This is a genomic window from Candidatus Uabimicrobium amorphum, assembly GCF_009002475.1.
GTDB lineage: Bacteria > Planctomycetota > Uabimicrobiia > Uabimicrobiales > Uabimicrobiaceae > Uabimicrobium > Uabimicrobium amorphum.
In genome coordinates this window covers 5,395,514-5,856,886 of record NZ_AP019860.1, presented here as the reverse complement: position 1 = coordinate 5,856,886, position 461,373 = coordinate 5,395,514, and the positions used below count along the sequence as shown (strand labels likewise).

Genomic DNA, 461,373 nt, shown 5'->3' with positions numbered 1-461,373 from the left:
GGTTACACCGTCAAACTACGTTCGCTATTAAATCACATCGGCAGTTGGCAAAAGATAGGCGTTTATACATCTTTAAATATCATTGCTGTCGGACAGCGTATAAATGAGCTCTATTTACAAACTCTCGCCAAACAAAACAATGGAACTTACGTGCGCAAACAAACATCCGTGTGGGGAGAAAGACGATCCCGAACCCAGTTCGGAAAACGTTCTAGGTCCAGGAAGTAAAATTTGTATTCTAAAAAACAAACGAAACGTACCAAACTCTGCTGATAACTAGTTTGAGAACGTTTCGACCAATAAATATTCATACAAAACATATCTACCTCTTTCCTATTCCTAGAATATGGATAATCTTTTTGCGTAAACGGTGTGCGATTTTACGAGCATGATCTTCTTTAATACCCAGTTTTCGCGCACTTTCGGCTAAGCTTTCATCGCTATTTCTCGTTCTACGCACTAAAAGATTGTACTCATTTGCATTCAGTTTTTTACTCAGCGTAGCAAGGAATTCCCATTCATGGGACGTTAAATCCTCGCATTTTGCATTTTCCATAACTCGTCCCCTAACATTAATAACAATAGAACAGGGATATCAGGATTCGAACCTGAAACCTCCAAGGCCAAAGCTTGGCGCTCTACCAATTGAGCTATATCCCTTCTATGATGGGAAGTGGTGGAATCGAACCACCGCAACGGGATTTTCAATCCCATACTCTGCCACTGAGTTAACCTCCCGAAAATTTATTGCCGTTTATGTTTTCTCAAAAAAAAAGGCCCCAAAAAGGGGCCAATGCATTACATTCATTTTCAAACACAACATACGTTGACCGCCTTCACCCAAAAAAGGTAAACTCAAAGAAAAACTGCTGTTGTTGTTGAAAATTGGTAATGATCATTTTTGTAACTCCATAAGTAAAATAATATTCGTCTTTCGTGTAACAGGGACATCAGGTCTCGAACCTGAAACCTCCAAGGCCAAATCTTGGGGCTCTACCAATTGAGCTATGTCCCTTACGTGGTGGGAAGTGGTGGAATCGAACCACCGCACTGGGGTTTTCAGCCCCATACTCTGCCACTGAGTTAACCTCCCGAAAATTTACGGCACCCGTTTATATGTTGATTCAAAAAAAAAGGCCCCAAAAAGGGGCCAATGCATTACATTCATTTTCAAACACAACATACGTTGACCGCCTTCACCCAAAAAAGGTAAACTGAAAAAAAAACTGCTGTTGTTGTTGAAAATGAGTAATTATCATTTATAGTGGCTCCCAGAACTTACAAGTCATTTTTAATTTGTTACCAAAGAATACGTAGCAGCAAAGCATATTGCAAGTAAAAAAATGAGCGAAAAAATAGGCGTGACGATGGAAGTGTCACGGTTACAAATTGTGTCATTATTTTACCACTATTTCTACGCATATTTTTGTCACGGTGTTGGTTATTTGTGACAAAAAATAGTGAAATTTTTTTTCATTTTACGGATAAAAACCATAGAGAGTATCTAATCCCCACAGTTCTTCATTGTGCAAATCGCGATATACTTTTGTAGTAATATCAATCATTTGCTGTCGGTCAAAATCTGGTAGTTGTAGTATTTGTCTGATAAAACGCGCGTAAACTCCAACGTGCGCGGCAAAGTGCGGCCAACCGCTACAGTGCCCGGGATTTGTTTCGAGTAGCATAACACCACCGTTTTTCAAAATCACAAAATCGGCAACGATCAAACGCAGTGAAAATGTCTTACCTATTTGAGCGCTGAATCCATATAGGTCGCGATGTTGTTCAGGCGTAAGGGCACCTAATTCCCATAACTTCTCATTAGGCAGTAATTTTCGTGCACGGTCAAGGGGAACATCACAAAACCACATCGCTGGCTTGTTGTTGACAATAAAAACGCGAAATTCGCGATTGAAAAAGTTGCGTTTGGCTTTATCGTGTATGCACTGAACGTCGACAAGTTCACGAAGTGCTAAACCGCCAATGTCTTGGTGTTGTTGCCCCAAATTGTAAACAAGGCGTGCCGCCCCCAAACACAGCTCTTTTTTCGTATATGCCACATTACGTCCCGGATGTATTTTCTCTGTTCCGTAGTAGGTACGCATAAACGTCTGTGGAAACGGCATGTCCAGGCATTCGCGAAACAATTCCCTTAGCTGCTCCTCGGAAAACTTTTCCTCGGCGGCGGTAAGAGAAAAAAATTCGGTACGCGGTTGTGGAATACCTATTCTCTTGAGACGCGAATAACTATGATGCAAATTAAATACCGCTTTAATATGTTGTGGAGAGTCATAAATAGGAATGTCTTCCATGCCCAAAGACTGTAGATGCTTCTTGATGGCATTGTATAAACTCTGCGTTTCTTCCGCAAACGACATACATCCAAACCACCACACCGCCTGCGAACCTTTCATCAAATGTAAAGAACCCACCGGTGATTGTAGTATTTCGTCACTGGTGAATTCCACAATAGAAAACTCGCAAAATACCGCTAAACGCTTTAGTACACCCATGCGCGATGTTAACTTTATCGCGGTGTAACTTAAATTTTCCGAGTTAGGTCTTAAGTGCACCAAAGTAATTTTGCGCATGACAACATCCTCTTTTCCTTTTTCCAATAAAAAAATAAAACTTACATCACCTTTTTTGACCACCTTGCCAATACCTATGTAAAGACAACTTTATTATAGGAGATCAACATGGACTACCAAAAATTATTTTCGCCTGCACAAATTTGGCACAGAGGCAACTTAATCGATTTATTGCAAAAAACAGACAACATATTCTCACGAAAAAGAGACGGCAAACAACCGTTGATTATTCTTGAAGAAGGAATCACAGACGACGAAGAAATACGCCTTGCATATATCAAAGACGAAATAAAACAAAGAACAGACTACTACAACCTAATGTGTCTTGCAAAAGATGTTTATCACGATATGGAACTCGAAGACTTTGTGATTGTCGTGTACCACAAAGACCCGATTAGCGAAGAAATGGCGGCTATAGACCACGAGATTGTAGACGAAGACCTTACGATTGAAGTGGTGTATGAAGTTCTCGACGAACAAAAATTACTTAAGCTAGAAGAATGGGAAGAATGGGAAAAACATAAAGTACGCTTGGACAAGATGGGAGATTTTTGTTGCTCTCATCCCCTCTTCGACAAAACAGTCGACGGCAAACAAGCACTTATCATTGTCATCGATAATGGTAACACCAATAACGAACAAGTTCGCTTAGTTCATTTACGCGAAAAGCTCGAAGAAGAGAATGAATATTTGAGCGGAGGTGAATTTTACGGAACATGCGAGGATTTTGTCATACTTGTCTATCACAAGGTTCCTATTACGAATGAAATGGCAAAGATAAATACGATAGAACTACAAGAAACAGCACCAGGTGTTCTCATTCCCGTCTTTTATAAATCGCTGGATGACGATCAAGTGGCGGCGTTAGAAACTGTACCTGAAGTTATAATTAGTAATACGCGTCCATCTCCTTTTGATTCATTCATTACGACATTCATATGTCTATTGTTATTACTTATGTTTTGGCCTGTAATCCTGGTGATTTTGGCTATAATCGTTATTGCATTTATCATCTCAAAATGTAAAAAAATACTGACTCTAACAAAAAGCGTGATACATCCGCATAAATGACATATAATGATATTGCGTGAGTAGCAATTCAATTTTGTCAAATGTGCGTGAGTAATCGCTGCGCATTCCCATGAGTCAGGGACAGCAATTATGGACGAAGATAGAATTAAAAAAATATGGAAAGATGTCATTCCGGAAGAGGAATTGGAAAACTCCAATCCAGGATCTACGTACAAAAGTGTAAAATTAGAGAAAGGCACAATCGCTTCCCTTGAGTTACCATTCATTACTTTAACAAGTGACGCCGCGCAACAAGAAAATAGCGATGAGGAAAAAGACACTAGATCTACCGCGAGTGGCGGCAAAAACCATTTTGCCACCGCGTTAACTCTAAAATACGAAGACGATACACGAAGAATCGGCGGTTACGCCACGACAACATTGAACTATGAGTTGCTAGATGAAATCGCACGTGGTGGTATGGGAGTTGTTTTTAAAGGTAAACAACTTAGTCTGCGGCGCGAAGTGGCGATCAAGAAGATAAAGAGCGCCAAAGAAGACGTTGCCAATAAAGATAAGTTCATCTCCGAGTCTCTGGTCACCGCTTATCTCGACCATCCCAACATCGTTCCGGTATATGATCTCGGACAAAATGAAAAAGAAGAAGTGTTTTTGGCCATGAAACTCGTTGGTGGAACCGAGTGGAAGAGTTTGCTCAACCCCAAAACAGCGCAAGATAAAGAGCTGGCGCAAAAATACAACATCGAGAAGCATCTGGGTATTTTGATCAATGTCTGTAACGCCATTGCCTATGCCCACAGCAAAAAAATTGTGCACAATGACTTAAAACCCTCCAACGTGATGGTGGGAGAGTTCGGTGAAGTGCTGGTGATGGACTGGGGAATCGCCGTGGACATACGCGACAGCGATGAACGTGGTGACGAAACGATGACCATGCATCGTTCGCTAGTAAAATCGCCCATGGGAACCCCACATTACATGCCCTGGGAATTGGCGGAAGGTGCCGGAACTAATATTGGTCCGTGGACAGATGTTTACCTCCTAGGAGGAATTCTATATCATATTCTCATGAGAACACCACCACACCGAGGCGGAACATTGGAAGCCCTTGTTTCCGCGATTACCGGAAAATTACCCGCATTCCCCAAAGCCATTCCCAAAGAATTACAACAAATATGCAGCAAAGCCCTTTCTAAAGAAATTTCGCAGCGCTACCAAAGTGTCAGTGATTTTCAAAAAGCCCTACAGGGATACTTACAACACAGCGAAAGCCTTGTTATCTCGGCAAAAGCGCGTAATATCCTCAAGGAATGCTTACAAGTAGAGCAAAAATTATTGCTAGAAAAAGAACGCAACAAGCTCTATGCAAAATTTGCCCAAGCGGTTTCGGGATTTGAACAAGCACTCGAATTATGGCAGGAAAACGAAGAAGCGATGCGCGGCCAACATGCGGCAAGACTTGCCTACGCCAATGTCGCTCTCATTAATGAAGATTTCGGATTGGCAGATGCGCAAATCGCACCAGTTACCGAGACCGGCGAAATAAAACAGCTAAAGGTAAAGATCGCGGAGGCGCGCATAAAAAAAATCCAGATGGAGCAAGCGACCAAAAAGCTACGCATAACGGTATATGCAGCACTCATCTTTATTATTGCCGGTTTGACCGTTGGATTTTTACTGGTAAACCGCGCACAACAAGAATTGGCGAAAGAGAAAAAAACCGTCGAGCAACAAAAAGACGCTATCCAGCAACAGAAAGACGCCATCACCAAACAATTGGCGGAAATTGGCCTCAAAAAAGCCGAAGAGGCGTATCAAAAGTCATTGCTAGAAGACGAAGAAATCAACATAAACAGTTACATGAAACAAGAAAGAGCCTATCGCGAATGCGGTGCCTACGCGGGAAAAGCTCTCGATTACCTTCGCGAACTCAAAGACTTTGACGATTTGCAAAACAAAGGGCGCGCATTTGTCAAACTCGCTTTACAACAGAGAAAAGAAGTTTGGCACTCTCCAAGCTACGGTCATTCTGGTTCTCCAGGCTCCCTGACATTTACACACGATGATCAGGCGATTGTCTCGATTTACGATGACAACAAATTACAACTGTGGAATGTGAAAACCGGCAAAGAAGTTGCGCAATTTAAAAAATATATGCGCAACGCTTTGACAATAGCCTTTAGCGCAGACGGTACGATACTCGCTTGCGGCATGGGAGAATTTGATGAAGAACAGGAAGAATATCGCGATTGTCAGGTAAAACTGTGGAATGTAAAAACCGGTCGTGAAGTTTTGCGTTTTACGAAACATAAAATGCCGGTAAAACACGTTGTATTTAGTGAAGATGGCAACACAATATTTTCTAGCTCTGGTAACAACACCGCTAGACTATGGAACATAAATACAGGAAAACAACTGTCTCACATACAACACGCCGACACAATAAATTCTGCGGCGTTTCACCATAACAATAAAATCTTAGCCACGGCTTCGAGTGATAAAACAGTCAAGTTGTGGAATATACAAACGGGTAAAGAAATTTTGCAACTTAAAGGACATAGCGATATGGTAACTTCCATAGCGTTTGCGAAAGGTAGCAAAATCCTAGCTTCCGCTTCCGAAGACCAGACAATAAGATTGTGGGATACTACCTCCGGACAAGAGTTATCAAAAATCGTAGCGCATAGCGATGCCATAAACTCTATTAAGTTTAACCATGATGGCGAAATTCTAGCTTCTGCTTCTCGAGATCACACCATCAAATTATGGGATCTTCAAACACGAAAGTCGTTCCTATCTCTCACAGGACATACCGCGACAGTGAACGCCATCGCGTTTAGCCACAACGACCAAATCCTAGCCTCAGCTTCTGAAGACCACACCATAAGATTATGGAATACCGTCTCGGGAAAAGAATTATCGCAAATAGCAGGACACACTGCGGCAATACACTCCACAGCGTTCAGTCATGACGGAGAGATTCTAGCTTCTGCTTCCCGAGATCACACAGTAAAATTATGGGACACCAAAACCGGCAAGAAACTTTTCCATCTAAAAGGACACGATGCTGCGGTAAATGCGGTAGCGTTTAGCCGTCATAACATTCTCGCCTCCGCTTCGGAAGACCGCACCATAAAATTTTGGAATACAACCACTGGGCAACAGCTATCGCAAATAACCGCACACAACGCAACAATACACGCGATTGCGTTTGGCCACGATGGCAAGACTTTGGCTTCTGGTTCAGAAGATCACACCATAAAACTTTGGGAGGTAGAAACAGGCGAAGAACTTTTGCATCTCCAAGGCCACAGTGATACCGTCAACGCTGTCGCTTTTAGTAATGATGGTAAATTCTTTGCCTCTGCTTCCAGTGACAAAACAGTGCGATTATGGGACTCTATTACCGGAAAACAGCTATCTGTGTTTACGGCACATACAGGTAAAGTCTACTCTGTGGCATTCAGTCCAAATAGTAAAATGCTTGCATCTAGCTCTGGTGACGAATATGGAAATGATTGCGCGATAAAGTTATGGGAGTGCGAAACCCGTAAAGAAATCGCCCATTTTGTCGGTCATGACTACACCGTTTATTCCGTGGCCTTTCACCCAGGTGGTCAAATTCTTGCCTCTGGTTCGTACGACAATACCGTTAGATTGTGGAATATACAAACGGGCAAACAAATTTCCAAAATTACCGGGCACAGTGATGTTGTTTACACAGTGGCATTTAGCCCTAATGGTAGTCGACTTGCTTCTGGCTCAGGAGACCAATCTTTAAAGGTCTGGGATGTAAACATCACAAATAGTTTTTTGCGAATAACACCGTCTCCACACAAAGTAAATACCGTCGCCTTTCATTCCGATAGCAAAATAATTGCTAGTGGATCGTGGGATGGCAAAATTGCCTTATGGGATACAACGACAGGGAAAAATGTGGCAAATTTTGTCGGCCACACCGGCAAAGTTCACTCACTAGCATTTAGTCACAGCGGTAAAATACTCGCTTCTGGTGCGGGAATATACGACGACGACAACGAAGAATACCAAGACTGTAGTGTGAGACTATGGGATGTTGATAAAGGCAAAGAACTCATTCGTTGCAATGGGCACAACGAACCAATAAAATCCGTTATTTTTAGTCGTGATGGACAAATAGTGGCATCGGGATCATGGGACAATACCGTAAGACTGTGGGACACGACAACAGGCAAAGAGTTGCTCATGCTCAATGGTTATTCGCGCAATATTCGCTCGATAGCGTTTAGTCCACAAAACAAAATGATTGCCTCTTCTTGGGATGGTGCTATACGAATATGGAATATTACCACCGGCAAAGAAATCATGACGCTACATGGACACACCGATGATATTTCCTGTTTGGTGTTCCATCCAAATGGTAAACTTCTCGCCTCGGGGGCTAACGACAATACCATAAGATTATGGGAAATTGCCACGGGAAAGTTGGTCTCTATACTTACCGGTCATACAAGTTACGTCCTGTCTATCGCATTCAGTCCAGATGGCAACACTCTTGCCTCGGGATCTTGGGATAAGACAATTCGGCTATGGAACGTGACAACCGGCAAAGAATTCTCTAAATTGGTAGGACATTCACAAAGCGTCAATTCAGTAGCCTTTAGCCCCAACGGCAAGATCCTCGGCTCAGGTTCATGGGATCAATCCGTTAGACTGTGGAATATAGAAAAGAACAAAACATTACCGTGGTTTGATTCCATGGGGAACGATAAGAGGGATTCGTTCTATAGTACTCTGCAAAAAACACCGCAGGAATTAACGAAGCGATTGTTTGGGTTACAAGTGAACCAAAATATGGAACTGGAGCCCTATGTTTATCAACAACGCCTTTGGCAACCGCTTAAAGTCGATTTTTTAGATAAATAATAATAGAGTCGTTAGAAATATTAAACTTGTATTTGTAACGTAAATATATCAGTAATCATTATATACCGTTACTGTATAGCGATCACAATAGAATGGAGTCACAAACAAAAATGAATAAAATATATGTTGTTGTTATGGCATTATTTGTCGTTTGTTCTTACGGTTTTTGCGATGCAATTTACACCGGCAGTGGATATTACCTCCGCGCAGAGTACGGTGGTGGGGGAAAAGTAGATGCAAAAGCAAAAAAGAGAGGTGAATGGGAAGAATGGCAGCTAATCCCACAAGAAGACGGTTCATATGCGATTAAAAGTAGTGGCGGGTTCTACCTCAGTGCAAAAAACAGTGGTGGTGGTAAGGTCGACGCGCGCCATAGAAAAATAGGTTTATCGCAAAAGTGGCGCAGACAATCGGTTGGCGGTGGTTACTTTACGTTTAAAACAAGTAAAGGTTATTATCTTCAGGCAAAAAATAACGGTGGCGGTAAAGTCGACGCTCGCAGTAAAAAAATGAGTGAGGGGGCCAAATGGAAAATACTCAAATAAATTTTGCAAAGACATTGCCAGAGACGGTTCTTTGTTAGGCATGACCGTGATATCACGGTCATCCACGCTACCTTGCGGCATTTTTTATTTCAACTAAAACCTCATTCTCCCTCAAAAACCATATGGTAAACGGTGAATTGTAACGCGCAAAAATAGGATTGCCATTTGCTTCTAACTTAGCTTGTTGGACATTTGTCAGGAGCATCTCTTTGTTTTTATTGTATTTTACCTGACTCCAACTCCCTTTATACTTACGCACCGCCATAATTTTCGCCGGAATTTGACGAATTTTTACTTTTGGATTCGTTGGTTGCGGTATGGTCTCCATTGTGTATTTTTGCGGCATAATAAATTCAATCATGTATTTATCTTTTGCGATATTTATTTGATTGACAGGGGCCGTCATTGCGATTGTCTCCCCTTCAGATGCTTGTTGATTTACAGGAGCCGTCATTGCTATTTTCTGCTGCTTACTATTCGCTCCCGATATAAAACCGGCAAGACGTCGGAAGGCTTTGTTACCTGCTTTGTCAAAACTTGCGTTCACTTGTGTTTCAGCAACGATATGGGCGGGATAGTGGCGTAATTCAAAGTGGTCATACGTTTGTATTACTTTGTAATTCGGTCTTTCATAACTTGTACACCCAAACATCCACATTGCCACTCCAAAAAACAACAACACTAAAACGCTTTTTTTTCTCTTACTCATAGTATTTTCTCTCAATCGATTTGTAGTCAGAAGCAAAAAAGAAGACTATAATTAACACGTCAATGAAATATTGACACATATATACTACAATGCAAATTATATTTTGTCGAATGAGAAAAAATAAAAAGAAAAGGTGCTTGCACCTTTTCTTGTATTTAAAAACTTATACCACGATACTGAAGTTATCTTGTGAGTCGCTTTCCCCTTGCTGCTGATGAAAACTGTACTTCTCTGTTGCCTGCTCCTCTAACTTTTTTTGAGCCAACTCTTGGCGCGCTTTTGCCTCTTCGGAAGAAGCCTTTTGGGCAACTTGGTGGTCAGCGGAGGAAGGTTGTGCAGGAGCAAGGGCCGCTTTTCTGACCACTTGCATTTTCGCGATCGTCTCTTGTGGTTGATTCGGAACAGGTTGTGAATCGATTTTCACGTTCCCCCCCACGGCATATTTTCGTCCGTCGGGACCAACTTGATAATCGTAGTGGATCGCACTCTTTATATACTTCCCACCCGCAGCAACGTGTGCTTGTTCATGGGTGCGAACTTCTTGGTCTCGTAACTTTAGTTTTTCTAGCTTTCTCTTCTCAGACATATTCATTTCAGAAATAGGCTTCATTTCCAGTTTCTTCTCAGAGGCTAACTTACCAGTTTCTTCTTTCAGGTCTGATAAAGAAGTTTGCTTTGGTGGAGAACGTGGTATTTCAATGCCATGGTTAAAATTACCACCTATATTCATGTTCAATATCTCCCAAAGAAATATCAATATGTCCATTGTAGTTATTATCGACCATTTCTTGGGATATTTGATACATTTTTACGTGATGAAATAAAATTTTTCGCAAAATGTTTTATTTTTTCACTTTTACCGAAGTGAACAATGGCAAATGATCGGAAGCGTCGCTTTTTATAATGTAAAAATCGTGAAAACTCAAATCTTTACTACCTAAAATCCAATCTATGCGTTTCTCTGACCCTTTGCCTTTTTGAAAAGTAAAAGGATAGTCGTATTTGGTGATATCTTGGGCGCTAACCCATCTATCTTTTGAAAACAACTTCATTTCTTCCCCGTTGGGCTGAGAGTTTAAATCCCCGGCAATAATCGTGTGCGGTGTAAGGTTCCAATTGTTCAAAAGCTCGTTAATTTGTTGAATGCGCACCAAGGTATTTTTCTTTTTGTGCTGTAAATGGGTATTCACCACGTAAACAAGTTCTTTTCCCAGTTGCAAACGCACATAGACATAACTGCGCCCCATAGATCCTGTTCCTTGCGGCAGCATTTTATGACCTTTTTCTGTTATTTTCAAGTTTGTCAAAATCGCATTACCAAACTTCACACTTGCCGCCGGAGCATATACCAATTTCATTCGCAAGCGATTTTGAAACCAGTGGGCCAAATCAATCATTCCCGAAATCGGCCAACCACGCCCCACTTCCTGCAAAAGAACGGCGTGTACCTGATTCTGTTCCATAATCTGCGCAATTGTTTCGGGATCAAGTACTCCTCGGGCATTTACTGCTTCGTGAATGTTATAACACACCATCTTAAACTGTGCTTTTTCCGAAACGTTTTCTGTGATTTGAGGTTGCAGACTACCAAAAATAGCCACAGAAATAATCGCCACGATCATCGCACCTATCGCTGCCAAAGGAGGCTTTTCGTTGGTATATTTTTGTGAATTGTCCATGGAAATTACAACAACAGCGACAAACGGTGCAATAAAAAGCCAAATATTTGAAAAAGGTAATGGTGACTCGTAATGCAATTGATATAGTAAAATAGTCAAAGCATATAGTGTGCATACGACCAATGTGGAAACATAAGAGGCGTAGTTGTTTTCTTGGTGTGCTGCAACGGGCTGCAAATACATACGCAATAAAAAATTCAACGCTAGTTGCGCGGCAAATAACGCCGGGAAAATAAATTGTCCTGTAAATAGACAATGTATACTGTATACGATAATCGCTACTACAGGCACACGCAGTGATATTTTTACCGGAAAAAATAAACTACCTATCGCCACAATATCCGCAGCGATAATAACGACACTTGCTACAAATATAGAACACTGTGCCGACGCAGCGACAAATGCGATATTATGCAATAAAACGGTCTGTATCGCCAAATAACAAGAAATCCACCACGGAATCACAAGTAGCTCATCTTGCTGTGGTTGTTTTTTACGCTTCCATACACAATATACAGTGATCAATGCAATAATAACGGTAAGCGCAAATGAAAAATAGTCACGCTGCCAAATATAGTCCCAAGTATGGTGAAATGTTTGCAGCGTTGTGTCTATCGCCATGGCAAAAAGTAAACCACATACAAAATCATTTGCACGCGTGCTTTTGCGTATGTCAATCACCGCAAGGGGAAGTACCACTAGAAACAAGCTGATACCGACAAACATAATCCAAAAATTCATCGCAAACAATTGAATTATAACGCGTAGCAACGCGAGATATGAGCCGACAATCACTATTCCATAGGAATGAAATCGCTTTAGCAGTAAACCTAAAATCGGTATACACGACACAACGAGTACAAACACAGGTATGTTATAAAAGCCAATTTTTTCTGCGAAAGAATATAACAGAGGAAACCACGCACGGGTAATTTGAATGGCCGTTAAACAAATAAAAGAGATCGATAGTATATGCAACAATGTTCCTCACCTCGAACTTTCTAAATTTAGACGGTATTGCGAATAGAGTTTAAAACAGACATACTAAACTACTGGAACTTTTTCAGCAAGGACTCGTTCTATTTTTCATATACCGTATAAAATATATTCAGACCTTAGTATCGTGTATCATTGCGAAACCAAATGATTTTCAATCCTATTTTTTTTAATTCTTGGAGGACATTTTGGTCATTATTTTTCAAATAAATAGCGAAATGATCCGCGTCGTATTTGCGATAAAATTCAACATTTTCCCATTTCCATACGGGGATAAAGTCAACCATAGCTTCTGGTAAATCTCGTAACTCTGTGTATGAACGCAAATGTTCATCTATTTCTTTCACTTTTTTTCGAGAAATTTCCTCTTCAGGTTCAATCACCAAACGACATTGTATTGCTTCTCCATTGTCCCAAAAATCTACAAAAACCGGAATAGAGAGTTTCTCCTCTATTTGCTCCACCACTTTTTCATTGTCTTGTAACCACATACGTTGCGATTCGGTCAAGGTATAATAAATGCTTTGTGCGGGCGGCAAGACCAATGGTTCATTTTTACGATTTTTCAACATGTACAAAAACTCAGAACGCCAATTTCGTAAAATTTCCAGAAAACCGCAAGTAATGACGTACGGCTTTGGTAGAAATTCATCCGCAACGACACCGATCACAGGTACAGGTATTGTACTCTTACCATGCCAAGAATCCACCTCAAGGTCAATTTTCGAAGGTAATAGCACATTTTCCCAAGTGTCTTTTTCATGTAAATTTGCATCGTAGGGTAAATAACGCCGACTTTTTAGGAAACTAAAAGAAACAATGATTCCGATCTCATCCACAGGAGAATTCAGCTGTTTTTTGGTTAGAAACCGTACACGATGTCCTCTGATGTCTGGCCAAGAAATACCTTCTTCTGCAGAGATGCCGACGCCTCTTGCCCCATCAAATATCGAAGTACCATAACGCCGATGAACTCGTTTAACACTCGATAGTGCGCGAATTTCACTTTCCCAATCCACATTCTTTTCCTCGTAAAGAAAGTCTCTTGCATAAATATGGGTTACAATTATATGCGGCTTACCATTATGTTGTTGCGGTGTACAATTTTCATTGTCCGCCACGATAACGCTCGAAAATATAAAAGTACATATACAGAAAAAGAATAGTCGCATTTTTATCTCCTCATCGTTAAATTCGTTATTTCATTACACAACACTGCTTCTATATATGTATTGGCCTTACCGAAAAAAAAGGTGACATAGGAAATCAAAATTTTATTTCGCAGACCACAGTAAAAAGTTGTTATCATAAATAAATTGCGATAAATGCCTTGGAGAAAAAGAGGTAAAGCGTAAAACAATAAAAAATATCCAATCCTCCACAAATAAGGAGAAATACAATGCTTTTTACATCTACAAAAAAAAGTATCATCTTTGCCATCTGTTTATGTACGCTGATTTCTTTAACAGCAGAGAAAATGGAAGACTATCAATTCCAAGGTGGCATCTCGTATAGCAATGAGGGTTCTTTTGTATGGGCAAACGTTTCCCATGATGGCGATGATATCAAAGAGGCAAGTGTCACGGTAAATGATATACAACTTGTATATCAAGAACAACACGGCATGTACACCGCGAAACTCCACGATGTTCAAGGAGGCAGTCTCGTTAAAGTGATCGCCAAAAGTGCAAAGGGAGAAGTATTCTTCCATCGTACGGCGCAAATTCCACAATTGGCCACCATTACGCAACTGTCCATGCGCAAAGACCATAGTTATTCGATGGGATGGACCCGCACCAACGCAACACTTCTTGAAGCCACGTATGAAACTTTAAGTAAAAATCATCCACAAAATCGTGGAGAATTTACCACCGTAGTGCCCTCAGACAAAAGTACAATCATCATTCCTGCGAATAACATTGTCAACGGGCATGCAAAATTTTCTATTTGCGCATTTGGTGGAGATATTCAACTAGCACGCGGAGAAAAAAGTTCATCGTGGTTCATCACTAAGGCCATTGACAGTCGCTCACATCACATCAGTCATGCGCAACATCACGATGTTAAAAATGAATACCCTGGCGCTCCACTACAAGAAGTTTCGGAGTGGGATGACAAAAAAGACGGAGTAAAAATTCACTTTCGCGCCTATGATCCACTACAAATTGTTCAAGAAGGAAAGCTTCATCTACACATAAAACTCAAAAATAACCGCGTTGCCGTTGCTGTTGTCGTCATTGACGGTGAAAAGGTGTGGTTTGAAAAAAGAATTCATAAATCAAAAGACAAAGTATACACCGTTGTTCTCGATGTTTCAGTGGGTGCGCAAGTGGTTTTAGGAACTCAGGCTTGCAAAATATATGCTTTCAATTACTATGTCGCAAAATAACATTTCGCATTGCTGCTGGCACTTTTTATGATTTTTGCTATCGTGAAAATAGAATCACTATAGTACCAAGCATTTGTCTGGCCCTAGATTTAGGGCCAGATTCTACTGTATTTGTTTTAATCGGCGTCAATGACCGCGATCACATCTCCCGCTTTAACCATGTCGCCTATTTTGCACTTTTGCTGGCGAATTTTCCCCGTAGAAGTCGCAGGAATTTCAATCATGGTTTTGAAAGTTTCGACATAAAGAACATTTTGTGATTTTTGTACAACTTCACCTTCTTTTGCCAACCACTTAATGACTTGCCCTTCGCTAATACCATTGCCTAAGTCGGGAAATTTAAGCTCCATCATTACCATTCTCCTTCACAATGCTCTTGATAAAAAATTCACCTGCTTTGTAACTACTGCGCACAAATGGCCCCGCAGCAATGTAGCGAAACCCTTTCTCTAATCCTATTTTTTTGTAGTGCTCAAATTGATCTGGATGTACGTACTCCACCACCTCTAGGTGTTTCAAACTCGGGCGTAGATACTGTCCAAGAGTCAAAAAATCTACATCTATACGACGCAAATCGTCCATGGTTTGCGCAATTTCCTCTTCGGTTTCTCCCAAGCCAACCATAAGTGAACTCTTTGTATACAAACCTTGTTTTTTGGCGTATTCGAGAACCATGAGCGATTGTTCATACGTCGCGCGATTGTCGCGTACGCGCCCCTGCAAACGTTCAATCGTTTCGACGTTATGTGCAAAAACATTTGGTCTTGCCTGAACAACCGTTTCGACACATTTTACATCTCCTCGAAAATCGGGAACGAGCACTTCGATAAGCACTTCTGGGCTTTGCTGATGAACGGTGGTGATGACTTTTGCAAAATGTTCACTGCCTTGGTCGGGCAAATCGTCACGATCAACGCTGGTAATGACAATATAATCCAAACCCCATTTTTTGACACTTTCTGCTATCTTCATGGGCTCCATCGGATCAATGTTGGCGCCATAGCGACCACTTTTTACGTTGCAAAAACGGCATCCTCTTGTGCACGTATCGCCCAGAACCATAAACGTTGCGGTTCCAGAACTCCAACATTCATTAATATTGGGGCAATGAGCCTCTTCGCATACAGTGACCAAACTGTTTTCTGAAAGCGTTTTACGTACATCATCAAACTTTGGATCGTGCTCTATTTTTATTTTTAGCCATTCCGGCTTGTTATAAAGTTTGTTCATCCACATCTCCTAGTTGCTATTCATTTTACTTTGTGATTTTGTTTTACTTCTACTAGTGGTGGTTATTTTTTTTGTTTGTATACACGGTGTTGTAGTGCAAATCTTTTGCTAACTTATGAATAATATTTTCTTTTATTTGTGACAAATCAAATGTTTTCTGTGTAATCTCTTTCCAAGAAATACAGGTTTCCGAAGGGCATCCACACATGAAAATCAACTTTTCGACAATAGAACTGTCGTTATTGACATTCAAAGCAAAACCGTGGAGAGTGACATACTGGTCGTTTCTATTGACAAATCGCATGCCGACGGCACCAATCTTTTTATAGGCACCACTTTCTACCTCGTACCATACTCCGATATAGTCCTTGTTGGGATGTAAGACAGCGGGTATTTTGTGCTCTTCGGTGAGATCCATCATCATCTGCTGGATTGTTTCAAGGTATGCTCTTCTTTCATTTGCTTCCAACAAAAAAATCGGATAACCCACAATCTGACCAGGACTATGCAGAAAAGCCGCCCCTCCACGAAGTATTTCGTGTACCTCTATCCCATTTTCCGCCAGATACTCTTTGGTGACTTTGATACTTTGTTCATTGGCTTTAACACCTAAGGTAATTACGGTGGGATGCTCTACTAAAATCAGTGTATCTTCTACTTCGCCACGCGCTCTTTTTTCCATAATCTCTTTTTGCAAACGCAAGACTTGTGTATAATTCCCTAATCCTAAATCCATCACATTTAACTTTTTCACGCCACCATCCTTTTAGCAAATTTTTTGTTACGCATCCTATTATTTATAATACGCTCACGCAAGTAGAGATTACAAAAAATTTATTATTTATTTTGCGATGGTAAAGTTGGCATTACAATTTAGACTTATGATGGTAAAATACGTGCCCCCAAATCTATTCGTACTACGGTAAAGCAGAAACAGATGAAAATAAAATCAAAATCGTTACAGGAAATCCAAAACCACACCGAATACTATGGTTGCGCTTTTTTCTTTGAGGAAAGTCAATCGCTCGCGATCGAAGGCTGTGCATTCGAAAACTGTAGCTTTCGCACCGATGTGTGTTTCAAAAAAATAGAAAATTGCCGCTTTACCAATTGCAATTTTTCTAGCGAATTTTGTTTAGATCTAAGTCATAACAGAATAACGGAGCTACCCAAAGAATTTGAACAACTCACTTCTCTCACTGGTTTGCTGTTGAATTCAACAAATATAAGAGAAATTCCTAAAGAAATTGGGCGGCTCACTTCTCTTTCCGAACTTGATTTAGGCCATTGTAACATAACAGAACTACCCAAAGAAATCGGTCAACTCACAGCTCTCGATTTTTTAGATTTGAGCGCAACACAGATCACAGAACTCCCCAAAGAAATCGGGCAACTCACAGCTCTCACGGAGCTGAATTTAGAAAGATGTAAAATCTCCGAATTCCCCAGGGAATTTTGGCAACTTACTTCTCTTTCTCAACTGAATCTGTCCAGCTATAGAGGGACAGAGCTCCCCAAAGAAATCGGACAGTTAACTTCGCTCACCCATTTAAATCTCAGTCACACAAAAGTGAAATGGTTACCCCAACAGATAAAACAACTGAAGCATCTACAGTTTTTAGATTTGAGCGGAACACCAATAACAGAATTACCAAAAGAAATCGGACAATTAACTTCTCTCCGACGTCTGTACCTCTCTTATACACAGATAATAGAACTGCCAAAGGAGATTGGACAATTAGCCTCTCTCATACACTTACATTTATGTGACACAAAAATCAAAAGATTGCCAGAACAAATAGTACAACTCAAATCTCTAAAACTTTTGGATTTGGGGCGTACGCAAATAAAAGAGTTGCCACAAGAAATCGAAAATTTGGATTCTTTAAGAATCATTAGACCAACTTTTTAGTCCGGAGTATCCACGATAACATGTTTGCTAAATGCAAAATATCTCTTATAATCTTCACAAAAAAGGAGGATGTTTTGAAAATATACTACCTAATTGCGGTATGCTTTTTTGTTGCCTGTTCGTCACAAATTCGCTGCCAATTTCCCAAAGAAAACTGTGACGCCCTTGTGAAAAACGAACGAGAGCACCGTGAAAAACTTGCTGTTGAAATGGGCGATTTACTAAAAAAAAACACCTACAAAAAAGAAGATATATGTAAAATTGTCGCCGAAATAGACGACATGCTAAACATTATCGATGCCAACACCAATATCAATTCTCAGTGGCTCAAAAGTAAACTCGCTTCTTTACGAGACCTTTTTCCAGACATCGCCACCAAAAAAACGTTCACAACGCACATGAAAACACCTCTTGACAAATGTTTGATTGTCGATAACTGTGCCCTACAAAAAGACATTTACGAAATAGTAAAATGCCATCTGTGTATTTTACGAAAAACGCTATCCTCTACGTGTGATTTGCAGACAGAGAAATGTCCGTGTTCGTAAAAAGAGCTCAAATACTTTACTTTTGCAATAATTTCTTTGCTTCCTCGATACGAATCTTGAGTATATCTATTGGTCCTCCGAGAGCCATCGATTTTTCCCAATCGGAAATCGCTTTGGCAAATTTTTGTTGGTGGTAATACACAACACCTCGGTTTCCGTAGTACTCACCATCACGGGGATTGAGTTTAATCGCCTTATTTAAATCGCTAAGGGCCTGTGTATATGCTCCTTGATTTACATATATCGCTCCTCTAGTTCCATAGCTAACATAATCATTGGGATTGAGCGCGATGGCCTGGTTAAAATCTTGAATAGCCTCGCGATATCGCTGTAGAGTATTGAATACAATACCTCTATTCGAATAAATAAGATAATCATTCGGATTTAAACGAATAGCGGTATTGTAGTCCTCAACTACTTTTTCGTAGCGTTTTTGTCTTTCATATATCAAACCTCGATTGACATAGGTTGTATATTCCGCTGGATTGAGTTCGATGGATTTATCAAAATCTTCCAATGCTTTGTCATATCTCCGTAACCTTTTGTATACAATGGCGCGCCCCGCATAAAAAAAGTAGTTGTCCGTGTTTAGATGCCTAATCTTATTGTAGTCATCTAAAGCTTCCTCATATCTTCCCAGTTGCTCGTATACAAGTTTTCGACTGTCGTAAACTTGATGGTTATTTGGGCTGAGCTGTAGAGCTTTATTTAAATCGCGAAGTGCCCATTCAAATTGCCGTTGTTGATAGTAGATGTTGGCTCTATTGAGATAGATTTTACCATTATCAGGGCTAAGTCGTAATGCGTTGTTGTAACTGGCGAGAGCTTTTTGATAATTATTTTGAATATTGTATATATTGCCAAGATTTGTGTGGGCGAACGCATCGTTGGGGTCAAGTTGTAGTGCTTTCAGGTAGTCAATAAGAGCTTTATTGTACTTCTTGAGATGTTTGTACAGTAAACCTCTTGAAACGTAAACGCGGCTATAGTTAGGTTTTATTTTCACCGCTTGATTAAAATCATCCAAAGCTTCCTCGTACTTACCTAAGTCAACGTACATATCTCCCCTACTTGTATACGCAATGTGACTACGAGGATTCAACCTAATCGCGCTACTGTAATCGGCCACCGCTTGCTTTTCGTTACGGACATCGTTGTATACGTTACCTCTATTGAAATACGAGTCACTGTCATTGGGATTGAGTTCAATGGCTTTGTTAAAGTCGTTCAAAGCCTCTTTCAGTTTTCCCAACTCTCTATACGCAATACCTCTATTGCAATAAGCGAGAAAATCCTGAGGATTCATGGTCACCGCTTTTGTGTAATGTTTGCAAGCTTCGCGGTACTTTTTCTGCTCATGATACGAGACACCTCGAATCATATGTTGTTGATACAATTCCCAATTGATCGTTTGTTTCGTTCGATCTGCTTCATGTGGTATTGCCCGTACTTTTTTGTTTGTAGAGCGTCTTTCCGAAATGTTTTTTTCTACGCGGTTTGTGTGGCTCTTTTCCTGGGAGAAAATCCATACAATACCTATAGCAAAAAACATCGACAACACGACAAAAGCGATTGATTTGCTGTTGCCTTTTTTCTTCTGTACTCTTTTGTAACGCGAGGGCCGCGCAACAACATGGGGTTGCCGTATATTTTCGTCAGTAACTGGAAATTTACTCTCGCGATTTGAGAACATTTCGATTATGGTTTTCACCGAATCTATTCTCTGTTGTGGGTTTTTCTGTAGTGCTTGAAAGATAGTATACGCCACAAAAGATTTTTCTTTGTCGCCAGGAAATAGTGGTGGCGGATTAAAATGTAAAACTTTTTGTATGGTGGAGACCATTGTTTCACTATGGAAAGGAGAGGATCGCGACCAAGAAAAAAATTGATAAAACAACACCCCTAAGGCGAAGACATCGGTATTTTTGCCCACATCCCATTTGTCCTCAATTTGTTCGGGAGACATATACTGTGGCGTTCCAATCAAATCATTATGTGTAATCGACACCAAGTCGCTGTTAATCGACTTTGCAATTCCCAAATCGAGAATTTTCGGAAGTAAGTTTTCTTCTGTTAGAATGATATTGGTGGGCTTTATGTCGCGATGGACAATGTCGTATTCATTGAGGTTGGCGATACCGCGGCATATCTGTATTGCTATTTGTAACTGTTTTTCAAAATCAATTGAGTGAGGATAACGAATAATGAATTCTTTCAGCGTGATTCCTCTCACATACTCCATAACAATGAAGTATCTACCATGCAGTTTGAAAAAATCTATGCCACGTACCACGTGTGGATGTTGAATTTTTGACATGAAATAATATTCACGGTTGATACGTCTGATGGTATTCTCGGTTCTTTGCCCTTTAGGAACACACTCTTTTATTGCCACAAGTTGTTGGTTATTGATGTCTGTACAAAGGTAAACTTTCCCCATTCCTCCTTGTCCAAGTACTTTCTCAAACCTATACCTGTTGTTTAGTATTTGCATAACATTCCCCCAATGGTCGCAGTGTAATATTTCGTCAAAATCTCATTCTGGAGGTAAACGACAAGAGGCGGAACGCCTCTTGCCTTATTTCACAAAGTATTTATTTTCCTTTAACACACAATTGAGTAAACGCCGACACCAATAAAAAGAATATGACAACGGCAAATAAAGAAGGTGCCCACCAAGCGATGTTTTGCGCCCAGTCATAGCCAAAAAACCAAACTTTGACCTTTTCACCAGCAGGTGTCAAATAACTTTGGGTGAAAGCCATACCTGCGATCAACACCCCAATAAGCCCTTCGCCACCTACAAGCCCTGAGCCTAAAAGTATTCCGCGATTTGCGCGTTTTTCTTTCTCTTGTGGTGTTGTTTTCTTTTCGAGAACTTTGCGCAACATTCCACCTAAAAACACCGTGGTCATCGTACTTACCGGAAGATACACCCCTACAGCAAACGCAAGACTTGGTAGTTTTAGCAATTCCACAATCACAGCAATCACGACGCCAATACCAACCAACGTCCATGGCAGCGAACTTTCTAACACCCCTTCGATGACCAATTTCATTAGAGTCGCTTGCGGAGCAGCAAGTTCTTCACTTCCAAACTGGTATGCTTCGTTTAACAGAATCACCGAAAGGCAAACGAATGCAGCAGAGGTCATCACTCCCACCAATTCGCCTAGTTGTTGTTTGCGCGGTGTGGCCCCCATTAAAAAACCGGTTTTCAAATCCTGAGAAGTGTCCCCTGAGATTGAGGCGGCGATCGCAACAACACACCCTACGGTTAAGGCCGTGGCTTTTCCCACATTGTCCGTCCAGCCAAACATCAAGAAAATAGAAGAAGTAATGAGTAGTGTTGCAATGGTCATACCACTCGTGGGATTGGAGGTAACACCAACCATACCCACAATTCTCGAAGACACTGTTACAAAGAAAAAGGCAAATATCACCACTAGGACACTGGCAAGTATGCGCACAACAGGAGAGAGTTCACTACCAAATACTGTCGGAACAAATGCCATTACCGCTGCGATCACGAGCAGTCCACCGCCAACGGTTTTTAGAGACAACTCCTGGTCGGTACGCAACTGTTGTTCTCCATCTTGCTCCAACCTCTTCTTGAGTTGCTCCGCTCCTATGCGAAAACTTTGAATCATTGTCGGGATACTCTTTGCTAGAGTAATAAAACCTGCCGCAGCGACAGCTCCTGCCCCTATGTAGCGTACATAACTGTGCCAAATTTGTTTTGCGGTCATTTGCGAAATGAGTAAGGTCCCTTCGGGATACAAAGGCGTCATTCGCCCGTCGCCCCAATATGCAATGGCGGGAATAATCACTAACCACGACAACAAACCACCGGCAACCATAATCGAAGAAATTCTTGGACCAAGAATATAGCCAACCCCAAAAAGAGCCGCGGACATATCGAAACCAAGTTGCGCTTTTTTGATAAAAGGAATCTTTAAAGTTGCTTTGCTGGGAACAAGTTTTAACCAACCAAAGACAACCTTAAATAGCATACCAAGACCCAATCCCCAAAATACATAATTGGCTTGATTGTCCTTACTTTCGCTCGCCACTAAAACTTTGGCACATGCCGTTCCTTCAGGGTAAGGAAGGAGGCCATGTTCTTTTTCGATAAGAAAACGACGTAGTGGCACCATAAACAAAACGCCTATCAAGCCACCACACATCGCCAACAATGTCATTTGCAATAGCGTTGGTGGAAGCCCCCACAAAAATAGAGCTGGTAGAGTAAAGATGACCCCACTCGCCACGGAACTAGAGGCAGAACCTATGGTTTGTGAGAGGTTGGCTTCGAGAATAGAATTTTGCACTCCCGCTTTGTGAAAAACGCGAAAAATAGCAACTGTCATCACCGCAACAGGTATGGACGTTGAAATGGTTAATCCGGCGCGCAATCCCAAATAGGCATTTGCCGCACCAAATAAAACACCAAAGACAATACCGCAAATCACCGCTTTAAATGTAAATTCAGGGAGATTTTCTGTCGGAGAGACGTAGGGGTTGTGTTTTTTTTCTTCCATGGTTTCCTCTATAAATAGGACTATCATTGGTTTAGGTATCAATAGTTTATTGTAGGCATACTCATGAATACTATTGACGAATTAAGAAAAGAACTTCCAGAAGTGAATAAAAAAGAAAACGATGCACAAGTGCTAAATGGTACTTGTGCATCGTTTCTTCTAAATGTCCATGTCAGACAAATATTTCTCGATCATTTTTTCTAGAGAATCAATGATGTATGGACGTAGGTTTTTTGCAGAAATGATATCGTGAAGAGATCCCACAGTTTGTGCGCGTTCCACTGAGTGTATACTGTCAAACTCTTGGGCTAAGTCGTTTTGCTTTTCCGTATATACTCTTTGGAAAATTTGTTTAAACTCTCCTTGAGAAATCTTTCCCGCAGCAAGATCTTTTTGCGCCGTAATTACCGAAGAGTCACTGTAGGTTTCCTTTTGCACCTTCTTCGGAAATACCACTGCTGCTGCTGGAGCACCACCGATTACCGACGCATATGTCCCTTCAATCGCCGCGACACGTAAGTGTGGGTTTAAGGAACGTGAAAAGACCACGTAAGCTCCTCCGTGATAACGTGCCGTCACGACGAAAATGATGGGTCCTTTAAAGTTGACCACCGCACGACCAATTTCCGCTCCGTATTCTAGTTGGAAATTGCGTAGCGATTCCGGAGAACCGTCAAAACCCGATAGATTCGCCAAGATAACTAAAGGCATACAATCGCTGTAGGAATTGATGGCGCGCGCAATTTTCTTTGAAGACTGCGGAAAAAGTGTTCCACCATTCCATGTTTCGGGTCCGTCGTTGGCCAAAGGTCCAATCCGCGTTAGTGGGCGACTTTCAATACCGAGTAGGCCCACAGAGTGTCCACCAATGCGCGTTTCCCAAACAATACCGATTTCAGCATCTTTCATTAAATTCCAACGTTCGAGATAACCGAAATCACGGTCAACCACCGCTTGCATAATTTGACGCATATCGAAAGGCTTTTTGCGTTCGCGATTTTTTTCTATGCTGAAAATGTCGCCAACTTTTTCAAAACCTTGGCCTAATGAATCGCTATAAGACGCTTCACTCACATTGCGATTTACAGAATCCTTGGTTTCGCGTTTCATTGGGAAGGTACAACCAGGAGCGCGATATGTCACATCGTAATGTCGGAAAAGTACTTGGTACGCTTCGGTTAGATTGTCGACCCAAATTTGTGCCTGACCATTCGGGGCCATAATGCGCTCAGCTCCACCGATGCCTAAGTTATTTTCTGCAGAAACACTTCCCGAAAAATCTAGGGCTTTTTTACCAGTGAGTAACATAGAAGCGTCGCTGGTCATAATCAGTAAACCAGGTGTGTGCATCAGCATGGTCGCTTCCGCATTCCAGTAAGACTGTGCACCAACGTTGGTCCCTGCCACAATCATGTTAACTTCCCCACCTTGTTGCGTAAACTCGATGATGCGTCGCAAAGTACTGGCTGTCCAATCGAGATTTTCCGTACCACTGCGCATATCGATTCGCGCCCCAGAAGAGATCGGAATCCACTCTACAGGCAACTTGTGTTGTTGCGCATAGTCAATCGCGGCATTGATACGACGGCATTCTTCTTCCGCAAGAGATCCCATGTCTCCGCTTGGATCACCTAAAATCAAAACGCGCTTAAGTCCATAGGGGTGATTTTTCGAGAAATTGATAATGATACCGAAAATGATATTACTCGTATTTTTACCATATGGGCGATCCGCAACTGAAACCAATTTGTGTTGTTTGGTATTTTCATCGAATTGCAAATCCAGCTCTTTAAAAACACCACGCGGAAGATTTTCGCTATTAGAATGCCCAGGACGCGTAAGCATTTTGATAAGTTCGTAAGGATATACAATGCCACGGCGACGACAACGAACATTTTTTGCCACATAGTGATCCATTGGCTCCAGTGGTGCCTTAGAAATTTGTCGTCCGCGTATCGAAAAGTGCAAACCAGAAATATTTTCAAATAGAAATTCCATTTCTTTTTCAGGTTTTTCGAGATCAGTGTGCGCATAAATCACAGTTTTTTCTAAACCGAGACCATAGAAACGCGGTGCCAATTTTTTGGCATATTTTTCGATGAGTTTCAATTTAATGTCCAGTGGGGAACGGATATGCATAATAATGCGATTCCAATACAAGCGCGTTCCATAGGCCGCTTGATAGGTACGAATCATATAGATCGCTTCGGTAATGCTATGCTCTAAAGTCGGAATAGAAGTAATGTACTGCTCTTCGTCGTATTGTGGGTTTGTATCTGTCACATTACACAACACAAACAAGCGCTGATCTTTCTTGTTGTCTTTGGCCGTCGCGCGTAACAAGTACACTGTTTTCGTTTTGTTTAGAAGCTCAAGATGAAAATTGCGTAAGCGTTCTACGCGTAATTCATTGTAAATAAGAGGACTAAAATAACGACGCTGCTCGTTTTCTTGCCATGTATCATCGTTGCCTTGCTCGATGGTACGGTATGTGAATTCGAGATCTTTGTAGAAAAATCCCAAATAGAAATTTTTGATTTTTTGCGAACAGGTGTTTAACTTCGCAATAAATTCCTCTTCTTTTTTCTCATCCTTATTGCCTGGAGAAGAGACAAAAAGCATGATTTCTGGTGAATCTAGCTTACTTTCCTCGATATATTCATAAAAATCTTTGATGCGATTTTTATACTTAATTGTCGAGATCACCCCTAAAACAAAATGCATTGTTTTACGTTTTTCGGTGTATTTTAGATGGTAAAAATAGCTGTTGTTTTGTTGTACTACTTTACCACTGTGGAATTTGCGGTAGCGATTAAAACGTCGCGCTAAGAGTTCTAAAGCCAACTGCTTTTTATCCACATCCTTGTCAAAAGTAAGATTGATCAACTCGAAGTTGATGTAGTTACCCGAATTGATGATCTTCTCTATATATTCGTCACTATCAGCAACATCTTTATCGAGAAGCGTGTCAAAAGCCTCAAGTAGTTCTTGACGATTTTCATTGCGAATTTCGGTGAGATTTGGGCCGTCTACTAGGTGATAGCGCGCGTGAAAAGCACCATCGACCAAACTGGGGTAACGTAACTGTGATTCGCGAATCAGTTTATCGAGCAAACTTCCCAATAAATCGCGGTCGTAACGTTCTTTCTGAAAAAAAGCAATGTCTTTCACAGCAAAAAGAGCTGTTTGTAACACCGATGCCTTTGATTTGGAATTGGCGTACGACTTATAAATACGAAAAATAGCGCGATTAATCGTTTCGTAATGATTTAAACTGCGATATGTGTACCAACGAATGGCTTTTTCTAAGCGCTCGATAAACGCCTCAGGCAAACCCTTTTCCCGGTCTTCGGTGCGTTTAAAGAAATGTGCAAGAAGTTCTTGGCAGTTGAGTGCTTGTGCAGAACTTTCTGTACCAAAGCGCTTCGAAGTGAAAAGGCTTTCAATAGAAATAAAGATTTCCGTTGCTTTGATCAAAGTCTTGTATAATTTTTTCTGATACGCAGGATTTTTGTCAACAAATTGCTGCATATCGCTCCAAATAGTCGCTTGTTGTGCAGCATCATAACCGAGAAAAATGGCTAAAAATTCTTGTTCTAGCACTTCCCAAGTTCTCTCACTTTTGTTCTTGAAGTTTTTGCCTTTGCTAATTGACTTAAAGTCAACGCGCTTGGCTTTAGGCGCCTTTTCTCCGCTTTCTTGCTCTTTGGAATCAACAGAAACCAGAGGCTGTCCAGCAGCGACTTGTTCGCCTTTTTGTACATGAAGCGACTTGATCACGCCGCTTTCTGCGGCAAAAATGGCGGTTTCCATCTTCATCGCTTCTAGGGTTAAAATCACGTCGCCCTTTTGTACAGTGTCGCCTTCTTTTTTCAAAACATTGATGACCATCGCCGGCGCCGCCGATTTAATCACCCCTTGAGAATCCATTTCAATCGGGTGCGGTACTCCGTCTACTTCGCAAATAATAGTGTCACCACGCTCTATATTCTGAATGACAAAACGTTTGCCTTCATAAATGAGGACTCGCTGGTCGTCTCGTGGCAGATATGTCACCACAACGAGCGTTTTGTCGATAAGAACATGAAATACATTTCCGCCTACAGACTTTACAAAAAACACATAGCTGTTTCCCGCAAGTTGTAGTTCAATTTCTCTACCTGTTGGCGAAGGCACATTGCGCAAGTAACCACTTTTGGAAAATTGCTGTTGAAAATTTTGCAACTCTTCGCGGTATTCTTTTAAGTAACTTTCTATTGCACAGGAGACAAGCGCGATATGCCATGATTTGCCCTGCGGACGCTTTTTATTCAGAAAGCGTTCGATAAATTTGGTATCAGCAACACCGTTTACTACTTCTTTGGAGTTTAAAAGCTCTAATAAGAACGCGCGATTTGTGATACCACCTTCAATTTTAATGTGCATTTCTTCTAAGGCACGCTTCAATTTGGCAATGGCCATCTCACGATTAGGGGCATAACTAATGATTTTGGCGATCATCGAATCAAAATCAGTGGGAATTTCGCTGTGTTGCTCCACACCAGAATCTACACGAATTCCAGATCCCGCAGGCATTTTCAACACCGAAATCAGCCCTGGTGCAGGAATAAAATCGTTTTCGGGGTCTTCGGCGTTAAGACGTACTTCCATTGCGTGACCACGCGCAGAACAGTCAAATTTGACCTCTTTGCCAAAAGCAACATCAATTTGCCCTTGAACTAAATCGACTTGGTAGATTTGTTCGCTAATGGGGTGTTCAACTTGCAAACGAGTATTGACTTCCATAAAATAATACTCTTCACGCGGAACGTCGTAAATAAACTCTACAGTACCTGCGCTGCGATACTTCGCCGCTTTCAACAGTTTCGCCGCATCCTTTTGGATAGACGTCATCAATTTTTCGGAGAAATTTGGTGGAGGAGTCTCTTCAATAACTTTTTGGTTGCGCCGTTGCACAGAACAATCCCGCACCCCAAAAGTATTGACGTTACCATGACTATCGACCAAAGTTTGCACTTCAAGGTGGCGACTTACTTCAACCATACGCTCCATAAAAATGTGATCGTTATTGGTAATACGCAACGTTTCTTCACGAGCCGAAGCAAATTGCTTTTCCAATTCCTTAGGTGTTCTGACCATACGAATCCCGCGTCCCCCACCGGCGTTTGCCGCTTTTAGTATGACGGGATATCCTATTTTTTCAGCAAATTTCGCGGCTTCTTCGACCGTTTTAAGAGCCTTTTTACTCCACGGTAAAATGGGAACTTTGGCCTTGTCAGCTATTTTTTTCGCTTCAATTTTGTCTCCCAGAGCCGCCATAGCTTTTGCCGAAGGGCCAAGAAATACGATGCCTTTTTCCTCCAAGAGAGAGACAAAATGGTCGTCTTCAGACACAAAACCCCATCCTGGCCATACGGCGTCGCATTTAGTTTTCTTGAGAGCATTGATGAGTAAATCGTAGTTAAGGTATGGACTAACGGTACTTGGTTTTTTTTCGAAATCACTGAAGTTGTAGGCTTCATTAGCGCGTTTCACGAATAGTGAGTTTTCTTCATTTGGTATGTAAAAAGCAATAGTGCTGAGTTTGGTATTATGTAAAAAATTATAGTCATTCACTGCGCGAATAAAGCGTATGGCTGCTTCACCACGATTGACAATCGCAATACGCGCATTTTTTTTTAATATTCCTTTGTGTTTATTCATAACTTTCCTGTGTATAATATATGTTTGTACTGGGCTCAAGAAGACCTCCCTACCAAACACCCTATTTAGTGCACAAACGCTGCACTTATAGTCTCAAGCCACAGTAACGTAGAAAATTACATTTTGTGGCAAATTGTAACAATAATGCTACTTTTGACAAGGTATATTTTTATGAAATTATTGCTATTTAGTGACCTGCACTGCAACAATATGGCTGCAAGATTTTTATTGCACTGTGCACAAAGCGTAGATATTGTAATAGGGGCAGGCGATTTTTGTAGTGCACATCGCGGTTTGCACCCCATTTTGACGATTTTAAAAAATATTTCGCAACCAATGATTTTTATTCCCGGCAACAACGAAACCGATAACGCGCTGCGTCAAGAATGTAGTGGTTTAGAGAACGTTCATGTTCTCCATGGCAATGGTTGCTCCCTACATGGAATTGAGTTCTTTGGCGTTGGTGGAGGTATCCCGATTACTCCTTTTGGTAAGTGGAGCTTTGACTTTTCCGAAATTCAGGCCGAAGAATTATTTGCTTCATGTCCAGACAATGCCATAATTGTCAGTCATTCTCCTCCAAAAGGTATCGTTGACGTATCGTCTTCCGGTAAAAGTTTAGGCAGTACCACGGTGCGCAAAGTCGTCGAAGAAAAGTCACCGCGTCTTGTTGTATGTGGGCACATTCATGGTAGTGAAGGACAAATCGAAAAACTCAACGATAGTTATATAATCAACGCTGGTCCGGCTGGTATTATTTGGGATTTAGATAAAAATGTTATCGTTACATAAAGAATTTGCAACTTGTTTAGAGTGTGTAATGTATAGAAAGGTCAACTAATGGAAATTAGCGTAATTATTCCCACATTTAATCGCAGTTTATTTCTTCCCAAATGTATACAGTCTGTTCTATTGCAAAACTATCCTGTAAAAGAAATTATTATTATAGATGACTTTTCAGATGACAACACGACTTTAGTCGTTGAAAATTTAATAAAAGAAAACCAAACTCAAACGAAAATAATTTACCTAAAACAAACAAAAAACCAAGGTGTTTCCAGTGCCCGTAATCTGGGTTTGAACGCTGCACAATATAACATTGTTCTATTCCTAGACTCTGACGATTACTGGGAACAAGACTACACAAGTAACGTTGTCAACATATTTGAAAAATACCAAGATGTCAGTATCATCTTTACTAGATTAAACGTTATCGATTCATCAAACAGACTAAGTGCAGAACAATTAATGGTCAAAGAGAAGAAAATAAGGTTTTGGAGGCAATGTTGTGAGAGCAAAGATGAACTATTTTTCGCCCCAACGCAACAGGTGAAGAGGCATGTTCTCATGCAGCAACTCACGTTTTTCTTAAGTGCATTAGCTATAAACAAAAGTAGAATGGATTGCCCTGTTTTTTTTGATAGCAATCTCTATTTTGCGGAGGATCATGAATATCTTGTGAGACTTCTAGATAACGCCAAAACCGTCGCCTATACCGACAAACCACTGTCCAACTACGTCATTCATGGTAGCAATACAGTTTTAGCAAACGCAGACTACCAAAAGCATATGCGTAACTTACACGGAGGAATAAGTTCTTGCCTAAAAATGTTAGCATGTTGTGACAATGCAGATGAGTATCAATTCTTACTAGAATATATCATAAACAAATTTCGTTTAATTGGCTGGCTAAAACAAGACCAAAACGATAGACACGGAGCTTACGAAGCCTTTAGAAATAGTTATTTATTCTCAAGAAAATGGAAAGATCTACTGCGGGTATGGAAAGCTAAATTGTACCTAGTTTTTTTTCACAAGCATTGATTATTATTCTCTAAAACTTGTACTATAGTCATTTGCGTCTTCTTCCACAAAGTTGTTTTTACGGTAAAGATTGTATAGAACGATAACGCAACATAATAGCATCACCGACAGAGTATACAGAAAAGCGCGTGATTTGTTGGCGATAATAGTCGCGTACTCGTAATCTACATAATTGTTATAGGGAAGAACCCATGAGCTATACAGGTGGTCCAAAAGCCATATGGGTGCGGTAGGGGCCAAACTTAAAAAAAACAATACTGTCACGCCAAAGAATACATGGTTTCTTTTGTAAAGAAAGCTACCAAAAGCCATTGCCACAAACTGACACAAAAGAAAACAGGCCAAAGTCCACAAAAAGTAGTGTCCCCAAGCGTTAGCCCACACAACGATATAAGAAGAGATATTTTGATATTGCGGTATGTTACCATGGTAACGTGGGAACAAAATACTCATGATAAAAGCGTAAAAAAGCGTATGCCATGTTGTATACAACGTTTTTTCCCACAGTACCTTACTCATTGCCACCAAAGTTGTTCGCAAATTCATCGTGTCTATTTTGTCCATTTTTTTACAAAACAGATATATATTTTTGGTGATGATCATCAACATCGCCATCCACAAACTAAAAAGACAAAGTGTGGAATGAAATTGAAAAAGACTATGTGATATCAGCACGAGAAGCACAAAAGGATACAACATTATTTTTACGAGAGAAGACAAATGTGCTTCATCTTTGAAAGATAAAATGAGAGTATTTGATCTTGGAAAAAACAACACCAAAAAGGTACAAAAACTAAATAACAGTAAAAAAGCAATCGCATATATACTAAAAGGCTGTCCTGCGATCAGGTGTTGTTGTCTTTCATAAATAATGATCGTCATGAGAACTAGAGTACATATGGAAACAATAGACATAATAATTATGTTTTTTAAAAAGCGACGTTTACCTTGCGCGACCATTTGTGTTCCTTGCTTTACACTTTATAGTACATATTTACTTTTGTGGTTGTAATCGTCACTCAGTATTCGATTACGGCTACGGTGACGATTACGGTCATGGTCACGGTCACGGCGACGGTTACCCTAGTCACATACGCGAATATGTTTTTGTGAACTTATGGACGCGGCGACATAAAAGACCACGGCTTGTACGGCGAAAATGACAAAGCCGATATTCATCGCGGTGTACATTCTGTTACTGTAGCCTGGTATGCGGCCATCTGTCACGGCAATAAAAATGGCAAAAGGGCTAAATAATGCCAAAACTCGATAATTACTCCGTGAACCACCCAAAATCTCTCGTGCAAATTCAGAAACTAGTATGGGCATTATGCACCATGCGGCTATCAAACCAACGGCAACAAGAGCTATTTTGGTGTTTTTGCGAAATGTCAACCCCAACCACATCATAAACCACTGTATGTTGGTGAAAATCAAAAAAGTGAAGACCACAGCGTATGTCCAACGCGCTCCAGAAGGAAGACGACTACTGGAATAATAACTGCGTGGAAATGCTGCTAGGTTAAAAGTATATATGCACAGTAGTAGTATGCAGATATATAATGTAAAACGTGTCACCGCCATTGCTTTTTGCCAAAATATGCTTCTTGTCGTCATCGTTGTGGTCAACAGCACATCCCAGGTTTCTTGTTTGATTTCGCGCTGAAATAACGTCACAGATCTCATGGTTAGAAAAAGTGCACAGATGGCCAGAGCAAAAAAATAGATAATCATCGCGAACTCATGGCGATTACCTCTTGAACTTGGTAGACTTCCAAAAAAACCAACACCAATGACCGCTCCTAAAATGAAAAATATCTTCGCGGCGAATGGCCATGAACTGTGACTACCTTCGCGCCACAAAATAGGTAAACGAATGTGGGGGACTTTTCTTTTGACGATATGGAAATCATCGCGTACCTTTTGCGCCATTGGCTTTTTATTCATACGTTGTGGATATGTGATGAGAAAATGCCTTGCTCCCAGTAAAAACAACGCCGCACTGATCCAAATAGGTATTGTGTAGGCAAACATTTCCCAGGGGCCACTTGCATAACTATCGAGGTAATAATAGAAAGCCGGAGGAAACATCACTATTTCTAAATAGTAACTAACATTATCAAAAATCTCAAAGAACGGAAAAAATATATAAAGTGCAAATCCCCATATGTAGGTCGCCATAATTGCTTTAATCGACGTTTTACAATAACAAGAAAAAAATAAGCCTACTGCAGCAACCTGAACAACAGTTAAAAATTGTGCGTACAGCGAGATCAGTATCTTCTTATTGGTGAGCCCCCCTAAAAGATATGCCAGATACATTGCCGGAAATGAAATCAGCAAAAAAGAGAAAATCGAGATCACCAAGCTAATGAATTTTTCAAATAAAATCAGTGTGGGACCCAGCTGCGTGGTAAGTAGCAATGAGAGAGTACGTTTTTCTTTTTCGTTGGTAATTACACAGGCACTGCTCATCGGTAAAATGACAAAAATGGCGATTATATTTATAATGTATATATACTCTAGTAGCCACCGTCCACTTCCCAGAACCCGATAAAGATTGTCGCTGCTGGTATAATTTGACCAGTTAACTAAAAAGATCGTATATAAACACAGGCCAAACAACACGCGCAAAATAAAGAGACGTTTTGTCGAAGCGTACTCAATCAATTCTTTTTGTAATAGAGGTAGTTTGGAAATCAATTTCGTACTCCTAAGCTGTTTTACCTTCGGTTAGTTTCATAAATACCGTTTCCAGATCAATAGCTCCTGGCTGGAACATACGTACGCAGGCTTTTAAGCTTATTAAATTCTCCAGTAGTTCTTCGGGCTTGAGTTCTTGTTCTTTGATGTGAATCTCTACGCGATTTTGTTCTTTTTGTACCGAGGCAACACCTGGTATAGCCGCAATCTTTACTTGTAAATCGTCATCATAGTTGAGAATTTGCGTGTGGATTATTTTTTCGACACCGAGCTGCGTGTATATTTCTTCGAGAGAACCTTCCGCGACTATTTTACCGGCCTCGATAATACCAATACGCGTACACAACTCAGAGAGTTCGCTGAGAATATGACTTGAGATCATGATGGTTTTGCCCATATTGCGCAACTCTTTTAATAGCTCGCGCATTTCAATACGGGCGCGGGGATCGAGACCACTTGCCGGCTCATCGAGAATCAAAAATTTGGGATCGTGCAACAAAACCCGCGCAATTCCCAAACGTTGTTTCATACCTCGCGATAGAGAATCTACTTGCGAGTATTTCTTCTTGGTTAGGTCCGTAAGAGCGAGTAAATCATCCACTAATTTTTTGCGTTGTGACCAACCAATGCGGTACGCCGCAGCAAAAAAGTGTAGATATTCTTGAACACTTAAGTCATCGTAAACGCCAAATGCGTCGGGCATATATCCTATGATACTGCGAATTTTTTTCGGTTCTCGTAGCACATCAATGCCATCGAGAAAAACTTTGCCAATTTGTGGTTTAAGAAGTGTGGCGAGAACTTTCATCGTCGTTGACTTGCCCGCACCATTCGGCCCAATAAAACCAAACACCTCTCCAGGCGGAATTTGCAAATTCATGGTATGAACAGCGATAAATTCATCATAGCGTACGGTCATATTCTTAATATTGACAAAACTCACATTATGCTCCTTTATAGTATAAATAGCGAAAGACGATGATTTTGTTTTGTTGCTCGCGAATTAAAACAACAACGTACTGGCTAGAATCTGTAGGGTCGTGAAGGGTTAGGTCGCTCAAGGCATCACTGCCTCCACTGGGGGATTTCTGCGCAAACAATATTCGCTCATCGCTAGGAAACGCATACGAAAAATGTAGTATACCTTGTACCAGTCCATTCGGGCTACCTTTCGCTGCATACACATAGCCTTTATGTATGATATAGATATAGTCAAAATTTTCGACACCAGGATAATTTCGCGAAGTAGCAACGGATCTAGGGCCGGAAAGGCTGCGATCATAAGCGTTGCGCATAATCGTGGCCTGAAAATCTTTTATATTCTCGGTAAGACGCGGAACAAAATTTTCCACCAATTCAAATTCAGACGTTTGCCGAAAAACTTTGCGCATGTATGGAGTCCATTTTTGTAAATTTTGCGTCACCGAAAACTGTGTGGGAAATGCACCATCATAGGAGCAATTTTCGTTGGTGTTGTAATTGTTATAGTAGTTAACATTCGCGTCAAGGTTTACCTGTATACTGTTTTCAATTGTATTGGTAATTTTCTGAGGTTTGGAACTCATGAAAAAGTGAAGGTCATTGCTACGCGCTACTTGTTTTTGAGAACCAATGTCAACGATGTGTAAAACTTTGCTCGTTTTTACTTCGCCTAAATATACATCGGCCACCCATTGGCAAAGTGCCCAAAAGCACAGCGTCGCAATAGGAAATGTAATCCAAGTGAGAACGCGCTTATTGAGTTTTTTTAGTACGATATATTCTATTGGGCCTACCAAAACCAAGAAAGAAAACAACAAAAGAGACAATAACCATGTGGGAGGAATTTGTACACTTTTTGGTAGTAGATAGTTACCAATCGACCCTGCTCCAGCGCGGGAACGCCGATAACGATAACGGTAACGATCGCGCCAATCTGTGGTAGTGTAGTAATAGTCAAAATCTTCAAGATAACGCTTTTTACTATAGACAATCTCCGTAGCAATGCTTTCTTTAATTTTCCACAACCACAGTATCATTTTTTTCCACTCGCTACTCACAAAACTAAAACTATCCGAGGGTTGTTGTGAAAAATCACACAGCACCACGCGTCCTAAACCATGACGGCTGGAATGAATATTCTTTGTGTAGTTGTGAATACTTTCCATGGCGCTCATTCGTGAGATAAAGTCAAGGTGATATTGTTTAAATAAACTGTCTTTTCCAATCACAATACATGCGCTTCCGCCCATACATATCCATTTCTCTACGATATGTATCTGTTCTTCACTCATGAAGTTTAAATGCCCACTATGAAGAAGCAGTAAGTCAGTATCGCAGTATGCCGTTATAAGGCTTTGCGGTATTTCATTTGGCGAGATACGTTTATAGGAAATGTAGGGTTTTTGGCCTTGACGGTTTTGTGGTAACAAGGCATAAACATTACAAGCTTGCTCTATGGCAGTGCTTTGTGAAAAGCTCGTGGTGATCAACAAATCAATTTTTCGTCCCAAATCGACATTTCCCAACGCGATTATATCGTCTTGCGTTTCGAAAAAGGCTTCGTAGTAAAAGTTTGTCAACGGTGGCAGCCATAACTGATAGTTGTTTTGTCCGGCAGTAAGAATGAGTTCTTTACTACGGTAAAACAAAATGTCCTCTCCGTAATATAACGCAAATTTTCCTTTTACGTTTCGCGAGGAAGATAAACTAAATTTCAGCTGGACAGGGGCGTTTTCGCGAATCATTTTCTTGTCGTTCATGACGAGTTGTACTTGAGCTTGTGCTTGCAACACAAACAAACACAATAATGTGAGTAATGTCCATTTCATATAAAAAATCCTACAAATAATGAGACAGGATTAACAGGTTAAGTACTTAACCAATGGGTTAATTTGGTGTAACGAGTTCGCGATTCGACATTGCGTACTGCAATTCCCAAAGCGCGCCAACTCCCCACGATAATCACCATTTTTTTTCCACGAGTAATGGCCGTATATAGTAAGTTACGTTGCAACATAATATAGTGTTGGGTAAATATAGGAATAACGACCACAGGATATTCACTACCTTGTGATTTATGGATACTAATCGCATACGCAAGAACGAGTTGCTCTAGTTCCGAAAATTCGTAGGTGACTTCGCGATGGTCAAAGGCAATTGAGAAAGTATGGTCCACGCGATTGACACTGCGTATAATACCAATGTCCCCATTGTACACGTCTTTTTCATAGTTATTGCTAATTTGCATCACCTTGTCACCTTCGCGAAACTTTCCCGTGGATATTTTTTTTTGTGATGTATTTAGCGACTGCGAAAGTAAGGCATTTAAATTGTCAGCTCCCACTTCTCCACGATACATGGGAACCAATGTTTGAATATCATGCATCGGATTGAAACCGTATTTTTTTGGCAGACGTTCTGTCACTAAATTGGTGATCATCTCCGCACCTTGTTGTGCATCTTCCGTCGGTAAGAAAAAGATGTCTGATTTTTCACTGTTGGCGATTTGTGGTAGAGAACCTGAGTTTATTTGATGCGCGGTTCGCACAATCGATGAATCCGTAGATTGTCTATAGATATGCGTCAGACGCGTCAGGGGCATACCATCATAAGCAATTAGATCTCCCAAAAAATTGCCGGGTCCGACAGAAGGAAGCTGATCGCAATCTCCGACAAATGTAATTGCTGCTCCGGGAGGAACGGCACTTAACAAGTGGTAGGAGAGAGATATATCCATCATCGATGTTTCATCTATAATGAGCCAGTCGATTTCCAAAGGTTGGTCTTTATTGTATTCAAATGCATTTTCATGAGGATTGTAGTGCAATAAACGATGAATAGTACTCGCAGGGGAACCAGATGCCTCGGAAAGACGTTTTGCAGCTCTACCAGTAGGGGCGGCAAGAGCAATACGATGATCGTTTCGTTGCAAAACCGAGACCAATGCTTTAATAATAGTCGTTTTTCCCACACCTGGTCCACCAGTGATAAGAGAAACCTTATTGGAGAGAGATAACTCAAGCGCACGTTTTTGTTCAGGGTGCAACTCGACATTCATTGTTTTCTTGATATGATGAATGACTTTCGCAAACTGTGGAATTTCAATGGAAAAAGACGTACGCATAATGGAACGCAAGTATCGTGCAACCTGTGTCTCACAAAAATAAATTCTTTTGAGATACACGGGGTTTTCAGGATCTTCTATCGCCACCAACTTTTCCTCATGAATGTTCTTTTGTAGAACTTCTCCAATAAGACAAGGGTCCACTTTCAGTAAATTATAAGTACGATCGATGAGTATTTCCTGAGGAAGATAGCAGTGTCCTTGGGAACTTGCTTCCCCCATAATGTGCATAATGGCTGCTTGAATTCGTTCTGGATCGTCTTCGGGAATTCCTACTTCGCGCGCAATTTTATCTGCGGTGAGAAATCCAATACCGTCAATATCAACCGCCAAACGGTAAGGATTGTTTTTTATCATAACCACTAAATTGCCACCGTATTTTTTATAAATTTTTGCCGCGCGACTTCCTTTAATACCGTGAGAAGTCAAGAACAACATCATTTCGTGGCGGTTACGTTGCGATTTCCACGAATTTTCAATCTCCGCAGCTTTTTTTTTGCCAATGCCTTGCACTTCTTGCATACGTTCGGGTTTGTTATCGAGTATATCAAAGGTGCTATCACCGAAATGTTTGACGATTCTCTTTGCCAAAGACGGACCAATACCAGTGACAATTCCAGAAGCCAAATACTTTTCAATAGACTCCTTTTGCGTGGGAAGAATAACTTCAAAACGCTCTATTTCAAGTTGCACACCATACTTTGCATGTTTCTTCCACACCCCACTTAGGCGTAGTTTTTCTCCCACATTTGCTGAAAATATATTTCCAACAATGGTAATCGATGGTTCACTTTCTTTGTAGGTAAAACGCGCTACGGTGAAATGAGTTTCTTCTGAGGTGTAAATAACACTTTCCAAGACCCCCTCGAGATTTTCAATTTTAGTATTGGCAACTGTAAGCATACTACAACCTTTGTGTAAGAGATAAGATTGTGCGGGAAATGTAATCAACTACGGACAGATATAAATATACCACAGAATCCGCTAGAATTCGCTAAATAGAGGCTAGAATTTCATTTGCAATAGGTAGTAAAGGTCTCTCAGAAATTCTCTGAATAAAATCTAACCTGTACATAGTGAAAAATCAAGCACAACAAAAATTTTCGTTGACCTAAAACTATTTTCATCTACAATTGAGCAAGTATAAAAAGAGCTTTTTAAGGTATATATATGAGTGAAATTTTGTGTTTTTTGGGTGTTTCAGGTAGTGGCAAAACTCAAGCGATAAAAAAAATGGTACAAACATTACCGGGAAAAAAAGGCGGCATTATCACGATAGGAGACTATAAAGATGGTAAACGCCAAAATTTTTGGGTCCGGGATGTCGTGACTGGTCAGGAAGTTTTATTAGCGCAAAGAGATTTAGCTGCAGACATTACTCAAGGAGCTTTTGGTTTTACACAACAAGGTTTATCATTTGGTAACAATTGTATACAACAAGCTCTGAAAGAACAAGTAGAGGTGTTATTTATCGATGAAATAGGGCCCTTGGAATTACGCGGAGAGGGCTGGTACCTCAGTTTGCAAATGATAGAGACAGCGAAAATCAACAAAATCGTATTTACTTCAAGACCAACAACTGTCACTCAAATTTGCGATACATTTTTTTCTAACAGGGATGTCCAAAAAATAGAAGTAAGTGGGATGTAGTTATGGATTTGCAAAAAATTATTTTTGGTTTAACTCTTCTTGGACGCGACGCAGAGCAAAGAGAAGTTGTCGAGCGCATTAAATCATTGTCTCAAGGACAAGGAGGCGTCCTTCTAGTAGAAGGTTCATCACAATACGGACAAAAAAACATTGTACGCAATATGGTCACAAACAGTGGCTTACCGTATTTCTTAGGCTATGGCTCACGCATCCCCGTTCCCTATGATGTATTTCGCTTTTCTTTTTCTAAAATATTTGAAGATTTTGCCGCACATCGCGAACAAAACTTACAAGGAATTAATAAGTTAGAAAAGGCCATTTACAAAGGCATTATAGGTAAAACAACACGTAGATTTGCACGTAGTAATTTATCCTTAGAGCCCAAAAGCCAAACCGATTTACATATTACATTTTCACGTCATCTCCTCAATGAAGACTTACCCGCCATTTTTTACTGCGAAGACTTACAGTGGGCAGAAACAAGCTCTCTAGAGTTGTTACTATTCCTCATTAAGAGTGCGATGAGCACCTCTGCCCCCATACTCTTTATCTTACAATACGACCTAGAAGACAAAGGAATGGTAACTCCTTTTGCGTTGCGCCAAAGAAACGTCTCTATTATGCAACAACTCAAAGCGATGAAGTCTGGAATAAAAAGACGTACTGGTCTACGACCAAAGGAATTCGTCGGGCAACTACAAGATTTAGAATATACACAAAAACTTGTGCTGCAACCAGTGAGTGAAAAAGAAATTGAGCGCGTATTTAAAAAGATACTGGGATATAAATTACTTTCCTCCACTTATGTCAATGCACTATGCTATCTCGCCCAAGGTAGCGGTTTTTTCGTAGGTGAATTATTGTTGTATTTGTCGCGTAATGTTTTAGAGTTTCGCTCACAAAAATGGCAGCTGAAATACGACGAACACCAAATTAAGCTATTTGATGACATAGATTACTTTACATTGGCCAACCTCGAAGACTTGGGGGAAGAAGTTTTTCAAGAATTGCAACGTGCGGCGTTATTACACTACCCCATTTCCAAAAAAGATTGGGCAGAAAGTAGTTCTCTTTCCAGTGAGAATTTTAAAAATGCCGCAGCAAATGCGGTAAAATACGGAATATTAAAACAGATCGCCGACGGGTATTACGTTTTCAACAATGATTACACAAAGTACACCTTAATCGCCAGCTGTTCTTCTGAAGAAGAACGACATTTACACACGAATATTGCCGCATCACTCACCGAATCGCACCCGGCGTATGTTCATCTATTTCATTGGAAGAATAGCGAAAAACCAGAAATGTCTCTAGACCACATGGTGCGCGCAGGAATTGAAAATGAAAAAATGATGGCCTACGAAAATGCTTATTTTCTATACGAAGAAGGCGCTAAGCTGTTTCCTGAAGCGCGTGAAATGTTTCTCGAAATATCAAAAGATATGTTAGAGTGCAGCAAGGATAAAGAAAAGAAAAAAGACAAAGACTTCTTAGAGCCACTACTCGCACTGGTAAAACTGTATCGCATTGCCGGGCTTATCGAAGCCACACCTCTTCTCAGCGACGAAGACATCGCTTTATGGAAAAAAATTATTTACGATTACAGTCCCGACAAAACATTTCCCGACTTTGCGTGGTTATTACTTTTCCTACTAAAATCCTACACCGCCAGTGTGAAAACATATTTCAAACCCGAAGTGGAAAAGTTAGCTCTTTTACTCATACGTGAACTATGTCCGGGCAAAGACCACCAGACCAAGACCATTTTCTTACAAGCTCTTGTTTCTTTTTCGCAAAACGACGAACAACGCAATCGTTTAGCTGTGAACATCGAGAAATGGGGCAGTTTACAAGCAAAACAAGGCAACTTACTCGACGCTGCGGTTAAGTATCTCGATAGTTACTATGTGTACTTATCTTGTAAAGATTATTTTAACTGTGCGCGTGCACTGCACCTAACCATTAAACTTTGCCAAGAAAATATTCACAACAACCACTTAATGCCTTTACTCCAAGTAGAAGCTTTAAGACTTCTTGCATGTAATTACCAAAGCTGGTCGCACGAAGAGCAAAAAAAAGAACAAGAAATTCAGGATGAATTTGCTCCTAAAAAACACCTAAATTATGCCTTGCAATCGGTCGCGGCATTTCTCGACAGCGCGCGATTTGGCCTGGAAAGATACAAATGCCCATGGTTGACAATTTACGGTCTACAACGCGCCTATAACTTTAGTGAAGAGATGTATGTAGAGAACGATCTTGTTAAAGAGTTATTGGATCAAGCAAAGAACGAGTGGGAGATCATCGCCGACGAAAGTTATGATAAATCTGCGGTTATTATCGCCAATAGTAGTGATGTGGGGGCTGCATGCGTCATTGGCGAAGCGGTGCTTCGCGAAGGGGTAAGTGTCGACATCGATGTTGAGTGCTGCAACGATCTTGAAAAGGCCGTAGAAAAAATGTCACAAAATGACATTTCCTTTCTACTGCTTCAGCCACACTCAAAATTTAGTTTTATGAGCACTGCGGAGGTAATGCACATTATAGCATCTTACCAAGAAGAGAAGCCGAGTGGATGGTTTATTCGCGAACACGGAGACCATATTCAGTTTATTGTATGGGAAACCACCTCTTCAAAGCTTCTCGCAACATGCTTGAAATTTCTCGATGAAAAAATTGTACGTAGTTACGTATAGTTTGTAAATTTCACTACCAAAACTTATTGAGCGCGATATGAAAAACTGTAGTTTGTGTAAACAAAAGATTATGGGTAAATTTTGGCAGTGCAAAAATAGTTATTTTTGTGCCAAGTGTTACCAAGCAGCCAAAAAATGTAGCCATTGCGGTTTGCCCACAAGGCGTGGAATCAGACGAGGTGAGAAAGTGTATTGCACTTCTTGCACCGCAAAGGCAAAGTGCTGCCAATTTTGTCGCAAACGCATTTTTGAAAAGTATTGGAAAGTGGACAACACCATAATATGCTCGACATGCTATAAAAAATCGCCTAAGTGTTCGCGGTGTCATAAAAGCACAAAGGACTACCTCAAGGTGCAGAAACTAATCTTGTGCGTGCAATGTTCAAACTCGGTAGAACTATGTGCAAAATGTCATATACCACTTATCGCCAAGTTTTTCAAATTTCCCAACGACAATCGTAAATTTTGTAGCGCTTGTGTAAAAAGTAAAAACTACTGCGATATGTGCAACACTCCGATCACCTCCAAATACTACCAAATCGGCGACAAACGCAATATTTGTAAAACATGTATGAAAACTGCGGTGCAAAGCCCTACTGCGGCGAAGAAAATTTTACAACGTGTCGTCGGCTTTGTTGCCAAAAAATTCGCAATGAAAATCAATTTGGCAACAGAGTTGGAGTTAGTAGACGCTTTAACGTTGGCAAAGATACGCAAAAAAAACGCTGTCAAATACGGTGCGACGGACCGACGTGCTCTGGGACTATTTGTACAACGCGGACGCGATTATCGCGTTTATATTGAGTCTCTTCTACCGTATTCTCTATGTATGGGCGTTCTCGCTCACGAATATACACACGCGTGGCAAGCCGACAATTTCCTCAAAAAGCCCAGTCTTCTAATTTTAGAAGGCCTAGCGGAATGGATCTCTTACAAAACTTTGATACATTACGGTTATAAATCGCAAGCTCTGCTCATTGAAAAACAACGTGATATCTACGGACAAGGTTTTCGTAAAATACGCGCTTTTGAAAAAAAACACGGCGAAAAGAACCTCTTAGACAAAATCACACAAATGGTGAACAAATCACAAATGTTGTAGGTAAAATTTCGTGACAGTGAACGATATTTTTCGATTACGGTTACGGCTACGATCACGGCTACGATCACGGCTACGATTACGGCTACGGTTACGACTAGGGTCATGGTCACGGTCATGGTCACGGTCACGTGACGATTACGGCGACACTATACCCCGTGTCATCCCTGACTTGATCAGGGATCCAGGCGCTTTCAAATTGACTTTACATTGCGGGTTTCCCGCTTCCGCTGGAATGACACCATAACGGTTATCTTAGCTTAGCACGTATATGACTTGATCAGGGACGACAAATAAGATCTACTTAATCTTAGCCCTTTTCTTCAAGTTTTCCTTCCATCCATCGGACAACCCGGTTATTTCTAGTAGCGGCTTAACTATTTCCATATTATCCATATGACAAAACATGGCGCGATTGAGTTTATCGATGGTGGCCTCTTCACTACCGCGATCTAGCATCGTAATAGATGAGTCCACGCAAATATTTCCTTCTTGCAAAACGCGCAAATAAAAACCGGTTTTGTACTGTTCGTGAATCCACTTTAGCATCAGAGGGTATCCGGCAGATCGGCCGATTGTATTACAGCGAATCGTAGGTTCGGAAATCTGAACAATGGCATCCCCCATCTGCAAAGTGTCACCTACACGAGCTTCGCATTCATCATAACCACAAATAGTAATGTTCTCTCCGAATGTAGGAATGGGCAACGATGATTGAGCGCGTTCCTCAAAAAAAGCGTAGTTGTCAAAACAAAACATATGGACCGCTTTGTGAACTCCACCATGTACCGGTTCATAACAACCATCGCCCTCAAAACCCATCTTCGTCAGCATAATTTTTTGCGATGTGGGTACTTTGCGAATTGCGGAGACAAACTCGTTATTCTCTGTTTTAATGGTTTGTGGCATACCTACATTGAGTGATTTTATTTGCATTGTTGTTTCCTAATCGTATTATGTATAGCAACTTGATGTGAAATATTTTCTCATACTATAAGACCTGTGACTGATTGACAAGGAGAAAAAATGGAAAATTCGTTTGTAAAAACGTGGTTTTTAGCCATGCGCCCCAAAACCCTATGGGCAGCTGTTTCACCAGTAATTGTCGGAACGGCGATGGCCTACGGCGATGGTTTTTTCCATCTAGTTATTTTTGCGGTTACTATGTCGTGTGCCATCGCCATTCAAATCGGAACGAACTTTGCCAACGACTATTACGACTTCGTCAAAGGTGCTGATACCGAAGAACGCATGGGGCCAACCAGAGCCACCCAAGCAGGCTGGGTAACTCCGCAAATCATGAAACGCGCTTTTATTTTTACCTTTGCCATCGCTTTCTTTTGCGGTCTATATCTTGCGTGGCATGGTGGGGTGTACATTTTGCTCATTGGTATTGTGTCAATTATTTGTGGCATTATATATACTGGTGGACCTTACCCTTTAGGATATAACGGCCTTGGAGATATATTTGTACTGATCTTTTTTGGGCCTGTTGCGGTAGGTGGAACATATTATCTACAAACATCCAACATAGAGTTTGTACACATACTCTGCGGTTTGGCATTGGGAGCTTTGGCCACGGCGATTATCATCGTCAACAACCTACGCGATATGGCCACCGACGTCAAGGTTGGTAAGAGAACTTTAGCGGTACGCTTTGGTAAAACCTTTACCTACATTGAATACGCCCTGTGCTTTCTCGGTGCCTTTGCACTACCTCTATATTTATACTTCACCCAAATCAAAGAACCCAATATCTTGTATACATTACTTCCGGCTCCTATCGCCTGTATACTTTTTGTGAAAATATTGCGCCTGGAAGGCAAACAACTCAATCCACTATTAGGGCAAACGGCTTTGGTGTTGTTACTTTATAGCCTATGTTTTTCTGTTGCGTGGATTTGGTCATGAGAGTAAACGATATAGTTATACATCCATTTGACCTTCCCTTGACAAAACCACTACAGTTGAAACGCGATATGGTCGAAAATCGTCGGGGACTTGTGGTGGAACTTCGCGGGGATGATTGTCGTGGTTACGGAGAAATTGCTCCGTTACCGTACTTTCACAACGAAACACTGCAACAAATCCACAACGAAATCGACATAATCAAAAACAGTATATACTCTCTTCAGTGGGATGCAAAAGCGGTTGTCAACACCCCAGGGTTTTTTGGCGAAAAACTCAGCGTGTATAACTTTGCGCCTAGCGTAATGTGGGGAATCGAAACAGCACTGTGGAATCTAACCAGCGATTACCTAAAAACACCTCCAAGATGCTTATGGAAAAAAGACTGTCGCGATATCATTGAAATAAACGGTCTTCTAAGTGGTAAACCACAGGATATAAAACAGCAAGTAGATATACTCAAAAAACAAGGTGTGCAAACGGTAAAACTAAAAGTAGGGAGAAACACCCTAGAAGAAGATTTGCAAAATATCGCTTACGTTCGTCAACAGGGAAAATGGAAAATGCGCCTCGATGCGAACCGCAGTTGGTCAGTAGCCCAAGCCCAAGATTTTCTACAACGCATAGAAGAGCACACCATAGAATATATAGAAGAACCCGTCGCAACACAACAACAACCACAACTGAAGTCGGACATTCGTGTTGCTTGGGACGAAAGCGTTTACGAACAACAACTTCCCCCCACAAAACCACCCTATCCTCAAGCAGTAGTTCTAAAACCAGCTCTCATCGGAGGTATTGCCAGGACTTTTCAATGGATTTCATGGGCGCAAAAACTTCGCATACCATGTGTGATGAGCAGTTGCTTTGAAACAAGCATTGGTCTGTTTATGTTGGCAAATATTGCCGCCACAACTTCACCTATTGCCAACGGACTTGACACCTACAAATGGCTACAATCAGATGTTGCGAATCCACGCTTTGCCGTAAAGGACAATCACGTTGACCTGTCGCAATTTTGTAATATCGTTTACCAATTTGAGGATAACTCCCGTGGATAAGAAACGCCATCACTGGACGGGAAGACGCACCGCTCCATGCGGATGTGTCTATCTAATGCATATTTCTAGATCCATTGGAGAGATGGAGCAAGAGTTGCTCGTTATGTGTGAGAAATGTCGTGAAAAAGATAATGATCGCGTTTGTTAAATAGTAAGGTGCCGTGCGGAATTCATAGCAAAAGTGAAATATTAAATCCGCACGATACGGAAAAACTATGTTGCGTTTTCCGATAAAAATAAAATTACTTTTTTCGCTTAATACCAAGTACCATTAACAAGCCGAGAAGCATCGCCATGTATGTCGAAGGCTCTGGCACCACGTTCGTTCCAACAGCAATTGTGGTAAGAAATAGGTTGTTACCGTCCGCAGCGCTTTCGTCAAACCTTACTCTTGTAATGCGTTCGTCAGACACAAAGCCAATAAAATCGTTGCCTGCAAACCCTTCGGTAAAAAAAGTTCCCAAGGCACCGTTTTCACCAAAAACGGTAACGGTATCATCTGGATTCACGCCATTACTATTTAAAAAAGTAATTCCAATAATGCTCCCGGAAGACCCACTGTCAAAATTCGAAAAATCTATCGAAAAACTGTCCGCTTGCTGACCAGATTGCCCAAAACTAAGTGCATCGCCACCAAAAGGTCCAAACGGATCGAGTATTTGCGTGTTGGGTTGGTCACTCTCAATGGTAACGTCGGCCACAAGTCCAGTATTTGCTTTGGAAAATGTAAAGGTATCGCCCAGTACATCTCCGATATTGGGTGGAGTATTCACTTCATTTGCCAAAGCTAGATCTACCCCGGCATTAAAACTGGCAATCGTATTGAAATTTGCAATCTGGTCATTAAAATTCGTCCCAGTAGCCCCAATAAAAGCTATTGTCTCGGCATAGGTTGCCGCTGGAATACAAAATGCTATCATAAGTAACAATGATTTTACAACTCTCATATTTATCTCCTAAAAGTTATGCATTGCTAACACCTTTGGCTGTTAACAACAAATAAATTTTATCGCCATATACAAAATCCACAATCATCACAAGTGATTATGAATCTTAAGTATAAGAGTTGATTTTTTTTTGTATATAGCAACAATCACAATTATCTACTAGCAAAAATTGCTACTTAAAATCATAATTGTTGCCATTATGCGATTTGTTTTATGTTTCTTTGTTGGAGTGGGAAGAAGTCATGGAGTGCTATAAAACCAGTAAAACAACTAGTACTCTGTAAATCTAGTTCAAGACTTCCAGAGTACTAGTCGCATATTATGAGTTTTCACAGTAAATTGTAAAAAGAGAATTACGATAAACTATTTTGCGCGGCATAGCATGTTAGTTCATTGGAGTTGTTTAGATTTAACTTACTTTTAATATTTGTTTTGTGAGAATGAATCGTACTAAGACTTATATTGAGTTGTTTGGCGATTGCGCGACTTGTCAAGCCTTTACCGATAAGATGGAAAACTTCTAACTCTCGGTTATTTAAAAGAGATAGAGGATTTTCGTCTTTAAAATTCTTACGTCGTAGTTTGTTGATCAGGTAGGTGTTGACACGATCATTTATGTATATTTTGCCACTCAAAACTTTACGCATCGCCGAAATGAGTTCTTTGGGATCGCTATTCTTATTGATATAGCCATTGGCTCCTGCAAGAATCGCTCGCTCGGCATAAAGTGCTTCTTCATGCATCGAAAATATTAAAATAGGAAGATAGGGATGTCTTTGACTAAGATTTTCCGTCAACCGAAGTCCGCATTCTCCTCCTAGAGAAATATCTATGAGCATCACATGAGGACTGACCAAATCAATTTGCTGTAGAGCGTCCTGAACACTTTGAGCTGCTCCACAAACAACAAAATCCTTCTCATTTTCAATTAAAAATTTCACCCCCTTAATTAAAATGGGATGATCATCGACAATAAATACTCTTGTATTTCCCGTTGTCATGTTGTAAACCTCAAGTTGCATATTTACATCAAATAGTACAAAGAAAGATTTGTGTTTAGAGGCGTCAGTTCTAAACACTTGGTTTCAAATCTAATTTAACACTTTATAACTTATTAACATATACATATATTATATATAAAATATATTTCAAATCAAGAACAAGTTTTGAGGAAATTACAAGATCTATCTGTACGACAGCGTGATGTTATCTTTAAAGGTTTATGACACTTCGGTTTGGAACGAAGCCGGGATTGGAAGCTCAAGTTATAAAAAATACTAAATATGCTGTAAAAAAGTAGTGACAACGTATTTATCACTACTTTTTTCAGCATTTATGGCTATTCAAAAATTCTATTTTTCTTCCAAGTGCTTTTGCAGAAGATCCGCAAGATGTACGATTTTTAGTTCTAGTCTTTTCACCTCACGAGTGATGGAATTTTTCTGCATCTCCATCCAGTACCATACCTTGAGCATCATCACTACGAATTGGCCAAAAACAAAACCCAATCCCCAGCCAATCAACTCACGCGTGGTTTCCACGTGGAAAAATTTTACTGCGCAGTAGACGGATAGTGCAAAAAAAACGAATATGTACACGTAAACCAAAATAGATAACCAGCGATTTTTACCGCGAAAGGTATCCATCACCATTTGCGATAGAGATTGTTGTTGGTCAAAGAGCGTTAGAATTTCTTTTTCTTCCACTTGTAGAGCTTGTTTAATTTTGTTATCTAAATTATCCATTTTGTGATCCTTCCAATTTGAGTTTGAGTTTTTCTCGTGCATGGTATAAACGCGACTTTACAGTACCTGTGGAAATGCTCAAAATCTCCGCGACTTCAGCAACACTCATTTCTTCTAAATAGTACAGAGATAAAACGGTTTTGTGCTGTTTAGACAAAGAGTTTAAAGCGATGTAAAATGCATCGTTGTTTTGCACTTCTTCACTTTGCGGTACTTTGGGAATTTCGCTGTAGCATTTTTGTTGCCTTTGACAACGTCGCACCCAGTCCGCGCATTTATGAGTGACGATCTTGTATATCCATGAACGAAATCGCGACGGATCTTGTAAATTGCGAAAACTTTTCATTGCTGCCATCCATGCCTCTTGAACCATATCTTTCGCAACCTCACCATCGCCAGTTAAATACCATGCGTGCTTTAATAAACGTGGCTGCCAATGGTCAATCAGTTTTTCGAGTGCGTCGCTATCCCCTTTTTGGCTGCTAAGAACCAAGTATTCTAAATACACTTTGTGTTTCATTTGTATATCCTTAAACGTTCTTTTGCAACTAAGTCGTTTTGCAATGGCTATTGGTTCAAAAAATGATAAAATTTTTGATATGGGACCGGTGACTAGCCGGCGTAGGACATCTCACACCAACACATCCAAACGCAAGAAAGAAAAACAATGTCAGAACTATCGAACTACCATACCGTTTATATCTCTCCGCATCTCGACGATGTGGCATTCTCATGTGCTGGTTCTTTGTTATTGGAGGAACAAAAACCGCTATCTATTACCATTTTTAGTGATGCGGAACCGGAGAATAAAAAACAGGCTTTTGTCAAACGACAACAAGAGGAAAGCGTTGCTGCTGTGCGCGGAAACTACGATTTTTTGTTTGCGGGATTCAATGATCTGCGCAATACAAAAAACGCGCGCTACTTTGGCTTAATTTGGGGGGAAATGGAGCCGCATTTAATTACCTCTGTTTACGAATATTTACAAAAAATAGTGGAGCAAACGCAAGCCAAAAAGCTCATTGCTCCTTTGGGCGTAGGGAGACACGTCGACCATCGAATTTGCTACGAAGCGGTTTGTAAATTACATTCCAACTACCCCGAGTTGGAAATTTGGTTTTATGAAGATCGTCCGTATTCTTTTCCCGTGTACTCTACCGAGGTACGTCTTGTGGAGCTTGGATACTCGGTAGACGTAGATTATGGAATGTATTTAGAAAGCCTATCAAAAGTACGTTACATGTCTCACAGGAATAACGAAAAAAAACTGGCGCGTTGTCGTCAACATGTGGAAGAGATTTCGGCTTTATCTAATCATAAAGAAGTCCGTGAAGTGCAATATATAACGAACCATAACTTGCCGCAAATTTGGAATATTGTTTCGGCGTACGCGTCGCAAGTTAAATTTTTCATTGGCAATGAACAACAATTTGCCGCAGAATGTCAAAATGTTGCTTTACGGTATAATAAGGAGAAATATGCCGAACGTCGTTGGAGACTATTCTAAATATTATTCTTTATTGATCAACTTTTTCACATTATCAATGCTTTTCTGTAACGCTTTCTTATCTCCACCGTATGCCATGGACTTTTGCCAACAGCGAACGGCAGCAGCATATTTTTTCTGTTGATAATACATAGCCGCTTTATTGGCGTATAAAAATGGATTTTGCGGCGAGAGTTGCATTGCTTTGTCGAAGTCTTTTATTGCTAGAGAATACTTTTCTTGTGTAACAAAAAAATAGGCTCTATTTCCATACGCTTCCACATTTTTTGGTCCAAACTTTACGGCTTTATTGAAATACTCTTCGGCTAAACCAAGCTTCTTTTGGTGAGTATACAAAACAGCTAAGCCCCAATACGCCCGAACATTATGAGGTCGCAATTCGAGTACCACGCGAAAATCCTTTTCCGCGAGTTCATAACGTTGCAGGTCTGAATACATACTGGCGCGGTTACTGTAGGCATAAAAATTGCCATTGTCTAGAGCAATTGCGGTGTCGAGACATTGCTGTGCGCGTTTGTAATTTCTCTCGGAAAGGTATATAAATCCATAACGCGAATAAAGAAAGGAATCCCTAAAACCCAAGGAAATAGCTGCATCGAAGTCTTTTTTTGCTAAATCATTGCGTTGGTTCCGATGATAAACCTGCCCGCGTCGATAGTACGTTCGCGCGTCTTTGGGAGATAATTTGAGAACGGTACTAAAATCAGCAATCGCAAGACGATATTTTTTGGCCTTATCGTACAATAGACCACGATTAAAATAATTTCTTGCGTTTCGCGGATTGAGTTCAATTCCTTTGCTAAAATGATACCGTGCTAATTTATATTTATTCCAATCCATATACATAAGTCCCATATTCCCATGCGCTTCAGATGGCTGATAGCCTTTATGTAGAACGAATTGAAAATCTTTCTCGGCCAAAGAATATTTTTTGTGTCGGCGATAAGCCTCCGCGCGAAACACGTAGTATTCTATATTTTGCGGCTTTATTTTTATCGCCGTCGTGAAATCTTTCACTGCCAAATCGTACTTGCGCATCTTTATGAAAAATTCACCGCGACAAATATAAAATTCGGCATTGTTTTTCTGTAGTGAAATCGCCCGCGCAAAATCCTCAAGTGCTAATTTGTATTCTTTGCGTTCGCCCCGCGAAATACCTCGATCCAGATACTCTTCTGCCGGATTACGTGAAAAATCAATGGCTTTTTTATAGTAAATTTCCGCTTTTTGGTACAACTCTAAAAAATGATATACATTGGCGATATTGTTATATGCAAGAGCAAGCTTACCATCGATGGCCAAAGCTTTTTCATACTCCTCAATTGCACGAAGATACTGCTTTTGTTTGGCAAAAACATTACCTATGTGTACATACGCCGTCGCATCCTTTGGATTTAAAGACAGAGCTTTTAGGTAATCCTGCATCGCTAAGCTGAAGCGTTCTGTCTCCAAATACAAATGACCACGATTTACATAAACGAGTAAATAATTAGGTTCTAGCTTAAGAGCGTAATCGTAGTCTTTTTTGGCCAAGTCATATTGCCGAAACTTTGCATAGATAAAACCCCTATTTCCATACCCTTCGGCATTTTGAGGATCTAGTTCGATAGCGCGTATGAAGTCGCGTTGCGCCATTTTGTACTTTCGCATGTGAGTGTAGGCAAATCCACGGTGAATGTATGCTTTTTCAAAATGGGGATCTATACGCAAAATATTATTTGCGTGAACGACGACTTTGTCATATTCCTTGCTTCCCATAAAACGAATGATTTGTGACATCGAGTATGTAATGCCGTCATCTGCGTCTTTTTTTTGGTGCGCTGCCATTTGCCAAATGAAGGGTAAGGACAACATACACAACACCAAAACAACGAATAGTGGCTTCACAATTCGCGATTGTAAAACATAGCTCAACAATGCGCTTTTTTCCATTTTTATGTTGCGCGACATCGCACGCGCCGACCTTAAACGCAGAGTACTATTTTTCTGCAACGCGTGCTGTAAAATACGTGATAATTTTCGAATGCGTGGATCACGAATAGGGCAAACTTCATGAAGTGGTGGTAAATGTTCTTCGAGAATACGTGTAATCGTGGATATTTGCATGCCCGCGTAAAATGGTGAGTTTTCTTGCCACGTTAAAAATTGATAAAAAATAATTGCCATGCTAAACACATCGCTATTTTTGGTAATTTTACCATGAATTTGCTCAGGGCTCATATAAGATGCTGTCCCTACTACTTCACCGCTTTGTGTCAAAGTCGTCAACTCTTTGTTTATTGACTTCGCAATACCTAAGTCAAGTATTTTTGGACAATAATAGTTTCCGGCAAGAATAATATTTTGTGGTTTTAAATCGCGATGAATAATTTCATGGCCATTCAAAACCACAACCGCATCGCAAATTTGCTGAATAATTCGCAATTGTTGGTCTAAATCGATACTATGGGCATGATGTTTGATAAAATGTGCAAGGGTAATTCCCTCAATGTACTCCATAACAATAAAATAACGGCCGTGCGCGACAAATAGATCAAGCGCTTTAACGATATTTGTATGATGGATTTTTTTCATAAAATAATATTCGCGTTTGATACGACGAATTTTCTTACGTGTATCGTTTTCTCCGATAAGGCACTCTTTTATGGCAACGTAATTTCTTTGGTGCTCATCGAAAGCGAGATAAACCTTTCCCATCCCACCTTGGCCGAGAACTTTTTGTAATAAGTAACGATTGTTGAGCTGCATCAAACTTCCCTTGTGTTGTTTACCTTATCCCTGTAATTCAATTCCATTGCCCACATCTCACTTCTTATTGATCAATTCTTTTACCGTTTCAATATTGTTTTGCAACGATTCTTTATCTCCTCCGCATTCTAGAGACTTTTCCAAACACCTCAGGGCCGCAGTGTATTTTTTTTGTTCATAGTACATCGTCGCCATATTTGCGTACAAAAGAGCATTACCCGGAGCGAATTGTATTGCTCTTTTAAAATCTTTTTCCGCAAGTATGTATTTTTTCTGCGTGAGAAAGAAATAGGCTCTATTGGCGTATGCTTCCGCATCTTTGGGCCCAAATTCGACAGCTTTGTTAAAATATTTTCTCGCCAAATCAAATTTTTTCTGGTCCGCGTACATAATGGCCAAATTGTTATATGCCTTTGTATTGCGCGGCTTTAACTTTAGTAGAGCAAAAAAATCCTTCTCAGCAAGTTTGTAACGCCGCAATCGCGAATAAAGAGCTGCGCGGTTTCCCAAAGCGAAGAAGTTGTTTTTGTTTAGTTCGATTGCTTTGTCAAAACATTGTTTTGCACGTTGATCATTTCCCTCAACTAGATATATATATCCGCGATTGGAGTAAAGATTGGAACTTTCAAAACCCAAGGAAAGTGCTTTATCAAAGTCTTCTCTCGCTAGAGAATGTCGCATTTGTTTCGCATATACCCTGCCACGTCTAAAGTATGCCATGCCATCTTGTGAATCTAATTTTAAAAGTGCACTAAAGTCAGCAATCGCAAGATCATATTGCTTTAAATCATCGTACATCAGTCCGCGATTAAAATAACTTTGTTTATTTTTCGGGTCGAACGCGATGGATTTACGATAATATTCTTCTGCTAACCTATACTTCTTCCAATCCATATATAGCAGTCCCATATTTCCATAAGACTTAGATAGGTTATAACGTTCCACTATCAAAAATTTGAAATCTTGTTCCGCCAGAGAATATTTTCGATCCATGCGATAAACATCAGCGCGAAGCCCGTAATAATCGAGTTCTTTGGGATTTAATTTTATTGCGGTGCTATAGTCATTGGCTGCCAGGCCGTACTTACCGATAAGTTTGTAAAAGTCTCCGCGGCGCATATACAATTTAGGATCGTGTTTTTTCAAAGAAATGGCGCGTGAAAAATCTTTCACGGCTAAATCGTATTTTTTGCGCCTTTTATACGAAATGGCTCTGTATACATATTCCGCGGCCAAATCGTCGGAGAAGTCAATCGCTTTTTGATAGTGTAAATCCGCTTTACTGTATAGTTCCAATAAATGATAAACGCCTGCTTTATTGCGATATGCGACAGAGAACCTGGGATTAATCGCTAAAGCTTTGTCATATTCTTCGAGTGCGCGAAGATATTGTTTTTGCTGAGCAAAAACATTTGCGATGAGTAAGTAAATCCTCTCATTTTTGCGATTTAGAGACAGGGCTTTTACATAGTCTTTCATTGCCAATTCAAAGTGCCCGGCTCTGAAGTTTAGTTGACCACGACTCATGTAAGCCTGTAGATATTTGGAATCGAGTTTGAGAGCGTAGTCAAAATCTTTTTTGGCCAAATCATATTGATTGCGTTCTGCATAAATGGCCGCTCTATTTGAGTACGCACTAGGGTTTTGTGGATCGAGTTCCATAGCGCGAACAAAATCTTGCTTTGCGATGTCGTATTGCCCCATCTGTGCATAGGCAAACCCGCGATGGATATACGCCTTTACGAACTTGGGATCCACGCGTAAAATTTTGTTGGCATGGACAATGACCTCTTGATGTTGTTTCGTTCCGAGAAAACGCACAATTTGCGACATTGCCACGGTGATTTCATCGCTTGTATCTTTTATGTCGTTAGTAGTTTGAAGTGTAAATGGCAGAGACAACAACATACACAGAGCCACAATGAGCAACGACTTGATAACTTTCGGTCGTAAAACATAGCTCCACAGCGAACTTTTTCCCACACGTACACTGCGCAACATCCTACGTGCCGACTTTAGACGCAGAGCACTATTTTTTTGTAGAGCGTGTTCTAAAATGCGCGACATGTGTTTCATACGAGGGTCTCCACTAGAGGAAATTTCTACAAGTGGTGGAAGTTGCTGTTCGATAATACGCGTAATCGTAGCGACTTGGCTGCCCGCATAAAACGGTGAGTGTTCTTGCCACGCCAAAAATTGATAAAAAATAATCGCCAGACTAAATACATCGCTATTTTGGGACACTTTACCGTGAACTTGTTCCGGACTCATATACGCCGCCGTTCCCACAACCTCATCACTCTTAGTGAGCGTAGTGAGTTCTTTATTTATCGACTTCGCAATACCTAAATCGAGTATTTTTGGAGAATAATTCTCTCCGGTAAGTATAATATTGTCCGGCTTTAAATCGCGATGAATAATCTCATTATCATTTAGTGCGACAATCGCCTCACAAATTTGCTGTATAATTTTTAGCTGTTGGTCCAATTCAAGGCTATATGGATATTGCTTGATAAAATGAGAAAGGGAAATTCCTTCAATGTACTCCATGACAATAAAATGGCGATTATGCTCAACAAATAAATCAAATGCTTTGACAATGTTGGGGTGATGGATTTTTTTCATAAAATAATATTCGCGTTTAATACGACGAACTTCTCTGCGTGTAGCATTTTCACGCATAAAACACTCTTTCACGGCAACATAATTCTGTTGGTACTGATCCAGTGCAAGATAAACCTTCCCCATGCCACCTTGGCCGATAACTTTTTGTAATAAGTAACGATTGTTGAGCAACATAAAGTCATTCCGTTTCTTTTTATAAATTGCAATATAATGCTACAGCTATGTTATAATGAATATTAGACATGACAAGTAAACAAAAATCAAGGACCAAAGGACAAAACATGTTGTATGTAGCGCTCTTACGCGGCATCAATGTCGGAGGAAAAAATAAAATCGACATGAAGATGCTAAAAAAAACATTTGAAAAAGCGGGGATGGAATCGGTACAAACCTACATCAATACCGGGAATATCGTCTTTTCACAAACCAAGCGTCCACAATCACAACTGGCCACCGTTTTGCAAAAAGCAATTTATGAAGATTTTGCCCTAAAAATTCCGGTACTGGTTCGCAACATAGAAGAATTTACGAATGTTTCTAAGGCAATTCCTGAGTTTTGGGTGAATGACAAAACAATGAAGTGTGATGTGATGTTTTTATGGGAAGATATTGACAATATTTCTATTATAGACAAAATCGAAATAACAGCGAATATTGACACGGTCATCTATGTTCCAGGAGCGATTTTATGGCACAGTGATCGCAAAAATGCTTCGCAAAGTGCACGAGCAAAACTAGCGAAATCTCATTTATATCAAAAAATAACGATAAGAAATGTCAACACTACACGCAAAATACACACAATGCTACAGCAGTAAAAAAAATACATTTCATTAAAAATTTGTAAAAAATAGAAAAAAAAGTAGAATAAGCGCCGACCTTAAAATATAAAGTCAAATATCTAAAAGTAAATTCATTTTAAGTGCAAAAGATTTTAATGATGATAAAAACAAAATATATCATTTTCATTTTGGTCATGGTATTCAGATTGCATGCGCAAAGCGATGTTGTTTTACATGAAAAACAAAATTGCTATTTAATAGGCCAACAAATACAGTTTTTGCATGATAAAGATCAAAAGCTAGATTTTGCGACGGTATCATCACCACAATACTCTTCCAAGTTCACACAGAGCACTGCAAAAATACCTAATTTGGGGATGGGTGACACAACATATTGGCTTAGGTTCACAATTGATAACCAAAGCGAACAGCACAAAAAGTGGATTCTAGAAATAAAATTTTTTAGATTTAAAAAGATCATCTTATACCATGAAAAAAACGGTCAAATACATAAACAATACAGTGGTTATTTCCATCTTTCTCAAAGAGAAATAGTACACTTTTACCACGCACTCCATCTAACGGGATCACAAAAAACAACATACTACTTACAAGTAGAAAACACAGGTCCGTTTTTTTTCCCGGTTGTATTGTGGGAAAAAGATGAATTTACCAAAAATCAAACCAACGAATACATGTTATCATTTTTTTATCTCGGCATCATACTCGCACTGGTTTGGTATAATCTGTTTCTATTTGTCATTTTAAAAGATGTTTGTTACTTATACTATGTCACTTACATTGTCAGTATTTCCCTACTAACTATGTGTACACGAGGCTTCATATTCTCTTTCTTTACAGATGTGCCTGGAAATATTGTGTACTCCAGCTCTTTGATCTCCGGTTGTTTGACCATCATATCGCTAAGTTCTTTTAGCATAAACTTTCTCAATATCCCCAAAGAAAACATTACTCATACAATAATCAGCACCCTACGTATATTGGGTTTTCTTTCTATACCTTTGAGTTTTGTGCACCATCATTTCGTTATTTTTGTCATTTTAATCCTCGGTATTCTCAATATCATTACCATTCTCGTCGCAAGTTTTCACTCTTTAACCAGTGGTTATAAACCCGCCAGGTATTTTTTGTACGCTTGGAGTGCTCTGTTAGTTCTTGTTATCCAAATAATTTGCCAACGTTTAGGCATTATTAGTAACTATCTCACAAATTTTGGCTTCCTGTCGGGAATTATTTTTCAATTTGCCATTGTGTGGGACGCGGTATTTTTATCCGTTAGTCTCGCCGATAGAGTCAACACCATCGCCAAAGAAAAAGAAAATGCCCAGCAAGAAACTTTACAGTTAAAAAACACCCTCAATCAACAGCTCGAAAAGCAAGTAAAAATAAGAACTCACGAACTCTACGATGCGAATACCACGCTAAAAAAAGAGATAGAACAACATAAAAAAACCGAGCAGGCCTTAAAAAAAGCGACCCAAATCAAATCTGATTTCCTTGCGACAATGAGTCACGAAATCAGAACACCAATGAATGCTATTTTGGGCATTGCACAGCTCATGAATAACACATCTCTTGACGACAAACAACAAAACTATGTCAATTTGTTAAACTACAGTAGTCAACACCTTCTCTCTCTTATTAATGATGTATTAGATTTATCAAAACTGGAATCGGGAAAATTCGAACTGTCTTTAAAAACGTTTTCCACTGAAAAATTTTTACAAGAAACCGTCCGTATTTTCGATATAAAAATGGCGGAAAAGAATCTTAATTTTATTTGTAATGTGTCACCAGAATTTCCCAAGTACTTAATTGGAGACAGCGTTCGTATCAAACAAGTCCTCATCAATTTAATCAGCAATGCCATCAAATTTACCGAATGCGGATCTATTACTTTATCTGTAGAAACTGTTTCAGTCAACAACGATACAGCACACATAAAGTTTAGCGTAGAAGATACGGGCATCGGTATATCTCAAGACAAAATAGAAAATCTATTCAACAGTTTTGTACAGATCAATTTGTCGAGTACAAAGGAGGAACAGGGTACAGGTCTTGGTTTGACAATATCTCAAAAAATAATACATTTCATGCACGGAAAAATTAGAGTAGAAAGTTTTGAAAACAAAGGCTCCACATTCCACTTCACAATTCCTCTAAAAATTGACAAAACAGCACCACATGAAGAACAGAAGGTACCGCAGCAACTACCACGAAAAAAAGCCTTGTCTATTTTGCTCGTAGAAGACTGTAAAACAAATAGGCTGGTTGCCATAGAGTTTTTGAAGCATTTAGGTCACAAAGATATCGATATCGTTGAAAATGGAGAAGAAGCGATACAAAAAACCGTAACGAAAAAATACGACCTCATATTTATTGATTTTCACATGCCAGTAATGGATGGCCTAGAGGCAAGTAAAATTATCCACGAACGCGGAAATCGTCCCATCATCATATTATTAACCGCCGATGTGTTTACCGAAACAGAAAATTTGATACAAATTGACGATAAGCTTCTAAAACCATTGCGCTTACCCGGTTTACAAAAAGTATTAGACAAATGGATACCGACAATAAACAACGCATAGCTAGAAGTAAAACAACAAGATGTCGCTTTATTTCTATGAATTCGTTTCGCAGAACATCACAAATTTAGCGTAGGGAAGATTGCAAATTCTGCTGAAGTACCGAGTATGATTGCGCCCAGTCGTTATTGTCCTGAAAATTAAACAACTGCAATCCACCAAGGTTTCCAGGCAATACTAAATAACTCCAATCTGGTGAAACATTCGCAACTCCTTTTTTTACATAGGCCTTGGTTAACGACGTGCGAAAGCCATTTTTGATATCATACATCACAACGTCGTTTTCCATAAACATAGCTAACAAATCCCCGTCGGGAGAAAAACTCAAGGTTTTGAGTCCTTCGCTAAAATGCAACGGCTTTTTTTGTTGCTTCACGGTCCATCCGTATGTGTCGTCGCGTTGGAAAAGTGTGATGATTCCATTGTATGTGCAACCTACGGCCAGCATGTTTTTGTTGGGATGCCATGCAATCACATCGGTACGATTTTGATGATCGGCATCGAGTACAGAAAATAAAGGATTACCTATTTTGTCGACAATTTGAACGCCTCCTACGGATTGCCCCTGCCTTGATTTTACATATCCTAAGGCAATCCATTCACCATCAAGACTAGTTTGAATTCCCGTGACATCAATTGCCATACTGTATTCACGCACTTTGCGATTTTTTTTAATATCAAAGCATGCCAGAGTATTTTCCCCCTTATCACACAGCAATCTGTCGTTATCCAAAAAATCAATTGCACTGATGGTGCGATCACTCAAATTGAAAACTTTCTTACCATCTGCCGTGCGAAAAACACTTATGGTTCCTTTGCGATATAATATTGCTAGGTACTTCTCGTCGGGGGTAAAGCGCAAGATATTCACTTGGGGAAGCAACAGAGAACCAAGCATTACATTGGTATGTTTTTTTCGATCCCACAAAAAGACAGTACTGATATACGCAACAGCGACATAGCGCGCTTTACGACTAAATACCGCTGGCTTATGTAATGCCGACTTCACTGCCAAGTTTTTAAATTTTTTATTGAAAAACTCGCGACGACGTTCATTAATCGCCAGTGCTTCCTCGTAGCGATGGCGAATTTCCCATGTTTGGTAACTGATTTTACCCCCCGGAGCAGACCCAACAACAGCAATACAGCGATCTTTATTGGTAAAAGCTATTTTTCCAGGGCTTGTATTGTGAAAAGTTCGTCGGAAAATTACTTTGCGATTGTGCATATTCCACAAGATGACCTGCTTATCCTGTCCAACGCTTGTCAACAATTGCCCATCACCATTAAAACACAAATCAAAAATATCACCATTGTGTTCGCGGAGTGAGGTGTGGGTATTATTTTTTAAGTCATATAAAACAACATTCCCTTCACGATCTCCGCATGCAATCGTGTTGCCATCAGGGCTGAAAGTGACCGGAAATTCGTCACCGGGAACGACAAATCCCAAAGCTCTGGCTTGCCAACCAGTGGCCTTTTCCCAAACGGTCAGTTCACCATGCATTAGGCTTACAAGTTTGGTGTTGTCAGGAGAAAAAGCCAGCGGATAAATATTGGTGAGCATCGAACCGATAGGTAGAACTTTTTTCTTACCACTCTTCACGAAGCACAATGTTATGTCTTGCGGTGATTTAATCGCCAATATCTTGCCATCATGAGAAAAGGCTAAACGACGGTGGATATCTTGCGGTTTATATTGATACGAAAATCTTTTTTTCTTTTTTGTCGCAAGGTGAATGATCTCGACAAAGTTTTCACCCAAGGCTCCTACATATTTTCCGTCTGCTGACAACGTTAAGCGAAAAAATTTGCCCTCTAAAGCAAGTTCTTCGGCTTGTTCATTTGTTTGTGGATAATAACAAAAAGCACGCTTACCAACGGAGTGACGCCCGACAAGACAGGCAACCACTTCACCATTTTTTGCGATGGCAATTTCACCATTGTTGCGATAATGTTTTTCCATTTTAAGTAATGGCAGATGCAATAAAATATTGTATTTAAATGTCAAGAGCATATCCTCAATATTTTGCGGATTGCCTCCACTGTTTAAAATCTTGTATGCCTCCATAAAATGCCGTGTGGCATCGGTATAGTTATTGTTGTTGATTTTTTCCAAAGATCTCTGCCACAGTGTGTCGGCCAATGCCCGCGTTTTTTCCTTGAGAAATTTATCTTTTTCGCGATTGGCTTGCGCGAGTTTGTTATTCATTTTGTTCAATTCTTTATTGCTATCTTGTAACTTTGTCACAAGTTTTTTATTTTCATCTAAAGCTTTTTGCTTTTGCCGATTTGCTTCCTCTGTTTCGCGCAAGGCGAAATGTGTTTGCAACCACGAAAAAGAAATCAAAATCATCGCGATATTAACCACAACAACGAGTGCTGCAATTGCCGGACGACGTTGACACCACTTAACCACTTGCTCGACAAGTCCAGGCGGACGTGCGCTAATCGGTAAATTATTACAATAATTTTGTAAATCCCGTGCGAATGTTCCTGCGGTTTGGTAACGTTTTTTAGGATCTTTTTCCAAACATTTTAAGCAAACTATTTCTAAATCGCGATCGATATCGGGATTTAGTTGCCGCGGGGGAATGGGATCAACATTGTAAATTTGATTTAAAAGATTTGCGGTGCTTTGCCCTTGAAATGGTGGACGTTTGGTGAGAGCTTCGTAAAGTGTCGCTCCCAACGAATAGATGTCTGCACGACGTGTGATGTTTTGTCCATCCGCTTGCTCGGGAGACATATACGCCAAAGTCCCCAACATTGTACCTGTCTGCGACAATTGAGAATCCCCCACTTTGGCAAGTCCAAAGTCCATCACTTTTGGTTCTTCTCCCACAATCATAATATTCGCAGGCTTGATATCGCGGTGAATAATTTTTTCTTGATGCACACAATGAAGCGCCTGAGCAATTTTTTGTACCACTTCGGCAATTTTTTTCATCGGTAGACGTTTATTTTGTACAAAACTTTTAAAGGTAATACCTTCGATATACTCCATTGTATAATAAGTTTGTGGCGTATTTCCGTACTCGAATAGTTGCACTATATTCGGGTGATTTAAACTAGCAATGGCTTGGATTTCTTGCATAAATCGCTTAATGCCATCTTGTTGCAAATGCTGTGATTGTACTACTTTGAGTGCAACTGTGCGATTTAGTTGTGTGTCGCGTACTTTGTAGACAACTCCCATTCCACCACGTCCCAATTCACCTTCGATTTCATAGTGGTGAAATGTATTGCCAATTTCTATTGTCGGAGAAGGAGCGATTAGATTTTCTAGCGTTGCAAAATCTGTGGCAAGCGGCTTGTTGGTAGATTCTTTCTCTCCTGTTTTCTGTGTAGATAGATACTGCCAATGCTGGGGATTAGGCTGTTGAGAGAAACGCAGTATCAAATCTTCAAGATCTACAATAAGCTCTTGAGCTTGTTGATAACGTTTATTTGGATCTTTCTCTAAACAGCGCATGCAAACTTTTTCCACAAGTTTAGGTATTCCAGGGTTTATTTCACTCGGAGGAGTAATCGTTCCATAGACAACTTCGTTAAGTATTTCGCTCACCCCCTTTGCTTCGATCGCACATTTGGCAGTAAGCAGTCTATAAAAACACGCTCCCAGAGAGTAAATGTCCGAACGACCATCAAAGCTACTCACTTGCCCTTGCACTTGTTCAGGAGACATGTAACGCGGGGAACCTGGAACGCGGCCCGACATCGTCATTCTTTCAAAATCGGTAACTTTTGCGATACCAAAATCCATAAGTACCGGTTCAAAATTTACGTCGATCATAATATTTTCCGGTTTGATATCGCGATGAATCACATTATTGTGGTGGGCATAATGTAATGCTTGGGCTAGTTTTTTGATCAATTCCACGGTATCTGGTATGGGCGGACATTTTTTCAAATGATTTAGGCTAAAACCATCGATAAAGTCCATCACCAAATAGTAACAACTTCCCTCGATTCCGGCATCGCGGAAACTTACAATATGCCGATGCTTTAAACGCATTAGGATTTCTTTTTCGCGATGAAAGCGTTTTATAGAAGATGAGTCAGATCCTTTGGATGGCAAAATCAGTTTCAAAGCACATATTTGCGAATCTCTAGTGTCCATTACTTTGTACACAACACCCATCCCACCGCGTCCTAACTCCGAAAGGAGTTCATAGTGCGCAATGTACCGCTTTTCATTAGCACCACTATCATTCCACAATGAATTCACTTCTTTTTTGTTTAAAAGTCCTTGTTGCAAAAAACGAGTGGTGATGTTTTGAAAATTTTCCCCGGAAATCATGTTGGGTTTCATGAAGTAAAAGCGTTGGGCGGTATTGCTGTTAATGGAGGCTTGAAATAAGCGTTGAAATATATCGCTGTTGTAAGCAATACGTCCTTCTTGCTGTGCATAAAATAAAAATACATACTCGATATACAACCAACGAAACTTTTCCCACTGTTGCGATGAAAGGACATTATGCGCTTGTAAGTAATTACGTAGGTTTCCTTGATGGAAAATTCGTTGTAATGTCTCATGGCCAATTTTGTTAAGCGCTTGAACATAATGTGTCAGCAATTGATCTTGAGATAACATAACTCTCCCCTAGTTATGAATGCTAGATAGGTGAAATCACCTATCTATCGAATTGGAGTATCAAATTATTTACCGCTTGTGGTGATGGCTTTTTTCCATTTGGTTTTGTCAACGTTATTAACACTCGCCCACTCTAAATTAGAACCGAGTAACGCGGTGTTGTCAATTGTGGCATTGTCGAATACCACCCACTGCAAGTCGCAACCCTCTAAATTTGTATTTTTTAAATCGGCTTTATCGAAATTTGCCTTTTGTAGATTGGCCCCTGCAAAACTCGTTTTTCCCAAGTTGGCATTTTTAAAAGACGCCCCGGTTAGAACCGCTCCTTCAAAATGCGCCCCCCGCAAATCAAATCCATCAAAGTTTGCGTTTGCTAAATCTGCTCCCTGAAAGCTCACCATAACTTTTGGATTTTTTGCACGCCATTCATTCCACTTCTCCGCGCCGTCTTTTACCATAGCGCATTGCTTTTCATCATAGCCAACAAGTGGCATGTCTGACCAACCAACTTTGACCTTTCCCTCTTCGCTGGCGGACACGTTTTCTCCAAATTTCATACCTGCCAAGTTGCAGTAAAACGTATTTACGTTTTCGAAATTGCTGTCCATAGCAACAATTCCCATGCAGTGAGACATGTACAAATTACCGTCTTTCAAATTGGCTTTACTAAAGTTTGCGCCAATAAAAGCCGCGTGCACGGCGTTCAGTTTTTTCATACTAGAGGCAATAAAACTCGCACGATGGAACATTCCGCGAGAACAATTTACCTTATCAAGCGTAGCACCGTCAAAGTTAGCCTCTATCGCCTTAACGTTTGTTAAATTGGCTTCCGACAGATTGGCATTCGTTAAGTTGGCATACCGCAAATCAGCATTGCTCAGATTTACTTTGGAAAGATTTGCTCCGCTAAGATTGGCATTTTTTAAATTGGCATTGCTTAAGTCCACCTCCTGCAAGTCGACTTTTTGCAGATTTACTTTGGCATGTGGATGAGCAACACGCCACATATTCCAATTTTCACTACCTTTTTTCAGTGCATCCAACTGCGCAACATCGTGCGAAGTACTATGAGCGCTCTTTTCGTCAGCAAATAGACAAACTAGAGAAATAAAACACAGGCAAACAACAAAGTTTTTCATAAAATTATTTTCCTAAAATAATGTATTTTTCGTTTTTGTACGTGTTTATGATAGCATATTTGCATTGTTTAAGAGTCAGGAAAATAAGTTTTGTATTTTGCAGTGGAGTGTAAATAAAGAATTGAAATTCTGAGGGCATCGCATATTAATGACTCACTTTAACTACTTTCAGAATTGCGATAGCATTGGTGGCATTTTTAAATACCATTTGCACATCTCGCCCAGCATACGCCGACTGAGTGTAGCTCACCACTCCAATTACATTTCCATATTCATCAAAAATAGGGGCACCACTAGAGCCCGTGGCATAATCGGCAGTAATAGTAACGTAAGGGATGTTCGTGGAACGAGACTCAGGGGTAAATAGTCGCGAAATAATTCCCGAAGTTAAGGAATAGTAGCGACGTTGAGGGTGGCTAATCACATACACTTTTCTCCCAATAGTCGGCTTCGCCAATGGAGCAGGCATGGGAAATTTGTGTCCGATGAGCTGCAAGACGACAAAATCATTGTGTTTATCTGCGGCAAGAACACGTTCAATTCCATAACATTTTTTATCTACAGATATGACAATAAAACGTTCTGCTTTGTTGTCGTCAATAACATGGTAACTCGTCACACACGCTCCCGATTCGCTTATCATAAATCCCGAGGAGGTAGCAACATGCCACTGGCTGCAATTTCCACACAGATATCTTTGCGCCACAATAACAACACTCTTTGTGTATTGTTGATAAATATCACTACCTGTCATTTTATGATGATTTGCCATGGGTGTTTTTAGCGTGCACTTGGTGGTGGAGAGTTGCGAGATAAGTTGTTTTGTCGTTGCTGTTTTTGTTTGTGCTATCTTTTCAAGCAGGAAACGCTCTGTTTCATGGTCTTCTTTACCAATAGATCCACGATAAGGGGTTGTGATTTGTGGGGGGGAATAAAAACAGCTACAGATAAAAAAGAGAAAGATGAAAAAAATACGCATGAGGTTTCCGGGTGAAAAAAGAGAGTCCGTAAAGGATTTGCACCTTTATCTCAGGCGTGGAAGGCCTGCACTTTACTAATTAAGCTAACGGACAAGTTACATGCTCAAACATCCACGAGGAATTGAACCTTATCTTGGGCTTTATGACGGCCCAGCGCCACCTGGCTTGTGGATACATAAATAGTATTGCTGGTAAAATGGTGAATCGAACACCAAACTTAGGCATTTGGAGGGCCTAGCGCACCTAGCACTTTACCAAAATGCAACCTATTTCCGAGCAAAACACAACTAAAAGATCTTTTAGGTTTTTGTTATCTACAAACAAGGGTGTAGACTCACTTATTATATCCCTAAAAATGTCAAAAATACAAATTTTTTCTTTTTTTTGTGTAGGGCGTGTCATCAATTAATCTTCATTCACTATTGAGACCTTCTAAATACTAGCGTCGTTGCTCCTTATTTAAATAACCTAGCTATGAGTTCTTTGAAACTACATAACAAAATGGTTTTGTAATTTTGATCGTAAGTAATAATACTTCAAACACTTTACACGACCAAATTGTACAATTGCAACTGCAAGTTGAAGTAGTTTCATTTAAATAAAACAACAGCGAACTGTTGGACATGGCCATTGTAACGCCTAGCTAGAATTTACAATGACTTTAATATTAAATAAACTTTAATTGATGACACACCCTAAAGCGGGTGATGGGATTTGAACCCACAACACCTGGAATGGAAATCCAGTGCTCTGCCAATTGAGCTACACCCGCGAAAATGGAGCGGACAATGGGATTCGAACCCACGACCCCAAGCATGGCAAGCTTGTGCTCTAGCCGCTGAGCTATGTCCGCGTAGAGTAATTTTATTGAATGCGAAGTTGAATTTTTTTCCATAAACCTTGTTGCTGTTTTTCACTAAACACAACATCTTCGTCTATACAAAAGTTTTCGGTTAAAAAATCATATGCTTCGCATCCTTGTTGTTCCAGATCTTTTTGCAGATCGCTTTCTTGGTACTTTTCATCTATTTGTTTTTGAAAAATAATATCGTTTGCGTAGAGTTTCTGTAATTTTTGTTGTTCTTCCACTGGTAACTGCTCATGGATGAACAATTCAATATTTACATCTGCACCATCGATATTTACACCTGCTCCATCGGCATTTCCTTCGTCCTGAGCATTTCCATTGTCTTTTTCGACACCCATGATATTCATCCTTTCAATTTATTTTTAAGGCGATGTAACCGCGAGTCAATTGTTCCAATCGGCGTTTTGAGTAGCTCAGCGATTTCTTGCCTTGTTAAACCTTTCATTAACAAGCTGAGTACTTGTCTTTCACCTTCGGAGATTTTTTGCAGTATCTTTTGTCGTTGTTCTTCTTGGATTAAACGTTTGCCAATGTCACTTTCGCGGTAAACTTGATCCAAGTGTTCGTCACTGATGCATTGAACTTTTTTCTTGCGCAAGCGATCAATGCAGCGACAGCGAACCAATTTCCAAATAAAACCTTCCGAGTGGATTTTTTGGCGTTGCTGCCATATCTCGGAAAAAACTTCTTGTATTATTTCTTCGGCATCTTCGCGATGGGATAAAGCTCGGTATGCATACATAAAAACCTTACTAGCATACTTTTGATATATTTTGTCAAACTCATCGCGATGACCCCTTTGTAATTTTTCAAGATCGATATCCGAATCTTGTTCGTCCTCGGTTTTCATAACTGTTCCTCGCTAAAAACGATCCATTTCGTTTGTACATTACGAAAATCGTTCACTGTTGTAAAAAACTTTCATAAAAATATTTTTTTTATTCTTTTTTGCAGATAGATACGTAAGCATGTAAGATATTGATTGGGTTTTATAAAGTATTTTTGACAGGAATCCTGTCAAAAAAATGGGGGAGGTCCACTTGCAAAATTTACACTCAAAATACAAATTAGGCAAAATCATCGGCAGTGGTGGTATGGGACGTGTTTACCTTGGTTATAATATTCAGACAAAGGAAAAAGTTGCGATAAAACAGATCATTTTCCCGGCAAATACAAGGTCACAAACACGAGAAAGAGCTATTCGCGAATATGAATTTCTTTCGGCGATCAATCACCCAAATATCGTCAAAGCGTACGATTTCTATGAAATAGGTGATCATATCTTTTTGGTAATGGAATATGCAGAAGGCGTATCTTTAGAAGAAATTATTCAAAATAAGCCATCTAGCCTCAGCTTGAAAGAGCAGCTTGCCATTGCCATTCAAATTTCACAAGCGGTGTACCTTATTAACACCGCTGGTATTATCCATCGCGACATAAAACCTCTCAATATCATGGTAGACGAACGACGTAAAAATGTAAAACTATTAGATCTAGGTCTTGGCAAGGATCTAGAGCATCGTCCGAATGATTTGACTCAAGGAGGTGCCGTCGGTACACCTGCGTACATGAGCCCAGAACAAATAGAAGGTCTCATTAGCAAAAATAGCGATGTCTTTAGCGTTGGAACAACACTCTATCAATTTTTTGCTTGGGCAAAACTCTCTCCTTTTCAAAAGGCAACGACAATATCCACTTGGAATGCTGTCACCAATCGCAATGTCCCCTCCCTATGGGAGATCTTGCCGCAACAAGCCAAAAATGAAGTTCCTATTTACCAAAAAATTTCATTGATAGTAGAAAAGTGTTTGGAAAAAGACGCACAAAACCGCTTACCTTCCTGTAAAGATCTCGTTGACGAACTCGCCACTATTTTTTACGAGTTAAAAACAGACTCGACAACAATTATTTACGACGATACCGTAATAAATCGCAAGTGGAAACCAAGTATCGAAGTTTCCAGTGAAGAGATTCGTAAATTACAGAAACTTCGTGCTAAGTATGGTAGCGATTTTGATTTGTCGCGCAGTAAACGTTACATTGCTAGTCGACGCAAACAACGACAAAATCAGTACATATATATTGTTATGTTTTGCTTCTTGCTCACAGGGCTTGTGATCGGTGTCACAATCAATCGCTTCGCGGGGCAGGAAACCGAAGAAAAACAACAGGCAACGGTAAAGCTGTCCGTGTTAGAAAAAAAATTACAAGATTGTATTTTAGCCGCGCAACAAAAACAGTTCCAGGAATGTGCACGGCAGCTCAGTGGAATGGAAAATATTCGCGATCACAAAATTTACACTGGTGACCCACTATGTAAACTCGTCAGTTATGTGTATCGCGGTAAATGGAAACGCGCTTTTGAACTTACCCCAGCGGTTCTACGTGCAGAAAAATACGGTGCTGTTGGCGTGTACTATTGCCTTCGCACTTTTGCTTGTCTAGGTCAGTATCACTTGTTACTCGTTTATAGCGATATTTTCGCGCGTAGATACCCACAACTACAACCGCAAATTTTTCATCCCGTGTGCTATTATCCATTGGGTCAGTTTGAAAACGCTTTTTTTGCACTAGGTAACTGGAACCCACATGATGATTTTCAACAACAAGAAAAGAACATCAACGACGCATTTTTACAATACTGGATTTTACACTCCCGCGACAAAGGCAACAACTGGAAACATTTAGAAAATTTTGTCGCAAAAAATTTAGACAAAACAGTCTTTGCACATATGTTACCTTTGCTAAAAGCACATGCCACCAAAAATCATTCCAAAGTGGCGAAATTATCGCGTGGACTTTTTTCACTGTATCCCGAATTGACGGAAACACGCTATTTCTATACACGTAGCAAAATAAAAGAGAATAAAGAACAACTAGCGCAGCTGTACCATACACAAAAAGACTACCCGCACTTTTTTTTGGTAAATATTTTGTTGGGAAAGTGGTCGCAAAAAATGCAATGTAACTTTACATTTAACAAGCCACTTTTTAACGCTTATGCAGACGCAATAAAACTTTCGATAAAAGTATATGCAAAAGATGACGAAAAACTTTCACAATTAGTAAATTTTATGGAGAACGGCAAAGATTTTATGGATCACCAAAGTAAAATAGAAAAAATACGTGGCAATAAAGCGACAAGTACCCTTTATCGTTGGCAAGCCATCCGTCGCGATCCACTACAAATTTCTTTCTTAAATAAGGGTGATTTACAAGAACTTCCCCTCGAACAACAATTGTTGCTTTTGCTGGATTTAAATTGGTACTTTTACCGTCTGCAGCGCCTCGATAAATTTGCCACAAAAAGTTTCAAAAAGAAAATCGCCAAAGCACACCCTCTGTTTCGCGAAAAAATTCCACAACTTGTGAAGAAAAAACCCAATATATTTTCGATGGTAAAAAATTACCACACTTTACCCGGTGACTTCCTATTAAATCTGTACAAAAAGTCGGGCATAGAACTTCAAGGACAAATTTTGCGTTGTCTACTTGCACAAAACCATCCGCAGTTCTCACAAGTTTTGAAAAACTACAAAGGAAAAGACGCGCACAAACTAAATACTTGGTATTCCATAGACCAAATATGCCGAAAATTTAAAGATGGCCTTTCCTCCACCCAAGCACATCAATTGCTCAAAAAGTTACAAAAATGTCAGGAACAAGATCCCCGCTTCTATTACGACTCTCTGTATCAACTAGAGTTGTTGCGCATTCGCAGTCTCTTACAAAAAAGCGTTGATGACAAAGTGCTAAAACTACTATATGATTTGGCACAAAAAACTTCACGTTATTCTTTTTTCCACAGTAAACGCTTCCCCACACAACACGTATATGACGAATTCGTAAAATATCTCCCTGTCAGTGTGAAGGTTTACATCCGCCAAGCAAACTTATACCGTAAATTACAGAAAATGGCGTTGGCATATCGTCATGTTCAATTTGGTTTTTACTTACTCAAGTTGACTTCGGAACAACAAAACTGGTATCGTCAGTTAGAAAACCTTGAGCAATCGTTATTAAAGGTTTTAGAGAAAAAGTAGTTGTTGCGGTTCTATTCACAAAATCAGATTTAGTTAATGACACACACTAATTTTTTTGTAAAATAGAGCTGTGCTGCCAATAATAAAAAGTTTATTGGTGGTTTTTGGTTTGCTTGGGTGTCATATGGAATAGTAATGGAGATATAAAATGATAGAAGTTGTCGTTGTCCTCGACTATAACCCACAAAAAGTTCCTCAAGAAATGTTTACGCAACTTTGCGAAAAGGCGTACAATCCGCTACTCAACATGTGTAACGACTTGATGTTACCTACAGTTCACGCTATATCGGGGCGTGTTCTTGAAAGACTACATACACAGCGTCAAGAAGAAATTATCCAATCGCTTAAAAATATGGTATCCAAAGAGCAGAGTATCATCGCCACAAAAGGATTTAGTAGTGCGGCTTTTACACAACTTTCCAAGACTGAAATACTCCATCAACTAGGATTTGCACACGAAGTAAACAAAGAAACTTTTGGTAAATCGACAAATATTTTCATGCCTCAAGAGGGATGGATTGATGTTTATATGCCTGGTATTTTAAAGAAAGCTGGTTTCAAATGTGCTCTTCTTTCCGGAAATTGCATCGTCGATTTTTACAAAAAAGCACCTGAGAGCACCTCGACCATTCACAAAATGCGTGGTTTAAAAAACTCACATATACATGTTATTTCAAGCTATACAAACGGCCTTGTCAGTTCAGAGGAAAAAATCAACGATTTATTCACCGGTAAAATTACCGCGAAAGACTTCACCAATGAACTATTTCACCTTTTTGATAAAGCAGATAAACCCGTTCTAATGTTACATGTCAGCGCTGAGACACCATTTTTTCAAGAAGGTCCACGTTCAGCAATCCAAAGACTGCGCTTTTTTATCGAAGGACTACAGGGCGCGGGTAATTTTCACTTTTCTCTACCTTTTCCGCTCATCGAACGAGCAGAAAATGAAGCAGAGCTGGGCCCAGCGCTCATTCAAGACAAAAGATTACACCAACTTGCAGCACAAGCACGAGATCTCATTATCGAAAAAGAGAAAAAAGATCCCGAAGCATTGGCAATTCGCAAAGCATGGAAAAGTTTACTTTTTGCCCATGACTATTGCTTTACAGAAGAATATCTCGAACAACTAGACTCCTCTTCAAATCAAATGCAATACCAAAATGTTGCCGATTTATACATCCAAGCATGTGAAAGAGCTCAATTAGCCATGAAAAATGCATTAGACGCATAGGCCGGAAAAATTATGAATACGAATGTTTTACACAAAAAATATTGTTTTGAAAAAATCCTAAATGAAACAGCGTACTACACCGACCACAAAGTTTGGCATAACTCGTGGAGAGAATACGTGGTTGTGCGCGTGATTAAGGATTTACAGGGGTCTCAAGATTTTCTATACGACGAAGCACAAACTTGGATTGAGGTCAGTTCACATCCCAACGTGGTATGTGCATATTTTACCAAAACTTTTGATAGCAAACCGTGTCTGTTCATTGAAAACACCGTGGGGAAAAATTTAACATCGATCCCGTTGCAGTACTCAACGGAAAACTTTCCGCAAATTTTGGAATTTGCCATCCAAATTAGCCAAGGAATGGAATATCTTCACGATGAAAGAGTAGTGCATGGTGCCCTTCTTCCCGACAACATTATCGTTTCACAAAATGGACGTATCAAAATAAACAACATTCGTTGGGAGTTTGCCGAAAATTTAGAAAACGCCGCACGAGGTTTGCGCCCGTTATTTACAGAAGATCCCTTTGACTTTGACGCACAAAAAATATATAAAAAATTTGCAACTCTTCCTCCCGAATTTTTTCTCACCACCAACTTTTCGTGGAAAGAAAATTTTGCGGCCGATGTGTATGCATTTGGTATGCTTGTGTACTACATGTGCACGCGCGAATTCCCCTTTTACTTCGAAGGCAATTTGAAAAAACTATTCGCTTTCTACACACGCAAACACGAGCGTGGGAGTATACCAACTTTAAAGCAAAAATATTCCTATGTATTCAATGAGTTTTCCGAACTAGTTGCGTCGTGCTTGTCACCTTCGCCACAAAGTCGTCCTTCTTTCGCCACAATAAAATCGAATCTACACAAAATATACGAAAGCTATACAGGCATCAACTACATAGCGGAAACATTTCCTGACACAAGTTTACTCTCTATATCCCTCAATAACCGTGCTCTTGGCGAAATAGACAATAAAGATCCGCAAAAAGCCAAAAGTATTTTACGTGACGTCTCACTTCTGCACACCGATCGTATTTCTGCCATTTTAAATCTGAAATTACTGCAACTACGCGAACAAAAAATTTCATTGCGCGAATGCTTGGAAAGTACCAAAGATCTTCAATACATAGATCCGCAAAAAATCATTAGATTTCAGTGTATGGTGTGCCTCGAATTTGGAAGTTTTATTCAGGATATGGTCGAAGAGTTAGACAAAATAACACAGAAAGACGAACAACTACAATTTCTCGAAGGCTTGCTATACTATCGCATGGGAGAATACGAAAAAGCACGACAGATATTTCGTTCCTTAGTGAAAACGGAAAATGCCACTCAAGAGTTATGGTACCTGATGGGAGCAAGTTGTCTTGCACTACAAGATGAAAAAAGTGCCCACCAAGCGTGGAGCGAAGGGCTCAACTATCCTTTACCATATTTCGACCTATTTTTAGCTTACGGAATGGTGGTAACCTCAATGGGAGACTGGCCAAAAGCCAGAGAATATTTTGAAAAAGGTTTTCACAGCGAGGCACTCAAAATACAACACCCCAAAAACAACTGGAGTCATGTACGTACATTTTACACAAGAAGAAACATCATCGACTTGGCGATCACCAAGAAAAAGAGATATATATCGGTAACCACAATTGATGGTATTGAGCATATTTGGAGCTGGCCACAAGGCGAAAAACAGCAACAAGTACAAAGTTCCATGCAAATTCCGCTATCACGAACTGGACGCATACACCGTAGCTTTTTTAGTGAACATATGAGCGATATTGTTTTTGGTGAGAACAAAGAAGTGGGAATTTCGATTCACGGCGACTCGAACATCAAAATATGGAATATGAAATCGCACACATGTACACATGAATTAAAAGAGCACAACAAGGCGGTAACCAGTATTGCCATTACCAGCACAGGTAAGCTTTTTGTTTCGGGAAGTCTCGACAAAACGGTAAAGGTGTGGAACGTAGAAAATGGCGAATGTTTGCTCAGTCTCGACGAACATGAAGATTGCGTCAACTGTGTTGATATTTCCAATGAAGGAGACATTGTTGCTTCGGGAAGTTGGGATAAAACTGTACGCGTTTGGGATATACTCAACGGTGGTTGTATTGCGCAAATGTGCAATTTGCAAGGAGACATCACCTCTCTATCTCTTAGCTCTGATGGTTCCATGGCGGTTTCAGGAGATGCATGCGGTAACATTCACATTTTGGATGTGCCCTCCAATACAAAAATAGCCATGCTACAAGGAAACCGCAAAAGCATCACGCAAATTACGCTTTCTCGTGACAAATCCATTATCATTGCTGGATATGTCGACGGTACAGTACGCGTTTTTGAGGACATCAGCTTGCGACGCTGTCCTTGTTGGGTAGAATCCCCATTTGTCCTCGATCGTTTAACGCAACCCGTATCACTGGAAGAACGGCAGCAAGTTGCTTTTTGGCAAGACAAGGCGGAAAACTTTATCCACAACAACAAAGTCGAAAAGGCCCTTGATTTTTACAAAAAAATCCTCGATACCACCAATGAAAATTTGTATCTAGAAACATTGAAGAATGTTACGGCCATCACAAAAAAATATGGAGCACGCTCACGAGAGATCAATAATCACAAATTAATCTCCATTTTTTACCACGACAGTGGCATCAAAGACTTTCTAATTCTTAATGATGATTATTTCTTCTCCATCTGCGAGAATAGTCGTCTATACCGCTGGCAAGTCTCCGAAAAAAGTTGTGATGTTTTTTGGCAAAAAAGCAAATACGACTTTTCGTGCTTTGTAATGACACCCAACAAACGCAACCTGTGTTTTGGTGATAACAACCACTTCGTACATTTATGGAGTCCCGAGTCTGACAACTGGAAAATATTGGAAGGCCATACCAATAATATCACCTGCGTAAAAACAATCAATGACACACTTATTTCCGCAAGTTCTGATGGAACAATTCAATTTTGGAACCATCAAAGCGGAGATCCTCTTGGTATATGTCAAAGTATCGACTACATCACCGACTTAGCAATAACCGACGACCATTCGGTTATTATCAGTAGTTCTCTACAAGGCAACATCAAATTTTGGGAAACATCCACCCAAAAATGTATATTACAAACCAACAAAACTGCTGGTCCAACTTCACAAATTAGCATTCTCGATCCGGAAAAAGCAGCGATGGTATCTTGTGGTACCGATGGTTGTTTAAAAATATGGAGTATGCGTAGCGGAAATTGTAACGATGTATATAAAATCGCCACCAATGAAGCGCTTACCTCTATGTCCATTTCCCGAGAACAGAACGTTGCACTGCTAGGAAGCAATCGCGGTAATTTATATCTTTGGGACTTTGAACAAGAGAAATGTATAAACCAAATACAGGCTCATACCGGAAAAGTAGTCAAAGTTCATCTCGATCCACAAGGATTTTTCGGTTACTCGGCAGGAAGTGATGGAATTATAAAACTGTGGGCCTTCGAATGGCAATTTTAAGGAACGACGATGACACACGAATTAAAACTATACCACTATTGGCGCTCATCTTCATCATGGCGTGTGCGTTGGGCTTTAGAGATAAAAAAAATCAAATATGAATCCATCGCTGTAAATCTACTGAAAAAAGAACAACAGTCTGCGGAATACATTGCGAAAAACGCCAGTGGATTTGTGCCATGTTTAGAAATAAATGGCCAGCCCTTTGGCGAGTCTCTCGCAATTATTGAGTGGTTAGAAGAACAATACCCCGAGCCCAGCTTATTGCCTAAAGATAGACACGAAAGACTAAAAGTACGACAACTAGCTTTGATCATTGCTGCGGGTACGCAACCATTGCAAAATTTAGCGGCACAAGTTTATTATTCGCCAGACAAAGAAAAACGCAAAGAGTATGCCCAACATTGGATCAACGCTGGTTTCGCTTCCTATGAAGCAACAATGTCGGCAACCAGCAACTACAGTTTTGGTAACACAATCACTCTGGCAGATTTATGCTTGCTTCCACAATGTTATAATGCTCTGCGATTTGGGGTAGAGTTGGAAAAATACCCCAACATTTTCCGCGTATACAACAATTGCATTGAACTAGAGAGTTACCAAAATTCCCATCCAGACAAACAGCCAGGAGCTGTTGTATAAAAAGCCGTAAGGGAACAACGTGGAAACAATCATTAACACCAAACGTTTTACCATTTTGACAACGATCCTCTATACACTCATTGTTATTGTAATATGCGCTCCCTACACTGCAAAACATTTTCACTACGTGGGTAGAGAAAACGGTGTATTGGAATATACGAGCAATATTGGTTACGTGGTGGCCATGATCATGGCCATCATCATTGGAATCAACTTGCGCAAAAAAATAACCATGGCATGGATCGCACTTTTTGCGTTAATGCTAATGCGTGAGTGTAGTTTACATAAACTTTTCACCAAACGTAGTATGTTTGGTGATGGTTTTTATCTCAGCCCTGAAATCCCCATCATCAAAAAAATCATCGGCGGTACTGTTTTTTTGGCCATCATCATTGCCGCCATGTTTTGCCTATATAAATACGCAAGAGATTTTGTCACACAATGTCGAAAAACTCCGTGGAGATTTTCACTTTTATTGGCCATCATGTGCACGGCAATGTCCATTGTTGTTGATAAATGGGTACATCGTTTAGTGAAAAAACTCCATGGTTCCCTACACACCTGTAAAATGTGCATCGCCATAGAAGAAAGTATTGAGTTGCTCATTCCCATTGCCTTTATTGTGGCAATGGTACAATACTTTTACGACCACAAAAACGTTGAGTAACCTATTCTCATACAGTTATTGCAACAGCTCAACTATCTACATTACTTTGAAGTAACTCTTTTAACACGCGACTTTCCTGCAACACCTTGTTTTTTTCTCCACAACACTCTATTTGACCATTTTCAAAAACAATGAGTTTATCTACATAGTTCAAGGTCGAAGTTCTATGCGAAATGGTAATCATCGTTTTCTCAGGGTAGTTCTTTTGCATATACTCTTGGATATGCATCTCTATTTTTTGGTCAAGTGCTGCTGTAAACTCATCAAAAATAAACAAATCACAATCTTTTAGCATCGCACGCGAAATAAAAAGACGTTGTTCCTGTCCCCCCGAAAACTTAGCTTGCTTGTGGTACAAACTCGCCAGTTCATTTTCACTATCTAAAACAAAATCGAGTGATTCAGTTTCCTGGAGTATTTCCATAACGCGGTCTTTTTCATAATCATTTCCCAAACAAAGGTTGTCCATGATCGACAAATGAAACATATACGGCTTCTGCCCAATCACACTAATATTCTTGCGCAAATCAATAGTGTCGTACTCTTGAAGACATACACCGTCCATCAGTATTTTTCCTTGCTGCGGAGAATACAACTTCAGCAATAACTTGCACAATGTACTCTTTCCCGAACCATTGCAGCCAAAAATCCCCACTTTTTCCCCTTTTTTCACACAAAAAGAAACATTGTGCAAAACTAGCGAATTTTTGTCATAGGCAAAACCAACATCGCGAAACTCAATCGTATCTTTAAAACTAAAAGCTAAAGAGTTCATTTGCTGCTCAGTGTTCTCTACGGCGCGGTCCTGTAACTTAAATATTTTTTGGGCAATGGTAGTACAAGTCAACATTTCACTGTATGATTTTGATAACTTTCTTAGCGGATCAACTATGACAACAACCGCGGCATAAAAAACGAAAAAGTCACCCGAGGTCATCTGTCTTTCCAGTACCATCCGTGCCGACAAAACCAAAACAAAAACCCCTATAATCGAAATAAGGACTTCCGTAATAGGACTAGTCGCTGATCTCAACGTCACGAATTGCATGCGCTTTTGAAAATTCAATTGTTCTTCTTCATGTAATTTGCGACAAAAAAACTCTTCCACCGTGTGGTTTTTCACACTATCAATACCGTGAAAAGCATCTTGGATTACCCGGAGAACGTTACTGTCTTGTCGTAGATTCTCTTTCAACTTTTTGCGAAAGCTCCTGCGTAAAAAATATAAAATGCCCAAGAAACAAGGTATCACCGCAAAAAGAATCACCGCAAGCAGCCAATTTACCGCAAAACAAATCACAAGTGAAACAATGATCTTCAGTGGCTCGCGTTGCACTTTACCAAAAAAAAGGGAGAGACCACCTCGCAAAGAACGAATTTGTTTGTGAAGTACGTTGATCGTGCTCGCACTGTCACTTTTCGCGAAAAACTCCATTTTGGCTTGGATGATTTTGCGAAAAGTGTCCTCGCGAACGCGAATTAAGGTCTTATTGCCAATGTAATTGCTCACATAGTCATGACTGAAACGAAAGATATTTTTTAACACAATCATCGCGGTTAAAAAAGACATGCTAATATATAAAATGTTATAGCGATTATTCAAAAAGTCTTCGCCGAAAACAGCGACAACAAATTCCCCCAATTCGCCCCAAGCACTAATTTGTGTCACAATGCTCTTATCACCCTGAAACAAACAATCACCAATAGGCTTGAAAACCGCCAAAGAAGCCACATGTGTCATGGAGATAAGAATGGACAACAACACAGAGATAATAACAAGACCTTTGTGAGGCTTTACATATACCAACAACCGTAGAAAGGTACGTAACATATTGGGTGTTTTTTTCCTGGTATTCGCAGGTAGCTCTTCTTTTGCGTTCATGATCTATTTTGACCTTGCTTTCTTTTTTTGTGTTTCATTTGTCGTCACTGTGAATTATAAATAACTTACTTTTTCAACACATAAACCTTATCTCTTACAATCTCGACGACATTATCTCCCTTCACCAATTTAGCCACTTCGCCATTCAAAACCAAATGAAAAAATTTACCCAGATGGCTCTGCGGAGAATTGCCCAAATAATAGCGATGATTCACTCCCGTCTTCGTCACATCAATATACAAAACATTGTTTGCTAGCACAAACTTTTGTCCACGGCGATTTTCAAGACCTCTTCCCAAACGCCTTGCTCCCGTTTGCAAGCCTGCACTACCTAAAACTACATCATTTTTGTTAAAAACTATGTACACTTCATTCGCAAAATCGATCTTGTCCACCCACGACACATGGTTTTTTCCTTCAGAACACGGAGCATTTATCACCAAAGTGTCAAATAACTTGCCTAATGGACGCTTATAAAATTTCAACAAAGTTTCCTCTAACACAATACTACCCATGCTATGTGTTAACAGAGTAAACTTCATGTTCGTTTTCTTCGCATTGCGGTACTTCTTAATACTTTGTAAAACACCATATAAATATTTCGCCGCGAATCGCGCTTGGTCTTCGGGATAGCCAAACCAACTGCTACACGAACACCAGTGGAACATCATCACCTTAGCGGAATAATCCTTTTCCAAACCATAAATCAATTTTTTGTCAAAAGCTTTTTTGGGATGGTTACCACGCCCATGTACAAACAAAATAAAATTATCAACTTTATTCTCAACGGCCTTGTCAAGAAACGTAGCTATCGTACCGTAAACATTGCCTTCCTGTGAAATAACATATACGTTTTTATTGGCATCTACAATAGCGGGAGATCCTGGTGAACTACAAACCCTTATAAAAATAGCACCTAAAATGACCAAAACTAAAGCCATATGCCCCAATTTATTCCGGATCCACATATCATAACTCCTTAATTTTTGCCCACGTACTACGCGGAATTCCCAGTAGTCCAGGAACAGGTGAGGTGTTTTTGTTGCAATCCACAGATGACTTTGCGCGTTTTCCCAAAGGTGCAATTCTCGTGGTAAGAATGACCCATCCCGCATGGACACCTATATTTTACAGTGCTAGCGCTGTGATTGCGGAATCTGGTGGGCCGTTGTCTCATGGTGCGGTAACCGCGAGAGAAATGCAAATACCCGCCGTTATGGCAGTCAAAAATGTATTGCATGTGCTGGAGAACGGTCAAAAAGTAAAGGTTGATGGTGCTACGGGGAAAGTGTTTTTGAATGTAGAGTAACAAATAGTAATCCAACAGAGTTTTCTCTGTTGGATTTTAAATTCTACACAAGTGCGTCTCAATTAGTTAGAGAGCTTACCTGTGTACTTGCCGTTTTCTTTCAAGGCGTCGATTAGCTTTTGACCTTCTACTTTACCAGTAATGGTGGCTTTTTTTGTTGCAAAATCAACTTCAACTTTTTCCACACCTTCACACTTTTCTAATATCTTCGCAACGCGAGGAGCACAGCCGACGCCTCACGTCATACCTTCGATATCTAGGGTGACAACACCGTCCATCTTTTTCGTAGCGGTATTTTCGGTATTTTCCGCTTTTGCTGTTGTGTCAGCGATTTCTTCAATCACTGGCTCAGCGTTTGCTTGGTTTTTCGCAGGAGCGTCACCTTTGGTGTTATCTGCTTTTTGGTTTTGAGTATTGTTATTATTATTGTTTGCTGCATCTGTATTTGTTGCTGTATTATCACAGCCTAGCACTAGAAAAGCGCATATGGCTAAAACGATTACTTTATTCATGATATAATTCCTTTTCAAATAAATTGTTGTAAGTGAATACTTGTGTAGGGTTATTATGCTACAGAAAAGTGAACGTTTACACAATAAAATTTTGTATTGGGTATCAAGTTGTAAAAGAAAAGTTATAATAAAATATCTTCGTTGATAGACAACATCTAAATTTAGAGAGGAAATTTATGGAGCAGGCACAAGATGTCATTCCTCGATATGTGACGACTTATCGAAATCGGAATTGGTTGTAGAGGTAACGAATAAGAGTAATACGGTTGGTTTTGGCTAGAAAGTTGTGCAAATAAAAATGCGTTGTGTTATCGGTGTCGAATGTGGGTTTAATTTTGGGATTAAAAAAGCCCGTGAATTAGAGAATTATGTGGATAATTTGAGAGTTGTGGAGGAGTGGCCGTGTTTTGATGATCGTGATTTTCGACCTAAAATCTTGCAGATTTTTAAGTATTGGTCTTATGTTTCGCGAAATACTTGGACTATTCGCGCAGAAATTACATAGCTGGCTCTTTGTACAAGAACCAGCTTGTTTTTATTTTTCTACTAATTTTAAATCACCATGTTTTTTCACTTGTTCTAGACTTGCGCTACTTGCTTTGCGAAATGCGTCGCTTATAGTGATGCGCGCGGCAATGGGTCGATGGTCACTGGTCTGCTCGTTGTCGGGAAAATCTCCTGACTCTACGATAATTTCACAGTGATATTTTTCAGGCTTGATGGTCGTAAATATAAAGTCTAGTACTGAGTTGAAAAAGTGATGAGATTGTGTTTTTACCAATTCGTTAGGACGAACCCAGTTAAAAACACCATCTTTAGTTAGGTAGTCAAAGCCACGGTCGTGCTTTTTTTCTCCTCGTTTGACATCCCAATCGAAATTGTAGTCACCTACAGCAATTACCGGGACTTTTTGACGGCTTGCCCAGTTATTTAAGAGCTTCGCTTGCTTATGGCGGTAATACCATTTGGTACGGTATAAGTGATTCACCATAAATAAAAAGGTTTCGTCGGTAATACGATCGTGAAGTTTTGCCACTAGAGGGGAACGAACTCTACCATTAATATTTACTTCATGCAGTTCAAAGGATTCTAACATTTTGAAGCGATTTTTGTTATAGACAATCAATAACCGCTGGTCATCTCCTGTAGACCCTAGAACAGAATCAAATTCGTGTTCTTCGCCTTTTTCCGCTGCTTTTTCGAACAATTGTGCCGCGTTTTTTCCTTCGACCTCTGACAAGCCCCAAATATCATAACCTTGAAAATCAGCAATGCGTTTTGCAACAACATGTTCGTCTGATCCTGTGGACTCTACGTTCCAGGAAATAATCGACAGTTCTTCGGCAAACAAAACGGAAAAAGCAATTATCATCCCAAATAAAAAGCTAATGCGTTTCATTTTTTTGCTCTTTTTAAATTAAGAGTATCCGGTTAGGATTTCCTTTAGAAAACTTACTGAATGTAAAATTTGCATGATGCGCTAAGTTTTGTACGCAACATAACTTATTTTATCATTTTTGTCTAGAGCATTACAAGGACTTTTTTCGTAATTTTCCACAATTTATCTCGACGAACATATAGTTATCATGCCAACAAAGGCCTCATTTTAAGTTTGTTCTTCATCTAATTCCACTTCTATTCCCACCTTGCGCATCAAAAATAAAGCGTTTGATGTTTTCACTGGCCCATCCTTGAGTTGATAGTCGAAATGCATTTCATTGTCGACCACTTTGTCTGTGAAATGAAAGTTGTGAATTTTGGGAAATTCATCCGCAAGGGAAGCAAGAAACAAATCATGGGTTGCAACAACGCCCAATGCTTCTTTGTGAAATAGATGCTTAATGATACCCATTGAGGCAATGGTACGTTCACGAGAATTGGTACCCGAAAGCATTTCATCGACTAGAAACAATAGTGTCTTATCTGTCGATAGCCCGTCGATCACTTGCTTTAGCTTGTGCAACTCGGCATAAAAGTACGAAAACCCTTTTTGCAAGTCATCACGGGCACGCATGCTGGTGCGTAGGTGAAACTCACCAACAGTGAATTCTTCGGCACACACGCAACTACCGGTGTTTGCTAAAACTACGTTAAGTCCCACTGAACGCAACATAGTACTTTTCCCAGACATATTTGAACCAGTGACGATCGCAATTTGTCGATCGTCTCCTAAATGAAAATCGTTTGTTTTTCTTTGAGAACTCGCGATGCAAGGATGTCCTAGTTTTGTGGCGCGCAATATTTTTTGTTCGTCAAATTGTGGAAAAGGATAGTCGGGATTTATGTAGGAAAAAGCAGCCAAAGAGTTTAGCGCTTGCATTTGTGAAAGGCTTCGTAACCAACGATGTATACTTTGCGAGGTTTCCCCACACCACTTTTGTAAGCGAAGTAGAAGACGAATGTCCCATAATAAAATGATATTCATTGCTGAGTACAACATTCCATGACGGTTGTCAAAAGCCATCGCTATTTGCGCGAGTTCTTTTAACTTTTGCGCTGGTTGCTCACCTCCGGCTTGCATCTCCTCGCGCAAACGTTGCAATTCTTTGCAAGAAAACTCCGGTGTGTCAATTATTTTAAAAATATTGTGATACGCCAGAATCCCGCCCCCGACTTGATCAATTTTTTCATATACTTCATTTACTTTTATTTTGATGGATCTAAGTACTAGCCACGAAATAACCAGAGGTAAAATCAACGGTAAGTTGAACGTCCAACCCGAAGCAAAACTAATCATGAATCCTACAAAACTGAATAGGGGTAATACCCACATCAATATAGTACTTCCCTTGAGTTCAAACTGTGGATTTCCCTCTTTAATCCACCAAATAAAAGAGGCCACTTTGTCATCTTTGGCTTGAAGTAACATCTCCTCCTTGGCAATATCATGACGAAATCGCAACAACGGAGCCAATTCTTTAACAGCTTCTTGTCGCAATTTAAGCTCAGAGACATCACTGGGGTTTAATAGCCAATGCGCCAACTGCCGTTGTCCATCTTTGGTGTAGCAGCTATTTATGAGCTGAAAAATGCTACCTTGGCCGAATATATCCAGATCATCGCAGTAGTCGTGCTGCGGATCGGTAAAATCACTGCCATCTAGAGGTAGATCTGTCCAACTGTCTTGCAATTTTTTCTGACCGTGGTCGTTGTATACCAATAATTTGTCAAGAGCAGAAATTTGATTTTTAACCTTCTCGTGCTTTGTGGCAAAAACAACAAAACTAATGAGAAAAAATAACGAAGAAAAAAAAGCGGTAAACAAAATTGGGTAGTGTACGCTTTCGGCACGAGACAAAACAATTGCCCAAACAAGAAGGGCAGAAAAAGCTAAGAAGGTAAATGCACGTATCTTAACCATCTTATTCGCGACTTTGTGCAAACTACTGAGTTGTTCTTCGTACTCTTGTTGTAATTTCTTATATTCCTGTAATACCGCATCAGAAGACATGTTTTATTCCTTTTTTAGATATTCTTCTATGTATTTGGTGCCCTGCGGGCAGAGTTGTAATTTTGAATGCATTTGATTGAAATTGTTCCATTGGTACGCACAGAGTAAAACAAATGGAAACAAATTCAGACGTGTTACGCCTCTCCCTGCGGGAGAGGCATGAGACTTGTTGCTTTCAGCGCAGCTGAAATCTACAAGGCGATGGTGAGGGCACCAACCTGGAAGCGTATATCTAACTGTCGTTTGTTAGACGGGTGGACACAAGATCCGCCCCTACATTTCCACCACGCTTTCGTTAATTACTTTGTAAAGAGACCGTAGAATTTTCGCGGCTTTTTTCGACCACTAAGCGTGCGGGTAAATAATTGTTCAACACTCCGAGGTGACTGATGATACCAATTGTTCTTCCTGTTCCTTGCAAATTGTTGAGTGCCTTGATGACCATATCTAGATGGTCTTCATCTAGTGTTCCAAAACCCTCGTCCAAGAAAAGGCTTTCTAGAGTACAATTGCTTCCCATATTGTAACCTAATTGGTAGATTCTTTCCGCTAGGGCCAATGCCAATGACAGCGAAGCGATAAATGTTTCTCCACCACTGAGTGTCTTTACCATGCGAACTTGGTCCATATGCCAATGATCGATGACATAGAACTCGCGCTTCTCTACAGAAAAGGAATAGCGACCTGAAGATAAAATATCCAATTGGATCGTTGCGTCTTCAGCTAGCGTTTGTAGTGCCTCTTCTAGTACGTATGTTTGGAATTTATTGGCGCGTAAATCTAGAGCCAGTTGCTTGGTAATGACTTCACGAACGCGAAGCTCTTCTTGTCGTTCGCTCAGTTTCGTTGTTTCTTTTAAATTTTTACGCAGTAACTTCAATTCGCTCTCCAGGTGTCCACGAAGATGGTTTTTTTCATTGACCACTTCTTTTAGTTCTTCCAGCTTTTGTAGATTGGTATCTATTTCATCGTGGTTTACCTTACGACCTGCCAGTTGTTCCTCGCAGTAATTGATTTGCGCTTCAATTTCACGAAATTCTAAATAAAATTCCTGTATCTCATTCTCCCAATTATCGAGTATCTCTTCCGGAACTTTCATTTTATTAATATCCGCAATCGAAGACAGTTGCATTTTGTGTAAATACTCTTCGACTTCTTTATAAAGCGCTGCACATTGCTTTTCGCATTCATTTACTTCGTTTTGTAAACGCGTGCCCTCTTCCACGGTTGATTGCAATGTATGTTCTATGCGAATTAAATTTTCTCGCGCTTGCTGGTAGCCATAACGAATTTCGTTTTCTTGTTGTTCTAAAACTTCAATGAGGCGATGAGGATTTTCTCCTGCGGTTACGCGATTTATTTTTTGTTGCATGACAGATATTTGTTCTTTTAGTTCTATCAATTCCTGTTTTTTTTCTGCCAAATCGTTTTCAATTTCCTCAAGTGTAGACTGAAGTTTACCTTCTTCTAATTTTTTACGACTAATTTCGTTGCGAAAGCCATCCAGCTTTTCTAATAGTAATTGTTGCTGTTCGTACGCCTCTTTGTACTTGTCCACACCTTTTTTTAAAGACGCTTCGACATTTTGTCCGCGAATTTTCAATTCGCTACGCAAACTTTCGCGACGTTCTTGCCATGCATCATGGCTTTCTTTGATTTCATTCTCTAATTCCGAAAAAGCCTTTTCCGTATCCTTTAATTGCTGCTCTGCGGTGTTTTTATCCAAAGATACTTGCATATGCTGGATATTTAGTTTTTTTAATTCAACTTCTTTCTCTTCGATTTTCGCAATGCTGTCTGCGATTTTTTTCTTCGGCGGTAATTTTTTATCACTGAGCTGTTTTTGGAGTTTTTGCAGACTTTTTTCCAATGTTTTAATCTTCTGCGCACGTTCGTCTTCGCGTTTTTTTATGGTGTCGTAAATAGCTTGTTGCTCGCGAATGTTACCACTTTTTTCGATCACTTGCTCTGCCAGTGTATCTTTTTGCGCGTCAACTTCTTTCATATAGTTGTACAATTTCTCGATATTCTCCGCAATGGTGTCGCTGTCTTCTATTTGCAGAGACTTCGTCAATTTTTTTTCGTGGGTGCGCAGCTCTTTGACTTTGTTTTTTTTCTCGTTCTTGAGTTCTTCAAGTTGTTTACTTAATTGCTCTTGCTCTTGCATTAGAAAATTTTTCGCCGCCTCACTTTCGGCGATTTTTTTGTCATCTCCAGAAATTTTTTTGCGCAACGCTTCAATTTTTTCTTCGAGTTCTTTGGGTGCGCTGCTATTTTTTTCTGTGGATTTCTCCTGCGGTACTGCCGTAACTGTCTGCATACACACCGGACAGTCTTCCCCACTATGCAAATGCTCACGCAGGATTTGCGACATGTTGTTGCGACGAATTTCCTCGTAAGAGTTTTCATCCTTTTCGAGCTCGGCACATAACTTTTCACGAGACTTGTTTATTTTACTCAGTTCGCTAGTCACTTTTTTGCACTTTTTCTTGTTGTTTTTCAACGACGTTTCGAGAGTCGTGCATTGTTTGTGATTTTCATCCATAACGATACGCAACTCAACGAGTGACTTATGTATCGGAACCAATTCTTCATATAAATTTGTTGTGAGTTCTAATTGTTGTTTTTTTGCCTGTAGCTCTTTCTGCAATTTTCCACGTTCATCTTGCAATTTTGCCAACTGTTTATCGATTGCCTGGCATTGTTTTTTTTCTTCTGCCAAACGCAAAACTTCTGCTTCTTTTTCTCCACACTGTAAATCGTAATTGCGCTCTAGTTCTTCTTGTTTTTCTATTTGCAACAACATTTCTCGTAACTGCTCTTTGCTTCCCAAATTTTTGATTTGTTGTTCAACAGCCTGTAAGTTGTCGGTGCATTTCGTGTATTCACTCATAAAGTGCTGCAAACTTTTTTGACGCTCTTTCAAAAGTTTTACAGTGGCCACATGTTTTTTTTGTTTATCGCGATAGTTTTGTTGTGCCGCTTCAAGAACTTGAATGTACCCTTGATTTTCCCAATATTTATTCCACTTTTTTACACTTTTTTCACATTCGCGTAATTGATTGCTGCACTCCGTTATTTCCTCAGAAATTTTCTCAATTTCACCAGAGGTAGCCTTTATGTTTTTCAGTGTTTCTTTATGACGTTCTTCAACCTTTTCGTATTCGCTATTCTCGCGTTCATACGCTTTTTTTTCTAGAGTTAGCTGATCATTTACGCTAAGTATTTTTTGCACTTCACTCAGTCGTTCTTCGATCTCTTCTATTTTTTCGTACTGCTCTTTTTTGATCTCAACCTGCTCTTTTTGATTTTCCAACTCTTGTTGAAGACTATGCATCCTCTCTTCATTTTGTTGTTGCCCTTGGAGTAGTTTTTTTAACTTGTCATTTTCAACATTCAATTGCTCGAGTTTGGGTAAAAAAGGAAGGATTCTACGCGCCTTTTTCATTTTGTTCTCAAGAGCTTGTATCTGTTCTAAGCGCGGTAAATATTTTTTATGTTTACTTTGTAGATGTGCACGATTTTCCCATAGTTCGAGAAGCTCTTTCTGTTCATTGCACAATTCATTGAGTTTTTGCTGTTTAATGATGAGATTGTCCAGTTCTTCATCCAACTGATCGTATTCATCTACCATTTTTTGTAACTTCTCAGGTGTAGCCCCCGCAAACTCGTTATTTAACCGTACGTCGATGAACTCAATTTCTTTTTTCACCGCATCATAATTCTTCGAGGCTTTTTGCTGCATTCTTCCCAGAATGCCCAAATTGAGAAGATGAGTGAGAATATCTTGACGGCTCTTGGCGTCCATAAGAAATCGTGCAAATTCACCTTGGGGGAGAATAATGCAGCGGATGAATGAGTCGTAGTCTAAACCGACAATGTCACAAACATTTTTATTGACCTGACGTACTCCAGAGGCACACTCTTCCCATTCCCCGTTCCATTTGTCGAGAATGGCTTGTGTACTTTTTTTATGTTGTACTTTGCGTGCGACTTTATATTTCTCTGTACCGGACTTGAATTCCAGGAGAACATGCATTGCTTCAGCGTCATACGAAATTAGGGAACTTACGTCATTGGTAACACGTGGCACTTTACCATAAAGTGCAAAAATAATAGCGTCTATAATGGAACTTTTTCCAGAGCCGGTAGGGCCTGTTATGGCAAACAACTCTAAACTCGAAAAATCAACAACGACAGGTTCCCTATAACAGGTAAATCCCTGTATAGATAATTTTAAGATTTTCACGGAAAGCTCTTCTAGTAAACTTTTCTTCTTCTTGAGGAGGGGATTTTTAAGAATTCTCTATACTTAGTTACTGTACGGCGCGCTATATCTAATCCTGCTTCTTTCAGCTTTTTCGATATATCGACATCGGAAAGAGGTTTACGTTTATCTTCTTCGTCAATGATCTGCTGTATACGTTGCTGTACACTTACGCGAGATTCATTTTCTCCATCATTTTTGTTGATGGATCCGGTGAAGAAAAACTTTAGGGGAAATATTCCACGAGGAGTTTGAATATATTTATGAGAAATTGTACGACTAATCGTCGAAATACAAACATCTAGTTTGTCTGCTAAATCTTTCATTTTCAAAGGACGTAGATGTGAAAGACCATATTCTAGGAAATCGTGCTGGTGTTGGATGATTTCTTCCACTACAGATCGCAAAGTTTGTTGACGTTGGCGTATGGCATCGATAATCCAGTTGGCGGATTCCATTTTTTTCTTTATAAACTCTTTGGCTTGTGAATTTTTTTCACGCAAAAGTTTTCGATAGGTATTGTTGATGCGTAATTGTGGTATGTATTTTTCTTCCAGATGTATGATGTACTCATCGCCTTCTTTAGTTACAATCACATCTGGTATAATAAAATGAGCACTTTCCGAAGAAATATTTCCACCTGGCTTGGGATTCAATTTTTGTAAAGATGCTATCGCTGCCTTTATGTCCTCTAGTGAGCGACCGGTTTCTTTGACAATTTTAGGATACTTATTGTTGTATATGTCTTCTAAGTGATTTTCAATCAATATTTTTTTAAATTGATAATCTTTGTCTTCCTCTTCTAATTGCAAAAGAAGACATTCTTTCATATTACGCGCTCCCACTCCTGTGGGTTCTAATTTTTGAACATACGCCAAAGCGATTTGTGCTTCTTCAACGCTTACTTCGTCCTCCATGGATTGGGTAATTTCTTCCAAGGAGTAACGTAAATATCCATTGCCATCTATGTTATAAATGATGTTTTTACATACATTTAAAATATGCTCTGATAGTTCAAAAAAGTACAACTGTTCGTAAAGATGGTCTTGTAATGAACTTTGTGGAGAGGCAGTATTCTTTAATGCTTCTAACTTTTTATCTTTTTCTTCAAATCTTTTTGGGATTTGGTTTTCGGCAAAGTACTCACGAAAGTCTTCTGATTCAAGATTTTCAAAATTGTTTAAAAAATCCTCGTCGATTTGTTCTACTTTTTCTTCGCGTTCAGGAGCTTCATTTTGATTTTCCACCTCTGAGAAATTTTCTTTTTGCTCTAAAACTGGATTTTCTTGCAGCTGTTCTTGAACAAAACTATGCAAATCTAAAACGGGCAACGCCAACACTTCGATCGATTGAATAATGTGCGGCGCCATAATTTGTTCATTTTTGAGTTTAGTTTGTATTTGAAAACCCAAGTGCATAGCATTCCCCCTTTATTTAAAGTCCTGCCGACCAGACAAAGCATCGCTTAGCATCGCCTGATTGGCGAACTCTATACTTCCCCCAGTTGGAATTCCCCGCGCAATTTTTGAAATCTTAACTGGAAAACTCTCCAGTTGTTCGCGTATATATAGTGCCGTGGCATCTCCTTCAATATTCGGGTTTGTCGCTAAGATAATCTCTTTGACCTCTTCATTTTTAGAGCGTTCAATAAGTTCTTTAATCGTAGTTGTTTCGAGATGCTGATTTTCCAGGGGAGCAAGTCTTCCCATTAGTACATGATAAAGACCTTGGTATGTTGCTGTTTTTTCCAACGAAATAAGGTCTTTTGTCTGTTCCACTACACAAATTGTACTATGATCTCGCCGTGGATTGCTACAAATATCGCACAATTCTTCATCGGCGATATTAAAACACATTTTGCAACGTTTGACGTTGTTTTTTACCTCAGCAATGGCATCTGCTAAATTCATTGCCTCGCCATGGGATACATTTAGAATATAAAAGCCCAGCCGCTCGGCTGTTTTGTTACCTATCCCAGGTAATTTACCAAATTCAGCGATTAAATTTTTCAAAGACCTTGTGTAAGCCATGGAAATACCTTCAGAAAGAATTTCTTAGAATAAGCCAAAATAAATTCTATTTACCCTCAAGCAAACGTTCGCCTAAATAGTTATCTAGGTGCTGATTTGCCAATATTTTTTGGCATGTCTTTTCCACATCATACTCAATGCGATGGAAAAAAAACATATCATCAATCACCTCTAAATAGCTAGCTCTTTTATCTTTGTCGCGTGGTTGACCTACAGAACCTACATTGATAATGGCTTTTTGGTTTTGAAAATGATATTTGTATCCCAAATCTTCGACATAACTAGTCTTTAGGTCTTCTGTAATCACACATGGAATATGCGTGTGTCCAATAAAAAGAATATTGTCAAAAGCAGCAAATACATTGTGGTATTTGTCCGTTCTAACAGTTTGCTTCGATCCAAAAATATAGTCGGATGTTGGATCGATGGGCGAAGCATGAACAAATAAATAATTGTTTTCCGTATATAGTAACGGTAAGTCCGACAAAAACTGCCAATATTCTTCTTTTTCTTCAGTGTTTTCGAGTGTTTTTCGAGTCCACTCTATGGAAGCTTTAGCTCGGTCATTGAATAAATAAGCGCCTTCAACAACGGCCTCTTCATGATTGCCTTTTACACATATATCTGCATTTTCGCGTACAATTTTTAAACATTCTTGGGGATCTGGTCCATAACCGACCACATCCCCAAGACATATGATTCTATTTATACGACGGCTTTTTATATGTTTTAGTACGGCGTCTAATGCTTCTAAATTACTATGTATGTCTGAAATAATAGCATAACGCACGTTGTTAACCTTTAAAAACTCTAACCACCTAGGCTCTTTAAAAATTTAGACTTGATAGTTCGTGAAACGAGTTCCCACAACAATTCTCGGTCAGAGCATCCGGAAAACATTCCCAGTGGAATTTGGAAGCCTCCTTTGTCGAGTCGTCCTCCACCATAGGGTTTGCCCGTTTCTTTGTCTACGCCAAGAACTGACTTTAAAAAACTATCAGGGTCCACAGTAGTACTTTGTGTTCGTAAAGAACCATGGATATACTTATCATCAACTATGCCAAATATAATTGCAGTGTCAATACCTTCGCGTCTTACTAGGTAATCGGCGGCTTGTGCAATACCATCGCGATCTGAGTCACGAACAAATCCTACACCTGAAAAAATGTAGTTGTCGCGAATCTCTTTACTCGCCAGCGCCTTTTGCAAAATATCCATTGTATTTGCCGTTATCGGCGAAGAAGCAATTACACGTAACATATCATTATCGGCGTATGTACACAAATAAGTTGCTGCTCGCCAGTCTATTTCACGTGCGAGTAGAAAGTTATCTGTGTCACTACGAATACCATGATGCAGTGCTGTAGATAGCTCGACATCTTCAGTGTTACCCATAGTCATAGATACAGATCCATACTTCAAGTATTCAGCATAAATAGAACTTGTCGCACCTGCATTTTCGCGAATGTCTGTAAAATATGCTTTTAGTTTCCCCATATTGCGATGATGGTCAACTACCGAAAATAGCGCAGCTCCTTCAGGCATTTTTTCTAATGCAGGAAAATCATTCGCTTGTGTATCTACAAGAGCGTAGCAGGTATAGTCTGAAAGATCCATTTCATCACTATAAGGAATCATAGCTACACCTAAAGTCTTAACCAGGGCGCGATTCTCAGCGTGGCTAACCGGGTCGAAATAAACAATGTTGACCTCTACCCCTAGGTTACTTCCGATAAATCTATGTGCCCAAGCAGATGCAATGCTATCAGGGTCAGGGTGACCTTTGATAAACACTAGCATTTTTTGTCCAGCGAATTTACGGAAAGCCTCTTCTAACTCATAAGCCTTCTTTTTGCGCAAACTGTGAATGTCGCGCTCTTTATGCTTTTTTGTTTCCTCTTCGCTGGTTATAACGGAAAGATCCGATGTATTTGATTCAGGCATATATTTTCATTTCTATAACAAACCTAAAAATACAGTTCTCAACATGACAAGTACAGTTGAGAAACATACAAAACCACCAAAATTTAAGGTGTAATTTTAGAAGTGTTTGATGGTCTGAAATTCGGTGTGAAAATTTTAAAACTACGGGTATTGCAGTCCGCTAAGTATACACCGAACATAATTTATTGTCAAGTAACTTTATGCAAAACGACTCTTGCCGTCAAAACGAAATTTTATATAACGAAAATCGACAAAATAATTTTCCTTCTCATAAGTCGTTCTAAAAGAAAGTCAAATTCCAGTAGCGAATGATACAAATAAAAATAATCGCACATGTCGATAACAAGATACTATAGATATACCAGCCTAAACTCCACAAACGTTTGTAGATTGCAATACCGACTAGAGTGAGTGCCATGAGAACCACGAAAACACATATGATGGGCCACGTGAGTAACACATAAGTCGTTATCAGAAATCCATAGTCCCAACCACTCCCTGAAACCTGAATGATTTCAACAATAAACAACACTAAAAACATCGCAAAGGTCAAGTTGGTCGTGTGAATGGCGAACTTTGCTGTTTTTGGAAAGCTTTTTTTACGCCACCATTCAATGATGAGTAAAGGTATGGATAATAAAAACAGAAAAAAAGCCCCCAACAAGAACAGAAGATGTAACCGTGGACTTTGATACCAAGCTATTTTTTGGTAGGCGACTTGTTCGATGGAAAAGTGTGTAACATTTTTCTGCGCATCTTTACGAAAAACAATCAGGTCGTTTTGATTGCGAAATACATCTGGTTCCTGCTCGTAAAATACTCCATGCTTACTCGACGAAATCCGACCGTCCTCTGCGGTAATCATCGCCGTACTTCCCGGATCAAGAAGCGCGCCTATTTTTTCCAAGGAATACTGAGGGTAACTTATCTTTTGATACAGTCCCGTATATACTTCCAGTTTCGATGTAGATTTTTTGCCGGTGAACTTATTTTGTGGATGTGGGAAAAACTCTTGCAAAAATTTTTCGAAAATTTCACGACGCATTTTGCCCACACGACGATTGAGAACAATAAACATTCCCACTTGGTACTCAGGTATGATGATCATCGCACTCGTAAAACCCAATTGCCCTCCGGTATGAGAAAAAGCACGCCGTGTTCCGTAGTGCAACCTATTGTCAGAGAACAATTCTTCTCCAAATCCATAGCCACGTCCCGCGAGCTGCGGGGCATATGAAAATTGTTTGTCCAACATTTGTTCTATTGTTTTCTGCTGGAGTAATTTGGAATTGCGTTTGTCAATAAACGCGATCATAAACTTTGCAAAGTCATCACTTGTCGTCACAAGCGCATCTGCAGGAGTCACATTGCTGAAGTCAACTGGCAGCGCTTGATATTTTCCTTGGGCATAGTTGTAGCCAATCGCGAACTCCTTCGTTAAGCGCTCGTGGAGAGGCTGGGCAAAACTACTATTATTCATCCCCAGTGGAGAAAACACATTGTCGGCCACATAATCGGCAAATTTTTGTTTACCAATATACTCCACAAGGTAACCAATGAGTGCATAACCATGGTTGGTGTACACAAAAAACTTTCCTGGGGGATAAATCTGTGGTGTCATGTATTTTGCCACAAATTCACGCAAAGGGATCACCTCTTCGACTTTTCGCACCGCATCGCCAATATCTGTCACATCAAAACCACTGGTGTGGGTCAAAAGATGCGCAAGCGTTACCTTGTCGGGATAGTTGGTATGTATGTTCACATCTAGATATTTGGCAATATCTGCGTGTATATCCACCTGGTTTTTTTCGACCAATTGCATCGCCGCTGCCGCGGTGACTAATTTTGACAACGAACCCACACGAAAACCCGTATTAGAAGTCGCAGGAATTTGCTTTACTACATCGGCATAGCCATAGCCTTTGCTTAAAATGACGTCTTTCCCATGCACAATGGCGATCACTCCACCCGGCACATTGTATTTTTTCATGCTGTCAGCAAATAAAGTATCAATAAATGCCTGGACTTTTTGTTTGTCAATATCCTGTGCGCATATAAAAACAATTAGTAACAAGGTGATTACAATCGTTTTGATTTTCATGATGGACTTCTTTCTATAATTGTGGATGTTTGCTAGTTTATGAATGAGAAACGTTTGTCTATCTGTATTTGAGCGAACGGGCGGACACTAGGTCCTCCCCTACACCGCACTTTGTTAAAGTTATTCGTTTGTTATGTGTTATATGCTATTATTTATAGAAATCCCCGTATACGATAAATGTTCTATCATAAAGGTAAATCACATGAGCACAAAATTTTCGGTGGCAAATCTACCCACACCGTTACACAAACTAAATCATTTGAGCGAAAAGCTAGACGCCAATATATGGATAAAGCGCGATGACCTTACCGGGCTCGCCTTTGGCGGTAACAAAACGCGTAAGTTAGAATATTTAATTGCCGATGCCAAGAAACACAATGCACAACATATTATAACAGCTGGTATGTCACAATCCAACCATTGCCGTCAAACCGCTGCCGCTGCGCGTTTGGCTGGGATACAGTGCCACTTGGTACTGGGTCTTCCCCAGAGAGATAACGGAAATTTATTGCTCGACAATTTACTACAGGCCAAACTACATTGGTGTGAAAAAAGTGAGCGTGAGCAACAAATGCAAATGTTGGCACAAAGCCTCCCAAACGCATATGTGATTCCTTACGGTGGTTCGAATGGCATTGGTGCTTACGGATACGTCACTGCCATGCAAGAACTTCAACAGCAAACCGATATGGTATTCGACAACATCGTATTTGCGACGAGTAGTGGTGGGACACAAGCGGGTATGGTTTGTGGAGCAAAGCTTTGTGGTATGTCCAGTAAGGTCCTCGGAATCAGTGTCGATTGCACTCCAGAGCAGCAATTTGAAAAAGCCATGTACGATATTGCGCAAGAAAGTTGTCAACAAATACAAGAAGATATTGCGCTATCTATAGATGACTTCCATGTAAATTATGATTATCTCGGAGCAGGATACGCAGTTCTTTCATCAGCAGAAAAAGAAGCGATCACCCTGCTTGCCGAAAGTGAAGCAATTTTCCTAGACCCTGTATACACCGCAAAGGCCTTTGCGGGATTTATTGATTTGGTCCAACGTAAAAAACTATCGGGAAACCTACTTTTTTGGCATACCGGGGGCACTCCTGCACTATTTGCTTATGAAAAAGAGTTACAAAGTGAATAATGGCTACAAAAAAAATAACAGACTATCACAAAAAGACCAAGATCATAACTCCAACAAATACAATTTGTTAAGAACAAAAAGTGCACATAGTGAGAAAAAAATTGCACATTTTTTCTAAAAAGATGTTGCAAACGCAAAAAGATGTGGTATAAATATCTCCACAATCCTCGATAGCTCAGTTGGTAGAGCGCGCGGCTGTTAACCGCTAGGTCGTAGGTTCGAGTCCTACTCGGGGAGTTTGCGCTCTAATCCTTACAATATAAGGCTTAGAGCTTTTTTTTTGCGAATGGGACTCTAACTTTACAAAAGCATAATTGCTCCCCTTTTTCCTTCCAATTTCACTTTTTTTACAATTATTTTTAAAAAATTTTGTGCTTTCTTCTCCATATCCAATAGATCCTTAACAAAAATTTCTACATCACTACACTCTTGAACAAAATCATTAGATTTAGATATAACAACCCGTATAATACGTAACAATAATTTATGCATCTCGTTATATGAGCTAATCTTACGACTCCAAAATTTCTGCGTAGTTTTCCTCAGTTCTCGTTCATTAAACACTTTTATCATTACATCCTCTAAAAGAACGCTAAGTAAGTTTTCTCTGTCAAGGAATAACAAAATTTCGCAAAAAATTTTGTTTTCTATTTCTTTGGCGGAGATATTGCGTCGATACGGACAACCAATCTTATGCATGCACCCCGAGTGTCGATAATAATAGTACGTTTTTCCTTTACTTCCTGTTCCTGATCCACTTTCCAAGTAAGTTTCGCAATGTTGACAATAGATTAACCCACCGAGTAAATACTTATAGCTATCTTTCTTCTGCTTGTTTACTTTTGCACGAATGATAACTTGTACAGTATTCCATACATTGGAATCAATAATTGCTTCCCATGAAGCAGAAACTAAAATACCTTTCACATTTTTTTTACCAATGTATGCTGGATTTTTCAAAATGCTAAGAACCTTACTCTTACTCCACTTTTTTCCAGGATGGAAAACACCATAACTCGAAATGTACTCACGCGTATGATATCCGTTATCGTTTAACCAACAAGCAATATGGCAATAAGATTTCTTTTCGATATACATATCAAAGATCATCGCAACCAATTCAGCTTCTTCTTTATCTACATACAATTTCCCTTTTCCTTCTATTCCTGAACGATAACCAAAAATTTTTCCTCCTGTAAACATGCCTTTTAGTGATTTGTGGTCAAAACTACGTGTTACTCGTTTAGAGATTTGTTCTATTTCAACTTGAGCAAACAAACTTTGTAAACTCATCATTAATTTCTCTTGTTCATTTTCACTAGACACATTTCCATCTAGGGATTTAAAAATAGTATTGTATTTTTGGCATAGACTTAGAAAGTTTTGAAAGTCAACAACATTACGGCTTATACGTGAAACTTCTGTACTTACTATCGTATGAATCTTTCCTTCCCTAATATCACGCAGTAAATTTTGAAATTCCTTCCGAACAGTATTCTTTCCAGAAACACCATCATCCTCATATACTAGGTACTGACAAAGTCGACCATTATCATTTTTGATGTAGTCGGCAAGCAATTCCCTTTGCGTTTGAATAGAGCAATCTTTTTTGCAGCTTATTCTGGCATAGATAGCATAATATCTTTTATTTTTACCCATTCTTCACTTTCTGTAAATTCAAGAAACAACTCGTATGCCCACTGCTTAACAAAATCGTCTTTACATTCTTCCCATAATGTAGAAACTTCAACAACAAACTCAATATCATCTATACTTACTTTTTCATTCTTCATCGCTGCTCTCCTAAAAAGACAAAAAGAACAAACACACTTTTATGCGAAAAACAAATAATATATCTATATATTACATAATAAATATTCGAATTACAAATAAAAAATCTATTTTTTACATATTTTTTTTACTTCAATAGCACTTTTCCATATAATTAGGCTTAGACAACATAATAGAAAGGTTTGTATGGTAGATAAAAAAGCAATACTGGGAGAAAAAATTCGCAGTCTTAGGGTTCAGCAAGGTATGAATCAAAAGCAACTTGCAGATGTATTTCAACGTCACCAAAGTTTTATCAGTGAAATAGAAAAAGGGAAAAGATCTGTTACATACGAGGACCTAATCACTTTAAGCGAATATTTCAATGTAAACTTAGAATTCTTTGATTATCGTAATAACACAACTTCTCAAAATTTACATAAAAAGACAAACAAAGAAAAATCAGAACTTGCCTTACTCAAAGAACGCGTAGACAATCTAGAAAAGCGCTTCGACGATTTTTCATCACAGTAAATTTGGATTATAAGACATAGCTCGACAAGTTGGCATTGGCATTGCCATTCAATACAACCGTTATGGAATGGTGAAATTTCGGAAAGGATCGCTTGATGAAAAACTTATATATCGCGTTACTAATGTTCCTATTTGTCTATAACTGCCCCGCACAGCAAAATACACAACCCCAAATTTCAGATAGCGGCAAGATAAAAATGAACCGATTATTCGAAGCCGCGATAGAAAAAAATAAAGTTCCGGGTTTGGTGGCTGTTGTTGCGAATAAGAGCGAAATATTGTATTATCAAGGATTTGGTAAACTAGATGTGACAAATAACATTTCGATGCCTAAAGATGCGATATTTAAAACAGGATCGATGACCAAACCAATTACCGCAGTAGGTATCATGATACTTTATGAAGAAGGGCTGTTGAGTCTTGACGATCCGGCTTCTAAGTACATTCCTTTCTTAAAAAACCTAAAGGTAATTCGCAACTTTAAAAAAGAAGATCGCACATACGAGAGTAGCCCTGCCAAAAATGAAATTACCATTCGACATTTGCTAAACAACACTTCGGGATTTGGCTACACTTTCTCGAATCATACATTAAAACTTCTACAAGATAAAACTGGTAAAGATGCACGCGATTTACCTCTAGTTCACGAGCCAGGTAATAAGTGGACTTACGGAGTCAGTAGCCGCATTCTCGGAGATATAATACAAAAGATAACAGGTAGTTCTCTATCTAGTTTTTTTCAAACAAAAATCTTTATGCCTTTGGGAATGACAGATACGTTCTATAGTATTCCCCAGCAAAAATATCATCGTTTTGTTACGATGCATTTAACACAAGATGGTAAACGCATAGAACTGCCAAAGCCTAAAGTTGAAGCTCAGGAAGTTACCATTTTGGGAGATTATGGTTTGCGTTCTACGGCAAAGGATTATATTCGTTTTTTACAAATGTTACTCAACAAGGGAAGTTTGAATGGAAAACAAATCTTAAAAAAATCCTCAGTAGAACTCATGATACAAAATCAAATTGGTTCTCTTGTCGTAGAAGAACATCCTGGTGCAAAACCAATGCTATCCAATGCTTTTCCTCGGGGAGCGGGCGTCGATAAATTTGGTTTAGGATTTCAAATTAAGGTGGCAAGTAAAGATAGTGACCTGCGTTCGCCGGGAAGTTATAGTTGGTCAGGTTTGTTCAATACCCACTTTTGGGTAGATCCTAAAGAAGAAATTGTCGCTGTCATTTTTATGCAAGTGTTACCGTTTTATGACACAAACTGTATGGAAATATACCAAGATTACGAAGAGTTGATATATCAAAATATTCGCTAATATAAACCCAGACATAATCTTAGTTACATAGATAAAAACGAATGGCTCTTTTCGGATTTTTTGCTGCCGATTTATATTTCTTTAGTATCTTTTCGACTATTTCGTCTGCATTTATTGGCTTCGGACTAGTTTTTTTGATTCATAAAATACTGACAAGAAAAATTTGTCATGGTACTTCTCCTCACCGCGCGCAACAGAAAACGGCTATCGTTAATATGGAGAAAATGCTTTTCTGTCAAAATATTTATAATCGGACTGTAATCAGAGAGAACTACTTTATTAGAATAAATACTCCAGCATTTGTCTGCCTGCACTTTTGAAATAAGATTATATTCGATGGCGATATTAAGTACTTTTTTTTGTTCCTCTTTGAATAAAATGTCGTGTAGTTTAGTGTAAATTACTTTGCGTTTTTTTTCATCTTGCCCAACATAGTCTAATATTGTGAAACGGAATTGTTTTCCACTCTCCTTGATAACATTTGGAGAAATCTTCCGTAGGATTTGTTCAAATTGTTCATTGATAAAATGATTCACTGTTTTTTTGAGTATGCTCATTTGGGGTAATGATATAAATTCGTTTTCCAAAATGATGTCTTCTAGCAAGGTCGATATTCCTATTAAAAACAGTCGCTCTTGCTGCTGTAAACACAGCTCTATTTGCTCCATTTCTATAATGCGATTGTGTAAAGCAACTTTTGCGAGCAGTGTTTCTCTATATTCTGGCACATAACACTTTTTGTATTTCGCAGCGACGCCACTACTTGTCTTTATATTGATACAGTTTTCTAATTCTGTACAAACTTCTTTAAAAGAGCGATATCTTTTACTACGTTTTTTTTCCATCATTTTTGCCACTAAAGCACACGTTCGATCTGAAATTAGAGGATTCCACTCTTTAATACTTATAGCTTCTGTATCTTGAACATTTGCCATAATTTCGATAAAATCCTTCCCTTGGAAAGGGGGTTGTCCCGTTAACATGTGATACAAAGTAGAGCCTAAACTAAAAATGTCTGTTTGCTCGTCTAGTTCTTCACCTCTTGTTTGTTCAGGTGACATGTATTGTGGTGTTCCTAAAACGGTTCCTGTAATTGTATGTTTATTGGTATCTTCAAACGATTTTGCTAATCCTAAATCACATAGTTTCGCCGTTCCATCTTTTGTCAGTAAAATATTATCTGGCTTGATATCGCGATGGATAATTTTGAAAGAGGCAGCGTATTTTAACGCTTTAGCTATTTGCAAAGCAATTCTCAAGGCTTTATTTTCATTGTAGTACGACAATGAAAGAAGTTCTTTTCGTACACTACATCCATTCACATACTCCATGACATAATACAAACGTCCTTGATATTCTCCTGCAGTATAGCCACTAACAATATTGATATGTTCAAGTTGAATTGTTTGGTAAATTTCTCTTTGAAATCGAGCAATTGCTCGACTATTTTGCAGTAAATCATGCGCAATAATTTTGATCACAACTTTTTCTTGCGTTTGATAATGGCAGCCGAGAAAAACGTCTCCCATTCTACTAGAATCCATTTTTTCTAAAATCTTATAGTCCCCTAATCTCATTTTATCTCCTCCAATGCTCCCGTTTTTTGTATTCAAACTTATCCACTCTGAACCTATCATACGTTGGAAAAATCTTCATTTTTGTAATACTCCGAACGCCTCTATAAATTTAATTACTAAAAACGTAGAATTCCTGAGAGATAAAAAAAATTTTATGAAATTTTTTTAGGTTTTTACCCAAGTAAACATCAATTTTACTCAGATAAAAAATGTTCGAACATCCATATCTGTATTTTGGTATACTTGTCAAGGTCGCATATAATGACCATTTAAAAGTTGTCGAAATGCTTCTTGGAGCAGGGCTAATCCTGCGATTCAAAATAAAGACGGTTATACAGCTTTGATGTCTGCGAAAAGGGAAGGTTACTCTGGAATAGAGAATCTTTTGCGAAATGGCTAAGACATATTCTAAAAAAATAAAAAAACTTCTACGAGAGTGAAACGAAAAAGCATAAACTAGAGAATGTAATTTTCGATTTCTATAACGAAGAAAGGTATACCAAAATGCAAAATGCCGACGACATTCGCGAATTTTTAATGAAAACGGTCGTAAAAAATAATCGCGCAGGTATCACGAAAATCTTACGTAGAGTGGAACAAAAATTCAACATAACAGACGATGAAGAAGTAAAGATGTTTGTACGCGAGGTGGTAAGAGAAATTCGCCTAAACAATGCAAAAAAACGTGGGCGTTTTATCGGGTTTTGCACCATAGCAGTGGGAGTACTTTTTATCGTATTTATGTCCTTCCCGCTTTTCACTTCCGGTGAATTTGATCTACTTGCATATGCGATCCCTGTAGCACTGGGTATGATTCCAATCAGTCTAGGTACTGTTATCGTCATCCTAGGTAGAGTACCAGGCGTAATAGATGACTTGACAAAAGATTTACATGAAGGGATCATATAAACCCTGTTGATACAACACGAATTTTATTTACCTGCTTTTTTCTCAGGAAAATAATCGAGGACAATTATTCACGACTATTTTATGACAAACATGGTATGGATGTGTAGCAATGATAGAAATTTGATATATCAAAATCGTTGTTAATGAGACCTAAGAACATCCGCTATATTGTGTCTTTGTAACTGGCAATATCAGGCAAATTTTCTTCCCACCATGACTGAGCATCTTGTGCCGACCACGAATATTTTTTCTGTATTTTGTCTAATTCCTGCCACATTTCACGAGCAGAGGGGCGTCGCTTTGTTTGCTTCTGCAAACAGTTCATGATAAGCGCGTCTAATTCATGCGGAATATCGAAAATAGAATATTCGCTGATAGGTACGGGGGCTGCGGTAATATGTTTCTCAATAATCGCCATTACATTGTCAGCAGCAAAGACATATCGGCCTGTTAATAACCAATAAGCCGTACATCCCAAAGAATACATATCCACTTTGTCGTCTATTTTTTCACCGGTCGCCATTTCTGGGGCCATAAAAAAAGGAGAGCCAACAATATGTTCTCCTGTTAAATTTATATTGCTGTGTAATCTCTTCACAATGCCGAAATCAATTATTTTTACAAAATCAAATTGTAAAGCAACTTTGCATAGAAAAATGTTTTGTGGTTTTATATCGCGATGCACAACTCCTTTTGCATGTGCTTCCATTAAGGACAAACAACATTGTGATAGAAGGTATGCGGTTCTTTCCGGAGGAATGGGCACAAAATCTGTAATCAAATCTTCAAAGTTAATGCCATTTAGCATTTCCATAACATAGAATATTGTATTTTCTTGGTAAATTCCATATTCATAAAGGGTAACGGTATGTGGCGATTCCAATTGCGATATAATTTCCGCCTCCAACTGAAAGCGTTTTAAATTAATGTCAAAATCTTCTTTTTTCCCACTCTGATTGATTAACTTTACCACGACAGGACGCGCCAACGCATGATGTTTTGCTCTCCACACTTCTCCCATACCACCTTCACCTATTTTTTCGAGGAGACGATATTGGTCTACACGGCGTCCAGGGGCCAATTGTTCGTCATTAACGATCAAGTCACTGGTTTCTACTGGAGTAAATGCAACACTCCTTTCAATAATATTTTTTAATTCTTCAATGTTTCCTGGCCACGAGTAACGATGTAGTTTACTTTGAGATGTTTCGCATAAACGCTTTATGTTCTTACCCTTTTGTCTGAAAAACATATCTACATAATATTCAAGTAAAGCTGGTATATCGTCACGTCTCTCCATTAAAGTCGGAACATGTAAAACTTGTTTTGATAACAATTCATTTAGATCTGGGTGTAAATTGGTTTGAATTTTTGCTCCGCAGTAACATACAACACGAATTTGCGGAGAAAATTTTGTGAGAATATCCAACAACTCTAACTGTTCTGGAGGAGGTAAATGATAAATGTTTTCTAAAAAAAGAGTTCCATCTATGGCCAATAAAACCTTTTGTGCGAATTCATGAAACTCTTCTCTCTCTTCGTGATAGATGTGGTCAAAAATGCTACAGTTCACATGAATAAATGCTCCCGTAGGCTTAGACAGCTTATGAATAGCTCGTGCAATGGCTTCTTCACCGCAGCCTGGTTCTCCGAGGAGAAGAACATGGTGAGATTCTTGGGCAAATTTGTTGATTGCCTCGCGAACCGTTTTAATCGCGTTACTATTACCTAATAATTCGCCGTCTGTTTTATAGCAAGCGTCTCTAAATAACGTTTTCGTGATATCTAATTCTTTGGTTAATAACTCTTTTTGCCTTTCAATCGTTTGGTGTTGAAAGAAAATGGTTAGGTGTGCATGAACGCGCGACAACAATTCTTCGCTATTAAATGGCTTGGTAACATAATCGACAGCTCCTAACTCGAAGCCTTTGACCACCTCTTCTTTTTCGGTTTTCGCTGTTAAAAAGATAATGGGGATGTCTTTTTTTTCGGGCATTTCTTTAATGGCTTTGCAAGTATCAAAACCATTTAATTCTGGCATCATAACATCCAGAAGTATTAGATGAAAATAGTTCTTCTTTACCAATTCAAGAGCATTTTTACCACTTTGCGCAAAGCTCACTTTGTACTTTTGATTACGTAAAATTGTACCTAGTAATTGAATATTTTTGGCGACGTCGTCTACAATCAGTATATGAGCGTTCCCTGGTACCATGAAAATCTCCTAATTGTTTTGTAACAAAATGAATTTGCGTTTAAAATTTTGGTAATCGTGATATATTTTATATGATACTGCTCGTTATATTTTTATATTGGGTCGTAATTATAAACAAAATTTTGTATTTTTTATATTTTTTTCCACACTATATTAACAAAGTGTTGAAAATAGGTATATCCGTATCAAAGAGTTGTTGTATGAAAAAAAAATTTGACATTCTCATTGTTGATGACAAACCAGAGAATTTGAAGTTATTGAGTAAAATTCTTTCGCAAAAAAATTACCTTGTACGTCCTGTTCTGAACCCCAAACAAGCCTTAGAAATAATACAGCGCTCACGACCAGATCTCATTCTCCTAGATATCAATATGCCGGAAATGGATGGTTACGAGGTATGCCAATATATAAAATCTCAAGAACTGACAAAAGACATACCTGTTATTTTCATTAGCGCACTACATGATCGCGAAGATAAAATAAAAGCGTTTAGCGTTGGTGGCATTGATTATATTCCCAAACCATTTTACGAAGAAGAAATCTTAGCGCGTATAGAGGTTCACTTAAATTTGTATGAGGTGCGTAAAGATTTAGAACTACAAAACCAAGAGTTACAGAAGAAAACAAAAGAGCTAGACGAATCTAAAAAGCAAGCGGAGCAAGCCAATCGCACCAAAAGTCAATTTTTGGTAAATATGAGTCATGAAATTCGTACACCATTGAATGCTATTTTAGGGTTTACAGAAATATTGGATAGCATCATAAACGATAGCCAACAAAAAGAATACCTGATGTCGATAAAAAATAGCGGAAAATCGTTACTGAGTTTAATCAACGATATTCTCGATCTTTCCAAAGTAGAGGCAGGCAAAATAGAATTTGAATATCGTAGTAGCGATGTAGCTTCTATTTTTAAAGAGATGCAAACTATTTTTGGTCATAAAATTCGCGAAAAAAACTTACTTTTTTCCATTTCCATTTCCGAAAATCTTCCGCAAATTCTAGAGGTTGATGAACGTAGATTGCGGCAAGTTCTTATTAATTTAATTGGCAATGCAATTAAATTTACCGCAACAGGCTATATAAAGTTATTGGTGGATTATCATGTGACACAATCTCAAACAGGAGATCTTATTTTTCAGGTACAAGACAGTGGAATAGGAATTGCCGCTGATCAAATAGACAGTATTTTTAATGTTTTCGAACAGCAAAAGGGTCAAAATTATGACAAATATGGTGGAACTGGTCTGGGGCTGGCAATTACAAAACGTTTAGTGGAAAATATGAATGGCAGTATTGCGGTAGAAAGTACACTGGGAGAAGGAGCTTGCTTTTGTGTTACCTTAAAAGATGTCATAGTCGGTAGCGAACTTCCAACAAACACAAGGCAAATACATCAACTTTTGTTTGATAAGGCCACTATTTTAGTTGTGGATGACATAGATGATAATCGCAAATTAATCAAAGCATTTTTGAAGTCATATGATTTTAACATTGTAGAAGCCCGTGATGGTGAACAAGGATTTGCCATGGCGAAGCAACATCATCCAGATATCATTCTAATGGATAAAAGAATGCCAATCTTAGATGGGGAACAGTCTACGAAAATGATAAAAGAAGAGTTGAGTACGCAAAATATTCCGATTATTGCTTTAACTGCCTCGGCGATGAAAAATGAAGAAGAGAAGTTTAAAGCCCTTTGTGATGACTTTTTAACTAAACCTATTTCTAAAAAATCTTTAGTGCAAATGCTGGCAAAGTTTTTGTCACATGATTTACGAGAATTAGATAATGAACAAGAAAAGAAACAAAAAAATAGCTGGGAAGAACAATCTCCGACCTCTGCGATTAGTCAAACACTACGCGACGCTTTAAATATTCAGCAACAACAATGGCAAAAATTACGCGATTCTCTAGACATAGATGAGATCCAAAATTTTGGACAACATATAAAACAACTAGGTGTTGATCATCAAAATACTCTTTTATTGTCGTGGGGAAAAACTTTAGAAGAACAAGCGAAATTGTTTGATATTGAAAAATTGATGACAACTTTGAATGAATTTCCACAACTAATTACGACATTAGGGACCTCCTTAGACTGAGGAAAAGTGACCATGAGCACACAAATTTTCGACTTTATCGTGGTGTAACAACAGCAAATATTGACTTTTTGGCTTCTACTATTGTAAAAATAAAACAAATAAATTCTTCAACTGCCGATCGCCTAACCGAGATCATTGAAAATTTTGAGTATCAAAAAATTGAAAATCTGCTAGAACGCATCATCAATGTGAAAGAATAACGTAGGTAAATATGAAAAAAACAAAAATACTTTTTGAAAGTTCCAACTCTTTAATATATTTAGAAGAAAGAGACAAGACGCCTGTTATTATTAAAGTGATGAAGGAGGAATATCCGTCCTTACAGCAGTTAGTATTGTTTAACAATGAGTATACATACACAAAAGATTTACCTGTCGTCGGAGTGCGAAAGGCCTACAGTAAAACTAAAGTCGACAACAAAAATGCGCTCATTCTAGAATATATAGAAGGTCAAACATTAAAACAATGTCTACAACAACAAAGATATGACATTCAAGACGCTGTTGCGATCGCCATTGAAATTGTGCAAATATTGGGCGAAATTCACCAACACAACATCATTCACAAAGATATAAATCCGGCCAATATTATCATAGATCGCCAAAACAACATAAAAATTATTGATTTTGGAATCTCTTCGAAAATTGATCTCAAGGTAGCACATCTTGACCATCCAAACACACTAGCAGGAACACTAGCGTATATTTCTCCAGAGCAAACAGGTCGCATGAATCGTATCATAGATTATCGCTCGGATCTTTATTCTTTAGGAGTTACACTATACGAGTTGTTCACAGGACAATTACCGTTTTTAGAAGAAGATCCCATGAGTTGGGTACATGCACATATTGCCAAAACTCCTTTAGAACCTCACAAAATCAATCGTGATATTCCTCCTATTCTTTCACAAATCGTGATGAAGCTAATGTTAAAAAGTGCAGATGATCGCTACCAGTCTGCGTTTGGTCTAAAAAAAGACTTACAAAATGTATTCAACGGTAAAAAATCATTTTCTCTGGGAGAAAATGATTTTTCACAAAAGCTACAAATCCCCCAAAAATTGTATGGCCGTGACCAGGAAAAAACGACTCTGCTTAGTGCCTTTGGCCGCGTATGCAAAGGTGGATTAGAGCTGATTCTCATCTCTGGATATTCGGGAGTTGGTAAAACAGCTCTCGTACATGAAATACACAAACCCATTACCGAAAATCGCGGTTTTTTCATTTCTGGCAAATTTGACCAATTTCAGCGAAATGTCCCATGCTATGCGATTATTCAAGCCTTTCAAAGATATGTAGAGCTATTGTTAACAGAAAATGAAGAAAGCTTGGTGGTGTGGAAAAAAAAGATTCAAGGTGCTTTAGGTAATGAAGGTAAGGTTCTTACCGATGTCATACCTAATCTAAAGTTAATAGTCGGCGAACAGCCGCAAGTACCAGAGCTAGGTGGTCAAGAAGCACGTAATCGTTTTAATTATGTTTTTCGCAATTTTGTAAAATCAATCTCGCAAAAAGATCATCCACTAGTACTCTTTATTGATGACCTACAGTGGGCGGACTCTGGTTCTTTAGATTTGATAAAAATACTTCTTACGCATGATGAAAATCAATATTTCTTGTGCATCTGCGCCTATCGCGACAACGAAGTGGATGCTTCCCATCCATTTGTAAAACTTGTGAACGAAGTTCAAGAAGAAAAAACAATCGTCAACGAGGTCCATGTCAAAAATCTTACGATCAAACATATCCAGCAACTCATTAGCGAAACGCTACTTGCCAACCGAGAAAAAATCTACCATTTAGCTGATCTTGTTTATGAAAAAACGCAAGGAAATGCTTTTTTCCTGCGTCAATTTTTAAAGTCTTTATTTACAGAACACCACCTATTTTTCGATTTTTCCATAAACAAGTGGTCATGGGATATACAAAGCATAAAAAGTCGAGACATTACCGATAATGTGGTCGTGCTAATGGCAGAAAAAATTAGCCGACTACCAAACACAACCATTGACATTTTGAAATTGGCAGCATGCATTGGTAATCAGTTTGAGCTATCTGCTCTTGCAACAATCGCGGAATGTTCGCTAGTGGACACAGCTTTGGCTTTACAAATAGCCTTAGAGGCAGGACTGGTCACTCCTTTACACAGTATGTACCAATTAAACGCACTTATTACCGAAGGAATCACCGACGACGAAGAAAAATATAAATTTATCCACGATAGAGTGCAGCAAGCTTCTTATGCTCTGATTGCCGAAGAGGATAAAGCGCCACTGCATGTAAAAATTGGTAACTTGCTATTAAACAACATAGATAAAAAAGATAGAAATGAGCATATTTTTGACATTGTCAATCAGCTAAATAAAGGACGACATATCATAGTGAATCCACAGCAACGGGAACAACTTGCTGAACTCAATCTTTTCGCTGGACGTAAAGCAAAATCTTCCGCAGCATATATACCTGCTTACTCCTACCTTCTTACAGGTACGGAACTCCTCTCTGAAAATCATTGGCAAACGCAATATAAATTAGCCCTTGCTCTGTATACGGAAGCCGCTGAGACCGCCTATATGGGTGGTATGTTTTCCCAGATGGAAACAGCAGTAAAAACTATATTTTCCAAAGTCGAAAACCTACTTGACAAAGTAAAAGCGTATGAAATCTTGATTCTTTCTTTCAAAGCGCGTAATCGTTTACTAGAAGCTATCGACACTGGACTAAAAATATTGGAAGATTTAGGCGTTACTTTTCCAGACCCTACTCCTGAAAATACAGAAAAAGAACTTTTAGCTACCATGAAATTACTGGAAGGAAAAAATGTAGAGGATCTTTTTGCACTTCCGGAGATGGAAAATCCATTCATGAGAGCAGCGCTTACTATTTTAGCAGACATTAACTCAAGTATCTACTGGGCCAAAGCAGAACTATTTCCTTTTGCAGTATTTAAACTAGTGAAAATCTCTGTAAAATACGGTAACACACCAGTTTCAGCTTTCGGATATTCAACCTATGGCGTTATTTTATCTGGAGTCGTGGGAGATATGCCAAAGGCATACGACTTTGGTGTTTTGGGGTTAAAACTAATCGAAAAATTCAATGCCAAGGGATGGTATGCACAACTGTATACACCACATTACGCGCTAATTGTTCCGTGGAATAAACATATACAACACACGATGCAACCATTAGTGGATTCTTTTCATATCGGTATGGAGACGGGGGCTATTGAGTACGCCATTATCAATATAAATCTATACTGTATCCATGGCTACTTGATGGGAATGAAACTAGAACCTTTACAACAACAGATAAATACATACTCAAAAATTATGCTGTCGTACAAACAAGAAACAAATCATAACTTCAACCAAATATATCATCAGGCAGTACTCAATTTGCTTGGTGAGTGCGAAAACCCATGCCTTCTTCGAGGTGGTGCTTACGATGAAGAAAAGATGCTACCTAAACATCTACAGGCCAACGATCATACCGCTTCGTTTTTTGTTTTTTTCAATAAATTGATATTGAACTACTTATTTGGTAATTACCGTGAAGCCGAAAAAAATCGTCAGGAGGCGGAAGCTCGTTTAACTGCGATTCTTGCTAAATTAGAAAACGCCACTTACCGCCTATATGATTCTCTAATTGCCCTAGCTTTATGCTCTGAAAACAGCGCTCAGAAAACGGAATATATTCAACGCGTAGAGATAAATCAAAATATGCTCAAAACCTGGGCAAATAATGCACCAATGAACTTTCAACACAAATATTGTTTGGTCGAAGCGGAAAAAAACCGTGTTTTGGGAGAACACAAACTAGCGATCAACTTTTATAAACAAGCGATCTCTCTAGCCACAGAACATAATTTTTACAACGAAGCCGCTCTTTCTTATGAACTCGCAGGAAAGTTTTTCCTCGACCAAAATTTAAAACAACAAGCCATTGAACATCTTCAAAGAGCATATCAAGGCTATCGTCTGTGGGGAGCAACAGCGAAAATGAAAGATGTTGCAAAGCACTTCCCTTTCGTGGAAAGTACGAGCAATAAATCTAGCTCTGTTACAACGACAGGAATTGCAGAATCTCTGGATATGGTCTCGCTGTTAAAGGCTTCAGCATCATTGTCTTCTATTGTTGTTTTTGATCAATTAGTAGAAACAATGCTAAAAATTGTCATCGAAAATGTGGGGGCAACTTTTGGTTTATTCATTTTAAAACGAGAAGAACAATTGTATGTTGTTGCCGAGGGAACCCCCGAAACTATTGCCATGGTAAAAGATAAATCGTTACAAGATATCAAAGACACATCAAATTTCCCCATACCTTTTATTCTTTTCGTTTCGCGAACGGAAAAAACTGAAGTAATCAACGACGTAACAACCGACGCTCGATTTGCTAGCGATAGTTATTTTCAAAAAAAAGATATTCATTCTGCTCTATGCTACCCCATCCTTCATCAAGGAAAACTTTTAGGTTTGATATATTTGGAGCACAATCTTGTACAAGCCTTCTCAGCAGCAAGAATGGAAGTCATTAGTCTTTTATCCGGACAAATAGCCATTTCTATCGTCAACGCAGAGTTGTACAAAACTCTTGAAGAAAAAGTTGCAGAACGTACACGAGAAATGGAAATAGCGAAAGAAAAGGCAGAAATCGCGAATAAAGCGAAAAGTACATTTTTGGCAAACATGAGTCACGAATTACGTACACCCCTAAATGCCATTATCGGTTTCACACAAATTATGAAGAGAGAAAAAGATCTATCCATGCAACAACATGAAAACGTAACGATTATCCAACGTAGCGGGGAACATCTATTAACTCTCATCAATCAAGTGCTTAGTTTATCCAAAATAGAAGCTGGCTACATCGAACTACATGAAAGCAGTTTTGATTTTCACCACCTACTTCGCGACTTAGAAAATATATTCTGGCTAAAAGCACAAGACAAAAACCTACATTTGGATTTTCATTATAGAGGAGTACCGCAATACATACATGCTGACCGCGTAAAAATCAATCAAATTTTAATCAATCTAATTGGCAACGCTTTAAAATTTACCGAAAAAGGTAAAGTAGATGTGCGCGTTTCTGTAAAGGGGATCGATTCGGGAACATATGATATCCATTTTGAAGTAGAGGATAGCGGGCTAGGAATAAAAGAAGCAGAAATAAACAAACTATTTAGAGCCTTTTTACAAACAGAAACCGGGCAAAAATCGCAAGAAGGTACAGGTTTGGGGCTGGTAATTAGCCGTAAATTTATCCATTTAATGGGAGGAGACATCCAGGTTGCGAGTAAAGTAAACCAGGGAACAACATTTTCTTTTCATATATACGTCAAGGAAAGTTGTGCGAAAAATGTTCAACAACTCTCGGAAAGAAAAGTAGTTGCTCTGCAAGAAAATCAACCTGAGTATCGCATTTTAATTGTAGATGACGACTATATAAGCCGACAACTGCTCGTCAAGTTATTGGCTCCTCTTGGTTTTTGCGTTGAGCAGGCGGAAAATGGGAAAAAAGCAGCCGAGATCTGCCAAAAGCTCTCCCCTCACCTAATTTGGATGGATATTCGCATGCCGATTATGGACGGCTATGAAACCACAAAAATAATAAAAAAAATCGACCAAAATATAAAAATTATTGCGCTGACAGCGAATGCACTTAATGAGGAAAAACAAAAAGTCTTCGCATCTGGATGCGATGATTTTTTACGTAAGCCTTTTACCGAAAATGAAATTTTTAATTTGATGCACAAACATATAAACGTCAAGTATCAATACGAAAAACAAGACAATAAAATAAATGTGAGAGATAATACAACGCGAAAATTGATACGCAAACAAATAAAAACTATTCCCAAAGATATAATAGCTAGGCTTCGTGAGAGCGCTCGCGATGCCGATGTTGCCACTCTCTTAGAAACCATAGAAGAAATTCGTCCCTTTGACACAATTATTGCGGAAACTTTTTGCCACTACGCAGACATATTTGCGTATAAAAAAATCCTAGAATTAACAGAGTAATTTTCTTAGGTACGGTTCCTAGTACTCTCATTAGAAATAATCGTTCTCGTGATTTAGACTACATCTGTTTAAAAGCACTCGCCAAAAAGAAAGTAAATCGTTATGCAAATGTCAATGAATTGGCGCAAGACCTCGACAAATTTATCCAAGGAAAATTGATTGTTGGTAAACAGTGGCGCGGGGCGCAAATCTATACCATCGCGATTGTAGGTAACTTTATGCAAAAATTACCTATAATGATTGCCCAAGGCAAAATTATTCTCTACTACTTATAGGTTTTACAAAGAGTTCAAAAGATGTTGTATAATAGCCTCATTGTACGGAGGCGTAACCATAGAGTAATGATCACTTTCTATCCACATCAACTCGATCTCATGCAAATATTCCTGCCACCCCCAAAAGTTATTTTTTTGGGGTTTAGAATTCTTGGAAAGATAAAGTACTGTGGGGATAGAGTATTTCTTTTTCTCCGGAGAATAACAAATTTGGCGTTGAACCTTGTATACTTGGGTAAAGTTTTCTAGGTATGCATGATAGTCGCCTTTAGGTAGCAATCCAGACACAACAAGGCACTGCTGTAGCTTTTCAATTTTTTTTGCGAAAGATACGTTTTGCAGCTGTTCTTTATGCAGTACAATGCTGCGGTTGTAGACTTTTGCGAATAGCTGTGCCACTTCATCAAATATTTGCTCTTCACTCACTTGTTTTGAGAGATTTATTGTTGGAGTTGTGTCAATGATAATGAGTTTGTGTATTTTTTCTCCTTCCACATGGAGTTGTCGCGCTACTTCAAAGGCAATCTTACCACCAAAAGAATGTCCCACGATGATATAGGGTCCTTGAGGCTGAATTTTTTTTACTTGCGCTATGTAAAACCGCGCGATTTCTTCTAACGTATCAAAATCACTTATCCCTTGAAGTGCATAACAAGGACGCGTTTTTGCCATACTCTGTAAAAAATGATGTAGATATAAGGCACTGCCCCCAATACATGGAAAACAAAACATCGGTGTTTTATTTTCATCACTTTGAAAAGGAATTACTACGGAATTGTACTGGTGATCGCCGTGTATTTTCGCCGCAATTTGTTCAATTGTCGGGTTGCTGAGTAAAAAAGGAATCGATAATTCTGTTTGAAACAGCCTATTGATGGCGTTAGCAAGTTGCGCCGTTAGCAGTGAATGTCCAATACTTTTTTCATATATAGGTTTTACTTCTATAAGCTTAGCTATTTCGGCAATTGTCGGCGATTTAAATATCTGTCCCACGGAAATTTCGGCACCAAGTCGCTCACGAATTTTGTTGGTCATCACCATCGCCAACAATGAGTAACCACCAAGTTCAAAAAAATTATCATAGATTCCAATATACTGGTGCTGGAGAATTTGCTCCCAGATATCGACAAGTGCACGCTGTGTGTCATTTTGCGGAGGTGTATGTGCATCTTCGTTTATCGCAGAAACATTTGGAAGGGGCAAAGCTTTACGATCGATTTTACTATTTGTAGTTAAAGGAAATTTTTGTAACACAACAAAAAATGTCGGTATCATATAATCCGGCAAATATTGTTGCAACCATGTACGCATTTCCTGACTACTGAGTTCTTTTTGTTTGGTAATGATGTAAGCACACAAACTTTGATTTGAACTATTTTCTAAATGGGTAACCACAGCCTGTTGTACGTTTTCATGCCGCGTCAAAACAGTTTCTATTTCTTCTAATTCCACGCGAAAGCCACGAATTTTGACTTGATGATCTATCCGCCCTACGTATTCGATATTACCATCGGGTAGCCACTGGGCAAGATCTCCAGTTTTGTACATTCTTGCACCACTTACATAAGGATTGGGGACAAATTTTTCTGCGGTGAAAGGCGTATTATTGACATAGCCATGAGCTAAACCAATACCTGAAATGTATATTTCGCCGACTACTCCGATGGCAACAGGCGAAAGGTTTTTGTCGAGTATATAGGTTTGAAAGTTATCCTTGCTTTTACCAATAGGAACTGTTTTGGTATCGAGTTCTCGGCTTATTTCGTAAAAATGGCTATCCACGCAGCATTCTGTCGGCCCGTAACCGTTAAAGAGTACTGCCGAGGGTATGCTGTTTTGTACAGATTCAACGAGTTGCCACTTAAGAGCCTCCGATCCAAAGATAATAAAATGTAAACTTTGGTAGTTTTTTGCGTCTAGTGACTCTAATAGTGCTTGAAAATAACTGGGCGTTACCTCTAAAACCGAAATCTGATGGTCGTAGATATACTCACCTAGAAGTTTTTCGTCATGAATGGTGGTGTCATTCGCGATATGTAATGTGTGACCAAAAACTAAGTTACTAAATATTTGTCGCATGGAGACGTCAAAACAAAAAGACGTAATCAGTAATTCTTGGTGATGATTATTTCGATAAAGATGCCTGTAGTACCAAACTGTATTCACTAGTGATTGATGACTGACAGCGACCCCTTTGGGTTGTCCAGTCGTTCCCGAGGTAAAAATAATATACGCCACTTGTTGCGGGTGAATGGATATTTGCAAAGTAGACGTTTCTGCTGATTGTTTATCGCTAATGACAATTGTTTGTACATGTGATGGTAAAAGATTGATATGATCTTCATCGGTAATCACAGTTGTAATATTTGCAGATTCAACCATTTGAAGTATTCTGGTACTTGGGTAATGAGGATCGATAGGAACATAAATTCCTCCCGCTTTGAAAATAGCGAACATCGCTACGATTATATCAGGGGATCTTTGTAGTAAAACGCCGACTGCCTTGTCAATATTTTTAGTCTGTAGACAACGTGCTAGACTACTCGCGCGATTATCTAACATCTGATATGTCAAGCGTTCGTTTCCAAAAATAACCGCCATCGAATTTGGTGTTCTTGCTACCTGTTCCTCAAACAGTTGTAATAACGATTTCTGAGAAGGGTATACGGCATGTGTTTGGTTAAATTTATGAAGAATACTTACTTGCATTTTTTGTGGGACTACCTCGTTTTTAGCGTCGTATTGTGCTCCTAATATTTGATTTTCATCGCCGATAGGTGATGAAATGCACTGTTGAGGATTGTCAACGATGTTGTGAAGTAACTGTACAAAACTTTGCGCCATATTTGCGATGGTAGTTGGAAAAAATAGGTCTGTCGCGTAAGTAAAAAAACTTTTTAAGCTATCTCCTACGACAGAGATGTCTAGAGCTAAGTCGGCATACGACGTTTTTAAATCTGCATATTGTACATTGACTTCTAGAGTATGGATATTGCTTGGTATTGTCGGAAAATTTTCAAAAACAAACATGAGTTGCGTCAAAGGCGAATGCATTGTATGACGCTTAGCTTGGGTGACTTTTATTATATCTTGGAAAGCACACATATTCTCTCGTGCCTCAAGTGAAGTTTGTTGTATCTGCGACGCAAGCTGTATAAAGCTCGATTCTTTGGATAACTTTATACGTAAAGGTTGTGTTTGGATCATCATCGCAATTAAATTTTGAGTGGCGGGCAAATCTCTTTCCGAAAAGGGAACAGCGATCACAATATCACTGATCTTTGCGTAACGAACAATGAGCACGCTATATGCCGTTAAAAGTAATGAAAAAAGTGTGCAATGACTTTTTTCTGCGAGATTTTGTAAACGTTGATAGAGATCTTTGTCAATGTTTATCGGGTACTGAGCACCTGTACCACTGGGGATTTGGGGACGTGGTTTGTCTGTAGGAAACATTGAGTTATCATCATAATCATCCAGTTTTTGTTGCCAATAGGCACATTGTTTTTCATAAGTTTTTCCTCTTTGCCAGTAAGAATAATCGGCATGTTGTATGGGTAAATCAGGTAGTTTTATTCCTTGTTTTTGTTGTAAGGAAGCATAAATTTCGTTGAGTTCGTTGAGAAAAACTCCTTCCGACCAACCATCAAATACAATGTGATGAAATGTAATGTTGAGTAAAAAATCTTGCGGTGAAAAACATAAGAGTTTGGCGTGTACAAGTAAATCTTCTGCGAGATTAAAGAGTTTTTGCCCACTACTAAGCAAAAACTGCTCTGTTTTTTCTTGTTGCTCTGCAACAGATAAATTTTGTAAATCTACTACTTCCAACTCCAATTGTCTTACACTGTGAATTTTTTGAAATGGAACATGATTTTCATCGCAACTGATGTTCGTGCGTAGAGTTTCATGTCGCGCAATGATCACATTTAAACTTTTTTGCAAGGTCGCAATATCTAATGAACCGTATAAACGCAAGTTCAAAGGCCTATTGTAGGCGGGAGAGTTGGTAATATAGTGTAAGTACCACATACTTTCTTGGCTAAAAGACAATGGTATTTGCAAGTTCCGAGAAACGGGTAATGGTGAATCAGGTGTACTTTGTTGCGACTGTCCAGCAACAGCGGCAAGCTGACGGATCGTTGGATAACGAAACAGATGTGAAACGGGCAAGTCAATTTCATGTTGTAAGTTAATTAAGTTAATCACCTGCATTCCAGATAGAGAATCTCCTCCTAAGACAAAAAAGTTGTCATCAATACTAATGTTATTGACATGGAGGATTTGCGTCCAAATATCGCAAAAGCTTTTTTCGACACTACTCGTCGCGGCTTTGTAGTCAACTTTTAGCAAATCCCCTAACTGCTTTCCAAGCTGAACCCTTTGCATTTTTCCAGTCGGGCCAAGAGGAATTTTGTTTGTAAACACGACTTTACTTGGTACTTTAAAAGCCGCGAGTTGTTCAAAAGCAAAGTCACGTATTTGTTGTTCTGTTATTTGGACATCTGGTTTTAGAATAATCGCGGCGGCAACATCTTGCCCCAAAGTATTGTGTGGTATCGCAAAAGTAACTGCTTGGCGAACACCAGGATATTGGAGTAGCACTTCATCTACTTCTCGTGGCGAAATTTTTTCTCCACCGCGATTAATAATTTCCTTAATTCTTCCTTTGATATATAGATATTTATCTTTATCAAAATAGCCGGTATCTCCTGTACGGAACCAACCATTGCAAAATGCGCTTTCATTCGCTTGCGGATTATTTTCATAGCCAAGAGTGACACTTGTTCCTTTGATCACAATCTCCCCTTCTGTCTCTGCTGGTTGTAAATTTCCTACGCTGTCCATAATGGCCACTTGCGGACCTGCTGCTTGTCCAACAGAGCCTGGTTTACGCTTTTGCGGTGGCAGAGGGTTACTTGTCATTTGGTGCGATGCCTCCGTCATACCATATGACTCGATAACTGGCACAGAAAATATCTTTTCTAAATTTGTAATGATGTTTGGGGCAAGGGAAGAAGACGAGGAACGAATTAGACGTAAACGACTTTGGTCAATAATTTCTTGATGGTCTTGTGCAATAGCTAGGATTGCTTGGTGCATTGTTGGAACCGCTGAATACCAAGTGGGGTCACATTTTTCTAACCATGAAAAAAATAAATCACTTTGAAAACCTTGGCTACAAACAATACTGGCTCCTGAATACATGGAAGACAAAAGAACGCCCATTAGACCATGAATATGAAACAAAGGCATGACATTTAGACAACGATCTCTTGGCTGTAAATGGAGAGTTTTGCTAATATTTGCCGCGGAAGTACATATATTGCGGTGAGTAAGAGGTACCATCTTCGGACGTGATGTTGTTCCTGATGTATGTAAAACCAAGGCAACATCTTGTGGATGTGCAAACTCATGATGTGTATTTTCTTGTACCTGGCCTCCCTCCAACCTAAATAAACCCGGTTTCTGCTCGTCTGCAACTAATTGCCAGACAGGAATGTTAAGTCTTTTCGCGACATTTTTTGCCGGAACATTTTCCTTTCCTGCGATAATAAGCGCCTTCGCATCTAAGTCTGTAAGATAGAATTCATATTCGCTTTCTGTGTAGGAGGGGTTTAAAGGAGCACTAGTTGCACAACAACAAACCGCTAAGAAACAGCTCGCCATGCATGGACCATTATCAAGAACAATGGCGACGCGATTGTTGCGTTTAATGCCCCATGATTGCAGCTGTCTTACATTACTTTGGATATTATGTAGCAATTGATGATTACAAATGCTATTTGCTTTTTGATCCAATAAAGCCATAGCGTTGGGTTCTTGCTTTGCTCTGCTGGAGATGATGGCGTACACTGTATCTGTGGATTGCATCGCAATACACTTCTGCGGCTGGGAAATCACGTCTTGTAACAATTCAATAAAATCACCAGCTATTTTTTGAATGGTACTTTGGCGGAAAAGACCACTTTTGTAATAGAAAACCAAATCTCCTTGCGATTTTATCGAGAGAGTTAAATCAAATTTAGATGTAGTTTTTTGTTTCGCGATGTTAGAAACCGTAATTCCCTTGAGGGGTACTTTCGTTGTAGAGTAAAATCTGGTAACCATTACTTGAAATATGGGGTTGCGACTCATGTCACGCGGTGGATTAATTGTCTTAACCAGTTGTGAGAACCCAAACTCTTCGCGTGTAATCGCCTGCGCGAAATTATTGGTCACTTCTTTTAGACATTGTGTAAAAGAGAGATTCATGTCCAATTTTGTGCGTAGAACTAAGGTATTTGCAAAAAAACCAACCGTATTTTCACAATCATGTTGCAAACGATTTGCCACAGGAAAACCAACGACGATGTCTTTTTGCGCACTGTAGCGACTTAAAAACATTTTGAAAGCGGTTAATAACACAATAAAAACCGTTGTGTCATTTTTCAGGGCGATATTCTTCAGTGTTTCCTGTAAAACTTTATCTATCGTAACGGTGTATTCTCCTCCGGCAAAGTCTTGCTGCGATGGACGTGGAAAATCTGTCGGTAGGGCCAGAGGTGTTGGTAAATTTTGCAACTGCTTTTTCCAATAACTTTTGTGTTCCTCCCAATTGTACTGCTCACGTTGCCAAATACAAAAATCACCATAACTTACACCAATAGATGGCAAAGAACAATCTTCGGAGTTTATGTAAGAGTTATACAATGCGACCAACTCTTTCCATATGATGTTTTGCGACCAACCATCGCTGATAATATGGTGTATGACAATAGAGAGTATATGGCAACGTCGTTCTATTCTAAACAATCGTAGGCTTACCAATGGATATTCGGTTAGGTTAAACTTAGTTTTCTGGTGTTGGGATATTTTATGTTGTTTTTCGACATCGCTATACATAGATATGTCTTCCACCACAAGCTTTAGCGAACTTTCATGTACTCTTTGCCATACTTGCCCATTACTTTCTGGTTCAATATATGTTCTCAGGGCTAGGTGTCTCATACTCAATTTGGCAACGGCTTTCTGCAAATATTTTGTATTTAAATCTCCTTGTAGTTGTTTACAAGTGGTTATGTTATAAAACGTGCTTTGTGGATCGAGCAAGTAGAAAAACCACAGTTGCTCTTGTGAAAACGATAGCGGATATTTTTCAATGTTTTTTGTACGGTTATGAGAAGCAGTTTGTGTCTTACTATTTTTGATATACTCTGCTAACTGCTGTATCGTTGGCTTTTCAAAAATAATCTGTAGAGACATCTTTAAAGAAAAAACTTTACGAGTACGGTTAATTAATTTAATCGCAAGAATGGAATGACCACCTAGCTCAAAAAAATTATCTGTAATTCCAATAGGTTTTGTTTTTAAAGTTTCTTGCCAAATAGTAACAAGTTCTGCCTCTATACTGTTACGAGGAGCTAGATACCCACTCTGCGTCTTTTTTTCTATGTAATTTGACGCTGCGCTCCTCTGGGGAGTAGCTTGTAGTACAGATATTCTTTGCTGTGGATTTTGTACTATATCGTTAAGTAACATGGTAAATGAGTGTGCCCAAGAACCAACTGTTTCCGCAGAAAATAAATCACGATTGTAAACGAAGGTGCATTTCAATTCATTTGTCTGTTTTACATTGAGAGTTAAATCAAACCGCGCGTTGACTATTTTACGTTGATAATTTTCTATGCGTAGGTGCTCCCAATCACAATCAATTTCCATTGTGTAGTTATCCAGCATATTCATTGCGATTTGAAAAATAGCATGACGGCTCAAATCGCGAGGTGGATTGATTTCTTTCACTAAATGCTCAAAAGGATAATCCTGGTGAGCGTAAGCTTGTCGACATTGGTTCTTTACTTGGTGTAACACTTCAAGGAATGAATTTTGGTCTTCGATATAATTACGTATTGCCAAAGTATTGACAAAAAAGCCTATGTTATTTTGTAGTTCACCGTGGTGGCGATTACTAATTGGTACGCCAATGGTAAGATCTTTTTGCCCGCTGTAGCGCCGTAGTAGGATATTAAACGCTGTAAGCATAACAAAAAATAACGTACAGTTCTCGCGTTGTGAGAGATCCAGTAAACTTTGACACAGCGTCTTTTCAATGATAAACGTATGTGTTGCTCCGCGAAAACTCTGGCGTGAGGGACGTGGATAATCCGTGGGAAGATCTATGGGATGCGGCAGCGTCGCAAATTGTTCCAACCAATACTCTTTTTGCACTGTCATATCTTGCTGCTGTTGCCACGCACAAAAGTCCCCATACTGTAATTTTAATTTGGGTAGTTGCACTTGTTGTTGTTGCAATAAAGAGTTGTAAATTTTTGTTAACTCGCCCCACAAAACTTGCTGCGACCAATGATCGCTAATGATGTGGTGTATAACGATGCACAAGATATGATGTTGTTCATTTACCTTGGCAACGGTAAAACGCACCAAGGGAAATTCCGTCAGAGTAAAAAGGTGTTGACGTTCTTTTGCAATGAACGACTTTACTTGCTGGGGCTGGCGTGTAAAATCATGTACAAATACATCTATATCACTATCGCATATTTTTTGCCATGCCCCCCCCTCATCATCTTCATAGATATAGGTGCGTAAAGTTTCATGTCTATTCACCAAGACACCAATAGCTTGTCGTAAGTAGGGAAGCTGTAAATCGCCATAGATATTTTTTACTAGCGACATGTTGTAAAGATGACTGTCCACCAATAAGTTTTGTACAAACCACAAACGACTCTGTGCGAAGGATAAGGGGTAAAGCTGTTGATTTAACGCAACAAGGGGTTTTTGTATTTGCTCCTTTTGCACTAAAGCTTGCACAAATTGTCGTAGAGCGGGAAATTCAAAAATAAGGCGTAGAGAAGCCTCTACGTGTAAAATATCCCTAACCATACCAATCATACGCATGGCGAGTAACGAGTGCCCTCCAAGAGCAAAAAAATCGTCATCAATTCCCACAACAGTCGTCGACAGTACTTCTTGCCAAATTGCACTAACTTTTTTCTCGTACGGAGTCCGCGGCACAATTTTTTGTGGCGATGGCCGCAAATCAATAGCTGGTAACTGACGACGATTGACTTTACCGCTAGCGGTGAGTGGAATGGATTTTATGGGGATAAACAACTTGGGAACCATAATCCGCGGAAGCAAACTCTGCACGTAACTAGGTAATTCAGTAATAATTTCTTCGGCGCAAACGACGTAAGCAACCAATAGCGATTTATTTTGTTGCGCAACAACGACGCAATCGCGAACGTGTGGGTGACGTAAAATCACATTCTTGATTTCATCTGGTTCTATGCGCATACCCAGGATTTTTATTTGTTCATCCATGCGCCCTAAAAATTCCAACGAGCCATCGGCATGATATCGCCCACGATCTCCGGTTCGATATAGCAAATCATTTTCATCTTTGGTAAACGGATTGGTAAAAAAGCGTTCGTGAGGATTATTCACATAACCAAGTGTGCGAAAAGGAGTGCGAATCACTATCTCTCCTGGTTCTCCTAATGCACACAGAGACTCATTCTTCATAATGAAAACCTGCGTTTGCGGCAAAGGTTTTCCCAATAGTTGTATGCCGCGTTTGGCAGGCTGAGGCACAATATGATAGCACTTTGCCAATGTAGTTTCTGTTGGTCCATATAAATTAATGATTTGTGCGTTGGGAAAGATTTTGCAACATTTTTCAACCAAGTGATCGTGGAGCGCTTCTCCGGCCATAAAAAGCAGACGCACTTTTGGCAACGGAGACTCCACTTTTTCCAGCCAAAATTCCATTAATGAGGGAACACTGTGCACAATAGTGATTTGTTCGCGTTTTGCCCATGTAAGAACTTCTTCCCACTGCGGAGGAATACACAAGGTTGCTCCGGCACTTAGAGTAACGAATATCTCACGCAACACCACATCGAAAGAAATATTGGTTACATGCGCCACTCTGTCTTGCGCAGAGATAGAAAATGTTTCGCGTTGCCAGCGAATAAAATGCGCAAGCCCCTTGTGGTTGCCCAATACCGCTTTAGGTGTTCCCGTCGAACCAGAAGTAAAGAAGATATAACACGGATAGTTTAACCCCTCATTTGTCGCTTCTAACTCTTGGCTAGTGACTTCGGATTCATAGCCTGTAAGTTCTTCTATTTCCTCATCGCAGCAGTGATAAATACCACAATTTTTATCGATAAAATATACGTCTACGTTGCGTGCAAATTCCAACTTATCGCGACATGTTGTCAATAATATACCAGCATCGCTTGTTGTCAACATAACCTCTTTGCGATTTTGCGGTAAGTTTTCATCAATGAGCACAAAAACTTTCTCGCTTAACATACAACCAACGATCGCAGCGATTAAGGAAAAGTTCTTTTCACCATAAATCGCCACATATTTCGCGGAGTGTGATCTTAAAAAATTGGCTACTTTTTGCGAAGCTAACTGCAATTCACTATAGTCCCAATGTTTTCCTTCACGCGAAAGCGCTACCGAATTTGGAGTCTTTTGTACCCACTCGCATATGGCTTGCGGAAGAAATTTTTGAGGCGGTTCTATTATTTCTCCGCAAATTTGCTGTTGATAAGTTGTGTCTTTCGCAGTAAGAATACTCAAATCAGTAATAACTTGTTGTGAGTTATCGACAATGCTTTTGAGTAACTGTATAAATTGTTCCAGCATTTGTTGCATAGTTTGTGCCGTAAATAATTCACTGTTGTAGCGTAAACTAAACTGCAAATTTTGCGTCGGCTTTAACTTTACATAAAGAGTTAGATCAAACTTGGTCGAGGCAACTTCTTTCGCATATGTACTGGACTCAACGCCTAAAAAACACTCTTTGTTTCCACTCATATCCATCATATTTATCATCACTTGAAAAATAGGATTGCGGTTTAGATCCCGCATGGGATTGAGATCTTTCACTAATTTTTCAAATGGGTAATCCTGGTGTATATATGCTTCCAAGCAAGTTTTTTTTACATTTTTCAGTAACGCGTCGAAAGTAGAGTTTTCTTCGATATTTATACGCAATGCTAGAGTATTTATGAACAACCCTATGTTGTTTTCTAGGGAATGACGATTTGTAATAGCTGAACCAACGGTAATGTCATTTTGTCCACTATAACGATGTAAAAGTATATGGAAAGCGCTGAGTAAAACCATAAACATCGTACAATCACTTTTCTGAGCTAGCCTTTGCAATTTCTGCTTTAGATCTTTATCTACCGTAACAGAACACTGCGCGCCTAGGTATTGATTATTTTGTTGCCGCGGATAATCGGTAACTAAATCTAAAAATGGCGGTTCCTGCAAAAACTTTTGCAGCCAATATTCGCGCTGTTTTACTAAATTTTGTTGTTGTTGCCACACACAATAGTCTCCATATTGTAAAGACAATGGTGTCAGGCGCGCAGATCTTTTTTGTAGTAACGCATTGTACAACTCAACTAGTTCCCGCCACAAAATTTGCACGGAAGTTTGGTCACCAATGATATGATGAAGAACGATACACAAAACATAACTCTTGTTTTGCGTTTTGATCAATTTAAAACGCACTAACGGAAACTCGGTAAGCGTAAAAGGTGCTTGAGTGGTAACATTCACCTCTTGTGAAACTCGTTGAGCGCGGTGTTTGTCATGTGAAACATCAATAATGGTTATGGGAATATGATCTTTTTTTACTTTTTGACATACCTCATAATTCGTTTCCTGACAAAAATAGGTCCGTAATATTGATTGACGTTGCACAAGTTGCGCAAAGGCTTTCTTTAAACATTCGGCGTCTATCTCTCCCTCTAATTTGCGCACAAAAGAAATGTGATAAAAAGGCGACTGTGGCTGTAACAAATACAAAAACCATAAGCGCTGTTGCGTGAATGAGAGAGGATACGATTCGAGATTCAAACGGACCATCTTTTGCGATTTGATTTCATTATCTTCAATGTATTTGGCCAGATCTCCAATTGTGGTTTGTTCAAAAATATTTTGTAGCGCGACATCTATATGCAAGGCACTCTTTATTTTTCTTACCATGCGCATTGCCAATAACGAATGTCCTCCTAGAGCAAAAAAGTCATCGTCTATACTGATTTCGTCGACCTGCAAAAGTTTTTGCCATATATCATACAACTGCTCTTCTATCTTGTTACGCGGTAGAATTAATGGTGTATTTTTTGTTGAATGTATCTCGGGAAGCGCAGCGCGATTTAATTTACCACTGGCGGTGAGCGGAACGGTTTCTATCGCAACGAATATTTTTGGGACCATTACTTCTGGCAACTTTTTTCGCGTATATTCTTTGAATTCTTTTTCACAAAAACGGTCGCATGATGTCACAACATAAGCGACCAAGTACGGCTGTGGTGTTTTTGTATGAACCACAACAGCACAGTTTTGTATTTGTGGATGTTGTATGAGAACATTTTTTACCTCATTTGGCTCGATGCGCACACCAAGTATTTTTACTTGATCGTCGATGCGCCCCAAAAATTGTAAAAGACCTTGCGCGTTATAACGACCTCTATCTCCTGTGCGATAAAGTAAATCTTTGTCATCATCGCGTTGCGGATTTACCACAAATCTATCGCGGTTTTGTTCCTCGTTTAAATAACCTAGAGTACGAAAAGGGGTACGCAATACTATTTCTCCTGGTTCCCCAAAAGCACACAAGTGATTATCTCTCATAATAAGAGCTTGTGTTTGCGGTAAAGGTTTTCCCAATGGTTGTACTCCGGGAGTGACATGCGGCGGAATTTCGTAGTAGCATTTGACAAACGTGGTTTCCGTCGGACCGTAGAGATTAATTATTTTTGTTTTAGGAAAAGACGTACGGCATTGGTCGACCAAGGTATCAAGTAAAGCCTCGCCAGAGATAAACAAACAACGTATCCATTCTGCGCAAGATGAGGAACCTGATATCCAGTGTTGTAAAAGTGAGGGAACACTATGAAATATGGTTATTTTTTGTTGTTGTAGCCACTGGACAATTTTTTCTGACTCTATCATTTCTTTCGTTGGTAAAACGAGAGTAGCGCCACTAGTTAATGCTAAAAATATTTCACGTAAAATCGCATCGAAAGAAAGTGCGATGAGACAACTCACATTGTCTTCACAATTTACAGAAAAAGTCTCTCTTTGCCAGTTAATAAAATGAGCCAAACCTTTATGACTACCAAGGATTGCCTTAGGAATTCCCGTTGACCCGGAAGTAAAAAAGATATAACAAGGTTGGTTGGCATTATGAATTTCGTTGATTGTCGATGTTTGGCTGTGAGAAACCCATTCTCTATGTGTAGATTTAATTGTTGAACATTCACTATCTACAAAGTAAGTATCTATTTCTTTAGCAAAAGATAAACTTTGCTGCGGTGTCGAGACAACAAGTAGCGCATCTAATTCGCTCGTTTTCACCAACAATTCCTTGCGATTTTCCGGTAAGTTTTCGTCGATGAGCACAAATACTTTGCCACTCAACATACACCCAATGATAGATGCGACCAAAGTGGCGTTTTTCGTACCGTATATTCCCACACGCTGACCTTTTACTTCTATTAGGAATTTAGCCATATTCTGCGCAGCGTTTTGTAATTGCTGATAACTCCATTGTATTTTATTGTAAGAAATAGCAATGGACTGTGGTTTTTTTTCGCACCATTCCTCGATCCAGTCTGTCACCAATTTTTGTGGTGGTTCCTCTATTGCGACATTTAGGTCAGGTAAGCTCTCTTTATCATATTTTGTCAACATGTTAAGTTGTGAAATACGCAGGAATGGATTCGCCACCAGACTTTTGAGTAATTCGCAAAACTGTTGCGCCATTTGCGCAATTGTCTGTGGGTGAAAAAGGTCGGTGTCGTAACGAAAATTGAATTGTAGTCCATTGCTTTTTTTCACATATAGAGTCAAATCAAACTTCGTCGCAGTCGCTTTTAGTGGATAATTGGTCGCCTGTACATTTTTGAGATTTCCATCAGGTTCGTCGTCCACCATATTGAGCATTACTTGAAAAATCGGATTGCGACTTGTATCGCGTACCGGGTTGAGGTCTTCGACAAGCTTTTCAAACGGATATTCTTGATGCGCGTATGCTTGTAGACATGCTTCTTTCATGCGTAGCGCAAGTTGTATAAAGTCTGGATCTCCACCAACATCACAACGTAGCGCCAGAGTACTGATAAAAAAGCCAATGTGGTTTTCGAGTTGTGGGTAGTAACGGCTTGCGGTCGGAACACCAACTACGATATCGTCCTCTCCGCTGTAGCGTTGTAGTAAAATATTGAATGCGGCTAAAAGAACAATAAATAAAGTGCATTCGTGACCTTGTGCACATTGTTGTAGTTGTTGCGACAACTGTTCGTCAAGTGATACTTGATAATCGGCCCCATAAAATTTTTGTACTGCTGGACGTGGGTAGTCGGTGGGTAATGGCAAAAATGTTTTTGCGTCTTTGAAAATGCATTGCCAATACTCGCGCAGTGAATTCCATCGGCGACTCTCTTGTAATTCTCTCTGCCAAACACAAAAATCGCCATATTGTATTTCTAAATCTGGTAACACCATATCTCTTTTTTGTACAAGGCAATCGTAAACCTCTTTAACTTCGCGCCACAATATTTGCAGTGATTGATGATCACAAATAATATGGTGTACGACAACACATAAAATATGGTGCTGCGAGTTTACGCGGATAATTTTGAAACGCGCGAGGTGCGGTTCTGTTAGCACAAATGTTCTATCGGTCACAGCGACAGCTTCTTCGTGAATACGTTGCTCTACTTGCAACTCATTTTCTAGATCGACAATGGCGATTTGTGGCAGATTCTCGACTATTTTTTGCTGTACGTCACCATCTACACTTTCCTGTATAAAACTGCGTAGTATTGAATGTCGCAAAATCACTTTCTGCAAAGCCTGTTTTAATTGATCTACACACAGCATGCCATTTAGTGACTTAATCATCGGTATATTGTAAAACGAAGAATGCGGCTGTAGTCTATGCAAAAACCATAGACGTCTTTGTGTAAATGACAACGGGTAGAGTTGTTTGTTTTGCGCAACTATATACATCGCTTTTGCTTGGCGGTGTATAACATTCGCTAATTTAGCAATCGTCGGGTGGGCAAAAATGCTTTGCAACGACAAATCTATTTGCCAGTGCTGTTGTATTTTGACCGCCATTTTCATCACAGATAGAGAATTTCCACCTAGGGAGAAAAAGTTATCGTGAACACCCATTTTTTTTGTACTTAGTACTTCTTGCCAGATTTCGACAAGTTTTTCCTCCGTGCTATTGCACGCAGCGACATAGCTTTTTGCAAATGAAAAATCATCCGGTAATGGTAGGAGTTTGCGATTGATTTTGCCATTTTTGTTTAGCGGTAATTCATCCAGCGCGATAAATTGTGCGGGGATCATATACCATGGTAGTTTATCTTCGAGCCATATTCGCAAAGTTGCCAGTTCGATGTTCTGCGTTCCGCTAGCAACGACATACGCGAGTAAATGCTTGTCGTTTTCTTCGTCATCGACACAGACAACGACACACGCACAAATGTGTTCGTGTTGTAATAATGCCGCTTCTATCTCACCTAATTCAATGCGAAAACCGCGCAATTTCACTTGATGGTCAATACGGCCCATATATTCAATGTCGCCATTTTCTCTGTAACGAGCAAGGTCTCCCGTTTTATACATACGTGCTCCCGGTTCTTTGCTAAACGGGTTTGGCAACATTTTTGCCGCGGTCCACCTTGACTTATTTATATAACCCCGCGCAAGACCATCTCCTGCAGCGTATAACTCACCAACACATCCTTGAGGAACAATGTTGAGAAAGCGATCGAGAATGTATACCTGGGTATTGGCAATCGGTTTACCAATAGCAATGCCCGATAAATCTGCCCCCTCAAGGCAATCGCCAATGGCATAATAGGTAGTAAATGTGGTATTTTCTGTCGGCCCGTAGCCGTTCATCAATTGTGTACAAGGTAATTCTTGCACGGCCTTTTTTATATGCCGTGGAGAAAGAGCTTCACCTCCGACGATAAGTTGCTTAACATTTTGCAATGCTTGGGGAAACGTATCGATGACCGCATTGAATAGAGCCGCTGTTAACCATAAGGTATTGATCGTGTATTTTTGTAGATCTTCGCCAATTTCCAGTAAATCGTCACCAGATACACAGCATGTTCCTCCACAAAGTAATGCACCCCAAATTTCAAATGTCGCTGCGTCAAATGCTGGTGATGCCGCATGTAAAATGCGTGTATCTTCATCAAGCTGTACATAATTGGTATTATCCACCAAACGCACAACATTGCGATGCGTAACCCCTATACCTTTTGGTTTCCCTGTTGACCCTGAAGTATACATCGTATAGATAAGAGAATCGGGCAGTGATTGTTTGTGTGGTTTCTCACCAACATCGCCATTCATGCTCTCTTCGAGTAGATGTTCATAGTGTAATATTCTACTGTTCTTATAATAAGTGGTTTCATCGTCGCAGATAATGATTTTGCACTTGTTGTCTTCGATAATAAAATCTCGCCTTTGCTGCGGATCGCGTGTATTTATCGGTACGTAGTATCCACCGGATTTGACAACAGCGAGAAGCATCGTTAACATGTTGAGTGATTTTGACATGTGTATTGCCACAGCCATTTCGTGCGTAACGCCTTGCTGTTGTAAGTATAACGCTATTTTATCTGACAAAACTTGTAATTGCCTATACGTTAACTGCTTTGCACTATCGATGATGGCTACCTTGTGTGGTGTTTTTTGTGCCTGAACGTCAAATAACTCCCCCACAGTTTTATTTCGCGCATATTCGACTTGACTGTCGTTGAATTCTAGTAGCAGACGTTGCTTCTGCGGAATGGGTAAAACGCAAATACCACGTAGAGATTTTTGTAAATTGTTTTGCGCAAACTGCTGTAAAACATATGCAACTTGCTGTAGTAATCGCTCTATGTAAGGAGAAGAGAAGTGGTGAGCATTGTATTCCGCACAAATATGCAATTCTTTTCCACGTGATGCTATCAACGTCAACGGATAATGCGATTGCTGCCGCAACTCCCAAGAGTAGTTTTGACACCCAGGGTATAGTTCTACAACTTTTTCGGCAAATGTGTAGTTTTCAAAAACAATACTGGTATCGAAAAGCGACTGAGAATGGTTGCACCATTTTTGGATATCATCTAGCGGGGTGTGTTCGTAATCGCGTAGATCTATCCAGTAACGGTGTATTTTTTGCAAAAAATCCTGTAGCGAATTCATATCATCTACTTCGACGCCGATAGGTAAGGTGTTGATCATACATCCCACAATGTCACTACTTTTTTGCACGGCGATATGGCGGCATGCTCGCGTAGCGCCAAATGTAACCTTATTATTTCCCACGTGCCTAGACAACACTAATGCCCAGGCCGCCTGGAATAAAATATTCACGGAAATCGCATGCTGATTAGCTACATTTTGTAGTGCTTGCGTTACTCTAACATCTAAGGATATTTGTTGTTGGTGGTGTTTTTCTTGTTCAACCTGCACTGCAATCATCTTCGTAGGATAAAATTTCTGATCGGTAAAAAATGATTTCGCAGAAGAAAAGTCGTGATTTCTTAGCCAGTCACTATAACGATGATATTCGGGAAAAAAAGTGCGTCGTGGTTGTTTTTGCTGACAAAGACAATCATAGGTGTAAAGAAATTCGCTAACAATTTTACACCTTGACCGTCCATCTAAAAGTACATGCGGAAATGTCCAAATAATTTGTGATTTTTGTGGCGACAACTGTAGGAGCGTAAAACGCATCACAGATGGTTGTTCGTAGCCAAAAATTGTGCGACGGTCTTTTTGTAAAAATAATTGCTGCTGTTGTCGTTGTTCTTTGGTAGATAAGCCATACCAGTTTTTTACGGTGATATTTACGTTGCCCTGTTGGTGGACTCTGTAGTTACCCTCATGAAGATGAAAGCTAGCTCTAAAAACTTCATATCTGGCAACAATACATTCCCAAGCTTGGCGAAATTTTGCAATGTCGATAGCACTATCTACGGTGAAAATTGTTTGCTGAATATAAGTGCCTGGTTGGGATAGTGAATAAAACAGCATGCCTTTCTGCAAAGGAGAAAGGGCGTACGTTTTGTTTGGCGAAACCATTGTATATCCTTGTTATTCTTACATTTTAAACTGGCAGTGAAAACTTCGTTCTATTTTTCGACGGTGGACTCTTTTCGAGGTTCATTTTGTTCATCGTGATCGAAATACTTTTGTATAATTCTTGCTGTAGCTTCTGCAAAACGAGGGCGAGACACATCGCTGTGAACGGTTCCTTCTACTTGATAGCACTTCACGCTTGTGGCAAGTTCTTCAAAACGTTTCGCAGAGTATTTCCCTGCTTCTTTTTCAGAACGAATGTAGACAATCTCACCGCTATGAGGTTGTGGATTGTAGTTGTCTCGTATAATGCGTAAACGATTGCGCATTTCTTTTTTTAATTTTGTTTGTGGATCAGAAATTTTTAGTACGCTACGTTTGATGTTGTTTCTTGCGCGTTCAAATTTTTGCTTAATAAAACCGATATCTAGAGTAAGCACATGCCCCATCAATTCAAAAACTTTATACACATTCTTTATCTTGCGTTGCCATCTTTTGGCCTTATGTTTATTACGCGATTTGTACTTTTGCATCCCTGGAATATGGATTGTATCCATGATGAAGATAAGTCTGACTTCGTCTCCTTGTTCGCGAAGTAATTGGGCTACTTCATAGGTGACAAGTCCTCCCATACACATCCCCCCCAAATAGTATGGTCCGGTGGGTTGTATTTTTTTTATTTTGGCAACATGATACTGAGCCGTTTCATTAATAGAGGTAAGTTTATCTAACTCCTCTGTACGAATTGTATATGTGGTGACAACACCGTCGAGACATTTGCATAAATGACGATAAACAATGGGGTCCACATGAGCAACATGGAGTAAAAAAATAGGCGGTTTGTCTGTTACTTCCGTATTCATGCGAATAATAATATCACTTGTTGCCGTGGACAAATTGTTCATCGCTTCTACAAATTGTTTGATGGTAGGGTGCGTCAGTATCATAGCCAGGGGTAACTTTTCATAATCTTCTTCATCTATTCCTAGTAGTTGGCGAATCTTTACCATCAAAGTAACCGCGGATAGTGAATGCCCTCCCAAGGCAAAAAAATCATCTTCAATGCCTACTTTTTCTATCCCGAGAACTTCTTGCCATATAGAACATAGTGATTCTTCTAATGGTGAACGTGGCGCAATAAGTTCACATTCTTTTTCGTTTTTATGACAACGATCGGAAAAAACACCTTGTTGCAATTGCTTTTGTAGTATATTGCGCTGAACTTTTCCTGTGGATGTTCGCGGTATCTCTTGCGTGGAAATCGGTATAATGTGGAGAGGCGTAAAAACAAAACGTCGTTGTATTTGAAATTTGATGCGTTTTTTTACTTGTGATATGTATTCTTTATCATCTAACGCACACTCAAAAAACACAATTAATTCATCGGTATCGTCGCTTGATCTACGTAAACCACAAACAATAATATCCAAGTCTATTGCATTTTCAATATCGTTACAATTGTAGTTTTTGGCATTGATGATAATTACTTCTTTTTCTCTACCCGTAATGTAAAGAATACCGGCATCAATGAAACCTAAATCCCCTGTTCTCATCCATCCATCGTTGGTAAATAACAAGTCATTCTCTTCTTGGTAGTAACCGGCGATACACCCCTGACTCTTGACTTGAATATGTCCCGGCGTTTTTTCGTATAGTAAGGCATCATCTCCATCAACGATACGAACGGATACTGTACGCGAAGGTTTTCCCGCACGTATGAGTTTAGGAGGGTTTTGCAATTCTTTTTCGCTAAAAACCCGTGTGATGGTAATATTTCCCATTTCGGTCATTCCATAACCGGTAAGGAGGGCTTGTAATTTTAGTCCAAATGGCTGCAAAGCATGGTAAAAATCATACGCGGTACGACTATTTACCGCCTCGCCACTGATACTTAGACTGGTAACACACGATAAATCCCATTTGTATTTCGTGAGGTTTGAAGAAGAATTTAACAAATGGCGCAAGAAAAAATTTGAAGTCACGGTTGTATTTACCCGGTAGCGATGTATGCTATCGAGCCATAACTGTGGTTTTTCAAGAAGTAGATCTGTCGGTATATATAATTTTGTATGTAGATGTGGTACTGCCAAACGCATTCCCGCAATGTGATTTAGCGGATGCCAATACAAATATGATTTTTTTGTACTACGTTTATCAAGGTCCGCGAAAGGAACAATGAGAGTACGTTGGGTGTGCATTGCTAACTTTGATTCTCCTGTGGTACCGGAAGTCATCATCAGCAGTAATACGTCTTGAGGTGCGGCAGGATAAATTTCAGTACAGGGGGGCAGATTTCGCGAAGAAGATAGTGATACCACCTGCGCATTTGTTTCTCCCAATACTTGTGTTAAAATCGACTTGTTGTTGTATGTATAGATAGTTTGTTTACCTAACTTATTCCACAATTCGCGAACGACCGCCGCGTTTTTGTCATCTAGATCACGCACTGTTGGTACAGGTACAAAAGTAAACCCTCCCAACGCACACGCCCAAAAACAAGCGATAAAGGAAGATACATCTAGCGTGTCCATCAATATAATATCACCGCGTTTACGACCCACTTTTTGCAAAAAATGTATTATTCGCTGCGCCCAATCAAACAACTGCGCATACAAGAATCTTTCTTCTCCGCATGCACTAATTACAACATATTCTCCATCACAGAAAATTGTTTGTGCTTTTTGTAAGTACGCAGCAAAAGTCTCATAGTTATGCGCAATACTATTTCCCTCGACGATTGCCTGTGGAATTTCATCCATGATATTTTCTTACCTCTTTTGGCGTCTATAAATTACAAAAATAATGAGAGCAAAAATAAACATATTATTGAGAATATCGCAGGAAAAATCAACGCTTCCACGTTAAAATTATTACTCCTATCATCCTCACCACTACGGAAATATTCATTACGACCTTAATATTCTCCATATCCCCTGTTTCCAAAATCTCATTACAGAATCATTTCTGCTTGACAAAGCAAAACATTTTGTTTTCAATATAAAAACAAAATAAAAACTTCGTAGAAAAGGAGAATATATTGAAAAAGTGTAAAATCAATACCTTTGGCTTAGTTATGTGTATGTTGATATGTGCCTGTACAAATGAAGTGCATCAACAAAAACAACCATTTGCGAAGAAAGAACAAAAGCTTACACAACAGGTGGATAAATTAAAAAAACAACTACAGCAAAACACGACGCAATTTGCGAAGGAAAAACAAAAACTCACCGAACAAGTGAATCAGCTCAACAAACAACTACAAGAAAAAAATACACAATTTGCAAAGGAAAAACAAAAGCTTACCGAACAACTAGTGCAACAGCAAACGCAAAAAACAGAAAGTCGTATAAAAGAGTTAGAAAATAAAATCGAACTTTGGCGGACGAAAAGTAAAAAATTTGTTAAATTGGCTGTTAAATATCGAAAGCAGTATCAAAAATTAAAGTCGCAGTATAAACATCAAAAAAATAATACCCCACGTAACGCAAGTGTTCGTTCAAATTCTTCTCTGACAGCCGAGGACTACTCAATGCTTCGTTCAAACTCTTCTCGGTCAGAAGTAAACTTATCGCCTGTTGTACAACGAAACGTGGGCAATCAGCGGAGGGGTATTGTGAACAGGCAAAGGGAATTTTCCAAACCGCCCTATAACACCGAACGCTATGACTTTATTAATGAAAATAAATTTATTCATGTGGCGGATGATCCGCGGTCAACACTTTCTGTGGACGTAGATACCGCTTCTTACACAAACATACGCCGCTTTATCAATCAAAATCAAATGCCACCCAAAGATGCTGTGCGTATCGAAGAAATGATCAACTACTTCAATTACCATTATCTTCCTCCGCAAAACGATCAACCTTTTGCAACAGCTATCGAAGTAGGAAGATGCCTGTGGAATGAAAAACATCGCCTCGTTCGCATCGCGATCAAAGGAAAAGAAGTAAAAAACCGTCCTCCGAGCAATCTAGTATTTCTCATTGATGTCTCGGGGTCCATGTCTTCGCACAAAAAACTCCCACTACTTGTAAAATCCCTCGAATATTTGACAAACAACCTCAATCAAAACGACAAAGTCGCAATTGTTGTCTATGCTGGTGCCGCAGGACTTGTTTTGCCACCAACAATGGGAAACAACAAATACGAAATTACAAGTGCTTTGAGGTCTTTAAAAGCAGGGGGGTCGACCAATGGTGGTCAAGGCATAGAACTTGCCTACAAAATGGCCGAACAAAATTTTATCGATGGCGGCATTAATCGCGTTGTTTTGGCTACAGATGGGGACTTCAATGTTGGCATTGTTCATGGTACTCTCATACGATATGTCAAAGAAAAAGCCAAATCCAATATATATCTATCCGTTCTGGGATTCGGCCGTGGTAATTACCAAGACTCTTTTTTAGAAAAGTTGACAAACGAAGCAAATGGTAACTATTTCTACATCGATAACTTCAACGAAGCAAAAAAAGTTTTTGGAAAGCAGCTTGCAGGAACTCTAGTTACCATCGCCAAAGATGTAAAAATACAAGTAGAATTTAACCCGCAAAATGTAAGCTCTTACCGACTTATTGGCTATGAAAATCGTATATTATCTCACCAAGACTTCAACAATGATAAGAAAGATGCCGGAGATATAGGAGCAGGACACAGCTTCACAGCATTTTACGAAGTTGTTCCCAAAAATGATGCGCAACCACTTGTTGATCCTCTAAAATATCAAAAGAAAAAAACGACAAGCGTTTACACCAATGAACTCATGACAGTAAAATTAAGATACAAAGAGCCGCAAGGTACAACAAGTAAACTCATTAGCAAACCAGTAGAAAATAAGTTAGAAAAATTATCAAACAGCTTCATCTTTGCCTCGGCAGTGACCTCTTTTGGCATGCTATTACGCGACTCCAAGTACAAAGCAAAAATGACATATGACTTTGTCCTAGAACTAGCAGAGAGTAGTGATATCGACGACCAAGAAAAACGCGAATTCATACAACTTGTGAAAAAAGCAAAACAAATTTCTCGTTAGAAGACTCAAATCCAGCAAGATAAAAGCCGTTTATATTTGTAGATTGCGAACTAAATTTTCATAAAACTGGTGTTCTCCAAACCACAGAGAACACCAGTTTCATTTTAAACAAAAAATAACCAAGCGATGATTGTTGATTTCTATTCAGAAAACCATGTAACAATTGTACGCGCAAAAGGTACTTTGTCGATTACGCGATTGGTGATGGCGCGAAACATTCGACGACCATAATTTTTTTGACTCAACACCTCTTGAACTCTTTGGGAGCCTCTCACTGCTTCGTCAAGCGCTCGTTCATCGCCATCCATCGCCCGACTTATATTCTCCAAAACCGAAGTAGATTCTTCCCAACCTTCACGAGTCACATTCAACATCGAAGCTGTTACTTCACCTGGAATGTCAAGAATAGCGGCAATAGGACTGTTGCTGATACCAGGGATTTGTCCAATGGTATCACGAAGACCATCCATCATCACTTCCGCATCGCGATCTTTGGCTCCTTTTGCCAGAGCGGTAACTCCATGAGTCACGGTAAGAAATTGCGTAACACCGTCGCTATCCCCTAAGAAATCTTGGGACTGTAAATTTTTAAAATCATCGTAGAGAGTTTTGCCGTACTTGGTCATGTTCGCAAGGTAACGCGCGTCGTCTACGTCTAGTTCGCCGTTTGCTGCCATTTGCGTGAAGTGTGCGGCACGCTGGTAGATTTTATTTGCTAGTCTACGCAAACCTTGATCGCGTAGAGCGTTGTCAGTTGCTTTTGCAATGGTGTCAAGCAACGTCGGCAACTCTGGATCTTCTATAAAGTCACGTCTCTCCTTAAGGTAATACAGCAAATCTCGTAGCTGACTTTGTTTTCTAGGTGCAAGAGACGCAAATCGTGGATCATTGACAATTTTTTCAATCGCCTCTTCGATATTCAAAATCTGCTGTGGGTCTTGTGTCATTCGAAAACCAAAAGGAACACGTAAAGTTTTCGTTACATTGCTTATACCAAAAGGAATAAACCGTGGAAATGGCGTTTCGCGAAAGTTTTGTAAAAAAGGTGCGCGTGTACGTCGATGATAAACGCGAAAGTAAACGACCTCTAGCACATAATAGTGGCTGTGACGATCATACAAACGCATTTCGTATATCCCTGGTTGCTGCGGAGCCGTAAACTCTAATTGTTTTTTATTGCGTATGTGGGAGCTGGTTATACGACGTTCGCTTATTTTTCCGCCACCTTGTACACGAGAAGAACTACGAAACATCCCCACCCAAGGGTCTCCATAGTAGCGATTTTTAGGCAGGTTTATATTTACGATCATCTTCTTTCCCGCCATATAACTGCGGGGATTCACGGTAATGGCTCCACGTGTCGCGGGAACAACCGTTTCAAACGCAACACTATCGAGTAAATAATGATACGAGTCTCGGTCGTATACGCGAAAAATGTATTTACCTGGATGTGCAGGTGCGTTAAACGTCACAGTTTGCTGGCGCTTGGTATAGTGGTAATTGATGCGTTGATGCGTATCGGCCTCGGCGCCGCCCTCCACAGCTTTTTTGGTGTTAAACATCCCCACCCATGCTCTGCCGTAGTAACGCCCTCCCGGTAAATTTACCTTCACCGAAATTTTCTCACCAATAATATATTTCTTCTTCGCGACTTGCAATGCGCCACGTACCGGTGGAACCTTGGTCTCAAAAGCCACACTATCGAGTAAATAATGATACGAGTCTCGGTCGTATACGCGAAAAATATATTTACCTGGGTATGCCGGAGCGTCAAACGTAAGCGTTTGTTGACTCTTGGTATAATGATAACTGATACGTTGATGTGTATCGGCCCCTGCACCACCGTCTACCGTCTTTTTGGTATTGAACATCCCCACCCATGCTCTACCATAGTAACGTCCTTCTGGCAAATTTACCTTTACCGAAATTTTTTCACCGATTGTGTACGTCTTCTTCGCGATTTGCAATGCGCCACGCACTGGTGGAACTTCGGTTTCGAACGCCACACTATCTAACAAGTAGCGATACGAATCACGATCATATACGCGAAAAATGTATTTACCAGGATACGCTGGAGCATCAAACGTGACAGTCTGCTGACGTTTGGTATAATGATAAGTGATGCGCTGATGCGTATCGGCCTCGGCGCCACCATCTACCGTTTTTTTGGTATTAAACATCCCCACCCATGCTCTGCCATAGTAACGTCCTTCTGGCAAATTTACCTTTACCGAAATTTTTTCACCGATTGTGTACGTCTTCTTCGCGATTTGTAATGCTCCCCTTACAGGAGGAACCTCGGTTTCGAACGCCACACTATCTAACAAGTAACGATATGAATCACGATCATAGATACGAAAAATGTATTTACCAGGATGCGAAGGCGCATCAAAAGTTAAAGTTTGCTCGCGTTTGGTGTAATGATAAGTGATGCGCTGATGCGTATCGGCCTCGGCGCCACCATCTACCGTTTTTTTGGTATTAAACATCCCCACCCATGCTCTGCCATAGTAACGTCCTTGTGGCAAATTTACCTTTACTGAAATTTTTTCACCTATCGTGTACTTGTTCTTCGCGATTTGCAATGCACCACGTACTGGTGGAACAATTGTTTTGAATGTAACGCTATCCAATAAGTAATAGCGTTCCGTACGGTCATAAATTTTCAACTGATACGTTCCTGGATCTGCCGGAGCGTGAAACTCCAACATTTTTTTGCGTTTTGTATACTGGTAATGAATGCGCTCTTCGGCAATAGAAACGCCGCTAGATAACCGCTGCCCCTTGTGAAACATACCAACCCATGGATTCCCATAATAACGCCCTTGCGGCAAATTTACTTTGACATACAATTTTTCTCCGACAACATAAGTGCGTTTTCCGATAGACAAGGCTTTGACAGATGTTACCACGGTACGAAACATAACTTTACGCAATAACATCTTGTTTGCCACCAACAACAAAAAGTATTTTCCCACGAGATTCGGTGCGGTTATGGTGAGCACCTGTTTGCCTTTTTTGACGCCAACATCACTTATTTTTTGGTTCCTGTGTACATCATAGATCATCACCTTAGCGGAAGGAAATTCAGATATATCAGGAGTAACGACATGCACCGTCATTTTCTCTCCCACTAAAAAAGTCGTTTTTGTCGTTCGAAGAGAAACTTGCGCCGATAATAAACCGTAACAACACCACATAAATATACAAAATTTTATAAAACGCATAACAGACCTCCTGTTTTATGTTAATAGCGTTAAGTTATTTCACCACCGAATGATAATGTTGCAAAATATATGCCGCATAATGCCCGTGATCGTCACCGTGACCCGTGATCGTCACCGTGACCGTGCCCTCAATGCCATTGACTTAAGAAGTAAGTGTTATTCAATGAAAGACTTACGAATCCATGTCATTCCCGCGAAAGCGGGAAACCAGCAATATAAATTTGACTTGAAAGCGTCTGGTTCCCTGATCAAGTCAGGGATGACACGAGGCGTAAGTCTTTCATTATAAGTTGTTTACGCTTAAGTCAATGGACCGTGCCCCTAACCGTAGCCCTAAACCAAAATCACTATAAAGGTTTGTTAATAGAAGCGGTATATCCAGCGACCAAATCAAGCAATTCCTCGTTGATCATCGTCTGGCGTTGCTGGTGGTATTTTGAATTGAGTTGGTGTAAATATTCATCGATATTTTTTTCCGCGCGTTGCATGGCAATCAGTCTACTGGCGTTTTCACTAATAAGAGACTCCACCAAAGCGCGATAGATGGTGGCAAACATATATTGTCGTATTAAAGCAGAAAACAATTCATTCGCTGGAAGAGAAAAAGTGGGCCACGTTCTCGAATTCCATTTTTTTTGCTGTAAGCCATGAAATCGATCATTGGGAAATGGTAAAACTTGTAAATGTTTTGTCGTATAGCGATTTGTTCCGGGAATTGGACTATTGTAGAATAACAACACTTTTGAAATTTCTCTGTTCAAGAACCACTGCTCGATCGTGATTAAAATATCTTGTACCGTAAGGGTAATGCCTGAAATCACACTAGGTAAAGGGATGATATGACTGGGAGGACACTTGCGGTCCGTCAAGTTTGCTGCAGCCCTTGAACCGACTACTAAAAATATTTTTTCCTGTTCCTGTAAATTTGCGATGGTGTAATTCACGATGATGTCGTTAAATTGCCCGCACATTCCTTGGTCAGAGCCAAATACAACCGCGGCAACTTTGTTGGATTTCACACTTGGCGTTTCAAAAAACATCTGTGTGTTTTTTAACAACGCTTGCATTCCGAGGGCCAATGTATGGTTATAGTCGTTAATAGCGAAGATAACTTCTTCGTACTGGTGCATATTCACCGCAGCAAGTGCTTTCATTGTTTTGACAATTGAGTGTAGTTCTTGTACTGTTTTGATCCTTTTTTGCAAACTACTCATATTTTCCATGATCGTCTCCGTCAACGACTGCTTTGGCGATATCTACAATTTGCTGCACTTCTTCTTCTGTAATATTCTCTCCGCAATTTATCTTTTTATAAATCTTTGGTAACTCGCGGTGAAAAGTGGCACAAATATTTTTTTCCACATCGACAATGTCCTCAAGGTCTACCCCATCTAATATACCGTGATTCAACGCAATAAAAATAGCAATTTGCTGTGCGGCAGACAAAGTATCATGCAAATGTTGTTTCAAAACTTCTCTTACGCGTTTTCCATGATGAATGGTTTCTTGGGTCTTTGCATCCAAACGCGTACCAAACTTCACAAAGGATTCGAGTTCTTCAAACTGCGAATATGCCAAACGTAAATCTCCGGCAATTTTACGATAGGTGGGGAATTGCGTTTTTCCTCCCACACGCGATACCGATTTCCCCACATCTACCGCAGGAAGTACACCGCGTTCAAAAAGACTCGGAGAGAGGTAAATTTGCCCATCCGTAATCGAAATGAGATTCGTGGGTATGTATGCAGAAATATTTTGCGCCTCGACTTCGACGATGGGCAACGCCGTCAATGAACCACCGCCAAGCTCTTTACGCAAATGAGTGGAGCGTTCGAGTAATCGCGAATGAATGTAGAAAATATCACCTGGGTACGCTTCACGTCCTGGTGGACGATTTAATAACAAGGAAATTTCACGATACGCCCATGCATGTTTGGTGAGATCATCAAAAACAACGAGGGCATCTAGTCCTTTATTCATAAAGTGTTCTGCCATCGTCATTGCGGCGTAGGGAGCGATAAATTGCAATCCTGGAGGACTTTCTCCTGCGGTGGCAACAACAATACTGTAGGACATAGCGCCATGAGATTTCAATTCGGCAATAATACGCGCTACCGCTGAGTTTTGTTGGCCAATCGTACAATAAATACAAATAACATCTTTATCGCACTGATTGATAATTGTGTCTATGGCCAAGGCGGTTTTGCCACTTTGACGATCTCCAAGAATCAATTCGCGTTGCCCTTTGCCAATGGGAATTAAAGCATCAATAACCTTAACTCCGGTAAACAAAGGCGTTACAACAGGTGAGCGCTGCATAATACCTGGTGCCTCTGCTTCAATGGGGCGACGTTGCAAAGTGACAATTGCCGGACCGTGATCAATGGGTTCTCCCAATGCGTCTACCACGCGACCGATGAGCTTCTCTCCCACAGGTACTTGCAAAATCTCTCCGGTGCGATACACATCAGACCCCGCTTTTAAGAACGTACTTTCCCCTAACAAGATCACCCCCACCTCGTCAGCGTCAATATTAAAGGCAATTCCACGTAGTCCGCCCTCAAACAATAAGATTTCCTCGGCTTTTACACCGCGAAGGCCTGTCACCCAAGCAATACTTTGGCTAATAAATTTAACACTGCCAACTTCGTTCACTGTAAGCCGTGGTTCAAGGTTTTCACGCGTTTCTTGTAGTAGACTAAAAGTAGATTTTAGTAGCGATTGTAGTTCCATTATACTTTCCAACTAGTTACGTCTTCTTGTTGTAGCGCAACGTTCACTTTTCGTTCGAAATCTTGAAGGTAATTTTGTAAGCACCACGAAATCTTATGTTCCGGCAGTTTCAGTTCTATTCCACAGATCAAATCGCTGGACTTGGTGAATTTTAACACAAAGTCTTCTTCGATCTTCTCTTGCAAAATTTGTTGGATTTTACGGCGAAATTCGTCTTTGATTTCAAATGTGCTCATTACCACTATTTTGTTTTGTTGTGGTGTTCCACTTTTTTCTAGTAAACGATAATCTTCTTTAGACAGTTGCTGTAGTTGAAGAAAAAAATTCGCAACGATACTGTCTTCCAGTTGCTCATTGGCAACATCGCGTAATGTTTGCCGCGAAATGGCGATAGTTTCCCTAATAAGAAAATCACGAAGGTCTTGCATAAAGGTATTCTGCTCACTAGAAATTGATTGCTTCCATTTCTCTTGCATCTGGGCAACTTCATTGCGAATTTCTTGAACCTGTTCTTCGCGATAAACATCCAACTCACGATCTACTTGTTTTTGTTTTTCTTGACACTCTTTCGCAAAATCGGTGTTTTTTTGTTGGTAACTATCGATTTCACCCTGCAACTGCTTTTTTTGATCTGCAATGTTTTGCGACTGCTGTTGCATATGCTGCTCGCGCTCATCCATGGCATCGATAATGTGTTGGTACAAGAAGTGTTTGAGTAGCCATAGTAATATAAAAAAATTAATGATCTGCGCGACAACAGTAAACCAATCAATCACGGTTAACCTCCCAATTTGCTGATGGCGTAATCCCAAAATGGATTGGCAAAAATGAGAATCATCGCCACCACAAAACAGTAAATCGCGGTAGATTCCACCATAGCAAGTCCTACAAATAGAGTACGCGTAATGGTACTACTTTGGTCGGGTTGTTGTGCTATGGCCTGCAATGCTTGTGCAAGCGCCTTACCTTCTCCTAAGGCCGGGCCTATAGAACCTATGGCAATTGTCATACCTGCGGTCGCGATGGAAACAATGGCGATTAATGTGATATCCATTATGTATTTTCTCCTTTTATATGAGTCTGATGAGAACGTGTAGCAGATGCAATATAAACCATCGCCAAGATAGCAAATATATACGCTTGAATAAAACCGGTCAGTAACCCCAAAGCTTGCATGACCACTGGCAAAAACAGCGGTGCAATCGACAACAGAATCGCGATGATTTTTTCTCCACTCATCATATTGCCAAACAACCGAACAGCAAGAGCTAAAGTTCGCGACAATTCTCCAATGATATTGAATGGCAACATGAAAAAAGAAGGCTTTACATACTGTTTGAGGTAACTGATAAAACCTTGTTGACGAATACCATATATGGGCACAGCGACAAAAACAATAATCGCTAGGGCCACCGTTGTCGAAAGTGACGCTGTCGGCGCACGGTATCCGGGAATAATCGTTAAAAAATTTGCGCTGGCAATAAACAAAAATAATGTCGCGATAAAAGGAACATACAGTCTAGAATTCTCTACCATCTCTTCTATCTGTTTTTGTACCCCTAAGATAATCACTTCAAAAAAATGCTGCCAACGCCTAGTGTGATCTTTTTTCTTCATTTTGCGCGTAATCAACCATGCCCCCAAGGTCATTACCGCCATCACCACCCAGGTAAACAAAATAGTTTGATTGATAACGAAGTAATGCCAACGAAATATCTCCACTTTGTCAGAACTAAGGCTATGCATGACTACCGACCTTTGTAGTGCCATAGGTAAAAATAAAAGACAATGTATAACGCGCCAACACAAATCCCAATAGGCAAAGTAGCAGCCTTTCAGAACGACCACTCATAACCAAGTAGAATCCGCTAAGAGTGATGCCCATACGCACAAAAGCGCTCAAAAGGAGGACGTGAGCATTTTTATGCTTTGTGACAAAGGCAATTGTCCACCATAATCCACCAAAGTGGAGTATCCCCAATAATATCCCACAACATAACGATATGGCTATCCACATGAATCAATATCCTTACTTTCCTCTTTAATCCAATACCATGCTTGCCAACAACCAACGGCAACACCTGCGACAAGAAGCATCAATGTCCACGAGTGCTTGCCAGGGTAGGTTTTGTCAAGCCAAATCCCCAAACTAATACCAATAATTGTAGGAATGGCCACAGACCAACCCACGAGGCCAAACATACCAATCCAAAATACAGTGCTGTTCTTTCTATCGCGCGCCTGTATTTTGCGTTGCTGTTTTTTTTCGATCGTTTTTGCAAATTGATCGACATGCTTTTTTGAATTATCCATGCTCTTTTAAATTTATAAAGGTTTTGATGAAACCGGCTTCCAATTTCGCTACTGCAGAGCGAACGCTTTTTTCTTTTTCATTCAAGTGCTGAAAATTTTCACGAATAATCGTATTTAACTCTTCTAAACTATTGCTAATAACTGCATTCACCGTAGAAATAAAAACATTGCCACTACATTTGACTAAGATGCCTTCATCTACCGCGACAAACTGTTCCTTACCATCCACATCTGTTACCGCGAGAATACCGGGAACAAGTGCAGAAACAAAATCGATGTGCTGTGGTAATAAACAAAAAGATCCATTTTTTCCTTCTGCAATAATTTTAATGGCTTCACACTGTAAAATGACTTTTGTCGGCAGCAATACTTTAAGAAATAGTTTTGAGTTTTGCATAAGCTTCCTCAACATCCCCAATCATATACAATGCACTTTCAGGCACATCAATAAACTCATCGTTCAATATTCGTTCACAACCGTCGATTGTTTTTTGTAAAGAAATTCTTTTGCCGGGTATTCCCGTAAAGTGCTGCGAAACAGAAAACGGCTGTGTTAAAAAACGTTCTAACCGTCTTGCACGATGCACAACCAAACGATCCTCACGCGATAACTCTTCCATGCCCAACATAGAGATGATGTCTTTAAGGTCTTCGTAATTTGCCAGCGTCTTGCGTACAGTTCTTGCGACTTTGTAGTGCTGTTTACTCACTGTGTGAGGTGATAGCATTTTTGAATGCGAGTGTAGTGGATCAATCGCAGGGTACAAACCTTCGCTGGCGCGTTTACGCGATAAAACAATAGACGCAGACAAGTGTGAAAATGTGTGTACAGCTGCTGGGTCCGTAAAATCGTCCGCAGGAACGTACACCGCCTGAATAGAGGTAATCGAATTCATAAGAGTACTGCAAATTCGCTCTTCGAGTTCTGCAAGCTCTGTTGCGAGTGTCGGTTGATACCCCAAACGTGACGGCAATTGCCCCATGAGTCCTGAAACTTCTGAGCCTGCCTGAATAAAACGAAAAATATTGTCGATGAGCAACAACACATCTTGTTTGAGAACATCGCGAAAATATTCCGCCATTGTCAAAGCAGCATGTCCCACCCGAAACCGTGCTCCCGATGGTTCATTCATTTGCCCAAAAACCATCACCGTCCGCTCTAAAACCCCGGCTTGTTGGATTTCGCGATACAACTCTTCTCCTTCACGGCAGCGTTCTCCAATACCGCAAAACAAACTTACCCCTTTGTAGCGCTGGATCATATTATTGACAACTTCCATCAATAAAACGGTTTTTCCCACACCAGCACCACCAAAAAGACCGGCCTTTCCACCACGCTCCATAGGAGACAACAAATCAATCGCTTTAATCCCCGTTTCGAATATTTCAGAGGAAGTAGGTTGTTGTAAAATGGTAATCGGCTTTCCGTGAATAGAGCGCCATTCCCCTCCCTCTAGTCGCGGGCCGTCATCAAGTGTATCGCCGAAAATGTTAAACACGCGTCCAAGAATTCGTTCTCCCACAGGAACAAGGAGAGGAGAAGAGGTATCTTCCATCAACGTTCCCTGAGCAAGTCCCTGAGTAGAGGTAAGAGCGATTCCGCGAATCGTCTGTGAATTTATATGTGTAATGACCTCCATAAAAACACGTGGTTCTTGGGAGCGAAGTAGCGAGTTCAATGCAGGTATTTTATGCGGGAAGTGAACATCAATGACACTACCGCGTATAGAAGTCACATATCCGTAATTGTTTTTTTTCTTCATGCTCATGGCAATTTCAACAATCCTAGCAAAAGGTAAATTAACATGTGTTTAACATGGCAATTTTCATGCCAAGAGAAATAGTGGGGGAAATGCAACGCAACTTTAAGTAGCGATATTCATTGGTATGCGATGCCCACTCCGGCGCTTTGACATCGATTATTCCCCATAGGATCAAATTTTCGTGACCGTGACCTTCAATGTCATTGACTTAAGAAGTAAGTGTTATTCAATGAAAGACTTACGAATCCATGTCATTCCCGCGAAAGCGGGAAACCAGCAATATAAATTTGACTTGAAAGCGTCTGGTTCCCTGATCAAGTCAGGGATGACACGAGGTGTAAGTCTTTGTTATAGGTTGTTTACGCTTAAGTCAATGACGGTCACGACTACGGTGACGATTACGATTTTTCATACTTCACCATAGTTAACAACGTTAACACAATACCCTCATTTAAAACGTCTTGTATCGTCAGTCAAACCGCATACTGCATACAGAAGGGTCATCCTACAGCCCTACTTGGCAAGAAATTTGCATTAAAGCTTTTTAGTTAAGTGTTTACTGAGGATTTGCGTCTGTCGCTTGTTATTTTCATTATTTAGGTGTAATGATATGGATACTATTTACAAAAAAACAGATAACTTGCCTGTGAAACCCAACTTACAAAATTATAAAGAAGAGCGTACAAATTTTTCTTGGGAACAGGCAAAAAATGAACTCAGTTCAGAAAATATCAACATGGCGTACCAGGCGATTGATCGTCACGTTGCGACTCCACTTCGCGATCACGTTGCCTTGCGTTGGTTAGGGAAAAAAGGAGAGAGCCGCGATTTTACCTTTGCGGAAATGTCGCGTGAAAGTAATCGTTTTGCCAATGTACTAAAAAACTTAGGGATTAAAAAAGGCGAACGTGTTTTTGGTTTATGTGGTCGTATACCCGAACTATATATCGCTATTCTAGGAACGCTCAAAAACCTCAATGTTTTCTGTCCGTTGTTCTCGGCATTTGGCCCAGACCCTATTTTGGCGCGTATGCAAATTGGTGACGGAAAAGTTTTGATCACCACAGCATCACTCTATCGCAAAAAAATAGCCAAAATACGCGATCAGTTGCCCAAATTAGAACATGTTATCATTATTGCTGATCCACAGCAGGAAACTGAAAATACACATAATTTTTCCGCATTGATGGAAAAAGCCAGCGATGACTTTTCCATAGAAAAAACAGATCCGGAAGACATGGCTCTTCTGCATTTTACCAGTGGAACCACCGGAAAGCCCAAAGGAGCGATCCACGTACATCAAGCGGTGATTCATCACCATATTAGTGGTAAGTATGCTCTTGACTTTCAACCGCAAGATATCTATTGGTGCACCGCAGATCCTGGTTGGGTAACAGGGCTTTCTTATGGTGTCATTTCACCGTGGACAAACGGTGTTACGAACCTGATAGATGAAGCGGATTTTAATGTGCGTCATTGGTACCAAGTTTTACAAGATCAGAAAGTAACAATCTGGTATAGCGCTCCGACAGCGATTCGCATGTTAATGAAAGCAGGTCTTTCCGTGGTCAAGGAATATAATTTTCCACATCTACGCCATGTGGTAAGTGTGGGAGAACCTTTGAATCCCGAGGCTGTTGTGTGGGGAGAAAAAGCCTTTGGTTTACCAATACACGATACATGGTGGCAAACGGAAACGGGTGGTATTATGATCGCCAATTATCCCGCGGTAGATATCAAGCCTGGTTCCATGGGATATCCAATGCCGGGGATCGAAGCCGTCATTGTCAAGCACGAGGATTCATCGGTTAGCGAAATTGACACACCGGAAGAAGTGGGGGAACTAGCGATAAAAGTTAGTTGGCCTTCGATGTTTCGCGGGTACTTACACGAAGAGGGACGCTATAAAAAATGTTTTTCCGGACAGTATTACTTTTCGGGAGACTTGGCCAAAAAAGATAGTGACGGTTGTTTTTGGTTTGTCGGCCGTGCAGACGACGTGATCAATTCGTCCGGGCACCTTATTAGCCCTTTTGAAATTGAAAGTATTCTCCTCGAACACGAAGCAGTTGCGGAAGCTGGGGTAATTGCAAAACCTGACCAAGTGGTCATGGAGTATCCAAAAGCATTTGTAGCGTTAAAACCAGGTTTTAACGCAGATGAAACGTTAGAAAAACAATTACGCGGATTTATTCGTAAACGTATGGGAGCAACGGTGGCTCCAAAAGAAATTGAATTTCTTCCGAGTTTGCCCAAAACCAAAAGTGGAAAAATCATGCGCCGTTTATTAAAAGCAAGAGAATTGGGCTTGCCAGAAGGAGATACCTCTACATTGGAGACGAATCTATGAGTAAAGATACATTAGAAAAATTTTCTCAGGAAAAGTGTCTAAAACTTTTTTATGAAATGCTACGCATCAGACGTTTCGAAGAAAAAAGTGCCGAGTTATACAGCGCAGGAAAAATTCGTGGTTTTCTACACTTATACAATGGTGAAGAAGCGATTGCTGTTGGTGTAATGGAGATGCTTCGCGACGAAGATAGTTTTATCGGTACATACCGCGAGCATGGTCATGCTTTGGCACGCGGTGTTTCCATGAAATCTATTATGGCAGAAATGTACGGAAAAGTCGAAGGGTGTAGTCGCGGACGCGGAGGTTCTATGCACCTTTACGATAAAGAAAAGAAATTCTATGGTGGTAATGCCATCGTTGGTGGTCACTTACCTCTTGCCGTGGGTTTAGGCTTGGCAGATAAAATGCAAAACCGCGATGTGGTTACCGCTTGTTTTTTTGGTGATGGAGCTGTTGCGGAAGGTGAATTCCACGAGTCATTAAATCTAGCAGCGTTATGGAAATTACCGGTGCTATTTGTCTGTGAAAATAACTTTTATGCGATGGGGACGCAAATCTCACGCGAAGAATCGCAAGTAGATTTATGTGCCAAGGCTAGCAGCTACAACGTCAAATCGGTTGCTGTGGATGGTATGGACATTTTGAGTGTGATGGAGGAAACACAAAAAGCGATTGATTACATCACCAAAAATGAAAGTCCGTATTTTCTGGAATTCCAAACATATCGTTTCCGTGCCCACTCGATGTTCGATGCGGAGTTGTACCGCGACAAAAAAGAAGTTGAGGAATGGAAAAAGAAGGGACCGATTGTCCGTTTTAAAAAGCTACTAGAGGAACAAAAATGGCTTGATGAAGCAAAAATCAAAGAAATGGAAAAGAAGATCGCTACAGAAATACAAGCCTCTATTGAATTTGCCGAAAATGGGCATTGGGAACCAATATCACATTTGACCAAAGATGTTTATTGTGAGGAGATGTAGGTATGTGTGCAAAAAAGATGACATATCGCGACGCTCTAAAAGAAGCAATTTCAGAAGCGATGCGCAATGACTCACGAGTATTCTTGATGGGAGAAGATGTCGCGCGTTATGGTGGTACGTATGCTGTGACCAAAGGGTTGGCAAAAGAATTTGGTGAAGACCGTATCCGCGATACGCCGTTATCAGAGTCGGCATTTACCGGAGCGGGCATTGGTGCGGCTCTCGGCGGAATGCGTCCTATTGTTGAAATTATGACGGTAAACTTTAGTCTTCTGGCACTAGACCAGATCATCAATAATGCCGCCACCATTCGCCATATGTCTGGAGGACAATTTCGTATTCCACTTGTCATCCGTATGGCAACAGGTTCAGGAAAACAACTCGCCGCACAGCATTCGCACAGCTTAGAAGTAATGTATGCCCATGTTCCTGGGCTAAAAGTGATTTGTCCTGCGACTGTTGAAGACGCACGTGGAATGTTACAAGCCGCATTGGACGATCCCAATCCGGTCATCATGTTCGAACACGTCTCACTGTACAATATGAGCGACGAGATTGAGGATAATACCAAAGTCGACTTAAAAAGTGCCAAAATACGTCGCAGTGGAGAAGACATCACCTTAATTACTTTTGGTGGTAGTTTACATAAAACGCTACAAGCGGCGGAAGAATTGGCCGCGCAAAATATTGACTGTGAGGTTCTTGATTTGCGTTCATTGCGTCCGCTCGATCACGATGCTATTCTCGCATCTATTCGCAAAACGCATCGTGCCGTTGTTATTGAAGAAGGTTGGCGTAGCTTTGGAGTGGCCGCGGAAATTATGGCATTGGTGATGGAAAAAGCCTTTTACGAACTCGACGCACCTATCGCGCGTGCCTGTGGTGTGGAAGTACCTATTCCCTACGCCAAACACCTTGAAGATGCTTCTGTACCGCAAGTCCCCGATATTGTCGCCAAAGTTCAGGAGGTATTAAATAGCGATGTCTGAATATAAGTTTACGATGCCGTCTCTTGGGGCAGACATGGAAGTAGGACAAATCGTAAAATGGCTCGTAAAACCAGGAGATACGGTAAAACGCGGTGATATTGTTGCTGTTGTAGAAACAGCAAAGGGCAATATTGAAATCGAAGTTTGGCATAGTGGAACTGTCGCACAAATTGTCGTAGAAACGTTTGTAGAGGTCCCCGTGGGAACAGTCCTCGCTGTTATCGATAGTGAAGAAAAAATGATCGGCGAAGTGAAATCCACTTCGTCGGTACCCACCTCGCAAAAGCCTCCGCGACTACGTGCCTCTCCTTCAGCGCGTAAGATAGCGCGCGAATTGAGGGTAGACTTACACAAAGTAACAGGCAGTGGCCCTCATGGCATTATTCATCGCAAAGATGTGGAGAAGTTTGTCACCATTGCGCAAAAACCGAGCAAACGAGTCAAGGCTTCTCCTGCCGCACGCAAACTCGCGAAAGAAATGAACGTTGATTTGGCGTCCATTTCACCGAAAGGTAAGGTAATCCAACGCCAAGATGTTTTAGAAGCGCTTGCACAACACAAGAAAAAATCGAAAAAGAGTGATGTAAAAGAACAACAAAAAGCAATGCGTAAAGCCATCGCCGCAGCGATGAGTCGCTCGAAAAAAGAAATACCACACTACTATCTTGGGCATCGCATCAATATGCATGAGGCTTTGAGTTGGTTAGAGAGAGAAAATAGCAACCGCCCATTGCCATCGCGCTTAATTTACGCAGTGTTACTAGTAAAAGCGACGGCTCTTGCGCTACGCAAAATACCAGAGTTAAACGGTTTTTATAAAAACGGTGAGTTTGTACCGAGTGAACAAATTAACGTTGGCATGGCAATATCACTAAGAACAGGTGGCTTAATCGCCCCCGCGTTGTTTGATGTGGACAAAAAGAATCTCGAACAACTCATGACAGAATTTCGCGATTTAGTCAAGAGAGCGCGTAGAAATAAACTAAAAGGTGCTGAAATGACACAGCCCACAGTTACACTCACAAACCTTGGGGAAAAAGGTGTCGAAACTGTATTTGGTGTTATCTATCCGCCACAGGTAGCTCTTGTCGGTTTTGGCAGCGTTACCCAACATGTGTGCGCCGTTAACAATGGCTTGTGCTCACAACCGTTTATTCACGCTTCACTTGCCGCTGACCATCGTGTCAGTGATGGGCATAGGGGAGGATTGTTCTTACGCGAATTAGATCGCTTACTACAAAATCCACAACAACTTTGTTAGGAGAAACGACGATGGACAAATCCGAAATAAAAAAAGCGGTTTTCGAAGCCTTGTGTGATATTGCTCCTGAGGTAGAGCCTGAGGAGGTGGACTCCCAAGAGTCACTACGCGAAGAATTAGACATTGACTCAATGGACTTCCTCAATTTTGCGATCAAACTCCACGAAATTTTTTCCGTGGAGATTCCAGAGAGTAGTTACGATGAAATCGACACCATTGATGGCTGTGTCAATTATATACACAAACATATCCAATAATCTCGATCCCGATCCCGTTCCCGAGCCCGAGCCCAGCCGGGAACGAGATTACTTTTCCATATTAAAAACAACAAACAGCGTTCCGCACAATAAAGTCAATGGTCATACCTCATATTTTACCTCCACAGCGTTTTGCATTATGAATGTTTCACTCATTTGCGAAGTAACTCCAACACCTCGCGAGACAGGTATTTTCGACTTCTCGCTCCCAAAGATTTCGTTGCATCAATGGTGACAAATCGGGATTTATGCACAAGGTAATTTTTACTGAAACTGTGGTAATGCTTGCGCTCCTTTTTTTCCAGCTGAGCAAGGATGCTGTAGAGTGCGGTTGTCGTCATTATTATCGCTTCGGCTCTTTGGTAGATAGGTATACTGTTTGCCAAAGTCAGCGACCTTTTCGCATAGTCTATTCTTTGCTTCTTGGAACGACTTTTATCCAAAACAAAGGCATGTGTCTTATCCACACGCCGATGACGATCGTTTAAACTGAGTAACCTAAAGTGTGGCACCCACTTTTTTTGCCACTCAGGCTCTTTGTAATACGCTCTTGCGATCACTTGTACATGATAGTCCCAGGGGTTTTTTTGAAGATATAACAGTAAAAGTTCCGATGCTTTTTCCTTATCGCGGTTTATGCGATGCGCCTTCATCGTCCAATACAAATATTTTTTGTCTGTACTTTTTGTTCTCAAGTTATCAAGAATCGTTAGGCTCTCAGCAATATTTTTCTTTTTTAAATGAATCAAACCTTTCCACAATAGTACTTCGTCTTGCAGTTGCAGTGAGATATCAGGAGAAATTTTTATCAGCCCATCGATAAATGGCCATATCACCTTATTGAAACGCCTTATGTGATAAGAATATACCTTGTTGAAACAAAAATTCATCTTTTCAAACTCAGCATGGTCGCGTATTTTTACCATATCTAAATGATAGATATCATTGATAAAAACTTTCTCCTGATAAATAGAATGTATTTGCCACAAACTACCGGTAATCGCCCCTTCGTGTACTGCAAGGTCTGGCTTACCATCTATTTGTGCCTCTAAAAATTTTGCCATGTATTTTTCCCTTAAAGATGCATCCTCATACATCTGTGTAGCCAACGTTGCTGCTGCTGTACGCCGAAGGGAAAAATTCGAAGAATTCCACGCCAAGTCTTCGATTGCCGTGAGATGACTCCTCATAATTTTTTTCGTACCATAGAGTGCGATTAAAGCTCCCATTTTTTCCTCATCATTTCCTGTACGAATTTTTTCATACATTTGTTGTTGGAAAAACTGAAACGTACTCCCGTAAATCAACAGAAGATTTTTCAAGTGATTGTCCTGGCTACTGGCGGAAATCATACGCAAAATATTGAGCATTTCGATGGCTTCACCAAAACCAACGCCTTTTTCACGCGAATCGATCATCAAAGATACAATTCCCAATACCCGAAATATTAAAGGCAGATCTTTCCCCGTAATTTCCTTTAACATTTGCATGTTTTTACCAATGCCCAGAAGAGAAACAGTTTGTAATTTGATGTGTGCATCCACCTTGGGTGAATCGATATGGGCTAAAAATTCTTTTCTATGTTTCGAGGCTTGCCCAGTGATGGCACGAATCCACAACGCCATCACATTTGATTTTTGTTTATCCTGGCGATCAAAATCACGCAAAACTTGCGGGGTGATTTGCTCGCAAAATTTTTGCATTTCTCTAATTTTGGATTCCGACCGTGTATGTATGAGTCCTTTGCTATACACACCATAAAGCGCTTCGCAAGCAAAAGCACGTATATCACCTTCGTTATTATTCGCTAGTGCATATTTTTTTAATACCTCCCCGCCCGCAAGATGGGCATATTGCCACATTTTTTTCGCTGCGTACAACTGCAAGGTCACATCATCTCCACGCATTGTCTCTTCAAATATATCATCAAACTCAATGGGTAAAAATTGAATAAACATACCTTTTACAAAGGCATCGTTACAAAGCGTTAAAGCTTTCGTTAATACGCGCGAACTACCTTTAATTTGTTTTTTGTATGGCTCAATCCCCTGACCAATATCGTAAGGCCAATCGTTACTATACATCAATGATTTGCATAGTAAAAACGTATTCAATTGTTGGGCATCAACTTCTTCTTCTTTCACCAATAGTTCTTGCGTTTTTTGCACATGCTCATCTAGAAGATTTCGCGTGCGGGGTTCGGCAAGATCGACAAGGGCCCTAATCGTCAGAAACTGCAACATGCTAAGATGACGTTCATCTCCCTGAAATATTTCCTCTACAATTCTATCACCTGTGACTATTTCCAAAAGTACCGTGGCAAACTCCTGTAAGTTACGCACTTTTGTATGAGTAATATTCTTATTTTGATACATATAGGTGCGTATGAGCAGGTCAATATAGCCACGCAGTAATATTCGTTTTCTGATTTTTCGAATATACTGCGAAGAATTTTTCGAAGGAAATTTTTTATCTAAATCTTTGATCACTTTTTCAAAGTCGTCTACACATTCCAGTGCATTTACCGCAAGAGCGCTAATCGATTTTTCTTGTGTAAGTTTTTCCAGATAAAAATACACATCTTTCTTATTATAGGGCGTTGTTTTATTCGCTCTTAAAGCGCGACGGAATTCTGATTTTCTTTCGGCAAAAATGTCAAAATACACGCGATTGACTTGTTTACTCACCAAAGTAACAAGCATTTTTAAGGTCTCTTGCTTGTTATCCACGCTAAGCGTGTGTACACAGTTCTCAAAAAGCAATAACATCACAAAAAAATTATCTGGTTCAAGGTCAACGGCTTGCAGATAGTCGCGTTCACTTTTATGGAAGTTATTTTGTTGTGCGTAGCATTGTCCGCGTTCTTGGTATAACCGGGCGTTTAGAGGATCAAGAGCTATGGCTTTAGTATAATGTTCAATGGCTTTTGCCAAGTTCCTTTTAGAGTCTAACAACTGGTAATATTTCGCGATCGCAGCATTCCTCTGCGGTGATTCATTTTTGAAAAGATATGTTTTTGCCTTTTCTAGTAACGGTTCCTGTTTTGTAATTTGCCATTGCAGTAAGTAGGCATTGCCAATTTGTATATCAATTTCTTCTAACCAATCTTGAGTACCATACGAATTTACCAAGATAGATTTTTTCGCTTGGAGAAATAAATCAACTGCACTTTGTATTTTACTTACATTTTCATCGGACTCATGTATGTCTGCTTTTTTGTAAAACTGCAATCCATTTTCAATTTCTTCTTTGTAGCTAAACGCTAAATGATACTGAGCATCGGCAATAAGCAATGGTGAACGAACTTGTTTTAAAAACGCTTGCATGTTCCGCTGAGAGTTTTTTTCCTTCAAATATAAAGAACACTTATTGATAAGGAGTTGCAAGTACTCACGGTCAAAGTCCTCGCTCTCATGAAAAGTGTCCAGAACCTTTCGATACTGTTGCCTTGCTTTCTCATAGTTTTTCATCTTGTAATAGGTTTTCCCCATTAAAATCTGACGTTGTTTTTGCTCAACGGCACTCTTGGTGTTTGTATTGCGCAACAAGACCTCTAACGCTCTAGTATAACTTCCCACAGCGTTCAGGTATAGTGCCCTAGTTAAGTAGTCGTGCGTTTTTTCTTCGAGAACTTTTTTGGCCTGTTCTTTCGAAAAATCGCGCAACCATTTTTCGCGATTGGCCTTTTGAAAGAAGAAAAAGCCCGCCAACAAAGCCACAGCAAAAACAATATACATCTGCGTAGAATATCGACGAGTTTTTTGATTAAGACGAAACCAAAAATTCACGTTCTGCGCTTTGACTTTCACTCCCTCTTCATAGTTCTCTAAGTCCACAAGTAAATCAGCAGTTGTTGCGTAACGTTTTCCTTTGTCCTTACGCAAACATTTCACACAGATGGCCTCCACCGCAGGTGGTATGTTAGAGTTTATTTTACGAGGATATCTCATTTCGCCATGTAAAATCTCAAACATAATGCTGACCGCACTATCCCCCTCAATAAAAGGTTTGCTTGTCAGCATTTCAAAAAAAATAGTTCCTAACGAATATAAGTCTGAGGTATACTCAACTTTTTTGCCCGAGGCTTGTTCTGGCGACATATATTTGGGAGAACCAATCACATCGCCTTCACGTGTTAAACTTTTCTGCTTGCTATCAATGCGTTTTACCAGGCCAAAATCCATCAGATAAGGTCTGTGATTCTTGTCAATCATGATATTGGCAGGTTTCAAATCACGGTGAACAATATGCTTGTCATGCAAGGCCCCCACGGCAGAAACGATCGTTTTAAACAGTCGCAGCTTTTCAGTAAGAGATAGAGAGTTGTTCGCAAGATATTCGTTGAGCTGCCATCCTTCGACATACTGCATGATGATAAAAGAATTTTCCTGATGATGCTCTAAACGATAAATACGCACAATATTTTCATGTTCTAACTGTGCATATGTTTGCGCCTCGCGCAAAAATCTTTTATAGCCTCTTTTGTTCTTATGCTCTCCTAAAATAGTTTTTAGAGCAAAAAGACGAGAGGTGGAAACTTCTCTCACTAAATACACCTCTCCCATACCACCTTTACCTAAAGGCTTTATCACTTCAAAACCAGGAAAATGAGGTTGACTCATGCACGCTGCCCTTAAAAATATCTATCTTTGTTGATCATTGCAATATTACTTGTGTTTATGACTTGCTTGTGTTTTATACTTTTTCATGTCGATTTCATTATACCAACTGTGACTTTGTTCTCAAAAGCTCTATTTTTATAAGTAATTATACTGTAAATAGATCCACAAACAAACTCCTTCGTGATTTCCAACGATGGAATCTTTTTTTATGGTATGAATAATTTTATACACGGCGCGCAAAATTTAGTGTTGTTTATTTTTTATTCACCTTTTTGTCCATAATAAGTTTCTTAACTCATCGGACACTTTCCTGATTTTGTCAAACTCCCTAGAAATTGACTGTTATCATAGTAGTGTTCTAAACGCGTTATTTTTAAATCCTCCGTCACTTCGGCAACGCTTACTCCAACAACTTCAATCACTTCGTTGGAAGCCTGGTAATCTTTGCGACATTAACACCTATGGAAAATATTGTTTGTTATTTCTCTCTTTGGTAGAATAACAATAAAAATAATTGAGGTCGCGGAGTTGGACAGATGCAAAATCAACAAGATATTCTTTTTGGGCAAACAGCCGTCGCTTTAGGTTTTCTTAGCACGGCACAGCTCGCAAAATTTTTAGATCTACAAAAGCAATACCATCAGCAACACAACTACATTTCTTTAGCTCAACTCTTACTAGAAAAGAATAGTCTTAGTGACGCCCAGGTACAGGAAATTAAAAATAAGACAATTGTACTCAACCAAAAGCATACAACGATAAACGCCAAAGAACACAGCACTCTCACACAACGTTACCAGATATTATCAGAACTTGGACGTGGGGGAATGGCAAAAGTATACAAAGTATACGACACGACTCTTAAACGCGTCGTAGCACTAAAAATGCTACTCATGCAAGATGATGCCAATCATGTTGCGCGTTTTTTATTGGAAGCGCAGGCAACTGCAAGGTTAAAACATCCGCATATCGTAGGCATATACGATGTGGTGCAAACGGAAAAATACAATTTTTTTACCATGGATTACATTGAGGGAAAATCGCTACAACAAACTCTTAAGTCAAAACCAGTCCCAACTACACGACAAATTGTGCAGATCATGATCAAAATAGGAGAGGCGGTGCACTATGCTCACCAAGCAAATATCATCCACCGCGATTTAAAACCAGCAAATATCATGATTGACCAGCATCACAATCCCATTGTGATGGATTTTGGCTTGGCAAGAGTACTCGACGAAAAAAAACGACTTTCGCGCACTGGTACTGTCATTGGTACCGTGTACTACATGCCTCCGGAACAAGCGCAAGGCCACATTCGCCAAATCGATGTGCGCACGGACGTTTACTCTCTGGGGGTTATTTTGTATGAAGCCCTTACAGGATGCGTTCCTTTTCGCGGTTCTTCCTTCGTCAACGTTCTCGATCAAATTGTAAACACACCACCAACTCCTCTACGCAAAATTAAACCTCGTATACCAGTATCTTTAGAAAGAATTTGTTTAAAAGCGCTTGAAAAAGATAAGTCTCAGCGTTACCAAAGTGCCCTAGAATTCGTTGCCGACTTGAAATTATTTAGTGAGGGAGCTACCGTAAAAACGCACACTATGTGGCAAAAGTTATTGCGTCACAGTAAACGTTACGAACTATTGGTGTTACTGATCGGCATTGTTGTGGCTACTTTTGCCATGCAACCATGGTCTCCACAAACACCACCAATGGATATCAAACTACAAATTATAAATTTGCAGCAACAACCGCAGCGCAAATTCATGGAACAAGAAGTTGTACAAACTCAAGTGGCGTGGAACAGTATTAGTGCAGGCGTGATCAAAATATATGGGGCAGGTATTCAAACCTACAACAAAAAATACCAGGCCTTGCCACAACGAGGATATCGTAGTTTTGTTTGCCCAATACATTTAACGAAAGACCATGGAGAGTTCAAAATTTTTGTTGTTATCCGCGAAAAAGGTATACAGCAACAGCAGCATGCTCTGTTTGTTGTGGAAAAAAAGCCACAACCGAAACGTAAACTCATTCTTTCGAACAATGACCATGAAGAAGCGGAAACAAGCCCTCTACAAAAACTCAAATTTTTGGATATTAGAACCGTTAACGTCTTTTGGGAAAAAGGCTATGTTGATATCGAGTTAATACTGGGAGAACCGATTGACAAACAATTGTTCCGTAAAAAAGGGAAAAGAATCGACTATATTTTTTATATCAACAGTGACTGTGCACCTACCGGCCAGGGGTCATGGGGAAGTGAGTTCAACTTACATATCTTTTTTAGTACAAAAACGTACCAAAAAAAGCAAGGGTTGCAAGATAGCATTGTCAAGGTAGGTAGTCAAGATTACAACAAAGATTACCGAAAAAAAATGACGGTATACCACAGAGAAAACAAGGTTGGTATCTCATTCCCCGCGAAATTATTTGGTGTCACGACATTTACTTTTGGGGTACAAGCTTTTAACAATAATAGCAAACACTGGTTACCGAGAGTGAATGATTACCTTTATGTTGGTAAAGTGACGCTGCCTCGTGATGAGTAAGTTTAAGTGAGACACAACGACTATTTCTGAGCATTAATTTGATGCATTTCAAAGGTACTCTTCCTACTTTTAAAATGCATCAAAAGCGATACTACACGACTAGTAATAATATATCCGTGTCACTTTTTTTCCCGTATGCTCTAAATAATACTCAAAGATACCGTAATCATTATTTAGTACATACTCGGCTACTAAAAAACGCTGTTTTGCGAGTTTTTTCTTCTCTTTTTTCCACCAATAATCGATTTTCACAAGACTATCATTTATTTTACGCAACTTCTGTATTTGTTCCCCCAGCTCTCCCATAACATCTGTTAGCTGTTGCTGACGATTTACCAAGCTGCGAATTCTGCTATGCGCTAAGGATAATTCGTCGCATAGCAACTCTAACTCTCTTTGTTTTTGCTCAGTATGGTTTTGCTCTTGAATATTGATTTCGTCATTGCGTTCGTCAATAATTCGTTGTAACTCACGTGTTCTTTCCCTTTCAATCACTAACTCACGTTCATTGCGCTCATATTCGCTAATTTCTCGGGAAAAACGTCTACTCGATAACGCAATACTCTTTTCCAAAGCTATTTTGGTTTCCACATTGACATTTTTGCAGTCTTCAAATAATTGGCTGTAGACAAATCCATAGCGATGGAGTTTTTTAATTCGTTTGCTTTGCTTTACATTTTGCACATATGGTTCCATATAGCGGTGAAAAACAGAGATGGCCTGGAAAACATCCGTCTCTTTGTACGCTTGTTTTTCGGCTTTTGCCATCGCGCGATACAACTCTTTGTACTCAAAAGTTTCCGCATGGAGAAAAAATAACAAAATAAAGTTTAGCATAATTATCTTTTTAAACATAAAACACCTCTAAATTTAGTTTCATCTTGGTTGTCGTCCTTCACAAAAGCAATAAAGTTCTCTAATATAGCAAGACATTGACCTGTTTCAAGGAAAATAGCCTACAATACAATAGAACTCTCGACGCTGTAAAAGATATTATGTTATAATTTATAATTGTGTAAAAATTTAAATTCCAATCGCGGAGATCATTATGAGTAAATTACTAAAAAAAATGCAATTCAATAGCTCCTCAGAAATCTACGTTATTAACGCACCTCAAGATTTCGACTCTCATTTACAAGAGTTTAGCCAAGTCACTAAAGTAAAAAAACGTGCCTCAGCTGGGCAAAAATTTGCATTTGTGTTGGTGTTTGTCAAAAGCTGCGCGGAAATCGCCAAGTATGCGTCAAAAGCTGTGGAGAAGTTAAGCGATGACGCAGTATTATGGTTTGCTTATCCCAAAAAGTCATCAAAAAAATACACCTCGGATATTTCGCGAGACGATAGTTGGCAACCTCTTGGTGACTTGGGATATGAAGGAGTGCGTATGGTGGCCATCGATAGCGATTGGTCGGCCTTACGTTTTCGCGATCCTAAATACATCAAAGAATTGGCGCGTGATAAAAAGCGCACTATTTCACAAAGTGGCAAAAAACGCGTAGAGCAACGAGAAAACAAAGCAGTACAAAAATACCTTGCGTCTTTGCCCAAAGATCGCCAGGAACCAGTCACCAAACTAAGGCAAGCGGTTATTGATAATCTCCCAGAAGGTTTCGCCGAAATAATGGGGAGTGTTGGCTTGGGATATGTCGTTCCACATTCATTATACCCTGAGGGATATCATTGCGACCCCAAAGAACCCCTTCCTTTTATGAATATAGCTTCGCGTAAAGGTTTTGTTGCGTTTTATCACATGGGAGTGTACGCGGATAAAAAACTTTACGAGTGGTTTGTAAAAGAGTATCCTAAACACTGTAGTCGCAAACTGGACATGGGAAAAAGCTGTATTCGTTTCAAGAAAATGGACGAAATTCCCTACGCACTTATTGGCAAACTCGTGAAAAAAATCAGCGTAAAAAAGTGGATTGCCCAATACGAAAAAGAACTAAAAAAATCGAAATAGCTTTTTGTGCCTATTCGTCCGTTGAGCAGAATGAGAAAAAAGCGTAAATCAACTAGTTGATGATTGCCACACTGAAACAAGCACTAACAAGGAACAAATCATGGCAAAAGACCGACCGAAAACATTCGTTTCCAATGTAGAGACAAATGCCCATCGTCAAAGTACACAACAAATTCCCATATTGGTAAAAGCAGGAGACAGGCTACAAGACTATCACATACACTCTGCTCTAGGCAGCGGTGGTATGGCTCATGTTTTTAAAGCCATCCACATAAAATCGCAAAAAACAGTGGCAATAAAAACATTGCGCACCCAAAGTAAAAAAGCACAAGACCGCTTTATGCGCGAGTATAAATTTCTGTCTTCAATTCATCATGAAAACTTGCTGCGCGCCTATGATTTTTTTCAACAAGACAATCGTTCGTACATGGTATTAGAATTTGTGCAAGGAACATCTTTAAAAGATATTTTCGAAAGCGGAATTAAAATTCCACTGCACGACCAATTGGCCATAGCCAACAAAATTGCTCGCGGTATTCAAATTCTTAACATGTCGGGCATTATCCATCGCGATATAAAACCCGATAATATTATGGTAAATTTACATGATGGTATCGTAAAAATACTTGACTTAGGCATCGGAAAAGATATAAACCGTGGACATACTTCTAATTTAACCATCGGAGGAGAAGTCATTGGTACACCGATGTATCTGAGTCCAGAACAAACCAATGGGCAAGTCACCGCGACGAGTGATATATTCTCCTTAGGGATCGTACTACATCAACTATTTACCGGAAGTCCACAGTCGCCTTTTGAAAAGGAAAATGTTGTACAATGTCTGATCGCCGTTAGTGAAGAAACACCTCCGAAAATAAAAGACTTAATTGATCCCACACACCCCGATATGTGGATATATGAAAAAATTTCGCCTGTGATCGAAAAAGCCCTACAAAAATCTCCACAACATCGGTGGAAAGATGCCGGGCAAATTGCTGATTTTATTGCCGACCTGCATCAAAATTATTCCTTAGGACAAAGTCACTTCACATTAAGCCACATCGAAAAGCAATTATTGACATCGCTACAAAATTTACAAATACAAGACAATGACATTGTCAACAACTACCAGTCGGTGAAAAAAGAGACACGGCGCAACAGGCGTCCCACCGGGCGTACACGTCCCACAGCACGTGTACGTACGACACCAAACCAAAAAAACGTCACTCCGCTCATCGGTTTAGGTATCGGAATCGTTGTCGGATGTATATTCTTTATTAGTTTTTTTTCCACCAAGCCCCCTGAGAGAAAAAAAACGCCTCCTAAAAAAGTGATCGAACTTCCAATGGACGCGACATTGTGGCAAGCGTGCTGGGATAAAAAAAACAGCTATTTTGACTTTACTCACCCCAAGTGGCAAAGAATCGGTCACAAGCGCAAACAAATTCTGGCCCAAAAGTATCAGCTGTGGTACGCCAGAACTAAATGCAATCTTACGCGCGTGGAAAAAGACTTTACGCTCAACACAAAAAAAATAACCATGTTACTCATTCCTCCAGGAAAGTTCTGGATGGGCTCAAAATCTATACCACAAATTCCACAACGCAAAGTCATCTTGACAGCACCTTTTTGGATCAGTGCAAGCGAATTTACTCAACAACAGTGGTGTGATGTTATGGGAAAAGATAATAAACCTTGGCAAGGAAAATCCATGGTGCTCAATCCATACAACAAAAAAACATACAATATCCGCAATCATGACCTGCATCCCGTTTCATTTGTGTCGTGGAATTTAGTTTGTGCAATACTTCTCAAAAAATTGAATGATAAATATCGTTTACCCACAGAAGCAGAGTGGGAATACGCATGTCGTGCGGGTAGTACCGCACTTTTTTTCTGGGGGAACAATGGCGAAGACATTCACCGTTATGCCAATGTATACGACCTTACCGCAGGTAGAAAATATTTTGATAGTGCCACGCAAAATCTTTTTCGCACTAGGCCAGGCGCTGCCCAACAACTGCGCCACTTAAGACCACTACCGGTAAACGATGGTTTTGTGGAGGTGACCAAAGTCAAAAGTTTTCAACCCAATGCATTTGGTGTTTACGATATTCTCGGCAATGTACTCGAATGGTGTGCGGACAGCTACAATGAACCTGCGGTTAACGAAGTAGAAAATCCGCGCGGAAGTCCGTATGGTCCACGCATAGCTCGTGGTGGAAGTTGGAGCGGATTCGATTATGTTATTTTTCGTTGTGAATTTCGCGAACAATACCCGGCCAATACCGCGAAAAGCCGTATAGGGTTTCGTTTGGTGAAAGATTTTTGAATTTAGGATGAACTCGATAGAGAAAGATGATTAACTGGATGAAAGATTTGACAAGACTAACAGGATTAACAGGATGTAAAGGATAATATATGTTAAAGTACACTCTGGCACTTTTCATACTACCTCTGTTTGTTTTTTCTCAAGTGGAGAAAAAGCTGGAAGCGCTTAAAAAAGCGGGAATCCCTACTACTTTGCAAGAGCTTGAGGACAAGTGGTATCCATACATAGAGGGGGAAAATGCGGCAGACCTTTATGCGCAAGCCGTCGCGCTCGTTTCGCAAAAAGATTTGGATAACTTCCATAAACTCGAACAACAATTAAAAAACGAAGTGGCTTTGAATAAAACTCTCTCGCAACAACTGCAAAAATCTTTGCGAGAGCTGCTTGAGCGCAATAGCGAAATTCTCGCGCTATTTCACAAAGCTACAGCCGTGGAAAAATGCCGCTTTCCTGTAAAACTAACCGATGGTTTTACCGCAAAGCTCCCGCATATATACAAGATGCGCTTCTGTATCACCTTACTGACATCGCAAATTATTATACAAACGGAAGATAAGCAAACAGAGGGGGCTCTACATACGCTACGAGATACCCTCGTCTTAACCAAAAGACTTGCGCAAATTCCAATGTTAATTTGTGTGCTGATGGGCGAAACTATGCAAAGAATGTCTTTTCTTGGCTTGGAATACTTGCTTAGCCATCAACAGCTCACACATGCACAACTAGATATGGTAAAAGATCTTCTACAGAAAACATCGCCTGATAAAAACAACAATAAATATGGTTTTGTCGCAGAAATGTGCACAATTACAGGTATATTTAGCCAAATATCGGAAGGAAACTATGATGAAGACCTCTTTGGTAAGCTGAGTATGAAGGACAAAGCTGAACTGCTCTACTATCGCATGAGTGGTAAATGCCAACAAGATTTCAACCTTTATGTCCAAGGCATCGAAAGCCATTTAAAAGTTTATGAGCTAGCCTCTCTTCGCGAGATGCGTGATGCGACAAAGGCAATAAAACCGCTAGAGATGTCGGGATCAAAGTTTAGTGCCATGATGGCCCCTGACTTCCGAAAATTCATCTATGTTCATCTCGAAAACACCGCAAGGTGGAGAGCGGTTTTAACAGCGATGGCCATAGAAAAATATCGATTGGATCACAAAAAGCTTCCGCAAAATTTACAGGCGCTTATGCCAAAATATTTACAAGACATTGCTCATGATTCTTACGGACAAAAATTGCATTTTGACAAGCAAAAACAAGGTTATACTGTTTACGGTATGGGGGAAAATGCTGTGCCGGATGGCGGAGTATCTATTAAAGAGGGAAATAATCTTGATACGGCTTTTTTTGTAAAGAGATAACCGCATTTCACGAGAAAATCTTGCTAACTATGGATTCCTCCCAAAGAATATTTTGGGAGGAATCGCTATCGCACTATTCGCCTAACATCATTTTCATCTGCGCTTCCACAGATTTTAGCCATTCCTCTTGACGTTTCAATGCCTGCGAAATTTTGCGCCGTTCTTGCGTTTTTTTCCAATACAAACGCGCCATATCTTTCTCATTTGCATAGGCATAACTACAAGTGGCTAAAACAACACTAAAATCACCGTAGCTCGAATTTTCCTCGCTTATCTTCGCGTACAACTTTGCACTTTTTTGATAGTTTTTGCTGCGATAAAAAAAATTGGCTAAGTCATAAATATGGTTGCTGCGAATCCCAGTAGTTATCATCCGCGTGTATGTAGAATACAAGCCGCGCTTTAGAAACAAACTTGTAATTTGTGGTGTCGCCAATATAACAACTGTGCAGAAAATGAAAACCAACATCTTTTTGCCTTTCGGCGGATCAGGACGTGGAAAATCAGGCGTGACACCTGCATCTAACATGCGATCATATAAATGTGGATGTGTGGTATTCTTTGTCATTACCGCAGGAAGAAGATTTTCTTTGTGCATGGATTCTAATGCATAAGCGTATGCCTCATTATCCATTTCCTTGCTGACAACATTATCGATTTCTTTTTCTTCGCGAAGAAACATTTTCATCGCCACATTCTTGAGCACAATGATCAAGATCAGAATCAAAAACATCCAGTAAAGACTTATTTGGTATGCGGAAAGCATCTTATAGCTACTCGCGAGTACAAATGGAATCGAACAAACAAAACCGCGCGCGATATTGCTATGACGCTGGAAATGTTGATATTCGTGCTGCATAATACTTTCCACTTGTGCGCGATTTAATAAAGCGTAGAGCTTTTCACTAACGCAAATAGCCCCCGAAAGAGTCAGAGCAAAAGCATTCGCTGTTTTGTGATAAAAAAAATATGTGGCAATGGAACTGCCTTGCGGTATCATTTCTTGTAGTTGCGGTGCAGGTGTGAGGACTTTGCACCACCGTGCGAGAGGTAAACACCATTTTGTCAGTAAGAACCACGTAACCGCAGCAAACAAGACTAGCCACAGCCATAAAAAACTTTTCGGCACAAACCAAGAGATCGCTAAAAAGACTATGGCAACCGTTAAATGTGGATATAACAACAACAAAGAGGAGCACATTGATTTCAGGCTACTCATTCGCGGTGTCGTATGGTAAGAATGGAAAATCCTCGATGAAATTGCCATACATGTAAATAAAGAAATAAAACAAAACCACCATAACGTCAAAGTGGTTGGCACCACCCCATACGATGGATGTCGCGAAAGCGACAGCATAACAATAATTGTCACCGGAAAAGCAATCACCAATCCTCCGGCATTTAAGCGGGCGATAAATAAAATACGCGCCTTTTCCGCCCAATGGCTTTCACGAGAAAGAGATTTGCCAACACTACGCTTCCACAGTATTTTCGTCAAAAAAATCGCACATAATACATAGAATACAGACAACAAAACGATATGTAACGCTTCCAACCACAATAACGACATATATAAACCTCCAAATTGTGTAACATAAATTTTTCCGCAAATTGTTCATTGTGAATGGTTGTCATTTTTTATCTCTAGAGAGTATAATTAACTATTAGTAAATATTCGGCGATCACACAACAAAAACATAATGTAGGAAAACTTTTTTTAAGGCATCACAATGGAAACTAAAAAGAGTTGGGCATACAAATTTGGTACTATAATGATAACATTGATTATACTTTCGGTACTTTTGCTAACTATTGGTTGTGCCGTTATATATTTTCAAGCCAAAAACGGATTCGATCGGCATTTCCGCAATTACGAGATAAACTCGTTTTCATTGCGTTACATGAAAATTTATGCTGTAAATGGTTACGGTATTCCCATTGCATGGAGCATTAAAAATAAATCTCTCAGTCCTATCACACAAAAAGATCTAGAATATCTGTCACAAAAAATTGAGCAGCTCACTTTAGATAATTTGAATTTAAAGACACCACCAGACATAAGTCGTTTTCCTCATCTGAAGTACCTAAGTATTCAAAACAGTAAAATGACGTCTTTCCCCATAGGGATTGGCCAATGTAAAGGTCTCGGGACTTTGGAGTTAAATGGTAACCAGATTACTGCCTTACCGCCTGAAATCGGAAACTGTCGAAATCTTTTCCGCTTGTGTTTACAACGAAATCAGATTAGCACATTACCACCGGAAATCGGTAAGTGTAAAAATCTTCATGTTTTAAATTTGAATAACAATCGGATTACCACTTTGCCTGCGGAGATTGGTAACTATAAAGATCTCATATATTTGAAATTGAATAACAATCGGATTACCGCGTTACCGCCAGAGATTGGCAACTGCCAAAAACTTCATATGTTACAAATAAACAACAATCGCATTGCCACTTTACCACCAGAGATTGGCAACTGCCACAAACTTCATACTTTAGAATTGAATAACAATCAAATAAACGCGTTGCCTTCTGAAATTGAGAACTGCAAAAGACTTTACACTTTGGAATTGAATAACAATCAAATTACCACTCTACCACCAGAGATTGGAAATTGCCAAAATCTCAAAGAACTAACGTTAAATAAAAATCAGGTGACCGCATTACCGCCGGAGATCGGCAACTGTCAAAAACTTCATATTTTAGAATTGAATAACAATCAAATGACCACCTTACCACCGCAGATCGGAAATTGTAGGACACTCACAGAGTTGTATTTAAACGACAACCGCATCACGCAACTTCCGCATAGCATTTTTCAGCGAAATAACCTTGATATACTAGAGCTGGCAAGGAATAAAATAAGAAATTTGCCTGAAATAAGTCACTTTTGTTGTATTAGAGAGTTAAATCTAAAAAACAATAAAATACAAAACTTGCCTTCTTCTTTTTACTTTTATCGAGAGCTGTGGTTTTTAGATTTATCTAAAAATAAAATCACAACTTTTCCTCCTGCCATTTGTTTATTAAAAAATCTTTCTCTATTACATTTAAGTGGTAATAAACTGACTCACTTACCACCGGAGATTTATTTCATGGAAAGTATCCGAGAATTAGATCTGAGCGATAATAACATTAGGTTTTTACCTACGGAAATACAGCAATGCAAAAGTCTTACAACTCTAGATTTAGAAGGAAATAAAATAAGTGATGCACAAAAACAGCAAATACAAGCCCTGTTACCAAACCGCATAATCTATTGGTAAAATACCGAATTCATGCACAAACACTATTCATAAAGCCCAATATTTTTATACTGACAAGACCACAGGGTAATGTGCAACCCATTTGTACCACAAAGATTTTTTGGCAAGTAAATGTTTTCTTTCCCCAATCCATCAGGGATCTTGCATTTCAAACTATGCCCTTGCAATACTGCGGTAATCTTGTTGTCCCCCATACGTACTTCGATCTCTTTTTCAGGCATAACCACTGAAAACCATATGCGCAAATCATTGTTTGTCATTTCTAAACGTACAATGCGCGGTCGTTCTTGGTATTTGTCAGACATAAAACAAAATGGCGGTCCTGGCAAACATTTATCTTTTTCAAACGCGCCCATGTCGGGAGCTTTGCCGTCGAAAACACTTTGCCAATCGCCTATCTGCAACACCTTACCCTTGTCAATCGCAGGACTATCCTCCTCTAGAGAAAATTTTCCTTGTGGCGCATTGCTAAATTTGGGATCGGCGTGAATGCTGTGTTGTTCGCGTTTGCTCTGCAAAATATTTTTTGGGTAGGCTAGGTTTGCGATATTATAATCTAGTTCATAGCTAGGATGGAGAACATCAACGACATCCTCTTTTCCGTTTGCCCCCTCGATTATGTTTACCTCACCCGTATAAAATACCGCATTGTTGTAGTGATAAAAATGATGAGTGATTCCGCCCATAATAAGTGGGCTACGCGAATACCAACTGTTGTGAAATGCCCAGAATTCTCCACGTGGATACGGTCCATTTCCCGCAAATTTGTATATTTTCCCACGCGTATGTCCGCCATCCTTGCCTGGTTCTTCATCCCACCAACCAATGTTGCGAAAAACAAACCATTTTTCACCGGCGACTTCGGTAAAAGACAACAACGCATAACAGTTATAAAAACGATTGTGGTGTATCCACCAATTGGAAGCACTTCCTTCTGGTTCCACAGGGTTATCGCGAACGTACTCAAAGGTATTGTCGTATACTTCCACATTGAAGTTGTCGATGTGGTGCTTTTCGCGGTTTCCCACGATGCGAATTCCATTGTATGCATAGCGAATCGTGTTGCGGCGAAACACTACGCTACCAAGAATTTTTTTGCCACCGAGTAATGCACCATTGAGAAATCCATAATCTCCATGGTGCGACTCCGCCCAAGGAATTGTGTGCCATACTTTACCACTTGGATCTTGAACCCAATGATTATCTTCAACAAGCACATGGTGCGTTTCCTTGTCGCGCACAAATATCGGCCAGCGTGCACCCGTAAAACGGCTATTTCGCACGGTAATATAACGGCTATTTTTGATGAGAATCGCCGTATTCCAGTAGTTGCGAAATGAAATATTGTCAAAAACAACCCACTGTTTTTTATTGACCAAAAACGCGGGGTCTCCTTTATCTCCGGGTTTTGTTTCGCCATCAAACACCACATCCCCATTACCATAAATTACCACCGGGTTATCGGGCTGTCCACCGTACTTGATTACGTAACTTTTTGCATATGTACCAGGTAAAAGCTGCAAAGAGTATGTCTTTTGCTCCAAAGCTTCTTCAAGGGTTACGGTTTTAATTTCTTTATTTTCATGAACGACTTTCCCACCTTGCGGCGAGACCCATATCGTATTTGCCCAGCAAAGTGAAGTACTTAACACAATCAACAGAATTCTCATTTTTACCTTTCTTTTGTTGTTGGAGTCTTTACAATAATGCTTTACCTATCATTTTTCGCATGTAGAAGGATAATGTGATGCATGAAAAATTAATTAAGCAAAGTTTTGCATTAGCGAAACAAGCTGTGCTAGATGGTGATCATCCTTTTGGAGCTCTACTTGTTCATAACGATGAAGTTATTCTCACCGCGCAAAATACCGTAAATAGCGATGGTGATTTTACCAAACACGCGGAAATGAATTTGTTACATAAAGCTGCAAAAAAATACTCTCGCTCACAACTGAGTAATTTTATTTTATACACGAGTACCGAGCCATGTATGATGTGTAGTGGCGCTATTTATTGGAGCGGTATCCACAAAGTCGTTTATGGATGCTCGGCGCAGGCGCTTCAAGATGTCACCAAAGACGCGTTCTTAGTTTCTTGTCGTGATTTGCTTCCCTCCACATTTGAAATTGTAGGGCCGATATGCGAGCATCTCGGCAAAGAAATACACAAAAACTTTTGGAAATGATGTAAAATCTTCGCGATTATTTTCACAACGACTACTTCCCTAAAGCATATATAGTACCGTCGTCACACCCTATGACTAGATATCCTTGCGCAATCGCAGGAGAAGCATAAATACGCGACCCGGTTTCAAATGTCCATAGATGCTTGCCGTCTTTTCTGTTTAAAAAATGTATCTTTCCCGAAAATTCGGCAAAAACGATCTTTTCCCCGACAATCACTGGTGAAGTCTCCATACGACTTCGCGTCTTGTATTGCCATATATCTTTGCCACTTTTTATGTCTACCGCAAAAAGACGTCTTTTTTTACTAGCAAATATAACGCGATCTCCATCGATAATAGCACTCGCATAACACTCACCTTTTCCCGCCTTTTTCTCAATCGACCACACTGTTTTCATTTGAGCATAATCAATACAATAGTAGTCACCGTTGAGGGAACCAATTGCCACCTTGCCATTACCAAACGTAGGGGCCGCAGCAAAATATGATTTTCCGTCAACGTGGCCCTTTTCTTTTCCCGTGGTAATATTGATAAAACGTATTAGTCCATCGCATCCGGCAATGACAGCATTTTCTTCTATGACACATGGTGTGCCATGCACAGGTGCATCGGTTTCTACCTTCCACACCAATTTACCATCCTTGGACAAGCAGTACAAGTGATGATCGTACGAACCAAAAACTAAACGCTGTTTATATGAATTCACCCCGGAAACAATCTTGTCTTCACACTCATCAAATGTCCATAACTTTTTACCGGTTTGCGCTTCAACAGCGTAGAGCACACCGTCTTCGTCTCCCACATACACAACATTGTCGATGACGGACGGTGAAGCGGAAAACACACTTTCTGTACTAAACTCCCAATTTTTTTTGCCATCTGTAAGATTCAAAGATATGATCTTTCCTGAGACAGTGCTGACATACACCTTACCATTGACAATTGCCGCAGTTGATTTGACTCCCTCTTCGACTTCAAAAACCCATTTTTCTTCTAAAGTATCGGCAAGTGTGCTTTGTGAAATTCCACTTGACTGCGCATCGCGATGTTGCATCGGCCAGTTATCTGTTTGTGCAAAGATCGTTATACACAGTGAAAAAAAAATTAAAATACGTGGCATTGGCTTTCTCCTTGAGATGACAAATTCAATTTTAATAATTTTGCGCCCGCTTGTACGGTACATTTCTCATTGTAGTCTTAACCTAAAAAATACGCATTCTACATTACTATTTTGCGCTTATCGCAAAACATACGCAAACATTTGTTGTATTTTATACGTTTTTTTTTTTATAATTCTTATAGGAAGACTACAAATGTACACTATATTAATAGAAAAATGAGATCAAATGTCAAAAAAGCAACCTTCAATACCTTTATGGGAAAGACTTCTTCTATGTATAACGGTAATTGCCATTACCGTTATTGTGTTCCTATTTACGAAATAAAATTATTTCCCAAAGAACTTCCCAGTTGGAAAAGAGAAATCTTATGGATGACAATAATAATACCGACCGCTCTGCACAAGAAACTATTAATGCACAAGAAACCCTTGACGCACAAGAAAATATTGCAGCACAGGAGACTCTTGACGCACAAGAGACTCTTGAAAAAATGCATCAAAGTGTAACAAAGGAAAAAATTCCCAAAAAAATAGGCCGTTACGAAATCATTTCAGAGTTAGGCCGTGGTGGAATGGGAGTGGTTTTTAAGGCAAAAGACACAAAGTTAAACAGAATTGTCGCCCTAAAAGTACTCATAGGTAACATTCTCACCCAAGAACGCAAGACACGTTTTTTTGCCGAAGCACAATCCATGGCGAAACTCAATCACGAAAACATCATCAAACTCTACGACTATGGAGATGACAACGGTGTATGCTTTTTTACCATGGATTACATTGAAGGTCAAACACTTGACAAACTATTGAAACAACAACCTATTTCACTCAAGAAAACCGCGCTGATTATCGAAAAAATTTGCCGGGCAATGAGCTATTGCCATAGCCAAAAAATTATACACCGTGATTTAAAACCATCCAACATCATGATGAAAGATGGTAAACCATTTGTTATGGATTTCGGCATTGCCAAACAAGAAGCTGGTGATGAAGAGGGACTTACCAAATCGGGGGCGATCATAGGTAGTCCCCACTATATGTCGCCAGAACAAGCAGAGGGAGATCGCAAGAACATTGATTCTCGCACCGACGTCTATTCATTGGGAATGATACTTTACCACTGCATCACCGGCAAACCATGTTTTGCCGATGAAAGTGTCATGAAAATTTTAATGAAAATTATGCGCGACCCACCTGTTCCTCCACGTCAAATTAAGCCGCGTATCCCCGAAAGTTTGGAAAAAATATGTTTGAAGGCTTTGGAAAAAACTAAAGAGGATCGTTATGCGTCAATGGAGCTTTTTGCCAATGATATTCGCAAGTTCATCCGCGGCGAGGATGTAAACATTCGCCTTTCTAAGCCAAGTTCTCCTGCCAAAAAATGGTCATTGATCGCTGCGGCAGTCGTTGTAGTAGCCATTTGCGCCCTAGCTTTTGGTGGAAATTCCCGTATACAAGAATTACGTACTGCTTCCACCAACTACTTAGAACAGGGATTTTCACAAAAGGCCGTAGATACAGCGCAACAAATTTTATACGATGAAATTGACGACGAAGACGCATGGCAAATATGGTTTAGTGCCAACTACCAATTACTCTCTAAAAATTCATACACTGGTGTAGAAGATAACTTCAAAAAAATGACCGATAATATCCCCTTGCAGTTCGAGGTGGAAACAATCGCATTAAAATCGGCCTTACAAGCGCAAAAACTTATACAAGAACGCTCACTGCGTAAAGCACAGGAACAGTGGCTTACGTTACAAGCGCAAAACAGAATTTTACTCGACCCATCTCTGAAAAAAACCATCGAGAATCTCCAAGGAGAGATCAAAGCGACCAAGTTAGCGATCGAAAAGGAAAAAACACAACGCGCAGAGCAAGAAAAACTCGCTGAAAAGAAAAAACAAGAGCAGTTGGAATTAGAACGGCAAGCAAAACTCAAGCAACAAGAACTCCAAAAACAGTTGGAAGAACAAGAGCGCAAAGCCGCAAAATTAAAGGAAGAACTCGACAGAAAAGAACAACTTCTCGCCGCAGAAAAAAAACGTGCCCAAGAGCAAAAAGACGCCAAAGAAAGAGAAAGGCTGCTTCGTGAAAAACAACGAAAGATAGCAGAAGAACGGGAAAGACAACTTCGTGAGCGGGAGGATGACTTTTTGAAGCGCCGTGGCGAACGTAGGAACGGACGAAATGGACGAAATGGACGTCCTCCTCATGAACCACCATTAGGGGAAAAATGGCAGGAAGGTCCTCCTCACGAAAAACCAGCAAAAACTCAGATGTTTCGTTGCAACATACGTCGCGATGGACATACATTCGCACCCGATGTCACAACTCCTATTGTCAAAAAAGAAAAGTTATATGGGAAGTTTGCATTTGCAACAGCACCTGTTATTGTCGGTCGCAGTTTGTATATACATAATCAAGTAACCATGTTCAAAATCGGCTTAGACGATCTCGAAATAAAACAGACGTTTTTGAAACCAAAACAAAATTTTACTACGCAGACAATCAAGCTAGCTAAAGCCAGAATAAAAGAAGAGCGTTCTGCCCTATTATGGCACAACGGAGTTCTGTATTTTGCATGTAACGCTCCGGTAAAACGTCGTAAAAAAATACCGAGCTTTTTTTGTGCTGTCAAGACCCGCCCAGATAAAGATATATTAATTGATAGCCTCAAAATGCCTACACAAATTACAACCTCTCCCCTTGTGTACAAAAATAACATTTATTTCGGTTGTAGAGACGGATATATCTATGTCCTTGCACTTCGCAACGGAAAGCTAGAAGTCGTCACCAAATATGGCCGCGGAAAACGTGCGGTAATTTCTTCACCTATCATTTTAAACAATAGGTTAATCGTCAAACACGATAGCCCACATGTTTTTAGCTACTCGCTAAAAAAACGCAATGACGTACTCTTCAAAAAAATAGGAAATGCGAACCTAACCACCCCCGTGGCATACGACAACTTACTTTTTTTCACAAATGCCTCTGGCTATGTGGGATGTCTCGATCAAAAATTAGAAGAGCAGTGGTTATTTAACGAAGAACCCGCAACTCCCATAACTTCTTTAGGAATTTCCGCAGACCACGCTTATATTTTCTACCGTAAAGGTATAATTCAAGTTCTTGACCGCTTTGAAAACCGACCTATCGGCTTTGGCGATATTGGTCCAACGAGATCATCCCCTATTTTTACTAGAAATTATATGTACATCGGAAACGATGCACAAAACCGACAAGGTTCACAATTGCATATATTTGATCTCAACCATTTGTTCGATGAAGGTGAATATGAGAATGAACATGAAGAATTCGAAGAGGAATACATTGATGAAAGCCACGAATACGAAATCAAAATTCACAGTAAATCGCGACCTTTGAAAGGTGATATTGTTGCTGAACCTCTATTACATAACGGTAGAATTTATGTGGTTACCACTGCTGGCTATCTATATGTAATGGCAAATAGATAGAAAATTATTGTTCCCGAATATTTCGGGAACAGTCTAGACTAGTCATCAATTAAAGTTTATTTAATATTAAAGTCATTGTAAATTCTAGGTTATGTGAATAAGGAGCAACGACGCTAGTATTTAGAAGGGTTCAATAGTGAATGAAGGTTAATTGATGATACGCCCTAATGAATATCAGGTCTTTCTTTTGCAAGGATCACCAAACGATCGTCGTCAATAAGATGTGTAAACTCTTCCTTGCAAGGGTTTACCATCATTTTTTTGTTGCGTTGTATCGCTAAAAGTAAAGTATTGTGATATATATCGCGATTTTCTAATAAAAACTCGCTAATCGCGACAAAATCGGCTTTTTCCTCGATTAATTTCTGTGGAGCATCGATAATATAAATTTCATTTGTTTGGTTACAATACTGCAAAATATTGTCCATAAACTCTGTGATACCAGGAGTTACTGTTGATTGAGCTAAAAGCCTTACCCCTAAATCATTACCAGAAATGACTTCATCAACTCCCGCGCGTTTTAAGTATTTAATATTCTTTCCATCGATGAGTTCCGCGGATATGTGTGGGCGTTGTTTTAGTTTTCCTTCCTCTTGCAAACGATCAAAAAGCTCGGTCATTTCCATTACCACCATTACCGTATGACTATCTGCGCGATCTCCCATGGCCTCATCAGCGAGAATAATCGTAGAAAATGCATCGTGAATACTTGCATTGCGCAATTTCCATTCAGCAGCAGGGTCTCCGGGGAGAAAAAAAGTATCCTGGAAGGCGTCACTATCGGGCAGAGTAATTTCGTGGTTGCAAATAATAATAATGGGCTTTGCAATTCCTTGGGCTTTCAAAGAAGGACTATGTATTTCTTCGACTATTTTTTCGCCTTTTGAATTCCAGTTACAAATGACAATATGGTTACTCATACTATAGCCTTTATACATATGACGATCCTTTACTAAATTCTTCAAATAATCAATGGACAACCGACCAAATATAAACATCATACACGAAATAGATACAATGCGAATACTACTGGCAACGACTTTGCCTATTTCGGTATAGGGAAACGTTTCATCTTCATAACCAGCAACGGTGAACACAAAGATCCAGGTAATCAACTTGCGAAACTTCATGTCAATAAATTTCGACGGCTGCATAAATTCACTTTGGATGTACGCTTGAATCTCGACATACTTTATAAAATATACGGCGCTAATGAGATAGATACACACCAATGATATGAGAAAAATATATATCCACAAATCACGAAATAAATCGCGCCATAGTATTCCATAAAATGTTCGTTGCCCAAAAAAAGACTTATAACGATCACCACTGTGCAAGTAAACAAGAAGAAAGCACAGAAACAACAACGGCACAATGAAAAAAGCGGGTTTGACAAATGAAAAACGACCGCGCTTTAACTCAAACACAACGGGATGCATGGGCAAAGGAAAATGCCCAAAACGCTCGTCTTCATCCTTTGTACGCGTCTTGTTAAAATTTTTCACCGCAGGAGATTTTTTGGAAAATGCGGCATACAAATTTTTATCAATGAACAATTCGAGTATGGCGTTGACAATTTGGGGAGGAACAAATTCATTTACCACTAACAAAGAGCGCGTTGTTATTGTAGGAATGGTCAATTTTTGCCCATCGTAGTCATCGACATCAATATGCGCTTTGTGATAAAAAGGAAAAGACGCAGATATTCCGGAAATTTCTTTATTGGTAAGACCAATAGGACGATACTCAAGTTTTTCTTGGCGCAACTTATTGGTAATAAATTTCGGGTCTGCGGTAATCAAAATAACAGCGTCTACTTCTTTTTTGCGCATTGCCTCTAAAGGAGTGCTTGTATCTAATTCCCAGTGATATTGTAATTGATCGCGAATATTAATTGCGGTAATACTTGTCCCACCATGAAGTGGACCAACGCTTACTGTGCGCAGATCGTGGAGATTTTTTTTATCGCTACGCGCCAGTACGATAAAGTATTCGTTAAAAAAAAAGCACACCGACTTGATATATTTTTCTGTAGCGTGTTCTACACGGAGTAACGCATGGCCTCCACGGTAATAGTAATAGGCCACATCTTCCTGGATCAAAGCAATATCCGTCTTGTGCTCCTGCATGCGGATAATATTTTCAACAGATCCTAAACTTTTGGTATTCCCAAAAAAAAATTCTCCCGTGAATTTCTCGTTTAGATAACTACATAGTTCTTTCGATACATTGTTGTAAGTCCCACTGCTATAGGCACCTGAAATAGAAAATCTAGTGGAAAATTGTTTTGGCACTTCGGCAAAGTACGGCAACGAGAAGCTAATCGCCGCCACCACAAACACCACAAACAGTAAGTATTTCACATATTTTTTGCGAAAGAAAGACTTCATACCTCGTACCACTTCTCTACATGAAAGTGCAACTGTTCTTCGGTGTAATTCTTTTGTATTGTCGACACAATGTCACGAACAACTTGTGACGAAGCCATCGGTTCGCTCTCGATTCCCGTCACATCATATGCCGAGCACTCCTGCGGAAAAATGGTATCGATTTCAATCGTTTTTACCCGACGGTGACGTAGTAAGTATTCAAACGTTTTTTGATAAATATTTGGATCGTAAGCTGTATCATATGGGGGCATTTCATCAATGATCTTTAGATGCAACGCTAAATAGAAGAGCTCGCGCCACAAACTACGCAGAACTTCGGGATTGGCGTCGTGAGCCTCGCGTTCATGCCGTGGATTCGCGGTTGTTTTTGCGCGTATATCTTCGATGGTTTCCCGCACTTTCTTCGTCGGAACAGGCAAAATGAAAAGGCACTCTTCATTCTGTAAGATATTCTCACTCTGGTCTTCCAGATGCTGCACTAATTCGATAAACCGATTTCCCACAAGCGGCATTTCGACTAACAACATGTGTGGCGCTGTGTAGCGTTCCCACCATTCGCGAACCGCAACGCGCGACCACAAACCCGTTGCTTTACGAATCATAGGGTGTGTTACCCCTGCAACTTCAGGATAAAGCTTCATGTTCTGTGGTGTCTCAAACGCGTTGCGCGCAACATCCCATTGCAACAAGTGAACTTTGCGTCCTGCTTGCTGAGCAAACAAAACCATTTGTTGTAAAAACAACGTCTTGCCAACCCCAGGTAGTCCCGCAAAGCATACAACGCGTTTACGTAGCGCCACTTCGCAAAAAAAACTGTGTAGACAATGCTCATGGGGAATTATAATTTGCGACATACATTTCCTTACAAGTAGGTCAAATTTAATTTAACAAAATCGAACGCGAGGTAATTTGCGAAAGCGATCCACATTTGGCATATCACCAACGGGAATCTCAATTACCGTTGGAAGATCATGAGAAAATCCTTCGCGCATCCGACCTAAAAGTTCTTCGATATTCTCCACACGAAAAGCATGCGCTCCAAACGACTTGGCCATCGCCACAAAATCGGGGTTATGTAAATCAGATGCGATAATTTTGTTACCGTAGATATTTTTTTGCATTTGTTGTACGTTTCCATACTGATTGTTATTAAACAGTAACACCACCACACCTATGCGATGTTGTACTGCCGTTGCCAATTCTTGCACGGCAAACATAAATCCCCCATCACCACTCACAGACACTACAGGTACTTGTGGTTTGGCAACTTTTACCCCAAGTGCCGTGGGAAAACCATAGCCTAATGTACCTTGATATCCGGTACTAATAAAGGTCCGCGGTTTATAAACTGGCATAACAATACGACTCGTAAATCCAACTTGAGTGAGCTCGTCGACAAAGATTCCCTCTTCTCCTAAAGCCTCACGAATTATTTTGAGGTAAGAAAGTTGTGGCTCAAGATAGGAAATTTGTTGTTGCCAGTTATTTTGCAAGTGACACATTTGTTGTTCGCGAGATTCGTTATCTCCAGGTATATTCTGCAACAACTCCAAAAGTGCCTCTTTTGCATTCGCCGTAATCGCGACATCTGGAGAATGAATAACATCATGAGACGTTTCATCTACGTCGATACGTAATATTTTGAGCTTGTCATCTACACCCCATTTTTGCAAAGGAATACGCATGTTTGTCCCAATCGCCAATACCACATCTGCATTTTTCCACAATTCATGGCTTGCCGGAAGTGTAAAACTCAAATAATGTCGACTATCAAGTATGCCACGTCCTGTGCGATAACCAACAACAGGGGCCTGCAATTTTTCGGCGAGTTCTCGTACTTCTTTCGCACACCCTTGGGCACCACTTCCCACAAAAATAAGTGGATTTTTTGCATTTTTTAGGTATGCAGCACTTTCGCGAATACTCTGCAAATCCATCGCCGGATGCAGAGATGGTGCCGGCGAATAATCGAACATTTGTTGCGTTTTCGCTGCCAAAATATCCATGGGAATTTCCACACCAACAGGGCGCGGTCTATAAGAATCTAACTGGGAAAATGCCTGAGAAACCACCATGGGAATTTGCGAAATTTCCTCTACACGCTGCGCCCATTTCGTCAAAGAACGCATCACTCCCAACTGATCAGGAATTTCGTGTAAAACGCCGGTATTTTTTCCAATCGTCTTTAACGGAATTTGCCCACATAGACACAATACTTTGGCATTCAAAGCATACGCGGTGGCCAATGCCGCTGTACTATTTAAAAAGCCTGGTCCAGGTACGACATTAAACACTCCGACTTTGTCACTCGCAAGTGCATATCCCAATGCCATATACGCCGCCCCTTGTTCGTGACGCGTATGAATAACACGTATGTTAGGTTCATCGTATAGAGCATTGTATAGCCAATCATTCTGAATGCCTGGTAAACCAAATAGAGTATCAATATTGTGTTCACGTAAACTACGCACCACAACTTGTCCGCCAGTTATTTTTTGCACCCGTCACTCCTTTGCAAGTACTTCTCCATGCTTTTCAAAAAGAGATGATTGTGTTCCGGAAGCCCTATACTGATGCGCAGTCCTCCCTGCAATCCACTTTTCGCGGTAGAACCTACCGCAATATTATTTTGCTGTAAATATTTGTGCATTTCTTCGCTGTCTTTTGGTTTTATTAAAATAAAGTTCCCTTCGCTAGGCCAGCATTGTACACCCAACTTTTGTAGTTCGTTATGCACAAATACACGCTGTTCTTTAACCTGAGCAACAGATTTTTGCAAGTGTTCCTCATCATTCAGTGCGGCAATTCCCGCAGCTAAAGCCAACGAATTCAAGTGATATGTACGATAAAACTTCCGTATTTTCAACATCGTAGACGGATGAGACACACCATAGCCAAGCCGCATTCCCGCGAGACCATACGCTTTCGAAAAACTATGGATGATAAACAAATTACGATAATTGTTGGTATAGTGCATAGATTGTTTTAAATCGTTATCGTCGGCAAAGTGTTTGTACACCTCATCCACAACCAAAAGTACATCCTTTGGTATGCCCCTCAATAGTTCTGAAAATTGTGACGAAGACAGTGTAGATCCTGTAGGATTGTTGGGACTACAAACAAAAACAACACGTGTTTGTGGAGTAATTGCTGCGATAATTTGCGTGATGTTATACGAAAAATCTTTGGCGCCTAATGCAACTTCGAGAACCTGTGCCTCTTGAAGCTTTGCCATTTTTTCGTAAATGTGAAAGGTAGGTGGACACACAATTGCCTGCGTTTGTTTACATAAAAATGCGCGTGTGATCATTTCAATGACATCGCAGGCACTGTTTGCCACACAAAAATGCTGCTTAGTTAGATTGTATTTTGCGGACAAAGCATCGCATAATTCGCTGTCGTCGCGCTTGGGGTATCGATGAAGGTTTGTGGCAATTTGTTGTATGATTTCAACAACTTGGGGGGAAGGTCCCCAAGGATTTTCGTTTGCATCTAATTTAATTTTCATTGTATTTGACATATTCGTCATTCAGTAATAAGTATAGAAATTCGTTGGTATTTGATGCCCCTCAATCGGCGATTAGCCGGCGGGAGGGCATCACATGCAAACGGATATCTAAAGTGTACTAGTCGTCCCCGATAATACTATAATTCATTTCGCGATTTAGGACTATGCGAAAGCCATCTATACTACTCGCGGCATGGGGATGACTACTTATTCTCTTCGCCGAACGACAACTTTCGGCAACGCTATCCCAACACCCACCACGTAAAACGCGTTTTGTACCGCTACTGGGTCCTTCGGGGTTAATAATCTCTTTTTGCGGATATGCTCCATACCAACTATTACACCACTCCCAGACACTACCATGAAAATCGTAGCATCCCCAACTATTTTGGTTTTTCAAAGTTTTCACCGAAATGGTTTGTTCGCGATACTCTTGGGGTTCACTATCGCGATATGGGTAATGTCCGTTGAAGTTGACCTTACTACTCTTTATATCAAACCCTAGATTAAAAGGTGCTGTTGTACCACCGCGACAAGCATATTCCCATTGGGCTTCTGTAGGAAGTTTAAATTTGTTGCCAAGCACCTGAAAAAATTTCTTGCAATCGTTCCATGACACTTTTTCGACAGGAGCTTTTTCATTTTTGAATTGCGAAGGATTGTAAATCATAATAGACTTCCACTGTTCCTGTGTCACAGGAGTTTCGCTAATCCAAAAATAGTCGCTTATTAAAACCTTGTGCAGTATCTCATCGTCGCAATGTCTATACTCGCGTTTAGGAGATCCCATCCAAAATTTTCCTGGAGGTATCAATTTAAAAACAAATGGAGTGGCATGCTCATTCTCCTGCATTGTCAAACCAAGGCCATGCTTTTTGGCATACCAATATTGATATTTTTGTGCATACTCCATTTGCTTCAAGAATGGCAAACGCACCCAGACTTCTTCGGTGAAATTAAAGTAGGTCTTTTTCCAGCAAACATCCCACACACTCTGTTCCATAGGCGGGAGGTTTATTTTTTGCGATTCTTTTCTCACGTTTTCAATGACCTGTGGACATCTTTTCACCTGCGTTTGCGACAGACTTGGCAGTGGCATATCAATGACCGACTCTTCGTCAATAGATACCGATCTATCAACAACCGTTTCGGCGTTTTTCACATCGTTTTCCTCTTTAGGAGGAGGGCTTGCCATTTTGCCCGTAGTTGTATCAATAGAATTATTGCGTGTTGTTGGCATGGAAAAGTTTTGTAGATCTTCTAACATTTCTGCTGTAGTTTGGTAACGCGTTTCCACATCCAAACTCATCGCTTTTAAACATATTTTTTCCAATTCGGGGGGAATTTGCGGATTGAGTTCACTTGGTTTTGGATATTCACCTCGTGCAATAAGAAGCAATGTCGAGGTGAGAGAATCACCTTTAAATGGAACATTGCCCGTGAGCATTTCATAAAACACCACGCCTGTTGAATAGATATCAGTGCGTGCATCGACAGTTTTTGAAGAAAGCGCTTGTTCTAGGGACATGTAATATGGTGAACCAAGTGTCACACTATCACTAGTGAAGGAGCCCACATCTTCAATTTTTGCAAGCCCAAAATCCATCAACTTCACACAACCTTGTTCATCAACCATGATATTGGCTGGTTTAATATCGCGATGAATAATAACAGGATCGTAGTTGTGTACATAATCAAGTGCGCGCAGTACGTCGCAAATGATATCGATAGACCTCTTTATAGATAACGCTCTTTGTGCAATTAGCTCCTCCAGCGTTTCTCCGGAGAGGTACTCCATAGCAAAGTAGTAATCACCCTTTTGATTTTTTCCCATGTCGTACACCAGAGCGATATTATCGTGCTTCCATTGCGCGACAATGCTTGCCTCTTGTAAAAAACGTTGTACTTGATTTTCATTTTTGCTTGAGGTATCATTGATGATTTTAATGGCTGCTTTTCGTTTTAGGAATTCATGAGATCCCAAATAGACAATCCCCATACCTCCACGTCCTATTTCCGCTTCTATTTTGTAATTGGGAATTGTGGGAAAGGACTCTTTGGGTTGATTTTTAGCATTATTATCATTTGTCATTTTCGTGGATTCCTATAAACGCTATTACGTTTGTAAATCGGAAGTAGCTTGTTTTTGGTAGTATTGGTCCAACTTTATTTCGAGGGTAGTTATTTTACCACAAGTTCGAGTTCTATAAATTATAAAAAAATATGTTTTTAGATTGTAGTATTATTTTGTCATCACACAAAAAATTCACAATTTTCTCCATGAAAATGCATATTGATACCAGCACTGTCAAATTGATTTTGCACAATTTTAAGGAAACGTAAAACTCCATAAAGTGTTCTATCAATTAACGAAACGCACAGCCACAGTATAAACTTTACACGAAGAAAAGGAAAACATTATGCTGGAAAACAATGCCGAAAAATTAATAAAAATATCTGTACAAGGTGAAGCACAACATCCATATGTTGGATCTCCCTATCGTATAGATAAGGAAGGACGAGCTCATATTGTCACGGCAACAGGTGGAATTATTTACAATGTACAAATGGGCGATTCTGCAATGGGCTGGGAAGCAGACCATTTAGAACCCGGCGTTTCCGTCAAAAATACCGAAAAGTTATACAATGCAGCCCTTAACCTGTATGCCTGCCTAGGCAACGAAGCGAAGCTCATGTCTGGCGAAGCCAAAGGTAAAAAAGGTTTTGTAATTGGCATTCATGGAGGGGTTGATCATGTGATGGTACATTTTCCAGAAGATGTTTTAGAAGACATGGCACTTGGAGATAAAATAAGAATAAAAGGTTTTGGACTAGGATTAAAGCTAGATAACTATCCCGATATACATGTGATGAATATAGATCCCAGTTTGTTGATGAAACTGGGCGTAGCGGAAGACGGTGAAAAACTCAAAGTACCGGTCACACATGTTATTCCTCCCTATTTGATGGGCTCAGGCATTGGTACTTCGACAGCAACCAAGGGTGACTACGATATTATGACCACCGACAGCGAAGAGGTGGAGAAAATCAACCTCAGTACTCTACGTCTTGGTGATGTCGTCATGATCAAAGACTGGAGCAACAACTACGGTCGTGCTTATTTAAAAGGTGCGGTAACGATTGGTGTTGTCATTCACGGTGATTCACTGAAGATGGGACATGGTCCTGGTGTTCAAGTGGTGATGACCGCCGCAACAGACCTAATCGAGGGAATCATCACCCCGGATGCTAATATTGCCAATTATTTGGGAATTAAGTAGTGTTTTGTTTTTAGTGGGATGCCCATGACCGTAGTTGTAACCGATTTTTTCGGTCACGGTCATGGTCACGGTCACGGCTAGGGTCACGATTTTCACCAACTTTAGGGCGCGTTGTTTTTGTGTTTTACCTCTAGAAAGTCAGTGGCAAAGGCCTTTTGCAGGAATTGCCGCGTTAAGACTTTGTCAACATAGCACTTGAGGGCGACAACTGTGATAATTTTTGCAATGTCAATTTGCTGTTGTCGTGCTAAGGTTCCGGAGTCACACCCCAAATAGGAAACGTCCTCATATCCGCAGTGCCACGCTCCTCTGATACCTATTTTCCATGCCTCGTGTTTTGACATGTCGTACATTTGGTGTATATCACTGTTGGAAATCACCTTGTCATTGTTACTGATGACAAAGACAGCTGGACATGTTAATTTTTGCGTTGCTTTTTTTGCAGAAGGAGTTGTTTCAGCAGCAGCATACGTAACAACTAGACGCGGTTTGGCGTCTACCGCAGCGAGTAGTGCTGCTCCCCCTCCCATGGAGTGACCAATGATAGCGCCTTTCCCGTTGTACCTTTCGAAAAAGATAGAATCTTTTTTTTGCTGAGATTTTCGTACGTATTCCATACACAATCCCAAATCACGCGCATATCCTTTATGATTAGGCCATACACCGTTGTGACTATGCGGGGCCACCACAATGTATCCCCATGAGGCAATGTACTTCATTAAAGAATTGTAGCGCCACGGATCGTGAAAAAAACCGTGGGCAAAAACAACAACAGCGTACCTTTGTTTTTTTTGTGGTATGAAAACTGTTGCCATAAAATCACTGTTGTCTTGTCGTGAAATGCGCTTTTGGTATTTTGTGATTTTGAGAGAACCTAACGTCACAAAATCGCCCAAAATCTTTTTATCAAAACGGATGTTTTGTTGCAGGTTCTGTGCACTACACGCTGTTATCACCAAAAACAACAGCGTGTAGATAGTACTTTTAATACTTTTAAGAAAAAACAACCGACAACGCTTTCTGGGCTTTTTCGGCCACTTCGTCGATAATTTCTTTGGTGTGGCATATACCTAAGAAGCCCGCTTCAAACTGGCTTGGTGCAAGATAAACGCCTTGCTTGAGCATTTCATGGAAAAACAAATTAAATTTTTCCAAATCACATTTTTGTACGTCGGCAAAATTGCGCACTTCGTTTGGTGTGAAGAATAGGCACACCATACTTCCCACTCTTGTTTGTGATAGAGGATAGCCATTTTTCGTAATAATGTCGTGCAACTTACTTTGCATGTAGCCGCCTATTTCCTCTAAAGTCTCATACACTTCCGGAGTAAGACGCTTTAGCGTTTCTAACCCTGCCGTCACAGCAACGGGATTTCCACTCAATGTTCCCGCTTGATAAACCGGTCCCGCTGGGGCAACATGATTCATCAAGTCGCGCTTCCCACCATAGGCTCCGATGGGCAAACCGCCACCGATTACTTTACCAAAACACAGTAAATCGGGGTCAACACCGTACAATTCGTTTGCCCCACCACGCGCCACGCGAAAACCAGTCATCACTTCATCAAAAATAAGCAGTGCGTTGTATTTACTACAAAGTGTACGCAAATCTTGTAAAAAGTTATCTTGTGGTGGTATACACCCCATATTTCCTGCAATTGGTTCGACAATGACACAAGCAATGTCCTCGGGATATTTTTCAAAAACTTCCTTCACCGACTCGATATCATTAAAATTGGCGAGAAGGGTGTCTTGGGCGGTCGCTTTTGTTACTCCGGGAGAATTGGGAATACCTAAGGTTGTTGCCCCAGATCCTGCCGCAATCAAAAAAGAGTCTCCGTGACCATGGTAACATCCATTGAACTTAATACACTTGTCGCGCTTTGTAACTCCACGCGCTAGACGAATTGCACTCATTGTTGCTTCTGTACCACTATTTACTAAGCGCACCACATCCACAGCGGGAACGCGTTCAATAATCGCTTCTGCCATTGTAATTTCAAGTTCCGTCGGTGCCCCAAAACTCGTTCCTTTTTCCATAACACGTGCGATTTCACCTAGTACCTCATCATTGGCATGCCCGAGAATCATCGGTCCCCAACTACCGATAAAATCGACGTACTTATTTCCATCTACATCGAAAATGTGTGCCCCCTTGGCATGAGAAATGAAGGGCGGTGTACCACCTACACTTTTAAAAGCGCGTACCGGAGAATTCACTCCTCCGGGAATGACATCACATGCTTTTGTAAATAATGCCTTACTCTTTGTTTGATCCATGATGTTTCCTTACTTATTCGTCAAATATTGTGTAAAAAAATTGTCTTTCTTGCGCAAACTAAACGAAAGAGAACGGCGATGAAATAAATACCATTCACCTAGAACGACAAAAAAAGCAATCAGTAACAAATAGGGCCATATTTCGCGGTTTATGGTTAAAAAGTCACGCGAAGCCACATTTTGTTTCTTGATTTTAAACTCTTTTATCGGTGTGACATTACTTTCATCTAGTGAAAATATATTTGCAGCAATATTGCGCGTCTCCACTAAATTTTTTTCGTTATCAAAGCCGGAGAATTGATAAACTCCCAACTTTTTCGTATCGGAAAAGCGTACGCTGTTTGCTGTAATTTTTTGTTCCTCAATGCTCTTACCATTGCAAGTGATTTTGACATGATCAACGCTTTCGAAAAATTGTACTCGTGCGATGTCACTTGTCATAATATTCGGTTGATTATGTATACCCTTGTACCACGAAATCGCATTGGCAATAAAAACCGGAAAAGTAGGGTCAAAAGGCCACCCCGAGTCGTATATATCACAACCAATGACCAGAGAATACACGCTCTGGCGCTTGATAAGCCCTATGATCATATGACCTTCTACCTCTAAAAGAGGGGTTGTGTCTTCTGGCCATGTAATGTCCATAATAGAACCAAAGTGAAACTTGCGCATATCGAGAAAACGCATGACAGGGTGTAATGAATTTTGATCCACAACTTTAAATCCATATTCATTGTTCAAAACGCCGTTATTTTCGATCTCTTTTTCCCGTGGAATACATTCAAAAAAAATATTGCCCACGCCAGGAAAAATGCGTTTTGGCTGTTCTTTATCAAATACGATAATATCGTACTTGCGCAACAATGAATCCGGTTTTTTACTTTCTTCTTCGTATTCCTCCATCGATAAAATCAACATATTGGCATCGTGTGACTCCAAAACTTTTTTCAAAATAAAGTTTCCCGAGGTTACCAAACATATTTTTTTCTTCAAATGTGGAGGAACGATAAACCACGCCTCGTTGTCTTCTTTGAGATAGTCATTCCCGCGCTCTACAACAACTTTTGCTTTTACGACCCCTGTAGGAATCTCCAAATTTTTTAGTAGCACTCCACGTACATCACCACCTCCGAGTTCTACAAGACGCATATTTTGCTCTTTGGCTTCTCCGTTGATATGAAGTTCTACGATTACTTCAATGTTGCTACGCCCAAAATTTTGCAGTTGTACAAATGCTTGGTACAAATCATTTTTCTGATTTTTTTGCACATCAAAAGCGGTAATCGCGATATTACTACTACTTTGCCCGCATATAACAATCTGCGGCAGCACCGGATCTTTGTTTTGCATGTAGCTGTTTATGTGCTTTTGAAAACCTTCAATACGCCCATCCGTTAGTATGTAGATACTCGGAGAAGAAATCTTGTCCACCATCGCTTTTGCAATATCAAGTGCTTCAATGATATTGGTATGTGTATCCACGGCTTCAATTCTATTAATGCTTGAGGATAGTCTGGTTTTCACATGTGTAAAAGTTTGCACAATCTCCGCATGAGAATCAAAAGTAATGACCATCATGCGATCATCACTATTGAGATCGTTCATCATCTCTAGAGCTTTTTTCTTTGCATGCGCCAGACGAGAACTACCATCTTCGTCTTTGGTTTTCATACTAAGAGATGTGTCGATTAAAAGCACGATATTACGCCCTTGCAAAGCTTGTTGCGAGAGAAAAGGCCTTGCTAGAGCGAGAATGGTTAGAAGTAGTATTAAAATTTGCAAGTACAGCAACAAATTGTTTTTCAATTTTTGAAAAGGGCTATTCACTCGCATGTCGTTGACAACTTTTTGCCAAAGCAATGTCGAGGAAAAAACGTACTCTTGTCGTTTGAGCTTCAGAAAATAGAGTAGTATTACACAAGGGATTAATAGCAACCACCATAGAGCACTGGGGAGAAGAAAGTTATTCAACATATTTTATTCTCACGGTTTGGGAAAAGTAAATTCTTCCGACAACGACGATACATAACGCGTTGGCCTTCTATTGAAGGATTGTTACCTATTTTGCAATGTGCACAAAATTACGACTTTTATTCACTGGATTCTTGTTTGTCCAATTGAGTCGCTAACTCTAGCACCTTATTGTCTACACTACTAATAGCTTCTTGAAGTTTGTCAAGCTTTTCTTGCATGACATCCAAATCTTGCATCTTTTGCAATTTTTCTTCAATAACGTTCATTTTGTTCAATTTTTCGTCAATAGAACTCAACTTGTTGTCGATTTCCGCAGACATAAAGTGCGTTTTGATATCATCAAACACGTGGCCAACAATTTCTTGGGTATTTTCTTTTAAACGAGCTAGAATGCCATCACTGTGTGTCTCCGTATTACCACCCTCTAGCTTTTCTTTTAATAAGTTCTCAATGGTTTGTAATTGATTCTTAAGAGCGTCTCCGGAATCTTTGCGTACTTGTGGGGTAGAATCTGCGGACCCAGGATCATTGTTTTCGATCAATTGTTCTATACGCCAAAAGCCTGTTTCCATAATCTTAGAAAGACTTTTCTTCATTGTATCCAAATCTTTTGGACGTATGTTCTCAAGAAGTGAATCTTCCAGTTTGTCAATCAGCGGTTGGAAAATGTTTTTGATTTTATCTTCGATGTCTTCAGAGGAAGATACCGCCGTAGCGCTTTGTGGTTTCGCCGCGCTTTCTTCAGCAACTTCGGCATGCTGAATTTGCAATTCCGCAAGAGAGTCTTGAATATTGCTCAGCATATTTTCTAGTTGCCCACTTTGGTCTAACATGGCATCTTGGATGGGTTGAAGCAGCATTTGTGACTCTTCTAGAGAAGGTGTGGTGTCTTTTTCTACACGCTCTTCTAGTTTATTGGAAATGAAGTTTTGCTGTTCTTTCAATGAATCCAGTATTTCCTGTTGATCAATTGCTTCCATAATCTCCGACTGTATCAACTCGGGAATACTCTCTAGATGCGCAGACACTTTATTTAAGGAGTCTTTCTGTAGGTTTTCCAATTTCGTAGTGGCTTCTTCAATCGCTTGCGAAACGTCACTACTTTTAAACTCTTCAATAAACGTTTTGTGAATCTCGATGAGCATCCCAATTTGATTGGAAATATTGGTATTATCTTTATTGTATTGAACAGAAGCGTTTTCCATTTTTTGCGATATTTTCTGAACAATCTCACTACACTCGCTTTTAATATTACTCAGTAGTTCGTTGTGAAGTGTTGTTCCGACTTCTTCATTGAGTTCATCCACTCGATCCGCAAAAGACTGCTGCTCTTTCTTTAAGTCTTGTAGTAAACTCATTTGTTTGTCGTCGCGTTGTAGCTGCTGAACATTCCCAGCCAGCATCGCGTCAATGCGCTTAATAATTTTATCATTGGTTTGTGAATTTTTTTGTAGCGCATCCAAAAATTCTTTTAACGGTACATATATTTTTTCTTGTATTTGTTGGTATTGCAGTTCGCGCAATACAATATCAGAAACATGTTCAAATGTTTCTTCTGGCAACTCATCGGCAAATCGCGTGAGAACCTCCTGGGCAAAATTCGTCATTCTATCTGAAAAAGTGTTCATCACATTCCTTTGTATTTAAATTAAGATTTCAAAATTGGCGCATGTTGTAGCGTTATTTTATATCGAATAGTGACGTTTTGCAAAAAATTTTCCCACGACACCGCGATATTGGCAAAACCTTTCACATTCAAAGAGAAAATAAATTGCTTTCAATCCGGTGTATCATACAATACATAACACGACAATTTCATAGCATTTATATTTTAATTTCGGGAGAGTTTGATGAAAAAAACCATTACATTGCTATTTGCATTACTTTTTAGCTTAACATATGCCGATGAAAATTCACAACAAGTGGCTTATGTCGGTACTTTAGTAAAAAATGTTCCGCTCGGTATGAAAAACCCCAGTGAATATTGCCTAGAAGATGGTTACATATACAAAGGTGCTGCATATCGTATTGCGGGTATGAATATTCATAGCGACCAACAACAAGACCTTTCTCCTTTAGCAGGTAAGGTGGTTATTATTTATGGCAAAGTGGTCAAAGATCTAAACAAAATATTGGTGAAAGGGGAAAAAGCTCCTGAAGACTACGGGCGCGAACAAAGCATGATGCAAATTCGCAGCGATTGGGTCACCGAAGAAACCGGATTTTCGATTGGGCGCAGCAGCAAAGAAAAACTCAAAGAGTTCTCGTTTATTCACTACTCTAAGGTAGAAGAGTTTACAGGACTACAAGTAGAAGAAAACGATACAACCGTTAGCGTCACTTTTCGCAATATGTTCGATCGTGATATCAAAGATTTGCAAATTACCGCACACTATGAAGTGGTTTTTGGCAAACCTCAACCACGTTATACGACTAACCAAGTGAATTATTTATACAAAGGCCAAAGCGTCACCTTGACATTTCCCATGACATTCAATACACAACGCTTTAAACATTCCAAAAGAAAAAGATCTGCTAAATATCGAGATATTAACATAAGTGCACATAACGACAATTTACGAATACACATAACCAAATAAGTATAGAAATACACTGGTGTGCGATGCCCCCACAATTGGCTTCGCATGCTAGCATCTATACCAATACATAGAAGAGTACCCTCATGACAAACACCGAAAACACAACACCATATATATTCATACTATTATTGGGAATTTGTGGAATTTCTTTTGCCCCTATTTTTGTTCGTTACAGTCAAATAAACCCCTCGGCCATTGCTTTTTGGCGCGTTGCTATTTCCGCGGTAATACTCGGCATTGCCTTTTTTGTTATTCGTCCGAAAATGGTTACACAGCGTAAGGTATCTCTCATTTACTTATTTCTTCCAGGGCTTTTCTTCGCGGGAGACTTGACCTTATGGCACTGGTCTATCAAAATGACAAGTGTTGCCAATGCCACGTTATTCGCTAACTTTGCCTGTATTTTTGTCACCTTTGTTTCATGGAAGTGGTTTAATGAAAGAATCACCTGGAAATTTGTATTAGGTGCCGCATGTGCAGTAACAGGAGTTATTATTCTTCTGGGAGTGAACATTGGCAATAGTACAAATCTTCGAGGCGATATACTGGGGCTTCTCACCGCAATTTTTTACGCTTCGTACATACTTTCCATAAAAAAACTACGTGAATATTGTGGAGCTCTACAAATCATGTTTGTCAGTAGTGCCGCGTGCACGCTATGTCTACTTCCCACTCTTCTGCAACCAAACAGCATTCCCACAGACGTTCGCGAGTGGAGTATTTTAATAGGCTTGGCACTGGTGTCGCATTCATTAGGGCAAGGGCTCATTGCATACGCACTAGCAAAACTTGCGGCCAGTTTCTCTTCAGTGAGTTTGTTACTACAACCTACCCTCGCCGCTATTTGGGCATGGATTTTACTTTCCGAACCTCTGAGTTCTACACAAATGGTCGGTGGTGGTATTGTGCTCATAGGAATTTACTTTGCGCGTAAAGGGAGGTAGGTTTGTCAGACACCAAAATACCGCAAAAAATAAAAGATCTCGTAACCGAAATCGCCGCATCACAAAATGTTTTCAAACGCAACATTGTCGTACAATTGGCGGACGAAAACGCTGCGCTTAGATACTCCGCGGTGTGGAGTGTTTTTACCGAAAGCGTTATAGATGCCGCCCCCATTGTCATAGAGCTTTTACACGACACTAACTTAGAGGTGCGACTTGCCGCCATTGCCGTTTGTGGTCGTTTACAGTTGCGCATGGCCGCAGCGCAGATTCAGTCGTTGGCACAGTGTGCAAGAATAAGCGAAAAGTACGCCGCACAACAAGCGCTAGAAGACATACATTACGACTCAACGACAAAACGATTCACCGAGATTGTGTGTGATGACAAAAATCTACAACAAAAAATACAGCAACTCTCTGCGGCCACAACATTCCACGAACGCACAGGAAAAATTACCAGTTTGGTCGCACATGCGACGCCAGAAACACTTTCGCTATTCCAACAACTCATGCAAATTCCCTACACGCGTCTCCAATGTGAAATAGTGAAAAAACTCGCTAAAATACCTAATGCACAAGCTTTTCTCGTCGATCTTCTTCCACAAAGCTCACCAACGCTGCGCAAGGAACTATGCAATTTTTATATAAAACATAATGTAAACCAAGCGATTCCGATACTCATAGACCTGTTACAAATGGAAAATGGTGACAAAAATTTACTCATCGAAACATTGGGTGAACTAAATGCTCATGAGGCAGTAACGGCCATTTATAATGCCTCTAATGATAACGTCGCCGCCACAGCTTTGGCGAAAATATACAGCGAGAACACGATAGTTCCGCAATTTTTAGCTGATAGCGGTAAAGAATTCCAACAGCTGTTTTTGATGACCACGATCAATATCACACGTAAACGCGAGGTCAAACAAGAAATAGAAGAAAAGTGGTTACAATGGGAGCAAGATCCTCACATAGATTTGTCTAGTTACGTTGAAAAAATTTGCGGAGAATTGACCGTAAAAGACATTGCGATGAATGAAGAAACATGTCATGTGCAGTTTATGACACAGATCGAAAAAGAAATCGAATTTACCTCGACATCACTAATCGCCGTAGAAGGAACGATTGCTTTCAGCGTCCATCATAAACCAAAAGTTCAGTGGCAAAAGCAAGAAACTCTCAAATCTGTGCCGCTAGAATAAGAGCAGGTGAGTATAACATAAAGCAATAATTAACAGATAAGACGTGTTACGCCTCTCCCGTGGGAGAGGCATGAGAATTAAGGCTTTTAGTGAAACTAAAACCTTAAATTCGATGGTGAGGGCACCAACCTGAAAACGATACTCTTTTCTGGAATAGACCTCACACAGCGAAGCTAAAACTTTAAATTCGATGGTAAGGGCACCAATCTGAAGACGATCCCTTTCCAGTTAGACCACTAACTTGTATAAGCTGGCCAGCGTGGATTAATCACACAATCCGCTTCCATCAAACGAATCACCTCATCAGCAATCTGTTCACTTAAATCGAGGTGGGTGCTAAAGCCTACACAAGAAGCGTTGATTTCACCGAGGATGTATTTATCTTCACCATTTTCATCGTTGTCGAGAATAAAATCGAGTGTCCAAATGAGAGGTATGTCGTAACCACCAAGTTTTTCAAGAATGGTATTGAGGTTTGTTTTTACTTTACTAATTAAGGTAGGATACTGATCGGGGTTTTCATAGGTATATTTTGCTCCCGAAAACAATGTTGCAGAAAATGCGTCTGCGGTCTCGACAGGCTTTTTATGCACGACATATACAGGTTCGCGACGTAACATAAAAACACGGATTTCTCCTTCTTTGATACGCGGTAAAAACGGCATATCCAAAAGCAAACCGGAAGGACCATCTAGATACGTAACACAAAAGTCGATAAAATCACCGAGGTATTTTTCTTCAATATGGTTATCCTTTGCCTCTGTAAGCTTTACTTTTGTCTTGAGAGTTAAATTGCCTTTGTCGTCTTCAACTTTTTTGGCAATCTCTACTTTCCAAATGCCTTCCCCGGTAGAACCTCTGTTTTGTTTTAAAACACGGGGACCTGTCTTTAACATTAGGGGAAAACTAGCCTTAAATGCTTCAAAATCGTAGTAAGTTATCACATCATCGGGAACTAAATCGGTACCTTTTAACTTTTCGATCGCGTTTTTAGCCCCATAATTAATCATGGCATCTGGGTGAGGGAGAGCTTCCACATTTTGAGAAACAAGCTCTCTTAGCATTTGAAAATAACCGGTTTCGTCTGCCAAATTTCCCGGATTTACGCGACTAATATATGCACCTGCTTTGTCGACAACATAACGATATATCTCACCGCGTGCTTCATCACTATAAAATATAATTTCGGCTGACCATCCGCGTTTATTTAGAGAATCTATGATAGGTTTAGAATCGCTACGATATCCATAAGCACCTTTGTCGCTACCACCACGAACTTCAAAAATAACTACATGCTTTTTCAAAATTATATTCCTTAAATGAAAATGTTTATCCTGTAATTTTTTGATTTGTTTTTTGCAAAATCTGTACCCTTTGACATAAAAATATCGTTTACAGAATAAAAAATTTTTTCATTGGCCGAAAATCGTCGTTTTGTATGGAAATACATGTAATTTTTTAGATTGCTAGCTTTACATTCGTAAAGCTTTACAGTATTACTAACTTTTAACACTGTAAAGCGAAAATGATCATCCATTTTACACAAAACCACCAAGATGGATCACAAAGAATGAATGACTATTTCTCGGCGTTTTTCTTTTTGCGGAAAAAGATACCCGTTGTGGCAACATATAAGCCCAAAAAAATTAGCATCAAAGGCCCGATGACAAATTCTTTTATGTTTGCTGGTATCCCAAAGAAATTCACTAAATAAATAGCAATTGCCCCCGCAAAGATCAATCCCGTAACAAAGTAAAGAGTCAATAACACAATACGTCGAATGTCTACACCTGTGGTGAGTTCCATATCAGGCAAATCCTCTTTGGTATTCTCGGGAAGGTCTTTTTTGCTCAATAGGTGTTCTTTGAACAAATCTGGCAAAAACTCTTGTAATTTTTGTTCGTGTAGTGCCACCGTGTTGCGATTTTTGAAATAATTGTAAAACACTATGGGAAAAAACAAAACGCCAAAGACACCCGCAACAAAATAGTCTGCAGTGTAAAGCTCACGAAAGAAAAAAAGCATTGCCATCAAAAATCCCATATATAAAACATAACGAAATCCATATTTCTGGTAACGCAACTCGCAAATCAACGAGCATCCAAAATCTTTTGCGTTTGCGACACCTAAAACATACGGTTCAAATAAACAACGTTTTTGCGCATCATCAGGAAGGTAACCCACCTGAAAAGCATCTTCAGAAACATACCCACAAAACTCTGTGGCAGCGTCGCTTTCTCTTAGCAACTTCTTCATATTTTCTTCGTTGGGGTTGGCCAAGGCCAGCCATGTCTTTCCAGAAAACGCATCGATATTTGTTTGCATTGGATCATTTTTTGTATTGGCGTAAATGGTTTTCAACGCCATATCTGGATTCACATCTAATTCATATGACCATATTTTTGACATACTTTATCCTTTCTTTTAATAAAAATTTTTCCTAAGATTTTTTGAACCATTTTCCCTAATACACATTAAATTTGAAAAAAATATTCTTAGCTAGGAGATCTTATGGCCTGGGGCTTTTTAACGATTAGTGCGCTACTCATTATGTACACAATTGTTTTACAGGGAGCTTTTGTCTTATTGTGGCCCGCAGCAAGTTTTGCACTGGTGGGTATTTCTTACCTTACCACAACAACAAAGTGTTTTGGCAAAAAGGAAAACGGGCATCTGCACTGGATATCGCAATTTATACTACTTCCATACTTAGTTTGTTTATGGAGTTTGTGGCATATCATTCGCTTTTTTCAAAAAGAAAATCCCTATGATACGCTAAACAATCAAATTACCATAGGTAGGCGCTTATTCTTCCGTGAAATGCCATCAGACACACAAGTTGTAGTTGACCTAACATGTGAATTTAACGAAGACAAGCGCATCGTAGCAAACTACGAATACAAGTGCTTTCCGATTCTCGATTGTTGTCCGACACAGCAGCAGCCACTCATAGATTTTATCAAAGATCTCGCCTTATGCGACAAAAAGATATATATCCACTGTGCCCAAGGGCATGGCAGAACATCGATGATCACTTGTGTGTTGTTAGTTTTTCAAGAAAAGGTATCCTCCCCACAACAAGCCATGGAACAAATACAACAAAAACGTCCACGGGCAAACATGACTCGTCGCCAATGGCAGTTGGTCGAAAACTGTTGTTGTAGCATTGCGATTGATTAAAAGGATAGGATGTTTTTCGAAATGTCCTTTCAACAACTGCAAAACAATTTTACCTCTCTTAACTGTACCGACGCTATCTACTTTTTTGACCTCAAACAAAACCGAAAACCAATATCGTCATTGTAGACATTCGGTAGGCAACTATAACGGCATGCAGAGCGTAGGCTGTTAGGTGAATTTAACCAGCCACCACCACGTATAACCCGTTCAGAGCCATCAGGTGCTCTGAGAGAGTTTGTCGTCGTCACGTGATGGTGAGTATACCAATCCTCACACCACTCCCATACATTGCCGTGCATCCCATAAAGCCCCCAATCGTTGCACAGCAGTGCTTTCACCACTGCGGTTCTTTTTGCGTCGTAATGTACCTGATTCTGCGTAATCGTTTCTCCAAAACTAAACGCCGTTGTTGTACCGGCGCGGCACGCGTATTCCCATTGTGCTTCTGTCGGCAAGCACAATTCCCATTCGGGTACTTCATGATTCCATTTGCCGATAAACATACGACAATCATTCCAACTTACTCGCTCAACAGGACGACTCTTACCTTGAAATTTGCTAGGGTTTTTCTCCATAACAACCGTCCACAAATCTTGCGTGCATACTGTTTCCGCCAGCCAAAATCCTTTACTAAGTGTTACTTGGTGATGCTGTTCGTTGCCTAGTCTGTACTCTTCTGTGTTGGGAGATCCCATCATGAAAGTTCCCGGTCGTATCCAACGCATCACTTGTCGTACATTTTTGTAACAAATCGCCATCCACAACCCGTATTCATCGCGTCCCCAATCGCGAAAAGATCCACGGAAAGAACAGTTGTCAAACTCCGTATTTTGTAAATCTTCACCGTCTACATAGTCTAAATAAAAAGTGCACGCCATATATTTGGTGTGAGGTTTTACTTCTTGTAGTGATTTGCCTTTTATTATTTTCCTGTCCATTTTTTCTCCTAAGTACATCCACTATCTACTTTTTTGACCTTAGGCAAAACCGAAAACCAACCTCGCCAAAATTTTCATTGGGCCAGAACTTGTAGCGCGCTGCAGAACGAACGTTTCCAGATGAATCACTACAGCAACCACCACGCATGACCCGGTCAGTTCCGTCAGAAGGTCCCACAGGATCCATCACTACCGTACTGTCATATTCACCGTACCAATCCTCACACCACTCGCACACGTTTCCATGCATCTCGTACAGTCCCCAATCATTGCATGGCCGTGATTTGACTGCCGCAGTTCTTTTGAGATCATAGTTTACTTGATCCTTCGCGATGTTGTCCCCAAAACTAAAAGCCGTCGTTGTTCCCGCACGACAGGCGTATTCCCACTGTGCTTCTGTGGGAAAGCACAATTCCCATTCTACCATCTCACTGTTCCATTTGTTGATAAATGTCTGACAATCGTCCCAGTTCACATCGTCCGCAGGACAGTTGTCAACTGCAAAACTACTCCCACTCCATCCCGTAACAGCCTTCCATAACTCTTGTGTACATGCTGTTTCCGCCAGCCAAAATCCCTTGCTAATTATCACTTTGTGTTGTGTCTCATCTGCTTGCCGAGACATCTCCGTCGACGGAGACCCCATGATGAATGTTCCCGGCCGTATCCAGCGCATCACTTGCCTGATATTTTTGTAACTAATCGCCATCCACAATCCGTATGTATCGCGTCCCCAATCGCGAAACGCTCCACGAAAAGAGCAATTGTCAAACTCTGTTCCTTGTAAATCTTCACCATCGACATAGTCTAAATAGAAAGTGCACGCCATATATTTGGTGTGAGGTTGTACTTCTTGTAGTGATTTGCCTTTTACTATTTTTTTGTCTATCGCATGTTCCATTGAATTATCTTTCGTCATAGTAATCGTTTACGAAATTTGGTATTTTATTAAAAATAATATTTATGTCTGTCAGGAATGTATATGGATTATCGTAAACCACAAAATAATGCAAGTAAAAAACCGCGTATTGCCAACAACTCCGAAATGAAGCGGCCATTGCCACAGCAATTTCGGACAAGTATGTTTGCCAACGAACACGATCATTATCAAGCCATCCGAACAGGAGAACATTTTGGTCGTTATATCGTCCACGGAGAACTAGGACGTGGTGGGATGGGGATTGTTTACAAAGCTTTTGATCAAAAATTTCAGCGCTTTGTCGCTCTCAAAGTGATGATAGAAAAGGATCGTAACGAAATCAGACGATTTATGCGCGAGTCGGCAATCATGACGCAGTTAGACCACCCCAATATTGTACGTTTATACGATTTTGGCGACACACCACAACCCTATTTGACCATGGAATACATCGAGGGTTTTACACTAGAAGATCTCATTAAAACCAAAAAAGTTCCACCGGCATTTTTACTTGAAATGCTCATAAAAGTATGCGAAGCACTTTCGCAAGCGCATAGACAAAAAGTTTTACATCGTGATATCAAACCTTCCAATATTATGATTACGAACCAAGGTGAACCGAAGGTAATGGATTTTGGATTGGCGAAAGTTGCTACAGACAAACACCAGAGTATATCGATGGTTGGTGGAATTGTAGGAACTGTACTTTACATGTCGAAGGAGCAAATCAATGGTCATCCCACGCATCAAAGTGATATATATTCGCTTGGCGCAACAATGTACGAAGCCTTAACATACCAAACAGTCTACCAAGGCGATTCCTTTCATGAAATTTGTTTTCAAGTGATGCACAACGACCCGATCCCCCCGCGTCACATTAATCCCAGTATTTCTCCCTATTTTGAAGCCATATGCTTAAAGTGTATTGAAAAAAAACCACAGCGTCGTTATCAAAATTTCAAACAATTGGTACGCGAGTTACACAATTTTAAAAACAATAAACCCATTATGGCAAAAAAATACAATTCGTGGAACTTCTTTGTCAGTCTTACTAGGCGTTACAAAGCGGCTTTCATTAGTTTATTCATCATTATGAGTGTTCTATGTTGTTCTCTAGTTCTCGTTATTAATTATTCTATTGATGCAGACCGCGCCAGGATAAAAGCGGAAGAGCAAAAAAATCAAACTAGGAATTCACTAAACAAAGTCATGAAGGTTTTATATTATTCAATACGTGAGTACAAAGCACTGCAAGCAGATAAAAAATTTGCGCAGTTGTTTTCTGAAATCTTTGAAGATGTCGAAAGCTATGGTGAAGATCAGGATTGGGATTTTTTAAAAGCATATATGAGCTCACAAAGTGGCGATTTACAGCAAAGCATCCAGTACTATAACAAACTGTTGCAAGAAAATCCCAACAACTCAGAGGTGTATCACTATCGCGGTCTAATGCACTTCAACATGAAGCAGTACAAAAAAGCTTTACAGGATTTAGACAGAGTTATTCAAATAACCCCCAAAAACTTAGACGCCTATAACAACAGAGGACTCATTTACGAAAATCTTAAAGATTACACACAAGCGATTGCGAATTTCGATAAAATACTACAAATAAACCCCAACTATGCCATAGCTTACGAAAATCGCGCATCTGTCTATAGTAAATTACGAAAATACAACAAAGCTCTACAAGACATAAAAAAAGCCCTTCAGCTCAACCCTAATTTAGCAACCGCTTATGATAAAAGAGGTCTCATTCATCATAATTTAAGGAACTATTCCGCTGCTTTGCGTGCTTATAGTAAGGCCCTTTTAATTCAACCTAATTTTGCAGACGCTTATCACCATCGTGGACATACATACTACGATTTGCAGCAATTCGACAAGGCATTGATGGACTATAGCAAAGTAATCGAATTAAACCCCAAATTCCTAGATATCTACTATAATCGTGGAGCTGTTTATTATAGGTTACGTAGATACCAAGAAGCCATTGACGATTACAATAAAGTGCTTAGTATGGATGCACATTTTGCGGATGCATATGCCAATCGTGGACTAGTATATTATGACTTACAAGAATATCGCAAAGCGCTCGCAGACTATGAAAATGCCTTACAACTCGATCCACAAAACCCTTTTGTCTATGCAAATCGTGGGCTTCTTTATAACGCCATAAATCAGCCGCAAAAAGCTCTTACTGATTTAAACATGGCAATACAATTAAATCCTAAACTTGTGAATGTCTACAACACAAGAGGTATCGTTTATCGAATACTACACCAATACGAAAAATCACTGTCTGATTTCAACAGAGCAATACAAATGCAACCCACCTTGGTAGATGCGTACCGTAACCGCGCCCTTCTTTATCAAGAGATGAAGGACAAGCGTAAAGAGTTAGCCGATTGGAATAAGGTAATACAATTGAAACCAGACTTTCACAAGGCATACATAAACCGTGGAAATTTATACAACTCCATGCAAAAATACCAACAAGCTTTGCGCGATTATAGCCAAGCGATTAAACTGGGACCCAACGACGTGAAAGGCTACGTAAATCGCGGGCTGGTGTATTGTATTCTAAAACAATATAAAAACGCCATAAGAGATTTCGATAAATCGATTGCGGTTTCACCAACCTGGAGATCACATTACGGCTTACACCAATGCTACAAAGTATTAAATGATGAGGAAAAAGCGCAATATCACTTACAAAAGATGCAAGAACTAAAGAAATAGCACTATGGTGAATCTTGCTCATGAAAAAATGAGCTATTTTGTTGTTTAGCAAAATGCTTTATTGTTTGTCAGGAAAGTATATGGATCATCGTAAACAAAAAAATAATACCGGTAAAAACCCACATGTTGCTTATCGTGCTGAGACTATACGACCTTCGCCAACGAAAATCCCTAGCAACATGTCCACAAACGAACAAGAAAATTACCAAGTAATTCAGACAGGTCAACACTTTGGCCGTTATATTATCCACGGAGAGCTTGGCCGTGGTGGAATGGGAATTGTCTACAAGGCTTTCGATCAAAAATTTCAGCGTTTTGTCGCTCTCAAAGTCATGTTAGAAAAAGATCGCAATGAAATCAAAAGGTTTATGCGTGAAGCGGCAATCATGACCCAACTAGATCATCCCAATATCGTGCGTTTGTATGATTTTGGGGACGCACCGCAATCGTATTTGACCATGGAATACATAGACGGCTTTACATTAGAAGATCTTATTAGAGCCAAAAAAGTACCGCCGAAATTTTTGCTACAAGTGCTGATAAAAGTATGTGAAGCACTTTCTCATGCACATAGGCAAAAAGTTCTACACCGCGATATAAAACCTTCGAATATCATGATGACTCGCCAAGGGGAACCAAAGGTGATGGATTTTGGTTTGGCCAAAGTTTCCACAGACAAAAGCCAAAGCATGTCAATCCCCGGGGGATTCGTAGGAACCGTGCTATACATGTCCAGAGAACAACTCGACGGAAACCCCTCACAACAAAGTGATATATATTCTCTTGGTGTAACAATGTATGAGGCTTTGACGTATCAAACCCCTTACCAAGGAGATTCCTTTCACGAAATTTGTTTTCAAATAATACGCAACGATCCCATTCCACCGCGTCGCATGAATCCCAGCATTTCTCCTTATTTTGAAGCGGTGTGCTTAAAATGCCTTGACAAAAAGCCACAACGCCGCTACCAAAACTTCAAACAGTTGGCCCGCGAGCTGCGAAATTTACAAAGCAATCAACCCATTATTGCTAAAAAATATACCGCATGGAACTTTTTCGTCAGTCTCGCAAAGCGTTATAAAACAACGTTTATTAGTTTGGCAACCATTATAAGTATTTTGTGCTGTTCTTTGGTCATGGTCATCCACTATTCCATTGATGCGGATCGTGCTAGAGTAAGAGCGGAAAAACAATCCATTGATGCTGATCGCGCCCGAGTAAAAGCAGAAAAACAAAAGAACCAAATCAGACGCTCTCTAAACAAAGTCATGAGTGCATTAGACCGTTCGCTACAAAAGCACAAAGTTTTGCAAAACGATAAAGAATTCGCGCAATTGTTTTCAAAAATTTTTCAAGATGTCGAAGAATTTGGCGAAGATGAAAATTGGAGTTTTTTGAAAGCGTATGTAAGTTCACAAAGCGGCGACTTACAAAAAGGCATGCAATACTACAACGAACAGTTACAAACCAACCCCCAAGACCCAAAGGGGTATAATAATCGTGGAATACTTTATTGCAACTTAAAGCAATATAAAAAAGCCGTACAAGACTTCAACGCGGCCATTAAGATAAATCCAAAAAACTCTGAAACTTACAACAATAGAGGACTCGCTTACAAGGAACTCAAAGATTATACGCGAGCCATACAAGACTTCAACACTGCCATTGCGATAAATCCAAAAAACTTTGAAATCTACTACAATAGGGGACTTGTTTACAAAGATATTAAAGACTACACGCGAGCCTTCACTGATTTTGATAAAGTAATAAAAATAAATTCCCAATATGGAAAAGCCTATGAGAACCGTGCTCTCGTGTACGAAAATTTTAAAAACTACGAAAAAGCATTGCAAGATGCTAACGCAGCGATTCAGCTAAGGCCTAACTCAGAAACTGCCTACAATACAAGAGGTATTATTTATCAAGCTTTAAAAAACTATTCACTAGCCTTACGTGACTACAATAAAGCCCTGCAACTAAAACCTACATTTTGGTACGCTTACTACTGTCGAGGCGACCTATATCGCAATTGGCAACAATTCGATAAAGCTTTTGCCGACTATTCCCAAGTGATCAAATTAAACGACGATTACATGCAAGCGTACAGCAATCGCGGTAATATTTACTACATGTCTCAGAAATATCAAGAAGCCATATCTGATTACAGCCAAGCCATTCGTTTAGAACCTAACTTCGCCAACGCATATGCTGGTCGCGCACTTGTGTATTGTAATTTAAAAAAGTACAAAGAAGCCGAAGCAGACTTTAATAAAGCTTTACAAATTAACCCACGATTTTTTATCGTTTATATGAACCGAGGACTTGTATATTTATCTCTAGAAAAATATAAACCTGCGATAAAAGACTTTCAAAGTGCTACCGCTATTTCGCCTAACTGGAAGTCACATAAAGGACTCTACCAATGCTATCAAGCGTTAGGTAAATACAAGAAAGCGCAATATCACTTACGAAAAATGCAACAGTTAAAAAACAAGTAATTTGTCTTTTACCGGTACAATTCATTTAGAAAGCGGGAATACGTGAAAAATTTACCACTCCTAATCATCGTAGGCGTCATCGTAGTCGGTGGTGCATCTCTATTCATTTCGCAATCAAAAGCCACACAAATCGTCGACGATTTGTTTAGTGACAAACCATCAGGAGCTATACTACGATTAGCTTTACTCTCCGATCATGAGCAACTTGCGGTTACTGGGTTTTTATTACAAAGGTTTGAGGACCATTACCATGAGTACACTTCGCTCAGACTGACATTACAGATTAGAAAAAAGAATAAAATAAAAAATCTAGAGAAGTTGCAAAATGAATTATGGCAAAAAGAATTAGAGTGCACAGGAATCCTCGCCATTATAAAAAAATATATCGAAACTCCACGACGTATCGAATATGCCGAAAGATTTATCGGACTGCTCTCCGATAAGAAATATCGCGGTATTGCTTCTGATATATTAAAACAACTTCCGGAAAAAGAGACCGCAGCATATATTTATGAAGCTTATAAAAATGGTATCATACGTGTAGATGCGGCCTTTTATGCGACAAATAGTCACCAAGTAAAGGCCAAAATACTAAAGCGTCATGTGGATCGCGAAAAGTTTGGAGCCAAAGAAGTCGTCGATGATCTTCGCTCTAGCGGTCATCATCTATACCTACAAGCACTTCCCCACTACACTACAAGTGAGAAGGGAAAAATATTTGCCGTTCTTCGCCAAATTCCCTTTAGTGAAATTGGTCCCCATGAAGCGACATTACCTGCACTTGCACATACCGCGAAGCCAGACGAAATTCCATATATATTAACTTTGTTGGAAAAAGCTATTGAGGGTGATCCACAAGATTACAGCGACGACATTATGCGCACCGCCGCTATACTAAAAGACAAAGCCAAACCATTGTCGAAAAAACTCCAAGCCAAGATCAAAGAAATTCTCGCAGGTGATTCGTGGGACACCTACAGTGTAGAATTGGCGATGGCCCTTTTACACATTGTTCCTGATGATCCACAAGCTATTGAAGTAGTTGCCGGTGCAAAATCTCCGGAGTTACTCGATGATCTCCAGCAAGTATTTCTAAAGATAGTCGACCAAAACAAGCTGCTAACCGCTTTAGAAAAGGCTTTTAAAAAGCGCAAATCATTCGCGAATGAGCACTTTAAAAAACTCATGATCGAAAAACAATCACAAGTGTACTTTGATCATTTAATGGCAAACATAAGTACTCCCGATCACCCAAAACCATATATTTTAAATAGTAGCTTATGGGAAATTAGTAAATTTGCCAATAAACGTAAAGAAGTTGTGGCAAAATTTATCACTATTTTGCAAAGCGACAAATACCAAGACAGTGACAAACGCACAATTGTTTACATATTGGGTAAAGAAATGGCCCCAAACTCTTCTTCTGCGATCTCCATCATAAAAGAGCTTAAAGAAAAACACCAAGACAATGCACAGCTCTTGATGGCAGAATTTTGTGATTACGCGCTGCAAAACATCGAAGAGGTTCGTAAGTAATAAAACGCAAACGCCCACAACTCTTCGCGAAAGATGCATTAATATTATGTGGTGTTGCAATAGTGTGGTATATTTTATTGACTACATCACAAAACCATTAAGGAATATTTCATGCAACTTATCAATAACATTGCGGTATACCACAACTCCGAACCGCGCTTTATCGAGCTGCACAAAGGAGATTTAAGTCAAATCCCCGATAAAGACGCCGTGGACATATTGGTGGTTTCCTCTTTTCCTGGAGACTACAACGAAGTTCCGGGAACTTTAATTGGGGCACTGTCAGATCAAGGGGTATCTGTAGGAAAATTAGCAAAAGATAAAGAATCGGATCTTCGCGACACCTTTTCGTGCTGGTTATCGAAAGAAGTAGAGAACAAGGGTGTCAATTTCAAAAAAATCTTATGTTTTGAGCCTAGGAAGCGCGAACAACACGTCCCGGAAGTCATTGGAGACATCTTCCAAAGTCTTATCGCATTTTTGAGCAATAGCGAATCGCTACAGGATGTGGCAATGCCTTTAGTTGCCACAGGTAGTCAACGAGCTTCCAAAAACGAAATCCTCACAGCTCTTGTCGAAGCGGCGGCACACTGGCTTGGCATGGGCTTACCGGTAAAACGTATCAAAATTGCCATTTACAACCAATCAAGTGTTGACGAGGCAATGGATGTTTTCTCACAACTCAAAGAAAAATATCACCAACAAGCTCCTCTTAAGGAAAAATCAAAAGACGACAGCTATCAGTATGATATTTTCATTAGCTATTCGCATCAAAACACGGCAGAAGCCAACCACTTGGTATCTTTGCTAAAAGAGCTCGACGACAAATTGCGCATTTTTATCGACCGTAAGGAACTCGACGTGGGCTGCGCATGGCAACAACAAATCTATGATGCTCTAGATTCGTGCCGTAAGGTAGTGGCTCTTTATTCTACAGATTATCTCAATTCTAAGGTATGTAAAGAAGAATTCAATATTGCCCTGTATCGCGATCGCGATCGCGAAGAAAATGTGTTATTCCCCATATATCTTTACAGTGCCGCTTTGCCCACATATATGAAAGTTTTGCAATACATAGATTGTCGTGAGGGAGATCAAAATAAACTGCGCGTTGCCTGCAAAAAAATTATTAGTGACGAAAGTTCACAAAAACTCAGCGGCGTGACAACAACACAAAGCTCAAACAAAGATGATGTATATTCTTTGATTCGCGAACTGCAAGCACAAATGAGTACGACAACCGACAAGTTAAACGACATGCAACATAAATTGGACAAATTATACAAACGCGTTTTCGATAGTGAGTAGGAGAACTGACCAATGAAAATGATCGATTCGATCACAGTGTATCACAATTCACAACCACGGTACATTCAACTTTTTCATGGAGATCTGAGCGAAATCCCCAAAGAAGAAGATGTAGATATCTTAGTCGTTTCCGCTTTCCCTGGGATGTATGATCCATCAAAGGGAACTCTAATTGCTGCTCTCGAAGACAAAAACGTATCGGTAGGCGGACACGCGCTCAATAAGGCGGTAGATCTTCGCGAATCTTTTTCGTGTTGGATTTCCCAAGAGATCGATCAAGAGCGCTGCCCCGTAAATTTTAAAAGACTTCTGTGTTTCGAGCCATTAAAAATCCGTCAGCAAATCGCTGAAGTCATCGGAGATATCTTTCAGAGTATGATTGCGTTTTTAAGTAATGACAACGAGCTAAAAAATGTGGCAATGCCTCTAGTCTCTACAGGGAAACGTCGTGCAAAAGTATCACAAGTGCTAACGTCCTTAGTCGAAGCGGCCGCACACTGGCTGAGTATGGGCCTTCCTGTTGAACACCTTAAAATAACTGCTTTTACCGAAAAAGACATTCGCGAAGCCGATCGCATATTCCCTGAGTTGAAAAAGCGCTATGATCAATTTACCCAACCCAAAACAGCTTCAGACGTTTCGCACCATAAGTATGACATTTTTGTCAGTTATTCCCACCAAGACTCCGAACAGGCAAACAAAATCGTTTCTTTTTTGAAGGAACTCGATAGTGAGCTACAAATATTTATTGATCGTCGTGAGTTAAATGTCGGTTGTGCATGGCAGCAACAAATTTACGATGCGCTTGATTCTTGTCGCAAAGTAATTGCCGTCTATTCCGAAGATTATCTAAACTCAAAAGTATGTAAGGAAGAGTTCAATATTGCTTTGTACCGTGATCGCGATACCGAAGAAAACATATTGTTTCCCATTTATCTATACTCGGCCATGTTACCAACATATATGAAAGTGGTACAATATATTGATTGCCGCGAAGCCGATTCAGAAAAATTAAAAGACGCGTGTGCGGAAATTATCGCAGAGCTAAAGGGAAGTAAATTGCGTCAAGTGCGTAAACAAATTACATACAAAGACGAACAACGACGCGCCAACAGCGAAATTTTGGCGCTATTGAAAAATTTACAAACACAAGTTGATAAAACAAATGAACGTTTGCTACAATTAGAGAAGAAAGTGGCGGATATTTTGAAGGAAAAAAGTTAGATAAAAGCTAATATTTCACGGGGTACCCGTGAAATATTAGTTTGGTTCAATGAATTACTTCTTGTTGTATTTTACACTACAACCGTAAGATTTGGTACTTGCAGGAACTTCGCCTTTTTTGTCCATAACTGCATCTAGAGTCTGAGAAACAAAGTTTTGTGCTTTTGCAACGTCAGATGCTTTTGCAGAACGGATGCTGTCAATGGCACCCTTGTAAAGGAAGTTACCATCGGCACCAACAACAAACATATGAGGAGTTGTTTTTGCTCCATACGCTTTACCAACTTTGCCGTCAGCATCAATTAGGTAAGCGGTTGGTTTTGCACCAGCTTTTTCAACAGCTTTTTTTGCGTCAGCGGCAGACATGTGGCCTTGTTTTCCAGGAGCGGAAGAACAGATAGAAAGCCATACAACACCTTTTTTGGTGTATTTTTCTTGAAGATTTTGCATGTTCTTGCCTGAGTAGTGTTTTACAACAAAAGGACATCTGTAGTTTGTCCACTCAAGAACAACTACTTTGCCTTTGAAGTCAGATAAAGAGTGACTTTTACCATTTGCATCGGTTAAGGTAAATTCAGGTGCTTTTTCACCAGCAATCAACGCCACACTACAAACACACAATAACAGGATGATAAATTTTTTCATGTGTGTATTCCTTTCAAAATACTGTAGAGATGTAACTTTACAAATTCGCCAAAGTATACAGATTATTGGTGCATTGTAAAGTTAAATTTATGTTAATTTAGAACTACTATAAGTTTGCAGGTAAATAATGTGAAGTCAAGCAGTTTATTGCAAAAAATGGATATATTGTATAGCACAAAGTTGACAATAAGCACAAGTGATTGTGAGCAAAAACAATACGAAAAATTACACATCGCTATTCGCAAACGCATGCGCAAAGATTTTTCGTTGTTAGAGCGTGCGGTGAAAATTATCCAAGAAGAGGATATTGTCATTCGCCCACTGTATCCCATAAGCGATTATCATTGTTATTTGTTTTCGCTACTAAAGGTATGTTGCAAACAACACAATCTTGACCTGGAAGAGGTTCAGCGTTTAGAACCTATTGAAATAGAAATAAGAAACACGAAAGAAACCATTGTTGCCTATAGTTTACGCCGTGCCACTTTTGCCAAGAACTGTCACAAAAAGCCGTGGCGTTTGACTCACTTTAAAGGCGAATATCATACAATATATGACTACACTTCCTTCATTGCCGAAGAGTATATAGACCACTGCCTTAGATACTTTGCCCAACACAATAGCGACTTAATTCAATACTTGGTGGCAAAACACTGTGTCGCGGTGAACAAAAACAGTATAGAGGTACAACTTCCCATAGACACAAATTTTGCCGAAGATATGAAAAAGGTAATTCAGCGTTATTGGGGAGAGAGTTACAAAGCCCACTACACGCACCAAGTCAATAAGTATCGTGATATTTTTTATGGGCAGATAGGTGATGATTGGGACAAGTGGTTTGTATGCCAAGAAATCATACGTCACCTACAGTATGTGAAGGTAAAAAAACGCGTTGAAGAAGATCGCAGTAGTTATGCACGTGTTTTTGAAACCAAAAAAAATATTCTCAAAAAAACGATGGCAGTGATGAAAGACAATGCTTTTTTGAATTTTTATGGCTATGTAGAGCTAGACAATAGCACAGATCTCGAACGTTTTTTCATCTTAGAAAAGCATCTCATGGACTTCCACAATCGCTTTACCATTCCCGAGGCAAGAGATCATTCTTTACGAGTAAAAAAACTAGGGAAACACAGGGCCGATGGTTTGTATTTCCCCGGCGAAAAAGCCACTATTTTTGCCATTGACCACCCAGAATCATTTGCACATGAACTGGCACATCAAATTGACTACACTCATGGGGAAAATGAAACACTACTCAGTGAAGGTGCTTCATTTCGCCATATAATAGATGTTTACGTTGATTTAGTCACAACAAATATAGAAAAATTACCTTCGGGATCTGTCTTGAAAAAACGTTGGTTTAGTCGCCAAAAGTTTAACTGTGATTACTATTGCCAGAATACGGAAGTCTTCGCTAGGGCCTTTGAAATTTTTCTTTATCACGAAAAGATACGCAATCCACTAATAGATTGTCGTTTTACCGAAAAAACTTTATATCCTGATGACCCCTATTTTGTGAATATCCTCCGCGACTATATTTATTCTTCTGTTTGTCCGCTGATCTCTTTGCAATAGCGTTGAACTTTTTCAATCGCAGCAATAGAAGCATTTGCAAGAGCCACTTCCCCTAACTTGCGACTGATATCCACCCAATCATCTTCATCGTTGTAAAAGTCACCATACACTGCTGTGGCATCGACAGGAGCCATGGCACTTTCTTCCAAGCGAAAAGTGGTGACTGCCTTTCCAGATTCCACTTCGTAAATTGTGATCGACATCGAGAGGATACATTCTGCGGTTCTCGTACGAAAAGCGTTTCCCGTCAGTAAAAAAGATTTACCTTGCGACAAAGGAAACACGATCAAATTTGGTAAAAATAGTAACGTCATATCAAAAGGAATCGTCAATGCAGAAGTGGTGTTGCGCCCTAAGTCGCGAATGTGAAAGCGATTTACTTCTCCCACGATTAAGTAGTCACTTGTCTCTAGAGCTTTCTTCATCATTTTTTCTAGAGAATCTCCAATGAGTCGTGTCGGAGGACTGATAATTTCATTAAATTTTCCTGACTCTTGTAAAGTGTAAGACAAACGACTGCGAACGTCCCCCATCGGAATGCGAACCTCCTTCATTCCGGGAATAGGCTCAAAGTCCTTGATCATCTTACTATCCTCCGCGGCAACAAGTGGAGAATTTTGTTCTTTTCTCGGCCAGAAAGAAAAACGATTATCAATAAAAACTCCGACCGTAATCGTACTGTTGATTTTTTCACCGGTCTCTTTGGGTATTGTTTTTAATGTCGTCTTGGTAACGGGTGCATACTGGCATCCAGCAAAAAACACTACAAAAAACAACAGCAAATACTGCATTGTACTACCTCCCTATTCTGAAAACGCACAACGAAACCCCAGCCAATTCTTACGCGAAGACTTTGGTTCCATAAAATTCACTTGATCCCATAACATTCTCTTGAGATATTTGGGATTTAAAATAAAGTTTCCGCCTTTGCGCATCGCATTTTCTTTATCTTCATTTTGCACCCATTCGGAAACATTACTTGCCATGTCATGTATGCCAAAATAACTAGTGTCCACCGACCAACTTTTCACTTTTTTTATTTTTTTCGGCCATGAAACATTTCCATTCTCTCCCCACGGGTATTTGCGCAATTTATTTTTATTCCATAGCGCCGCAGCCACCCATTCCGCTTCGGAAGGCAAACGCTTTTTTTCAAATTGGCAATAACGTGTCACTTCGTCGTAACCAACAAAAACGACAGGCTTATTGCGCCACAGGTCTGTATTTTGAGGTTTCCACCTCAGTGGTGGTTGTGCTCCAGACCTCTGAATATACTGAGCATATTGACCGTTTGTCACCTCATTTTTATCGATGTAAAACGTTTTGAAATTTACGACGCGACCGTTTAGAGTTATTGTTCCCCCAGGAATCCGTACCATATTGCGCGGAACAAGAGCCCATTCACAACGCATTTTTTGCATATTTTTCGCCTGATCGTAGGCGACGACATATAAACTCTGCTTACCGTACTTTAGAGTTATACTTCCCATATAGTAACCACCTTGACTCCGCAATGGTACTTTTTTGTTTTGCTGGTAGACAAACGCTTTTGTTATCTTTAAAAAATCGCGAATTTCGATCTTAAGTTGTACAGAATTTCCGACCTGCTCTTCATAAAATATTTGCTCGCGGTTAGGATTTAATAATTTTACCACGGGAGGTTGACTATCAATCACAAAAGACAACACACGCCCAATTCTTTTTTTACCTTGTTTTACGTGAACAACTTGCGGAACAATTTTATACTTACCATCCGGCAAACGCATTTTACTGAAGAATTTGTTCTTCTTTACCGTGACACCTTGCTTTTTATACAAACGATTATTTTTTTGTATCAGTAGAAAAATTTTCATCTTCTCCGACAATTTTCCAGCGATCTTACCGTAAACAGCCACATCCGCTTTATTGAAGATGCGTTTTTTCATTTTTATCTGGATACGCGGCAAAACAACTTTGATCTTTTGTGGCGCTTTTTCCACATTTTTTGGTGTATCGTTTTTAGATTCTTTTGTTGTATCCGAGCTTTGCTCGGTCTTTTGCCCTTGCTCGGTCTTTTGCCCTTGCTCGGTCTTTTGACCTTGCTCGGTCTTTTGCCCTTGCTCGGTCTTTTGCCCTTGCTCGGTCTTTTGCCCTTGCTCGGTCTTTTGACCTTGCTCGGTCTTTTGCCCTTGCTCGGTCTTTTGACCTTGCTCGGTCTTTTGCCCTTGCTCGGTCTTTTGCCCTTGTTCAGTGTTTTGCCCTTGCTCAGAGCTTTGCCCTTGCTCAGAGCTTTGCCCTTGCTCAGAACTTTGCCCTTGCTCGTTCTTTTGCCCTTGTTCAGTGTTTTGCTTCGTTGTTTTAGAATCTGTTTTCATTGCGACTTGAGCATAATCCCAAAGTTTTTTTGTATAACCCAGGTGATGAGAATAAGCAATTCCGGCAAGAAAGGCCATAAAAATACTAAGAGCCATTACCTTACGGCGTACCGCCGATCTTTTATGATTATCGCGCAAAAAGTTTTCTAAATCTTCCACAAGTTCTTCCGCATTACCGTAACGCTTTTCACGGTCTTTGTGCATCAATTTGTTAACGATTTTTATTAATGCCGGCGGAATATCGGGATTTAAGGACTTAAGTGCGGGTGGTTTTTCCGAAATATGCTGTTTAAAAAGTGTTACGGTACTGCCAGAATCAAAAGGTAGTCGATCTGCAAGCATATAATAAAAAGTGACTCCCAAACTATATAAGTCACTTCGTGCATCTACATTGGAGGCTCCGTCCCATTGCTCGGGAGACATATACTGAGGTGTCCCCATAATTTGCCCTGCAACCGAAATTTTACTGCTGCTTAAATCACATGCTAGTCCAAAATCGGCCACCTTGACCTGTCCTTGGTGTGTCACCATGATATTGGAAGCTTTGATATCACGGTGCACAACTCCTTGATCATGGGCTGTTTGCAATCCTTTTGCCGCATCAATGATAATGGAACATGCTTTTTCAATGGAAAGTTTCTTTTTTTGGGTGAGCATTTCTTCTACGGTTAGGCCATCGACATATTCCATAATGTAAAAATAAACACCATTCTCGTATCCCGCGTCCAAGACCTGAACGACGTTTTGGTGATGGATTTTTGCGCATGCTTTGGCTTCGCGAATAAACCTCTCACGCAATTCCTGAGAAGAGGCCAAACTAGGAGGAAGTTCCTTTAAAACGACTGTTTTATCAAGTGTTTGATGGAAAGCCTTGTATACGCGTCCCATTGCTCCCTCGCTTATTTTTTCAACAACGCGGCAACGGCCGAATATACCACCAATAACGTCGGAACGTTGAAAACGAGAAGGTCCTTCTTCTTGCTCTCGTGTGGACGCCAGGGCGCTTCCCCCAACATGTGGCAAGGATTTAGGTTGTGTACTTTCCTTGGGAAAACCTTCAAGCTGACTACGAGGAGTTTGAGGATGAACAAACGTTTCGTCTGTTGCATTGATTGGGCGTTCACCAAAAGCTTGACGAATTTCGCTATCTGTGGGAATACAAACGGTGGGCGCCGTAGGTTCCTTCGTTGGTTTGGCACCCAAAACCATCGTAGCGTCTACACTATCCTCAAGGCTTGTTTCTTCAAAAAAATCGCCTTTTTCGCTTGCTTGCGAATCAAAAAAGGCCATCTCTTCTTCTTTAAATTCGATGGCAGACTCGCTAATTTGTTCATCAATATCCGACTCATCTTCGCTTGAATCACGTGTAAATTGCGAAGAGTCAAGAACCTCTGTTACACGGCTAGTCATTGCCTTATCGAAAAAATCGTCTGTATCTAATGGTAGAACCAAAGCTTCGTCAGCGCCACAGTTTTCACAATTTTGAAATCGTGTCATTACGTGGCCACAACGCGAACAACTCCATTTTTCCATTGTCCCCATCCCCCCGTTTTTGAAGAGTATTATTGTACAAATTTAATGATTTGGAGTTTGCGAAATATTATGAGAATTTTTGCAAAAAAACTGTACGATCTCGTTTTTAAGTATAGTCAATGCTGAGAATGTATGGGATCGTATTCAACCAAATACCGAATCTTAATAATTTATAAGTACGTGGTTTAGATTATAATAGTAAAAAATAAGCGATACAATAATTATTTTTTATTGCATTGTAATTAGATGTTTGCTAAGAATGCTGTAAAAATATCCCTAGAATCCACACAGCGAGATTTACATTATGAAACAATTACAAGAAGCCGCGAAAAATACCTTAGAGCACCTAAAACAACTACAAGTAGAAAATAGACGATGGATAGGTGAACTATCTCCCAGCGCACTATCTACCGCAACTGCCATTTGTGCACTAGCAATTGTTGATGCCAAGCAGCATAGTGCCTCCATCGCCCGTGGAGCGCAGTGGCTAGCCAACAACGTAAATGAAGATGGGGGATGGGGAGACACGCCACTGAGTTTGAGTAACATCAGTACAACATGTCTTGTATGGGCGGCTTTTTGTGCGGCCAAGCAGGAAGAAAATTACCCCGAACTCATGGCAAATGCGGAAAAATGGATCACCCATCATGCTGGTGGAATTTCCATGGAAAACATAGCCACCGCCATTCGCAAAAAATACGGGAAAGATAAAACGTTTGCCATACCTATTCTAACGATGTGTACCCTGAGTGGACGCTTTGGAAAAGACAGAAAATTGTGGAGGCGCATCATGCAACTCCCCTTTGAACTCGCCGCTTTACCGCATCAATTTTTCAGCTTCTTACAACTACCTGTCGTTAGCTATGCACTACCAGCGCTCATTGCCATTGGTCAAGTTCGCCATCATTTGTGCGCAACACGTAACCCGATTACCTACGTCTTACGTCGCCTCACCGTAAATAAAACACTGTCCAAACTACGTGATATCCAACCCACGACCGGTGGCTACTTAGAGGCAATCCCTTTGACAAGTTTTGTGGCGATGAGCTTGGCATCATACCTTTCACCGAAGCACCCTGGATACAAAGTTGTGGAAGAAGGCGTTAGATTTTTAGTCGAATCCTTGCGCGAAGATGGCAGCTGGCCTATTGATATTAACTTAACAGTGTGGGGTACGACACTGACGATAAATGCGGCGGCGATTTCTCACGAAAGTTTTGCCGATTTCCCCAACAAAGACAACACCTTAGAATGGATTCTACAACTACAACAAAAAAATATCCATCCCTTTACCAACGCGTTACCGGGAGGATGGGCATGGATTGATCTGTCGGGTGGAGTTCCGGATGCCGATGATACACCAGGAGCTTTGATTGCTTTGGCAAATTTAGCCCCCGAAAACAAACAGGTAATATCTGCGGCACAAAACGGTGTCGTTTGGCTGCTAGATTTACAAAATCGCGACGGTGGTATACCAACATTTTGTCGTGGATGGGGGGCCTTGCCTTTTGATCGCAGTACCCCAGATTTAACAGCACACACATTAAGCGCTTGGAGTAAATGGTATCCACATGTAGACAACGCCGTGCAAAAACGCATTCAAATCGCGATGAAAAAAGCCCTGCGTTATCTAGAAAAAAACTGGCGTAATGGTTGGATTCCTCTGTGGTTTGGCAATGAACATGCCCCACGTCAAGAAAATCCGGTTTACGGAACGGCACGTGTTCTTATCGCCCTACTTGATGTAAAAATCTACAACGTTGACAAACTCATTGCGCAAGCAAAAGACTATTTGCTACGTGCACAGAACGCAAATGGTGGTTGGGGGGGGGATTGTGAAGTTGTACCGTCTATTGAGGAGACAGCTCTAGCACTTCACGCTCTTGCTAAACTTGGTTGTATATCTAGCGACAACGAAACACAAAAGGCGATCCGCGATGGTGAAGCATGGCTTTTACAAGCGACAAAAAACGGAACACATTTTCCCGTAACGCCGATTGGCTTGTACTATGCAAGTTTATGGTACTATGAATTGCTTTACCCCATTGTATTTTCACTAGGTGCATGGCAGCAAATTCGCGAATATCGCAAAGCGAAACATTGACAAAGCCTCCATCTTCTCTAAATTCGGATCGGCAAAATAATTTTGCCGACTCCACCGTTCGAGCCACTCAAAAATGGATATAGTTTAGTAGTATGCTAAAATAGGGAACCACGTCGTTGTAAAAATTGTCGTTCTTCCTCTGTCGATTCACGTTGCAAAATGCTATTACGATGAGGGAAACGACCAAAACGTTTGATCACGTCGCGATGCGCACAGGCGTAATCATAAAAACCATACATTTGTTCGCGGATTTTTTCATTGGCATTGTCGGCCAATTTTTTATACAATTCCACACTCATTTCCTGTAATTCAAAAACCTCACTGTGTTGCAAAGGCATGTATAAAAATGCCTTCTCTAAAGTGAATAGATGTGGTGCGCAATCCAATACTTGCAAACACAAATCCACACAATACTCATCTTGTGCATATGCCTGAACATCATCGCGAAACAGATGACGCGAGAATTGGTCGAGAATAATAATCACCGCCACAACCCCCTGCGGATCATCGTACCAACTACCTAGTTTTTTATCACACGCATCTTTCCAAACCTCTGTAAAATTTTCGCGAATGTACATATCCACTTTTTCATCTTTGCGATACCAAATTTTTGCCTTGCGTGCAGGGAAATAATCGTCGTTTTTCAAATCACCAAACCAATAATCGAGTATTTCACGATAACTCATAACCAATCCGTTCTTCTACAATGTATAGAGAAAATTATGTCACACAAAATATATCGCCGTAATTTTATCGTTATCTCCGGCTGTTCTGGTGGTGGAAAGTCTACTCTGCTGTATGCTCTACAACAACAGGGCTTTTCCGTGATCAACGAACCAGGGCGCTTTATCGTTAAACAACAAATCAACACCTCGGCTGTTCCGTGGATTAATATACACGAATTTCTCCATTTAACGTTAGAAAAATCCATCTCTGATTTTTCAAGCACCTCTCCACACAAACTTACTTTTTTTGATCGCAGTATCATAGATACCATACATCCGCAAAGTCCAAACCTCAACAAGTTTAATAATGCTGCACAGAAATACCGCTACTGCCCTACAATATTTATAGTACCTCCGTGGCGTGAAATTTTCGTGAACGATGCAGAAAGACGTCATTCATTTTCTCAGGCTCAAAAAGAATATAATCGTTTAGTTGATTTATACCACAAATATCACTACACTATGATTTCTATTCCAAAAGTCTCCGTAGACGGCAGAGTACGATTTGTACTGGAGCGTCTAGAAGAGATGAGAATATCCCTCTAACTTCTTTAAGGACGAAACATTATGTCATTTACAAAGTTATGCCTAACTTTGTTGTTTGCTCTTAGTTGTGTTGTCGGCGCACAAGACTTTAACTTAGAGCAAAATTTACCCGATTCTACACTACTCGTCGTCTCTGCACCTAATGCGAAAGCAGCCGTTGATGCGGTTATGGAGACAGGATATGCGCAACTTGTGTGTAGCGAAGGTATGCAACAAGTCATCCGTCCGGTGTGGGAATTATTACAACCCGAAATTTCTCCCATGATGCAACAGTTTAATGCCATTGTAGGAATGATGCCTCAAGATCTTCTACAAATGTTTCAAGGAGAAGTAAGTGTTGCTGTCGTCAATTTCGATCCTATGCAAAATCCACCGGTTATCGATGCCGTTATTTCTATATCGTTGGCGGGTAATTTTGACAAAGGAAAAGAAATCATATTCACGCATTTAAACAACTTTATGCCTGGTGCTCCTAAAATGGAAATCGAAGGCCAAGAGTTTGTCACCGTTCCGCAACTACCCATGCCAGTATATGGTGGTTTTATCGATAAGTCTTTTGTCATTGCCACAAGCGCAGAGAGACTTTCGTCATTAATGGCCAAAAAACCGCAAAAGACATTAATCGAAGATGCTTCTTATGCGAAAATCCGCAATCGTTCAAATGCCGCGTTGTCTCTAGTGCATATTAAGGTTCGCGATATTATCGAAAAAGTGATGCCCGGCGAGAGAAAACACCCTCTTGTAGATATGTTAGGTGTTCAAGACATTACCAGCTTGGGAGGAAGTGCCGGCATTCACGATGGTAATTTTCGTTATTCCTTTATCGTCGAAACAACGGACAACGAAAGAAAAGGTCTTTTTAACCTTGTTTCCGACCAACCCCTAAGTGAAGACTTATTCAAAGATATTCCTAAGACTTCGGTATACTACGAAGTAATGAGTTTTGATTTGATGAAGTTTTATATGCAAATAGAGCAGTTTGTCAACATGACCCCTGTTGCCCCTATGTGGCGGCAAATAAAGTCTCAAGTAGAACAGATGCTAGGAATATCTTTACAACAAGACCTTCTCGCTTGTTTTGGTAAAGAAGCTGCCATGTTTATCGATATGAGTGGTGGAATTGGTAGCACCATTACCATGGCAAAAATGTCAGATGGTGAACGTTTTGTTTCTACAGTAAAAAAAGTAGCAGAAACATTTCCCGACGTTGAACTGCGCACAACAACATACAAAGAACAAACCATCCACTATCTTCACTTAACAAAGCAAGTAAAACCAGCTGATGATGTACGTTCGGCGATTGCTTTTGTTGTCGCAACAGGTATGCGTTGTTTTTTTATCAAAGACAACAAAATGTATCTATCCAATAGTATTTTAAGTCTAAAGCGCTATCTACACGGTTCCCAAAAAGAAGCCAACGGTGTAGACGTTAAACTTGCGCAAGGTCAAACGGCATATGCATACATCGACACCACTCGCGGAGTTCGATACCTATATAATAACATCGCAAGCGCTGTAGAAAGCCTTACTCCTTTTGCCAACTTAATTCCTAAAAATCCTGTGGATTTTGATAGTGCTTCTCTACCTATTATCGAAGACTTTATCAAAGATGTACACCCTACAGTTACTTCGTTAACCAATAACAAAAACGAAATTATGTTAGAAATGGACGGAAGTATACTCGGAGGAATCTCTTCGGTGATTTATTTCAGTTTTTCCACCTCGTATCTCCTGGGAATTCAAGCAGCGATGCTATTGCCTGCTCTGAGTAATGTTTCGGAAAAAGCCAAAGAAGTGAAATCTAAATCTCATCTCAACCAAATTGGGATGTGTATAGAAATCTACTTATTGGACTTTGGCCGCAGTGTATACTATCCCGCTTCCATTGAAGAGTTATATTTAGAGCAACTTCTCGTAGACAACGAAGTCTACTTGTGTCCATTGGGAGATCCTGATGCCGCAAAACCTGGAATAGTAAATAGCTCTTTCCGCACACACTACAAATGGCTATTCCACCAACGCCTTGGTATTCGCAATACGACAGAAACAATTGTCGCTTACAGCGATGAGCTTCCTGACACAGTCATCATCCTTTACCAAGATGGACATGTCGACCACATCAGAGGAAATGACTATATTGATGAAGTTTTCAACAAACAAATACAAAGACTCAAAGAAGTGGGAGTAGAGGCGACACGTGAAGAAGGTATTGTTAGCATTCGTTGTAAGTCACCTGAAATCTCCGAGCAAGACAAGCAATCGGTCTTAGACGCGATCAAAAACAACGACGTATATACAATAAAAAACATGGGTACTGCTGCTCTTCCCGTATTGAAAGAAGCTCTAAACGCACAACCATCACCTGCCGAACGATCTACCATTAACTGGGCGATCATGGTGATAGAAGCTCGTTGTATGGACTACTAAGCCCAAAATTTTTCATTCCCACGTGCGCTTTGCACGTGGGCGTCTTCCGAAAGAATTCTTTATGAAAACACAAAAAAACAAACCTCTTTTGCGTTTTTTGCGTTACTCTAGTCGCCAAAAACGCCAGATATACCTTGCGAGTTTTTTTTCGGTCATCAACAAAATATTTGATATTGCTCCGCCATTTCTCATCGGTGCTGCTGTTGACATTGTGGTCAAAAAACAAAATTCGATGATCGCGCAGTTGGGATTTATCGCCCAAGAAACACAACTCATTTTTTTAGCTGTTGTTACGGTTGTTGTTTGGGCACTTGAATCCATCACCGAATATGCAGAGAAAATCTATTGGCGTAATATAGCACAAAACGTGCAGCATTCCATGCGTATAGACGCGTGGCGGCACATTCAAAACCTAGATATGTCTTTTTTTGAAAAATACAGTAGCGGCAGAATTATGTCGATTATTAACGATGATGTCAATCAATTGGAACGCTTTCTCGATGTAGGTGCCAACTCACTCATTCAAATCGCCACTACCGTTGTGATTGTTGGTGGTACGTACTTCTATATTTCGCCAAAAATTGCATTCTTCACCATGCTACCGACTCCGTTTATCCTAATAGGCGCCTTCTATTTCCAAAATAAACTTGCCCCGCGTTATGCCGACATACGCGAAAAAGTCACGGGAATAAACGAGCGCTTGACAAATTCTCTTGGTGGAATTACCACCATCAAAAGCTACACCACCGAAAATTGGGAAGTAGAACAATTTCGCAACGATTCGGAATCTTATCAAGAATCGAACAAACAAGCCATTCGTTTTAGCTCTGCTTTTGTTCCGGTAATTCGCATTTTTATCCTCATCGGCTTTACATCGGTCATGCTTCTGGGAGGGTGGCAAACAATTAAGGGAACAATGGAGGTCGGCGTCTACAGTGTACTTATTTTTCTAACCCAAAGACTATTGTGGCCGTTAACCGGCCTTGCACAAATAGTGGATTTATATGAAAGAGCCATGGCCTCAACAACGCGCATTCTCAATTTACTCGATGAAAAATCACAAGTCACCTCACCACCCAATGCGCGCGTTATTGATATTTCGCATGGTGACGGTAAGGTGGAATTTCGCAATTTAAACTTTGCTTATGAAGACAAAAAAGTTTTAGACAACGTAAACATTTGTGCAGAAGCAGGACAAAGCATTGGGATTATAGGTCCCAAAGGCTCGGGCAAAACAACGCTAATGAAATTGCTACTGCGCTTTTATGATTTTTCCGAGGGTGATATACAAATAGATGGTGTTTCCATTAAGGATTTCGATCTGCAAAGTTTGCGTAGAAACATTGGTCTTGTTAGTCAAGATGTATTTTTATTCCAAGGAACCATCAAAGATAACATCGCTTATGGTACGCCAAACGCCACAATGCAAGAAATAAAAAAAGCCGCGGAAATTGCGGGAATTGACTCTTTTATTGACACGCTTACCCAAGGATATGACACAATCGTCGGAGAGAGAGGACAAAAACTTTCCGGTGGACAACGTCAATGCATCTCCATCGCGCGCGCCATCGTCAAAAATCCTCCGATTTTGATACTCGACGAAGCCACGTCTGCTGTGGACAATGAAACCGAAGCCATCATCCAAAAATCTTTAGAAGAAATTTCACGCAACCGCACCATGATCATGATCGCTCACCGTTTGTCAACCGTGCGCAATGCCAACTGTATTTTCGTCATGGACAATGGCAAGGTAGCGGAAAGCGGCACACACGAAGAACTGCTCAATAACAAGCAGTTCTATTCACGCGCTTGGAGAGTGCAAACTGGAGAGCGTTGATTTAGTTAAAATAAGATAAGAGGTTCATTTTACGATTGGTGCCCTCACCATCGTCTTGTAGATTTCAGCTACGCTGAAAGCAACAAGCCTTATGCCTCTCCCACAGGGAGAGGCGTAACACGTCTGAATGTGCTTCCATTCGTTTTATATTATACGATCGGAGTAAGACTCAAAATTATTTTGGCTCGCAAATCACAGTGAATTTTGTTTTTTACAAAAGAGAAGCATTACACCTCTCCTGTGGGAGAGGTATGAGAATAGCAGATTTTAGCGTAGCTAACAACTGCTATTCGATGGTGAGGGCATCGCACAATAGAATATTTATACACCTAATAAATACACAACAAAAGGAGAAAGAAAGACATGATTCGCGTCGGAGTTATACAAATAAACACCGCTTCCTCCAAGGAAGAAAATTTACAAAAAATAGATATGTATGTTGCCCAAGCAGCTAAAGAAAACTGTCATCTTGTGGCATTTCCCGAGCTATTCAACTGCATGGTAAAAAAAGATTTAATGAAGGAAAACTCTGAAGATCAGCATGGGCCTACTTGTTTGCACTTACAAGAACTCGCCAAAAAATACTCCCTGTATATTCTCGGGGGAAGCATGTTATACATTAACGATTCCTTAGATCTTCCACAAAATCGCTCGTTCTTTTATGGTCCACAAGGAGATCTCCTTGCTAACTACGCGAAGATACATTTATTTGATATAGATATACCAGGAAAAGTCACACACTATGAATCGCAAAGAATCACTCCAGGGGATGAAGTGGTTAGCGTTGAAACACCACTAGGGCACATAGGGCTTTCTATTTGTTACGACTTACGTTTTCCTGAATTATTTTCTCGTTTACGTAATAAAGGCGCACAAATAATTATGCTTCCAGCGGCTTTTACATACCAAACGGGAAAAAGTCATTGGGATATACTCATTCGTGCACGTGCCATTGAAACACAAACTTTTGTCATTGCTCCCAATCAGTGTGGAAAATTACCTATTGGTATCGAAGCGTATGGTCACAGTATGATTTGCGATCCATGGGGAAACGTTTTAGCACAGGCCGGGGAAGATGAGGGAATTATTTTTGCAGATTTAGATATGGATTATTTACAAAAAGTACGTAGTGAAATGCCGGTGTGGAATCACAAGAGATTGAACTAACTCTTAGCGGAAAACATCATTGAAAATGCGAATCACTTCACCTTCGGTGTAAACTTCTAACAATTGCTCTAAGGCATTTGTTTCTAAAAATCCTTTTGCCAGTTGCTTATAAACTTTCAGATATAGTTTGTCATCATAAGGAGGAGCAGCCATCGGAATAAAAATTTGAATGGGCTGTTCTTCCTCATCCATTACAATCCCTTCTGAGACGCGCAAGAATCCCATGACAAAATTTTTGGCCTGCAAACTGCGAACATGAGGTATGGCAATACCACTGCCGACAATGCTCGTCGATCTGCGTTCGCGGTTGATAAGTTCTACCGAAAGTTTACTCAAATTTTGAATCTTGCCAGAGTTATATAGTAATTGGGCGTTTTCTTTGATGATGTTTTCGCGATAGAGCAACATATCTTTTTTGGATATGTCTTCTTCGTCATCTATCTCAGGAGGTTCTGAGTTTGGCTCCAAGCGTATACTCTTTGGCGATAAAAAACGTGCGAGATTCATAGCAAATTCCTTTTGACTTTAGGAGATCTCTGATCTACCCAACGGGTAGATCGAGTCTCGCTTACTTCTTCTTGGAAAACTTGCCTAGCTTTTTGGGCTGTGAAGATGACGATTGAAACATCTTGTCTACCGTCTTTAGTACCAAAGCTGCAATAGATTTTAGAGTAGGAAATACACCTTCACCAGTAATTGCGACAGCTTCAAAACTCTTTAATTTTCCATCGGGATTTAGTTCTTTTTCCAATTCTTCTACAGTGAAAATATTGTCTAAGTCTCTTTTGTTATACTGTAAAACAAGAGGCGTTTCATCTATCGAAATATTATGTGTTGCAAGGTTTTCTTTTAGGTTGTTTAAAGACTCGATATTATCGGCCATTTTATCACGTTGGCTATCAGCAACAAAAACTAAACCATCAACTCTTTTAAGTACCAACTTACGCGTTGCGTTGTAAAATGGCTGCCCAGGAACAGTAAATAGACGCAATTTAGTTTTCAATCCACCAATACGTCCTAAATCTAAAGGCATAAAATCGAAAAATAAGGTTCGATCTTGCTGAGTTGCAACAGAAGTTAACTGTCCTTTGTGGGTTTCAGGGGCTTTTTGGTGTATTACTTCTAAATTTGTGGTCTTTCCAGATAATCCAGGTCCATAAAAAACTATCTTTAAACTAATTTCACCACTAGCATAGTTAATTTCCACAATTCTTCACTTTCTATAAAATTACTATAAAACAAAATCTTATTTATTGAACTTCCAAGTTTCAGGAAAGCGATACGAGTTTATAGGATGTAGTTTTATATTTAGGTTCTTATTATATGCGACATGGCTATCCAATTGCCATAAAAAAATAAAAGGCGTCTCTTTATGGATAAAGGCATGTATTTGATGCCCAATTCCTTGGATTGCCCATGGGTTTAGAGTGCTGTGCAATTCATGTAACAACTCTGCCAACTGCGAATTTTGATAAATATCACTATTTTTACCCATTTCGTAAAGAGAAAATAGCTGTATTAGATCTGTTGTATTACTAAAAGTATAATAAGAGTAACTGATGTCGCGTTGTTCACTAGACAATAAAACCGTTGTTTTAAAACCCGCTTTTTCAAAATGATTTGCAATGAGCTCCACAGCTTCACGATGATTTTCTTCCGTGTAACTAAGTTCCAACTCCACAGGAGTCCCATTTTTTTGCCAATACTTTTTTTGCGTAAAGCCTTTTTTACTCATGATATTTTGCAAAGAGCTTTTCGCATCTCTCTCATCAAAATCCCATCCGGCAATATCTTTGTTATAAAACCACGATTGGTGTGGGAAAGGACCGCTGATAATATTATTTTTCTTTACAGCAAAGCAGCGCTGCACAATTTTTGTGCGATCAAGACTTTGTAAAAGCGCTCGCCGTAAATTTGCATTAGAAAACAATTCGCGATAGCGGTGTTTACGAGTGTAGTTAAAAGTTAGAAAATGTAAATTGTATTGCGAATTTGGCTCATATGCTATTTTGTCACTTTTTTGGGTATAAACGCTTGGTATAACATGTATTTTTTTACGTAGAAGATCTTGCATCGCTTGTGTACGAGAGCCATATATCCGAAAAAATACTTTATCGAAATACGGCCTTTTACGGTATGTAAAGTACTCACTGCGCACTAACTGAACTTCATTACTCCCCAAACCTTTTACATACTTAAAAGGTCCGCAACCAACGGGGTTCTTTGCAAAAGGGGACTGTTTTGACAATATACTCTGGCGCAAAATATGCTGCGGAAGTATTTTGAAAGTAAAAAGTGCCAAGGGCTCATAGAAAGGTTGGGTAAGAGTGATGGTAATCGTTTTCGGATTGACAAAAGTTACGTCTTCAATAAAAGCGGCGAGAACAGGTTGAAAATTTACACTTTGTGGGTTTAAAAGTACTTCAATGGTAAACTGAATATCGCGCGCTGTTAGTAAAGAGCCATCTTGCCACCTAACAGTATGTAGCAAAAAAGTGTACGACAAACTATCAGGGGAAACATCGACTTCCTGCGCAATGGACAGTGTATAACGACGATCTTGTTCCTGGACCACAAGGCTATCGAATATAAACTGGCATATTCGATTTTCCGTAGATGTTCCATTCATTCTAGGAATAAGCGTTTGTACCTTGTGAAAGTCTCCACAGTACAAAGAGCGATTTTCCTTAGCCATCAGACTCATCAAACACAAGAGAACAATCGCACAGTATTTTGTATTTTGTGTAAATGACATATCTTCTTGTTTCTACTTAAACCAAACTATGAGGTGTAATTTTCACCATTCCTGGACTATTTTCTACGCCATCGATTTGTATTTTGGTATCGCTAAACGTCTCGATAATTTTTGCATTCGTCAACAAATGTTGCGTTATTTTTGAAACGGTAAACTGAGAAGGTGCTGCCGCAAATGACAACGGTAGCAAAATTTGGTCGGCGAGATGTTCATCTACCGCCGATTTACTCTTCCAGTAGCTAACGAAAGTCTTTCCTAAAATTTCAGCGACTTTTTCCGCAGGCCGACCTTGTTTACCCATCTCTGAAAAACTCACTGTCAAACCGTTTTTCAATTCACAATGAAGTAGTAAACAGTTACCAATTCCAACAGATGGATGATTGACAACTACACTATCTATCTTTCCTGGTATGCTATTTTTTTTCAAGTAATGCTTCAGCGACTCTATCTCTCGTGCGGCAACATGCTCTGGCAATTTTGAAGAGACAACACAAATGGTTATTCTCTTTATCGAAGGTCTTTCCATAAAATCGACAGGTTTAATGGCTGTATGAGGAGAAATTTTAGCTTGAAAATGCCCTTGGCCCTTGGGAAAAAAACCCGCTTTGTTTATGCTGATATCCACCTCATTCATCACTGTTTTTATAAAGTTTCCCCACGAAGTCTGCAAAAATTCAAACACCGGAGAAAATGGGACATGAGTTCCCCCTTTGATGTCGACAATAGAAGGACTAGTGGCAAATGATAACGGTAAGTGAATGGTTTGTAGTACTAAAGAAGTGGCACCTGCTGTTTGTACGTCAAAAAAGTAATTACCTGGAACACAATTTCCTGGGGAGAAACTCATTTGCGTTGAGTGAAGTTCATTACCAGATACAGAGGCTTGAGAGACATGTGCTGCTGCTTTTATTGCGGTTAAATGCTGAGCTTTTAGTCCTGGTTTGCGACGATTGGCGCGAATATTTTTTATGGTAAAGGGCTTTTTACACAAAATAGAAAGCGTAAGAGAACTACGCAACACCTGCCCTCCGCCTTCTCCGAAGGATCCATCTATTTCAAGCATACGATCTCCTAAAGATTTTCATCGGTACTTACGGCATTTCGCCCTTTGCGTTTTGATTCATACAAAGCTTCATCCGCGCTTTTCATGATTTCTTCAAATTTATTTTTAATACCTTTTTTTCCGTGGCTACTACCCACACCGATACTAACAGATAATTTTCTGCCTATGTTTAAGTGCGAACAATCGTGATCTTGAACGCTCGCTCTGAGTCTTTCTGCTATTTCACAAGCATTTTTCACATCGGTATTCGGCAATCCAATAACAATTTCATCCCCTCCATAACGCATCGCTAAGTCTTCTTTGCGTATCGAATTTTTTACGATGTCGGAAAGAGCTTTTAGTATTTCGTCGCCTATATCATGTCCAAAATTATCATTGATTCCTTTGAAATAATCTAGATCAAGAATAATTAGCGAAAAGCAGCGACCAGTGGCGACCATCTCTTCATACATTTTTGGCAAGGCATCCATAAAAAACCGTTTTGACAACAGTTTTGTCAGTGGGTCTACTTCTGACTCTTCGGCTTTATTGATAATTTCCTCATAGAATTTAGCAACAATACCATCTTGTATTTCAAATAGAAGAACCGAGCTACCAATAAAAATTTTATCGCCGGGACTTAATTCTTCAATGTCAATTTCTCTGCCGTTTAGCATTGTTTTATTTGTGCTGCCCAAGTCTTTTAATTTGACAATTCTTTCATTTTCCACCCACTCTGTCCATACGATAGCGTGTGCACGCGATACAGAGGAATCGTCAATCATAATGTCACAATCATCATTGCGTCCAATAACATATTGGTGATCTTCGCCTACCTGAATGCGGCTTCCTGCATTTTTCCCCTTAATGACAGTTATAGTTGGAACACAAGCCCTCTGAGCTTCGCGCAAAGAAGCTAAATCTATTTTTATAGGCATTGTTTTTCGGTAACGTTCGTTATCCATCTTGCGACCTCATGGTAGAGAGTAACCATACCGGATTTGGTGAAACAGTAAATAGGACATCATTATACACTACGCTAAGCTTACAGAGAAGCTTATTTATCTCGTTTTTTTTATGAATATATCCCCAAGCGTTTATTTTACACGTACTTCGCCATGTATTGTGAAATAATTTACTTGCTTGTAGTTGATCATAAATAGCATCATTCCCATCATGTACCACTTCGACTTGAACAACCGGTAAATAACCCTGTTCATCTTCTATTGTTTTCAATGTAACAATATCATCAACAATCGCACCGTCCTCTCGTAACCAATCGAGTTGTTTGCGATCAATTCCAATAGAGCCTGTCAGGTCTAAACCGCGAACATAGGCGCTATATTTTTTGTTTTCCCCTTCCGGGTAAAAACGTGTATTTAGCAAATAGGCTTTTTTCATCGATACATTTTCCAAGTGTGCTTTGAGAAAACTGGCTCCTTCGCAATCGCAATAATCGAGGTTTGCCACTTCTTTTCCTCCCTCTGAAAATTTTGCCTCGCGAAAGATACTCAATGAAAAATTTGCTTTACGCATGTCGGCATTTAAAAACGATGCGCGAGCAAAGTTAATACCACGTAACTGTGCACAACGATTTTTTTCACAAAAAACGCCAGAATTAAAATCTTTTTGTTCCCACTTTACCTTTGCAGCAACTATGTGGGAAAAATTTTTTCGTTGGTGCGCGTCTTCAATAAACGCACTTTGCTCTTCTGTCGCTATTTTTTGCAATGAACTCACATTGCCATTTTCATCCACATCTAAGATCTCACACAAAAAAGGCGAAAAGCGTTCTTTATGTTCTATACGTGCCACATTGTGATATCCGGCATACTTTTCCCAAGTTCCTAAACACTCGTCAAGGCTTTTTATCGAAAACTCGATTTCTCGCAGCCACTTGAGCGATTTGTAAAAATAACGCTCTGCCCCTGCCACCAGACGTAAAGGCCCGCCATTTTTATATGGCAGTGGCTTGCCATTCAAACATCCAGAAACAATGACATCTTGTGCCGTACGACAATACTCATAATCAAGTGCTGTACAATGTTTTTCCGTTTCAGGTCCACAGCTTCCAGGGGCATAGCTGGTGAAAATAACTGTTTGCACTTGCGACTCTGGGTTCACGAGTGCAATGATCTCTTGTAGAGACACCCCCATAAAAATCGCAGGTTTCTTACCATAAATTTTTCCTGCGGACACACACTCAATTGCGATAGGAACTTCACAAGTGGGTAAAGACCATAGTTTTGCTAAGTCTAAAATCTGTGGATAGCGAACACTACCGCCAATTTTTACTTTCCACTCTAATGTCGCTTTGAGTAGATTACTGTTGTGACCAGCACCACTATCTCCCACGACTTTTAATTGTTTTTCATCCATTGTTCTTCAGAACCAAGTGTAAGGTATTATTGTTGTTGTGCAAAGCTTCTTTCGCCATTTTATAAGAAAAATTGCACAAAGCCATCACCACCGCCGTTTTCACTTCCCAATTTGCTTTTTCGAGTGTGTCACGGGCATAATCCTCATCAGAATTTTTTACAATTTGCATAAAGATGCGCTTTGCACGTTTGTGCAATTTTGCGTTACTGGCATGTAAATCGACCATTAAATTTTCGTACACTTTTCCCAGACGCACCATTGACACGGTAGTAATCATGTTGAGAATAAGTTTTGTTGCCGTTCCGGCTTTCAATCGTGTAGAGCCGCTGAGAATTTCAGCCCCCACAACAGCACAGACTAGATGTGTTACATACGATGGTTTTTCCAATGTGATACAGGTCACAAGTCCTGTATGTGCGCCAAGCTGCTTAGCTTCTTTTAAGGCTCCGTGGACAAAAGGAGTACGTCCACTTGCGGCAATTCCTACCACGATATCGTCCTTTGTAATCTGCCGCTTTGTAATAGAAATTCCCCCCTGCTCCTCTGAATCTTCGGCTCCTTCGACAGCTTTCTGCAAGGCAACGTCTCCTCCTGCGATAATTCCTTGCACCATCTCATGTGGTGCGCGAAATGTGGGCGGACATTCGCTGGCATCGAGAACTCCCAAACGTCCACTAGTTCCCGCACCTACATAAAATAATCGACCGCCTTTGGTGAAACACTGTACAGTTTGTTCAATAAGATCTTCCAGGCTTTTTTGGCAATTTTTTAACGCTGCAATCACATGATATTCTTCTGCAATCATCAGGTCAGTTATTTGCGAAATTGTCATGGTGTGCAAATTTTTCGAGGCCTCTAATCGTTGCTCTGTTTCCGGCAGTTTCTCATTTGCCTGCATGGTATATCGCTCCTAGAATCAATTCTCTATCCGCCCCAGTGGCTTGTGGGATATGATTATTGCGCCCTATATATGCGCGGTGTCCGAGTATCGCAAATGCCAAAGCCTCTTTCGCATCCTCGGTAATACCATAATCATTGATCGGGGTAAATTGCCATAAAGGTAACCTATTGTACAAAGAGTTCATCAGAGTCTCATTGTGTTTTCCACCACCACTCACAATAATTTTTCCGGGTTTGGGACAATGCTCATTTATAGCTTCGGAGATGCTTGCGGCAGAAAGTTCTGTCGCAAGTGCAATGCGATCTTCGACACTCATATGTGAAGTATTTTCCAAAAAATAATCCACAAAATTTGCTCCAAAATCGGCACGTCCTGTCGACTTGGGTATTGGCAAACCAAAATAACGATGTGTAAGTAAACGCTGTAAAATAGTGGTATCAATTTTACCTTGTGCAGCAAGTTCACCATTGGCATCATACTTACGATTGCATAATTTTTGCACAAGAGCATTGATTACCATATTGCCTGGTCCGGTGTCAAATGCAATCAATTGTTGGTCAGCACTTATGTAAGTAATATTTGCAATACCACCAATATTTAGAAGTGCAACAGGAGCCACGTCAGCAAATAAGAGCGAATCCACAAACGGCACTAAAGGTGCACCTTGCCCCCCTGCCCCCATATCTTGCGAACGAAAGTCACAAACAACACTTGTTTTTGTGAGTGATGACAATATACCTCCACAACCCAGTTGTAATGTGGCGCAGTGTTGTGGTAAGTGGCGAATGGTTTGCCCGGAAAAGGATATCAGATCAATATGCTGAGAGGTAAATTCGTCAATAGATTTCGCAACAAAACGCGTATATGCCGTGTTTAACTTCATGAAGAAGTCGATTGCCATTTGAGTTTCGCTGACAACTTTGCATAAATCACCGTGTAAACTTTCCGAAAACTCCACTGTGGAAAAATCGATGATTTCATAGCGCTGTTGTTGGTAACGTACAAGTGCTAAGTCCAAACCATCCAGGGAGGTTCCCGACATGGTTCCCACAATATAGAATGGTGCGTTTTGTGCCATGGTAAATGAATTCTATTTTAAAACCTTAAGCTAAAAAATTTGTGCCCGTCCCCTAACGATTACGGCATACATGCCAAGCTAAGCGTGAAAGCTTTCTCAATAAAGACTAGCAAGTCCATGTCATTCCCGCGTAAGCGGGAAACCAGCAATGTAAAGTCGACTTGTAAACGCTAGATCCCTGCTTTTGCAGGGATGACACTATAAGGGTTTATATTTTAAGACAGCTACGGTGACTAGCCCACATTAATTACTAATAAACAATATCAAGTAATAATACCCTATAGGAGCTGTTAATAGTAAACTGTCAATAAGATCTAACAAACCACCAAATTCTGGTATAAGAGTATTTGAATCTTTTACGTCGCATCGCCTTTTAATGAGAGATTCTACAAAGTCTCCCAGCAACGAAAGAATCGCCATTAAACACGCAAAAATAATCGTGTGTGTCAGCGTAAGTGATTCGCGAATGACAGAAATATTTTCGCGAAATAAATAGGCAACACCTACCGCGAGAATGATTCCACCGATTGCCCCTTCGTACGATTTATTTGGACTAATACCACGAACAATTTTATGTTTTCCAAAGGCTTTTCCAACAAGGTAACCACCAATATCCATACTTTTTGATACAAAAATCAAAAATACTAGATAGTATAAACCATCGAGGTTATGTTGTAACTCACTGCCGATATTGCGTATTCGTAGCACAAAACTAAATAAAAAATAAACATACACAAGGCCAAAAACTGTTATCGCGCAATTCTCCAGAGCGTTTTCTTTGTTCACATCGAATAGAAAACGGATAAACACTCCACAAAGCAAAATCGCAAATGGATCTAAAAATACTTTATTGGAGATCATCATCCCCACCATGATCGCACTGCTGATTAAACCATAAACAGTATATGGCGCGTAATTTCTATTTTTCGCCATCGCATAAAATTCCCACAATGCAATGAGCAAAGCAAGTCCCATAATCGAACTTGTGGCATATGCTGTATTTGTTTTATAATCCGTGTATCCTAATAAGGCGACAATGGTGATTAGCAAAATTCCGATGGGAATACGCACTCTGTACATAATATCATTCCTCTTTAACTTGTATAGTATATGGGCGACTAAACAGCCCTTCGCGATATGAAAACAAGATGTCGTCGTTCTGTAATTTTGACACCCAGTCAATTCTTCCTTGCTTCGCAAATACCTCGTGTTGTTGGCGTTTTTTGTAGTCGACGAGTATAATTTTATCTTTTTCACCTTTGCCAATGTAAGCAAAATACTGATTCAACCAAACGATCTTGCAACTTTCCGTAGAACGAGTATTTGTTACCCACTTCTCAATAGGTGACTGTAAATTTTGCCAGTCCCAAACACAAATATCCACATTTCCTTTACCGGAAGAACTACTTTGCAGAAACATAAGCTGTGAACCGTCTGGCGACATGGAAAGGTAGCGACCATAGATATCCGCATCGAGTTTTTTCACGCGCTTACTTCGTGAGATTTCCCACGAAATAATGCCGCGTAGGTCATTCGCGGGAAATAGAAGATAGCGACTATTACTACTCCACAAAGGTGCGCGTAACGTGTCGCCTCCCCCTGAAATAGAGTGTTGTAAACTACCTGTTAGCATGTCACGTATGTGCACTTGCGTCTTACGGTCTTTATTATATATGTAGGCAAAGAATTGTTGGTTTGGAGAAAGAGAAGGGGGACCTAAGGTGATGGGATATTTCGTCTTGACTAATTCACGTGTTTGAACAGATACTTGTTGGTTATTTTCGTCTACGCGTAATTGGATGCGATGGATGGAGTTAATGCCTTTGATTCTTGTCAATAATACAATTCTGTTACGACCATTCCAGTCATAAACAAAGGGTACTTCACCATTTTTGAGTCTAACAACCGGTGTTTCGTACAAAGTAAATTCTTCCCCGACACCTTGGTCTGTCAAAAAAGCAAGTTTGAGATAACGGCGTACACGTTTGCGACCGGCGTCTTCATTGCGGTAAAAGATCATGTACTTTCCGCTATCCGACACCAAAGGGAAGTAAAAATCTTGCTCTTTTTCCGAAAGAGCGGTCATTTTTGTGTTTAGTTCTTTTCCTTGGGTAGGTGGGGTATCAACGGTCTTTTTTTTTTGCTTTTCTAGATGGAGAATTTCCTTTTGTAATTTGTAGTTGGCATCGCGAATTTTTTGTAATTCTTTTTGTAGATCACTATTTTTTTTCTGTGTTTCTCGGTAAGTGACAAGAAGTGCTCTGTAGGATCTTTCTCTTTTGTTTACCGAGTCTTTTTCTTTTTGTAAATTTTTAATGGCATCGCGGTATTGCCTGTATACTTTTTGGTACTCTTCTTGCCATTTTTTATCTTCGGCGTTTTCGGCTGGTATTTGCAGCTGTGGAAACTCGGGAAACTCGGGAAACTCGATATTGGCAATTTCGCCTTTTACAGAATATAATGCTTGGGCAATTTTATTGTTTTGTTCGTCGAAAAAATGGTATGCGAGCATCACCACAGAGGTAAAAACCAATAGCCACAAAAAATTCAAAATGAGAATCGCGGCGTAGTTTTGCTGTAGTTTAATGCGATTGTGTTGTAGAGTACTTTCCTCAACACGATCGTTCTTCACCTCTTGTAGTCCAAGATCTTTTATCGAAACTTCGATGGTGTCTTCCACGGACTCTTTCATTTCCTGGGGAGAAGCTATTTGATTTTGACTGCCGACAACGGACGGTTTTTCTATTTCTTTTAATAAATCTTTTTTCTGTATTTTTACCGTTTCACGGAGTTTTGCTTTTTTCTTTGCGGACTCACTAAGTACTTTTCTTTCGGTGACAGGACTCTTTACGGAAACGGTCTCTTCGCGATCTTCTTCGTCATCGTCGTCATCTGCAAGCATGCTTCGATTCATCACCGGCATTTTCACCGTTTGTTGTCGTGCTCTTTTTTGTGGAACAGTGGGAGGTGCCAGTTCTTCAAAAACTTGTTCAAGAGGATTGTCCTCCTCCTCTTTCAACATGCTGCGATTCATAATCGGCATTTTGATCGTTGCTGGACGTCTTTTCGGCATTTTCTCTACCGATTTGTCTAGTTTTATATCTGTTGGCGTTGGTATTGCTGCTGTCTCTTTTACTGGCGATATTGCCTCTTTTTTTGGTGTTTGCGCTGCTTGTTTCTCTGGTGTTGGCGTTGCCTCTTTTGCTGGTGTTGATGCTTGCGCTTGATTTACAATCTTTGCTTGCGAAGCAACTTCGAGATTAAATACGGAGTGAACAGCATTTACATCTTTCGTAGTGTATATCCATAGCAAAAAGTTCCCCTGTGAATTATGTTGAAATAATTGAGGAAAAAACGGTTGTGATTTCCAATCACAGTGTTGACACTCGACAATCCACTGTTTCTTTTGCAAGGTGTTTTCATCAGGTTTTTTAAATACGTAGTTTTCGTGTCCATTTTCGCATTTAAAGTACAAATATTCGTTGTGTGAATTCTTATCCATAATTATATCAACTAACTTTAACTTGGTATTTATTCTCTATGGTACGACAGACAATTTCAAAAAAGCTAATCCACAGGATCATAACATAAAAAAAGATAAAGAGATAGTGCCAATTATCGTATTGCAAAGCCTGTACTGCGGAACGCAAAAGGGCATTGTATGAAAAAGTATACTCAATTACAATACTCTCTACAATTATATGAGGAAGTAATTCGCGTAGTGTCGAGAAAATATGAGGCACGAGGCCAGGAAAAACGTAGTAATAAAAAATATCTTTTTGTGAAATTCCTAACGATTTAGCGTAGGCAACATAAGGTTTCTGTAACTGCTGTCCCAGACACGCGTCCAATTTTCGGTAGAGATAACCCACATTAAAAAGTGCTAAACACGCAATGCCATAAAAAAAGTTATATGAATGAATGGTATCCAAATGGAAATATCGAATAAAAATGATTGCCGTAATAAAAAGAGGTATAGAAGAAAAAACTGTTGGTAAGTTATTTGCGATAAATAACAAGGTATTTCGTCCCCAAGATACCTGCAATAGTAGGTAACGGCCAACAAAAATCAACGCGACGAAAACACTTGTCAGGGCAATGGCAGGTACTATTAAATATAGGCTCGTTTTTGTATCTTTGAATAATTTTGGGGCATAATCCCACAAATAGATGGTTTCTCCATCGTAGGAAAATACGCCGAAATACAAAAATACAACGAAACCACAACATCCCAGAAACCACAGAAAAAAAGAATGTAAAGTTTTATTATTCATAGCCTTATACTCATACGTGATATTTTTTTATTGAATCTCTACACGTACGCGATACTCTCCATCTTCATCACATTCTTGTATGGAAGTAACATTCCCCATCGAATTCGCTTTTTTCTTTACCGCTTCTTTATACACCTCTTTGAGAACTTTATTGAGTACTTGTCTAGCCGCCAAACTCTCCTCCACCACAACTTGCAATATTTCTTTCTCTGCTTGCTCTAATCGTCCACCAATACGTTCGGTTAGCTCTTCCATCATATCGGAGTCAGCATCAATTTCGATACAACCACCTTTTGCCAAAGTTTTAATTTTACGTGACAGAGACTCTTCCTCCACGTAAATATCTAAATCTTTTTTCAGATTGGTCACATCTATTTCTAATTTTTGCTCCTGTGGGTCGATTTTATATACGACATTTTTTTTAGGCTCGATGTGTATTTTCCCATCAACTTCATTTCCACCGACTTTCTTGAGTTCATTGGTTAAAATTTCCTGCATACTCTCTTTATCGAGGATGGGAAGTAAATCAATGTCCAGTATTACATTTTGATCTTCGTGAAGATTCATATGCATGCCTGCGACTTTAATGCGATATGCGCGACTCATTTATTTTCTCCTAACAGATTTATAGATCCTAAAGATTTCTTCATCTCTTTTAAACCACTAATGTTTTTAAACAACTGCCATTCTCGTTCGTTTTTCTGTAGAAAATCACTATCGTCGTACCCGATAATTCCTTCATTACACCAATATTCATAAGCCTTAGTGACCACTTCGATGTCCAAGTGAGTTTCCATATCTTGAAGCCAAGTCCAGAATTTGCGATCGCGTAAATCCAAATCGTAACGATAACCGCTGTCCCAATAACCATCAGAGCTAGATTGCTGAACATCATCGAGAACTTTCCAGATTTTCCCATAGGAATTCGCCACTAACTCAATTAGTAAAAAGCGTAGCGGATAAACAATTTTTTTAAAGTTGTGTAAATAGGCACTGTGAGGAATGTGACGATAGGTAAAATTTTCTTTGCGCGTAATCATGAAGTAGGCAATAACTAACCAATGAGCATCATTGCTTAGTAACCACTCATCCGAGTAACAACTCCCCACTATTTGTGGAACAACCATACTGATAAACATAGCATCCCAAGGATTGAGAGATTCCCATGACACTTGTTTTTTTGTATAGTACAGCCATAATGCATTGGCACCTTTTTGCGTAAAACAAAATTGAATATCCTGCCAAAACATCGGATCAGCAACGGTACATCGGTAAGTAGTATCGTCTTTACTGAAAAAAAATGTGCGCCACGAAAAGGTTTCGACAAGTCGGTGCAGTACAATTTTTTGCGCCATCTGCGAATAGTGATCTATAAATTCTTCGGTAAATTTCAATTGACTGGGTAACACCACACCATCGAAAATAGGTACTTTTTGTGGAGAAAGAGTATTTACACTTGCAATGTATCGTAAAAGTAGACGCTCGAGAATATATTTTTGCCTCACTGTAAATTTTCCTCTTGCGTTGAATGCTCCTCGTTGCGATTTCCACTGCTCTCAATTTGTTTTTCTTGTGGATGATCATCGAGACATATCATATCAATCTTACCATTGCGTACGTCGTTGGCAATTTTATCTCCAAAGAAATCTTCGACAACTTCCAGCAATTCGTCACGTAGAGAACCATCGCGAATTCCCTCATTAATTTCAAGCGCTGTCATACTTTGATCGTGAAAATCAACAACGATATTCGTCGCACCTGTTCGTTCATTAAACATAAAATCAAGTATATATTTTCTCATTATATTATTCCTGTGTCAAAAGGAGTACCATTTACAATAATTTCACCTTCTTTTAAGTGAAACTCCACTTCATTGCGATGCTGATCCCAGTCTCCCTGTAGGTGTTGGTAACGCTCCGTAACAAAATGTATGGTCTGATTTTCTGATCCAATCCATCTTCGTGTAGTCGGAGTATACTTTTGGATGAAAGGCCCTGCAACTACCAAATCACAAAGAGAAACAATTTCGGATAATAGAGGTTGCTTTTTTATATACTTCCAAGTATACCCCGAAAATAGCATAACGCTATGTTCACAAATACTGCGTAGATACTCCAGAAAACGTTTTGTCTCCTCGGGCTGCTGTAAGGGCTCTCCGCCAAGAAGTGTAATTCCTTCTACCTCGGATATTTGCGCACAATACTCCGCTAGTTTTTCAATTTCCCAATGTTTTCCACCACTATGAGGCAAAAATTCTTGATTGCAACACCCTGGACAATTCAAAGTACATCCCTGCACCCAAATCGCTGTTCGCAATCCAGGCCCCTCGACCTCCGTGCGCTCTACTATCTGTGCTATTCTCATTTTTCCCTCGTGATTTTTTTTCTACGAATTGGTGCCCTCACCATCGAATGAACAGTTGCAGCATAGCTGCAAACTGCTATTCTCATACCTCTCCCACGAGCGTCAGGGGTAGGCTTTTTGTAAAACATTTGATAAAAGGTGCTTGTAGTTAAAAACTGATATTGCTTCAAACTAAATTTTCCCGGGGTGTCATTCCTGCGAAAGCAGGAAACCAGCAATATAAATTCGACTTGAAAGCGCCTGGGTCCCTGGTCAAGCCAGGGATGACAACCTTGAGATTTGTTAGTGTAAAAGCTTTTATCTCTTTTATTTATCTGTATTTAATAAAAACCTACCCTTGTCAGCTCCCTGTGGGAGAGGCATGAGACTTGTTGCTTTCAGCGAAGCTGAAACCTACAAGGCGATGGTGAGGGCACCCATCTAAAAACGACCTATATTAATAATATGACATACCCGCTATTTTTTCTATTAAATCATCGATTACATCCGCCAGAAAAAAACAGCGATTACTCTTGGTGATGTTTTTTAATTCGGGAAAGACAAATTCAACTTTTTTATCCAATTTCAGATCTGGCATCTCTGGTCCGATATACCATTGCTGATATTTTTTCTTACTCTCTGTTACCTGTATGTTACTTCCCTGATAAATTTTGACGCGATTATGATAGTTTCCTTCTTCCAGATAGTGTTGTAGAAAAGAAATCGCCGATTGAATTTCCGAAGGCAAGTAACCCTGGAAGTACACATTCATCGTCATGATATCTTTAATAAATACGTGAAACAACTTTTCACAGAAAACCAGGACAAAAGCAAACAAGTCCGCTAAGTTGCGCTCGTGCTCCATTTCATGGTCGAGTACCAAAAACAAATGTCCTTGGCGACGAATACGGAATACAATTCCCTCTTCGCGTTTAAAATACATGAGTTCATTTTGCATGTACTTATAGTCGAAGTAGTCAATGGCTTCTTCCTCTTCAATATACGCCAGTTCAGAAGGGACAAGAGAGGCAAGGTCACCTTTGCGAGTGATTGCGTCATAACCACCTAAAGGTAGTGATTGTGGTTCACCAAATGTCGCGGCAACTTCATCATTTTCTTTAACGGGCGTTACCTCTCCTGCGACATTTTCCCGTAGTTGTCGTTGAGAATCCACCATCTTCAAAAACAAACTTCGTGCTGTGGGTGAGGCGAACAAGTGCGGATGCAAAATTTCAAATATATCATGTTCGTCAATTGACTGATTGTTCTTGACAAAATGTGAAATTGCTTGGTTATAGATCGTTTCCAACACATTAGAAAAATCATCATCGCTTTTTTCGTCGATAACCAATCCTTGTTCCGCATCGTTAATCGAAAACAAAATTTGTGGATGGTAAAAACTTCCCGCTTTTTCTGCAATGCGTTTAATCACCGCCAAACATTTTTTATGATTTTGTTCTTTGGTCATCAAAAATTCGCCCTCTAGTTGCGCAAACCCACGTCCACTTACGATGATGTTGATCAATTTGTCTTCAAGATTTTCTTCGCGAGGAAAATGCACACCAGCATTGCGGTGGGTCAATTTCCCGAGAATTTTCGCAATCAGTCCTGGAGGAAAAGCACAATAACCATGGTTGATTAGCTCGCGCCAAATTTCAATACTCCACGAATGCAGTTTGCGATAGCCAGAATAATGCAATGAAGTATGATACCAATTACTAACTTGATGGGGACTTAAAAATTGCATTACATGTCATCCAACAATACCGTGAGTCGTTTTTTGATTTTGCGAATATCTTTAAAATTGTTTCCACAGTAGCATAGTAAACGCATATCATCCAGAGTTACCTTACCACCATTAAATAGAAATGCCTGAGTAACGATTAATTTGTAAAGTTTGATTAATTTGCGGTCGGTAATTTCTACCCCAAGTTCGCTCTCTAGTGTATCAATGAGACTTTTAAACGACTTTGTCATCGTTTCGCTTCCCATCGAATATTCTTTTTTTACCATCTGAGGTAGGACATAACGCAAAACGTAATCATTGAGATGTTGAAAATCCTCTAGGGTACAATCTGATTTCCATGGTTTGCTATTTTCGCGTTTGCGACATTCAAACTCAATACCGTATTTTATCAATTCGTGAAAGTGATCATCTTTTACGGAAACGGTTTCCATTTTGAGAATAAAGCGGTCTTTTAACGCGTCAAATTCACTAAAGTCGGGAATTTCATTGCTTGCCGCAAATAGCATCACAAGAGGAACCTTTACCGGAAGTCCCTCCTCGTAATACTTGCGCTCGTTAATAATGGTTAGTAGCATGTTGAGAATAGCGGAATTGGCTTTAAAAATCTCATCGAGAAACGCAATTTTTGCTTCGGGAAGCAAACCGGTAGTTTTGCGAATGTATTTTCCCTTTTTAAGAGCGTTGATATCCACTGGTCCCATCACTTCACCCGGCTCGGTAAATTTCGTTAACATATATTCAAAATATTCATTTTGTTGCAAGCCAATACCTTCGCAAAAAAGAGAAACAAGCAACGACTTGGCCGTTCCTGGCCGTCCGACAAATAAAATAGGCTCTTGTGCAACTGTTGCGGTAATCATCATCTTTAATATTTCGTCGCGATCGAGAAAATACGAGCATAAATCATTGTAGTAACTGACCACTCTCTCTCGACACTCATTAATATCAGAAACATTTTTTTTGGTCATTTTACGTAGTCCATCCATTTTGAGAAATATAGTTGGCGTGGTTCATCCACAAACTTTTTTTACGTGCATAAAAGTTATATGCGCACACACTGTCGGGCAACTTGTGGTATACAATTCCCACCTGAAGAAAAGCCACTAATGTCAATAGCTCAGTCAAATAACTCGGATAAAAATCTATCCACTTCAATATCTTATCAAAGGCTTCGACAAAGATATCTTCGCGTTTTTGATAGGAAGACAAGAACAAACACAGTATGACATTTTCCATACCATCACAAAAATCGATTAAACTATAACCTGAGTTGGGGAGAGGCAAAATGCGCAACATTTCATCGAAAAATTCTCGCTCATTCATTTTCTTGTTGTACATCAAATGCAAACGGTAAATATCGCAATTCATGATAATGGTATTGAAATGTAAGTCGTCAAACTTGAAATCGTATATACACTGTTCAAAATCAGGCAATGGTCCATATTCCGTGATCAAATATAGTAGTTTACGCTGGTTTTTTGCATTGTCGAACGCGGTATATTTATAAGAAAATCTTTCTTTCCAATCTACTCCACCATTGGCATAGTCAATGTAAATATTCTCGATTTCCTTCATGGCTTCATCTTTAAAATTAAAGTTGAATATTGGACGGTAGACTTCCCCGGTAAAAATTTTTTCAAAACTTGTGTTTTTCAAGTCGCGAAGAGAAAGCTTTTCAAGCCATTGTTTGTAACAATCGTCCAAGTCATCGGTATTCACACCGCGATAATTTTGTAAGTACTGTAAAACTTCTTTCCAATCTTCAATCCACGTCGCAGGATCACCGTCTTCATTTTCATCTAAAATTGGTTTCCCAAAGTTGTTCTCAAGTATTAGGGCAAATTGTTTACGAATGACAATGCGCTGTTCTTCTTTTGCTGCCTTCAGTACCGATAAAAACTCTTCGGCTTTTTTCTTGATTGCCTTGAGTTCATCTTCTTCGATATAAGACGTTTGAGTGATTTTTTCTACCGATTTATCAAAATCATCAAAAATATGAAACTGGTAATCCGTTCCCGCGTAGCCAATACGCATGGCAGAAATAGCATTGTTGCGCACATCTTCATCGTTAAAACGATGTGCAAAGCACAATTGCAATGCATAATTCAATTCAGCACTATACATCTTGTGATCGCGTATTTTGGCCAAGAGTTTTCCATCGGCGTTGTTATTACTAAAAAGTTCGGGAATTTCAATATTCTTATCTGTACAGTGTTCTTGTAAATATCCAAGTAAAGCACCGTGATTATTGGAAATGATACACGCGGTCAAAAAAGAAATTACCGAGCACCTAGTATTTCCTAAAAGTAAACTGAGGTCTGAGCGTTGTCGCCACAAATCAGCGTTGGCCACATCATCCACCAAAGAGCTGTCAATCTCCTTGAGTTTTAAAATATTCTCTAGGCGCGTTTCCTCTGTCGCGGCTTTTTTCTTCGTACCTTTTTTCAAACTTTTCTTTGCCGCGCGCGCTACATCTTCCTTAATTTCAATACCTTTTTTCCTACCGGAATCTTTAATGACCACAATCGGGTTAGGAGTGACATCGTGAAAATTTAAATCCCAATTATTGGTAAAATTTTCAATACTGCGAATCGCTGTCTGTGCAGAGTACTGCAAGAAAAAATTCAAATCGCGCAACTCACTTGTTTTTAGATGCCACGTATACATTTCACCCGTTTCATCTTCGTCAAAACACAAATAGTCTCCTCCGCGCGAATTGTACATGTCGATTAAATTCTTTTCGGGAAGAGCCGGCATGAGTTCTTTGCCATTCGGAAAAAAAATGTATTTTTCGTACTTCACATAACCACGAAAGACATTTGCTAACTGACTTTTCAGTATACTATCGGCCAAACGCCCTTCCGAAAGTATAAAGATAAGGCCTTTGTCATCAAACCACGCCCGGAAACCAGCGAGTTGATTATAATGAACTTGTGAAATCACTTTTATCAATTTGCTGTGGTCTTCTACCTTCCACAACGAAGTAGAACTACGTTCGCGATTTACAAGACGCAACGGAACGGTGATTCTCTGCGATGTGTCTCCCACTAACTCAAGAAGACGCGTCTTTTGAACATCAATAATATTGTTTGCGGATCGCCACTGTACATTGTAGGTCTCAAAATCATCTTCACCGAGCAAAACAGTCAAACTTCCATGTAGATTTAGCTTTGTGGAATGAATTGCACGACGTTGTTTCCAGCCACGTTTAATATACAATTGCTCAATATCTTCACTCTCGTTGTAAATCTCGAAATTCCCAATATTCTCCGCAAGATGAAGACACCACAACGAGGGTTGAGTAATTTTTAATAAATAAAAACCTTTTTTTCCTTCGGGGGATACAAAAAAGATTTGCCCTTGTTGTAATTGAAAATGTTTGTGTATCACATGGTGAAACACTTCCACACTTTGCGTTTTAATGATAATTCGCTCTGTTATTTTCTGACCACGATCGCGTTCAAGAACAATTTTCTTCAACAAATCAGCCCATGTTACTTTACGCGTTTTTACTTGCGGAGTGCCTAGTTTCCACGGGAGTGATTCCAACAACTGCTCTTCTTTTTGTATTTGTGCTGACAAAGATAGCCACAAATTCCACGGGTATTCCGTTTCTTCCACAAAATACCCTTCCAGTTGTGGATATTCTTTACTAAACAGTTCTACAGCCAATGCATCATTTAGGTTGTCGATCTGTAAATACACTCGTTTTTTTAACATATCTAGCCTTTATTGTTGCAATACCTTCTCGAACTGATCTTTATCGAGAGTTCGCTCTTTTAACAAATTTTCACATAGTCGATCTAGTAAGCCTTTGTTTTCGGTCAAATAATCGGTAACTTCCTTGAGTATTTCAATCAAAATCGCATCGACTTGCGGAGAAATGACATTATAAAAATATGGATTGGCATTGCCACGTTCGTCTAAATAACTGCGCGGAACACCTAAATTTCCCATTCCATAACGTTTTACCATGTCTTCCGCAATAAACGTGGCACGAACTAAGTCTTGCGACGCTCCTGTTGAATATTCTCCAAAAACAATTTTCTCTGCACTGTAACCCCCCAGGCAAATAGAAATTTCCTGTCGCAAATTAGATTGGGTATACATATTCAGATCTTTGCGCTTTGCCTCGACCATTCCCAAAGCGTTCGTCAAACCGCTTTCAATGGTAATACGTTTAATTTCATCTACTCTGTCGTATTTGTGATACATAAGAGCATGCCCTATCTCGTGTATCGCGACGACTTTCTCTTCTTTTTCACTAAGTTTGTGTATTTTTGACTTTTTATTGAGCCACGAAATAAGATCTTTACCGGTGACGACTTCAATACCTTTGTTAATGAGATGGCGTTTTAGGTTACGCATAATCGCATTCAGGTGGTCTCCTGTATGCGGAGTAAAAGTCTCGGTTGGTCTTTCCGTCCAGTCAGCCAGATTGTCGAGATCCTTGTCATCGAGATTGGTCTGTAATTTCTCGTTGTACAAAGAGAGAATTGCACGGCGATCTTCCCACTTAGGATAACCAATTTCAATCTGGTACTCAAAACGACCAGGTCTTAGAAATGCTTCATCTAAACTCGTCACAAAGTTTGTCGTTCCGACAACAAAAATCAATTCTTCTTTGCGAAAACCATCTAATTCGGTTAAGAGTTGGTTGACCATGGAATGGTGTGCCTGAGAACCACCATCCGATTCACCGGAACGATGCGAAGCGATAGAATCAATTTCATCAAAAACAATGACAGAAGGTGCCGTGGAACGTGCCCGAGCAAAAAGGCGACGGATATTGGCCTCGCCTTGACCAACCCATTTTGATTTTAACTCTGGACCACTCACAATGTGAACGGTAGCGTTAATTGCTTCGGCAATACCTTTGGCAAAAAGTGTTTTCCCAGTTCCTGGAGGTCCTTGAAAAATAATTCCTTTGGGAATAATACCTTCTATTTTTTCAATTTCTTTTACATCACCACTTTTAAACGCTCTTTCCAGTAGCCCCAGAATGTTTTCGCGAATTTTCTTTTTTACATCACTATAACCTGCGATATCGCGTTCCAAGCAAATTCCGGAAAGGTTGGCATTTCCTGTTGCTGTATATTCACGTAGTTCGCGAAAGTATTCTTTACTCATCTCTGGCATATCCGCGTTGTAATCTGCTTTGCTATCAAAGATTTGCATAATCTGGCGTAATTTTACGGGATTTAATCCTGATATATACTTGTACAACTCCATTACATTTAGCTCTTTTTCTGCAAACTTTCGCGCTTCACTTCGCGTAATGAGTTTATGTAATTTATTGCGTGGAATACCAACGAGTTCTGTTTTTGCGGGAAAAGCCTGGGCAATAAGATCTGGTATGGGAAAATCGGGATCTTCGAAAGCGGCCAACACCAAAAAAGGATTCTCATGGATAATCGTCATAACTTCTTTGCCTTCCATCGACAAAGCACCATGAGCAATCGATGTAATTATATCCAAATAGGGTAACAAGAAAATTTTATCGGTTTCCGAAGAATAGACAATATCGCGAAAATGATTTACAATTTTAGTGATGCGACTTGTTTGCATTGCTTCGCTAGAATCACTGCGACCATCAATAATCGCAATTTGTTTTCCCTCCTTGGTCAACTTCTTTTTGATAATGAGCTGTAAGTAGGGAATAATTTGCTTTTCGCAACGAATTAGCACTGACATCCCATCTTTAAGTCGTGACCAGATAAAACGTACCTCATTGCTGTAGCAATATTCTACGGCCTGGTACATAGATACATTCTCTGGTAAATCATCTATTTTTATATGTAACATATCTTTACTTTCTGCTAGAATAAATAGCGGTTGTGTCGCATACAGAAAAGTTATGGGAATAATAACATGATACGCTTACTAACTATTGTTTTGCTTTTGCACTTTGTACACGCAGATACCACTCGTTTTCACATTCGCTCTGTAATTAACGTTACCAATAACTCTGTTGTACAAAACATCTATTTTTCAAAAGAAGTGTACGATAATATTGTATATGGTAAAAGAAAAAACTACACCAATTATACACAGTTTTCGCAGTTTTGTGCAAATCTGAATAGTATTTTTATTAATGACACACCGCTAAAGATTCGCCATCTCGAATACGAGTCCCATAATCTCTACACAAAAGCCGTTATCAAATACAATACTTCTACGATCGCGCAAAAAATAAAAGTGTTATGGCATATATTTCCAGATGACATTCTACCCACAAAGCGCAACAAATGGCAACTTTCCCAATTTGAACTGTCCAAAGATATGCTACAAAATTGGTCAAAAAAGTCGCCTGCAAACACAGAAGTGTATGTGGTTCTCCAAGTCTTACATGCACCACCATATGAAGAAAACTTAACCAAACGCAAAAAAACATTCATATACCACCCCAAATATAAGCAAAAACCACAAAAGATAAAAGTTGTTACACAACAAATATTTCATTCCGTCCCTGTTAAATGGTGTGTTTTTACGCTATTTTTACTGCTCGCGATCTCTTTGCGCCATAGACTTTTTTACCTAATCACAATTGGCATATTCATATTATGTCTGTCTTCATGGTCCTGGTATAAAATTCCCCTTCGTAGCTACACTGTGGAAAAACCGACAACTACAAAGTTCAAAAAACAAACTTTTCGCGCTCTCCTTTACAACATATACAACTCCTTTGCCTATGACGACAAACACGACGTGTACGATGCGCTCCATTTTAGCACAGGAGGTGACATGCTAGAAGAAATCTACCTCGAAGCACACCGCAGCTTGTTTCGCGATCCCCAGAATACTTTCCTAATACACAATGTTGCCATTCACGACGACTTTGTTATAGAATTAGATAGAAACTCCTTTCAAATCAAAGCAAAATGGCAAGTGACAGGATGGGCGATACACATGGGGCACAAACATCTGCGCACCAATGAATATGAAGCGGTGTACACCATAAAAAATATGAATGGCTTTTGGAAAATTGCCAAATGTACAGTTCTCAGGCAAATTCGTTTAGCATAATCAGGAAAGAAAAGTGAAATTACTCAAACAACGATACCACTTAGAAAAAGTAATTGGCCAGGGAGCAATGGGGCGTGTTTTTCTTGCACGAGATACACAAAGTCAACAACAAGTTGCCGTGAAAGAACACTTCATCAAACAAGGCCCCAATGAAAAGATGTACATAAAGCGTATTCAACGGGAGTTCAATTTTCTACGAAAAATCGATCATCCTTACGTTGTAAAAGCATTTGAATTATTCTACGAACACGGTCGCTATTTTATTGTTATGGAATACATTCCCGGGATCACCTTAGAGCAATTCTTATGCAAAGAATACCAGTCATTGTCTGTAGAAGAACAACTTGTCATTGCCATAAAAATCTGCGAAACCACGTCAGAAATCAATAAAAGCGGTATTGTACATCGCGATGTAAAACCAGCAAATGTCATCTTGCACCACGAGACCTACGAGCCATATATTATAGATCTTGGTATCGCCAAACAGGTAAACGATGAGCTTTCTGCCCTAACCAAAGCAGGGGACATAGTGGGAACACCGGAGTATTTGAGCCCCGAATCCGTTGTCGGCGAAACATACCCGAGCAGTGATGTATTCTCTGTAGGAACGATTCTCTACCAATTTTTTTCATGGCAAGAGCATTCTCCGTTTTTTGCTGGCAGCATGGTTTCTACCATCGATAAAATTGTGAACAAAGATTTACTTCCTCTACACGAGGCATACCCAAATAGCGATCCTGTGTACTACAAAATCTCGATGGTACTCGCAAAAAGCCTACAAAAAGATCACCTGCGAAGAATTTCTTCTCTAGCGGAGTTTGCATCTCTTTTGCGCAAATGCCAATACCAAGAAAAACCGGTACAAAAAAACGTACGTTGGATTGCCGTAGCGCTCATCATCGCAACGCTCGTGATCACCACTGCTTACATGGTCTTTTCTCCTACGGAAAAACAGCTTATTGAAACTTACAAACAAAAAGCCCATGAGTATACGTTACAAAAAAAATACAACTTAGCCATTGATTACTACAGCAGAGCCCTTCGCGTTTCGAGTGAAGCGCAAGTTTACTTCCAGCGTGGATGCGTTTACCAACTTCAAGCAAAACCCAATAAAGCCATAAATGATTTTGGTCGCGCTCTACAAAAAAATCGCGAAATGTTCAAAGCATACTTCCACCGTGCGCAAATATACAATGAACAGAAAAAATACGACCTAGCGACTAGCGATTTAAATCTAGCCACACGCTACAATCGCAAATTCTTTGCCGCTTACTGGCTACGTGCCTCTATATATGAGCGGCAACAAAAGTACAAACTGGCAATGGATGAGTACACGACGATTATCGAATTCCAACCGCAAAATGCCGCGGCCTACAAAGAACGTGGCCTTTTACATTTAAAACAAGAGCAATACGACTACGCCATTGCTGACTTACAAACTTGCATAGAAAAAGCTCCTAAGTACAAGAAACTTTTATCACTCGAAATTGCCAAAGCGAAAGATAAAGCCAAAACTCAAAAAAGCCCTCGCGTCAATTTAGAACAAGCCACCAACTATGTGACAGAAGGCTTACAGTATGAAAAGAAACATCAATATGACTTAGCGGTGGGTAGTTACACAAAAGCCATCGAAGTCAATGCAGAGAACTTAGCCGCATACTCCAATCGCGGTCTTCTTTACATCAAAATGCGTAAATATGACTTGGCGGTCGCTGACTTCTCTGCCATATTAAAACGCGATGACAAACAAGTATTAGTGTATATGGACCGCGGAGTAGCGTACGAAGGTTTAAAAAATTTTCCCCTCGCCATAAAAGACTACACCAAGGTAATCGAAATCAGCCCCAAGGAAATTTTTGGTTATGTACAACGCGGTACTTTGTATGCGCAACTAAAAAAGTATAGTAAAGCCATCTACGATTTTACACAAGTACTCAACATCATTCCCTATCATCCAATGGCCTTTTATCACCGAGGCATGGCCTATTACGATCAACAAAAATATCAACTGGCCATCGAAGACTTTAACAGTGCCATCTCTGTAAAGCCAAGCTACCGAAAAGCGTATCTCGCACGTGCGGATGCTTATAACGCTTTGGGCAAATATTATTTGGCGATCAACAATTATAATATCTTATTGCGTGCAACGCCCAACAATGCCAAAGTTCTCAGACTGCGCGGCACTGCTTATGCCAAAAACAAAGAACATAACCTTGCGATAGAGGACTTCACTCGCGGTATAGTTCTTGCTCCCAATATCCTTTTATACCAATCACGAGCATATAGTTATGTTCATCTCCACCAGTACGACAAAGCGCTACAAGACTTACAAACAGCAATAAAAATCAATGCAAACGACGCTTACTCGTATTACACACGTGGATTTATACATGAACGTAGAGGTCATTATCGTTCCGCGGTGACCGATTACAAAAAAGCTTTTACACTAGATGACACATATGTGGATGTATATTTCCGTTTAGCAAAAGTTTACGAAATACACAACAAGTACGCGACAGCTATGCGCTTTTGGAAAAAATGCCACAGTCTACAACCCGACGCGGGATGGGAAAAAAATATAGAATTATGTCAACAAACCATTGCCGGTACACATCAGCACAAAATGTATCCCAGTTTACAAAAAGCCATCACCGCTTTTTACGATGAAAAAAGCAAATGGGCCGGTATCTACTACATCGCTTCTATCGAAAAAATGGAAACAGAGTGGCAACAAACCACAGTGACAAAAGTAAATGTACGCTACAAATATCAATTGATAAAACCACATAAAACATACAAAAAAATAGGATTCGACCAACGTTTTTTCATTGTAAAAAAAATGGACAACCGTTTTGTGGTTACTGAAATGGGAGATGCTAATTCCGCCTACTTTAAGTAAAGGATCAACATGGAAAAAAAAATTCGTAACTTATGGAAACATGTCATCCCGCAACAACAATTCGAAAGTACAGAAACAAAAGCCACCTACAAATCCCTATCCTTAGCGGAAAATGTGACCATACTAGACGATGAAGAAGCTGCCACGATCATTGAACGCGCAGAGCAAAAAGACGACAGCGATGCCGCAACTGTTTTAAATGGCACTATTATCGAAAACAATACCACACAAGTACCGGTGAATTTACACAAATCCCATCATGTTATTTTAGATGAAATTGCCCGCGGTGGAATGGGCGCTGTATACCACGGAAATCAAATGTGTCTTAACCGCGATGTGGCGATTAAAAAGATGTTGGCCACCAACGAAGAAACATCTTCGCGCTTTATTTCCGAAGCTCTCGTCACCGCGTTTCTCGACCATCCCAACATCGTCCCCATATACGAGCTTAGTAAAAATGAGAGCGAAGAAATCATCCTTGCCATGAAGCTTGTGGGGGGAAACACCTGGAGTGACTTACTCGAAAGTAAAGATTTTGACGATCATTTACAAATACTGTTAAGTGTATGCAATGCTGTCGCCTATGCACATAGTAAAGGAATCATTCACTGTGATTTAAAACCAGCAAATATTATGATTGGTGAGTTCGGTGAAGTACTGGTGATGGATTGGGGAATTGCGGTAGACATCTCCCCTGGCGAAGTCAAACGCGGCATTCCTCAAAAAGATGTTCATCGCCCTATGGGAACCCCCTGCTATATGCCGGCGGAGCTTGCTGAAGGACGCGGAGAGGATATTGGGCCTTGGACAGATGTCTATTTGTTAGGAGGTATCCTCTATAAACTCCTCACCAAAAAACCTCCTCATCAAGGACAGACCATTTTAGAGGTATTGCGCAGCGCATGTACAGGTTGCGAATTGGATTTCGCCACGGACACACCTTTAGAAATACAAGAAATTTGCCGCAAAGCATTGGCGCTTTCTCCACAAGAGCGCTACCAAACCACAGCAGAATTCAACAATGACTTGCGCAGCTTTATCAAACACCGCGAAAGTATTCTCATCGCAAATCAGGCACATACAAAATTCACACTATGTGTTTCAAATTCCGAAGCAAAGAATATCTACGAAGAGGTTACCACTTGTATTTCGGGTTTTCAACAAGCTTTGGAGCTATGGGCCGACAATTTACAGGCAAAAACTTGGCGACACGATGCCCGCATTTTTTATGCACAAACCGCTCTACGAAACTAAGATTTAGGACTTGCCCAAGTACAGGCACAAAAAATACAAGGTGGTGAACAAAAACAACAAATTCTCGCGCAAGTAGAACTCGCGATCCGCCAAAAACAATCCGTGGAACACCGCGCGCGCATCACTAGATACTCTCTCATTGCCAGTGTCGTAGCCATCATCATTCTCGGTGTCACCTCGTATTTTAAAATCATGCATGAAAAGTCCGTAGCGATTAAAAATGAACAAATTGCTATAGAGCAACAACACATCGCCGAAACCCAACGCGAAAATGCGGAAAGACTGCGCCAAGAAAAAGAGCGCGACGCAACAAACATTCGCGGTCACATGGCCCAAATATCCTTACGTAAAGCCTCAGACGTTATCCAGCAAAGTCCTTTACACAATCGCCAATATGCACAAATGGCGACCTATGCCGGTGCGGCGGCGAAATTTATCGAAAACATCGATATGGAAATCGCGCAACAACTGCAAATTCCCATTGGGAATATAAAAAAACAAATAAAGAGTAAGATTTCTACAGCTTTGCTAGAGCATTCTTTGCTATGGAAAACAATGGGAGTAAAAAATATTTTTCGTAATAAAGGGGCACAAATCTGTTGGAGTGTAGACGGTAAATTTATTGCAACAGCCCACAATCACAATATCGTATTGTGGAATGTACATGGTGAAAATCTACGGACCTGGACCACCACAGATCACATTCGTCACATACGATTTTCCAGTGATGGTAAATACCTCTTCGCCGCCGTAAACCAAAATATCAAAGTATACGATTTAGAAACAACACATAACGACACACTAAGTGGCCACGATGCGCCCATAAACGCATTAGAATTCTATGGAGAACTTTTGGTATCCGCTTGCGCCAACGGCGAAATCCATTTGTGGGATGTTACCGCCAGAAAAAATATACAAAGAATCAAATACTCACAACCCATCACCCACATTGCACCATGCCGTAGCGTAGAAAAAATCGCCTTTGCTACCCGAGAAAACATGGGGATTTTCGATGTGGCAAAAAAATCTTTTGTTGCCATAGTAGGCGATGATCACATACCTTACACCGCCTTAGCGTTCTCTGTCGATGGCAAATTTATCGCTTCGGCCTCATCAGACAATATCATTAAGATTTGGGATGAACAGTTAAAGAGCGTTCACCAAAATTTCGCAGGACACACCGCAACAATTCACCAACTGTTATTTAAAAATAACGAAGCACTGTTGTCTGCTTCTGATGATGCGTTGATAAAAACGTGGAACCTAACAACAAAAAGCTCTACTTCCGTAAAACACTCTCAACCAGTAAAACGCATCGCCATCGCCAATGACTTGCTATGCGCCATCGATAACAGAGGCCACGCAATACTATGGAAAAATAGTGAAAAAGTAAAAACCGGGCACGGTTTTTATGATGGGTATCATAACTTGATATTTCGCAAAAACGTATTGTTCGTTGGAAAAAACAATAAAATCAACATTTACAATACCCACAACGCCAAAAAAATTCATGAGTTGCAAACAAAAGGTCATCAAATAGATGTCAGTAGCGATGGGAAGATACTGGCCATCGCCATAGAAGACAAAATCCATTTGTGGCACACCAGCGACAAAAAATACATAGGTAAACTTACTATTGGGCAAAATTTTCATTCTATGAACTTCCAACCACAAAAAAACGTCATTGCCGTATGCATAGACAACGATATCCAGTTGTGGAATTTACAAACGCAAAAAATACAAACCGTGGTTCAGCGCGAACAAGGTGTCCAGTCACTGCATTTTTCGAACAGTGGTGGAAAAATCATCATTACTCACGGAGACATATCGATAGAAGTATGGGATATCAGTCAAGGACAAAGTGTTTACAATGGTCAAAGCGTACAAAGCGACGGCACAAGATGTTTGTATCAATTTGATGCCGAAAGCATTGTTGAGGACGCTGTCTTTAGTGCGGATGAAAACCTTGTCGCTCTTAGAACGCACAGTGGAGAAATTCACATTTATAAACACACAGCACAACAGTGGAAAATGTGTTCAACGGTTGTCAACAAGGCAAAGTCATACGGAGAAGTCGTTTTTCATCCGCAAAACAATGAAATTTTATGTACGAGTAACAACGACGGTATTTATATTTTTCATTTGCAACTTGCCGCGCAAACTCCTCATCGGATTGTACAATTTATTGAGCTAGAAAATTCTGCGACATACCGTTTTGCGCAACACGGCAAAACATTGGCAACGATGACGAAAAATGATATCCGGTTGTGGCAAGTAAAAAATAGCGATAGTACATTTAACGGACGCGGTGTCACAACCAGTGCCGATGGACGTTTCGTTGCCTGGATACAGGGAATGAATTCCATTATCATCTACGACACCCAAACACATAAAAAGTGGTCCCTCCCGGAAAGACATCTCGAAAGTGTTTTGCAATTAACCTTTCAACCACAGACCAATATTCTCGCATCTACAGACGCCGAGAGTATTATATTTTTACACAAAATTACCGACACACAGGTCATCATCAACGAGACAAACATGATTGGCTCTTACCTCTTCTTTAACCACGACGGGTCTAGAGCAATCACCTTAGACATGCACCAAGAACTCGTTTATATGTGGGACCCGCGAAACGGAAAACCACTCTATGACATTGAGCATGACGACTTCGCTGCCAATGCCATTTTTAGCGACGATGGCAAACATTTTGCCACAGACAACGGCTACGATATATTTATATGGTTCACAGACACAGGAGAGCAAAAAACAACGCTGCGCGGTAGTGTAAAAAAATTCCTATCTTTAAACGACACGGTAATTGCCTACAGCGATTATCAGGGAAACATTGTCCACTACAATCTCGAAACCGCGAAATCAACCAAAACACCACAAAAAAAGACTTTCTCATACAAAAATAGTGTGGTGAGTTTAGAAGACGAAGTGCTGTATGTGAATAGGGAAGGCAAAAAAGACGCGGTCAAAAAGATTTTGGGCAAAGTAGATTACTTGCGCTGCACAGACGAAATGGTCTTTGCCCAGAAAGGTTCGGTTATTGAACTTATCCATATCGACAAGACAAAAAAAATTGTTTTTGGTAAGAAGACATCGTCGGGTTTTACCTGGAACCCAACGATACGCAAATGGATTTTCCACGTAGATGAAAGAAATTTATTACATGCAATGGAAGGTTTTTTTGCGCAAAAAATGATGCCGTCGTTGTCGCTACAAAAATTTTCTCCGCCGTTGTATTTGTGGAGTAATGGAAAGTTTTAATTGATGACGATTATGTATTCTGCTATAGTAATAACATAACATAACATAACATAGCATCGAGGAGTGCAGTGCATGAAATTTATTTTAACAATATTGGTTTTGTTTTCATTGTTAGCTGTAACTCAAGCAGCAACCATTTCCTTTACTGACCAAGCAACTTTTTTAAGTAATCTCAACTCGTTTGAGACACATAACTTTGATAACTTTGCAGCCAATCCATTCAACAGTGGTTCTCCCCTTACAAATGAAATTCCTGGAATTACCTTTGAAAACGCCCGTGTTACAATTGGTGGAAACGGCGGAACATCGCAATCGCCACCGAATGTCCTAGTCAATGCAGATTTAGTAAATCCCATCGTTATCAATTTTGATAACGCTGTGAACGGCGTCGGGCTTTTCAATACGAGTCTTGGAGACGCAGAGAGATTTGAAGTATTTGATGCACAAAATAACCTACTGGGTAGTTTAGACTTACCGGATCAAGTGATAAACTTTGGCGGTTTTATCTCGGATGAAGGAATCAAAAGAGCGGTAATCACACCCATTGCACCAACAAATGGTAGTATTTTTATCGATACACTAACCGTGAGCACCACCGTTCCAGAGCCAAGTACGTACATCACTATGCTTTTTGGTTTGGCACTGTTTTTTGGTATGAAACGCAAAAAATAGGTTTAAGAATAAATATAAAGAACACCACATTTGTTTAGCGTGGTGTTTTTTATTTGCGAACAGCTGTACAAAATGGTGTTTTAGCGTTGCGTAATTTTCGATAAAATAATAATGATAAACACACAAGTAAGAAATACATCGACGGCTCGGGAACGGAATTCGCGACCGTAATGACGCGAATTTGCTCGGCATTGTTGCCATTTGCCGTTCCAAGAGTGTCGAGGTCTAAAACAAAACGATCGGCACTCACTGTTAAGGTATCATTGATCCCACCACCATCAAATATCCCACGAAAACCCGGAGCAGGTGCGTCGTATATACTTGCAGGGTCGCCAATGACCGCATCGGTGTTGTTTAAACTGGCAGCGGTTGTGATAAGTCCAATAATTGGGTTGCTAAAAACAATACTGCCCGCGTTGTTGTGTGTCAATGCCACAAATGGGTCCATGTGAATCAAAAATACATCGACCTCTGTGCCTGCGGCAATAACACCCGGCTCATTCGCAGAATTAAAAGTTCCAGTTGCTGTTGTATCCACATTTAAATCTTGGCCTAGAACGAAATCTTCTCGCTCTTGAAAAACAAAGATTTGATCATCGCTTTGGGTTTGGTTTTGCGAAAAGTTTTGTGGTCCTGCTATTTCGACTAAATCGGCATTTCCATCAATGAGCGTGATTACCTCCGCCATGATAGACCATGACGCAAATAAAAAAATAAGTAGTATACATCCCTTTTTCATAACATCCCTTTTTTGTAACATCCCTCTGTAATCAATTTCATCCCAGACTGGACCCACAAAAACCATAACATCTTCTTAGGGGAGTTACACAAAAACACCACCTAGATTAGGTGGTGCTTTGCTACTTCAATTGTCGTTATTTAGGTTACTTACGGAGTCCTACAGATCCCCACACAGTTGCATTTGCTTGTACACTGCGTGAAGCAGATCCTGATTTGTAGCCTGACTTGGAAACGGTGTAGCTGTAGTTTCCAGGAGCAATTTGAAAACGAAAAATACCATCACTACCGGTGGTGACTTTTTTACCATTGCTCAGTGTTACTGTAGCTCCGGAAAGGCGAGAACTACTTCCCTTCGCGGAATCGTAAATGGCACCAATCAGAGTTCCGGTTTCACTTCCACTACCACCATTTAGTACATCGCGTACATCTCTTTTGATTTGTGGAATTTTGCTATATAGTCCGCGGCCTGGACATGCGGTGTTCGAGAAATCCTTGTGTCCGTATATCTCATTAGGACTAATATTATAGCGATCACACAACCATGCGAGTGTATTGATCATCGCCTTGTAACCATTTGGGTGTACAGACTCAATGTCATAGTCACCAATCAGGTTTACACCAACGTTATTGGTGTTAGCTCCACCGGTGTGTGCTCCCAATACGTTTTCAGGACGTCCTTGGTAAATGACGGTTTGTCCAGAAGAGTATGTACCTATGAGGAAATGATATCCAATGTCTGACCAACCGTTGCTGTCCATGTGATAATTTTGGATAGAACGAATGGTAGAAGCACCTTTAAAACTAGACGCTAGTGGACGATATGTATGGTGAACTGTCAAACGACGTGGGCTGTGGTAGCTGTAGCCTTTTTTTGGTTGACGTGCTCCCCAACCATTTCGCGAAACAATGCTTGGCTTAGAAACGCCGCGCATTCCCATTCCCGAAGGTAGAGCTTCTTTAATCATGTGTTGAAATACAAAGTCATAACATACCTGTACTTCGTTTAATTGTGGAGATTGGCCTTCGCTATTTGCGGTAAAAATAACGCGGTAGCGATACGCCTGGTTGGTATTTTCGAAGTGTACATCTGCCTCAGAAGTATGGATTTGTTTCCATTCACTCCATTCAAAATCGCGATTTTGTGCGCTAATTTCGAATTGTATTGTTGCACCTTCTGGTACTTCGGCGAAGTAACTAATCGTCGCCGCATTAAAAAACATCTTACTTTGGATCGCATCCGAAGTAAGCTTACCGCTTGTGGTATCAGGATATAATTGGATACTGTTATCGATAAGTGTCACTTTTTCACACTGACAGCGTGTCATTTTTTGTGCGGTAAAGCGATCGGTGTACTGCAATTCATCGTGCGCAAATACACTAGTTGTTATTACAAAAATAAGTGATAAAACGCAAAATCTCATTGAAACCTCCCTTGTCAATATTGATTTAGAGTGAGGTAACAATTATAGCAATTCTTCGTCGTCAATGCAATATAGCGTTTTTTGCTCGCCAAATCTCGCACAACAAAAATATATTTGTTTTGAACAAAAAACGAAAAAATAACAGTTTTGTCTCGTCCACCCAAGAAAAAACTTGCTTTGCTTTTAAAAACAAGTAACAATTAAAGTTAATGCAATAACAAAATAATTAATAACCTATTACAAAGGTAACTTTTATGAAGCGACTTCCTTATTTTGTATCTATATTCATCTTGGTGTCTTGTGTTTCTTCTCCACAACGAGAAATGATTGACTTCAACAAGCAACAACCTGCTCCTCGTCATCATGCACAACACCAAGCACAACAGAAACACCAAGATCACCAACACCAAAACCAAGATCATTCCGCGTCCAAAAGCGATGAACTCCCAGGAGAAGATCTACCAGCATTTCTCCGCGAGGAAAGTGATGAACAATCCACCATAGACTTGAGTGATGCAAAAAATGATGACTACGAAGAAGCGCAGAACTTTTTTGAAAGTATCGAAGATCCAAAAGAGACACCACCCGCAGATACGGCGATGCCGCGATCAATAGAAGAACGCCTAGCGTACACCGCCACTTTGGTAAAAGAAAAAGAAAACGACCAAGCCCGCGAAGCAATTCACATTGTGATGAGCGATGACCAGTTTCCACAATTGCCGTTAGATAAAAAACTACTCGCATACTCGTTAAATGGACAACTACAAATGCGCGATTTTAATCACGATGCGGCCTTGGCATCTTTCAACAAAGCGCTAAAATTATTCAACGAGCAAGGTGAAGTATCGAGTGAAAACATACGCGTTGTACGCCTAATCGTTTACTATCGTTCGCGCGTACACAACAAATTGGCAAACTACCCAGATTCCGCCGCAGATATGAAGGCGTATATCGCGTTAAGCGAGCAAGCCAATCAAACCGTAACCTCACAAGAATATGCAAGACTTGCCATCGCATATTACTTGGCAGAAGACTATGAGAGTTGCAAAGCCATTTTGCCTAAAGTTTCCGAAGCAGATCGCAAGGAATTGGCCGAACAACTAGAAGATGAAATGTTTCTTTTGCAGGAAAGTGAGTACTAGGCGATCATCAAGGCGACTTTATGTCGCCTATCTCTCTCCGTTAATTATTCGACAAAATCTGCAACAAATCGTTTATTTCCTCCTCAACATTTTCATCTTGCGTATAACGAGAAACCTCCTCGTGTAGAAGCCTCTTATACAAAAGAGAACCGCGACGAATGGTTTTTTGCATGCTACTTTTCGTCGTGGAAAAGTGTTGGGCTAGCTTTTCATATGATAGTTGCGTATCATAAATATTGGCCACGATATAATCAGGAAATGCTTTTTCAAGAAAGCGCCTATTTAGACGCAATGAAGCATTGGGGATGTGTTGCGGATAAAACTTTTGTAGTAGATAGCGATTCGCATATAGAAAAGCTTTATGGCGGTCTTCGATGGCGAGCTTCGGCACCCTTTGGTAGTTTTCGTTAGAAAAGATAGGTCCTACCATCGCCTGATTGATTTCCTGAACAATACCTTCGGTATTTTTTTTCAACGCATCGAAAGTCGCGTTTTCCAATGGAAACTTTACCTGTAAGATTTTGTGTAAACTTTTGTCATGTGGATGATTGCCACTATATATCTTTTCAATAAACGCCGTACCATCATTTATTTCTTTTTGAAATAGCCGACATTCCTCTAAGTAATCAATAAAAAAATTGCCATCGTACAAGGTCTGTGTTTCTAGCACATGGTTAAGTTCATCGACAAATTTCTTTTGTGTAGCGATAGGCGGCTGTGCTTCTGCTGCCGCGATCTCTTGCACCACTGTGGGGGAAAAATATTGTTGAATTCCCTGAACCACAGGCGAAGAATCACTGCAAAACATACGCATGAATTTCCCCGGGTATGTTAAATCTCCCAACTTTAGCTTCAAGGAACCGCTGAAAAAATATAACCACAATGCTTTGTAATTGATAATCGACATGTTGGTTTCTTCGATTTCCTTACGCATATTGTCTAGAACAATTTCAAGGAGCGATTCTGCCCAAGCGCGATGGTATTCCACTTCCGCCTCTTTTGGATCTGGCGAATAGCCTTGCCCAACCTCAATGTTATCTTCAGGGTGTACAAATCCTCTTTCAAACTGCTCTTGTCGCGAACCGCGATGATCACGTACAAAACGTGAAATAAGAGTTAACAAAAATGTGCGAAACTTTCCTTTGCTTTGGTCGGCCCGCTCTATCCAATTTTTTTCTAAAAAAGCCACAAAAAATGCCTGTGTATAGTCTTGGGCATCTTCTTTCTTCAGTCCCTTCATCATCAAATATTTTTCAATGGCCGCGTTGTAGTCGCTGTATATCTTCTGAATGGCGTCTTTATCTGCTTTTTTGGCTTGTAAAACCTTTGACCACGAAGTTGTATTCCACATAGCATTCTCTTTCAAGATTTTTACAAAAAACTGTGTTTCTGGTGGTTTAGTAACGGAATATCTATCTTATAATGACATATGGTGCGGCGCAAGGTGAAATTCTATTCATAAAAAAAGCACACACGAGACGCTCTCGTGCGTGATTATGTATTTATTTACCAACCGCTAGTTAAATTCTCCAGCGTGTCATCCCCGTGAAAACGGGGATCTAGTAATATGATTTTTTCACATTACTGGTTTACCGCTTTCGCGGCAATGACATAAGTGGTTGTAAAATAGTATATTGGACTTTTTAAGTCTAAATTCAACTAGCAATTAGAGTATTATTTATTTTAGCGTATTTTAAATTCAGCGATACTATCTCTTTCAAGAACAATTCGTAAATCAGAGCCATCGATGTTGATGGATTTTATATAGTCAAGTTCATCTGTGGATGAGGTAAAGTACAGAACTTGTCGCGTTTCATCCAATTCGCAATAAAATAGCTCTGTTTCTTCCTCTTCCCAAACAGTTGTTACTTGTTGTGTATTCATGTCCAAACCGCGGATGGATGTCACCCAATATTTCGCCGGATCGCTTGGTACTTCAAAGGAAACAAAGTACAACTTTTGGTTTTCACTATCTACGACAAAGTCATGAATCACCGTAACCTCTGTACCTGAATTATCTACATATACAATCTCTTTACCACTACCATCAGTATTTACACGTGTAATTGTGTCGTGAAATGCCCAATAAATATGTTGATTTTTCGCATCTATTCTTAAGCTTCCGTCAACCTCTCCCAAATGATCCCAAACCTCTATGTTGTTGCCATTAAGATCACTTTTGTAAAGATACCGCTGTCCTCCTGCGTCTCCCGCGGTAAAAAAAATACTATTACTTGCATGATCAACTGCTAATTGGTGTATCTCTGTATCTAAAGACATTACCGTTTCAATATTTGACAAATCCATATTCGCTTTTTTTATTGTACCTGGAGTATGAAGTGAAGTCTCTCCTAGATATATTTTTTGATCTACAGCATCAATATCAAACTTTATATATTCTTCCCCATCAACCTTTCCTATTTTTTGCAATGATTTGCCATTGATATTGGCTTGAAAAAGAATTGTATCTTCAAATATGGAAGCGCCTTCTGTCCAATACATTTTCAAACTACTACGCGTAGAACTTGCGTATGGTATACGACTCGACAGTTGCGCTGTTAGTGTATAAGTGTTTGCAGAATTACTTTGAGAAATAACCTCGTATTCACCAAAACTGCTGCCGTTTGCTTTGCGACGCAGTAATTTTTGAGCTAATTTTTCCGCATCGTATGCCGTCACACTAATGGTAATTAGATTGTCGTTAGATTCTACCACCATTTTTTGTTGCTCAAAGCTTTTGCGCAGAAGATACAGAGAAATAGCATACCCACGATTTGTTTCACCTTCTTCTGTTACGGTATATTCTTTTATTTTTCTAGCACGTAATTCTTTTTTCAGTAAACGATGAGCGAGTTGCTTTGCTTGTTTGTCCGCAGAAATTACCTCTAAACTCATGTCGTTATTAAAAATTTCGATTTCGTATTGTAACGCAAATAGGCTATTCACAACGACTGCAAATGTGATTAAGATAAGTTTTTTCATTTTCTTTTTCCCTTTGTAAAGTATTTTATATTAGTTCTATTAGTTCGATGTACCATGAAAAAGTTACGGCACTTGTTTTGTTACTATACGTTTGGGAAAAAATAATCTGCGTATCTCACTTTTTTATTTTTTTTACCATTTTGTGATCATCATGTCCTGCCAAAGGCGTATCTACGTATAAAAAACGCGTTTTCAAAATAAAAAGGCGTGCAAAAGTAACAACTCTTGCACGCCCACTTTCTTTTGATCGAAAGTCGTATTTCATCAGTACAATACTTTACTTTATACCTTCAAGTAATGCTTACTTTGCGGATATTTTTTCTTCCACTTTGCAACAACTAGTGATCGTTTCATGTAGAGCTTTGTGAAAAATTTATTTTCACGTGTCGCCTTTTGCAACCACTTTTGTGCGGCAATTAGATATTCTTCATCGTTACTGACTTCCGCATTTCCCATGGTTTTCTCTAATGAAATGACCATCATTTTTAGCGCATTGAGAATGTCGCTTGCACTTGTCATCGGAGAATCCACCGCCAGACAATCTTTATTTTTTTGCTTTATAATCCACTGTTTTTCAATGCGCGCGGCATTCAACAACGGTTCTAATTTCAAAGCCTTATCGATGTAGTCGAGACTTTTTTGGTAATGAGTATCGTCATTATTGCCGTGCGCTATTAATTTATGTTGGTACGATTTAAATAAGTAAAAATAGACATTGTGTGGCTTACCATCAAAAAACTTCGCAAAATATGCTCTTTCACTTTTGGATTTTGCTTTGTCCTCCAACAAAAATGCATTTTGATACCCAAGGAATGCCGCGGCAAACTCTTTTTCGTTGGATTTTAACGCTTTGCGAAATTTATCTAGAGCCACTTTCAGAGAGTTTTTTCTATTGCGACGATAAAACTGTAGGTGCATCTTTCCGGAAACGAGAAAAATTTTGTTTTTGTCAAACATTTTTTTACTCATCATCCGCGATAAGATTTGTTCGATAAAAGGGTTCTTCATCGTGCTACGAAAAAATAATCCCGACTCTATTTCATTAGGCAACATCCATATCGAAGTGATGAGCCTGCGGTTTTGTTTCGCAAAGTCAAATTCTCCCAATTCTTTTACCGCATGGAAGGCATTTTTATCTAACTCTTCCATCTCGTCTTTCATTTTTCGCAGCTGTTTTTTATAACTATTTACTTCGTCTTGTTTTGCCCCGATTTTCGCCACCGCACTTTGGTATTTACCACGCAGATGGGCAATATGCGAACTCTGATACCAAACAAATACCGCTAACATGCATGCCGTCAAAATAACAACGCCACCGACAACCGTGATCGCATTTTCAAATAACCATTGATTTTTTCTCTTTGGTGTCGCTTTTATCGAAGCGCCTTCGAGATAACGCTCTAAGTCTTCGCTCATTTCCGCAGCACTTGCGTAGCGGTCTTGCTTCTTCTTTTCCAAACATTTGAGTATAATGTTTTCCAAATCTTGCGATATATTGTGATTGATTTCTCGCGGAGGTGTAGGACGCGAATAAGTCACGCGATACAACACCGCTATTGCACTGTTACCCGGAAACGGAATAACTCCGGTCACCATTTCATAGAGTGTCGCTCCTAAACTGTAGATATCCGCTTTTTCATCAATGGTTTTGTTTTTACCTGACGCTTGCTCCGGCGGCATATAAGCAGGGGTTCCCACAACACTACCTGTCTGAGACAATCTACTTCCGCCACGCGTTGCCTTTGCTAGTCCAAAATCGGCAAGAAAGGGCTGCGAAGATTCATCGATCATGATATTGTCAGGTTTTATATCGCGGTGTATCACATTTTGTTGATGAGCATAATGTACCGCATTCGCTACCTTAATCATCATTTTCGCCGCCTTCCGCGAATTCAAGCGCTTTTCTTCTTCAATAACGTCCCCCAGAGATTTCCCACAAATATAGTCCATTGTGTAAAAATGATTGTTGCGGTCTTGCCCAACTTCGTATATGCCGACAATGTTAGGGTGTTTCAATTGAGAAATGGCCTGTACTTCACGGTAAAAGCGCTTTATGCTAAGATTATTCGACATAGAACCACAAATGATCTTTAAAGCTAGCTCGCGATTCCACTCGGGATCGCGCACTAGAAACACTTGCCCGAAGTTTCCTTCTCCTATTTTACGCAGCACGACATAGCGTCCTATTTTGTGTACTATGCGTTGTGTTGCTTTTAACGCGTTATCGTTTTTCATCGTTTCCGCATTCTGCGGCGGAGGGTGTTTGCCGTTATCTACTCTTGGAGGTACTTTTGACGTAACATTATCCGCACGATACTTTTGCGTAGGGTCTACGGCCTTATTGGTACTGCAAGATTCCGGAATGCGAACATCCGCAGGATATTTTCCTGTGGAATAAATAAAGTTAGCGCAATCTTGCAAAATTTTATCAACACTTTTTCCTTGGTATTTATTCATCTCTCAGAATGACCTCCACTTCCCGGCAAAGTTCCTGTAATGACTTCTGTACTTGGTGTTTACTTATTTGAAGTTCCATTGCTATGTCATTCAGGCTTTTGCCATCGCGATACTTGAGTAAGAAAATATTTTTTACATACGGTATATTCGAATTTTCAACAAAATTATTGATGACTAAAAAATCGAGTATTTCTCCGGCCTTGGAATTGCAAGTCTCTAAGTTTTCTATTATCGAAAATTTTTGATTATTGTGTAGAGCTTGCTTAAGCATCTGCATCTTGTTCGTACGTTGTTTTTGCCAGTAATTGCTCAGTTCTCCCTTGATCAGCTTAATTACCAAAAAGTTAAACGATTTTTTTTTATCCATCGTCGTCACTTTTTTTGCCAGTGACAGTAACACTTTATTGGTAATGTCTAAACTATCATGATAGTCACCCGTAGCCATAAATATGAATTTATAAATAGCGTCCTGATATTTTAGTAAAAACTTATTCATATGCGCTACCGTTCCCGGGTTTTGCTGAATATACTGTATCAATTCGATTGTAAGAGTAGAACAGTTTCTTTGAAGATTCATCATTCACTCCTTTATTATATATACCTGCCTATATAATATATGTGTGGATAAGAAACATTGTTGTCCGAGTTTTTTTAAATTATTTTCTCCAAGTATCGTAACGCTGTGGATTTGTTTCTCTTTGGCAAACTTATCAATGTTTTATACAATAACAAATAAAAACCGTGCATAAAATTTTTTTACGTGCACTCCGCGAATTAATTTACATCTAGAAAGCCAAAAAATGAAAAAAATTTATTGCGTTTTGTGGTTATTGTCACTCACATGCCTTTATACCGAAAGTAACAACACACTACAGTTGATGGACGTTTTTGAATTGGAATATGCCTCCGATCCACAAGTTTCTCCCGATGGAAAAACAGTTGTTTATACACGCAACTCCATGGATGTAATGAATGATCGCAAGGTCACACAAATATGGATTGTAGATATTGTTAGCAAAAAACATCGTCCTCTTCTCCCAGAGCATACGCATTCCCCAAGGTGGTCGCCCGACGGCACACGCATATTGTATACAGCAAAACACAACACATCAACACAGCTATACCTGTATTGGCTAGAAGACAAACTCAGTCACAAAATTACCCATGTATCTTCGTCTCCGCATGGTGCCTGTTGGTCGGCAGATGGCAAACACATCGCCTTTTTGATGTTTGTAAAAAAGCCCAAAAAGAGTTTTGTACAATTGCCCGCGAAACCACAAGGGGCTAAATGGGCAAAACCACCGATCTTTGTGGACGCACTGCGCTATCGTTTTGACGGTGGTCGTTATAAAACACCTGGAAATCAACAAATTTTTGTTGTTCCCGCAACTGGAGGTACCGCACGACAACTCACCACAGAAAAATACGATCACCAAGGACCTCTAGCATGGAAAAACACTCACATTATCTACACGTGTAATTCCACTCCAGAGGAGCCGCTCCATTCTAATATTTACCAAATAGACATCAAAAGCGGCAAATCACAACAACTCACGTCGCGTATGGGTCCCGATCACGGCCCACTTGTTTCTTCCTCTGGACAAATAGCTTATCTAGGATTTGACGACAAATACAAAGGCTATCAAACGACCAACCTCTACCTATTATCGCCAGCAAAAAATCTCACGGCAAAATTCGACCGCAGCGTTAATAAAGCCCTTTGGAGTCATGACGGAAAAGGAATTTATTTCTCGTATACCGATTTGGGGCAAACGAAGATAAACTATATTGACATTCATAGCGGAGAAATGACCGTTGTCGCGAAAAATGTAGGAGGGCTCGCTCTGGGGCGTCCATATGCTAGGGGTGATTTCTCGGTAGGGCAAAAAACAGTGGCGTATACCTTAGCGCGCAGTGACCGCCCCGCAGACCTCGCAGCGATTTATCAAAACGAACAACACACTCTTACCAGCCTTAACGAAGATTTGTTGGGTCACAAACAATTGGGTAGTGTAGAGGAATTTTGGTTTGCCTCTTCACATGACAAGCGCAAAATCCACGGTTGGGTCATCAAACCCCCGCAGTTTGATGCCAGCAAAAAATATCCACTCATTTTAGAGATTCATGGTGGACCATTCGCTAGCTACGGCCCCCACTTTGCTGCCGAGTTACAACTATATGCCGCCGCTGGTTATGTAACCGTATACATAAATCCCCGTGGAAGCACAAGTTATGGCAATGAGTTTGCCAACCTTATTCATCACAACTATCCAAGCCAAGACTATGATGATTTAATGTCGGGTGTTGATCATGTCATCAAACAAGGTTATGTTGATGAAAAAAATCTATTTGTCACAGGAGGTAGTGGTGGTGGTGTTTTAAGTGCGTGGATCGTAGGAAAGACCAATAGATTTCGTGCCGCCGTTGTCGCAAAACCCGTTATCAACTGGTATAGTTTTGTTCTCACCGCAGATGCGTACGACTATTTTTGCAAATATTGGTTTCCGGGATTTCCTTGGGAGCATCCCGAGCACTACCTGAAACGCTCCCCATTATCGTTGGTTGGCAACGTAACCACACCAACAATGCTCTTAACCGGAGAACGAGACTACCGAACACCTATTTCTGAAACAGAGCAATTTTATCAAGCGTTACGTTTGCGTAAAGTGGAATGCGCAATGGTCCGTATACCCGAGGCCTCACATGGTATTGCGGCAACACCAAGTTATTTGATGAGTAAAGTAGCATACATTCTCGCATGGTTTGATAAATATCGCGATTAGGATTGTTCGTTTATAGATATTTGCTGGTATACGATGCCCCCACAATCGGCTTCGCCGATTACTCCCCGCAGGGGGAGTTTACGTAGTTCAAAAAGTAAAGAAAAAACGCAACGTTAATTCGCGTCAATAAGTATCCGTATTTGTCACGCATTCCAAGGACGTCTTTTCCTATACGCCATTAGATGCACTGATGTGGGGGCATCGCACACCAGTGACTCACCAAATTACCACACAATTTTCTGAATGCGATCGGTGATCTTTCCGGTGCGGCCTTTGTTTTCTACGCCAATTTCGACACCCGGTTGTCCATCTTGGTCAAAAGCACCCTGTATTCGATAATCACCATTTAAACCATAGCTACGTATCTTCTGGTCACGGTCATCAATAATGCGAAATGCGCCACGTTGTACAATACCAATTTCGACACCTGGTTCACCATCAGCATCGTAATTGCCATTGATCGCATAGTCGCCGCTCAAGGAATATGACTTTGTCTTTCCGGTGATGTAATGCAAAATGCGAAATGCGCCGCGTTGTACAACACCAATTTCCATTCCTGGCTGCCCATCTGCGTCGTATTGTCCATTGATGGCATAATCACCGTCTAGATAGAACGATTTTATTTTACCGCTACTGTGTAAAACGCGAAACGCTTTGCGTTGCACAACACCAATTTCCATTCCCGGTTGCCCATCAACGTCGTATTGACCGTTAATCGCATAGTCGCCGTCTAGGTGATAATTGCGAAATCGTCCGTTTTGAATTACGCGAAAAGTTCCGCGTTGTACGATTCCTATTTCCATCCCCGGCTTACCATCTAAATCGTAATGTCCATTGATGGCATAATCTCCACTTAAACCATGAGACTTCACGTCTTCGGTGGCATGATGCAAAATGCGAAACGCACCGCGTTGTACTATCCCAATCTCTTCACCAGCTTTACCGTCGACATCGTAGTGACCATTGATCGCGTAATCGCCACTCAGTGGATAGGACTTCATTTTCTTGATGCGATGTTGCAATATGCGTAAAGCTCCGCGTTGGATAATTCCAATTTCCGCCCCTGGCTGATCATCTAACTGGTAACTTCCATTGACTCCATAATCACCGTAGAGAGAATATGCTTTTGCTTTCTTTTCACGATCATCGATGATGTGAAAGGCTCCACGTTGCACGACCCCTATCTCTAAACCAGGTTCTCCGTCTAGATCGTATTGCCCGTTTATGGCATAGTCTCCACTGAGGATGTAACGCTTCATTTTTTGCGTACGATGATTGATCACCACAAAATTTCCGATGGTGACAACACCAATTTCCATTCCTGGTTCGCCATCTAAGTCATACTGTCCATTTACCGCATATGGTGGCTGTAGAGGATAAAATTTTGTTTTCTTGGAAGCACCATCCGTAACGCGAATACCGGTTTTGGTTACTTCGTACTGATCAGATTCGCCGTCGCCATTTAAATCACCACGACTATTTACAACTTGTTCGCTACTTTTATTTTCCCGAACTCTTTTCGTGCTGTATTGTTCTAACAATTCTTTATTTCCCTCTTTGGAAATAGAGTTCAGACGAAGAACTGTAACAGCGCTGTTGGGATTGTCTCCGTATTGCGAAATGCTATTTTGCATAACCATTCCCGTTTTTTTTAGTGTATCATAAAGTTGTACTCCCTCATGATGTACTTGTTGTGCACTAACCGTCAAAATCAACACCGCAGCGAGCAATGATACTTTCAAAATATGCATATTTTTCCCCATTTCACATAAATTTTTCTTGGTAAAGAGTGGTTGAGAATAACTTATTTACCCTAACAAAACCACAATGAAATATCAACAAAATCTCATCGTGATACACCTCAAATAGCATTGGTACAAATCAATATTTATATGCTATACTAATAAGTATTGATTTGTACCAAAACAGTGAATAGGATTTCTGATGAACTTAACACAATTTGCTCATTTACCACGTCGTAAAAAACTAGCGATCTTGCGCACGATAGTCGAAAATGCTTTACTTCAATACGATATAAAAATCAAAAGTATTTCCTTTTACGCAGAGCATTCCAATATTTTATATAAAGTGGTAGATCAGCAAAATGATCAGTATATTATTAAGGTTGTTCGTCCAGGAGACATGAGTTATGAGGAACTAGTTGCTTATCTCACATGGCTGGATATGATGCATCAGCAAAATCCTCGTCTACCCATTTTACTCACAAAACTCACCAAAAATAGCCATTTTGTTGCAACAGTAGAGAGCCCTGTAGTGCGACACTGTTGTGTTTTTAAATGGATACCTGGTGTAAGTTTACGCAGTCGTGTTTCTCGTCCCAATGTTTTCAAATGGGGTAAATTGTTGGCTTCTATTCATAACGCTTCTGAAAAATGTCATGTTACCGCAGCGAACAAGTTACGTAAATGGAATAAAGTATTTTATTGGGATAAACAAGTTCTTTTTAGTGATCAATACCGCTCACTTATGCCTACCAAGCGACTTTCCATTTACCAAAAAACCGCAGAGAAGGTCGAAAAAGCCATTCAAAAACTCGCTTCTCCATCCATAATAATTCATGGAGATTTGCATTTGGACAACGTTAAGGTTCATAAAGGACAACTATATGCCTTAGACTTTGAAGATTGTATGTGGGGAAGCCCTATCCAAGATATATCTATCGCTCTTTTGTATATTCGATTTCGACCAAATCACACGATTCTTTTTCAAAAATTTAAAGACGGTTATGACTCTGTACGTAATTGGCCACAGAGTTACCCTGGAGAGATAGAAACATTTTTTATGGGACGTTTACTCATGTTTGCCAACATTCTCATCAAAGTCGATCACATGGAAGAAGATCTCGACGAAAACATTGAGGCACGCTTGCAGCGCTACCAAGAAGAGTTTGACAATTTTTTACAAACATATCACTAAAGTTCTGAACAAATTTTGTTATAAAACCACGTAAGATAATACAATAGAGTAGGTAAACTGATGGCAGATACAAATTTATTTGATGATGGTGGAAAAACACGTACATTCGCCAATAACTACACAATACTACAAAAAATCGGCGAAGGAGGGATGGGCGTTGTCTACAAGGCGTTAGAGAGAAATCCACAGCGTACTGTCGCCATTAAATTCATTTCTACGGGGAAAAACCCCGATGTCGTAAAAAAAAGATTCTTACGCGAGGCGCAACTTTCGGCACAACTCGATCATGCGAATATTGTCAAAATTTATAATGTGGGTCGCGTCGAAAATTACATATACATAGTGATGGAATACATTGCTGGTAAACCGCTTGATGTCTGTCTAAAAGAACAAACTTTATCCTTACACCAAAAAATTGTCATATTAGAAAAAGTTGCACGAGCGCTCCACTATGCCCATGGCCACAAAATTATTCATCGCGACATAAAACCAGCAAATATCATCATTACTCCCGAACAACAACCTATTATCATGGACTTTGGTCTCGCCAAAAATATTCGCGTACAAGACAATAAACTCACGAAAACAGGGGAAATCGTCGGAACGCCACGCTACATGTCACTGGAACAAATGGCAGGACACCGTTCTCAAATTGACGCCCGTACCGACGTACATGCTCTGGGAGCAATTTTGTATGAAATGGTAACGGGAACCTATATGGTTCCGGGAGAGAGTGCCGTTGAAGTTTTCTTTAACTTGCAAAATAGTAAAATTACCGCGATGAGTAAACAAGATCCTTCCGCTCCAAAAGATCTAGAAAATATTTGGCTCAAATCTACGCAAACGCTCCAATATCGTTACGCCAACGCCGAACTGTTTGCCGACGATTTACATAAATTCCTAAATCAGCAAAAGGTTTCTGGTGGCTGGCTAGGTTTTCACTATCGTTTTGGGAAAATTTTATACACAGCTCTTTTTGTTATGATGTGCGCCTTGCTTAGCGGTTTGTATTTGCATTTTAATGTGCAACAAAAAATCGAAATAGATGAAAGTACACCTGCTGTCCGTGCACAAAGATATATCAACCAGGAATTGTATACAAAAGCGCAACAAATTTTGCAACAAATCATCGCTAGCGAAACAAAGCCTTCACATGCTTTGTATGAAAATTTACTTTTTGTTTGTGCAAAACTAAAACAATACCAAAAAGTGCAAAAAATTTATAAAAATCATATACAGAGTGACCTGATTAAAAATAAGACGATCCTGACTTTAATGGCGATGTACTACGAACAACGCAACGCCTACCAAATAAAGAAAATAGCGCAGCAATACCCAAAAGAATCAGATATTCAAGAAAAAAACAACTACTACATTGCCATGTTGTACTATAAGAAACAAGACTACACCAACGCTTTGCTATATTTCAAAAAAATTCCGAATATTATCGAAAACTCTGATCGCGAATTACTGTCTTACGTCGCACAATGTCAATATGAAACCGTGGAAAAGCCACAGAAAAACTTTGCAGAGGCATTGCAAATTTTGCAAAAGCTTGAGAGTATCGCCCCGCAAGATAACATCGCCCTTTCGTATATGGGAAAATATCACCTTGAGATGTTTGCCAAGAACGACCGTATGCGAAGTCATCATTTACAAAAAGCCAACGAATATTTTCAACGCTGTGTAAAAGCAAATCCGCATCGCAGCGAATACTATACTTTTCTCGGCAAAACATTCCTTTATCAAAAAGAGTACAAAAAAGCTTACCAAGCGTTCGTAAATGCGATAGAAAAAGGAGACAATAGCGTTGCGACCATTGAGCTTCTTATGGAAGTCAGTTTTCAGAAACCCTCTTTACAGGACAACAGCATCATTTTTCTCAAGTATATTAGCGCTCAATCAAGTCGCGTAACAGCACCCGATTTATTTCGCGAAAAATTTGCTGCCATCGAACACACGTATCGCGATGTGTACATAACGAAGAAAAAAGCCCTCAACACTGACGGAAAACTACAAACATTTTTTGACCTTATACGTAAAATCACCGATAAAAAAATTCCCGAAAAAAAGTTTTACGATAGTGCCATCGTTGGAATCATTCGCTTGCGTTATCAGAAAAATTGGCAAAAGAATACACAAAACTTTGCCATGACTTTACCTGAAAAAGCACGCAAAAAAATGCTAGACACCTTGCGCAGTATTGAACAGAAAAGAAAGCACGAAGAAAGACTCTCTCTTTACTACGAAATCGCACACTTATATCTGAATACAAATGCACAAATTAAAAAAGATTTGAACCCCCATTTACTACAACAGGTCTTCAAAGATACCAATGAGAGTATTTTAAAACGCTATCTCGCCGCGAAAGCTTTGGTACAAATCTTGGATTTTGCCACCGTTGAAAGCCTCACAACGCAAGCTTCTCAAGATTTAGTGGGAGCCATTATTAGTGTGTGTGTTCTTCGAGAAGCGGGAATACGTGAAGATATGAAAGTTTTTCAGGAGATGAACAGGTTGAATCCTCAGCAACAGGGCCACGAATTTCTTTTAGCCCTTATTGCCAAAAGTACATTCATCTACCCCAAACACCGTTTGCGCAATCGACGACCTCCTGAGTGGCGTTTCGAAAATAGACTCGCCAGCGACATTTTATATGAACTCATAGACAGCCATTACCCCATCGTAAAACTGTATGCTGCGGCCAGTACCGCGGCAATCAACTCCAGATACCCAAAAAAGTTGATCATGAGTCTCAAAATTCTAACAAGCAATATGCAGTACTCGCAACCTATTGTACATCGTGCTTATGCCCACTACTACTTTTGGATCTCTCCACAAGTATTTCGCAACCCCAAACAATTTATCCGAGAATACCGAATAGGACTAAATGACCCTTCCGAGTACATTAAATCCATTCCCCTATTCTATCTAGATAACTACAATCAAGTTAAAATAGATCGTTTTGCCGATGATCTCAAGCGCTTGATACAAAAGCCAGGAAATATAGGTTTACGTGCTATTTATGGATATAGTAACCAAAACCAAAGTTACCAAACGATTCAGCGTGTCATTTATAACACTGAACTATCTCCTTTTGTAAGAATATACACGTACATGGCCGCAAACTTCATGCGTCTTTTTAGTGCCAACAGCGTACAAAAAAATATTCTGCGCTACCAACAAATTTTACGTGAATTCCCACAACTACTGAACGACCCCAATGTTCTTCTACGTCAATGGGTATGCATATCTTTTGCCACTTTGGGCTATTATCGTCTCGACCTTATCGAAAACCAAAGTACAGAATTACAAAACTCTATATTAGTTTATCTGAGAAGGCCCTTTGTGAGATTCGACTCACTTGAAAAAATGCAACCTTTCATGAGAACGTTCATTAAAAGAATTATTACCGTTACCGAAGTGTCAGAAAAACAAGCTTTTGTGGAAAAAAAACTCAAAAGTCCAAATCCAACTTTACGCAAGAATGCGATGGCAGCGAAAGTAGTTCTTGCCACGAAAGAACAAAAACAACAAATATACCAACAAATGTTACGCGAAACAGACACCGCTAAGGTAATGGGGGCTGCTATTGGGTTTCACAGTACTCTTAGGTTTCATTTGTGGCAGGAGGTGATCATTAAGCAAATGAACTTGCACCAGAACACCGAGGAAAATTACGGGGGGTATATCGTATTTTTGCGACAAGTTCCGGCATCGCAACAACAGCAGTTTCTGCAATGGCTATCTCACGCAATAAAATTAGCGCGAATTAGGAGGGGTATCCATCCATCGCTGTCGGAAAAAGATATGGCTCAATTCTATTATGAAAGAGCCGTTGTTTACCGCAGCCTAGGTCGATATGAGGAGAGTATCAAAGATTTGTTGCAGGCGACAAGGTACTATAACTACTCTCGTTACTGGGTAGAATTGGCAGAAATATACCTGTGGCAAAACAAAAACGATGCTGTACGCGACACGCTAGAGTCTCTCGATACATTGCAAACTCAGCGTTTAATGTCACGCATGGCAAATCTTTACGCGCAAATAGGCGACAATGACAAGGCATATCGCATTTTCAAATATTTATTTTTGCATTACAGTAAAGACCTTTATGGTGTTCCCCTTGCTTCTTTACGTCTAAAACAAACACAGAATAATAAAGATCCCCTTGCCAAAAAATATTTGGCATATGCCCTGGAACAAAATATGATCACCGCCTATTCGTATCAAGAAAGAAAAGAGGTACGTCGTATTACCGGAAATTTTCTACGCAGGTCCTACCCAGATATTATTCCGTTACTAACGCCGCAGAAAATAGAGCAGATACGCATTATTGAAAAATACGATCGTTTTGGAAATTAGGTAATTTGATGCACGGAGCGCACTAAGATATCATGTACCTGCACATGAGGCGGTTGCGTTAATGCGTAAATAATCGCAGCGACAACGTCATCGGCGTCAAGGACTTTTGTGGTGGTGAACATACTACGTGCCTCTTCGTTTTTTAAATAGCTCGTCATCAACGCGGTTTTCACAAGCGCAGGGCTTATCGAGGTAATGCGAATATTGCTTCCGGCAACACGCAATTCTTTACGCAGTGACTCGGTAAGTGCTTTGACCGCGTGCTTTGTTGCCGCGTAAACTCCCCCTCCGGGAGGAACGCGGTGTGCTGACATCGACGAAATGTGAATAATATGTCCATCTACTTTTTTTTCCTGCATTTGTTGTATCGCTTCGCGTGTACAAATGCACAACGACAGAACATTCACCTCTAGCATCTCACGCCACAGTTCCGCATCACCATCCACCAACGGGGAACGGTGTGAAACTCCGGCGTTATTGATTAAAATGTCCACTCCATTGTATTGTTCCTTAATTTTAGTGAACATTGTGCGTATTTCATCTTCAGAGCGCATATCTACCTGTATGATGTCTAGGCGCTCTTTATTATCAACTTCTTTTTGTAATTTTTGTAATCGATCGAAACGCCGTGCACAGGCAATTACGATCGCACCTTTTTCCACCAGTTGTTTTGCCGCTTCGCGACCGATACCACTGGAGGCTCCCGTTACTAGTACGACTTTATCTCGAAGTAATTCCATCTTTGTCCTTTCCCATCATGCTAACATCTCCTGAGCCATAGCCACTCCAGAAAGAAAAGCACCTTCTACTTTTGGTCCAGCAAAAGCATCTCCACACATTCCCATCGCAATCTCCTTCGCAACAAAACAACGCTGCGGATACACCTGTTTTGGTGCGCAATAACGCCAGCGATGTACTTGGTAGTCCTCGACCTCTCCGCCCAACCATTTGTCGGCCTGCTGCAAAAGTATTTTTGCCACTTCATCAAAATCGCGGTCCCAGTTTTTTTCCGTAAATTCTGGGGTAGAGTGAATGGTAATTCCCGGTTTTGCAGAGATTCCTTTCTGCATGTTGTCTCCCAGCCACTCAATGTCAGTACTGGCATTTTTTATTCCCCCAGGTTGCGGAATATTCGACGCGGCGGATGTTTTCACCATAACCGCAAAACAAGGTGTATATTCAATTTTTGCCAATTCTCCACGTCCGTCAAATTCGACACCTTCTAATATGGCCAAAGACTGCGGAATGGGGGCGGTGAGAATGAGAGATTTTGCGTGGTAGTCTTCCACACCCGAAACACACCAATTCTCTTTGTATACCGCGCTTTGTATTTTCTCTTTTAGCTGTACATTTAAATTTGTAGCGAGCTTTTTGGCCAAAGTAGTCATTCCCTTTGCTCCGCAGTAACGCGGATGACCATCTTTGCGCAACTCGGAGTTATCGTCGCCAAATAAAAATCCGTCGCACCAATGGTGCACACAGTCTTCATTTTGCGAGATAAAATTCGCAAACGCTTCACTGCGCACAGTAAAAAATTGTGCTCCGTGGTCGAAAGTCGCTTCGCCAATACGGCGTGTTGCCATACGTCCTCCGACACCACGCGATTTATCCACCACCACCACATCTTTTCCTGAATTCTGTAGATGTGTTGCAGCGATCAAACCTGAAATACCGGCTCCGATGATGATAGTATCGTATATTTTCGTCATTGTGCTTACCTGAATAATTTGTATACTAAGGGATGTACTATACGTTTTTTGCTGCGTATATTAGCATATTATGAAATAAAAAAACAGGAGATTTACATGAGCAAAAACATTATGTTGTGGTTATGCATATGTGTCCTCAGCGTTTTATATGCACAAAACCTTACCCTTGAAGATATATATCATCCACAAAAAAAAATTAAACTCAGCAGCTCTATACCAAGTGTCACATGGCTAAATGACCAGGAATATTTGCAATTGGATTTTGATGGCAAAGTCGCCACATGGTATGTTCATAATGTCAAAAATGAACAAAAAACTCTATTTTACAGTGCGGAAAAAATGTCCGCCGCTTTTGCTGCCCTTCCTGGTATTACCAAAGCCCAGGCACAAAACATTGCACGCCGCTCTCATGCCTTTAACAGTGATAAAAGTGCCGTACTCGTCAGTGCCTTCAATGATTTGTTTTACTACAAACTCAACAGTGAAAAAGCCATCCGCCTCACGCAAACGGCAAAACGCGAAACCGTCGCCCATTTTAGTCCTGATGGAGCCTTTGTGAGTTTTATTCAAGACAACGACTTGTATATCGTCGACATTGCCACACAACACGTTAGATCCTTAACCAAAGGCGGAGGCGAAAATCTATTCAATGCGCGTCTCGATTGGGTATATCAAGAAGAAATATACGGCCGTGGTAATTTCAAAGGTTATTGGTGGAGTCCAGATGGCACAAAAATCGCTTACTTGCAACTCAATGAAACTCCTGTAAATAAATTCACCGTTGTCGACCACATCCCATATCGCGGAGAACTTGAAGTAACCTCTTACCCCAAAGCAGGTGATCCCAACCCCAGTGTACGTCTTGGAGTGATCAATGTCGCGGGAGGCAGCACCACATGGATCGACACTTTCAAATATGAAGCGCAAGCGTTTTTGATTGTTCAAGTCGGCTGGTTACCCGACAGTGAACGCGTCTATTACAAATTGCAAAACCGTGAGCAAACATGGCTTGATTTTAATATTGCGCAAAGTGGTAGTGGAAAATCAACAACAGTACTGCGTGAAACGTCCTCGGCGTGGGTACGCGTCAACGAAGCTCCTATTTGGTTGGCAGACGATCAATTTTTGTGGTGTAGTGACCGTAGTGGTTTCAAACACTTGTACCTATACAAAACAGATGGCAAGCTCATCAAGCAGCTCACGACCGGAGAGTGGGAAATAAAACGTGTTTATGGCTATGATGAAAAACACCAGCGCATTTATTTTTCTGCGAATAAAGATAGCTCGATCGCAGACCACAGTTACTACACAGACATAAAAAGTTCCACCATTGAAAAACTTACGCTATTTGCTGGTAACCACCGCGTTTCCTTCAGTAAAGGTTTTTCCTATTTTTTCGATTACTGGAGTAATGTCACCACTCCCACACAATTGCGCTTGTATGACAATAGTGGCAAAGAAGTAAAAAAAATTGCGGTGGCGAAAGTGGAGAATCTTCGTAAATACAAATGGGGAAAAACGCAGTTTCACAAAGTCAAAACAAGAGATGGGTTTGTCATGGATGCATTGATGATTAAACCAGTGAATTTTGATGCGACAAAAAAATATCCTGTATTTTGCTACACATACAGTGGGCCGCATGCCCCTTCCGTACGCGATTCTTGGCGCGGAAGCCAATACCTTTGGCACCAAATGTTGGCACAAAAAGGTTATATTATATGGATTTGTGACAATCGTACCGCTAGTGCCCGAGGTATGAAATATACCTGGCAAGTATATCGCAATTTTGGAGAGTTGGAGTTACGCGATTTAGAAGACGGTTTGACTTGGTTAAAGAAAAAGCCATTTGTAGATAGTACGAGAATAGGTATGTGGGGATGGAGTTATGGCGGTTACATGACAAGCTATGCTCTCACAAACAGTAAGAGTTTCAAAATAGGAATTGCCGGAGCTCCTGTGACCGATTGGCGTGACTATGATTCGGTATATACCGAACGTTACATGGCCATGCCGCAAAACAATACACAAGGGTATTTGAAAAGTTCACCAACACAGCACGCAAAAAATTTGCATGGAAATCTGCTCATTATTCATGGAACAATGGATGATAATGTCCACCTGCAAAATACCATTCAATTCATTTATGAATTGCAAAAAGCCAACAAAAAGTTTTCGTTAATGCTCTACCCCCGTTCACGACACGGTGTCCGTCGTCCCTCACAAAGATATCATTTATATCAATTAATGACTGATTTTGTGATAAATAATCTGTAAACCAAACGTGAATTCCAAACAAAAAACCACAGCCTAATAAAGACATCAAAAAACTTTTTTAGATATTTTTATGAGGGCTGTGGTTTTTTTTTGCCAAATTTTAAAAGCATCACAGAGGATCTATTAAAAATTTCCACAATTAAATAGTTTATTATATTTGACTTCAGGAAAGCAAATTGTATAATATATTTATCAAATTTTATTTAACCATTCTGAATTACATTCTCAACTTAGTTATTATTGTAAGTATTGGTATATCATGGTTTCGGCCTATTGCAGATGGGCCAAAATCATGGTATACCGTTTCTCCAAGAATGTAAGAGCCTATACAAAATCAAAGATTCATTCTGAACGCTCGGATTTGTTTATACCGCGATAGTCATTTGTCATATTCGAGCGTTTATTTTTTACTCACCGCCTTGCGAATCGATAAAGCAACTAAAACCACTAAAATTACCGCCGACATCGTGCTGTAAATAGTCAAATACCAAGGTTGTAAATACTCCACAGAGTCAACAAACGGTAGCGATGGAAAGGCAATAGAAGTCAAAATCCCTCCGTCAAAGTAGTCGAGTAATAAACCACACAGACTCACAATCGTCAGTAAAAAATACATCATACACTGTAGACCATTGCGCGAAACAAGCCATACCCATCCAGGAAATATATTTCCTAAATACAGCACGATTTTTTTGATTTGTTGTGGCTCTTCCTTATGCAGACTTCTTTCACTCGAAAGTAGCCCAATCAGTGCTAAAATCATCACGATGATGGGAAACCAATGCAATTTTACCAACGACTCGACAAAGAGATGGCACAATAAAAACGGTGTCATGAGCGTCGAGTCATTACCGGAAAGCTCAAAGATCAACCCACCACTGTTGCCACCACCGAAAAAAATTGCCTTTATCCCTTTGCGAATAAAACTCTCTTCTCCTGTTTGAACAGAAATCAACATGCTATATGGGCAAAATGCCATTAAGCACCGCTGGGGAAAAAATCGCAAATGATTTTGGTATATCTTCGGTAGCTGCGTGGCAAGATCTGTGAAAGATTTTTTGTTTAAAATCGCAAGGTTAATTTGAGCTATTTTTCCATAGATATCCGGTAAATCTTTATTTTTTTCAAAATACGATTTCGCTACCGCAACATCGGACGTACTGTAAAAAACCCCCATGTTATTCCGTGCAATAGGATGATCCATACTTTGCCAGTAAAAAGTTGCCAAACCGCTACCCTTTTGAAACTCCGCTTCTGCCATGAGCAACTTCCATAACTTCTCATCCACTTTACCTTCGAACTTTTTCAAATAGGAATACGCCTCTTTCCCACCCAAATAACCATTTCCCAGTGAAAGTGGTATACTTGCCATTTTACCGGTATCAGAAACAATTGTCGTCAGCATCAACGTTCCTGTCATAAACAAAAGAGCAAAGCAACAAAGACATACCCTCTCTCCCTTGTTTAAATAGGTAATAAATGTATAACGCGCTCTCTTGAACGGGTTGGCCAGAAAAGCCATATTGCGTAGGAAATACGTATCATAACCAATTGCTTCTAAATCTGATATTCGCGAAGCTCTCGCTCGATACCATGTGTATATGAGCAACGACAAAATCAATAAACTCAAAAAACCATTAAAAAATATCAAAAAATCCGCGAGAGCTAAATCAGAGGAAGATGACAACATATCGCCACCTTGGTAGAGAGCTTCCGCAGAAAATTGCGAAAAATCTTGGGCAAGTTGCGGGCGGTTGTTATCTGCGGCCCACTTGCTCAAAGACAAATAAGAATAATGATCGCCTTCCGTATAGTGAAAAATCTCCCGCGAGATGTTCAACAACGCAAAAGTTTTATCGATATACTTGTCATCGTTTTGCGTTCTACCTTTGTCGAAATAATGTTGAGCCAATTTTTTCAAAAAGATATTCGTGGATGACGGAATAAATACATCGCAATGCGGGTTGTGAAAAGTCTTCGTTTGTAAATATTGGGCTTTTTCGTAGAACATTTTTTCCCACTCGGGAAAACCATAATAATTGCAATACAAACCGAGCAAAACATACTCATTAAAATTAATGCGTTTTTGTGTAGCAATTTCTTCAATAAGTTGCTGTGCCTCTTTTTGTTGCTTACGATGCGACAAAATCATTGCTTTGACGAAACGATAGTAAATATTCGTTTGGTCTAAGGCCATGCTCGTAGCAATGAGCTTTTCAAAATTTGCGCGTTCTTTCTCACTTTGCGGCCAAACATTTTGTGCAATATCCGTCGCCAATACTTTAAAGCCAGCATTTTTAAATACTTGATTGGCTTCTATCGTGCTAGATAAAAGAGAAACTAGTCCTTCGCCGTAGATTTTTAGTGGCGTGCGAAATTGTTGTTTTTGCACATCAAAAATCACGCGATAAGTCTCTTTTATCGAATATTCTGAGATCAACATTTCTACCGCGAAACTGTTTTTATCTAAATGGTACAAGTATTTAATAGGGTGCGGTAAACGATAACGATACAAAATAGTCCCATCAGAAGAATTCAGCACAATCAACGAATTTTTACTTCCCGTGTAAATGTGTTGCTGCTCGGAAAAAAATAAAAAATTACACAAGGTTAACTGCAAATTTTGCGGGGGGAAATTCCAAAATTTTTCGCGATGTGAGTCGATCCCCCATATGCGCTTTTGACGCTTCTCTAGTCGTAAACTGCTCTTTCTCGACTCAGATTTGGTATTGGCTGTTGCCAGACTCCACAGATGAACAGGTAAATCAATGGCCAGTGCTCTTTGCGCGTCTCGAAGAGCTGTGCGTTTATCATACATATTGTGTGCTTGTACGGAGATCCCCAGTAAAGCAACTGCCGCCACTTCTTGTAATCTTTTCTCCATGGCATCGTCGCTCACCGTACAACAATGGCGCCAAATCCGCTCAAGTATTTCTCCTGAGTATGCGGTACTCCTGGCCAACGAGCACAAACTGTGATACACAGTTCTAATATCTTTTTGTGCGAAAAGTGATAAAACCCCTTTGTCGATCTTGATATTTTCCTTCTCGATAAACTTATCGATAGCGACAACGGGTGACTTTACAAAACGGAGTTCTTCTTTGATTAGCAGAAGTGCGTCTTGGTAATGGCCCATTTGCAGCGATTGATAAATGATATTGTAGCGTAATTCTCCTAAATCTAAGTTTGGCGTTTTCTCTATTTTGCTCGATTTGGCTGCGATCTCCTCCAATTCATCATTGATTTTGCGAATTTTTTGCGACATTTCGATCACACTTTGCGCAGTATTTTTTTTCTGCGCAAAGTCCATTGCATCCGCTGCCTCTTTCGTTTTTTTATCGTACTCAGCCTGTAAACCATCGAGATAGACATCTTCTTCTACCGACATCTTTCCCCAAAATACAATTCCAATAATGAGCACAACCAAAACAAGGGTGTACACGATATTTTTGCGAAAACCACGCAATGTCTCTAGTCGCTTTTTCATTTTTTCGAGCTCTTCTACGGGGGTATCTTTCAGCATATTCAACCGTCCAATGTACAACTCGATCATTCCCGAATCTTCGTGTTTTAAAGCCCACTGCGATTGCAACTTGATGATTTGCACAATACCATTAATCGCAGTGGGGTTATTGTCTTGTATTTTCAATGCCTGGACAAAACTATTGTAAATTTCGTCACCGGTAATGTAGACGTCTTGATTGGTTAGATTTTCTTTTTGTTGTAAATCTTGTAACTCATTCATTGCCGTGTCAATAATTTTAGAGGCATCGTAGTGACGTGAAAATTGCAATAGTGCCTCTTTAAAATCCAAAACCGATGCAAAACGATCTTCGGGGTTATGCGCCAATGCCTTGTACAGCACCTTATCTAATTCGCTATAAGAGCTAGATGATGGAGAAATTTCACCTTGCGCCGCGTTACATAAAATTTCCATAATCGTCTTACCGTGATGCGGAGGAGCACCGTGTATTATTTCATGTAATATCGCACCACAAAGGTACACGTCGGTGGCAACGCCTATATTCTCACTATCATTGAGAGCCATTTCGGGAGCCATATACAAAGGGGTCCCTTCAGGAGCTTTGATTTCACTGCGATGCAGAGTTTTTTCCGTTTTGTTTTCCGAGATGTCAAGAGCAATCCCCCAATCCATCACCAGAACCTCGCCAAAACCTCCGATCATGATGTTTTCTGGCTTTAAATCGCGATGAATAATGTTATGCGAATGTGCGTACGCAACCGCATCACATACCCGGCACAACACATCGAGATGGTCAAAAATTTCCATCTTTGCACTGCGTTCTTTCTCTTGGACTGTTTGTGGGTGTAAAAGTTCCTTCCACGAAGTTCCGTTTACTTTTTTCATTGCAATGGATATTTGTCCATTCTTATCCTCGCTGAGGGTATGAATTGGTACAATATTGGGGTGATCAAGATCGGCGGTGACAATCGCTTCGGAAATGAAACGTTTTTGCATTTCGCCGTGGTTTTGGTTTGTAGAAATCACTTTTAGAGCAATTTCGCGATTTAAAGATTTCTGGCGCGCCAAATAAACGATTCCCATTCCACCGCGCCCTAATTCTCCGACCACTTCAAAATCATCGAAATCTACGTCTACTTTATCGAGACTTTGCGTTTCCTCCACCATAGTTTGGTCTTTTTTATCTGAGGCACCGTCACTGAGTATTGTTGCTTGTTCCCTGTAGGGATCTTCACTTTCACCTAAAATAGTCTGTTGTTCTACGGGCGACTCGCTTCCCCCGAGAATAGTTTTTTGTTCCTCAAGAGCTTTAATGTTATCCCCTGCAACTATTGTTGCATTTTCTTCGAATTTTTCACTTGTAAATATTTGTGGCGAAGATTCTCGCGCTACGTTATAATCACTCCTAATTGTAGCGGAAGGCAACTCATCTCCGCACAGAGTTGCGCTCCAAATAGTTTTAACCTTCTTAACTATAGAATCTTTTTCCTTCATTTTTATCACCTTACTATTTTAATAAAGCTCCGAGGAACTTATGGATTTTGGAAAAGTAGAAAATATTGCCAAAATAGATTTCGCAATGCCCCAAGATCATCCAGATAACATAAAATTGTTCAATTCTTTAGCAAAAGGACAACAGCCTAAAATATATATTGGTTGCCCAGCATGGGCGGATAAAAGTTTTGTGGATAAAATATACCCGGCAAAAGCCAAAAATAACGAATATCTCACTTATTATAGTAAAAATTTTTCCACAATAGAATTTAATAGTACTTATTATGCCATTCCGAAATCAGAAACAATACTCGGATGGAAAGAAAAAGCGCTACCAGGGTTCAAATTTTGCCCAAAAGTTCCCTCTGAAATTAGTCATGACAAGCAAATGATGCACGCCGAAAAAACAACCCAGATATTTAGCGAAACAATATCATTATGGGAAGAATATCTTGGTGTTTGTTTTTTAGTCCTCCCGCCGAGTTTTGCCCCCAACCGCAGTAATATTTTGGTAAACTACATCGCGAATTTTCCTTTGCCTCTGGCCATTGAATTTCGCCACCCACAGTGGTTCGAAAATAACGCTACTTCGCGAAATACTTTTCAAGAATTGCAAAATAACAACGTTGCCACTGTCATTACTGATGTCGCAGGTAGGCGCGATGTTCTTCATCAACGTGTTACTTCCAACACCGCTGTTATTCGCTTTGTAGGAAATGACTTACATACGACTGATTATCAGCGATTAGACGATTGGGTAAAACGCCTAGATGATTGGACAAAAAATGGCATAGACAATGTTTATTTTTTTATGCATCAACATCAGTCAGCATTGGCCATTGACGCCGCTATTTATTTTGTAAATAAGTTGCGCGAAGTATGTAATATAAACGCAAAATTACCACAGTTACTGAAGTTAGATATACAACAAACATTTTTTTAGGTGAAAAACATGGACAAAATTGAAATATACAAAGAACACCTAACGCAAATGGAAAACCAAGCATTTGAATTTTTATATGAGCTTGTTGACGTGAATTCACAAACCAAAAACGCACATGGAGTAAATGTTGTAGGACAAAAATGTATCGACCTATTTGCACTATTGGGGTTTACCGCGGAAATTGTGCCTTCCAAGTTCGATCCGACATATGGTGACTATGTATTCTTAACCCACCAAGGAGAGACCTCTAAAAGTATCGCAATGGTATCTCATTTAGACACCGTCTACTCTGTAGAAGAAGAAAAAAACAATGAATTTTACCTACGTGAAGAGGGCGAAAAGTTGTATGGCCCTGGGGTTTGCGATATAAAAGGCGGAACGATTGTCATGTTTATGGTGCTAAAAACCCTAAAAGACCAAAATCCACAACTGTTTAATAAATATACATGGCATGTACTATTAAACGCACGCGAAGAAGACGGAACCGAGGAATTTTCGCAACTCGCTACAGAGTATGTCACCGAAGAAACACTGGCGGTATTGGTCTACGAGGCGGGAGGCATCGAAGAACAAGGAAGTAACATCGTAACTGCGCGCAAAGGTGTTGCTAGATTTTACATGGAAACAGTTGGTCGCCAAGCTCACTCCGGTACCGACCATCATCGCGGTGCCAGTGCTCTATTGGAACTCGCGCACAAAATCGTCGCTATTGAACAAGAAACCTGCTACAAAAGAGGCTTGACATTTAACGTGGGAGAGGCGCAAGGAGGAGTGGCGATTAACCGTGTTCCCGACCATGCGTATTGCTATATAGATATTCGCACCAAAACCCAGGACGACTTTGATTTTGCCGTCGATTTTATACATCGCTTCGCTGGAGACGGTGTAGTGAGAAGTAACAGCGGCGACTTTCAATGCAAAACCATTGTCAAACAAATGCCTTCCTATCCATGTTGGCCACAAAACGAAGGCAGCGATAAACTTGCGCAAACTTTTGTCGAGGCAGGCAAAGATATTGGACTTCACATAGACCCCAAACCACGAGCCGGAGCAAGTGATGGTTCCTCTTTTTGGCAGATCGCTCCTACTGTAGACGGCCTGGGTCCTATCGGAGCCAATGACCATTGTTCTATTCACAAGCCTAAAGAAGGTAAAGAACAAGAATATATTATTAAGTCGTCTCTTTGCGAAAGAGCGCTCCTAAATATCGTTGCCATTGAAAAATGGCTTAGTGAGTAGCAGGAATTACGACAGTGAGACTCATCAAAGGTAAAACGATCCAAAAATTAGAATCGTATACGCACTACCAGGCATGTACATTTTATCTCGACAACAACAACAAAAACATTGCGCGCAATATACGCTTTACCCATTGTAGCTTTCGCGGAAATACTACTTTGTTCGACTTGCGAGGATGTGAGTTTGATCATTGCGGTGGGAAATTTGCCGTGGATTTCTCCGGCCGCAAACTAGTAAAATTTCCGCAAAATTTACCCAAAAAACTCATATCGGCGGTCAATATTGGCCACAATACTCTCCACTCATGGCAAGGGATCGAAGAGTTAAGCGAAATCGAATCCTTGCAGGCAGAATTTGGCCGTATACGCCGTATTTCCGACGAAATTTTGCAATTAAAAACATTGTCGCATCTCAACTTATACGCCAATTATCTAGAAGTTTGGCCTGTCGAACTCGAACAATTCCCTCAACTGGAATATTTAAACTTAGGAGGAAACCCATTAAAAGAAATTTCACCTCACATACAAAATCTGCGTAACCTTCAGCACTTGAACATACAAAATACGGAAATTAAAGTCTTGCCCACAGAATTTAGTGAATTAACAAAACTAAAAACACTAGATTTAAATCACAACTATCTGCGTAAAATTCCACCTACCATAGAAAATTTGCAAGGTATCTGTGAATTAAATCTCGTCAACAATCAATTGCGCGAATTTCCCATGCAAATACTATCGCTCAAAAATCTACAAGTGTTAGACCTTAGATACAATGCTTTGAAATCCATTCCCGACATATCAAAATTAAGCAAACTACAAAATTTAAGTATTAGCATCGACAATATATCTAGCTTTCCTTCACAAATGGAAAAATTACAAAATCTTACGAGACTCCATGTTGACTGTAATGAAGTGGATTTTTTACCGCATGAGATCACCCAACTCAAAAACTTGGCTGTACTGTGGTTAGACGCCGTAGAAAGTCCTTTACGCAAAATTCCTCTAGTATTAAAAGAAATGAATCAATTGCAACAATTGTTTATTGAGGATGTAAACGAAGGTCTTGTGGAAAAATTAAAATTATGGTTGCCAAAGTGTAAAATTACGGCATTTCCCAAACCTCCACAAGTGATGCCTCGCGCCTAAAACAATAAAAGAACTAGTGAGGAAAAGTTGTATTGCATATTATTTTTTTCATATATGTTGTATAATAGATATATTATTTTTTTGTTTTTTTGAAAAAATATTATTTCTTGTCTCTTTACAAAGATGATTTTATTTGCCTATTCGAATGTCAACCATGGAAACTAGTATGTCTCAAGAAAAAATATTCATTGCCGCTGTGGGAGCATCCGCCGGAGGAATAGAAGCACTAGAAAATTTGTTTTCCAGTTTGCCGCAGCAAATGGGGATTGCATTTGTTGTGATACAGCATTTATCACCCGATTTGAAAAGTATTATGGACGAAATACTCTCTCGTCGTACAGAGATGGAAGTTCTCATTGTAGAAGACGGTATGGTGGTAAAACAAAACAAGGTTTATTTATTGCCGCCAAATCGAGAAGTCATCATCAATGGTGGAATTTTGTACCTGCGAGAAAAAGACAATGACACACTTAGTCTTCCCATAAATACTTTTTTTAACTCTTTGGCCAAAGACTGTGGTAATAAGTCGATTGGAATCATTCTTTCAGGTACAGGAAGAGACGGCTCCAAAGGCATTGAGTCTATTTTTGATGTTGGTGGAAACACCATTGCACAAACCCCGGAAAATGCTAAGTTTTCAGGAATGCCAGAAAATGCAATTCTCACAAACAAAGTAAAACTTGTTCTGAATGTAGATGAAATTGGCTCTACTCTTGCAGAATATATTGAAAATTTTGCATTTTTAGCTGATCATAACAAAAAATTACCATTTCACCGCATCATAAACCTTCTACAACAAAAATTTGATACCGATTTTTCTTTATACAAATTGTCCACCGTAAAAAGAAGGATTGAAAGGCGCACGGAACTGAAGTCGTTTTCCGATACGATGGAATATTTTGTTTTCCTGGAAAACGATCAAGAAGAGCAAAAGATTTTATATCGTGAATTACTCATTGGAGTGACACAATTTTTTCGCGACCCGGAAGCTTTTGAAATATTAAAGATGTCTGTCATTCCTCAATTGATTAAAAGAGAAGAAAAAGATTTACGCATTTGGGTTTCCGCCTGTGCTACGGGAGAAGAGGCCTATAGCATTGCCATTCTCTTAGACGAATACATCGTACAAAACAAACTCGATTTGTCTTTCACACTTTTTGCCACTGACCTCCACGAAGAATCTATCCTCACAGCAAGTGCCGGAAGATTTTGTGAAAACAAATTAAGCAAACTCTCCAAATCTCGAATAAAAAAGTATTTTTCTTTTGAGAATGATGAATATGTTATTCAACCGAGTTTACGAAAAAAAATCGTATTTTCCGTCCATAATTTACTAAAGGACTCACCTTTTACCCAAATGGACTTGATCTGCTGTCGAAATTTGTTGATTTACTTTGAACCAGATGCGAAACAGCGCGCCACTTCTTTTTTATATTTTGCTCTGAGAAACAATGGTTTCTTGTTCCTTGGACCAAGTGAAAATCTCGGATCGTTCATTGATGATTTTTTCCCCATTAGCCATAAATGGAAAATCTACGAAAAGATAGGCCATTCCAAATACTCCTTAGTCGGACAAATAAAGCGCGTACCTTACAAAATAAGAAACGCACTTCCTGTTAGAGACAAACAAGAAATTCGCTTATTAAAACTTTATGATGCTATGTTAGAAACGATAGACATACCTGCTTTTATTGTCGATAAAAGTTATAATCTAGTTCATAGTTTTCCTGGGGCATCTGAATATCTAAAGGTAAAGGGCAGAGCTAGTTTTGACGTATTTTCTATGATTGAAAATCATATGAGATCCATACTAAACTCCGCTTTGAGAAACGCCTTCGACAAGGGCCAGAAAGTCGTCTATCAAAAAGTCCCCCTCCTAACGACAGAAGAGAAAAAATTTATCACAATAACAGTGGAGCCATTTGCTATTTATAGTCCAGACAAACAAGAGTATTTTCTAGTCAAAATAGAGGAACAAAAACAAAGTGTTTCAGAGAATACCAATACTAAATATAAATATGAATACAAATACACCAAAGACCAACAAGAACACATTGAAAGTTTACAACAAGAACTAAAGTACACAAAAGAGTATCTACAAACAACAATAGAGCAACAAGAAACGAGTAACGAAGAACTACATGCCACAAACGAAGAATTACAAGCCGCCAACGAGGAACTACATAGCACAAATGAAGAATTACATTCCGTCAATGAAGAGTTACACACTGTCAATTCAGAATACCGAAGAAAAATAACAGAACTTGCTCAGCTCAATAACGACATGAACAATCTTCTAAAAAGTACAGATGTCAGTATCATTTTTCTAGACAACAATTTTTGCATTCGTAAATTTACCCCAGCAGTCGTCGATATAGTCCCTTTACTTCCCCAAGATATTGGACGTCCCATTCAACACATTCATCACACAATTCAAGCAGATTTTTTAGATGATCTCAAGCAAGTCCAACAGGCAAAAACAAAAATAGAAAAAGAAGTTCGTTATGAGAAAGACCGTTGGCTAATGATGAAAATTTTTCCATACCACAATGAAGTCGGTGTGGTAGATGGAATGGTGTTAAAATTTGTTGATATCACCAAAAATAAAAAGGCAGAAAATATCCTAAAAACCAATAAAGAACGTTTAAAAACCATTATGAATGTCGTAAACGACGGTTACTGGGACTGGAAACTAGGAACAGACGATGAATATTTGAGCCCCAAGTTTAAAGAGATGTTTGGCTATCAGGATCACGAAATGGAGAACAAGGCAAGTGCATGGCAACACTTGATTTTCGCAGAGGATTTTGAAGTGGCGAAAAAAAATTTCCAGCTTCATTTGGATACAGATGGAGAACACCCTTACATACAAGAGGTGAGATACAAGCACAAAAATGGCTCGACGGTTTGGGTATTGTGTCGTGGGCTCGCACTCAAAGATGAAACGGGGAATTTTACGCGTATGGTCGGAACACACACCGATATCACACATCTAAAAAACACAGAAATGGAACTGCGCAATCAACAATTGTTATCCGAAACCATTTTGCAGTACTCCAAAATGGGCGTTATTGTTGTAGACGAAAGTGGAGAATATAAACACTTCAACCCTCAAGCCAAGAAAATCTTGGGAATAACCACGACAAGCAAAGTTTTACCAGCGGTTCATGAAATTTTTTCTCTAGAAAAAAGCCAAACACCTCATTTAGAATATTCCCCTTTTGAAAAAGCTCTCCAAGGAGAACATATATACGAAAAACAATACTTTTGCCAAAAATTTGATCGCAAAAAAAATATCATCGTTTCTTTAAATGCCCATCCTTTACACAAAGGTAATATAACAGGAGCAATTGTTATTTTTGTTGATATGACCAACCACATAGAACAAATGAGGGAATTGGAACGATCGAACTCCGAGTTAGACGACTTTGCCTACATAGCGTCTCACGATTTAAAAGAGCCTCTACGCGCCATTTCCAACCATTCCTCTTTTTTGTTAGAAGATTATGCCCATCAGCTGGATGAAAAAGGTGTCAAACGCTTAAACCGCTTACAGTACTTAACAAAACGTATGCAAAAACTCATCACCGACTTGTTGCATTTTGCTCGCATCGGCAGACAAGAATTCTCCACACAGGAAACAGACTTAAATCTTGTCATCGAAGATGTACAAAAAACGCTTCAAGATCAAATAGAAGAACAGAATGTCGTTATTACACTACAGAAAAAACTACCGACCATTTTGTGTGACCCTGTTTACATCACACAAGTGTTTCACAATTTAATTGAAAATTCTATCAAATACAACGACAAAGACGTAAAACGAATTGACATTGGTTGTAATGAAACCAAAAACGGCAATGTATTCTACGTAAAAGATAACGGTATTGGTATAGATGAAGAATTTTATGAGGAAATTTTTACCATTTTCAAACGTCTTCACAGTACAAAACAACATGCCACGAGTACAGGTGCCGGACTTACATTCGTGAAGAAAATTATCGAACGACTTGGCGGAGCTATTTGGCTAGAGTCAGAGTTAGATAAGGAAACAACATTTTATTTTACTTTTGGGGAACAAACACGTGATTAAACAATTTCAACCCATCCTCGTTGTAGAAGATAGCGATGATGACTACGAAATCACATTTCGTGCTTTCAAAAAAAATGAAAATCTAAAAAACCCAATATATCGTAGTGAAACAGGACAAGAAGCTCTAGACTTTGTTTTCAATAGAGGTAAGTACAGCAACCCTCAACATGCACCGCGACCAGGCATTATTCTTCTTGATCTCAATATCCCAGGAATACATGGAATAAAAGTTTTAAAAACAATCAAAGAGCACGAACAATACAAAACTATTCCCGTGATCGTTTTTACAACATCCGAAAATGAACAAGACATTCAAAAATGTTATATGCAAGGTGCCAACACGTTTATCACAAAACCTGTGGAACTACAGAATTTCTTTGCAACAATAAAAACCTTAAGAGAGTACTGGTTTGGAGCCGCTGTTATACCAAAAAAGTACTAAAAGCCAACTTGGAGATACGACTGTGAACGAACGTTTTAATATTCTGATAATCGACGATAGCTTCGATGACCGGATGCTATACAATGATTTCTTGAAAGGCAACAATATATATGAAGCAGATTCAGGAAGTACAGGCATCGACATATATCAAAATCAAACAATAGACTGTGTGCTACTAGATTACTCCCTACCAGGAAGAAATGGATTGAAAGTACTAAATCTTTTACAAGAGCATGACTCCCACATACCCGTAATTATGCTCACAGGACAAGGAAATGAAAAAATTGCGGTAGAATCCATGAAAAATGGCGCACAGGATTACCTTATCAAAGATGAGATTTCCAAGGAAATATTACACAAATCCGTTTCTAACGTAGTGGAAAAAACCACTCTGAAAAAGCAGCTCGCCGAACGTGCTACAGAATTAGAATCTTCCAATCTCCGCTTAGAACAAGCGTTGTGTGAGCTACAGAAAGTACAGAAGAAAATGGTTTTTCGCGAACGCATGAGCGCTTTGGGCGAAATGGCTTGTGGTATTGCCCATGACTTCAACAATTTTCTTTCCCCTATCCACAATTTCATAGAACTTATGCTCACGGGCCAGCCGGAGATACTCGATGACCCGGAAAAAACAAAAAAATACCTCCGGCTTATTCTAAAATCTACAGAAGACGCCGCAGATGTTGTCAAACGCATGAACAGATTTTACATGCCTTCACCGGGACAATACCAGCAAATCGATTTACAAGCCTTACTCGAGGAAATAAAGTCTCTTACCAGACCAAGGTGGAAAGACCAGGCGCAAACACAAGGAAAAACCATTGAATTCTCATTCAAAATTCACAACGCTCCTGAACTCTATGCAAACAGAAGTGAACTTTCGGAACTTCTCATTAATTTGATTTTTAACGCGATAGACGCCATTGCAGACGATGGGCACATTAATATCCAAGTGTATACCAATGGCGATAAAGTTTTTTTTGAAATAAACGACAATGGAAATGGGATGCCGGAAAATGTAAAGAGACAGTGCTTTGAACCTTTTTTCTCGACAAAGAAAGGACGTGGGTCAGGTTTGGGATTATCGATGGTCTACGGCATTGTCCAACGTCATGGTGGTATGATTGATATAGAAACGAAGCAAGGAAAAGGAACAAAGTTTACCATAGGCTTTATGAAAAAAGCCGTGGAAGTAAAAGAAACCCCAGAACAAGAACCGACGATTCTGCCTGTAAATTCTTTACGCATTTTAGTTGTCGACGATGAAGAGCTGAATCAACTAGCAATGACGGATTTGTTAGAAAACGAGGGACATACGATCAAAACAGCCTCCAATGGCGAAGAAGCTCTTAATGTTTTTGCCTTGGGAGATTTCGATTTGGTGATCACAGATTTGTCCATGCCGCGAATGAGCGGTGACATTCTCGCTGTGAAAATAAAAGAACAAAGCCCCGATACTCCACTGATTATGGTCACAGGCTTTGGTGATATCATAAGTGATATTTCGCAAAAACCACAAATGGTAGATTGTGTGTTAGCCAAACCGCTAAGAATAGAAGATTTACGCAAAGCTTTCCGTCTAGTATGCAACAAATTATAATAGACTTACCTTAACCATAAGAGAATACATTTTTTCATGGGCGGCGTAACACCGCCCTAAATTTTTACTTTGCGACCAAAATTCTTAACTAGCATTAAAATAGCTCCTCAATGGCTTTTTCCTGCTCTTCATTTAAATTTTCGGGTAGACGTACCTTAAATTTCACCAAAAAATCCCCTGTTTGACGTGTCGTTTTTATTCCGTGTTTTTTAATGCGTAGTGTCGCACCCGGTTGTGTGCACGGCGGAACTTTTAATTCAATATTTTTATTGTCCAGGGTCTGCACAGTAATTTTAGTGCCCAGTAAAGCATCCTTGAGGCTAATTTCTTTTTCACAGATCAAGTTGTTTTTATCGCGGCTATATGTTTCGTGTTCTTGGACACGCACTTCAACATATAAGTCTCCAGCAGGACCTCCGTACGAACCTTGTTGCCCCTGACCCGCTATGCGAATTTTTTGTCCCGTATCTATACCTGCAGGAATATCCACACTAACGGTTTTACGCTGTTGGCCAATTTTGATATTCGACTTCCCACCTTTTGCTGCAACGAGAAACGGTATGTCTAATTTTACCTCGGTGTCTCCACCTTTACGCGGACTGGGACGACGCTGATTAAATTGATTGGCAAAACCCCCGCCTCTACTTTGTCCACCTCCGGTAAAAAAAGAATTGAGAAGATCGTTGAGATCCATGCCGCTGGCTCCAGAGGCAAAGCCATCAAAACCACCATCGCCAAAACCATCAAAATTATGAAATCCACCGGCTTTCATCTGGTCATACTTTTTGCGTTTGTCCTCATTCGATAAAATTTCGTTGGCTTCTGCTGCCTCTTTGAATTTCTTTTCCGCATCAGCATTTCCAGGATTTTTGTCTGGATGATATTTTTTTGCTAGTTTGCGATAGGCATTCTTTATCTCCTGAGCACTTGCATCTTGGCTAACCCCTAAAATATCATAATAGTCTTTCATATTTTTGTCCTCTTAAACAAACCTTTATCCTAAAACTTTTCCCATAAGTCTACTAGAGCGAAAATAAGCAAAATTCATACCGATTGTCGCAATTTTGTATTTTAACGTAGTAAAATTAAAATGTCATTGCCTTTTTCCCTTATAATTTATTACAATAAGAGTGATATCTTATGCCCGGTAAATGAAATTTTCCATGTAAAATTTTATTATGTCAAGTGACAGATCTATGCCAAATTGCATGTACCTTTATCATGAATCGCGCCGAGAAATGGTTCGCGATCAAATTTTATGTACTATATACAAACTACTCAGGTAAAAATATGCAAGACGATTTTTTTCATTTTCTCGACAATGAGAAATTTTCGATTCCTTCGGGTAAACAAATCGTGGCTTTTGGACAACTGATCACTTATGTCTCGGTCATTTATATAGTATTTTCCACTTTATTTTTAGACTTGTACCGCGTAACCAGTAACTCGATGTTTCCTACTCTACAAGGAAACGGTCATTTTTGGCATGATGACCGTATCATCGTTTTTAAAGGACTGCTCAATATCGCAAATCCCTCTCGCGGGGACATTGTCGTATTTTTTTCACACAAAAATAGAAAAATGCTGGTAAAACGCGTTGTTGGAGTACCTGGAGATACATTATATATAAAACATGATCGCAACATATATGTAAACGGCAAGCCACAGATTTGCTTTTTTCACCGTAAATATCGCTGGGCTAGATATGTAGATTACAATGGGATGCCTGAAAATGGCTGGGGGAGCAAACCCTTTGTCGTTCCGCAAAACAATTACTTTGTTATGGGGGATAACACCGATAATAGTGAAGATAGTCGTATGTGGGGATGGGTACCACAAAATCGCATTCTCGGAACCGTGTCTTTCATATGGTTTCCTCTTTTTCGAGTAAGGAGTTTTCGAAATGAAAATCTCTCCAGGTGAAATAGTCGCGAAAAAATACAAAATAGAAAAAAAAATCGGAGAAGGCGCAACAGGAGTAGTTTATCTCGCACAAGATGAAATCTTAAGTAAACCAGCGGCTATAAAATTTTTACGCCGAGAATACTCCTTAAACGTCGCACAAAGAAAACGCTTCTTGAATGAAGCACGTGTTGCCTCACACTTTATTCACGAATCTATTGTCGCGATCCGCGAGGTAAGCGAATGGCGTGGCCACCTATACATTGTAATGGATTATCATCAAGGGCAAACTCTTAAAGAACTTATGCAAGAGAAAATGCTCAGCAAAGATGAGATCTATGAGATTAGTGAACAGCTTCTACGCTGTTTATGCGATGCACATAAAAAAAACATCATACATCGCGATATCAAACCTTCGAATATTATCGTTTACTACAACACCAATAATCGTTTGCGTATAAAAATACTTGATTTTGGGCTCGCTTCTTGCGAAGAGTACCAGAACAACATTAGTGGTGGTACTCTAAACTACGTATCCCCGGAACAACTATTAGATGACCCTGTTGACCATCGCAGTGATTTGTATTCGGTGGCCGTATGCGTTTACGAAATGTACACAGGTGTTCTACCTGTTTCAGGTAGCACCGCCAACGAGTTCGTGTATAATTTACTCGATACTCAAAAACACATAAGACAAAACCCCAAGCGCGTATTACCTTCCGGCCTACGCAAAGTTATACTCAAAGGACTTGCATCTGACCCAGATGCTCGTTACCAAAATGCAGATCACTTCTGGAAAGAAATTAAATCAAAACTAAAATTTTCATATGATATTGTCACCGAAAAAATTATCGCTGTTGCCGGTATTCTGCTCGTTTTGTGGTGCGTATCTCTGTTGTGGAACAAGTATACGGTTCATAGTAACTACACATCGTTACTAGAACAAGCTGTAGCATCTTACAACGAGAAAAATTGGGCAAAAGCCATTGAATTTGCCCAACAAGTGCAAAAAGTGAAGCCATGTTATCAAGCGAAAGAAATCATCATAAATAGTACATATACTCAAATAAAAAACGATTTGCTTACCGGTAAAACCGACATGGAGTTTCCACAGGAGTTCGATCAAAAAACACGAGATATTTTAACCCAGTACGCGCGTTTTTACCATGCAACACAGCAAGTCAATAAGCAAGTCAGTACCGAAAATTACCAACGCGCGACTTCTATCATAAAAAAATACCAGGGGTGGAAAAACCATGAGCAATTGCTTCAAAAACAGTTGCAAAGAATTCAAGTGCAGTTCTATATGCAAAAACTCCACAAAGCCATTGAGGATAACGACGCTGTAGACGCCAAAAAATGGTACGACAAGTTACAAAATCAGTTTACTCCAAAACAAAAAAAACAATTACGCGACAAAATATACAATCTTAACGAAAAAAACGACTACAAAGAAGCGATGCGCGAAGGTGAATATTGGAAAGCTATAAGAATCGCGCAAAAGAAATTGCCATTATGGCAGACTAGCTACGAAATGGCAAAGAATGCCCTTACAAAAAAGCTACAGAATTGTATTGTCGTTTCACCACGTACAGGTAAAATTTTATCCAAAAGACTAACTACGGTCGAAGTAAGAATTCCACCGCATATTTCAAGTCAGTATTTGCGAGTGAACGGTGCCCAACTCAAGTATGAAGGAAATGTTTTCTCCACGGAAGTCATTTTGCCTCAGGGTTTACAAAAAATTCGTTTAGAATATCAACGTGGAACTTACAAACAACTTGTCCATCAAATTACTGTGAATGTAGATATTGTCCCTCCCAAGTTACAAATCACCAAACATTTTATCGAAGAAAATTCGCGAAATATTGTTATTGAAGGTACCGCAGAAGAAGACTCGCGGGTCGATACCATTTTTTATGGCGACTACGAAGCGCAACCGCTCAATGCTTCTTTTACAAAATGGCAAATTTCTTTTCCTTTAGGTTTACAAGAAGAAAGTGTTAGCCTAACAGCCCGCGATATTGCCGGCAACACCAGTGTCTATGACTACTCCTTTACAACCGACAAAAAAGCACCGGAACTCTATATTGAGTTTCCAAAAGAAAATGAAAAACTATATCACAACAAAATTACGGTAAAAGGCATTGTCATCGACGACTCGAAAATAAAAGAAATTACCGTGATGTCGCAAAAAGTATCGACCTTTAAAAAAGACAAATGGTATATCTCGATCAAATTGCCCACCGATATAAAGAGTAAAACAACAACTATTCCCGTGGTCGTTCAAGACATTTGGGGTAATGTTCGCGAACAAAAAATTACGGTTGTTGCCGAGTATCTCAAATGGCACGATATCAGTATCTACAAAAAACTCAACTTATTTACCGATAAAATATGGGGCTTGTGCTACGACCACGAAGGAAAGTACCTCGTCAGCGCCGGAAATGGCAAAAAAGTAATCTGGAACACCCAGAATTACAAACCCATCAGTAGAAGAGCGACTTCTATTGTCACCTCAGAGTATTTAAAAATCTCTCCTGCGATCCGTTTTACGGCGTCACTCTTTGCTGATATTACAGGAACCTCAACACCTGATTTTTTCCACCACTCACAAGTAGGTGGCGTATGGCGCGTAACTCATTCTGATTTATACGATCGCGATTTGGGGGATCTCATACGATTTTTTGATCGCCATATATCCTGTATGGCACTATCTCCCAATGGTCGCTATTTAGCGATGGGCCACCACAGCGGTAACCTACGCATCATCGATTTACATCGACGACGCTACGTACTACACTCCAATGTCCACAACGGGGTTATTATGTCTTTGTGCTACTCTCCAGACGGCAAATGGCTGGCCTCTGGTGGTGGGGACTATTATGTTAAATTGTGGGAAATTCCAAAGTTTCATCGCAAAAAACTTCGTCAAAGACATAGCCTACTGGGACATAAGATGTCCGTTACCGCACTAGCTTTTTCTCATAACAATGCCGTTTTAGCTTCCGGATCAAAAGACAAGAAGGTCGCATTGTGGGATGTAGAAAAAGGAGAAATGATTACGAAGTTGTCAGGGCACACAGCACATATTGAATCAATTTCTTTTTCCCCCGTAGAAATGACTTTATGCACAGCTTCGTCTCAAGGAGAGATGTTTATTTGGAAATAGATTTTTTCAACTTTTGAAGGCATGAATATGGTTTCGCACAAAGACTTTTTTTTTAGAAAAGCTGTCCTAAAAACAAACTATCTAACCAAAGAGCAGTTACAACAACTCCAAGAAAAGCAAGACAGTGAACTTAGTTTAGAAGAAGTGGCACTAGAGGAAGGTTTAATCACTCCGGAACAACTAGAGGTTATTCACAAACATATTCAAAAAGAAATGAATCTAGGTGTTACGAGAGAGCTTCCAGGAGTTGTTAAACGTTCGCGGGCTCCCAAAAAACAATATGCTCATTATGAAATACTTGAAGAGATATCACAAACCCCTATTGGAAGAGTATATAAAGCGCGTAATACGAAAAACGATAACAGGGTTGCCATTAAAGAGATTAGTCCCGAAGAGGAGTGCGCTGCCATAGATTTAGAGCGCTTTTTTCAAGATATCGAAAGAACCAAATCGTTAGAACATCCTCATATTGAACGCATCTATGAAATACACAAAGACAACGATCCACCTTTTTTCGTCACAGAACTTATCTCAGGGCAATCGTTAAAAAAGGTAAAATCTCATGGTATGTCGGTACTTAGGGCAGTAGAAGTTGTACAAAAAATAGCACAAGCATTGCATTTCGCCCACGAAAAAAATGTATACCATCGTAATCTAACCCCTGAGAATATATTCATTGACAGCGCTGGAGATCCTATTGTCACTGAATTTGGCATTATCCAACGTGAATATGATGTAGGTGGCATCAAAATATTAGGCACTCCACACTACATGTCACCGGAACAGGCGAGAGGAATACAAAGACAAATAGATCAACAAAGCGACATATTTTCACTTGGTATTATCTTTTATGAAATGTTGAGTAAAAAACTTCCCTTTGAAGGTAAGAATCTCGAAGATATTGTCGCCAATATTCAGGTACAAACTCCTACACCACTCTGTAAAGTCGACAGTCAAATCCCCAAGGCTATCGAATACATTACAGAAAGAGCCTTGAAAAAAGATCGTAAACAGCGTTACAAGTCTGCGGATGAAATGGGCCAAGATTTAGATTTATATTTACAAGGAAAAGAAGTCATAAACGATCATTTTTTCTACAAAAACTTTAAAGCCATCTTGGCAGTTGTTATCGTTATTATTATTGCCGTTAGTATCTTTCTTTTAGGTAAATAAACATGGAACTCAATGAGAATTTACGAAAAAAATTATCGAGATTTATGGCACTCGTATTACGACATAAACCACAAACAATAGGTATAAAACTAGACAGTGATGGTTGGTGCGACTTTGAAACTTTCCTACAAAAAGTCCAAAGAAGCTCACCGCGTTGGCACAAACTCACCGCAGAAAATATCCATACCGTATTAGAGAAGTGCAACAAACAAAGATTCACGATCAAGGACGGACGTATACGTGCAAACCAAGGGCACTCAAATAAAGGTGTTGATTTGCAATTTTCAGAAATTACACCTCAAGAAGATCTCTATCACGGAACTTCTCGTAGCGCATGGGAAAAAATTCGGCAAAGCGGTTTGTTACCCATGCAAAGGCACCATGTACACTTGTCTGCGGATTTAGATACGGCGTGGAAAGTAGGAAAACGATACGATAAAGATCCTGTTATTCTAAAAATTGATGTGCCTGGTTGCCAGGCAGCAGATATTAAATTTTTCATTTCCGAAAACGATGTCTATCTATGCAAACATATTCCTCCACAATTTATACAAGTTTTTAAGCAAAATTAAAATCAATGACTTATGATATAACGGCCCAAAACAAAACCGAAGAAGCCATACTTGCAAATACATATTTTCAAACATCTTTGGATATAGGAAAAGTAAGGCAAGGACACCTAGAAGGCCAATTGGGGTACCATATCGAGAATTTATTGCAATATATAAGCGAACATTGCACAAAAAATGTTGCAAAACTGCGCTTAATTGCGATACTTCACGATATGGGTAAGTTAGGCGAGCTTATCGACAACACGCATAAATATTTACCTGAAACCTCGAACAAACAGTTATATTTACAGAAAAGTAGGCAATTTATCCAAGAGGTAGGCGAAAAACCAGACGATGGTTATGAGCCAGCTCATGCGCTTTACTCTTACGAATTTGCAAAAATATTTACGGATGACATAGACATTTTGCAAACCATAAAATATCACGATACCGCTTACAGACTTAGCAAAATAGAAAAACTGGGGCTTACCGAAAACATCAATCCAATTATTAGAAAGATATTTACTCCGCTTAACAATAAACTAATGTTGCAATTCATGGAAATAGATAACTCGGGAAGAGAAACAACCATTGTTTCCTGGCTAAATAAAAAATTACAACAAATAGGCATCGTTGCTTAAAACTTTGTCCAACTAGATAAGCTGAAAACAATACCTCTCCTCCTGTTTGGAGAGGTATTGGCCTTTAAAAAACAATACAAACATCATCCTCTGCTGTCTCGTTACTGTTTTTCCATTGCCGTTCGCACAGAAAATTTGCATGTAAAATTTCTTTTATCCTTTGTGTTGTCTCAGTAAAATTTTCATTGTGAACCCTATGCACTAGTTTGTTCTCTTCTTCAGAGAAATTTTGCCATTGCTTTTTGGCTTTTTGATAAACCTCCCAATCGGCATCCGAAATGTCACGACGTTCCTCAAGACGTTTGCGTATGTTTTCCTCTTCCGAGGTACAATGGCATATCACTAGAGGTATATGCCATTTTTCCGCTAGGTCATAGAATAATTTCCTTTGCTTTTGTAACTTAAAATTCGCGTCGATCACAACGCGCTGGCCTTTGAGAATAGACTCCTCAGCGAGTTCAAAACATTTGCTATATGTTTTCTCTGTCCACTGCGGTGTATAAATTCCCTGCATAAAACCGTTACCACCACTTTCGGCATTTTGATCTCGCGCCATACCCTTACGCACTTTATCACTACTTATATGAGTAAAATTATGTTCGTTTTGCAAATATTGTGAAATTTTAGATTTTCCTGTTCCTGGAAGCCCTGCAACCAAAACTATTGCCACGTTTTCATCACGTGAAGCCAATTCGCGATATGCGAGTAAAAAACACTCTTGGGCATGTTTTTTTGCGGCAGCCTTATCCTCTGTCTCGGGTTCGGCCCACTTCATACTCGAAACCTTGCCGCGTACTGTTGCACGGTAACTACAGTAAAGAGACAATACCAGCTGCCCTGTTGTATCGCAAACATTGCGAAAATAGCTCTGAACAAGCGCTTTTGCTAAGTCATTTTCTCTTTCTAAATGCAATCCTATCAGTAAAAATGCCAAATCAGAAACGGGGTCACCGTAACGGAAGCGGTCATTGAATTCAATACAATCAATAATAAGAAGTCGCTGCGTTTGCGGTTCGACATAAATATGATCGAGGCGAAGGTCTCCATGGGTATCGCATGTGATATTTTCCTGCGCACGTTTATTTATAATCCGTTTGTTTTTTTCCAAGCTCTGTTCTGTTTTATACAACAAAGCTTCGTACAACTGCGGTGTGATGGTATGCGTGATAAATTCACGCATTTGTGTAAAATTTTCGCGACAATTACCTGCAACAACTCCCCATTCTCCAAAAGGAGCAATTTCATCACCACGCGCGGCAGACTGATAAAATTTAGCCAACCATGCACCTAATTTTTGCATATGCTCAACGGTCAATGTGTGATGCTTTAACATATAATCCATCATCCACTCTTCCGGTAAGTAGCGCATCTGAACTGCGTAGTCAATTACCTCTCCTCGAGAAAAATTTATCTCCCCTTTGTCCTCATATATGGCCACTACCTGCAAATAAACATCCGGGGCCAACCGTCTATTAAGCTGTATTTCTAAATGGCAATATTTTTTGCGCTTTTCCAGTGTAGAATAATCAAGAAAACCAAAATTAACCGGCTTTTTAATTTTGTAAACAAATTCACCTGCAATAAAAACAACGGAACAATGTGTTTCTAGCATTTCAACGCGATCAACATCATGAAGATAAACACCAGGATTTTTGAGACTTTCCACTACAGAGCTTAGCACAGTTATTTTCCTTTCCTTTGTAGTGTAGGATTTTTTGTTAAACGAATTTACTCTTGTCGCATTAAGTAACTCTTGAGCAATTTTGCTGCCAAAGATTTCTTTTTCACTTTCACAAGTTGTTGTGCTGTACGTTCAACCTGCTCGACAGTTAAAGATTTACCACGTAAATAGTTTTGGTAGGTTTGGTAGGCGCATTCTTTTAACTTACACGCGGCCATCGCCGCGAGAGCATCGATAAAAAAGTCATTATCGTTGAGTGGTTTCGCAATTTCGACGATGCGTAGTAGTAACTCTTCACTGCGTTCGTTGGGAAAATTTCCCAAATCGCTAATCATTCCACCGCTTTCAAAACCCAGACTATTGAGTGCAAAACCTTTATCGTGGTCACTTCCGATTTCTTCTAGTATATCGAGTACTGTGTGCAGTAGTGACAAACGATCTTTAATATGTGTATAGCGTAGTAATTTTTCAAATATCAACCGCAACATATGCGCGCGGTCTTTGTCGTTTTCTAAGTCCTTAACGATGTTAACCACTTCGTGAAATATACTGCCGGCACGCTCATATTCTTTGATACGTGCTAAAAAAGCTGCAAAATCAATGCCTATTAATATTTTTTGTTCATGTTCGTAATTTGTACTACGCCATACTTTACGATAACAGTCCACAACATCAAAAATCATGTTATAAGCTTTATTGGCTTTTTTTATGCCAATAAGTCTGCGTATGATGTTCATGAGTAATTGTAATTCGATACTCTTGTCATGGACACTACGCAAATGTTCACGACTCTTGGCCATCAGTTGCGAGGACTTTTTTTTATTTTCTTCCAAAGTGGCTAGCTGAAAGAAATATTTACACATAATTTTGTGCTTATCATCGTGAGACATTTGTTTTGATCTTTGAAACACACGCGTCAACATCTTGTATTTTGTGACATAGTCTAAAAGCTTATCTACAAGAAAAACGTAATTGTGCTTCAATGCTTTTTCCAAAATAAGTTCTGCATAAATATGCTTATCGATTTGTTGCCTGCTGTGTATCACGGTTTCCGTTATACGCTGCAACTCTTGTTTCTGCGACAAACTCTTTTCACATAAATCGAGTATTGCCACAAACATTCGTTTGCGGTTCCGCAAACGCGAATTTTCCCATGCGTCGACAATATTCTCTAGTCCCGTAGACGGAGGCTTATTTTTATAAGCTACCATCGCTTGTTCTAAAAACCACGTGGCTTGGCGATGCCCTTTGTGTCGCGATGCCGAAATAGCCGTTCGCGCCAAAACATCGCTTTTACTGCTGTCGTTTGGCAATTTTTCGCTAAGAGCAATTGCGAGCTTGTCGTCTTTTAAGCGAAGTGCGGCATGCATTGTCTTCTCAATTCCCTTATATACGGGATTTTCTCTAATGATCATATCCATGAGTAACGCAAAATCTAGCGACAAAAACTCCTGCGGCCACAAAGTTACAATGGTAGACAAGGAAATATACTTATTCTCATCTCCAGGTTTTATATGGGTAAGTTCGAGAATTTCATTCAGAGCTTCTTTGTCAGGTGACCCGGTCTCTATATATTGCCACAGCAATAATATTGCGGCGTTGTAAGAATACTTCTGCGGCAGCTGTGCAAATAATTCTTTGCGCTTTTTTTGGTCTGTTGTTTTTAGAATATCGCGTATCACCGAGTTTTTTTCTCCTATCCTGTCACCGTAAAATTTGTAAATTCATTTCGACACTCCAACCACTCGTAATTTACATCGCTAACTTCAGCGGCAGGAGACCCTTTATACGTCCAATTCAGTAGTTGTTGTAACTCTTCTTCGGACCCTTCCGCGAGCATTTCCACTCTACCATCACTTAAATTGCGCACCCAACCACTTATTTGATATTTAGCTGCCTCTAACGTCGTATAGTAACGATACGAAACGCCTTGAACTTTTCCCGAAACAAATACATGTAAACGCTTCATGATACTTCCTTATCTCTTTTAAAAACATAAAACAAATAGTACAACGCAGGAACGGTAACGATCATTCCTAAAAAAATAATCGTCGTCATCATATACAATACATTTTTTGGAGCTGTCGCAGTGTAAATTGTCAGGTCAGGGACGACCAAAAAGGGAAACTGACATACTGCCCAACCAAGAACAATGCAAATAACCTTGGTCATGGCTAGCACGCGTACCATTTTGTATTGACGTTTCCATAAAGTAAAAAAAATAGATGTGGCAAGTACCATACCACATCCATGAAAAAATATCGCGTATTTACTACTCCACAACCCTTGCCAAAATAGTGGCGCATGACTTCGCGACAAATATAAACACCACATTGCAGTAAGATCTAGTAACGCTGCGCTACAAACAGCACGTATGCGAAAGTCGTTTTGCAATTTTTGTTCTCCCGCTTCGCAGATCAAATAAACTGCGGCGAGAAACATAAATGTAAACAATGTAAAAATGCCGACACTGAACGGAAAAATTCCCCACCATGCTTCCACAAAATCCGTCATCACTTTGGTATTTTCGACATCAACGCGCAATTTTCCATTCGCCACCGCAGCGACAACAACACCAAAAGTAATCGGGGTGAGCAAACTAGAAATTCCAAATACTTTTTCCCAAAAATCGCGCAATTTTTTGTCGTCTTTCATACCATAGGCACGAAAAATAAATGCACAGCCACGCAGAACGATTCCGATGAGCATCACGGTAAGTGGTATATGTAAACTTGTGGCGATAGACGAAAACGCCAGTGGATACGCGACAAATAGTACCACAATCACCAAAATAATCCACACGTGGTTTGTTTCCCATATCGGCGCAATAGCGCGTTCTATTAAATTTTGTTGCTGCTCTTTGCGCTCTCCACGAGCAAACAAACTCCATGCTCCACCACCAAAGTCAGCACCACCCGATAAAGCGTAAATGACTAAGGAGCTGACGACAACGCTCGCCAATAAAAATTCTACACTCATCATTTAATCCTCATAAGAATTCATCACGTATAAACGCATCAAGTACACAACCATCACAAACAGAAATATATACAATATCGTAAACACGATGAACGGCACAACTAAATTGGGCATATCTGTTACGGCCTCAGAGGTACGCATAATATTATAAATCACCCATGGTTGCCGCCCAACTTCTGTTACTGTCCATCCAGCCTCTGTAGCAATAAAACCTAATGGTGCCGCGAGTACCAGCAATTTCAGAAACCACCTCTTATCATTGATCGCTTGTTTGCGTATAAAAAAATATGCGGCCAGTACTCCTAAAAACATTAGAAAAGTACCACAGCCAACCATAATTTGAAAAGCAATATGTACCACCGCAACGGGAGGACGATTTTCTTTAGGAAATTCTTTTAGTCCTTTCACTTCCGCGTTGAATTTACCAAAGGCCAAAAAGCTTAACAAATAAGGTATTTTTATTGCATAAATCGTTTGTTCTTTTTCCTCATCAGGCCACCCACCAATATTCAGAGAAGCCCCTTTTTCTGTCTCCCAGTGAGCCTCCATTGCCGCGAGTTTCGCGGGTTGATGCACTGCGGTGTTTTTTGCCGTAAGGTCCCCACTAATCGGCTGAAGAATTGCTGTTACAATTCCCACATACAACGCTATTTTGAGTGCACAATAGTGAAATTCACTGTGGGGTTTTTTTAGCAATACAAATGCGTGAATTCCCGCAACAACAAATGCCACAGACACAAACGCTGCCAGAGTCATATGCAAAGCATAATTCCATGCTAAGGGATTGAACATCGCAGCATAAGGGTCTATTTGCGTAAACTTTCCGTCTACAAATTCAAAGCCCACAGGACTATTCATCCATGCGTTGGCCATCACCACGAAAATACCGGAAAACATACCGCTAAGCATTACCATAATTCCTGAAAACCAATGGACTTTAGGTTTTACACGATCCCAACCATACAAATAAATCCCTAAAAAAATTGCCTCGAGAAAAAAGGCAAAACCTTCCAAAGAGAAAGGCATACCAATAATAGGACCGGCGTGCAACATAAATTGTGGCCACAGTAGCCCCAGTTCAAAAGACAACACCGTTCCCGAAACAGCGCCTACAGCAAACATAATCGCTGTTCCTTTGGCCCATTTCTTTGCCAGGACTAAATACACATTATTTTTTGTCTTTAACCATAACCCTTCGGAAATCACCATTAACAAAGGCATTCCAATTCCAATGCATGCAAACACTATATGAAAAGCTAACGACATAGCCATTTGACTGCGCGCTGCGAGAAGATCGGACATGACGACTCCTTTATCAAGATGTAAAATTATTATGTTTTTATTTTGTTTTTTATAAATGCATTTTTTGTTTTTACTATGTATATTTTAGTAATAGTGTGCGATGCACATAGCACTTCGTAATAGAAATATGCTAGTACACTGAACCCAATGGGCACCAAATACCAACAAATATCTATACTTTAAAATCACGTGGAAAAGGTACATAATGAAAAAAGTTTTATTTATTGGATTAGAAAAAAATGAAATTCGCGACATTGTACAAAATGTCGCTGTGAAAACAATACATCACGAACTCATACCTGAAATCGTAGTAAAAGAGCAACAACTATTTGTAGAACACCCCAATATTGCCGACTTTCTTGTCCCCGTCGATATTGTTGTTTTTCACGGTATTTTTGGGGATGACTTTGACACCATCAACGCCTTGGCAATTTGGGATGGTGTGTGTTTACCCAACCCAGTTGCTTTGCTTAATTGTCGTTTAAAACTACCTTGTCTGGCACGTGCACTACGCATAACTAAATTTAAAATGCCGCGCGGGTTTGTCGTTAAAGGGAATATCGAAGTTGAGAAAGAAAGTGTGGCAAAATGGGGAAACTGGCACTGCGGAGAAAATAAACAAAAATTTATGGGAAAGCAAAGTTATGAGCAGCCAACAATTATCGAACCATTTATTGAAGGAACTGCTGTTCGCATATTAGTGATAGGAGAAAAGTATTGGCAGATACAACTAAAAGGAGATGACTGGTTGAAGTCCATACATCACCAAGATGCACATATTCATTCATCCGTGGACGAAGAATTGTTGCAGGATACCTTAAATTTGAAAGAGCACTTTCAATTAGAGTGGATTGCTGTCGACTACATGGTGCAACCAAATGGAGAAAAATTTATGCTAGAAGTAAATCATATCCCCAATATGGATCGTTTTCCCGAAGTTCGTCAACACTACACCACTTTTATTGGTGATTGGCTTCAACGAAAAATAACATAGTTGGTTTGTGAATTGTTTAAGAAACGTTCATCTAACTATATTTGAGAGAACGGGCGGACACTAGGTCCGCCCCTACATTTCCAACGTGTTTCCATCGTAAAAGATGCCTAGAAAATAGGCATCTTTGTTTATTCGTTATGGTAACATTTGGTCTTTCACATCTACGGTGATTTTTTGTACTTTAACATTGTCTGCATATTCAAAGTAGATATTTGCATCATCGGGGATCGCGTCTTTAAACCAATAACTGGTAACGGTGTCTCCCTTAGATTTATAGGAACTCCAACCATTTGATTTGTATACGGTCTCGCCTTTTTTCGCGTAAATGGTTTTCAATTTCACAGGATCACCACTAATGCGAAGGTTCACACTTTTCTCTTTGCAATCTTTGGTGAATTGAATCTTCAAGCCACTAATATCTTCAGAAACATGCAAGTTCTTACGCAAGTCGCCATAACTTTTTAGCTCTAAAGTTTTCGCCTCAGCAGTCTTTATTTCGAAAGATCCAGTCAGGCTGATGCTTTTTGCGTCGCGTGATGGAGAAGAAAACTGTAGATCTAGACGCATTCCTTTGTCACGAATCACATTTTTCAACGCATAAGAGTCCACTTTTTTATGCTCACTACCTGTACGGAAACCAAAACCTGGTTTATATTTGATGGCATTGCCTAAATTATCTGTCGCTGTCAGTTTAAAATTACCATACGACAGTACACTAGGAGGCATTGGTGCAAACAAATGTACTTTCAGTGAAGATTTTCCAAAATAAACGCTTACCTTTGACTTAACGTTGGTGTTCTTCCATGTGCGAGAATCTTCCACACCTAAAAGTTCCGAACTCACACCTTCTCCAGCTGGTTCTTCCACAACTACATCGGTGGGTTCTTTTTCTTTGACTGGCTCATCCACAGGAGAATCATCATAGTCAGGATCATAAGGTTCATTGTATGGAGAATTCTGTTCCGCCATAGCACCCAATGCAGCCAAAGGTCCCACTAAACCAAATGGAGAATGCATCTCAAAACACATACCCGCTTGGTCGGTAAACCAAACCATCATAGCATTATTCACGTATTTTTTTAGAGTATTTCCCGAAGGAAGTAATCCAAATTCGATGGGAACTTCTGATCTTGGAATCATGGATTGTACAAATGGAATCGCGGTACGATATAGCGGTACTACGAGTTTTTCAACATTTAGATATTGAATATCTGTATGCTCATAACCATCTAGATATGTCATCATATCTTTAGGAAAATGTCCATTCTTCTGAACGATCAAGTTTTTTGCCATTTCAGGATAAAGAGTAATCAAAATACGATTTCCATCAATAACAAAAGTAGGTGCGACAGGAATAGGTTCTGACATACTACTAAAATTGAAATAGTGGAAGTTGTAACCATTCCATAAGAACTTATAACGATGTTTTTTCGGTACCATTTGCAGTAATTTTTCGATTGCTGCTGTAAATACCTTAGGATCTTTTAAGGAAAACTGTATTGCAAAATCAGGTATTAAACCACCAGATAAACTAACAGAGGATAGATATTCATCTCCCATGTTGTAAATAACATCTTCGCGTAAATTCACACCCAGTTGCTGGTTGAATTGTTGTTCCATTCCCATAAATTGTTGATGTTGGCGTGGGGCAAACATTTGTAAAGCTTCTAAGCCCGCTTCTACAAAGCCGCGCAGTTCAAAATAACTGTGGCGAAAAGCAACTAAGTCTTCAGGAATATATTTTTCTAAATTTTTTGATGCTGGTTTTGAAGGCAATATCTTTCCCAAAATTCCTTTGCGTTCACCTGGCATGTGAATGTAAAAACTTTCTACAACCTGTGTGCTTTTGAAATAGAATCCAGTTCCTATACCTTTTAAAGCGTCAACACCAATCATGTCAATCATTGGTTGTACTTGTTGTGCTTGTCCAGACATTTGCACACCCATTTGCATCATGCGTTCTGCGTTCGCATATACAAAAAGACCTGATCTTCCGCGCAAAGTACGTTTCTTAATCTCTTGGTAACGAGCATAAGACTGTAAGCTATTTTTATGTTTACCAGAAAGTACTGCCTCGAGATGTGTTTTTGAAGTGGATAACAACATTACATTGTTCACTACAGCACAGTAAGCAGGCATCGCTGGTGTTGCCAACTGATACACAGTTTGACCATTGTATTCGTATTGTTCTTTTTGTGCACCAGGTACCAAGCCTTGATACATCTGTAAAAGCATTGTGCTGACTTTGTCAGCTTGCTTTCCCATATCCCAACTTAGAAGAACGGCGGGCATCGGCATAGGGCCAGGTATTACGTCCATTGCCGCGATAGAAAAATGTCCAGAAAAAGCTTCGGCAACGTCTTTTAAAGTGACACCAGCTTGCATTTCAAACTGCTTTTGCTGTCCACGAATCATTTCAACAAATTCTGGTGGTATTGTGTCAAAAAAAGCTTTCCATTCGTCGGAAGCGAACAATTGCCAAAGTCCTATTTCTCTCATCTGTTCGCAAAATTTTTGACCATTTTCCATCTCGACATATAGCAGTGTTCCGTCAGAGATATAGTCGGCAGCGTTGAAATCCTCACTAAAGGTGTTAAATGGAAAAACAAGTAACACAATTAAAATAGGGAATAAATATTTGAACATGAAAATACTCCTGTATTCATAAAAAAGGAGAAATAAACAAGTGGATGAAGATTATCTAAAAATGCAGGTTGCATTGACTATGGTGATAGATGACTTGTGTTAAGTAGGTAAGATTTGAAAAAGAACGAATTCTATAGAACCATGGAATGGTTCTATAGAATGCTTAAGCGAAATTTTAACGCTTGGAAAATTGAAAACTTTTACGTGCTTTACGACGACCGTATTTTTTACGTTCTTTCATACGACTGTCTCTAGTTAGAAGCCCGTGATTTCTCAATTTCTCTTCTAGTGCTGCATCTGCTTTGCATAGAGCTCTAGCGATCCCTAGCAGTACCGCACCAGATTGTCCGGTTAAACCACCACCAGATACATTTACATGTATATCATATTTGTCGGCAGAACCTGTCAAACTAAGCGGTGCCATAACGGAGTTTTGGTGGTTACGAACGGGAAAATAATCATCCATTTTCTTACCATTAATGGCAATCTTTCCATTTCCACTAAGAAGTCTTACTCTAGCAACGGATGTTTTTCTACGTCCAGTTCCCCAAATAATTTCTTTTTCACTCATAATTTAAAAACCTTTATTACTTTAATACTTTGGGATTTTGTGCTTGATGTGGGTGGTCTGGCCCACTATACAATTTGAGTTTCTTCAACATTTGACGACCCAATTTTGATTTTGGAAGCATTCTGCGTACAGCTAGCTCTAAAATTTCTTCGGGCTTACGTTTTCTTTTTTCACTCAAGTTTTGTATTTTCAAACCACCAGGATAACCAGAATAGGAATAGTATAGCTTGTTGTCTTCTTTTCTTCCGGTCACCTTTACTTTATCAACATTGGTAACAATAACAAAATCACCAGTATCAATGTGTGGAGTATAGGTTGGTCGATGTTTTCCCATCAGTACCATGGCTATTTTACCAGCCAATCTACCTAATACTTGGTCTTGGGCATCTACTTCATACCATGTTTTTGTGATAGTACTGGGTTTCGCCATGTATGACTTTTGCATATCTCTTTCCTGCCTTAATTACACCCATTTATGACGACTTTTTTTGTCTTTGTCATGTTTTCTCTGTGAAAAATTACGTTTATTTATATTTCGATCATTATGATCGCTTTTACTATTATTGCTTGATTTCATAGATTTGAGAACACTTTCAATATTCAAATGTTCTCCACCGCCACCACCACCGCTATTTTGATCCTTTTTATAACGCGAATTCGAATTCGAATTTGAATTTGAATTGTTGTTATGAGTTCTCTTTTTATGCCTGCTATTGTAGTCGCGATTGTATCTACCACGATTACCTTTGCGATGATGCTTACGGTAATTTTTATTATTTGATTTAGAACTGTGAGTAGAGGATTCATTTTCGTCGTTGTCATCAAATTCAGTGTCAACTTCTTCGTTCTCTTCTACAGTCACTTGATCGTTTTCTAAATCATTGTCAGGCATATTCACTGAAGTAACTTCGGATGAGTCATAATCTTCAAATAAACCTTCTGTAAAATCGTCTTCCCAGGTATCTTGGGTCTTTACTTCTTTTTTCACTACCGGTTTAGGAAGCTCTTCTTTTACTTTTACAGTTTCTTTTGTTTTTTCAGGTTCTTTGGATTTCGCGGTTTCTCTAGATCTTGATTCTCTAGATTTCACAGCTTCTCTATTTTTTTTAGGCTCTTTAGATTTCGGAGGCTCTTGTACTTTGATTTTTTCTTCAGTAGTTTGTGAATTTTCATCCAGTTTTTCAAGAACTTTTGAAAACTTTTGGTTAGCGAGAGCCTTATCTTTTAGGCTGTTCTCTGAAACATTTTTCAAAATTTCTTTGGCGCCTTTATTGAACTTTGCTTGTTCGTCTTCCGCAGAGTCGTTTTCTCGCCATTTTTTGACAATGTTAGAAAATTGAATCATTGTCTATCCTTACAATTACTGATTATGAATTTTAAGCAAGTTATCAAACACGTAGTTAAACTACTTAGGCACTCACCGTTCGGTCAGAATATACATTACCTTTCAAATCCTCAACGGCTTTTTTGATTAAATGCTTATCTACTACGATGCTGCCCTCACCATAACCAAGTAATAGAGCTAAATCGCAAATATTGTTTATTTTGCGTGGTAAACCATTTGTGTGTTCGTAAACCTCTTTTACAGCATCTGCTGTAAAAATGTCGCGTTGGCATCCAGATTTGTCTAAGCGAAACAATATGTACTCACCTGTTTCATGCAAATTTAAAGGACGCAAACGATAACGAAGTCCAACTCTTTCGTGAAGAGAAGAAACTTGAAGAACGGTTTGACTCAGTTCTGGTTTTCCTGCCAAAACTACGTTGATAGGTATGCGATCAATACAATCAATATTAAGCAGTACACAAAGTTCTTCTAGCGTTTTTTGATTGCTTATACTCTGAGCTTCATCCACTACAATAATTGTAGTGCTTCCGTTTTTGGCATTCTCAAGGATAAAGTTTTCTAACTCTTTGAATAATTCCAGTTTTGATTTGTTTCGATATTCTAATTTAAACTCACTTAAAATACTCTGTAAAAATTCTATAGGTTCTAAATCAGGGTTAGCAATAAATGCAACTTGATAACCTTGCTTGCGTGTCTCTCTACAAAAATTTTTACAAACAAACGTTTTCCCATTTCCACCTTCGCCTGTTAAAAGCATCAGACCTTTAGATTCTGTAACACTGTAAAGAAGGCGAATGTATGCTTCTTCGTATGTTTCCCCATAAAATAAAAACTTAGGATCAGAAATATTTTGAAATGGTTTTTCTAAAAGATTCCAATATGATTCATACATACTCAAATTTTGCCTTGTTTGATAAACATATTATAGATAATTGATTTTTGAATAACTAGTGTTCGTAGATACTATCACGGTTGATATTTGGAAAACCTGCAATCGCAAGGCATTTTAAAGGGCAAATAGTGTTTCGTAACCGAGTTTCGTTTGCTGTGATAAGTATCTGTAATATGAAACATAAAAGTATGATGTGTCTTAAAACTAGTTAATCAAAAGACTTTTGTTAAAAGGTTACATAAACAGACTACTAGCCAAGATATACTTTAACATCCCTGCCAAAGAACGTCTAGGAAAAAAATAAATTTCGTACAATTACAACAGTTGGTTCTAAAACGTTTTAAATGTGAGGGTTGTTGTGTTTGCCAATAAAATATTTATTTTGCCGATTTGCAAAAGGATCATGGCTTTTTGTGTTTTTTTCGGTTAAAGATAACATACCCAGAGAAGGCGACGTCCCCAACCAATTGTCTTTTATATACGCAACTCTTTTAATATTTAACAGGTGTTTAGGAGAAATATTATCCGAAAAAATATTTCCTCCGCGTGTTCCACAACCTAAAGTCATTGATGGCGCTAAACCTGAGGCGAAACCTACGCTCCCCTGAGAACTAGGTGTATTCACATTAATACGACATGCCGGCTGTGATACCGCAAATCGCGAAATAATTTTTTGGTCGTGAGAATGCAACGCCACAGTGTGTCCCAAACCTCCATAGTCGAGTATTTCGCGACACCGAGCAAAGCCTTGTTCCCAATTGTCTTCGATATACAAAGAAAGAATGGGCGCTAGTTTTTCACGCGAAAGAGGATAAGAATCCCCAACGCCGTATTGACGTGCCACAAGCATTGTACAATCTTTTGCCACGTCAAAACCCGCTATTTGGGCTATTTTTTGGGGAGATTGTCCCACTAAATCTGGATTTATGGCACTTCCTGGCGGCATTAACCGCTCTAGTAATCCAATTTCTTCTTCATTACAAATATGCGCTTTTTGTCTTTTTAATTCCGCCATGCACTCTTGCGCAATTTGTGTTTCGACAACGATGGACTGCTCCGAGGAGCATAATGTTGCCCAGTCAAATCCCTGACTAACCACTAAACAACGAACCGCATGACGTATGTCCGCTGTTTTCTCAATAAATGCTGGACAGTTTCCAGGTCCAACACCTATCGCTGGTTTCCCAGAAGAGTACGCAGCTTTTACTAAGCCCGACCCCCCTGTGGCGAGAATAACTCTGGTAATGGTATGAGTCATCAGCTCGTGTGTCGCTTGTAGTGTAGGGGTTGTAATCACAGAAACAGCGTCAACAGGTCCCCCAATAGAATCAATCGCCTTGCGCATAATTTCAACAGCGCGAGAAACACATGCAACAGAACGAGGATGAGGAGAGAATACAATGGCACAACGTGCCTTGATACTAATAAGCATTTTATACAATGCCGTCGATGTGGGATTGGTTATTGGGGTAATCCCTGCGACAACTCCTTTGGGTGTGGCAACATCCCAAACTTTTTTCTTCTCGCACTGCGAAATGATACCCACGGTGCACATGTCTTTAATATATGCGTGAACATCACGCGTCGCAAATTGATTTTTGGCAATCTTGCTTTCGACACGCCCTAGACCACTTTCTTCTCGTGCTAGGACGGCTAACTCACGGCTTGCATTAAATCCTCTTTCTGCCATGAGCGCCACCAAACGATCTACTTGTTCTTGACTATACTCTGCGAGAATTTCCTGGGCTTTTTTTGCTTTATGTAGCAAATCGCGAACTTGTTGTACGGATTGTAAATCTTTATCCAACAGAAAACCCCCTATGCAATGTTTTCTCTACCCTTAATGGATGCAAGACAAGCTTCAACGGCTTTTACAGCTTCTTCAATTTCAGATTCTTTTCCACCCAAATATAGACGTCCAAAAGCTCCAAAAGCTCTCATTTCTAGCAGGTTAATTGACGCTGCCTTTTCAGCTTCATTCGCCGCAATAGCCGCATATCCTGCCGGATGAACCTCTAAAATGTATAGGGTTTCTCCTGTTAAAATAAACTGTCCATGCCGCATACGGTTAAGGATCATCGCTTGGTATCCATCAACTCCCGTAATAATTTCCGAAGAAACAATCCGCGGAGCCAGACGATCCGTTTCGCTTTGGTTGGTGTGTTCGAGAATCGCATCTCCTGCAGCACGCAGTTCCCCTTGGTCAAAAGCGTGTAGCTCCAACATCCCATACGCACGCTCAACAATTTGCATTCCGGGATAGACCTTCGCTCTTTTCATCGCTCGGTCTGTAATGCGGTTAATTGCAATCCCTGGGGCTACTTCAACCAAAAGGGCAGCTTGTTCTTCTAGAGGAAAATACCCTTGGCAAACTGTCGCAAAAAATGCTGCCAACTGAGGCTGTAGTACATCTATATATGTGAAAGTACGAATTTCTATCATAAACTTTTCCCATCAAGAGATAATATTTCACAATCCGTTTTCATAATTTAAGTTCGCTTTGGCAAATCTAGAGTATCAAACTCTATTCGGCCTTGGTAATTTTTTTCGAAGACATCATCTGCCTTGAAAGTTGAATTTGGTAAAGATATTTTTTGTAGTATAAATTAACTCTACTCGCTAGAGGTATAAAAAGCTGCGTATCAATATTAAGCTTGTCAATATCGTGTATATGAGGATTCGCTCCTGCTAGAGCAAAAACACATCTTTGAATATCTTGATAACTCGTCTTTTTATAATATCTTTTTGAAATATTCCATAGATTATCACCAAGTGAAACAATATGGAACTTTTCGTATTTTTCATACACTGTAGTTTCTTTTTCTACAGTTGCTTTTTCTCTTTTACTCGTTTCTTTTTTGACTACTTCTTTTTTTGCTACTACTTTTTTTGCTACTACTTTTTTGACTGCTTCTTTTTTTGCCGATTCTTCTTTAGTAGTATGTGCCACAGTTTCTTTTTTCGTCGTCTCAGATGTTAAGGCAAGAAAAACTTTTTTATTATCTTGTGTAACGTCAAATGCCACATTTTTCTTTAGAGGCTCTTGTTTTAATTTCGCGTCTGACAATTTTTTTGTGACTTGAATTTTATCTGCTACATGTATTTTGTTGTTTTGAGGCAATACTTGGTGCTTTACTGCTACTTCAACAACATTCTCTTGCACAGAAACATCACGTTGTGAAACGCTCGGTTCTGCATCACAGACAAAATCTAGAAAAATATTCATTCCGTACACAAAGATAATGGCACATATAAGAGTAGTTCGCTGCCGTGTAAAAAACATTCTTAATCTCTCCCTATGTGTGTACTACGTCTGGCCACCTCTTTGTAAAACATGCAAAATAGCATGCTTTATCTTTTTAGGAGTTGTATACTCCTGCGAACTGATCATGCGCAACGACTTATGGTTGTGCTGTTTAAATAAAACTACTTCAAGCGTATAGTTGCAAGCACATAAGTCAAATTTACAAAACCATTTTGTATATGTAGTTTCGAAAAACATGATCGATGCAAAATGCAAAGAACGTGTAATACGTTCTTTGCATTGTTAAATCTACTTCTTGCGTTGTCTACCTTCTATAGATAGAACCGTAGAACTTGCCACAAAAATAGAGGAATAAGTACCAACGATTACCCCAACAATCAGAGTAAACGCAAAACCTTCCATAACACTTCCGTGTCCATAATTTAAGACAAATATAACACAAACGACAAACAATGTTGTTAATGATGTCAAGAGTGTTCTTGATAGTGTTTGGTTGATACTCTTGTTGAATACATCGGTCACTTTCTTCATTCCCAAACGATCCCAAACTTCTTCTTTCATTTGGTTTTCGCGTAGACGGTCGAAAATTACGATGGTATCGTTTAGCGAGTAACCAACGATGGTGAGAAGAGCTGCAATTACCGGTAAATTGATCTCGACATTCACAATTCCCGTATTGGAGAAGAATGCGATCACACCAAGAGTAATGGCAACGTCGTGAGCCAGAGCCACAACAGCTCCAAAACCAAAACGCCATCCGTTAGGGAAACGCGCTGCGATGTACAACAGTACCAAGATCAACGACAAAATAATTGCGCGATATGCTTTGGCTTTTTGCGCCTTTGCCACAACACCAGAAATTTGAGAAAATCTCGGGAACGGTTCAGAAAGGTGCACTTTCTTTTCCTCGTAAGTGGCGTTATTGAAATATTCGCGAAGATTTGCCTCAATGGATGTCTTTGTCTCATCTGCTGATTGACTACTGCTTGGTACATCGACAAGAAGTGTTACATTTGTAACCAAGTTCTCTTTGACACCTTTTGGATTTAAAGAAACGTTTTCGAACTTACACTTCTCGATGGCATCGTTTACTGCAGCGATTGGTGCAAGAGTGGTAAAGGAAAGAGTTGTCGAGAATGATCCACTTTCTTGGCTTAGTTCTAGAGTCTGAACTTCCATACTTGGACGCGCAAGTGCTAAGTGTTTTTTGATTTCTTTGACCAAATCATCTTTGCTTTTTCCTTCAGGAGCTTTAAATGTCAGGTTGTAGTCGTTTACAGAAACAACTACCTGATCAAAAACATCTTTAGTTTCGAATAGACCTTCAATGAAAGATGTCGGAAGAGGTGTACGTAAATTTACCGGTACGCTGTAAAAATTGCGATACTTACCGCGTTTTACAGTGGTAATTTCTCCAAAAGCAAACGGAGCCAGTTCTTTTTTGAACTTCACATTAATACGTTCGCGTAGTTCATCGATTCCGGCTTTGGTGTTCTTGTCATCGACTAAATCACGACGTTTAGTACGAATTTTTTGCATTTCAGCTTCGTAGTCATCTAACTTCTTGCGAATGTCGTCCACTTTACCACGATAATATTTTGCCTGATCGCGAGCAGAGTCAATTTCGCTCTTATCCGCTTTTTGTCTTTTCAGACGACGAACTTCACGTAATGCATCTTCGCGTTGTTGTTGTTTTTCGATGAGATTTTTTTGCTCTCTCTTCAAACGAATACTCACAAGACGCATATCTTTAGAAACGCCATCTAGTTCTTTGTTGATTTTGTCTATTTCATCTTGGTGAAGACTTGGTAAACGAATTGCAAACTCGTGCCATCCCTTGCTACCGTCTGTATCAAGATCAGAAACAATATGCTGTACTTCTAAATCATCGCGGAAATCATCACGCAAACGCGAGCGTACTTCGTCGGTTGGCAAAGGTTCACTCAAACTAATTTGAGCCAAAACACCACCACGAAGGTCCAAACCGAATATGCGATCGGAACTGGAGAAGAAAGAGCCCAAACAAATTGCGACCACAACAAAAGAACACACCGCTGCCAACTTCATCTTGGTAGTGATAGAGTATTTAGGGTCTTTTAGCAATTGCATCATGCTCAAACTACGTACCATGCCTGAGGTGATGAGGAAGTACAAGAGTACACGTGTCACAAATATCGCGGTGAAGAAACTAGCCACAATACCCCACAACATTGTGAAAGCGAATCCTTGAACAGCTCCAGAAGCAATAAAGTATAAAATAGCTGCGGTCAAGAAAGTTGTCAGGTTTGCATCAAAAATAGTACTAAATGCTTGCTTGAAACCACTTTCTACATCGGCAAGAAGCTCTTCTTTGTCTAACTTCTTATCTTCTTTTCCTTTTAAACGTTTGAGTTTTTCTTCGCGAATTCTCTCAAAAATAATGATGTTCGCATCAATACTCATACCTACGGTGAGTATTAAACCCGCGATCCCTGGTAGGGTAAGTGTTTCGCGGAAAATTACTAAAATAGCGAAAACGATCAGAATGTTTAAAAGTAGTGCAACACTCGCAACAAAACCTGCGGCAAGGTAGTAAAGAATGATAAAGCCAACAACCATACCGAGTCCAATAATACCCGCTTGAATACCCAAGCGTACGGAATCTTCACCTAAACTTGGACCAATGGTGTTTTCGTGTAGCAATTCAGGTTGGATCTCTAGAGAACCAGAACGCATGGTTTTGATGAGTTCTTGTGCCTCTTCGTAGCTAAAGCCGCGTAAAATTCCAGAGCCATCGGGAATTTCATCTTCGATTTGTGGTGCAGCCATAACTTCATTGTTAAAAATAATTGCCAAAAATTGTTTTTTGTATCTGCGAGTTAGCTTCTTGAAATCATTACTTGCCTCTGATTTTAACGCAAAATTAATTACTTGGTTGAGGCTATCGTAACTTACTCTACTTAATCTTTGCCCGGTAATTCCATATGGATCTTTAATCCATACAAGGCGCGCTTGGCTACCTTCTTTACCTGGGAACCATTTGTAGCCACTTCTTGCGAGTTTGCGCTCGTAAAGTTTGAGAGAACGCGCTCCTCTGCTCTTTGCTTGGTCATACTTAGAACGTTCTTCAGCCTCGCTCAACCTTTTTGTTTTCACATTTCCCTTGGCATCTCTGTCTTCCACACCAACTTCGGGAGTAGCAACAAGGCGCAACTCTAGATTTCCTAGACGCTGAATAACTTTTTTGATTTCTTCGGTATCTTGCTTATTCAAACCAGGAAGCTGAATGAGAATGCGATTTTGTCCCTGGCGTTGTACGCGCGGTTCTTTTACGATACCAGAATTATCGATACGTTCACTGATAATGGCAATGGTAGCACCGATCACATCTTCGGCTGTCTTTGTCGGATCAATGTCTTGGGGATTTACTTCGTATAAAAGTTCAGATCCCCCTTTTAAATCCAATCCGAGATTTACAACGTAATTCTTTAATTCTTCATTTAAAAACGGTCTTTGATCTGGGGGGCAAACAAAGAGTAGGCACGCAAGTGCCAATAGTAAAATACCTATCAGCTGCCCCGAAATATTTGCGGTTTTTTCGCTCATGATGAAATTATATCCTCTATACTACACAATTCTAAAAAGGAGTAGGTGTTCTCTGAAATTAAAATGTTTTTGCAAAATATAGTCGCAAAGAGCTATGCACATGACTACTTTAATTTCAAAGAGACCGTTTCAACAACAAGTTGTTGGCGCGGCCATCCTGAAAATAACAATTATAAGTTCTACGATTTTTCTTTCTTTTGATTGATAACATTGATAATCGCGTGACGTAGAAATGTAGCTTTTGAATTGCTATTTTCATCGATTTTTAAAGTGACGCGGTTGTCTTTAATACTAACTACTTTACCAACGACCCCTCCCTGGGTAACTACTTGGTCGCCCTTTTTTAAGCTAGCTAGCATTTCTTTTCTTTGTTGTTCTTGTTTCTTTTGTGGGCGAATAACAATTAGCCAAAATATTAAAAATACGACGCCAAACATGAATATAAAGTCTTGTAGTCCCCCTCCGCCTTCACCAGGTGGAGGAGACATAAAAAAAAGCAACATTTGCATCTCCGATTTATGTAAATAGTCAAGTTTTTAAAGACTTTGACCACCTTAATAATATAATATAACCAAGCTAAATTGACAAATTGTTTCCCATAAACTCTAAATAAATTTTTGTGTGGGTTTAGCCCGCGGAAGTTATTTAGATGTGAAAATATTTGCAAGAGATGGTGTAATTACAGTGATTTGTTGAGTGAATAAATAACAAATGTATACCTAAAAATCAAGAAAAATATACACCTTTGTAAATTATTGAAATAATAGAATTGTTTTACATCACTTTGACATAAGAGAAAACGAACCCGATCCCGATCCCGATCCCGATCCCGAAATAGAAAAACTTTTAACCATTTTAGACAACTAAAGAGGATCGAGATCGTTTCTCTGTTTTCTGATGGCACAAGTCGAAATCATAGCTTAAAATATAGTGGGCTGCAAAATGCGACCTTCCCTTTCGTCATACTATAAAACAGCAAAGGCCTTTTCATGGATGTACAAAAACACAAACAAAATAGCAGAGTACATATGGTTAGCGTTTCCTTGAAACTATTTTTACTCATTTGGCTGTTTTCCTTTGCATGGCACATGCTTACTTTTTCCTTCTTCAACTACGTGTATTTTTCTCATGAAAAAAAAGGCTCCGGACGCCAAGAGTACACCATCTCGATAGAAAACTTTGGAAACCTCAACGCGCAGAAGTCCAAAACAAAAACCAAAGAAAAAAGCACGGCACAAAAAGAAGAAACCCCAGAAAAATCTGAGGAGAAAAACGACGAGCAAGAGCAGCCAAAGCAAGAACAAAGTGAAAAAGAAACCACTACCCAACAAAAGAAAACCACGGAGAATAACCTTACGGAAAAGTCCCAGAGTGATTCGACGAAAAAGAAAAATATCGCCGAAATTTTAGGTCTGGGAGGTGATAGCAGGGGAAAAAAATCCTCGGCATCGACATCCACACAAAATGTGGTCAAAAAAATTACAGGTCAAGGCAAACGTAGCCGTAAAGTGTACTCCTTACGCAGTGGTAAGGGACGTAAAAAAGCCGTGGCACAGTATGGGGGGAGTGCTGCGAGTGAAAACAGTGTCGAATTGGGTTTAGAGTGGCTCAGCAAACACCAAGACGACGATGGGAAGTGGAACACCGTAGATTTTTACAAACATTCGAGTAAAAAAGAGTGCTGGGGGCGTGGGTACAAAAAATATACTCCTGGAGCAACGGCACTGGCATACCTGGCTTTTTTAGGTGCAGGGTATACCACACGTAAGGGTAAATACCGCCTACAGATGCAAAATGCCGAGAATTATTTAATCACAACACAAGATGCCGCAGGTTTTTTTGGCGGCAAAGAAATGTACAACCACAGCGCAGTCTTACTCTCTCTCTCCGAGTCCTACGCGTTGACGAAGCGCAAAAAACTCAAGTCCATTATTCGCCTAGGCATCGCTGCGGCAATACGCGCACAACAACCCATGGGAGGTTGGACCTACGCGGCTTTTCCTTCTGGAGAACGCAACGACACCTCCATCACTGGCTGGATGGTAATGGCTCTCGTTTCTGCTAAAAGAGCAGGATTTACCGTCCCACAAAGAATATTTGACCGTATATGGAATCATTTTCAACGTATGACAACCAGAAATGGCGAAGTGCGCTACGAGGACGTCGGGCCACACACATTGCGTTCAAGTAAAGCACTCATTCCTGTGGGTTTGTTGTGCTCCATTTTGATGAAAAAATCAAATCCGTATGCTACCAAACAAATTCGCATTATGGACAATTATCCCCCCAAATGGTCGTTGCGCTATACAATCGACAACAGCATGTACTATTGGTATCACGGTACATTGTCTTTATTTTTAACCGGTGGACGATCATGGTATCAATGGAATGCTCATATGCGTGACATGCTCATTGCAAATCAAATTAAGGTTGGTAAGGCTCGTGGGAGCTGGGACCCTTCTGGAAAATGGTGTTCTGCAGGAGGAAGAATTTATTCAACGGCGATCAACATTTTGAATTTGGAAATATATTATCGTTATCATCCGAATTTTATTGGTGTGGATTAGTGCTTGGAAGAAAAAAGGAGTAGCGGGGACAGGATTCGAACCTGTGACCTCCGGGTTATGAGCCCGACGAGCTGCCAACTGCTCCACCCCGCGTCATTTGGGATCGCGATAAAGAAAGAGTAGCGGGGACAGGATTCGAACCTGTGACCTCCGGGTTATGAGCCCGACGAGCTGCCAACTGCTCCACCCCGCGTCATTTGGGATCGCGATAAAGAAAGAGTAGCGGGGACAGGATTCGAACCTGTGACCTCCGGGTTATGAGCCCGACGAGCTGCCAACTGCTCCACCCCGCGTCATCGTGTTAATAGGATTACTACATTTTTCGGCGTTTGTCAATAATTAAAAAAAAATTTTCTTGCTTTTTTTTATGAAAAAGAAAAAATAAGGCTTACGTAAATTCTGTATAAGACATAGGCGATAAAAGTTTTACTTAAGTATTTTAAGGAAATAACTATGACAGATGTTCATAGAGAAGAATTTGAATTTACAACAGAGATCCAACAACTTCTGGAGATTCTCATTCACTCTTTGTACACCAACAAAGAAATATTTTTGCGCGAATTGATATCCAATGCTTCTGACGCATTAGACAAAATTCGTTTTCAAACTCTAACTTCCGAGTCCGAAGTTGCCAATAAAGGTCTTGACCTCAAAATTGATATTTCTTACGACAAAGATAAAAAACAATTGGTCATCAAAGATACTGGGATTGGGATGACCAAAGACGAGTTGGTTCAAAACATCGGGACCATCGCCCACTCGGGATCGAAAAACTTTTTAAAGAATATCAAAGAAGCAAAAGAAGACATCAACCTGATTGGACAATTTGGTGTTGGTTTTTACTCCGCATTTATGGTTGCCGAAAAAGTCAGCGTGTATACAAAATCATTCACTGCGGATGCCAAAGGCTACACATGGGTATCTGATGGTCTTGGAAAATATAGCATTAGCGAAGACGAAAAAGAAGAAAGAGGTACGCAAATTACCTTAGAGCTGCGCGAAGATGCCGAAGAATACCTCGATGACTTTCGTATCAAAGATATCGTGCGCCGTTATTCAGATTTTGTATCGCATCCTATTTTCTTCAAAGATGAGCAAATCAACAAGCTATCTGCTATCTGGGCAAAAAGTCCTTCTTCGGTAAAAGACGAAGAATACCTAGAGTACTACAAATATATCAACCACATGGAAGAAGAGCCATTCGAACGCATTCACTTGTCCTACGATGCTCCCATCCAATATTACAGCTTACTATACATTCCCAAAAAAGTACCTTGGGATATGAAACACCAAGCACCAGAGTCTTGGAAAAGTGTTCGTCTGTATGCGCAAAGAGTTTTCGTCACCGAAAGCTGCGATGAACTTTTACCCGACTATCTAAAGTTTGTTCGCGGTGTAGTAGACTCTGACGACTTACCGTTAAACGTTTCGCGCGAAACACTACAGCAAAACGTTGTTATTCCAAAAATTCGTAAAAATCTGATCAAAAAAGTTCTCGAAAAAATCGTCGAAGTTTCCGAGGAAGATACAGAAAAATACCAAGAATTTTGGGAAGAATTCGGTACATTCTTAAAACAAGGCTACCGTAACGAATTCGCCAACAGAGAAAATTTGGTAAAACTATTTCGTTTCAATAGTTCTCACTGTGAAGACAACAAACCAACCGTAAGTCTAAAACAGTATGTAGAACGTATGAAGCCAAATCAAGAAGAAATATACTATCTCACCGCGGAACATCGCGAAGCATTGGAAAACAATCCAAATCTCGAAATTTTCCGCCGTAAGGGTGTGGAAGTATTATATCTAGTCGACACAATTGACGATTTTCTGATGGAAGATCTTAAAGAATACGAAGGTAAAAAATTCGTATCTGCGGAAAAAGAAGATGTCAACCTCGCAAACGTCGAAGAAGTCAAAAAAGACGAAGAGGAACAAAAACCATCGGCCACACTCGAAGAAAAAGAGTTCGAAGATCTTTTGGCGTTCTTTAAAAATACACTAAAAGACAAAGTTACCGATGTCAAAGAATCTAAGAGACTTGTGGATAGTCCATGTTGTCTTGTAAGTAGCAAAGATAGCATGGGAGTGGGAATGCAAAAACTCATGAAAATGATGGATGAAAAATTCGAAATGACCAAGCGCATTATGGAAATAAATGCCACACATCCCATCATTGTCAACATGGGCAAAATATACAAAAGCAATCCACGAGAATCTTTACTAACAACATACTGCGAACAACTTTTCGACAATGCATTATTGTTAGATGGCTCGCCCATAAATCCAAGAGAGATGGTACCGCGCCTACAAAAGATGATCGAACATTCCTCTTCCACTTTCGTTGAAGAAAGTGTCAACAGCACTAGCGAAGAGGAAAAAGAGGAAAAAGAGGAAAAAGAAGAAAAAGAAGAAAAAGAAAAAGCAGCCGAGTAACTAACTTTAAGATTAGAGCTTGTCTCGCAAAATAATTGTTTATCACAAATAGAGCAGCGGAATGCTGCTCTATTTGCTATAATAGAACGGTAATTTGGCGGTAATCGATCGGAAACGACGCGAATTTTAGACAATGATCCTTTAGGAAAAATGCTATGAATGCGATACAACGCTGGAGTAAAAGTGGGTTACCGATGGTCATCAAAAACTCACAACTCTCCCCCATTACAAAAAACAAAGAACTTGAAACACACCATGGCGAACAAGGGACTGCCTATGGTATCGTGCAAAAGAGTACTGGAAAAGAATGGGTAATCAAAAAATTTAACCAAGGTTGTCTACCTCCCAAAAATTATCTCAAAAATATTCGCAAAGTAGTGCCCGACGATCCGGCCTTTATCTCTGCGAAAAAACGGCTTATTCTCGTTCCCGATGACCTACGCAATAAGCCAAAAAACTACCACTCTTTTCAAATGGCACGGTGGCTCGAAAACAGTATATTAATGCAAAAAGCCCCCGGAAAATCTTGGAAAGACCTCAGCGGTGAGATTCGCGATGGTAAATGTAAAATCAAGAAAAACAAAAGATTGTCAATTGCACATAACTTAGTCAACGCCGTCAATACTTTAGAAGAAAATAACTGTGCGCACCGTGACCTAAGCCATGAAAACATCTACATAGACCTCGATGACAATGGTGTATATTTTGTGGACTGGGATACCATGTACCACACGTCCCTACCCTACGTGAAGAACACGTCCTGCGGAACAAGTGGTTACCGCGCTCCATGGATTACGGAATCTGCGAAAAAAGATTGGCAACACCACAGCGATCGCTTTGCGTTGGGGATACTTCTCGCGGAAATTTTATTGATGAAAATCGACGAACGTCCTACAAAACAAGGAGTGATGTTCACCGATGAAATTTTACAAAAAGAACAAGATCCATTTGTTGCACAAAAAGTACAAAAAATGTACGAGTACTCGGAAAATATGGGTGACCTTTTCTTACAATGCTTAACTGCCAAGTCTTTTGCAGAATGCCCGGTTCCCCAGCAGTGGAGTGATGCACTCAGCGAAATTGCCCCACAGAAAAACGCGGCAAAAAAGCCGCTAAAGAGCACAAAAAAGGATTCCACAAAAACAGATGCGACAAAGACAGATTCTGCAGAGGATTTCATCGAAATAGCACCTCCTGCGCCACAAGGTATTCTTGCGACATCAATGACCTCTATTGAAAAAGTCCACAAAGTTGCCCAAGAATCATGGGATCGTTGGAGACAACCCGTCCTATTATCCATGTTAGCACTACTTGTACTCATTTTGCTCTTACCTTGGATGCTAAATAGTGATAAAAGCGACAACGATACGAAAAACAGTAGCTACATTGCAGAAAATTCAACCACACAAAACGATACGCAACAAGACAATACACAAGATACGTCAGAAAATACACAAACGGATACGCCGAACACAAATGCGCAAAATAACAACGAACAGGTAAATACGAATTCACAGCAAAATACCCAACAAAATCCGGAAATCGTCACCATCAACAATGATAACGCGCAGAACAATAATGTAGATGAAAATTCAAAAAATCCAACGAGCAACGACGCAAATACAAACGAAAAAACCAACAACGACAATAAACAACAAGATAAAAACGTAAAGCCTGTTCAAGATTTTGGTCTACAAGAAGTGACAAATGCCAAAGAATATCATCTAAAAATTTTCTATGCCGATAATGATCTCAAGGTTATTATTGACAATCAGTTAGTAAAAGTTGATAAGAAAAATAAAGCTTCTATCTACTTGACACCAGGGGCTCATCCTGTCAAAATCTACTTTTCTGCAGTAAAATTTTTGGAAAATGGTAAGCAGAAAGTGATTGGGAAAACCTCTTTTACCAAAAAAATTCGTTTTGCAGATCAACAGAATATCAATATTCGCATTAATCGCTTGAAAAAAGTATGGAAAGTTGTCAAGTAAGGGGAGATGATCGTGAATAAAATACTACTGGCAGGGATAACTCTAATATGTCTATCTTGCACGCAAAATGGGACATTAGACAACAATAACAATAAACAAACGGCGCCTACAGAAAATAGTGCAGAGAACAGCGAAAATAGCGCCGAGAAAACAACAGAGGTAAATACACAAACGAAAACCACACAACCACCAAGCGAAAATATCAAAGATTACTATGAAAAAGCGCAGGACATCGTCGCCAACAAGGAAGCACTAAAAGCCGAGAGTGACAAGTTAGATAAACAACAAAACTGCGAAAAATGTGCTGTGATCGCTGCCGCAACATATTACCTGGCAAACGACAAAGACAAAGCCTCTTCTTGGGCAGAGCAAGCTTATGTATCAGGACAAGATAAGGTAGAATTTCTCCCAACATCGCGCACCATTAATACCGATCAGTCACTGACAAAACAGCGACAACTCGCCCAAGCGAAAGACTTTATCATATCAAAGCGCGACAAAGGTACTGCGAGCTTCAAGAAGGGTAACATTCAATTTTTAGGCCTAGCGCAATACAAAAAGGCCACAAAATACTACAAGGAAGCGATACAAAAAGGGATAGAAAATAGCGAATTGCGCAAGGAATGCACAAGAAACTTAGCCATATGTCTCTACCACAGCAAATACTACGATGTGGCGAAAAATCTCATTATCTACACGTGGTTGGTTCATCCCGATTTACAGATCAACGTGGGCGAGGAAGCCACGAGAGAGGCGTTGAAAAAATACATCCGTGATTATCAGCAGATGCATAAATAATTTTAGATAAGGTATTTACTTTCCAATTGGTATTCACTTTCCGATTGGTGCCCTCACCATCAAAGACAGTTATCAGCTGCGCTGAAAACCTGCTATTTTCATACCTCTCCCACCGGGAGAGGTTCCACGCTTCTCTTTTGTTAAAAACAAAATTCGCTTGATTTGCGAGACAAAATTGTGATTTTGTCATCTATTTGTTTGCCTCTCTTACCGTTGACACGCAAACCTGAAAACAATAAAAACGAATTAAGGCGTGTTACGCCTCTCCCTGTGGGAGAGGCATGAGACTTGTTGCTTTTAGCGAAGCTAAAATCTACAAGGCGATGGTGAGGGCACCAATCTGCAAACGAATCTATTCAAGCAAAACATTCCAACCAAAAATCCATTTTTAGCTAATTCTGGAATTGTATTTTGGGTATAATCGTCCATCTTTATTGCAAGAATTAACGATAGACGATTATTGTATGAACGCTACGATTTCACCACCAAATCAAATTCCTGATCTACGATTTTATAGAGTTCCGAGAAGTCTTCGCATTCATAATCGGCCTTGGTTTCCCCTTTTACCTTTAGATATTTCCCGCCTTTTTTAATGAGTACTGTTGTCATTCCCAACTTGTTACACGGGTCTATATCCATCGTCGGATTGTCACCTACATACATTGTAAACTTTGGATCGATATTCATTCCCATGCACGACATTTCAAACAACTTTACATTGGGCTTAGAGACACCAATTTCTTCGGACACATAGATGTGTGGATCGAAGTATTTGTATAAATCCAAACGTAATAGCTTTTCAAATTGTTTGATGGTGAGTCCCGCGGTCACAACTCCCAAGTAGGCGTTCTTTTTATGCATTTTTTCGATGAAATTCACTGCATCGGGAAAAGGTGTTAGGTATTTATATTTGGTATCGTGGTAAGCAATGATTGCGGTAGTGATTAGGGCAGTTTTGTTGAGAGAGGTAAAGTATTTTTCAGGAAAGCGTAGCAGTAGTTTGTTGTAGTGGTAATTATAGTTACTCGAAAATTCGGAAACAACTTCTTGAAGCTCATCAAATAGTGTTTGCACAGGTATGTCAAGTCCCAGATCAACCATTGCTTGGACAGCATTAAATCTTGCTAGCCTTGTAAAGTCGGAAGTGGAAAAAAGTGTTTCGTCTAAATCGAAGAGTACTGCGTGTAACTTTTTTTTCATTGAAATATTAATCCAATAATGCCACACGTTGGGGGATTATAACTCCGCCTTAAAGGCGGAGCTATAACAACTTATCGAGGTTTTCCTACAGCAAGTTCTTCTCTTTCTTCTAGGTCAATAATTTTAGCTTTCACTACAATAATAACCTGACGTTTCTCATCAACTTTACGTTGTTGAGAGAAGAAAAAGCTAACAACAGGAATGTTTCCAAGGATAGGAATGTCCTGCTTGTGATCTTGTTGGTTAATGCTCTTGAATCCACCAAGCATGATTGTACCTTGGTCAGGTATACGAACAGTTGTTTCAACAGATTGCAACTGTAATTCTGGTACCTGAATGGTTACAACACCAACACCACCAAGAGTTGTGTCAATTTCTTGGAATACTCCACCTACAAGGTCTGCGAATGTTGGACGCATTTCCAAGGTGATGTATTTGTTGTCGTTAGATACTGTTGGACGAACATCGAGAACTAAACCGGACTGTATTGTACCGATAACTGGGTCCGCAATGTAAGCAGACTGAGCAACTTCTACATCAAAGTCACGTACAAACGAAAGCTGTTGTACAATCGAAATGTGTGCTCTTTGAGTGTTGAAAGTTGTAATACGAGGAGCAAACAAAACTTCTTGTCTTGCGGTTTTCTTTACAGCACGTAGAACAGCGTTCATTTCGAGGTCATCAAGGAATGAGAATTCCAATGCCAAACCACCGTTGTCGAACAAACGTTGTCCGAGGGCTTGCTCGTCTACGTTTTCTGTTCTAGCACGAAGATCAACATTTTCTTCGAAAAAGAAACCAGCAGCGGTGTTTACACTACCGTTTAGAGCCGTAGTAAAAATGTTATCCGGATCAATGTCTGGGTTTCCAGCAAAGTCTTCAGCACCTCTGGTAACACCTGTAACAGGTATGACGTTGTCATCGTCTGGAATATCAGGGTCGTTATTACCACGAAGTTGGTTATCTCCAATACCTCTCCAGTCAACACCTAGTACTTCAAGAAAATCGTCAGTTACATCTAGAAAACGTGTTTCTACTGCAACCATGGTTCCTGAAAAACGTCTCATGTCAGAAAGAAAACGACGAATTTCGTCTTGAACTTTTTCAGTGTTTACTACTAAAAGTTGTTTGTTGGTAATATCGATGGAGTTTTCATCTTTGTCCCAACTATCAGGAGCGATACTTGCTTGGATCAACTCTTTTAGCTTTTCGTCAGTAATGACACTTCCAGGACCGTCTTCACTATCTTCAAAAAGTGCTCCACCACTTGTTTCCCCTGCTTGTGATTCAAGTAGACGTACTGTAGGGCCAGGGAAATCAGCAATCTGTGCTGTTAAATCCTGAATAGGGTGAAGAACAGGAATAGATTTACCTTTTGCGCGATCAGAATCTTTAGATGTGATGAATAAAACGTCATTCTCAAAAATGTAAACTAAATTGTAAAACTGCATCAATAGATCTAAAGCGGTTTTCAGTTTTAGTTCTTCAACATTTAAAGTTACTTTTGTACCTTCTACTTGGAAAGCTTGTGTAACCTTAGGATCAACGTGAATGTTGATGTCTGCTGTATTTTGAATGAAGTAAATTACATCGGTAAAAGGTGTTTCAGTAAAGTCAAGAGTGATGTCAACAGAATTTAATTTTGAACGAATGCGTTTTTCAGCATCACTAAACTCTTTTTTGTAGTCATCTCTACTTAGAGAAGTACTTTTTGATCTCTTAGAGACAACATTGTGCCACCAATCTTTTTCAGGATATAGTAAATCATCAGCATATGGAATTTGTGCTTCGCGGAAACTCGCAACTAACTTTTTCCACTCGTCAATTTTCTTTGTTCTGGTTGTTTCAGAAATGTGCTCATGACGTGCGTCACTAATATCTTTACTCAATCGACCAGCGATTTTGTTTAGTGGATCTTTTTCTTTTACCTGCTTAATCAGTTCATCTGCTTTGTCGTATTTTTTGTTGATGTAATATTCGCCAGCTCTTGTTAACAAGATGCGAACTTCTGTTGCACGACGAGATTGCTCTTCTTCTTCAATACGAACAGCTTCACTTCGTGCTTCTTCCATTCTCTCCCGGCGTAACTCAACGGCCAAAGCTTTTTTCTTTTCTTCAGCTTCTTTTACTTTTGCCTCAGCTTTTCTTCTCAGAGCTTGCATGTTTAGCTCGTAAGGAACGTATCTGATAATTTCTAGAGCAGAAGTGAAAGAACTGATTGCCGGATCGTATTCTTTGCTGGCCAAGTGTTCCATACCGCGATCATAGTGATTGCGTGCATCTACTTTAGCTTGTTCCGCTTTAACTCGTTCTTGGTCTTCAAATTCTTCCAAAAAACGGCGGCTTTTCGATGGAGTTTCGCCGAGAACTACACCTACATCGTCACGAAGTCTATTTGCCACAGGATGTGCAGGATCGATAGCAAGAGCTTGGTCAAGAAATGCTTTTGCCTGATTGTGTTTATCTTGGGCCATTTTTTTACGTGCGGTAGTAATCAAGTGATCCACATAATCTTGCTCAAGAGTTTTTTTCTTAGCTACTTGCTTTTCGTATTGTTGTAGCTTTGCCTCGTGAGGATCATTGGCAACATCTTCGTTCTCTGCATTTGCAACATCTTCATTGTTCTCTGCTACCTCAACAGGTTGTGCTGCATCAGTATTATCAGATGTTTGTGCTACTTCAGAGGAATCTTCTGGTGTAGCATTGTTATCTTTTGCTTCTTCAACTTCTTGGTTTTGTGGATTATCCACCTGCTCGTTGTTCACTTTTGCAGGACTTTCACAACCCAAAAGAAGGAAGGCAAGAGTTGAAAGTATACAAATAAAGTTTACGGTATATTTCGCCTTCATATGCTACCTTTCAATAGCAGAATATTTCTAGTAAATAAATGTTTACAGAGCGCTATAATTTTAAAAATTATTTATAAGTGATTGTTTGTTAGTAACTTGTATTTAGATGAAGGCACATAGTACTTATATTTTACGATTGTTGTGGTTCTGTAAAAGTTCTCAAAATATAACAAAGCGAAAATCACTTTTGTTGGTACTCGTTAGGGGTATTTTGTTGTTACATGCCTTGTCTACATAATTTAAAATTTTAGCATCGTTACAAATGTTGTCAAGTAATTTCTTATCAACAAATTATCCAATTTACACTCTTAAATCAATAAAGAGATATAAGTTAGGGATATGTTACACATGATTTTATTATTTATAGTTATTTAATATAATTCGAAAGTTTTCCGCTGTAACGTAGGAAATTGTATCAAAATACAATAATTACATCGCAATACAAATTTAGTTTTGCGTTGTTGTATACACAACATTTTAGTATAAAATAACAAAATTTTCAAAAGTAACAAAACGCCCTGTGGCTTTCCTAGCAAAATAGAAGTGCCACACTATGCAAAAAATATTTCATCAAAACTATGAAAGTCGATAAGGTACACACCATGAGTTTAAAAAATTTTACAATTGTCTTACTGTTTTTCCTCGTACAAGGACTCACCTATTCTCAAGAAAATAACAGTACTTTGGATAATAATAGCTTGCTAGATGCGGCCAACAAGCACGATTTGTCACTAGTGAATCCCCTAAAAATTCTCGGCGAGGGCCAAGATATCCTCTCTAAATTAGCAACCTCGTTACAGAACACCGAAGCACAACTTCAAAAACCATCTCCTCAAGAAAATACAGAACCAGTAACTCAAAAAAACATTCAAGAAAAAATAAAAAATCTCACAGAGCTGGAAAAATTTCTCCAAGAAAAACACGGATTGTACGAAGATGCTATTTCACAACTAAAGAAGTACGAAGCGCAGCTCGAAGAAAACAAAGAGCGTGCAAATATTGTCGTAAATTTATTACAAGAATTCGTGCAGTTACTAAAAGAAATAGAGCTGCGCATCACCACAAAATCTCTTAATCCACAGAGTTTTCCACCTTCGTTGAAAGACAAAAAAGCCCAAGATTTCCAAATTCAGAAAGAACAAATCGAAAAGAGTGTAGCTCTTTGGGGGGTACAACAACAAAAAATACCTGCTCGTCGAAAAGTTTTAGAAGAAAATGCCGCAAAAGAACAACAAAAACAACAACAAATACACCAACAGATTGTTCTTCTGGAAAAGCAGTCGGTCGTTTACCAAAAAAAGATGCAAATACAAAAAGAGTTGCAGGAAAAAAAACCAGATACCCTATTGGCACTTCTTTCGTCCATCGGTCCGGACGTCGTAAAAAAGGCCGATGATTTTGACAAAAAACTCACAGTTTTTGACGAAGCCAAGTCACAGTTGAAAACTTTACAAACCGATACGCCACCAGACTACTCGCAAATAAAAACCGTATCAAAAATTCCATCGACGATTGAAGCAGAAAAAAACTGGAAATCGAACAACATAGTTCTCGACTACAAAAAAAATAGCCTTAAAAGACTCCAAGAATCTATAACGCTAATGACAAAACTCATCAAAGAGGCTCAAGATCTCAACGAACAGTACACGCAGTTCTACGACACTATCTTACAACTAGACACCATTATTGAAATTTTGACACCATTGCAACCAGAAAAACTGTCGGCTTTACCTATTGATCAATACAAAGTAATCATTGAAAAACACCACAACAAACGCCAGAATTTTTTTTACTACGATAATCCCATTAGTGCATGGCAACAACAAATAAAGATTGCACAACAGCAAATAGATGACCTCTCCTCCACAATCGAGGAAACAAAGCAACAGGTAGAAAAATTACAAAAAGTTTACGAAGAAGAAAAGAAATGGGAAAAATGGGTGGTGGATGTCGATAAGCTCGACGAAAACCAACTAAATGAAAAGCTCACTTCTTACTTGAAAACTGCTCAAGAAAAATATAAAAAGATCCAAGAATTTCAACAAATGGTATCGACGCTTCGCGTTCTTCATAAAAACCAGCAGCAAACTGTGCATAAAATACAGTCTCCTACAGTAGTATACTCTCAGCAAGCACTACAAGACTTGTACACCCAAGCGCAACGTTGCATCGAACAAATTGCCACAGAAAAGCAATACAAAATTTCCTTACGCCTTGATCGCAATATCAGCAATGCTGATTTGAAAAAATATTTACAGAAACTTACACAAATTGCGCGTGGTTTTCCAAATAATATGCCAGAAGGTGAAATAGAACAGCTCGAACAACAGCTCGATTTTTTCTCCAATGTACTCACTGTGGCGAAAGAAAAACAAATTGCACAACAAAAACTACAACAAATTCTCAATGATATTTCACAACAAAAACAACTACAACTCGCACAAATGAAAGAACGCATGTTAGAGTTGCGAAAGGCTTATGGTGCTGCAACAGAATTTCAAATACGCCTTGGCAAAAAAGAAATCACATCAATTCCTGAGGAAGTGAAAAATGTTCCTGGCAAGGGAGAACTTGTAGCGATCGACACGGAAATACAAAAGGTACAACAAAAAATTTCCGCTGTGAAAAAATCCATGGAAGAACAAAACAAAAATGCCAGTGAGATATCTCAGTATGTAAAACACATAGAAACGCGTATATCTATTATATTAGAGAAATTAAAATACTTACAAAAACGTCGCAAGATGCAAGAAGACTTCGCGGCAAAAGAGCTCACCAACACGCAACAACAGCAACAACAACAGGCGATATACGAAACCAAACTCACATACAGTATTTGGTGGGTTAACCTCTTGAGTTTCTTTAGCTCAAAAGAAGCAGAACAACAAGAGAATTTACTAAATTCTTACTTTGCAGATTTGGTTACGCTGCGAAGAAAAATAGAAAATCTTGAAAAGAGAGCCTTACTAAATCAAAGTCTCATCAAAGCAGCTGACGAAGAGCAACAAACTTTGCAAAGTTACACATTGCATTCTCCACAACAACAGCTAGACATGCATCTAGCCGAGATAGAAGCGCGATTAAAACCAAGCTCTTTGCAAAAAGATATATTGGATAGCTTTTTTCCCGACAATAGCGAAAACATAACACTTCCAAATAGCTTGAGTAACGAGAAACGTCAGGAATATATCCCAACAGCGGCGGATGAAGTTTTTCGTAGTTGGGTAACACTTTTGACATTCCAAGCGCAACAAAACGCTGTGGAATACGATACTTCAAAATTAGGCATCGCAACAGAAGTCGCCAAATATAAAGAAGACATAGGACGTATAGAATCAAAAAAGAGACAAATAAAACCCGACATCAACAAATTAACAGGGCACTCTCTTGCGTCGTTGCATTCGTTAGATCCGATTGAAAAGCCTCAAAACAAAGACCAAGAAAATCGATATCTACAAGGTGAAATTCACTACACGCAACAACTACAAGCAAACGCTCTATTGCGCTCCGCTTTCATTTCGATATGCAATCTTATTTTCATCCCCATACTAGCGTTACTATTGATTAGAGTTTTAAACCGTGTCGGGGAAAAAATCATCCACCGTGTCACTGCCTCCAGTTACTCAAACCAAAAAGTGAGAGAACAACGTGCGCAAACACTTCTTGGAATTTTAAAAACGACATGGACAGCACTTATTTTTATTATTGCTGGTATATACATGCTGGAACAATTTCGTATTGACATAACCCCCATCATTGCATCGGCCGGGGTATTAGGTCTCGCCCTTGCTTTTGGAGCACAAACATTGGTGCGTGACTATATTTCAGGTTTTTTCATCCTTTTAGAAAATCAATATGCCACAGGAGACATGGTCGAAATAGATGGTATCACAGGTTGCATCATCAAAATTACCTTACGCCTCACGATACTAAGGGCTTTTGATGGTACAATACATTTTTTTCCCAACGGAACCGTACAGCACATTAGTAATAAGAGCAAAAATTCGCGCGCAGTGATTAATATCGGTGTTGCTTACAGCACGCCCGTGGATAAAGTTTTGGAAATTTTGCACCAAGTTGCCGTTGATATGCGCCAAGACCCACAAGTTGGTCCAAAGGTCTTAGAAGAATATGAAATTCAGGGTCTCGACAACTTTGGTGATAGTGCGATTACATATCGCATGTGGTTAAAAACAACCCCAGGAGACCAATGGGCTGTAAAACGCGCTGCGCAAAGACGTATAAAAATTTATTTTGACAAGCACAATATTGAAATTCCATTCCCACAACGTGTACTGTATACCCCCAAAGAGTTGTCCACAGAAGAGCAGCAACAGCATTTTTCTGAAGTAGAAGAAACCTATCACGATGCAAAAACAAAGTTAACTCCTGTTCAACAGGTACAAAAAGAGCAAAAAGCTCTTATCGAAGAGAAGAAAAACGCCCCCGTCTCCGCCGAAGAATTACAAAACGATAGTGACGTACAACAGGATGACGATGTAGATGACTCCATGACAGAACCGCAAGTAAAAGTAAAAAAGAAAAGACGCAAAAAAAAGAAAAAGAAATAGGATACACGGGGTCGGGATCGCGATCAAATAACAATCATAGTCGTAATAGGAGTGTAAAATGCAAGGTATTTATTTTATTTTGTGGGGAATAGTACCACTGTTGTGCTTCTCATGGTTTTCAAATCAATTTTTTCCCAAAGTAACGCTATTGTATTTGTTGACTTGTGTATTCTGTATTCAACTGTATAAATCAAAAAAAAATGTCATTAGCAATGAACACATGATGATATTTGTCGTAGTGATTTTTATGGCCATGTCCTTTTCCATTGCCCATTTACAATATTGGATAATCATCTTATTGCTTGCTATTATTTTTTCACATGCCGAAGAAAAGCAAATCATGACTACCTTGTACAGTCTCTGTGCTGCGGCAACTGTGGCGAGTATTTATGGAATATACCAATACACAGCAAGTACACAACTTCGCGTAAATACTTTTCCAACGTACACTTCTTCTTTTTCACTCATCAATACGGCAGGTGCTTTTATCTCCTGCAGTTGTATGTTAACGATGTCCTTAGCCGTTGTAAATTTTCCCAAACACACTCCGCTACTTCTGGTGTCTTTCGTTTTGCAACTATCTTACTTAATGTGCACCGGAAGTCGCGCGGGGTATGTGGCTTTTGCCATCACTTTTTTACTATTCGCCATTGTAGTCATCACGCGCCAATTTTCATTGCGCCTTAAACACCTTTTGCTTATCTTAGGTGTATTTGTCATTACGATTGCTGCTTCACTGTTATATACTCCGGTAAAACAACAAACCATGAGTATATTTGATTCTAAAAACAACTCCAATAAAGTGCGTTTGTACATGTGGGAATCCACCTGGGATATGACTAGCGATTACCTATGGAGTGGCGTTGGTAGCGGCAAATTTATCGAACAATATCCACTCTATCGCAACAAAGAAGAGTATACGATTTCCGATTCTCGTGTTGCCACGCATCCACACAACGACTTTTTACTCATAGTTGCGGAAAATGGAATTTTTATTTTAGCTTTATTTATTGTATTGTTGTTCTTCAGCCTACGAAAACTATATCGCGGCCACAATGGTATGTATCTTTGCGGGTTAAGTATTCTGATATGCTTACTCATAAACGCCTGTTTTTACTGTGTGTTCATAGCTCCAACAACCGCTTTGCTACTTGGTATTTCTCTAGGGATTGCCGCACAAAAAAGCCACAAGTACATCCACGGCAACGCCATTTTTCCCCTGTTACTAATTGTATCCCTCTGTGGTTTGTGTACTTCGCTCCTACAAAGCGCTGCCAATATACATTTCCACTCTGGTCAAAAACATATGAAAACCAAAAAGTACGATAAGGCCATTACCCAGTTACAAAAGGCCCAAAGTTTATGGAGCGATCATAATACCCACCTAGAGATGGGACGTTGTTACTTGGTGAAGAAACAACCGCAAAAAGCCCAAATGCACCTGGAAAAAGCCCAGGCCACTTATTTAGAAAATGCCTACCTTACTCTGGGCATTTGTTACACACACATTAAAGAACACCACAAAGCTTTTGTCACATGGAAACAAGCGTTACGACTTTACCCCGAATCCTGGCAACTCAATTACAACCTTGGTAAACTCTGCCTAGACATAGGTAAAGCGCCACAAGCAGTGAATTATCTCAACAAAGCTCTGCTTTTAAGAGAACAATTAGGTAAAGACATAGATTTTTTAATGAATATAGGTCTGGCAAACGAATATATTGGTCAATACGGCAAAGCGATGACTTTTTACAGCAAAGCAAAAGAAAAAGATAAACGCAAGATTGTACCAACGATGTACATCGCAAACACACTGGTCAAAATGCGGCTTTTCCCCTCAGCTCTGCATCACTTAGAATTTGTGGCCAAAAACGGTAAAAAAGCAGAAATCATCACTGCCAACATAAGTATGGCCAAAATTTACGAAGAATTGCAGCAACCTAAAATAGCAATGACTCTCTGTTTTAAAGTTATTAGTCTAGACCGCAACAACTATGAAGCGAATTTCTTATTGGGTAGATCTTTGTTTTTCCAAAAAAAATACAAAATGGGGGTGAAATTCTTGGGCGTTGCTCGCAGTGCAAGTCCTCAGAATCCATGGCCGCCGTTATTTTTAGCGTTAACACATTTTGAACAAAACCAGCACACACAGGCGATCATGTATTTACAAAAAGCGAAAGATTTGGGATTTTCTTCATGGAAGGAGCTGTATCAAGTTTCACAGATTTCGTCTTCAACCAAACAAAAAATACAAAGCTATTTACAAAAAAAATGAAATATTTAAGGCGTGATGCGTAACTTTTAATTAAGTATGAAGGTCAAAACCAAAGAATTTTAGACAGGATAACGAGATAAAACAAGATAACAAATCTTTTGTAACTTTTTTTATTGTTCCCCGCATCGGAATTTGGTAACATAGCCAAAATACAAAAGTTACATTCTCGCTTACCTGCGGTAATGACTAATAAAATTTTAGATTGTACGTACTCTTTAGGAAGGGATATCATGAAAAAGATTTTTATTCTTCTTCTTCTATTCTCTTCGGCATTTATTTTTGTAGGATGCCCTTTCCACGGTAGCCCAGAACACCGTCGTGCTCATAGAAAAGCTATTTATCAAGACTATGTAGAAATTCATAAGTTCATTGATAGACATTTTTGGAACTATGATTGGGACGATCCTTATCACAATTAATACAAATATGCCGAAGGTTCGGAAATATTAAGCTTTGTCCCTGAATAATTCAGGGACATAACAACAAAATCACTGGCTAATTTTTTCAGCTGCCGCAAAGACCGCAAGTGTTACCACCCAAAAAAAGACCACACAAGTAACAACTCCCGCCCAAAAAAACAATTCTTGTTTAAATATATTGTGACAAATAAACATCACTGTTGCAATCGCAGCAATAACAAGTAATTTATAACCATTATTGGCATATTTATTGGTATTCCATGTAGTTGCCATCACAAACTCCTTTCTAAATTTAAAGACCATTAAGAGGTGTGCACCCCTAAAAATTTATACCAAAAAAAAAACTTTAGTGCTCCCATTAAATAAAAAAAATTTTCGCCTGCACGAACAACAACACTTAACAGAAAAAAAGTTCGCTTTTTATCGAACTTATTTTGGCAGCACTTGTTATATTTTATTCACTTGGTAGTTATAGACAAAATCCTTTTATATATTACTTTATAGAGTTTTCTTTGTAATTTCCTACGAAAAGATATGTTCTTTTTTTTGAGAACTTATCTGACTCAACAGTTTTACATCACTCTTTTATAAAACATACAGCCTAGGTGGAAGCTCTGGCGGCAAAATCACATCCATAAAGCCATGCAGTTTATAGGCTTACGAGAGGTGCGTTTTTTTCTCCGCTTTACGGTGGGCTATAACTACTAAGATTTATACATCCAAAATGGCTATCTGTAAAAAAATAAAAAAAACATTGACTACCAGCCTGAGGAGCGTATAATTACTTTGTGGTTATGATAGTTTATGAAGGCTACCTTTACAAGTTCCCAAAAGATAAGGTAGCTAATCGCAAAAAAAACAAAATGTATGGAGATAATGCATGAATAAAAAGCAACTAATTGAAGCTGTTGCAAAAGAGATGGAAAAATCAAAAGCAGATGCTGAAAGATCAGTAAATGCAGTTATTGAGTCTGTCAAAAAAGGTCTTAAAAAAGACGGCGTAGTACAACTAATCGGTTTCGGATCTTTCACAGTTAAGAAGAGAAAAGCTCGTAAAGGTCGTAATCCAAAAACTGGTGAAGTTATCAAGATTAAAGCTTCTAAGACAGTAAGTTTCAAACCTGGTAAAGGTTTGAAAGAAAGACTCTAGTCTTTTGCACACTGATTTTTAGTTACTTTTAGCACCAAAAATTCCCATAATATTATGGGAATTTTTTTTTGCGTAGTTACTTTTCCGCAATTGGTCATTCCCTAGAAGCCCACATTACTCTAAACTCCAAGAAAAATAAAAACAAGTACCTGCCAATAGTAAAAGTGCTTTTTTGGTATCTCTTTCCTCTAAAAGCCGGATGACTTCCACAATAACATTGTATTGATCTTCACTCATAATCATCGGAAAGCTTTGTTGTAATTTATCTAAGCCGGGAACCAAACGCCGTGCGATTTCCTCGATCGCCAAACCTTTTTTAGCCGAAATACAAATAGCGTTGCGATAAAGTCTTTTATATTCCTCGATAAAACGTGGTTGTAAATCCACTTTATTCAAAAGAACTAGCGCATTTTCGGGTATTTCCTCTTCTACAGGCGGTAAAGAGCTATCTATCACCCATAAAATATGTCTCCCAGAGTCTAACATGGAAAAAGTTTTTTCAATTCCCATTCGCTCCACAACATTATCTGAGTCGCGAATACCCGCGGTATCATAAATATAAAAAGGAAATCCACTTAAAGAGACCAGTACTTTTATTGCATCACGAGTGGTACCAGGTGTAGAATCGACAATCACTCGTTCGCGTCCCACAAGCTGGTTCATAAGTGTTGATTTTCCACTATTTGGTTTTCCTGCGATTACAATAGATTGAGGATCTGTTATCATATTAAAAATAGTGAAAGACTCTAAAGTAGATTCTAATAAAGTAATCGCCTGAGTAAAATTATCCTGGTTTATATGTGTGACAATTTCTTGGATGTAAGAGTTCCATATTCCGTTTAATTGGTAAGCAAATATTTTGGCCACTAGATCTGTTTTACTGTGAATAAAGTTTTGTAATGCCACATTTTCTGATGGAGAAAATAAATCATCGCTACGCAAGATATCGATAGATGTAAGTAGTTGAAAAATTGCCTCGGTAATGGCAATACCACCATGACAACAAATTTCAATGGCATCAACCTCTTTATATTCAAAGCAACGGATCAAGACTTGGTCAATAATTTCACGTTTATCGTCATACAAAGTTCCATAGTAGATATTTTGTGAAGGTTTTATTTTTTTAGATGTCGAAAAAAACGGCTGAATAGCCTCATTGATGTTCTTTCCTAAACCCAGGATAACCGCAACTCCTCCTTGTCCATACGGAGTAATCAGCGTTGCTTTGTTTTCATAAACAGACATATCTTGACTTTCTAGCTTTTTTGTTGCAGCACTCCGCGAAAAACAATACAATGCAAAAATTTCTGTATTTTCATCAAAATAAACAATAACACCGGGGGAATCATGGATTTCCACAAATATTTACAACAAGAATTTGGTCTTCACCAACACGACAAAAAACTTTCAAAAACAGAGTTAGAGTACTATAACACTCTTTCTCAAAAACTTTATGAAGAAAATTTTTTATTAATTATTTCCTCTATTTTTTTGGGAGGCTTTGCTCTTGTAGGATTTTTCTTCACTATGCAAAGCAATTTACCTGTGATCTCAGGGCGAATCAGTACTCTCCTTTTATCTATTAGCTGTGTCTCCGTACTACTATCGGTTGTATACAGCTTCATTGCTCACTCGTTATTTACACATTTCCACATGATATCTCTTGATACGGTGGCCAGTAGCAATCGCATTCTTTCAGCGATTAACAATGCTTATGTATACAAACAAACGGCAAAAACGCTATTTATAACCGCGATTATTGCCCTCATTATGACCATTACTTTGCTACTCACCGCTGATATCAAACTGATTTTGGCTTTCTTTCTGTGTATTGCACCTATATTTTTCGCCATTCGCCGCTATATAAAAATAGTAAAAAAATCGGCACAAGAACGAACAATGAGTTTATTAAAACCAGTTATTGATGCCGATAACCCTAGCGTATTCAGTGAGGTGGCCGCGCGAACAAATGTTGTCGAAGGTAATAGCGACCGTACTTTCTCTTCCTTAATGTCTATACTGGCCAATCCATCTCCACGAGTTCGCTCCCAAGCCATAAAGTTTCTTGGTAAGCACGCCACAGCAGAAGCGATTGATACCATTATAAATATGCTAGGGGATACAAATGCGGATGTACGCTCGCAAGCAGCCATAGTTCTGGGGAAATTTGGAGAACGCGGCACCAAAGAAGCCCTAAAAAGCCTACTATATGACGAAGATGCCAATGTTCGTAGATCAGCCGCAGAGTCCTTAGGCCGTTTGCGCGTAGGTTCGGCAACAAATATATTAATATCCTTACTGGAAGATGAATCTCCAGAGGTACGTGGATGTGCAGCAGAAGCTCTGGGATACATAAAAAAAGCGAAAGCCATCGAAAAAATAGCGGAAAAAATCAATGACGAAGATTGGTTCGTTCGCTACAAAGTAGCTATTTCTTTAGGAAAATTTGCAGGCCATTTATCGGATGAAATTATCGAAAAAATAATTTTGCTCCTAGATGATGAGAATGAGTATGTACAATCATCCACGCGAAATGCCCTGCAAAAAATTATACAACAGTTGGATAATAGCAAGACGCTCTTCGAAAAAATCCAAAAACTTCTCCATCTAAACAATACCGATGACGAACAAGATGAGAAGCAGCAAGAACAAACAAGCGATGAATCCCCACAGGAAGAACCAGAGGAAAAAGACGAAGACGAAATTACTCTTGAAGAAGATATCGAAATTGACGATATCGATGAATGGTAGGTATATTCTGAGTGATATAGAAATCACTCAGAATACCAAAAGACACTTTTTATTGTAATCTATATTGGTACGCAACAATAACACTTGCTGTAACTACAAGATTAGCATCGCATCGCCATAACTAAAGAATCGATATTTTTTATCAATCGCTTCTTTATATGCTTTCAATATAAAATCTTTGTCAGCAAATGCCGCAATTAGTAGTAGAAGAGTACTTTTCGGTAAATGAAAATTTGTCACAAGAGCGTTCATAACCTGAAATTGATATCCAGGATAAATAAAGATATCTGTAATACCGCTCTGAGCCTTGGCGGCACCGTCACTAGCGCAGCTCTCCAACGCACGACATGATGTTGTCCCCACACAGACCACACGATTGCCGCCCGCCACAGCCTCATTAATAGTTGTGGCTGTTTGCGGTGAAACGTTGTAGTACTCTTCGTGCATTTTATGTTGTAAAATATTTTGCGTTTTAATAGGTAAAAAAGTCCCCAAACCAACGTGTAGTAATACATTTTGTACAATAACACCGCGCTCTTTTATCTGTTGCAAAAGATCCACGGAGAAGTGCAAACCGGCTGTGGGAGCAGCAATGGCTCCCGGTTCATTTGCATAAACTGTCTGGTATCGATCTTGATCGTTGACTTGCGTTACCACATTTTTTCTCTTGATATACGGAGGCAAAGGAGGTTCACCTAGTTCATTGAGTACGTCTAAAACATTGTTTTCTCCAAAGTCGACAACCCAATGTTGTTCTTGACGCTCAACCACAGTTACGTTATAGTTACCGAAAAGGTATTGTTCTTTTGCAGATGGTCTTTTACGTGTTTTAATAAATACTTTAGCCAGATGGTCTTCCATTTCAATTACTAGCATTTCCACTCTAGCACCTGTCATTCTTTTACCGATTAGCTTCGCAGGTATAACTTTAGTGGTATTAATGACAAGAACATCTCCTTTTTCAAAATAATGAATTATTTCTGCAAAAGAATCATGATGATCAATGGTCTTTTCACGGCGATTTAACACCATTAAACGCGAAGAAACTCTATTGTCAACGGGAGTTTGAGCAATCAGCTCTTGAGGTAATTCATAATCAAACTCAGATAAATCCATATTGAACCTTTACATAATTACGGGCTTAAATTTCGATTACGTTCTTGGTTAAATAACATCTATTATACAAGTCCTTGAAGATAATGATGATACTGACAAAGTAATCTCGGCGAATCACGAAAAAAGGATGGAGCAATGTCTCGCGAAATACTACTAACTTTTTATTTTATCACTTTATGCATACTATCTATATATGGTCTTCATCGTTATCAACTGCTACACTTGTACTACAAATACAAAAGGCCACCACAAAAACCAAGAAAAAAATTTCCTTCTCTTCCTCACGTAACGATTCAATTACCCATATACAATGAGATGTACGTCGTCGAAAGACTCATTGACAGCGTCGCAGCCGTGGACTATCCCAAGGATTTACTGGAAATACAAGTCCTAGATGATTCTACAGATGAAACACAAAAAATTTGCCAAAAAAAAGTAGAAGAATATCAACAAAAACTCAATATTCACTATATTCATCGCACGAATCGCGAAGGTTTCAAGGCAGGTGCTTTGGCAAATGGAATGCAAAAAGCCACAGGAGAATTTATTGCTATTTTCGACGCAGATTTTGTGCCATGCAAAAATTTTCTACATGACACCATACATTACTTTACCGATGAAAAAGTAGGTCTTATTCAAGCGCGCTGGGAGCACATAAACCGCGATGATTCATTGTTAACACAAGTGCAGTCCATTTTTCTCGACGGCCATTTCATGATTGAGCAAACGGCGCGTAATAGTAGCGGTAGATTTTTTAATTTTAATGGCACAGCGGGAATTTGGCGTAAAGAAACGATTATAGACGCCGGAGGATGGGAGCATGATACACTGACAGAAGACATGGACCTATCGTTTCGCGCGCAAATCAAAAATTGGCAATTCATATTTTTACCTAACGTCGCTGCTCCTGCGGAGCTTCCCATGACAGTCAGTGCATTCAAAAGCCAACAACACCGTTGGTCAAAGGGAACAATTCAAGTCTGTAAAAAACTACTGATACCTATTTTAAAAAGTAAAGCTCCGTTTAAAGCAAAAACTGAAGCGTTCATACAGCTCACAAACAATTTTGTGTATCTTTTGATGTTTGTATTCTCCTTACTAATGTTTCCGGCCCTTATTTATCGCACGCAAAACGATTGGTATACATTATTACTCATAGATCTCCCGCTATTCATTGCGGCAACAATCTCCATTAATAGCTTCTATGCCGCTTCGCAAATAGAAATACATAAAAATTGGCTACAACGTCTCAAATACCTTCCGTTTGTTACGGCAATAGGTATCGGTTTATGTGTTAGTAATAGCAAAGCTGTTCTCGAAGCAATATTCAATCACAAAACAGGCTTTGTAAGAACCCCCAAATACAACGCAAAAAACAACAAAGAAAAATCCTCGCGTCGTTACAAGGTGAAAAACAATATCTTACCATATGTAGAACTAGCATTGGCCGTATATTTTTGCTTTATCGTCCATACAGCTTATAAAATGCAAGCTTATGTCGCCATCCCATTTTTGCTGTTATTCTTATACGGTTATGCGTACATGGCAACGATAACTTTATGGGAAAAATTTACCATTTCTCATAAAAATGCGCATATTGAAACAGGCGAGGTAAATCAGCTCAAAGAAGCTTGCTGAGAAAGGATTTTAATATGAATTATATTGTTTGGGCTATACCAGTATTTTTTCTATTTATTGCCCTTGAATTTCTCGCATCTAAGGTAGAAGGAAAAAAAGTATACCGGCTAAACGATTCTATCAATGATTTGAGTTGTGGAGTTTTACAACAAATTATATCGGCATTTGCCAAAACAATTTTGCTTGGTGTGTATGTACTTATCTATGAAATATTTGCCAAAAACAGTTGGCACATTTTTCATATATCATCATCGGTGTGGATGTGGATTGTACTATTTATATTAGTAGATTTTTTGTACTATTGGGCACACCGATTTTCTCATACAACAGCAATTGGGTGGGCTGGTCATGCCATTCATCACCAAAGCGAAGAGTTCAATCTTGCCGTAGCTCTGCGTCAGGGCACTCTACAACCATTTTTTACCTTCTTGTTTTTTTTACCACTGGCAATTATTGGTTTTCCACCCGCAATGTACTTAATTACAAAAGCGGCAAATACATTATATCAATTTTGGATACATACGCGATTAATTAACACCATGGGGCCCTTCGAATGGGTCATGAATACTCCTTCTCACCACCGAGTTCATCATGGAAAAAACCAACACTACATTGATAAAAACTACGCGGGAGTGTTTATTATTTGGGATCGTTTGTTTGGGTCTTTTCAGCAAGAAGACATTCATCCAGCATACGGAGTCACAACACCTCTTAACAGTTGGAACCCCATTTGGGCAAATGCTAGTTATTTTCTGCATCTCGGAAAATTATCGCTGAAAAGCCCTTTTCTTGTCGATAAAATAAAAGTGTGGTTTATGCCCCCGGGCTGGAATCCGCGTAATATGGAAGAAGATCCAGCTCCCTCTCCAGATACTTTGTATGACAAATACGATCCGAAGATTCCCATGGGAATTAGCATATACGCCGTATTACATTTCGCAGTAGTTATTCTTGCCACAATGTACCTACTGGGGTCTATGGGCGATATGCAACATGAGAAATACACCATCGCGACACTTATTATTTTATCGCTAATTAATATTGGAGGATTTTTTGACACAAAAAAATGGGCTGTTTATTTTGAAGTCGTGCGTTTGTATGCCATCGCTATTTTTATCACTTTTTTCTACAAAATAGCATTTTTATCTATCGCTATGTTTGTTGTGGCCACACTGTGTAGTATATGGATCAACTACTATTACAGAATTTTAAGGGAGAACAATGCATTCAGCTAAAACAAAACTCGAACAAGGTTTCAGGGAAACAGAGAACGATATTATTATTTCAGCAATTCTCGGTGTCATTATTTGCGCGGTTTTTATCGTTATTTTTTGTTATGGCTCATATTTCGCTATCAACGTTGCTCTAGCAAGACGTGGAATAAATATACTTCCCTTTAATGAATTTATACCGTTTTTTGTTATAGGATTTGTGGTATTGATGATGACTTCCAAGCAGTATCAACCAGAGGTTTACGAAAGACCACACAGTAGACGAGCATTTAACCATGCCATGCTCGGTATCGCGATGATGGTTCCCAATCTAGTGAATCAAAACCTTCAAGGTTTTGGAGATTTGATACAATTAAAGAACAATAGCTACTCTCTTGACCTTGCTTTAGAAATACTTGCTATGTCGAAAAAAGGCACGTCGTTGAAAGCTATATACGATAAACAGAATGTTTACAGCAAAGGACAAATCCGTTTAACAATGAACCTTTTAGAAAAAGCAGATTTTGTTTTTGTGAATAAGAGTAAACTGGAGGTGTTCACGACGGATACAGGAGACACAATTCTTTTTGAATGGCAGCGTAACAGGTAGTTTTTTTTGTGTGACCGTGATAACTATGCTTAGTATTCGGCAGTGGTCACGGTCACGGTCACGATTACGGCTACGGCTACGGACGGTGACGGTGACCGTGACGATTATCTTGATTTTTTAATTTTCTTCGGCTTTTTGGCCACTTGTAAAGGTGGAGTATACATATACGGGAATACCTAAATGCCCTAGATGTTTCTTAATTAGAGGAAATACTTCATCCCAATCAAGCCCCCCTACTCCTGTTGCAATACGAGGTATCGCCAGCGAAGTAAATTTTTCTTTTTCTGTCATCTTTTTCAATTCGCGCAAGGCATGGTTAACATGAGTTGTCGTTGCTTTCCACGGCTTTGCACCATGGCCATAACCACCTTCTTGGGTAATTAAATTCACGATACGTACTCCATCGGCACCTCCCCACATCCATGCACTTCCAGGCTTGGGATGTGCTTGGTGGCACCAGTGGTGGAAGTCTTTGTGCATTGAGGGATATCGTTCGTGTAATTGTAGTGCTAGCCCTTGTTTCATTGGGTCATTGGCCGCTACACCATGGGCAATCACTTGTGCACCACTTAACAGAATATCTCCATTTACCTCAACAATCATAATGATTCTCCTAGCAGTTGTATATAAATTTGAATTCAGTTTCTTTTGCTTTTAACAGTTCGCAAAAAGCATACCACTTAACACTGCTAGAATTGTTTTATGGCAAAAAACTATTTATTCATCTCTTCTATGATCTTGTCTTGCATTCTTTTTTTAGATTCTTGTGAGAGGGCTGGATCTTTGTCTAATTTTTTGTCGTAGTAATTCGTGATACAGTTATGCAAAAAACGAAGCTGTTTCCAATAGCGACGGCAAACATAACATATCATCAAATGTAAGCGTATTTCGACTCGTTGTGTCCACGGCAATTCTTTTTCCAACGAATCAGAAAGAAGTTTGGCAATATCTTTACATCTAAGCATTGACTAACCTGTTTTCATAAACCAACATTTTTCTAAACATTCGCGCATCTTGAAACGCGCACGGTGCAGTCTTACCCACAAATTGGCAGAGGTAATTTGTAAAGCTTCACAGATGCCATCGGAATCCATCTTGTCTAATATTTTAAGCTGAAATACTTGTTCCATATCTACGGGCAAATTAGAAATGCATCGCGAAAACACTTCCCAAAACTCTTTTTGTTCCAGCGCTTTTTGTGGATTTGTGTCCCACTTTTCTAGACTTTTTTTCCAATGACCTCGACCATCAAAGTATTCCACGAAAGGGTCTTCCGTGCTTACTTGTTGTTCTTTTTCTTTCTTGCGGTAGTGATCAATAATCTTGTGCTTAAGTATTCCAAACAACCAAGTTTTCTCTGAACTGCGGCCCGAAAAATTTTTTTGTGCTTTCAGTCCAGCGAGAAAAGTTTCTTGGACGATTTCTTCTGCCGCTTCACGATGTCGAACTCTCGCAACAGTGTACTTTAGCAATTGATCACCATATAATTCTACCCAATCCGCGGGGTTAGATAATACATTTTTATTTTCCATGATAGTTTTTGTCTTAGTCGTAACCGTTGAATTAAACTTACTGAAAATTTTACCAAGAAACGATATTACACCTTTTATAGCTACATTATTATAGCTAAAAAACGCAGGGTAAACATACAAAAAAAATAGATAAACACAGTATGTAGAACAAAGGCGACATTTTAGACAAAGATACCCAAATAAGCCTTTTCAAATTTATATTTTTTTATACAATAGAGCCATTGTAGTATATTGAGTACATAACATCGCAGAAAATTAATGTCATTTGCAAAGGTTTATATAATCAATTATCAAAAAATTCTATCTTTCATTTACATGTTCCCATGGTCAACCGTTGTCGTGATTTTCTCCTCGGGCATAATATTTTCAGGTCTTGTATACAACAGGCATCTGAAAAAAATACAAAAAAAACACACAAGTACCCTACATAGAGAAAAAATAGCTTTCTTGGAGAAAAAGCAGCATCAAAAAAAACAAGTGCACTCATTACAACAAGAAAACGAAAAGCTTATCGTAGATCTACTAAAAACGCGTAATGCTTTAAAAGAAATGGAACAAAAAAAGTATAAATTGGAAGGTTACGAGGAACAAACGCAACGCTTAGAAACCGAGCTTCAGCAAAAATCTATAGAGATAAGTCGCTTACAAGACACCAACGCGACTTTGCAAACACAGTGCTCCATGCTGCGTATAAAGGTAGAGCAGATACAAAAAAATAGCGAAGAAAAACTACAATGGCTACAAGGAATGCAAAAACAGCTAGGGCATACATTTAGATCCTTGGCAGCCGAATCTTTGCAAAACAACAACAAAACATTTATGCATCTAGCACAAACAACCATGGAAAAATTTCACAATCACGCACAAATGGATTTAAGTAGTCGACAACAAGCAATAAGCCATTTGATAGACCCATTGTATAGCTCTTTACAAAAAGTCGACGAGCGCATACTACAAATGGAAAAAGACCGAGACAGTGTTTATGTCGGTTTAACAGAACAAATTAAAAATTTAGCGGCGACACATAATCAACTTCATGATGAAACATCAAACCTCATCCGAGCCCTTCGTACACCCACAGTACGTGGTCGTTGGGGAGAAATACAACTTAAGCGCGTAGTTGAAATTGCCGGAATGATCGAATACTGTGATTTTGTCCAACAACAATCGGTAATGTTTGAAGAAAGTAATCTTCGTCCCGATATGATCATTCGTCTTCCAAATGACAAAAAAGTTATTGTCGATTCGAAGGCACCGCTTCTTGCATATTTGGAAGCCATTGAAATGCCAGACAATGAACAACGAATTGCCAAATTAAAACTGCATGCAAAACATGTGCGCAACCACATTTCGCAATTAAGTAGTAAAGCGTATTGGGAGCAATTTAAACATACGCCCGAATTTGTCGTGCTATTTATACCGGGAGAAAATTTCTTCAGTGCTGCTCTTGAACAAGATCGCCAACTCATTGAGTATGCAGCACAACAAAACGTTGTTCTCGCAACACCGACTTCCCTCATAACATTACTGCGTACAATATCCTATGGGTGGAGACAAGAAAAAATTACCCAACATACGCAACAAATAAGCGAATTAGGTAAAACACTGTACGAACGTTTACAGATTTTTGTATCGTACCTACACGAGATGCGCAAGGGCTTAGAGCGCTCCATTGATTCTTATAACAAAGCCGTTGGTTCCTTCGAAAATCGTGTATTAGTCAGCGCTAGAAAATTTAAAGATTTGGGTACCAATAATGAAGATATTGCCGTACTCACAGCCATTGACAAATATCCGCGAAAACCCAACGATGACACGACCTAACCTAAACTTCGCGAATCTTAACTAAAACTTGGTAAGTACTAAATATAAAGGAAAAACAATGAGTGACCTAAAAATTCTCGACTTTGCGGTTATTTTTCGCAATGTCATTGACCTAGGTAAACCCGTATGGAAAAATCGCGAACATCTTCTACGCGAAGTACAATCGGTTGTTGTGGAAGAGAATGAAGTCTTCAATGCCATGAATCAGGTGTCCGATACGGTATGCTCGCTATCGAAAAAACAAATGCTGCGTTTTGAGTTACCGGAAATAGAGGTTGTGGATATACCCAAAGTCTATTTTTATGCCGATAAAGATATTGCAAAAGCATTTAACAAACACGATAAGAAAACATTGCAAGTTTACCCTTCTTTTCACCGCTCGGGAACATTGACATGTAATTTTCATTTTCGTGTACAACAAGAGTCCTCTGTAGAAGAAGCGATCAAAGCTGTACGCATCAACCTTCGTACTCTCATCATAAAGCTCCCTAGTGAGTTTATTCCCTACAAAGATCACTTTGAAGGTAAAGATGACAAAACAAGAATCGTCAAAGGCGACGAGGGTGATTTTTACGTAGTCACTACACTCAAAAATTACACATCGAATATCCTCCGTCCAATGTTGCGTCATTTGTGGAATAAAACAATTCAGTCCGATGTAAGTTTATTTCGTTGTGTGTCTTCAACATTGGTGCAAATCTACCAAACAAATCCTAGCTATCCATCTATAGATCCACTGATACAAAACTATGCTAGTGAACTGCACGCGATTGGTACTATGCACAAAACTTACCAAAAAAGCGACACCGCCAACGAAAACTTCGTCAACAATCTATCTAGTGACGAAGAATTGGGGGTATTTACATTTGGTTTGTCAGATTTGGTTATTTTTGATAATACATATGAAGAAGTGACCAAGACTCTACAAGAGCGTAAAAAATTAAAAGACTTTTACAGTGCTGTCATTTATAATACAACCCACTATGGTGTCTTATTAGAGTGGTTGTACCTTGAAAAATTCATTATTGATCGTTACAATCGCTTACTATCAAGAGCAATTGCCGATGAAAACACCTCTCCATCGCAGATGCTGTCTTTACAAAAACAGTCTATGCAGGATTTGATTATGTATACCGCCGGTATTACGCCTTATCCTTCACGTGAAGAATTTTTAGAGAAGGCTCGCTTGGCACATCGTGTTCCTGAACTACAAGAAAAAATAGAAAAGAAAAGAGATTTAGCGACTGACTATGTAATCCAAGAGTATACACTACGTACCAACAAAGCTATTCAACTCGTCAATATCTTTGTATCCGCTACTGCAGCTTTTGGTCTTATGGAAGTTATTCTAAGCATATCACAACAGCAAACAAACAAAATGTTTTGGGGAGGTATTACCACTGCACTTTTCGTTGGTGTTCTGGTGTTCTTGTCAATGAGTTCAAAAATTATCGTATCCAAAACAAGGAGATAAACATGTACAAACTTTCGATAGAAGCAGATAGTTTAAAAGAAATGTTACAAGAATTTTCTGATACCTTTGAAGAAATGGGATGTGTTGTTTTAAAGGTTGGCGAAGAAGTTCCTGAAGAGCTAGACAAAATGCTACAACTAAAAGATATACTTCTTGTGCGTAAAGGTGAAAGCCTTTCTCCTGAAACAGTAAATGCGGTCATCGAAGAAGATCCGGAAGAAGTGTATCGTACAATTATCGAAAATCAAGACTCTCGCGAAAGAATCATAGAACTTTTAGAAGCAGAAGGCTATCAGATAAAAAAAGAAAATGAACAACAAGACTACTAAAAGTGATGGGATAAGGTCTAAATACATTGCCAAGACTCTAAATTATCGAGGGAAAAATAGAAAATTTTCTTGTCAAAACTGGCCATTTTACATAAAATTTTCTTTATATATCATTTAAACCTCTCTAACACCTACTCCTAAAAATACTAAAACAATTTCTTGGCATAGGAAAAAATTATACGCAAACCATCTATCTTAAAAGGAAAGCTGGAATGAGAAGATATAAGTCATATCAGACGGGAAGTGTTGTATTTCCAACAGTATTGTTTACGTCGTTGTGGATCGTCACAATGACTATTTTCCTGCTTTATTACGCACATTGGCAGTCAACAAAACAAGATATCACCGCTTACAAAAGTATGAACGAACAACTTAAGCGTGATTTAAGAAGAGAATTAGACGAGCAATTGCGTGGCATCGAAAATTTAACTGGTTTCTACAGTGAAGATGTTGACCGTACTTCTTTGGATAAGATTATCACAAATCTTAACACCATTAGAAAAAACAAAAGTTCTGAAAAAGGAACAAAACAATACTACGGTATTTATGGTTTAACTTCACCTGACATACAGCGCATAAAACTAACAGCAACAACGTATCCGGTCAATATTGAAGTGGTACTCAATGCTTTTGAGGCTCGCATTATTGAATTACAGGACGAAGAAAAAACTCTAAACGAATCTTTAAACGAAATAAATAAAGATATTTCGGCAAAGACACAGGAATATTCGATTATTAAAGATCGTCACAACAGCAGAATCGAACAACTTGATCGTGAAAAAGAAAATTTAGAGCAAAAATACAAAAACTTTATTGCGAAGGTAGTGGAACAAAAAAACTTGGCTATTCGCAACAAAGAAAAAGCGGAAGCTACACGCCGCGAAAAAGAAAATAATTTGAAAAAGAAAACTTTGGAGTACGAAAACGTCATTTTGAAAAAAATGAGCGATATTCGTCTTCTTCAAGCAGAAAAATACGGTGGAAAAGAAAAACAGTTAAGTCAACCAAAATTGTTTGACGCTTCAGAAGAATCCGTAGATGGACACATTGTATTTAGTAATCCTCTTAGCAATGCTATTTATATAGATTTAGGCCGTAAAAACAAAATCTTCCGTGGACTTAAGTTTGATGTATTTCGACTAGCACAACGTGGAGAAAAAGAGTTTAAAGGCCGTATTGAAGTTAAACGCGTCATGGATAAAATCAGCGAGGCAGTTGTTGTCAGCCAAGTAGATGAAATGGACCCGCTTGTAAACGGTGACGTTATTGTAAATCCCATTTTCAACCAAAACAAACCCATGTATCTGTCTTTTACAGACAGTCAATTGGAAAAGCCACGTCTAGCACAACTTGTCAAAGACATACAAGAAGTCGATGGTATTGTAGAGAAAAAAGTAACTTCAAAGACAAACTTTGTCGTTATTGACAATGAAAAGAAGGGCCAGGAGCACGAAAATTACACTTCTGCCATCAAATTCAAAATACCACTAATGGACGAGAAAACCTTACTCCAATATGTTGGTGATCAATAGGGAGACATTACGTCTCATTGCAGTCTTAAAACGTAGTTAAAAAGGAAATTTACAATGAAGTCTGATGGAGCCTCTAGAATATTTTTAGGTGTCTTTTTTGTTTTATGGCTTACTTTTTCAGGTTTGGTATATTACGTTCATACAAACTACGAAGATACCAAAAAACAACTACGCCGATACCAAAACGAGCTAACAAAAACGACAAAAAACATTATCGCAAAGAAAAAGCGATTGTTAGAAGTGTCCAATCTTGTAGGTTATCACGAACCATACGAAGATAATTCTCTAGAAGATGTATACTCATACATAGAGTTAAGACAAAACGATTCGAACTGGAACAAAACACGTACAAGTATCGACGCGATCATTTCAAAGATAGAAGCTGTTACAACAAACGAAGATTCTGTTCGCAATAAAAAAGCATTTGGTATATCAGTACCAGAAGTACAAATTGATAAAAAAGACCTTATGCAAGTTGACGGTTATGGCAACAAAATCGTAACCCTTGAAAAGCTATGGAATGAATATACTGGTCGTATAGAAAAACTTCAAAGTTCTATCAAATCGGTAAATGAAGAAATCGGAAAGAGCAAAACAACCTACAGCGAGCTTGTTACAAAAGAGAGAGAAGAAATCAAGGGTTTAGAAACCCAGATAGAAGAAAAAAAGCAAGCGATCGAAGATTTACGTAACGAAAAAGAAGAGTCACTAAAAGATGAAGAAGACAAGCGCGGAAAAGCACAAGAAGAAAACTCAGAAGAACGCAACCGCTTATCTGAACTTAACGAACAAAAACGTATCGAAGAACAAAAATATAAAGAAGAAATCGCTGACTTAGACCAAAGAATATCAGAATTAAAAGACGAAGCTGCCGGACAAACAGGTATAGCTAGATGGTTTCACAATCAAAAGCGTCAGGCCAAGCAAAAAGAAACACCTGATGGAGAAGTTATATACGTAAACCAAAAGCTAAAAATAGCCTATATAAACATAGGGCGCTCTCAAGGTGTTCTTCCCGGACTAAAATTTGATGTTTTCCGCTATGGAAAAGGTGGAGAAAAAATCATCAAAGGGAAAATAGAAGTTAAAAAAGTACGCGATAAAATGAGTATGGTAGGTATTCTAGAAGTTACAAATGATTTGGCTCCGATTACCAACACCGACAAAATTATCAATGCTGTATATGATAAAAATAAAGTCAAATACTTTGTAATTGCAGGTAAACTAGTACAGAAATACTCCAAAACTCAAGTAAAAAGAATGGTTTCCGATATAGGTGGTACTGTAGAAGATGAAATTACAGCGAAAACGGATTTCATCATACTAGGAAAAGACTTTGCAGCTGACCCAATCTACAAACGTGCTGCACAACTAGGTATAGAAACTATGCTAGAATCAGAATTCATTCAACACCTAGATAACTGGGAAAGATAAATTCCCCAATAAAAATGCGCTGGTATTATTAAAAATACCAGCGCATTTTTTATTATTTGTAATCGTTCCTAGTTGCGCTTATTTTTTTGTTTTCTTTTCGCTTCATAAAAAAAGCGCTTCGCCTCTTCGGGAGTAGATGCAGACTCCTGACCAAAAACGTGAGGATGCCTTTCAACCATTTTTTCGTATACATCATTAACCACATCATCCATAGAAAACAACTGTTTTTCCTCTGCAAGATTGATGATAAAGATTAAGTTAAATAATGCATCGCCAAGCTCTTCTTTTAAATTTTCGTAATTCTCACTATCAATGGCTTGAATAACTTCTTCAACTTCTTCAATTAGGCATTTTTTGAAACTAAGAAATGTTTGTTTTTGGTCCCAAGGACATCCTTTTTTTGGATCTCTTAGAGTTTTGGCGAGTTTGAGTAATTTGTGCATGTTTTTTAGGGGGTAAAAAAAGAGGTAACGCACTTGGCAGGGCTCGAACCTGCAACCGCTGGTTTCGTAGACCAGTACTCTATCCAGTTGAGCTACAAGTGCTGTTGACGTAGACATTCTACGATGAAAATTTCAAAAAGCAAGAGAATTTTCGAAAAAATTTCGACTTAATTAAAAATCGAGTGTGTTATTTAAGAAAATAAAGTCGTGTCAGTGTTTACAAGGGATTAAAGTAGAATAGATCACAAATGAGCACTTACATGATAAAAAATGTATTGCAAACATCACATATATTAGTAATATACTAAGCGTATCATCTTACAAATAAAGACTATTGATAATACTTACAGTGCAAGAGTTAATTTATTTTACCCTCAGAAGGGAGCATGAGGTTAAAAACAGGTTTCACCACAAAGGTGAAACTCTTCCGTAAATATGGGACCTCTTCATAGCATGATGAATAAATGTCGAAAATGCTCGAACAAACTACTTCCACAAGTAACAATATGCGAAAAATGTGCAATGCCTGTATTGTTCGAACCTGAAAGCAACCATTTTCCTCGCCCGTCACATTTTTTAAAACAAATGAAACAGGCAGCAATAGATGCGATAAAAGATACAAAACCAATACCGCTCTTTGATGATGAAGATGATAGCGGTTTAAAATCGCTAAGTACAGCAGAAGTCTATGCCGAAAGTGGCATGGATATTATCAACGACGAATCTTCTGAGTTTACGGTAGAGTTACCAGAAGAACCACAGCCAACCAAACAAGAAGAAGCCCAAGCGAAGAAAAAGAAAAAAACGGCATACAAAACAATAAGCATTCCCTTATTTGACGACAGAAAATCAACGGGAAGATTATCTCAAATAGATGAACTAGAAGATGATGAATCGGAAGAGTTGATTATTTCAGATTTGGAAGATGATGAAGTAGAAGATCTAGGTTATGAACCAGAGATTGTTGGTTACGGAAATTCGGAAGAACAACAAGAAGAAGCACAAGAAGATGAAAGTGATGGAGAAACATTCTCAACTTCCGGCATAGACATAGACATGGAATACATGCCGTTACCTGGAGAGGAATCCGCCGAAGAATCCACCGAAGAATCCTCAGAGGAAACAACTCAAGAGGAACAACCTAAACAAGTGGAACCAAAGAAAACCCAAATAAAAATAACCAATGACAATAAACAAACACAAAAAATCTCCCGTGTAGCACAACAAGGTAAACTCAAAGTCGAATACATTGACGGATATCCTGACACTTGGGAGTGGGTCCTATTTGAAAACGATACCGAAAATCGTTTTGGCTACCAAATTTCAGGAAGAGAAAAAGAAACAGGACATTATGACTTTCTCGTTTTTCCCGATGAAAGTATATCTTCTGATAGTATTATGTCTAAAATTAGCGATCAACAAAAAACAGAAATCGCTTCGCTACTTCGTCAAGGAAAGATGATGGAGTCGGTACGACAACTACGAAAAAATTTCAAGATTCTTTCTATCCGTCAAGCACAAAAAATTATCAAAAAATTCGCACGACAAGAAAAATGTAAAGTACAAAATTTTGAAATGGTCATTGACTCATTACCTGCCAAAAACAAAAAGGTAATTTTGAGAATTTTACGCCAAGGTAAAACACTCGAAGCAATCTATTTATTTCGCTCTATGACCAAAATGGGCCTGAAAGAGAGCCGTGAACAAATTGAATACCTGTGTGAAAAAGAACGTCTCAACTACAATCCAATGCAGGTTACAACAGAACATTTGATGATCAAGAAAAACTCGGTTGACGGCCTTGTAATTATTATTCGCTTGATATTGCTCGCCTTTATCTCACTTATTGTATGGATGTTTTTTTTCTAATGACAACTCTCAATCTTAACAATATTGCCATTGTCTTGGTAGAAACAATAAGTCCGGGAAATATAGGAGCCGTTGCACGTGCAACAAAAAATATGGGGATTAGTGACTTGCGATTAGTAAAACCCAAGAGAGACCCATTCGGCGAAGAAGCACGAAAACTAGCGCATGGTGCTATAGATACGCTAGAGGCCTCTAAAGTTTTTCCCAGCATCGAGGAAGCAACAAAAGACTGTTCCACTGTTGTCGCTACTTCTCATGACACTATACGCTATAAACTTCAAAGTTATAGCGTTCGTGAGATAGGACAACATCTCATTCCTTACACCGTCAACAACAAAGTTGCCATTCTTTTTGGAAGAGAAGACATCGGTCTGCATAACGAGGAAATAAAAAAGTGCTCATTCCTAGTCAACATCCCCACGTTTCGCAATTATCCAGCAATTAATTTATCAAAAGCCGTTATGCTAACATGTTACGAACTCTTTATGACAACCCAGCAGCAAACGCAAGCACCGCAATATCCCAAACTAGTAGATCAAAACAAAATGGAAAATTTTTACGAGGTAGTACTACGTATGATTAATTCCGCTGGTTTTCGTCATAAAAACAATGATTCTTCGATTTTCATGGGTTCTCTACGCAGAATTTTTGGACGCACAGGGTTAGATGAACATGAAATGGCGATACTCATAAAATTGTTCAGCCAGTTTACCTATGTGGAACGTAAAAATGACTAGAGAGTGGTACGAAGACGGTTTGCAGTTTTCCTGCCAACAATGCGGTAATTGTTGCAGCGGACAACCAGGATATGTATGGGTCACTCCACAAGAAATACAAACGATTCAACACCACTTAGAAGAACATAACATACAACACAACAGCAATTATCTGCGTAGAATAGGCCAACAATTTTCCTTGGTAGAAAAAAATAATGGCGACTGTATTTTTCTGCGACGTAATGAGAAAAATTTGGCGATATGCGCCATCAATCAAGTAAAACCAAAGCAATGCAAATCATGGCCTTTTTGGGATTCTCTTTTACAAAGCAAGCAATCCTGGGACGAAGAAGCAAAAACATGTCCAGGTATGAATCGTGGAAAACACTACTCCTACACAGAAATTGAAACTTTTCGCCAACAAGACAAAGACCAAGGCTAGAAGACCACGTTTTTTTGCAAAGCAGCATAAATGTGTTCATTTGTCGCCAAAACATTGCCTGAGAATAAATAATCCTCCCCACCGGCAAAATCAGTAACAATTCCTCCTGCTTCTCTCACAATAACAGTCCCCGCTGCCACATCATGAGGCTGCAACCACAGCTCCCAAAAACCATCATAACGCCCACACGCCACATAACACATATCAATGGCCGCCGCTCCGCAACGTCGTACACCACGCACTTGCGGTAGTAAACAATTAAAATTACATAAATTATTGCGCTCAATCTCTGCTTTTTTGTAGGGAAAACCTGTTGCCAGCAAACTATTGTCTAGAGTCATTGTTTTTGAAGTATGTATACGTCGCCCATTTAAATACGCCCCTTCGCCAACACCGGCACAGAACATCTCCTTTAACAAAGGTGAATACACAACTCCACTCACCAGTTGTTCCCCACACCTAAGCCCCATCGAAATAGCGAAAAAGGGGTGGCTGTGCACAAAATTAGTGGTGCCGTCCAAAGGATCGATAAACCATGTATATTCGCCTTGCGCCTCTTTCGAGGTAAATTCTTCGCCATGGATTCCATGCAAAGGATAACGTTCCTCAATTTTTGCAACAATAAACTCTTCAGATGCTTTGTCGGCATCGGTCACAAAGTCATGTTTGTTTTTTTGCGCAATATTGTCATCATTCAGTTTGCCATAAAAATCGAGCAATATTTTACCCGCTTCTAGGCACACCTCCTGCGCAAAAATTGTAAATTCATTCTGCAAAACCCATCTCCTTTTATTATTTGTCAAAAAAGAGTCGACTTTATATTGTTGGATCCCGTATCTTTCCAAAAACCTTTGGTTTTGAGTACGGGATGACAAGTATTGTAAACCTTTTTTGGTTTTAAACTTACCTCTTAAGTCAATGGAATTGACGGTCAGGGTCACGGTGACGATTACGGTTACGATTACGGTTACGATTACGGAATTCTGCTGTTTATTGTTCCATTCCCTTTAACAACGTTTCAATCGCGCAATCTAGTTGTAAGTCCTTCCCTTCGCTGTATGCCTCGGGTGTATTTTCTACATATATATCGGGCTTTACACCTATTCCTTCGATCTCACTACCATCGTGGAAATAAAATGCATACTCTGGCTGCGTTACAATTCCTTTGTCTACCAATGTCTTATCATTTACAATCCCTATAATTCCACCCCATGTTCGCGTTCCGATCAGCGTTCCTAGCTTTAAAGTCTTGAATACTTGGCAAAAAATATCACCGTCTGAACCGGTATATTCATTACATAAAACCACAATCGGTCCTTGCAGTGTTTCTCGTGGATAAAAAATCTTCTTACCACGGCGTGGTTGTAAATGCGCAACTGTTTTTCTTTGAAGCTTCTCAATGAGAAGCGGCGAAATATTTCCTCCCCCATTGAAGCGTACATCGACAATAAGACCTTCCAAAATGTATTGCCATAGAAAGTCACGATGGAAGGAAACAAGACCTTCTGTGGACATGTCGGGAACATGTAAGTAGCCTATTCGTCCACAGGTTTTTTGTGTTACGTAATCGCGATTTTTATGTACCCAATCTCGGTAACGCAAAGAAACATCAGAAACTAACGCTTTTACTGTTAGGCGCTTTTCTTCATTTTCTGCCGTGGCGATCAATAGTTCGACCTCTTCTTTTGCCAAATTAATCAATGCTTTGTTCAAATGACACTGTGGTCCGACACTTTGTCCGTTCACTGCGATAATGGCGTCTCCCTCTTTTACATTCATTCCTGGTTCAAGAAGAGGGCAACCTTTTTCTTGATGTGCTAAGTCACCTTCAAAAAACTCCTCGATCACAAATTTGCCATCAACAAACGCAACACGTACACCCAACATTCCCACTCTTTGGTGGATAATACTCATTTGATCGCCCAAAAATGTATACGCATGCGAAGTTTCTAAATCACCATGCATTTCGCCTATGATATCAGACAATTCGTTTCTTGTGCGTACTCGTTCCACAAGTGGTCGGTATTTTTCGCGTACTTTCTCCCAATCGTGTAGTTCTTTCCAAAAGAAATCACGTTGTAAACGCCATGCTTGCAAAAATATTTGTTGCCATTCGTTACGTGGATGTACACAAACCTTTATTCTGCGCAAGTCAATCCAACCGCTTTTTTCACTGGGTTTCTCGTACATTTTTTTATACGAATTTCCCGTTGGCACAACGCACAGTGATTTACTGACACGCAGCAGCATCTTTTTTCCGCCATGGGAATAACTTGTCAGTTTCTCAACAATAGTTTCTTCTTTTTTGTTTTTTAAGTCGTACATAATCAACTTACGCGTCGGCTGATCTTTGTCTTGCCAAAATTTAGGAGCATTCAAACGTCCTTCTAAAGGCTTTTTTGACAAAAAAACTTTGTCCTCAAAAGAACTCAATTGTAAATACAATCCCTCTTTTACTGGGATTTCAACAATACGCTTATGAATTTCTTCCGTATCAATTTGCACCACGAGTTCTTCATCTTTGTCTTTTTCTTTTTCACTACTAGATTCATACATAGGAGAAAAAGGAGAATATGCCTCTTTATCGAGAACCACTAAATATGGCTTTGCCGATTCAGGAAAACTGTACTCAAATTGTAGGCTATCGGCATATGGGTTGAGAACGCGCTTTGATAGAAAATATAGATATTTACCATGGGAGGAAAACCGTGGGCAATAATCATGAGCATCAGGAGTTGTTACTCGTGTAATTTCTTCTTTCGCGATGTTGTACAAGAAGATGGATGCATAAACTTGTTCCTCGTATTTTGAATACGCTAGCCATTTCGCGTCAGGGGACCATGAAAAGTCGCGAAAATAGCGCGATTTTCCTTTGTCGACTTTGGTGATATTTTGTGTCTGCCAATTTAAAATATATAACTCAGCACTCACCGCGACAGCAACGTCATCCCCGGATGGAGCAGGCAAAATGCGCTCGATAAAGCCACCTCCGCCGATATTACCAATGCGCTTTACTTCACGGCAAGTTTCACGACTATAAACGATAATTTCTTCTTCTCCTGACGTATCGCTGATCACGAGAATATGTTTACCATCCGCAGTCCACTGTGCAAAGCGATGATTACTTCGCGACGTTTCCCCGAGGCGCATCACCGCACCACTGTGATTTTTCATACAAAACAATTGACCACGTGTGGTAATTAAAAGTTCTTTATCATCCGGAGAAAGTCGATGCCCCGTCAAGTACTTATTCGGAGAAACAAATTTCTCACGTGTAGAACTGCCGCAGCTTTGCAAACTAATTTCTAATTTTGCACTTGTGTTACTCGCCAAATTAAGCATATGTATATCACCACCTAACTGGTAGGTAATTTTTCCGTCAAACAAACTAGGACGTCTTACATACATATCTTCATGGAAAGTATGTTGTTGTAAATCTTCTCCAGCAAAATTATATGAAAAAATGTTTCCTTGCTGGGATACATCGCACAAAAAGTATATACGGTCACCATAGATCATCGGAAAGCATTGCGCTTCTTGATCCTTAGTGAGTAAACGAAATGCCTCCCCCTCTACTTTTAGCCATATTTTTCCGGTACGTCCTCCACGATAAGACTTCCAGTTAGCTGGATCGGTGTACCCTCTTTGTAAAGCGACCGTTTTTCCCGCAAGCGAAATTTTATGCGCTAACCCCAAAGGCAACTTTTGCCAGTGACCACCCTCTTTTGCGATACGATAAATAGAGGTGTCTTTCGCATGTGAGCCTTCCATATTGCTGGAAAACAAAATATCTTCGCCGTCCCATCCCACAACATTACAAGAAGAAGGATGAAAAGTTAAGCGTTGTGCTTCACCGCCATCGGTAGCTATGCAATATACCTCCGCACTTCCGTAATCTCCTGCGGAGTATGCAAGCCATTTTCCGTCATCGGAAACGCACATTTCATATGTAAGTCCAGGAGTTTTTGTAAAGCGGCTCGCCACTCCACCATCAACAGGAACTTTCCATATATCGTCTTCACATACAAAAAATACACAATCTTTTCCTAAACACGGAAAACGATAGTAACCTTGTTGTTTCACTATTCACTCCTCTTGTATTTTATTTGGTTAGTTGAATCTGGTATGCGATCCCTTTGCTGGTTTCAAAACGCTGGATCCCTGCTTTTGCAGGGATGACACCCTAATGGTTTTATATCTTAGTTTGACAGCCATGCGCGTAAGCGTGAAACCAGCAATCGAAAGTTGACTTGTAAACGCTGCATCCCTACTTTTACAGAGATGACATCCCTACACTAGCAATGCTGCCATTTCTCCCCCAATATCATTCTCTTTTATAATATGAGCATTGGGATTCACAATACGTATTTTTTCTAACTGTGATTCATCTTCTTCACCACTTACAACAATCACATTTGCCATTTCAACATTAATACGACCAGGATAATGTTGGTAAAAATCGCTATTTTTGGCGAGAACACAAATATAGATATCAGGTTTTACAAAAGGTATGTCATTCCCTGGAGGAGTTACCAACAAAAAATTTCCCTGTTTTTCACCTTCTCGTAACACTTGGCGAAAATCGTTTCCCGTGATAACATTGTGATGAAACTTGCGAAATATAGATTGTATTCTTTGGTGTGCAGGAGGAAAAGATGAATGAAAGCGGTTAACGTATAACGCTTTTGCGCAAAATTGAGTGTAGTTATATGGACGTAGTAGCCACGACAATTTCTGATTTTGTAAAGTTTTTGCAATAGCACCGATTAAATTGTGATTACAAACGTTTGGAACAGCATTGCAAACGGCAATTGTTTTTTTCGATGCTTTTAACATCATTCGTGCAACAGGGCTGTAACGCAAATCCACACCGCGTTGAAACAGTTGTTGCCCAAGAACACTCAAATACTCAAAACTAACATTACTTCCCGCGAAAACAACGTCGGTGATATAATACTTTTCAATGTATGTATTCAAATCCTTTAATGGCAAAATGGGTATGCCTTGAGGATATAGGTCACCCGCAAAGGGATAAATGAGTTTTTCAGGGCAATTCGCGGCAAAAAAGACAATGTTTTTATTTTTTTTATAGTAAAGAGAATACAAATGAAACTCTTTACCATTGTTTCCGACAATGCAGATATTTTTTTTCATAGACGATCTATTAGGATATAGAATTTAAAGAGCTATTAGTAACAGAAACAAAGTGAAGTTATTCTTTTCCTAATATCTGAAAACATCTCTCTAGCGCTTCATGAAACTGTGCTCCGCCACTAAGTTGAACACTTTTCTCTGCAATCATTCTCTTCATGCGTGTGATAACGTCCATCGCCATGCCGAAGTTATTTTGTTGATAATACCCCTCTGCCAATCCCAAAAGAGTTTTTAGTGCTGCTTCGGTGTTTTCTGTTTTTTCATAAATTTCACCGAGTTCTTGTCTTGCGGCGTGATAGTCGGGAAAGAGTTCGAGTAGCTTTTCAAGTTCTCCAATTTTTTCTTCCACGGATGCCAAAGTTTTACTTTCTTTGTATGCCTCTAACTCAACGAGAACCTGTACACGCATTTTAAACTCTTCTACATCTAGCGGAAAGAAGATATAGTCCTCAACAGGGATATATAATACCTGAAGAAGTGAAGTTACTGAACTTTTGGGGGTAATAAAAATAAGAGGGATGCGTTTCGTTCCTGGATAATTCTTCAAGGTTTCACAAATTTCAACACTTTGTTCCCCCACCGCTTCGTTATCTACAATGATGAGTTTGGGAATTCCGTCGCGGATAATATCCAGACATCCTCGCAAATCATTTGCAATTTTATATTGATAATTTGCATTGTTGATTGCATCTTGAATAGTTTGGCTGTGATCTTCGCCAACAATTAATATATCTTTTTTCATGTTTCACAATAACAACTAGACGTTGTTTCTCCTAAAACTACTAATTCTGAATTCCCAAGAAAGATTCCAACTCTTCGACGATGTCTATAGGAGCAGGTCTTCGTGCTGGTTTGTAATCCATCATTTTTTCGATCAAATTACATAAGACTTTACTGACTTTGGGGTTGTCTTTTTTTACGCGTGGAGATGTTTTTGTCAGTCTCTTCGCAATGACCTCTACCTGATTTTCGCCTTGAAATGGCACTTTTCCCGTGGCCAACTGGTAAAAGGTAATTCCCAAACTATAAACATCACTCTTTATATCAATATAACTATCTGTTACTTGCTCGGGAGATAGATAATAAGGTGTCCCCATAATAATTCCCGAGGTGGTAAGAGTACACTTACCATGCACAGATTTGAGAATGCCGAAATCCATTAATTTTGCGACACGATTTTCGTCAAGAATAATATTTGCGGGTTTAACATCTCGGTGAACGATGCCCAATGTACTCAAGTAGTTGAGTGCTCTTGCTATCTGTAAAACAATGCTGGCCGCCTCTCTTTCATCCATGGCAACTTCTCCGATATAATCTTCAAGAGAAACACCCTTAATGTATTCCATTACTAAGAATACCTTATCTGGAGTTTGGTAGAAGTCCAGCCCTTTTACTAAGTTGGGGTGCTGAAAATACAACATCATTCTTGCTTCTTGAATGAAGCGTAAAACTCTTTTGTTTTCGTCACCCTCATCGGAAAATTGCAGGGTTTTTACGGCAACGATTTCTTCGTCAACATTACGTTTGGCAAGATAAAGATCACCCATTCCACCGCGTTTGTATTTCTTTATAATTGTGTAGCTACCGCGGCTTCCTGAAATCACTTCATCAACAACAAATTTACCTGTTATTGATTTACTGTAAATATCAAGTTGCTCTTGCAAACGCTTATTTTCGTTATTTAGTCGTTCAACTTCTTGTTGTGTCTTTTGTAACTTTTCCGCTACTTTGTTTTGCGATATGAAAGACTCTTCGTAACTATTCAACTGCTGCGTAAGACTATCAAGATTTTGCTGAAGGAGTTGTCGATCTTCCATCAGCAAAACTTTTTCTTTTTTTAGACTTTCAAGTGTTTGTACTAACGCGTCGCGCTCTTGACAAACTTCAACTAGTTTCTCAAGACCTTCACGATTTTCTTTTGCATTTTCACCAAGGATGGAGTGTAAAGATTGCCGTCTTTCTTTTTCTAATTTTAGTTCCTGAGTTACGCGAAGATTGTCTCTTTTTTGTTCTCTGTATTGAGATTGTTGTAGCAGAAGTTTCGATTTATAATTATTGATGACCATCTGGGTATGTTGGTTGAGTATTTGCAGTTGCGATTCCAGAGCCACAATATTATCTTTTAAGTTATCGCCTTCTTTTTGTAACGATTCTTTTTCCAAACTCCATTGCTGCTTTTTACGCTCGAATTTTTTTTGTAGATATTTATTATTTTTGCGCTCTTTTCCAAGAACTTCCTGTAAGCTTTTCCGATGAGCTTTTTGTTTGGTGATAATTTTTTGCATTTCAAGTAAAGATTCTTCGTTTTTTTTCTCGTCAACAGGTATCTCTAAGCGATACTCGATCGTATCTGACTTATCTTTATCTGCTTGTTTCTCGACAATCAAAAGAATTTTATCGCGAGCCTTGAGCTTTTGCCTTTTTTTGAAATCTTGACTTAAGTTGGGCTTATAGTCACGTGCTCTTCCTTGCCAAGGCGCTAAAGGCTCTGCGACACTGATAATCTCTACTTCTTCTTGCTTTTTGTTATTGGATTTTTGTTTCTTATTAGACATTAAAATCTAACTTAACTTAGTTTAATAAGGTGCTTGATTGAATATGTCGCTATACCAACATGCAAAATGCGAAATAACATCTACCCGAGACTTTGAACAAAAAATTCCGCTTCTTTTGCGGTATTAACTTTTCCTGTGGCAACCGCCTGGAATAGCTTTCGTCCATGTGCATTTGAAGAACCATAAGTTTTAATAAGAACCATCAAAATTCCCCATGTGTAGAGATCAGGTTCGGCCATAACTTCTTCTTGTACACTTTCAGGTAAACTAAGTAAACTAATGGCTTCTTGGACATACCCCGAAGTTTTTCCGATATTACGACAAAGCTCATCTGTCATTTTATCTCCCATTGCTTTAAAAGCATTTGCCTGTTCAATAGGATTGAGAGAGAGACGAGCAAAGTTTTCTACCATTGATAATGTTTGTAAACGGTTTTCGATAGTTACCAATTCAACGATACATGGAACGCTGTCGTGACCAGCTTTCTTTGCTGCTTCTAGACGACGTAGACCATATACCAAGCGATATTTATTCGTACCACGTACTTTAATCACCTTAATAGGCTGTTGTATGCCGTAGAGTTTAACGCTAGAAACTAAAGCAGATAGATCTCCCAAAGACTTTCGCATATAAGTTTTGGGAACTTCTATATCTATAATATTAATACTAATCACTTCTAAGGTAACTTCTGGCTCAGCAGACGACGCAAGAGGGCCTTCCCCCTTCAATTTCGCTACTCGGGTAGCAAATCGGCTTAGAGAGTCTGAATCTTTTACACGAGTATTGTCCTCTGAGCGCTTTTTTACAACCATGCGTAAAAGATCCACTTATGTAACCCTCCTCATAATTTCACCTGCAACATTTTTGTAATCTAGAGCACCATAACTATCAGGAGCATAGTCAAAAATTGGTTCTCCCAAACCTAAAGATTCTGCCAGTTTAATGTTTTGGCGAATTTTTGTTTCAAATAGTAGATTTGGATATTCATCTTCTAACCAAGACAATACCTCGGAACAAATTCTCGTGTTATTCACCATACACGCTAAGATACCCAAAACAGACAGCTTGCTGTTTACAGCTTCCACAGTTGTTTTGATTGTACGTAATTGACTAAGTAGCGCCACAATACATACAGAAGAAGAAGCGTTTACAGGAATAAGAACAGAATCTGAGAGACATAGGGAGGTCATTGTAAAGTTACCGAGAGTAGGTGGTAAATCAATGAAGATGAAGTCAAAAATATTACTCATCGGGCTTAATAGGTTATCTAGTTCTGTGGTAAATTCGTTTGAACCGTAAATCGCCAACTCGTGGTTAGAAGGCATAATGCAAAGATCACTATCGTTGTATGAGTAAACTGCATCTTGAGGATCAACGCGGCCAGATAATACATCATAAATAGTATTCGTGTCTGTGGACAATGGTGAAATACCAAACCCAAGAGAAGCTGTACCTTGAGGGTCTAAATCAACAACCAAAACCTTTAATTTGTGAAATTTGACCAAAGCACAAGATAGATTCACCGCTGTTTGGCTTTTCCCTGTTCCCCCTTTTTCAATTGCTACACTAACAATCAAGAAAATCTCCTTTCACTTCTTGTTAAGAGAATGAGCATGTAAACAGCACAAAACAATTGTTTTGCTTTAAGGGAATAGCGGCAAAACTTCCGCTACTGCCCAAATTTACAGAGTTGTCAACTATGTGTTTCCTGGAACTACAAAACAAAATGGTTTTACAATTTTGACCGTAAGTACGGTCATTCACACAATAGAAGACTCTTTATCTAGGGATATAGACTAATAAAAACATCGTATATTCACGACAAAAATAATTTTCGTGAATGTTTCGCGATTATATTACTAGTTATACATCTACAAATTATATCAAAACAAAAATGGAAAACAAGAAGCTATCCGGAAAATATTTATATTAAAGGATCACGGCAAATAAGAGCAAACAACATTTGTTGCTGCACATCTATTTTAGAAGACAAATCTTCCGTTAGCTTGGTAAGCGCAAAATCTTCCTCCTGAATTTTGCTTCCCAAAAGAAGCTTGAGACTTTCCAGGGTAACAAGTAAACTTTGCGACTTTAGCTGACAATTTAGAACTTCAGAAGTGAAAAACAAAACTTTGTCGTTGTCTTTCCAAGTAATTTGTTCTTCTACTCCCAAAAAGTTTTTGTATGAACCAATCGGCATACCTTTTGACGACTGAATACTACATTTTCCGTCAATATACGCAATGGGAGAACACACGCCATCGCCTACCCAAATAACATGATCGCGATGTAACATGACCAATGTACCGTTGATACTCAATCCCTTAAACTTCGAATAGACGATACGGTTAAAGTCTTTCATTATTTGTAGTGGTATTGTTTCATATTCGAGTATTGTCTCAAAAATACCTTGAATCTTAATTAGATAGGGCTCAATCGTTGAGGATGGCAAGTCGTCCTTGTCCCCATTTACTTCTCCTAAAAAGATGTACTTGCTACTATCAACATCTTTGGTAAAGAAGAAATTCTGTGAAAAAGGGGTAGGTTTTCCAAGAAACTTATATTCTCCTTTTAATTGCAATGTAGAGGAGTCGAGAATGACAGTTTCACCTGGTAATTCTGGGAAAAAACGCATGGGGAAGGCATTATTTTGTATTTCTTCCCACATAATCTTTTGTAAATCGGCAACTTCCTGAAACCCAGAAAAAAAATGGAATTTATATTTACCGGTACTGATGATAGAGTAATGATCCAGTTCCTCCATATTTTCAATCGGGCGTCCATTGCAACGGACTTCTTTATCTCCCATATTTTTCAAGTAATACTTGTCCGATTTTTTATTAAACAGTACGGCAAAATGTACTTTAGAAAAATACGGGTCGGCGATTTGTATTTCATTAATAGAATCAAACCCAACATACATCGCCTCTTTGGTAACCGACATGCATTGTTTTGTATTTTCACACAAAATCTGGGCATCGAGAACACGATGGGAGACAACAGGGGATTTTCCAGAAAAAGTAACGGGGTTAGCAAAAGGTATGTCACTCAAAGGCATATCTAGAGATTCTCCTGTCGATAGAGGAGCCTCTTCAATCTCCACCTCTTGTTTATCGTCAAGTACTTCATCAACACTTGCCAATATATCGCTTACCTCTGCTTGAATGGGCGTATGTAGATTATCTTCACGCTCGACTTCACCTTCTTTTTCATAATCACCTTTGAAAGTATACTGTATTTCGTGCAATATACCCTCTTCCTCAGGGCGCAGTGGCTCTAGCAAAAATAAACTCTTTACATTACCTAACTGGATAATGTCTTTGTGTTTGAGATTTTTGGGTATCTGCAGTGTTCCCTTATTCAAATACGTTTTCTGAAAGGTGCTTAGATCTTCCAAAAAATAGCTACCATCGCGAACAAAAATCTTAGCATGTAATCGCGAAATAGTTGGTTCGTTAATCACGATACTTTGATTAACACCACGACCAATGGTCATACTTTCTTTATTGAGAATAAATTCTAATTTTTGGTCTCGCAGATATACAATCAATTTAGCGCAAAGTTCCATAGTAAGCTAGCCAAGCTGTAGTGTAGAAGTTATCTTCTCACTTGACTTCCTTTCTGGTTATGACGTGAAATATGCTGTGGAATTTAGTCCATACTTAGGTTATAATTAACACGACATTCGTCGACACGGTATAAATTGTACTAGATAAAATCTAAATAGTAAAAGATTTTCTGGTTGCAACCATTTTCAGCTTTTGGAAAATAAAATGAATTTTACAATAGAAGAATTAGAACTGCCGGGGATTTTATTGATAACGAGCAAGCTATTTCGCGACAATAGAGGACATTTTCAAGAAATATTCAAAAATAGTGTTTTGAATGTAGAGTTCCAACAGTGTAACTTTTCATTCTCACAAAAGGACGTCATACGCGGCTTACATTATCAGGAACCACCAAACGCCCAAGGGAAACTGATTGTTCCCATTACTGGGCACGTGCAAGATGTCGTTGTCGATCTACGTAAAAATTCACCCACATTCTCCCAACATTTATGTGTAGAACTCAAATGTCAAGAGTCGATGCTATACGTTCCTGAAGGATTTGCTCACGGTTTTGCGGTCAAATCGGAAAGTGCTCATGTTATGTATATGTGTACACAAGAATACAATCCCAATGCTGAACGTGGAATCAAATACAATGACCCTCAACTCGACATACCGTGGGCGGTCACGCAACCAATTCTATCTACAAAAGATAGCAACTTACCCTTGTGGCAGCACGTGATAAGGGAACAAGCATGAAAAACAAAACCTTTGTTGTCAATCAACGAAAGCATCGCGTAAAAGAGAAAATAGGCGAAGGTTCACATGCCGTGGTATGGTTAGCCGAAGCTATTTTTTATCCCCATGATGCCATCACCATCAAAACGGCAAAAGACGACTCGGTGGCCAAAGAACGAATCAAAAATGAAATCGAAGTTCTCAAAGAACTTCATCACCCTAACGTACCGCAAATGTTAGCGCGCGACAAAGAATGGTTTGCCATGCCTCACTTGCGCAGTGTTCACGTTTCTTTACCAGACAAAGGGAGAATTGCGGAATACGACATAAGCAACCTAAATCTAGAAACAGGGTACCCTCACCACGCAAAAAATATCCCTCTTAAATACCGTGAAAATCTGGCAATACGCGTGATTGAAGATGTTGCGAATGTCATTGAATACATTGCAAGTACAGGTGTCATCCACGCCGATATTAGTCCTGGGAACATCATGGAATCTAGAGGGTCTCTTATTAACAAGAAATACTTGCTCACAGATTGGGGAGCGACTGTTTTAGTCAATGAAGTTGCAGAGGAATCTTTTGGTAGTTTGCACTTTGTTGCTCCAGAGAGATTTGTGGATTCAGCAGAAACAAAATCAGATTTATATTCTCTGGGGGCTGTCGCATTTTATATCCTTACCGGTACAATTCCCTACCCAGGAAACAGTGGGGAGGAATACTACTTGAATACCGCCATTTACGATGGTGTAAGTCCTGCTGATATAGAAAAAGATATCTTGCCATCATTGGCACGGTTAATTGCAAAATTAGTGCGTAAAGAGCCAAAAGACCGACCACTTCCGGAAGAAGTTTTACGCAAAATTCAAAAAATCAAACAAAAATTTGTGTAAGGCCTATTTTTGTTGTTTCTTGTAAGAACTAAATAACACAATACTGACAAAAAGCCTCCCTGAAAAAAACGCAAAAGTCAAACAAAATTTTGTTTAAATATTTTTTTTTAGACAAAATTGAAAAATAACCCTACAATAATAGTAAGGAAAGTTATGGTGAAAGCTATTTTCAAAACCTTTCCTCAAGCTATTTATCACAAATCAAGCACTTTTGCTGCAACTAAATTCCGAGTAAAATCTATTGTTATGGAGGTTAATTCATGTTACGAGCCAAACATTTCCATCAAAACTTTTCTTTAGATTCATTGCAAAGTCGCGCTATTCTTTCTCTATTAGATAAACTCGAAGCAATTAATGAAATTCTAGACTGCAAAGAACAACAGAGCAAATCATAGGAGCTTGTTTTGGCTATAGGCGTACTTGGGGGAACCTTTAACCCCATCCACATCGGACATTTAATTTTAGCACAAGAAGTTGGTATAAAAATGCATTTATCCAAAATCATCTTTATTCCAGCGAAAATACCGCCTTTAAAAAATATATCTATCTCTCCTCAACATAGATATAACATGGTAAAAATCGCAATAGACGATAACCCGTTCTTCGAAATATCCGATATCGAGTTGAAGTCAGATCATATTTCACACACATACACAACGATGCAAAAACTCACCGCACAAACCAAAGAACCCATCACTTTTATCATTGGAGCGGATAACATTCTTTCCTTACCTGACTGGTATCGTTGGCAAGATCTTGTAAGTGAATACGAAATCGCCATCGCCAGCCGTCCCAATTATCCATTTTCGAATTTAGAAAAACTCCAACAACAAATCCCATCACAAATTTATCAAAAGCTAAACAACAATATCATCGAAATTCCCCTTGTGTTCCTGTCTTCAACAACAATACGTCAAAAATGCCGCAATGGAAATCCCATTACCTATCTCGTGCCAAACTCTGTTAACAAATATATTACAAACAATAAGTTATATCAAAATGCTAAAAATTAGAGGTTTTTTATTCATCATAGTTATGGGCTTCGCCATATTCAAACTGGCGCCAAAATCGCAAAAAAAGAAACTAAAAGAAAAAATACATTATTTTTTTCAATGTTTAGTAGCCGCCCTAATTCTATATTGGATTTTTTTCTTAATTACACCGTTCATCTTTAGAAATTTTTTTTAACTAGGATAACCACGATGACCAACGAAACAGACCATCGTCCTTGGGGACACTACACTGTCCTAAGCGACGAAAAAGATCACAAAGTAAAACGAATTGTTGTTTCCCCGAAAGGGCGTCTCAGTCTACAAAGACATCAAAGAAGGTGTGAACACTGGTATGTGATTCGTGGAGAAGCGTTAGTTACCCTCAACGAAGACAAAATAACCAAAAAGGCAGGCGAATATATAGATATACCATTAGGTGCTGTTCATCGTGTAGAAAATCCAGGAAGTGAAGATTTGGTATTTATTGAAATACAAACAGGAGACTACTTCGGGGAAGACGATATAGAACGTTTAGAAGACGACTACGGAAGAAAGTAGTCACAAAATTTCGCATTTGATGGCACAAAACAAAACAAAAACAGCAAATTAAGATGTGTTACGCCTCTCCCTGTGGGAGAGGCATGAGAATTAAGGTTTTTAGCGAAGCTAAAACCTTAAATTCGATGGTGAGGGCACCAATCTGAAAAAGAAACTCTTACCTTAAGTCAACCAACTAACTTGTCACATTACACTTGCGAATGCAAGTATTTGTATATTTTCACGTATTTTTTCGCCGACATTTTCCACGAAAAGTCACTTTTCATGCCATTGTTGACCAAGTTACGAAATTGTTGTGGTTCGTTGAACCAGTCATCGATCGCACGCCCTAAACCAAACTCAAGGCCTTCCTTGTTGGCGTCGATAAAGGTGTAACCGTTACGGCGTTTTTGTGAAACGCGGCTATATTCGACATCGTGTACGGTATCGGCAAGCCCGCCCGTAAATCGGGCAACGGGAACTGTTCCATAGCGCATACCTATGAGCTGTGTCAAACCACACGGTTCAAATAAACTCGGAATCAAAATCATATCTGCTCCGGCATACACCAAGTGAGACAATGCTTCGTTAAACCCAAATTCTAAATGGCAATCGGGATTTTCGTTTAGCATGTCTTTAATCTCTGCAAACTCATAAGAAATATTAGGGTCAGGACTTGATCCTAGTAGCACAAACTGTGCTCCTTGCTCTAACGCGTAAAAAATACTGTGCTTGATCAGGTCAACACCTTTTTGTTGCACCAAACGTGAAACAACAGCAACGATAGGCTTGTATTCATCACGCAACAAAAATCTTTCGCGGAGAACTTCTTTATTTTTGTATTTGTTTTCAATTGCTTCCACGTCGTAATGGTGAGAAAGATACTGATCGTCTTTCGGATTCCAGTATTCCTCGTCGATCCCGTTGAGAATTCCGCTAAATTTGTGGTGGTATTTATTCAATAAATACTGTAAACCCATGCCTTTTTCAGTCAACTGTACTTCGTTGGCGTAGTTAGGAGAAACAGTCGTTATATAATCCGAATACACCACAGCGCTTTTCATGAAATTAACGATAGAGTAGTCGTTTTCACGACATTCCAATGGCAACATCGCACTATTTAGTCCCAAATCTCCCAAAACAGATTCATGCGCAATTCCTTGGTGAGCAAAGTTGTGAACCGTGTATACTAGACGTGGCTTTCTCATCCCCTCTTTGTAATATATTTCGCGTTGCAAAACATTGGCGAGTGCTGTCGGCCAATCATGCGAGTGGATAATATCAGGGTCCATGCCAACCTTGAACATAAATTCCATCGCGGCTTTCGAGAAAAAGGCAAAACGATCATTGTCGTCACTTTCTCCATAGATCTTACCGCGGTTAAAGAAGTTTTTATGCCATTTCCCATCAATAAAAAAGCACTTCACACCTTCCACGACACCTGACATAACGTCATTTGCTTGCCATTCTCCGCGATACATAACCGGTAAATCGTAATACACTGTTTCTAGATTGGAAATTTGATCATAGCGCATACAATCATACTTAGGAAGTATAATACTCACATCATGGCCTTGGAGTTGTAGTGATTTACTCAAACCAATGACAACATCTGCAAGACCACCTACCTTCGCGATAGGAGAACACTCTGGGGACAACATTGCTATTTTCATATTTTTTTCCTTATTGCGCAGATTTACAAAAACGAATACCGATAAACTCTGATTTTTGGTTAACTAGTCCGTGGTGGCGCCTTGTTGTACGGCAGCCTTTCGAGTGATTGTACCAACTCCCCCCACGTACAACATACTTCGTATGTGGTTTTTTGTGAGGTTTGGAGCTGTGATTATCACGATACAAGTCGGCACACCATTCCCAGACATTTCCCGATAAATTTACACAACCATAAGGAGATTTCCATCGGGAAAAAGCAAAAACAGGAGCGCCGCGTTTGTAGCCATCGAGATGTCTTTCACCCCATTTATTGTTCGAAACATAATTACAACGATATATTCCGTGTTCATTGGGAAGTTGATCCCCCCACGGATAAGCTCTCCGTGGACGAGGGTTTAGCATAAGTGGTATCGATGCCTTATCGGTTTTCCAGTCGGGAATGTAAAAACCACCTTTGGCCACTTTTTCCCATTCACGTTCCGAGGGAAGTCTTTTTTGTGCCCAACGTGCATATTTCTGTGCTTCTTGCCACGAAATGTTTACAATAGGGTGATCAGGAGAACTCCACTTTGGCTGTGGTGGACATTTTCGTTTTGTTGCCTTGCAAAAATTTCTGTACTGTTTTTGTGATACTTCATACTTATCGACATAGAAAGAATCAAGGTATACTTGCTGAACAGGCATTTCGTTTTCCTGATAGTTACTACCCAACCAAAATTTTCCTGCGGGAACAAAAGCCATCACACTTTGGTCCTTTTGCCAAATATATTCCCCACGTGTGCTAGCCTTAACCATACCTTTAGGCATACGCTCACCAAACCAACCACTTCTCTTACTATCTTTGTTTTTCTCCACAACAACGATTGCGCTATCTTTGATATTATAGGACGGACATGATACCGTTACGCGAAAAGTTCCTTCGTTTTGGCCTGCGGTGTAAACACCATTGTCAATACTTCCGTTGTCAACTGTCCACCTGATGGGTTTTGTTGTTTTCACAACATCATTGTTTTCGTCTGTCAGTTGATATGAAAATTTGTAGAGGCTTTGTGGAACCAATGTAATTTTTTTTGGTGTAATTTGTATGTGACGTACCTTCTTTACCGGTGGCGGGATCGTAAACGAAACTTGCTTTTGTCGCACGATATTTCCAATGATAAATCCAGCGCGAACCGTGTGGGAGCCGTAGGCAAAATTATGCAGTGAAACACAGTACTTATGATACTGCTGACCAATTTGTGCCTCTCCTAAATTCTGTGTAATTGGGTTTAGGTTACGCCCTTCGAAAACGATAGTAAATATTTTGGAAAGTTCTTTTTGCGACAGGTAGGTAACACTCCAGTAAATCTCTAAACACATCATGCTGTCTTTTGAAAAATTGTCTTTGTCTTGCTGTAAGCTATTTTGTATCTCGATTTTTTCAATGGAAAACTGTGTTTCCTTTTGCTGATTCTCCGGAGCTTTTAGCATTTTTTTTGCCAGAGTAAAACTGACAAAAAACAACACGAAAAACACAAGACCACTGACTGCCCATGTCGGCAAAGCGCTAAAAGTCTCTTTGCGTCGCGTAATTTTTGTATTACACACCGCAATAGCCTCCAACACTTGCTCTGCGGTCTGATAGCGCTCTTCTCTCTTTTTAGCGGTGAGCTTGACAACAATTTTTTCCATCTCTAACGGAATGTCACTATGTAACTTATTCATTTTTGGTAATGGAGAAGATATATGTTGTTGCAAGACTTGTAACGGCGTACGTCCGGGGTAGGGAATTTGACCTGTAAGCGCTTGATACAATGTAATGCCCAAGGAGTAAAAATCAGTGCGTGAATCGATTTTTTTCACTCCCATCGCTTGCTCAGGCGAAACATAAAAAACAGTACTAATGATTTTGTCTAACTGCGAGATGTCTGAAACAGAGTTGACAATTTTTGCCATCCCGAAATCCGTGATTTTAATTTTTTGATCTTTGGTAATGATGATATTTGTCGGTTTTATATCGCGGTGAACAATGCCTTGTTTGTGTGAATATACGAGCGCTTTTGCAATTCCTTTTGCAATCGAAAGCACATGACGTGAACTCAAACGTTTTTTTTCTTCGATGAGCGCATATAAACTTTTCCCCTCTATATACTCCATTATCATATAAAAGGTACTATGGCTTTCACCTCTTTCGTATATCTTGACAATATTGTCGTGTTGTAAAGTCTTCGCTTCGTCCAATAAATGTAATTTTTGTCTGAGAGAATGCGATAATCTCAAATCAAAAATCTTAATCGCAAAAATTTTTTTACTTTCGATATGCTCCGCTTGATAAACAGAACCAATTGTTCCTTTACCAATGAATTTTTTTACTTGATATTTTCCAAAAGTTTTGCCTAGCCAAACATCCATCGTGATTACTCTCGCAGCTATTATTATGAAATACCCAAAGTGCATAAGAATGAAAGCTTAGTGTATGAGAATTTAGCTTTTTTGACAAGTAATTTTTGTGGTAAAGATCCTAAACTTACTGAATTCTTGACAATTGTGTGAAAAAAAGTTACGCTAAAGTTTACGATTACTTAAAAAATAAGCTTGATGTGGGAGGTCTGTTCTCCTATATCTTATACTTTATGGGGAGTATATATGGGTAAAACTATACGTATTTTGCTCGCGACAATTTTTTTCGTTGCTGTCTCAGCAGAGCAATACTATCTGATCACAGTTAAAGTAGATAGTAACAACGTACAAAAAGTTCGCGAACATCTCGAAACTAAAGGTTTTGATATCTCTGGCTACAACAAAGAAACTAGTCGCTTAGAAATCATTACCAGCACCCCTAGATTTCTCGAAAAAGAATGTTCTATTTTGCAAAGTCGTGGCATGACTTTCGCGATAGATGAAATTATTAGCTCTGAGTCTTATAACAGTTACCACGCCAAGCGCGAACAAGCGGAAAGCTACTATGGCCCAGAAGAAACACTACAAGAATTACAACAACTAGAAAAAACATACCCTAAGTGGGCGAAAGTATTCAACCTAAATGAATGGTTAGGTTTGGGAAATACTGTCGAAGGACGCTCTTTGTATGCTCTTCAAGTGAGTAGCAATCCAGACTTGCTAGAAGATGAAGCGAAAATTGTCATCATCGGACAACACCACGCTCGCGAACTAATGACGCATCACGCCGTTTTAGACTCGGCAAAAGACTACTTACAACGCGCCCAACAAGGTGAAGCCAAGCTACTGTCCGCCATAGAGAATAGTGCGGTGTGGTTTGTTCCGGTTGTGAATCCTGACGGACTCGCATATGTTTTCAGCAATGAAAGAATGTGGAGAAAAAACCGTACACGCAACAACGACGGTTCTCACGGCGTTGATATCAACCGTAACTATTCGTTCAAGTGGGGAGCATGTGGTAGTAACTCGAGTAGCGGTAGTAGCCAAGTATTTAAAGGACCATCTGCACAATCAGAAATAGAAACAAAAGTAATGGACCGTTTAAATGCGAAACTACAAGCACAGTATATTATCTCTTACCACAGTTCGGGCGATGAGGTCTTATATCCATACCGCTGTGGATTCATGGCCGAAGCAAATGTATACAATGATGTAAGAGATCGCCTCGCGCGTCACATTGGTTTTGGCAAGCGCTTTGCTTCTTCTTCGGGAGAAGATTTTGAACACCACTACGGAATGTATGGATCTATCTCCTTTCTACTCGAAATAGGTAGTTCTTTTCAACCTTCGTTTTCTACATATCGCAACCGAGTATGGCCAAACGTACAAAAAGTTCTTCCCTTTATGCTGGACGAACTGGCTAAGCCTCACGTGCATATAAAAGTGATGGACAAAAACACAGGAAAACCTCTTGCCGCCTCTTTAAATATGGCAGAAATTAATTTTAAAGAGCAAGAACAAAGAACAGCTGACGAACATGGAAGTTATCGTTGGCGTTTGGTTCCTGGCAAATATAATTTGACCATCAAGATGGCGAAATACAAAGAACAAAAAATAATCATCCAAGCTGGACAGAAGTCTAATTACTTTGTCGAATTGGAAAAATAGATTCACACAAATAGAGCGTGTTAGTTCGACACGCTCTATTCATCAAGGAGTTGGAATTACATATGCGAAAAATTTTTACCGTGTTGCTATTCGCAATTTTTATATGCTCTTGTAACACACAATCAACAAAAATAAGTAGTGACATCGAACCATTTCTAAACAAATACTTCACATCATGGTCAAATAATAACATAAAAGATTACCGTTCTTGTTTTCATAAAGATGCCATCATCATCTACATTAAAAACGGTACGGTACAAAATAAACAAGACCTACAAACATTCATCAAAGGCCAAAGCGCTTATCTCGCAAAAACAAAAAATGTTCGCGAGTCAATGACTTCTTTTACCGCAAAAGAAGATAGCAAGAGTGCCGCGATTGTTGCGAAGTGGGCTTTTGAGGAACAAGGTAAAATTTCAGGAACAGGCGTTGATCATTTTTTACTCATACGCGACAAAAAAAAGCAGTGGAAGATAGTCTCACTTGTTTGGTACAAAGACTAAAAGTTTCTTCTAATTCATCTCTTTCTTGCGCAATTTTGCACACAGATGGTGAGAATGAAAAACGGGTAATGGCAGGCGGTTATTGCGAGAAGTAAGTTCAAACATAATTTCTTTTGCTGTTTCTAAATCACATAAATTTCCAACAGATACATAAACAGGCGGAGCTTTTTTTTGCGTACGTAGTGCTAGGCCCATTATTTCTCCTTCTTTGTTCATCACCTCTGTACTTTCACCGCGTTCCTCACCAAGTTCTTCGTGCTTGCCAACAAAAAAAGTTTTGGCACAGCCAATTGTTGGACGCTGAAAACAAAGCCCCATATGACAAGCAAGACCAAAGCCACGCGGATGTATCTGGCCGTTTCCATCAATAATAATAAGATCTGGTTCGCTGCGTAGTTTCTTAAAAAGTTCTATAAGGCAAGGAGCTTCGCGCAAAGCAAGTAAACCACTTTTATAGGGAAATTTTGTATGGCCACTCCATGTCACTTCTTCGATAATTTCTTTGGTCTCGCGATTAATAACAACCGCAGAAGCATACGCCTCATTTGTACGACCCACATAAGAAACATCCGTTCCTGCGATAATTTTAATCTCGCGTTGTGGAGAAGAGACCTCCACTTGCGCGGCGTATTTTTTCTGCATTTCAAACGCAATATTTTCGTCGTAGGGTATATCTAACACCTTAGGTATATTCATAAAAATTCCTTTATTACAAAAAGCTATAAAATTATTATTCACTTAAGAGAAAAAAAAACTTATAATTCTGAATATAGATAGAGTATTTTAGCGTTTCTCTAGTAAAAACAATATAAAAATAGTTGTCCCTTACAAAATAATATACGGGTATAACAAATATCAAGTAAAGGATTCTCAAATGAAATATATACTTTTTACAACGTGCTTATTACTTTGTATCTCCTGTACAGTCGATGTGAAACCCACTGTTACAAGACAAGACTTAAATACAACGATTGAAGTACTGCGTAAAACGCAAGCAAAAGTAGATGACCTAACCAAAAGAGTAGATGAATTAGAGAAATCAAATGCTGACTTGACTTCAAAAGTCAATTCACTCCAACATTAGGCAAAACTTGTATCAGCAAATCACCGAAGTTCCTAGCGCACTGCCGACTAGGAACCATCACAGTTTGCAAAAAAAGATTGAAGTAAAGCCCTTAGAAAAAATAAAAAATATTGCTATTTGTAAGTAACTTCTTTTATACTTTTGATAGAAGAAATTAGACAAATGAATATAAGTAATTTAGGGATAAATCTCAATAAAGAAGAAAGTTAAGGTTCTACTTATGAAAGCCCTCAGATGGATTATTATACTAGTACATGGTTTAGATGTTGATGGTGCTCAGGAAATTGGTTTTATAGGAAAACTCATCGAGGATAAAAACCCTGATATAAATTTTGAAGATTTATCTTACATTTCCTACTATGAACTCAACAATCAAGACAATATTTTTAATGTCGAAGTGGTTTCAGGGATTTTAACAACCACAATCCCAGCACCGGTTAACGCTGTTGAAAACGAAGAAAACGCATTGACTTTCATTGAAGATTACTACGGTTTGTTATTGGAAAATAAGGAATATGAAATTGGATTTGACCCCTTCGTAGAAGGAGAAGTTAGTGGCTTTTTATTTTACTTATCTCCTTATGAACCGAGCGTAACAACACGTAACATGGTACAAAAAGTAAAGGGTAGTAACAAAACCAAACTTCCTCCTATCGAGAGAAAACCCGCAGAAATCACAAGTCGTATTCCTACAGAAGATCCGGGGCAAAAACATGAGTGGAACTCCTTTGTTGAGGATATTGGGATAGAGCCACAAGCGCCAACAAATGACACTCCGAGTAATGAAGCGAACGAGTGGTCAACAACAGAACCAAAAACCGAACAACATAGTGAATGGAACTCTTTTGTTCAAGACGTCGCTCCCAATGCAAATGAAGTGGAACAACCGACAACTGCTCCACCACAAAATACTGCTCCGCAAAATGACCAGCACAGCGAGTGGAACTCTTTTGTCCAAGATGTTGCTCCCAATGCAAATGAAGTGGAACAACCGACAACTGCTCCACCACAAAATACTGCTCCGCAAAATGACCAGCATAGCGAGTGGAACTCTTTTGTCCAAGATGTTGCTCCCAATGCAAATGAAGTGGAACAACCGACAACTGCTCCACCACAAAATACTGCTCCGCAAAATGACCAGCACAGCGAGTGGAACTCTTTTGTCCAAGATGTTGCTCCCAATGCAAATGAAGTGGAACAACCGACAACTGCTCCACCACAAAATACTGCTCCGCAAAATGACCAGCACAGCGAGTGGGATTCTTTTGTCCAAGATGTCGCTCCTCAAACATCTCCTACTCCACAACAAGAAAAAAATCACGAAGAGTGGGACTCTTTTGTTCAAGGAGTTACGGAAAACGAAACTCCGCAACGAACTGTTTCCGATTCTTACGCACCTCCGGTAGAAGAGAACGAGAGTCAAGAGGAAGAAGAACCGCAACGTACTGTTTACAAAAATCCCCCAACGAGAAGATTGCAAATACCTAATTTACCTACGGCAACAGACTCTGAAAAACCGAAAAACAAAGAAGATTGGGATGAATTTTTGGGCGCTTTATCGGGCGATCAGCAACAACAGCAAGATCAACAACAAGAATCCGCACAAATGCAAAAGCCAATGCGAACAGAGCAACGAGTTTTTCCTGGTAATATACAAAGAACCCAACAACGTCCAGCAGGTTTTTCACCAAACAAACCGCCGGAGAAAAAACAGTCGCTTTCACCAACCCCGGTACCATTTTCGACAAAAGATAAAAATACCAGCACAACAAAAATATATACTGGTAACGCCGATCAACGTAGAACATCGCATCTAAAAGTACCACCAATTCCCAAAGTGAAAATGCAAAAACCAACGAAAAACGTAGATGTGATGTTTGATGATGAACCCGCACAAAAGAAAAAGCAAATTCCGCGACCTAAGAAAAAATCATTTTTTCGCAAAATGGTCACCTTCGTCATGTTTATTGTTGTTCTTGCAGGAGGAACATTCGCGTATTTGTGGTTCCAGCAACCGGTGATTGCTCAAGACATTATTAAACAGTCGCAAAAATATATTGAAATAGCATATGCCAAAATACAAGAGCTTAGAGGCGCTGACAAACCAATCCCCAAACAACAACAAGTTGCTTTATCGCAATTGCAAACACAAATAAAAAGTCAGCCAAATAAACATTACGAGAACATGAACAAAATCATAGACTTCACTAAGAAGTTCGGCAACACACCAGAATTACAAAAAATAAAAGGCGCACAGATTAAAAAAATTACTCAGCATCTAACGAGTAAAGTAAACGAACTAAAAAGTATTAGCCATTACAAACAAACTCAAAAACTCTTGAACAAATACAAAACCCTGCAAGGTTTAGAGGGTATATGTAAGAATCTCAACAAAACTTTGATGACTTATGCGCAAAACACCACGCGTCAGCTGATACAAATATCTCAAAATCGCGCCCAAAAAGGCGAATTTGAAAAGGCCTTGTCGTCGTTAGAAGATAAGCACGACAATCTGCTACCGGAAATGTCGACAAAGTTAAATAAATCAAAGCCACAGATGCTATCACTTTTTCTTAAAAAGCACATTGAACAACAAACTTTTGAAGAGGGAATAAAGTCTCTAAAGAACTTTTTGAGAAAAAAGGTAAAGCACAAAGAAATAAAAACAGAAATTTACCTCCTACGCTTAATACACGCAGAAGCAATGACATATACCGCTAAAGACTATCAGAAGGCACTTAAAGTCATTAGTAAGTACAAGAAAATTTCGCCTTATGTAGACAAAAATGTTGCGGCACTACGCAAAGATATTCCTCTACATGCCCAAGGCCAAGATATATTGTTAAACGGATTGCGTTATGCCAGTAAGAAGAAAACATACGCCCTTTCTGTAAGAAAAAAGGGTAAAACTTACAAACTGAAAGGACGTATTGGTTATTCGAGAGGATTGGTGGTTCTAAAATCAAATAAGAGAGTTAGAAAATTTCCGATGCATGAACTAACATTAGAATCCCTAAAGCAGATATTTGATGAGGGTATTCGCGTAACGACTCCTCAGGATAAACGTTATTACGAAATAGGTTTGTATTTACTGCACCACAAACAATTCACCGAAGCACAAAAGGCGTTTAAAGCTTGTGGTCGCAATGCAGTAGGAATTACAAAATCAGAATTTTATCGATTCTAGTATTTTCAAAACCATAGGTTGGTACTTTTCGTATGCGTCGGCGACAAAAATAAAAGAAAAAAAGTAACCTTTGTCCCCATGTATACAAAAGTACCAATCTTCTTGTAAGCGCACCGTAGAGCGTTTAATTCTTTCATCATAAGAAAGTCTGTATACCCGCCAACTTTTCTGCTGCGTGATATTTAACGCACCAACATTTTTTATCTTAACGTTTTTTAATCTTTGCGTCTGTAACATCTTTGTCGTTAAAACCACACTGAGTTGCTTATCCGGGCATACTGTCAAATGCAAAAATGCCTGTGGGTACTTCAAACGGTTACTAACAGAATAACGATCGAAATATTTATACTCGTGTACAGCGCCTTTTTTCTGTTCAATGTATGATTTCCAACTAAAAGGTATATCAAGCTGTAGATTTTCTACCTTAGTTGTCACAAGTTGTACATTATAGGGATATGTGGCAAAGTTTTGCATTACCGACAAATAAGTCAATAATAAAATCAATGTAATAAATGCCACGCAAATCTTTTGCAACGCTTCCCCAATACGCCAAATGCGATCCATCACAAACCCAATGGCAAAACCTGCTCCAATTCCGGCAAAATGTGCGGCATTGTCGATAAAATCAAAAAAGAAACTCATGCCGATCATGGCAAATATCATAAAGAGAAAGGAAAAGATATAGTGGTTGCGAACAGCAGAATTCATCTCTCCGCAGAACAAAAAGTAATATGTGTTGAGTCCAAGAAGACCGCAAACCGCCCCTGAAGCGCCCACAGAAATAGAAACAGTGCTATGTGTAAAGAAACTCACAATCGATGCAAAAATACCGGTGGCAAAATAGATAATGAGTAAATTTTTCCAACCATACAGTCCTTCAACAAGCTTACCAAATAAATACAGACCAAACATATTGAGGATGATGTGTAAGTATCCGAAATGCAAAAATAACGATGAAACAAATCGCCAATATTCCCCTTGATGCTCTACAAATAAAAAGTCATTACTTCCTAAGTTTGTCAAAACCAAAATATCAGTGCTACCACCTAAGAATTCGCTTAATACAAACATCACGGCGTTGGCAATAATAATTCCCCAAGTAAAAATAGGTGTTATATTTACTACCTCAAAGGGTTCTTCTATTCGCTTTTCCACATAAACTTTAGGTCTCTCCATGTTGCTTTCTAGTTGCAACATAACCTCATGCGATGGTGGTGTCAAATTTCTTGTGACATTCAATCTTTCTATGTGTAGTTTAATCTTAGCAGTGGCGCGTTTATCGCATTTTTCTAATGCAGCATACAGGTATTCTCGCGCCTTATCAGAGTTGCCTTTGATACGGTGAAATACTCCTTTAACGTATAGGGATCTCCATTCACAAAGAGCATTTTCCCAACGATTGATTTGCTCGAAATTTCCTAAATAGGCATAAAAAATACATCGTGCTTCATGTAAATCCTCGCGATTAATTTCGACTTCGCGCTCAAGTTCGGCTAAAAACTCTGCCGCTTTTTCCAATTGATCTTCTTCCGCATATACCTCTATTATATGTCGCAAAGAAACATGAGAGTTTGCTAAATTTTCCTCAAAAGTGGCGATCGCTTCCTTAAAGTCACCTTTGTAACTGAGTGCTAAAAAGATACATGTATGCAACACCGAATGGAACTGCTGCGGAATTACGCCAAACAATTTTCTAGCAAAAGTCATACTCTCATTTAATTTACCTTTGTGCAACAAGTGTAGAGTTTTAAAAACGTCGCGTTCATGCTTATGGATCGGGGCAAAGGTAATAAAATAGCGTAGTAAACTGTAGAAATAGATCTTATTGGAGAATTTTTTATTGGTGCTGTGATAGATCATTTTTGTCAACATTCCAGGAACCACAGCAAGCACAATAAAAATAACGCCATTTGCTATCGTCAAATAAAAATTGTATTTGTATTGGTAAACCAAAGGAACCAAACTTGAAATTGTTGCCGCGACAACAAGCAAAAGATAAGTACGATAAGATTTTATATTTGTGACTAAATAAAATAGTAAGTAGAAATAATTGAGCAAAAATATTGTATTAACAAATTCGAAATTCACTGTAGGCTTTCTAAGTATTCATAAATGGCAGTCGTTTTTTGGCCAAGGCAGTTTGTACCTTTACAATATGTTCTTTTATATCTTCAGGATTTAAAATTCCGTATGCTACGCATGCAGGCTTCTGATCTTTTGTATGTATTTCAATAGACCCCACTCCAAGTGCTTTTTCTTTGTTTGATTGCAAAACGCGCATTTCCGTGATCTCTACAATATCCACTTTGGAGATGTCGCGAAACACAATCCCTTTACGCACCGTGAGCATATTTTCATTGATAACACATGAGTTGGATAATATCCACCACATTCGCAGACAAAAGTGCATTGCCCAAAAGACGAGCCCTGCAATTGTCACACACATAAAAATAAAAAATTTCGCATAGTAAAAGTATGCGGCAAAACCGCCAAGCACTACTCCCGTAAGAAAGAAAGTCCAGTAGTAGCGCCAGCTTTCTCTGCGTATGATCATTCTACGAGTATTTTCCCATATATTATCTTGATTTAATTCTTGATCCATAAGCCTCTCCCTTCTGGAGAAAATTTTTTAGATAATTGCCCACCCTAATAAAATAACAATTTTTATTGATAAATTTAACCAAAAAAAATAGAATAGAAAACGTATAAACTGAAATTTATATTTCCTACGCAAAACTTAATGGAAAAGGGGAGAATATGAGATTTTTTCTGATACTCTTAGTTTTTGTTTTGGCAATTTCTTCTGTATCCGCAGATATCGAAACGCTAAATGCTGATGTAAACTTAAATGATATGTCAGAACAAAAAAGAGTTATTGCACAACAATTTGCACAGCAACTCAACAAAGCTGCTTTTTGTGCTTTTTTAGAAAGTCGTCTTTCAGGTCATGATAGCGCGCACTCATTGGTATCTTTACTCAACGATTATGCCGATGTTTTTGGTGACAGTCGTTGTGGAAATTTGGGAGAAGGATGTGCTAACTTCGATCGTAACATCCGCCGTGTAAAGGGTATTGAAAACCGTTTACAAGAAATACTACAAGTTCGTTTACACGCTACAAACTCTAGAGCTTCTGAAAGCATTGATTTTTCAAAAGTATTAGTAGCTTACGAACCTAAGGGACAAGAAACAGAGTGGAAACACATCGAAGCTTTTGATTGTGATGGCACAGCTCATCAACTTTCTGTAAAAGAAGCACCTTCACGTCCAGTTTTGATTGTTGAACTAAATTCAAAAGCCGACATGCGCGCTGGACTTAGTTTGTTAAACGACGAACTACGCAAAGCTGGTTTACAACCACAAAAGCGTACACAAAATCGCGCAGGCCTAGAAACAGGCAAATTGGACTATATTCGCGTAAATGATGATAAAGAGCCTTGGATTCTCGGTGATGCAGAAATGTATTTACTTGTCAATGGTATTGACACCGAAGCACAAAAGGCAAGCATTATTTCTCAAGAAATGCCTTACCTAGACAAAGATGACAAAGATTATTTTCCAAACCAAGTAATCGTTGTTTGGGGAAATTATCGTTACCGCGCATGTAACATCAATGTATTCGAACACGATGACAACACCAACTACAAAGACATAGCTCTAAAACTCATCGATGTTGTTGGGCAAATCTCCACAGAGTACAAAGCTCTATTTGATTTAGCCTCAGAAATCATCAAAGCAATGCCTTCCAATTGGTTTTCTAACGACGATGACTATGTAGATGTTTTTTATACAATGGAAAACAAAGAGTATAAAAACTACCAAGGTGCATCGCGCAATGCAAAGATCACATTAAGACCATACATCATTCCTGAAGTTAAGTAATTAAACTAGTTGCATGATCAAATGGCGAGTACATAGGTACTCGCCATTTGCATTTTAGGAAAGAAACGCCATGCTATCGGAATACTTAAAAAATCAAGCTTTTCAACAATCCTTAGAATTTTTTCAAAACCGACTCACGCTTCTAGACTTTATCATCATAGGTCTTGGATGTTTTATTCTCCTGTACCAAAGCTGGAAACGCTTTACCACATTTAGCAACTCTTTTTACAACAAAGCACAACAAGACCCCCTTTTTATTACGCGCGAACAACTAAAAATCCGCTATATTTCCACCTTAATAGAAATGCTTCCCATGATGGGAATCATGGGAACTGTTTGGGGTTTAATGGGGGCGTTATACGTGATCTCGTCTCAAGATATGCCCACAGTAAAAGACATCGCAACCCATATTGCTCCCGCACTATCGACAACATTATTTGGATTATTTTTTGCGGTCGTCAATTTGTTTATGTTCAACTTTTTACAGACTTACTATCTTGAACTCATCGCGTGGTGCCAAGCCAATGATCCAAAACTTTCTGTCTTAAAAGAAAAAGAAGATACCGATGAAGAAGCCTGATATTGGAAAGCGCATCCTACCTCTATTAGACATAGTTTTTATTTTACTCGCTTTTTTCATCGTTCTCCCACCAGGTGTTAAGTCCAATGAGATGGTACGCATCAGCATGCTAGAGAAACAAAAAAACGAATTAGAACAAGAACTAGAATACTTCCGTTGGAAACACGGAACCAACAAAGCGCTGTCCAACAAAATCCACCGCATCTTGAATTTGACATTCAAAAATAACAAAATTCTTATAAGTAAAGATGAAATTCCTCTATCCGATGAAGATTGGGAACAAATACTAGACAAAAAAATCGAACTTGCGGAAGCCACATTTATCATATTTAGAGTAGAAAAAGACGATGAAGGTTTTACAACCCTCACCAAATCTATTGACGACTTCAAAAATTTTCTTCAACAAAAAAGTATTGTATACATAGAAGAAGATAGTGGCGATGATGATTGGTAGAAAGGAAACAACATGTCCAAAAAGAAAAAGAAAAAATTTCTAACAAAAAAGAAAATGGCAGCGGGCGCAATCGTTGCTACGCTAATATATTTCGCTCCACGAGGAGGAGATTTTTTAAAATTCTTACCGGTGGTAACGAGTGATTCTATGCAGGAAACCCAAGAAAATCCCCAAGAAGAAAAAGACAAACAGCAACAGGATAAATCTACGCAAAACGAAAATAAGCAGCCGCAACCACAGCAAATCGAAGAAATTAATTTGCGAATGCGCTTTGTAAACGGAGAGCTATACGTGGGTAATTGGCCATGCCCTGATAAAAATGCGTTGGAAAAAACCATAAAAAAACTTTTAACAAAATACAATGATAAAGAAGTGCGTATCAAATACTATCGTGATGGCAATGACCCTTACAAGGCAAGTTATGCAGCGCAAAAACTACTCAAAAAAGCCGGATTCCACGTTACGATTCACAAGGGAGATGCTGAATGAGCAATCGCATTCCGATGCCGATGACAACTGCATCATTCAAGTTGTTTTTTTCGACATTGACATTTATCATTTTCATTAATTTTGTTTACTTTTCATGGTACTCACCGTCCGCTAAAATACCAGATGATGCGAAGGGAAAAACCATTATCGTTGTCAATGCCGATGACAACCTAAATCACAAAATCAAAAAAGCGCCACAAAATAGTATTCTGCTCATAAGACCTTCCAAACGTGAAGAAAATATCCTTATGGAAAATAAATCGCAGATTACTTTAAAAGCCGAAGGCCAAGTGTTTATTTGGGCCAATAAGGGAACGGCAATTACCATAAAAGGCTGTAAGAACTGTAAGATTGAAAATATAAATTTTTCGGGACAAGATGAAAATCAACCACTTTTTATCGTTTCACATTCCAATGAGATTACGTTTCGCAACAACGACATAAAAAGTGCAGCAACATCTATACATGTTCAAACCAAAAGCTCAGGTGTTTATATTGAAGAGAATGATATAAAAACTAAGAAAAGCGCTATTTATGCAGAGGAAAGCAAAAATGTTTATATAAAAAATAATACACTGCTAAGCGGTAGCGAACAATACGACATTATTCACTTTAAAGACATCGAACAATTTTTACTTGAAAAAAACAAAATAAGCGGCAGTAAGGGAATTGTACTACGTCATGCCGACGCCCGCGAAAAATCCGCAATTTTTCGCAATGAAATCAAAACAGATCTGCAGGCATTAGAAATGTATAGCTGTCGCGACATACTACTCACAGCAAACAATATCGAAAGTTACAAAAAAGATGCTGTATTTTTTAAAGACTGTAGCAATATAAAATTTGGGCGTTCTAAAGTAGTAAAAAACAAAGTAAAAACGCAAAACGGTTGCTGTTTAATGATGGCCAATGGTCAAGATATCGAGGTGTTCTACAATAGTTTTACGAATCGTAGTCGCCAAAGGTCTGCTGTCGAAATTGAGTCAGGTAAGTCCATTTTACTCCGCGGTAACGAAATCAGTGGTCATGCAATTGTCGAAGAAGGTAAGGGCAAGGTAACAGAATGTCAAGGAGGCGGCGTCTACATAAAAGATTCCGAAAACACTACCTGTAAAGAAAACACCATACGCTTTAGCGAGAAAGGCTTTTTTGTTGATATTTGTCCAAGTGTTGTATTAGAAGGCAACAATATCGTTGACAATCAGGGACGTGGAATCGAAGCGGAAAACTCCACTATTGAGATTAACAAAAACTCCATAAAGCAAAACACTGTAGGGATTTGGGTGAACAAAAGTAAAGGACTTATCTCGCAAAATACCATTACCTATAACAAGGGCTACGGTTTGTATCTCGATGATTCTTCCCCAAAAATCGTCGGTAACAGCATCATTAGCAATGAAGAAGATGGATTGTACTGCAATACAAGAAGCGTTCCTACACAAGTTTCACAAAATAAATTTATTCGTAACAAAGGTTTCGGGATAAAATCGGAAAAAAAATTGCAATACGATGACTCCAACATTTTTGAAGGAAATCAAAAAGGTAACTCTTACTATTAGAAAGATAAAAACATGGCAAAAATTTTAGCTCTCGGTGGCGCAGGTTTTATTGGCTCGTACATTGTACGTAAACTTTTGGAAAATGAACATCAAGTTACCGTTGTCGACAATTTTTCTAAATACGGTTACATCGAACACGATTTCTATCAAAATCCTAATTTTTCATTGTGCAATAAAGACGTGCGCAATATGTATCCTCAAGAGTTTAGAGGTTATGATTACGTATTTTGTCTAGCCGCTCTCATCGGCGGCATTAAATATTTCCACCGCATTCCGTACCAAATTGCCCGTGACAACACGGAAATTCTTTCTCAAGCCATCGATAACACTCTTGCAGCATGCCCCGAAGCAACATTTGTATATTTTTCTTCCTCCATGGTCTTCGAACGCGTAGATCACCCCGTAAGCGAAGAACATGCACTGCAACAACAAATTCCGATTACCAACTACGGTATGCAAAAACTATTCGGGGAATTTTTAACAACAGGAGCGCATCGCGAGTATGATTTGCGCTACCTAATCGTGCGTCCATTTAATGCCGTAGGTAGCGGCGAACTTCCCGATGTTTCTGGCGATGGCGAAGCTAAATTCGGAATGGCGCATGTCATACCCGATTTTATTTACAAAGCAATGCTCAAGCAAACACCTTTTGAAATATTTGGCGAAGGCGACCAAGTACGAACATTTACTCACGCAAAAGACATCGCCAATGCTGTCGCAAAAATGATTGATAAGAAAGTCGTAAACCGCGATTTTAACCTGTGTGGCGAAAATACATTCACGATGCTAGAGTTGGCAAAACGCATCTGGGCGCATGTGAATCCTGAGACCGCATTTCCAGAGTTAAAACATATCCCGGCCCCTCCCTCTGACGTAAAATTTCGCGTAGGGATCGCAAAGAGAGCTATGCAAGAACTAGATTGGCAACCACAGTGTGATATAGACTACATTATCAAAGATTCAACAGACTACATCCGGAAGAATTGTCCGGTATCGTAGCATATCCATTCATATCAAACAGGCGGACTAGCTCTGCCTGTTACGACAATACCAAGATACTCTTTCGTGGTTTAATTCGCTATTCATTGAGGAATGTTGTTATTGAGGCGTGACACGTCTAATTTTTCTTGAAAAGAAACCAATAGCCGCTAGTAGCGTTAGTAGTATAAAAGTGGAAGGCTCAGGAACGGCATTTCCCGTAACAATAAATTCACGTATTTCAATTTGCCGCGACGCCTCATTACCAGTAATTCTAAATTCGATGTTTGTAACTCCCGCAATGCTTTGTCCAACAAATACGTCATCGATATCGTTAATGTTGCCATCATTGAGATTGTCGACAGAAAACGATTGTATTAATCCTTCGCTTCCATTTAGCAAGATATCCATAGAAACAACTTCTTGTGAAGCGGAGCTACCAAAATCATGTGCCATTTGGAAAGAATTGATTTCAAACGGAGTGATCAGGTCGATGGTAATACCAATAAAATCGGCGTCACTAAGATCTGTCGGCCCCTGAAACAAAACGCGACCATTCCCTGGATTGGCAGAAATACCGTCAAACAAAGCACTCACAGGTAAATTACCATTGTCTGTCCATCCGACAGGGAGCCTAGTAACAACAGCTGATCCTCCCACCAAATCTGTATTGGTAATCACCTCACTATACACAAAAGCAATATTTAGTATAGTAAAAAAAATAATAACAAATCTCATGTATTCCCCTTCCACTAAGCTGCTAATAAGTCATTACATTTTCTAACTATTTTATCTATTGTTATTATGTAACACAACGATAATTTTTGGTGAATCTATGGTATTGTTTCCCATCATTTGCATCTGGTACTTTATGGAGCATAATTTATTATATATCTATAGAATATTTTTTACGTGAAAAAATCACACGTTTTTCGCACACCACAATTTATTGCAATCACTAAAAGTGTTTGTTAGTATATTCACTCTACGGAATATACTATTTTGAGTAGAATATTTTATTTTTTAGAAAGAAATTTATGAAGCACATATTTTTGATAACCTTAGTCATTTGCGTATGTTTTGCGCAAGAGATCACTTTTCCGCAAATAAAATTTACCCCTTCTGAAAAACGCATCAACACCCAATCTTTTGGTTTTAAACTTGCGTTTACTGTATCGATGAATGGCCGACGTATGGGACAAAAACGCCAGGAGTACAGACAAATATCCACGAAGGAAGAATTGATCCTTGCAACAGACAAAAACTACGTCACGAAAGTCAAGGCGAAATACCGCAATGCACAAGTAACAGGAACAAATGGTCGTTTACAGCGTATGCCTATATCAGGAAAAGAATATCTGATCACGGCACAAAATGGTAATGTAGACGCCACATATCCAAATGGTCGTAAACCGTATTTACCACAAGAAATACAATTGGTTGGTATGGACTACCACACTTTGGGAAAAGACAACGCTTTTTCAAATATTTTCGCCGGTAACACTTTCGCTGCAGGAAAAGTCTTAGAAATACCGACACCTGCTGTAAAAGCTTTATTGGGAGAGAATTTGAGCGTCAAAAGTATGACATGTACCGTAAAAGAAACGCGTGTTGTAAATGATAAGCCGTGCCTTATCCTCGACGCCACAGCGGATATATCGATCCCCATGGGTAAATTCGTCATGGACTGCAAGTTATCAGGAGAGATGGCGGTACGTCTGGACACTTCAGAAGTTATTTCTTCGACATTGTTGGGTCCCATAACCTTAGATTCTCAAGTAGCCACACCACAAGGTAATGCACACGTAAAAGGACAGGGAACGGCTGGTATCTCCATAGGCATTACTTTTGATGGACTTCTCGGATGTATCGACGCGATGCAAAACAACCCAAAAGCAGACCATGTAAGCTTGTCGTTAAAAGTACAACGTCTTGTAAAGCACAAAGACAGTAAACTTTTGCCAAAAGATGCCTACGCAAAGATTTTTTTGCAACACGCTAAGTCAGAAAATCCTCGCGTGCGCGCATTCATTGCAAGATCAATAAACTCTGTAGAGCATCAACCGGAATTTGTAGAAATCATCACCCAGTACCTTCAAGACGAAGAAAAAGAAATCGCCAAAGGTGCGGCTTATTCATGCTCGCGCAGCAAAGACTTACTACAACCTCAAGTAAAAGAAATATTGCGTAAACTATATGAAGAAGAAGAGAAGCAAGCGAAACCAGATCGCACCTTCCTAAATTGGTTAGGACGTTGCCTAAAATAGTGTCCATAAAATTAGGGTGTGTTTTTATGAAAACACACCCTAAATATCACCTTGTTAGAAATCTACTCTTACTTAATAGATCACCAACTAGTGTAAGTCATCATACCAAGCTTGTAACATTTGATAAGGCTTGCTGAAGTGTCTTTTGTAGCAACTTGGACAACGCAATGTTTTTGCACCATTACATGTACGGCAGTAGCGTTTCTTGGTCACAGAATCTTCTTTCAACTGTATCGTTTTTTCCACAATTCCTTCACCAAGACAAGAGCGACACTCAACTAAACCGTCTTGACCACAAACCGCGCACGTATTCAAAGCAAGTTCCGCAAATTTTTTCAGCGTATATCCTTGCTCTGAACCAAGACGCTTACTCATTTTCACGACTTCATCTTTTGGCAACATGTCTTTGATGACTTGTAGTTCATCGAGAACTTTCTCAAAGTTGCCTTCGTTAAAGTCTTCCACAATGCTCTGTGCATATTGCCATGCGCGCTGCTTGTCTTTTTCCAAGGCTTGCTCTTGACGTTTTAGGTCACGTTCTTCTTGTGCCTCATCAACGCGTTGAGCTATTTCGTTGCGCAAAGCAATACGACGATCAATTTGTGTTTTTGCGTTTGCCACGAGTTCATTGTGCTCTTCGCTAGGTTTTTTCAATTTTTCAAATGTATCACGAACATTGAAGTGCATGCTGTTAGAGGCATAAAAGTGCAGCGCCAATCCGTATACGTACTCTTTAGGAAAATCGCTTTCCAAAGCAAATTTATTGATCAACTCATCGGCACGAATGCTGCGTAAGTTCACCACTTTTTTCGTCTTTTCACGTGTCACTACGTAAAGTTTGTCATTTTCATACTTGACAATTTTGCCGTTTATAAATGCTTTGTCATTGGCACGTAAGAACATTTGCTTCTTTTTACCTACAGAAAATTCAGCTCCTTGAGCAATCGCGTTCCACAATTTGTTTAAACGAATTAGCGAATCGTGCATTTTCAAAATAATCGTAATATTGTCTGATGCAACATCACGGTATTTTTCTGCCTGAATTGCCAAAGGCTCGACAAGGTCTAATGCTTTTTTGTATTCCCAATTCGCAGTCATTGCCCCAATTTTTTGACTAACACTGGCAATTTTTGCTTCCACTTTTTTCAATTCCTCATCAGAGGTATTTTTTTCTGTGGTCTCTTGCGCTACCTGCTGTTCTTTTACATGCAAATTAGACAGAGCCTCTTGGTATGTATTGTCCATTCGCGACAACATCGGCTTTAATTCCACATTATTACGCAACTCGAATGGTATTTGATTTACAAACTGAAATGACTCCATCAGGACTCTTTGGTACTGGCCATCGTTCATGTATTCTTGTAACTTCTCTTGCTGTCCACCAACAATGCCTTTGATTTTTTCCATTTGCTTGTGCTGATCTGTTTTTATGCTCTTTGCAGCATAAACAGTACCATCAAATTGACGGGAAAGTTGTTCTAAGGTATACCAACGTGTAATCGGATCCATATCCGCTTTTAGTTTTCCATGCGACTCTTTTGCCATCAACTCGTATTTTTTTGTTTCTAAATCCTGTATTGCCTTGCTTACGTCGGCATTAAACATTTTCTTCACAAAAGCTTCCATCTTTTTATTGATGGCCTGAGAATTGTCTTCCGGCATGTTGTCTAAACTTTGCCACGCTGCCGCAAAATTAAAATCATCTTTTTCCGTACCCATTACCATTGTGTTCTGATCGTCTGTCGCGGTCTCGGTCTTATCAGACATAACCCATATACCGGCCATTACCGCTACGATAACAACTGCTGCCGTAACAACGTATTCAAATTTACTTGATTTTGGTTTTGTGTATGCCGCGGGAGGTGCACTGTTATCCCATTCTCCGGTTTGCAAATTCATACGACATGCAACGCAAATCACATCGTCTTTGTTCAAAAATGCTCCACAAGTTGGACAATTGCGCAAATCTTCTTTGTCATCACCTATCTTTTTCTTGATTTCTTCAATAGTGGGAATCGAAATTTTTCGTTCACACGGACATTTGACCCTTTTCCCTGCGTATTTTTCGGGAACCTTAAGTATCTTGCCGCAAGAGCAATTTACCTTGATGGAATACGTCGACATAAATTATTGCCTTTCTAACAGATAATTTTCGATAGCGAAAAGTTTTCTAAACCTCTCCCTTAGCTTGAGATGTGTTTAAGTACACATTTTAATATTATATAATAAATTCTACTGTAATTTCCAGTACTTTAGATTATCTTTACATAGGGCGTGCCATCAATTAAAGTTTATTTAATATTAAAGTCATTGTAAATTCTAGCTAGGCGCTCCGTATGCATCATAGCTAGGTTATTTAAATAAGGAGCAACGACGCTAGTATTTAGAAGGGCTCAATAGTGAACGAAGGTTAATTGATGACGCGGCCTTAGGGCGTATCATCAATTAAAGTTTATTTAATATTAAAGTCATTGTAAATTCTAGCTAGGCGCTCCGTATGCATCATAGCTAGGTTATTTAAATAAGGAGCAACGACGCTAGTATTTAGAAGGGCTCAATAGTGAATGAAGGTTAATTGATGACACGCCCTAGTAAAAGTTCCTGGTCACACTCATTTTTCGGTAGTATTTTTACTCATTTCTTGTAGCCAATTTTGATATACCTTAATCTCTTGGAAGCTAGCACCTTGACCTTGAGCTCTTTGCAACATGCGGATGGCCATATTATAGTTTTGTTCATAACCCAAAAATATTGCAGCATTTAGATACGTATCGTCATCTTTGTTTTCCCGCAGAGCAAAAAACACAATATCTTTATTCGACAGTTCAGAGAGTTTAATGCGCCGCTCTTTGCCTCCACTGACAATGTGGAATGCATTCTCATGGTATTTTTGGATGCGTCCCACAATTTTTTTGTGATTACGAAGTGACAACTGCTTTCTTTTCAAACCACCGAAATGCTGTGCGCCTTTCTGCGCAGTATCAATCAACCGTTTTATCCCTTGAACATCTTTCAATTTTTGACGAATCTCTTGTACCAATTTATTTTCAGGTTCGAAGTAACTCAAAGCATTTATATCATTCCAAAATTTTTCGAGTTCTTCTTGTGCTTTAGAATAACGACGTTCATACATAGTTCGATAGAACTTTTTGAGATAATTCTTAAAATTCTTTTGGTAGTCACGTAAACGTTTCTTATCATCCGTAACATCGTGCCCAGCAGCATTTTTCGTATTTCCTCGATACTGATGTATCAATTTCTGAAATCCTTCTTTGACACGTGGTGACGCATTGACAGCCGACAGTAAGGCAAAAACCTCTTCTAATAACTTTGGTGTAATGCGGGTCACAATTTCGCCATAGCGCTGCTCATGTTGTAATTGTTCCACATTTGTTTGGTGTAAATGGAGATGACTTAACAAATCTTTCTCCATTTTATTTATTACGTCTTCATCGCGAAGATAACAAGCGGTCATCCACTTTTGCAAGACAGTTTGCTCTTGCAATGTCTCTTTGTGAAGCTCTTTCCACAACGCAATGCGATACCCCTTGAGGTCTGACATAGAAGGGCGATTTTCAAAATTGTGTAACCGTTGCCACTTTTCCTGTAGATCTTCTCTACTATGACTCTTAAGGCCTTGTTCTTTCGCCAAAAATGTTGAGATTTCTTGGTCTTTTTGCCAAAGGCGAATAGATAAAATAGATATACACCCCAATAATATGGCGTATGTCGCTGCTTGCCAGTGCTGACGTAAGAAACCTTTACGTTTTATTTTACTGGCATCCCATTCCCCTGTTTTGAGATTTGTGTAGCAGGAAACGCAAACTTCGTCGGCATCACTCAGGAATAAACCACACGTCGGACAAGAACGCACCTCTATTTGCGTAGCACTTTCTTCTTCGTTGAGCTTGGGCACAAGGTTTAATTTACTGCACTGTGGACATTTGGCATGGCGACCAGCGTACTCCATTGGTAAACGCAAAATTTTCCCACATGTACATTTTACAACTATTTTCACGTTTACTCCTCGTCAAACAAAAAGTAGATTTCGTCTTTCAACTTTTCAAATTCCTTTAGTAATAGATTTTGACGGTCTACAATACTTTGCAGTGTACTTTGTGGAGTTTTCTGTACTTCCCAATATTTTTTATACAAATTCATATATTTCTGGCGTAATTCCTCGACATTCTTTTGGAGCTTTTTGTTTTGTGCTAACACTTTCGTCAATTGTTTTTTACTAACAGCGAGTTGCTTTTGTTGCGCGGCGTTATTTACCTGGAGTTTTTGTTTTTGCGACACTATCTTTTTAAATTCAGCATTGGCATTGAACAAAAACTTCATCATTTTGTCATTTTGTTCGCGCAAGAACTCGATTTCTTTTTGGTGTGAATGTTTAGCATCTTGCATTTTGCTTTGCAAAACTTTCCATTGTTCTTGCAATTTTTTATGCGAATTTACAACAGCAATCAGTTGCTGGCGTATTTCGCCGCTTTTCTTTGCCAACTTCTGCATATTTACCAAACGTTCTTTTGTTTGGGTTATTTTTTGTGCAAATTCATGCAAGGCTTTTTGCTGTTTTTGATAGCGCCCTTGCCAAGACTCGAGCTTTTCTTGTAGAGACTCAATCTTCCCTTGTGCTTTGATCAGTTGCAACTCTTTTGTTTTCAACAAATCGACAACAATTTTCCCTTGTGTATTCTTTGGTAATGCCGCCAGTTTACCTTCTAGCTCCTTGACCTTTGCGTCGCGAGACTCTAACTGTTGCTTCTTTGTTTCTACAGAAACAACACTTTCGGCCAATTTGTCTTGCAAAACTTTTAGTTCTGCATTCTTTGCCACAAGTTCTTTTTCCTTTTCATCCAAAGATGCTACGCTTGTAGTATGTTTGGTTTCGATTTCATTGAACTTTTGCTCCCAAGACGCTAGTTTCTCCTCTTTATCTTTTAGCGACTTTTCGAGCGTGACATATTGTTCTTCAAGCGCTTTCAGTTCTATATTTTTTGCTGCGAGTTCTTGTGTTTTCGCTTGCATATTCTTTAGATTTTCGTCTGCACTATCTTTATATTTTTGAGATTCTTTTTGCAACGCAGCATTACTTTCCTGCAACTTTTGCAAAGTCTCCTTCTGTGTTTGCGACTGTTTTTTTAGTTGCTGTTGTTCTTTTTGATTTTGAACCACTTTTTTTTGCGACGCCACCGACTCTTCGTACAGAACATGAAAATTCTCAAACAAAACTTTGTAAGAAATTTCAGCCGTGACAGTACCATCATCGTTGTTTGTATACGTTGCTAACGAAGCGAGATTTTGCAGCCAGGCAATTTTCTGTGTTTCGGGAACTTCCAAATACTTTGCCAGGTGTGCAACCATCTTTTCGCGCACCTTTCCATCCGGAGAATCCACTTTATAACGAATGACAATTTTATCGTTGTTTTGCGCAAACAACAGAGTAATACAAAAAAAACTAGCTACTAAAAATTTCATGCCATTTCCCTTTATTTAGAAATCCGAACTACAAGTAAAGCCATATAAGGTTACAAACATGCTAACCGAAATATTCATCTATTCTAATAAAATTTGGCATTTTTTTTAATTATTTTTGTAATTTTTACCCTACTTTGTATAAGCAGAAAAATAATCCTTGATATGTTCCATAACGGGAATTGCTGTGCTATCTTCGAAAACAAGCACTCCAAAACCAATGACCAATGCATAGGTCACCCACGTAGAATATTCGCGAAAATTCCCTAGATCTAAGGCGGAACCTGATGATTTTTTCAAACGCAAAGCATTTCCTTGCCAGTCCACGGAGTATATTTCATCCGCAGCTAAATGCGTAAGATAACCCAACATACCTATACCGGCAATCACAAATCGCGTCTGCACTTCGAGATGCGCAAACAACAAAAAAATAAGTTCGCCACACAAAATAATTGCCGGTATACTATGGAACATGCCGCGGTGGACCGTAATTTTATGGAAAATAGTTTTCAAAACATGTTTGACAAACAAATAACCAACTGCCATAAATAAAATCCACATTTCTAGGGGTAACGCTTTGGTATTTAAATAGCGATCGATAATCGCCAGCGGTAAAATAATGGCCAAACAATTAAACAAAAAATCTCCTGGTGTACTAATAGGATGGTCAAAGTCGGGAGCAATGCTTGCGATAATGCCAATAACACACGCGGCACCACTTTGTACGGGATCTAAACCTAACTGCGCGTATGCCACAACGGATGCGACAGAACTCGTAGCTACGCCATATTGTAAATGTTGTTTAAAATTAGCCATCGTTATTCTCCTTAGCTGTTTTTTCAGGGGTTCTATTCGACTTCTTCCAAAAGATACTAATTTTATACTATTTTTTTACGGAATACAATCGAGTTTTCGTATTTTCCAATAGAAAGGAACATTATGGGGCTAAAAAATGTACAAATGAAACCTTTAAAAAATCCTTCTAATTTTCGTAAGTTATCCATGGGGAATTGGGGGAAAGTAGGTGATCCGCAAGTATATGCGGTGTTGGAACTTGATTGTGAAAATGCACTGCGCTACATCCAACAAATGCGTGAAAAACTCAATGTAAAAGTAACCATTAACCATCTTGTTGGTCGCATTATTGCCCTGACACTCGATCGTTACCCGCAACTAAACGGAATGATCGCGCGACAAAAAATATATTTACGCGAAAACGTCGATATTTTTTTTCAAGTGGCCATGGAAGACGCAGAAACAGAGCTTGTCGGCATTTGTATTAAAAATGCTCATGAAAAAAGTCTTACACAGTTTGCGGAAAGTGTTATACGCAAAACAGAAAAAGTACGCTCCTCAAAAAATCATCCTATGCGCAAGAGCCAATCGCGTTTTGGTATTATTCCGTGGCGTATGATGCCTACTCTCGTAAAATTTCTCAACTGGTTACAGTACGACTGGAATTTCAATTTATCATGGTTGGGTGTACCCAAAGACGCCATGGGAAGTATTATGGTGACTTCGGTAGGAACCCTGGGAATGCAACTGGTATTTGTTCCTCTAACTCACATTGGTAGAACTCCTGGACAAATCGCGGTGGGAAGTATATATAAAAAACCGGTTGTCAACGACGACGATCAAATAGAAGTTCGCAAGCGTTTGAATTTATGTTGCACATTCGACCATCGCTTTATGGATGGTCTTTTGGCCTCGAAAATGGCAAAAATGCTCACTGCTATGTTTGAAAATCCCGAAAAGTACGACGATTACATAGAAGCACAAATTTCAGGCAAAGAATTCAAGTTTAGGGTGGAATAATGATATTTTTTCATGGAACTGTAGAAGAACATATAAAAAACATAAAAAAAACCGGTGTGAAAGCCGCAACAACCGACCCGTGGATTTTAGAAATAACAAAAGAAAATGTGTGTTGTCTTTCCAAAGAACCAGCGTCAGGAGAAGGAGGAAATGCCGCCTACTTCGCAGGACGTACTAAAAATCAAAAACAAAATGGCTATCTTGTCGCCATGCGCATCCACCGTAGTGAAATTATGCAACAAAAACTCATCGCCATAGTAGATAACAAGCAACTCGACGACTATGTCCGTTATCATTTCTTTCCTAGACAAGAATTTCGTGAAGTGGGTTTTTCACTGTATACCACCTTAGATGAATATCGCAAACGCGACCATAGTTTTCGCCGGGTAGATACTTTTATCCAAGAAAAAAGCGTAAATGACTTTGCGCAGAAATTTTCCTTTGCGGTAAAAGAAAAGCGTCAATACTATTGTGACATTTTACCGGAACAACACAAATGTTACCAGCTAGAAGAAGTGAGCATAAGTGATGAATTACACGGACTTATTCTCGCGATTGGCTGGAAAACTTTTTTTGATTTTTTGCAATTGCACTTCGCACATTTTACACAACAGAAGTGGGATGAATTTACCCAAAACGCCCCTTACCAAGACGATGCGTTTTGGAAAATGTTTTATGAACGCTACCCACTACAAATTAGCGATGATCGCTACAGTTACTTCGCCAACTGGTTCTCTCCACAGTGGTTACAGGACCGTTTCTTGCAAGACATAGAAGAAAACTGTCAAATTTGGGTAAAATCCATGGAACCCCAGTATATACTGACGACAATACACATTACAACCCCCTCAGGAGTTGTCAGCAAATTTAAATCGTGTAAAACGCGCCAGGGATTTTCGCGCATGGTATGGAAAGAAGTCAACAAAGTTTTGGAGAAAAACTAATGAAAATAATGTCTTGGAATGTCAACGGAATTCGCGCCGCAGTAAAAAACGAAGGCTTATACAATGCAATTCATGAACAAAACCCCGACGTAATATGTTTACAAGAAACAAAACTCAGTTCCCCAGATCAAGTGCAACTTGAACTAGACAATTATCCTCACAAATATTGGAATATGGCAGAGAAAAAAGGTTATGCGGGTACCGCTATTTTTAGTAAACAGCAACCCATCTCCGTACAAAACGACATCGGCATAGAACAGCACGATAACGAAGGCAGGGTTATTGCCTGTGAATTTGAAACGTTTTACCTTGTAACAGTGTACGTTCCCAACGCCCAACGCAAACTAACACGTCTTGATTATCGACAAGTATGGGATGCCGACTTCTTAAAATACCTAAAGAAACTGGAAGAAAAAAAGCCCGTTGTATTTTGCGGTGACATGAACGTTGCGCACCAAGAAGTAGACCTTGCGCGCCCAAAAACCAACACCAAGAATGCTGGTTTTACCACAGAAGAACGCAGCGGCTTTGACAATTTTATCCAGGCGGGCTTTGTCGATACATTTCGCCTTTTTACCAGCGAAGGTGGTCACTACACGTGGTGGAGCTACCAAAACCAAGCGCGCGAGAGAAATGTGGGGTGGCGCATTGATTATTTTGTCGTCTCGCAAAGTCTTGTTCCACAAGTAAAAGAATCCAAAACTTGGCCACAAATCACCGGATCTGACCACTGCCCCGTTACCCTAGTAATCGAGTAAAATGTATGAAAATTTTGGCAAACCGCAACATCACTTTTCTGTTTCTAGGACAAGTTATTTCGCAATCGGGAAATAGCATCTTTCGCATTGGTTTGTTGTGGATCGTACTAGAGTTGACGGGATCAAAAACAATCACTGGAATCATGGCGATGGCGTCGTTTTTGCCATCGCTATTTTTTAGCATTCCCGCAGGTGCGGTGGTGGATCGTTTTTGCAAACGCAATATCATGAGACTAATGGATGTACTGCGTTTCTTTTTGGTAATTCTTATTCCCATTTGCTATTTTTTTGGTCAACTAAATATTTACTTTCTCGCGGTAATTACGTTTTTAACTGCCGCAGCAACCACGCTGTTCTTTCCGGCACGCGATGCTCTTATTCCCGAAATTGCCAACGAAGAAGAGTTGGGTTTTGCCAATACCATCATTCAAACTTCATGGCAATTTGCTGTACTTCTCGGGCCTGCTCTAGGAGCGCTTCTTCTTCACTACGTGGGTGAAATACATCTATTCACCGCCGATGCCGTCACCTACCTTATATCTTTTATCGCAATTTCGTGCATCGCTCCGCAACAGAAGAGCATAGCAAAAAGAGAAACAACAGCTTTGCAAGACATGAAAGAGGGACTAAATTATGTTTGGCAAACACCTCTCATACGCGCCGTAATTATCATTACGGTATTCAATAATCTATTTCTCATGGGACCAGCAATCGTAGGAATACCTATATTTGTGAAAGAAGCTCTACATTTAGATGTTTCTCACTATGCATGGGCAGAAGCCTCTCTTGCCGGAGGAATTATTATAGGCGTACCGATCATGGCATGGATAAGCCGCAATGCAAAACACATGGGAAAAGTGCTGTTGTGGGGACTGATATTTGATGGCCTAACACATTGCCCTCTATTTTTTGCCACAACATTTCGCCAAACTGCGATCACATTGTTCATTCATTCAATATTTATTCCGATGGTCACCGTATCACGTACCACTCTAATACAACAAAATATACCCCGCGAACTTCACGGTCGTGTTTTTAGTATTATTTATATGTGCGTCATCGGGACAACGGCTCTCTCCACTTCTTTGACAGGAATACTTGCCGAATATATTTCTATAAACACCATTTTTTTATATTCTGGTATGTTGTGCGCCTCAGCCGGAGTATGGGGCTTTTGTTTAGGAATCCACCGTCATTAATTTGTGACGAAATCCAAGCGAACGATACTAGTTGTCAATCATATTTGGTCGCACTCTATAAAACAATGTACACAAACTAAGACGCGTTATGCCTCTCCTGTGGGAGAGGCATGAGTTTTGTTGATTTCAGCGCAGCTGAAACAGCAACACGATGGTGAGGGCACCAATATGGAGAAGAATACCTAAAAAAAGTAATACGAAAAACAAGTTTCAGTTGACAAATCGCTGCGCATACGTTACGCTAATCAAAACTACTGACCATATTGTCTGACAACTACATACCAACCAACGAATTAGGAATAAAAAATTCAACATTTTTACTCCCTTTCTCTATTTCAGGAGTGACAGCACTCCTCTGACAAATAAACCTCCACCTTGATCTGTAATACGCCTAATATTTTTCACAAACACCTTATATCTATTCACAAAACCGTAGAAGGGGATTTCTATGCACACAAAACCTGCAATAGAAGAGTTACTCAAAGAGCGCATACTCATTATTGATGGCGCAATGGGAACGATGATTCAAGCTTATAAACTCAAAGAACAAGATTACCGCGGAGAACAATTCGCTGATCATCCACATGATTTACTCAACAATAACGATTTACTTTCCATTATACGCCCAGACATTATCGAAGAAATTCATCGCAAATATCTAACTGCTGGTGCCGATATCATTGAGACCAACACTTTTAGTGGCAATATCGTATCCCAAGCCGATTTCAAACTCGAAGAAATGGTATATGACATCAACTTACACTCGGCGCAAATCGCACGCAAAGTTGCCGACGAATTTACCGCACAAAATCCAGAAAAGCCACGTTATGTCGCCGGGGCACTTGGTCCCACAACGCGTACCGCTTCTATTTCTCCTGATGTCAACGATCCAGGAAAACGCAATGTCACTTTCGATGAACTTGTTGCGGCATATAGAGAACAAACTCGCGGGCTTATGGACGGCAAAGTGGATGTTCTACTCATTGAAACCATATTCGATACATTAAATGCTAAAGCTGCCATTTACGCTATTGAGGATTACTTTGAAGAACACAATGTCCGCGTTCCCATTATGATTTCCGGTACAATCATCGACAAAAGTGGACGCGTACTCTCTGGGCAAACCATTGAGGCATTCTGGAACTCCGTAGCACATGCAAAACCACTAGTTATCGGGCTCAACTGTGCTTTGGGAACAGAAGCAATGCGCCCATACGTAGCGGAACTTGCCAAAATCGCCGATTGCTATATTAGTTGTTATCCCAATGCAGGTTACCCTAATGAGATGGGAGAATACGATGAAACTCCTGAATTCATGCGCGAGGTGTTACAAGAATATGCACAGAGTAATTTAATTAATGTCGTCGGAGGATGTTGCGGAACAACCAATAATCACATCCAAAGTATTGCGGCAATCGCAGAAATGCCGCCGCGCAAGATCCCAGAAATAAAAAAGCGCTCCTCATTCAGTGGTTTGGAATCTCTCATCGTTCGCGAAGACACCAACTTCATCAACGTTGGTGAGAGAACAAACATTACTGGGTCGAGTCGTTTTGCCAAAGCCATCAAAGCAGAGAACTATGAAAAAGCAGTTGCCATTGCCTTGCAACAAGTAGAAAACGGTGCACAGATCATCGATATCAACATGGACGAAGGTCTTCTCGACTCCAAGAAAGTGATGACACAATTCTTGAACTTAATCGGTTCTGAACCTGAGATTGCCAGGGTTCCCGTCATGATAGACTCCTCGAAATGGGAAGTGCTTGAAGCCGGGTTAAAATGCCTGCAAGGAAAGTCCATCGTTAACTCCATTAGCCTTAAAGAGGGAGAAGAGCCCTTCATTCAACAAGCAAAAACTCTGCGCAAATATGGAGCCGCTGTTGTCGTCATGGCTTTTGATGAAAAAGGACAAGCCGACACCACCGAACGTAAGATAGAAATCTGCGAACGCGCTTACAAAATTCTTACGGAAAAAGTAAACTTCCCCGCACAAGATATCATATTTGATCCGAACATACTTACTGTGGGTACAGGGATTGAAGAGCACAACAATTACGGAGTTACCTTTATCGAAGCCACAAAATGGATTAAGGAAAACCTACCACATGCACTTGTCAGTGGTGGAATTAGTAACGTTTCCTTTTCATTTCGCGGTAACAACCCAGTACGCGAGGCTATGCACTCGGCTTTCTTATATCATGCGATTCGCGCAGGACTTGACATGGGAATCGTCAACGCCGGTATGATCACTGTTTATGAAGATATTGACAAGCAGTTACTGGAACTCATCGAAGATGTTCTTCTCAATCGCCGCGATGACGCGACCGAAAGATTGTTAGACTTTGCGCAAACCGTTAAGTCAGACAAGAAAAGTGAAAAAGCTGCGGAAGAATGGCGTGAATGGAGTGTTGAGAAACGTCTAAGTCATTCTTTAATCAAAGGAATTGTCACACATATCGACAAGGATGTGGAAGAAGCGCGACAAAAATACCAGCGTCCGATCAAAGTAATCGAAGGCCCATTGATGGACGGCATGAACATTGTAGGTGATTTATTTGGTGAAGGAAAAATGTTCTTACCACAGGTCGTAAAAAGTGCTCGGGTAATGAAAAAAGCCGTAGCGTACCTCACCCCTTATATTGAAGAAGAAAAAGAGTCTGGGCAAAGCTCCGCAGGTAAAATAATTATGGCCACGGTAAAAGGCGATGTCCACGACATAGGTAAAAACATTGTTGGGGTCGTCATGGGGTGCAATAACTATGAAATTGTTGACCTTGGAGTGATGGTTCCCAGTGATAAAATACTAGAGGCTGCCCGTAAAGAAAACGCCGACATTATAGGTCTCAGTGGTCTCATTACTCCTTCACTGGATGAAATGGTCAGTGTTGCCGCTGAAATGGAACGTCAAAATTTTTCCCTACCGCTACTAATTGGTGGTGCAACAACTTCGAAAAAACATACTGCGGTAAAAATATGCACACAATACTCTGGTCCTGTCATTCACGTTAGCGATGCCTCACGCAGTGTAGACGTTTTAAGTAAGCTGATGAGCACGGAAAATAAAGAGGCTTATGTCACCGATATAAAAGAAGAATACCGCAAATGTCGTGAAGAATACGAAAGCAAGAAAGTAAGTAAAAAGCTCCTGTCCATTTCCGAAGCGCGCGACAATAAATTTAATGCCGAATGGACACAAGTACAAAAACCAAGTTTTATCGGAAATAAGACATTTCCAGAGTTCTCTTTACAAGAAATTGCCGAACGCATCGACTGGACACCTTTTTTCATTACTTGGCAACTCAAAGGGCGCTACCCACGTATTTTGGAAGATCCCAAATTGGGTGAAGAAGCCACCAAACTTTTTCATGATGCACAAAAACTTTTACAACAAATTATTGACGAAAAGTTACTTGTGGCCAATGGTGTCGTAGGTTTTTATCCCGCGAGCAGTGTTGGTGATGATATTGAAGTGTACAGCGATGATACGCGAGAAAATGTGATACACACATTTCATACTCTGCGTCAACAAACACAAAAACAACCAGGTCAACCAAACTATGCGTTGGCAGATTTTATCGCACCAAAAGACAACGGTGTCAATGATTATATCGGTTTCTTTGCTGTTACTGCTGGTATTGAAATTGAAAAATTGATTGCGAAATTCGACGCTGAACAAGATGACTACAACTCCATTATGGTCAAAGCGCTCGCCGATCGTCTTGCCGAAGCGTTTGCGGAAAAGATGCACGAACTGGTGCGTAAAGAATATTGGGGTTATAGTGCAGCGGAAGACCTGAGCAATGAGGAAATGATCAAGGAAAAGTATCAAGGAATTCGTCCGGCACCAGGATATCCGGCATGCCCTGACCACACAGAAAAACCTAAGCTTTTCGAATTGCTTTCCGCACCACAAGAAACGCAAATCAATTTAACAGAAAACTTAGCTATGTACCCAGCATCTTCGGTCTGTGGCCTGTATTTCTCACATCCACAATCACGTTACTTTGCCGTAGGTAAAATAGGAGAAGACCAACTACAGGACTACGCAAAACGCAAAGATATGGATTTACAAGAAATGCGTAAATGGTTAGCACCAAACATGTCGTAAGTTTTTATTCGTAACTGTGGTTTATCCAAGATGTACTTTTTCGAAAAGACACCAGTATCGCTTTATAGATTAGGTGTGTAAAGCAAATCTGTTTGAGCCTCCTGATACATATAGAGGCTCAAACAGATTTACGAAAGTTGTTTGGTGTGATATACAATTCATGTTTTTTTGCACAAATTTTATACATTTGGTTCGTAGGAAAATAAAAACTCTTTGATTCTTTCCCGTCTTTTTTTCGTATAGGGATGTCCGAAAAAAGAAATCTCTTTTACTAACTCTTCATTGCTACGATGAGGATATTTATTTTTTAAATATACCAGAACCATTGTAGCGGTACGGATAGCACCTGCCTCACAATGGACAAGAACCGGCTGTCTCTTTTCATCAAATGCAATATCTATAAATTGTTGTGCTTGATCGTCCTTAGGTGGATCATTCTTGTCCATGCGAATTTCAACAAAATCGATGTTATTCTGTTTACAAAAGTTCTTCTGTTTTTCATACCATTCAAAAGTACACTCATATTCACGACGCAAACTAACGATCGTTTTTAGCTTACATTTTGCATGAACAGCTTTTAGTCCTTTTTCTGACAAAGTACCACTGCGATACAGTTTATATTTGTCAACCACACCAAAGTGGTATAGTAATTTATGCCGATAAATCATATAGCAAACCAATAAGCCAATAAAGATGATAGCTAGGCTTATGTTAAGATAATTAAACATCGTAAATTCCTGTTTCCAATAATATTTATTTTTGTACCACTTCTTTTATGAACCACTCTGCTATTTTTTTCCCTGCAGCTTCATGTCCTAAATTATTAAAGTGGTTATCTCCAGAAAGATATAATCTCTTTTTTTCCTTCCACGCAATTTCTCTTATTGCGGGCATTAAATCTAAATATTTGATACTACGGGGTTGACTCCACTTCTCAATGAATTTTTGAGGATAGCTCAAGTCATAATCTGGTCCTACAAGTTTTTTTGTATAAATTTGTCTTTCAAATGGGATGGAAACGATCAATAGCTCTATGTTTCTTTTTTGTAAAAACTGGTAAATTTTTAAAAGATAAGAGAGACTTTCCTCTTTTGCTTTATTCGCAATTTGTGAATACGGTTTTTGCGACCAAAAGCTTTGATATGTAAATTTACGACCCACTTTCAAAGTGTCAAAAAATATAGATTGTGACTCAAGACGACTTCGTCTTTTCTTATACAAACGATGCAAACGGTATAACGCAAAGTTTTTGCGAAATCTTTTTCTCTTTGCCCGGTATGTGTATCCTAATTTTTTTGCGGTATTTTTTTCATCCCAATGGCAACTGCCGTTGATAATATTATATTTATTTAAACCTAGATATGTGTCGCGAAAGTCATTTCCATTAAACGTGCATATAACAACATAGTCAGGAGAAAAAAGCATCACCTTCTCCTGAAGAAGCAAAAACATATCGGGAAAGCCATACCCTCCCACACCAAAGTTTAACGCTTCATAACTTTTAAATTGCGATATACCTTTGGCAAAAATGCCGACGAAACTGCGTTCAAAATTATCAGCCCATTGACCAAACGTAAAGGAATCCCCCAAAAAAGCGATTCTTTTTACACCTTGTCTTTTCGTTTTCTTCACCTCAAACCACGCCATCCCATGAGAGTTTGTTTTAATGGTAAAGCGATTATTATAAACGATGTGTAAATTTTCTTTTACACGGTAGGACCCGGTATTGTTTGGATTTTCCTTCATGATACTTATTTGTTGCGTCGCTTCTGATGAAATAAAGCTCTCAGCAATTCTAGCTACGATCTCTAGACAAACAAAAGTAAATAAAACAACAAAAAAAGTAAATAGTATTTTCTTTTTCAAAGGCAGTTTTTTCAACGCATATTCCCTGACATAAAATAGACGAACATAAATTCGTTTAATGAGTTATAACCCGTGGTATCTATTTTCGTAAGACCCTTATTTCTTAAAAAATTTCTCATATACCCCACGTGCGTATACTTCATACCCTGCAGCAACGGGGTGCGCATCGCCTTCTGTTGGATATAATTTTCCTGTTGTTTCTAATGCATGCTTCAATTCATTTAAAATAGTCACGTGTTCTATGCCATTTTTTTCAAAGTATGAGCTGATATCATTTACAATCACTTTTTCATTAGAAACCAGTTCTTGGTATTTTTCAGGGAGTGAATATTTTCTTTCGATCAAGTAATCGTGAAAAACATATTCTGCGGTGGGAATCATAAGCACAACAAAACGAATATTTTTTTCGTCACATTTTTGCTTCATTTTTAAAAGTAATTTTTTAGCTAAGAGGTATGCTTCTTTGATCGCAGGCCTTTTTAAGTCCATGTACTGGGCCACCGCCTTTAAACGCTTATATTTAAATTTTTTCGTATTTTTTTCGTCTTTAGTAACAAAAGCCTTTTCTTTTTTAGGGAAAATCTTACGCAGTATATTTGGTCGAATAATATCATCAAACAAATAAGAAACAGCCGTGTGTTTTATCCACGATGATTTTTTCTTTTTGTACTTTTTTGTATCGTTTGAAGACATGACCTGTAATATAGGTTCTTTATTTTTTTTGCACCATTTTTGCCAATGCTCAGACCGCGTAACCATCTGCAAAATATCCGAAAAATCATTGGTAAACAACAACCCAACTACGATTGTTTTTGGCTTCATTTCGATCGCTCGATCTAAAAGGTAGTAATACTGTAAAATTCCATAACCACCTATCCCCAAATTATAAACGGTTTGATTGGTAAGCTTTCCCAATTGTTGTGGCCATGTATCTAAAGATGTGGCGTTTTGTCCATACGTATGAGAGTCACCGATGGTAACAATATCTGCTTGCTTTAACACCTTAGGATTACGAAATCCGTCAGCGTCAATCGATGGATAACTTAGGCGAATGGTATGACCTAAAATAGGATGATCTACCTTATTTTCAATAGGAAATCCCAGTACTACGCGCAAAGATATCTCCAGTAGCAAGATGAAAAATACAATGCTGGACATTGCCAAGACAAGTATTTTTTTATTTTTAGACATGACTTGTTGACCTTTCAAGTTTTATTTACAGCTATTTACTGATTATTACAGAAGTTCTTTTACTTGTTCTGCGACACGTTGTGCAGCAAGTTGGTCTCGCGAACCAAAAATATATTGAAAAATTTGCGAGCGTAGTGTTTTGTATTTATCTGCGCGTTCAAGAGCATCGTATACCACATCTGACCAGTGTTTAATATTCTTCTGTATGTATCTAGGGCCGGCTTCATATATCTTTACAAATTGATCTATTTCTTCTTGGTCCATCGCAAGTTGCTTAAGTAATTGGCTGAAATTTTCTTCCGTGCGTCCATCTTCAATAATGATAAGAGGGATATCATAAAACAACGACTCTTCGGTAACACAATTTACATCTGTGATCAGTAAGTCGCTCACAGAAAGTGCTTCTCCCACCATCAGGTTCATAGAATCTAAAAAAGTGTTTTTACGGTTGGCAATAGCAGAATTCAGCTTATTCGAGAATTTCCTATTTTTACTCATGTCCAACACTTGTCCGGGATGAGGCCTAATGATCAAGTTAAACTCTGCCGGTATTTCTTTGAGAATTCTTTCGAAACAAATTTCAAGAGAGCTGAAAGGAAGACCTGTCGTGGCGTATAGTATGGTTTTTTGAGAAGGATCCAAGCCTATTCGAGATAGAATACTTTGTGTATTTTTCTCACTTTTTATCGGATAATTTACGAAAGGAAGAAACCCTGTCTGAGAGAAAGAAAAATTATATTTTCCCTGCAACTTCATAAAAACTTTATTCATTCTTGGACCAACTAGGAAATAATGATCGAAATGCTTAAGGGTTTGCAAAATTGTTTCATTGAGTTGCATATAGGTGCCATGAAAAAGCATAAATTTTTTTGCTTTTAGCTTTGGCAATATTTTACGATGTGGGTACGCTGCAAAAATGGCATCTGCATTGTGCACAGCTCTGTATCCTGCTGAAAGTGAGTATGCCATTTTATTGTAGTAAAGAGCTGGAACTTCGGGATGATATTCTTTAAATACCTTGTAGGTGAATTTTCTTTTGATAACAAAATTTCCTCCTGTAATTGCAAATACTGGGTACAGTGGAAAAATTGCCTGGATATCCCTTGCAAAAAAAACAAGATCATTCATATTTGATCCTCTTATCGCAACCATATTTTTAACTTTTTTGGTAAAGAGTTAGACAGGGGTTATTTTGCAAAAAAGTCAAAATGAGATTAGCTAAATTTTGATATTTGTGCGAAAACTTGAGAGTAAACGTTAAATATTTACAAGATGAGGTGGCATATAATATCAAAGGTGCTACAAACAAGCAACTAAAAATTGTTTTAGATAGCAAGGGGAAGAATCGTTGTACACGGGCGAAAATTTAGGGGAAGGGATGAACAAAATTTAGAGCCCGGAGGCTCTAAATTTTACTCTATTTTGGCAAATGGATGGTATCTATACACCAAGGAACAACCTGGTAAATCGTAAAGCGTGTTATATGCTTGTATTGGATTAAAGAATAGCATTCCTTTTGGGAGTTTCTTGCTCCCTTTTCCAAATAAAAATGGTAAAACATTGGGGTTTAAAGTGTTGGCTTCGTAACCATCTAATTGTTTGCCGTTAAAGTACATGGGAATACTCGATACATGGACGTACTCATCCGCATAGTGAAAGCGCTCAGGATCAAAAAAAGAGTACAATTCATCGGGATTTTCGGCATTTCTTTCCCATAGTAATTTGGATGTATCGAATAACGCATAACGCAATTTTATTTTGTTACCGGGAATTTCACCCTTTTTGTTCATTGATGGTAAGTACGTAACGCCATCGCGGACGACATACCCATCACCGCTTTTCATCAATCGTATATCGCTGACAGTAATTGCTTGCAGATTATGACGACCTTTTTCTACAAAAATGGCAGCATGAGTACCCGCTTTGTCTTTTTCACCGGCGTCGTTTAAAAAATCGACTTGCCCATCGGCAAAACTTTGTTTTGTACGGCGAAAAGAATATCCTTGGATATTATAAACGCGGATGTCTTCACCATCTTGTAAAGTTAATAAAACAATTTCGCCGTCCATACTATCACTATGATTTTTTTTCACAACGACCTGAAGGTTTTTCATGTCATTTTCATACCACTTGCGAACAGCACCACCACTAAATCCCCAATCTAGGGCGTGAAATATACTGTACGTGATGTAAAAATGAGTTTTACTTTCGATCACAGAATAATATAGGGCGATATCGAACATTGCATTTTTGGCTTGTATGTTATTGCTATTGTTCAGGGCGTCCCAATCCCCATCGAAATCAACGCGGCATATATAATCCCAACGTGGTTTTTCTTCATTTACGGCTTGAAACAAAACCGGAGCATATTGAAAAGCAACTTTTTCAATACTCCAACCTTCAGGGGCTAAAACACGCTCCTCCATCACAATTGCATTTTTATGAGTGAGAACCAACCCAAAAATTACAATTATGATGGGAACAATAATCATAATACACACACAAATCATTAATAGTGTAAATTTTCTCAAGGTATGCACCTTAAAAAGAATTTAAGAAAAGATAGTTTTACCTATCTGAATACCATTATTTTTTCTATAATAAAATAGTGCACCCTAATAATATCATAAAAATTTCTTTGTTGCAAATTTGTCCATGAATAATGTATCGATAATAAAAATATGTAATCAATTTAAAACACAAGGTTTGTGTAGCGAAGGTATGCTTCACGGCAGTGGGAATATCCACGACACCTATGTTTGTAAAACTAAACATCGCAGATACTTACTGCAAAAAATAAATCAACATGTTTTTCCTGCCCCGCATAAGGTCATGGAAAATATTTCACTTGTCACATCTTTTCTACAAAAAAAATGGCAAAAAATTTCGCCACAAAGTGCCCAACGGCGCGTTTTGACAATTATTCCCACAAACACAGGAGAAAATTTTTACCAAGATCCACAACATAACTGCTGGCGCATGTATAACTTTATTGAAAATAGCGTTTGCTACGAAAACATAAGCAATGTTTTTCAAGGGAAAGAGGTAGCAAAATCCTTTGCCATTTTTCAAAAAATGCTTCTAGATTTCCCTGTCGAAAAACTACATGTCGTCATTCCACAATTTCACAATATTGCCAAACGTTTTGCACAACTCAAAGATGCCGTCCTTGCTGATGACCACCAACGCTACTCTAGCGTAAAAGATTTTGTACAAAAACTTTTGCAATATGAAGATTTCTGCAAAAAGGTCAACGAATTTGAACAATCACTACCATTGAAGGTCGTACATAACGACACAAAAGTCAACAATGTTTTGTTTGATCGTGAATCGCACCAAGCCGTATGTATCGTCGACCTGGATCTGGTAATGCCTGGCTTTTCCATTTACGACTTTGGAGATTTAGCGCGTAGTGCCACTTGCCACAAGGAATGTGGAAAATTTGTTTTTCGCAGCGATTATTTCGCCACTCTCCTGGAAGGGTACATAGAAGAAGCCGTGCATTTTTTAACACCTCAAGAAAAAAAATACCTCATTTACTCATGCAAAACCATTGCTTGTGAACTTGCATTTCGCTTTCTCACCGACTATCTCGAAGGAGATAAATATTTTAAAATCAACTATCCTCTACACAACCTTGATCGCGTAAAACGTCAAATTCAATTCATTGATAGCCTCGATCGTCAACAACAATCACTAGAAGACATGTTTCGTAAATACATATAAAAGGAGTTTTGGCGTGAAAAAATTGCTAAAAATATTCAACCCGCGCTTGTTAATTATTCCGCCTATTGCCATTGGGATTGCCGTATTGGTATGGATGGGTAAGAATGCAAAACAACCACAAACAATAGAAAACAAGGAGGTTGTTACCCCTGCTGCTGTTATCACCGTAAAGCCCATGGATGTTGAGCCTAGAGTCATTGGCTACGGAACAGCACAGCCGAAAAATATATGGAAGGCCATCGCCGAAGTCAGCGGCAAAGTCGTAAAAATGCACAAAAGTTTGACCAAGGGAAATTTTCTGAAACGCGGCACACAAGTTATTGTAATTGATCAACAAAGAATAAAACTACAAATCACCGAAATTGGAGCCAGTATTAGCAGCACCACGGCAGAAATCAAAAAACTCGACATCGAAGAGAAAAATTTAGTTGTTTCACTCAAAATAGAAAAAAATACACTGGCCATTTTAGAAAAAGAACGCGACCGCATTAAAAAACTTGTCATACAAAATCGCGCTGAAGCTTTTGCCAACTTAGATAAAGCAGAAAGAGAATACCTCGCTCAGCAGTCCAAGGTGCAAAACACTCAAAGTTCCCTGGACATTATTCCCTCACAAAGAGAAATTTTGAAAGCACAAATTGAACTCAACAAAGCCAAACTTGCTGCGGCACAACTCGACTTGAAAAATAGTGTCATTCGCGTTCCCTTCGACTGCCGCATTGATCGTGTAGATGTCGAACTTGGTCAATTTGCACAAACAGGGTCGGTCCTCATCGAAGCTTACGGCACAGATGTTTCTGAAATTTTGGCAATGTTTTCCATTGATAAATTCCGCCACATGCTTCCTCCAGGGCGTAAGATAAAAACCACTCCAGGTGTTCAGCAAATACGCCAACGATTTAAAATAAAGCCAACCATTCGTTTCACCATGGGAAACTTCTCCATTAAGTGGGACGAAGCATACTTCAGTCGTATCAATTCCGAAATAGACGAGCGTAGCCGTATGATTGGCATCATAGTCGCCTTAGATAAACCTTACGCATTAGCAAAGCCAGGTGTTCGGCCACCTTTAACCAAGGGAATGTTCTGTGAAGTAGAACTCCGCGGTCAACCCAAAAAAGACTGTCTAGTTATACCGCGAATGGCTATTCGCGACCATAAAGTATACATCGTTGACAAAGACAATCGGCTGCGCAAGCGCAAAGTTACGGTCGCCTTTACCCAAGGAGACTTTGCCATTGTAAAGGACAAAACACTCACACAGCAACGCGTTATTGTTTCGGATATTACACCAGCAGTCGCTGGCATGTTAATTGCCCCTACAGAAAATAGTGAGCTGCACAAGGAAATTTTGCGTGAATGCGGTGTGAAAGGAGAACAAAAATGATTCGCTACTTCGCTTCACATCCTACCGCTGCAAATTTATTAATGGTTTTCCTTCTGGTACTTGGTATTTCCACTCTACCACAACTACGTCGCGAGACCTTACCTGATTTTTCTGCCGACCAAGTACAAATTCAAGTCATTTACCCAGGGGCAACGCCACAAGAAGTCGAAGAATCAGTTTGTCGTGAAATAGAAGATGCCTTAGAAGGTATTAACTATGTAGATGAAATAAAATCAGAAGCACTAGAGGGAAACGCTTCTGTAACGGTAAAAATGGTAGAGGGCGCTGATTTCCGTGTATTTGTCGATGATATCAAAAATGAAATTGATGCTCTCAACGATCTACCCGAAGATGCGGAAACACCTATTGTAAAAGAACTCAATCGTGCTGACAGAGTACTATCACTCGCGGTAACAGGTCCGATGTCCGCCAATGACCTCAAATACTACTGCGAAATTCTTAAAGAGAAAATTCGTCGTCTTCCAAAAGTATCCAAAGTAGATGTCCTGGGATTTTCTGACCATCAAATACGCATCGAAATACCTCGTGGAGCGCTAGTAAAGTATGGCGTTAGTCTTAAAAATATTAGTGATACCATCTCACGGCAAAATTTCAACTTACCCGCAGGTACCATGGAAACAAACCGCAGTGAAATCTTGCTGCGCTTTCAAGGACAGAATTACACAACCCAGCAATTTTCATCGATTGTCATCTTGGGCGAAAATGGCGGCGAAGTTTTGCTAGGCGACATTGCGCAAATTACCCAAACTTTTGAAAAAGACGAAGACAAAGCCATTTTTGGCAATTTCGACGCCAAAACTCATCAATTTGAGGGACAACGTGCTGGTATATTGCAAATCAACAAAACCAAATCAGAAGACTCTTTAGATGTTGTCGCATCAATCAAAAAGTTTATCAAAAACGAAAAAACCCCTCCTGGTGTTCGCTTTATTATTACACAAGACACATCATCCATCGTCAAAGATCGCTTACAGATGCTACTAAAAAACGGTTGGCAAGGAATGCTTCTTGTTTTTTTCACCATGTGGCTATTTTTTAACTTTCGCTTTTCTTTTTGGGTGGTGATGGGTCTTCCGGTTTCTTTCCTCGGAGCCTTGTTCTTTCTACCCTTTATCGATTATTCTATCAACATGATCACCATGGTCGGTTTGCTTCTCGCACTAGGACTTTTAATGGACGACGCCATTGTCATTTCCGAAAATGTCGCTTCGCATTTACAAAAAGGAAAAAATGCGATCAATGCAACAATAGACGGTACTGCACAAGTGACCATTGGAGTTTTTTCTTCCTTTTTAACTACCGTGTGCATCTTTGGTCCAATATGTTTCATGCAGGGAAATATTGGTAAAGTCATGCGTGTCATGCCAGTTATTCTCATTTTGGTTTTGAGTGTAAGTTTAATCGAAGCTTTTTTTATTTTACCCAATCACCTCTCTCATGCGCTGCATAATATGAACAATAGTAAGAGAAATCGTTTACGTCAGCGACTAGATTCTTTTCTCGATTTTTTGAAAACAAAAGTTCTGCATACCGTCGTTAAATTTGCGGTAAAATTTAATTACTTGTTTATTGGCTGCACCGTCATGGTATTTTTATTTTCATTGAGCCTACTTTTTGGTGGATATTTAAAATTTCAAGCCTTTCCTGAAATCGACGGAGATGTTGTCGAGGCACGAATACTCTTACCCCAAGGAAGTTCATTATCACAAACAGAAAAAGTAGTGCAGCAAATTACCAACGCTTTGTCGAAAGTAGAGCAGCAATTTTTTCCACAACCAGGAGCAAAGTCTCTCATTCGCAACGTCAGTATTCAATACAATAAAAACGCCGATGTGAAAGAAAAAGGAGCACATATCGCTACGGTAGTTGTTGACCTTCTCAATGCCGAAATACGCAGTGCGAAAATTGACGATATATTAAATACTTGGAGAAAAAAAGTAGGGGCTGTTACTGGAATTTCTAGTTTGAAATTTACCGAACCAAGTATTGGTCCCGCAGGTCTTGCGATTGATGTTCGTTTACAAGGGCAAAATCTAAACACATTAAAGCAAGCTTCTATTTTCTTGCAGAATTGGTTAAATAAATTTAAAGGTGTACAAGACCTAACCGACGACTTACGTCCAGGAAAACCAGAAATACAAATCCAATTGCGACCAGGTGCCACTTCATTAGGCATCGAAGGTCAAAATGTTGCGCAACAACTACGTGCCGCATTCCAAGGTAGTGTCGTCGATGAAATTTTTATAGGGAGAAATTCATTCGAAATTGACGTACGTTTAGCTACGCAACAAAACTTTAACGATATTGATAACTTTTACATCATCCACGATGGTACGCGCATTCCACTACAAACAGTCGCCGATGTCAAATACACACGTGGATTTGCCAAATTGAGTAGAATCGACGGTTTATTGACTGTCAGCGTACAAGGAGATCTGGATACGAGCATTGTGACTTCTGGGGAAATCACCAAGAAAATTCGCAAAGACTTTATACCACAACTCAACAAAAAATTTCCTGGTGTCATGTTAAGTTTTTCGGGAGAAGAAAAAGAAAGTGCCGAAACAGAAAATAGTTTGCAACGTGGTTTTCTAATTGGTTTACTAGGCGTATTTATCATCCTGAGTTTCCAATTCAAGAGCTATTTGGAACCCTTTATTGTCATGCTCGCGATTCCGATGGCCTTTATCGGCGTCATGTGGGGACATTTTTTGATGGGATATAGTTTGAGTATGCCGAGTATGATCGGCTTTGTATCCTTGGCCGGGGTTGTTGTCAACGACTCTATTTTGTTAGTGGAATTTATTAAAAACAACTACCGCCAAAGTGGAGATATTGTAAATGCCGCTGTCACAGCAAGCCAAGAACGCTTCCGCGCCATTCTCCTAACATCCATGACCACGATTGCCGGGCTCATTCCGCTGCTCATGGAAAAAAGTTTACAAGCCCAAGTCCTAATCCCACTAGCCATCAGCCTAGTTTTTGGATTACTCGCATCTACCGTACTCATTCTGGTATTTGTTCCTTGTTTCTACAGCGTTCTTTATGATATGCGTAAGTTGTGGGGAAATACAAAGAAATAGAAGAGATTGCGGGAAATCCGTAGCCGTCACCGTAGTCGTCACCGTAGTCGTCACCGTGACGACTACGACTACGGTCAGGGTGATATCCTAACAACCAATCACCTTCACCAAAATGTTCTTTTCGCGTCCCCCATCGAAATCGGCGAACATGATATGATCATCTTCGTCGAGATCTAGCTGTCCACCACTTAACGAAACACATACTTGTCGCCCAAGTAGCATACTCTTAATATGCGCTGCCGCATCGGTGCGATTTACATTGAAAGTGTACTGGCTATATGGTTTTTCGGGGGCTAATTTGTGTAAACAATCGTCAATGTCTTGTAGTAATTTTTTATCTTCAATATGTATAAATAAACTCGTGCTGTTACTATTCGAATAGCAAAAAACCAAACCGTCTTGTATTTCACTCTCACTAACAACAAATGATACTTGTTGGGTAATGGCAAAATAGTCGCGCGGTTGGTCTGATTTTATCGATACCTTTTTACTATAATGCTTCATATTTTATACCTAAATAAGAATTGACATGAATGTATTTCCAAGTTAATATTACTACTTATACTTTTATTTTGTTTTTTTGTAAGTTTAAGAAATTCTCTACGACTAATAGAGAGTTTCGTTACACATCAATCAATCAACTTATTTATGTAGGATATAAACTATGAATATTAAGAAAAAATTATCTGTTGGTACACTAGCTGTTGGTCTTTCTCTAGCTGGTCTTTCTCTAACTGGTGCTGGCTGTTGTTCTGGTGCTGCTACTGACGATGCTGGTCATACACAAAGTTCTTGTGGTGGTGACAAAGCTGGTGAACATTCTTGTGGTGGTGAAAAAGACGGTGAACACTCTTGCGGTGGCGACAAAGACGGCGACGCTTCTTGCGGCGGCGACAAGTCTGGCGACTCTTCTTGCGGCGGCGACAAGTAATACTCACATCATCAACTAAGCTATACTACTATATTTAGTATATCCTTTTTTTCAAACAGTTTCCAAAAAATCTTTATTTTGGAAACTGTTTTGCAATTTTCCTCCGAGGTTTTATCATGACAAACTACTTTCACACAATCGACAACAAAATCCGTAATATGGGATTTGGCATAGGTTTGCGTCGAAAACATTTCGGCGAAATCTTCGACAACAACGATGGCATTGATGTTTTGGAAATTACTTCGGAAAACTTCATGAAACTGGGTGGTAAAGAACATGATATTTTGGCAAAAGCCAAAGAGCATTTTCCACTAGTTGCCCATGGAGTGAGTATGTCTATAGGTGGGCCAGATCCTTTAAACGAGGAATACTTACAAGAACTCATCAAGTTAGTAAAATTTATTGAAACACCCTATTTTTCCGACCACTTGAGTTACTCTTCCGCTTTCGGCGTAGAGTACCACGATCTTATCCCACTTCCGTTTAGCAAAGAAGCAGTAAATCATGTAGTTCCACGTATTAAACAGGTACAGGATATGGCAGGTTTACCCTTTTTAGTAGAAAATCCCAGCTACTATGTGGAAATGCCAGGAGCGGAAATGTCGGAAATTGATTTTCTTCTTGAAATAGTTGAAAAAGCCGACTGCGGTATACTTCTTGACGTCAACAATGTTTTTGTCAATGCCACAAATCATGGTTACGATCCCAAAAAATATATCGATGCCATTCCTCGTGAAAGAGTTTTGCAATACCACATCGCTGGGCATTTTGACGAAGGTGAATTCATCATAGATACTCATGGAGCTGACATTATCGATGAAGTGTTCAAACTTTACGAATACTCGATAAGACACACCGGTCCCGTGACAACCATTATCGAAAGAGATTTTGAAATTCCGCCATTAGACGATCTTATTGCAGAAAATAAGCTCGTTCGCGCAGCGGGAACACGCGCTCTGGAGGTAGAAGTGTAGAAATGCCCACTTTAGAAGAAACCATGCGCATGATGCACTCACTGTTACGAGGTGAAAAAACACCAGAAGAAATGAAAGAATTTTTTGGCACCAGTGAAAAACGTCTTGAAATATATCAAAGATTTGTTCGCAATCATGTAACAAAAACGCTTGCCAAAAATTTCGTGATGTTGCGACGTTTGGTCAAAAAAGAAATATGGCAAGGTTTACGCGATGAGTACTTCAAAAATTATCCTGCAACCGGATGGCAATTGAACGACACTTCAAAATCATTTGTCGATTTCATCGCCAAAAAAGTGCGCGAAGAAAAAATGTTTGCTGGTGAAGAGTTCTACATTGAATTGGCGCAATTCGAATGGGAAGAAGTGGTCGTGTATTGTAGCGAACTAATAACTCCCAAACCTCACGAAATAGAAACGCCGGTGTTAAATCCTACTTTATCCATCATGGATTTTCGCTATCCAATTGGCACATTTATTTACTACTGGCGCAATAAAAAACGCAAAGATCCATGGATAATAGAAAAAGAGTATTTAAAAGAGCAACCGCAAATGCTTTTTCTTATCCGTCATCCACAAGAACAGCGTGTGTTTTTTCATGTAGCTACTGATCCGTTACTCTTTGCATTCAAAGTCGTGCATGATCAAATAAGTTTGCCCGATGCTATCAAACTTAGCGGACAAACCGAAGACACCGTACGCAAAATATTAGCTGATGCACACCAAGCCGGAATTATTATTTTACCTGAAAATTTTTAGAGAGTTTATCATGTACAAAATCAATTTTTTTCTATTTGGCCTAGTATTTCTCATTTGTAGTTGTAGTAATAATAAAGGCAACGACAGCACTAGTACCAACGGTAACACCCAATCTCTAATAGAACAGGAAAAGTATACCTCCGATCCTACAGGAAATACAGCCATTCCCAAATCGAGTTTTGGTAATGCACGTGTTGCTTTTCTGACAAACAAAAAAATCACGCGTGGCTCTCAAGTTCGTAGCCCAAGGTTTCTAGGAGTTACCGACAACAAGGCACTTAGTACTGTATTGGTTCATAAAAACAATACACGCGATTTGATTCTCGTGAAAGAATACAACGGATACAAGTACGAAGATGTACCGTTATCAGCGTTTCGCTATCAGGCAAAAACCCTGACGCTGACTTTAACGCGCTCAGTGGTAATCGTTGAAGACGAGTTAATGGAGCAAATTTTAAAACTTACCGAAAAAGATCTTAAATTCTACAGTTTTGCCAAACAAGTATCAAAAGACCTTATTACAAACCCGAACTGGCCTGTAGAAGACACCGTTGTTGTTGAAAAAAATGGCGAATACTATGCCCTACAAAAGCCAGAAAAATTAAATCCACAACAACTTACTCCCGAAGGTAAAGCCTATCTAGCACTCAAGTTAAACATCATGAACGCACGCTCCACAGGGCATATCGCTCCCATACTAAACATCAAAAGAGCAAAGAGAAAAAGATGAGAAAATATTTGTTCCTCCTAACGATAATACTGGTATCTTGTGTTACCAACCAAAAACCTCTTCCTCAAGGGGTTCTAGTAGAAACACGTGATTTTTCACAGCCAGTGGAAAACAATGTAGAGGAACAATTAAATCTGCAACAAATCCTGATAGAAGTAGATTCGGACTACCAGCCATTTTATTGGCTGGTAGAAGATATCATTTCCCTCGAATCTCCCAATGTCGAACTGGTAAAAAACGCCAAAACCATCACCACGAAAATCGACCCGGAAAAAGTAAACCTATTTGTCGAAAATATAGAAAGTCGTCTTGACCGCTACGGAGATATTAAGACCGATGCCAACAGAATAGTCGTCCGTCCACGCAAACTACCCAAGTACAACTATACTTTGCTACAATTCACCAATTCACCTTCGGAACAAGACTTCACCAAAGTACTTAGCTTATGTCGACGTAATAAGTGGCGTATCATAAGCGAATGGGAACTTGAGAAGGGAGCTGCTATTGCGATTTGGAGCAAAAACAAAACAAAAGCCATCGCCAAAGCGATAAAAAAACCACTACCACAGTGGAGTGTCGCAATAGAAAAACACAAAATAGTTCTCCTTGCCAAAGGAACCACTATTTTATTTAAAATAGATGACCGTAGCTTGTGGCGCGAAATTAAACTATCCCTAACCACACGCTTTAACGACATGGACATTGATTATCGCGATAGTAACAATACCATGAATATTCTTTCGCGAAATTGGCAAGGTTCCATAACCAAACTCATCAAGAAAATCCTCAAAGAAGATGAGCTACATCACATCATTAAATTATCACTAGATAAGAACACCAAAACCATCACCATTACCAAAAAGTAATCACACTATGAATCTTTACGATAAAGTGCTCTGTTTACCCATTCCTATGCCATCACTCAAAATAAAAACATTTGAAAAACAAAAAGGAAACACATATAATAAAAATAATGTTTTAGTAAGGCATATATACAGATTGCACATCTAAAGAAAGCTAACCATGTCCGATGAAAAACATACACTACAAAAAAAAATTGAGCAGTATGTAATACAAGAGATTACACGTTTGCTTCCCCAAGAAACATCACATATGGACTGGAATGTCAATATCTCCGAGATGGGGATAAAAAAAAGACTGTTGGCCAAAGCTATTGAAAATCAAGCCAATATACAACTTTCTCCCACTATATTTTTTCAATGCGAAACAATTGCTGAACTTTCCGCGTTTCTGTACCGTGAGCACAAAAATAATTTTTCCAGTTTTCTAGTAGACCAAGTAGACAATCTTACAAATATTGGTGTAGTTTCCAAAGAGGAGCAAACAATCTCAGAGGTGGCTGTAGATAAAGACATTGCGATTATTGGAATGTCAGGGAAATTCCCCATGGCCAAAAATATACAACAATTCTGGGATAACATCATCACACAATGTGATGTTATTCGTGAAGTGCCAAAAAGTCGCTGGGATATAGATCAGTGGTTTTCCCCACAAAAATTACCCAATAAGATGTATTGTAAATGGGGCGGATTTATAGATGATGTCGACAAATTCGATCCCCTGTTTTTCGGAATTTCTCCCAAAGAAGCGGTGTGGATGGACCCGCAATTGCGTATATTACTGGAAACGATATACGCATCGATAGAAGATGCAGGATATGCAAAAAAAATTCGTGGAAGTAACACCGGAGTCTATGTCGGAACATTTAGTCGCGATTACTGGGATGAAATTGCACGCCGTAATATCGCTATAAACTCCTCGTATGAATATACAAGTAGTATGAACTATATGCTATCTGGTCGTGTGTCGCATATCTTCGATCTCCAGGGGCCATGCATGCCAGTAGACAATGCCTGTGCTTCTTCTTTAGGTGCTATTTATTTAGCCGTACAAGATCTAAGACGTGGTAAATGTTCTTTGGCTTTTGTTGCCGCAACAAATCTCATTCTCAGTCCTTTGCGTTATAATGCTTACTGTCAAATGGGAGCTTACTCTGCCAGTGGACGCTGTCATACTTTTAGCGACGTGGCAGATGGCTATGTTCCCGGTGAAGGTGTTGCGGCATTACTGTTAAAACCTCTCGCCAACGCCGTGCGTGACCGTGACAATATTCATGCGATTATTAAAGGTGTTGCCATCAATCATACGGGAAAATCACAGAGTATATTTGCACCGCGTCCTAAACTTCAAACAAACGTCATTGTAGAAGCATGGCAAGATGCGCAGCTTTCTTTTAAAGACGCTAGTTTTATAGAAGCCCATGGTACTGGAACAAAACTCGGAGACCCTATCGAAATCCAAGCATTGACACAATCTTTTACACAACAAACAAGTAGCAAACAATTTTGCCATATCGGTTCGATTAAATCACAAATAGGACATCTCGAAGCCGCCGCAGGGCTGGCAGGAGTCATAAAAGTAGTGTTATCAATGCAACATAAAAAAATCCCGGTAATGTATGGTTATCGTAACCCCAATCCTCTCCTTCAAATGGAACAGACTCCTTTTCTCATAAACCGCGAAGTGATTCATTGGGAAAGCGAAAGGCGTATAGCGGGCGTTAGTTCTTTTGGTATTACCGGGAACAATTCACATGCTGTTATAGAAGAATATGAAAAATTCCCCATACAACTGGCAGAGGCATATCCCACGATCTTTATACTGTCGGCAAAAAATGAACAGCAACTCGAAGAGTACGTATTTAGCTGGCGCACATATATTCAGAAAAACAAAATAACACATTTTCCTAGTGCCTTATATTCTTTACAAATCGGTCGCGAAGAAATGGACTTTCGTTTGGCAATTGTCGCCAGCAATGTCCAACAATTACAAAAACGATTACAACACTATCCTCAACAGCACCAAGATATTTTCTACGGTAAAATTCAACAACGCGACATTATGCCAAACAATACACCACAAAAATCACTACATGAAATCGCAAAGTCTTGGGTGCAAGGGCACAACATAGACTGGCAATCTCTGTATCCCGAGCAAAAACCATGGAAAATTTCTCTACCCACGTACCCATTTGCACGCAACAGTTATTGGATTCCCAAGAACAATGAGGTGTCTTCTGACACGAATATGCTCCTCGCAGGTTTTCCCAGTAAACGTTTGCCAGCCTATCCTCATTTACCACAACATTACGTCTGGGAAGTACAAATCTCGGCAAAAGAAGAGTTTATCCATCAACAGAAAATGCAAAAAAATATATTTGTCTCCGCTGGTGTCTATATAGAAATAATTACTGCCGCGGCACGACAGATTCACCAAAAATCCATTGATATACAAAATATGCGATACGACAAAATATTATTTTTATCAAAAAATGAAAACAAAACACTACAAGCTGTTCTTCACGAAACTTCATTTTCTATATATAGTATTGATAACGACGATTGGCAACTGCATGCACACGGTCAAATTTCATTAGGGGAAGAAAATGGAATTTAGTATCATATTCTTTTCGCGTGGAGAAAACCCTCAAGCACAAAATATCTACGACTTCACCATACAAGTTTCTCAGTTCGCCGATGCCAACGAATTTTCGGGAATATGGGTACCCGAACGTCATTTTCAACCGTTAGGTTGCATTTACCCCAACCCCGCGGTAATGTGTGCCGCACTCGCACAAAATACCCAAAATATACGTCTACGCTCAGGTAGTGTGGTTGTTGCTCTACACAATCCGCTACGCATAGCCGAAGAGTGGGCAATGGTTGACTGCCTATCTCAAGGTCGCGCAGAAATATCAGCTGCTTTTGGTTGGCATCCAAATGATTTTAGCTTTTATCCGGAAAAATACCCTAACCGCCACGAAGAAACATTCCGAGGTTTGGCAAAAGTACAAAAACTGTGGCGTGGTGAATCGATCACGGTAAAAAATGGTCAAGGAGACAACATTGACGTTCGTACCTATCCTACTCCTGTGCAAAAAGAATTGCCCATATGGATCACAGCTGCCAAAAATCCCCAGACATTCCGCCGCGCTGGTGAAATAGGTGCCCACGTTCTTACTCACATGTTGGCCTTATCTGTGGACGAGATGGCAAAAAACATTGCTTTATACCGCCAAGCCTTACAAAAAAACGGCCATGATGTCGCAAAAAGTAAAGTTGCCGTACTTCTACCAGCGTTTATCGCTACAGAAGAAAAAGTACAGAGAGTGGCACGTAAACCTTTGTGTGATTATATCAAAGGTAATATGGGTTTTATTGCCGATTTAGCGATTACTCGTGGACAATCTTTTGACATAGATAAAATGTCTCCCGCACAGCAAGATGAGTGGATGGAAATCATATACGAACGAATCTCCCAAGAACGCGCGTTATTTGGACCTGCGCAAAAATGCATGCAATTTTTGCAGCAACTATGCGACATCGGCGTAAATGAAATTGCATGTCAGGTAGACTTTGGCTTAGATTTAAACACTGTTCTGGAAAATTTGCCATGGCTAAATGAATTGCGTATCTCCGCGAAAAATTTGCATCCAAACTTGCAGACACCGTCACAAAAAACTATCAATGTACAAGATGATTCACCATCATTCGACTCACAAAAAATCAAAGACGGTTGTCTCCATTCCATCAGCCATGAAGAATTCTACCACAAAATGGGCACATCAAATATCACTCATGGTACGAGTATTCGAGGAATTCAATCCGTTTACTACAATGAGAGTGAACTCATTGCCGATGTAAATTTATCACAAGCACAAGACGCCCTACTTAACACCGTATTATGGGAAAACTGTTTTGTCAGTTTACTTGCCGTTGTGGAAGATAACACGCATATATTTCCACGCGGTGTGCAAAAAATAGAAAAGGTATCCGCACTACAAAACTCGTTGTGGTGTCATGGGGTATATATAAAAAAATCGAATAGTTTGCATATGGATATGCATGTGTACGACAAACAGCACAAGCTCATCGCCACAATAAAAAAATTGCAAGTAGATCTAATCAAAACAAGTGACTCTGTAGAAAAAACGGATCCTGTACATTCACAGCTTCTCGCTCAAATGAACCATGCGCCAGACCAAAATAGTTTTCTTTGTAAATATTTACAGGCAAAAATTGCAACAACAATTGAACTAGATACACAACAAGTAGAAGTACAAACACCGTTAACCGACTTTGGTGTCGACTCTATTATTGCCATCGAACTTTGCAACCACATCGAAGCAGAACTGGGCGTACATGTAACCTTGGTGCAGATTCTACGAGGGATTACCATTGAACAACTCAGTAACTACATTCTATCTTCCTCAAGCAAGAGTGATGACGAAGAAATGGAAGATATTGTCATTTAGACGGGATTTTTCATGATGAAATTAGATGATCTTTTGTCTTATTTACAAAGACACAACATTCAGTTATCTACCAAAGGACAAAAAATACATGTACGTGCTCCCAAAAACACCATCACACCACAAATTTCACAAGCGATAGCACAGCATCGCAGTGAATTGTTAATGCATTTACATCAACAACAACTGCACAAAAGTTCGCGGCGAAATCCTCTGCAAAAAATTACATCATCACAAAAGATACCTCTTTCACTAAATCAACAGCGCTTGTGGCTAATACATCAAATTTACCAAGAAAAAGACCCCTATAACGTACCCCAGGCTCTTGAAATTTTTGGTCATCTCAATACAATGATCCTGGAAAAAAGTTTAACACACATTGTACTGCGCCATGAAATTTTGCGTACGGTTTTTTACGAGGACGAAGGAATCCCCTACCAAAAAATCTTAGCCCCCTACGAGGTAACACTACCGTGTACTTCGATCTCGCAAGAAATTTCCCATAATGAAAAAATAGAAAAAATCACTCATGAAGAATCATATACGAACTTCGATCTCGAAAAAGGTATGGTTCGTTTTCGCCTTTTACAATTAGATAAACAACATCACGTGTTATTTATCGTTCTACATCATTGTATCTGCGACGGTTCCTCTTTTACCATTTTACAAAGAGAACTCATCAAATGCTACGACGCTTACATGAACAGACATCAACCACAACTGAGCAATTTACCTATACAATATAGCGATTTTGCTCTGTGGCAAAGAAAATGGATTGATGACGAGACAGTAAAATTACTCCTAGATTACTGGAAAACGAAATTACAGGGGCTACAGCCTCTACCTCTAGTGACAGACTATTTACGACCTTCGCAGCCTACATTTAAAGGTAATAGCATTCATTTTAATGTAAAAGCACAGCTTCTAACAAAATTCAAAACACTACTACGCGAACACAACTGCACCTTGTTCATGGGGCTACTTGCCATATACAAAATCTTGCTATCGCGTTATTCTAGAGAACAAGATATTGTGGTAGGGTTTCCCATTGCATGTCGCAATCACCCTGCACTACAAAATCTCATTGGCTTTGTGGTCAACACCGTTGCGTTACACACAAAATTAAATGATGAATATAATTTTGGTGAAGTATTACAAGTTATTCGCCAAGGGTGTTTGGAAACCCAAGCATACCAAGATATGCCTTTTGAAAAACTTGTCGAAAATCTCAGTATAGACCGCGACCCCAGTCGTTTTGCTATTTTCCAAAATTCCTTTGCTCTACAGCAAAATTGGTTAACAAAAACACATATTTCAGATATTACCTTTCAACCGCTGCGTTTAAAACGTCTCCGCTCGCGATTCGACTTCCACTTAATGTTTGAAGAAGTAGATGAGCAATTGCTAGGCTGTTGGGAGTATAGCGTTGATCTATTTGAACAGGCAACCATTGAGAGAATGGCCACTCATTTTGTACAGTTATTGCAAAGTGCGGTAGAATCACCACAACACCCCATCGCACACTTGGATATGCTAACCTCTGAGGAGAAACAACGATTACTTGTAGAGTTTAACGATACGCAACACAATTTTCCAAAGAATACCGTACATGGACTCTTTGAAACCCAGGCACGCAAAACGCCTAAAAATGTAGCTCTTGTATGCAAGAACAAACAAATCACGTACCGCGAACTTGATGAAAAAGCTAGTCAACTTGCGTATATATTGGCGCAAAAACACCGTCCAATTATCGCCATCATCGTCGAACGTTCTATCGAAATGGTCATAGGTATTCTTGCCATTTTGAAATCAGGTGCTGCTTATCTACCAATAGATCCCAATTATCCGCAACAGCGTATTGATTACATGCTACAAGATGCCAATATCGATGTTTTGTTAACTTCAAAAAATGTAAAGGCAATACAGGCAAATACTGTCATTTATGTGGACGACAACCAAATATCACAAGAAAAACTAACAGAGTCATCCGTCTCGCCATACAACCTTTTCAACATAGTTTATACATCGGGAAGCACCGGTAAGCCAAAAGGAATTCAAGTCAAGCACAACTCTGTCGCCAACCTCCTATTACATTTTCAACGTCAAATGGGAATAACCACACAAGATACTCTACTAAGTGTTACAACTGTATGCTTTGACATATCTGTTTTAGAAATATTTCTACCACTCATCTCAGGCGCAAAAAACATCATCGCCACCACAGAGGAAGTGACAAATGTCTCCACTTTAAAACAGAAAGCGTCTTCTGTAACCATCATGCAAGCAACCCCCTCTTTATGGACTTCACTCCTAGATGATGGATGGAAAGGCAATTCGCATTTAAAAATACTTTGTGGCGGAGAAGAATTGAACCAAAACTTAGCCAGTGAATTACTACAAAAATGTAGAGCCCTTTGGAATGTCTACGGCCCCACAGAAACTACTATTTGGTCCACATCCTGCCGTGTAAAATCATCACAGATCGTAACCATAGGTAAACCAATTGCCAATACTCAACTGTACGTTATGCAAAAAAATCGTTTATGTGCGATTGGTGTCCCCGGTGAATTGTGTATTTCGGGATGGGGGGTAGCACAAGGATACCTTAATCGTCCGCAGTTAACTCAAAATAAATTTGTCGATAACCCTTACCAAGCTGGTCGCAAAATGTATAAAACCGGTGACTTAGTGCGCTGGTTGCCAAATGGAGAAATCCAGTTTCTCGGACGTATAGATGATCAGATCAAAGTACGTGGTTTTCGTATGGAACCAGGCGAGGTGGAGACAACGTTGCGCCAACACCCCGATATAACTCATGCACTTGTGGTTGCCCAAAAAGACCAACACCACCATCAAATATTGGTCGCATATATTGTCGCCCCACAAAGTACCTCTTCGCAGTTACGCTTATGGTTACAAAGCAAATTACCACAGTACATGATACCCACTCATTTCGTCGTTTTGGATAAATTTCCCTTAACGCCTAATAACAAAATAGATAGACAAGCTCTTCCCCAGAATTTTATCACTACAGCCAAAACTTATGTTCTTCCCAAAAATCCTATGGAAGAACAAATACACAAAATTTGGCAAAAGGTACTCAAAATAAACAATATCAGCACAAATGATAATTTTTTTGAACTAGGTGGGCATTCACTGCTTGCGATACGCATGATTAGTCAAGTACGCGAAACATTTCAACAAGATATACCACTACAAAGTATCTTTTTAGCACCAACAATACAGAGATTTGCGCAGCTACTGGAAACAAGTACGGAGAAACTAACTCCAATAGTTGCGCTAGCAAAAGACAAATATCCGCTATCTGCGGCGCAAAAACGCCTGTGGTTTTTGTATCTACTTGAGCCACAAAGTACATTTTACAATATGTCACGTATAGTTGATCTCAAAGGTGAAGTCGATATTCCACTTATGGAAAAGGCCATTACTCTCCTTGGAGAGAGACAACATGCATTAAAGACATATTTAGAAGAAAGTAACGATGGAGAAGTATGGCAAAAGATTTCATCGCAGAAAATCCCATTAGATGTCGCTAATTTAGCAGATAAAACAAATACAGAAGAGCAAATAAAACACGAAGTAGAGAAAGAGAAAAACCCCTTTGTTCTCACCAAATTTCCACTAGTACGTTTTAAACTGATCTGCTGTGGCAAAAAACGTTTTGTGTTGTGTATCACCATGCATCATATCATCAGCGACCACTGGTCCATGGGCGTTTTGTGGAAAGAACTAACCGAAATATACAATGCACTGCAGGAGACAAGAACACCTCAACTACAAATACTACAAGTGCAATACGGCGACTTCTGTGTATGGCAACGACAGCAAAATGCCATTGCGAAACAACGAGATTACTGGCAAAAACAATTTGCCACAAAACCAACTGTATTAGACCTCCCCACAGACTATCCACGCCCAGCACAACAAAATTATCGCGGCGAACGTTGCAATCTAGTTGTCGATGAAAATTTAAAACGCAAACTCGATATACTGAGTCACCAAAATGATAGTACGCTATTTATGGTATTGCTAACGGCTTTTAATATATTGCTACATCGTTACAGTGGTCAGGAGGACATCACCATTGGCTTTCCAATTGCCAATCGCCATCATGGAAAAATAGAAAACAACATCGGATTTTTTATTAACACCTTGGCCCTGCGAACAGACTTGAGTGGCGATCCTAGTTTCGAGGAGTTGCTACGACGCGTAAAAGAAGTGTGCTTAGGGGCCTATGCGCACCAAGAATATCCTTTTGAGCAACTAGTAGAAGATGTAAATCCAGTACGGGACATGAGCCGCAATCCCATTTTTCAAGTGATGGTTAATATGCTAGATGACGCGAAACTAAGCGGTTCAGAATTTATTGGCTTACAAACAAGCAACTACAAGCGTAAAATGGATACCACAAAATTCGACTTGACACTCTACATAAGGCAACAAGATGCGCTACAAATTACTTTTCGCTATAGCCGCGACTTGTTTTCACTTGCCACGATAGAACGAATGACCAGACATTTTTTGCAACTACTAAACAGTATTGTACGCCATCCGCAACAAAAAATAGCACAGCTTCAGATTTTTGGGCAATACGAACAACAACAGTATCAAAAAAATCGAGCGCAACAACTACTCTCCGTCCCGGAGACAAAAGAGTTCATTACGTTTGCCAAAAAACAGATCCAACAGTCCATTTTTCAACGCTATACACAAAAAGTAAATCAACACGGTAGCCACCATGCCGTATTTTCAAACCATGAGTACCACACGTATCAAGAAATCTACGCATTATCGTGTCACCTAGCTTTACAACTACAACAATGTCTCGGCGAAAATACAGCGCAAGTCGCATTACTATTTTCCCATAATTTATCCATGATCGCAGCAATACTGGGTGTCGTTGCCGCGGGGAAAACATATGTTCCCCTGGAGCCTGTTTTTAGCCAACGTCAGCAATTTATTGTGGAGGATGCTAATGTTCGCGCCATTGTCACCGAAACGAACCATTTGCCGCAAGCACAGTTGTTGGCAAACAACGATACCGTCGTCTTCAATTTCGACAATCTCACGATACAAGACAACAACGTCACGATCAACCACAAAGTATCCCCAGACCATATTGCCTATCTTCTATACACTTCTGGTTCTACAGGCACTCCCAAAGGTGTTGTGCAAAATCATCGTAATATTTTACACTTCATCCGCAACTATACCAATAACTTGAAAATAACACATACGGATCGCTTGTTGATGGTCGCAGGTTATCATTTTGATGCCTCTATTATGGATATTTTTGCCGCTCTTCTCAATGGTGCTACTCTATATCTTTTCGATTTACGTAATGACAGCATTGAAGATCTAGCGACATGGATTATAGACAATAAAATTACTATTTACCACTCAACGCCAACGATATACCGTCACTTTGTCAAAACCATCCAAGAACACCAACATTTTCCTGATCTGCGCTTCGTTGTTCTCGGAGGAGAAGAAGTTCGTAAAGAAGATGTCGATTCCTACAAAAAACATTTTGAGGAACATTGTATTTTTGTCAACGGCTTGGGACCAACAGAATCGACGGTTACTTTGCAAAATTTCATTTATCATCACACACCAATCCCCCAAAACACTGTGGCAGTAGGCTATCCCGTTGAAGACACGGATATTGTACTTCTCGATGCACAACAGCGCCCCACTGAATTGTATGGAGAAATTGCCATCAAAAGTCCACACGTCGCTTTGGAGTATTGGCGGCGTCCGCAACTCAATGCCCAAACTTTTCTGAATAATTCGCCAAACAAAGAAAAACGCACATATCGTACCGGAGATATGGGCTACATGCGCGCCGATGGGCAAATTATGTTCATGGGTAGAAAAGATTCACAAGTTAAAATTCGCGGTATTCGCGTCGAGCTAGGCGAAATAGAAATAACAATTAGAGAACACCCAAAAGTTGTTGAAACTGCGGTAGTACATTATCAACATAACGCTAAATCCTTTCTTGTCAGCTATGTTGTCACCAATACATCACTGTGTGTGGACGAGATCAAAAACTTTGTCCGAGAAAAACTCCCTTCATACATGGTTCCTTCGCATTTTGTTCTCCGTGAAGCATTGCCCTTAAACGCCAGTGGCAAAATAGATAAGAAGGCTTTGGCGGAAATAGAAAACTTCGACTTCACAGCAACAAAATCCGCTGCACCACGCAACGATATAGAAAAAAAACTTTGTGACATTTGGCAAGATATTTTACAAGTAAAAAATATTGGGATTCACGATGACTTCTTTGCTCTTGGCGGACACTCTCTACTCGCCGTACACGCCGTAAGTCAAATGCGCCCGCTTTTTGGCTTTGCAAGTGATGATCATGAAAAACTCCCCTTGTCGGTCCTACTCACTCATCCAACAATCCATGATTTCGTCACTATCGTCCCTCAAATTCATACAACATTGCAGCAATCCATCATTCCGATGAATGCAAAGTTACGTGGACACGGTATATTTCTCGTTCATGCGGCAAACGTCGACCCCATTTGTTACCAACATTTATCTCACTGTCTCGACGGGAAAAAAACGGCATATGCCATACGTACTCATGATTTACCCGCAGATACATCTATTGAGGACACCGCTCGTTACCACTGTGAGAAAATAAAAACTATTCAAGCGCATGGCCCGTACGTTATCGGTGGAATGTGCCTTGGTGGAATAGTTGCTTTTGAACTCGCAAGACAACTACAACAACGTGGAGATGCCGTGAAACTCGTCTTTATGATGGATACCATCAATATCCCTGGGATGGAAAACTACAAGTCGCAACAATTGCACCAAGACAAAAAGCGCCGTAAAAAAAAGCGCTTGCAAAAACTAGTAAAATTTTGGCAACATGTATGCTCGGGCGACATGCATTTCGTTGCGCAAAAAATCAAAAAAATAATGTGTGGCCTCAGTATAAAGCGTAAGATAAAAAAACTTACTGATCCGCGCACCAAACTACGCAAAAAAATGCGTGCACAACTACGCACCATACGAGATCGATACAAACCACAACCTTACAATGGTGTACTGGTGTACATACGTTCGGAAAAACAGCAGGGTGATTACGCAGAAAAACGTTTACGACAAGTCGCCCCAAATGTTAAGGTACACAAACTTCCGGGAACAATCCACAGCGACGTAACACGCTCATATTTTGCAGAAAAAACTAGTGAAATTGTTCAAGATTATCTAGGGCGTGTCATCGATTAAACAAACTTTAATTGATGACACGCCCCAAATCAAAACGGTAAATACTATGGATGTAAATACATTAACAAAACGCTACATACATAAAAGACATGATACGCTATACGAAATAAAAAGTTATGTAGAGCAAAGCAAGGATTTCATTTCTCTTGTAGAAGCGTTAGACAACAAAGACGTGTTTATTCGCGAGGGAATTGTGAGTATTTTAGTACAATGGGGGCCAGACATCGCCTTTGTACAAAAAATTATGCAAAATCCACACAGTTTCTTGCTCAAGTATTTCCGTGCTTTACTCGAAAAACAACAGTGGTGTTCTTTACAATTGGATGTAAAAACGACGCTTTACAAACTACAGACTGCCACAAAAAACTATACCCACCGTGCTATTTTGCGTCATACACTAATGCGCAAAACACCTTGCACGTCGCAAATACAAAAAGACATAGAACAAAGTATTCTTGCATGTTTAGAAAACTCCCCCAATCACTTTATCAACAACTTTTTAAAAAAACACATGAACAATACGTCGAGCACTCCGCAAACAAACCTACAGATATACACACATGTAAAGTGGTGCGCGGAACAATTACAGCTACTTATTCCACGCGGCGAATGGTCTTTACGGGAATTAATTGCGGCGTGTGCAGAAAAACAACCAGACTCTTTTCGCGGTGCTATTGTCGTATCATTAGAATACACGACCATTTTGCATATTGACACGCACGATGAAGTTCCCCTTGTTATTTTCACCAATCTTTCTCCACAAATGAAAGAGCTGTGTTTGTTTGCTTCGGTATATACCACCTGGCAAGAACTCATATGCGACTACAGATACGCTGATTTTTGCCATCATAAATTTTCGCTAGAAGAAAAGTGTGAGTTCATAGGACTATCGTCTCGCGAAGCCATTTCTTTAAGAGAATCTGTAGAGAAAGCGAAAACTATTTTAGAAAGCGACATCCTTGATACAGAGATTGTCCTCGAAGCGGAAGAATTAGATAGCGAGGAGTTGGCGTCCTTCATGGCAATCGAAGAACGCGACGAAGTAGCATTCGAGGTCGAGAAACTAGATGACGACGAGTTGAAATCCATCATAGATAGCAAACTAATCATAGAAGCAGAAGAGCCAAAGCGCGATGATCTAGAAGCGCAAGACCCATTTACAGATGTATTTCTAGACAAAGACATAGAAACGCAAGACCCCTTCGCAGGTGCATCTCTCAGCAAAGACAGTTTGTTTGACTTTGAAGAGCAGCCTCCCATATTCGATTTTTCACAGGCAGAAGGTCCGAGCATAGATATTCCCGCGGACGATATGGATGTTGATCACGCCAAAAACGCCTTTACCCAAGAATGGGACTGGGAGCAAATAAACACAGAGCAGTCTTTCGAAAATAAAACGGACTTGGAAACGGACTATTTTTCCCCACCACCAGGGCCTGATGAAACTTTTGAAATTCAACCTCCCTCTTCAAAAATTACTTTTCCAGCGACACCTACCTCAAGGCGCTCTAAGGAAAAGCCTTTTCCCACACTTGGAGCCATGCCTCCCACAGAACATCGACCTTTTGACACAACTTTACCAACGCCTCCAAGTAAAACTAGAAAAAAAGTGGCCACATCTAAAATCACAAGTTTAAAAATTAAGCGACGTACTTCCGGCCGTAAATCTAGACAGAAAATCTTACACACTTGGATCGCAAAGCAAAAGAGCAAGGCGCAGAAAAACGACGTTCCCATTTTCGAGGTATTTCTCAGCGAACAAGCGGGAATACCCGGGGTCACCGAACGCATATTTGCCAAATCGAAAATGTTAATGAAAACTGTACAACTTACCATAGGTCTGCGCTTTCTGTTGCTAGCTTACGCGATGGATAACATGGTGCAATGGATCGCCAACTATGTAACGCAAATATTCAGTACATGGCGTACCATGCGCTCTATCCGTAGAAAAATACTCCGTACAAAAGCCGGAACCGAAGTCAGCGACTTGTGTAATGAAATCGAAAAAGCACGCCACGAAATTTGCCAGTTGTTTCTGTGGAACCAACCACAAAGTGAACTCTGTGAGAATTTTCCTTTGAAATACTTAATCGAGCTACGCGAAAGGTTGGATTGCATGAAACGCGATCTTAATTTTCTCAATAGGAAAGAGACCATGCAATTTGCCCAAAAAACATGGAAGGATTTTTTATGGAGTTTTTTACCTAATCCACTCGAATTTATCGCCATGTGGAAAGATTGGTGGATCATCACTTTTCATATGAAATATTGCCACAGCGAGCTACAAACAATGTATCTTGACTTCCTACTTGCCTATCGCCGTACAGTACGCCTACTAGACAATAAAGTCGACGGCGTTGCCATACAACTTTGCGAAAAAAACATCATAGAGCAATATGGCGTCAAAAATCATCATTACGCAGATCTCGATCAGAGTATCATTGCCTGCCGCCAAAATCTACAACGTCTAATTCAAATGTTGGTAAAACCACGCTTGCAGCTAACTCCACAAGAAATACTGCGCACCTGTCAACAAATGCATAAAACAAAAATGCCGCACCCATACCATCTTCTAGAGCTTGAGCGCTTGGTAATGAAAGAAGTAAAACGCTATTACAAGACAAATAAAATGAACATGCCCTTACAAGAGAAGCAGCTATTTATGCGTAGCCAAAAAGACTTTTGGCTACGCTATCAACTGCAAAAAAAGCTACGCTATCAATTTCAAATATAGAACGACCGCTTTATCTTCTAAATCTATTATGGTATTGTAGAAAAATCGTAATCACACAAAGTCCGTTATTTAAGCAATCAAATATAGAAAGAATATTATGATAGGAATAACGATACTCATTGTTTCTCTTGCTCTGGGTGTTACCATTGCTTTTGTCTTTAATTCCATAAAAAAAACCTGGCTACTCGTACCAGTAGACATCATCAACCCCCTGCCGCCAAAAGATCAGTTAGCGCGCTTTCGTTTTACACAACTCTCAAAACTCTACGACTACACCACATATCGCCCGAAACTGCTCATGGCTCTTATTTTATTTGTACTTGCGGCATTTCTTCTGCAAATTTTTCTTTATTCTCATAGTTCCTGGCAAGATTTTCTACAAAATATGTGTATTGTGCTCACCATCGCGTTGTTCATTGCACAAACCAATACTTTTGTTGCGATGGCTATTTTTTTTGTGGGCGGCTTTTGGGTTGGACAATGGTTACAATGGAGCTATTTCACCACAGGAATCATCGTGGGGTTTGTTCCGATGGCAGCGGCGAGTTTGATCTTGTTTCGCAACTACGCGGGAATGGTAAAAACCAACGAACTGGAATTGCAACATTCCACAACAAAAGATGGACAAAAGATATCTACCTTAGGTAAGATTTATCGCAAAGGTTATGGAGTCTTCCTTGCGTTAATGCCCATTATGGTAGGTTATGAAGTCTATCAACTGTGGTCGCCATCCACAACTGCGCAAACGAGCAATTATGCCTTTGCTATCTTTTCACTTGGTATTGGTCTAAATATTGCCCTATTTACCGTTCCGATGTTTCGCGAAATGGTGGAAAAAGCTACTTTAAACGAAGCCTCTCATTTTACCGAAGCCGTAGAAGTCTTCTATCGCCAACAAGACTCCGAGAGACAACCTATTGAAAAATTTGAAATCAGTCCTGTGGCTCTCAAACTCACATCAGAAAAAAGAATAAAAGAACATTTTGACTCGACAGGAAAATGGCTGGCATTTCAACAAGGACAGATTTTTACGATTTACGCCGTTACTCTATATTTGCTTGGAAAAACATTTTTGCAAATGCTAGACAAATCTGCGCAAATGGGGCTAACAGGTGATTTCACAATATTTTCTTATCTTACCTTACACGATACCATTCATTTGCTCAGTGGATTTTGCTGGATCACCAGTTTTGTATTTTTAGTTGGTATACTAGGCTACTGGGCGAAACGCTTTAATGACAAAAATGGTGAGGAAGAAGAGGTCACTGACACCAATACCGAAATTCTTTGGCAAATACACGGTAACACCCAAGCAGAGCTGCTGTGCTACCCAAAAAAATCAATGCCTGCCTTAGAAATCATTTCCGAATAATCTGAAGGTTATGACAATTGTAGCTGTGACTACGGCCAAGTCAACTAGGTATTTTCACGGTGGTCACAACTACGATGAAGTCTCAAACTAAATCCTTCAGATCTTGCGCTTGTGGTGGAAGGCTTCCATGATTTAACCATTTGTTTATTGCAACGGCAGTTGCATCAACGGAAGCAAAACGCCCAAGCGCTATTTCACTATCATCTTTACTAAAATAGATGCCATAAAGATTCTCTTCCTCTTCGTAAATTTCCAACCCACAACGATAATTATTTTTTGCGGCCTGCACGCGACTCCACTGATTTTGTTGTACATGTTCCATACGCACATCGCTATGAAGTTTTTCCAACGCCTTGTTCAGTGGAGATATGAAAAATTGGCGAATGGTTCCGACAAAAGGTGCTGGTTGTGCCAGACGCTCTAAATGCTCTGACAAAAAATTGCATATCACCTCGTAATTACCGCAAATACTATACTCTCCACAATGCGCAAAGCAACCTTCTTGCGTAGGAAACAACACTGGTAAACCTTCTGTCATAAACGGATAATGTGAACAACGCGAAAAGCAAAGCCTATTAAGACTGGTGAAAGAGAAAAAACATTTTATCTCTGGACGTACGACAATTTCTTCCAAAATAGGCAAGTAGTATTCCAAAACTTCATCGCCACTTCGTGCTTGTTGTAAAACGTTTTGCCAATGCCAATCCGAATAATCTCCGCGTTCAAAAACCCTAGCGAAATCACGTATTTGTAGTTGCGGAAATTTCTGTTGTAGTTTATCCAACGTTATTTGTTGATCTGTCCACAGATAAACACTAGTTTCTATATCTTCTATTGTAGAGTCTTGTGAAGCAAGCAAAGTCGCATTTATGAAAAACGAGCAGCGAATCGTATTGCTAGGGGTAGTACAAATCCGGCAAGAATAACGCTGCGCGTATACCCACAGTTCAACGCCCACATCTCCTGTATACGAAGGTTCAAAGCAAGTTCTCCATTTAGAACCCCGTCGCTTTTGACTAGCATCGATTTGCTTTCCCAACGCCTTTAATGTCCGAGTATTCTTGTCGATAAAGTCAAATTTTTCGTACAATTTTTCGCGACTTTCGCACGCGATAATCCACCCACGAATGCATCCATAAATGGAATTGTAATCATATGTCCGCCCCTCGCATATGCGGTCGTCGTTATCATGAAATGAGATCAAATACTCCACTCCACGATGCGTTATCTGAGGCGTGTCGTTCGTGCTACCTCGTAAATGCGCATTGCCACGCATGCCAAGCCATAAACCGTCCATATTGTCGTAATACATACAATGTATACGACAACGACGATTTTTGTATTGTGCCTCCACATGCCAATGTACACCTGCCCCTTCGATAGCGACTTCCACACAAGTTTCACATTGCGACTTTAAAAATTCATATAGATCTCTTGCGATTTGCTCTTCTTTGCGCATGCTCCCTCCATATTTTTTATTCTAAAAAACTTACCTTTATCAACTTTCACTGAGGTACATAAAAATCCACAAACACACATATATAGATTTATCATACTATCTCGCACATATTTTTGGTAACATTGATACATATATTTTCACATTCAAAACTATATAGGAGGTCACGATGAAACTCTATTTCTTTCTATGGTTGGTAATCATAGGTGTCGCATATGCACAACCCTACGGAATAGAATCGCGTACGGCGAATGAGGCCATTCTCATCAACGATATCCCGCAAAAAAATCCTGGTGCCTTACAATTAAAGCAAGTTTTCAACTCGGCAACGTTTACGCAGCCTGTATTTATGACAGAAGACCACAATGGTCGCATTTATGTCGTCGAAAAAAAAGGACGTATTGTATATTTGTCCAAAGAGGACAACTTTGCCAAGGCCAAAGTTTTTTTAGACATCACCAGTAAAGTACGCAGCCGAGGGGAACAGGGTCTATTGAGTATGGCTTTAGATCCGAATTACCAAAACAACGGCAAATTTTACGTGTACTACTCGTGGATAAAACACAATCCAGGTACATCGCGCGTTTCGCGCTTTACGGCACAACAAAACAGTGCCAGTCCTGCCAGTGAAGAAGTCATCATTGAAATACCACAGCCATACAGTAATCACAACGGTGGTATGATCGCTTTTGGACCTGATAACCTACTCTATATTGGTTTGGGAGATGGAGGTTCGGGAGGTGATCCACTGAACAGCGGGCAAGATACCACTTCTTTATTGGGTAATATCTTGCGTATTGATGTGCGCTCCACACCAGATAAAGGTAGAAAGTATCGTATTCCACGCCATAACCCTTTTTATGCCAAAGGTCCTGCGGGAAATTTGACGAAAAAAGAAATCTACGCTTACGGTTTACGCAATCCATGGCGATTTAGTTTCGATCGCGAAATGAACTACTTGTTTGTCGGTGATGTAGGACAAGGCTCGGTAGAAGAAATCGACGTAATTGTTCCGGGAGGAAACTACGGATGGCGTATCATGGAGGGAGATCGTTGCTTTAAAAAGCCCAACTGCAACACCAAAGGTCTCATCAAGCCCATCGCATCTTATGGAAGATCGCAAGGATACAGTGTCACAGGTGGCTATGTTTACTACGGAAATTCCATACCTTCACTTTACGGTATGTATGTTTACGGTGACTATGGTAGTGGGAACATTTGGGGACTTCGCTATGATGGAAACAAGGTAGATGGCCCTTTTGAACTAGTGCGTAACTCATGGGTGAGCATCGCAAGTTTTGCCCAAACCAACAACGGAGAAGTCTATGTCGTTGATTTGTCAGGACAAATATACACATTTGCCGCCCAACGTGGCAATGGTTTCCCTAATAAACTCAGTGATATTCCCGCACTTTTACAAGCAGGTAAGGGCGTTGATCAAACACATTTGGGAATACTTCCCTACAAGCCAGTTTCACAGTTGTGGACCGACGGCATGCACAAACAGCGCTTCATGGCAATCCCTCACCTCGAACAAGTACAACCCAATGACAATGGCTGGAATTTTCCACAAAAAACAGTACTCATCAAAAATTTTGAGTTAGTTACCGATGAGCAAGATCCCGAAAATAGTCGCAAGCGCATTGAAACACGTCTCATGTACAAAAAAGGCGAACAGTGGTACGGTTTTTCTTATGAGTGGAACGAAGAAGGTACAGATGCCCAACTTCTCACTGGTGGCAAAACCAAAGAGTTTGACATCGTCGATGCCAATGGTGTTCCACAAAAAATACAGCATCTTTTCCCAAGCCGCAGCCAGTGTGTACAATGCCATACAAAAGCAAGCGGCGGTGTACTTGGACTGCGCACAACACAAATCAACAGCTCGTTTCGCTACCCAGGTTCCGAAGTTGTCGACAATCAAATGCGTACGCTAAATCACATACAATTATTTACCCAAAACACTCCACCGCCGACGAAACTACCACAGATGCCGGACCCCAAAGACACCAGCGCATCTATCGAAAAACGTGCCCGCGCTTACTTAGCGGCGAATTGTGCCATGTGCCATCAGCCCAATAGCTCCGCGCCTACGGCTTTAGATTTTCGTTGGAAAACCAAAACCAAAGACATGAAGGCCATAGATTTACCTCCACAAAATGGTGATTTGGGTATTCCCGACGCACGCATCATCTTTCGCGGACAGCCGCAAAAATCAATACTTTTTCAACGCATTGCTTCCCGCCACCACGAAACACAAATGCCACCAATTGGTACTTCGCGTGTTGACGAAGATGCGCTAGAAATTATGCGTTTGTGGATAGAGAATATGAAGTAAACTCTATTTAATTTTAGGTGGTACTTTGTGTACACATAAAAGGTATCACCTAAAAACATATTTTGTAAGGGCGGACATAAGATCCGCCCTTCTCTCAACCCCAGATAGATACGATACTTGAACAACCACAAAACCACCTCTTCTATCAGCTTATAACATAGGATTCACTATGGAAAATTATGAATATAATGTAGTAGAAAAATCACTAACGCAAGACTTTATGATCAAGTGGGTGTGGATGCCTTTTGTCAAATCTGTTCCAAAAGGTGTTACGCCCAATATGTTGACGTATATAGGTTTAATCTTTGTCACTACGATGATGTTGGGGGTCTGGGCTGTTGCGTTAGGGCACTCATGGGGACTGATCGTTGCCGCGGTAAGTACATTTTTATACATGCTTTGCGACAACACCGATGGTTTACTTGCGCGTTCTACAGGGCAAACATCACGACTGGGTGAATTTTTAGACCATTGGTTGGACTCCATTTCTTTTGTTTTAGTAGACTCGTGTATTGCTTATAGCCTTGGTCTTACAGGTATGTGGTTTTTCTTATTTGTCACATTGTTGACTTTGGCCTTCTATATAACGATGTGGGAACATCACTACACAGGTGTATTTTTCAGTGGCCACCTTGGTAGCAACGAACGAATGTTTGTGTATATAGCCCTGTATTTTTGTGTATTTTTTTTAGGCGACTCTTCGTGGTTGACGTTTAGCGATAACTCTTTTGCGAATATACCAATGATATTGTTTATTCTCGTTGCGATAGGCAGCGTACTGACCACCCTTGGTTGTATTGTACGCGTGAAAAAACATTTTCTTGACGTCATACTATTTACCATTGCCATTGCTACTGTAGGGTTGTGGTCTTACTGTAACCTACTTGCTATTCACTGGGTCGTTGCTCTTTTGACCGTCATCAATATGATTTTTTGCGGTAAACTCATCAAAATGCATTTAACACAAACTCCGTCGCCGTATCGCTACAAGATTTTAACCATTGCGATTCCACTATGTATAGCGTTGCCCTTTATTGCCTCGTGGTCAAATATCGCACAATATGTAGTTTATACAGCGGTAACCTGCATGGCAGTCACAGCTCTTTGGGATGGACTATTCACCATTCGCTATTTGAAAAAACAATAATACTTGTATAAACGATTTGCCATTTTCTTTGGAGTAATGCATATTGAATGGTCGTAAAGCATTGATAATCGCTTTCGTTATCATGACTATCGATCTCTTATTATTTGTGGGCGTTTATGTAAAAGCGAGAAATGATATTGCGAGATATGTAAATCCGCCACAGGTCGAAAACTTTGAAATACGATTACACAATATCCACATCTCTCGAAATATGTTCTCATTTATTTTCGATATAAGTCCCAAAAAGAAAAAGAAAATCCCGTTTGTCATACGTTCACATTATTTGCTATGGGACCTATATATTGGGGAGATATTTCCTCTTAATAAAAGACTCTACGCTAAAAATGGAGTAAATGAACGTTTATTGGGCTATTAGACATGTTCAGAAATGAATATCTATCGTAATTTGAGGGAACGGGCGGACACGAGGTCCGCCCCTACAACACTTCGTTTGTGTGTAGTTATATTTACATGGTGGGAATGCAATAGACTATTTTTGTTGTAACCACAAAGGCTTTTCATTTACCGCGGTAAAAAATATGTCTTCAAGAAATGTCTTGGAAAATTCTAAACATTTTTTCCCTTGGGGGGAGGCGAACGTTTTTTGCATGGATTCTTTGTCTTTCCATGACATATAAGCAATGCCCAGTGTGTCCGTAGTATAAACAATATAACCACGACAAACACCTTTGTACACTTCACGCTCCATATCAATGAGCGTTTTTACTTGCTGTGCAAAATTTCCATCACCTTTTTTACGCCCCACATAGACTAAAATAAAACCATCGTTTTCCCAATCGGGAGTGCTTAGCGAAGCGTCGTATACCACGCCCGATTTCAGTCCATCTTTTGTTTCTTCCCACGAAACCATTTTTTTATTGGCAACTCTTTGTTTTGTCAATGCCTCTAAAAATAAATTTGTCAAAGCGTGGTCTGATTTGGGGTTCTGCCCAGTAATGAGTTCTCGATCGCGTACAGCGTGACTTTGCCAAGTTGTAGAAGCATGACTTAAATTTCCGCCTGCACTTTTCAGAGCTTCGGTGGGAAAAACTTTCATCTTGCCATGTAAAATGTTCTTTTCGGCAAATTTCTCCTCATCATTAGAGAAAATTGTCATGTTGTAGCCTTCGTAAGCCCAACCATTTTCATCTTTTGCCGATAAAAGAGCTATCGGCCCATGGCAAATAAGTGCTGTAGGCTTTTGATGCTTGTGAAAGTAAAGCAATGCTTGTCCAACACTCGCATCGCGGCATAAGTCTTCCATAGGAGCATGTCCACCTGGAAAAAAAATGCCGTGAAATGAGGCAAGTTCTTCCTCGGTAATATCCGAAAGCTTACGCGGATTTACAAAGCTATCCATTTTTATCAGCTCTTTGGCTTTTTGATATTCTTCTGCAGAGGAAAAGTTATCAACGCTGTCCCCCACAGCATCCATCGTTGGTTTATTGCCTTTTGGGTTGGCAAAAACAATTTCATAGTCGGCTTTCATTAAAGCCATCACCGGTATCGTCAATTCGGACAAGAAAAAACCGGTTTTATGTTTTGTTCCATCAGCCAGTGTGATGTAATCAGAACTAGAAACAACAACCAATACCTTGTCTTTTTGTGCGTATGTGCTGCTAATACACAACATAGCTAACATAACGAACACAACTCTCATTTTGCTCTCCTAAAATTATTTTGCTTAGGTCATTTTCCGCACTATATTGCCATAAACACCAAAAATTTACAAAAAATTCTTCATAAAAAACGCAAAACGAATTGTTTCAAATTTTTTTGAAATATACAAAATAATATGTATATGCTACAAAGGTATTTCTCATAAATTTTATTTCCAGAAAGGAGATGCGAGGTTAAAAAGATACCAGTTCATGTTTAAACGTATTCGCATTTGAGTGAAGCTTCCCACTTACAGAATTTAGAGTATCCTCGCCACAATTCATGAAAAAATCTTTATTTTCCCCAGGTAGTTTTTCCATCGAAACAATACAGAAATTTATAAACATTATAGAAAAAAATGGTCTGGCGTGTCACAGTGAATGGAAAAAACACAATGGCTTTTTTGGTAAAACTTGTCAGCAACAACAAGCAAATAGCGTCTTTATTGCAACACAAAAAAAGCAAATTCGTTTTTTAACCATCATTAATAAAAGAGGTTTCGTTGACCTACGCAAGTTAGATCAACAGGAAAAACAGCTAGTCTTGCAAGCATTGAAGAACAGTGAACTGCTCAAAAAACCCTCTTTTGTCTCTCCCATAATCGCCACCTTCATACATATCGCTGTTGTTCTCACCGTTTTAGTTCTTTCCATCGCCAATATCAACTATTGGCGCGAAGCCCCCGCCTACATAGCATTGTGTAGCACAACTTTGGTATTATTAACTCTGGGATATATACGTTTGCGCTCGCACATCAATAAACACAGGTCCATCTCTAAACTAGGTGTTTTACTATTTATGTTAGGGGCCATCGCCACTTTACCACTTGGGGCAGCACAAGGGGCAACTCTTGCTACTCTGCGTATGCACTGTTTTTATTTATATACACAAGACATCGATGATTAGGTATATCACAAGTGAAGAATAGCATTTGTAGTTACCAATGCTATTCCTCTTTCAAGTTCTGAAGTATTTCAAGAGTTCTTGTATCTAATTTACCAGCAAAGTATTTCTCTAGTATCTGAGAAAAGATAGGATTATCACTCATTTGGGAAAATAATGTCATCGACGAACAAAGCTTCAAATCGTCGGGCGCGCCCATTATTTGTAAAACGGATTTTCCCTCTACCGCCAAAATAAGTTCCACACATTCACACAATCGCTGCCCTAAAATGGGGTGTGCGAGATATGCTTTGGCTTCGGCAACGCTTTTGATACTGTAGCGTTTTGTTGTTGCGCTGAATCCCAAACCATCGATTTGAGGAAAAATATACCACATCCAATGACTATCCTTGCGACCATTTTTCAATTCTTTAACTACTCTAGTGTACACACTTTCTTGTGCGGTGATAAAACGCTGTAAATGAAAAGTATCGTCCATCATTATGGGCTCCTTTTTGCCTATCTATTTTTTGTGATGCCGTTTTTGAAGACTTATGTATAACGGTATAAAACTGCGCATTCCCATCAGGAAATATGTTAAGATAAAGTGACGCTAGCTTGATACGTTTTACATTTGATTTTAAAAATCACATCCCCACAAAACCATACATAAAACAAGTAAAAAATATCTGTTTATGCGAAACTCCTGAAAAAACATTTTGTGATTCTAACATAAGGAAAAATGATGCGCTATAAAAAGTGTAATTGCGAAAAAATAGATGTAAATAGGTTTACACGAAATGAGGATTTGTGTTTACTTGCTGAGGAATACTGCGATTCATTGCTGAGTTTTTACTACTATTACTGTAAACGCTGTTCGCGAATATGGCGATGGACAGACTGCGACTTTGGCAATTCATGGGAACAGATAAGTTGGAAAAGATTGCATAAATTAGCAGGGGAACTCATTGATTTGCCGCAACACAAATGCGACTTTACTCCTGAGTAAGTGGCAGGCTGTTGTTTTACTTAAAATGAAAATTCACAATTTTATTGATTGATATTTACTTCCATTTATCGTATATATACGACACTTTTTTTGATTCATTATCGCGTTAAAAACCATTTACAGAAGGAGTTTTTTCCTGTGGGAAAAAGAACGCTAACAAGACATGTTATTAGAAGAACCAAACGCGCCTTAGGACGCTCGGTCTTGTTTATATTAAAAAACACCATTCCACACATGTACGCAGCCTATTGCAGTCTGGTATGGTACACGAGTAAAGTAGTCGACAACACAAAAGATATCGAAGAATTTTTCCGCAAAGAAAACAAACCCGTCAAATTTGTAGGTGTGATGTGGCACCAAGATGTATTTTTGGTAACCCATGCTTTCCATCGTTTCCCTTCTTATACAATCGCCAGCCAAAGCAACGCCGGTGAGGTCATCACCAGAATGTTACAGAAATACAACTTCCATGTTTTCCGCGGCGGGACAAGCAAAGGAAAAAAACGACGCGTGCGCATTTTAGATGAAATCATTGAGCATCTTGCGACTGTGGACAAATTTGGAATTGGTATCACCGTAGATGGTTCCTCCGGTCCAATTTATCAAATGAAAACCGGCGCCTTAGTGGTAGGTATGAAACTCAATGTGCCCGTTTTTTCCGTACGTATCTGGTGCAAACGCAAATTCTTACTCCCTACCTGGGATCGCACGATGATCCCTCTACCGTTTAATAACATTAAGATATTTCTACAAGGTCCATATTTTCCACCAAGCGAAGAAAATTCTGCGGAATTTGACGCATTTCATCAACGCGTTCAGGAAGGGCTGTTACAAGCGACTTATGATGGGTTTCAGCATTATGAAAAACAAGTTAGCGCGAAACACCTCGCCGGATTCCCTGAAAATTGGCAGCCAAAAAATAGCAAATATTCATTGACGTAATCTTCACAATTCACTATACCTTATTTGTTGATTTAAAAAAATAGATACCTTAGAATTTAGCATTATTTATAGGAAGAAAAATACAATGAAATATTTGAACATTTCTTGGAAAGCAGTTATGTTACTTCTAGTCCTGGCACTGTTTCTAAATGCCCTTATGCTTTCACCTCTTCTTACACAAAACATTTACGCTGACGGTGTTACTATTTCGAAAGAAGGGGTTATCCACACAACAAATGAAGACGGAAGTATCTTATATGTATGGAAAGGCGTAAGTGGTTGGGATAACTCTTACGGAGGATCCTCTGGACTCGTTTCCATATATAACGCCAAAGAAGGACGAGCAAAAACAGTGTATTTTAGAGGCTATAAAAAAGAAGATTAAATTCGGTAAATTGTAATGAAAAACAATCTCTCGTTTACAAAGTGCATTGTAGGGGCGGACCTTGTGTCCGCCCGTTCTCTCAAACGTAAACAGATACACGTTTCCAAACGCATTAAAACAATCATACCACATCAAAAAAACAATCACAAAAAACAACAGCGCCAAATCCAATATTTTCGTGCGTTTACAACATTTTTCTGCTATTTTATCCCCAGCCTAAAAAAATTTTTTTAACCTTTCTCTTAACCGTGCATCTATATGAGTACAGTAACAAGTTGTGCCCCTATAACACAACATAAACAACATCTTCTTTTACTCTTATTAAGACAACAAGAATGAACGACACACAACTGATCTCGCGGTTTAAAGAGGGAGATACGGCGGCATTTAACGCAATTGTGGAACGTCACAAGAAGCGCATATATTTTTTCGCTTTAAAGTTATCCCAAGACCACCAAGAAGCCGAAGATATCTCTCAGGAAACTTTTATTCGCGCTTACAATAAACTACATGCTCTCAAAAACGAGTCTTGTTTTATTCCGTGGCTGTATAAAATTGCGGGTAATTATTATCGTAGTATCATCCGTCGTCCTAAACTCAAGGTTGTCACAGATATTGATTTGAGTTCGTTGTCTGTAGAAGAGGAACAAGTAGAAGAAGATGAAACCAAAAAAGCAATGAAACGCGCAATAGCCTCTTTGCCAAAAAAGCAAAAAATTGCTCTTGTGTTACGCTGTTTTGAAGGACTTAGTTATGCAGAAATTTCTCAAGCGATGAATGTTTCGGTAAGCTCCGCTAAGGCGCATGTCAGCTATGCACGTAACAAGCTTCGCGATTTAGTAGAACGGAACAAAGATGAAGTGTAATAAAGCAAAACTGTATATGTCTCTAAAACTCGATGATGCGTTGTCTAATCGACAAAATAGGTTACTAAAAACGCACCTTGCTTGTTGTAAAAACTGCCAACAGCGTTGGCAAGACTTACAAAAGCAAGAAAGTCTTTTTCAAGAGCTTTCTTTTGCCGACCCTGGAGAGGACTATTGGGATTCTTACCATGTGGACTTGGCCTCACGTTTTCCTTTGCGACGCTATGTGGCTGCGGCAGCGATTTTGTTCGCGGTTATTGGCCTGTATTTCTTCCAGTTTAAAGCCATAGACGAAAACAATCAATTGTACAAGCTCGCGGCAATCGGAGATCGCGAAGCGCAGCAAGTTCTTCTACAACGCGAGAAAGCATCAGGATCAGTAAACAAGCTTTACTTCATGCAAAACAATCGTTTTCACAACGTAGAAAAATTTGTGCTGCAATTACTTGCTCAGCGAAAAAATTTTGAGTCATTTGATGATATTCTACATATATACACCTATGGTAAAGAAAAAACTTTGGCTCTTTACGATTTGTGGCAAATGGACACAAAGCGGGCGTTGCCTTTTGTTGTCGCGGCTCTAAAAGAAGATAAATTGTACAGCACCGCCATATCTTTACTCAAAGAGGCGGAACAAACAACGTGCAATTACTTATGCGCAAATATGTACGACACACCTCTCATGTGGCGTACTCTGGGAGACTTACGTGGTAATTACAGCCTTGCGCTACTCAATCAATACGCGCAAAATAATAGTAAAGAAGCCGTTATTGCTCTGGGAAAACGCGGGAGTACGGAAGCAGCACAAATATTGTTTGCTTGTATGCATCGCTACCAATTACGTGAACCAGCGGTCCAATCTTTACAATATTTACGACCTTTCAGTACCGAAGTCATTCACGAAAAAATTCGCCAAGACGATGTTGTTGCCATTGAACTCGCACAACGTATCTTTAACAAAGATACGCCAGAAGTACTCATGAATATGGCCTTACATACTACTCATTTTAAGCAAGTGGCCACCACTTTGGCGACGATGAACGACCACAGAAGTGTGGATTTTTTTATACAGTTAACAAACTATAAAAAATATCGTGCAATGGCACTTTCCGCTTTGGCGACCGTTGATACTCCAAGAACAAATCGCTTCTTACTAAAGGGTCTTTACGACGAAAAACTGCACAGTGAATTCCTGCAAGCACTACAAAACAGTAAAGATACAAGAATCATCGAACCCATTGTACGCGTCGCTTTTAGAAAAGGATTGAGTCGTTTGGCAATGAATGTACTGCTCAATATGCCCAAGAAAGAAGTGATACCTTATTTCATCGCGATGCTGCGCAGTTCACGTCTGCGAAAAAATGCGCATCTTGCTCTAAAACAACTCACAAATGAAGATTTTGGTACCAACCAATACTTGTGGATGATGTGGTGGAGAAGGGGGCAAATGTAAAAATTACGCTACAACAACATTATTTGGTTGTAGCGCTTTTTACTATTTTCCTGCTCATTTGCTCAAATCCTATCTCAAATATTACCGGCCCTCAGACAAAAACGGAAACCAATGAGGTCGTAACCGGAGTCAGGCTCAAACCAGTTGCGATATGCAGAACGCACATACCAAGGCGAACGATCTCTCCAGCTACCACCGCGTATAGAGCGGTTTGTTTTAGAATCGCTATACTCACCATACCGATCCCCACACCACTCCCATACATTTCCATGCATTTCATACAGTCCCCAACCATTGCATGGTAGTGACTTCACCTCCACTGTTTCTTTTCCACCGTAATTTACTTGCTTCCGTGTAATCGTTTCGCCAAAACTAAACGCTGTTGTTGTTCCCGCGCGACATGCATATTCCCACTCGGCATCTGTTACAAAACTCAATTTTATTCCCGTTAGTTCTTCATTCCATTTGTCCATAAATGCCTGGCACTCATTCCAACTTACACACTCAACAGGGCGCTGACCACCTTTAAAATAACAGGGATTCTTTCCCATCACCGCTTCCCACAGCTGTTGCGTACACGCCGTTTCTCCTAACCAAAACCCTTCACTAAACGTTACTTTGCATTGTACTTCCTTTTCCGTTCTCCCCATTTCTGCCTGTGGAGACCCCATCATAAAAGTTCCTGGTTTTATCCAGCGCAGCACCTGTCGTACACCTTCGTAAGTCATTGCCATCCACAACCCATACTCGTCCCTGCCCCAATCGCGAAAACCTCCGCGAAAAGAACAGTTTTCAAACTCTGTTCCTTCCAGATTGTCACCGTCTACATAGTTCAAATAGAAACTGCATCCCATGTATTTGGTGTTCGCTTCTACTTCTTGCAACGACTTGCCTTTGACTATTTTTTTGTTCACTTCTTCCTCCAAAATTCTCACTTCGAGTTCTATTCATCCACGTGTAATAATACAACACATAAAACGATTCTCGCAAAAAAACAATCTCGCCAAATCCAATATTTTCGTGCGTTTACAACAATTTTTTGTTATTTTCATCCACACTTTTAAAAAAATTTTTTAACCTTTCTCTTAACCCTGCATCTATATGAGTACAGTAATAAGTCGTGTAGCACAATAGTACTGAAAATTTAAAACAAACCAATACTTAGATAATGCGATTGAGAAGGAGTCCAATATGAAAAAGATTATATTCGTTAGCCTTGTTTTAGTTAGCGCACTTGCACAAGATTATGTGTACAAACAATACGACATTGAAACAATTCGTCAAGCATTACAAATACCTGAAAGCGAAAAGCAACATTTGGGAATAGACAATGAACAACCCACGAGCACGTTTGTAGAAGCGACCCATCAGTTATCTGATCGCCAAATTGTCAACACCATACGCAGTTATGTTGCGTCAGACACATGGACAGGTAAAGCCTCACTGGAAATAGACAAAAAATTCTTGCATGTCATACAAAAACAAGATGTACATAACGAACTACGCCATTTTTTACAGCGAATAAAACAGCAGTTTTTGCAAACTATGTATGCAGAGATTGAGGTCATAGATCTCTCTCAAAACGAATCAGTTTACCAAGAATCTGTATATTTAAGTGCTGGGCAGAATAATAATATCGCGATTTCCACTTATCATTCGTATGTGTGTGATTATGATGTCGAAGTTGCTGAAAGTAGTACTACCGCTGACCCCGTCATACAAAATTTCAATGAAGGTTTTCATTTGCAGTTGATACCTTTTCGTTCTTTTGATAATCAATCGGTCTATCTATTTGGAGGAGCAAGCCAGGTAAAACTCAACAAAATGGACAATGTGAGTCCGAAAGAAATGTCCGAGGTTGACTTGCCACAATCGGAGCACAGTGGCTCATATGGCACCTTCCGTGTTCCTATTGCAAAGAAATCCCTATTGACTTACTACAACGTAAACAATAAAGTTCATGCGATTTATGTAACGATACACGACGAAAAAGATTTGTCATCCCACGTGAACAAAGACTTACATCTATACGACGGTGGACTTCTATATTACTTACTTTCAACGCCAGACTACGAAAACGAAGACCCCTTTTCCAAAGCTACACACGGCGTTGTTTTAGTGAACAGTAGTAAAGTAAACGGTGGAGCTTTATTTGAAGAACAAGTGGTCACGCAAAAAGATATCGATCATTACCAGAAAACATGCCAAAAATTGTTAGGTAAACACCAAATATGTGGCCGGATGATCATAAGCTCTTCGCAACAAAATATATTACCAAAACTCAAAAAAATAGAGCGCGATTTTGGAAGTACTTACAACGTTCACCTACGCATTTATGAAATGCCTAACGAAAAATACAAAGAGGTAATAGAACAGCGTAACATTACACAAAAACAACATAAGATGATACGCGAATACATAGTCAAGGACATGTTTTTGAGTGGTGTTCAACACCAAAAATCGCAGAGTTATAACTACACTGAGTACAAGACTCTTCAAGACTACGATGTAGAAGTTGCCACCAATGCCGCCATAGGAGATCCGATAACAGGAATGGTAAGAGAAGGGGTAGATGTATCTATTCAAGTGGAAAAAAATACGGAGTTTTTGTGTCACATTAACTTGGAAAAATACGATATAGCACAACCAATTGCGACAAAGAATACACTACATGGACCAATTCATGTTCCTAAAGTCTCACGTGTGTTTTTACAACAGAGGTTACGTTTACCTTCCAACAAAGAGAGGATTGTAAAGAGAATTACCCGAGGAAAGTCAACAACACTCTTAACATTAGAATGCAAATAAAACCACACAACACAAAAGTATTGAGGACGAAATTACGTCCTCTTTTTTTGTTGTTGTCCAGTTTCGTAACTTAGGGAGTTATTTTTGGAAATGAATCTTTCCATTTTTTTGCAGTTTAAAAACAACCATACATCTTGGGCATCTGTATGTCCCCACTTTGGGACGTGCACCCAAATTAATTTTGCTGCTACAACTTTGGCAACGAATGATGTATGTCTTGCGTTTGCTGTTACTACGCGCTCTTGTTTTGACCGCTGAAGATTTAGGAGCAGAGGGTTTCGATACTGTTCTTCGCGGCTGATGGTGTGCCGGTGGTTCTTGTGGTTTTGGTGCAATGTTGGCTTGTGGAGGAACACTACCGCCACTTTGGCTTCGATTTTTATAAAAAGTCTGCACAGCTTCTTCTTCTGATTTAGACAATTTAATAAGAGACAGTAACCCCAGCATGTTGAAAAGTGCAATAAGTTTATCGGGAACATCAACTAAACTAATATCTCCGCCGCTCTCTTGAAATTTGTCGGCTATTTTAACAAGAACACCCATACCAGTACTATTGATATAATTTACCTGTGAAAAAACAATAATAAGATGCTGTACTCCTTGCCCGAGAAAACCCAAAAGTTTTTCCTCGAATTGTCGTACAGTAGACCCATCAATAGATCCTAATATCCTAGACACAATTACCGGAGCACCATCTGGTAATTGAATTTGTCGATTTTGAAATTGTATCATGAAAATCTCACAAATTATAAACTAATGAGACCCAAGAAATTTGTTTTTTGTTAGGTTTCACTAAGTGTTGAAATTTAAATTTTAGTTACCTAGTATTTGTTGGGCATTTGAAATGACTTAATTGTTGTAAACTATATAGCATAAACAAGTAGATTTTGCAAATAAATTATTTTATTGAAACCAATGACGGGTTATTTATATAATTTACCTTCGCGATAAGTTTTTGTAGATAAGTAAATCTCTCAAAACCTGAGGATTACTAATTGAGAAACGCAGTTGATAATACTCCGCGTAAAATCTGGACCATCCAAAAAACTTAGTGTCTATACAAACATTTGCGAATATAACAGGAATGAATATATTAAGAATGAATACCTCAGGAGTTTTTAAATGTCGCAACAAGAAAACAAGCCCAATGAAAGATATGCACATTTCATAGGAAAAACTGTGGGTGACCGCTATCAAGTTAAAATGTTCATTGGAAAAGGGGGCATGGCAATTGTTTTCAAAGGCTTTGATGTAAAACTCAACCGCATTGTCGCCATTAAAGTTGTCGATTTAAAAACCCTACAAAAAGGTAACAAACAAAGACTTATCAATGAAGCTCACGCCATCGCGCAGTTAAACCACCCTTATATCATTCAGATATATGATATCGTAGAAGAGCAAGGACACGGCTATATAGTGATGCAATTTGTCGATGGTTTTAACTTTGAAACACTTCTAAAAAACAATAACTTTACCTGGAAACAAATAGCCACCATTATCAAGAATATCGCTCATGCCGTATTCTATGCTCATAAAAAAGGCCTCATACATCGCGACATCAAAACCTCAAATATTCTCATTTCCGCAAAGGAAAATCGCTGCTATCTTATGGATTTTGGACTAGTGACCAACGCACATGATGACACGCGCTTAACTCCGGAAGGAGCAATTGTTGGAACACCTGACTTTATGTCTCCAGAGCAAGCCAAAGGCGAAAGCATCGATCATCGAGCCGACATATACTCACTCGGAGTTGTCATGTACGAAGCCTTGACGAAAGAGCGCTGTATTACTGCGACAAACAGTTTCGCGGCCATTATTCAAATTGTACAAGAAAAGCCAATTCCTCCGCGAGAAATCAACAGTGAAATTCCCCCTGCACTGGAAGCTATTTGTTTAAAAGCAATGGAGAAAAATCGCGAAGATCGCTATCAAACCGCCCTAGAGATGGTCAAACAATTAGAAGGTTTTTTACTCGCACAAAAAAGAGCTCTAGAAGAGCCTATCGCAGCCGCAACACCACAATTCCAAGAATCAAAAACACAGATAGTGAATATTAACGAAAAGAAAACCCAAATAGTTGATCTCAGTAAAAAGAAAACACAGATAGTTGACCTCAGTAAAACCAAAAGAAACAAATTAACTTCACGCAATAAAATGACTTCGAGGACGCGCAAATCAAAAAAATATGCGCGAAAACATCGTAAAAATCAAAACGAGTACCTTGGTATTTGGATTGTTATTATCAGCATTCTCGTTATTCTGATCATCGTTTCACAACTTCAGTAGGGAAAAAAATGGCAAAGAAACGCAAGAAAAAGAAAAACACGAAACACAAGCTACTCAGCAGTAATTTTGAATTTCATGGTGCTTGGATCAATCCTGATTGGCAATCATCGGGAAATGCTCTTATATTGTTTGCTCGGAAACTTCCCAGCGGTCTTTTAGCATTCGTCCATTTTGCAATTGTTGGCAAAAGATGTGATGATTGTTTTATTGTAGATCGTATAACAGAAGAACGATTCCGCACTGATTTCTTATCAGATCGTAAATTGCTTAAAGTCGAAGAGGATGTTATCAAAAATACCCTGCGTGGTGTCGTACGTGCGAACAAAGAAGAACAAAGCGAAGTTCCCAAAGAATTTTATGACGCATTAAAGCTTGTGGGAACCATCGATTGGCAAGTGGAGGAACAACCTCAGGATTTCACCGGTCATATTTTGCGTTATACAATGGTAAAAGATCGCGACGATGTGGAAGTCGAAATTCGTCAAACATCTGTTTTCGAAGAGTCAGAACAATCTACAGATGGTGCGCGAGAATTTTTGTGGATTGAATCGCGTAAAAAAGGTGTATTTGCCAAAAAAGAACTCAAAACCGTGGGGCGCGTGCGCTTTACCGACGAGGAACTTATTATCGAAGTTACCGAGGGGGAAGATGAAGAATTTCTCGATCGTAAGATCTTGCAATACCTGGGTGCATGCATCGAGTCGCAAGACGAATAAATCCTATCTAAGATAGGATTTACCGGCTATTTTTATTGATATAAATTTTAATTTTTCCCGCCGCCTTTGGGTATCCACGTAGTTCACACAAGTACGTAAATTTTTCCCGCAAATCAACTCCCAAATAACGACCAAAAAAAGCTTCACCTATCAAATAGCGAATCTTTCCACTATCAATATCTTTTTTAAACTGCTCAACACCAAAAACTTTTCGACCGGTGTCATAACTAATCTGTTGAATCTCATATTGTGGAAAAGCGCAGTTTTTCGGAAAGCGTAAATTGAGATGTTTAAACTCCGAGATAAAATATACATTGTCCCCAACTTCTCGCTCAATAAAAGACACAATATCATTTTTGTAAGGGTAATAGTCGGTCAATAGCTCTTTTGTATTAGAAAAAGACCACGCAATATGTAAAGTACTACCTAAAACAGCGGTTCCAGACAAAAGAATACATACGAGAGTTACAAGCAGTCGATTCTCTGTTTGCAATCGATATATTTCGTCAAGGTGTGGGAAACAGCCTGCGATGATTAACAAACTCAAGATCATCGAATCGCTGAAATAGTGAATACCAGAACCCATCTTCAAAGCGCTTGTGCCATATATTAGGGAAATAAAAAACCACATGTATATAAGAAAAAGGATATTTGAATTACTGGGGTGTTTCTTGCGGTGGGTAAAAACTAAAAAAATACACAGTAATGTAAGAACTACTCCCAAACTAAAGCGACTCAAGTAGGGGAGATAAACTTTAAACATAGCTCTTTTCAGTGAAAATCCTTGGTTAACACCATCAACAACATTCATCAAAAAGAATTCACCGCTAATATGTGAAAAACACACTCCACCCAAAATCGCATGTCCAAAAAGATAGCCACATAAAAAAAATCCCAACCCTTTTATATTTTTATTCGCCAATAAAAACAATCCCATCAACGGGGCGATAATAAGACCATTTTGCTTGAAGTACAGAGGAAAAACAGCGAGAGCTCCGGCCAGAATCAAAAGGACTACCTTGCGGTCTTTTTGGTAGCGCATAAACATGTATATAGAGAGGAAAGTAAACAGCGTTATATAAACGTCGGGTCTTACTAAGTAATGGCGATGATTGGTAAATATAATGGCAAGTATTGCAAGTAGCAAACTCAAATTTCGCTCCAAAGAAAAAATATCTTTGGCAATACGAAAAATACACACGGCAATACAAAAAACTCCCATTGTACTGACAAGGCGACACAAAACAAAAATAGCGTAACAGTCTATGTCGAAAAAACAGGCAACAACAGAACATACACAGCTGCACAACATATAGTATCCAGGCATATATTGACTAACTGCGTATGGTATTTGTGCTGAATTTGTATATACATCTCCCGCAGTAAATGCATTTTGTATGGCAAATACCACGTTTGCTTCCACTCCTTCGACAGAGCGATAGCTAAAAATATTGGGTAGTGCCACAACAAGGTTGACAAACAATAATAGATAAAAAGCTTTTCTCATAACCACCGTTTACACCTACTTCATAACTAGATGTTGTAAATGAAGCCTTTGTTTTCTTGGAGACGCTCCTTGAATGCGAAATGAAACTTCACGCCCCTCTTTCGCATAGTCCTCGCGTTCTACTTTTGCAGAAAACTCTTGAAATAAATCGGGGAAAAATACTAACACGCGGTTATTGTCAAAAACTTTCGAAACAAATCCTTTAAAAATTTTGCCTTTTTGCTGCTTCAAATATTTGTAAAACCAGAATAAATAGCGCTCATTTTCCGCGACCTTGATCTTCTTCTCCCCCTTTTCAATCGATGCTATTTTGCGTCGTAAATCGTCGGAGGAATAGCACATTTTGTTGGTTTCCATAAAATGAAAAAACTGTCGATGGATAAGTAAATCTCCATAACGACGAATAGGCGAAGTTCCTTGTGTATAGGCGTTAAGTCCCAAGGTAGCATGTTTACCAGGTGTCGAGGAAAGCGTTGCACCTCCTAAACAACGGCGCAACTGAATGGGATACACCGGATTGTCTTTTACCAAACTATCCACAGGACTATTGATAGATTGTATGCGATAAAAAGCGGGAATACCTTTTTTTGCCATTGTTTGGGCAAGAATATGGTTGAAATAAATCATAAACTCCGAAACGACAGTATGCGCAGGAGTTGCGGCAGAGATAAGTTTAAATTCGATGTTATTTTCATCACTGATATTAATATTCGAGTCCGGAAAGTTAGTGATAATCGCACCATTTTCACAGCGCAGTTCGCGAATTTTCAAGGCAAGTTCATGTAGTTTGCAAAAATGATAGTCCTCGCCCAGTTCTTTTAGACTATCTTCATATGTCGCTCTTCTTTGCAGATTGAGAACTGTTTTCTCAAACTTACTTTTTTGCAAATTTCCGTCGTAGTCAAAATAAAAAAAACCAGACACAGTTGCCCGGGGAGAATTTTCTGCTAAGGTTAAGCGTTCTTTCACCAAATTCATGGGAAACAGAGGTATTTTGCCGTCGAGAAAATATACAGTCGCAAAACGATCTTCCGCCATAGAGTCTAAGGCGCTGTCTTTTTTTACGGTTGCTTCTACATCGGCAATGTGAACACCAACCACGAATAGACCATTTTCTTCATGGTAAGAAATGGCGTCATCGACCTCTTCCGTTTCCTTGTCGTCAATTGCAATATTCCACATGTCGCTAATCACACGACGCCCTTCCCAATTCACCTCTTGGGAAATAATTTCGTCGACTTCGGCAATAACTTGTGGAGAAAATTTTGTTTGTAATCCTTGGCGATATACCACTTGATTGATGTTCTTTTTTATCACCTCTTTGTTTTCTAAAAGTAACAACATCTCATCAGGTGTTTTCCCAAGTAAACTTCCCACTTTTTTCACTTCTGAAGTTGCCAGCTCTCCATGAAGCGCATATAGTTTTGCTTTCTCCAAAAGAGCAACGAATTCTTCAGGAACTTCTTTATTGCCATGATAAGAGATAAACCACTTGATAAACATGTCCTCTTGTTGTTTACGTGCTTTCTCATTTTGAATTCTCTGAAGATTTGACTCGACATTCTGCGGTGAATTTTTCTCAAATTTTCCATTGTTCAATTTGAAATAAAGGTTATTTTGTCCAAGAGAAACAAAGAGAGATCCTGCATCAAAATCAGAATATTCGGTAAAGTACGTCTCCAAAAGATTTTCGATGCTATAACTTTGTCCTTCGTCTAAAAGCTCCCATAACGTAGCAATATCAATTTGTTGTTGTGCAAATTCATCAATCAACTCTGCGATCTTCAACCGCATATTTTTTTCATTATCTGCTTCGATTTGTTTGTTAAAATTCCATAGTATTTTTCTAGCAGCTATACTGATTTTTTCTCTATCCTGGGTGTAAACTTCTATTTTTTTTCCATTGCTATTATTTTTCAAGACAATAGCTACGAGCAAAAGACCTCTTCGTTCTACTCCTACAACAACATAACTATTCAAAATGCTACCTTTCCAATACCAAGTGGGAGTTCGATTAAGTTCATTTTTTTATATTATAGTTGAGTATCAATAGTTGTGCTAGTTGAAAATTTTTTAGCACATTGTGTTTTATAAAAAACAAAAATAACTGTAAATACGCCCCGTTGCAAAAAATTCTACACAAAGCACGAAAAATTGCTATAATTAAGACACTTAGATCTTACATGATGTAGGTTGTTTCTTTGATCAAACGCCGTAAATTGATTGAGGATAACGCAATCTAAGATGGGATGGATTTTTATTTGTAAGGAATGTATGGTTATATGGAACTAATAAAAGATCGTAAAATGGCCGAATTAGCCCATAGTCTCAATTTATTTGACTTTAATGAAATTCTAGATGTTGCAATCGAACAAATTCCACAAATCGTTCACTCTCATCGTGTTTCTATTTATCTTCTCGATCCAGATGAGCAATATTTTGAGTCTAAACGACATAGTTCAAAAAGACTGCAAGAACATCTAGATGATAGGGTAGCCATAAGCAGTAAGCACTCTTTAATTCCTCAAGTTTTTATCAAGAAAAAGTCCCTATTGATCACCAATGTAGCGGAGTACATCCTCAAAAATAATCTTCCTATAAAACTCAGTCGTAGACAACGCTACACATCGGGATCTTGCATGCTAGTTCCCATATCTGTGCGCACCAAAAATCAGGAAAAGATCATAGGTGCAATTAATTTTTCAGAAAAAGCAGACTTTACACCCTTTTCTAAAGTGGATCTAGAAGCGGCAACGCAAATTGGACAACTTTTGGGGACCGCCATACACAACTGCTCTGTCGTAGAAAAAAAACTCGGTGGGCAACAAAAAGAACTCATGCAAGAACTGGAACAGGTCAAAGAAGCTTACAAACAAAAAGAAATCAACCTTGACGAAGCGAAAAAACGTCAATCGCAAATGCAATCGGAAGTTCCCCCCATTGAAGGTTATGACCTCGATGTTTTGTATTCACCTATGGAAACCATCGGTGGCGATTTTTACGACTTTATTGAACTAAACGACCACGAAGTAGGTATTGTTGTAGGAGATGTCTCAGGACACGGTATAGAAGCCGCCCTTGTGATGTCCATGGCAAAACAAATTCTCAGTATCTATATAAAGTTACATCGTTCTCTAGTCGATACTTTATGCCAGGCAAATGAAGAAATATGTACCAACTTAAAAGGAGAAGCTTTTGTCGCAGTTTTTCTTGGTATACTCAATACACGAAATAATACTCTGCGTTTCGTAAGAGCTGGCCAAGCCTATCCTTTAGTGTACAACATGGCGCGTAACGAAAATCCTTTTGAACTGCAATCACGCGGTATGGTACTGGGAACAGTTCGCGGAGAAATGTTTCGTGGTAGGATGGAAGAAAAAGAATTCCAACTTATGGAAAACGATGTCGTATTGATATACTCCGATGGAATCACCGAAGCGTCGGACCAAGATGAAGAAGAACTGGGCGTCGAAGGTGTTTCCGCTCTTGTAAAAGAAAATGCTCACGACAGCGCACAAAAACTAAACGAATGCCTTTTTACAACAGCGACACAACACACACGAGGCGAAAAACAAGATGACATCACCGTTCTTACCATAAAAGCAAATAAGCTGCAAGTCTACGAAGATACGGACACAGGTATCATTATTGAAAGAGACTTTGAGCAGTCAGAAGATTTCATGTTGACAACCGATTATTCCTTCAATGAAGACGCCAACCGACAAATCTTTGCTTTAGAGGAAAAGGTACAAGATCTAGAGCAACAATTACAAATGCTCCAAGAAGAAAACAGTGAAATTAACGATAAAAACAATAAACTCGTGCGCCAAATAGAATTGCAAGAAAATGATCCGGAGGGGCTCATGAAAATGCTTCGCGATCAACTAGAAATAGCTCTAGAATTACCAAAAGATCTCATCCAAGACAACAAACAACTCAATGAAAAAATCCAAACACAACAGGAAGAGTTGCAAAAGCTAGAAGTAGAGTTTAACGAACTGAGTGCGCATGTCGATTATATAAATAGCGAAAAAAAGTCTCTAGAAGAAGAATCAAATCTTGTGGAGAACATGGTGACATTTCTCGCAGAAAAGATTAAAAATTTGCGCAATACCATTCAAGAAGACATTATGAATGCCGATCTCAAATTAAGCAGACACACATATGAACAAATTATGGACGGTAATTATAAGGGAGTGTTGTATCATTTCAAGAATAAGATGCAGCAGGCATTGGATGAAAAGGATATATCAAAATTCACGATGCTCAATAAACAACTATTTGCCGTCATGGAAATATTGCATGAACACTTAGAGACGATTATTGCTGTTTTTGATATTACCGCAGATCAATAATAAGACAATTCTTTGAGGATTTTTTCGGCTTGTAAACTAAATTTTTTCGCCCACTCGTACAGTTTTGCTTTTTTGATCACCTCTTTGCGTAGAAATCGAATGTATAGTTTACGGAAATTGGCGTTAACTTTTGACCTTTCCGCAAGCAGCCACAGTAAATTTTCTTTTACTTCTTTATTTACAAAATAGAGGTTCATAATCGGCTTGCCAGTAATCACATCCGTAACTGTTTTATCATCTAAAATGGCAGGAAGTACTGCTAAGCGGTGCTTTTCGATCATCAAATCTCTTTTAGGCCCGGGCTTCTTGTCGCCTTTGTTGTCAACAATATAAATCGCTCTATTGGTAACGGTTACCCAAATGGCTTGACAGGTTTGCATGATCGTTTTGGGCTTTTCTATTGGTTTTACCGACACCCATTTAGTTTGTGCAGATTTCTTGAACACCGGTAAATCAGCGGAACTATCGAGAAACTCATTGTCTTCCCATTTATTTTCGTCTTCCACTTTTTTGCTATTTGTTGTTTCGATTTCTTTTTGTTTTTTTATGCTAAGCATTTTAATCTTACTGTTTAGTTTAGTTAGCGTATCTACAGTTGTTTCTAGACCTTCACTCAACTCATTTAATTCAATGGGGCTTAGAGTTTTTATTTCAGACCACGTATTGATCCAGGCTTGCTTTCGTGCATTCCCTGAATCTTTCGGCTTCATAAAAGCGTTGTGAATCATCGATATTACTTTGTGAATTTTAGACGATACGTTTGTTTTCATAA

315 protein-coding genes, 12 tRNA genes and 1 pseudogene (1 of these 328 running past the window's edge) are annotated in these 461,373 nt (G+C 39.5%); 152 read left to right on the top strand and 176 right to left on the bottom strand.

The window, feature by feature from the left end; translation table 11 throughout:
- On the top strand, positions 1-228 hold the 3' portion of the coding sequence (locus UABAM_RS21255) for a VWA domain-containing protein (protein WP_151970004.1). Its footprint begins 774 nt before the window's first position; only the last 228 of its 1,002 coding nucleotides appear in the window; its start codon lies off the left edge, out of view; its stop codon occupies positions 226-228.
- A gap of 94 nt (positions 229-322) precedes the next feature.
- On the opposite strand, the gene UABAM_RS21250 is transcribed toward UABAM_RS21255, so the two are convergent.
- The 6 genes from UABAM_RS21250 to UABAM_RS21225 all read right to left on the bottom strand — a co-directional run bounded on the left by UABAM_RS21250 (position 323) and on the right by UABAM_RS21225 (position 2,654).
- Positions 323-556 carry a hypothetical protein gene (locus tag UABAM_RS21250; protein ID WP_151970003.1) on the bottom strand — a complete coding sequence of 78 codons (234 nt, stop codon included), beginning with the start codon at positions 554-556 and terminating at the stop codon, positions 323-325.
- A 31-nt stretch (positions 557-587) separates the two neighbouring features.
- Positions 588-660: transfer RNA gene (locus UABAM_RS21245), tRNA-Gln, on the bottom strand.
- Between the two features lie 7 nt (positions 661-667).
- A tRNA-Phe gene (locus UABAM_RS21240) sits at positions 668-738 on the bottom strand.
- 204 nt (positions 739-942) lie between these two features.
- A tRNA-Gln gene (locus UABAM_RS21235) sits at positions 943-1,015 on the bottom strand.
- Positions 1,016-1,019: 4 nt separating this feature from the next.
- Positions 1,020-1,093 (bottom strand) — tRNA-Phe (locus UABAM_RS21230).
- A gap of 385 nt (positions 1,094-1,478) precedes the next feature.
- Positions 1,479-2,654, bottom strand: coding sequence for an ATP-grasp domain-containing protein (locus UABAM_RS21225; RefSeq protein ID WP_151970002.1), 1,176 nt, complete (start codon positions 2,652-2,654; stop codon positions 1,479-1,481).
- Between the two features lie 45 nt (positions 2,655-2,699).
- Here UABAM_RS21225 and UABAM_RS21220 point away from each other — a divergent pair, with 45 nt between their 5' ends.
- The 3 genes from UABAM_RS21220 to UABAM_RS21210 all read left to right on the top strand — a co-directional run bounded on the left by UABAM_RS21220 (position 2,700) and on the right by UABAM_RS21210 (position 9,073).
- Positions 2,700-3,662 carry a hypothetical protein gene (locus UABAM_RS21220; RefSeq protein WP_151970001.1) on the top strand — a complete coding sequence of 321 codons (963 nt, stop codon included), beginning with the start codon at positions 2,700-2,702 and terminating at the stop codon, positions 3,660-3,662.
- A gap of 90 nt (positions 3,663-3,752) precedes the next feature.
- Positions 3,753-8,528 (top strand): WD40 domain-containing protein, encoded by a 4,776-nt coding sequence (locus UABAM_RS21215; protein ID WP_151970000.1) that lies wholly within the window; start codon positions 3,753-3,755, stop codon positions 8,526-8,528.
- A 110-nt stretch (positions 8,529-8,638) separates the two neighbouring features.
- Positions 8,639-9,073 carry a fascin domain-containing protein gene (locus tag UABAM_RS21210; protein ID WP_173013474.1) on the top strand — a complete coding sequence of 145 codons (435 nt, stop codon included), beginning with the start codon at positions 8,639-8,641 and terminating at the stop codon, positions 9,071-9,073.
- Between the two features lie 67 nt (positions 9,074-9,140).
- Here the strand turns inward: UABAM_RS21210 and UABAM_RS21205 are convergent, their stop codons facing one another.
- From UABAM_RS21205 to UABAM_RS21190, 4 genes are all read right to left on the bottom strand, one after another.
- Complete coding sequence (locus UABAM_RS21205) at positions 9,141-9,782, bottom strand: SOUL family heme-binding protein (protein WP_229759290.1); 642 nt, start codon at positions 9,780-9,782, stop codon at positions 9,141-9,143.
- 163 nt (positions 9,783-9,945) lie between these two features.
- Positions 9,946-10,512 carry a putative metalloprotease CJM1_0395 family protein gene (locus UABAM_RS21200; RefSeq protein ID WP_173013473.1) on the bottom strand — a complete coding sequence of 189 codons (567 nt, stop codon included), beginning with the start codon at positions 10,510-10,512 and terminating at the stop codon, positions 9,946-9,948.
- 112 nt (positions 10,513-10,624) lie between these two features.
- Positions 10,625-12,442 carry an endonuclease/exonuclease/phosphatase family protein gene (locus tag UABAM_RS21195; protein WP_151969997.1) on the bottom strand — a complete coding sequence of 606 codons (1,818 nt, stop codon included), beginning with the start codon at positions 12,440-12,442 and terminating at the stop codon, positions 10,625-10,627.
- 134 nt (positions 12,443-12,576) lie between these two features.
- Positions 12,577-13,629, bottom strand: a complete 1,053-nt coding sequence (locus UABAM_RS21190) for a hypothetical protein (protein ID WP_151969996.1) — start codon at positions 13,627-13,629, stop codon at positions 12,577-12,579.
- A 227-nt stretch (positions 13,630-13,856) separates the two neighbouring features.
- Here UABAM_RS21190 and UABAM_RS21185 point away from each other — a divergent pair, with 227 nt between their 5' ends.
- Positions 13,857-14,846, top strand: a complete 990-nt coding sequence (locus UABAM_RS21185; protein ID WP_151969995.1) for a hypothetical protein — start codon at positions 13,857-13,859, stop codon at positions 14,844-14,846.
- A 116-nt stretch (positions 14,847-14,962) separates the two neighbouring features.
- Here the strand turns inward: UABAM_RS21185 and UABAM_RS21180 are convergent, their stop codons facing one another.
- From UABAM_RS21180 to UABAM_RS21170, 3 genes are read right to left on the bottom strand one after another with little or no spacing between them, the layout of a single operon-like run.
- Positions 14,963-15,199 carry a biotin/lipoyl-containing protein gene (locus UABAM_RS21180; RefSeq protein ID WP_173013472.1) on the bottom strand — a complete coding sequence of 79 codons (237 nt, stop codon included), beginning with the start codon at positions 15,197-15,199 and terminating at the stop codon, positions 14,963-14,965.
- Entirely contained in the window at positions 15,186-16,076 is an 891-nt protein-coding gene (lipA, locus tag UABAM_RS21175) for a lipoyl synthase (protein WP_151969993.1), read from the bottom strand. The genes UABAM_RS21180 and lipA overlap by 14 nt, the downstream gene beginning before the upstream one ends.
- A 52-nt stretch (positions 16,077-16,128) precedes the next feature.
- The gene (locus UABAM_RS21170) at positions 16,129-16,830 is read right to left on the bottom strand and encodes a lipoyl(octanoyl) transferase LipB (RefSeq protein ID WP_151969992.1); all 702 of its coding nucleotides are present in this window, start codon (positions 16,828-16,830) and stop codon (positions 16,129-16,131) included.
- A 183-nt stretch (positions 16,831-17,013) separates the two neighbouring features.
- Between UABAM_RS21170 and UABAM_RS21165 the strand changes: the two genes are divergently transcribed.
- Complete coding sequence (locus UABAM_RS21165) at positions 17,014-17,988, top strand: leucine-rich repeat domain-containing protein (protein WP_151969991.1); 975 nt, start codon at positions 17,014-17,016, stop codon at positions 17,986-17,988.
- Positions 17,989-18,062: 74 nt separating this feature from the next.
- Positions 18,063-18,536 carry a hypothetical protein gene (locus tag UABAM_RS21160; protein ID WP_151969990.1) on the top strand — a complete coding sequence of 158 codons (474 nt, stop codon included), beginning with the start codon at positions 18,063-18,065 and terminating at the stop codon, positions 18,534-18,536.
- 16 nt (positions 18,537-18,552) lie between these two features.
- Here UABAM_RS21160 and UABAM_RS21155 read toward each other — a convergent pair whose 3' ends face one another.
- From UABAM_RS21155 to UABAM_RS21145, 3 genes are all read right to left on the bottom strand, one after another.
- A complete protein-coding gene (locus tag UABAM_RS21155; RefSeq protein ID WP_151969989.1) occupies positions 18,553-21,030 on the bottom strand; it encodes a serine/threonine-protein kinase in 2,478 nt (825 codons plus the stop codon).
- A 100-nt stretch (positions 21,031-21,130) separates the two neighbouring features.
- Entirely contained in the window at positions 21,131-23,077 is a 1,947-nt protein-coding gene (locus UABAM_RS21150; protein WP_229759289.1) for an OPT family oligopeptide transporter, read from the bottom strand.
- Between the two features lie 159 nt (positions 23,078-23,236).
- Entirely contained in the window at positions 23,237-28,780 is a 5,544-nt protein-coding gene (locus UABAM_RS21145) for an ATP-binding protein (protein ID WP_151969987.1), read from the bottom strand.
- A gap of 171 nt (positions 28,781-28,951) precedes the next feature.
- Here UABAM_RS21145 and UABAM_RS21140 point away from each other — a divergent pair, with 171 nt between their 5' ends.
- Both UABAM_RS21140 and UABAM_RS21135 read left to right on the top strand, forming a co-directional pair.
- Positions 28,952-29,572: a metallophosphoesterase family protein gene (locus UABAM_RS21140; RefSeq protein WP_151969986.1), complete on the top strand. Its 621-nt coding sequence runs from the start codon at positions 28,952-28,954 to the stop codon at positions 29,570-29,572.
- 48 nt (positions 29,573-29,620) lie between these two features.
- Positions 29,621-30,604 (top strand): glycosyltransferase, encoded by a 984-nt coding sequence (locus UABAM_RS21135; protein ID WP_151969985.1) that lies wholly within the window; start codon positions 29,621-29,623, stop codon positions 30,602-30,604.
- 3 nt (positions 30,605-30,607) lie between these two features.
- On the opposite strand, the gene UABAM_RS21130 is transcribed toward UABAM_RS21135, so the two are convergent.
- The 5 genes from UABAM_RS21130 to recD2 all read right to left on the bottom strand — a co-directional run bounded on the left by UABAM_RS21130 (position 30,608) and on the right by recD2 (position 38,315).
- A complete protein-coding gene (locus tag UABAM_RS21130) occupies positions 30,608-31,564 on the bottom strand; it encodes a hypothetical protein (protein WP_151969984.1) in 957 nt (318 codons plus the stop codon).
- 123 nt (positions 31,565-31,687) lie between these two features.
- Entirely contained in the window at positions 31,688-33,307 is a 1,620-nt protein-coding gene (locus UABAM_RS21125; protein WP_151969983.1) for a hypothetical protein, read from the bottom strand.
- Between the two features lie 10 nt (positions 33,308-33,317).
- Positions 33,318-34,250 carry an ABC transporter ATP-binding protein gene (locus UABAM_RS21120; RefSeq protein WP_229759288.1) on the bottom strand — a complete coding sequence of 311 codons (933 nt, stop codon included), beginning with the start codon at positions 34,248-34,250 and terminating at the stop codon, positions 33,318-33,320.
- Position 34,251: 1 nt separating this feature from the next.
- The gene (locus UABAM_RS21115) at positions 34,252-36,117 is read right to left on the bottom strand and encodes a hypothetical protein (protein ID WP_151969982.1); all 1,866 of its coding nucleotides are present in this window, start codon (positions 36,115-36,117) and stop codon (positions 34,252-34,254) included.
- A gap of 38 nt (positions 36,118-36,155) precedes the next feature.
- Positions 36,156-38,315 carry an SF1B family DNA helicase RecD2 gene (recD2, locus tag UABAM_RS21110; protein WP_151969981.1) on the bottom strand — a complete coding sequence of 720 codons (2,160 nt, stop codon included), beginning with the start codon at positions 38,313-38,315 and terminating at the stop codon, positions 36,156-36,158.
- Between the two features lie 267 nt (positions 38,316-38,582).
- On the opposite strand from recD2, the gene UABAM_RS21105 reads away from it, so the two are divergent.
- The 3 genes from UABAM_RS21105 (at position 38,583) to UABAM_RS21095 (ending at position 42,860) form a co-directional block, all read left to right on the top strand.
- Positions 38,583-39,062 (top strand): nucleoside-triphosphatase, encoded by a 480-nt coding sequence (locus tag UABAM_RS21105; protein ID WP_151969980.1) that lies wholly within the window; start codon positions 38,583-38,585, stop codon positions 39,060-39,062.
- Between the two features lie 2 nt (positions 39,063-39,064).
- On the top strand, positions 39,065-41,758 hold the full coding sequence (locus UABAM_RS21100) for an AAA family ATPase (RefSeq protein WP_151969979.1): 2,694 nt from the start codon (positions 39,065-39,067) through the stop codon (positions 41,756-41,758).
- Between the two features lie 352 nt (positions 41,759-42,110).
- A complete protein-coding gene (locus UABAM_RS21095; RefSeq protein ID WP_151969978.1) occupies positions 42,111-42,860 on the top strand; it encodes an LIM domain-containing protein in 750 nt (249 codons plus the stop codon).
- 297 nt (positions 42,861-43,157) lie between these two features.
- Here the strand turns inward: UABAM_RS21095 and UABAM_RS21085 are convergent, their stop codons facing one another.
- Positions 43,158-43,793 carry an MOSC domain-containing protein gene (locus tag UABAM_RS21085; RefSeq protein WP_151969976.1) on the bottom strand — a complete coding sequence of 212 codons (636 nt, stop codon included), beginning with the start codon at positions 43,791-43,793 and terminating at the stop codon, positions 43,158-43,160.
- 90 nt (positions 43,794-43,883) lie between these two features.
- Between UABAM_RS21085 and UABAM_RS21080 the strand changes: the two genes are divergently transcribed.
- Genes UABAM_RS21080 through UABAM_RS33500 form a run of 3 tightly spaced genes read left to right on the top strand, consistent with a single transcriptional unit; the run spans position 43,884 to position 45,974 of the window.
- Complete coding sequence (locus UABAM_RS21080) at positions 43,884-44,768, top strand: 1,4-dihydroxy-2-naphthoate polyprenyltransferase (RefSeq protein ID WP_151969975.1); 885 nt, start codon at positions 43,884-43,886, stop codon at positions 44,766-44,768.
- Entirely contained in the window at positions 44,765-45,826 is a 1,062-nt protein-coding gene (menC, locus tag UABAM_RS21075) for an o-succinylbenzoate synthase (RefSeq protein ID WP_173013471.1), read from the top strand. Before UABAM_RS21080 ends, menC begins: the two co-directional genes overlap by 4 nt.
- Positions 45,819-45,974: a hypothetical protein gene (locus UABAM_RS33500; protein WP_173013470.1), complete on the top strand. Its 156-nt coding sequence runs from the start codon at positions 45,819-45,821 to the stop codon at positions 45,972-45,974. The genes menC and UABAM_RS33500 overlap by 8 nt, the downstream gene beginning before the upstream one ends.
- Positions 45,975-46,068: 94 nt before the next feature.
- Here the strand turns inward: UABAM_RS33500 and UABAM_RS21070 are convergent, their stop codons facing one another.
- From UABAM_RS21070 to UABAM_RS21055, 4 genes are all read right to left on the bottom strand, one after another.
- The gene (locus UABAM_RS21070) at positions 46,069-46,773 is read right to left on the bottom strand and encodes a PEP-CTERM sorting domain-containing protein (RefSeq protein WP_151969973.1); all 705 of its coding nucleotides are present in this window, start codon (positions 46,771-46,773) and stop codon (positions 46,069-46,071) included.
- Between the two features lie 353 nt (positions 46,774-47,126).
- The gene (locus UABAM_RS21065) at positions 47,127-47,774 is read right to left on the bottom strand and encodes a response regulator (RefSeq protein WP_173013469.1); all 648 of its coding nucleotides are present in this window, start codon (positions 47,772-47,774) and stop codon (positions 47,127-47,129) included.
- 351 nt (positions 47,775-48,125) lie between these two features.
- On the bottom strand, positions 48,126-48,518 hold the full coding sequence (locus UABAM_RS21060; protein ID WP_151969971.1) for a DUF6768 family protein: 393 nt from the start codon (positions 48,516-48,518) through the stop codon (positions 48,126-48,128).
- The gene (locus UABAM_RS21055) at positions 48,511-49,038 is read right to left on the bottom strand and encodes an RNA polymerase sigma factor (RefSeq protein WP_151969970.1); all 528 of its coding nucleotides are present in this window, start codon (positions 49,036-49,038) and stop codon (positions 48,511-48,513) included. Before UABAM_RS21055 ends, UABAM_RS21060 begins: the two co-directional genes overlap by 8 nt.
- 147 nt (positions 49,039-49,185) lie before the next feature.
- Here UABAM_RS21055 and UABAM_RS21050 point away from each other — a divergent pair, with 147 nt between their 5' ends.
- Positions 49,186-50,025 carry a PIG-L deacetylase family protein gene (locus UABAM_RS21050; RefSeq protein ID WP_151969969.1) on the top strand — a complete coding sequence of 280 codons (840 nt, stop codon included), beginning with the start codon at positions 49,186-49,188 and terminating at the stop codon, positions 50,023-50,025.
- A 3-nt stretch (positions 50,026-50,028) separates the two neighbouring features.
- On the opposite strand, the gene UABAM_RS21045 is transcribed toward UABAM_RS21050, so the two are convergent.
- Positions 50,029-52,773 (bottom strand): serine/threonine-protein kinase, encoded by a 2,745-nt coding sequence (locus tag UABAM_RS21045; RefSeq protein ID WP_151969968.1) that lies wholly within the window; start codon positions 52,771-52,773, stop codon positions 50,029-50,031.
- Between the two features lie 57 nt (positions 52,774-52,830).
- Complete coding sequence (locus tag UABAM_RS21040) at positions 52,831-55,572, bottom strand: serine/threonine-protein kinase (RefSeq protein WP_151969967.1); 2,742 nt, start codon at positions 55,570-55,572, stop codon at positions 52,831-52,833.
- Between the two features lie 107 nt (positions 55,573-55,679).
- On the opposite strand from UABAM_RS21040, the gene UABAM_RS21035 reads away from it, so the two are divergent.
- Positions 55,680-56,216 carry a DUF1697 domain-containing protein gene (locus UABAM_RS21035; RefSeq protein ID WP_151969966.1) on the top strand — a complete coding sequence of 179 codons (537 nt, stop codon included), beginning with the start codon at positions 55,680-55,682 and terminating at the stop codon, positions 56,214-56,216.
- A gap of 119 nt (positions 56,217-56,335) precedes the next feature.
- Complete coding sequence (locus tag UABAM_RS21030; protein ID WP_151969965.1) at positions 56,336-58,792, top strand: hybrid sensor histidine kinase/response regulator; 2,457 nt, start codon at positions 56,336-56,338, stop codon at positions 58,790-58,792.
- A 64-nt stretch (positions 58,793-58,856) separates the two neighbouring features.
- Here UABAM_RS21030 and UABAM_RS21025 read toward each other — a convergent pair whose 3' ends face one another.
- From UABAM_RS21025 to UABAM_RS20990, 8 genes are all read right to left on the bottom strand, one after another.
- Positions 58,857-63,386 (bottom strand): serine/threonine-protein kinase, encoded by a 4,530-nt coding sequence (locus tag UABAM_RS21025; RefSeq protein WP_151969964.1) that lies wholly within the window; start codon positions 63,384-63,386, stop codon positions 58,857-58,859.
- A 65-nt stretch (positions 63,387-63,451) separates the two neighbouring features.
- Positions 63,452-64,525, bottom strand: a complete 1,074-nt coding sequence (locus UABAM_RS21020) for a pentapeptide repeat-containing protein (RefSeq protein ID WP_151969963.1) — start codon at positions 64,523-64,525, stop codon at positions 63,452-63,454.
- A gap of 145 nt (positions 64,526-64,670) precedes the next feature.
- Complete coding sequence (locus tag UABAM_RS21015) at positions 64,671-65,504, bottom strand: S1 family peptidase (protein WP_151969962.1); 834 nt, start codon at positions 65,502-65,504, stop codon at positions 64,671-64,673.
- Between the two features lie 22 nt (positions 65,505-65,526).
- A tRNA-Gly gene (locus UABAM_RS21010) sits at positions 65,527-65,597 on the bottom strand.
- Between the two features lie 607 nt (positions 65,598-66,204).
- A tRNA-Gly gene (locus UABAM_RS21005) sits at positions 66,205-66,277 on the bottom strand.
- 5 nt (positions 66,278-66,282) lie between these two features.
- A tRNA-Gly gene (locus UABAM_RS21000) sits at positions 66,283-66,358 on the bottom strand.
- A gap of 11 nt (positions 66,359-66,369) precedes the next feature.
- The gene (locus UABAM_RS20995; protein WP_151969961.1) at positions 66,370-66,711 is read right to left on the bottom strand and encodes a hypothetical protein; all 342 of its coding nucleotides are present in this window, start codon (positions 66,709-66,711) and stop codon (positions 66,370-66,372) included.
- 5 nt (positions 66,712-66,716) lie between these two features.
- Complete coding sequence (locus UABAM_RS20990) at positions 66,717-67,223, bottom strand: RNA polymerase sigma factor (RefSeq protein ID WP_151969960.1); 507 nt, start codon at positions 67,221-67,223, stop codon at positions 66,717-66,719.
- Positions 67,224-67,413: 190 nt separating this feature from the next.
- Here UABAM_RS20990 and UABAM_RS20985 point away from each other — a divergent pair, with 190 nt between their 5' ends.
- From UABAM_RS20985 to UABAM_RS20965, 5 genes are all read left to right on the top strand, one after another.
- Positions 67,414-70,416 (top strand): serine/threonine-protein kinase, encoded by a 3,003-nt coding sequence (locus UABAM_RS20985; RefSeq protein ID WP_173013468.1) that lies wholly within the window; start codon positions 67,414-67,416, stop codon positions 70,414-70,416.
- Between the two features lie 148 nt (positions 70,417-70,564).
- Entirely contained in the window at positions 70,565-71,650 is a 1,086-nt protein-coding gene (locus UABAM_RS20980) for a polysaccharide deacetylase family protein (protein WP_151969958.1), read from the top strand.
- Positions 71,651-71,662: 12 nt separating this feature from the next.
- Entirely contained in the window at positions 71,663-75,154 is a 3,492-nt protein-coding gene (locus UABAM_RS20975) for a protein kinase (RefSeq protein WP_151969957.1), read from the top strand.
- Between the two features lie 9 nt (positions 75,155-75,163).
- The gene (gene maiA, locus UABAM_RS20970) at positions 75,164-75,796 is read left to right on the top strand and encodes a maleylacetoacetate isomerase (protein ID WP_151969956.1); all 633 of its coding nucleotides are present in this window, start codon (positions 75,164-75,166) and stop codon (positions 75,794-75,796) included.
- A gap of 19 nt (positions 75,797-75,815) precedes the next feature.
- Positions 75,816-76,463 (top strand): hypothetical protein, encoded by a 648-nt coding sequence (locus UABAM_RS20965; RefSeq protein WP_151969955.1) that lies wholly within the window; start codon positions 75,816-75,818, stop codon positions 76,461-76,463.
- Positions 76,464-76,491: 28 nt separating this feature from the next.
- Here the strand turns inward: UABAM_RS20965 and UABAM_RS20960 are convergent, their stop codons facing one another.
- On the bottom strand, positions 76,492-78,345 hold the full coding sequence (locus UABAM_RS20960; RefSeq protein ID WP_151969954.1) for an ABC transporter ATP-binding protein: 1,854 nt from the start codon (positions 78,343-78,345) through the stop codon (positions 76,492-76,494).
- A gap of 65 nt (positions 78,346-78,410) precedes the next feature.
- Complete coding sequence (locus UABAM_RS20955) at positions 78,411-79,313, bottom strand: alpha/beta hydrolase (protein ID WP_151969953.1); 903 nt, start codon at positions 79,311-79,313, stop codon at positions 78,411-78,413.
- A 65-nt stretch (positions 79,314-79,378) separates the two neighbouring features.
- On the opposite strand from UABAM_RS20955, the gene UABAM_RS20950 reads away from it, so the two are divergent.
- Positions 79,379-79,654: a PEP-utilizing enzyme gene (locus UABAM_RS20950; protein ID WP_261343900.1), complete on the top strand. Its 276-nt coding sequence runs from the start codon at positions 79,379-79,381 to the stop codon at positions 79,652-79,654.
- Between the two features lie 62 nt (positions 79,655-79,716).
- On the opposite strand, the pseudogene UABAM_RS20945 reads toward UABAM_RS20950, so the two are convergent.
- Positions 79,717-79,872: pseudogene (locus UABAM_RS20945) on the bottom strand (cation transporter); the annotation flags it as partial.
- Between the two features lie 18 nt (positions 79,873-79,890).
- Positions 79,891-80,166 carry a hypothetical protein gene (locus tag UABAM_RS20940; protein ID WP_151969950.1) on the bottom strand — a complete coding sequence of 92 codons (276 nt, stop codon included), beginning with the start codon at positions 80,164-80,166 and terminating at the stop codon, positions 79,891-79,893.
- Between the two features lie 370 nt (positions 80,167-80,536).
- On the opposite strand from UABAM_RS20940, the gene UABAM_RS34015 reads away from it, so the two are divergent.
- Positions 80,537-80,671, top strand: coding sequence for a hypothetical protein (locus UABAM_RS34015; RefSeq protein WP_261343899.1), 135 nt, complete (start codon positions 80,537-80,539; stop codon positions 80,669-80,671).
- Positions 80,672-80,701: 30 nt separating this feature from the next.
- On the opposite strand, the gene UABAM_RS20935 is transcribed toward UABAM_RS34015, so the two are convergent.
- The 8 genes from UABAM_RS20935 to UABAM_RS20900 form a co-directional block, all read right to left on the bottom strand.
- Entirely contained in the window at positions 80,702-81,565 is an 864-nt protein-coding gene (locus UABAM_RS20935) for an endonuclease/exonuclease/phosphatase family protein (protein ID WP_151969949.1), read from the bottom strand.
- Positions 81,566-81,772: 207 nt separating this feature from the next.
- Positions 81,773-83,617, bottom strand: coding sequence for a MutS-related protein (locus UABAM_RS20930; RefSeq protein ID WP_151969948.1), 1,845 nt, complete (start codon positions 83,615-83,617; stop codon positions 81,773-81,775).
- A gap of 295 nt (positions 83,618-83,912) precedes the next feature.
- Complete coding sequence (locus UABAM_RS20925; protein WP_151969947.1) at positions 83,913-87,866, bottom strand: SbcC/MukB-like Walker B domain-containing protein; 3,954 nt, start codon at positions 87,864-87,866, stop codon at positions 83,913-83,915.
- A gap of 11 nt (positions 87,867-87,877) precedes the next feature.
- Complete coding sequence (gene rpoN, locus UABAM_RS20920) at positions 87,878-89,302, bottom strand: RNA polymerase factor sigma-54 (protein ID WP_151969946.1); 1,425 nt, start codon at positions 89,300-89,302, stop codon at positions 87,878-87,880.
- Between the two features lie 12 nt (positions 89,303-89,314).
- On the bottom strand, positions 89,315-89,914 hold the full coding sequence (gene recR / locus UABAM_RS20915; RefSeq protein WP_151969945.1) for a recombination mediator RecR: 600 nt from the start codon (positions 89,912-89,914) through the stop codon (positions 89,315-89,317).
- Positions 89,915-89,960: 46 nt separating this feature from the next.
- The gene (locus tag UABAM_RS20910) at positions 89,961-90,704 is read right to left on the bottom strand and encodes a metallophosphoesterase family protein (protein ID WP_173013467.1); all 744 of its coding nucleotides are present in this window, start codon (positions 90,702-90,704) and stop codon (positions 89,961-89,963) included.
- 20 nt (positions 90,705-90,724) lie between these two features.
- Positions 90,725-91,858 carry a DHH family phosphoesterase gene (locus UABAM_RS20905; protein WP_151969943.1) on the bottom strand — a complete coding sequence of 378 codons (1,134 nt, stop codon included), beginning with the start codon at positions 91,856-91,858 and terminating at the stop codon, positions 90,725-90,727.
- Positions 91,859-92,138: 280 nt separating this feature from the next.
- Entirely contained in the window at positions 92,139-93,962 is a 1,824-nt protein-coding gene (locus UABAM_RS20900; protein ID WP_151969942.1) for a serine hydrolase domain-containing protein, read from the bottom strand.
- A gap of 202 nt (positions 93,963-94,164) precedes the next feature.
- Between UABAM_RS20900 and UABAM_RS20895 the strand changes: the two genes are divergently transcribed.
- Together UABAM_RS20895 and UABAM_RS20890 are read left to right on the top strand one after the other, a co-directional pair.
- A complete protein-coding gene (locus UABAM_RS20895) occupies positions 94,165-95,103 on the top strand; it encodes a D-cysteine desulfhydrase family protein (RefSeq protein ID WP_151969941.1) in 939 nt (312 codons plus the stop codon).
- Between the two features lie 164 nt (positions 95,104-95,267).
- A tRNA-Asn gene (locus tag UABAM_RS20890) sits at positions 95,268-95,340 on the top strand.
- A gap of 63 nt (positions 95,341-95,403) precedes the next feature.
- Here UABAM_RS20890 and UABAM_RS20885 read toward each other — a convergent pair.
- Together UABAM_RS20885 and UABAM_RS33495 are read right to left on the bottom strand one after the other, a co-directional pair.
- A complete protein-coding gene (locus tag UABAM_RS20885; RefSeq protein WP_151969940.1) occupies positions 95,404-96,762 on the bottom strand; it encodes a recombinase family protein in 1,359 nt (452 codons plus the stop codon).
- Positions 96,720-96,896 (bottom strand): hypothetical protein, encoded by a 177-nt coding sequence (locus UABAM_RS33495; RefSeq protein ID WP_173013466.1) that lies wholly within the window; start codon positions 96,894-96,896, stop codon positions 96,720-96,722. Before UABAM_RS33495 ends, UABAM_RS20885 begins: the two co-directional genes overlap by 43 nt.
- A 184-nt stretch (positions 96,897-97,080) precedes the next feature.
- Here UABAM_RS33495 and UABAM_RS20880 point away from each other — a divergent pair, with 184 nt between their 5' ends.
- Together UABAM_RS20880 and UABAM_RS20875 are read left to right on the top strand one after the other, a co-directional pair.
- Positions 97,081-97,407 carry a helix-turn-helix domain-containing protein gene (locus UABAM_RS20880; RefSeq protein WP_151969939.1) on the top strand — a complete coding sequence of 109 codons (327 nt, stop codon included), beginning with the start codon at positions 97,081-97,083 and terminating at the stop codon, positions 97,405-97,407.
- 95 nt (positions 97,408-97,502) lie between these two features.
- Positions 97,503-98,735, top strand: coding sequence for a serine hydrolase domain-containing protein (locus UABAM_RS20875; RefSeq protein ID WP_151969938.1), 1,233 nt, complete (start codon positions 97,503-97,505; stop codon positions 98,733-98,735).
- Between the two features lie 125 nt (positions 98,736-98,860).
- On the opposite strand, the gene UABAM_RS20870 is transcribed toward UABAM_RS20875, so the two are convergent.
- Entirely contained in the window at positions 98,861-100,312 is a 1,452-nt protein-coding gene (locus tag UABAM_RS20870) for a serine/threonine protein kinase (protein ID WP_173013465.1), read from the bottom strand.
- 504 nt (positions 100,313-100,816) lie between these two features.
- Here UABAM_RS20870 and UABAM_RS20865 point away from each other — a divergent pair.
- A complete protein-coding gene (locus UABAM_RS20865) occupies positions 100,817-101,221 on the top strand; it encodes a hypothetical protein (protein ID WP_151969936.1) in 405 nt (134 codons plus the stop codon).
- 163 nt (positions 101,222-101,384) lie between these two features.
- Here the strand turns inward: UABAM_RS20865 and UABAM_RS20860 are convergent, their stop codons facing one another.
- Entirely contained in the window at positions 101,385-103,436 is a 2,052-nt protein-coding gene (locus UABAM_RS20860; RefSeq protein ID WP_151969935.1) for a protein kinase domain-containing protein, read from the bottom strand.
- A gap of 200 nt (positions 103,437-103,636) precedes the next feature.
- On the opposite strand from UABAM_RS20860, the gene UABAM_RS20855 reads away from it, so the two are divergent.
- The 3 genes from UABAM_RS20855 to UABAM_RS33490 all read left to right on the top strand — a co-directional run bounded on the left by UABAM_RS20855 (position 103,637) and on the right by UABAM_RS33490 (position 111,844).
- Positions 103,637-105,541, top strand: coding sequence for a response regulator (locus UABAM_RS20855; protein ID WP_173013464.1), 1,905 nt, complete (start codon positions 103,637-103,639; stop codon positions 105,539-105,541).
- A 211-nt stretch (positions 105,542-105,752) separates the two neighbouring features.
- The gene (locus tag UABAM_RS20850) at positions 105,753-111,569 is read left to right on the top strand and encodes a hybrid sensor histidine kinase/response regulator (protein ID WP_151969933.1); all 5,817 of its coding nucleotides are present in this window, start codon (positions 105,753-105,755) and stop codon (positions 111,567-111,569) included.
- Between the two features lie 119 nt (positions 111,570-111,688).
- Positions 111,689-111,844 carry a hypothetical protein gene (locus tag UABAM_RS33490; protein ID WP_173013463.1) on the top strand — a complete coding sequence of 52 codons (156 nt, stop codon included), beginning with the start codon at positions 111,689-111,691 and terminating at the stop codon, positions 111,842-111,844.
- Positions 111,845-111,847: 3 nt separating this feature from the next.
- Here UABAM_RS33490 and UABAM_RS20845 read toward each other — a convergent pair whose 3' ends face one another.
- Positions 111,848-129,979, bottom strand: coding sequence for a non-ribosomal peptide synthetase (locus tag UABAM_RS20845; protein ID WP_151969932.1), 18,132 nt, complete (start codon positions 129,977-129,979; stop codon positions 111,848-111,850).
- Between the two features lie 50 nt (positions 129,980-130,029).
- The gene (locus UABAM_RS20840) at positions 130,030-132,735 is read right to left on the bottom strand and encodes a non-ribosomal peptide synthetase (protein ID WP_151969931.1); all 2,706 of its coding nucleotides are present in this window, start codon (positions 132,733-132,735) and stop codon (positions 130,030-130,032) included.
- Between the two features lie 278 nt (positions 132,736-133,013).
- Between UABAM_RS20840 and UABAM_RS20835 the strand changes: the two genes are divergently transcribed.
- Positions 133,014-135,005, top strand: coding sequence for a YfbK domain-containing protein (locus UABAM_RS20835; RefSeq protein WP_151969930.1), 1,992 nt, complete (start codon positions 133,014-133,016; stop codon positions 135,003-135,005).
- A gap of 140 nt (positions 135,006-135,145) precedes the next feature.
- Here UABAM_RS20835 and UABAM_RS20830 read toward each other — a convergent pair whose 3' ends face one another.
- Entirely contained in the window at positions 135,146-138,232 is a 3,087-nt protein-coding gene (locus UABAM_RS20830) for a hypothetical protein (protein ID WP_151969929.1), read from the bottom strand.
- A 163-nt stretch (positions 138,233-138,395) separates the two neighbouring features.
- Between UABAM_RS20830 and UABAM_RS34010 the strand changes: the two genes are divergently transcribed.
- A complete protein-coding gene (locus UABAM_RS34010) occupies positions 138,396-138,521 on the top strand; it encodes a hypothetical protein (RefSeq protein ID WP_261343898.1) in 126 nt (41 codons plus the stop codon).
- Positions 138,522-138,579: 58 nt separating this feature from the next.
- Here the strand turns inward: UABAM_RS34010 and UABAM_RS20825 are convergent, their stop codons facing one another.
- The 9 genes from UABAM_RS20825 to atpD are packed head-to-tail and all read right to left on the bottom strand — an operon-like array spanning position 138,580 to position 145,047.
- Positions 138,580-139,455, bottom strand: coding sequence for a F0F1 ATP synthase subunit gamma (locus UABAM_RS20825; protein WP_151969928.1), 876 nt, complete (start codon positions 139,453-139,455; stop codon positions 138,580-138,582).
- Positions 139,439-140,965, bottom strand: coding sequence for an alternate F1F0 ATPase, F1 subunit alpha (locus UABAM_RS20820; RefSeq protein ID WP_151969927.1), 1,527 nt, complete (start codon positions 140,963-140,965; stop codon positions 139,439-139,441). Before UABAM_RS20820 ends, UABAM_RS20825 begins: the two co-directional genes overlap by 17 nt.
- Positions 140,965-141,741, bottom strand: coding sequence for a F0F1 ATP synthase subunit B family protein (locus UABAM_RS20815; RefSeq protein ID WP_173013462.1), 777 nt, complete (start codon positions 141,739-141,741; stop codon positions 140,965-140,967). The genes UABAM_RS20820 and UABAM_RS20815 overlap by 1 nt, the downstream gene beginning before the upstream one ends.
- A gap of 2 nt (positions 141,742-141,743) precedes the next feature.
- A complete protein-coding gene (locus UABAM_RS20810) occupies positions 141,744-142,019 on the bottom strand; it encodes a F0F1 ATP synthase subunit C (protein WP_151969925.1) in 276 nt (91 codons plus the stop codon).
- Positions 142,019-142,711: a F0F1 ATP synthase subunit A gene (locus tag UABAM_RS20805; RefSeq protein ID WP_151969924.1), complete on the bottom strand. Its 693-nt coding sequence runs from the start codon at positions 142,709-142,711 to the stop codon at positions 142,019-142,021. The genes UABAM_RS20810 and UABAM_RS20805 overlap by 1 nt, the downstream gene beginning before the upstream one ends.
- On the bottom strand, positions 142,704-142,982 hold the full coding sequence (locus tag UABAM_RS20800) for an ATP synthase subunit I (protein ID WP_151969923.1): 279 nt from the start codon (positions 142,980-142,982) through the stop codon (positions 142,704-142,706). Before UABAM_RS20800 ends, UABAM_RS20805 begins: the two co-directional genes overlap by 8 nt.
- Positions 142,973-143,278: an AtpZ/AtpI family protein gene (locus UABAM_RS20795; RefSeq protein ID WP_151969922.1), complete on the bottom strand. Its 306-nt coding sequence runs from the start codon at positions 143,276-143,278 to the stop codon at positions 142,973-142,975. Before UABAM_RS20795 ends, UABAM_RS20800 begins: the two co-directional genes overlap by 10 nt.
- Positions 143,271-143,675: a F0F1 ATP synthase subunit epsilon gene (locus tag UABAM_RS20790; RefSeq protein WP_151969921.1), complete on the bottom strand. Its 405-nt coding sequence runs from the start codon at positions 143,673-143,675 to the stop codon at positions 143,271-143,273. The genes UABAM_RS20795 and UABAM_RS20790 overlap by 8 nt, the downstream gene beginning before the upstream one ends.
- Positions 143,650-145,047: a F0F1 ATP synthase subunit beta gene (gene atpD, locus UABAM_RS20785; RefSeq protein ID WP_151969920.1), complete on the bottom strand. Its 1,398-nt coding sequence runs from the start codon at positions 145,045-145,047 to the stop codon at positions 143,650-143,652. Before atpD ends, UABAM_RS20790 begins: the two co-directional genes overlap by 26 nt.
- A 223-nt stretch (positions 145,048-145,270) precedes the next feature.
- Between atpD and UABAM_RS20780 the strand changes: the two genes are divergently transcribed.
- From UABAM_RS20780 to UABAM_RS20755, 6 genes are all read left to right on the top strand, one after another.
- The gene (locus UABAM_RS20780) at positions 145,271-145,465 is read left to right on the top strand and encodes a hypothetical protein (RefSeq protein WP_151969919.1); all 195 of its coding nucleotides are present in this window, start codon (positions 145,271-145,273) and stop codon (positions 145,463-145,465) included.
- Positions 145,466-145,651: 186 nt separating this feature from the next.
- Entirely contained in the window at positions 145,652-147,391 is a 1,740-nt protein-coding gene (gene acsA / locus UABAM_RS20775) for an acetate--CoA ligase (RefSeq protein WP_151969918.1), read from the top strand.
- Positions 147,388-148,374, top strand: a complete 987-nt coding sequence (gene pdhA / locus UABAM_RS20770) for a pyruvate dehydrogenase (acetyl-transferring) E1 component subunit alpha (protein ID WP_151969917.1) — start codon at positions 147,388-147,390, stop codon at positions 148,372-148,374. The genes acsA and pdhA overlap by 4 nt, the downstream gene beginning before the upstream one ends.
- A gap of 2 nt (positions 148,375-148,376) precedes the next feature.
- Positions 148,377-149,363, top strand: coding sequence for an alpha-ketoacid dehydrogenase subunit beta (locus UABAM_RS20765; protein ID WP_229759286.1), 987 nt, complete (start codon positions 148,377-148,379; stop codon positions 149,361-149,363).
- Positions 149,356-150,624 carry a dihydrolipoamide acetyltransferase family protein gene (locus tag UABAM_RS20760; protein WP_151969916.1) on the top strand — a complete coding sequence of 423 codons (1,269 nt, stop codon included), beginning with the start codon at positions 149,356-149,358 and terminating at the stop codon, positions 150,622-150,624. The genes UABAM_RS20765 and UABAM_RS20760 overlap by 8 nt, the downstream gene beginning before the upstream one ends.
- A gap of 11 nt (positions 150,625-150,635) precedes the next feature.
- Positions 150,636-150,881, top strand: a complete 246-nt coding sequence (locus UABAM_RS20755; protein ID WP_151969915.1) for an acyl carrier protein — start codon at positions 150,636-150,638, stop codon at positions 150,879-150,881.
- A 152-nt stretch (positions 150,882-151,033) separates the two neighbouring features.
- Here UABAM_RS20755 and UABAM_RS20750 read toward each other — a convergent pair whose 3' ends face one another.
- A complete protein-coding gene (locus UABAM_RS20750; protein ID WP_151969914.1) occupies positions 151,034-155,503 on the bottom strand; it encodes a serine/threonine-protein kinase in 4,470 nt (1,489 codons plus the stop codon).
- A 536-nt stretch (positions 155,504-156,039) separates the two neighbouring features.
- Between UABAM_RS20750 and UABAM_RS20745 the strand changes: the two genes are divergently transcribed.
- The gene (locus UABAM_RS20745; protein WP_151969913.1) at positions 156,040-158,061 is read left to right on the top strand and encodes a serine/threonine protein kinase; all 2,022 of its coding nucleotides are present in this window, start codon (positions 156,040-156,042) and stop codon (positions 158,059-158,061) included.
- A gap of 99 nt (positions 158,062-158,160) precedes the next feature.
- Here UABAM_RS20745 and UABAM_RS20740 read toward each other — a convergent pair whose 3' ends face one another.
- Complete coding sequence (locus tag UABAM_RS20740; protein ID WP_151969912.1) at positions 158,161-158,916, bottom strand: hypothetical protein; 756 nt, start codon at positions 158,914-158,916, stop codon at positions 158,161-158,163.
- Between the two features lie 193 nt (positions 158,917-159,109).
- On the opposite strand from UABAM_RS20740, the gene UABAM_RS34005 reads away from it, so the two are divergent.
- The 3 genes from UABAM_RS34005 to UABAM_RS20725 all read left to right on the top strand — a co-directional run bounded on the left by UABAM_RS34005 (position 159,110) and on the right by UABAM_RS20725 (position 163,720).
- A complete protein-coding gene (locus tag UABAM_RS34005; RefSeq protein WP_261343897.1) occupies positions 159,110-160,021 on the top strand; it encodes a DUF1801 domain-containing protein in 912 nt (303 codons plus the stop codon).
- A 100-nt stretch (positions 160,022-160,121) separates the two neighbouring features.
- Positions 160,122-162,353, top strand: coding sequence for a bifunctional serine/threonine-protein kinase/formylglycine-generating enzyme family protein (locus UABAM_RS20730; protein WP_151969911.1), 2,232 nt, complete (start codon positions 160,122-160,124; stop codon positions 162,351-162,353).
- Between the two features lie 89 nt (positions 162,354-162,442).
- Entirely contained in the window at positions 162,443-163,720 is a 1,278-nt protein-coding gene (locus UABAM_RS20725; RefSeq protein WP_151969910.1) for a hypothetical protein, read from the top strand.
- Between the two features lie 73 nt (positions 163,721-163,793).
- On the opposite strand, the gene UABAM_RS20720 is transcribed toward UABAM_RS20725, so the two are convergent.
- Positions 163,794-165,290: a M48 family metalloprotease gene (locus tag UABAM_RS20720; RefSeq protein WP_151969909.1), complete on the bottom strand. Its 1,497-nt coding sequence runs from the start codon at positions 165,288-165,290 to the stop codon at positions 163,794-163,796.
- A gap of 160 nt (positions 165,291-165,450) precedes the next feature.
- Here UABAM_RS20720 and UABAM_RS20715 point away from each other — a divergent pair, with 160 nt between their 5' ends.
- Positions 165,451-166,989 (top strand): leucine-rich repeat domain-containing protein, encoded by a 1,539-nt coding sequence (locus UABAM_RS20715; protein WP_151969908.1) that lies wholly within the window; start codon positions 165,451-165,453, stop codon positions 166,987-166,989.
- Between the two features lie 23 nt (positions 166,990-167,012).
- Here the strand turns inward: UABAM_RS20715 and UABAM_RS20710 are convergent, their stop codons facing one another.
- Positions 167,013-168,659 (bottom strand): right-handed parallel beta-helix repeat-containing protein, encoded by a 1,647-nt coding sequence (locus UABAM_RS20710; RefSeq protein WP_151969907.1) that lies wholly within the window; start codon positions 168,657-168,659, stop codon positions 167,013-167,015.
- Positions 168,660-168,736: 77 nt separating this feature from the next.
- On the opposite strand from UABAM_RS20710, the gene UABAM_RS20705 reads away from it, so the two are divergent.
- Positions 168,737-169,174 carry a nucleoside deaminase gene (locus UABAM_RS20705; RefSeq protein ID WP_151969906.1) on the top strand — a complete coding sequence of 146 codons (438 nt, stop codon included), beginning with the start codon at positions 168,737-168,739 and terminating at the stop codon, positions 169,172-169,174.
- 31 nt (positions 169,175-169,205) lie between these two features.
- On the opposite strand, the gene UABAM_RS20700 is transcribed toward UABAM_RS20705, so the two are convergent.
- Complete coding sequence (locus tag UABAM_RS20700) at positions 169,206-170,294, bottom strand: outer membrane protein assembly factor BamB family protein (protein ID WP_173013461.1); 1,089 nt, start codon at positions 170,292-170,294, stop codon at positions 169,206-169,208.
- A gap of 368 nt (positions 170,295-170,662) precedes the next feature.
- Between UABAM_RS20700 and UABAM_RS20695 the strand changes: the two genes are divergently transcribed.
- Positions 170,663-173,773: a serine/threonine protein kinase gene (locus UABAM_RS20695; protein WP_151969904.1), complete on the top strand. Its 3,111-nt coding sequence runs from the start codon at positions 170,663-170,665 to the stop codon at positions 173,771-173,773.
- 164 nt (positions 173,774-173,937) lie between these two features.
- On the opposite strand, the gene UABAM_RS20690 is transcribed toward UABAM_RS20695, so the two are convergent.
- The 5 genes from UABAM_RS20690 to UABAM_RS20670 all read right to left on the bottom strand — a co-directional run bounded on the left by UABAM_RS20690 (position 173,938) and on the right by UABAM_RS20670 (position 181,766).
- Complete coding sequence (locus tag UABAM_RS20690) at positions 173,938-176,166, bottom strand: TAXI family TRAP transporter solute-binding subunit (protein WP_151969903.1); 2,229 nt, start codon at positions 176,164-176,166, stop codon at positions 173,938-173,940.
- Positions 176,163-177,020 carry a DEAD/DEAH box helicase family protein gene (locus tag UABAM_RS20685; RefSeq protein ID WP_151969902.1) on the bottom strand — a complete coding sequence of 286 codons (858 nt, stop codon included), beginning with the start codon at positions 177,018-177,020 and terminating at the stop codon, positions 176,163-176,165. The genes UABAM_RS20690 and UABAM_RS20685 overlap by 4 nt, the downstream gene beginning before the upstream one ends.
- Before the next feature lie 30 nt (positions 177,021-177,050).
- Positions 177,051-178,667, bottom strand: a complete 1,617-nt coding sequence (locus UABAM_RS20680; protein ID WP_151969901.1) for a thiamine pyrophosphate-dependent enzyme — start codon at positions 178,665-178,667, stop codon at positions 177,051-177,053.
- Complete coding sequence (gene hisC / locus UABAM_RS20675) at positions 178,655-179,674, bottom strand: histidinol-phosphate transaminase (RefSeq protein WP_173013460.1); 1,020 nt, start codon at positions 179,672-179,674, stop codon at positions 178,655-178,657. Before hisC ends, UABAM_RS20680 begins: the two co-directional genes overlap by 13 nt.
- A gap of 118 nt (positions 179,675-179,792) precedes the next feature.
- Positions 179,793-181,766 (bottom strand): bifunctional serine/threonine-protein kinase/formylglycine-generating enzyme family protein, encoded by a 1,974-nt coding sequence (locus UABAM_RS20670; RefSeq protein ID WP_151969899.1) that lies wholly within the window; start codon positions 181,764-181,766, stop codon positions 179,793-179,795.
- Positions 181,767-182,094: 328 nt separating this feature from the next.
- Here UABAM_RS20670 and UABAM_RS20665 point away from each other — a divergent pair, with 328 nt between their 5' ends.
- Entirely contained in the window at positions 182,095-182,955 is an 861-nt protein-coding gene (locus UABAM_RS20665; protein WP_151969898.1) for a DUF4438 domain-containing protein, read from the top strand.
- A gap of 101 nt (positions 182,956-183,056) precedes the next feature.
- Here the strand turns inward: UABAM_RS20665 and UABAM_RS20660 are convergent, their stop codons facing one another.
- The 4 genes from UABAM_RS20660 to UABAM_RS20645 form a co-directional block, all read right to left on the bottom strand.
- Positions 183,057-183,839 carry an alpha/beta hydrolase gene (locus tag UABAM_RS20660; protein WP_151969897.1) on the bottom strand — a complete coding sequence of 261 codons (783 nt, stop codon included), beginning with the start codon at positions 183,837-183,839 and terminating at the stop codon, positions 183,057-183,059.
- Between the two features lie 109 nt (positions 183,840-183,948).
- Positions 183,949-185,235: a glutamate-1-semialdehyde 2,1-aminomutase gene (hemL, locus tag UABAM_RS20655; RefSeq protein ID WP_151969896.1), complete on the bottom strand. Its 1,287-nt coding sequence runs from the start codon at positions 185,233-185,235 to the stop codon at positions 183,949-183,951.
- 9 nt (positions 185,236-185,244) lie between these two features.
- Positions 185,245-187,212 carry a vWA domain-containing protein gene (locus UABAM_RS20650; RefSeq protein WP_151969895.1) on the bottom strand — a complete coding sequence of 656 codons (1,968 nt, stop codon included), beginning with the start codon at positions 187,210-187,212 and terminating at the stop codon, positions 185,245-185,247.
- 116 nt (positions 187,213-187,328) lie between these two features.
- Positions 187,329-188,840, bottom strand: coding sequence for a hypothetical protein (locus tag UABAM_RS20645; protein ID WP_151969894.1), 1,512 nt, complete (start codon positions 188,838-188,840; stop codon positions 187,329-187,331).
- A gap of 222 nt (positions 188,841-189,062) precedes the next feature.
- Here UABAM_RS20645 and UABAM_RS20640 point away from each other — a divergent pair, with 222 nt between their 5' ends.
- The 3 genes from UABAM_RS20640 to UABAM_RS20630 all read left to right on the top strand — a co-directional run bounded on the left by UABAM_RS20640 (position 189,063) and on the right by UABAM_RS20630 (position 191,958).
- Positions 189,063-189,812 (top strand): hypothetical protein, encoded by a 750-nt coding sequence (locus UABAM_RS20640; RefSeq protein ID WP_151969893.1) that lies wholly within the window; start codon positions 189,063-189,065, stop codon positions 189,810-189,812.
- Positions 189,813-189,895: 83 nt separating this feature from the next.
- Positions 189,896-190,756: a DMT family transporter gene (locus UABAM_RS20635; protein WP_151969892.1), complete on the top strand. Its 861-nt coding sequence runs from the start codon at positions 189,896-189,898 to the stop codon at positions 190,754-190,756.
- Between the two features lie 2 nt (positions 190,757-190,758).
- Positions 190,759-191,958 (top strand): HEAT repeat domain-containing protein, encoded by a 1,200-nt coding sequence (locus UABAM_RS20630; RefSeq protein WP_151969891.1) that lies wholly within the window; start codon positions 190,759-190,761, stop codon positions 191,956-191,958.
- A 236-nt stretch (positions 191,959-192,194) separates the two neighbouring features.
- On the opposite strand, the gene UABAM_RS20625 is transcribed toward UABAM_RS20630, so the two are convergent.
- Positions 192,195-193,262, bottom strand: a complete 1,068-nt coding sequence (locus UABAM_RS20625) for a Cj0069 family protein (RefSeq protein ID WP_151969890.1) — start codon at positions 193,260-193,262, stop codon at positions 192,195-192,197.
- Between the two features lie 274 nt (positions 193,263-193,536).
- Positions 193,537-194,367, bottom strand: coding sequence for a hypothetical protein (locus UABAM_RS20620; RefSeq protein WP_151969889.1), 831 nt, complete (start codon positions 194,365-194,367; stop codon positions 193,537-193,539).
- A gap of 102 nt (positions 194,368-194,469) precedes the next feature.
- On the opposite strand from UABAM_RS20620, the gene UABAM_RS20615 reads away from it, so the two are divergent.
- Positions 194,470-195,138, top strand: a complete 669-nt coding sequence (locus tag UABAM_RS20615) for a dual specificity protein phosphatase family protein (protein WP_151969888.1) — start codon at positions 194,470-194,472, stop codon at positions 195,136-195,138.
- A 77-nt stretch (positions 195,139-195,215) separates the two neighbouring features.
- Here the strand turns inward: UABAM_RS20615 and UABAM_RS20610 are convergent, their stop codons facing one another.
- Positions 195,216-196,076: a formylglycine-generating enzyme family protein gene (locus tag UABAM_RS20610; RefSeq protein WP_173013459.1), complete on the bottom strand. Its 861-nt coding sequence runs from the start codon at positions 196,074-196,076 to the stop codon at positions 195,216-195,218.
- A gap of 25 nt (positions 196,077-196,101) precedes the next feature.
- The gene (locus UABAM_RS20605; RefSeq protein ID WP_173013458.1) at positions 196,102-196,977 is read right to left on the bottom strand and encodes a formylglycine-generating enzyme family protein; all 876 of its coding nucleotides are present in this window, start codon (positions 196,975-196,977) and stop codon (positions 196,102-196,104) included.
- Positions 196,978-197,058: 81 nt separating this feature from the next.
- Between UABAM_RS20605 and UABAM_RS20600 the strand changes: the two genes are divergently transcribed.
- The 5 genes from UABAM_RS20600 to UABAM_RS20580 all read left to right on the top strand — a co-directional run bounded on the left by UABAM_RS20600 (position 197,059) and on the right by UABAM_RS20580 (position 206,303).
- Positions 197,059-199,737, top strand: coding sequence for a serine/threonine-protein kinase (locus UABAM_RS20600; RefSeq protein ID WP_173013457.1), 2,679 nt, complete (start codon positions 197,059-197,061; stop codon positions 199,735-199,737).
- An 80-nt stretch (positions 199,738-199,817) separates the two neighbouring features.
- Positions 199,818-202,235: a serine/threonine-protein kinase gene (locus tag UABAM_RS20595; protein ID WP_173013456.1), complete on the top strand. Its 2,418-nt coding sequence runs from the start codon at positions 199,818-199,820 to the stop codon at positions 202,233-202,235.
- 42 nt (positions 202,236-202,277) lie between these two features.
- On the top strand, positions 202,278-203,771 hold the full coding sequence (locus UABAM_RS20590; RefSeq protein ID WP_151969883.1) for a hypothetical protein: 1,494 nt from the start codon (positions 202,278-202,280) through the stop codon (positions 203,769-203,771).
- A 111-nt stretch (positions 203,772-203,882) separates the two neighbouring features.
- Complete coding sequence (locus tag UABAM_RS20585; protein WP_151969882.1) at positions 203,883-205,079, top strand: toll/interleukin-1 receptor domain-containing protein; 1,197 nt, start codon at positions 203,883-203,885, stop codon at positions 205,077-205,079.
- Between the two features lie 12 nt (positions 205,080-205,091).
- On the top strand, positions 205,092-206,303 hold the full coding sequence (locus tag UABAM_RS20580; protein WP_151969881.1) for a toll/interleukin-1 receptor domain-containing protein: 1,212 nt from the start codon (positions 205,092-205,094) through the stop codon (positions 206,301-206,303).
- Positions 206,304-206,357: 54 nt separating this feature from the next.
- Here the strand turns inward: UABAM_RS20580 and UABAM_RS20575 are convergent, their stop codons facing one another.
- On the bottom strand, positions 206,358-206,948 hold the full coding sequence (locus UABAM_RS20575; RefSeq protein ID WP_151969880.1) for a thioredoxin family protein: 591 nt from the start codon (positions 206,946-206,948) through the stop codon (positions 206,358-206,360).
- A gap of 129 nt (positions 206,949-207,077) precedes the next feature.
- Here UABAM_RS20575 and UABAM_RS20570 point away from each other — a divergent pair, with 129 nt between their 5' ends.
- Positions 207,078-208,526 carry a hypothetical protein gene (locus UABAM_RS20570; protein ID WP_151969879.1) on the top strand — a complete coding sequence of 483 codons (1,449 nt, stop codon included), beginning with the start codon at positions 207,078-207,080 and terminating at the stop codon, positions 208,524-208,526.
- Here UABAM_RS20570 and UABAM_RS20565 read toward each other — a convergent pair.
- Together UABAM_RS20565 and UABAM_RS20560 are read right to left on the bottom strand one after the other, a co-directional pair.
- Complete coding sequence (locus UABAM_RS20565) at positions 208,490-209,317, bottom strand: hypothetical protein (protein WP_151969878.1); 828 nt, start codon at positions 209,315-209,317, stop codon at positions 208,490-208,492. The genes UABAM_RS20570 and UABAM_RS20565 overlap by 37 nt on opposite strands.
- A 12-nt stretch (positions 209,318-209,329) precedes the next feature.
- Entirely contained in the window at positions 209,330-212,413 is a 3,084-nt protein-coding gene (locus tag UABAM_RS20560; RefSeq protein ID WP_173013455.1) for a bifunctional serine/threonine-protein kinase/formylglycine-generating enzyme family protein, read from the bottom strand.
- A 304-nt stretch (positions 212,414-212,717) separates the two neighbouring features.
- Here UABAM_RS20560 and UABAM_RS20555 point away from each other — a divergent pair, with 304 nt between their 5' ends.
- Positions 212,718-214,517, top strand: a complete 1,800-nt coding sequence (locus UABAM_RS20555) for a prenyltransferase/squalene oxidase repeat-containing protein (protein ID WP_151969876.1) — start codon at positions 212,718-212,720, stop codon at positions 214,515-214,517.
- A gap of 95 nt (positions 214,518-214,612) precedes the next feature.
- On the opposite strand, the gene UABAM_RS20550 is transcribed toward UABAM_RS20555, so the two are convergent.
- The gene (locus UABAM_RS20550) at positions 214,613-215,203 is read right to left on the bottom strand and encodes a DUF924 family protein (RefSeq protein ID WP_151969875.1); all 591 of its coding nucleotides are present in this window, start codon (positions 215,201-215,203) and stop codon (positions 214,613-214,615) included.
- Between the two features lie 36 nt (positions 215,204-215,239).
- Here UABAM_RS20550 and UABAM_RS20545 point away from each other — a divergent pair, with 36 nt between their 5' ends.
- From UABAM_RS20545 to UABAM_RS20530, 4 genes are all read left to right on the top strand, one after another.
- Positions 215,240-215,788, top strand: a complete 549-nt coding sequence (locus UABAM_RS20545) for an AAA family ATPase (protein ID WP_151969874.1) — start codon at positions 215,240-215,242, stop codon at positions 215,786-215,788.
- 21 nt (positions 215,789-215,809) lie between these two features.
- Positions 215,810-218,215 (top strand): hypothetical protein, encoded by a 2,406-nt coding sequence (locus tag UABAM_RS20540; protein ID WP_151969873.1) that lies wholly within the window; start codon positions 215,810-215,812, stop codon positions 218,213-218,215.
- Positions 218,216-218,276: 61 nt separating this feature from the next.
- Positions 218,277-220,052 (top strand): ABC transporter ATP-binding protein, encoded by a 1,776-nt coding sequence (locus tag UABAM_RS20535; protein ID WP_151969872.1) that lies wholly within the window; start codon positions 218,277-218,279, stop codon positions 220,050-220,052.
- A gap of 363 nt (positions 220,053-220,415) precedes the next feature.
- On the top strand, positions 220,416-221,219 hold the full coding sequence (locus tag UABAM_RS20530) for a carbon-nitrogen hydrolase family protein (protein ID WP_151969871.1): 804 nt from the start codon (positions 220,416-220,418) through the stop codon (positions 221,217-221,219).
- A 3-nt stretch (positions 221,220-221,222) separates the two neighbouring features.
- Here the strand turns inward: UABAM_RS20530 and UABAM_RS20525 are convergent, their stop codons facing one another.
- The 19 genes from UABAM_RS20525 to UABAM_RS20435 all read right to left on the bottom strand — a co-directional run bounded on the left by UABAM_RS20525 (position 221,223) and on the right by UABAM_RS20435 (position 243,543).
- A complete protein-coding gene (locus tag UABAM_RS20525; protein ID WP_151969870.1) occupies positions 221,223-221,726 on the bottom strand; it encodes a PTS sugar transporter subunit IIA in 504 nt (167 codons plus the stop codon).
- A 61-nt stretch (positions 221,727-221,787) separates the two neighbouring features.
- A complete protein-coding gene (locus UABAM_RS20520; RefSeq protein ID WP_151969869.1) occupies positions 221,788-222,429 on the bottom strand; it encodes a GTP-binding protein in 642 nt (213 codons plus the stop codon).
- Between the two features lie 36 nt (positions 222,430-222,465).
- Positions 222,466-223,914, bottom strand: coding sequence for an ABC transporter substrate-binding protein (locus UABAM_RS20515; RefSeq protein WP_229759285.1), 1,449 nt, complete (start codon positions 223,912-223,914; stop codon positions 222,466-222,468).
- A gap of 76 nt (positions 223,915-223,990) precedes the next feature.
- Entirely contained in the window at positions 223,991-225,037 is a 1,047-nt protein-coding gene (gene rtcA / locus UABAM_RS20510) for an RNA 3'-terminal phosphate cyclase (protein ID WP_151969867.1), read from the bottom strand.
- 8 nt (positions 225,038-225,045) lie between these two features.
- Positions 225,046-225,981: a GGDEF domain-containing protein gene (locus UABAM_RS20505; protein ID WP_151969866.1), complete on the bottom strand. Its 936-nt coding sequence runs from the start codon at positions 225,979-225,981 to the stop codon at positions 225,046-225,048.
- Positions 225,974-227,395 (bottom strand): molybdopterin-dependent oxidoreductase, encoded by a 1,422-nt coding sequence (locus UABAM_RS20500; RefSeq protein ID WP_151969865.1) that lies wholly within the window; start codon positions 227,393-227,395, stop codon positions 225,974-225,976. The genes UABAM_RS20505 and UABAM_RS20500 overlap by 8 nt, the downstream gene beginning before the upstream one ends.
- Positions 227,388-228,293, bottom strand: a complete 906-nt coding sequence (gene murQ / locus UABAM_RS20495) for an N-acetylmuramic acid 6-phosphate etherase (protein WP_151969864.1) — start codon at positions 228,291-228,293, stop codon at positions 227,388-227,390. The genes UABAM_RS20500 and murQ overlap by 8 nt, the downstream gene beginning before the upstream one ends.
- Positions 228,280-229,374: an anhydro-N-acetylmuramic acid kinase gene (locus UABAM_RS20490; RefSeq protein WP_151969863.1), complete on the bottom strand. Its 1,095-nt coding sequence runs from the start codon at positions 229,372-229,374 to the stop codon at positions 228,280-228,282. The genes murQ and UABAM_RS20490 overlap by 14 nt, the downstream gene beginning before the upstream one ends.
- Positions 229,375-229,617: 243 nt before the next feature.
- Positions 229,618-230,454, bottom strand: a complete 837-nt coding sequence (locus UABAM_RS20485) for a phosphatidate cytidylyltransferase (RefSeq protein WP_151969862.1) — start codon at positions 230,452-230,454, stop codon at positions 229,618-229,620.
- 4 nt (positions 230,455-230,458) lie between these two features.
- Entirely contained in the window at positions 230,459-232,876 is a 2,418-nt protein-coding gene (locus UABAM_RS20480; RefSeq protein WP_151969861.1) for a WD40 repeat domain-containing protein, read from the bottom strand.
- Positions 232,877-232,883: 7 nt separating this feature from the next.
- On the bottom strand, positions 232,884-233,648 hold the full coding sequence (locus UABAM_RS20475) for an ABC transporter permease subunit (protein WP_151969860.1): 765 nt from the start codon (positions 233,646-233,648) through the stop codon (positions 232,884-232,886).
- A gap of 27 nt (positions 233,649-233,675) precedes the next feature.
- Positions 233,676-234,254, bottom strand: a complete 579-nt coding sequence (locus UABAM_RS20470) for a hypothetical protein (protein ID WP_151969859.1) — start codon at positions 234,252-234,254, stop codon at positions 233,676-233,678.
- Positions 234,251-235,153 carry a hypothetical protein gene (locus UABAM_RS20465; protein WP_151969858.1) on the bottom strand — a complete coding sequence of 301 codons (903 nt, stop codon included), beginning with the start codon at positions 235,151-235,153 and terminating at the stop codon, positions 234,251-234,253. The genes UABAM_RS20470 and UABAM_RS20465 overlap by 4 nt, the downstream gene beginning before the upstream one ends.
- Positions 235,150-235,449: a hypothetical protein gene (locus tag UABAM_RS20460; protein WP_151969857.1), complete on the bottom strand. Its 300-nt coding sequence runs from the start codon at positions 235,447-235,449 to the stop codon at positions 235,150-235,152. Before UABAM_RS20460 ends, UABAM_RS20465 begins: the two co-directional genes overlap by 4 nt.
- Positions 235,449-236,012 carry a 4Fe-4S single cluster domain-containing protein gene (locus UABAM_RS20455; protein ID WP_151969856.1) on the bottom strand — a complete coding sequence of 188 codons (564 nt, stop codon included), beginning with the start codon at positions 236,010-236,012 and terminating at the stop codon, positions 235,449-235,451. Before UABAM_RS20455 ends, UABAM_RS20460 begins: the two co-directional genes overlap by 1 nt.
- Positions 236,013-236,448: 436 nt before the next feature.
- Entirely contained in the window at positions 236,449-237,738 is a 1,290-nt protein-coding gene (locus tag UABAM_RS20450) for a hypothetical protein (RefSeq protein ID WP_151969855.1), read from the bottom strand.
- Positions 237,738-238,706 (bottom strand): AAA family ATPase, encoded by a 969-nt coding sequence (locus tag UABAM_RS20445; RefSeq protein ID WP_173013454.1) that lies wholly within the window; start codon positions 238,704-238,706, stop codon positions 237,738-237,740. Before UABAM_RS20445 ends, UABAM_RS20450 begins: the two co-directional genes overlap by 1 nt.
- 1 nt (position 238,707) lies before the next feature.
- Positions 238,708-241,458: a hypothetical protein gene (locus tag UABAM_RS20440; RefSeq protein WP_151969853.1), complete on the bottom strand. Its 2,751-nt coding sequence runs from the start codon at positions 241,456-241,458 to the stop codon at positions 238,708-238,710.
- Positions 241,459-241,467: 9 nt separating this feature from the next.
- Positions 241,468-243,543 (bottom strand): AAA family ATPase, encoded by a 2,076-nt coding sequence (locus UABAM_RS20435; RefSeq protein ID WP_151969852.1) that lies wholly within the window; start codon positions 243,541-243,543, stop codon positions 241,468-241,470.
- Positions 243,544-243,609: 66 nt separating this feature from the next.
- Here UABAM_RS20435 and UABAM_RS20430 point away from each other — a divergent pair, with 66 nt between their 5' ends.
- From UABAM_RS20430 to UABAM_RS20410, 5 genes are all read left to right on the top strand, one after another.
- The gene (locus tag UABAM_RS20430; RefSeq protein WP_151969851.1) at positions 243,610-244,764 is read left to right on the top strand and encodes a hypothetical protein; all 1,155 of its coding nucleotides are present in this window, start codon (positions 243,610-243,612) and stop codon (positions 244,762-244,764) included.
- 13 nt (positions 244,765-244,777) lie between these two features.
- On the top strand, positions 244,778-247,663 hold the full coding sequence (locus UABAM_RS20425; protein WP_151969850.1) for a protein kinase domain-containing protein: 2,886 nt from the start codon (positions 244,778-244,780) through the stop codon (positions 247,661-247,663).
- A 9-nt stretch (positions 247,664-247,672) separates the two neighbouring features.
- Complete coding sequence (locus UABAM_RS20420) at positions 247,673-248,917, top strand: serine/threonine protein kinase (RefSeq protein ID WP_151969849.1); 1,245 nt, start codon at positions 247,673-247,675, stop codon at positions 248,915-248,917.
- A 102-nt stretch (positions 248,918-249,019) separates the two neighbouring features.
- Positions 249,020-252,193, top strand: a complete 3,174-nt coding sequence (locus UABAM_RS20415) for a WD40 repeat domain-containing protein (RefSeq protein WP_151969848.1) — start codon at positions 249,020-249,022, stop codon at positions 252,191-252,193.
- A gap of 72 nt (positions 252,194-252,265) precedes the next feature.
- Positions 252,266-252,865: a PEP-CTERM sorting domain-containing protein gene (locus UABAM_RS20410; RefSeq protein ID WP_151969847.1), complete on the top strand. Its 600-nt coding sequence runs from the start codon at positions 252,266-252,268 to the stop codon at positions 252,863-252,865.
- A gap of 49 nt (positions 252,866-252,914) precedes the next feature.
- Here UABAM_RS20410 and UABAM_RS20405 read toward each other — a convergent pair whose 3' ends face one another.
- Both UABAM_RS20405 and UABAM_RS20400 read right to left on the bottom strand, forming a co-directional pair.
- A complete protein-coding gene (locus tag UABAM_RS20405) occupies positions 252,915-253,604 on the bottom strand; it encodes a hypothetical protein (RefSeq protein WP_151969846.1) in 690 nt (229 codons plus the stop codon).
- Positions 253,605-253,749: 145 nt separating this feature from the next.
- Complete coding sequence (locus UABAM_RS20400; RefSeq protein ID WP_151969845.1) at positions 253,750-255,027, bottom strand: N-acetylmuramoyl-L-alanine amidase; 1,278 nt, start codon at positions 255,025-255,027, stop codon at positions 253,750-253,752.
- A 254-nt stretch (positions 255,028-255,281) separates the two neighbouring features.
- On the opposite strand from UABAM_RS20400, the gene UABAM_RS20395 reads away from it, so the two are divergent.
- The gene (locus UABAM_RS20395; protein WP_151969844.1) at positions 255,282-256,169 is read left to right on the top strand and encodes a tetratricopeptide repeat protein; all 888 of its coding nucleotides are present in this window, start codon (positions 255,282-255,284) and stop codon (positions 256,167-256,169) included.
- A 40-nt stretch (positions 256,170-256,209) separates the two neighbouring features.
- On the opposite strand, the gene UABAM_RS20390 is transcribed toward UABAM_RS20395, so the two are convergent.
- The 4 genes from UABAM_RS20390 to UABAM_RS20375 form a co-directional block, all read right to left on the bottom strand.
- Positions 256,210-257,520 carry an RNA polymerase sigma factor gene (locus UABAM_RS20390; RefSeq protein ID WP_151969843.1) on the bottom strand — a complete coding sequence of 437 codons (1,311 nt, stop codon included), beginning with the start codon at positions 257,518-257,520 and terminating at the stop codon, positions 256,210-256,212.
- A gap of 332 nt (positions 257,521-257,852) precedes the next feature.
- A complete protein-coding gene (locus UABAM_RS20385; RefSeq protein ID WP_151969842.1) occupies positions 257,853-259,151 on the bottom strand; it encodes a hypothetical protein in 1,299 nt (432 codons plus the stop codon).
- Between the two features lie 282 nt (positions 259,152-259,433).
- A complete protein-coding gene (locus UABAM_RS20380; RefSeq protein ID WP_151969841.1) occupies positions 259,434-261,608 on the bottom strand; it encodes a serine/threonine protein kinase in 2,175 nt (724 codons plus the stop codon).
- The gene (locus UABAM_RS20375; protein ID WP_151969840.1) at positions 261,601-262,188 is read right to left on the bottom strand and encodes a sigma-70 family RNA polymerase sigma factor; all 588 of its coding nucleotides are present in this window, start codon (positions 262,186-262,188) and stop codon (positions 261,601-261,603) included. The genes UABAM_RS20380 and UABAM_RS20375 overlap by 8 nt, the downstream gene beginning before the upstream one ends.
- Before the next feature lie 220 nt (positions 262,189-262,408).
- On the opposite strand from UABAM_RS20375, the gene UABAM_RS20370 reads away from it, so the two are divergent.
- A complete protein-coding gene (locus UABAM_RS20370) occupies positions 262,409-264,391 on the top strand; it encodes a S9 family peptidase (RefSeq protein ID WP_151969839.1) in 1,983 nt (660 codons plus the stop codon).
- Positions 264,392-264,615: 224 nt separating this feature from the next.
- Here the strand turns inward: UABAM_RS20370 and UABAM_RS20365 are convergent, their stop codons facing one another.
- On the bottom strand, positions 264,616-266,142 hold the full coding sequence (locus UABAM_RS20365) for a PA5033 family protein (protein ID WP_151969838.1): 1,527 nt from the start codon (positions 266,140-266,142) through the stop codon (positions 264,616-264,618).
- Positions 266,143-266,335: 193 nt separating this feature from the next.
- Between UABAM_RS20365 and UABAM_RS20360 the strand changes: the two genes are divergently transcribed.
- Together UABAM_RS20360 and UABAM_RS20355 are read left to right on the top strand one after the other, a co-directional pair.
- On the top strand, positions 266,336-267,328 hold the full coding sequence (locus tag UABAM_RS20360) for a phosphotransferase enzyme family protein (protein WP_151969837.1): 993 nt from the start codon (positions 266,336-266,338) through the stop codon (positions 267,326-267,328).
- A gap of 60 nt (positions 267,329-267,388) precedes the next feature.
- Complete coding sequence (locus tag UABAM_RS20355; protein ID WP_151969836.1) at positions 267,389-271,693, top strand: serine/threonine-protein kinase; 4,305 nt, start codon at positions 267,389-267,391, stop codon at positions 271,691-271,693.
- On the opposite strand, the gene UABAM_RS20350 is transcribed toward UABAM_RS20355, so the two are convergent.
- Entirely contained in the window at positions 271,690-272,433 is a 744-nt protein-coding gene (locus UABAM_RS20350; RefSeq protein ID WP_151969835.1) for an SDR family NAD(P)-dependent oxidoreductase, read from the bottom strand. The genes UABAM_RS20355 and UABAM_RS20350 overlap by 4 nt on opposite strands.
- Positions 272,434-272,448: 15 nt before the next feature.
- The gene (locus tag UABAM_RS20345; protein ID WP_151969834.1) at positions 272,449-273,402 is read right to left on the bottom strand and encodes an NAD(P)/FAD-dependent oxidoreductase; all 954 of its coding nucleotides are present in this window, start codon (positions 273,400-273,402) and stop codon (positions 272,449-272,451) included.
- A gap of 96 nt (positions 273,403-273,498) precedes the next feature.
- Between UABAM_RS20345 and UABAM_RS20340 the strand changes: the two genes are divergently transcribed.
- On the top strand, positions 273,499-275,676 hold the full coding sequence (locus tag UABAM_RS20340; RefSeq protein WP_151969833.1) for a S9 family peptidase: 2,178 nt from the start codon (positions 273,499-273,501) through the stop codon (positions 275,674-275,676).
- Between the two features lie 400 nt (positions 275,677-276,076).
- On the opposite strand, the gene UABAM_RS20335 is transcribed toward UABAM_RS20340, so the two are convergent.
- Positions 276,077-280,654, bottom strand: a complete 4,578-nt coding sequence (locus tag UABAM_RS20335) for a serine/threonine-protein kinase (protein WP_151969832.1) — start codon at positions 280,652-280,654, stop codon at positions 276,077-276,079.
- A gap of 40 nt (positions 280,655-280,694) precedes the next feature.
- Between UABAM_RS20335 and UABAM_RS20330 the strand changes: the two genes are divergently transcribed.
- The 6 genes from UABAM_RS20330 (at position 280,695) to UABAM_RS20305 (ending at position 290,116) form a co-directional block, all read left to right on the top strand.
- Positions 280,695-281,597, top strand: a complete 903-nt coding sequence (locus UABAM_RS20330) for a DUF72 domain-containing protein (protein WP_151969831.1) — start codon at positions 280,695-280,697, stop codon at positions 281,595-281,597.
- A gap of 9 nt (positions 281,598-281,606) precedes the next feature.
- Complete coding sequence (locus tag UABAM_RS20325; RefSeq protein WP_151969830.1) at positions 281,607-282,836, top strand: M20/M25/M40 family metallo-hydrolase; 1,230 nt, start codon at positions 281,607-281,609, stop codon at positions 282,834-282,836.
- A gap of 14 nt (positions 282,837-282,850) precedes the next feature.
- Positions 282,851-283,981 (top strand): leucine-rich repeat domain-containing protein, encoded by a 1,131-nt coding sequence (locus tag UABAM_RS20320; RefSeq protein WP_173013452.1) that lies wholly within the window; start codon positions 282,851-282,853, stop codon positions 283,979-283,981.
- A gap of 166 nt (positions 283,982-284,147) precedes the next feature.
- Positions 284,148-288,074: a chemotaxis protein CheB gene (locus UABAM_RS20315; RefSeq protein WP_173013451.1), complete on the top strand. Its 3,927-nt coding sequence runs from the start codon at positions 284,148-284,150 to the stop codon at positions 288,072-288,074.
- Positions 288,067-288,516, top strand: coding sequence for a response regulator (locus tag UABAM_RS20310; RefSeq protein ID WP_151969827.1), 450 nt, complete (start codon positions 288,067-288,069; stop codon positions 288,514-288,516). The genes UABAM_RS20315 and UABAM_RS20310 overlap by 8 nt, the downstream gene beginning before the upstream one ends.
- A gap of 22 nt (positions 288,517-288,538) precedes the next feature.
- Complete coding sequence (locus UABAM_RS20305) at positions 288,539-290,116, top strand: hybrid sensor histidine kinase/response regulator (RefSeq protein ID WP_151969826.1); 1,578 nt, start codon at positions 288,539-288,541, stop codon at positions 290,114-290,116.
- Positions 290,117-290,210: 94 nt separating this feature from the next.
- Here the strand turns inward: UABAM_RS20305 and UABAM_RS20300 are convergent, their stop codons facing one another.
- On the bottom strand, positions 290,211-291,086 hold the full coding sequence (locus tag UABAM_RS20300; protein ID WP_151969825.1) for a DnaJ C-terminal domain-containing protein: 876 nt from the start codon (positions 291,084-291,086) through the stop codon (positions 290,211-290,213).
- 320 nt (positions 291,087-291,406) lie between these two features.
- Here UABAM_RS20300 and lepB point away from each other — a divergent pair, with 320 nt between their 5' ends.
- Genes lepB through UABAM_RS20275 form a run of 5 tightly spaced genes read left to right on the top strand, consistent with a single transcriptional unit; the run spans position 291,407 to position 297,555 of the window.
- A complete protein-coding gene (lepB, locus tag UABAM_RS20295) occupies positions 291,407-292,039 on the top strand; it encodes a signal peptidase I (protein ID WP_173013450.1) in 633 nt (210 codons plus the stop codon).
- Positions 292,020-295,190: a WD40 repeat domain-containing serine/threonine protein kinase gene (locus tag UABAM_RS20290; RefSeq protein WP_151969823.1), complete on the top strand. Its 3,171-nt coding sequence runs from the start codon at positions 292,020-292,022 to the stop codon at positions 295,188-295,190. Before lepB ends, UABAM_RS20290 begins: the two co-directional genes overlap by 20 nt.
- A 27-nt stretch (positions 295,191-295,217) precedes the next feature.
- Entirely contained in the window at positions 295,218-296,363 is a 1,146-nt protein-coding gene (locus UABAM_RS20285; RefSeq protein WP_173013449.1) for a serine/threonine protein kinase, read from the top strand.
- 2 nt (positions 296,364-296,365) lie between these two features.
- Positions 296,366-296,935: an RNA 2'-phosphotransferase gene (locus UABAM_RS20280; RefSeq protein WP_151969821.1), complete on the top strand. Its 570-nt coding sequence runs from the start codon at positions 296,366-296,368 to the stop codon at positions 296,933-296,935.
- A gap of 5 nt (positions 296,936-296,940) precedes the next feature.
- Entirely contained in the window at positions 296,941-297,555 is a 615-nt protein-coding gene (locus UABAM_RS20275; RefSeq protein WP_151969820.1) for an HD domain-containing protein, read from the top strand.
- 64 nt (positions 297,556-297,619) lie between these two features.
- On the opposite strand, the gene UABAM_RS20270 is transcribed toward UABAM_RS20275, so the two are convergent.
- Genes UABAM_RS20270 through UABAM_RS20250 form a run of 5 tightly spaced genes read right to left on the bottom strand, consistent with a single transcriptional unit; the run spans position 297,620 to position 303,517 of the window.
- Positions 297,620-299,236, bottom strand: coding sequence for a bifunctional aminoglycoside phosphotransferase/ATP-binding protein (locus UABAM_RS20270; protein WP_151969819.1), 1,617 nt, complete (start codon positions 299,234-299,236; stop codon positions 297,620-297,622).
- A 47-nt stretch (positions 299,237-299,283) separates the two neighbouring features.
- The gene (locus tag UABAM_RS20265) at positions 299,284-300,918 is read right to left on the bottom strand and encodes a hypothetical protein (protein ID WP_151969818.1); all 1,635 of its coding nucleotides are present in this window, start codon (positions 300,916-300,918) and stop codon (positions 299,284-299,286) included.
- Positions 300,919-300,932: 14 nt separating this feature from the next.
- Positions 300,933-301,205: an acylphosphatase gene (locus tag UABAM_RS20260; RefSeq protein ID WP_151969817.1), complete on the bottom strand. Its 273-nt coding sequence runs from the start codon at positions 301,203-301,205 to the stop codon at positions 300,933-300,935.
- Complete coding sequence (locus UABAM_RS20255) at positions 301,202-302,218, bottom strand: cytochrome d ubiquinol oxidase subunit II (protein ID WP_151969816.1); 1,017 nt, start codon at positions 302,216-302,218, stop codon at positions 301,202-301,204. The genes UABAM_RS20260 and UABAM_RS20255 overlap by 4 nt, the downstream gene beginning before the upstream one ends.
- On the bottom strand, positions 302,219-303,517 hold the full coding sequence (locus UABAM_RS20250; protein ID WP_151969815.1) for a cytochrome ubiquinol oxidase subunit I: 1,299 nt from the start codon (positions 303,515-303,517) through the stop codon (positions 302,219-302,221).
- A gap of 205 nt (positions 303,518-303,722) precedes the next feature.
- Here UABAM_RS20250 and UABAM_RS20245 point away from each other — a divergent pair, with 205 nt between their 5' ends.
- The gene (locus UABAM_RS20245; RefSeq protein WP_151969814.1) at positions 303,723-304,511 is read left to right on the top strand and encodes an ATP-grasp domain-containing protein; all 789 of its coding nucleotides are present in this window, start codon (positions 303,723-303,725) and stop codon (positions 304,509-304,511) included.
- 135 nt (positions 304,512-304,646) lie between these two features.
- Here UABAM_RS20245 and UABAM_RS20240 read toward each other — a convergent pair whose 3' ends face one another.
- The 10 genes from UABAM_RS20240 to yajC all read right to left on the bottom strand — a co-directional run bounded on the left by UABAM_RS20240 (position 304,647) and on the right by yajC (position 317,321).
- On the bottom strand, positions 304,647-307,157 hold the full coding sequence (locus UABAM_RS20240; protein ID WP_151969813.1) for a DUF3352 domain-containing protein: 2,511 nt from the start codon (positions 307,155-307,157) through the stop codon (positions 304,647-304,649).
- 175 nt (positions 307,158-307,332) lie between these two features.
- On the bottom strand, positions 307,333-307,728 hold the full coding sequence (gene rpsI, locus UABAM_RS20235) for a 30S ribosomal protein S9 (protein WP_151969812.1): 396 nt from the start codon (positions 307,726-307,728) through the stop codon (positions 307,333-307,335).
- Between the two features lie 16 nt (positions 307,729-307,744).
- Positions 307,745-308,173 (bottom strand): 50S ribosomal protein L13, encoded by a 429-nt coding sequence (gene rplM, locus UABAM_RS20230; protein WP_151969811.1) that lies wholly within the window; start codon positions 308,171-308,173, stop codon positions 307,745-307,747.
- Positions 308,174-308,191: 18 nt separating this feature from the next.
- Positions 308,192-309,073 carry a hypothetical protein gene (locus tag UABAM_RS20225; protein WP_151969810.1) on the bottom strand — a complete coding sequence of 294 codons (882 nt, stop codon included), beginning with the start codon at positions 309,071-309,073 and terminating at the stop codon, positions 308,192-308,194.
- Positions 309,074-309,137: 64 nt separating this feature from the next.
- Positions 309,138-309,968 (bottom strand): ExeA family protein, encoded by an 831-nt coding sequence (locus tag UABAM_RS20220; RefSeq protein ID WP_151969809.1) that lies wholly within the window; start codon positions 309,966-309,968, stop codon positions 309,138-309,140.
- Positions 309,969-310,308: 340 nt separating this feature from the next.
- Positions 310,309-311,775 (bottom strand): aldehyde dehydrogenase family protein, encoded by a 1,467-nt coding sequence (locus UABAM_RS20215; protein ID WP_173013448.1) that lies wholly within the window; start codon positions 311,773-311,775, stop codon positions 310,309-310,311.
- A gap of 11 nt (positions 311,776-311,786) precedes the next feature.
- Positions 311,787-312,410 carry a hypothetical protein gene (locus UABAM_RS20210; RefSeq protein WP_151969807.1) on the bottom strand — a complete coding sequence of 208 codons (624 nt, stop codon included), beginning with the start codon at positions 312,408-312,410 and terminating at the stop codon, positions 311,787-311,789.
- Positions 312,411-312,492: 82 nt separating this feature from the next.
- Complete coding sequence (locus UABAM_RS20205) at positions 312,493-313,194, bottom strand: LysM peptidoglycan-binding domain-containing protein (RefSeq protein ID WP_173013447.1); 702 nt, start codon at positions 313,192-313,194, stop codon at positions 312,493-312,495.
- A 327-nt stretch (positions 313,195-313,521) separates the two neighbouring features.
- A complete protein-coding gene (gene secD, locus UABAM_RS20200; RefSeq protein WP_151969805.1) occupies positions 313,522-316,818 on the bottom strand; it encodes a protein translocase subunit SecD in 3,297 nt (1,098 codons plus the stop codon).
- 179 nt (positions 316,819-316,997) lie between these two features.
- Positions 316,998-317,321 (bottom strand): preprotein translocase subunit YajC, encoded by a 324-nt coding sequence (gene yajC, locus UABAM_RS20195; protein ID WP_229759284.1) that lies wholly within the window; start codon positions 317,319-317,321, stop codon positions 316,998-317,000.
- A 486-nt stretch (positions 317,322-317,807) separates the two neighbouring features.
- Between yajC and UABAM_RS20190 the strand changes: the two genes are divergently transcribed.
- Complete coding sequence (locus tag UABAM_RS20190; RefSeq protein ID WP_151969803.1) at positions 317,808-319,385, top strand: prenyltransferase/squalene oxidase repeat-containing protein; 1,578 nt, start codon at positions 317,808-317,810, stop codon at positions 319,383-319,385.
- A gap of 20 nt (positions 319,386-319,405) precedes the next feature.
- Here UABAM_RS20190 and UABAM_RS20185 read toward each other — a convergent pair.
- The 3 genes from UABAM_RS20185 to UABAM_RS20175 all read right to left on the bottom strand — a co-directional run bounded on the left by UABAM_RS20185 (position 319,406) and on the right by UABAM_RS20175 (position 319,678).
- Positions 319,406-319,478 (bottom strand) — tRNA-Met (locus tag UABAM_RS20185).
- Between the two features lie 27 nt (positions 319,479-319,505).
- Positions 319,506-319,578 (bottom strand) — tRNA-Met (locus UABAM_RS20180).
- 27 nt (positions 319,579-319,605) lie between these two features.
- Positions 319,606-319,678 (bottom strand) — tRNA-Met (locus UABAM_RS20175).
- A 160-nt stretch (positions 319,679-319,838) separates the two neighbouring features.
- On the opposite strand from UABAM_RS20175, the gene htpG reads away from it, so the two are divergent.
- From htpG to UABAM_RS20160, 3 genes are all read left to right on the top strand, one after another.
- Positions 319,839-321,818: a molecular chaperone HtpG gene (gene htpG / locus UABAM_RS20170; protein WP_151969802.1), complete on the top strand. Its 1,980-nt coding sequence runs from the start codon at positions 319,839-319,841 to the stop codon at positions 321,816-321,818.
- 155 nt (positions 321,819-321,973) lie between these two features.
- Complete coding sequence (locus tag UABAM_RS20165) at positions 321,974-323,809, top strand: protein kinase domain-containing protein (protein WP_151969801.1); 1,836 nt, start codon at positions 321,974-321,976, stop codon at positions 323,807-323,809.
- 12 nt (positions 323,810-323,821) lie between these two features.
- On the top strand, positions 323,822-324,607 hold the full coding sequence (locus tag UABAM_RS20160) for a hypothetical protein (protein WP_151969800.1): 786 nt from the start codon (positions 323,822-323,824) through the stop codon (positions 324,605-324,607).
- 471 nt (positions 324,608-325,078) lie between these two features.
- Here the strand turns inward: UABAM_RS20160 and UABAM_RS20155 are convergent, their stop codons facing one another.
- Both UABAM_RS20155 and UABAM_RS20150 read right to left on the bottom strand, forming a co-directional pair.
- On the bottom strand, positions 325,079-325,807 hold the full coding sequence (locus tag UABAM_RS20155) for a TIGR02253 family HAD-type hydrolase (protein ID WP_151969799.1): 729 nt from the start codon (positions 325,805-325,807) through the stop codon (positions 325,079-325,081).
- A 71-nt stretch (positions 325,808-325,878) separates the two neighbouring features.
- Positions 325,879-328,656 (bottom strand): hypothetical protein, encoded by a 2,778-nt coding sequence (locus UABAM_RS20150; protein WP_151969798.1) that lies wholly within the window; start codon positions 328,654-328,656, stop codon positions 325,879-325,881.
- A gap of 602 nt (positions 328,657-329,258) precedes the next feature.
- On the opposite strand from UABAM_RS20150, the gene UABAM_RS20145 reads away from it, so the two are divergent.
- The 3 genes from UABAM_RS20145 (at position 329,259) to UABAM_RS20135 (ending at position 335,921) form a co-directional block, all read left to right on the top strand.
- Complete coding sequence (locus UABAM_RS20145; protein WP_173013446.1) at positions 329,259-333,227, top strand: mechanosensitive ion channel domain-containing protein; 3,969 nt, start codon at positions 329,259-329,261, stop codon at positions 333,225-333,227.
- Positions 333,228-333,285: 58 nt separating this feature from the next.
- Positions 333,286-335,502 carry an O-antigen ligase family protein gene (locus UABAM_RS20140; RefSeq protein ID WP_151969796.1) on the top strand — a complete coding sequence of 739 codons (2,217 nt, stop codon included), beginning with the start codon at positions 333,286-333,288 and terminating at the stop codon, positions 335,500-335,502.
- Positions 335,503-335,732: 230 nt separating this feature from the next.
- Positions 335,733-335,921: a hypothetical protein gene (locus UABAM_RS20135; RefSeq protein WP_151969795.1), complete on the top strand. Its 189-nt coding sequence runs from the start codon at positions 335,733-335,735 to the stop codon at positions 335,919-335,921.
- Between the two features lie 69 nt (positions 335,922-335,990).
- Here UABAM_RS20135 and UABAM_RS20130 read toward each other — a convergent pair whose 3' ends face one another.
- On the bottom strand, positions 335,991-336,194 hold the full coding sequence (locus tag UABAM_RS20130) for a hypothetical protein (RefSeq protein WP_151969794.1): 204 nt from the start codon (positions 336,192-336,194) through the stop codon (positions 335,991-335,993).
- Positions 336,195-336,801: 607 nt separating this feature from the next.
- Here UABAM_RS20130 and UABAM_RS20125 point away from each other — a divergent pair.
- Positions 336,802-337,071, top strand: a complete 270-nt coding sequence (locus UABAM_RS20125; RefSeq protein WP_151969793.1) for an HU family DNA-binding protein — start codon at positions 336,802-336,804, stop codon at positions 337,069-337,071.
- Positions 337,072-337,185: 114 nt separating this feature from the next.
- On the opposite strand, the gene UABAM_RS20120 is transcribed toward UABAM_RS20125, so the two are convergent.
- Positions 337,186-338,430: a GTPase gene (locus UABAM_RS20120; RefSeq protein ID WP_151969792.1), complete on the bottom strand. Its 1,245-nt coding sequence runs from the start codon at positions 338,428-338,430 to the stop codon at positions 337,186-337,188.
- Here UABAM_RS20120 and UABAM_RS20115 point away from each other — a divergent pair.
- Positions 338,419-339,822, top strand: a complete 1,404-nt coding sequence (locus UABAM_RS20115) for a HEAT repeat domain-containing protein (RefSeq protein WP_151969791.1) — start codon at positions 338,419-338,421, stop codon at positions 339,820-339,822. The genes UABAM_RS20120 and UABAM_RS20115 overlap by 12 nt on opposite strands.
- Positions 339,823-339,915: 93 nt before the next feature.
- Here UABAM_RS20115 and queA read toward each other — a convergent pair whose 3' ends face one another.
- The gene (gene queA / locus UABAM_RS20110; protein ID WP_151969790.1) at positions 339,916-340,938 is read right to left on the bottom strand and encodes a tRNA preQ1(34) S-adenosylmethionine ribosyltransferase-isomerase QueA; all 1,023 of its coding nucleotides are present in this window, start codon (positions 340,936-340,938) and stop codon (positions 339,916-339,918) included.
- 135 nt (positions 340,939-341,073) lie between these two features.
- Here queA and UABAM_RS20105 point away from each other — a divergent pair, with 135 nt between their 5' ends.
- Genes UABAM_RS20105 through UABAM_RS20095 form a run of 3 tightly spaced genes read left to right on the top strand, consistent with a single transcriptional unit; the run spans position 341,074 to position 344,397 of the window.
- Entirely contained in the window at positions 341,074-342,576 is a 1,503-nt protein-coding gene (locus UABAM_RS20105; protein WP_151969789.1) for a cellulose synthase family protein, read from the top strand.
- Between the two features lie 14 nt (positions 342,577-342,590).
- Positions 342,591-343,811 (top strand): sterol desaturase family protein, encoded by a 1,221-nt coding sequence (locus UABAM_RS20100; protein WP_151969788.1) that lies wholly within the window; start codon positions 342,591-342,593, stop codon positions 343,809-343,811.
- A complete protein-coding gene (locus tag UABAM_RS20095; protein WP_151969787.1) occupies positions 343,798-344,397 on the top strand; it encodes a hypothetical protein in 600 nt (199 codons plus the stop codon). Before UABAM_RS20100 ends, UABAM_RS20095 begins: the two co-directional genes overlap by 14 nt.
- 117 nt (positions 344,398-344,514) lie before the next feature.
- Here the strand turns inward: UABAM_RS20095 and UABAM_RS20090 are convergent, their stop codons facing one another.
- The 3 genes from UABAM_RS20090 to UABAM_RS20080 all read right to left on the bottom strand — a co-directional run bounded on the left by UABAM_RS20090 (position 344,515) and on the right by UABAM_RS20080 (position 345,929).
- Positions 344,515-345,000, bottom strand: coding sequence for a macro domain-containing protein (locus UABAM_RS20090; protein WP_151969786.1), 486 nt, complete (start codon positions 344,998-345,000; stop codon positions 344,515-344,517).
- A 110-nt stretch (positions 345,001-345,110) separates the two neighbouring features.
- On the bottom strand, positions 345,111-345,362 hold the full coding sequence (locus UABAM_RS20085; RefSeq protein ID WP_151969785.1) for a zf-HC2 domain-containing protein: 252 nt from the start codon (positions 345,360-345,362) through the stop codon (positions 345,111-345,113).
- 3 nt (positions 345,363-345,365) lie between these two features.
- The gene (locus tag UABAM_RS20080) at positions 345,366-345,929 is read right to left on the bottom strand and encodes a sigma-70 family RNA polymerase sigma factor (protein WP_151969784.1); all 564 of its coding nucleotides are present in this window, start codon (positions 345,927-345,929) and stop codon (positions 345,366-345,368) included.
- Between the two features lie 258 nt (positions 345,930-346,187).
- Here UABAM_RS20080 and rmuC point away from each other — a divergent pair, with 258 nt between their 5' ends.
- From rmuC to UABAM_RS20055, 5 genes are all read left to right on the top strand, one after another.
- Entirely contained in the window at positions 346,188-347,753 is a 1,566-nt protein-coding gene (rmuC, locus tag UABAM_RS20075) for a DNA recombination protein RmuC (protein WP_151969783.1), read from the top strand.
- Positions 347,754-347,811: 58 nt separating this feature from the next.
- Positions 347,812-349,227 (top strand): hypothetical protein, encoded by a 1,416-nt coding sequence (locus UABAM_RS20070; protein WP_151969782.1) that lies wholly within the window; start codon positions 347,812-347,814, stop codon positions 349,225-349,227.
- A 2-nt stretch (positions 349,228-349,229) separates the two neighbouring features.
- On the top strand, positions 349,230-349,556 hold the full coding sequence (locus UABAM_RS20065; protein WP_151969781.1) for a hypothetical protein: 327 nt from the start codon (positions 349,230-349,232) through the stop codon (positions 349,554-349,556).
- Positions 349,557-349,768: 212 nt separating this feature from the next.
- Positions 349,769-351,088 carry a coiled-coil domain-containing protein gene (locus UABAM_RS20060; RefSeq protein ID WP_151969780.1) on the top strand — a complete coding sequence of 440 codons (1,320 nt, stop codon included), beginning with the start codon at positions 349,769-349,771 and terminating at the stop codon, positions 351,086-351,088.
- Positions 351,089-351,142: 54 nt separating this feature from the next.
- Complete coding sequence (locus UABAM_RS20055; protein WP_151969779.1) at positions 351,143-352,522, top strand: BRCT domain-containing protein; 1,380 nt, start codon at positions 351,143-351,145, stop codon at positions 352,520-352,522.
- A 68-nt stretch (positions 352,523-352,590) separates the two neighbouring features.
- On the opposite strand, the gene UABAM_RS20050 is transcribed toward UABAM_RS20055, so the two are convergent.
- The gene (locus UABAM_RS20050) at positions 352,591-352,965 is read right to left on the bottom strand and encodes a MazG nucleotide pyrophosphohydrolase domain-containing protein (RefSeq protein WP_151969778.1); all 375 of its coding nucleotides are present in this window, start codon (positions 352,963-352,965) and stop codon (positions 352,591-352,593) included.
- 28 nt (positions 352,966-352,993) lie between these two features.
- Positions 352,994-353,067, bottom strand: a tRNA-Arg gene (locus UABAM_RS20045).
- Between the two features lie 351 nt (positions 353,068-353,418).
- On the opposite strand from UABAM_RS20045, the gene UABAM_RS20040 reads away from it, so the two are divergent.
- Genes UABAM_RS20040 through UABAM_RS20030 form a run of 3 tightly spaced genes read left to right on the top strand, consistent with a single transcriptional unit; the run spans position 353,419 to position 355,992 of the window.
- Positions 353,419-354,834 carry a hypothetical protein gene (locus UABAM_RS20040; RefSeq protein WP_151969777.1) on the top strand — a complete coding sequence of 472 codons (1,416 nt, stop codon included), beginning with the start codon at positions 353,419-353,421 and terminating at the stop codon, positions 354,832-354,834.
- Positions 354,834-355,571, top strand: a complete 738-nt coding sequence (locus UABAM_RS20035) for an RNA methyltransferase (protein WP_173013445.1) — start codon at positions 354,834-354,836, stop codon at positions 355,569-355,571. Before UABAM_RS20040 ends, UABAM_RS20035 begins: the two co-directional genes overlap by 1 nt.
- Positions 355,564-355,992, top strand: coding sequence for a YkgJ family cysteine cluster protein (locus UABAM_RS20030; protein WP_173013444.1), 429 nt, complete (start codon positions 355,564-355,566; stop codon positions 355,990-355,992). Before UABAM_RS20035 ends, UABAM_RS20030 begins: the two co-directional genes overlap by 8 nt.
- On the opposite strand, the gene UABAM_RS20025 is transcribed toward UABAM_RS20030, so the two are convergent.
- The 8 genes from UABAM_RS20025 to UABAM_RS19990 form a co-directional block, all read right to left on the bottom strand.
- Positions 355,989-356,768, bottom strand: a complete 780-nt coding sequence (locus tag UABAM_RS20025; protein ID WP_173013443.1) for an inositol monophosphatase family protein — start codon at positions 356,766-356,768, stop codon at positions 355,989-355,991. The two genes, UABAM_RS20030 and UABAM_RS20025, sit on opposite strands and share 4 nt — an antisense overlap.
- 214 nt (positions 356,769-356,982) lie before the next feature.
- Entirely contained in the window at positions 356,983-360,075 is a 3,093-nt protein-coding gene (locus UABAM_RS20020; RefSeq protein WP_151969773.1) for a S41 family peptidase, read from the bottom strand.
- A gap of 207 nt (positions 360,076-360,282) precedes the next feature.
- On the bottom strand, positions 360,283-361,146 hold the full coding sequence (locus tag UABAM_RS20015; protein WP_151969772.1) for a hypothetical protein: 864 nt from the start codon (positions 361,144-361,146) through the stop codon (positions 360,283-360,285).
- 58 nt (positions 361,147-361,204) lie between these two features.
- Positions 361,205-361,888 (bottom strand): PleD family two-component system response regulator, encoded by a 684-nt coding sequence (locus UABAM_RS20010; RefSeq protein ID WP_151969771.1) that lies wholly within the window; start codon positions 361,886-361,888, stop codon positions 361,205-361,207.
- A gap of 40 nt (positions 361,889-361,928) precedes the next feature.
- The gene (locus tag UABAM_RS20005) at positions 361,929-363,701 is read right to left on the bottom strand and encodes a serine/threonine-protein kinase (protein WP_151969770.1); all 1,773 of its coding nucleotides are present in this window, start codon (positions 363,699-363,701) and stop codon (positions 361,929-361,931) included.
- Positions 363,702-363,781: 80 nt separating this feature from the next.
- Positions 363,782-364,528 carry a ParB/RepB/Spo0J family partition protein gene (locus tag UABAM_RS20000; RefSeq protein WP_151969769.1) on the bottom strand — a complete coding sequence of 249 codons (747 nt, stop codon included), beginning with the start codon at positions 364,526-364,528 and terminating at the stop codon, positions 363,782-363,784.
- Complete coding sequence (locus UABAM_RS19995; protein WP_173013442.1) at positions 364,529-365,278, bottom strand: ParA family protein; 750 nt, start codon at positions 365,276-365,278, stop codon at positions 364,529-364,531.
- A gap of 347 nt (positions 365,279-365,625) precedes the next feature.
- On the bottom strand, positions 365,626-367,269 hold the full coding sequence (locus UABAM_RS19990; protein WP_151969767.1) for an FHA domain-containing protein: 1,644 nt from the start codon (positions 367,267-367,269) through the stop codon (positions 365,626-365,628).
- 205 nt (positions 367,270-367,474) lie between these two features.
- Between UABAM_RS19990 and rfbC the strand changes: the two genes are divergently transcribed.
- The 5 genes from rfbC to UABAM_RS19970 all read left to right on the top strand — a co-directional run bounded on the left by rfbC (position 367,475) and on the right by UABAM_RS19970 (position 370,430).
- Positions 367,475-368,008 (top strand): dTDP-4-dehydrorhamnose 3,5-epimerase, encoded by a 534-nt coding sequence (rfbC, locus tag UABAM_RS19985; protein ID WP_151969766.1) that lies wholly within the window; start codon positions 367,475-367,477, stop codon positions 368,006-368,008.
- The gene (locus UABAM_RS19980; RefSeq protein ID WP_151969765.1) at positions 368,005-368,880 is read left to right on the top strand and encodes a protein kinase domain-containing protein; all 876 of its coding nucleotides are present in this window, start codon (positions 368,005-368,007) and stop codon (positions 368,878-368,880) included. Before rfbC ends, UABAM_RS19980 begins: the two co-directional genes overlap by 4 nt.
- A 260-nt stretch (positions 368,881-369,140) precedes the next feature.
- Positions 369,141-369,275, top strand: a complete 135-nt coding sequence (locus UABAM_RS34000) for a hypothetical protein (RefSeq protein ID WP_261343896.1) — start codon at positions 369,141-369,143, stop codon at positions 369,273-369,275.
- Between the two features lie 9 nt (positions 369,276-369,284).
- Complete coding sequence (gene nadD / locus UABAM_RS19975; RefSeq protein WP_151969764.1) at positions 369,285-369,893, top strand: nicotinate-nucleotide adenylyltransferase; 609 nt, start codon at positions 369,285-369,287, stop codon at positions 369,891-369,893.
- A gap of 189 nt (positions 369,894-370,082) precedes the next feature.
- A complete protein-coding gene (locus UABAM_RS19970; RefSeq protein ID WP_151969763.1) occupies positions 370,083-370,430 on the top strand; it encodes a phosphomannose isomerase type II C-terminal cupin domain in 348 nt (115 codons plus the stop codon).
- 188 nt (positions 370,431-370,618) lie between these two features.
- Here the strand turns inward: UABAM_RS19970 and UABAM_RS19965 are convergent, their stop codons facing one another.
- Both UABAM_RS19965 and UABAM_RS19960 read right to left on the bottom strand, forming a co-directional pair.
- On the bottom strand, positions 370,619-372,082 hold the full coding sequence (locus tag UABAM_RS19965) for a glycogen synthase (protein ID WP_151969762.1): 1,464 nt from the start codon (positions 372,080-372,082) through the stop codon (positions 370,619-370,621).
- A 10-nt stretch (positions 372,083-372,092) separates the two neighbouring features.
- Positions 372,093-374,474 (bottom strand): bifunctional serine/threonine-protein kinase/formylglycine-generating enzyme family protein, encoded by a 2,382-nt coding sequence (locus UABAM_RS19960; protein WP_173013441.1) that lies wholly within the window; start codon positions 374,472-374,474, stop codon positions 372,093-372,095.
- Positions 374,475-374,708: 234 nt separating this feature from the next.
- Here UABAM_RS19960 and UABAM_RS19955 point away from each other — a divergent pair, with 234 nt between their 5' ends.
- Both UABAM_RS19955 and UABAM_RS19950 read left to right on the top strand, forming a co-directional pair.
- A complete protein-coding gene (locus UABAM_RS19955) occupies positions 374,709-376,130 on the top strand; it encodes a M14 family zinc carboxypeptidase (protein ID WP_173013440.1) in 1,422 nt (473 codons plus the stop codon).
- Positions 376,131-376,192: 62 nt separating this feature from the next.
- Positions 376,193-376,633 (top strand): nuclear transport factor 2 family protein, encoded by a 441-nt coding sequence (locus tag UABAM_RS19950; protein ID WP_151969759.1) that lies wholly within the window; start codon positions 376,193-376,195, stop codon positions 376,631-376,633.
- A 9-nt stretch (positions 376,634-376,642) separates the two neighbouring features.
- Here the strand turns inward: UABAM_RS19950 and UABAM_RS19945 are convergent, their stop codons facing one another.
- Positions 376,643-377,329 (bottom strand): endonuclease V, encoded by a 687-nt coding sequence (locus UABAM_RS19945; RefSeq protein WP_151969758.1) that lies wholly within the window; start codon positions 377,327-377,329, stop codon positions 376,643-376,645.
- A 178-nt stretch (positions 377,330-377,507) separates the two neighbouring features.
- On the opposite strand from UABAM_RS19945, the gene UABAM_RS19940 reads away from it, so the two are divergent.
- Together UABAM_RS19940 and UABAM_RS19935 are read left to right on the top strand one after the other, a co-directional pair.
- Entirely contained in the window at positions 377,508-377,717 is a 210-nt protein-coding gene (locus tag UABAM_RS19940) for a coiled-coil domain-containing protein (RefSeq protein WP_151969757.1), read from the top strand.
- Between the two features lie 220 nt (positions 377,718-377,937).
- Positions 377,938-380,904 carry a hypothetical protein gene (locus tag UABAM_RS19935; protein WP_151969756.1) on the top strand — a complete coding sequence of 989 codons (2,967 nt, stop codon included), beginning with the start codon at positions 377,938-377,940 and terminating at the stop codon, positions 380,902-380,904.
- Here UABAM_RS19935 and UABAM_RS19930 read toward each other — a convergent pair.
- Both UABAM_RS19930 and UABAM_RS19925 read right to left on the bottom strand, forming a co-directional pair.
- Positions 380,884-382,992, bottom strand: coding sequence for a rhomboid family protein (locus tag UABAM_RS19930; protein WP_151969755.1), 2,109 nt, complete (start codon positions 382,990-382,992; stop codon positions 380,884-380,886). The genes UABAM_RS19935 and UABAM_RS19930 overlap by 21 nt on opposite strands.
- A gap of 10 nt (positions 382,993-383,002) precedes the next feature.
- The gene (locus UABAM_RS19925; RefSeq protein WP_151969754.1) at positions 383,003-383,506 is read right to left on the bottom strand and encodes a PH domain-containing protein; all 504 of its coding nucleotides are present in this window, start codon (positions 383,504-383,506) and stop codon (positions 383,003-383,005) included.
- A 155-nt stretch (positions 383,507-383,661) separates the two neighbouring features.
- Between UABAM_RS19925 and UABAM_RS19920 the strand changes: the two genes are divergently transcribed.
- From UABAM_RS19920 to UABAM_RS19895, 6 genes are all read left to right on the top strand, one after another.
- Entirely contained in the window at positions 383,662-384,786 is a 1,125-nt protein-coding gene (locus tag UABAM_RS19920; RefSeq protein WP_151969753.1) for a DUF3103 family protein, read from the top strand.
- 70 nt (positions 384,787-384,856) lie between these two features.
- A complete protein-coding gene (locus UABAM_RS19915) occupies positions 384,857-385,366 on the top strand; it encodes a MotA/TolQ/ExbB proton channel family protein (protein WP_151969752.1) in 510 nt (169 codons plus the stop codon).
- Entirely contained in the window at positions 385,353-385,820 is a 468-nt protein-coding gene (locus UABAM_RS19910; RefSeq protein ID WP_151969751.1) for a biopolymer transporter ExbD, read from the top strand. The genes UABAM_RS19915 and UABAM_RS19910 overlap by 14 nt, the downstream gene beginning before the upstream one ends.
- A gap of 12 nt (positions 385,821-385,832) precedes the next feature.
- Positions 385,833-386,309: an ExbD/TolR family protein gene (locus UABAM_RS19905; RefSeq protein WP_151969750.1), complete on the top strand. Its 477-nt coding sequence runs from the start codon at positions 385,833-385,835 to the stop codon at positions 386,307-386,309.
- The gene (locus UABAM_RS19900; protein ID WP_151969749.1) at positions 386,306-387,868 is read left to right on the top strand and encodes a right-handed parallel beta-helix repeat-containing protein; all 1,563 of its coding nucleotides are present in this window, start codon (positions 386,306-386,308) and stop codon (positions 387,866-387,868) included. Before UABAM_RS19905 ends, UABAM_RS19900 begins: the two co-directional genes overlap by 4 nt.
- A gap of 12 nt (positions 387,869-387,880) precedes the next feature.
- Entirely contained in the window at positions 387,881-388,867 is a 987-nt protein-coding gene (locus tag UABAM_RS19895) for an NAD-dependent epimerase/dehydratase family protein (RefSeq protein ID WP_151969748.1), read from the top strand.
- Positions 388,868-388,966: 99 nt separating this feature from the next.
- On the opposite strand, the gene UABAM_RS19890 is transcribed toward UABAM_RS19895, so the two are convergent.
- Positions 388,967-389,584, bottom strand: a complete 618-nt coding sequence (locus UABAM_RS19890; RefSeq protein ID WP_151969747.1) for a PEP-CTERM sorting domain-containing protein — start codon at positions 389,582-389,584, stop codon at positions 388,967-388,969.
- Between the two features lie 299 nt (positions 389,585-389,883).
- On the opposite strand from UABAM_RS19890, the gene UABAM_RS19885 reads away from it, so the two are divergent.
- Positions 389,884-391,113 (top strand): HEAT repeat domain-containing protein, encoded by a 1,230-nt coding sequence (locus UABAM_RS19885; protein WP_151969746.1) that lies wholly within the window; start codon positions 389,884-389,886, stop codon positions 391,111-391,113.
- Positions 391,114-391,200: 87 nt separating this feature from the next.
- On the opposite strand, the gene UABAM_RS19880 is transcribed toward UABAM_RS19885, so the two are convergent.
- From UABAM_RS19880 to UABAM_RS19865, 4 genes are all read right to left on the bottom strand, one after another.
- Positions 391,201-393,237, bottom strand: coding sequence for a DnaJ-like cysteine-rich domain-containing protein (locus tag UABAM_RS19880; RefSeq protein WP_151969745.1), 2,037 nt, complete (start codon positions 393,235-393,237; stop codon positions 391,201-391,203).
- Between the two features lie 487 nt (positions 393,238-393,724).
- On the bottom strand, positions 393,725-395,131 hold the full coding sequence (locus tag UABAM_RS19875) for a hypothetical protein (protein WP_151969744.1): 1,407 nt from the start codon (positions 395,129-395,131) through the stop codon (positions 393,725-393,727).
- A gap of 2 nt (positions 395,132-395,133) precedes the next feature.
- Positions 395,134-396,594, bottom strand: a complete 1,461-nt coding sequence (locus UABAM_RS19870) for a hypothetical protein (RefSeq protein ID WP_151969743.1) — start codon at positions 396,592-396,594, stop codon at positions 395,134-395,136.
- A gap of 129 nt (positions 396,595-396,723) precedes the next feature.
- The gene (locus UABAM_RS19865) at positions 396,724-397,407 is read right to left on the bottom strand and encodes a metal-dependent hydrolase (protein ID WP_151969742.1); all 684 of its coding nucleotides are present in this window, start codon (positions 397,405-397,407) and stop codon (positions 396,724-396,726) included.
- A 123-nt stretch (positions 397,408-397,530) separates the two neighbouring features.
- Between UABAM_RS19865 and UABAM_RS19860 the strand changes: the two genes are divergently transcribed.
- From UABAM_RS19860 to metH, 5 genes are all read left to right on the top strand, one after another.
- Positions 397,531-398,406, top strand: a complete 876-nt coding sequence (locus UABAM_RS19860; RefSeq protein ID WP_151969741.1) for a 2-oxo acid dehydrogenase subunit E2 — start codon at positions 397,531-397,533, stop codon at positions 398,404-398,406.
- Positions 398,406-399,350 carry a hypothetical protein gene (locus tag UABAM_RS19855; protein WP_151969740.1) on the top strand — a complete coding sequence of 315 codons (945 nt, stop codon included), beginning with the start codon at positions 398,406-398,408 and terminating at the stop codon, positions 399,348-399,350. Before UABAM_RS19860 ends, UABAM_RS19855 begins: the two co-directional genes overlap by 1 nt.
- On the top strand, positions 399,350-400,108 hold the full coding sequence (locus tag UABAM_RS19850) for an exodeoxyribonuclease III (protein WP_151969739.1): 759 nt from the start codon (positions 399,350-399,352) through the stop codon (positions 400,106-400,108). The genes UABAM_RS19855 and UABAM_RS19850 overlap by 1 nt, the downstream gene beginning before the upstream one ends.
- 5 nt (positions 400,109-400,113) lie before the next feature.
- A complete protein-coding gene (locus UABAM_RS19845; protein ID WP_151969738.1) occupies positions 400,114-401,307 on the top strand; it encodes an MFS transporter in 1,194 nt (397 codons plus the stop codon).
- Positions 401,308-401,755: 448 nt separating this feature from the next.
- Positions 401,756-405,415, top strand: coding sequence for a methionine synthase (gene metH / locus UABAM_RS19840; RefSeq protein WP_151969737.1), 3,660 nt, complete (start codon positions 401,756-401,758; stop codon positions 405,413-405,415).
- 179 nt (positions 405,416-405,594) lie between these two features.
- Here metH and UABAM_RS19835 read toward each other — a convergent pair whose 3' ends face one another.
- The 5 genes from UABAM_RS19835 to UABAM_RS19815 form a co-directional block, all read right to left on the bottom strand.
- Entirely contained in the window at positions 405,595-406,143 is a 549-nt protein-coding gene (locus UABAM_RS19835; protein ID WP_151969736.1) for a fused DSP-PTPase phosphatase/NAD kinase-like protein, read from the bottom strand.
- Positions 406,144-406,168: 25 nt separating this feature from the next.
- Positions 406,169-407,296, bottom strand: coding sequence for an SGNH/GDSL hydrolase family protein (locus UABAM_RS19830; RefSeq protein ID WP_151969735.1), 1,128 nt, complete (start codon positions 407,294-407,296; stop codon positions 406,169-406,171).
- 81 nt (positions 407,297-407,377) lie between these two features.
- Positions 407,378-408,472 (bottom strand): SGNH/GDSL hydrolase family protein, encoded by a 1,095-nt coding sequence (locus UABAM_RS19825; RefSeq protein WP_151969734.1) that lies wholly within the window; start codon positions 408,470-408,472, stop codon positions 407,378-407,380.
- Positions 408,473-408,517: 45 nt separating this feature from the next.
- Positions 408,518-409,600, bottom strand: a complete 1,083-nt coding sequence (locus UABAM_RS19820) for a hypothetical protein (protein ID WP_151969733.1) — start codon at positions 409,598-409,600, stop codon at positions 408,518-408,520.
- A 284-nt stretch (positions 409,601-409,884) separates the two neighbouring features.
- Positions 409,885-411,003 (bottom strand): hypothetical protein, encoded by a 1,119-nt coding sequence (locus tag UABAM_RS19815; RefSeq protein WP_151969732.1) that lies wholly within the window; start codon positions 411,001-411,003, stop codon positions 409,885-409,887.
- A 124-nt stretch (positions 411,004-411,127) separates the two neighbouring features.
- Here UABAM_RS19815 and UABAM_RS19810 point away from each other — a divergent pair, with 124 nt between their 5' ends.
- From UABAM_RS19810 to UABAM_RS19800, 3 genes are read left to right on the top strand one after another with little or no spacing between them, the layout of a single operon-like run.
- Complete coding sequence (locus tag UABAM_RS19810) at positions 411,128-412,198, top strand: phosphotransferase enzyme family protein (RefSeq protein WP_151969731.1); 1,071 nt, start codon at positions 411,128-411,130, stop codon at positions 412,196-412,198.
- Between the two features lie 13 nt (positions 412,199-412,211).
- Positions 412,212-413,585 (top strand): efflux RND transporter periplasmic adaptor subunit, encoded by a 1,374-nt coding sequence (locus tag UABAM_RS19805; RefSeq protein WP_151969730.1) that lies wholly within the window; start codon positions 412,212-412,214, stop codon positions 413,583-413,585.
- Positions 413,582-416,689, top strand: coding sequence for an efflux RND transporter permease subunit (locus UABAM_RS19800; RefSeq protein ID WP_173013438.1), 3,108 nt, complete (start codon positions 413,582-413,584; stop codon positions 416,687-416,689). Before UABAM_RS19805 ends, UABAM_RS19800 begins: the two co-directional genes overlap by 4 nt.
- A gap of 87 nt (positions 416,690-416,776) precedes the next feature.
- Here the strand turns inward: UABAM_RS19800 and UABAM_RS19795 are convergent, their stop codons facing one another.
- Positions 416,777-417,193, bottom strand: a complete 417-nt coding sequence (locus UABAM_RS19795) for a secondary thiamine-phosphate synthase enzyme YjbQ (RefSeq protein WP_151969728.1) — start codon at positions 417,191-417,193, stop codon at positions 416,777-416,779.
- A gap of 160 nt (positions 417,194-417,353) precedes the next feature.
- Here UABAM_RS19795 and UABAM_RS19790 point away from each other — a divergent pair, with 160 nt between their 5' ends.
- The 10 genes from UABAM_RS19790 to UABAM_RS19745 all read left to right on the top strand — a co-directional run bounded on the left by UABAM_RS19790 (position 417,354) and on the right by UABAM_RS19745 (position 436,789).
- Positions 417,354-417,620, top strand: a complete 267-nt coding sequence (locus tag UABAM_RS19790) for a hypothetical protein (RefSeq protein WP_151969727.1) — start codon at positions 417,354-417,356, stop codon at positions 417,618-417,620.
- 116 nt (positions 417,621-417,736) lie between these two features.
- Positions 417,737-418,594 (top strand): MNIO family bufferin maturase, encoded by an 858-nt coding sequence (gene bufB / locus UABAM_RS19785; RefSeq protein WP_151969726.1) that lies wholly within the window; start codon positions 417,737-417,739, stop codon positions 418,592-418,594.
- Between the two features lie 2 nt (positions 418,595-418,596).
- Positions 418,597-419,352, top strand: coding sequence for an HvfC/BufC family peptide modification chaperone (locus UABAM_RS19780; RefSeq protein ID WP_151969725.1), 756 nt, complete (start codon positions 418,597-418,599; stop codon positions 419,350-419,352).
- Between the two features lie 10 nt (positions 419,353-419,362).
- Positions 419,363-420,082 carry a hypothetical protein gene (locus UABAM_RS19775; RefSeq protein WP_151969724.1) on the top strand — a complete coding sequence of 240 codons (720 nt, stop codon included), beginning with the start codon at positions 419,363-419,365 and terminating at the stop codon, positions 420,080-420,082.
- Positions 420,079-420,948, top strand: coding sequence for a hypothetical protein (locus UABAM_RS19770; protein WP_151969723.1), 870 nt, complete (start codon positions 420,079-420,081; stop codon positions 420,946-420,948). The genes UABAM_RS19775 and UABAM_RS19770 overlap by 4 nt, the downstream gene beginning before the upstream one ends.
- Before the next feature lie 157 nt (positions 420,949-421,105).
- Complete coding sequence (locus tag UABAM_RS19765; protein ID WP_151969722.1) at positions 421,106-423,559, top strand: beta-ketoacyl synthase N-terminal-like domain-containing protein; 2,454 nt, start codon at positions 421,106-421,108, stop codon at positions 423,557-423,559.
- The gene (locus UABAM_RS19760; protein WP_151969721.1) at positions 423,549-425,417 is read left to right on the top strand and encodes a MupA/Atu3671 family FMN-dependent luciferase-like monooxygenase; all 1,869 of its coding nucleotides are present in this window, start codon (positions 423,549-423,551) and stop codon (positions 425,415-425,417) included. Before UABAM_RS19765 ends, UABAM_RS19760 begins: the two co-directional genes overlap by 11 nt.
- A 12-nt stretch (positions 425,418-425,429) precedes the next feature.
- On the top strand, positions 425,430-432,683 hold the full coding sequence (locus tag UABAM_RS19755) for a non-ribosomal peptide synthetase (protein ID WP_151969720.1): 7,254 nt from the start codon (positions 425,430-425,432) through the stop codon (positions 432,681-432,683).
- A gap of 46 nt (positions 432,684-432,729) precedes the next feature.
- Entirely contained in the window at positions 432,730-435,417 is a 2,688-nt protein-coding gene (locus UABAM_RS19750) for a hypothetical protein (RefSeq protein WP_151969719.1), read from the top strand.
- A gap of 97 nt (positions 435,418-435,514) precedes the next feature.
- Positions 435,515-436,789, top strand: a complete 1,275-nt coding sequence (locus UABAM_RS19745) for a hypothetical protein (protein ID WP_151969718.1) — start codon at positions 435,515-435,517, stop codon at positions 436,787-436,789.
- 82 nt (positions 436,790-436,871) lie between these two features.
- On the opposite strand, the gene UABAM_RS19740 is transcribed toward UABAM_RS19745, so the two are convergent.
- Positions 436,872-438,248, bottom strand: a complete 1,377-nt coding sequence (locus tag UABAM_RS19740; RefSeq protein ID WP_151969717.1) for a DUF6193 family natural product biosynthesis protein — start codon at positions 438,246-438,248, stop codon at positions 436,872-436,874.
- A gap of 166 nt (positions 438,249-438,414) precedes the next feature.
- On the opposite strand from UABAM_RS19740, the gene UABAM_RS19735 reads away from it, so the two are divergent.
- Positions 438,415-440,583, top strand: a complete 2,169-nt coding sequence (locus tag UABAM_RS19735) for a PQQ-dependent sugar dehydrogenase (protein WP_151969716.1) — start codon at positions 438,415-438,417, stop codon at positions 440,581-440,583.
- A gap of 169 nt (positions 440,584-440,752) precedes the next feature.
- Positions 440,753-441,730 carry a CDP-alcohol phosphatidyltransferase family protein gene (locus tag UABAM_RS19730; RefSeq protein WP_151969715.1) on the top strand — a complete coding sequence of 326 codons (978 nt, stop codon included), beginning with the start codon at positions 440,753-440,755 and terminating at the stop codon, positions 441,728-441,730.
- 490 nt (positions 441,731-442,220) lie between these two features.
- On the opposite strand, the gene UABAM_RS19725 is transcribed toward UABAM_RS19730, so the two are convergent.
- Positions 442,221-443,390 carry a type 1 glutamine amidotransferase domain-containing protein gene (locus UABAM_RS19725; RefSeq protein WP_151969714.1) on the bottom strand — a complete coding sequence of 390 codons (1,170 nt, stop codon included), beginning with the start codon at positions 443,388-443,390 and terminating at the stop codon, positions 442,221-442,223.
- Positions 443,391-443,671: 281 nt separating this feature from the next.
- On the opposite strand from UABAM_RS19725, the gene UABAM_RS19720 reads away from it, so the two are divergent.
- On the top strand, positions 443,672-444,295 hold the full coding sequence (locus UABAM_RS19720; RefSeq protein WP_151969713.1) for a hypothetical protein: 624 nt from the start codon (positions 443,672-443,674) through the stop codon (positions 444,293-444,295).
- A gap of 40 nt (positions 444,296-444,335) precedes the next feature.
- Here the strand turns inward: UABAM_RS19720 and UABAM_RS19715 are convergent, their stop codons facing one another.
- The gene (locus UABAM_RS19715; RefSeq protein ID WP_152022038.1) at positions 444,336-444,770 is read right to left on the bottom strand and encodes a DUF1810 domain-containing protein; all 435 of its coding nucleotides are present in this window, start codon (positions 444,768-444,770) and stop codon (positions 444,336-444,338) included.
- A gap of 243 nt (positions 444,771-445,013) precedes the next feature.
- Between UABAM_RS19715 and UABAM_RS19710 the strand changes: the two genes are divergently transcribed.
- The 5 genes from UABAM_RS19710 to UABAM_RS19690 all read left to right on the top strand — a co-directional run bounded on the left by UABAM_RS19710 (position 445,014) and on the right by UABAM_RS19690 (position 448,926).
- Positions 445,014-445,280, top strand: a complete 267-nt coding sequence (locus UABAM_RS19710; protein ID WP_151969712.1) for a hypothetical protein — start codon at positions 445,014-445,016, stop codon at positions 445,278-445,280.
- A gap of 138 nt (positions 445,281-445,418) precedes the next feature.
- Positions 445,419-446,222: a lysophospholipid acyltransferase family protein gene (locus tag UABAM_RS19705; protein ID WP_151969711.1), complete on the top strand. Its 804-nt coding sequence runs from the start codon at positions 445,419-445,421 to the stop codon at positions 446,220-446,222.
- An 85-nt stretch (positions 446,223-446,307) separates the two neighbouring features.
- Positions 446,308-446,607, top strand: a complete 300-nt coding sequence (locus UABAM_RS19700; protein ID WP_151969710.1) for a hypothetical protein — start codon at positions 446,308-446,310, stop codon at positions 446,605-446,607.
- Positions 446,608-446,942: 335 nt separating this feature from the next.
- The gene (locus tag UABAM_RS19695; RefSeq protein ID WP_151969709.1) at positions 446,943-447,473 is read left to right on the top strand and encodes an RNA polymerase sigma factor; all 531 of its coding nucleotides are present in this window, start codon (positions 446,943-446,945) and stop codon (positions 447,471-447,473) included.
- Positions 447,463-448,926, top strand: a complete 1,464-nt coding sequence (locus UABAM_RS19690) for an anti-sigma factor family protein (protein ID WP_151969708.1) — start codon at positions 447,463-447,465, stop codon at positions 448,924-448,926. Before UABAM_RS19695 ends, UABAM_RS19690 begins: the two co-directional genes overlap by 11 nt.
- Positions 448,927-449,000: 74 nt before the next feature.
- Here the strand turns inward: UABAM_RS19690 and UABAM_RS19685 are convergent, their stop codons facing one another.
- Positions 449,001-449,840 (bottom strand): formylglycine-generating enzyme family protein, encoded by an 840-nt coding sequence (locus tag UABAM_RS19685; RefSeq protein ID WP_229759283.1) that lies wholly within the window; start codon positions 449,838-449,840, stop codon positions 449,001-449,003.
- A 277-nt stretch (positions 449,841-450,117) separates the two neighbouring features.
- Here UABAM_RS19685 and UABAM_RS19680 point away from each other — a divergent pair, with 277 nt between their 5' ends.
- Positions 450,118-451,734, top strand: a complete 1,617-nt coding sequence (locus tag UABAM_RS19680) for a hypothetical protein (protein WP_151969707.1) — start codon at positions 450,118-450,120, stop codon at positions 451,732-451,734.
- Between the two features lie 78 nt (positions 451,735-451,812).
- Here UABAM_RS19680 and UABAM_RS19675 read toward each other — a convergent pair whose 3' ends face one another.
- Positions 451,813-452,466 carry an STAS domain-containing protein gene (locus UABAM_RS19675; protein WP_151969706.1) on the bottom strand — a complete coding sequence of 218 codons (654 nt, stop codon included), beginning with the start codon at positions 452,464-452,466 and terminating at the stop codon, positions 451,813-451,815.
- Between the two features lie 390 nt (positions 452,467-452,856).
- Here UABAM_RS19675 and UABAM_RS19670 point away from each other — a divergent pair, with 390 nt between their 5' ends.
- On the top strand, positions 452,857-454,023 hold the full coding sequence (locus UABAM_RS19670) for a serine/threonine-protein kinase (RefSeq protein WP_151969705.1): 1,167 nt from the start codon (positions 452,857-452,859) through the stop codon (positions 454,021-454,023).
- Positions 454,024-454,031: 8 nt separating this feature from the next.
- Positions 454,032-454,739: a hypothetical protein gene (locus UABAM_RS19665; RefSeq protein ID WP_151969704.1), complete on the top strand. Its 708-nt coding sequence runs from the start codon at positions 454,032-454,034 to the stop codon at positions 454,737-454,739.
- Between the two features lie 19 nt (positions 454,740-454,758).
- Here the strand turns inward: UABAM_RS19665 and UABAM_RS19660 are convergent, their stop codons facing one another.
- Positions 454,759-456,246 (bottom strand): glycosyltransferase family 39 protein, encoded by a 1,488-nt coding sequence (locus tag UABAM_RS19660; RefSeq protein ID WP_151969703.1) that lies wholly within the window; start codon positions 456,244-456,246, stop codon positions 454,759-454,761.
- Positions 456,247-456,261: 15 nt separating this feature from the next.
- Entirely contained in the window at positions 456,262-458,226 is a 1,965-nt protein-coding gene (locus tag UABAM_RS19655) for a ribonuclease catalytic domain-containing protein (protein ID WP_151969702.1), read from the bottom strand.
- Positions 458,227-458,528: 302 nt separating this feature from the next.
- On the opposite strand from UABAM_RS19655, the gene UABAM_RS19650 reads away from it, so the two are divergent.
- On the top strand, positions 458,529-460,601 hold the full coding sequence (locus UABAM_RS19650) for a GAF domain-containing SpoIIE family protein phosphatase (protein WP_173013436.1): 2,073 nt from the start codon (positions 458,529-458,531) through the stop codon (positions 460,599-460,601).
- On the opposite strand, the gene UABAM_RS19645 is transcribed toward UABAM_RS19650, so the two are convergent.
- Positions 460,595-461,371: a hypothetical protein gene (locus UABAM_RS19645; RefSeq protein WP_151969700.1), complete on the bottom strand. Its 777-nt coding sequence runs from the start codon at positions 461,369-461,371 to the stop codon at positions 460,595-460,597. The genes UABAM_RS19650 and UABAM_RS19645 overlap by 7 nt on opposite strands.
- Positions 461,372-461,373 lie beyond the last annotated feature (2 nt).

Excerpts from the sequence above, each read along its gene's own strand:
- UABAM_RS19940 (WP_151969757.1), top strand. The coding sequence starts at position 377,508 with ATGAAATATATACTTTTTACAACGTGCTTATTACTTTGTATCTCCTGT.
- UABAM_RS20550 (WP_151969875.1), bottom strand. The coding sequence starts at position 215,203 with ATGAGTTATCGTGAAATACTCGATTATTGGTTTGGTGATTTGAAAAAC.
- UABAM_RS19860 (WP_151969741.1), top strand. The coding sequence starts at position 397,531 with ATGGGGCTAAAAAATGTACAAATGAAACCTTTAAAAAATCCTTCTAAT.
- UABAM_RS20325 (WP_151969830.1), top strand. The coding sequence starts at position 281,607 with ATGGACAAAATTGAAATATACAAAGAACACCTAACGCAAATGGAAAAC.
- UABAM_RS20460 (WP_151969857.1), bottom strand. The coding sequence starts at position 235,449 with ATGAGAAAATATATACTTGATTTTATGTTTAATGAACGAACAGGTGCG.
- UABAM_RS20515 (WP_229759285.1), bottom strand. The coding sequence starts at position 223,914 with ATGGCTAAGGAAAATCGCTCTTTGTACTGTGGAGACTTTCACAAGGTA.
- UABAM_RS21215 (WP_151970000.1), top strand. The coding sequence starts at position 3,753 with ATGGACGAAGATAGAATTAAAAAAATATGGAAAGATGTCATTCCGGAA.
- UABAM_RS19925 (WP_151969754.1), bottom strand. The coding sequence starts at position 383,506 with ATGGATCAAGAATTAAATCAAGATAATATATGGGAAAATACTCGTAGA.
- UABAM_RS20445 (WP_173013454.1), bottom strand. The coding sequence starts at position 238,706 with ATGACCAAAAAAAATGTTTCTGATATTAATGAGTGTCGAGAGAGAGTG.
- UABAM_RS20825 (WP_151969928.1), bottom strand. The coding sequence starts at position 139,455 with ATGGAAAATATGAGTAGTTTGCAAAAAAGGATCAAAACAGTACAAGAA.
- UABAM_RS20900 (WP_151969942.1), bottom strand. The coding sequence starts at position 93,962 with ATGAAAATCAAAACGATTGTAATCACCTTGTTACTAATTGTTTTTATA.
- UABAM_RS20035 (WP_173013445.1), top strand. The coding sequence starts at position 354,834 with ATGACAACTCTCAATCTTAACAATATTGCCATTGTCTTGGTAGAAACA.
- UABAM_RS33495 (WP_173013466.1), bottom strand. The coding sequence starts at position 96,896 with ATGAAGAATGAAAAAGTAAGTATAGATGATATTGAGTTTGTTGTTGAA.
- UABAM_RS19650 (WP_173013436.1), top strand. The coding sequence starts at position 458,529 with ATGGAACTAATAAAAGATCGTAAAATGGCCGAATTAGCCCATAGTCTC.
- UABAM_RS21050 (WP_151969969.1), top strand. The coding sequence starts at position 49,186 with ATGTCAGAACTATCGAACTACCATACCGTTTATATCTCTCCGCATCTC.
- UABAM_RS19960 (WP_173013441.1), bottom strand. The coding sequence starts at position 374,474 with ATGGATGTTTGGCTAGGCAAAACTTTTGGAAAATATCAAGTAAAAAAA.
- hemL (WP_151969896.1), bottom strand. The coding sequence starts at position 185,235 with ATGGATCAAACAAAGAGTAAGGCATTATTTACAAAAGCATGTGATGTC.
- UABAM_RS20750 (WP_151969914.1), bottom strand. The coding sequence starts at position 155,503 with ATGAGTCAACCTCATTTTCCTGGTTTTGAAGTGATAAAGCCTTTAGGT.
- UABAM_RS20765 (WP_229759286.1), top strand. The coding sequence starts at position 148,377 with ATGTGTGCAAAAAAGATGACATATCGCGACGCTCTAAAAGAAGCAATT.
- UABAM_RS19740 (WP_151969717.1), bottom strand. The coding sequence starts at position 438,248 with ATGCGCAAAGAAGAGCAAATCGCAAGAGATCTATATGAATTTTTAAAG.
- UABAM_RS19695 (WP_151969709.1), top strand. The coding sequence starts at position 446,943 with ATGAACGACACACAACTGATCTCGCGGTTTAAAGAGGGAGATACGGCG.
- UABAM_RS19730 (WP_151969715.1), top strand. The coding sequence starts at position 440,753 with ATGGAAAATTATGAATATAATGTAGTAGAAAAATCACTAACGCAAGAC.
- UABAM_RS19770 (WP_151969723.1), top strand. The coding sequence starts at position 420,079 with ATGAGAAAATATTTGTTCCTCCTAACGATAATACTGGTATCTTGTGTT.
- UABAM_RS20980 (WP_151969958.1), top strand. The coding sequence starts at position 70,565 with ATGATAGAAGTTGTCGTTGTCCTCGACTATAACCCACAAAAAGTTCCT.
- UABAM_RS19945 (WP_151969758.1), bottom strand. The coding sequence starts at position 377,329 with ATGAATATACCTAAGGTGTTAGATATACCCTACGACGAAAATATTGCG.
- UABAM_RS20705 (WP_151969906.1), top strand. The coding sequence starts at position 168,737 with ATGCATGAAAAATTAATTAAGCAAAGTTTTGCATTAGCGAAACAAGCT.
- UABAM_RS20975 (WP_151969957.1), top strand. The coding sequence starts at position 71,663 with ATGAATACGAATGTTTTACACAAAAAATATTGTTTTGAAAAAATCCTA.
- UABAM_RS20475 (WP_151969860.1), bottom strand. The coding sequence starts at position 233,648 with ATGAATAATAAAACTTTACATTCTTTTTTTCTGTGGTTTCTGGGATGT.
- UABAM_RS19845 (WP_151969738.1), top strand. The coding sequence starts at position 400,114 with ATGAAAATTTTGGCAAACCGCAACATCACTTTTCTGTTTCTAGGACAA.
- UABAM_RS20855 (WP_173013464.1), top strand. The coding sequence starts at position 103,637 with ATGAAAAAAAAATTTGACATTCTCATTGTTGATGACAAACCAGAGAAT.
- UABAM_RS20225 (WP_151969810.1), bottom strand. The coding sequence starts at position 309,073 with ATGATTCAATTTTCTAACATTGTCAAAAAATGGCGAGAAAACGACTCT.
- UABAM_RS21100 (WP_151969979.1), top strand. The coding sequence starts at position 39,065 with ATGGATTTGCAAAAAATTATTTTTGGTTTAACTCTTCTTGGACGCGAC.
- UABAM_RS21150 (WP_229759289.1), bottom strand. The coding sequence starts at position 23,077 with ATGGAAGAAAAAAAACACAACCCCTACGTCTCTCCGACAGAAAATCTC.
- UABAM_RS20280 (WP_151969821.1), top strand. The coding sequence starts at position 296,366 with ATGGAACTCAATGAGAATTTACGAAAAAAATTATCGAGATTTATGGCA.
- UABAM_RS20440 (WP_151969853.1), bottom strand. The coding sequence starts at position 241,458 with ATGTTAAAAAAACGAGTGTATTTACAGATCGACAACCTAAATGATGCA.
- UABAM_RS20810 (WP_151969925.1), bottom strand. The coding sequence starts at position 142,019 with ATGGATATCACATTAATCGCCATTGTTTCCATCGCGACCGCAGGTATG.
- UABAM_RS20500 (WP_151969865.1), bottom strand. The coding sequence starts at position 227,395 with ATGGATGAAAAACAATTAAAAGTCGTGGGAGATAGTGGTGCTGGTCAC.
- UABAM_RS20190 (WP_151969803.1), top strand. The coding sequence starts at position 317,808 with ATGGATGTACAAAAACACAAACAAAATAGCAGAGTACATATGGTTAGC.
- UABAM_RS19745 (WP_151969718.1), top strand. The coding sequence starts at position 435,515 with ATGATAGGAATAACGATACTCATTGTTTCTCTTGCTCTGGGTGTTACC.
- rpsI (WP_151969812.1), bottom strand. The coding sequence starts at position 307,728 with ATGAGTGAAAAAGAAATTATTTGGGGAACTGGACGTAGAAAAACATCC.
- UABAM_RS20645 (WP_151969894.1), bottom strand. The coding sequence starts at position 188,840 with ATGAACACTTTTTCAGATAGAATGACGAATTTTGCCCAGGAGGTTCTC.
- UABAM_RS21250 (WP_151970003.1), bottom strand. The coding sequence starts at position 556 with ATGGAAAATGCAAAATGCGAGGATTTAACGTCCCATGAATGGGAATTC.
- UABAM_RS20505 (WP_151969866.1), bottom strand. The coding sequence starts at position 225,981 with ATGGATAACGAACGTTACCGAAAAACAATGCCTATAAAAATAGATTTA.
- UABAM_RS20370 (WP_151969839.1), top strand. The coding sequence starts at position 262,409 with ATGAAAAAAATTTATTGCGTTTTGTGGTTATTGTCACTCACATGCCTT.
- UABAM_RS20260 (WP_151969817.1), bottom strand. The coding sequence starts at position 301,205 with ATGAAGCGTTTACATGTATTTGTTTCGGGAAAAGTTCAAGGCGTTTCG.
- UABAM_RS20960 (WP_151969954.1), bottom strand. The coding sequence starts at position 78,345 with ATGAACGCAAAAGAAGAGCTACCTGCGAATACCAGGAAAAAAACACCC.
- UABAM_RS20100 (WP_151969788.1), top strand. The coding sequence starts at position 342,591 with ATGAATTATATTGTTTGGGCTATACCAGTATTTTTTCTATTTATTGCC.
- UABAM_RS19660 (WP_151969703.1), bottom strand. The coding sequence starts at position 456,246 with ATGAGAAAAGCTTTTTATCTATTATTGTTTGTCAACCTTGTTGTGGCA.
- UABAM_RS20530 (WP_151969871.1), top strand. The coding sequence starts at position 220,416 with ATGATTCGCGTCGGAGTTATACAAATAAACACCGCTTCCTCCAAGGAA.
- UABAM_RS19955 (WP_173013440.1), top strand. The coding sequence starts at position 374,709 with ATGGGTAAAACTATACGTATTTTGCTCGCGACAATTTTTTTCGTTGCT.
- UABAM_RS21035 (WP_151969966.1), top strand. The coding sequence starts at position 55,680 with ATGTTGTATGTAGCGCTCTTACGCGGCATCAATGTCGGAGGAAAAAAT.
- UABAM_RS21210 (WP_173013474.1), top strand. The coding sequence starts at position 8,639 with ATGAATAAAATATATGTTGTTGTTATGGCATTATTTGTCGTTTGTTCT.
- UABAM_RS20875 (WP_151969938.1), top strand. The coding sequence starts at position 97,503 with ATGAAAAACTTATATATCGCGTTACTAATGTTCCTATTTGTCTATAAC.
- UABAM_RS20560 (WP_173013455.1), bottom strand. The coding sequence starts at position 212,413 with ATGGAAAAATGGAGTTGTTCGCGTTGTGGCCACGTAATGACACGATTT.
- UABAM_RS20250 (WP_151969815.1), bottom strand. The coding sequence starts at position 303,517 with ATGTCCGATCTTCTCGCAGCGCGCAGTCAAATGGCTATGTCGTTAGCT.
- UABAM_RS20245 (WP_151969814.1), top strand. The coding sequence starts at position 303,723 with ATGAAAAAAGTTTTATTTATTGGATTAGAAAAAAATGAAATTCGCGAC.
- rtcA (WP_151969867.1), bottom strand. The coding sequence starts at position 225,037 with ATGCTTGAAATAGATGGATCCTTCGGAGAAGGCGGAGGGCAGGTGTTG.
- UABAM_RS19965 (WP_151969762.1), bottom strand. The coding sequence starts at position 372,082 with ATGAAAATAGCAATGTTGTCCCCAGAGTGTTCTCCTATCGCGAAGGTA.
- UABAM_RS19775 (WP_151969724.1), top strand. The coding sequence starts at position 419,363 with ATGTACAAAATCAATTTTTTTCTATTTGGCCTAGTATTTCTCATTTGT.
- UABAM_RS21165 (WP_151969991.1), top strand. The coding sequence starts at position 17,014 with ATGAAAATAAAATCAAAATCGTTACAGGAAATCCAAAACCACACCGAA.
- rplM (WP_151969811.1), bottom strand. The coding sequence starts at position 308,173 with ATGCAAAAGTCATACATGGCGAAACCCAGTACTATCACAAAAACATGG.
- UABAM_RS20005 (WP_151969770.1), bottom strand. The coding sequence starts at position 363,701 with ATGTCTAATAAGAAACAAAAATCCAATAACAAAAAGCAAGAAGAAGTA.
- UABAM_RS19790 (WP_151969727.1), top strand. The coding sequence starts at position 417,354 with ATGAATATTAAGAAAAAATTATCTGTTGGTACACTAGCTGTTGGTCTT.
- UABAM_RS20400 (WP_151969845.1), bottom strand. The coding sequence starts at position 255,027 with ATGAGATTTTGCGTTTTATCACTTATTTTTGTAATAACAACTAGTGTA.
- menC (WP_173013471.1), top strand. The coding sequence starts at position 44,765 with ATGAGAGTAAACGATATAGTTATACATCCATTTGACCTTCCCTTGACA.
- UABAM_RS20585 (WP_151969882.1), top strand. The coding sequence starts at position 203,883 with ATGCAACTTATCAATAACATTGCGGTATACCACAACTCCGAACCGCGC.
- UABAM_RS20030 (WP_173013444.1), top strand. The coding sequence starts at position 355,564 with ATGACTAGAGAGTGGTACGAAGACGGTTTGCAGTTTTCCTGCCAACAA.
- UABAM_RS20285 (WP_173013449.1), top strand. The coding sequence starts at position 295,218 with ATGGTTTCGCACAAAGACTTTTTTTTTAGAAAAGCTGTCCTAAAAACA.
- UABAM_RS19905 (WP_151969750.1), top strand. The coding sequence starts at position 385,833 with ATGTCCAAAAAGAAAAAGAAAAAATTTCTAACAAAAAAGAAAATGGCA.
- UABAM_RS20355 (WP_151969836.1), top strand. The coding sequence starts at position 267,389 with ATGGCAGATACAAATTTATTTGATGATGGTGGAAAAACACGTACATTC.
- UABAM_RS19990 (WP_151969767.1), bottom strand. The coding sequence starts at position 367,269 with ATGGAACTTTGCGCTAAATTGATTGTATATCTGCGAGACCAAAAATTA.
- UABAM_RS20880 (WP_151969939.1), top strand. The coding sequence starts at position 97,081 with ATGGTAGATAAAAAAGCAATACTGGGAGAAAAAATTCGCAGTCTTAGG.
- UABAM_RS21065 (WP_173013469.1), bottom strand. The coding sequence starts at position 47,774 with ATGACAACGGGAAATACAAGAGTATTTATTGTCGATGATCATCCCATT.
- UABAM_RS20640 (WP_151969893.1), top strand. The coding sequence starts at position 189,063 with ATGAAAAAAACCATTACATTGCTATTTGCATTACTTTTTAGCTTAACA.
- UABAM_RS19895 (WP_151969748.1), top strand. The coding sequence starts at position 387,881 with ATGGCAAAAATTTTAGCTCTCGGTGGCGCAGGTTTTATTGGCTCGTAC.
- UABAM_RS20545 (WP_151969874.1), top strand. The coding sequence starts at position 215,240 with ATGTCACACAAAATATATCGCCGTAATTTTATCGTTATCTCCGGCTGT.
- UABAM_RS19920 (WP_151969753.1), top strand. The coding sequence starts at position 383,662 with ATGAGATTTTTTCTGATACTCTTAGTTTTTGTTTTGGCAATTTCTTCT.
- UABAM_RS20850 (WP_151969933.1), top strand. The coding sequence starts at position 105,753 with ATGAAAAAAACAAAAATACTTTTTGAAAGTTCCAACTCTTTAATATAT.
- UABAM_RS19915 (WP_151969752.1), top strand. The coding sequence starts at position 384,857 with ATGCTATCGGAATACTTAAAAAATCAAGCTTTTCAACAATCCTTAGAA.
- UABAM_RS20395 (WP_151969844.1), top strand. The coding sequence starts at position 255,282 with ATGAAGCGACTTCCTTATTTTGTATCTATATTCATCTTGGTGTCTTGT.
- UABAM_RS20720 (WP_151969909.1), bottom strand. The coding sequence starts at position 165,290 with ATGTCGTTATTGTGGTTGGAAGCGTTACATATCGTTTTGTTGTCTGTA.
- UABAM_RS20140 (WP_151969796.1), top strand. The coding sequence starts at position 333,286 with ATGCAAGGTATTTATTTTATTTTGTGGGGAATAGTACCACTGTTGTGC.
- UABAM_RS19715 (WP_152022038.1), bottom strand. The coding sequence starts at position 444,770 with ATGGACGATACTTTTCATTTACAGCGTTTTATCACCGCACAAGAAAGT.
- UABAM_RS19855 (WP_151969740.1), top strand. The coding sequence starts at position 398,406 with ATGATATTTTTTCATGGAACTGTAGAAGAACATATAAAAAACATAAAA.
- UABAM_RS19665 (WP_151969704.1), top strand. The coding sequence starts at position 454,032 with ATGGCAAAGAAACGCAAGAAAAAGAAAAACACGAAACACAAGCTACTC.
- UABAM_RS20450 (WP_151969855.1), bottom strand. The coding sequence starts at position 237,738 with ATGCAATTTTTAAGTCCCCATCAAGTTAGTAATTGGTATCATACTTCA.
- UABAM_RS20995 (WP_151969961.1), bottom strand. The coding sequence starts at position 66,711 with ATGGGTGTCGAAAAAGACAATGGAAATGCTCAGGACGAAGGAAATGCC.
- UABAM_RS20650 (WP_151969895.1), bottom strand. The coding sequence starts at position 187,212 with ATGTTGAATAACTTTCTTCTCCCCAGTGCTCTATGGTGGTTGCTATTA.
- UABAM_RS20380 (WP_151969841.1), bottom strand. The coding sequence starts at position 261,608 with ATGAATAAATACCAAGGAAAAAGTGTTGATAAAATTTTGCAAGATTGC.
- murQ (WP_151969864.1), bottom strand. The coding sequence starts at position 228,293 with ATGCAGGCAAATGAGAAACTGCCGGAAACAGAGCAACGATTAGAGGCC.
- UABAM_RS21080 (WP_151969975.1), top strand. The coding sequence starts at position 43,884 with ATGGAAAATTCGTTTGTAAAAACGTGGTTTTTAGCCATGCGCCCCAAA.
- UABAM_RS20010 (WP_151969771.1), bottom strand. The coding sequence starts at position 361,888 with ATGAAAAAAGATATATTAATTGTTGGCGAAGATCACAGCCAAACTATT.
- UABAM_RS21140 (WP_151969986.1), top strand. The coding sequence starts at position 28,952 with ATGAAATTATTGCTATTTAGTGACCTGCACTGCAACAATATGGCTGCA.
- UABAM_RS19780 (WP_151969725.1), top strand. The coding sequence starts at position 418,597 with ATGCCCACTTTAGAAGAAACCATGCGCATGATGCACTCACTGTTACGA.
- UABAM_RS21030 (WP_151969965.1), top strand. The coding sequence starts at position 56,336 with ATGATGATAAAAACAAAATATATCATTTTCATTTTGGTCATGGTATTC.
- UABAM_RS20135 (WP_151969795.1), top strand. The coding sequence starts at position 335,733 with ATGAAAAAGATTTTTATTCTTCTTCTTCTATTCTCTTCGGCATTTATT.
- UABAM_RS20390 (WP_151969843.1), bottom strand. The coding sequence starts at position 257,520 with ATGTGGAATACAACTTCGTGGTCAAAGGTTTTACAAGCCAAAAAAGCA.
- UABAM_RS20840 (WP_151969931.1), bottom strand. The coding sequence starts at position 132,735 with ATGGATGAAATTCCACAGGCAATCGTCGAGGGAAATAGTATTGCGCAT.
- UABAM_RS20740 (WP_151969912.1), bottom strand. The coding sequence starts at position 158,916 with ATGTTTAAAAAGATAATTATGCTAAACTTTATTTTGTTATTTTTTCTC.
- UABAM_RS20145 (WP_173013446.1), top strand. The coding sequence starts at position 329,259 with ATGAGTTTAAAAAATTTTACAATTGTCTTACTGTTTTTCCTCGTACAA.
- recR (WP_151969945.1), bottom strand. The coding sequence starts at position 89,914 with ATGGCTTACACAAGGTCTTTGAAAAATTTAATCGCTGAATTTGGTAAA.
- UABAM_RS20210 (WP_151969807.1), bottom strand. The coding sequence starts at position 312,410 with ATGATAGAAATTCGTACTTTCACATATATAGATGTACTACAGCCTCAG.
- UABAM_RS21015 (WP_151969962.1), bottom strand. The coding sequence starts at position 65,504 with ATGCGTATTTTTTTCATCTTTCTCTTTTTTATCTGTAGCTGTTTTTAT.
- UABAM_RS20455 (WP_151969856.1), bottom strand. The coding sequence starts at position 236,012 with ATGAGAATAGCACAGATAGTAGAGCGCACGGAGGTCGAGGGGCCTGGA.
- UABAM_RS20730 (WP_151969911.1), top strand. The coding sequence starts at position 160,122 with ATGGCAAAAGACCGACCGAAAACATTCGTTTCCAATGTAGAGACAAAT.
- rmuC (WP_151969783.1), top strand. The coding sequence starts at position 346,188 with ATGTCATTTGCAAAGGTTTATATAATCAATTATCAAAAAATTCTATCT.
- UABAM_RS20040 (WP_151969777.1), top strand. The coding sequence starts at position 353,419 with ATGATGAATAAATGTCGAAAATGCTCGAACAAACTACTTCCACAAGTA.
- UABAM_RS20670 (WP_151969899.1), bottom strand. The coding sequence starts at position 181,766 with ATGACAAATGATAATAATGCTAAAAATCAACCCAAAGAGTCCTTTCCC.
- UABAM_RS19690 (WP_151969708.1), top strand. The coding sequence starts at position 447,463 with ATGAAGTGTAATAAAGCAAAACTGTATATGTCTCTAAAACTCGATGAT.
- UABAM_RS20700 (WP_173013461.1), bottom strand. The coding sequence starts at position 170,294 with ATGCCACGTATTTTAATTTTTTTTTCACTGTGTATAACGATCTTTGCA.
- yajC (WP_229759284.1), bottom strand. The coding sequence starts at position 317,321 with ATGTTGCTTTTTTTTATGTCTCCTCCACCTGGTGAAGGCGGAGGGGGA.
- UABAM_RS20360 (WP_151969837.1), top strand. The coding sequence starts at position 266,336 with ATGAACTTAACACAATTTGCTCATTTACCACGTCGTAAAAAACTAGCG.
- acsA (WP_151969918.1), top strand. The coding sequence starts at position 145,652 with ATGGATACTATTTACAAAAAAACAGATAACTTGCCTGTGAAACCCAAC.
- UABAM_RS19800 (WP_173013438.1), top strand. The coding sequence starts at position 413,582 with ATGATTCGCTACTTCGCTTCACATCCTACCGCTGCAAATTTATTAATG.
- UABAM_RS21085 (WP_151969976.1), bottom strand. The coding sequence starts at position 43,793 with ATGCAAATAAAATCACTCAATGTAGGTATGCCACAAACCATTAAAACA.
- queA (WP_151969790.1), bottom strand. The coding sequence starts at position 340,938 with ATGGATTTATCTGAGTTTGATTATGAATTACCTCAAGAGCTGATTGCT.
- hisC (WP_173013460.1), bottom strand. The coding sequence starts at position 179,674 with ATGAAAATTAAATTAGATGCAAACGAAAATCCTTGGGGACCTTCCCCC.
- UABAM_RS20080 (WP_151969784.1), bottom strand. The coding sequence starts at position 345,929 with ATGGAAAATAAAAATGTATTATCTAACCCCGCGGATTGGGTAGAATTA.
- UABAM_RS19675 (WP_151969706.1), bottom strand. The coding sequence starts at position 452,466 with ATGATACAATTTCAAAATCGACAAATTCAATTACCAGATGGTGCTCCG.
- UABAM_RS20865 (WP_151969936.1), top strand. The coding sequence starts at position 100,817 with ATGCAAAATGCCGACGACATTCGCGAATTTTTAATGAAAACGGTCGTA.
- UABAM_RS20620 (WP_151969889.1), bottom strand. The coding sequence starts at position 194,367 with ATGTCAAAAATATGGTCATATGAATTAGATGTGAATCCAGATATGGCG.
- UABAM_RS20205 (WP_173013447.1), bottom strand. The coding sequence starts at position 313,194 with ATGAATATTTTTCTAGATTTTGTCTGTGATGCAGAACCGAGCGTTTCA.
- UABAM_RS20410 (WP_151969847.1), top strand. The coding sequence starts at position 252,266 with ATGAAATTTATTTTAACAATATTGGTTTTGTTTTCATTGTTAGCTGTA.
- UABAM_RS19885 (WP_151969746.1), top strand. The coding sequence starts at position 389,884 with ATGAAGCACATATTTTTGATAACCTTAGTCATTTGCGTATGTTTTGCG.
- UABAM_RS20220 (WP_151969809.1), bottom strand. The coding sequence starts at position 309,968 with ATGTATGAATCATATTGGAATCTTTTAGAAAAACCATTTCAAAATATT.
- UABAM_RS20070 (WP_151969782.1), top strand. The coding sequence starts at position 347,812 with ATGAGTGACCTAAAAATTCTCGACTTTGCGGTTATTTTTCGCAATGTC.
- UABAM_RS21190 (WP_151969996.1), bottom strand. The coding sequence starts at position 13,629 with ATGCGACTATTCTTTTTCTGTATATGTACTTTTATATTTTCGAGCGTT.
- UABAM_RS21200 (WP_173013473.1), bottom strand. The coding sequence starts at position 10,512 with ATGAATATAGGTGGTAATTTTAACCATGGCATTGAAATACCACGTTCT.
- UABAM_RS19900 (WP_151969749.1), top strand. The coding sequence starts at position 386,306 with ATGAGCAATCGCATTCCGATGCCGATGACAACTGCATCATTCAAGTTG.
- UABAM_RS20060 (WP_151969780.1), top strand. The coding sequence starts at position 349,769 with ATGAGAAGATATAAGTCATATCAGACGGGAAGTGTTGTATTTCCAACA.
- UABAM_RS19670 (WP_151969705.1), top strand. The coding sequence starts at position 452,857 with ATGTCGCAACAAGAAAACAAGCCCAATGAAAGATATGCACATTTCATA.
- UABAM_RS20635 (WP_151969892.1), top strand. The coding sequence starts at position 189,896 with ATGACAAACACCGAAAACACAACACCATATATATTCATACTATTATTG.
- UABAM_RS20575 (WP_151969880.1), bottom strand. The coding sequence starts at position 206,948 with ATGAAAAAATTTATCATCCTGTTATTGTGTGTTTGTAGTGTGGCGTTG.
- UABAM_RS19680 (WP_151969707.1), top strand. The coding sequence starts at position 450,118 with ATGAAAAAGATTATATTCGTTAGCCTTGTTTTAGTTAGCGCACTTGCA.
- bufB (WP_151969726.1), top strand. The coding sequence starts at position 417,737 with ATGACAAACTACTTTCACACAATCGACAACAAAATCCGTAATATGGGA.
- UABAM_RS20085 (WP_151969785.1), bottom strand. The coding sequence starts at position 345,362 with ATGCTTAGATGTAAAGATATTGCCAAACTTCTTTCTGATTCGTTGGAA.
- UABAM_RS20375 (WP_151969840.1), bottom strand. The coding sequence starts at position 262,188 with ATGATGAATCTTCAAAGAAACTGTTCTACTCTTACAATCGAATTGATA.
- UABAM_RS21105 (WP_151969980.1), top strand. The coding sequence starts at position 38,583 with ATGAGTGAAATTTTGTGTTTTTTGGGTGTTTCAGGTAGTGGCAAAACT.
- UABAM_RS19865 (WP_151969742.1), bottom strand. The coding sequence starts at position 397,407 with ATGGCTAATTTTAAACAACATTTACAATATGGCGTAGCTACGAGTTCT.
- UABAM_RS20685 (WP_151969902.1), bottom strand. The coding sequence starts at position 177,020 with ATGTCGCAAATTATAATTCCCCATGAGCATTGTCTACACAGTTTTTTT.
- UABAM_RS19750 (WP_151969719.1), top strand. The coding sequence starts at position 432,730 with ATGGATGTAAATACATTAACAAAACGCTACATACATAAAAGACATGAT.
- atpD (WP_151969920.1), bottom strand. The coding sequence starts at position 145,047 with ATGAGCATGAAGAAAAAAAACAATTACGGATATGTGACTTCTATACGC.
- UABAM_RS21025 (WP_151969964.1), bottom strand. The coding sequence starts at position 63,386 with ATGTTATCTCAAGATCAATTGCTGACACATTATGTTCAAGCGCTTAAC.
- UABAM_RS19890 (WP_151969747.1), bottom strand. The coding sequence starts at position 389,584 with ATGAGATTTGTTATTATTTTTTTTACTATACTAAATATTGCTTTTGTG.
- UABAM_RS20830 (WP_151969929.1), bottom strand. The coding sequence starts at position 138,232 with ATGCGTTTTATAAAATTTTGTATATTTATGTGGTGTTGTTACGGTTTA.
- UABAM_RS20105 (WP_151969789.1), top strand. The coding sequence starts at position 341,074 with ATGTCTCGCGAAATACTACTAACTTTTTATTTTATCACTTTATGCATA.
- secD (WP_151969805.1), bottom strand. The coding sequence starts at position 316,818 with ATGAGCGAAAAAACCGCAAATATTTCGGGGCAGCTGATAGGTATTTTA.
- UABAM_RS19735 (WP_151969716.1), top strand. The coding sequence starts at position 438,415 with ATGAAACTCTATTTCTTTCTATGGTTGGTAATCATAGGTGTCGCATAT.
- UABAM_RS21205 (WP_229759290.1), bottom strand. The coding sequence starts at position 9,782 with ATGAGTAAGAGAAAAAAAAGCGTTTTAGTGTTGTTGTTTTTTGGAGTG.
- UABAM_RS21130 (WP_151969984.1), bottom strand. The coding sequence starts at position 31,564 with ATGGTCGCGCAAGGTAAACGTCGCTTTTTAAAAAACATAATTATTATG.
- UABAM_RS20385 (WP_151969842.1), bottom strand. The coding sequence starts at position 259,151 with ATGAAAAAACTTATCTTAATCACATTTGCAGTCGTTGTGAATAGCCTA.
- UABAM_RS20470 (WP_151969859.1), bottom strand. The coding sequence starts at position 234,254 with ATGAGTCGCGCATATCGCATTAAAGTCGCAGGCATGCATATGAATCTT.
- UABAM_RS21040 (WP_151969967.1), bottom strand. The coding sequence starts at position 55,572 with ATGTTGCTCAACAATCGTTACTTATTACAAAAAGTTATCGGCCAAGGT.
- UABAM_RS20790 (WP_151969921.1), bottom strand. The coding sequence starts at position 143,675 with ATGCAAAACTCAAAACTATTTCTTAAAGTATTGCTGCCGACAAAAGTC.
- UABAM_RS19825 (WP_151969734.1), bottom strand. The coding sequence starts at position 408,472 with ATGTCTAAAAATAAAAAAATACTTGTCTTGGCAATGTCCAGCATTGTA.
- UABAM_RS20535 (WP_151969872.1), top strand. The coding sequence starts at position 218,277 with ATGAAAACACAAAAAAACAAACCTCTTTTGCGTTTTTTGCGTTACTCT.
- UABAM_RS20725 (WP_151969910.1), top strand. The coding sequence starts at position 162,443 with ATGTTAAAGTACACTCTGGCACTTTTCATACTACCTCTGTTTGTTTTT.
- UABAM_RS20335 (WP_151969832.1), bottom strand. The coding sequence starts at position 280,654 with ATGAAGGAAAAAGATTCTATAGTTAAGAAGGTTAAAACTATTTGGAGC.
- UABAM_RS21155 (WP_151969989.1), bottom strand. The coding sequence starts at position 21,030 with ATGCAAATACTAAACAACAGGTATAGGTTTGAGAAAGTACTTGGACAA.
- UABAM_RS20290 (WP_151969823.1), top strand. The coding sequence starts at position 292,020 with ATGAAAATCTCTCCAGGTGAAATAGTCGCGAAAAAATACAAAATAGAA.
- UABAM_RS20435 (WP_151969852.1), bottom strand. The coding sequence starts at position 243,543 with ATGTTACATATAAAAATAGATGATTTACCAGAGAATGTATCTATGTAC.
- UABAM_RS19980 (WP_151969765.1), top strand. The coding sequence starts at position 368,005 with ATGAAAAACAAAACCTTTGTTGTCAATCAACGAAAGCATCGCGTAAAA.
- UABAM_RS19910 (WP_151969751.1), top strand. The coding sequence starts at position 385,353 with ATGAAGAAGCCTGATATTGGAAAGCGCATCCTACCTCTATTAGACATA.
- UABAM_RS19870 (WP_151969743.1), bottom strand. The coding sequence starts at position 396,594 with ATGAAATTTTTAGTAGCTAGTTTTTTTTGTATTACTCTGTTGTTTGCG.
- UABAM_RS19850 (WP_151969739.1), top strand. The coding sequence starts at position 399,350 with ATGAAAATAATGTCTTGGAATGTCAACGGAATTCGCGCCGCAGTAAAA.
- UABAM_RS19810 (WP_151969731.1), top strand. The coding sequence starts at position 411,128 with ATGAATAATGTATCGATAATAAAAATATGTAATCAATTTAAAACACAA.
- UABAM_RS20130 (WP_151969794.1), bottom strand. The coding sequence starts at position 336,194 with ATGGCAACTACATGGAATACCAATAAATATGCCAATAATGGTTATAAA.
- UABAM_RS19700 (WP_151969710.1), top strand. The coding sequence starts at position 446,308 with ATGAAATATTTGAACATTTCTTGGAAAGCAGTTATGTTACTTCTAGTC.
- UABAM_RS19760 (WP_151969721.1), top strand. The coding sequence starts at position 423,549 with ATGGAATTTAGTATCATATTCTTTTCGCGTGGAGAAAACCCTCAAGCA.
- UABAM_RS19710 (WP_151969712.1), top strand. The coding sequence starts at position 445,014 with ATGATGCGCTATAAAAAGTGTAATTGCGAAAAAATAGATGTAAATAGG.
- metH (WP_151969737.1), top strand. The coding sequence starts at position 401,756 with ATGCACACAAAACCTGCAATAGAAGAGTTACTCAAAGAGCGCATACTC.
- UABAM_RS20125 (WP_151969793.1), top strand. The coding sequence starts at position 336,802 with ATGAATAAAAAGCAACTAATTGAAGCTGTTGCAAAAGAGATGGAAAAA.
- UABAM_RS20760 (WP_151969916.1), top strand. The coding sequence starts at position 149,356 with ATGTCTGAATATAAGTTTACGATGCCGTCTCTTGGGGCAGACATGGAA.
- rpoN (WP_151969946.1), bottom strand. The coding sequence starts at position 89,302 with ATGCACTTGGGTTTTCAAATACAAACTAAACTCAAAAATGAACAAATT.
- htpG (WP_151969802.1), top strand. The coding sequence starts at position 319,839 with ATGACAGATGTTCATAGAGAAGAATTTGAATTTACAACAGAGATCCAA.
- UABAM_RS20055 (WP_151969779.1), top strand. The coding sequence starts at position 351,143 with ATGAAGTCTGATGGAGCCTCTAGAATATTTTTAGGTGTCTTTTTTGTT.
- UABAM_RS19755 (WP_151969720.1), top strand. The coding sequence starts at position 425,430 with ATGATGAAATTAGATGATCTTTTGTCTTATTTACAAAGACACAACATT.
- UABAM_RS20800 (WP_151969923.1), bottom strand. The coding sequence starts at position 142,982 with ATGTGGATAGCCATATCGTTATGTTGTGGGATATTATTGGGGATACTC.
- UABAM_RS21220 (WP_151970001.1), top strand. The coding sequence starts at position 2,700 with ATGGACTACCAAAAATTATTTTCGCCTGCACAAATTTGGCACAGAGGC.
- UABAM_RS20990 (WP_151969960.1), bottom strand. The coding sequence starts at position 67,223 with ATGAAAACCGAGGACGAACAAGATTCGGATATCGATCTTGAAAAATTA.
- UABAM_RS19725 (WP_151969714.1), bottom strand. The coding sequence starts at position 443,390 with ATGAGAGTTGTGTTCGTTATGTTAGCTATGTTGTGTATTAGCAGCACA.
- UABAM_RS20340 (WP_151969833.1), top strand. The coding sequence starts at position 273,499 with ATGAGCAAAAACATTATGTTGTGGTTATGCATATGTGTCCTCAGCGTT.
- pdhA (WP_151969917.1), top strand. The coding sequence starts at position 147,388 with ATGAGTAAAGATACATTAGAAAAATTTTCTCAGGAAAAGTGTCTAAAA.
- UABAM_RS19970 (WP_151969763.1), top strand. The coding sequence starts at position 370,083 with ATGACCAACGAAACAGACCATCGTCCTTGGGGACACTACACTGTCCTA.
- UABAM_RS20665 (WP_151969898.1), top strand. The coding sequence starts at position 182,095 with ATGCTGGAAAACAATGCCGAAAAATTAATAAAAATATCTGTACAAGGT.
- UABAM_RS21135 (WP_151969985.1), top strand. The coding sequence starts at position 29,621 with ATGGAAATTAGCGTAATTATTCCCACATTTAATCGCAGTTTATTTCTT.
- UABAM_RS20115 (WP_151969791.1), top strand. The coding sequence starts at position 338,419 with ATGGATTTCCACAAATATTTACAACAAGAATTTGGTCTTCACCAACAC.
- UABAM_RS20930 (WP_151969948.1), bottom strand. The coding sequence starts at position 83,617 with ATGTCTTCTGATGCGGTATTACAGGAATATAAGAAATTACAACAAGAG.
- UABAM_RS20710 (WP_151969907.1), bottom strand. The coding sequence starts at position 168,659 with ATGAGAATTCTGTTGATTGTGTTAAGTACTTCACTTTGCTGGGCAAAT.
- UABAM_RS20905 (WP_151969943.1), bottom strand. The coding sequence starts at position 91,858 with ATGCCTGAATCAAATACATCGGATCTTTCCGTTATAACCAGCGAAGAG.
- UABAM_RS20795 (WP_151969922.1), bottom strand. The coding sequence starts at position 143,278 with ATGGATAATTCAAAAAAGCATGTCGATCAATTTGCAAAAACGATCGAA.
- UABAM_RS20820 (WP_151969927.1), bottom strand. The coding sequence starts at position 140,965 with ATGGAACTACAATCGCTACTAAAATCTACTTTTAGTCTACTACAAGAA.
- UABAM_RS20420 (WP_151969849.1), top strand. The coding sequence starts at position 247,673 with ATGGAAAAAAAAATTCGTAACTTATGGAAACATGTCATCCCGCAACAA.
- UABAM_RS34000 (WP_261343896.1), top strand. The coding sequence starts at position 369,141 with ATGTTACGAGCCAAACATTTCCATCAAAACTTTTCTTTAGATTCATTG.
- UABAM_RS20580 (WP_151969881.1), top strand. The coding sequence starts at position 205,092 with ATGAAAATGATCGATTCGATCACAGTGTATCACAATTCACAACCACGG.
- UABAM_RS20780 (WP_151969919.1), top strand. The coding sequence starts at position 145,271 with ATGAAAGACTTACGAATCCATGTCATTCCCGCGAAAGCGGGAAACCAG.
- rfbC (WP_151969766.1), top strand. The coding sequence starts at position 367,475 with ATGAATTTTACAATAGAAGAATTAGAACTGCCGGGGATTTTATTGATA.
- UABAM_RS20405 (WP_151969846.1), bottom strand. The coding sequence starts at position 253,604 with ATGAAAAAGGGATGTATACTACTTATTTTTTTATTTGCGTCATGGTCT.
- UABAM_RS20935 (WP_151969949.1), bottom strand. The coding sequence starts at position 81,565 with ATGAAACGCATTAGCTTTTTATTTGGGATGATAATTGCTTTTTCCGTT.
- UABAM_RS21055 (WP_151969970.1), bottom strand. The coding sequence starts at position 49,038 with ATGAAACACAAAGTGTATTTAGAATACTTGGTTCTTAGCAGCCAAAAA.
- UABAM_RS20745 (WP_151969913.1), top strand. The coding sequence starts at position 156,040 with ATGCAAAATCAACAAGATATTCTTTTTGGGCAAACAGCCGTCGCTTTA.
- UABAM_RS20275 (WP_151969820.1), top strand. The coding sequence starts at position 296,941 with ATGACTTATGATATAACGGCCCAAAACAAAACCGAAGAAGCCATACTT.
- UABAM_RS19795 (WP_151969728.1), bottom strand. The coding sequence starts at position 417,193 with ATGAAGCATTATAGTAAAAAGGTATCGATAAAATCAGACCAACCGCGC.
- UABAM_RS19720 (WP_151969713.1), top strand. The coding sequence starts at position 443,672 with ATGAAAAAATCTTTATTTTCCCCAGGTAGTTTTTCCATCGAAACAATA.
- UABAM_RS20155 (WP_151969799.1), bottom strand. The coding sequence starts at position 325,807 with ATGAAAAAAAAGTTACACGCAGTACTCTTCGATTTAGACGAAACACTT.
- UABAM_RS19765 (WP_151969722.1), top strand. The coding sequence starts at position 421,106 with ATGTCCGATGAAAAACATACACTACAAAAAAAAATTGAGCAGTATGTA.
- UABAM_RS20845 (WP_151969932.1), bottom strand. The coding sequence starts at position 129,979 with ATGGTTTCGCCAAACAAAACGTACGCCCTTTCTCCTTTGCAGAAAGGC.
- UABAM_RS20755 (WP_151969915.1), top strand. The coding sequence starts at position 150,636 with ATGGACAAATCCGAAATAAAAAAAGCGGTTTTCGAAGCCTTGTGTGAT.
- maiA (WP_151969956.1), top strand. The coding sequence starts at position 75,164 with ATGACACACGAATTAAAACTATACCACTATTGGCGCTCATCTTCATCA.
- UABAM_RS19950 (WP_151969759.1), top strand. The coding sequence starts at position 376,193 with ATGCGAAAAATTTTTACCGTGTTGCTATTCGCAATTTTTATATGCTCT.
- UABAM_RS20805 (WP_151969924.1), bottom strand. The coding sequence starts at position 142,711 with ATGCATAGCCTTAGTTCTGACAAAGTGGAGATATTTCGTTGGCATTAC.
- UABAM_RS20525 (WP_151969870.1), bottom strand. The coding sequence starts at position 221,726 with ATGAATCTCGCACGTTTTTTATCGCCAAAGAGTATACGCTTGGAGCCA.
- UABAM_RS20695 (WP_151969904.1), top strand. The coding sequence starts at position 170,663 with ATGGATGACAATAATAATACCGACCGCTCTGCACAAGAAACTATTAAT.
- UABAM_RS20605 (WP_173013458.1), bottom strand. The coding sequence starts at position 196,977 with ATGGAACATGCGATAGACAAAAAAATAGTAAAAGGCAAATCACTACAA.
- UABAM_RS19820 (WP_151969733.1), bottom strand. The coding sequence starts at position 409,600 with ATGAATGATCTTGTTTTTTTTGCAAGGGATATCCAGGCAATTTTTCCA.
- UABAM_RS20240 (WP_151969813.1), bottom strand. The coding sequence starts at position 307,157 with ATGTTCAAATATTTATTCCCTATTTTAATTGTGTTACTTGTTTTTCCA.
- UABAM_RS21070 (WP_151969973.1), bottom strand. The coding sequence starts at position 46,773 with ATGAGAGTTGTAAAATCATTGTTACTTATGATAGCATTTTGTATTCCA.
- recD2 (WP_151969981.1), bottom strand. The coding sequence starts at position 38,315 with ATGCTTACAGTTGCCAATACTAAAATTGAAAATCTCGAGGGGGTCTTG.
- UABAM_RS20430 (WP_151969851.1), top strand. The coding sequence starts at position 243,610 with ATGATACGCTTACTAACTATTGTTTTGCTTTTGCACTTTGTACACGCA.
- UABAM_RS20050 (WP_151969778.1), bottom strand. The coding sequence starts at position 352,965 with ATGCACAAATTACTCAAACTCGCCAAAACTCTAAGAGATCCAAAAAAA.
- UABAM_RS20610 (WP_173013459.1), bottom strand. The coding sequence starts at position 196,076 with ATGGACAGGAAAATAATAAAAGGCAAATCACTACAAGAAGTAAAACCT.
- UABAM_RS21185 (WP_151969995.1), top strand. The coding sequence starts at position 13,857 with ATGCTTTTTACATCTACAAAAAAAAGTATCATCTTTGCCATCTGTTTA.
- UABAM_RS21060 (WP_151969971.1), bottom strand. The coding sequence starts at position 48,518 with ATGGATAATTTAGATAACAAAATTAAACAAGCTCTACAAGTGGAAGAA.
- UABAM_RS19835 (WP_151969736.1), bottom strand. The coding sequence starts at position 406,143 with ATGTTTAATTATCTTAACATAAGCCTAGCTATCATCTTTATTGGCTTA.
- UABAM_RS21020 (WP_151969963.1), bottom strand. The coding sequence starts at position 64,525 with ATGAAAAACTTTGTTGTTTGCCTGTGTTTTATTTCTCTAGTTTGTCTA.
- UABAM_RS20870 (WP_173013465.1), bottom strand. The coding sequence starts at position 100,312 with ATGAGATTAGGGGACTATAAGATTTTAGAAAAAATGGATTCTAGTAGA.
- UABAM_RS20955 (WP_151969953.1), bottom strand. The coding sequence starts at position 79,313 with ATGTGGATCCGGAATAAATTGGGGCATATGGCTTTAGTTTTGGTCATT.
- UABAM_RS21180 (WP_173013472.1), bottom strand. The coding sequence starts at position 15,199 with ATGATGGAGCTTAAATTTCCCGACTTAGGCAATGGTATTAGCGAAGGG.
- UABAM_RS20895 (WP_151969941.1), top strand. The coding sequence starts at position 94,165 with ATGAGCACAAAATTTTCGGTGGCAAATCTACCCACACCGTTACACAAA.
- UABAM_RS20015 (WP_151969772.1), bottom strand. The coding sequence starts at position 361,146 with ATGAAAAAAAATATCTGCATTGTCGGAAACAATGGTAAAGAGTTTCAT.
- lipA (WP_151969993.1), bottom strand. The coding sequence starts at position 16,076 with ATGAACAAACTTTATAACAAGCCGGAATGGCTAAAAATAAAAATAGAG.
- UABAM_RS20365 (WP_151969838.1), bottom strand. The coding sequence starts at position 266,142 with ATGCATATTTTGAAAGTATCATTGCTCGCTGCGGTGTTGATTTTGACG.
- UABAM_RS20255 (WP_151969816.1), bottom strand. The coding sequence starts at position 302,218 with ATGATGAGTGTAGAATTTTTATTGGCGAGCGTTGTCGTCAGCTCCTTA.
- UABAM_RS20715 (WP_151969908.1), top strand. The coding sequence starts at position 165,451 with ATGGAAACTAAAAAGAGTTGGGCATACAAATTTGGTACTATAATGATA.
- UABAM_RS19935 (WP_151969756.1), top strand. The coding sequence starts at position 377,938 with ATGAAAGCCCTCAGATGGATTATTATACTAGTACATGGTTTAGATGTT.
- UABAM_RS20315 (WP_173013451.1), top strand. The coding sequence starts at position 284,148 with ATGTCTCAAGAAAAAATATTCATTGCCGCTGTGGGAGCATCCGCCGGA.
- UABAM_RS20480 (WP_151969861.1), bottom strand. The coding sequence starts at position 232,876 with ATGGATAAGAATTCACACAACGAATATTTGTACTTTAAATGCGAAAAT.
- UABAM_RS20940 (WP_151969950.1), bottom strand. The coding sequence starts at position 80,166 with ATGAATAAAGTAATCGTTTTAGCCATATGCGCTTTTCTAGTGCTAGGC.
- UABAM_RS20565 (WP_151969878.1), bottom strand. The coding sequence starts at position 209,317 with ATGCAGTATTTGCTGTTGTTTTTTGTAGTGTTTTTTGCTGGATGCCAG.
- UABAM_RS21115 (WP_151969982.1), bottom strand. The coding sequence starts at position 36,117 with ATGAAATGGACATTACTCACATTATTGTGTTTGTTTGTGTTGCAAGCA.
- UABAM_RS20595 (WP_173013456.1), top strand. The coding sequence starts at position 199,818 with ATGGATCATCGTAAACAAAAAAATAATACCGGTAAAAACCCACATGTT.
- UABAM_RS20095 (WP_151969787.1), top strand. The coding sequence starts at position 343,798 with ATGCATTCAGCTAAAACAAAACTCGAACAAGGTTTCAGGGAAACAGAG.
- UABAM_RS20350 (WP_151969835.1), bottom strand. The coding sequence starts at position 272,433 with ATGGAATTACTTCGAGATAAAGTCGTACTAGTAACGGGAGCCTCCAGT.
- UABAM_RS20330 (WP_151969831.1), top strand. The coding sequence starts at position 280,695 with ATGGATTTTGGAAAAGTAGAAAATATTGCCAAAATAGATTTCGCAATG.
- UABAM_RS20600 (WP_173013457.1), top strand. The coding sequence starts at position 197,059 with ATGGATTATCGTAAACCACAAAATAATGCAAGTAAAAAACCGCGTATT.
- UABAM_RS20065 (WP_151969781.1), top strand. The coding sequence starts at position 349,230 with ATGTACAAACTTTCGATAGAAGCAGATAGTTTAAAAGAAATGTTACAA.
- UABAM_RS19645 (WP_151969700.1), bottom strand. The coding sequence starts at position 461,371 with ATGAAAACAAACGTATCGTCTAAAATTCACAAAGTAATATCGATGATT.
- UABAM_RS20690 (WP_151969903.1), bottom strand. The coding sequence starts at position 176,166 with ATGAAGTCTTTCTTTCGCAAAAAATATGTGAAATACTTACTGTTTGTG.
- UABAM_RS20165 (WP_151969801.1), top strand. The coding sequence starts at position 321,974 with ATGAATGCGATACAACGCTGGAGTAAAAGTGGGTTACCGATGGTCATC.
- UABAM_RS20885 (WP_151969940.1), bottom strand. The coding sequence starts at position 96,762 with ATGGGTAAAAATAAAAGATATTATGCTATCTATGCCAGAATAAGCTGC.
- UABAM_RS34005 (WP_261343897.1), top strand. The coding sequence starts at position 159,110 with ATGAGTAAATTACTAAAAAAAATGCAATTCAATAGCTCCTCAGAAATC.
- UABAM_RS20555 (WP_151969876.1), top strand. The coding sequence starts at position 212,718 with ATGAAACAATTACAAGAAGCCGCGAAAAATACCTTAGAGCACCTAAAA.
- UABAM_RS20615 (WP_151969888.1), top strand. The coding sequence starts at position 194,470 with ATGGCCTGGGGCTTTTTAACGATTAGTGCGCTACTCATTATGTACACA.
- UABAM_RS20300 (WP_151969825.1), bottom strand. The coding sequence starts at position 291,086 with ATGAAAGACTATTATGATATTTTAGGGGTTAGCCAAGATGCAAGTGCT.
- UABAM_RS20860 (WP_151969935.1), bottom strand. The coding sequence starts at position 103,436 with ATGGTACCAGGGAACGCTCATATACTGATTGTAGACGACGTCGCCAAA.
- UABAM_RS21045 (WP_151969968.1), bottom strand. The coding sequence starts at position 52,773 with ATGCAGCTCAACAATCGTTACTTATTACAAAAAGTTCTCGGCCAAGGT.
- UABAM_RS20345 (WP_151969834.1), bottom strand. The coding sequence starts at position 273,402 with ATGACGAAAATATACGATACTATCATCATCGGAGCCGGTATTTCAGGT.
- UABAM_RS20150 (WP_151969798.1), bottom strand. The coding sequence starts at position 328,656 with ATGAAGGCGAAATATACCGTAAACTTTATTTGTATACTTTCAACTCTT.
- UABAM_RS20540 (WP_151969873.1), top strand. The coding sequence starts at position 215,810 with ATGTCATTTACAAAGTTATGCCTAACTTTGTTGTTTGCTCTTAGTTGT.
- UABAM_RS21145 (WP_151969987.1), bottom strand. The coding sequence starts at position 28,780 with ATGAATAAACACAAAGGAATATTAAAAAAAAATGCGCGTATTGCGATT.
- lepB (WP_173013450.1), top strand. The coding sequence starts at position 291,407 with ATGCAAGACGATTTTTTTCATTTTCTCGACAATGAGAAATTTTCGATT.
- UABAM_RS20090 (WP_151969786.1), bottom strand. The coding sequence starts at position 345,000 with ATGATTGTTGAGGTAAATGGAGATATTCTGTTAAGTGGTGCACAAGTG.
- UABAM_RS20485 (WP_151969862.1), bottom strand. The coding sequence starts at position 230,454 with ATGTACAGAGTGCGTATTCCCATCGGAATTTTGCTAATCACCATTGTC.
- UABAM_RS19880 (WP_151969745.1), bottom strand. The coding sequence starts at position 393,237 with ATGTCGACGTATTCCATCAAGGTAAATTGCTCTTGCGGCAAGATACTT.
- UABAM_RS20490 (WP_151969863.1), bottom strand. The coding sequence starts at position 229,374 with ATGGCACAAAACGCACCATTCTATATTGTGGGAACCATGTCGGGAACC.
- UABAM_RS34010 (WP_261343898.1), top strand. The coding sequence starts at position 138,396 with ATGAAAGACTTACGAATCCATGTCATTCCCGCGAAAGCGGGAAACCAG.